Below are 456,811 nucleotides of genomic sequence, written 5' to 3'. Positions count from 1 at the left end.
TCGCAGGACGTCCGCGCCGGCCTCGCGGACGTCCCGGCCGCCGCCGCGGACGATCCGGAGTGGGACGAGAAGGCCCGTACGATCGCCGACTTGATGGCCCGCTCCCTGGTCGACCGCCCGCTCTTCTGCGATTTGCTCGCGCACACCGCGCTGAACCTGGAGCGCAACGTCTCGCACGACTCCGTACGGTCCTTCAAGCGGCGGGCCATCGCCGAGGTCGACTCCATAGGCACCGCACTCAGCGCCGTCACCCCGCTCGACGCCGACCAGGCGCGCAGCGTCGTGACCACGGCCACCTCCATGGCGGGAGCCCTCTGGCAGATGGCCGCCCCGGGCACGCAACTGCGCGTCTTCTACCAGACCGACCCCGAGCTGTCGCACTCCGTCGTGGAGGTGCAGCCGCGGCTGACCGACATCCTCTCCGCGCTGCTCGCCGGCTACGCGGACCGCGGCGGCCGCTGAGAGACCGCTCGTCTCCCCCGGGAGAGCACCCACCTGTGCAGAGCGGGCAGTCGCTCCCGGCTGCCCGGTGAGGAGCCTGAATCCTGTGCAAGCCATCACCGTTCGCGACCGTGACGCCGGCCCGGCAGGGATGTCCCTGACCGACCTGCCCCCTCCGCACGCCGCCGGGAACGACGTCATCGTGAAGGTGTACGCGGCCGGGTTCACCCCCGGCGAGCTGGCCTGGCCGGGCACGTGGACCGATCGCGCCGGCCGGGACCGGACGCCGAGCGTGCCGGGGCACGAGCTGTCCGGCGTGGTCACCGAACTCGGCTACGGCACCACGGGACTCACCATCGGGCAGCGGGTCTACGGGCTCGCCGACTGGACCCGCGACGGGGCCCTCGCCGAGTACACCGCCGTCGAGGCCCGCAACCTCGCGCCGCTGCCCGCCGACGTCGGCCACGTCACCGCGGCCGCCCTGCCGATCTCCGGACTCACCGCCTGGCAGGGGCTGTTCGACCACGGCGGGCTCACCACCGGGCAGACCGTGCTCGTCCACGGCGCGGCCGGCGGCGTCGGCTCCATCGCCGTGCAACTGGCCCGCGAGGCGGGCGCCCGGGTGGTCGGCACCGGCCGCGCCGCCGACCGGGCCACCGCCCTGGAGCTGGGCGCCGCCGCGTTCGTCGACCTGGACTCGGAGCGGCTGGAGGACGCCGGCGAGTGCGACGTGGTCTTCGACGTCATCGGCGGCGAGATCCTCGCGCGCTCCGCCGCGCTCGTCCGCCCCGGCGGCACGCTGGTGACCATCGCCGAGCCGGTCACCGTCAGGCCCGGCGACGGCCGGGCTGTCTTCTTCGTCGTCGAACCCGACCGTCACCGCCTGGCGGACCTGGCGCGACGGCTGCGGGACGGCCGGCTCAAGCCGCTGGTCGGGAGCGTGCGGCCGCTCGCCGAGGCGGCGGCCGCGTTCACCCCCGGCCGGCGTACCCCCGGGAAGACGATCATCCTGGTGGCCGAGGACGGCTGAACTTCCCCGCCGTCGTCAGGCGGCGACCCGCTGCGGGTTCCACGTGCCGTCGAGCGGTACGCCCGCCGCTGCCGCGATGCGTGATGCCACCGGTCCGGTCGCCAGGCCCGCTCGACCAGGCGGCGTCGACGGTGGCGGACGCCGGGCGCTGAAGTCAGACGGTGACGCTGCCGCGGATGCAGACCGCGGTGGTGCCGCTGACCCAGACGGTGCCGTCCGTGTCCGCGGTGACCCCGATGCCGGCGGTCCTGCCCACCCGGGTGCCCTGCGAGACACGGTAGGCGGAGGGGGCGGCGCCGGTGCCGGTGAGCCACTGCCCGACCGCGGCGTTCATGCTGCCGCACGCGGGGTCCTCGGGCACGCCCGCGCCGGGGGCGAAGGTGCGCATCTCGTAGTGGTACGGGGCCCCCTGCGGGTACGCGCCGATGGCGCCGACCATCGCGGCCGGGATGAGCGAGAGGTCCGGTTCGAGGGCGAGCACCTCCTCGGCGGTGGCCAGTTGGAGCACGGCCCAGCCGGGCCCGTTGTCGACCCACTGGTGGGCCACGACCCGTTCGCGCGCGATGCCGAAGGCGGCGACGGTACGGTCCAGATACTCGTCGTCGAGCGCCCCCTCGCGGATCCGGGGCGGCGCGGCGAACGCCAGCGAGTCCCCTTCATGCCGTACGGTCACCAGGCCCGCACCGCACTCCTGCACGATGCGGCCGGCCCGCCGCGGCCGGCCGCCGCCGTCCAGCCAGGCCCGCGCCGAGCCGAGGGTGGGGTGCCCGGCGAACGGCAGTTCGTCCTGCGGGGTGAAGATACGCAGCCGGTAGTCCGCCTCCGGGGCGGCGGGCGGCAGCACGAACGTGGTCTCGGACAGGTTCGTCCAGCGCGCCAGCCGCTGCATCTCCTCGCCGGTCAGGTCCGTCCCGTCCAGGACGACGGCAACGGGGTTGCCGCCGTAAGGAGTCTCGGCGAAGACGTCGACCTGCACGAAGGGGCGCGTACGCGGCACGGTCATCGGGAGCCTTTCGCCGGGGATGGGGGTGGATCCATCCCAGCGGGGACCGCGCGGCCGGAACAGGGCCAATGACGGCAGAGTGGATCGGACTTGCGCACCCCGCGCGCGTACGGCTCAGCCGCCGCGGCCCCGGGCGGCCGGCGTCAGGGCTTTCGGCCCACCGCGCAGACCCGCCAGGGTGCCACCGCGCGGTTCTGGCCCACGGCCGCGTCGTCGGGGCGCCACTGGGCGCAGGGGACGACGCCCGGTTCGAGGATCTCCAGGCCGTCGAAGTAGCCGCCGACGTCGGCGTGGGTGCGGAGCGTCTGCGGGTCCACGCTCGCCTCGTTCCACATCTGCAGAACGCCGTCCACCTCACTGCTCACGCCCTTGACGGGGTGGGCGAGCGCCAGATAGCTGCCGGAGGGAACGGCGTCGACGAACCGGCGCACGACCTCGCGCGCCTCCGCGTCGTCGACGATGAACTGCACGATCCCCAGCATCATCACGGCGACGGGCCGGCTGAAGTCCAGCGTCTTCGCCGCCTGTTCGAGGATCGCCGCCACGTCGCGCACGTCGGCGTCGACGTAGTTGGTGGCGCCCTCAGGACCGCTGGTGAGCAGCGCTTCGGCGTACCGCAGCACGAGCGGGTCGTTGTCGACGTAGACGACGCGGGACTCGGGCGCCAGGTCCTGCGCGACCTCGTGGGTGTTGTGGTTGGTGGGCAGCCCTGCGCCGAGGTCGAGGAACTGGCGGATCCCGGCATCGGCGGCGAAGTGGCGCACCGACCGCATCAGGAAGCCGCGATCGGCCCGCGCGGCCTCCACGACATCGGTCACGACCTCCGCCATCTGGTCGCCGACTTCACGGTCGACCTCGTAGTTGCTCTTGCCGCCCAGCCAGTAGTCCCAGACGCGCGCCGAGTGCGGCCGCTGCTGGTCCAGTGACCGGGTTCCGTCGGGTAAGTGCTGCTCGGACATGATCGGCGCTCCTTGTACGTTCGAATACGGGCTCGACCCGCACCAGTCTGCCGCGGGAGCGGGTCCCCGTCCGGCAGTCGCGCCAGGAAGCCGGATTCGGCGCAGACCCGGCCGTCCGCCGCACCGCGCGGCGTCCGTGCGTCACCTGGTGAGGCGGGCGGGGTGGTCGATACGGGTGAGCTTGTGTGGATTGCGTACGACGTAGATGCGGGTGATCTTCCCGTCGGCCAGCTCCAGGCTCACCGCCGCCGGCTCCCCGTCGAACTCGACCCGGCCCGCGGGGGCGCCGTTGAACCAGACGGCGGCCGTCGCCAGCGCCGCCCGGTTTGCGGTCGCGAGGAGCTTCGCCACCGTGCCGGCCCCCTGGATCGGAGTCAGCGCGGCGGCCACGATCCCGCCGCCGTCGGCGACCAGGACCACGTCGGGCGCCATGACCGCCAGCAGCTCCTGCAGTTCGCCGGTGTGCAGCGCGGCCAGGAACCGCTCCACCACCTCCTGCTGCTCGGACGGGCTGACCTGCACCCGCGGCCGGCGGGCCGCCACGTGCCCGCGGGCCCGCCGGGCGATCTGCCGCACGGTGGCCGCCGGCTTGCCGACGGCGTCGGCGATCTCGCCGTACGGCATGTCGAAGACCTCGCGCAGCACGAACACCGCCCGCTCGGTGGGCCCGAGCGTCTCCAGCACGGTGAGCATCGCGATCGACACGCTCTCCGCGAGCACGATGTCCTCGGCCACGTCGTGCGTGGTCAGCAGCGGCTCCGGCAGCCACTCGCCGACGTAGTCCTCGCGCCGCCGCGCCAGTGTCCGCAGCCGGTTGAGGGACTGCCGGGTGACGGTCCGTACGAGGTACGCCCGCGCGTCCCGTACCGCCGACCGGTCGGCGGCGGCCCACCGCAGCCAGGACTCCTGAAGGACGTCCTCCGCGTCCGCGGCGGAGCCGAGGATCTCGTAGGCGACGGTGAACAGCAGGCTGCGGTGGGTGACGAACGGGTCGTCGGGCGCCGTGGTCATGCCCGGCCGGCGGCTTCCGTGCGGCCGGCCAGGGGGATCTCGCACGCCTCGGAGAAGCCCTGTGAGGTGACGCCGTGCGCGGTGTTCGCCCGTGTCGACAGATTGACGAACCCGACGAACGCGGTCAGCTCCACGAGCCCCGCGGAGCCGAGCTGCGCCAGCAGGCTCGCGGCCTGCGCGTCGGTGACGGCGGTCGGCGTCACCGACATCGCCTCCGCGTACGCCATCACCTCGCGCTCCAGCGGCGAGAACACGTCCGAGTCCCGCCACCGCGGCACCTGGCCGGCCTTGGCCAGGTCCAGGTCCTCGTTCCGCGCCTGGAAGTAGCCGGCGTCGAGGCACCAACTGCACCCGACGAGGGCGGCGACCGCCATGTGGGCGAACGACTTCAGGCTCGCGTCGACGGCGCGCCACGAGGCCGCCTTCGCGGCGAACTCCAGATTGTCGACGGCCACGTCGGGGTGGTTGAACAGCACCTCCACCGGCTCGGGCAACTCGCCGAATTGCTTCACCATCGCCTCCCGCATCTCGCCGGGAAGCTCGGCCCTGGGAACACGCAACGCCACGATCTCTCCTCGCTCAAACGATCCGGTCCCCATCCAGACACCGCCCACCCCCCGGGCGTGACACTTGTGAGGCGGGCACTTCGGGAGAGCCGGCTGCGCGTACGGTGCGAGGCCGGCGGGGGCGTTGCCGGACAAGGCGTCTCATGTGTCCGATGCGGATTCCAGATTCGCGACCTTCGCCGCCGCCTTCTCGGCCGCTCTGCGGGATTCGCGGGTGGCCCGGGTGGTGGCGGTCAGGGTGCGGCGGGCGTGGGTGAGGGCTTCGCGGGCCCGGGTCTCGGCCTCCTCGGCGGTGCGCAGTTGCCCGGTCAGGTCGGCGACGCGGGCGGTGGCCTCGTCGAGGCGGGATTCCGCCTTGTCCCGCTGGGATTCGTCGCGGCGCAGGGCCTTGTCCTGGTCACGGGCCTCGCGCTCGGCGGACTTCGCCTCCTTACGGGCCCGGGTGAGCTCCTCGGCGCGCGCCTTCGCGGGGTCCGCGACGAGCTTGAGGTGGCGCTTGCGGGCCGGGCGGCGGGCGGTGGTCGCGGTGGTCGCGGCCGTTGCGGTGCCGGGGAAGCCGGGGCGGGTGGTGAGGGGCTTGGCGAGGTGGCCCGCGGCCCACTCGCTCGCCGCGTCCGGGTCGGCGAGGACGGCGTGGAGCGTCGTCTCGACCTCGTGCTGGACGGCGTCGCCGACCGGCTGGCCGGCCTCGGCGGCGAGCCGGCGGGCCTCGCGGGCGAGTTCGGCGACGAGCGCGTTGCGCTGCCGGGTCAGCTCACGCAGTTGGTCACCCGCGAGCCGGTCCTGCGCCGCACGCAAGCCCTCGCCGAGCCGCTGCAGCGCGTCGACCTGTTCGGGCGCGGAGCGGACCAGCAGGTTGCCGGCCCAGGCGGCGAGCGTCGGCTTGCGCAGGGCGGCGATCTGCTTGGCGAGCGCCGGGTCCTTGGCCGTACGCGCCGCGGCGACGTGCCGGCCGCGGGCGGCGACGAACTCGCCCGGCGGCAGCCCGTACAGCTCGTCCGCCACGCTCGCCAGATCCATCGGTCCCATTCTCCTCCCGGTTGGCCCGCCAAGCTTCTAAAGAAACCTTTCTAAAGGTATCTTTAGATGCATGCCGGACCGCATCGACCTCACCGACGCCCGCGCCCTGCGCGCCTACGCCCACCCCACCCGGATGGAGCTGGTCGGCCTGCTCCGCCGGCACGGTCCGCTCACCGCCACCCGGGCCGCGGAGCTGACCGGGGAATCCGTCGCCGGGTGCTCGTACCACCTGCGGATGCTCGCCAAGTACGGGCTCGTCGAGCAGAGCGGCGGCGGGCGGGGGCGGGAGAAGCCGTGGCGGGCCACGGCGCGTACGACGCACTGGGAGGCCGCGTACGACGACCCCGCCGCGACCGAGGCCGTCGGGGACCTGACGATGGCGCAGGTCGACGCGTACGTGCGGAAGCTGGGCGCCGCACTCGCCGCCCGCCACCGGCTGCCGCGCGCGTGGCAGGCGGCGGAGTACTCCGGGGACTGGAGCCTGTACCTCACGCCCGAGGAGCTGACCGGGCTGACGGAGGAGATGACCCGCCTGCTGTCCCGCTACGACGACCGCTTCGAGGACCCGGCGCGGCGCCCGGAGGGCGCGAGGCTGGTGAGCCTGCTGCGCCTGGCCTTCGTCGACCCACCGGACGGGCCGGACGCGGCGGACCCGGTGGACACGGCGGGCTCGGCGGATACGGCAGCCGCACCGCCCCCGACCGCCCCGGAGGCCCGCCCCGACCCTCCACAGCCCCCGTCGTGATACGCCCCGCCCTGCCCGAGCTGCTCCGCGACCGCCCCTTCCGCAGCTACTGGGCCGCCCAGAGCGTCTCCCTCCTCGGCGACGAGGTCCACCGCATCGCCCTCCCCCTCGCCGCCGTGCTGCTCCTCGGCGCCGGCGCCGCCGACATGGGTCTCCTCACCGCCGCCGCGCTGCTGCCCGCGCTGCTCTTCTCCATCCCCGCCGGGGCCTGGGCCGACCGGCGGCGCAGCCGTCGCAAGGTGATGATCGCGGCCGACCTCGGCCGGATGCTGGCCGTCGCCTCCGTCCCCGTCGCGTACGCCCTCGACGCGCTGACGCTCACCCATCTGTACGCGGCGGCCTTCGCCGTCGGCACGCTCGGCGCGCTGTTCAACGTCTGCGCCGGCACCGTGTACGTCGCCCTGCTGCCCGTCGAGCGCTACGTCCAGGGCAGCTCGCTGCTCAACGGCAGCCGGGCGCTGGCGTTCACGGCCGGACCCGGGGTCGGCGGCGGTCTCGTGCAGGTGGCCACCGCGCCGTTCGCGCTGCTGCTCGACGCGCTCAGCTACCTCGTCTCGGCGCTCTTCCTCGGCCGCATCTCCCCCGCCGAACCCCCGCCCGCCGCACGGGAGAAGAGCCGGGCCACCGCCGGTATCCGGTGGATCCTGCGGACTCCCGCCGTGCGCGCCTGTGCCGCCGCGACGGCGACGCTCAACTTCTTCAACTTCATCTTCCAGGCGCTGTTCGTGCTCTACGCGACCGGGGAACTGGGCCTCGGCCCCGGGCTCCTCGGCCTCGTGCTCGGGGCCGGCGGCGTCGGCGGCCTGGTCGGGGCGGTCCTCGCGACCAGGGTCGTGGCGCGGTACGGGGTGGGGCCCGCGATGACCGCGGGGTTCGCCGGCTTCAGCGTGCCGCTCACGCTGATACCGCTGGCCGACGGGCCGACGCCGGTGGTCGCCGGGATGCTGCTGGCCGCGGAGTTCGCCTCCGCGTTCGGCGTGATGATCCTCGACATCTCGGCCAACGCCTACTTCGCGGCCGCCATCCCCGACGACCTGCGCTCCCGTGTCCTCGGCGCCTTCCAGACCGTCAACTTCGGCGTCCGGCCGCTCGGTGCGCTCGCGGGCGGGGCGCTGGGCGCTGCGCTCGGGCTGCGGCCGACGCTGTGGGTGGCGACGGTCGGGGCGGCGCTTGCGGTGCTGTGGCTGCTGCCCTCGCCGGTGCCGCGCACGCGGCGGCTGCCCGGCGCGGAGGGCGGGCCGGGCGAGGCGGCGGGGGCGGTGTCGGCGTAGCGCTCCGGGGGAAGTGGTGTCCCTCGTGCGGCGGTTGCCGCCACCGGCCGGCCCCCTTCACGGCCGCGTGCGCGTCACCCTCAGGTCCGCCTCGATTCTCGCCACCGCCCCCAGAAGGCGGCAGCAGGTCGCGGCGGACCGACTCGACCGAGTTGCGGCTCGCCGGTACGGGGATGTCGACCGCCGCGACCACCGTGCCGTCGCGGTCCCGGACCGGGGCCGCGACCGAGCGCAGGCCCTCCTCCAGCTCCTGGTCCACGATCGCGTAGCCCTGTCTGCGCACCCGGGTCAGCTCCGCGCGCAGCGTGTCCGCCGAGGTGACCGTGCGCGGGGTCAGCGGGTCGAGGCGGGCGCGGGCGAGGCGGGCGTCGATCTCCGGCTGCGGGAGGTGGGCGATCTCCAGCGGCCGGGGCCAGCCGTTCTCGACCGCGTCGCGGAAGCGGTGCAGCGAGCCGACGCCGGGGTTGCCGCCCCAGGAGAAGACGAGCTTCCGCACGAGCCCGGCGCCGATGAGCTGGTCGTAGACGAGGTCCGGGGTCATCCGTACCAGCGTCAGGTCGGTCGCGCCCCGGCGGATGACCTCGTGCGCCGCCGCGAACGGAATCAGGTGCGTGAAGCCCTCCATCGCCACCGTGTCCCCGTCGTGCACCAGCTCGGCCACCGCGTCCCGCAGGGTCAGGATCTCCGCCATACCACCCCGCTCCCGGGTGTTCGTCCTGCGCACGAGCGTTCATCTCTGCCGGCTCCGCGTCTGGGACCGGCCGTCCGCGCATGTCAACGGCCCGGCAGCCGGGACCCGCACGGCGCCCGCGGGCGCGCGGCGCCGCTACGCTGATCGACGATGTTCAGTCCCGAGGGCCCGACCCTTCTCGAGCTGACCGTGCAGGCGATGTCCTCCACGGAACGCGGCTACGACCTGCTGGCGCCGAAGTTCGACAGCTCCCCGTTCCGCACCCCCGACCGCGTGCTGGACGCGTTCGCCGCCGCCGCCGAGCCGCTGGGGCCGTTCGCGTACGGCCTCGACGTGTGCACCGGCACGGGCGCGGGCGCCGGGATGCTGCGGCGGGTGTGCAGGGAGCGGGTCGTCGGCGTCGACTTCAGCGCCGGGATGCTCGCCGGGGCGCGGCGCGCGTACGCGGACGCCGCGGACCCGCCCTCGATGCGCTGGGTACGTGCGGACACCCTGGCGCTGCCCTTCGCGCCCGCCTTCGATCTCGCCGTGAGCTTCGGCGCCTTCGGCCACTTCCTGCCCCGGGAGCGCCCGGCGCTCTTCTCGCAGGTCTTCCGATCGCTGCGCCCCGGCGGGTACTTCGCCTTCCCCGTCCCCGCGCCGCAGCCGGTCGGGTCCCGGGGATACTGGGTGCTGTGGGGGTTCGACACCGCGATGCGGGTCCGGAACGCGCTGTGGCGCCCGCGGTTCGTCATGTATTACCGCACATTCCGCCTGCCCGAGGTGCTGGCGGACCTGGAGCGCACCGGGTTCACCGTGGCGACGGCCGCGCTGGAGGAGCTGGGGCGGCGGCCGGACGGCAGTCCGCGCGCCCGCGCGGTGTTCGCGCGGCGCCCCTGAGCGGCCAGGACAGCTCGTACGGCCCGGCCGGCCGAAGAGCGTAACGGCCGCGTACCAGAGGCATATTCAACTTTAACAATCGCTTTCCCTGTACACGTTGACTCCTTCGATGCGAGACTGAAGGGCGCGACCTGATCATCCTTGGGAGCCCGATGCACGCGCCAAGCATGTCGGAGACGAACTCGCTGCCGGCCCCGTCCCGAGGCGGCCCCACCGTCCGACGCATCATCCTCGGCAACAACCTGCGGCGGCTGCGCGAGCAGCGCGGCATCACCTTCCAGGCCGCCGCCCGCACCATCGGCGCCTCGCAGCCCAAGCTGAGCCGGCTGGAGCTGGGCCGGGGCGGCTGCAAGGAGCACGACATCGCCGCCCTGCTGACGCTGTACGGGGTGGAGGACGAGGCCGAGCGCGAGCACTACCTCGCGCTGGCCCGCGGCGCCAACACCACCGGCTGGTGGCACCTGTACAGCGACGTGACGCCCGCCTGGATGGAGACGTTCCTCGGCCTCGAAGAGGCCGCCTCGCTGATCCGCTCCTACCAGGCCCAGCGGATCCCGGGACTGCTCCAGACCGCCGACTACGCACGGGCGTTCGCGCAGGTCGCGTACCCGAACGCGGACGAGGCCGCCATAGAGCGCCACGTCGACCTGCGGCTGCGCAGGCAGCAGATCCTGGGCCACGCCGACCAGCCGGCGCGCTACTGGGTGGTCCTCGACGAGGCGGCGCTGCGCCGCCCGCTCGGCGGGCGCACGGTGATGCGCGCGCAGATCAAGCACCTGCTGGGGATCCTGGAGCTGTCGAACATCACGGTCCAGGTCGCCCGCCTCGCCACCGGCCGCTTCGCCGCCGTGGTCAGCCCGCTGACGATCCTCCGCTTCGCGGAGCCGGACCTGCCGGACGTGGCGTACATCGAGCAACTGACCAGCGCCCTCTACCTCGACAAGCGCAACGACGTCGAGCGCTACCTGCTCACGATGGACGGGCTGTGCGCAGCGGCGGAGAAGCAGGAGGCGAGCCAGGAGATGCTGGAGCAGTTGCTCGCCGAGTACTGACGCCGGCGCCCGGGGGTCAGGCGGCCGGCGCGCCGAACCACCGCGGCAGGTGGCCGAGAAGATCGTCCTGGTCCTCGCCGGCCCAGGCGACGTGCCCGTCGGGGCGCAGCAGCACGGCGGGCGCGTCCAGGCCGTCGCTCGCGTCCCGTGCGTCACCCGCCTCGACGGTGTCGGGGACGTGGTCGACGCGGTCCGCCCAGCCCGCCGCCGAGAGCCGGCCGGTCTGGTCGAGCAGGAGTCCGCGGCCGGCCCGCGTCAGCTCGTAGAGCCGGCCGTTCCGCTTGAGCCGCAGGTCGCGCAGCCGGCGCCCGAGCAGGGCGTGGCCGTCGCCGAGGTCGTAGCGGACGGCGGTCGCCATGATCTTCTCGACGACCCGGAGGTTGACCTCCTCGATGTCCATCAGCTCGGCGAGCAGCCGGCGTACGGACCGCGGTCCCGGCTCGGTGGACATCAGCAGCGTCTGCGCGCGGGTGTTGTCCAGCACGTCGGCGGCCACGGGGTGGCGTTCGGCGTGGTACGTGTCGAGCAGCCCCGCGGGCGCCCGGCCGGCGACCTCGGCGGCCAGCTTCCAGCCGAGGTTGAACGCGTCCTGGACGCCGAGGTTGAGCCCCTGCCCGCCCACCGGCGGGTGCACGTGCGCCGCGTCGCCGGCGAGGAGGACGCGGCCGGTGCGGTAGCTCTCGGCCTGCCGGGTGGCGTCGCCGAAGCGGGAGAGCCAAGTCGCCTCGTACGCACCGAAGTCGGAACCCGCGACGGCCAGCAGCCGGGCGCGGAGCTCGTCGAAGGCGGGCGGGACGCCGCGGTCGGCGGCCAGTCCCGCGGCGGGCACGATGACGCGGTACGTACCGTCGGGGAACGGCGCGATGCCGAACCGGAGCTGGGTCCTGCGGACTTCGGCCACCGCCGCCATGACCTCCGCGCGCGGCGCGGTCAGCCGGACGTCGGCGATCAGCGTCTCGATGCGGGCGGGCTCGCCGGGGAAGCCGACGCCGAGGAGCTTGCGGACGGTGCTCTGGCCGCCGTCGCAGCCGACGAGCCAGCGGGCGGTCAGCTCGCCCGCGGCCGTCTGCGCGGTCACGCCGTGCGCGTCCTGGCTCAGCCCGGTCAGCGTGCTGCCGCGGCGGATCTCGGCGCCGAGCGCGCGGGCGTGCTCGTACAGCAGCCGCTCGATCTCCGGCTGCGGGATGCCGAGGACGTAGCCGTGGGCCGTGCCCAGGTGCTCGGGCACCGGCTTGGTGATGCCCGCGAAGAACCCGCCCAGCGGGTACCGCTTGCCGAGGGCGAGGAACTTCTCCAGCAGGCCGCGCTGGTCCATCACCTCGATGCTGCGCGCGTGCAGCCCGAGCGCCCGTACCACCTTCGTCGGCTCCGGCTCCTTCTCCAGCACGACCACGCGCACGCCGTGCAGCCGCAGTTCGGCCGCCAGCATCAGCCCGGTCGGGCCGCCGCCGGCGATGATCACGTCGCTCATGAATCTCCCGTTTCCGCAGGTCCTGGCTTCGGCGGGAGATTCTGCAACAAACGGTGGGTCTTGCCGCAAGCCCCGGGGTGCGCTATACGTTGAGAGTGGCAAGGAGCGCGGTGCTCCTTGCCGTTCGTCGTTTCCGGGGCCTTCGCGTGCGTACCGGGCCGCGGCCCGTGCTCAGAGGATCTCCATGACCTCGGCCAGCGGCCGGCGCGGGGTCGTCGGGCCGCGGGGCCCGTAGCCGATGCGCAGCACCATCTGGACCTGGCCGACGTCGGTCAGCGGGTCGCGGACGAGCACGCGCAGGTCGGACCACTCCAGCGCCTCGCTCGTCAGCGAGACCACGAGCCCGGCGCGGGTGGCGGTCAGCAGCACGCGCTCCAGCGCCTGGCCCGCGCGCAGCCACTCGGCCGGGCTGTCGTGCGCGGTGCCGAGCAGGGCGAGGTTCGGCGCGGACTCGAAGGGGGCGCTGGTCCGGCCGGGCGGCTCGGTGCGGCCGCCGAAGTCGCGCATCGGGGCGGCGCCGCTGCGGCGCCGGGGGCCGTAGGCGTAGCCGGGGACACCCTCGTCGGCGGTGTCCGGCCACGGGTGCGTCCAGCGGGCCAGCTCCTCGGCGCGGTCGGGCGTCTCGGCGTCGCGTAGCTCGGCGTCCTGCACCAGCTCCAGCAGGGACGCCGCGTGCCAGGCGTCGGGGAAGACCAGCGTCGCGCCCTCGGTACGCGCCGCCTCGACGAGGTCCGTCACATCGGCGGGCGGTACGGGCCTCTCCGCGAACGGCCAGCGGCTGGAGTGCCGGCGGGGGATCTGCTCCGCCAGCCCGGCGAGCGCCGCGTCGGTCTCCTCGCCGGGCTCCGCGCCGGTGAGCCGGACGGAGGCGAGCAGCAGCGGCTCGTGCGCGGCCGGGAGCAGGTCGGTCCTGGTCCGCCAGCCGGCGGCGGCCGCGGCGGCCCGCAGGTTGCACAGCGCGGCGCCGCAGCCGACGTGGAGGGAGCGCCGCTCGGGGTCGGCGGCGGGCATGGCGCGCTCCAGGTCGGCGCGTATCTCGACGATGCGCTGGCCGAGGTGGCAGCGGAAGTGCCACGGCTGTGCGTTGTGCATGGAGGGCGCGGCGGTCGCGGCGTGTACGAGTTCCGCGGCCCCGGTGGCGTCCAGTGCTCGCGCGGCCATGCTCACCAGCGTAGGGCCGCGGCCCGCAGCTCACGAGTCGAGCGCCGGCGGGCCCGCGGGGACCGCCCGGTGGCCTCCGGGGCAGCTCCGGGACCCGCGCGGGCCGGGTCCGCGGCCCGGAGTCCGCGGCCACCGCACCGCGGGCGGCCCGGAGGGCCACGGCGCCTCAGTCCCCCCGCGCCCCCGCCAGCGCCCCGAGCAGCGCCCGGGTGCACACCTCCCGTACCTCCGCCCGCGACGGCTCCCCCCGCTCCAGCCAGTCCAGGACCGCCGCCGTGACGAACGCCAGCCAGCCGTGCACCGCCAGCCGCAGCGCCGCGGGCGCGGGCCCGTCGATCAGCCCGGCGGCGGCCTGGGCGTCGAGCACCATGACGATCCGGCGCTCCTGCTCGGCGAGGAGCTGCTCGTGGATCTCGTGGATCTCCTGGTCCCCGGTGGCCGAGGCGCGGTGGAAGGCGCGCAGGCCGCGCGCGTGCTCCTCGGCGTAGCGCAGGTACGCCTCCAGCCCCTGCTGCACCTGCCGGCCGACGGGGGTGTCCGGGTCCGGCTCGGTCATGCGCAGCAGGCGCTCGCCCTCGTGCCGGATGACGGCCGCGTAGAACTGCCGCTTGGCCGGGAAGTAGTGGTACAGCAGCCCCCGCGAGACGCCGGCGCGCTCGGCGACCTCCTCGATCCACACGTCGTCGAAGGGCCGCTCGGCGAAGAGCTCGGCGCCGATCCGCAGCAACTGCCGGCGCCGCTCCTCGGTGCCCATGCGGGTGCGCGGGCGCCCCGTCTGCATACCCCGAGCGCCGGAACGAGCCATCGCGCCACCTTACTTGACACCGGTTCAGCACTGCCGCACGCTGCTTACTGAATCGAGTTCAATAAGGGAGGGCACGATGGCGACGCCGTTCTTACGCACCCGTCCCGGACCCTGGCCGGAGCTGAGCCGCATCCCCCACCCCCGCCACCGGCTGCCGGTGGTGGGCGACGTCTTCGGCGTCGACCCCGGCAGGCCCGTACAGGACTCGCTGCGGATGGCCCGGGAGCTGGGGCCGATCTTCCGACGCAAGATCTTCGGGCTGGAGATCGTGGTGGTCTCCGGCGCGGACCTGGTCGCCGAGCTGGCGGACGAGTCGCGGTTCACCAAGCGCGTCGTGCTCGCCGTCCACCACCTGCGCGAGGTGGCCGGCGACGGCCTGTTCACCGCGCACAGCCACGAGCCCAACTGGCAGCTCGGCCACGACATCCTCGCGCCCGCCTTCACCCGCGGGGCGATGGAGCGCTACCACCCGGTCATGCTCGCGATGGCCTCCCGGCTGACCGCCGCCTGGGACGCGCACACCGCCGCGGGCACCGCGGCCGACGTCTCCGCCGACATGACCAAGCTGACCCTGGAGACCATCGCCCACACCGGCTTCGGCTACGACTTCGGCTCCTTCGAGCGCACCGAGCAGCACCCCTTCGTCGCCGCCATGGTCCGCTCCCTGCGCCACGCCCAGGGCAGCGACGTGCCGCGGCCGTTCAGCCCGGTGAAGAACCGCGGTCCCGGCCGCCGCGGCAGCACCGACGCGGCGTATCTCACCTCCGTCGTCGACCGGGTCGTTCGGGAGCGCACCGCGCGCGCGGACCCGGGCGCGCAGGACCTGCTGGGGCTGATGCTCAACACCCGCCATCCGCGCACCGGGGAGCGGCTGTCGCCGGAGAACATCCGCCACCAGATCCTCACGTTCCTGGTCGCCGGACACGAGACGACCTCGGGCGCGCTCTCCTTCGCGCTGTACTACCTCTCCCGCCACCCCGAGGTGATGGCCCGCGCCCGCGCCGAGGTGGACCGGGTGTGGGGTCCTGCCGGGGAGCCGTCGTACCGGCAGGTGAGCAAGCTGCGCTACGTGCGCCGGGTGCTGGACGAGTCGCTGCGGATGTGGCCCACGGCGCCCGCGTTCACCCGCGCCGCGCGTACGGACACGCTGCTGGGCGGCGTCCACCCGATGCGGGCAGGCGCGTGGGCCCTGGTGCTGATCCCGGCCCTGCACCGCGACCCGGCGGTCTGGGGCCCGGACGCCGGCCGCTTCGACCCGGACCGCTTCCTGCCGGAGCGGGTACGGTCCCGGCCCGGGCACGTCTTCAAGCCCTTCGGCACCGGCGAACGGGCGTGCATCGGGCGGCAGTTCGCGCTGCACGAGGCGACGCTCGTGCTGGGGCTGCTGCTGCGCAGGTACGAGCTGCGCGGCGACCCCGGCTACCGGCTGGACATAGCCGAGCGGCTGACGCTGATGCCGCGCGGGTTCACGCTGGCGCCGGTGCGGCGCCGGCCCGCCGCGCCCCGGACGGCGCCGGGTCCCGCGGCGGAGCCGGCGGGGTCACCCGGCTGAGGCGGCCGCCCCCGCCGACTCGCCGGCGGAGACGCGCTCGTGGTCCTCTTCCTCGTCGATGCCGCCCGGCAGCGGCGGGGCGGTGCTCGGCTCCCCCGACTCGGTGCCGGGCCCCTCGGACGGGCCCTCGGTGGTCGGCCCGGGGCTGCCCGTGGGCTCGGCGCTGGGGCTGTGGGTACGGCTGGGCGCCGGCGGGTTGAAGTGGTCCCGCGGCGGCTGCGGCAGCTTCCGGTCCTCGCCGGGCCGCGCGCCGACGGGCCGCTCGAACCACAGGTCGGTGTTGACGTCCACGATGACGAGCCGGGACAGCGCCCGCTGCGCCGGCGTGACCACGACGGTCCGCGACGGCCGGAAGCCGCGCCAGCCCGTGCCGCCGTAGCGGTCGTTGCCGCTCAGCTTCTCCGGCGCCGTCAGCGGGCTGCCGCTCGCGCACCGCACCCGCGGCACGCCCTTGTCGTCGACCATCACCGCGGTGCCTGCCTGCAGCACCGACTGGAACGGGCTCGCCTCGCCGTCCGCGAAGCCGTGGCCGGTCAGGCGGGTGTCGGCGCGCAGCAGCACCGAGGTGAGCTCGCGCAGGAAGCCCGGCAGGTCCCCCTCGTCGACCCGCAGGGTGCGGGCGAACGCCGCCTGCTTGTCGGCATCGCGGCCGAGGAAGGCGATCTGCTTGTCGACGTCGCAGCTCGCGACGTTCCGTACGCCGCCGTACAGCCCGGCCTTCCCGCCCGACACCGACTGGTGCCTGCTCGGCTCCGCCGGCGGGGGGCTGTCGGGCGGCGCGGCGGTGCGGGAGGGCGACGGCGCGGCGCCGTCGGGCGTCGCGGTGCTCGGGGTGAACGGGTCGTGCCCGCGGTCGGCGACGGGCTGCAGCACCAGCTCCGCCGCCGGGTCGGCGGCGGCGGCGCTGCCGCCCTGCCCGGGCACGGCGCAGGACGCGGCGGCGACCGACAGGGCGAGGACGGCGGCCGCGGCGCCGGCGACGTGCGCGGAGCGCGGCAGCCGCGACAGCCGCGGCGTGGGGCGCGCGCGGCGCGGGGCACGGCGCGGCGGCAGCGGTGCACGGCGCGCGGAACGCAGACGGGGCACGTGGGTCTCCCTCTCGGGGCCGGATGGACACCTTCCGAGGCCATTGTCTGAATTGTTACCAAGGTGTGCGCAAGCTGAGAGCCGCCATCGGCGCGACGCGGCCCGCGCGCCGCGGTCCCGGGCGCCGCCGCTACCGTTGAGGTGGGAGAACGGCCGATCGGCGACCGCTGCGAGCGGAGGGGAGCACCGCACATGACCGAACGCAAGCCGCCGGGTGTGAGCTTCGAGTCCTGGATCGACCGGCAGATCCGGGAGGCGGCCGAGCGCGGCGAGTTCGACGACCTCCCGGGCAAGGGCAAGCCGCTCAAGGATCTCGACCGGCCGTACGACGAGCTGTGGTGGGTCAAGGCGAAGATGGCGCGCGAGCAGTTGTCCGCGCTGCCGCCCTCCCTCGCCGTCCGCAAGGAGGCCGAGGCCGCGCTCGCCGCCGTGACCAGGGCGCGGAGCGAGAAGGAGGTGCGCGAGATCGTCGCGAAGGTCAACGAGAAGATCCGCGCGGCGCACCGCGCGCCCGCCGTCGGCCCGCCGCTGAAGCTCGCCCCGCTGGACGCCGACACGCTGGTACGGGAGTGGCGTGAGGGACACGAGGGACGCAAGTAGCGGGTACGGAGCGACCGGAGGCACGGCCTCCGCGAGCCACCAACGCGCGCGGAGGCGTCGATCGTTGGTGGTAGGGTCCCCCTCGAAACGTCAAGCCGTACGCAAGCGCACGGGGTAGACGCAGTCCGGGGGGAACTGATCCGTAGGTCACCCCTGCGCGGCCATTCCGCCGTCCCGACCAGACGGCGCGGCAAGTCGGACGCCCGGCCATACCCGGATACGGGCGCCGCACACCGCTTCCGGCCCGGATTCCGCCACGGCGGACCCGATAGCCGGACCTGTTCACCCCCGGCGGGTGACGCGGCCCGGGACACTGCGCGCCCGCCCCGCCACCGCCTCCGGACGGCGCTGCTCATCGGCACCAGTCGTCCGAGAGGGGGAGCCGGTTGACCACCCGACGGCAGTTCCTCGCCGCCTCGGCCGCGGGCGTCGGCATCGCGGCGCTGACCCCCGCCTCGCTCGCCGCCGCGCCGGGCAGCCCGCGCGGCGACCGCCCCAACATCGTGCTGATCGTCGCCGACGACCTCGGCTACGGCGAGCTGGGCTCGTACGGCCAGGAGCTCATCCGCACGCCCCACCTGGACCGGCTCGCGGAAGACGGGCTGCGGTTCACCGCGGCGTACGCCTCCGCGCCGGTCTGCGCGCCGTCGCGCGCCTCGCTGCTGACCGGACTGCACAGCGGCCGGGCCCGGGTCCGGGAGAACCCGATGCGCGGCATCCAGCCCTCCATCGGCGACGCCGACACCACCGTCGCCGAGCTGCTGCGGGCCCGCGGCTACCGCACGGCGTGCATCGGCAAGTGGGGCTTCGGCCCCGAGGAGCCGGACCAGCACAGCCACCCCAACTACCGGGGCTTCGAGGAGTTCTACGGTTATCTGACGCACCGGCACGCGCACTACTACTTCCCGCAGTACCTCTGGCACAACAGCCGCCGTGTCCCGCTCGCGGGCAACGGGGACGGCGGGCGCGGCACGTACGCGCCCGAGCAGTTCTCCAGGCGCGCCCTGCAGTTCATCCGCAACCACGCCGAGGAGCCGTTCTTCCTCTACCTCTCCCCCAACGTGCCGCACGCCCCGAGCACCGTCCCGGACACCGGCGAGTACAGCGACACGGACTGGAAGCCGGAGGACAAGGGGCACGCCGCGCAGGTCGCGAACTTCGACCGGATGGTCGGCCAGGTGATCGAGGAGCTGTACGCGCGGCGCATCGCCGAGGACACCGTGGTGATCGTCACCAGCGACAACGGCCGGCACGAGGAGGGCGGCGTGACGCCGGCGCTCTTCCAGCGCGAGCGCGGGCTGCGCGGCTACAAGCGGAACCTGTACGAGGGCGGCATCCGGGTGCCGCTCATCGCCTGGTCCCCGTACCGCATCCGGCGCGGCGTCGTGAACCGGCCGACGCCCCACATAGACCTGCTGCCCACCCTCGCCGAGCTGGGCGGCGCCCCCGCGCCCCGGGACGTCGACGGGCTGTCCCTCGCCCCGCTGCTCACCGGCACCGGGCCCGCGCCCCGGCACGAGTTCCTGTACTGGTACCGGAACGAGCGGGCCTCCACGCCGCTGGCCCGCGCCGCCGACCACGACCGGATCGGCCGGATCTCCGAGGCGGTGCGCGCCGGTGACTGGAAGGCGGTGCGCTTCGCGCCGGGCAAGGACCGCAGGGCGGCGGACGACCGCTGGCAGGTGGAGCTGTACAACCTGGCGGACGACCCCGCCGAGTCCGTCGACCGGGTCGCGGACCGGCCGGACATCGCCGCCCGGCTGGTGCACGTCATGCGGCGGGAGTGGCGCGACACGTACGACCGCGAGCCCTTCGGCGTACGCATCGGCGCCCCGCCCTACGCCGAGCCGGGCCGGGTGCTGACGGTCACCGCCACCCTGCACAACGGGTCCGACACCCTGTGGACCGAGCCGCGGGTGCAGTTGCAGGTCCCCGAGGGGTGGAAGGTGCGCGCCGCGACCCGCAGGCCCCGCGGCCGGCTCGCGCCGGGCGCCGAGGTGGTCACCCGCTGGCGGGTGACGCCGCCGGAGGGCGCCCCCGCGGGCCGCTGGGAGCTGAGCGCGCGGGCCGTCGCGCGATGCGCGGGCGCACCGCTGACGTACCGCACGCGGCAGGCGCTGCTCACCCCGCCGGCGAAGGGCGGCTACTTCGGCGACCTGCCCTGGCTGACCTGAGGGGCCCGTGCCGTACGGACCGGGCTGACCGGGCGGGCGCCCGGCGCGTACGGCACGAAGGCCGCGCGGTCAGGGGCGGGGGATGTTGCGGAGGTTGGAGCGGGCCAGGTCGAGCATCGTGCCGACGCCGCCCTCCAGCACCGTGCGCCCGGCGGCCAGCGCGAAGCCGCGCACCTGCTCCAGCGTGATCCGCGAGGGGATCGACAGCGCGTTGGAGTCGGTGATCAGCTCGACCAGCGCGGGGCCCTTCGCCGCCAGCGCCTCCCGCAGCGCGCCCTCGATCTCGCCCGGCTTCTCCACCCGCCAGGCGGGGATGCCGACACCGCGGGCGATGGCGGAGAAGTCGACCCTGCTGTGGTCGGTGCCGTACGCGGGCAGGCCGTCGACCAGCATCTCCAGCTTGACCATGCCGAGCGAGGAGTTGTTGAACACGACGGTCTTGACGGGCAGGTCCTGCTGCTTGACGGTGATCAGCTCGCCGAGGAGCATGCCGAGGCCGCCGTCGCCGGAGAGCGAGATGACCTGGCGGTCGCGGTCGGCGCTGGCGGCGCCGATGGCGTGCGGCAGGGCGTTGGCCATGGAGCCGTGGGTGAAGGAACCGATGACGCGGCGGCGGCCGTTGGGCGTGAGGTAGCGGGCGGCCCAGACGTTGTTCATGCCGGTGTCGACGGTGAACACGGCGTCGTCCGCGGCGAGCGTGTCCAGCAGCCGGGCGGCGTACTCGGGGTGGATCGGGACGTGCTTGTCGACGTTCGAGGTGTACGCCTCGACGACCTTGGTCAGCGACCGCTCGTGTTTGCGCAGCGTGGCGTCGAGGAAGCGCCGCTCGCGCTTCTCGCGCAGCAGCGGCTGCACCGCCTCCAGGGTGGAGGCGACGTCGCCGTGCACGGCGACCTCCAGCGGCGTGCGGCGGCCGAGGCGGGTGGCGTCGATGTCGATCTGGACGGTCTTGCCTTGGGGCAGGAAGGCGTCGTACGGGAAGTCGGTGCCGAGCATCACGACGAGGTCGGCCTCCTGGAGCGCGTCGTAGCAGGCGCCGTAGCCGAGGAGGCCGATCATGCCGACGTCGTACGGATTGTCGTACTGGATCCACTCCTTGCCGCGCAGCGTGTGGCCGACGGGCGCCTTGACGGTCTCGGCGAGCCGCATCACCTGCGCGTGCGCGCCGCGGACGCCCGCGCCGGCGAAGAGCGCGACCCGGTCGGCGCCGTTGAGGGCGTCGGCCAGCTCGCGCACGGTCTGCGGGTCGGGGACGATGGCGGCCGGGCGGGCGCAGGGGACGGTGTGCCCCGTGGGGTTGGCGGCCTGCTTGTCGGCGATGTCGCCGGGCAGGACGAGCACCGCGACCTCGTTGGCGCCGACGGCGTGCTGGGCGGCGATCCGGGCGATGCGGGGCATCTGCTCGGGCTGGGAGATCAACTGGCAGTAGCCGGACGCCTGGTCGAAGAGCTTCTCCGGGTGGGTCTCCTGGAAGTAGCCGCTGCCGATCTGGGTGGACGGGATGTGCGAGGCGATGGCGAGGACGGGGGCGCCGCTGCGCTGGGCGTCGAACAGGCCCTGGATGAGGTGGGTGTTGCCGGGTCCGCAGGAGCCGGCGCAGGCGGCGAGCCGCCCGGTGACCTGCGCCTCGGCGGCGGCGGCGAAGGCGCCGGCCTCCTCGTTCTGCACATGCACCCACTCGATGGCGCCGTCGCCGCGGCGGATCGCGTCGACGAGCGGGTTGAGGCTGTCGCCGACGACGCCGTAGATGCGCTTCACACCGTACTGGAGCAGGACCTCCACGAGCTGGTCGGCAACCTTGGCACTGCTCATCGCGCTCTCCTCGCATGGGCTTCGCGGGCGTCCGGGACAACGTGTTCGATCGTAAGCGATCACCGTGGAAGTGGGCGGATGGTGCTTCCCGGGGCATCCTGGCCGCGGGCCCGGCGGGCGGGCTATAGTCCGAAACTAGCGCCGCTAGTTTCAATGGGGAGGCCCGCCGTGCGCACCGTCCACTTCGCCGCCGCCCGCCGCACGCCGATCGGGAAGCTGCGCGGCTCGCTGTCCGCCGTACGCCCCGACGACCTCGCCGCGGGGGTGATCCGCGGGCTCCTCGACGGCGTTCCCGCGCTCGACCCGGCCCGTATCGACGACGTCTACTGGGGCGCCGCCAACCAGGCCGGCGAGGACAACCGCAACGTCGCCCGGATGGCCGCCCTCCTGGCCGGCCTGCCCGAATCCGTCCCCGGCGCCACCCTCAACCGGCTCTGCGCCTCCGGCCTGGAGGCCGTCACGACCGCCGCCCGCGCCATCTCCTCCGGCGAGGCGGACGTGGTACTGGCCGGCGGCTCGGAGTCGATGAGCCGCGCGCCGTTCGTGCTGCCCCGGCCGGACGAGGCGCTGCCGCGGGCGATGGCGACGGCCGACACCCGGCTGGGCTGGCGGCTGGTCAACCCGCGGATGCGCGAGCTGCACGGGCTGCTCGCGATGGGCGAGACCGCGGAGGAGGTCGCCGGGAAGTACGGGGTCGGGCGGGAGCGGCAGGACGAGTTCGCGCTGCGCAGCCACCGGCGGGCCGCGGCGGCGCGGGCGGCGGGGCACTTCGACGCGGAGCTGCTGCCGGTCGTACGGCCCGACGCCGGCCCGGTGACGGCGGACGAGTGCATCCGCGAGGACACCTCGGCCGGGCAACTGGCGAAGCTGAAGCCGGTGTTCCGCGCGGGCGGCAGCGTGACCGCGGGCAACTCCTCGCCGATGAACGACGGGGCGGCGGCGCTGCTGCTGGTCAGCGAGGAGGCGCTGGCGCAACTGGGCCTGGAGTCCCTCGGCAGGTACGCGGCCGGCGCCTCCGCCGGCGTTCACCCCGACGTCATGGGCATCGGCCCGGTGCCGGCGACACGCAAGGCGCTGGACCGGCTGGGCTGGTCGGTGACGGACGTGGAGACCGCCGAGCTGAACGAGGCGTTCGCGGCGCAGTCGCTGGCGTGCCTGGACGAACTGGGGCTGGACCCCGAGACGGTCAACCCGGACGGCGGGGCCATCGCGCTGGGCCACCCGCTGGGCTGCTCGGGGGCGCGGATCCTGACGACGCTGCTGCACCGGATGGCGCGTACGGGCGCGCGGCGGGGGCTGGCGACGATGTGCGTCGGGGTGGGGCAGGGCTCGGCGGTGCTGGTGGAACGGGCCTGAGGACCGGGCGCGCGGCGCACCTCACGGCCCGGCATGAAGGGGTGCCGCGGGTGTCAGTCCGCCGCGCCCTTCGCCGCCCAGGTCTCCCACTCCGACGGCGGGTTGCCGAGCACGGCCGCCCGGCGCCGTAATGCCGCCTCCTCGTCGGTGTGCATCGCGTGCGCCAGCCGGTCGGTGCCCTCCCCCGACTCGGCGAGCGCGCGGATCACCGCGTCGCGCGTGCCCTCGATCCGGGGCGCGATGCGCTCCAGGTCGCGCAGGGCGGCGTACCAGTCGCCCGGGATGGGCGCGGGGCCGCCGGCGTCTCGGGAGTTGACGCCCGTACGGAGCATGCCGAGGGCCCACAGGCAACTGTCGACGATCTCCGCCAGCAGCCGGGCCTCGCGGGTCAGCGCCGTGGTCTCCTCGGGAGTCAGCCGGACCGTGAACTCCAGTCCGTCGTCCCCCTCCGGCGCGCGGTAGACGACCGTCATCCTGACCCCCTAGCGGCAAGCCGGGCAGTGCGGTGACTGCACTCTATGCACCGCCGCCGTGCCCCGGGAAGCCGCCGGGCACGGCTGGCGCACAATGGCTCCCATGGATCTCCGCATCTTCACAGAACCGCAGCAGGGCGCCTCGTACGAGACCCTCCTGACCGTGGCCCGCGCCACCGAAGACCTCGGCTTCGACGCCTTCTTCCGCTCCGACCACTATCTGAAGATGGGCGACGTCAGCGGCCTGCCCGGCCCGACGGACGCCTGGGTGACACTGGCGGGCCTGGCCCGCGAGACCCGCAGGATCCGGCTCGGCACGCTGATGACCGCGGCCACGTTCCGGCTGCCGGGACCGCTGGCCATCCAGGTGGCGCAGGTGGACCAGATGTCCGGCGGGCGGGTCGAGATGGGCATCGGGGCGGGGTGGTTCGAGGACGAGCACACCGCGTACGGGATCCCGTTCCCGAAGGAGAAGTTCGCCCGGCTGGAGGAGCAGCTCGCGATCGTGACGGGGCTGTGGGGGACGCCGACCGGCGACACCTTCAGCTACACCGGCGCGCACTACGAGCTGAAGGACTCCCCCGCGCTGCCGAAGCCGGTGCAGGCGCCGCTGCCCGTGCTGATCGGCGGCATGGGCCCGAAGCGCACCCCGGCGCTGGCCGCCCGCTACGCGGCGGAGTTCAACGTGCCGTTCAGCTCGGCGGAGGACACCGAGCGGCAGTTCACCCGGGTCCGCGAGGCGGCAGAGGCGGCCGGCCGGGCGCCGTCCGACCTGGTGTACTCCAACGCGCTCGTCGCCTGCGTCGGCAAGGACGACGCGGAGGTGGCGCGGCGGGCGGAGGCCATCGGCAGGCAGGTGCCGGAGCTGAAGGAGAACGGCCTGGCCGGCACCCCGGCGGAGGTGGTCGAGAAGATCGGCCGCTACGGCGCGGCCGGCTCGCAGCGCTTCTACCTCCAGATCCTCGACCTGTCGGACCTGGACCACCTGGAGCTGATCGCGGCCGGGGTGCTGGCGCAGGTGTCGTGACCCGCGGGCGGCGGCTCGGCCGGTAAAACCCCTGGCGGGCGGCGGCGGGGCCCGGCGAGGATGGCCGGGTGGAGCGCGGCGGACTGCTGGTCGAGAAGCACACCATCCTTGCGGTGGTGGCGGGTTCGCGCGCCTTCGGCCTGGCGACGCCGGCGTCCGACACCGACCGGCGGGGGGTGTACGTCGCGCCGACCGAGTGGTTCTGGCGGCTGGAGAAGCCGCCGCCGCACTGGGAGGGGCCGCTGCCCGAGCAGTTCAGCTGGGAGGTGGAGCGCTGCTGCGCGCTCGCGCTCGACGGGAATCCGAACCTGCTCGAAGTGCTCCACTCCCCGCTGGTCGAGCAGTGCACCCCGCTCGGCGCGGAACTGCGCGAGATCAGCCCGGCGTTCCTGTCCCGGCAGGTCCACCGCACGTTCGGCCGTTACGCGTACCGCCAGCTTGCCCGGGCCCGCGCGCGCCGGGAGCGCACCGGCGAGGTGCGGTGGAAGCACGTGGTGCACCTGCTGCGGCTGCTGCTGAGCGGGGAGGCGCTGCTGCGTACGGGTGAGCTGTGCGTCGAGGTCGGCCCGCACCGCGAGCGGCTGCTCGCGGTCCGGCGCGGCGAGCTGACCTGGGACGAAGTGACGGCGTGGACCGCGAAGCTGGCCACCCGCCTCGACGGGGCCCTGCCCGTGAGCCCCCTCCCGGAGTCCCCGGACCGGCCCCGCGTGGAGTCCTGGCTCGCCTCCGTCCGCCACCGCAACCTCTCCGCCCCATGACCCCCGCCCTGTTGAGCGCCGCGGCCGGCGCTCCCGGCGCGCGCGGCTCGGGCGGGATGGACACCCGATAACGCTTGCCGCCGACCTCTTGACCTCCCTCCCGGCCAACTTCTATGTTCACCGCCAAGAGGTAGAACGTAGGACCTCCCACGACCCCGCCTTTCCCCGGGACAGGGACAGGCGCGGCGCCATCTCCTGTTTTTCCCCTCCTGGAGGCACCGTGAGCGACGTATCACCAGAGCCGGGCGTCGACCGCCGGCGAGTGCTGCAGTACGGCGGGGCGCTGAGCGCCTTCGGCGTCATGGCGCCGGCGCTGGCCGCCTGCTCCGGAGGTCCGGACTCGACCTCGGACACCGGCGGGGGCGGCGGCGGGGACTCCGTCACCGCCGTCATCGGATACGGCAACGACCAGAGCTGGGACCCCACGCTGACCGCGTCCGCGTTCTCCGTGGCCGCCAACCACCACATCTTCGAGGGGCTGCTGGACACCGACCCCATCACCCGCGAGCCCTTCCCCGCGCTGGCGACCGAGCTGCCCGCCGACACCGGCGCCGACACCTGGTCGTTCACCCTGCGCGACGGCGCGACGTGGCACGACGGCAAGCCGGTCACCGCCGACGACGTCGTGTTCACGTTCGACCGGATACTCGACACCAAGACCCAGACCCTCACCCACGGGTTCTTCGCCGGCTGGCTGAAGGAGGTCAGGAAGACCGGGGACAACACCGTCGACCTGGTGCTCGCCTTCCCCTTCCCGGACGGGCTGTCCCGGCTCACCCTGGCGAAGATCCTGCCCAAGCACATCCTGGGCAAGTCCGGCGCCTGGAAGGACCTCGACACCGGCCTGCCCGAGGTCGCCGTCGGCTCGGGACCGTACAGGATGACGGCCAACCAGCCGCTGTCGAACACCTCCTTCGAGGCGTACGCGGACTACAACGGCCCGCGCAAGGCGAACTTCAAGAAGATGAACTGGCTGTCCATCGTGGACGCCGCCCCCCGGGTCGCGAAGATCTCCGGCGAGAGCGCCGGCGCGCAGATCTCCGACAACATCCCGTACGCCAACGTAAAGCAGTTGGAGCAGGACGGCCTCACCGTCGAGGGCGGGGCCGGCATGAACCACATGTTCCTGCTCTTCAACACCGAGCGGGCCCCCTTCGACGACGTACGCGTGCGCCAGGCGCTGCACTACGCCATCGACACCGACAAGATGATCGAGGCGGGCCTGAAGGGCTACGGCAAGGCCGCCAGCTCCTTCCTCGACGAGGGCAACCCCACGTACCGCGCGGCCAAGACCGTCTACGGCTACGACCCGGACAAGGCCAAGGCGCTGCTGGAGGACGCGGGGGTCAGCGGGCTGAAGGTGACGCTCATGGCGTCGACCGTGAGCTGGATCGCGGACTGCATCCCGACCATCAAGGAGTCCTGGGACGCCATCGGCGTGGAGACCACGCTCGAACCGCAGGAGACCTCCGCCCTCTTCACCAAGCTGGACCAGAAGGCGGACTACCAGGTCGTGGCCTCCGCCTCGAACCCCAACCAGCTCGGCATCGACGCGGATCTGATCCTCCGCTACAACTACACCGCCGAGAACGTCTGGATGGACTACTCCCGCTGGGCCCGGGCGTCCGAGGCCAAGCAGTTGTTCCGGCTCATGGACGCGGCCACGCGCGAGCCGGACCAGGAGAAGAAGAAGCAGATGACGCAGGAGTACCTGGACGTCATCGCGGAGAACGCGGTCGTCTACCCCGTGGTCCACACCGAGCTGCTCACCGCCTGGGACGACGGCGAGATCACCGGGATCCAGCCGCAGCCCTACCCCGGCATCAACCTCCTCAAGGCCAAGCCCGCGTAGGGCGGGGCCGTCACGGTCAGTCAAGGCTAGGAGCTCACGTACGTGGCCCAGATCGCCAGGATGCTGCTACGCCGCATCGCCCTGCTCGTCCCGCTGATGCTCGGGATCGTGCTGTTCGTCTTCCTCGTCATGCGCTTCTCGGACATCGACCCGGCGGTGGCGAACTTCCAGGGTGCCAACCCCACCGAGCAGCAGCTTGAGGACTACCGCGAGGAGCACGGGCTCAACGACCCCCTGCCCGTCCGCTACGCCGCCTTCGTCGGCGACCTGCTCAAGGGCGACATGGGGCTCAGCGCGCTCAACGGCCGGCCGGTCATCGACCAGGTGACCACGGCGCTGCCCCTGACCATGCAGCTCACCTTCCTCGGGCTCGCCATCGCCATAGTGCTGTCGGTGCTCTTCGGCGTCACGGCCGCGATCTACCGCGACCGGATCCCGGACCAGGTGATCCGCATCGTCTCGCTGATCGGCGTCGCCGCGCCCGCCTTCTGGGTGGCGCTGCTGCTGATCCAGTACCTGGCGGTGGACTGGGGGTGGTTCCCCTCCGGGGGGTACGTCAATCCTGGCGACTCCTTCACGGGCTGGCTCAAGTCCATGACGCTGCCGGCCATCGCGCTGTCGCTGCACGTCGCAGCACAGCTCACCCGCATCGTCCGCACCGCGGTGGTGGAGGAGCTGGACAAGGACTACGTGCGCACGGCGATCGGCAGCGGGCTGCCGCCGGTCGTCGTGGTCGGCCGCAACGTGCTGCGCAACGCGCTGGTCAACCCGCTGACCGTGCTCGGCCTCCGGGTGGGCTATCTGCTCGGCGGCGCCGTCGTGATCGAGACGATCTTCTCGCTGCCCGGCATGGGCACGTTGATGATCAACGCGGTGAAGAACGGCGACCCCGCGGTCGTGCAGGGCGTGGTGCTGACCGTCGCCGTCGCCTTCGTCGTCGTCAACCTCGTGATCGACATCCTCTATCTGCTGGTCAACCCCCGACTGAGGAGTGCCGCCTGATGCTCGCCACCCTCGGGGGCCGCCAGAAGCTCGCGGAGCGGCTGTCCCGGCCCGGCCTGCGGCTCCGCGGGCTCACCCGGCTGCCCTGGACGTCCCGGATCTCGCTGGGCCTGCTCACCCTGGTGGTGCTGGTCGCGGTGTTCGCGCCGCTGCTCGCCCCGCACGACCCGCTGGACCAGCAGGCACAGGCGGGCGGCACCGGACACCCGTCCGCCGACCACTGGATGGGGCAGGACAGCCTCGGCCGCGACATCCTCAGCCGGCTGATGTACGGGGCCCGCTGGTCGCTGATCATCGGGCTGGGCGCCACGCTGCTCGCGCTGGCCGCCGGGGCGGTCCTCGGGGCGATCGCCGCCACCTCCCGCAAGGCGGTGGACGAGTTCGTCATGCGCTGCCTGGACATCGTCATGGCGTTCCCGGGGATCGCGCTGGCCGCGGTGCTGGTCGCCGTCTTCGGCGGCAGCATCCCGGTGCTGGTGTGCGCCATCGCGTTCCTGTACGTGCCGCCGATCGCGCGGGTCGTCCGGGCCAACGTGCTGGACCAGTACGGCGAGGACTACGTGACCGCGGAACGGGTCATCGGGGCCCGTACGCCGCACATCATCGTCAAGCACGTCGCCATCAACTGCGCCGCGCCGATCCTGGTGTTCTGCACCGTGCAGGTCGCCGAGGCGATCGTCTTCGAGGCGTCGCTGTCCTTCATCGGCGCGGGCGTCCGCCCGCCGGACCCGTCGTGGGGCAGCGTCATCGCGGACGGCAAGAACATGGTGCTGCTCGGCGGCTGGTGGGCCACGGTCTTCCCGGGCCTGCTGATGCTGCTGACCGTGCTGGCGCTCAACATCCTCTCCGAGGGCATCTCGGACGCCTGGGCGGCGCCCGCCTCCCGGCGGTCCGAGAGCGTGCCGGTCAAGAAGGCCGGCGCCGAGGACCGGATCGAGGCCGCCGTGCCCGGCACCGGCAAGGTGCTGGAGCTGCCGGGTCTCGCCGAGGCCGCGCACCGGCTGCGCGCACGGGCCCGGCCGCTGCCCGGCGGCGAGCCGGTGCTGGCGGTCGGGGACCTGGCCATCGGCTTCGACAAGCGGCACGCGGGCGTGGACATCGTCGACGGCATCAGCTTCGTCGTCAGGCCCGGCGAAGTCCTCGGCCTCGTCGGCGAGTCGGGCTGCGGCAAGTCGCTGACGGCGCTGACGGTGATGGGCCTGGAGCCGGCCGGCGCGCGGGTGCGCGGCAGCGTCGTCTTCGACGGCCGCGAGCTGGTCGGCCTGCCGATGCGGGTACGCCGCAAGCTGCTCGGCCACGAGATGGCGATGATCTACCAGGACGCGCTCAGCTCGCTCAACCCGGCGATGACGATTCGCGCCCAGCTCAAGCAGTTGATCCGGCGCGGCGGTACGCGCACCGCGACCGAACTGCTGGAACTGGTGGGCCTGGACCCGGACCGTACGCTGCGCAGCTATCCGCACGAACTGTCCGGCGGGCAGCGGCAGCGGGTGCTCATCGCCATGGCGCTGTCGCGCAACCCGAAGCTCATCGTCGCCGACGAGCCGACGACCGCGCTCGACGTGACGGTCCAGGCGCAGGTCATCGAGCTGCTGCTGCGGCTGCGCGAGGAGTTGGGCTTCGCGCTCATCCTGGTCAGCCACGACCTGGCGCTGATCTCGGACGTCACCGACCGGGTGGTCGTCATGTACGGCGGGCAGATCGTCGAGACCGGCGTCACCGCCGACCTCGTCGAGACGCCCTCCCACCACTACACCCGCGGCCTGCTGGGCTCGGTGCTGTCGCTGGAGTCGGCCCAGGAGCGGCTGACGCAGATCCGCGGCGTCGTGCCCTCGCCGGCCGACTTCCCGGCCGGCTGCCGGTTCGCCGACCGCTGCCCGATGGCGAGCGGCGCGTGTCTGGACACCGCGCCGGAACTGGTCGGCCAGGAACGCAGGCACGAGGTGGCGTGCCACCACCCGGCGGTCGGGCCGGCGGTCGCCGCCAAGGGCGAGGCGGAGAAGGAGGCGCTGCGATGAGCGCGAAGGACAGCGGCGGCCCGGGGCCGATCGGCGACCTGGCCGGCGAGCCCCTGGTCGAGGGCGACTCGCTGGTCGAGGGCGGCGGTGCGCCACCCGCGCTGATCACCGTACGGGACGCGCACGTGGTGCACCGGGCGCGCACCGGCGGCCTGTTCGCCCGCGACCGGGTGTACGCGCTGACCGGCGCGGACCTGGCGATCGCGGCGGGCGAGACCGTCGGCGTGGTCGGCGAGTCCGGCTGCGGCAAGTCGACGCTGGCGAAGATGCTGGTCGGGGTGCAGGAACCGACGGCCGGCACGGTGGAGTTCCGGGGCCGCGACATCTGGAAGATGGACGGCGGCGAGCGGCGTACGGCCATCGGCACCGGCGCGGGCATGATCTTCCAGGACCCGTCGACCGCCCTCAACCGGCGGCTGCCGATCCGGCAGATCCTCCGCGACCCGCTCGACGTGCACCGCCGCGGCACCTCCGCCCAGCGCACCGAGCGGGTCCGGGAGCTGATGGCCCTCGTCGGCCTGCCGCCGGTGCTCGCGGACGCGCTGCCGGGCCAGTTGTCCGGCGGCCAGCGGCAGCGGGTGGCCATCGCCCGCGCCCTGGCGCTGGAGCCGGACCTGGTGGTGGCCGACGAGCCGACGTCCGCGCTGGACGTGTCCGTACGCGCGCAGATCCTCAACCTGCTCCTGGACCTGAAGGAGCGGCTGAACCTGGCGCTGGTGTTCGTCTCGCACGACATCCAGACGGTGCGGCGGATGAGCGACCGCGTCATCACCATGTATCTGGGCAGGATCGTGGAGGAGGCGCCGGCGGTGGCGCTGGGCTCCGGCGGCGACTCCCCGGCGGAGCACAGCACGGACACCGCCCGGCACCCCTATACGCGGGCGCTGTTCTCGGCGACGCCGGGGCTCCTCGACCCCATCGACCCGATCCCGCTCGTCGGTCCCGTGCCGTCGGCGACCCGGCCGCCGAGCGGCTGCCCGTTCCGTACCCGGTGCTGGAAGGCCACGGCGGAGTGCGCCGCGGCCATGCCGGAGGTCACGCAGGCGGCGCAGTCCCACCGGTTCCGCTGCCACCACCCGGTGGCCGCCGGGGAGAGCACCCGTGATCTCGTGATCCAAGCGAAGGAGAGCGCATGACCCGTCCCACCCACCTGACCGGCGTCGTACCGCCCGTCTGCACCCCCCTGACGCCGGACGCCGAGGTGGACACCGCCTCGCTGATCAGGCTGGTGGACTTCCTCGTGGCGGGGGGCGTCGACGGGCTCTTCGTGCTCGGCTCGTCCTCGGAGGCCGCCTACCTCAGGGACGGCCAGCGCAGGGCCGTGGTGGACACGGTGGTACGGCACGTCGGCGGCCAACTGCCCGTGCTCGCCGGCGCGATCGACATGACGACGCCGCGCGTGCTCGACCACGCCCGCAGCGCCCTCGACGCCGGCGCGGACGCGCTCGTCGTCACCGCGCCGTTCTACACCCGCACCCACCCGGCGGAGATCGACCGGCACTTCCGCGAGGTCGCCGGCCGCACCGGCGCACCGGTCTACGCCTACGACCTGCCGGTGTCGGTGCACACCAAGCTCGGCCACGACCTGGTGCTCCAACTCGCCGCCGACGGGGTGCTGGCCGGGCTGAAGGACTCCAGCGGCGACGAGACGGGGCTGCGCCGCGTCATCGTCGGCGTCCGGGACAAGGTCGCGGGCTTCTCCGCGCTGACGGGCTCCGAGACGATGGTGGACAGCGCGCTGGCCATGGGCGCCCACGGCGTCGTCCCGGGCCTGGGCAACGTCGACCCGCACGGCTACGCACGGCTGTACCGCAGTGCGCGGGAGGGCGACTGGGAGTCGGCCAGGACCGAACAGGAGCGGCTGCTCGCGCTCTTCGGGATGGTCAGGAGCGGCGACCCGGCGCGGATGGGCATGAGCTCGTCGGCGCTCGGGGCGTTCAAGGCGGCCCTGCATCTGCGCGGGGTCATCGACTGCCCGGCGACGATGCTGCCGCAGATCCCGCTGGACGCCGAGGAGGTGCGGCGGGTGGAGAAGCACCTCGCCGCGGCCGGGCTGCGCTGACAAGCCCCGGCACCGTACGCCGGCGGGAGGGCGGGCCAGGGGGATGGCCCGGCGCCCTCCCGCCGGTTTTCGGCTCCCGCCGGCGGCGACCGGCCGGCCGTCAGGCACCGCCGGTCGCCGCCGGGGGGCGTCAGCCGCCGAGGTTCCGCAGGTCCAGGCGGCGGAACTCGATGGTCTCGTACGACCCGGCCGCGCCCGTCTCGTACAGCACCCCGATCGTCTGGCCGTTGACCTGCACCAGGTCCGAGTACGCCGCCGGCTGCTGCGAAAGCGTCGTCACCTTGGTGAAGTTGCGCCCCGCGTCGTCGCTGCGCCAGACCGCCATCTTCTCCCGCTTGACGGGGTTCGAGGGCCCGGAGAAGAGCAGCGGCGCGTCCCGCCCCACGGGCTGCAGCACGCTCGCCTGGACGACGGGCACCTCGTTGAGGTCCGGCTGCACCTGGTACGACCGGTCGAGACTCGCGCCGCCGTCGCCGGAGTAGGAGTCCAGGCGGTTGCCCGGAGTGGTGCCGTTCTGGTCGCGGGTGCTGAAGTACAGGCGGCCGTCGGGCAGTTCCGCGGCGATGTTCTCGTTGCTGTTGATCTCGCCCTCGTACTGGTCGTCGATGAAGCCCATCTTCCAGGTGCGGCCGCCGTCGTCGCTGTAGATGGCGTGGGCGCCGTAGTACTTGGCCTCCTGCCCGGTGTCCGCGGAGCCGGCCGGCGGGGCGGTGGAGTGGTTCGACGGGATGACGAGCCGGCCGCGGTTCGGGCCGTGCTTGAGGGCGACGGCGTGACCGGGTCCGGTCGCGTACCAGCGCCACCGCGGCAGCTTGACGTCGGCGGTGATCTCCCGCGGCTCGCCGAAGGTGCGGCCGTCGTCGGTGGAACGCTGCACGAAGACCCGCCGGCTCTGCTCGGCGGTGACCTCGCCGCGCATGATCTGCGCCTCGGTGACCTTGCCGCTGTTGAACGAGGTGACGAGCACCAGGTCGCCGGTCTTCGGGTCGACGACGGGCGCCGGGTTGCCGCGGGTGTCGCCGCCGCCCGCGGCGACGACGGACATCGGGCCCCAGGTGCAGCCGCCGTCCTCGGAGCGCCGGACGACGACGTCGATGTTGCCGGTGTCCCCGGCGCCGCCGACACGGCCCTCGGCGAAGGCGAGGAGGGAGCCGCCGCGGGTCTTCACGGTGGCGGGGATGCGGTACGTGTCGTAGCCGCCCTCGCCGGATCTGTAGGGGACGGAGGACGTGCAGCGGGCCTTGCCGGCAGCCGTGGCCCCGGCGTCGGCCGCCGCCGTGCCGGGGCCCACGGCCAGGGTGCCGAGGAGGGCGGTCGCGGAGAGGAAGAGGAGGCTGGTCGAGGTGCGCATGCGGCGACTCCGAAGTCATCGGACGTAGGAGGTGGGATGTCCGATCGCAAAACGTAGAGGGCGCGGCGGCGCGAGGCAAGACCCCGGACGCCGGGAAAGATCGCACCAACGTGCGGGCGCCCGGGTGTTCGTGTGCGATCGTGAGCGGGAATCGAGCTGGTTGGACAGCGGGAACGGGCGCTGCGGGCCCGGGCACCGAGCGGGTGGAACGGGCAGGCGGAGGAGGCCGGGTGGCGAGCACGGGCGAGATACGGCGGGCGCGGTACGCCGTCGCGGCGGTCTTCGCCGCGCACGGCGCGGTCACCGGCAGCTTCGCCACCCGGGTCCCCTGGGTGCAGGACCACGCCGGGATCAGCGCCGGGCAGCTCGGCCTCGCGCTCGCGATGCCCGCGCTCGGCGCCGCCACCGCGATGCCGCTCGCCGGCCGGATCAGCCACACCTTCGGCGCCCGCCGCGCGCTGCGCGGGCTGATGGTCATGTGGTGTCTCGCGCTGATCCTGCCGGCCCTCGCACCCGGGCTCGCGACGCTCTGCGCGGGCCTCTTCGTGTACGGGGCGACCGCCGGCATGGCGGACGTCGCGATGAACGCGCTCGGCGTCGACGTGGAACAGCGGCTCGGCCGCTCGATCATGTCCGGGCTGCACGGCATGTGGAGCGGCGGCGCGCTCGCGGGCTCCGCGGCCGGCACCGTCGCCGCGCACACCGAGCTGGACGGCCGGGTGCACTTCGCGATCGCCGCCGCCGTCCTCACCGCGGTCTCGGTCGTCGCCTGCCGCTGGGTGCTGGCGCCCGTCGCGCACGCCGACGAGGAGCCGCCGCCGCACTTCGCGCTGCCGCCGCGCTCGGCGCTGCTCATCGGCGCCGTCGGGTTCTGCGCGGTGTTCGCCGAGGGCGCCAGCCTGGACTGGTCGGCGGTCTACCTGCGCGACGAGATGGGCTCCTCCCCCGGCCTCGCCGCCGCATGCACCACGGGCTTCGCGCTGACGATGGCGGTGGCCAGGCTGGTGGGCGACGCAGTCGTCGAACGCCTCGGCCCGGTGCGCACGGTGCGCGCGGGCGGGGTGCTGGCGACGCTCGGCGGGGTGCTCATCGTCACCTCGTCCGCCGCGGCCCAGGCGATGGCCGGGTTCGGGCTGCTGGGCCTGGGCATCGCGGTCGTCGTGCCGGTGGTCTTCGCGGCGGCGGCCCGGTCCGCCAACGCGCCGAGCCAGGCGATCGCGGGGGTGGCGACGATCATGTACGCCTCCGGGCTGATCGCCCCGGCGGCGATCGGGCAGGTCGCCGACGCGACGTCGCTGACCGTGTCGTTCGGGCTGGTGACGGTGCTGGCCTCCGGACTCATCGCGGGCGCGGGGCTGCTGCGCGGGCGGCGCTCGGAGACGAAGGCCAAGGCGCCCGGCGCCGTACCGGATCCGGCGCCCGCGCCGGGCACGGACACGCAGGCGGGCACGTAAGCCCGTACGAGCCCTCAGCTCTCATCCCCCAGACCACAGCCCTCAGCCCACCGCCTTCGCCGCCGCGCGGCCCGCGGCCCGGCCGGAGAAGAGGCACCCGCCGAGGAACGTGCCCTCCAGCGAGCGGTACCCGTGGACGCCGCCCCCGCCGAAGCCGGCGGCCTCCCCGGCCGCGTACACGCCCGGCAGCGGCTCCCCGCCCTCGGCGAGCACCCGCGACGACAGGTCCGTCTCCAGCCCGCCGAGGGACTTGCGGGTGAGGATGTTCAGCCGTACGGCGATGAGCGGGCCGTTCTTCGGGTCCAGGAAGCGGTGTGGGGAGGCGGCGCGGATGAGCTTGTCGCCGAGGAAGTTGCGGGCACCGCGCAGCGCGGTGATCTGCATGTCCTTGGTGTAGGCGTTGTCGATCTCGCGGTCGCGGGCGGTGAGCGTACGGCGCAGCGCCTCCTCGTCGATGAGCTTGTCGCCGGTCAGCTCGTTCATCCGGCGGACCAGGGTGGCGAGGTCGCGTTCGACGATGAAGTCGACGCCGTTGTCCATGAACGCCTGCACGGGCGCGGGCGCCCCGGATCCTGCCCGGCCCAGCACGTCGCGCACGCTCTTGCCGGTCAGGTCCGGATTCTGCTCGCTGCCGGAGAGCGTGAACTCCTTCTCGATGACCTTCTGGCTGAGGACGAACCAGGTGTAGCCGTGGCCCGACTTCATGATGTGCTCCAGCGTGCCGAGCGTGTCGAAGCCCGGGAACAGCGGTACGGGCAGCCGGCGGCCGGTCGCGTCCAGCCACAGCGACGAGGGTCCCGGCAGGATACGGATGCCGTGCCGGGACCAGATGGGGTTCCAGTTCTCGATGCCCTCGGTGTAGTGCCACATCCGGTCGCGGTTGATGAGCCGGCCGCCGGCCGCCCCGGCGACGTCGAGCAGCAGCCCGTCGACGTGCGCGGGGACGCCGGAGAGCAGCTTCTCCGGCGGGGTGCCCAGGCGCTTGGGCCAGTGGGCGCGGACGAGGTCGTGGTTGCCGCCGATGCCGCCGGAGGTGATGATCACCGCCTGGGCGCGCAGCTCGAAGGTGTCGGCCACCTCCCGGCCGCTGGCGGTGCCGCGCGGGGCGTCGCTGGGTTCGAGGATCTCGCCGCTGACGGTGTCGACGGCGCCACCGCTGCGGGCCAGTCCGGTGACGCGGTGCCGGAAGCGCATGTCGACGCGGCCCAGTTCCGCGGCTTCGCGTACCCGCCGCTCGAAGGGGGCGACGACGCCGGGTCCCGTGCCCCAGGTGATGTGGAAGCGGGGTACGGAGTTGCCGTGGCCCTCCGCGTCGTAGCCGCCGCGCTCGGCCCAGCCGACCACCGGGAAGAACGACATGCCCTGCGCGCGCAGCCAGGCGCGCTTCTCGCCGCTGGCGAAGTCGACGTACGCCTCGGCCCACTTGCGCGGCCAGTGGTCCTCCGTGCGGTCGAATCCCGCGGTGCCGAGCCAGTCCTGCCAGGCCAGCTCGCGGCTGTCGCGGATGCGCAGCCGGCGCTGCTCGGGCGAGCCGACGAAGAACAGGCCGCCGAAGGACCAGTGCGCCTGGCCGCCGAGCGCCTGTTCCGGCTCCTGGTCCAGCAGGATGACCTTGCGTCCGGCGTCGGCCAGCTCCGCGGTCGCGGCGAGTCCTGCGAGCCCCGCTCCGATCACGATGACGTCGGCGTCGTAGATCATGGCTGCCGCCCCTTCGAAGGTTACCGGTCGGTTCAGATCCTGTTGACTGGGCGCCCGCCCGTCAACCGCCGGACACCGGGCACTTTCCCCGCCCGCGGGCGGGGCGGGTCGGCCACGGGGTGCGCGGGGGCGTTCGGTTAGGGTCGAGGCCGTGAGCGACCCCGAACGTCCGTCCGCCGTGCGGCTGTGGTTCTCGCCCCGGCGGCTGCGCGCCGAGGGCCGCACGCCGGACTACCGCTTCTCGCTCGCCAACGAGCGGACGTTCCTCGCCTGGGTGCGGACGGCACTGGCGCTCGTCGGCGGCGGCATCGCCGCCGACCAGTTCCTCACCGAGATGTCCCGCCCCTTCCGTACGGCCATCGCCGCCGTGCTCCTCGCCGGCGGGGCGGTCTGCGCGGTACGTGCCGTCAACCACTGGATCCGCTGCGAGCGCGCGATGCGCCGCGGCGAGGACCTGCCGGAGTCCCGCTTCCCCGGGCTGCTCGCCGTGGGCACGGCGGTGGCGGCGGCGGTGCTGATCGTCGTGGTGCTGGTCGGGGCCGGGCGGTGAGCGGTGCCCGGGACCCCGGGGCGCAGCCGGAGCGGACGCGGCTCGCGTGGCGGCGCACGACGCTGGCGTTCGCGGTCGTGGTGGTGCTGGAGCTGCGCCGGGTGGTCGTCGAGGGCGGCTCCGCGGGCGGGTACGCGGGGCTGTCGCTGGCGCTGTGCACGTGGCTGGTGTTCCTGACGGTGGGCCAGCGGCGGATCAACCAACTGGCCGCCGCCGCACCGGCGGCGATGGCCCCGGGGCTCGCGCTGGGCGCCGGCCTGTGCCTGGTGGCGTCCGCGACGTCCGCGGCCGTGCTGCTCATCTGACGCCGCCGTGGCCGGCGCCGGTACGCCGTGCGTGCGCACGCTCCCGTCCGTACGCCCCGCGTCCCCTTCCGGGCCGCCGGGCCGCCGTCCGTGCCGGCGCCTGGTCCTAAGCTCGCAGGCAGCACCGCAGCGCGGGCAGGAGCTGTCTTGAGGGGGACATGCGCATGGGCGTCACCGTGCCACTGATCGTCGTGATGGGGGTGTCCGGCTGCGGCAAGACCACGGTGGGCCGGGAGCTGGCCGAGCGGCTGAACGTGCCGTACGCGGACGGCGCCGACATCGGCCGGGAGGCCGGCCTCTCCCCCGCGTGCGGCGAGCCGCCCGACGGGGCCGTCGCCCGCTGGCTCCGCAGACGGGCCGCGAGCGGCGGCGTCGTCAGCCGGCCCGCGCTGCGCCGCCGCGACCGCGACCGGCTCGCGGCGGCCGTGCCGGGGCTGTACTTCCTGCACCTGGACGGCTCGCGGCAGCTCGTCGGCGCGCGACTGGCCGAGCGCAAGGAACTGTTCGTGCCGCACGACGTGCTGGACGCGCAGTTCGCTGCCCTCGAACCGCTGGCGCCCGACGAGCACGGGGCGGCGGTCGGCATCGACGGCACCCCGGCGCAGATCGTGGACCGCGCGGTCGACGCCGCCCGCACGCCGTACTGCGTGCAGATCGCCACCGGCGTGCACGCCTACATCCAGCCGGACGGCGGCTGGTGCCTGAGCAACGCGGGCTTCGTCAGCGACGGCACGACGACGCTGCTCGTCGACACCGCCGCCACCGAGCCCCGGGCGAAGCTGCTGCGCGAGGCGGTCCTGGCCAGCGGGGCGCCCGACCCGGCGCTCGTGGTCAACACCCACCACCACGGCGACCACACGTACGGCAACAGCGTCTTCGCCCCCGCCACGGTCGTCGGCCACGCCGCGTGCCGGCAGCAGGTGCTGGCCGCGGGGCGCCATCTGGAGCTGCTGTGGCCGGAGGTGGAGTACGGGGACGTGCGGCTGACGGCGCCGGACATGACGTACACGGAGTCGATGACGCTGACCGCGGGCGGCACGGAGGTCCGCCTGCTGCACCCGGGTCCCGCGCACACGGTCGGCGACACGGTGGTGTGGCTGCCGGAGCAGCGGGTCGTGTTCGCGGGGGACATAGCGCTGTGCGGCGGCGCGCCGTTCGTCGCGTTCGGCTCGCTCGGGGGGTCTCTGCGGGCGCTGGAGCACCTGCGGTCGCTGGGCGCGGAGACGGTGGTGCCGGGGCACGGGCCGGTGACGGACGCGGGGGTGTTCGACGCGGTGGAGCGGTATCTGCGGTACGTCGGCGAGCTGGCGGCGCAGGGCCGCGCGGCGGGCCGGACGCCGCTGGAGACGGCGCGGGCGGCGGACCCGGAGGCGTTCGCGGAACTGCGGGAGCCGGAGCGGCTGGTGGCCAACCTGCACCGGGCGTACAGCGAGCTGGCCGGCGAGCCGGAGGGCCGGCCGCTGGACGCGGCGGAGTACTTCGCGGACATGGCGGCGCTGAACGGCGGCGAGATGATGCCCTGTCATGCGTAGCGCCTGCGGCGCACGCGGCGGGGTGGCGCCGACGGGGCCGGTACGGGACCCGGCGGGAAGGGCGGGAGCCGGGGCCGGGCACAGGCGCCGGCTCGGGCACGTCGCGCCCCGCCCGCGGCGGGCGCGGCCGGAGGGGCGCGGGACCGCACGGGCCCCGGCCCAGCCGGCGCCGCGCGCGTCGCGCCGCGCGTGCCACACGCGGCCGGCGCCTCGCGCCCGGAGCGGCCCCGTACCCCCGGGCCTGGACGCCATACCGACCGGTCGGCATTATGGAGGGCCGGGTCCGCGCCGCCGGGTCCGCCGTCCGCCGCCGCCCCCGGAGGGACCCCGTATGAGCGACGACCACCCGCCCGGCCTCGACCCCGGCGCGCTGCGCCGGTACCTCGACGCGCAGCTCCCCGGGCTCGTCCGCGGCGGGCTCCGCGCCCGGCTCATCGAGGGCGGCAGGTCCAACCTCACGTACGACGTCACCGACGGCACCGGCCGCTGGGTCGTCCGCCGCCCGCCGCTCGGCCATGTCCTCGCCACCGCACACGACATGGCCCGCGAGCACCGCGTGCTCACCGCGCTGCACCCCACCCCCGTCCCCGTACCGCGGACCCTGCTGCTCTGCACCGACGAGACCGTGCTCGGCGCCCCGTTCTACGTCATGGAGTACGTCCCCGGCACCGTGTACCGCACGGCGGGGCAACTCGCGCCGCTCGGCCCCGCGCGCACCCGCGCCGTGGTCGAAGGACTCGTCGACACCCTGGTCCGCCTGCACGCCGTCGACCCGGCCGCCGCAGGACTCGCCGGCTTCGGCCGCCCGGATGGCTTCCTGGAGCGCCAACTCCGCCGCTGGGGCAAGCAGCTCGACGCCTCCCGCAGCCGCGAGCTGCCCGGCATCGACGAACTGCACGGCGCTCTCGCCCGCGACCTGCCGCCCGCCGCCGCGCCCGCCGTCGTGCACGGCGACTACCGCCTCGACAACGTCCTCGTCGACGCCGCCGGCACCGTGACCGCCGTCCTGGACTGGGAGATGTCGACGCTCGGCGACCCGCTCACGGACCTCGGCCTGCTCGCGATGTACAGCACCCCGGCCGGCGCCGACTCCCCCATCGCCACCACCGCCGACGCCCCGGGACACCCGGCCGCCGCCGAGATCGTCGCCCGCTACGCCGAGCGGTCCGGCCGCGACGTCTCCCGCATCGCCTGGTACACGGCCTTCGCGTACTTCAAGCTCGCCGTGATCCTGGAAGGCATCCACTACCGCTTCACCCTCGGCCAGACCGTCGGCGCCGGCTTCGACCGCATCGGCGAGCTCGTGCCCCGCTTCATCGCGGGCGGCCGCACCACTCTGCAGGAAGGCTGACCGGCCATGGACTTCGCACCCGACGCGCGCACCGGGGAACTGCGCGAGCGCCTGCTCGCGTTCATGACCGAGCACGTCTTCCCCGCCGAGCCCGTCGCCGCCGCGCAGGTCGCCGCGCAGGACGACCCGTGGGCGCACCCGCCCGTCGTGGCCGAGTTGCGCGCCGAGGCGCGCAGCCGCGGGCTGTGGAACCTCTTCCTCCCCGACACCGTGTACGGCGCGGGCCTGTCGAACCTGCAGTACGCGCCGCTCGCCGAGATCACCGGCCGCAGCCCCCACCTGGCGCCGCTGGCGCTCAACTGCAGCGCGCCCGACACCGGGAACATGGAGCTGCTGGCCCAGTTCGCCACCGCGGAGCAGCGCGCACGGTGGCTGGAGCCGCTGCTGGAGGGGCGTATCCGCTCGGCGTTCGCGATGACCGAGCCGGCCGTCGCCTCCTCCGACGCCTCGAACATCGAGACCAGGATCGAGCGGGACGGCGACTCGTACGTCCTCAACGGCCGCAAGTGGTACATCTCCGGGGCGATGAACCCCGGCTGCGCGGTGTTCATCGTCATGGGCAAGACCGACCCCGAGGGCCGGGACCCGCGTCGCCAGCAGTCCATGGTCCTGGTCCCGCGCGACACCCCCGGCCTCACCGTCCGCCGGGCCATGCGGGTCTACGGCTTCGAGGACCATCTGCACGGCGGCCACGCCGAGATCGTGCTCGACGGCGTACGGGTCCCCGCGGCAAACCTCGTCGGCGAGGAGGGCGGCGGCTTCGCCATCGCGCAGGCGCGGCTCGGTCCCGGCCGTATCCACCACTGCATGCGGCTGATCGGCATGGCGGAGCGGGCGATCGAGCTGATGTGCCGCCGGGCGGTGGAGCGTTCGGCGTTCGGCAAGGAGCTGGCGCGGCAGGGCGTGGTGCAGACGTGGATCGCGGACGCGCGGGTGGCGGTGGAGCAGTTGCGGCTGCTGGTGCTGAAGACCGCGTGGCTGATGGACACGGTGGGCAACCGCGGCGCGCACACGGAGATCCAGGCCATCAAGATCGCCGTGCCGCGGGAGGTCACCGGGATCCTGGACCGCGCGGTCCAGTTGCACGGCGCGGCGGGCGTCAGCCAGGACACGCCGCTGGCCGAGCTGTGGGCGTCGGCGCGCACGCTGCGGCTGGCGGACGGTCCCGACGAGGTGCACCAGCGGTCGCTGGCCCGGCGCGAGCTGCGGAAGTACGCGCCGGGCGGGTGAGCGTGCGCCGTACGGGCGGGGGTGCGCGCGGTCCGTACGGCTGAGCGGCCCCTTCCGGCGCTCCGGCGCTACGGGCGCAGGGCGCGCATCAGCAGCTCCGCCATCTGGTCGCCGATCTCCCGGGCCGACATCGGCCCGTCCGGGCGGTACCAACTGCCCAGGTGGTGCAGCGCGCCGAAGTGGTAGTCGACCACCAGGTCGGCCGGGGTGGCGGTGGAGAACACGCCGCCGGCCTGGCCCTCCTCGATGAGGCTGCGGAAGCGCTCGTGGTAGCGGCGCCGCTCGGCCCGTACCTCCTTGTACTTCTCCGGGCTCAGCATGTGCATCGAGCGGAAGAAGATGAGGGCGTCCTCGTGGTGGTCGACGGTGGTGACCACCACGTCCGCCGCCGCCTCCCGCAGCCGCTGCCCGACCGGGGCGTCCAGCGCCGCGAAGTGGTCGAGGCGCTCCTGCTGGAGCCGCAGGAGGCGGCCGTAGATCTCGTGCAGGAGATCGTCCTTGGAGCCGAAGTAGTGGTAGAGGGCGCCCTTGGTGACGCCCGCGGCCTCGACGATCTCCTGCACCGAGGTGCGGTCGAAACCCCGCTCCGCGAAGAGCCTCGTGGCGGCGGCGAGCAGCCGCACCGGCACCGTCCCGCTGTTCCCGCCCGTCGTCGTCGCCATGTCCTCGCCCTTCGTCGTCCCGCCTCCAGTGTCGGTCCCGGTGCCCCGGCCCGTCCGGGCCTCCCGGAAGGTCCCCGGGCCGCCCGGGTCAGCCCCGGCCCTCCTCCAGTGTCCGCTGCAGCCGGTTCATGCCGCTCAGCCAGCGGTCCGGGTCGGTGGCGCGCAGCGCGCTGTAACCGGCGACCTCGGCGTGCGGCAGGATCAGGAAGCGGTCCTCGGCGATGCCGGCGAGCACGGCGTCGGCGACCTGCTCCGGCTCGATGGCACCGGGGGCGAGGACGAGGTCGCCCGCGGCGCCGGTGGCGCGGAGCATGTCGGTGCGTACGCCCTGGGGGCAGACCGCGTGCACGGAGATGCCGCGGTGGCGGTACGTCAGGGAGAGCCACTCGGCGAAGGCGAGCGCGGCGTGCTTGGTGACGGCGTACGGGGCGGCGGCGACCATCGACAGCAGGCCGGCGGCCGAGACGGTGGCGACGAAGCGGCCCTCGCCCCGCTCCAGCCATTCCGGCACCAGCTCGCGCGCGGCGCGCACGTGGGCCATGACGTTGACGTCCCAGGCGGCGGACCACTCGTCGTCCGGGGCCTCGGGGCCGCCGCCGGTGGCGAGGCCGGCGTTGGCGCAGAAGAGGTCGACGCCGCCGAGCGCCTCGCGGGCGGCGGGTACGGCGCCGGAGGCGTCGCCGGGCAGCGCCACGCCGCCGATCCCGGCGGCGACGGCGCGGGCTTTGGCGGCGTCCAGGTCGTTGACGGCGACGCGGGCGCCCTCGGCGGCGAGCCGCCGCGCCAGCGCGGCGCCGATGCCGGCGCCGCCTCCGGTGACCACTGCCCGCGCGTCCCGCACGCTGCCCACGGTGCCCGCCTCCCCACGGTTGCCGGTACCGCGCAGACTAACCGGTCGGTATGCCGGGGGGAAGGTCGCCGGCGGGAGCCCGCCCCCGGCGCGGGGCCGTTGACACGATCCCGTAGCGCGACCATGCTAAGCAGTCGCTTAGACGATCCCGACGCACCCCCGCCCGCCCCGGGAGGCACCCCATGGCAGAGCCCCGCACGTTCACCTCGGTCGACGAGCTGAAGGCCGCGGTCGGCGAGGAATTGGGGCACACGGACTGGGTGGAGATCGACCAGCGGCGCATCGACCTGTTCGCCGAGGCGACCGGGGACCACCAGTGGATCCACGTCGACCCGGGGCGGGCGGCCGGGGGCCCGTTCGGCGGGACCATCGCGCACGGCTACCTCACGCTCTCGCTGCTGCCGCTCTTCGGGCCGCAGCTCATCGACGTCGCGGACGTGCGCATGGGCGTCAACTACGGCACGAACAAGGTGCGTTTCCCCGCGCCCGTGCCCGTGGACTCCCGGCTGCGGGCGTCCGCGACGATCACGGAGGTGACCGAAGTCCCGGACGGCGTGCAGCTCACCCTGCGGTACACGGTCGAGCGCGAGGGCGGCGAGAAGCCCGTGTGCGTCGCCGAATCGGTGGTCCGCTACTCCTTCTGACCGGCTACGTCCGGGCGCTCCGCTTCGGCGCGGCCGGTGCCGCCGGGGCCGCCGGTGCCGCGACCATCCGGCCGACCAGGTCCGCGTACAGCGCCGCCAGCTCGTCCGGCGGCCTGCTGCCCGACGCGCTGAACCACCGCGCCACGTCCACGCACAGCGACAGCACCGCCAGCGCCGTCCCCGGCACGTCGGCCACCGCGAACTCGCCGTCCCGTACGCCGTCCTCGATGATCCCCCGCACCAGCCGGTCGATGTCCCGCCGCAGCGCGACGATCTCCGCGTAGTGCTCCTCGCCGAGCGCCGCCAGCTCGTACTGCACCACGCGCGCCGTCGTGTGGTGCTCCGCGTGCCAGCGCGCGAAGGCCCGTACGGCGCGCCCCAGCCGCTCCCCCGCCGTACCCTCGGACTCCGCCGCCGCGGCGATGATCGCCCGCGCCCGCTCGTGGCCGACCCGGCTGATCCGGAAGAGCAGCTCTTCCTTGGTCTTGAAGTGGATGTACAGCGCGGCAGGGCTCATCCCGGCGCGGCCGGCGATGTCGCGGGTGGTGGTGGCGTGGTAGCCGCGCTCCGCGAATGCCTCGACGCCCGCGGTGAGCAGCCGCTGCGCCGCCTCCGGCTCGACGCCGCCCCAGGCCGCGGGCTCCTGGACGTCCTGCATGCTCGCTCTCCGCTCTCCCGGGTGCAGCGGAGAACACCCTACCCCCGGTACTGAGCAAGCGCTTAGGGCTGTACGGACCGGGCGTGACACCCGGCGCCCGGCCGCGGCGGACCCGCGGATCCGGCCCGCGACCTCGCGGTTAGCGCTGCTAGTTTCCGCGGCGCGCGCCTCTAAAATGTGTGCATGGCCCGCCCCCGCAAGCCCCTGCTGAGCCGCGAGCGCATCGTCGCGGCGGCGCTCGCCCTCGTCGACGCCGAGGGACTGCAGGCCGTGTCCACCCGGCGGCTCGCGGCCGAGCTGGGGGTCAGCGGCCCCTCGCTCTACAACCACTTCACGACGAAGGACGAACTGCTGGACGCCGCGGTCGACGCCGTGGTCGCCGAAGTCGACCTGTCGATGTTCGCGGACGGCCTGCCGTGGCCCGAGGCGCTGCTGGCCTGGGCGAGGTCGTACCGGGCGGCGCTGGCCGCGCACCCGAACATCGTGCCCGTGCTCGCCCAGGGCCCCGGCCGCAGGCCGGCGGCGCTGCGGCTGGCGGACGCCGTCTTCGGCGGCATGGTCGCGGCGGGCTGGCCGCCGGCGCAGGCCACCCGGGTCGGCGCGCTGATGCGGTACTACGTGGCCGGATCCGCGCTGGGCTCGTTCGCGGGCGGCTTCGTCGCCGACCCGGCGGCGTACGACCCGGCGGACTATCCGCACCTCGGCCGGGCGCATCTGCTGGCGGAGCACCGCCGGGAGGTGGACGAGGGCGCGTTCGAGACCGGGCTGCGGGCGCTCGTGGACGGGCTGAAATTGCAGTTCGCCCAGCTCAGCGGCCAGCCGTCGACCTGACGCGGGCCGAGCGCGGGGATGCCGCCCGGCGAGCCGCGGGCGGGGCTATGATCCCGCAATGGCCGACCTGGTACGCGTGATCTACCGCAAGTACGACGGCACCCTCCACTGGAACTCGACCATGCGCCGGCTCGGTGAGGACGAGCACGGCGTCTGGCTCGGCCAGCCCGCGGGCGGCACGACACGCAAGGGCACCGGCCCGCCCGTGATCTTCGAGTGCGCGCACGTGGCGCTCTTCCCCCGTGACGCCTGGTGGACCGCCGAGTTCAACGCCCCGCCGCGGCGCACCGACCTCTACGCGGACATCACCACGCCGCCGCGCTGGCGCTCGGCCGCGGAGGTCACGATGGTCGACCTGGACCTCGACGTCGCCCGGCGGCGCGGGGAGCACGAGCCGCGGCTGCTGGACGAGGACGAGTTCGCCGACCACCGGGTGCGCTACGGCTACTCGGCGGAGACCGTCGCGCAGGCGACGGCGTCCGCGGAGTGGCTGATGACGGCGGTGGCCGCGGGCACGGAGCCGTTCGCGGGGGCGTACCGGCACTGGCTCGAACAGGTGGCGGACGGCTAGCACGGACCGCGCTCCCCGGCCGGCGGGTCAGTGTCGCGCCGAGAGGCGTGAATTCGCAGGTCCGGTGTCGGTGGGCCGACCTACCATGGCGGACATGGCCCAGTCGAACACCTTCGTACGCCCCCGCCCGCCACGCCCCGCCGGCGGGCGCCGATGAGCGCCGGGACGCCCGACGCCCCGGTGGCCGATCCGCTGCGCGGGCCGACGCTCGCGGAGCTGCGCCGGCGGACGTCGGTGAAGTGGCGGGCGTATCCGCCCGACGTGCTGCCGCTGTGGGTCGCCGAGATGGACACGCAGCTCGCCGCGCCCGTCGCCGAGGCGGTGCGCGCGGCGATCGACCTGGGCGACACGGGGTACGCGACGGTCGAGCCGTACGCGGAGGCGGTGGCGGAGTTCGCCGAGCGCCGCTGGGACTGGCAGGTGCCGACGGAGCGGATAGCCCTCGTGCCGGACGTGATGCGCGGCATCGCCGAGGTGCTGAAGCTGGTCACGGCCCCTGACGACGTGGTCGTCGTCAACTCCCCGGTCTACCCGCCGTTCTACGCCTACACCGAGCACATGGGCCTCCGCGTGGTCGAGGCCCCGCTGGGGGAGGACGGGCGCATCGGCTTCGCCGCGCTGGCGGACGCGTTCACCGCCGCGCGCGCCGGCGGCCATCGCGCCGCGTACCTGCTGTGCAGCCCGCACAACCCGACCGGCACCGTGCACACCGCCGCCGAGCTGGCACAGGTTGCCGCGCTCGCCGGGGAGCACGGGGTGCGGGTCGTCGCCGACGAGATACATGCCCCGCTGGTGCCGCCGGGCGCGCGGCACGTCCCGTATCTGACCGTGCCCGGCGCGGAGCGCGGCTTCGCGCTGCTGTCGGCGTCCAAGGCGTGGAACCTCGCGGGGCTCAAGTCCGCGGTCGCCGTCGCGGGCGAGAAGTCGGCGGGCGAGCTGGCGCTGCTGCCGCAGGAGATGTCGCACGGGGCGAGCCACCTCGGTGCCCTCGCGCACGTGGCCGCGTTCCGGCACGGCGGCCCGTGGCTCGACGCGCTGCTCGCCGGCCTCGACGAGAACCGGCGGCTGCTCGGACGGCTGCTGGCGGAGCGGCTGCCGGGGGTGGAGTACCGCGTTCCGGGCGGTACGTTCCTGGCCTGGCTGGACTGCCGCGCGCTGGGACTCGGGGACGATCCCGCGGCGTTGTTCCTGGAACGCGGGCGGGTGGCGCTGGCGTCGGGGATCCCGTTCGGCACCGGCGGCGCGGGCCACGCGCGGCTCAACTTCGCCACCTCGCCCGAGGTGCTGACCGAGGCGGTGGACCGGATGGCCACCGCCGTGGACGCGTCGCCCCAGCCGGGAGGCAGGCCATGACCGACGACATGACGGCGGACCGCCAGGACGACAAGGCGGCCGGCAAGCGCAGCCGCGCGGCACGGCGCGGCGCCCCTGGCGCGGGAGCGCGGGCGGGGAAGGCGGCGACGCCCGCGGGCCGCCCGCCCGTGCACGCCTTCCGGGACGACGCCCTCGGCGCGCACGACGCCGTCGCCCTCGCGGCGCTCGTCCGCGACGGCGAGGTCGGTGCCGGGGAGCTGGCCCGGGCCGCGGTGGAGCGGATCCGGCTCGTCGACCCCGAGTTGCACGCGGTCGCCGTCCCGGCCTACGACACGTACCGGACGGACGGCGCGGCCACGGGACCGCTCGCCGGCGTACCCACACTGCTCAAGGACAACACCGACTACGGCGGCCTCCCCACCGGCCACGGCAGCGCGGCCTTCACCCCGCAGGCCGCGCCGCGGCACGCGCCGTTCACGCGCCAGTTCCTGAGCACCGGCATGACCTTCCTCGGCAAGACCCGGCTGCCGGAGTTCGGCTTCAACGCCAGCACGGAGTACGAGGACGACGAGCCGGTCCGCAACCCCTGGCACCCCTCCTACTCCCCCGGCGGCTCCTCCGGCGGCAGCGCCGCCCTCGTCGCCTCCGGCGCCGTGCCGATCGCGCACGCCAACGACGGCGGCGGCTCCATCCGCATTCCCGCCGCGTGCTGCGGGCTCGTCGGCCTCAAGCCGACCCGGGGCCGGGTCGTGGCCAACGAGACGGGCCGCAGGCTGCCCATCGACATGGTCGGCGACGGGGTGCTGAGCCGGTCCGTGCGCGACACCGCCGCGTTCCTCGCCGCCGCAGAACGGCACTGGCGCAACCCGCGCATGCCCCCGCTCGGCCTGGTCGAGGGCCCGGGCACGCGCCGGCTGCGGATCGGCCTGGTGGCCGAGTCGCCGACCGGCGTGCCGACCGACGCCGCCACGCGCGCGGCCGTCGCGGCGGTCGCCACCGCGCTGGCGGGGCAGGGGCACACGGTCGAGACCTACGCGCTGCCGCTCGACGGCCGCTTCGAGCAGGACTTCATCGCGTACTGGGGGCTGCTCGCGTTCCTCGCCGGCGCGGGCGGCCGGCTCGTGTACGACAGGCACTTCGACGCACGCCGGATGGACGGCCTGAGCAAGGGCCTGCGCTCGACGTACGTGCGCCGGATGCACACCACCCCGGCGTTCCTGCGCCGCCTGCGCCGCGCGGCGGACCAGGCGTACGACGCGGCGCTCACGCGCTACGACGTGCTGCTGTCCCCGGTCCTCGCGCACACCACCCCGCGCCTGGGCCACCTGTCGCCGAACGTCCCGTACGAGGAACTGCTGAACCGCCTGCGCGCGTACGTGGCGTTCACCCCCATCAACAACATCAACGGCAGCCCCGCGATCTCCCTGCCCGCCCCGGCCATGGAACCGGCACCCGCGGACGGCATGCCGGTGGGCGTGATGCTCTCGGCGGCCCACGGCGACGAACGCACCCTGCTGGAGCTGGCCTTCGCCCTGGAGGCGGACCTGCCCTGGCGCCGGATCCAGGACGCCTGAGAGAACGAGGAAAGCCGGATGGTCTTCGGAAAGCTGGTGAAGCTGCGGGCGTTCGAGCCCGCGGAGGCGGACGCGCTGTGGCGGTGGAACCACGACCCCGACGTGATGCGCTGGATGGACGACGGCTACGCGGCGTCGCTGGCGCGGGTCCGCCGGAACCTGGAGGAGCGCGCCCCGAACGCGTACGGCGACGTGCTGTACGCGGTCGAAGTGCTGGCCGACGGCGCGCTGATCGGCCTCGTCCGGCTGCGCGACGCCGAGCCGGAGACGGGCCTGGCGGAGCTGGACGTCTACCTCGGTGAGAAGGAGTACTGGGGCCGCGGCTACGCCACCGACGCGCTGCGCGCGATATGCCGCTTCGGCTTCGAGGACATGCGGCTGCACAAGATCTCGCTGACGGTGGTGACCGAGAACCACGCGGCGATCGGCGTCTACAAGAAGGTGGGATTCGTGGAGGAGGGCCGGCTGCGGTCCGTGTTCCGGCGGGACGGGCGCTGGTACGACCAGTTCACGATGGGGCTGCTGGAGGGCGAACTGCTGGACGACAGGCCGTAGCACCGGCCCCGGAACGGCACGGGCACGGGCAACGGCACGGACCAGGTGCCCGGCCGGGACGGCCGGGCACCTGGGTTCGGCGGGGGGTGGATCGGCGTTCCGCCCCGCGCCGGCCGGCCCGGGGGCCGGGCCGTCGCCGCCGCCCCTCGCGGCGACGACGGGTCTCGGGGCGGGCTCAGCCGCAGTCGGCCTCCACCGCGCCCGCCGACCAGCGGACGCCGCCGAGGAGATGGCGGACGAAGTCCGGCTCCGCGTACGACTCGGCGGTGTGGCCGCCGCCGGTGTAGAACGACCGGCCGCCCTCGTACTCCTGGCACCAGGCGATGGGGTGGTCCTCCCCCATCTGCCCGCCGTTGTAGGTCGACTCGTCGAGCGTGGCCAGCACGTGCGCGGTATCGCGCGCGTTGGCCCGGTAGTCGTACCACTCGTCGTTGCGGACCCACTGGTCGTCCAGGTGCGCGGTGGCGTCGTGCGCGTGGTCCTCCACGTTCACCGTGGCCTGCTGGATCGCCGGGTGGGAGGCGAACCAGGCGCCGACCAGCTCGCCGTAGAACGGCCAGCCGTACTCGGTGTCGGCGGCGGCGTGGATGCCCATGTAGCCGCCGCCTCCCCTGATGTAGCCCTCGAACGCCGCCTGCTGGGTCCCGTCGAGCACGTCGCCCGTCGTGTGCAGGAAGACGACCGACTCGTACTGGGCGAGGTTCGCCGCCGTGAACGCACCGGCGTCCTCCGTGGCCGTGACCGAGAAGTCGTTCTCGGTGCCCAGTTTGGTGAGCGCCGCGACGCCCTCGTCGATCGAGTCGTGCCGGAAGCCGGCCGTCTTGGAGAAGACCAGCACGTCGAAGGCGGCGGCCTGGTCGGCAGCCGGCGACTCGGGCGCGGGCGCCGCCGTCGCGCCGCTCGTCGGTACCGCCGCCGCGGCGCACAGCAGTGCGCAGGCCGCGGCCGGGATGGCGAGCCGTCCGGCCCGCCGCTTCTTGTCGTCTGTCACTGTTCGCCTCCGGAGCCGAGGATGAAGGAGTCGACGGTGAAGGGCGCGTCGCCCGCGCCCGTGAAGACCAGGTGCAGCGTCGTGGTCTCCGCCGGCGCGTCGGCCAGCGTGGTGGTCACGTCCTCGTACGTGTCCGCGCCCCCGGTCGCCGGCACGTCGACGGTGCCGAGCAGCGCGCCGTCCGGCGCCCCGGCGCGTACCTCGATCGCGCCGCCCGCCGCCGCCGCGGCCACGCGGGCGGTGAACTCGCCGTCCTCGACCAGGTACGGGCTGAACGCGATCCAGTCGCCGTCGTCGATGCCGCCGAGGCGCGCGCCGCCCTCCGCCGACTCCGCCTGCTCGGCCTCGACGCCCTCGGCGGTCGTGAAGTGCTCCGCCTGCCGGTGCCGGGGCTGCGCGAGGTGCTGGTCGGTGACGATGGTGCCGTCCGCGTCCGTGTACTTGGCGGTGAAGACGCCGAAGATGTCGGCGCTCACGTCGTGCCCGCCGTCCGTCGGCGTCTGCAGGGTGCCGGAGCAGCCCGCAGCGGACGCGAGGTGGTGGGCGTGCGAGTCGTGGCCCAGCAGGTAGTCGAGGGTCACCTTCGAGCAGTCGACCTCGCCGCCCTCGGGGTCGGTCACCTCGATCTCGAACGGCACGGCGTCGCCGAACTCGAAGAGCTGCCCGTCGCCCGGCAGTCGCAGCTCCACGGAGGCCGCGCTCTCGGCCGGCGCGCTGTCGCTGCGCCCGCCGCCGGCCTTCACCACCTCCGGCTTCCCGCCCGCCCCGGCTCCGGCCGACTGCCCCGCCGGTACGTGCTCGATGCGGTAGAGCGCACTTGAGGCGTCGCCGCTGCCGAAGCCGGTGCCGTAGTCCAGGACGTACAGCGCCCCGTCGGGCCCGAAGGCCATGTCCATCACCTGCGTGCCGGACCAGGGGAAGGCGTTGATGGACTGGACCCCGCCGGAGCCGTCGACCTTGATGTTCTTGATCCAGCGGCGGCCGAACTCGCCGGCGAAGTAGTCGCCGTCGAACTCCTCGGGGAACTTCACGGCCGAGTCGAGGTCCGCGTCGTAGTGGTAGACGGGGCCGCCCATCGGGGATTCCGAGCCGTTGCCGAACTCGGGGACGGAATTGCCGTCGTAGGGAATCCAGGCCGCCTGGGCGGGGGGCAGTTCGGTCAGGCCGGTGTTGTGCGGCGAGTTGTTGACGGGCGCGCCGCAGTTGTACGTGCCGCCGGAGGAGCCGTTGCCGAAGTCGTATTCGACGTAGGCGTCGTTGTCGCCGGTGCAGTAGGGCCAGCCGAAGTTGCCCGGCTCGGTGATGCGGTTGAACTCGACCTGGCCGCCCGGGCCGCGGGTGGCGCTGGCGGTGCCGGCGTCGGGGCCGTAGTCGCCGAGGTAGACGACACCGGTCGCTTTGTCGACGCTCATCCGGAACGGGTTGCGGAAGCCCATGGCGTAGATCTCGGGCTTGGTCTTCGCCGTGCCGGGCGCGAACAGGTTGCCGTCCGGGATGTCGTACGAACCGTCCGCGTTGACCTTGATCCGCAGGACCTTGCCGCGCAGGTCGTTGGTGTTGCCGGCGGAGCGCTGGGCGTCGAACGCCGGGTTCCGGTCGGCCCGTTCGTCGATGGGCGTGTAGCCGTCCGAGGCGAACGGATTGGTGTCGTCGCCGGTGGACAGGTACAGGTTGCCCTGGGCGTCGAAGTCGATGTCGCCGCCGACGTGGCAGCACTGGCCGCGGGAGGTCGGGACCTCCAGCACGGTGACCTCGCTGCCCATGTCCAGCGTGCCGTTCGCGCTCAGCACGAACCGCGAGAGCCGGTTCACGCCGTCGAAGCGCGCGAAGTCGGCCGGGCTGCCGGTCTCGGGGGCGCCGCCGCCGGGGGTGTTCAGGGGCGGGGCGTAGTAGAGGTAGACGAAGCGGTTGGACGCGAAGCCGGGGTCGGCGGCGACGCCTTGCAGGCCCTCCTCGTCGTTGGTGTAGACGGGGAGCTTGCCCGCGACGCTGGTGTCGCCGTCGGCATGGGTCAGGCGCAGCGTGCCGTCGCGCGCGGTGTGCAGCACCGACCGGTCGGGCAGCACGGCCAGCGACATGGGTTCGCCCGTGTCGGGTACGCCCTTGGCGAGTTCGACCTGCCGGAACTCCGCCGCCGCGGCCTGCGGCGGGGCGGCCGTGGCCGTCTGCGTGACGGTGAGCGCGACCACGCCCGACGTCACGAGCAGGCCGCCGGACAATGCGGCCATGACCTTTCTCAGTTTCCTGTGCACGCGCTTCCTCCGTGGAGAGGTCGGTGGGGGGTTGCACAGGCGCGCGCCGTCGCGCCACGGGGCGGCGTCGTCCTCAGGAGGGGGGTGACAACGCCGTCCCGGTCTGACCGGTCCGCATCAAGTTAACTTCTTTTCGCCACTCTGGGAACTGCTTCGACCCCACCGCACACAAACTTTATCCACCAAGAGCCCAAAGGGCGGAGAGAGTTACAGGAAAGCGCATCCGGCCGCCCCGTGTCGCCAAGAAGTGAAGACAAGTACGTTATCGCAGCTTGATCGTCAGGACACTTTCTTTCCGCCAGTCGTACGGCTTTCGTCAAGTAACCCGGCTGACGGCCTTCAGAACACCACGAGCGCCCGGCCCCCGCGCCCCGCCAGCATCGCGTCGAACGCCGCCGGGATGCCGTCGAGCCCGATGCGGGCGGTGACGAGCCCGCCCAGGTCCAGCTCCCCCGCGCGTACGTGCGCGGCGATGGCGGGCAGGTCCCGGGCCGGGTCGCTGTTGCCGTAGACGCAACCGGCGAGCGTGCGGCCGAAGTAGAACAGCTCCAGTGCGGAGAACGACACCCGCTCCTCCTGCCCGCCGATGCCGACGACCGTCGTCCGTCCGCCGCGCCGCGTGCTGGACCAGGCGGTGCGTATCGACTCCGCCCGGCCGGCGCACTCGATCGCCACGTCGGCGCCGATCCCGGCGGTCAGCGTACGGATCCGCTTCGCGGTGTCGCGCTCCCCGCCCGGCGCGGCGAGGACGAAGTCGGTGGCCCCCGCGGCGCGCGCCAGTTCCTCCTTCGCCGGCGACACGTCCACCGCGACGAGCGGCCCGGCGCCCGCGATCCGGGCGGCCTGCAGCACGGCGAGCCCCACGCCGCCGGCGCCGAAGACGGCGGCCGACTCCCCGGCCCGTACCGCGGCGGCGTGGTGCACGGCGCCCCAGCCGGTGAGCACGGCGCAGCCGAGGAGCGCGGCGTCGGCCAGCGGTACCCCGGCGGGCAGGGGCAGCACGGCGCGGGCGGGCACGACGGTCTCCTCGGCGAAGGCGGCGGTGCCCAGGCCCGGGTAGAGGCCGGCGCCGTCGCGGGTGGCGTACGGCTCGGCCGCGGCGGCGCCCGCCGCGGCGCACAGCCACGGCTCGCCGAGCCCGCAGTAGTGGCACGCGCCGCAGGAGGGCGCCCAGTTGAGCACCACTTCGTCCCCGGTGGCCACGCCGGTGACGCCGTCGCCGACCGCGACGACGGTGCCCGCGCCCTCGTGGCCGAGGACCGCGGGTACCGGCTGGCGCAGCGTGCCGTTCGCGAGGGAGAGGTCGGAGTGGCAGACGCCGGCGGCGGCGAGGCGGACGCGCACGCGGCCGGGCCCGGGGGCGGGGACGTCGATGTCGGCGAGTTCGAGCGGGGAGCCGATCGCGGGCAGGACGGCGGCGCGGGTCATCGGGGGCTCCGTATCTCCGGGTGGCGGCGGGGTGCGTACGTCAGAACTGCAGCGACTTCGTGTGCAGGAACTCCGCGAGCCCGGCCACCCCCAGCTCGCGGCCGATGCCCGACTGCTTGTGGCCGCCGAACGGCGCCAGCGGGTCGAACTTCCCGCCGTTGACGACGACCGTGCCGGTCTCCATCCGCCGGGCGAACGCCGCCGCCTCCGCCTCGTCGGCCGCCCACACGGCGCCGGCCAGTCCGTAGACCGTGCCGTTGGCGATGCGCAGGGCGTCGTCCTCGTCCTCGTACGGCATGATCGCCAGCACCGGGCCGAAGATCTCCTCCTGCGCGATGGTCATGTCGGGGGTGACGTCGGCGAAGACGGTGGGCTGGACGAAGTAGCCGCGCTCGCGCCCCTCGGGAGCCCCGGCCCCGCCGGCGAGGAGCACGGCGCCTTCCGCGGTGCCGCGCTCGATGTGGCCGCGGACGCGCTCGCGCTGTACGGCGCTGACGACGGGGCCGAGGCGGGTGGCGGGGTCGCGGGGGTCGCCTGGCGCGTACTTGGTCAGGGCGGTGGTCGCCAGGGTGAGTGCCTGGTCGTACGCGGCCCTGTGGACGAGCATCCGGGTCCAGGCGGTGCAGGTCTGGCCGGAGTTGGCCATGACGTTGGCGACACCGGCGTTGACGGCTCTGGCGAGGTCCGCGCCCGGCAGGATGACGTTCGCGGACTTGCCGCCCAGCTCCAGCGCCACGGGCTTGACCGCCGCGCCCGCCGCCGCGGCGACGGTCCGGCCGACGGCGGTGGAGCCGGTGAACGACAGGAAGTCGGTGCCGGGGTGCTCCGCCAGCGCCCGGCCGGCCTCGGCGCCGTACCCGGTGACGACGTTGAGGACGCCGGGCGGGAAGCCGGCCGCGGCGACGGCCTCGGCGAAGATCCGGGCGACCAGCGGGGTGTTCTCGGCGGGCTTGAGCACCACGGTGCAGCCGGCGGCGAGCGCGGGGGCGGCCTTGGCGACGATCTGGTGCAGCGGGTAGTTCCACGGCGTGATCGCGCCGACGACGCCCACGGGCTCGTGCAGGACGGTGGCGGTCCCGGCCTTCTCCTCGTACGGGTACGCGGCGCCGATCTCCGCGTACGAGGCGGAGACGGCGACCGGCACCGCGGCGTGCACCTTCCGGCTGAACGTCAGCGGCGCGCCCAGCTCCGCGGTGACCGTGGCGGCGACGTCCTCCGCCCGGGCGGCCAGCGCGTCGCTGAGCGCCCCGACGCGCGCGGCCCGGTCGGCGGGCGGGGTCGCCGCCCAGCGGGGGAACGCGGCGCGGGCGGCGGCGACGGCGGCGTCCACGTCGGCGGCGGTGCCGGCCGGGACGGTGGCGATGACCTGCTCGTCGGCGGGGTCGACGACCTCGATGACGCCGCCGCCGGCGGCGGGCTGCCAGCGGCCGTCGATGAACATGCCGTCGTGAGCCTGCATCGGTACGTCTCCCGGTGGATCGGCGGTGTGCGTACCGCACCAAACTAGCGCCGGTAGTTTTCGGCGCCCAGGCCGGCCGCGCGTGCGGTGGGTCACGCGCGCCGGGTGGCGCCGTCCGCGTCCACCTGAGACCATTCCTATGGTTCCCCATAGGAATGGTGAGAGAAAGCGGGCGGTGCCCCCATGACCAGCAGCGCAGAGCAGGGACGGGCCGAGCAGGGACGGGCGGGGGAGGCGCGCGGCGAGCAGGAGCGCGCCGAGCGGGCGCGCAAGACCGCCGAGAGGCTGTCGTACCTCTCCGGCTTCGGCAACCAGCACAGCTCCGAGGCCGTCCCCGGCGCCCTGCCCACCGGGCGCAACTCCCCCCAGCGCGCCCCCCTCGGGCTCTACGCCGAGCAGTTGTCGGGCTCCGCGTTCACCGAGCCCCGCGCCCACAACCGGCGCTCCTGGCTCTACCGCATCCGCCCCTCCGCCGCCCACCCCCGCTTCGTCCGCGCGGACAACGGCGCCCTGCGCACCGCCCCGTTCACCGAGGCGGTCCCCGACCCCAACCGGCTCCGCTGGAACCCGCTGCCCGAACCCCCGGCGGGCACCGACTTCCTGGCCGGTCTGTGGACCCTCGGCGGCAACGGCGACGTCACCCAGCGCACCGGCATGGCGATCCACCTCTACGCCGCCAACGCCCCCATGGACCGCGTCTTCTCCGACGCCGACGGCGAACTCCTCGTCGTCCCCGAGCACGGCGGCCTGCTGCTGCGCACCGAACTCGGCCTGCTGTGCGCCGAGCCGGGACACGTCGCCCTCGTACCCCGCGGCGTCCGCTTCCGCGTCGAGCCGCTGACCGCGGGCGCCACCGTGCGCGGCTACGTCTGCGAGAACTACGGCAGCCCCTTCGTCCTCCCCGACCTCGGCCCCATCGGCGCCAACGGCCTGGCCAACCCCCGCGACTTCCTCGCCCCTGTCGCGGCGTACGAGGAGGCGGCGGGCCCGGTCGAGGTCGTCAGCAAGTTCTGCGGCAACCTGTGGACGGCCACGTACGACCACTCCCCGCTCGACGTCGTCGCCTGGCACGGCAACCACGTCCCGTACGTCTACGACCTGCACCGCTTCAACGTCATCGGCACCATCAGCTACGACCACCCCGACCCGTCCATCTTCACCGTCCTCACCTCGCCCTCCGACACCCCGGGGCTCGCGGGCGTCGACTTCGTCGTCTTCGCGCCGCGCTGGCTCGTCGGCGAGGACACCTTCCGGCCGCCGTACTTCCACCGGAACGTGATGAGCGAGTACATGGGCCTCGTCGACGGCGCGTACGACGCGAAGACTGCCGGACCGGGAGGTTTCGTGCCCGGCGGCGGCTCGCTGCACAACATGATGTCCGCGCACGGCCCCGACCAGGAGACCTTCGACCGCGCCTCGGCCGCCGAGCTGAAGCCGCAGAAGATCGACGACGGGCTGGCGTTCATGTTCGAGACCCGCTGGCCGGTCACGCTCACGCCGCAGGCGCGGGACGCCGACCACCTCCAGCAGGGCTACGACGACGTGTGGCGGGGGCTGCGGCAAGAATTCAGGCCATGACCGGCCTCTTCGCCCCCGACTCCCTCCAGCTCAACCGCAAGCTGCCGCTGTGGTACCAGGTGTCGCAGTCCCTGCGCGCCTCGATCCTCGGCCGCCCCCCGGACGCGCCGCTGCGGCTGCCGACGGAGGAACAGCTCGCCGGGCACTACGGCGTCAGCGTGCTCACGCTCCGCCAGGCCCTCAAGGAGCTGGAGGAGGAGGGTCTGATCACGCGGCACCGCCGGCGCGGCACGTTCATCGAGGCCACCGCCCGGCACACCGCCCCCGTCCGGCTGCTGGGCTCGGTCGACGCGATCGTCGCCCAGCAGTCCGGCGACCGCACGACGCTCCTGGCCCACGGCCCCGCCCCGGTCCCCGCGGACCTCGCCGGGTACTTCCCGGATCTCGCCGAGGCCATGACGTACCGCCGCCTGCGCCACGACGGCACCACCGGCGAGGCCACCAACTGGGCCGACAACACCGTCCACCCGGAAGCGGCGGCCCGCATCGACCCGGCGGACCTGGAGCGCTGGCCGATGACGAAGGTCCTCCGCGACCGCGCCGGCATCCACATCGCCCGCATCACGGACACGGTCACCGCCACGCTGGCGGAACCGGAGACGGTCGAACTGCTCGGAGTCCCGCTGCTGAGCCCGATCCTGCACTACACGGGCGTCTCGTACGACGACGGCGGCAGGGTGGTGGACGTGGCCAGGATCCGCTACCGCGGCGACCGTTTCTCGTTCAGCGTGACGCTGGAGGCACCGTAGCCCCGGAACGGCCCGCGAGCCGGCGGCGGCCGGCCGGTCGAGCGGTTGATATGCCACCCGCGGCTTCCACTGGTCGCCGGCCTGGACGCGGAACGTCCTGCGGTCCGACTTCTGGGACTGCGAGGCGGGACGAACACACGAACTCGCCTCCGTCGGCGCCGGGTCGGGCGGCTACGGCGATACAGCCGACTGGACCGGATGGAGCGGACGCCCACTGCGGCATGGCATCCCGACCGGCCGCTGCTCGTGGTGTCGGGCGAGGACGGAGTGGTGCGGTGGACTCCCGCCGGGCTCTCGGGGCTGGAGGGACTGCCACCTGACGCCGACTACCGAACTCTGGACCGAGGGCGCCCGAAGCGAGGTCGAGGACGTCGGAGCGGTGCCACGCGCTGTCTTCGTCACCTCCTGACCACGGCGGCGCCCACAACGCCCGGCCGTCCGGGCTGAGACCGCCCCCGCCGCGATGCGGGTGCTTCGCCGGGCACTGATCCTGGACGCCGACGGCTACGAGACGCCGGTCTTCAGCGCAGACGGACGCCATCTGGCGATTCGCGGCAACGCGGTGGAGGTCTTCGAGTTCCCTTCCCTCCGCCGCGTGCTGGCGACCACCCTCGGCGAACCCGGTCCTGGCTTTCCCTACCCGCAGGAGTGGCTCGACCGGATGAGCGCCTGGTCACGGGAGAACATCGCGTTCGGGGCCCACCGGGCATCCTCTGGGTCGGAACCCCGAAGGGAACTTTCGTCGCACTCGATGTCGACGGTCGGCACGCGGTCGAGCACGCCGTACTCGCCGGCTCCCCGGTAGCCGCGCTGGGCGCCCTGGCGACGGGCGAGTTGGCCGTCGCCGGCGGTGGCGGCGAACTCGTGCTCGTGTCCGTGCGCGCCGAGTCCGGGGAGACCTCCGGCACAACCGGCGCTACGTCGAGAGCCGCGGTCATCGCGTTCCTGGACGCCACCTCCGACCTTCCGGACGATGGTGATCCGGAGACCCACCTGGTCCTGTCCGACGGGACCCGCGCCTGGGATCCGGATGACCTGGCAGCCGTCACCACCGCGGCCCCGGGGGATCCGGGCTGGCTGCAGCTTCGGGCGGCGTTCAACAGCGCGCGACGGGACGATGACGGCGCCGGGGATGTCGCAGCGGGATCGTAGGATGCGAAGCGCCCTGCGGGGGCTCGGGGATCGAGGGGAGGTCGCGGGATGGGTGGTTCGGCGGACGGTGGTCCGGCCGTGGCGGAGCCCGCCGCGTCCGCGGCGGAGGGCCCGGCGGAGGAGCCGCCGGCGGAGGAGCGGCCCGCGCGCGCGGACTCCGCGGCGGACGCGCCCGCGGTCCCTGCGGCGCGGCGGGCCGTGGTCAAGCCGCGGGCATCCGTCGAAGGTGCGACGCCCGCCCCTGCCCGTCAGCTCGCCGAAGGCGACTCCGCCCCGCTGCTCGCCGATCTCATGCCCTGGGGCGTCGCCCCGCTGCGGCTCGGGCGGGGGTGGGTCATGGCGCCCGACGCCGCCTCGTTGCGGCGGCGGTGGGATGCGCTCGTACGGGCCGAAGGCGACGAGCGGGACGCACTCTTCCGGGCGACGCGGGCGCGGACGACGCACAGTGCCGTGGCGCAGTTGCCCGGCCGGGCCGCCGGGACCGGGCGGCTGGCGCGGGAGGAGGGGCCGTGTCCCGAGCCGGTGCGGGTGCTGCACGGGGCGTACGACCAGCAGTGGCTGATCCCCGACAACCGGCTGCTCGACGCCGCCCGCCCCGAGTTGTGGCGGGTCGCGGACGACCGGCAGTTGTTCGCCGTCGAGGCGGGATACGTCACGCCGGGCCCCGGCGGGTCCTGCGGGCTGGCCGTGGTCGCGTCCGCGCTGCTGCCGGACGGGCGCTCGCCCGCCGGGCGGCCGGGCCGGATCCGGCCGCTGTACCGGCGCCCCCGGGGCCGGGAGCCCAACCTCCCGCCGCGGCTGCTGCGTTGGCTGGGACGGCGGCTGGGCGGGAAGGTCGGTCCCGAGGACGTGTTCGCGTGGGCGCTGGCCACGGGGCGGGCCACCCCGCGCGGCTGCGCGGTGCCGCTGACCGCGGACCCCGAGGCGTGGCGGGCCGGCGTGGCGCGCGGGCGGCGGCTGCTGGAGGTGCAGCTCCGCGGCGCCCGCGGCGGCGGCAGGCCCCGGCTCCCGGGCGGCCGGCGGCCGTATGTGCGGGCGGCGCTGCCGGCCAGGCCCGCGGAGGTGTCGTACGACCCGGAGGAGGAGGCGCTGCTCCTCGGCGAGGGCCGCATCTCGCCGGTGCCGCGCGGCGCATGGGAGTTCACGGCGGGCGGCGTCTCCGTGCTGGAGCAGTGGATCGCGGCACGGCTGGAGCCCGCCGAGCCGGGGACGCTGGCGGCGATACGGCCCGGGGCCTGGCCGCAGGAGTGGACGTCGGAGCTGCTGGAGCTGATCACGGTGCTGGCGCTGCTCGCGGAGGCGGCGGACCCGGGCGCGGACGAGGCGCGGGGCACGGACGGCTCGTACCCCGCGGAGATCACCGCGGCCGAACTGCACGAGGCGGGCATCCTGCCCGCCCCGCCCTCGTCCCGCCGCCCGGCGTCGGTGCTGGACCACCACGAGGAGGGCCCGGAGGGCCAGTTCGCCCTGATATGAGCGCGCCGCGGCGCGCCGGGGTCTGTCGTCGATCTCGCGTCGTTCGCCCGCAGGGCGGGCTGCGCGGCGGCCGGTGCGTGCGATCGCAAGGCGGACGGTCGTCCGCACAGTGGGCCTGTCCGGTCGATCCCGACAACGCGGCGAGCGTGCGTGCCAGGCGCCCCCACAGCACGCTGCGCGCACGTGGGCGGTACCCCCAGCCGCAGACGGGAGATTGACGACAGACCCTAGCGGCGTACCGCGTCGAAGGCGTCGGCGATGCCCGTGCCGTAGAAGCCGTTGTGGCGAGCGTCGCCCTCGCAGACGGCGTTCTCGGTGCCGTCGCCGTCCGGGTCGTAGGTGTCGGGGCAGCCGGGGTCGTCGGCGTGGGCGGCCAGGAGGGCGCGCAGTTCCGCGGGAGAGGCGCGCGGGTGCGTGCGCTTCAGGAGCGCCGCGACGCCGGAGACCTGGGCGGTGGCGGTCTCGACCCGGTCCAGAGTGGTGGCGTCGGTTGCGCTGTTGACGACGTACGACAGCGGATCGCCCGGCGCCGCAGCCGGGCCCGGCGTGCCGCCCGTCGCGGCGGCGCCGGGCGGGAGCCCGATCGCTGCGGTCGCGGCGAGGCCGGGCGGCAGGGCGAGCAGACGCCGGGAGAGATGCATGGCTGAGGAACGTGATCTCGGGGCGGGACGCCTTTCAAGAGGGCGTCGGGCAGCCCCGGTCGACCTGGCAGAGCCCTGTCACTCCGGCCCGCCGGAGGTCTCGAAGCCGTCCAGCACCCGTCCCAGCATCCGCTGGAACGCCGCCTCGTAGTCCCCCGGTTCCGCCGCCTGGGCCAGGGTCGCGGCCAGGTGCGGATACTCGCCCGTCGCCAACTGCCCCGCCAGATACGCCCCCCGGACCGCCTGTTCCTCCGCCTCGGTCCACGGCAGCGCGCGGGCCCGTTCCGCGAGGGCGATCTCGAACGTGACGTAGCTGGTCACCGACGCCGTGACCATCGCGAGCAGCTCCATCTTCGTGCCCGGCGGCACGTCCAGGCCCGCCAGGGCGGCGAGGAACCGGTCGAGGTAGCGCAGCGCGTGGGGTGTGAACCCGTACGCCGTGGTCGCGGTGAGCCGCGGCAGCCAGGGGTGCCGGCGCATCAGGTCCCGCGACTGCTCCGCCAGCGCCAGCACGTCGGCGCGCCAGTCGCCGGTGAGGGGCACCGACAGGTCGTACTCGGCGCTGACCGCATCGACCATCAGCTCGTGCAGGTCCTCCTTGCGCGGCACGTAGTTGTAGAGCGACATGGTGCCGCTGCCGATCTCGGCGGCGACGCGGCGCATCGTGACCGCGTCGAGCCCGTCCGCGTCGGCGATGCGGACCGCGGCGGCGGCGATCGCGGCGCGGCTGTGCGCGGGGCGCGGGCCGCGGCCCGCGCGCTCCGGGCGGGTCCAGATCACCTCGGGGGTGGCGCCGCGCGCCGACCCGTCGGCGGCTCGTCCGCTCGCTGCCATCGCTGCCTTCCTCGGTGCCGTCGGGTGGCGGTTTACGTACAGCGTACTGAGTCGGTTATGCTCGGCCGCATGACAACTACGTACGCTGTACTTAGTGAGGCGCTGGAGAAGCGCTACGGCGACGTCCACGCCCTCCGCGGGCTCGACCTCGCCATTCCCGAGGGCACCGTCTGCGGCCTCCTCGGCCCGAACGGGGCCGGCAAGACCACCGCCGTACGCGTGCTGACCACGCTCGTCGCGCCGGACGCCGGCACCGCGCGGGTCGCCGGGCACGACGTCGCCGCCGAGCCGGCCGCCGTGCGCCGCGCCATAGGCGTCACCGGGCAGGCCACATCCGTGGACGACGACCTGTCGGGGCGCGAGAACCTGCGCCTCTTCGCCCGGCTGCTGCGCCTGCGCGGGCCCGCGGGGCGGGAGCGGGCGGACGAGCTGCTGGCGCGGTTCGGCCTCGCGGAGGCCGCCGACCGGCCGGCCCGCACGTACTCCGGCGGCATGCGGCGGCGTCTCGACCTGGCCGCCAGCCTGCTGGCCCGGCCGCGGGTGCTCTTCCTCGACGAGCCGACCACCGGGCTCGACCCGGCCAGCCGCGAGCAGATCTGGGCGGCGGTGCGCGAGCTGGCGGCGGCGGGCACGACGGTGCTGCTGACGACGCAGTACCTGGAGGAGGCCGACCGGCTGGCCGACTCGGTGGTGGTCGTCGACCACGGCCGGGCGGCCGTCACCGGCACGCCGGACGAGCTGAAGCAGCGCGTGGGCGCGTACGCGGAGGTGGTCGTGGCCGACGAGACGGCGCTCGCGGCGGCGGCCGTGGTGCTCGGACCGCTCACCGGCGGCGAGCCGCGGCTGGACGCCGAGCGGCGCGCGGTGGGGGCGGCCGCGTACGACCCGGAGCTGACGCTGCCGCGCGTGGTGCGGGAGTTGGACGCCGCCGGGGTGCCGGTGGTCGACGCGACCCTGCGCCGGCCGACGCTGGACGAGGTGTTCCTGCGGCTCACCGGGGCGGACGCCGCCGGGACCGCCCAGGACACGAAGGAGGCGGCGGCATGAGCGACCTCGCGTATGACGGCATGGCCATCGTCGGCCGCCAGTTGCAGCGCGCCCGGCGCAACCCCGCGCTGCTCGTCATCACCCAGATCATGCCGCTGACGCTGCTGCTCTTCTTCGGCTACGTCTTCGGCAACTCGGTCTCACTCCCCGGCGACGCCGACTACCGCACGTACATCGTCCCGGGCCTCTTCGCCACCACCGCCGCCGGCGGCCTCGTCACCGGCATGCTCCAGGCCGCCGTCGACACAGGGCGCGGAGTGACGGAGCGCTTCCGGGCGCTGCCGATCAGCCGGGCGGCGGTGCCGCTGGGGCACGCGGTGGCGGACGTGCTGCTGTTCGCCGCCGGGCTGGTGCCGCTGGTCGCGGTGGGCTACGCCGTGGGCTGGCGGAACGACGGCTCCGCGGCGGCGACGGCCGGAGCGCTGGGGCTGCTGCTCCTGCTGCGGTTCACCTCGGCGTGGATCGGGATCCACCTCGGCATGGCGGTGGGCAACGAGGAGGCGGCGGGGCAGTTGGCGAGCACGACGTTCATGCTGCAGTTGCTGTCCAACGCGTACGTACCGACCCACGGCATGCCCGGCTGGCTGCGGGCGGTGGTGGAGTGGAACCCGCTCAGCGCGTACGTCACCGCCGTACGGGACCTGACGGGCAGCGCGCCGCCGGGGCTGGACGACGCACCGGGCGCGGCATGGCCGATGACGCATCCGGTGGCGGCGGCGCTGGTCTGGTCGGTGGCGCTGCTGGCCGTGTTCGTACCGCTGGCCGTGCGGCGCAGCGCGCGGGGACGGGGCTGAGACACGCTGCTACGGGTCTGTTCGGGTGGGGGGTTCGAACGGACGCGGGCAGCGATCGGGGCGGGCGCGGCATGCCGGGTCGCCGCGCCCGCCCCGATATGGGCTGTCTGTCAGCTCCGGCGGTTGCCGAAGAGGGTGCGCCGCAGCTTCCGCAGCGGGGCGAAGAGGGAAACGCGCGCCATACGGCCCGGCTTCGCGGCCCTGTCCTCGCGTGCGGTCAGCTCACGCATCAGCATGGTGGCGCTGTCCGTGTCCCCCTGAGGGGCGGCGGGTCCGCCGAGCACGGCTAGATGCCGGTCGACGCGTGCCCGCGACGCGGTGCTCCCGCAGTTGATCGCAGGAACTCGCGCTTTGCCGCGCATTGCTATCTGGTCCATGACTCTCCCCACCCTTACGAGGGCTCCCGGCCCGGGCAGGCTAACCCTATCGTCTGCCTGCGTCACATGCGCATCCCCCACAAGGGAATCATCCCCAATTCCCGGCCCAGAACGCGGTCTTGACCTGGAGAACCGTTTCATCTGGCTGGAATACGCCCCTCGGCGGTGGATCGCCTTCCGCTTCTTCCGGTTCCTCCTCTTCCTCCGGTTCGGCCGGCCGGACGGCTACGGCGCCGGGGACGCGGACTCGGACTCGTCCGCGGGGACGTCGACCGACTCCGTGTACCAGGAGCCGTTGAGGGTGTCGTAGCCGTACAGCGGGCGGCCCTTGAGTGCGCTGGTGCGGAAGGGGGCGCCCTGGTCGTCGAGGCGTACGACGCCGGAGTCGTCACCGCTGCTCCACTCGACCTCCAGGTACCAGCGGACGTCGTAGTCCTCGGTGTTGGCATGGATGAGGAGGGACAGCGGATCGTCGTCGGTGACGCGGAACGGCAGCGCCGGAGGGTCCCACTTGTGCGTGGAGTCGCCGCCCTGCTGGGGCTTGAGAACGGGGCGGGGCTTGTCGAGATCGACGCGGTACGCCGCCTGGGTGATCTCGCCGCCGCAGCCGCTGGACATCGCGAACGCGCTCCACGGCAGCGGGGTGCCGGTCGAGGTCTTGCGCACGTGGACGGCGTTGATGGTCACGGGCTCGTCGCCGCGGGGCTCGATGGCGGCCTCGACGTTCGTGGTCCCGCCGTGGACGGCACCCTGGCTGGAGGCCCACGCCTCGGCGTCCTGCGCGATGGGCGGGGGCGGCACGTCGTCGGGCGACTTGTCGATGAGATAGCGGTGGTCGCAGCCGTTCGACCAGACGTGGGAGCGGACGGACCAGGCGAGGGGGGTCCGCACGGCGGGCGTGTCGCGGCCCGCGGGACCGGCCCCGCCTTTGCGGGGCTTGGCACCGGGGGTTGCCCCCGCCTCCGCGTCCTCGCCACCGCCGGCGGGCGAGGGCCTGCGCCGCTCGGAGGGCTCGGCGGACCGCTCCTTCTCCGCGGTCTCGCCTCCCTGCGCACCGCCGCCACCGCGACTCCCGTCGGCCACGACACCGCTCGCGGGCCCGGTCTCACCGTCGGCGCGGCCTTCGCCGGTGGACCCGCTGGAGGTGGCCACAAACGCCACAAGCGCAGCAGCCGCCACCCCCGCCCCGGGCACCCCCACCCGCCGCCACCGCCGACCTCGGCGGTCGGCCGCGGCTGTGGAGCCGTGACCAGGGCGCAACTTGCCGGCAAAACGACGCTTTTCGCCGGGGCCGGCACCGAGCGCCCCGCGGGCGGGCGAGCCGAGGGGGGCGGCAGGCGATGCGTCACCGGCGCCGCCCTCACGGGCGGCAGAGCCACGGGAGGAGGAAGCCGAAGGCCCGTCGGCGGCCGAGCCACGCGCGCCGGAGCCGCCGCGTGTGGCAGCCGCCCCAGCGCTCCCGACGACGGACGGCTCGACGGCGGAGCCCGTCGCGTCACCTATGTCGGCGCCCCGCGCGGCTGCACCGCCGAAGGCGGTGGGCAGGGCGGGCGGCGCGTCCGAGTCCGGCGCCTCATCGGCGCCGACGCCCCGGGCGGCTGCGCCGCCGGAGGCGGAGGGGCGTGCGGCTGAGGCCGTCCCGGCCGCGGCGGAGCCGCCAACCGCTTCGCTGGGTCCCGCGACCGCGCCGCCGTGCGTCGTGGAACCGGAGTTCCGGCCTCCTGGTGCATCCGCCGTCCGCGGCGGTGTCGTACCGCGGTCCGCGCCGGAACTCCCGTCCCCGGCCCGGCCGCTCCGGCCCTCCTGCCCATCCGAGACCCACGACGGCGTCGTACCCCGGTCGGCACCCGACCCGCGCCGGGCACCCGGCCGTGCTCCAGGCGACCGGCGGTCCACTCCTCCACGACCCGCGCCCGCCGCAGGCGCACCGCGGTCCGTGCCCGGCGTCGGCTCTCCCGCCGCCCACGACGGAGTCGCCCCGCGGCGGGTGCCGTGGGCGCGGTGCCAGCGGCGGTGGAGTTCGACCAGTTCTTCCGGGGTCGCGCCGCACAGGCGCGCGAAGCGTTCCGCAGGGGCGTAGCTCGACGGAACCGCGTCGCCGTTGCAGTAGCGGTGGAGGGTCGACGTACTCACGTGGAGGCGCGCCGCAAGCGACCCGTAGCTGCGCCCCGAGCGCTGCTTCAACTCGCGCAACAGCGCCGCGAATTTCTCCGTCGCCGCGTCTTTCACGTCCCGCCCCCGTTCCGACGCGTTCCACCCTAGTCCTGTCCGCGCTGGTCGGTGGCCGGATTCCCGTTCCAGTTTCCCGTTTCCACCGCGATCGCTTGCGGCCGGTTCCCTCCGGTCCGCAGGCTTGTCACCAGCACCAAGCCAAGCCCCAGCACCGAAGCGGCGCGGCGCCGGGCGGAGTACGGGGGTATCCGCTCGGCGCCGCGCGACGGCCTCCCGGGCCGGGTCGGTTCGCGGGCGGCTCCGGGTGCGGTCTGCGTACGTCGTCGGCTCGGCCCTTGGTGGGCCTCGTCGGCCGGGCCGTTGCGCGCCGACCGCCCGCCCGGCGCCGTACCCCGCGAGCACAACGGCCCGGCCCGGGTGACGAGGCCCCAGGTTCGGCGTGTACCCCCGAGGACCCGGACCGGGTCCCGAGCCCGGTGGGGTCCTACGCGCCGGCGTAGGCGGCGCGCAGCGCCTCTTCCACCGCGGTCAGCGCGGTTCCGTGGTCGAGTCCGAGGCGCTGCGCCCGCTGCGCGTACACCTGTGCGGCCGCGGCCGCCTCGCGCTGCGCGGCGTCGCCGGCGGCGGCCACGTAGCTGCCGTGCCGGCCGCGGGTCTCGATCACCCCGTCGCTCTCCAGCGCGCGGTACGCCTTGGCGACGGTGTTCGGGGCGAGGCCCAACTGCTCGGCGAGACCCCGGACGGTGGGCAGTTTGGTGCCGGCCGGGAGCACGCCACCGCGGGCCTGGGCCGAGATCTGGGCGCGCACCTGCTCGTACGGTGCCTCGGGCGCCTGCTGGTCGACGAAAATCTGGATGGTCACGGACTCATTGTGGTCCGCGGGGCGAAATTCGCACGACAGCGGCACCCCCGTCGCCGTACGGTGCGGCGCCATGAGTGTGCTCGTACGCGACTTCCGTCCCGAGGACGCCGACGCCGTCGCCGAGGTGCAGCGGGCGGCGGTGCCGTTCCTCGTCACCACCGCCGAGTCGGTCCGCTGGAGCGTGGCCTCGGCCCCGCCGGAGAAGCGGCTGCGGGCGCTGGTCGCCGAGGACGGCGGGCAGATCGTCGGCGAGTGCGAGGCGTTCGTCCAGTACGACAGCAGCACCCCGGGGCAGGGCATCGCGCAGCCGCACGTGCACCCCGGGCACACCGGCCGCGGCGCCGGCAGCGCGCTCGTGGCGGCGGCCGAGGCGCATCTCGCGGCGCAGGGCGCGACCACCGTCTACACCTGGGTGTACGACACGGAGCGCGACATGGGCTTCGCCGAGCGGCGCGGCTACCGCCGGGGACGTACCGGACGGATCCTCCACCTCGACCTGCGCGCCGCGCTCCCGCCGCGGCGCGAGCCGGCCGCGGGCGTGGAGCTGCGCGCCTTCGCGGACTTCGACGACCCCCGGCCGCTGTACGAGGCGGACGCGGAGGCGGCGCTGGACGAGCCGAGCGACACGCCGGCCGACGCCATGGCGTACGAGCACTGGCTCGACCACACCTGGCGCGAGCCGCTGCTCGACCACGACCTGACGATCGCCGCCCTGGTCGACGGCGAGGTGGCGGCGTTCAGCCTGGCGGAGACCGACGGGCGCGCGCGCTATCTGTCCGGGATGACCGGCAGCCGCCGGGCGTTCCGCGGCCGGGGGCTGGCGAAGCTCGCCAAGCACGAGTCGCTGCGGCGGGCGCGGGCGGCCGGGTACACCGACGCGTTCACGGGCAACGACAGCGACAACGAGCCGATGCTCGCGATCAACCGCTGGTTCGGCTACGAGCCGTTCCTGACCGAGCTGCGCTGCGTCAAGGACCTCTGAGGACCCCGCCTGGCGTCACGTCCCGCCCGGCGTCACGGCGGGCCCGCCGTCTGCGGCAGCACCACGGCCCGGTCCGGTATCCCCGGGTCGTACGCGAGGGGGTCGTCCGCCTCGTGCCAGTGCACGACGAACCTCTCCCCCGCCCGGTACGCCTCAAGCCCCGCCCGGCACGACGCCACCAGGTCGTCCGGCAGCGCGTCCAGCGGATACCAGCCGATCCCCGCGCACTTGTCCGGCTCCGCGTTCACCACCCGCGCGCCGGGCGGCAGTTCCGCGGCGAAGAACCACCCCATCCGGGACCGGCCCGCCGGCGGCTTGTGCTGCATGACGAGCGCCACCGCGACCTGCTCCGGGGCGAGCACGAGCCCGATCTCCTCGGCGGCCTCGCGCAGCACCCCGGACCGTACGTCCTCGCCGTCCTCCAGATGGCCGCTCGGCATGTTGAGCAGGCCGTCCGCGTAGCCCGTGCCGGCCCGGCGGGCCAGCAGCACCTCCGGCGCGGGGGCGCGCCGGAGGAGCAGCAGGTGCACGTCCACGATCTCCCGGTGGCGGTCGGGCCGCTCCAGCCGGGCCACGCGCTCTCGCGGTGCGCCGTCGGTCACTTCTGCACTCATGCGCCGATCCTCGCAGCCGCCACTGACAGGCGGCTTGGTGCTCAGCAGTCGTAGAGCGCGTTCCCGTGGACCGCCTCGCAGTAGCGCACGTGCAGGTGGTTGTCGTGGTTGGCGTACTGCGTGACCAGGCCCTCGGAGATCAACTGCGGATCGTTGAAGAAGATCAGCTTGATGTGCCCGGGGGCCGAGGCGCGGATGGCCTTGACCAGTTCACGGGTCGCCGCGCGGTCGTACGTGGCCGACTGCCAGGTGATCCGCCCGGCGGTGCACTGGGCCGAGTCCGTGCGGATCGGCCAGACGTCGAAGTCGAGCCCCAGCTCGTGGCTGGCGTGGCCCGGGATGTCGCCGCCGTGCTCGAACCCGCTGTCGCCGACCGGCAGCTTGCCGTTGCCGGTGCCGGCGAAGGACGCCGCGGCGGCCTCCAGTTGGGCGACGGCGGCGGAGGTGCCCCAGTGGGCGTTCGCGTTGCCGTCCGGGCTCTGGCCGCACATGGTGCTGCCGAAGCTGGTGTTCTCGTAGTGCCAGAGCAGGTTCTTCCAGGTGACGGGGCCGACGATGCCGTCCACGCCGATGCCCGCGTGGCCCTGGAAGGTCCGTACGGCCGCGGTCGTGGCGGCGTCGAAGGTGCCGCTGACCGTGAGCCCGGCGCCGCGCTTGGCATTGAGTGCGGCCTGGAGGGCCCTGACGGCACCGCCGGTGTCGCCCTGGCGGATCGTCGGGGTCAGCGCGCCCCAGGTCTGCGGTCCTACGATGCCGTCGACGCCGAGGCCCTTGGCGCTCTGGAGCTGGCGCACCGCGGTGTTCGTGGCGGGGCCGAACACCCCGTCGGGCGAGACCGAGACGCCCTGTCCGGTCAGCAGGTGCTGCAGCGCGAGGACGTCGGTGCCCCTGTTGCCGCTGCTCTGCGTCGGGAAGGCGGCCTGGGGGTACGCGGACGCCGGCGAGCCGAGGCCCAGGAGCAGGGCGGCCACGGTGGCGACCAGCGCGGCCAGCCGGAACAGCGGTCTGTGCTGCCGTTTCTTCGTTTTCTTCATCGCGTTCTCCTCCACGGAATCGCCGGTCACTTGCCTGCCTGCAGCGCGCCCCAGGTCGCCGGGCCGACGATGCCGTCCACGCCGAGCCCACGGCTGGTCTGGTAGTCGCGTACGGCCGTCTGCGTACCGGGGCCGAAGATGCCGTCGATGCCGACGGTGCGGCCGAGCGCGGCGGTCAGGGCGCGCTGGAGCCGGGTGACGGCGTCGCCGGTGGAGCCGTTCTGCAGGGTGGGCGTGGTGCCGCGGGCCAGCAGCGCGGTCCAGGTGCGGGGGCCGATGACGCCGTCCGCGGTCAGGCCCCTGGCGGTCTGGAACGCCTTCGTGGCGGTGACGGTGCCGGCGTCGAAGGTACCGGTCGGGGTGGCGCCGCCGGGGTCGTGTCCCGCGGCCTTCAGGAGGCACTGGGCGGCGTCGACCAGGGCGCCCGTCGAGCCGGAGCGGATAGTTCCGTAGGCGTTGAAGCTCAGGTTGGCGGTGGTACAGGTGACGGGCGGCGGGGTGCCCTGGCCGACGTCGAGGTAGTTGCGGTCGATGTGCAGGCGCTGGCCGCCGTACGTCTCGTAGACCTCGCCGACGTACTGGTGGATGCGCTGGTGGCCGGCCCAGTAGGAGTCCGGGACGTACGAGCCGGCGTCGGTGTCGGCGACGCCGTTCCACCACGCGAACCACAGGTGGTCCACGCGCAGGTAGCGGGCGTCGTCGTAGACGCTGGCCGCGTCCCGGATGCCGGAGGAGGCGCTGGAGTACAGGCCGGAGAGGTAGCCCTTGGCGTGCAGGCCCTCGGTCCAGCCGGAGACGTAGCTCATGACCGCGGCCTTGCAGGAGGCGGTGGAGGTGTAGCCCTCGATGTCGGAGTAGAGGGCGCTGCCGGCCGGGATGCCGAGACTCTGGGCGGCGGTCACCGAGGCGTTGGCGGCGCTGACGCCCTGGGCGCGGGCGGTGACGGGGTCGGCCGACATCTTGTTGGAGAAGCTGCTGCACGGCGCCTGCCGGCCGACGTCGATGGGGATGAGGTGCCAGCCCTTGTTCGTCTGGTTCGTCACCCAGCTCGCGGTGAGGTTGGGCTGCGCGCAGGCGCGGGTGGCGCCGGAGATGTAGACGCCCACGGCGCGGTACGGGGAGCCGGCGAGCCAGGCGTCCATCGCGGTCTGCGACGGCGCGGCGCAGGCGTCGAAGCCCTGGCCGCGGAAGTCACCGGGCTGCGGCCCCGCGGCGGCCGTCGGCTGCGCGGCGCCCCCGGACGGAGCGCCGGCGGCGGGCAGTTCTGTGCGCTCGGCGGCGGCCGTCAGCTCGGCGCCGGCGAGGACGTCGCGTACCAGGTCCTCGGTCGCGGGCCCGTGTGCGGCGGTGACCAGGACGCCCGCGTCCTCGACGGCCACCTGGATCGCGCCGTCGCGGGACTTCGCCGCGGGCGCCGTCGCGCGGCCGCGCGGGGCGACGGCGGTGGCCGCGGTGGTCTGCCGCGCGGCCCCGGCGTCGATCGGCTCCACGACGAGCCCTGCGGTACGGCCCTTGAGCCCCGGCGGGCAGGAGCTCTGGTCGCCGGGCTCGCCGACGTAGACGGCGGGGCGGTCGAAGCGGATGCACGCGCCCGGGTCCGCGGCGAGGTCGACGACCCGCCAGCCGGCCGGGACGGTGACCTCGTAACCGCGGTAGTCGACGGTTCTGCCGGTGTCGGGCGGGGACGCGGCGGCGGCCGGGCCCGCGGCGGTGAGCCCGCCGAGGGTGGCGAGGGCCGCCAGGCCGGCGAGCAGGGGGCGCCAGGACCCCGTACGGCTGAGTGACATCGCGAATCGCTCTCCTACTGCGGTGGGGGTCCGGGGAACTCCGTGCGGGCTCCGATCGCGGGACGGCACTTCGGCACGTGTCTACGCGATGGCCGGAGCGCGGCGGTTGCGCGACGGTTGCGCGGCCGCGGCCTGCCGCGACACGGGTGACCTCGACATGTACGGCCCAGGACAAAGAGACGGCAGCAGGCTCCTGCAACTTCCTTCCGTTCTCTTCCCGTTCTCCTTGGCATGCCCTTTTCCGGATGCCGTTGATGCTCGCTGGCGACCGGACAGCCTGGGCCACTATTCCGGTGGCCATCAGGCCGAGCGGAACTGCAAACGCGGAGCTGTGGCAGCCGGCGGGGCTGCGCTACTCCTCGGGGCGTCGAATGGAATCGTCGAGTTGTTCTCCGCGCTCGGGGGGAGAGTTCGGTGAAGCCCTCGCAGGAGCCATCCGGCCGATCCGCCCCGGCAGTGTCAACGCCTCCTGCGGCCCCGCCTCGGAGACCCTCGCAGCGGACGCCGCGAGACGAACCGGGAGCCCGTCCCGGATATCCGCGAGCCGAAATGGCCCGCCGACTCCGTCGCCCCACCCTCAAGCGTGGAGGCCGGTTTCCTTTGCGACGGCAGACCTCTGCGACCTACGATGATCCGGCGCGAACGGTGGTCGTCTGGAGCTGCCGAACGGGTAAGGGGGTTGGGCGGGTTGGAAGCCTTGGAGCCCGGGGATCCGCAGCAGGTGGGCCGATACCGGATCGCGCCGCGGATCGGCCTGGGCGGGATGGGTCAGGTGTTCCTGGCGCGTTCACCCGGCGGGCGGCCGGTCGCGATCAAGGTCAGTCCCCCGCTCCGTCCCTGCCTCCCCACCACCCCGTGACACCTCCACCGGCCGGAGTTCATCAGGCACCAACCCAGACCGGGAAACGATCCAGCCGGAGAAGATTCTCCCGCGGCAAAGCGTCGGCCCCCGGGCCCCGCGCCTCGACCGGCTTGACGCTGCACTACGCGGCGAATTCGCACCGGGGACTGGTCCGGGAAAGCAACGAGGACTCCGGTTACGCCGGTCACCGGCTGCTCGCCATTGCCGACGGCGTGGACGGCCAGGCCGCAGGTGGGGTCGCCGAGGCCCCGGGGCGCGAGGCCGGACTTGGTTACTGAGGTCCTTGACGATGAGGGGGATACCGACGGCGAATCCCGACCGCAGGCGGGGAACGACGGCGATTCCTGATCCGGACAAGAGTCGGGCGGTGCCCGGCGGACGAACCGGAGTCCTCGTCCCAACAGGCCCCGCCCCCGGGCTCCTGGGACAACGGCGGCACCGACCGGACCCCGTCGCACCGCGCTGGAAGCCCGCCCGCACGCCGGACGCGGGCCGACGGGGACTCTCGGCGATGGACGGGTGGCTGTCCGGCGGAGACCGGCGAAATGTCCCTCAGAAATCCCTGGCGCCCGTGCTTCCGATCAAGGGGTTCACATCATCGCAGCTCAAGGCGGTTGTCTCCCCGGCAGACCTACGCGACCTTGACATGTACCGCCCAGTACAAGGATGGTGACGCCGAAGCAGCTCACGACGACCGTGACCAGGGGACGGTGTGATGCGCTATCGGGTCCTCGGCAGGCTCGACGTCTGCAACGGCACGCGGTGGATCACGCTGAACGCCGCGAAGCAGCGTGCTCTGCTCGCCCATCTGCTCATCAACGCGGGCCGGTTCGTCCCCGCGGACGCGCTCATCGCGGAGCTGTGGGGTGACGACGTGCCGGATTCGGCCGCCAAGTCCCTCCAGGTCTACGTGCACCGGCTGCGCCGCGCCCTGGGCGGCGACCCGGAGACGTTACACACCCGCCCCGGCGGCTACGAGCTGGCCGTCGAGCCCGACGGCACCGACGCCGCCCGCTTCGCCACCCTGGCCGCCGCCGGGCGCGCGGAGCTGGCCGACCGGCGCCCCGCCGCGGCGGTGGAGACGCTGACGGAGGCGCTGGGGCTGTGGCGCGGCCCGGCGTTCGCCAACGTGCCCGCCACCGATGCCGTACGGGCCGAGGCCGCGCGTCTGGAGGAGAACCGGCTGACGGCCTGGGAGGACCTGGCCGACGCGAAGCTGGCCGTCGGCCGGCACCCGGAACTGGCCGCGGAGCTGGGCGCGCTGCTCGCGCAGCACCCGCTGCGGGAGCCGCTGTGGGGCCGGCTGATGCTGGCGCTGCACCGCGCCGGGCGGCGCTCGGACGCGCTGCGGACGTACGCGCGGGCCCGCCGGATGCTGGCGGACGAGCTGGGCGTGGAGCCGGGGGCGCAGTTGCAGGAGGTGCACGCGGCGGTGCTGGCGGGCGGTCCCGAGCCGGCACCGCGGCCCGGGGCCGCGGAGCGGCCCGCGTACTGTCAACTGCCGGCGCGCATCCCGGACTTCGTGGGGCGGCGGGAGCAGTTGGTGCAGGTGCTGCGGTGGCTGGGGCGGCCGGAGGGGGCGGCGGACCGCGAGGCCCCCGGCTTCGACGCGTGGCAGGTCGACGCGCGTCACCCCGCGCCGCGCACGGTCCTCGTCACCGGCGTCGCGGGCGCCGGCAAGTCCACGTTCGCGGTGCACGCGGCCCATCTGCTCCGCGACGCCTTCCCCGACGGCCAGTTGCACGCCGACTTGCGGACCGCGGCGGGCCACCCGGCCGACACCGGCGACGTGCTGGCCTCCCTGCTCAAGACCCTCGGCATGACCGGCGCCGGCATCCCCGAGAGCCTGGAGGAGCGGACCCGGCGCTACCGCGCGGAACTCGCCGACCGCCGCGTACTCGTCGTGCTCGACAACGCGGGCTGCGAGCGGCAGATCCGCCCCCTGCTGCCCGGCACCGGCGACAGCGCCGTGCTCGTCACCAGCCGCGCCGCCCTCGCCGGCCTCGAAGGCGCCCTGCGCGTGGAGCTGGGCCTGCTCAGCGACGCGGAGGCGCTGGAACTCCTGGCGCGGGCGGCCGGCGACGACCGTACCCGCAGGGATCCCGCCGTCGCCGTGCGGATCGCGGCGCAGTGCGGCAACCTGCCGCTCGCGCTGCGCATCGCGGGCGCCCGGCTGGCGACCAGGCGGCACCTGTCGCTGCCGCGGCTGGCGGACGCGCTGGCCGATGAGCGGCGGCGGCTGGACGAGCTGGTCGCGGGCGACCTGGAGGTACGGGCCAGCGTCACGCTGGGCTACGCGGCGCTCGACCCGGCGGCGCAGCGCGCGTTCCGGCTCCTGGGCCTGCTGGACGTGCCGACGGTGCCCGGCTGGGTGGTGGCGGCGCTCCTCGGCGACGCACCGGGCGCTGCGGCCGGAGACGGAGCGGGCGGAGACGGAGCAGCCGGAAGCGACACGGCCGGAAGCGACACGGCCGGAGGCGACACGGCACGCGGCGGCCGGCCTCCGGCCGATCCCGCGGCCCTCGCCGAGCGGTCCCTCGACGCCCTGGTCGACAACCACCTCGTCGAGGTCCACGCCCCCGACCCCGCCGCGGAACCCCGCTACCGCCTCCACGACCTCCTGCGCCTCTACGCCCGCGAGCGCGCCCACGCCCAGGAGCCGCCCGCCGAACGCGCCGCCGCCCTCGGCCGCGTCCACACCGCCTACCTCGACCTCGCCCGCCGCGCCGACGACGCCCTGTCCTCCGGCTTCTCCGGCCGGGTCAAGGTGCCGGCGCCCGGCCACAGCCCGCCGGCGGCAGAGGCGGCCCGGGTCGCGGCGGAGCCGCTGGCCTGGCTGGAGGCCGAACGGACCACGCTGCGCGCCCTCGTCCGCCAGGCGGCCGACGCCGGCGATGCGGGCACCGCGTGGCGGCTGGCGGCGGCGCTGGCGGCGTTCTTCGAGTCGTCCGCGCACTTCGACGACTGGCGCGAGACGCACCGTACGGCGCTGGCCGCGGCGACCGCGGCCGGCGACCGGCTCGGCGTCGCCGTCCTGCACCGCAACCTGGGCGAGCTGGAGACCGTACAGGACCACTATGGCGAGGCGGTGACGGCCTTCAAGCGGTCGCTGAAGGAGTTCGCGGCGCTGGACCGCCCGCGCGCGGTCCCCCGTGCGAAGCCCGGCGACCGCCCCCGCGACCCGGCACGCGACGGCCGTACGGACACCGGCGCCCACCACCCCGCCGAATCCGCCGCCGCGGCGGGCCTCGGCGTGCTGCTGCGGCTGCGCGGGCAGTACGCGCAGGCCGCCGCCTGTCTGCGCCGCGGCATCGAGCGGGCCAGGGCGGGCGGCAACGTGCGGTCCGAGGCGTACGCGCGCTGCGGCCTCGGCACCGTCCATCTGGAGTGCGGCGAACCGGGCGCCGCCCGGCGCGAGTTCGACCTGGCGCTGGCCCTCGCGCAGCAGGACGGCTACCGGCACGGCGAGGCGTCAGCCGAGCGCAACCTCGGCCTCGCCGACCTCGCCGTCGGCCGCGTGCACGCCGCGGCGGCGCGGATGCTGCGGAGCTGTGAGCTGGCGGTGGAGAGCGGCGACCGGGTGGGCGAGGTGCACGCGCTGCAGTGGCTGGGGCATCTGACGGACGTGGCCGGGGAGCCGGCACGCGGGGAGCGGATGCTCGACGAGAGCCTGGCGGCGTACCGGCGGTTCGGCGAGCGGTTCGGCGAGGCGCTGACGCTGCGGGCGCAGGCCGACCTGCTGCTGCACGCGCACCGGCCGGCGGAGGCCAAGGCGACGGCGCGGCAGGCGCTGTCGATCTGGCGGCATCTCGACACCCCGTACTGGACGTCGCGCACGCTCGACGTGCTCGCCGCCGCGCACGCCGCGGCGGGCGGCGCGGGGGGTGAGGTGGCGGCCGCCAGGGTACGTCGTCAGGCCTCGGCTCTACGCGCGTCAGTCGGCCTGCCCGCGGCCCTCCGGGCCCCCGTCGCCGCAGGCCGCCGCCTCGGGGGCCACCTCACCCCGCCCCTCGACCTGCCCCAGTCCTTCCGCACCCCGCGCGACCCGCTGCGGGTGGCGGCGGAGAGCCGCTGAGCCCGCGGCCGGCGGCGGGGTCGCCCCGCCGCCGCCTCAGGCGTACAGGCCGCGCATGCGTACCGACAGGCAGGTCACCGAGCCTTCGAGCTTCTCGAACTCGCTGATGTCCACGGGCACCGGCGTGTAGCCCAGTTCCTCGTACAGCGCGGCCGTCTGCGGCGCGCTCGCCGCCATCAGCAGCGCGCCGCCGCCCAGCAGGATGACGTGCGCCCCGGCGGCCTCCGGCACCTCGATGCGGCCCGGGAAGAGCTCCGGGGTGTCGATCAGGCCGGCGTGGGTGGCGAAGGTGCCGTCGGGCAGCGCGGTGATGCCGGACTTCAGGTGCAGCACCTTGGTGACCGGGACGGTGACGACGCGGGCGCCGAGCGGCTCGAAGCAGGCGCGGAGCTGCCGGACGCCGTCGGTGTTGGTGCGCCCGCCGAGGCCCACGTAGATGGTGTCGCCGACCTTGAGCACGTCGCCGCCGTCGAGCGTGCCGGGCGCGTGCACCCGGTTCACGGAGCAGCGCATGAGGCTCACGGCGGCCTCGACGCCGCGGGTCTCCGGCTTGCGGGAGTCGGCGCCGGGACGGGTGACGAGGGCGACGTTCTTGTACATCACCACCGTGTCCTCGACGAAGACCGCGTCCGGGCAGTCGTCCGCGGGCTCGACCTCGGCGGTCTCCCAGCCGTGCAGTTCGAGGGCGGCGACGTAGGACCGCCACTGGGCGAGGGCCCGGTCCGCGTCGACCGGCGTGCGGTCGATGTGCGTGACCAGGCCCTCGGCGAGACGGGGTCCGGGGCGGCGTACGAGAGCTTTCCTGCTGCGCATGCAGCAGGTCTACCACGGCCGTCAGTGGCTGTGACCGCCGCCGTCCGCCTCGTCCTGCCCGCTCTCCGCGCCCTGCTCGCCCGCCCCGGCCGCGCCGCCGCCCGCGGTGACCGTGAAGGCCGCGGTGCGCACCTCGCCGTCGTGCTTGAAGTCGAGGAACAGGCGGTACGAACCGGTGCTGGGCGCGGTCGCGGAGAACGCCACCTCGGGGCCGGGCTCCGTGCTGCCGTCGCCGGGCTCGCCGTTGGGGTGGACGTGCAGGTACGCCAGGTCGCCGGCGCGGAGCGCGACCAGGTGCCCGTACGCGCCGAGGTACGGCTGGAGGTCGGTGACCGGCTTGCCGTCCTTCCCGACGGAGAACTCCACCTCGCGGGCGGAGCCCGGCGTCAGGGCGCCGTCCAGCGTCACCTCGTACCCGTCGACGGTCGCCGTCCGCGCCGGCTCGGCGAGCGCCGCCGGGCGGTAGTCGCCGGCGACGGCGAGGTCACCGCCCAGGGTCAGGCCGTTCTCGGGGCCGCCGGTGGGCACGAAGTCGGCGAAGACGCGGTAGTCACCTGCCCTGGGCAGCTCGACGGGCGTGCTCCAGGTGCCGGCGGCGTCGCGGACGGGGTGGAGGTGGCGGTACGTGCCGAGGTCGCGGGAGGCGACGATCAGGTGCAGCTCCTTGCCGTGCTCCCGCTCGTACGAGGTCACGGGCTCGCCGTCCGCGCCGCGCACCGCGAAGCGCAGCTCGGCGGGGCTGCGGGCGTCGATCCGCCGGGTGTCCAGGTCGAGCGTGTAGCCAGACTCGGAGAGCTGGAGGCCGCCCGCGGCGGGGCCGGCGTCCTCGCCGTGGCCGCCGCCGTGCCCGTCCCCCTTCTTTCCCGCTTCCTTTCCGGCTTCATCCTTTGCGCCCGCGCCCGCGGCGTGGCCGCCGTGGGCCGGGGGGCTGTCCTCGTCGGTGACGGGCCCCACGGCGCTGCCGACCCCGTACGCGCCGGCGAACGCGACGGCCAGCGCACCTGCGAAGAGTCCGGCCCTGGCTGCGGTGTTCATCGCTCGCTCCTCTCGGTCGGCCCGTCGCTGCGACCGGCCTCGATACTGGCGACAATACCCCCTGGGGGTATAAAGTCAAGCGAGGGCGCCGCTTGCAATGGATACGGGTCAGGGGTATACATGATGTCGAAGGATCTAATACCCCCTGGGGGTATAGCCACGAGGAGCAGTGATGACCACCACCACGCCTGGCAGGACGGCCGAGGTCGAACTCGCGATCGGCGGCATGACCTGCGCCTCCTGCGCCGCACGGATCGAGAAGAAGCTCAACCGCATGGAGGGCGTCGAGGCCACCGTCAACTACGCCACCGAGAAGGCCAAGGTCACCTTCGCCGACGACGTGGCGGTCGACGACCTGATCGCCACCGTCGAACGTACCGGTTACAGCGCCGCACCGCCCGCCCCCGCAGGGCCGGCCGCGGGCGACGGTACGGCGGACGGCACCGGCGGGCAGCACCCGCCGGACGAGCTGCGGACGCTGCGGCAGCGGCTCTTCGGCTCCCTGGCACTGTCGGTGCCGGTGATCGCGATGGCGATGGTCCCTGCCCTGCAGTTCGAGTACTGGCAGTGGCTCTCGCTCACGCTGGCCGCGCCGGTGGTGGTCTGGGGCGCCTGGCCGTTCCACAAGGCCGCCTGGACCAACGCGCGGCACGGCGCCGCCACCATGGACACGCTGATCTCGGTCGGTACGACCGCGGCGTTCCTGTGGTCGCTGTGGGCGCTGTTCTTCGGCACCGCGGGCGAGCCCGGCATGACCCACCCCTTCGAGCTGACCATCGCCCGCGGCGACGGCTCCGGCAACATCTACCTCGAAGCCGCGGCCGGCGTGACGACGTTCATCCTCGCCGGACGGTACTTCGAGGCGAAGTCCAAGCGGAAGGCGGGCGCGGCGCTGCGCGCGCTGATGGAGCTGGGCGCCAAGGAGGTCGCGGTGCTGCGGGACGGCCGCGAGGAGCGGGTGCCCGTGGACCGGCTCGCGGTCGGTGACCGCTTCGTGGTCCGGCCCGGCGAGAAGATCGCCACCGACGGCACCGTCGTCGAGGGCGCCTCCGCCGTCGACGCCTCGATGCTCACCGGCGAGTCCGTGCCGGTGGAGGTCACCGTGGGCGACGCCGTCACCGGCGCCACCGTCAACGCCGGCGGCCGGCTGGTCGTGGAGGCCACCCGGGTCGGCTCGGACACCCAACTGGCGCGGATGGCCCGCCTGGTCGAGGACGCCCAGAACGGCAAGGCCGCCGTGCAGCGGCTCGCGGACCGGATCTCCGGCATCTTCGTGCCCGTCGTCATCGCCCTGTCCCTGGGGACGCTCGGCTTCTGGCTCGGTACGGGCGACGGGATCGCCGCCGCGTTCACCGCCGCGGTCGCCGTGCTGATCATCGCCTGCCCCTGCGCCCTCGGCCTGGCCACCCCGACCGCCCTCATGGTCGGCACCGGACGCGGCGCGCAGCTCGGCATCCTGATCAAGGGCCCCGAGGTGCTGGAGTCGACCCGCAAGGTCGACACCGTCGTCCTGGACAAGACCGGCACCGTGACCACCGGCACCATGGCCCTGCACGCCCTGCACACCGCGGGCGGCGAGGACGAGGAGACGGTGCTGCGGCTTGCGGGCGCACTGGAGCACGCCTCCGAGCACCCCATCGCCCGGGCGGTGGCCGCGGCGGCGACCGACCGCCTCGGTACGCTGCCGGTGCCCGAGGACTTCGCCAACGTGCCCGGGCTCGGCGTCCAGGGCATCGTCGAGGGCCACGCGGTCCTCGTCGGGCGGCAGCAGCTCCTCGCGGAGTGGGCGATCACGCTGCCCGCCGAACTCACCGCGGCCAAGGAGCGGTCCGAGCAGGCCGGGCGCACCGCGATCGCGGTCGCCTGGGACGGCGAGGCCCGCGCCCTGCTCGAAGTCGCCGACGCGGTCAAGCCCACCAGCACGCAGGCCATCAAGCGGCTGCGGGACCTCGGGCTGACCCCGATCCTGCTCACCGGCGACAACACGGCCGTCGCGAAGACCGTCGCCGCCGAGGTCGGCATCGAGGAGGTCATCGCGGAAGTCCTCCCCGAGGACAAGGTCGACGCGGTCAAGCGGCTGCAGGCCGAGGGCCGTACGGTCGCGATGGTCGGGGACGGCGTCAACGACGCCGCCGCCCTCGCCCAGGCCGACCTGGGCCTGGCCATCGGCACCGGCACCGACGCCGCGATCGAGGCCGCGGACCTCACCCTGGTCACCGGCGACCTGCGGGCCGCACCGGACGCCATCCGGCTCGCCCGCTCCACCCTGTCCACCATCAAGACCAACCTCGCCTGGGCGTTCGGCTACAACACCGCCGCCCTCCCCCTCGCCGCCGCGGGCCTGCTCAACCCGATGCTCGCGGGCGCGGCGATGGCCTTCTCCTCCGTCTCGGTGGTCGCCAACAGCCTCCGGCTGCGGCGCTTCCGCCCGCTGGGCTGAGGGCTGCCGCAGGGGCACCGGAGACCGGGGACGCCGCGCCGCCCGACGGGCCGATACGGGCCGTACGGGCGGCGCGGCGTTTCCGCATGGCCTGCGGACGGCCGGAGGTGCCGGTCGTCGACGCGCCGTGCATCTCCGCCGGACGCTTCCGTCCCGTCCCTGCTCCGAGCGTTGCCGCCCTCGGAGGGCCCGGAGCCGGTCCCGCCCCGGCAGCTCCGCCACGGCCGCCCCCGCGGCATACGCTCGTACGCAAGGCCGCGGTCGCGGCTACGGGTTACGGTGCCTCCGCGGAGGCGCGGCAGCAGGGTGCGGCGCGGGGCTGAGGGGGAGGAAGGCGTCGTGGGGATGCGGGAGACGGAAGAGTCGCGGGAGTCCGGGGCGGCGCAGGCGGCGGCGTGGGAGCTGTTCCCTGCGCTGCGTGCCGCACCGGAGCGGGTCGCGCTGCGCTTCGGCGGCACCGTCCTGACGTACGGCGAGCTGGCCGCGGCGGCGGACGGCGTCGCCCGGCGGCTGGGAGGCGCCCGGCGGGTGGCGGTCTGGGCGACGCCGGAGCCCGCGACCGCGGTGGCGGTGACGGCGGCGCTGGTGGCGGGCGTGGCGGCGGTGCCGCTCAACCCCCGTACCGGGGTGCGGGAACTGGCGCACATCGTGACCGACAGCGAACCTGAGCTGGTGCTCGCGGCGCCCGGGGCGGAGCTGCCGGAGGCACTGGCGGGGGTGGCGCGGGTGGACGTGGCGGTGGTCCCCGGGACCCCCGGTGCCGGACCCGGGTCCGCGACCTCCCGGCCCACGACCACACCCACGACCGCACCCACGCCGCCCGGCACCGCCTCCCCCGGCCCCGGCACCCCCGGGCTCGTCGTCTACACCTCCGGCACGACCGGGCCGCCCAAGGGTGTCGTCCTGCCGCAGCGGGCGCTGGCCGCGACCCTCGACGACCTCGCGGAGGTCTGGGGCTGGACCGAACGGGACACGGTGGTGCACGCGCTGCCGCTGTTCCACGTGCACGGGCTGGTCCTCGGCGTGCTGGGCCCGCTGCGCCGCGGCGGCGGCGTGCACCACGTGGGGCGGTTCGCGCCCGAGACGGCGGCGGCGGCGCTGGCCGCGGGCGGCACGATGCTGTTCGGGGTGCCGACGATGTACCACCGGCTGGCCGGCGCCCTCGACGCCGAGCAGGCGGCCGCACCCGGGACGCAGTCCGGTACGCCCCTGGCCGCCGCCCTCACCCGCGCCCGGCTGCTGGTCTCCGGCTCCGCCGCGCTGCCGGTGGCCGACCACCGCCGGCTCACCGCCGCGACCGGCCGCCGGGTCGTGGAGCGCTACGGCATGACGGAGACGCTGATGAACACCAGCGTCCGCCCCGGCGACCCGGACGCCACCGGCAGCGTCGGCGTGCCCCTGCCGTCCGTCGCCGCCCGGCTCGTCGACGACGCGGGGGCCGAACTCACCGCGTACGACGGGGAGACGGTCGGCGAGATCGAGGTCCGCGGCCCGAACCTCTTCACCGGCTACCTCAACCGCCCCGAGGCGACGGCGGCCGCCTTCCGCGACGGCTGGTTCCGCACCGGCGACATGGCCGTACGGGACGCGGCCGGCCGCTTCCGCATCGTCGGCCGCCGCGCCACCGATCTCATCAAGTCCGGCGGCTACAAGATCGGCGCCGGGGAGATCGAGAACGCGCTGCTGGAGCACCCGGCCGTCGCCGAGGCGGCGGTCACCGCCGAGCCGGACCCGGACCTGGGCGAGCGCATCGTCGCCTGGGTGGTCCCGGACGGTGCGGCCCCGCCCGCCGCGGAGCTGTCGTCGTACGTGGCCGACCACCTGGCCCCGCACAAGCGCCCCCGCAAGATCCACTTCCTCGACGCCCTCCCCCGCAACGACATGGGCAAGGTCCTCAAGCGCGCCCTGGGCGACTGACCGCGCCCGCCCGTCACCTGCCCCGCGCCCGCTCCTCCCACCCCGCCGCGGGCGGCTCCGCCGCCGCCAGGGTGGCCGGCCTGACGGCCTCGGGGCCGAAGCGCCGGCGGGCCCGGTCCGCGGCGGCCTCGGCGCGGCGGGCGCGGACGTCGCCGGGGCCCAGCGAGAGCTGGCGGTACGCGCCGGCCGCCGGCAGCAGGTGGTCGGCGCGGAGCGCGTACGCCCGTACCCGGGCCCGCTGCAGCCCGAAGGCGGCCAGCAGGCCGAGGGCGGTGGCGGCGACTGCGGGTGAATGATCAGTGGGTTCGGCGATGGCCCGGGTCCGCGTGGTGGAGCTGCGGTCGGCATACCTCACCACGAGGGTGACGCGGCCCGCGACCTGCCCCTCCCCGCGCAGCCGCTGGCCGATCCGCTCGGCGAGCCCCAGGACGGCTCTGTGGTGCCGTACGGGATCGAGGCAGTCGGCGTCCAGCACCAGCTCCGCCGCCAGGGAGGCCGCCGGTTCCGCGGGGGTGACCGGGCGCGGGTCGTAGCCGCGGGCGCGGTCGCCGAGCAGGCGGGCCTGGCTGACGCCGAGGAGCCGCTGCAGGGTCACCGCGGGCAGGTCCGTGATCTGCCCGACGGTGTGCAGGCCGTACCGGGCGAGCTTCTCCGCGGTCGCGCGGCCGACCCCGGGCAGGGCGGCGACCGGGCGCGGGTACAGCCACTCCGCCGCCCGCCCCGTGGGCACGCTGGTGGTGTCCCCGGGCGCGGACGCGTCGGCCGCCATGGCCGCGAGCATGCGGTTGCCCGCGAGTCCTGCGCTGCTGTCGATGCCGTAGAGGGCCTTCAGCCTCATCTTCACGAGCTGGACCGCGTCGTAGGCCGACAGGTCGAAGTACCGGAGCGCGGACGTCAGATCGAGCTGGACGGCGTCCGGCGGCATCTCCTGGACGTGGGGCGTGACGCCGCCCATCAGCTCGACGATGTCCGCGTACTGCTCCTCGCCCAGCGAGGCGTGCAGATGGAGGTGCGCGATGTGCCGTCGGCGGGCGGTCATCCCGCGCTCCCCGGGCTGCGGTGGCCGAACTTCTTCAGGTCGGCCGACCGGCTGCCGGCGGGCTGCAGGTCGGCGTACGGGTGCAGGCGGGCGCCGGCGGTGCCGTCGGTCAGGGTGCGGCCGGGCTGGGCCGGCGTCGGGTGCGGCCGGTCCTCGCCCAGGAGGGCGAGCGCGGCCTCGGGGCCGTCGTCGCGGCGGGCGGCGGCGATCCGGTCCAGGTCCCAGGCCATGGTGCCGACGACGGTGCGGCGGGTGCCGCGCACCTGGACCGTGCCGCGCACCAGCAGCAGGCCGCTGTGGAAGACGGTGTGTGCGCAGGCCGGGTGGGAGTCCTCGAAGAACGCCAGGTCGACCAGGCCGGAGCCGTCCTCCAGCGTGACGAAGATGACGCGCTTGCCGCTGGCGATCGGCGGGGTCTGGGTGGAGGCCCGCACGCCGGCGACGAGCACCTGCTGCCCGGGGCGCAGGCCGGCGAGGTGGGCCGCGTCGGTCGCGCCGATCTCGCGCAGCAGCCGGTGGTGGTGTTCCATCAGGTGCCTGGAGACGTCGATGCCGAGGGTGTCGAGTTCGGCGCCCAGGGTCTCGCGGCCGGTCATCTCCGGCAGCCCGCTCGGCTCCGTACCGCCGACCGCGTCCGCGCCGAGGGGCAGTTGGCCGTCGGCCGCGAAGCGGGCCCGGGACTGCCGGTGCAGCTCGTCGATCTGGAGGAGGAGGTCGCGGCGGGTGGAGCGGCCGTCGCCGGGACCGCCGAGGCCGTCGAGGGCACCGATCCGGGCCAGGCGCTCGGCGACCGGCCTGCTGGGCCGGGCCCGCTGCCAGAAATCCGACAGCGACGCGTAGGGCTGCCCCTCCTCGATCCGTACGCCCTCGTCCTCGCTGATGCCGTGCACCGCGGCCAGCGCGAGCCGCACCCCCCACCGGTCCGTGTCGCTCTTCTCCACGGTGTGCTCCACCTTGGAGTGATTGACGTCGACGGGCAGGAGGGGGACGCCGCGCCGGCGGGCGTCGGCGACGAGGACGCGCTTGGGCCACATGCCGGGGTCGTGTTCGAGGAGGCCGGCCAGCAGGAACGCCGGGTAGTGCGCCTTGAGCCAGGCGCTCTGCAGCGCGGGGACGGCGAAGGCGACCGCGTGGGCCCGGCAGAAGCCGTAGGCGCCGAAGGCCGCGACGGTCTTCCAGACCTCGTCCCGTACGGCCGTGGTGTAGCCGCGCGCCCGCGCCCGCCGGTGGAACCAGTCCCTGATCCCGGGCAGCCGCTTCTCGTCCCCGAGCGCGCGCCGGGCGATCTCCCCCAGGGCCCGGTCGCATCCGGTCATCACCCGGAAGGTCTCGATGATCTGCTCGTGCCAGATGGTCACGCCGTACGTGTCGGAGAGCACCGGTTCGAGGTCCGGATGGGCGTACTCGGGTGTGCCGCCGTGGCGGGCGGCGACGTAGCGCTCGGGCATGCCGCCGGCGACAGGGCCCGGGCGGAAGAGGCTGATGTCCGCGATGACGTCCTGCGGGTCGCGGGGCTTGAGCCGGGAGAGCAGGTCCTGCTGGCCGGGGGACTCCAGTTGGAACAGGCCCAGGGTCTCGCTGTCCTGGATGAGCTTGAACGCGAAGACGTCGTCGAGCGGCACCTGTTCGGGGTCGTCCAGGTCGATGCGGTTGCCCGTGGCCTGCTCGATCTCGGCGACGGCGTGGGCCATCGCGGACTGCATGCGTACGCCCAGGACGTCGAGTTTGATGTTGCCGAGGTCCTCGATCTCCTCCTTCGCGGCCATCGCCATGGGGTAGTCGCCCTGCGGGGTGGGCTGCACCGGCAGCCGGTCCAGGAGGGTGGCGTCGCTGATGACCACGCCGCAGGGGTGCATGGCCATGCCGTGGACGAGGGCGTCGAGACCTTCCGCGAGCTCCCACAGCGGGCCGTACCGGTGTGCCTCGGCGGCCAGTTGCCGCAGTTCCGGCAGTTCGGCGAGGGCGCCGGTGATGTCGGCGGCCCGCAGGTGCGGGAAGCTCTTGGCGATCCGGTCGACGTCGGCGGGCGCGATGCCGAGGGCGAGACCGGCGTCCCGCAGCGCCCTGCGGGCCCGGTAGGTCTCGGGCATCGCGGTGACCGCCACCCGTTCCTTGCCGAACCGGTCGAAGATCACGTCGTAGCACTCCAGCCGGCGGGCCGACTCCACGTCGATGTCGATGTCGGGCAGCGACTTGCGCCGTACGCTCAGGAAGCGCTCGAACAGCAGCCGGTGGTCGAGGGGGTTGGCCGTGGCGATGTCCAGGACGTGGCAGACCAGCGAGCCGGCGCCGGAGCCGCGGGCGGCGACCCGGATGCCCTTGGCCCGGATGTCGGCCACGACCTGGCCGACGGCGAGGAAGTACGAGTCGTAGCGGAGTGTGGAGATCGCTTCCAGCTCCTCGTCCAGTCGGATACGGGCCTCGGGGTCGCGGTCGAGGCCGCGCCGGGCCATGCCTGCCTCGCACTGCCGGCGCAGCAGCCGCGCGGCGCCGTCCGCCCCGGGCCCGGCGCCGAAGAGCGCCGGCTCCGGGAAGTGCGGCCGGCCCAGCCCGAGGTCCGCCGCGGGGTCGATCGTGCACGCGGCGGCCGTCGCGGCGGTGTCCGCCATCAGGCGGCGCGCGCGCCGTACGCCCGCTCCGGCGCACTCGGCGACCAGCCGCGCGACCGCCGCCATCGCCCGCTCGCCCTTGAGCCAGCGCTGCCCGCTGTCCAGCCGGCGCCAGTCGATCGGCCGCAGCAGCCGCGCGGCGTCCAGGACGTCCGCGAGCCGGTGCTGGCCGGGGTCGGCGTAGCGGACGGCGTTGGAGAGCACGACGGTCGTGCCTGTGCGGTCGCCCAGCGCCAGGGTGCGGGCGGCGAGGCGCAGCGACCCGGGTCCGAGACCCGCGCGCTTGTGGGCGACGGCCTCCAGCCGGAGCCCGGCCCCGAAGACCTCCCGCCAGGGCGCGAGCAGCCTCGCCGCGACGTCCTCCCGCCCCACCGCCAGCGCCCGCGCCGGCTCGGAGAGCGGCCCGAGCAGGGCCACCAGACCGGGGCCGCCGTGCTCGCGCAGCGCCTCCCACGGCACCACCGGCGGGCTGCCGCCGGTCGCACCCGCATGGGCGGCGGACACGATGCGGCACAGCCGCGCCCACCCGGCCCTGCCCCGCGCGAGCAGCACGAACCGCAGCGGCGGCTCGGCCACGTGGCCACCGCCCCGCGCCGGGGTGCGCCGCCGCAGCGCGGGCGGCGGCGGTGCCGCGCCCGCCACCGCCAGATCGACGCCCAGCACCGGCCTGACCCCGGCCTCGGCGCAGGCCCGTACGAACCGGACGGCACCGGTGACGGTGTCCCGGTCGGTCAGCGCGAGGGCTCCCATGCCGCGCTCGGCGGCGCGCCTGACGAGGTGTTCGGGGTGGGCGGCGCCGTAGCGGACGGAGTAACCGGACGCGACGTGCACGTGGGCGAAGCCCACCATGCCGCACCTCCATCACTCCACCCCATTTCGGCCTTTTATCCCGACCGGTCCTCTCGTACGTTCGTTCGAATACCCTAGCTCCCGCAAGCCCGGCAGGCGAACGCCCCGGATCGCGCAATCCCCCAGCTCGGAGGCGTCGCGAAGGCCGCCGGTGCCGCGCTTTCCGCCATCTCCGCGGCCGGGCAGGCGAGTTGGAGGCGCGGGCGCCCGCGCATGAGATTCGTCACTCGCCCGGCGCGGGGTGAGCCGAGCGGCGGACGCCGGTGCGCGACCGCCGGCGCCGGCCGCCACCCTCCGCCCGTACCGCACTCCTCCCGATTGGCCTAGACCAATAAGAACGTTTCAAGCTTCTCTGCACCGCTCTCACCAGGAATTTTAAATTCAAGTGGTGTAGACCTCTTGACCCTTGAGTGCGCGCACATCTACGTTCCCGTCAATCCCACCCCCCGCTCCCGGACGGCCGTTCGGACCCCACAGCCGGCCGCCCGTGCACCGCCGTGCCAAGGACCCACCGCTGCCCACACACCCCCATCTCCGGGAGTAGACGATGTCCAAACCGTCCGAAGAGCAGACCGTCCGCCGCAGAACCGTCCTCGCCGCCGCCGGGTCCGCCGCCCTCGTCGCGGCCTCCGCCACGTCGGCGCTGTCCGCACCGGCATCCGCGGCGGCCCCGGCCGCCGCCGACGCCTCCTGGCCCGACCCCGCGCGCGACGTCGCCAGGGACGGCACCGCGACCGCGTCCAGCGTCTACGACCGCGACCCGGAGAGGTTCGCCGCCGCGCACGTCAACGACGGCGACCTGAGCACCCGGTGGGGTTCCAACTCGCCCGAGAACGGCTACCCCGACCCCAGCCGCGAATGGGTGCAGATCGAACTCGCCGAGCCCAGCCCGGTGCACCACGTGGTGATCCACTGGGAGACCGCGCGCGCCGCGCACTACCAGATCCACGTCTCCGACGACGGCCAGACCTGGCGTACCGCCCGCGACGTCCCCGACGCTCCGGGCGGCCGGGAAGTCCTCGAACTCGGCCTCACCGCCCCCGTCCGCTACGTGCGGGTGCAGGGCGTCGCCGTGGCCACCGGCTGGGGCTACTCGATCTTCGCCATGGAGGTCTGGAACGGCCCCCGCCCCGGCGTCGGCCTCCCCGCGGGCCGGGTGATCCCGGTCCCGGTCGCGCAGACCTCGCGGCCGGACGCCCGCCCCTTCGTGCTGGAGCGCCGCAGCCGGATCGTCGCCACCGACCGGAAGGCCCAGGCCGTGGCCGGGCTCCTCGCCGGGTATCTGCGCCCGGCGACCGGCTACCCGCTGCCCGTCGTCGACGGCCCGGGCCGGGACGGCGACATCACGCTGCTGCTCGGCCGCTCCCACGCCCCGTCCCGGGCCCGGCTGGCCGTCGCCGAGGGCTACACCCTGGCCGCCGGCGAGCGCGGGGTACAGATCGCGGCGGCGAACCCGCACGGCCTGCTCAACGGCGTGCAGACGCTCAGGCAACTGCTGCCCCCGTGGATCGAGAGCGACACGGCGGGGCCCGGCCCGTGGACCGTCGAGGCGACCGAGATCCGCGACCACCCCAGGTTCGGGCACCGCGGCCTGATGATCGACCCGGCCCGCAACTTCCTGGAGGTCCGCGAGGTCAAGGAACTCATCGACGGGCTCGTCCAGTCCAAGGGGAACGTGCTGCACTGGCACCTGACCGACGACCAGGGCTGGCGGGTCCGGATCGACTCCTGGCCCCGGCTCACCGAGATCGGCGGCGGGATGTCCATGCCCGGCGGGCGGACCGGTTTCTACACCAAGGACCAGATCCGGGACGTCGTACGGTACGCCGCGGACCGGCACGTGCAGATCATCCCCGAGATCGAGATGCCCTCGCACACGACGGCGGCCAGGACCGCGTACCCGCAACTGAGCGGCGCCGGCGGCTATCTGGCGGATCTGGAGACCACCTACGCGTTCGTCGACGACGTCCTCCGCGAGGTCGCCGCGCTCTTCCCCTCCCCGTACGTCCACCTGGGCGCCGACGAGTCGGACATGCCGCACGACCAGTACGTACGGTTCCTGCGCCGGGTCGAGGGCATCGCCCGCGGCCACGGGAAGACCATGATCGGCTGGTCGCCGAGCTGCGGGGTCGGGCTGGACACCGAGACGGTCCACCACTACTGGCAGGACCAGAGCCGGGAGATGTCACGGGAGTGGTTCGACCCGCGCCGCCCGGTGCTGCTCTCCCCGACCCAGCAGACGTACCTGGACTACCCCTACCCGACGTACGACACCCGGCGCGCGTACTCCTGGAACCCGTCCGACCTCACCGACGGCTGGACGGGCGCCAAGGTGCAGCGCGACTACGGGCTCAACAACGAGGACATCATCGGCATCGAGGCGCCGATCTGGGGCGAGCGGATGCTGCGCGGCCTGCCCGACGTGCAGTACCAGGTGTTCCCCAGGCTTCCGGCGATCCTGGAGAAGGCGTGGTCCCCCGCCGAGGCCACCGAGGACGCCGAGGGCGTGGTGGCCAGGACCGGAGTGCAGGGCGCGCGCTGGCAGTTCGCCGGCCGGAACTTCTGGGCGGACCCGGGGGTGCGCTGGGAGCCCGCGGCGGTCGGCGCCGACCTGCGCACCGACCGGGACGGCACCGTGAGCGGCGCGGTGGCGCGGCTGGCGCTGCCGGGAGTGGCGCCTGCAGGGGTCACCGCGACGGTCGAGTGGGGTGACGGCACCACGGGCCCGGCGACGGTCACGGGCGACGCCCCGGGGGACCGCCGGATCAACGGCGTCTACCGCATCGACGCGGACCACCGCTACGCCCGCCGCGGCACCTACCGGGGCACCGTCCACCTCACCACCCCGACCGCCAGGACAACCGCCCACTTCACCGTCACCCACGGCTGACACCCACGGCCTGCCGGCGCCCGGCGGGGGCGCCGGCGGGCCCCGTATCCAGTGCTACTCCGGCACGACCGGGGGCAGCGGTTCGCGGGCCGCGTGCCAGGCGGAGGGGAGGGCGGCGACGCCCGTACGGGCGGCGATCACCCCGCCCGCCATGGCGCAGGTGGTGTCGATGTCGCCGCGCCCCTCGACCGTGAACCACAGTCCCTCGTGCAGGTCGTCGAGGTGCCCCGCCGCGCACCACAGGGCGTAGGGCACGGTGTCGGGCCCGGACATCCGGTAGCCGGAGCCCAGGTTTTCCGCGGCCTGCCGGACCGAGGTGCTCTCCGGCATCCGGGCCGCGATCCGCACTCCCGATCGCACGTCGCCGTCCGGAAGTCGTTCCGCGACCGCCCGGAGGAAGTCCGGCCGGGCCGGGGCGGGCCCGCCCCGGCTGCGGGTCGCGAGCGCCGCCGCGAGGGCGACCGCCACCGCCCCCGCGACCGCCTCCGGGTGATGGTGCGAGACCGCGCCCTGGCGGGCGGCCTGCTCGCCGACCGCGTCGAGGTCGGCGGCGTGCCAGGCGCCGAGCGGGGCGGCGCGCATGGCCGCGCCGTTGCCCCAGGAACCCAGGCCCCCGAACTGCCCGGCGACCACCTCCCGCCAGGGCTCGCCCGCGCCGATCCGGCGGAGCACGTCGTGCATCGAGGCACCGTAGCCGCGGTGCGTGTCGCCGGCGTACGCGGCCGCCAGGCGCAGCGCGAGGCGGTCCTGGTCGACGGTGCCGCCGCCCTCGGCGAGTTCCCGTACGAGAACGAGCGCCTGGGCGGTGTCGTCGCTCCACCGCCACACCGCCTCCGGGGGCGGCGTCCGCGCCTCCAGGGCCGCCGGGCCTTCCCGGCGCAGGATGCCGAACCAGCGGTCGCCGAAGGCGTCACCGAAGGCGAGCCCGTGCAGCGAATCCAGCACGGCGGCAGGCAGGTTGACCACCGGGGCAGTATCGCAGCGCGACGGCGCCCTTCCACTCGGATTTTCGGGGGCTAGTGGCCCGTGGGGCGGATGAGGCCCGTTTCGTAGGCGAAGACCGCCGCCTGGGTGCGGTCGCGCAGGGACAGTTTGGTCAGGATGCGGCCCACGTGGGTCTTCACCGTCTGCTCCGCCACCACCAGCCGCTCGGCGATCTCCGCGTTCGACAGCCCCTGCGCGATCAGGCTCAGGACCTCCGTCTCGCGTTCCGTCAGGCCGCCGACGCGGTCCTTGAGCGGGGTGCGCGGGGTGCGGGTCAGGCGGGCGAACTCGGTGATGAGGCGGCGGGTCACCGCGGGGGCGAGCAGGGCGTCGCCGGTGGCGACGACCCGTACGGCGTGGGCCAGTTCGGCGGCCGAGGCGTCCTTCAGGAGGAAGCCGGACGCGCCCGCGCGCAGCGCTTCGTACACGTACTCGTCGAGGTCGAAGGTCGTCAGGATCAGCACCCGGACGGCCGCGGACGGCGGCTCGGTGAGGCGGCGGGTGGCCTCGATGCCGCCGAGGCCGGGCATCCGGATGTCCATCAGCACGACGTCCGGGCGCAGTTCCGCGGTCTTCGCGACGGCGTCGGCGCCGTCCACCGCCTGGCCGACGACCTCGATGCCGGGCTCGGCATCGAGCAGCACGGTGAAGCCCTGGCGCACCATGACCTGGTCGTCGGCGATCAGCACGCGGATGTTCGTCACGGGGTGTCCTCGGGTGTGGCGGGTACGGCAGGGGCGGCGGGCGCGGCACGGGCCACCGGCAGTATCGCGGTGACCTCGTAGCCGCCGTCGGGGGTGGTGCCGGTGGCCAGTTCGCCGCCCAGCATCGCGGCGCGCTCCCGCATCCCGAGCAGCCCGTGCCCCGCCCCGGCCCAGGGCGGCGCGGCGCGTTCGGGCGCGGTGTTGGTGACGCGGACCGTGAGCCCCGCCGGGTGGTAGCCGATCTCGGCCAGGGCGCGGGCCCCGGGCGCGTGCCGGGCCACGTTGCTGAGCGCTTCCTGCACGATGCGGTACGCGGACAGCTCGACGCCCGGCGGCAGGGCGTACGGCTCGCCGGTGGTCCGGGTCTCGGTGTCGACCCCCGCGCGGCGTACGGCGGCGGCGAGTTCGCCGAGGCGGTCGAGGGTGGGCTGCGGGGCGTGGCGTACGTCGTGGGGGTGCGGGGCGGCCGCCTCCGGCGACGGGTCGTCGGCGCGGAGCACGCCCAGCACCCGGCGCAGCTCGGTCAGCGCCTCGACGGCGCTCGCGCGGATCCCCGCCAGGTTCTCCTTCAGCTCCGCCGGCGGGTCCCGCACCAGGTGCGGCGCGACCTGCGCCTGGATGGAGATCACCGACATGTGGTGCGCGACCACGTCGTGCAGCTCGCGCGCGATCCTGGTGCGCTCCTGGAGCAGCACGCGCCGGGCCCGCTCCTCCGCGGTCAGTTCCTCCTGCGCCGCCAGTTCGGTACGGGCCACCCGCCGCCCGCGCAGCGCGACGCCGACTCCGACGGGGAGCGTGAGGACCAGGACGGCGAACGGCACGCCCTCCGTGTCGCCGAGGAAGCCGTAGCCGAGGCCCACCAGCACGCTGACCACCAGTGTCTCCACCGCGACCCGCGGCCGGCACCGCAGCGCCACCGCGAACAGCACCGTGGCCTGGAGCACGAGCCCGGTGCCGGTCCACGGGAACATCACGCCCGACTCCGAGCCGGAGGAGGCGAGCGCGTACCGCGCGACCGCCACCATGGCCGCCGTCATGATCCACCACGCCAGCACCGGCCGGACCAGCGCGATCAGGAACGCCGCGGTCTGCAGCGCGGTGAGCAGGGCGGAGACCCGCATGCCCATGCCGTAGCCGAAGGCGTACTGGTTGGTGGCGGCGATCTGCAGCGCCACCAGCCCCAGCACGACCGGCACGAACAGCGCCGGCAGCCACTCGCGCAGCCGTGAGCGCTCGGCGGCGACAGCCGGTGCCGTACTCGGCGGCGGGCTGACGGCCGTCGTCCACAGGTCCGCGCGCAGCACCCGCAGGGCCGTACCCGGCCATGCGGCCACTCGCTTTGCCATCGTCCCCTCCTTCACTTACCCCACCCTAGGTACCTCGCCTGGCGGGTCCGGCCCCTCTCGTACGGATGGAAAGCGGCCCGGCACACCAGCAGCACCGCCGCGAACAGCGGCAGCCACAGCAGCCGGGCCGCCACCCAGCCGCCCCCGTCCGGCAGCGTGTGCAGCCCCGGCAGCGCCCCGCCCGCGAGCAGGCCGAGAGCCGAGACCGCCATCATCGCCGTCTGGTGCCAGAGGAAGACCGTCATCGCCGACAGATTGAGCAGCGCCACCGCCGCCCACGCGGCCGGCCGCCGCAGCGCCCGGCGCAGCGGCCCGAGCAGCAGCAGCGCGGCGCCGCACTGGGCGAGGCCGAAGGTCACGGCGGCGAGGGTCGGCGGATCCAGGTTGGAGACCGCGGCCCCGGGCACGCCGACCATGGCGGCGGGATAGCCGGCGGCCAGCACCAGCCCCGCCGTCGCCGCGGCGCCGCCGCCGAGGAGGACGTACGCCGTCCGCCGCCCCGGCAGCCCGCGGCGGGCGCCGCGCGCGCCCAGGGCGTACGGGACGAGCCACCCCACGGCGACGTTCACCCACCCCAGCGCGGCGGGCCCGTCGAAGCGCAGCCGCCACAGGTCCACGCAGCCGGCCACGGCCAGCGGCCACAGCGGGTGCAGCCGGGCGGCCAGCGGGGTCGCGGCGGTCAGCACGGCGAACACCAGCAGGAACCACAGCGGCGACAGCGCCAGCTTGCCGAGGGCCCGTACGGTCACGTACCCGGCACCCGACGCCAGCAGCACGCCGAGGACCACAGCCCACACCGCGAGCACGGCGGTGACGGGCCGGAAGAGCCGGTCGAGCCGGGCGCGGAGCCAGCGGGCGTAGGGGATGCGGGCGGCGCGGGCGGAGGCGTGGCCGCGGGCGGCGACGTAACCGCCGACGAAGAAGAAGACGGCCAGGGTCTGCAGGGCCCAGGAGACGGGTGCCAGTGCGGGCATGAAGTGCAGCGGGCTGGCGGCGCGCACGGTGCCGCTGTCGACGACGAGGGCGGTGACCAGCCAGTGCCCTAGCACGACGCCGGAGATGGCGAGGGCGCGGAGGGCGTCGATCCCGCGGTCCCGGGTGGCGGGGGTGGCGGCGTCGATACGGAGGAGGACGTCACGCATGGGCGCGGCCGTGGGACCGGAGGTGCGGGAGAGCGGGGCCCTGGGCGTACGGGAAGGGCGAGCGCGGCGTCTGCGGGAGCGCGGTCGCGGGCAGGGGCCGGGCGGCCGGGCCGGGGCATTGGAGGTACGGGCACGGGAGATCCGCGGTCACCGCCGCGCCCGGCCCGGCGGCCTCTCCCTTCAAGGGCGGGCGCGCCGCGCCCGGACGCGCGCAGGCTGCCTCCCCCTTCACGATCCCGGCCATGCTCCGCAGCGGTACGGAGCCCGGGGTCAGGTAGTCGCTGTGGCCGCCGGTGCCCGCGGGGAAGGGGCAGGCGCCGAAGGCGGGAGAGACCGGGTCCCGGCCGAAGCCGAGGGTCGTGACGAGCAGCGGGATCCGTACGTGCGGCACCTCGCCCACCCAGTCGTCCGCGCCCCGGCCCGCCCACACCGTGGCGGGCGTGCGCAGGTCGGCGGCGGTGTCCGCGCCGACCCCCGGGCTGGCGTACAGCACGATGTCCGCGACCCGCAGCCCCGCCGCGGCGCGGCCGCAGACCACCGAGCCGTACGAGTGGCAGAGCAGCGAGACCCGGGCGCCCGGGCGGGCGGCGGTCAGCGAGCGGACGAACTCGCGCAGCCGTGGTGCGGCGGCCTCGGCGCGGTCGGCGGTCAGCGACTCGGGGCTGACCGTGCTCGGCGTCGCGTAGCCGAGCCAGGCGACGACGGCGCCCGGCCCGTCGTCCGCCGGATCCGCGTGCAGTTCGCCGCGCAGCGCCTCGGCGCCGGCGCGGAAGCGCCCGTACGCGTCGAGGCCGGTGTCGGAACCCGGTACGAGGACGGCGATCCGCCCGGCGTGCGCCAGGTCGCCGAACACCTCGGCGCTGCGCCCGCCGTCGCGGCCGTCGAACGAGACGAACCGCCGCCCGGGCGCGGCCATGGCGCGCAGCGAGTCGGCGCGCCGCCGGTCGCCGTGGGCGGCGGCCGTGTGCGCGGCGGCGCGGATGCCGTCGCGGTTGGCGGCGTACCGCTGCGCGAGGGCGGCGGGCGTGCCGGCGCCCACGTCGAACGGCACGTCAGGCACCGGCGCCGGCACCGCGGCGGGCCGCGCCGCGGCGGCCACCGGCAACGCCACGGAGGCCGCGACCACCGCGGCCAGCAACCCCCGCCGCAACCGCGCGCCGCGGGTGCGATCCGCGGTGCGGAGGGACCCGGCGCCGGAAGCACCGCCTCCGCAAGACCGGGAGCCGAAGAGCCGCGCACCGGGACGGTCCGTACCGCGCGGCCAGGCGCCCGCCGGACGGGCACCGCGGAACCACGCGCCCACGCGGCCGCCGGCCAGCGGCCGGACCTCCGGCCGCCCCGCGCCGCGGTCCCCCGCGCCCCGCGGCCGACCGCCGCGGCCCACCGCCCGCCGCCTCAACCCCTCACCGCGCACGTGCGGTTCGGACGGTCGGGGGCGTGCCATAGCGGGTCCTCTCACCGGGGTGTGATCCGGTGAGAAAGCTACGAACCGGCGGGCCTCGTCGGCGTCCCGCCGGAGAGCCCACCTGGCGGGTAGCTCTCAGGTATGACGGGTACGGGCGGCGCGCCGCCGCCCGCGCTCAGCCCCGCAGCACCGCCCGGTCGACCAGCGTGACCAGCGGCACCTCGAACTCCGCGCGCTGCGTCTCGGGGCGCGCCGCCAGGTAGCCCCGTACCCGCGCGAGCAACTGCGCCCGCTCGTCCTCGGGGAGCAGCAGCAGCCGCGAGTGGGTGGCGACCATCGCCGTCAGCGAATCGCGCGTGTACCGCAGCCGGTTGGGGAACCGCTGCCGCTGCACCGGCTCGTACCGCTCGTGGGCCGGCACCTCCACCTCGTCCGCCAGGTCGGCGAAGCACGCCTCGCCGCGCGTGACCTCGTCGAGGCCGATGATCCAGTCCACCTCGCGGTCGCCCCCGTTCCACAGCCCGGCGACCACGCCGCCCGGCCGCAGCACCCTGGCGATCTCCGGCAGCGCCCGCTCCGGGTCGAACCAGTGGAACGCCTGCCCCACCAGCACCGCGTCCACGGAGGCGGCCGGCAGCGGGATCCGTTCCGCCGTCCCCTCGTGCGCCGGCACGTCCGGCAGCGCGCGCTGCAACTCCGTCCGCATCGCCGCGTCCGGCTCGACGGCCGTGGTCGGCACACCCTCCGCGACCAGCGCGGCGGTCAGCTTGCCGGTGCCGGCCGCGAGGTCGAGGACGTGCAGTCCTGCGCGGTCCGCGACCGGCGCCAGGGCCCAACGGACCGCGGCCGCGGGGTAGTCGGGGCGGAACTCGGCGTAGGCCGCGGCCTGGCCGCCGAAGGAGGAAGCGCGCCGCCGGTGCAGCTCGTGGTCCGTAGTCATGATCGGTACGGTACGCCGTGCGCGAAGACAGCGGACAGACGTTTTCCACACGCCGCCCGGGCACCGGAACCGCCCCGGGAGGCCCGGGCGCCTCCGCCGTACGATCCCCCCATGCCACGCGCGCGCACCGAACCCGCAGCCGAAGCCGACGCGGACGTGGAAGCCGAGGGCTGGCCCACCGCGCCCGGCACGACCGCGCTCAGCGTGTCGCTGCCCGAGGTGGATCCCGTCGTACGGAACTGGCGCGCCCGCTACGACACCGCCGCCGCCCACGGCGGCACCGCCCACGTCACCGTCCTCTACCCGTTCCTCCACCGCGACCGCGTCGACGCGGTCGTACGCGCCGCCCTGCGGCGGCTGTTCGCCGCCCACGAGCCGTTCCCGGTGACGTTCGCGCGCTGCGCCCGCTTCCCGGGGGTGCTGTACCTCGTCCCCGAGCCGGACGACCCGCTGCGGGCGCTGACGAAGGCCGTCGTCGAGGAGTGGCCGGACCAACCGCCGTACGGCGGCCTCTTCGGCGACCTCGACCCGCACCTGACGGTCGCCAACGGCGGCGGCGAGGCGGTACACGCGGCGATCGAGGCGGACCTGGCGCCCCGGCTGCCGGTCGCGGCGCGGGTACGGGCGGTGGACCTGGTGGCGTACGACGGGCGGCGGTGGCGGGAGTGGCTGCGCTTCCCGCTGGGCGGTCGCGAGCCGGGGCACGGCGGATAGGGGCCTACGCCGGGGACGTACGGGACCGCCGGGAAGCTCAGCCCCCCGCGGCTCCCGCGGCCTCCGCGGTCCCCGCCCGCCGCTCGTACGCCTCCCTGGCGTCCAGCAGTTCGTCCCAGTGCTCCATCGCCCACGCGCACGCCGCCCGCAGCGGCTCCAGCATGCTCCGCCCCAGCGGCGTCAGCGCGTACTCCACCCGCTGCGGCGGCCCCTCGTACACCGTCCGCGCCACCAGCCCGTCGCGCTCCAGGGCCCGCAGCGAGCGCGTCATCATCTTCGGCGTCACCCGCCGCAGCGGGACGCGGAGCTCCGAGTAGCGCCGCGGCCCGTCCTCCAGGCACGCGAGGATCAGGCCGCCCCACTTGTCGCCGAAGCGGAACGGCAGGACCGACGACGGGCACAGCTCGTCGAACATGTCGGGGCGCAGCGGCTCGCTCATCCCGCCAGCGTAGGCGGCGCTCCCGGTATCCCGGAGGAAACCGGGGGCCCGGTTAGCGTGCGGCGGACGACGACGGCCGAGCAGTGGGAGGCAGCGGATGGGCAGAATCGTGGTGTACGGGGCGGGCGGCAGGGCCGGTCGCCGGGCGGTGGCGGAGGCGCGGCGGCGCGGGCACGAGGTGGTCGCCGTGGTGCGGGACCCGGCGAAGCACGCGGGCGTCGCGGGCGAGGGCGTACGGCTGATGGCCGGCGACGCGGCGGACGTGGAGGCGGTGGCCGCCACGGCGGCCGGCTCCACCGCGGCGATCTCCGCCGCGGCGGTGTACGGGGAGGGCACGGACCCGGATGCCTTCTTCCGCGGCTCGGCGAAGGCCCTGGTGGCCGGTCTCGGCCGGGCGGAGGTGCCGCGGCTGGTGCTGGTCGGTCTGGCGTCGCTGCTGCCGGACGCGACGGGCCGCCGGATGCTCGACGATCCGGCGTTCCCGGCGGAGTTCCGCCCCTTCTGCGAGGCGCACGCGGCGGGCCTGGACATCCTCCGTACGGCGCCGCAGGAGCTGGACTGGCTCTACGTCAGCCCCGCGGGTGACTTCGACCACGACGCCGGCCGCACGGAACACGGCTATCGCGTCCACCCCCACGGCGACGCGGGGGCGCGCATCTCGTACCCGGACTTCGCGGTCGCCCTGCTGGACGAGGCGGAGTCGCCCCGCCACAGCCGTACGCACCTGGCGGTGACCGAGGCCCTCTGACGGGCCGGAGGCCGGGGCATCCCGGTCGGCACCCTCCCGGCCCCGCGCTCCCGTCAGCGCGCCCGGTCGCGGAACACGTGCCGGTACGTCCGCGGCGACACCCCCGTCTGCCGGGCGAACTGGTGCCGCAGGTTCGCCGCGCTCCCCAGCCCCGCGCGCCGCGCCACCGCCTCCACCGGCGCGTCGGTGGTCTCCAGCAGCTCCTGCGCCAGCCGGACCCGCTCCTGGAGCAGCCACTGCAGCGGCGTGACGCCGAGGGTGTCGCGGAACCGGCGGGCGAAGGTCCGCTCGGCGAGGTGCGCGGTGCGGGCGAGCGCGGCCACGGTCAGCGGCTCGTGGAGCCGGGCGCGGGCCCAGTCGAGCACGGGTGCCAGCCCGTGGTCGGGGGCCGCCGGGCGGGCCGGGACCGGCGGCAGCTTGGCGTACTGGGCCTGGCCGCCCTCGCGGTGCGGGGGTACGACCATGCGCCGGGCCACCTCGTTGGCGACGGCGGCGCCGTGGTCGCGGCGGACGAGGTGGAGGCAGAGGTCGACGGCGGCGCCGGTGCCCGCGGAGGTGAAGACGAGGCCGTCCCCGCAGTACAGGGCGTCGGCATCGACGCGGACGGCGGGGAAGCGGTGGGTGAAGTCGGCGGCGTTCATCCAGTGCGTCGTCGCGCGGCGCCCGTCCAGCACGCCGGCCGCCGCCGGTACGTACGCGCCCGCGCACAGCGCGACGATCCGCTTGCCCGCCTCGTACGCCTTCCGCACCGCGGCGACGAGGCCGGGCGGCGGGTCGAGCTGGAGGCTGCGGGTCAGTCCCGGGATGAGCACGGTGTCGGCCTCCGCCAGGTCGGCGAGGCCGTACGGGCTCTGCAGGAGCAGCCCGGGGGCGGTGCTCAGCGGTCCGGGCTGGGCGGCGCACAGGCGCAGCTCGTACCAGGGGTCGGCGAGGTCGCTCCGGTCGAGGCCGAAGACCTCGCAGGGGACCGCGAGTTCGTAGGCGGGGGTGCCGTCCGTGACGGCGACCCCGACGACGTGGCGGGGCACCGGGGGCTCGGGCGGCGGCATAGGCATGGCAGGAATTTAGCGCAGGGAGGCATTTCTGCCCATGGCCGCGCGGGGTGCGGACAGGCGAGGCTCCGGTCATGGCCGACACGACCAGCGGCGCCGCCCCGGCGGCCGGCGCCGAGCCGCCGCATGCCGCGGAACCGGTACGCCCGGGGCGTACCCCGGGACGCCCGGCGGAGCGCGGCCGGAAACCCGCATCGCAAGGCCGCGCACCCGGCGGCCTCACCGCCGTGCAGGGCACCGCGATGTACGTCGGCGCCGTCCTCGGCACCGGCGTCATCACCCTGCCCGCGCTCGCCGCCGACACCGCGGGCCCCGCCTCCCTGGTCGCGTGGGCCGCGCTCGTCCTGGTCTCCGTGCCGCTGGCCGCCACCTTCGCCGCCCTCGGCGCCCGCCACCCGGACTCCGGCGGCGTCTCGACGTACGCCAGGCTCGCCTTCGGCGAGCGCGCCGCGACCGTCGTGGGCTGGTGCTTCTTCCTCGCGATACCGCCGGGCGCCGCGGCCGCCGCGCTCTTCGGCGGCGCGTACGTCTCCGCCGCCGTGGGCGGCGGCACGGCGACGACCACCGCCACCGCGGCCGGTCTGATGGCCGCCGTCACGGCCGCCAACGCCGCGGGGCTGAAGGTGACCGGCCGGCTGCAACTGGCGCTCGCGGTGCTGCTCGTCGTCCTCCTGCTGACCGCGGTGCTGCTGTCGCTCCCCCATGCCCGTACGGACCATCTGCGGCCCTTCGCGCCGCACGGCTGGACCGCCGTCGCGCCGGCCGCCGCGCTGCTGGTCTGGAGCTTCGCGGGCTGGGAGGCGATCACGCACCTGGCGGGCGAGTTCCGGCGGCCGGCCCGCGACCTGCCGCGGGCGACGGGCGCGGCCGTCGCGCTGGTCGGCGTGCTGTACCTGTCCGTCGCCTTCGCCGTCGTCGCGGTGCTCGGCCCGGCCGCGGCGGACTCCGACGCGCCGCTCGGCGACCTCATGGCCCGCGGCCTCGGCGGCCCCGCCCGCCATCTGGCCGCGGGCGCCGCGCTGCTCCTCACCCTCGGCGTCATGAACGTCTACTACGCGGGCGCCGCCAAGCTCGGCGCCGCCCTCGGCCGCGACGGCGCGCTGCCGGCGAAGCTGGCGCGGGGCAGCGAGGCCGGGGAGGTGCCGCGGCGCAGCCTGGCGGTGATCTCGGCGCTGGGGTTCGCGGCGCTGGCGGCGGTGACGCTGACGGACACCGGCACGAAGCCGCTGGTGCTGCTGACCACGGGCTCGTTCACCACGGTGTACGCGGTGGGGGTGGCCGCCGCGTTCCGGCTGCTGCCGCACGGCAGCGCGGGGCGGAAGGCGGCGGTGCCGGCGCTGGTCGCGGTCGCGGCGCTGCTGGTGGCCTCGGGCCCGTACCTGCTGTGGCCGCTGGCGGTGACGGCGGCGGCCTGGCTCTGCACAAGACGCCGCCGGCCGGCGACGGGGGCCGGTCCGCCGGCACACAGGTAAGGACCGGGTGCCCCTGGCACCCGGTCCTTACCGGCTCGTCTCGCTCGGTCGGCGACCGCTCAGCGGAAGACGGCTCAGTCGAAGCTCAGGTCGCCCGTGCGCGTCCGCTTCAGCTCGAAGAAGTTCGGGAACGACGCCATCGCCACCGCCCCGTCGAAGATCCGCACCGCCTCCTCGCCCCGCGGGATGGCGGTCATCACGGGCCCGAAGAACGCCACTCCGTCGATGTGGATGGTCGGCGTGCCGACGTCCTCGCCGACCGGGTCCATGCCCTCGTGGTGGCTCTTGCGCAGCGCCTCGTCGTACTTGTCGCTCTCCGCCGCCTCGGCCAGCTCGGCCGGCAGGCCCACCTCGGCCAGGGCGTCCTTGACGACGGTCTCGTAGTCCTTCTCGCCCCCGTTGTGGATGCGGGTGCCGAGCGCGGTGTAGAGGTCGCGCAGGACCTCCTCGCCGTGCTGCTGCGCGGCGGCGATGCAGACCCGCACCGGGCCCCACGCCTTGTCCAGCAGCTCCCGGTACCAGTCGGGCAGGTCGCGGTCCTCGTTGAGCACGGACAGGCTCATCACCCGGAAGCGCAGGTCGATGTCCCGCTGCCGTTCCACTTCGATGATCCAGCGCGAGGTGATCCACGCGAACGGACAGGCGGGGTCGAAGTAGAAGTCGACCTTGGGCTTTTCACCAGCGGCAGCCGCCATGGGCCATCTCCCTGCTGTGGTACGGATAGTCGCGACGTTAACGCGAGCGTCAACGCCGGACGTCCCGGCCGCATTCCGAGGAGCCGCCATTTTCCCCGACACCCCGGCGGTCCTGCTGCTGACCGGCGTCCAGGCCGCCGGCAAGTCCACCGTCGCCCAGTTGATCGCCGAACGGCTGCCGCGCTCGGCGCACGTGCGCGGCGACGTCTTCCGCCGGATGGTCGTCGGCGGACGCGCCGGGATGACGCCGGAGGGGTCGCCGGAGGCGCTGCGGCAGTTGCGGCTGCGGTACGGGCTGATGGCCCGTACGGCGGACGCCTACGCGGCGGCGGGGTTCACGGCGGTGGCCCAGGACGTGGTGCTGGGCGCCGAGCTGCCGCGGACCACGGCCCTGTTCCGTACGGACCCGCTGCTCGTCGTCGTCCTGGCGCCGCGCCCGGCGGCGGTGGCGGCCCGCGAGGCGGGGCGGGCGAAGACGGCGTACGGGGCCGCGTGGGGCGTACGGGAGCTGGACGGCGTGCTGCGCGCCGAGACCCCGCGCCTCGGGCTGTGGCTGGACACCTCGGACCAGACGCCGGCGGAGACGGCGGACGAGATCCTGGCCCGCGCCTGGCAGGAGGCCCGCGTCGAACGCTGACACCTGCCGTACGGGCGCCACTCCCCCGGCTGCCGCGCCGCCCTGCTCTCAGCGAATCCACCCGCGCGCCGCCGCACCGCCCGGCACCCTGGTCACCGGTACGCGCCCGCCGGCCACCCCGGGGCGGCGGGCGGCGCCTCCCGGCCCGTACAACGTGCCACCGGGCCCGTACGACGTACGACCGCGCCCGTCAGCGCTCCGGGTCCGCCCGGTCCGGCCGCGGCGGCTCCAGTTCCTCCGCCGACGCGGTGTCTCCCGGGTCCACCTCCTCCGGCCGGCCCGCGGGGGCCACCGAATCGCCCAGCTCCATCTGCTCCACCCCGCGCAGCGGGTCGATCGAGTCCACCGGCGCCGGCACGTCCTCGTCCTCGCCCGCGCCCGCGTCCGCCGCAGCCCCCGCACCGTCCACCGCCGCCGGCGGCGCCTGAGGGGCAGGGCTGCCGGCCGGTGCCTGCGCCGGCCCCGCCACGCCCGGCTGCCCCCGCTCCAGGAACCGCAGCAGCTCCACCGGGAACGGCAGCACCAGCGTCGAGTTCTTCTCCGCCGCCACCGACACCACCGTCTGCAGCAGCCGCAACTGCAGCGCCGCCGGGTGCTCCGACATCTGGGCCGCCGCCTGCGCCAGCTTCCGGGACGCCTGCAACTCGGCATCGGCGTTGATGACCCGCGCGCGCCGGTCCCGCGCCGCCTCCGCCTGCCGGGCCATGGAGCGCTTCATGGTCTCGGGCAGCGACACGTCCTTGATCTCGACCCGGTCGATGGTCACGCCCCACTCCACGGCCGGGCTGTCGATCATCAGCTCCAGGCCCTGGTTGAGCTTCTCGCGGTTGGAGAGCAGGTCGTCCAGCTCGCTCTTGCCGATGATCGACCGCAGCGAGGTCTGGGCCATCTGGGAGACCGCGAAGCGGTAGTCCTCGACCTGCACGACGGCGTCGGCAGGGGCCACGACCTTGAAGTACACGACCGCGTCGACGCGGACCGTCACGTTGTCGCGGGTGATGCCCTCCTGGGCGGGGATGGGCAGGGTCACGATCTGCATGTTGACCTTACGCATCCGGTCCACGAACGGGACGATCATCGCGAAGCCGGGCCCGCGGACACCGGGCCTGAGCCGGCCGAGCCGGAAGACCAACCCCCGCTCGTACTGTTTGACCACCCGGGCCCCGGCCAGCGCATAGATGGCCCCGAGACAGGCGATGGTCACCGCCGCTGCGATCAGTCCTGCGATCATCACGGCCCCCTGCGTCGCGTGGGAGTCAGCCGTTCTCCCCTCAACGGTAGCCCCGCTGCCGGGAGGGGAGATACTGCTGGGAACCGGGCCAGTGGCGGACGAGCCCTGGGAAACCGCCGCGAACCCTGGAAAAACCGGGAAAAACCGGCGACGGAACCCCCCACGGCCAGTCCCCCGATCGGCCCCCCGGGACCCGCACCGCCCCCGCCCGGTGGGGGTCCGGGCGGGGGCGGCGGCCGGGGCGCTCAGGCCCCGTGCATCGGGTTCAACGGACGCCGAGGGTCAGTAGACGCTCACCCCGTAGGCGTTCAGCGCCTCCACGACCGGCTGGAAGAACGTCGTGCCGCCGCTCGTGCAGTTGCCGCTGCCGCCGGACGTCAGGCCGAGGGCCGTCGTGCCGGAGAACAGCGCGCCGCCGGAGTCGCCGGGCTCGGCGCACACGTTCGTGCGGACCATGCCGTAGACGATGTCGCCGCCGCCGTAGTTCACGGTCTGGTTCAGCGCCGTGACGCTCCCGCTGTGGACGCCCGTGGTGGAGCCGCTGCGCTTGACGGCCTGGCCGACGGTCGCGTTGGCGGCGCTGGTGATGTCCTGGCTGGTGCCGTTGTACAGGTTCACGGTGCCCGGGTGGGTCTGCGCCGTGTTGCTGTACCTGACCAGCCCGTAGTCGTTCGTCGGGAAGCTCGACCCGGCGGTCGGGCCGATGGTGGAGGTGCGGGCGGAGTTGCTCCACCAGGTGCCCGCGCCGTCGGTGCAGTGGCCGGCGGTGACGAAGTAGTACGTGGTGCCGCTGCGGACGTTGAAGCCGAGCGAGCAGCGCCAGCCGGAGGCGTAGATGGCCTGGCCGCCGTCGATGTACCGCTGGAGCTTGCCCTTCATGCGCTCGATCCGCAGGGCGCCCGCGTCGGCACCGGCGGTCCGCTTGATGCGGGCCACCTCGGCGTTCGTCACCGTCTCGTCGACGCTGACGACGAGGGTGCCGGTCTTCTTGTCGACGCCCCAGGCGGTGCCGCCGATGTCGGCGGCGAGCACCGCGTCGTCGGCTCTGGCCAGGGTCGCGGCGCTGAAGCCCTCGGGCTGCTGGGCGGCGCCCGACGCCGGTACCGCGAGCGCGGCGCCGGCCAGGGCGGCGGTCAGCGCGGCGACCAGCCGCAGTCGCTTCTTGGTGCCGCTCAGTGGGGGTGTGCGCTTGATCCTCACTCAATCCTCCGAGTGTGCTCGGGGACCCGCCGGCGGGCAGGTCCGTGAGGCGCAGCCACGGGGCGGAGAAAACACGGAAGGGCTCGCCCGGCCGGCATCGGTGCACCCGGCCGTGGGGGTGCGGCCCCTTATTTTCGTCGTGCCCCTGACAAGCGCTGCTGAGAGTATTCAGACGATGACAGGTGTGCACAAGTAGGCACTGGCACATGTTGGCGTAAACGCGCCCCCGGCCCCGCCCGACCGGCCAGGCCGGGCCACCGACCACTCGAACAGCACGGGAACCACCCGAGTAGTGGCCGAAACACCCGTCCGGCCCCGCGGAAATCTCCTGTCACCCCGTCAGACCACCTGCGCTGGGGGAACTCTGACGAACCGACAGCCGTTTCTGTGCCAGTACTGTCACGAACCCGGCCCGTGCCCTCTATCTGATTGGCACATCATCCGCATCATGGATGACCATAGGTGAGCGGACAGACCTCCCCGGACTCCGGGGACAGCCCACGCCGCGGGAGAGAGAGGAGGCGTCATGGGATCGGTACGCAGGGCTAGTGCCTGGCTCGGCCTCGTCGACGACAACGAAGACGAGCGCTACTACGACGGGTACGAAGACGACAGCGCGGACACCCCCCAGGCAGACGCCGCCTGGACGACGGACCCGCGCGTGCGCGTGGCGTCCCAGGTCGCCCAGGAGCAGGGGCGCCGAATCGCCACCGTGTCGCCGGACGGGTTCCGCGACGCGCGCGGAATCGGCGAGCTCTTCCGCGAGGGCGTCCCCGTCATCGTGAACCTCACGATGCTGGACGCCGCCGACGCCAAGCGCGTCGTCGACTTCGCGGCGGGGCTGACCTTCGGGCTGCGCGGCTCCATCGAGCGGGTGGCGACGCGGGTGTTCCTGCTGACCCCCGCGGAGTACGCGATCGTGCCGGGCGAGGTGCCCCGCTCCACGCAGGGCGGGTTCTTCAACCAGAGCTGACGCGACGGGCCGTAGCAGAAGTCCACCGAAGAAGACGACGACCGCGGAAGACCGGGGCTGGGCCGTACGGCTCAGCCCCGGAACGCGTCCAGCCCCGTCAGCGCCTTGCCCAGCACGAGCTGGTGCATCTCCACCGTGCCCTCGTACGTCAGCACCGACTCCAGGTTCGTGGCGTGCCGCATCACCGGGTACTCCAGCGAGATGCCGTTCGCCCCGAGGATCGTGCGGGCCGTCCGGCAGATCTCGATCGCCTCGCGGACGTTGTTGAGCTTGCCGAAGCTGACCTGCTCCGGGCGCAGCGTGCCGGCGTCCATCCGCGTACCGAGGTGGTGCGCGAGCAGCACGCCCTTGTGCAGCTCGACGGCCATGTCGGCGAGCTTGGCCTGGGTGAGCTGGAAGCCGCCGATGGGCTTGCCGAACTGCTCGCGGGTACGGGCGTAGTCGAGCGCCGCGTCGAAGGAGGCGCGGGCCGCGCCCATGGCGCCCCAGACGATCCCGTAGCGGGCGTGCGTCAGGCAGCTCAGCGGGCCGCGCAGCCCGGTGGCCTCCGGCAGCACCGCGTCGGCGGGCAGCCGCACCTCGTCGAGGACCAGCTCGGCGGTGACCGATGCGCGCAGCGACCACTTGTGCTTGATCTCGGGCGCGCTGAAGCCGGGCGCGTCCGTGGGCACGGCGAAGCCGCGGATGCCGTCGTCGGTACGGGCCCACACGACGGCGACGCCGGCCACCGTGCCGTTGGTGATCCACATCTTGCGTCCGGTCAGCACCCAGTCGGTGCCGTCGCGCTTCGCGTACGTGCGCATCCCGGCCGGGTCGGAGCCGTGGTCCGGCTCGGTCAGGCCGAAGCAGCCGATGACCTCGCCGGTGGCCATCCGCGGCAGCCACCGCTGCTTCTGCTCCTCGGAGCCGAACCGCCAGATGGCGTACATCGCGAGCGAGCCCTGCACGGAGACCAGCGAGCGGATGCCGGAGTCGGCGGCCTCCAGCTCCAGGCAGGCCAGCCCGTACTGCACGGCGGAGGCGCCGGCGCAGCCGTAGCCCGTGAGCGACATGCCCAGGGCGCCCATCGCACCCAGCTCGCGGGCCAGTTCGCGGATGCCGGGCAGTTCGCCGCGCTCGTACCAGTCGGCGATGTGCGGCAGCACGCGGTCGGCGGCCCAGCCGCGCACGGTGTCGCGGACGGCGAGGTCCTCGGGGCCGAGGAGGTCGTCAACTCCCAGCGGATCGGCGGGGTTGAACGGCGGCGTAGTGCTTGAGCCCATGGCTGTCGTCCTCCGGCGGTCCCTCGGGGTCACGGCCCGACGCTACTTGCGCGTATTCGGCGTCGTCCAGCCTCTCCGCGCGCGGCGTGACGTCTTGCACACGCCGTACGCGCCCGGGCCCCGCACCCCGCTTCCGCCCCCGCCCGCCGCCGTCCCGCACGCCGTCCGCCGCACCCCGCTGCCGGCGCACCCCGAGCGGCGCCACGGGACCGGCGCCCGCCGCCTCGCCTGCGCCCTTCGCCGGGCCGCCGCCCGCCTCGCCGGGCTCACCGCACTCCATCGACCGCGGCAGCCGCAGCGCCGTGAGCGCACCGAGCAGCAGCAGCCCGGCGCTGACGGCCAGCGTGACGTGCATGCCCTGCACGAACGCGTCCCGCGCGGCGTCCCGCAGCGTGGCCCCCGCCGCGCCGCCCAGCTCGGCCGCGGTCTCGTACGCCTCGCCGAGCGAGTTGCCCGCCGCGTCACTGGCGCTCGACGGCACGCCGGGCACGGTGCCGAGCGCGGGCCGGTAGACGGCGTTCATGACGCTGCCGAGGAGCGCTATGCCGATGCCCGCACCGAGCTGGTACGAGGTCTCGCCGATGGCCGCGACCCCGCCGGCCTGCTCCGCGGGCGTCTCGCTGAGCATCGACTCGTACGCGCCGAAGATGGTCGTCTCCAGCCCGTACCCCAGCAGCACGAAGCCCGCGCACAGCACCAGCGGCCGGTCCTCCTCGCCCAGGCTGATCAGCCCGGTGACGGCGACGGCGGTGACCAGGAAGCCGAGGGCGACCATGGCGCGCGGGCCGAGCCTGGCGACCATCCGGGAGCCGGCGAGGCCCGCGGCCACGGCGGCGACGGTCAGCGGGATCAGCCGCAGCCCGGTCTCCAGCGGGCTGAGGCCGAGGACGAGCTGCATGTACTGCACGGCGACGAGCTGCAGCCCCACGAGGGCCAGGAGCGCGAGCACGATGCAGCCGACGGCGGTGCCGAAGGACCGGCAGGAGATGACGTCGAAGTCGACGAGGGGGTGGGCGCGGCGGCGCTGCCTGCGGACGAAGAGGACGAGCAGGGCGCCGCCGAGGAGCAGCGGCGCGACGACGGCCGGGTGCAGCGGCCCGTCGCCCGCGCCCGCCTGCTTGAGCCCGAGGACGACGCCGAAGAGGCCGACGGCGGCGATCAGCGCGCCGAGGACGTCCCAGGGTCCCGCCCGGTCGGCGGTGGACTCCGGCAGCAGCCAGCGGCCGACGGGCACGGCGATCACCATCAGCGGGATGTTGATCAGGAAGACCGAGCCCCACCAGAAGTGCTCCAGCAGGAAGCCGCCGAGCAGCGGCCCGATGGCCGCGCCCACGGCGGCGGTGGCGCTCCACAGCCCGATCGCCGCGGCGCGCTCGCGGCGGTCGGGGAAGACCTGGCGCAGGATCGACAGCGTGGCGGGCATGATCATGGCGCCGCCGACGCCGAGGAGGGCGCGGGCGGCGATCAGCACGTGCGGGTCGCTCGCCGCGGCGGCGAGCGCGGAGGCCAGGCCGAAGATCGCGTAGCCGAGGAGCAGCACGCGGCGGCGGCCGACGCGGTCGCCGAGGGTGCCGAAGAGGATCAGCAGGGAGGCGGCGACGAGGGGGTAGGCGTCGACGATCCACAGCAGGTCGACGGCGCCGGGCTTGAGGTCTTCCGTGAGCGCGGGGACGGCGACGTGCAGGACGGTCGCGTCGAGGGCGACGAGCAGCAGGCTGGAGCAGAGGACGGCCAGCACGGTCCAGCGTCCGGCACCGCCGACGTGGGCGCCGGGAACGTCCCGCGGCGGGCTCGTGGCCGTGGCCGTCCCTGACATCTACGCACCTCCCGGACTCGCGCGAGTCGACAGCGTACGCGAGTCCTCCGGATGCAGGTGGCGGCACTACCCGTTGAGGTGACGGCGCCACGGGGTGGCGGCGGAGGCAGGACCGTTCCCGGGCCCGGCACCTTCCCGCCCGCCGCTGTCCCCTCCGGTCACCCTCGTGCCGGAACGGGTCTGCTGACGTGCCATGATTGCGCGCCCCCGGTCCGGGAAGTCACTGGTTGAGGGCATTGTTCACGATGCGTGACGCCCGTCACACCACAGCCGGGTCGTCCGTCAGGCGAACGGTCCGCAACGGCACGGCGAATCTCCGATAAACGGAGGAGCGCGAAAAACAATTGACCGATTGGCCGCACTCAGATATTCCCAGAAAGCGGAAGACATGAGTCCTGAAATGGCAGTGGGGTAACCGCCGTTGACGACACAGTCCACATCACATAGGCATTACAAATCCGGCCGATTGGTCAATCCGCGGCAGTCGGCGATGTAGCGTCGATTCCGTGCGAACCGAAGAGAGACGTCCGCAGGGAGCGGAGCGTCCGACCACACACAGCGGCCGGCAGCCGCGTATGACCAGGACCCGGCTGTGGCTGTTCTGGTCGTCGCTGGCCGTCTACGCGGCGATCGTCGCGGGCGTCGTGACCACGTCGTGGCTGGTGCACCTCGACTGGCAACTGATGCTCTTCCGGCCGTACAAGCAGTGGCCGGAGTTCCACGCCTTCCTGGACTACTTCGTGGTGCTCGGGCAGCGCGCCCCCACCGCCGTCGCCGTGCTGGCCTGGCTCGGCTGGCGCGCCTGGCGGCAGCACACCCTGCGCCCGCTGTTCATGCTGGCAGGCTCGCTGCTCCTGCTGAACGTCACGGTCGGCGCGGCGAAGATCGGCATGGGCCGGCTCGGCCCGCACTACGCCACCCAGATCGGCTCGAACGAGATGTGGGCCGGCGGCGATATATTCCCTTCGGGTCACACCGCGAACGCCGTCGTGACCTGGGGTGTCGTGGCCTATCTGGCGACGACGCCGCGGGCTCGCAGGACCGCCTCCGTGGTCTGCGCGATGGTGGCGCTGGGCGTCGGCGGCACGACCGTCTACCTCGGTACGCACTGGCTCAGCGACGTACTCCTCGGCTGGGTCGCCGGCCTGCTGGTGCTGCTGGCCCTGCCCTGGTTCGAGCCCGGCGTGGCCCGAGCGGAGGCGTGGCTGCTGCACCTGCGCGACCGGCTGCGCGGCTCGCCGGCCGCCGGACCGTCCGCGCCGGCCTCGCTGTCGCCGCTGGCCACGCGCGTGTCGATCGTCTCGCAGCGCCCCACGGGCACCGGCGCACCGAGCACCAGGGAGATGGCCCGGGTCAGTTCGGGCTCCGGCACCGCCGCCCGGCCCGACACCTGGCCGCACCTGGCGCCGCGCCCGCACACCACGCGGCACGAGCGCCCTCCCGTCACCCCGGCCGGCCACCGCCGCCCGCCGCAGTCGGACCGTCCCGGCGGCCGGCCGCAGGCGCGCGCGGGCGGCTGACCCGTACTAGCCGACCCAGGAGCGCGTGACCCGGCCGTCCTGGACGGTGAAGTTGAGCCGTCCGCCCATGAACTCCATGGTGATGATGGCCCCCGGGGGCAGCGAGCGGACCGTGGTCCAGCCGCGGTCCCTGGCCCGCTCCTCGGCGTCGGCGGCGGCCAGGCCGACGTAGTTCTCGGGGTCGTCGTCGGGATTCGGGGACGGTGTCGGCAGGTTCGGTGGTGTCGCCATGGCGCCCACGCTATGCCCCTGGTCACGGCCGCGGTAGGGCGGCGGACCACGGGGATGTCCCGGCCCTGTTCACCGCGGGTCACACTTCTGTCACAGCGCCCGGAGGCCGCCGGGAGGCCCCCAAGAGGTCCCGTACAGGCGTCCGAGAGGCACCTCCTGACGGGCTATCGGGAATTGCTGTCAGTGCCGCTAATCGCACCTCCTGTTTACCCGCCGGCCCCCCTGGAATTCATCGAGTTTCCCCCGGATGGCGGCGTCCCGTGTCAGCTCCGCATAAACCCTCGGACGGCCTCTTCGCGACACACCGGGCGAACGCGCGTAGCGCGCCGGATCCGTGCACCGGTGGCACCGTCGTGCCGTGGACGCGCGCGTCGTCACACGTGACCTACGAGCGGAAGGTGCAGAGACGATGGGGACGACAGAGGCGGCACCGGCACCGGCACCTGCTCCCCCGCGCGCCCGGCGGCACGGCTCGGTGGTCGTGGACTGGCTGACCACCACGGACCACAAGAAGATCGGGCATCTCTACCTGATCACCTCATTCATCTTCTTCCTCTTCGCCGGCCTGCTCGCGATGGTGATGCGGGCGGAGCTGGCCAGGCCGGGGATGCAGATCCTCAGCCACGAGCAGTTCAACCAGTCGTTCACGATCCACGGCACGATCATGCTGCTGCTCTTCGCCACCCCGACGTTCGCCGGGTTCGCCAACGAGATCATGCCGCTGCAGATCGGCGCGCCCGACGTGGCGTTCCCGCGGCTGAACATGCTGTCGTACTGGCTGTTCCTCTTCGGCGGGCTGATCGTGCTGAGCAGCTATCTGACGCCGAGCGGGCCCGCGGACTTCGGCTGGTTCGCGTACGCGCCGCTGAACGGCCCGGTGCACTCCCCCGGCGTGGGCGCGGACCTGTGGATCATGGGACTGGCGCTGGCGGGCTTCGGCACCATCCTGGGCGCGGTCAACTTCCTCACCACGATCGTCACGATGCGCGCGCCCGGCATGACGATGTTCCGGATGCCGATCTTCACCTGGAACACCCTGTTCACCTCGATCCTCGTACTGATGGCGTTCCCGGTGCTGGCCGCGGCGCTGCTGGTGCTGGAGTCCGACCGGCGCTTCGGCTCGGTCGTCTTCGACGGGGCCGTGGGCGGAGCGGTGCTGTGGCAGCACATGTTCTGGTTCTTCGGCCACCCGGAGGTCTACATCATCGCGCTGCCGTTCTTCGGCATCATCAGCGAGATCATCCCGGTCTTCTCCCGCAAGCCGATCTTCGGCTACGTGATGCTGGTCGCCGCCACCATCGCGATCACGGGTCTGTCGATCATGGTCTGGGCGCACCACATGTTCGCCACCGGGGCGGTGCTGCTGCCGTTCTTCTCCCTCGCGTCGTTCCTGATCGCGGTGCCCACGGGGGTGAAGTTCTTCAACTGGATCGGCACGATGGTCAACGGCTCGCTGTCGTTCGAGACGCCGATGCTGTGGGCGATCGGGTTCCTGGTCAGCTTCCTCTTCGGCGGTCTCACGGGCGTGCTGCTGGCCTCGCCGCCGCTGGACTTCCATGTGACGGACACGTACTTCGTCGTCGGCCACTTCCACTACGTGGTCTTCGGGACGGTGGTGTTCGCGACGTTCGCGGGCTTCTACTTCTGGTGGCCGAAGTTCACCGGAAAGATGCTGGACGAGCGGCTGGGGAAGATCCACTTCTGGACCCTCTTCGTCGGCTTCCACGCCACGTTCCTCGTGCACCACTGGCTGGGCGTGGAGGGCATGCCGCGGCGGTACGCGGACTACCTCGACGCCGACGGCTTCACCACGCTCAACACGATCTCCACCATCGGCGCCTTCCTGCTCGGCGCCTCCACACTGCCGTTCCTGTACAACCTGTGGCACACGGCCAAGGAGGGCGAGAAGGTCGACGTGGACGACCCGTGGGGCTTCGGCCGCTCCCTGGAGTGGGCCACGTCGTGCCCGCCCCCGCGGCACAACTTCACCACCCTGCCGCCGATCCGCTCCGAGTCCCCGGCCTTCGACCTGCACCACCCCTACGCCGTCGCCACGGCGCGGCGGGAGGAGCCGGAGCAGCGGGACGGGCAGGGGGACGGGCAGGGGTCGCGGGAGCCGTAGCGAGGGCGCGGACGCGCTCCGGCGGGCGGCCCCTCAGGCGGCCGCCGCGTCCTCCCGGGTGCGGTGGGCGTACAACCCGCCGAGCACCGTGCCGGTCAGCGGCAGCGTCGGGCGGTGGGCGTGCAGGCGGGCGAAGAGGTCGTCGTAGCGCTCCGCGGCGCGCGCCGGGTCGAAGCGCGCGGCGTTCGCCAGCGCCGCGGTGCCCATCTCCTGGCGCAGGTCCTCGTCGCCGATGAGCCGCAGCAGCCCGCGGGCGACGGCCGCCGGCTTGCGCGGCGGCACGAGGATGCCGTCCTCGCCGTCATGGATGATCTCGCGCGGGCCGAGCGGGCAGTCGGTCGCCACGACCGGCAGGCCGCCGCGCATCGCCTCGGCGATGGACAGCCCGAACGACTCCAGCACCGAGGTGTGCGCGGCGATCGAGCCCCTCGGCCACTCCGCCTCCATCGGGTGCACGGCGCCCATGAGGAGGACGTGGTTGTACAGGCCGAGGCGGTCGATCTGGGCGCGCAGCGCGTCGTGGCGGGGGCCGGTGCCGTAGATCCGCAACTGCCAGTCGGGGTGCGCGTCCGCGACCCGGTCGAACGCCTTGACCAGGTGGTCGAAGTGCTTGAGCGGCGCCAGCCGGCCGGCGGCCACGACGCAGCGGGCGGTGTTGTCGGACGGCGGCACACCGGGGGCCGGCACGCCGTTGGGGATGGCGGTCACCGCCACGCCCGGCAGCCGCAGGTGCTCGTGGTACGCGCGGGCGTCGGCCTCCGTCATGGTGACGACGGCGTGCAGCCGCGGGTACGCGGCGCTCAGCGCCACCCGCAACTGCCGCGGGTGGGAGGCGAACGTCAGGTGCTCCTGCCCGACGCGCAGCACGCCGCGGCGGGTGTGCCGGGCGAGGGCGACGTTGAGCCCGGGGCGGGTGCCGATGACCGCGTCGGCGCCGAGGTGCCGCAGGTGCGTGGCCAGCAGCCGGTCGGTGAGCACGCTGTACTGCCCGTAGCGGCCGTCCGCGGGCGGGTAGTGGCGCGCGGGGCGGGCGTGGTCGGGGTCGTCGGCGGCGTAGCGGGGGCTGCCGGGGCGGGCGTCGAGGAGGGCGCGTACGGGCACGTGCGGCCCGGCGTCGAAGAACGGCTCGTCCTCGCGCCGGAAGACCGAGACGATCTCCACGTCGTGCTGCTCGGCGAGCGCGCGGGCGAGGGTGAAGGTGGTGCGGACGGTGCCCCCGACTGCGTACGCGTTGCTGATCAGGAAGGAGATCCGCATGGTGTACCTCGGGACGGGTGCGGGCAGTCCCCCGCAACAGCGTCGCACAGCCGTGGCCGCCCGGCATCACGGCAGGTCAGAGCCGGTACGGGCACGGTCGGGGCCGGTCTCTGGGCCGGTCAGGGCCGGTACGGGAGCTGCGGCACCGTGAAGCAGTTGTCCGTCATCTCGCCCTGGCTGACCCAGCCGCCGGCACCGCCGTCTGCGTCGTCCTGCCAGCGGGCCGCCGACACGCACGTGGGCCGGGTCTTCGGCGGCTCCGGCACCTGCTCGAATTGGGCGGGCAGCAGCAGTCCGCCCGCGTCGTAGGGCTCGGCGCGGTTCATGAAGTCCTCGACGCACGCGCGCGTCAGGTCCTCCCCGCACGACTTCGCCGCGTCCGCGAACCACATCGCGGCGGCCCAGCCCTCCAGTTGCCACTGGGAGCGGGTGCCGGTGTCCGCGTAGCGGTCCATGCCGTCGCGGAACGCCTTGACCGCCGGGTCGCCCGTGTCCTCGTAGTTGCGGCTGGAGCCGGTGACCCAGAGGGAGTTGCGGCAGCGCTCGGCGTCCGCGTAGTCCTCCGGGACGCTTGAGTTCCAGTTCTGCACGTTGGTGACCTTCGCGGTCAGCTCCACCCCGGCCTCGTCGAGCGCCCGGCACAGCTTGGCGTTGCCGCCGGTGTCGACGGCGTCGAAGACGAGGTCGACACCGCGGGCGCGCAGGTCGGCGGCGACCGCGTCGAAGTTCGGCAGCGAGAAGTCGACCTGCTCGGTGACGACGTCGTAGCCCTCGGCCTCCAGGCCGCTGGTCACGCTGCGGGCGTACGAGGCCGAGGCCGCCTGGTTGTACGAGACGACCGCCGCGGTGCGGGCGCCGTGCTCCCGCTTGAAGTAGCGGTAGACCTCGGTGCCGCCGTACAGGTCGCCGTCCCAGCCGGGCTTGCTGCCGGTGCGCGGGGCGCGGCTGCCGTAGATGCCGTACAGGTGCGGATACGTCTCGTACGCCGCCCCGATCGGCTGGCCGCCGACGTCCGGCACGCCCGCGTCGCTGACCTGCGGGGCGCCGGCGTAGTTCAGCGAGGTGGTGGCGACGAGCGCGAACACCTTCTCCTTCAGCACCAGTTCGCGTACGCAGTCGCTGTTGCCCAGGCCGCTGCCGCCGTCGTCGCAGGTGACGACCTCGACGGGGCGGCCGCCCACGCCCCCGCGCGCGTTCAGCGCCTCGAAGTACGCCAGCGCGCCGTCCTGCGGCCCGCTGAACGCGTCGCCCACCGGGCTCGTCTCGCTGGCGATGACGCCGACCCTGACCGGCTCCCCGCGCGCCTCACCCGACGGTGCGGCGCCGCCGCCCCGCTCCGCGGGCCGCTCCGTGAACTCGCTCTCGGGCACCCTGCTGCCGCATGCCGCGGTCAGCAGCACCAGCGCGGCCACCGCCAGCGCGACACCCCCCGGCCTCCTCAACCCGGCCTCCTCAACCCGGCCTCCTCACCCCGGTTTCCTCAACCAGGTCTCCTCGACTCAGCACCCGGGGCCCGGTGATCCGCTCATCTCGACCAGGGTGCAGATGGCCCGCTTCGACACCTTCCACGAGCCGTCCTGCAGCACCGAGACGCCCGTGGCACCGGGCACCACCGTCTCGCCCTTGAGCGCGATGTCGTACGTCACCTCCGCCTCCTCCGCGGAGTCGAACTCCACCCCCGTGACCTCGGCGCCGACCTGCTTCCAGCGCTTGTCGTCGGAGAACGCCGTCATCAGCGGCCGCATCGCCTCGCCGTCCTCCAGCACCGCCAGCTTCGCGTCGGCGTCGGAGTCCGGCGAGAAGAACGTCGTCCAGTTCTCCTCGATCTCCTTCTCCGCCGCCGCCGGATCGGCCGGTTCCGCGCCGTCCGCCCCGCCCGCGCCGTCGCCCTCGCTCGCCTCCGCGGCCGGGCTGCTCTCCGACGCCTGCGCGCTCGGCGTCCTGTCCGGTGTGTCCGCGCCGCCGCCGTCGTCCCCGCAGCCGGCCGCGCCCAGCCCCGTGAGCAGTACCGCCGCGGCCAGCCACGCGGCGCTGCGCGTGCGTGCTCCTCGGGTCATCCGTCCTCACCCCTGAACGTCGTCATGCGTCGAGTGTCCCGCCGTTCCGTCCGCTCTACTGCGCAGTAGAACCACACACGGCATAGTGCATCGCAAGCGGCGGCGATGCACAGGGGGCAGAATGCGGCAAACCGGCCCGGCGCGCGGGTACTCGCTGAAGGCCATGGCCCTGCAGTGGGGCAGTTGGGCCGCGCTCGCCGCGGGGGCCGTGCTGTGCGCCGTCGGCTGGTACGGGGTGTCGGGAGAGCGGTTCGCCGAGCGGCAGATCCCGTATCTGGCGTCGTGCACGATCCCGGGGGCGGCGCTGATCGTCGCCGGGGCGGTGCTGCTGGCGCGCGGCGACCAGGGGCTCGCGGCGGCGCGGGTCGAGGAGTTGTACGGGCTGCTGGTGGCGGCGGACGCGGAGGGCGCGGGCGCCTCCGCGGGACCCGCGCCGGCTCTCGCGGAGCCGGGCGCGGCCGGCCCGTACCTGGCGGTGCCCGGCGGGACGCTCTACCACCGGCCCGGCTGCCCCCTCGTCGACGGCAAGCCCGGCGCCGTACCGGTCCCGGATCCGGCGGAAGCCGGGGGCGAGGGGCGGGCGTTGACGCCGTGCCCGGTCTGTGAGCCGGGCCCCGGGGCGGCCGCCGCGCCGGAGGCGTGAGGTGTCCCTCACGTACGAACTGACGCTCGCCGGGCTCGCGGTGGGCAGCGCCGCGGCGCTCTCCGGCATCGGCGTCGTCGTCACGTACCGCGCCACCGGCGTGCTCAACCTGGCGCACGGCGCGGTCGCGATGTTCACCGCGTACGTCATGCGCCAGCTCGCCGTCGGCTGGAACTGGCCGCTGTGGGCGGCGGCGGCCGTCAGCCTGCTCGTCGTCGCGCCCGGCATCGGGCTGCTCATGGGGCGGTTCGTCTTCCGGCCGCTGTCGGTGCTGCAGTCGGGCGGGGCCGGTGCGGGCGGCGCGCAGGCGCTGGTGGCGTCGCTCGGGGTGTTCGTGCTGCTGATGGGCGCGGCGGGGCTGCTGTGGGGTACGGGTGCGCGCACGGACGCGCCGGAACTGCTGCCGTCCGACCCGTGGGTGCAGCTCGGTACGGCGGTGGCGCTGGCCGGCGCGGTCGCGGCGGTCACGCGGTGGACCCGGTTCGGGCGGGAGCTGCGCGCGGTGGTCGACAACCGGCGGCTCGCGGCGCTCAGCGGCATCGACGCCGACCGGGTCGCGGACGCGGGCTGGGCGTTCGGCACGTTCACGGCGGGTGTCACGGGCGTGCTGCTGGCGCCGGAGTACCGGCTGGACCCGTACGGGCTGCCGCTGCTGGTGATGGCCGTCCTCGGGGTCGCGGTCGCGGCCGGGCTGCGGAGCCTGCCGGCGGTCGTGACGGTGGCGCTGGCGGTCGGCGTGGCGCAGGCGCAGCTCACCCGGCTCCATCCGGCGGGCTGGGGCGAGCAGTTGGTGCAGGCGCTGGGCGCGAACCTCTTCGCCGTGCTGCTGCTGGTCGCGGCGCTGGCGCTGCCGCGGCTCCGGGCCGGCTCGGAAGACGGCTTCCTGCGGGTGCCGGCCGACACCCTGGACTCGGCGGCGGGCGACGGGCGGACGTGGCTGGTCGCCGGGGTGCTGTTCCTGCTGCCGCTGGGCTTCGCGGGCCCGGACCTGACCACGTCGGTCCAGGTGCCGGCGCTGGCGGTGGTGCTGCTGTCGCTGGTGGTCGTCACGGGGCGAGGAGGCCAGGTCTCGCTGGGGCAGGCGGCGTACGCAGGGCTGGGGGCGCTGTTCACGGCGCTGCTGGCGGCGGGGCGGTTCCCGGGGCTGCCCGAGCTGCCGGAGCTGGTGGCGCTCGGCGTCGCGGTGCTGCTGGTGGCGCCGGTGGGGCTGGTCACGGGGTATCCGGCGATCCGGCGGCGGGGCCTGGCACTGGCACTGGTCACGCTGGCGGTGGGGGTGGCGGTGAGCCGCTTCGTCTTCGCGCAGCCGTACGCGACGTCGGGCCTGACGCTGGGCCGCCCGGCGGGCTTCACCGGGGACCGGGCCTTCTACGTACTCGAACTCCTGCTGCTCGCCGCCGCGGTGGCGGCGGCCCGGGCCCTGCGCCGCGGCCGCCAGGGCCGCGCGCTGGCGGCGATACGGGACCACGAGTCCGGCGCCGCGGCCGCGGGCGTCCCGGTGCCGGCCCTGAAGGTCACCGCCTTCGCGGCGGGCGCGGCGCTGGCCGCCCTGGGCGGCGGCATGCTGGCCATGGGCGCCCGCGCCTTCGACCCCAACGCCTTCGACCCGGTGCGGGGCCTGCTGTGGTTCGCGGCGGTGGTCGTGCTGGGCGCGGACAGCATGCTGGGCGCGCTCCTGGCCTCGGCCCTGCTGGTCGGCCTGGACGCGGGCACCCGCGGCGGCATGGCGGCGGCGGTGATCGGCATCCTGGCCGTCCTCCTGGGCCGCTTCCCGGGCGGCCTGTACGAGGCGGCGCACCGGGCGGCATCCCGCCGGCGCCGCGCCCCGAGGCTGACCCCGCTGGGGCTGCGCGTACGGCGGAAGGTGGCGCAACCGGGTGCGGCAGGGGCGGGTGCCGCGGCTGCCGGGCCACCACCGGCGCGTACCGCCGGCGGCGCCGTGATCCCGGAGCCGCGCGCGACGGGAGCCGCGGGCGCGGGCGAGGCCCGGCAACCGCCGTACCGCGGTCCCCGGTCCGCCGCCGAAGACCGCCCCCCGCTCGACCGGCACCCCGCCGCCTCATCCGCACTGCCCGCCGCGGGCGAGGACGTGCTCGCCGCCCGCGGGGTCTCCGTTTCGTACGGGGACTTCGCCGTGCTCTCCGGGGTCGATCTGCGGGTCGTGGCCGGGCGGGTCACCGCGCTCGTCGGGCCCAACGGGGCGGGGAAGTCCACCCTGTTCCACTGTCTCGCCGGGACGCTGCGGCCGCGGGCCGGGCGGGTGGTGCTGCGGGGGCGCGACGTGACGCGGCGCAGTGCGCACGTGCGGTCGCGGCTCGGCCTCGCGCGGACCTTTCAGCAGCCCGCCGTCTTCCCCTCCCTCACCGTCGCCGAGAACGTCGCCGTCGGCGCCGAGCAGGGCCGTGTCCGCGACCCCGCCGCCACCGACCGCGTGCTGCGGCTCCTCGGCCTCGACGGGCCGCTGCGCGACAGGCCCGCCACGGACCTGCCCACCGGCACCCTCCGCCGCGTCGAACTCGGCCGCGCCCTCGCCGGCGGCCCCCGCGTGCTGCTCCTCGACGAGCCCGCCGCGGGACTCGACCTCGCCGAGACCGCCGCCCTCGTCCGCATCCTGCGCGCGCTCGCCGCCGACGGCATGGCCCTGCTCGTCGTCGAGCACGACCTCGAACTCGTCGGCGAACTCGCCGACACCGTCTACGCGATGGCCGCGGGCCGCATCGTCGCCTCCGGCACCGCCGCCGACGTGCTCGCCGCGACCCGCACAGGACCGGCCCCCGCCGAAGGCGCACCCGCGGAGGCCCCGTGACCGTCGAGATCGCCCTCCACCGCGCCCGCGTCCGCTACGGCCCGCTGGAGGCCCTGCACGGCGTCGACCTCCCCGTGCCCGCCGGCCGGCTCACCGTGCTGCTCGGCCGCAACGGCTCCGGCCGGACGACCGCACTGCGCGCCCTCGCCGGCACCGTGCCGCTGGCGGCAGGGCGCGTGGTGTGGCGCGGCGCGGACGTCACGCGGATGCCCGCGTACGCCCGCGCCCGCCGCGGCCTTTCGCTGACCCCCGAGGTACGCGCCGTCTTCGGCTCGCTGACCGTCGCGGAGAACCTGCGGCTCGCCGCCCCCGGCGGCGACACCGGCCCCGCGCTCGCCGCGTACCCGGAGCTGGAGCGCCTGCTGGCGCACCGCGCCGGCACCCTCTCGGGCGGCGAGCAGCGGATGCTGGCCGTCGCCCGCGCGCTGCTGTCCCCCGCCCGGCTCGTCCTGCTCGACGAGCCGGGCCAGGGGATGTCGGCCGCGGTGGCGGCCCGTACGCACGAACTGCTCGGCGGGCTCGCCGCCACCGTCGTCGTCGCGGAGCAGAGCCTGCCGCCCGGCCTTGCGGCCGCGGCGACGGTGGTGCACGAACTCCGTCGCGGCAACGTGGTGTTCAGCGGCGAGCCCGCCGAAGTGGGGGCGCCGTGGCACACGGCCGCCCGCTGAGGGGGTCCGTCAGACGTGCAGGCGCTGGCCCGGCAGGATGACGTCCGGGTCGGCGCCGATGACGTCGCGGTTGGCCTCGTATACCTCGCGCCACGGCGTGCCGTGCGCGTCGGCGATGCGGCTGAGCGTGTCGCCGGACTTGACGGTGTAGTTGCCGTCGCCGCGCTTCACCGGCTGCCGCTGCCCCTCGCCGCGGTCCGCCCGCTGCTCCGTGCGGGGCTGCTCGGCGGGCTGCTCCTGCTCCTGCTGCTCGGGCTGCGCCACCGCGGGTGCCCCGCCCGACGCGCCGGCCTGGACGGAGCAGTGCGGCCAGGCGCCCCAGCCCTGCGCGGCCTGCACCTTGGTGGCGACGGCGATCTGCTGCTCCCGGCTGGCTTGGTCCGCGGTGGCCGCGTAGGCGGTGCCGCCGTACGCCTCCCAGGTGGAGGCGGCGAACTGCAGCCCGCCGTAGTACCCGTTGCCGGTGTTGACGGCCCAGTCGCCGCCGCTCTCGCACTGCGCGATGCGATCCCACACCCCGCCGTCCGCGGCGCCCGCGGGCGCGGCGGCGGCGAGGAGCGCGAGGGGGGTGAGGAGCGCGGCGGCTCCGGTGACGACGGCGGCGTTCCGGCGGGTGCCGCGCGTGCCGCGTGTGCTGCGTGTCCTGCTGGCGCTGATGGTGGTGCCTGCCTCACTGGTCGTACGGTCACTGCGGGTGGCGCGTATGTCGCCCTTCGGGAAAGGCATACGTTCCTCTCGGTGGACCCGGGTCCCCTGCCCGGGCGGTGCTCGGTGCACGCAGCGGCCGAATCTAGGCAGGCTTGTCGGGCGTAATCAACCAAGACCCCGTCATTCGAGGCCAGTTGCCGGTTACCGCGGGTATCGATCAATACCGGACAGGTCGCCTCGCCGGTCAAATCAGGCTTTGTCTGGCAAATCTTCGGTCGCGCTGTGGCTCGCCTCACGGCACCAACGGGCGTGATTCGCACATCAGTTGACCCACAGTGAGAGTTTCCGATCAACTCCCTACGCTCCGTACACCCCGTTCCGGCAATCGCCGCCCGGGGCGTGACTCCGCACACAGGTCGCCCGTTGTGCCCAGATGAACACGCACCACGACAACGAGGAGCGACTCGTGCCCCGCATGCTCGAAGTGAGCGACGCCGTACGCGCCGAGATCGGCGACGAGGAGGCGGACCGGCTCGTCGCCGGCGAGTCCGCCCCCGGCGCGTACGACTGCACCTCCTGCCGCGCCCCCGGCGACTCCGCGCAGGAGCAGACGAGCACCGTGCTCTTCGTGGGCGAGGAGACCGCGGTGCTCGCCTTCGCCCACGCCACCTGCATCCCCTCGCAGGTCGTCCCGGTCTCCGAGGACCAACTCCAGGGCGCCGTGCGCTCGATCACCGCGGACGAAGGCCCCGCACCGGCGCACGCCCCGGCGCCCGCGCCCGTGGAGGCGCACGCCCACGCCGTCCTCGCGCCCGCGGTCTCCCCCGCGCCCCCGATCCCCGTATCCGCCGGCGCCGCCGCCTCCCCGGCCGCCGCGGCACCCGCCGCCCCGGCGGCGTCCGGCGGCGACCACACCGAGGCGCAGGCCGTCCTCGGCGTCACCTGCGGGCTCGTGATGTGCGGCGACGACGCCCGCCCCGCGCTGGTCGTCGAGCCCACCGCGCCCGTCGTCCGGCCCGGCTCCGAGGGCCCGGGCGACGACTTCCTGCCGCTGCTCATCGAGAGCGGCTTCCTGCCCGTGATGGACATGGTCAAGCCCCCGGCGCCGGTGACCGGCTGGTCCGTGCTGCTCGTCGCCGGCCACCTGCACGCCGTGATGCAGCCCGGCACCGCGGGTCAGCCGCCGACCGCCTGGTGGCAGGCGCACCAGCCGCTGCACGTCTCGGACGGCTGGCGGTCCGCGGCGGCGAAGGAGCAGGAAGTGCTGGTGTACGCCGCGCCCGCCGGGGCGATCGGGCGGCAGCCGCGCGAGGACCTGCTCGGCGAGGCGCTGGCGCAGGCCGCCGGGCGCGGGCTGCTCGTCGGCGCGACGATGCCCCTCACGGGAACCTGATCCGAAACCCGAACGGAGCACCGGTACCTGATCGGAGCAACGCGTACCCGCATCCCTCCGTACCGCGCCTTCGTTGCACAAAGTGTGCACCGATACCACGCGATTCCCGGCATGCGCCCCGCCCACGAGCCCCACGCGGCCGCCCGCCCCTCGGGGACGCCGATCTACGACGCCCTCTTCGCCGAGTACCGCCGGCTCTTCCGGGCGCTGCCCGGGGACCGCTCCGGCGAAGAGCAGCTCCGCTTCGACGCGATCATGAACTCCCGCCCGTCACTGCCGTCCACGGGGCGCCTGCGGTCACACTTCCACGTGCACCGCCACCGCGCCGCCGACGACTAGCCCCGGCGGCCGCCCGGCCCGCCACCCCGTGCCGCGTACGCCGCCATCCGCGTACGCGGCACGCGCAGCCCCCGGGAGCCGGGGCCGCTACTTCTTGCGGCCCCGCTTCTCCCGCACCCGTACCGAGATCCGGATCGGGCTGCCCTCGAAGCCGAACTCCTCGCGCAGCCGCCGCTCGATGAAGCGCCGGTAGTTCGCCTCGATGAACCCCGAGGCGAAGAGCACGAACCGCGGCGGCCGGGTGCCCGCCTGGGTGCCGAAGAGGATCCGCGGCTGCTTGCCGCCGCGCACCGGGTGCGGCTGCCCGGCCACCAGCTCGCCGAGGAAGGCGTTGAGCCTGCCGGTCGGCACCCGCGTCTCCCAGCCCGCCAGCGCCGCCTCCAGCGCCGGCACCAGCTTCTCCATGTGCCGTCCGGTACGGGCCGAGACGTTGACCCGCGGCGCCCACTGCACCTGCACCAGGTCGCGCTCGATCTCGCGCTCCAGGTAGAAGCGGCGCTCCTCGTCCAGCAGGTCCCACTTGTTGTACGCGATGACCAGCGCCCGCCCGGCGTCGACGGCCATGGAGATGATCCGGGTGTCCTGCACGGTCAGCGTCTCGCCCGCGTCCACGAGGACGACCGCGACCTCCGCCTTCTCCAGCGCGGCGGCGGTGCGCAGGGAGGCGTAGTAGTCGGCGCCCTCCTGGAGGTGGACCCGCCGCCGGATACCCGCCGTGTCGACGAAGCGCCAGGTCCTCCCGCCCAGTTCGATCAGCTCGTCCACCGGGTCCCGGGTGGTGCCCGCGACGTCGTCCACGACGACGCGGTCCTCCTGGGCGACCTTGTTGAGCATCGACGACTTGCCGACGTTCGGCCGCCCGATGAGCGCCACCCGGCGCGGGCCGCCGAGCCCGCCTGCGAACGACTGCGCGGGCGCGTCCGGCAGCGCGTCGAGCACGGCGTCGAGCATGTCGCCGGTGCCGCGGCCGTGCAGCGCGGAGACCGGGTGGGGCTCGCCGAGGCCCAGCGACCACAGGTACGCCGCCTCCGACTCGCCCGACTGCCCGTCGACCTTGTTGGCGCAGAGCACCACCGGCTTGCCGGCCCGGCGCAGCATCTTCACGACGGCCTCGTCGGTGTCCGTGGCGCCCGTCTGCGTGTCCACGACGAAGACCACCGCGTCCGCGGCCTCCACCGCGTACTCGGCCTGCGCCGCGACGGAGGCGTGGATGCCGAGGACGTCCTGCTCCCAGCCGCCGGTGTCGACCACCTTGAAGCGGCGGCCCGCCCACTCGGCCTCGTACGACACCCGGTCGCGGGTGACGCCGGGACGGTCCTCCACGACGGCCTCGCGGCGGCCGATGATGCGGTTCACCAGAGTCGACTTGCCGACGTTCGGCCGGCCCACAACGGCCACCACGGGCAGCGGGCCGTGCCCGGCCCGCGCGAGGTCGCCCTCGACCTCGTCGAGGTCGAAGCCCTCCTCGGCGGCCAGTTCCATGAACTCGGCGTACTCGGCGTCGCCCAGCTCCCCGTGCTCGTCGCCGTGGGCCGCGCCGTCCGGGCCCTCCTCCGGGGAGATGCCGGTCTCGCTCATCACGTTCCTCGTCCTTGCGTTCTCGGCCGCGTACGGCCCGGTCGGCCGGGCAGCGGCCTTCAAGTCTGTCCCAGGGCACAGGCCCTAGCGGCCAGTGTCGCGCCTGGCGGCGGCCAGGTGCGACGTCAGCCGGTCCTGGATGCGCAGCGTCGCCTCGTCCATCGCCTTGCGGGTACGCCGCCCGTCAGGCGACCCGGCCTGGAAGGGCTCGCCGAAGACGATGTCCACGTGGGAGCGCACCGGCGGCAGCGCCTTGACCATGCGGCTGCGCCGTTCCGCCGTGCCGAGCACCGCGACCGGCACCACCGGGGCACCGGAGCGCACCGCGAAGTACGCGAGGCCCGCGCGGATCGAGGAGAAGTCGCCCTCTCCCCTGCTGCCCTCCGGGAAGATCCCGAGCACCCCGCCCTCGTCCAGGACGCCCAGCGCGCGGGTGATCGCGCCCCGGTCGACCGTGGTGCGGTCGATGGCCACCTGGCCGATGTTGCGCAGGTACCAGCCGACGATCCCGACGAACGCCTCCTGCTTGATCAGGAAGTGCACGGGACGCGGCGAGGTGCCCATGAGCAGCGGGCCGTCGACGTTGTGGGAGTGGTTCCCGGCCAGGATCACGGGCCCGCTCGCGGGCATCCGCCAGGCGCCCAGTATCCGCGGCTTGAAGTAGCCGTGCATGACGGGCGCGGACATCCGCCGCCCGACGAGCGCACCCCGTGTCTCCGGCACCGCGCCGGCCGGTTCTGTCACCGACCCTGCTGCTTCTCTTCGACGAGGGTCACGACGCACTGGATGACCTGCTCCAGGGTCAGCTCCGTCGTGTCCACCTCGATGGCGTCCGCGGCCCTGGCGAGCGGCGAGACCTTGCGGCCGGAGTCCGCGGCGTCGCGCCGGGCCAGCGACGCCTGCGTAGCGGCCAGGTCGCGGGCCTCCTGGCCCTTCAGCTCGCCGCTGCGGCGCGCGGCCCGTACCTCCTCAGAGGCGGTGAGGAAGACCTTCACGTCCGCGTCCGGCAGCACCGTCGTGCCGATGTCCCGGCCCTCGACCACGATGCCGCCGCTCTTCGCGGCCTCGGCCGCGATCGACCGCTGCAGCGCGGTGATCCGCGTCCGCACCTCCGGGACCGCGCTGACGGCGCTGACCGCGGCGGTGACCTCCTGGGTACGGATCGGGCCCGCGGCGTCCGCGCCGTCGACGGTGATGGTGGGCGTCCCCGGGTCCGTACCTGAGACGATCTGCGGCTTCTCCGCGGCGGCGGCGATCGCGGCGGCGTCGGCCACGTCCACCCCGTTGCCCAGCATCCACCAGGCGGCGGCCCGGTACTGGGCGCCGGTGTCCAGGTAGCGCAGCCCGAGCCGGGCGGCGACCGCCCGGGACGTGCTCGACTTGCCCGTCCCTGCGGGGCCGTCGATGGCGACGATCACGGGGGCCCGCTGGGCCCTGGCAGCGCTGTCCACGGGGCGTACGACACCCTTCCTGAGGTCTACGACGAGGTGAAGCCGAACTTGTGCGGCACTAGGTTACTGGTACCTGTACGGGCCCTGGTCACTGCCTCAGCGGCCACCCGCGCTCCCGCAGCGCGGCGGTGAGCGCGTGCGCTGCCGGCGGCTCGACCATGAGCTGCACCCGCCCGGCCTGCTGGCCGGTGGCGTGCTCGATGCGGACGTCCTCGATGTTGACCCCGGCCGCGCCCGCGTCGGCGAAGATCCGGGCCAGCTCGCCGGGCCGGTCGCCGATGAGCACGGTGACGGTCTCGTAGTCCGCGGGGGCGGCGCCGTGCTTGCCGGGCACCCGCTCGCGCCCGGCGCTGCCGCGGCGCAGCACGTCCTCGATGCCGGCCGCGCCGGTGCGGCGCTTGGCGTCGTCGGCGGCCTGCAGCGCGCGCAGCGCCCGTACCGTCTCGTCGAGGTCGGCGGCGACCTCGGCCAGCACCTCGGCGACCGGGCCCGGATTGGCGGAGAGGATGTCGATCCACATCGCCGGGTCGGAGGCCGCGATGCGCGTGACGTCCCTGATGCCCTGCCCGCACAGCCGGACCGCGGCCTCCTCGGCGTCCCGGAGCCGCGCGGCGACCATGCTGGAGACGAGCTGCGGGGTGTGCGAGACGAGCGCGACCGCGCGGTCGTGGGCGTCCGCGTCCATCACCACGGGCACGGCGCGGCAGAGCGCGACCAGCTCCAGCGCGAGGTTCAGCACCTCGGTGTCGGTGGTCTCCGCCGGGCTCAGCACCCAGGGGCGGCCCTCGAACAGCTCCGCGGAGGCGGCCAGCGGTCCCGAGCGCTCGCTGCCGGCCATGGGGTGGCTGCCGATGTAGCTGCTGAGGTCGCCGCCCAGCTCCTCCAGGGTGCGGCGGGGGCCGCCCTTGACGCTGGCGACGTCGAGGTAGCCGCGGGCCGCGCCGCGGCGCTGGGCGTCGGCGAGGGTGCGGCCGGTGAGCGCGGGCGGCACGGCGACGACGGCGAGGTCCACGGGCCCGGCGGGCGGCTGGTCGGTGCCGGCCCCGAGGGACGCGGCGGTACGGGCCTGGTCGGCGTCCTCGTCCTGGAGATGGACCGTGACACCTCTGCGGGACAGCGCCAGGGCGGCGGAGGTGCCGATGAGGCCGGTGCCGATGACGAGGGCGGTACGCACGGCGCAAGGATACGCGGCGGCCGCCCCGCGGGGCGCGGGGAGGCCGCCGGAGGCAGCGCCGAGGCCGTACGGGCCCCGCTGGCGTACGGGCGCCGCGACCGTACGGCGCCGCGGGCGGGTGCTACGGGCGTACGGACCGGGCGGGCCGGGCCGTCAGAGCCCGACCTCCTTCATCAGCATCCCGACCTCGGTGTTGGTCAGCCGGCGCAGCCAGCCCGACTTCTGGTCGCCCAGCGCGATCGGGCCGAAGCGGGTCCGCACCAGCTTGTCGACCGGGAAGCCCGACTCGGCGAGCATCCGCCGCACGATGTGCTTGCGCCCCTCGTGCAGCACCACCTCGACCAGGTAGTTCTTGCCGGTGTTCTCCACCACCCGGAAGTCGTCCGCCTTGGCGTAGCCGTCATCGAGCCGGATGCCGTTCCTCAGCCGCTTGCCCAGGTCGCGCGGGAGCGGGCCCTGGATCGCGGCGAGATAGGTCTTCTTCACGCCGTAGCGGGGGTGGGTGAGGCGGTGGGCAAGCTCGCCGTGGTTGGTGAGCAGGATGATGCCCTCGGTCTCGGTGTCCAGGCGGCCGACATGGAAGAGCCGGGTCTCCCGGTTGTCCACGTAGTCGCCGAGGTTCTGCCGGCCCTCCGGGTCGTCCATGGAGGAGACCACGCCGACGGGCTTGTTGAGGGCGAAGAAGAGATACGACTGCGTGGCCACGGTCAGCCCGTCGACCTTGATCTCGTCCTTCTCCGGGTCGACGCGCAGCCCCTGCTCGGTGACGATGCGCCCGTTGACCTCGACCCGCGCCTGGTCGATCAGCTCCTCGCAGGCCCGCCGCGACCCCATGCCGGCCCGCGCCAGCACCTTCTGCAGCCGCTCGCCCTCTTGCTCGCCGAAGGTCTTCGGCAGCGCGCGCTGCGGCTTCGTGTGCCGGGCCCTGGCCCGCTCCTCCAACTGCGCGTCGTACTCGCGGGAGCGCGCGGGCCTGGCGGGCGCGCCGCCGCGCCCCCGGCCCCCCTTCCCCGGGCCGCCCGGTCGCTCGCCCTGGGGGGCGCCGGACTTCTCGTACCGCCGCTCCTCCGGGCGGGGGCGTCCGCGCTCCTCGGAGCGGGGACGGCCCTGCCCGCGCTGTTGCGCGTCGCGTTTGCCGCCCGCCCCCCGGGAGTCGGAGCCCGAGGGCTTCCTGCTGTTCCTGCCGCCGCTGCTTCGCATCTACCGTCAGTCCGTTGGTTGGTCAGGTGTCGTCATCCACGTCGAATGACGGGACGCCCTCCTGGGACTCGCCCTCCACCGCGTCCGCGTCCGGGAGGAACGGGGCCAGCTCGGGGAGCTCGTCCAGGCCGCGCAGGCCCATCCGCTCCAGGAAGTAGTTCGTCGTCCTGTACAGGATCGCACCTGTTCCGTCCTCCGTGCCCGCCTCGGCGATAAGCCCGCGCTGGAGCAGCGTGCGCATGACGCCGTCGCAGTTGACTCCGCGGACGGCGGAGACGCGGGAGCGGGAGACGGGCTGGCGGTACGCGACGACCGCGAGGGTCTCCAGCGCGGCCTGGGTGAGGCGGGACTGCTGGCCGTCGAGGACGAAGCCCTCGACGGCGGGCGCGTACGCGGCGCGGGTGTAGAAGCGCCAGCCGCCGGCGACGTGGCGCAGGTCGAAGCCGCGGCCCTGGACGGTGTACTCGTCGGACAGCTCGCGCAGGGCGTCGGAGACCTCGCGGGGGCGGCGGTCGAGGACCTTGGCGAGGTGCTCGGCGGTGACGGGCTCGTCGACGACCATGAGGACGGCTTCGAGAGCCGGGCGCAGCGGGAGTCCGGCGGTGGGGCTCGCCTCCGGCTCCTTCGCCGCCGCCTCCTTCTCCGGCTCCTTCTCCGGCTGGCCGGCCGCGGCTGCCGTCTCCGGCACGTCGGCCGCGTCAGCCACGTCCGGCATGTCCGGCACGTCCGCCACTGCGTCGCTCATCGCTCGTCCTCGCCTTCGCCTTGGTCGCCGTCGGCCGCGTCCGCGTCGCCGGGCGCCGTGTCGAACTCGTCGGTGACCACCGGCACCGCATCCTCCCGCCCCGTCCACCGCACCGTCAGCGGTTCCAGCGCCCCCTCCTGGTCGAGGGCGACCGCCCGCTCCCGGTACAGCTCCAGCAGCGCCAGGAACCGGGCGACGACGGTCAGCGGGTCGGGGGCGTCGGCGATCAGCTCCTGGAAGCTGACCGAGCCGTGCTCGCGCAGCCGGGAGACGACGACCTGCGCCTGTTCCTGGACGCTGACGAGCGGGGCGTGGATGTGGTCGACGTAGACCTGGGGCACGGGCTTGGGCTGCATCGCCTTGACCGCGAGCCTGGCGAAGCCCTCCGGGCCGATGCTGATGACCACCTCGGGCAGCAGCTCCGCATGGTGCGGCTCCAGCCCGACGGTACGGGGGTGGCGCTGCGACTCCTCCTCCAGCCGGCGGTGGAAGATGCCCGCTATCTCCTTGTACGCCCGGTACTGCAGCAGCCGCGCGAACAGCAGGTCGCGAGCCTCCAGCAGCGCGAGGTCCTCCTCGTCCTCGACCTCTGCGGCCGGCAGCAGGCGGGCGGCCTTGAGGTCGAGGAGGGTGGCGGCGACGACGAGGAACTCGGTGGTCTGGTCGAGGTCCCAGTCGGGGCCCATGGCGCGGATGTGGGCCATGAAGTCGTCGGTGACGCGGTGCAGGGAGACCTCGGTGACGTCCAGCTTGTGCTTGGAGATGAGCTGGAGGAGGAGGTCGAAGGGACCCTCGAAGTTGGCGAGCCGGACCCGGAAGGCACCGTCGTCGGGGTCGTCGCCGGGCCCCTCGCCGGTCTCGGGCGCGCTTGCGGGGGCGGCCGCGGGACGGGACTCGGCGGCGGGCTCCGGGGCGTTGGCCGGTTCTGGTACGCGGCCGGGTGCGGGACCCGGTTCGGGCTCGCGACCGGCTTCGGGCCCGGGGTCCCGGTCGGGTTCCGGGGCCGGCTCCGCCGCCTGCTCCGCGCCGCCGGGTCCCGCCGGTGCGGGCTCGGTCTCCGGCTCGGGGTCGGGCCGGCCCGGCGCCGGGCCCGGCTCGTCGGGCCGCGGGGCGGGGCCCGGGATGGGCATCGGCGGCCCCGGCACGGGCGCCGGTTCCGGCTGCGGCAGGGGCATCGGCTCGGGGTACGGCTCCCGCACCGGATCCGGTTCCACGGGCCGTGGTGCGGGCTTGGTGGGCGTCGCGGCGCCCCCGGGGCCGCGACCGAGGGAGCGCCGGGCGGTACGCGCCGGGCGCTGCGGGTCGTCGTGCCTGTCGTCCATCGCTCGCAGCGTATCGCTCGGAGCCGTGCCCGCCCGGTTGCCGTGAACGTCGGGGCGGCGCCCGGCCCGTCCGCTACGGGCCGCCGGGACTGCGCCGGCCGGGACGTACGGTTGGGGCGTCAGCGGCCGCGCAGGCGGCGTACGAGGATGCTCGCGTCGCCGCGCGACTCCAGGTCGGCCAGCACCACCGCGACGGCCTCGCGGACGATCCGGCCGCGGTCCACCGCAAGGCCGTGGTCGCCGCGGAGCACGAGCCTGGCGTGCTCCAGGTCCATCAGCTCCTCGGCGGAGACGTAGACCGTGATCTTCTCGTCGTGCCGCTCCCGGCCGCTGGGCCGGCGCGCCGCGCCGCGGCCCCGGCCGCGCCTGGGCTGGGCCGCCGCGGCCGAACCGCCGCTCTGCCGCGCGGACTTCGCCCGCACCTGGGGCGCCGGCTCCCGCTCGCCCTGCCGGGCCCGGCCGCCGGGGGCGGCCTCGGTCCCGGCCTCCCGGCCGCCGTGCTCGGTCGCCTCGGGGTCCCGCCGGGCAGCGGGGGTGGTGGCCCCGGTGCGCTTGCCGCCGGGAGCCGCCGGTCCTGCCTTGCCGCCGGTGCCCGTACGGGCCCGCGGGTCCTCACCCGTACCGCCGGAGCCGCCCGCGTCGTCCGCGCCCGCCTCCGCGGCGTCCGCGCCGGACTCCGCCTCCGGGCCCGCCGCGGCCTCCGCGTCGCCCTCGCGGCTCGGCCCGGGTACGCGCGGACTGCCGCCGGGCGCCTCGCCGTTGGCCCGCTGCCGGTCCGACTGCGGTGTGGACGACTGGAGCGCGGTCCCCCCGGTGGTGCGGAAAAGCTCGTCGGCCCCGGGCAGGCTCACTCGGCGTGGCACCGGGCGAGCACCTCCCTGGCGAGCTGGCGGTAGGCGGCCGCGCCCACGGAGTTCGAGGCGTACGACGTGATGGGCTCGCCGGCCACGGTGGTCTCGGGGAACCGGACGGTGCGCCCGATGACCGTGTGGTAGACGTGGTCGTCGAATGCCTCGACGACGCGCGCCAGCACCTCGCGGCTGTGCACCGTCCGCGAGTCGTACATCGTGGCGAGGATGCCGTCCAGCTCCAGGTCGGGGTTGAGCCGCTCCTGGACCTTCTCGATCGTCTCGGTGAGCAGCGCGACGCCGCGCAGCGCGAAGAACTCGCACTCCAGCGGCACGATCACCTTGTGCGCCGCGGTCAGTGCGTTGACCGTGAGCAGACCCAGCGACGGCTGGCAGTCGATGACGACGTAGTCGTACTCGGGCAGCAGCGGCTTCAGCGCGCGCTGAAGCGTCTGCTCCCGCGCCACCTCGCTCACCAACTGCACCTCGGCGGCGGAGAGATCGATGTTGCTGGGCAGCAGGTCCATGTTGGGCACGGCCGTCTTGAGCAGCACCTCGTCGGCCGACATGCCCCGCTCCATGAGCAGGTTGTAGACCGTGAGGTCCAGCTCCATCGGGTTGACCCCGAGGCCGACGGAGAGCGCGCCCTGCGGGTCGAAGTCCACGAGCAGCACGCGGCGGCCATACTCGGCCAGCGCCGCGCCCAGGTTGATGGCCGACGTGGTCTTGCCGACGCCGCCCTTCTGGTTGCACATGGCGATGACCTTCGCCGGGCCGTGGTCGGTGACCGGGCCCGGGATGGGGAAGTACGGCAGCGGGCGGCCCGTGGGACCGATGCGCTCCCGGCGCTGCCGGGCGGCGTCCGGGGCGAGCGTCGCGGCGTACTCGGGATCCGGCTCGTAGTCCGCGTCCGGATCGTAGAAGTGACCTTCTGACAGGTCCTCGAAGTCGGAGGTGGCGGATGCGGCGAGACGTGTGGTGTCCTCGCCGCCGCTCTGGCTGCCGGTCATGGCGTTCACGTGATGACCGTCCATGCTCTGGTATACGTTTCCGCCCTGGTGTGCGTGTGCCGAGAAGGTGTGGACGGCGACGGAGCCGACAGGCGCCTCCACCCCCGAGGGACCGTGGCCCCGCGCAGGCGTGCCTGGACGACCACCCCCGGGAGCAAATGTCGACTCATTCACAAGTCGTCCTACCTCCTTGGTGACCAGGGCACTTCTCGATTGGTCAGCGTGGCACCATGCCGACGATTGGCGACTCTATGGCGTGTCGGGGTCCCGCAGCAACACAATCCCGCAGACAGGGCACGATGTGTCAGGTGTGGAACACCACTTCGGGCGCCCTTTACGACGGTACGGCGGCCGGCCGAACCGCTGGTGACAAGGTTCGGCCGGTGAACCGGAGTTGACAGTGTCGCCGATGTGGTCGACGTGCCGCGCACCTGCGCGAAATCAGCCAAGTACGCGCGCGAGTTCGGTCGCCGGAAGACCGTGCGCTTCCGCTACGGGACCGTAAACGACCTGGCCTTCGTGGGTGTTGAGGCCCAGCGCGAGCGCCGGATCGGCGCGCAGCGCGGCCCGCCAGCCGAGGTTCGCGAGCTTGACGATGTACGGGAGCGTGGCGTTGGTCAGCGCGTACGTGGACGTGTTGGGCACCGCGCCGGGCATGTTGGCGACGCAGTAGAAGACCGATTCGTGCACCCGGAAAGCCGGCTCCGCATGCGTGGTCGGACGCGAATCCGCGAAGCAGCCGCCCTGATCGATCGCGATGTCGACAAGGACACTTCCCGGCTTCATCCGCGACACCAGCTCGTTGTCGACGAGCTTGGGCGCCTTCGCGCCCGGAATGAGCACGGCGCCGATCACCAGGTCGGCTTCCACGACCGCCTGTCCGAGGGCGTAGGCGTTGGAGGCGAGGGTGCGCACCTTCGTGCCGAAGACCTTGTCCGCCTCGCGCAGCTTGCGCACGTCGGTGTCGAGCAGCGTGACGTGGAAGCCCATGCCGACGGCGATCTGCGTGGCGTTCCAGCCGGAGACACCGCCGCCGATCACGACCGCCTGCCCCGGCATCACGCCGGGCACGCCGCCCGGCAGCACGCCGCGGCCGCCCTGCGAGCGCATCAGGTGGTACGCGCCGACCTGGGGCGCGAGCCGGCCGGCGACCTCCGACATCGGGGCGAGCAGCGGCAGTTGCCGGTCGGCCGTCTCCACCGTCTCGTACGCGATGGCGGTGGTGCCGGACTCCAGCAGCGCGTCGGTGCACGGGCGGGAGGCGGCGAGGTGGAGGTAGGTGAAGAGCACCTGGCCCTTGCGGAGGCGCTGGTACTCCTCCGCGATCGGCTCCTTGACCTTCAGCACCAGGTCCGCCGCGGCCCACACGGCGTCGGCCGTGGGCAGGATCTCCGCGCCGGCCGCGACGTACTCCTCGTCGGGGATGGACGAGCCGACGCCCGCGCCCTGCTCCACGACGACCTCGTGGCGGTGGCGGACCAGCTCGTGGACTCCGGCGGGCGTGATGGCCACCCGGAACTCGTTGTTCTTGACCTCGCGTGGAATGCCGACCTTCACGATGGATCACGGTCCTTGGGGTGAGGGAACTCGTCAGGCCCCGGTCGGGGTGCCCGCCGCGGCTTGGCCATTCTTAATGAAGGAATCCTCTGAGTCCAGCCTTTGAAACAGGCAGATTTCTGTGATGTGTCGATGGATTCACAGGTCCGCGGCGGCCGGTCTGGGCGCCGGCCCCGCCTTCGGGCCCTCCCCGGCGGCGGGCTCGGCACCCTCCGCGGAGACGGTCTCGGCGGCGGCCTCCACGGGCTGCGGCACGGGTTCCGCGGAGTCCTCCGGAACGGTCGCGGGGCCGGTCCCGGGGGTGCGCTCCCCGTCGTCCTGAGCGTCATCGTCCACGCGCTCCGGTACGGGCTCCGCGGCGGACCCGGAGGAGGGCTCGGGCGTGGGTTCGGGCGCGGGCTCGGGCTCCTCCGCGCGTTCCGCTTCCGCTTCCGCCTCCGCTACGGCCACGGCGGCAGCCCGCATCGCGGCCGCCTCCGGGACCTGCTCCGCCAGCCGCCCCGCCGCCGCCCGGTGCAGCTCCGCGGCCTCCGGGTCGCCCACTACGTCGACGAGGTCCGCCAGCCGCAACTGCACCGCCGCCCGCAGCGCGGTGTCGCCCGAGAGCCGCGCCACGTCCACCGCGCGCGTGCACGTCCTGATCGCCTCCCGCGGATGCCCCGCGTACTGCTGCACCCGCGCCACCTCCCCCAGCGCCCGCGCGTGCCCGCCGGCGTCCCCGAGCCTGCGGTGGGCCGCCGCCGCTGCGCGCCACTCGCGCAGCGCCCAGCCCCAGGCCCCGGCGTACGTGTGCACCGCGCCCAGCCGCGCCCGCAGCCGCGCCTCGTCGGCCAGCTCGCCGCGGGTCTGCCGCAGCGCCAGCGCGCGCCCGAACCAGTCGGCCGCCCGGCCCCAGTCCCGCAGCTCCTGGTACGCCGCCCCCACCGACTCCAGCGCCCGCCCCACCGGCTGCGGGTCCCGCGCCTCGCGCGCCGCCGCCAGCGCCCCCCGGTACCGGCCGAGCGCCTCGTGGGGCCGCTCCGCGCGCAGGTCCAGGTCGCCGAGGTTGAGCAGCGCCGCCGCCTTCTCCCACACCAGCCCGCGCCGCTCGGCGACGCCCAGCACCAGCTCGTGCAGCCGGTACTGCTCGGGCGCCGCCTCCGCCTCGCCCCGGTGCGCGCCAAGCGCCCGCGACAGCGCGGCCACCAGCCGCCGCGCCAGCGTGTCCAGCTCCCCGTCGGCGACCGCGATCCGGGCCGCGGCCAGCAGCGAGGGCAGCCGGCTGCGCAGCCACGCGGCGGCGGCCTCCGGCGACGGGAAGCGCAGCGCCCGCGGCAGCCCCGCGAGCCGGGTGTGCACCGCGGATCCGGCGGGCTCCGTCACGGCGCGGCAGGACTGCAGCAGGCGTACGTACCGCTCCAGCATCCGGGCCCGCGCGAGCAGCGTCTCCTCCTGGCCCACGCCCGCCTCCAGCACCCCGCGCAGCAGCGGCTGCAGACAGCCGGGCACCTCGTACTGCGTAAGGTTCGCCCGGTCCGGCTGCGGCACCTCGCGCAGCAGGCCCTGGCCCGCGCAGTCCGCGAGCGTGGTGCGGGCCGCGGCGACGGTGCAGCCGGCGAGCGCGGAGGCGGAGTGGGCGTCGACGACCCCGGCGGGCGCCAGCGGGAGCAGCCGCAGCAGTTGCGCGACGGACGGGGTCAGCGATTCGTATACGAGCCGGAACGCGCGCGCCAGCGCCTTCGGCCCCGACGGCCGCCCGGCGGACCCCTCGGTGCTGTCGCCCTTGCGGCGCAGCTCCCGTACGGCGTCGGCGACGCACGCCTGCGGGTGCCCGGCGAGCCAGCCGCCGGCGAGCACCAGCGCCGCGGGGTGCCCCGCGCACTCCTCGGCCAGCACGTGCGTGGCCTCGGGGTCGCAGGCGATACGCGTCTCCCCCGCGTACGAGGCGATCAGCGCCAGCGCCGCCGCGGGCTCCAGCCCGCCCAGGGTGCACGGCCGGACGTCGGGCACGCCCTTCAGCGGGCCCTCGGCGACGGCCACGACGAGGCAGTCACGGGACTCCGGGACCAGTTCGAGCAACTGCTCGGGGGCGGTGACGTCATCGAGGACGAGCAGCGCGGAGCGGTCGGCCAGCGCGGCGCGCAGCTCTCCGGCGAGGTGGTCGGGGCCCGCCCCGGCGACCGGCGGGACGCCGAGGGCATCGAGGAGGTCGCGTACGGCCCGCTCCAGCGGGACCGCCTCGCCGCCAGGGCCCGCGAGCCGCGCGGTGTGCACGCCGCCCGGGTAGTCGCCGGCGACGCCGCGGGCCAGCTCGGCGGCGAGCGCGCTGCGCCCGGAGCCCGGCCGCCCGGCGATGAGCAGCACCCGGCTGCGCGGGGCGGGGCGGCCGGCGAGGGTGTCGAGCCCGGCGCGGGCGATGTCGGCGCGCAGGGCGTCGAGCTCGCGGGTCCTGCCGACGAACCGGTGGGGGGCGGCCTGTTCCGTCACGCCGGTGAGCGTAATTCACCCGGCGTGAAGGCCGGGTCACGTGACGGCACATGGCCGAACGCCGGAACGAAAATCACCGCATCGGATCAACCGCCCGGCGGCCCCCCACCTGCGCCTTTCAGGGTGTGAACGGGCGGGCCGGCCAGGGGGCGTTCGCCTGGCGCAGCGTGTCGAGACCGCCGTCCGCGCGGGCCGCCTGGAGCGCCAGCACGCCCAGCATCAGGCAGTTGTTGTGCAGGTCCCCGGCGAGGGCGCCGCGCACCAGATCGGCCACCGGCACGCGGTCGATCATGAGGTCCAGCTCCTCGCCGTGGGCGGCGTAGCGCTCCCCTTCGGCCTCGGTCACCCCGCGGGCGAGGAAGACGCGTACGGCCTCGTCGCAGCCGCCCGGGGTGGTGTAGACGTCGACGAGCACGCGCCAGTCGTCGGCCCTGACGTGTGCCTCCTCGTACAGCTCGCGCTGGGCGGCGTTCAGCGGGTTCTCGCCTGGCACGTCGAGGAGTCCCGCGGGGATCTCCCAGAGCTTGTGCCGTACGGGGTGGCGGTACTGGTTGAGCACCAGCACGCGGTCGTCGTCATCGAGGGCGAGGATGGCGACCGAGCCGGGGTGTACCTGGTAGTCGCGGCGGGCCACGGTGCCGTCGGGCATCACCACGTCGTCCGTGCGCACGGACGTCTTGGCGCCCTTGAACGGCGTCTCGGAGGCGACGATCTTCCACTCGGCCGCCGTGTCCTTCAACTGCTCCGCCATCACTTGCCCCCCTCGCGCACGGCGCCCACCCGCTTCTGCGCACCCGCGTGTGCGCCGTGCGGGCCGGCCTGCTGCTGCACGCCGCCCTGCTGCTGTACTCCGGTTTCCTTCGCCGATTCCTGTCCTGCCGCCTCGTGCCTGGCTACGGCGGCCTTCAGCAGCCCGGCGAAGAGCGGGTGCGGCCGGGTGGGCCGCGAGCGCAGCTCGGGGTGGGCCTGGGTGGAGACCAGGTACGGGTGCGCCTCGCGCGGGTACTCCACGAACTCCACCAGCTTGTTGTCCGGGGAGGTGCCGGAGAACGAGAGGCCGGCCTTCTTCTCCAGCTCGCTGCGGTAGGAGTTGTTGACCTCGTAGCGGTGCCGGTGGCGCTCCTCGACGTACGGCTGGTCCGCGTACGCCTCCCGCACCACCGAACCCTCCGCCAGCTTGGCCGGGTAGAGGCCCAGGCGCATCGTGCCGCCCATGTCGCCCTCGCCGGCGACGATGTCGAGCTGCTCCTCCATGGTCGAGATCACCGGGTCCGTCGCGGCCTGGTCGAACTCCGTGGAGTTCGCGCCCCCCATGCCCGCGAGGTTCCGCGCCGCCTCGATGACGATGCAGTGCAGGCCGAGGCAGATGCCGAGCAGCGGCACCCGGTTCTCCCTGGCGTAGGTGATCGCGCCGATCTTGCCCTCCACGCCGCGCTCGCCGAAGCCGCCGGGGATGACGATGCCGTCCACGTCCGCGAGGTGCTTGCGGGCGCCCTGGGGCGTGCGGCAGTCGTCGGACGTGACCCATTTGATCTTGGCGCGGGCGTTGTTGGCGAAGCCGCCGGCGCGGATCGCCTCGGTGACCGACAGATAGGCGTCGGGCAGGTCGATGTACTTGCCGACGAGCGCGATCGTCACCTCGTGCGCCGGCTCGTGCACGCGCCGCAGCAGGTCGTCCCACTCGGTCCAGTCCACGTCCCGGAACGGCAGGTCCAGCTTGCGGACGACGTACGCGTCCAGGCCCTCGGCGTGCAGCACCTTGGGGATGTCGTAGATCGACTTGGCGTCGATGGCGGCGACGACGGCGGCCTCGTCGACGTCGCACATGAGCGAGATCTTCCGCTTGATCGCCGCCGGCACCTCGCGGTCCGCGCGCAGCACGATCGCGTCCGGCTGGATACCGATGCTGCGCAGCGCGGCGACCGAGTGCTGGGTCGGCTTGGTCTTCAGCTCGCCGGACGGGCCGATGTACGGCAGCAGCGAGATGTGGACGACGAACACGTTGTCCCGGCCGACCTCGTGCCGCACCTGGCGGACGGCCTCCAGGAACGGCAGCGACTCGATGTCGCCGACGGTGCCGCCGACTTCCGTGATCACCACGTCCACGTCGTCGGAGGACATCCGGCGGATCCGGGACTTGATCTCGTTGGTGATGTGCGGGATCACCTGCACCGTGTCGCCCAGGTACTCGCCGCGGCGCTCCTTGGCGATCACCGAGGAGTAGACCTGGCCGGTGGTGACGTTCGCCGAGCCGTCGAGGTCGACGTCGAGGAAGCGCTCGTAGTGCCCGATGTCGAGGTCGGTCTCGGCGCCGTCGTTGGTGACGAAGACCTCGCCGTGCTGGAAGGGGTTCATCGTGCCGGGGTCGACGTTCAGATACGGGTCGAGCTTCTGCATCGTGACCCGCAGCCCGCGCGCCTTGAGCAGGGCACCCAGACTGGAGGCGGTGAGCCCCTTGCCGAGCGAGGAGGCGACGCCTCCCGTGACGAAGATGTGCTTTGACGTCGTGGATGGCATGGCCAAGAGGGGCTCCCGTGGTCGCTGATGAGGTGCGTGGCGGGGTGCCCCAGATCGAGGTGGGTCGCTCGGCGAGCGCCGCCGCCACATGCCCGGCCGGCCCTCCGCTCCACGGGCTACCAGGGTATCAGTGATCCCCTGGTCACCGCCCGCGGCCGACCGCCGTCCATCCGCCCGACCCGATCGGACGAGGCGGAATCCGCGACCGTGGCGCACGCGCGCACGCGAAGGCTTTATCCTCTGCGGAACGCACTTCTAGCTGGAGAGGCACGTGGCCGGGCGGATCGAGGACTACGCACTTTTGGGCGACATGCAGACGGCAGCGCTCGTCCGTCGCGACGGCACGGCCGACTGGCTCTGCCTGCCCCGGTTCGACTCCCATGCGGTGTTCGCCGCCCTATTGGGGACCGAGGAGCACGGCTTCTGGCGCCTCGGTCCCGCGTACGCCCCGGAGTCCTGCCCACCGCCCGCCACCCGGCGGCGCTACCGGGGCGACTCGCTGGTGCTGGAGTCCGAGTGGGACACCCCGCGCGGCACGGTCCGGCTGATCGACTTCATGCCCCCGCGCGACGGCGCCGCGCCGCAGCTCATCCGCATCGTGGAGGGCGTCACGGGCCGGGTGCCGATGCGCTCCGCGCTGCGGATGCGCTTCTCCTACGGCCGGATCGTGCCGTGGGTGCACCAGACCGAGGACGGCCGCACCGTCGGCGTCGCCGGTCCCGACTCGGTGTGGCTCGACGCCCCGGTGCCGACGTACGGCCGGGACCTCACGACGTACTCCGACTTCACCGTCGGCCCGGGCGACCGGCTTGCGTTCACGATCAGTTGGCAGCCCTCGCACCGCGAGCCGCCGCAGCCCGCAGAACCCGAGGCAGCGCTCACCGCCACCGAGGACTTCTGGCAGGAGTGGACCGACCACTGTACGTACCACGGCCCGTACCGGCACGCGGTGATCCGCTCGCTGATCACGCTCAAGGCCCTGACGTACGAGCCGACCGGCGGCATCGTCGCCGCGCCCACCACCTCGCTGCCCGAGGACATCGGCGGCGTGCGCAACTGGGACTACCGCTTCACCTGGCTGCGCGACGCCGCCATCACGCTGTCGTCCCTGCTGCGCACCGGGTACCACGAGGAGGCCCGCGCCTGGCGCGAATGGCTGCTGCGCGCGGTCGCGGGCGACCCGGAGAACCTGCAGATCATGTACGGCATCGCCGGCGAGCGCGAGCTGGGCGAGTCGGAGCTGGACTGGCTGCCGGGGTACGAGGAGTCCCGCCCGGTACGCGCCGGCAACGGCGCGGCGGGGCAGTTGCAGCTCGACGTCTACGGCGAGGTCGTCGAGGCGCTGCACCTCGCGCACATGACGGGCCTCACCCGCAACGACTACGCCTCGCTGCTGCAACTGAAGATGATCCGCTGGGTCGAGGAGAACTGGGACCGCCCCGACGAGGGGCTGTGGGAGGTGCGCGGCCCGCGCCGGCACTTCGTCCACTCCAAGGTGATGACCTGGGTCGCCGTCGACCGCACGATCAAGCTCATCGAGTCCGGCGAGGCGGACGGCCCGCTGGAGCGCTGGCAGCGGCTGCGCGACGACATCCACCGGGACGTGTGCGAGAAGGGCTACGACCGGCAGCGCAACACCTTCACGCAGTCCTACGGCTCGCAGGAGCTGGACGCCTCGCTGCTGCTCATCCCGCAGGTCGGCTTTCTGCCGCCGGACGACAAGCGCGTCATCGGCACGATCGAGGCCATCCAGCGCGAGCTGGGCACCCCCGACGGCTTCATCCGCCGCTACCCCACCGCGGGCGACGAGACGGGCAGCGACGGGCTCCCGGGCGACGAGGGGGCGTTCCTCGCCTGCTCGTTCTGGATGGCGGACGACCTGGCGATGATCGGCCGGGTGCAGGAGGCGCGGCAGTTGTTCGAGAAGCTGCTGGCGCTCCGGAACGACCTGGGGCTGCTCGCGGAGGAGTGGGACCCGCGGCTGCAGCGCCAAGTGGGCAACTTCCCACAGGCGTTCAGCCACGTGCCGCTGATCGACACGGCGCTGCGGCTGAGCGCGTCGGGGGCTTACGGGTAGCACTCCGCGCGGCGCGCGGAAGCGCGGCGGCGGTGCGGAATGCCCCGACGCGCTTCCGGCGGTTCGGGGCTCGCGGGGTCGTCACGCCTCGTAGGTCATCAACTCGTCGTAGATCGACAGAACCTGGGTGACGGTGTCGTCCTCCGTCGGCCAGGTGCCTGCCTGGGCGCGGCCCGCGGCGGACAGGGCCGCGCGGTGGGCCGGGTCGTGGAGCAGGGCCGCCACCGCGTCGGCGAGCGCACGGGCGTCCCCGTACGGCACCAGCTCCGCCGCGTCGCCGACGAGTTCGGGGATGCCGCCGACCGCCGTGGCCACCAGCGGGGCGCCCGCGTGCAGCGCCTCCTGGGCCAGCACCGGGCGCGCCTCCCACGGGCTGGAGAGCACCGCGACGTCCGCGGCGGCCAGCAGCCGGGGCAGGTCGTCGCGGCGGCCCAGGAGCCGTACGGGCAGCTTCTCGGCGTCGATACGGCGCTGGAGCCTCCCGCGGGCCGGGCCCTCGCCGGCGAAGGCGAGCAGCGGCTGCTCCGGCAGCGCCCGCCACATGCGGGCGGCCTCCAGCAGCGGTTCGTGGGTGCCGTACGCGTCGAGCGGGGCGGCGGTGAGCACCAGGGGCCGGTCCGGGGCGCCGAGTTCCGCGCGCACCTGCTGCTTGCGCAGCAAGGCGCCGTCGCCGCCCGGGTGCGGGTTCCGGGGCGCGGGGACGGCGATGGGCGCGAGCCGCGCGTCGCGGGCGCCGCGGCGGCGGGCGCCGTCGACGAGGTCGGTGGTGGCGCCGAGGACGACGCGGGCGGAGCGGGACACCCGTCGTTCGAGGAGCGGCATCATCCGGCCCCGTACCCCGTCGGGGTGGGTTCTGGTGTGCCAGGTGACGACGAGCGGCCTGCGCTGGCCCAGGATCGTCGAGCACGCCATCAGCCCGCACTGCAGGCCGTGGGCGTGGACGAGGTCCGCGCCGGCGCAGGCCGCGCGCAGCGTGGTCGCCGTGCAGAGCGGCGCGGTGGCCAGCCCGCCGCGCTCGGGCAGCCGCGCGACGAGGGCCCCGGCGGCGGCGAAGCCGTAGCGCTCGGCGGTGGCCGGCGTCGCGACCACCGTGACCCTGATGCCCCGGGCCACCAACCCGGCCGCCAGCGAGCGCACATGGACACCGCTGCCGCCCTCGCCGCGGCCGACGAGCTGCACGGCGTGCAGCGCGGTCGGGCCGTGGGGCGGTGCGGGGGTGCTGCTCACTGGGCCGGAACTCCTGTCCGTGGCGTCGCAGGGCCTGCCCAGGATGCCACTCCCAAGGAGCAGCCGGGCCCGGCTCGGCGCCGTCAACCGCTCTGTACGGGCGTACAGGTCAGACATGCACCACCCTTCCGGGCGATGCCCCGCACGTCCGTCGTGCGCCGGTACGACCCGCGAAAGGAGCGGACAGCACGGTGCATTCCGCCCAACCACCTCGATAGACGCATCCGGTACGAGCCAGGTTGCCCCACGGCACCCATTCGGCCCACACGCGGGCTGCCGCCCCACGCGTAGCCCTGGTCACACCGCCGTCGCCGGACGGCCGCGCCCTACTCCGCCCCCGCGCGGGCCGCCGCGAGCAGCTCCTCCGCGTGCGCACGGGCCGTCTCGGAGTCCTCCTGGCCCGCCAGCATGCGCGACAGCTCGCGCACCCGCGCCTCGCCGTCCAGGACGGTCACACCGCTGCGGGTGACCGCGCCGTCGCTGGTCTTCTCCACCAGCAACTGCCGGTCGGCGAAGGCCGCGACCTGCGGCAGGTGCGTCACCACCACCACCTGCGCGCCGCGCGCCAGCCGCGCGAGCCGGCGGCCCACCTCGACGGCCGCCTTGCCGCCGACGCCCGCGTCGACCTCGTCGAAGAGGTACGTCGGCACGGGGTCGGAGCCGGCGAAGACCACCTCGACCGCCAGCATCACGCGCGACAGCTCGCCGCCCGAGGCGCCCTTGGCGATCGGCCGCGGCGGTGCGCCGGGGTGCGGGGCGAGCAGCAGCTCGGCCTCGTCGACGCCCGTGGGCCCGTACGCGACGTTCCGGCCGCCGATCTCCAGACCGTCGGCGTCCGCGGCGACCTCGGTGCGGCGCAGGTCGACCGTCACCCGCGCGTGCGGCATCGCCAGCTCGGTCAGCTCGTCGGTGACGGCGGCGCCGAAGCGCTCCGCCGCGTCGCCGCGCGCCTCGGTCAGCGCCTCCGCCAGCAGCGCCAGCTCGCCGCGCAGGGCGTCGCGCTCGGCGGTCAGCTCCTCGATGCGCTCGTCGTCGCCGTCGAGCGCGGCGAGCCGGGCGGCGCCCGCCTCGGCCCAGGCGAGGACCGCGGAGACGCTGCCGTCGCCGGCCTCTCCCCCGCCGGCCGCGGCCGGCTCGTGGCCGTACTTGCGGGTGAGGTGGGTGAGGACCGAGCGGCGCTCCTCCACCGCGGCCAGCCGCAGCGGGTCGGCGTCGACGCCGTCGCCGTACGCGGCCAGCTCCTGGGCGACGTCGCCGAGGAGGATGCCGACCTCGGTGAGCCGGTCGGCGAGCCCGGCGAGCGCCGGGTCGTGGGCCCGTACGGCCGCCAGGGCGCGCTGTGCGCCCGCGACGAGCGTGCCGGCATCGACGGCCTCGGGGTCCGCCGGGTCGCCCGCGAGCGCGGCGTGCGCGGCGGCCGAGGCAGCGGTCAGCGCCTCGGCGTGGCCCAGCCGTTCGGCCTCGGCGGCCAGCTCGACGTCCTCGCCGGCCCGCGGCTCCGCGGCGGCGACCTCGTCGAGCCCGAAGCGCAGCAGATCGGCCTCCTGCAACCGCTCACGCGCGCGGGTGGTGATCTCGTCCAGCTCGGCGCTGACGGCGCGCAGCCTGCGGTACGCCGCCGAGTACTTGGCCAGCGGCGCGGCAACCGCGTCGCCCGCGTACCGGTCGAGGGCCTGCCGCTGCCGCGCGGGCTTCAGCAGCCCCTGCTGGTCGGTCTGCCCGTGCACGGCGACGAGGTCCTCGGCCAGCTCGCCGAGGAGCCCCACGGGGACGCCGCGGCCGCCCAGGTGCGCCCGGGAGCGGCCTTCGGCCGAGACCGTACGGCTGATGAGCAGGGCGCCGTCGTCCAGCTCGGCACCGGCGTCCTCGGCCCGTACCGCCGCGGGCGAGCCCTCGCCCACGGCGACCCGGCCCTCCACGACGGCGGACTTGGCGCCGATGCGTACGAGCGCGGCGTCCGCGCGCCCGCCGAGCAGCAGCCCGAGGCTGGTGACGACCATGGTCTTGCCGGCGCCGGTCTCGCCCGTCACGGCCGTGAAGCCGGGCGACAGCTCGACGACCGCGTCGTCGATGACGCCCAGGGACTGGATCCGCATCTCCTCCAACACGGTACGACCATACGAGGTTCCGGCACCGCGTCGCGAGGGGCGTCGTGATCAGGGTTCGGGCCGGCGGCGCGACCGGGCCGTGCCGCCGGGACCGGCGGCGGGCTGAAGGACCGCGCGTGGGACGGGCCGCGCGTCAGTTCGGCGCCCCGCGCCAGCCCGCCACCGGCAGCGCGAACTTGGCCACCAGCCGGTCCGTGAACGACGCGTGGTGCAGCCGCGCCAGCCGCACCGGGACCGCGCCGCGGCGCACCTCGACGCGGGCGCCGGAGGGCAGGTCGACCGTGCGGCGTCCGTCACACCACAGCACGCCGTGCTGGTTGTTCGGCTGCACCTCCACGGCCAGGATGGAGTCCGGCGATGTCACGAGCGGCTTGGCGAACAGCGCGTGCGCGCTGATCGGGACCATCAGCAGCGCCTCCACCTCGGGCCAGACGACGGGCCCGCCGGCCGAGAAGGCGTACGCGGTCGATCCCGTCGGCGTCGCGCAGACGACGCCGTCGCAGCCGAAGCGGGAGACGGGCCTGCCGTCGACCTCGGTGACGACTTCGAGCATCCGCTCGCGGGCGGCCTTCTCGACGGACGCCTCGTTGAGCGCCCAGTCGGCGTGCACGGTCCTGCCCTCGTTCCGTACCAGGACGTCGAGCGTCATCCGCTCCTCGACCTCGTACTCCCTGGTCACCACACGGTCCACGACCTTGTCGAGGTCGTCCCGCTCGGCCTCGGCGAGGAAGCCGACGCGGCCGAGGTTGACGCCGAGCATCGGCACGCCGGACTTGCGGGCGAAGGCGGCGCCGCGCAGCAGCGTGCCGTCGCCGCCCAGCACCATCAGCAGCTCGCAGTCGTCCATCACTCCGGGGCCCGCCTCCACCAGCTCCGTCTCCGGCGGCAGCGGCAGGTCGGCCGCCTCGCCGGCGAGCGCGCGCACGCCGACGCCGGAGCGCAGCAGGCCGCGCACGACCAGCTCGGCGCTGCGGATCGCCGCGGGCCGGCCGGTATGGGCGAGCAGGAACACGGTGCGATCTGTCATCGGGGCCCCTCCGCCACGGCACGTGCCACGTCCGCCGGGTCCATCGCGGGCGCCCCGGCACGCAGCCACAGAAAATACTCGACGTTTCCCTTCGGCCCGGGCAACGGGCTGGCCGTCACACCGAGCACCCCCAACCCGAGCGCCGCGCCCTGCCCGGCGACCCCGCGCACGGCCTCGGCGCGCAGCTCCTCGCTGCGCACCACGCCGCCGCTGCCCAGGCGTTCCTTGCCGACCTCGAACTGCGGCTTGACCATCAGCACGAGATCCGCGTCTGCCGTGGCGCAGCGCACGAGCGCGGGCAGCACGAGTCCGAGCGGGATGAACGACAGGTCGCCGACGACGAGTTCGGCGGGCGCGCCGCCGAGGTGGTCGAGGGTCAGCTCGCGGACGTTCGTACGGTCCCGGACGGTGACCCGCTCGTCGCTCTGCAGCTTCCACGCGAGCTGCCCGTAGCCGACGTCCACGGCGACGACGTGCGCGGCGCCTGCGCGCAGCAGCACGTCGGTGAAGCCGCCGGTGGAGGCGCCGGCGTCCAGGGCGCGGCGGCCGGCGACCCGCAGCCCGAGGGGCTCGAACGCCGCGAGCGCGCCGGCGAGCTTGTGGCCGCCGCGGGAGACGTAGTCGGGGTCGGCGTCGTCGGGGACGACGACGACGGCGGCGGACGTCTCGACCTGGGTGGCGGGCTTGCTGGCGACGAGGCCGCCGACGGTGACCCGGCCCGCGGCGATGAGCCGACCGGCGTGCTCGCGCGAGCGGGCCAGCTCGCGGCTCACCAGCTCGGCGTCGAGCCGGCGCCGCCGGGCACCGCTCACGGGTTCCCCGGCCGGTACGGCGAGGGGTGCGCCCCGGGGCGGGGCGGGGTGGGCCCGTAGGCCGCGGGGGTCGGCGGAGGCGCCGGCGGGCCGGGCCGGGCGTGGCTCTGGCCGTACGGCGCGGGGGCCGCAGGCGCGTGCGGGGCGGGGCGGCTCTGGCCCTGGGCGTACGGCGCCGGGCCCGCGGGTGCCTGCGCGGGCGGCGGGGGGCCTGGGTGCGGTCGAGTTCCTCCAGGGCCTCGCGCATCCGGCCGTGGGCGTCCTCGTAGACCTCCAGGTGGCTGCCGGTCGGCAGCTCGTCGGCGTCCGCGAGGCGGTCGAGCGCGGCGTCGACGTCGGCGTTGCCGGTGGGCGTGCGCGCGACGCCGAGCGGCTCGGGCCCGAGGTCGACCGGTGCGGGCTCGACCGGCTCGGGCTCCGCCGGCTCGGCGCCGACCGGCTCGGCCCCCCGCCCGGGGTGCGGTTCCGCCAGGCCCTCCGGCACCGCTTCCGGTTCCGTCCGGGCCGGCGCGACAGCCCCGTCGGCGGCCTGCGCCACATCCCCGGAGCCCGGTTCCGCTACGGCCCCGTGCCCCCGTTCCGCTACGGCCCCGCCGTCCGGCTCCGCCGCGCCCCCCGCGCCCGGCTCCGGCTGCCGCGGCGCCGGCTGCCGCACGTACGGCGGCGCGGTCGCGGTCTCGGGCTCCGCTGCGGGCATCGGCGTCGGCTCGCTCATGCCACAGACCGTACCCCGAACCACTGTCAGGACCCCGGTCAGACCCAGCCGGCGGCCCCCGCCCGCGCCTTGCGCGCCGCCGGGACGACCAGCGGCGTGCCGGTCTCCGGGTCGGCGATCACCTGGCACTTGAGCCCGAAGACCCGCTCGACGAGCGCCGCGTCCACGATGTCGTTGGGCGCCCCCTCCGCGACGATCCGCCCGTCGCGCATGGCGATCAGGTGCGTGGCGTAGCGCGCGGCGTGGTTGAGGTCGTGCAGCACGGCGACCAGCGTGCGCCCCTGTGTCTCGTGGAGTTCGGCGCACAGGTCGAGGACGTCGATCTGGTGCTGGATGTCGAGGTACGTCGTCGGCTCGTCGAGCAGCAGCAGCGGCGTCTGCTGCGCGAGCGCCATCGCGATCCACACGCGCTGCCGCTGCCCGCCGGACAGTTCGTCGACATAGCGATCCGCCAGCTCGCCGACCCCGGTGGCGGCCATCGACTGCTGGACGACCCGCTCGTCCTCCCGCGACCACTGCCGCAGCAGCCCCTGGTGCGGGTAGCGCCCCCGCGCGACGAGGTCGCCGACCGTGATGCCGTCGGGCGCCACGGACGACTGCGGCAGCAGCCCGAGCGTCCGCGCCACCTTGCGCGCCGGCAGCGAACCGATCGCCTCGCCGTCCAGCAGCACCGCGCCGGTACGCGGCTTCAGCATCCGCGCCAGCGCCCGCAGCAGCGTCGACTTGCCGCAGGCGTTGGGCCCGACGACGACGGTGAACGAGGCGTCGGGCACGGCCACCGACAAGTGCTCGGCGACGACCCGGCTGTCGTAGGCGAGGGTGACGTTCTCGGCGGCGAGACGGCTCACTTCTGGGCTCCTGTCCGGCGTACGGTCGGTCATATCCGGCCCGCCCGTCGTTCCGCGGCGAGCAGCCAGAGAAGGTAGACGCCGCCGAGCACGCCGGTGACGACGCCGACGGGCACCTGGTCGGCGCCGAAGGCGCGCTGCGCCGCCCAGTCGGCGACGATCAGCAGCGTGGCGCCCATGAGCGCGGCGGGCGCCAGGTTGGGGCCTGGCGCGCGGGTCAGCCGGCGGGCGAGTTGGGGCGCGGTGAGGGCGACGAAGGCGACGGGCCCCGCGGCGGCGGTGGCGGCGGCCGTCAGCAGCACGGCGGCCAGCAGCGCCACGAGCCGTACCCGCTCGACCGGGACGCCCAGCGCGTACGAGGTGTCGTCGCCCATCTCCATCATCCGCAGCGGCCGGCCGCTGGCCAGCACGAGCGGCACCAGCACCGCGCAGACCGCGGCCAGCGGCCACACGTGCGTCCAGTCCCGCCCGCCGAGCGACCCGGTGATCCACAGGGTGGCGCGGGCGGCGTCGACCAGGTCGGCCTTGGTGAGCAGGTAGTTGATGACGCCGGTGAGGATGGCGGCGGCGCCGATGCCGACGAGCACGAGCCGGTAGCCGGCCACGCCCTGCTGCCAGGCGAGCAGGTAGATCGCCGCCCCGGTGGCGAGGCCGCCGGCGACGGCGCCGAGCGCGACCGCCTCCGAGCCGCCCTTGAACAGCACGATGACCACCAGCGCGCCCACCGCGGAGCCGTGCGAGACGCCGAGCACGTCGGGACTGCCCAGCGGGTTGCGGGAGATGGCCTGGAACACCGCCCCTGCCAGCCCCAGCGCCGCGCCGACGAGGAGCCCCACGAGCACCCGCGGCAGCCGCAGTTCGCGGACGATGAACCCCTGCCCGGGCTCACCGCCGCCGAACAGCGTGCGCACCACGTCCGCGAAGGAGATCGGGAAGTCGCCGGTCCCGACGAGGACCACCGCGGCGGCCAGCGCGGCGGCGGCCAGCAGCAGGCAGACGAGCAGGGCGCGCAGGTCGAGGCGGACCGACAGATCGCCCCTCGTGCCGCGTACGTTGAGCGTTCTCACAACTGCGCCATCCGCCGGCGTCGTACGAGATGGATGAAGACCGGCCCGCCGAGGATCACCGTGACGATCCCGACCTGCACCTCCGCGGGCCGGGCCAGCACCCGGCCGAGCACGTCGGCGCCGAGCAGCAGCACGGGCGCGAGCACGGCCGCGTACGGCAGGATCCAGCGCATGTCGGGCCCGGTCACGGCGCGCACCATGTGCGGGATCATCAGCCCGACGAAGATGATCGGCCCGCAGGCGGCGGTCGCGGCGCCGCACAGCAGCGTGACGGCGAGCATGGCGAGCAGCCGGGTGCGGGCGAGGTGCGCGCCGAGGGCGCGGGCGGTGTCGTCGCCCATCGCCATGGCGTTCAGCGGGCGGGCCAGCAGCAGCGCGAGGACGATGCCGGTGGCGAGGAACGGCAGCACCTGCCGGATGGTGGTCGTGTCGGCGGAGGCGAGCGAACCGGTGGTCCAGAAGCGCATCTTGTCCAGCGCCGCGGTGTCCGTCAGCTCGACGGCGCGTACGTAGCCGAAGAGCGCGGCGGTGGCGGCGGTGCCGGCGAGCGCGAGCCGTACGGGCGTGGCGCTGCGGCTGCCGCCGAGGGCGTAGACGACGACGGAGACGGCGGCTGCGCCGGCGAAGGCGAACCAGACGTAGCCGGCGGCGGAGGAGACGCCGAAGAAGCTGATGGCGCTGACGACGGCGGCGGAGGCGCCGGCGTTGATGCCGAGCAGCCCGGGTTCGGCGAGGGGGTTGCGGGTGAGTGCCTGCATGACGGCGCCGGAGAGGCCGAGGGCGGCGCCGGCGAGGAGGCCGAGGATCGTGCGCGGGACGCGCATGTCGCGGATGACGACGTCGGTGTCGCTGCCGTCGTACGCGAAGAGGCCGTGCCAGACCTGGTCCAGCGGGACAGGCTTGGCGCCGATGGCGAGGCTGGCCACGCAGACGAGCAGCAGCGCGGCGCAGGAGGCGAGCAGCCCCGCGGCGCGCGGGGAGAACCACCGGCGGCGCGGCGGGGCGTCCTTGAGTCCGTTGTCCGTACGGGGAGCTGCGTCGACCAACACGCAGTTAGGTTAGCCTACCCTGATTAAGTCGTGGAGTGGGTGCGCGCTCACAGACCGAGGCGGGCCAGTGCCTTCCCCGGGTCGAGGCCGCAGGAGCCCTCCCCCGCGTACGTCCACGCCGCCGCGCACAACGCCCGCAGCCCGTCCAGCGGTTGCCCCTCGCCGTCGAGCCGCAGGCCCGGCTCCGTACCGCCCGCGGACGCGCTCCAGCCGCCGCACCGCGCGACGAAACCCTCGCCGGCGCCGCCCGCCACCGCCACCTCCGGCTGGGCGGCCGACAGCCCGCGCAGATCCGCCGCCACGTACGCCGGCCGGTGCCGCGGCTCCGCGGCGAGCAGCGCCGCGGCGCCCGTCACGCCCGTCAGCACCAGCAGCGCGTCGACGCCGCCGTTGTACGCGCCCTCGATGTCGGTGTCGAGGCGGTCGCCGACCACCAGCGGCCGCCGCGCGCCCGTCCTGATGATCGTCTCCCGGTGCATCGGCGGCAGCGGCTTCCCCGCCACCCGCGGCTCGGCGCCCGTGGCCAGCCGCACCACCTCCAGCGCCGCCCCGTTGCCCGGCGCGATGCCGCGGGGGGTGGGAATCGTCAGGTCGGCGTTCGACGCGAACCACGGCACCCCGCGCTGCACCGCGAACGCCGCCTCCATCAGCCGCCCCCACGGCATCCCAGGACCGCCGTGCCCCTGCACCACGGCCGCCGGATCGTCGTCCGCCGACTCCACGACGAGCAGCCCGCGCTCCCGCAGCGGCCCGTACAGCCCCTCCCCGCCGACCGCCAGCACCCGCGCCCCCGGCGGCACCGCCTCGGCCACCAGTCGCGCCACGGCCTGCGCCGAGGTGATCACGTCCGCCGGCTCCGCGGGCACGCCCATCGCGGTCAACTGCCCGGCGACGACGGCCGCGGGGCGGGAGGCGTTGTTCGTGACGTACGCCAGCCGCATGCCCCGCTCCCGGGCGCCGCCCAGGGCTTCGGCCGCGTGCTCGACGGCCACGCCGCCGATGTAGACGACCCCGTCGAGGTCCAGCAGCGCCGTGTCATACGCCGTGCACAGCGGCTCCGCGCAGGCGTCGGTACGGGTCCTGGCGGGCTGGCTGGTCACGGCGGCGGCTCCTCGGACGGGCGATATCCACGGCTCGATCATCGCGCATCGGCCACGGCGCATACGATCCGGTCCATGCAGCGTTCACCCGGCCTCGACCTCCGCCCCTTCCGCGGGCTGCGCTACGCGCCGTCCCGGGTGCGCAGCCTCGCCGCCGTCACCTCCCCGCCGTACGACGTCGTCGTCCGGCCCGACGGGCTGCACCACCTGGAGACCGCCGACCCGTACAACATCGTCCGCCTCATCCTCCCCCAGGCAGTCGACCCCGCCACCCGCCACCGCCTCGCCGCCGACACGCTGCGCCTGTGGCGCGCGGAAGGCGTGCTCGTGCCGGACCCGGAGCCCGCGCTCTACGTGTACGAGCAGCGCAGGGGCGAGCTGCTGCAGCGCGGCGTCATCGGGCTGCTGGCGCTCAGCGAACCGGCGGCCGGCGTGGTGCTGCCGCACGAGGACGTGATGGAGGAGATCGTCGCCGACCGCGCGGGCCTGATGCGCGAGACCGCCGCCAACCCCGAGCCGCTGCTGCTGTCGTACCGCAGCGACGGCGCGGCCACCGGCACGGCAGCCGTCGTCGCCCGCACCACGGCGCGCACCCCGCTGCTGGCCACGACGACGGACGACGGCTTCGCGCACCGGCTGTGGGCGGTGACGAACCCGGAGGAGATCGCGGCCGTACGCGCGGACCTCGCGCGACGGCAGGCGCTCATCGCGGACGGACACCACCGATGGGCGACGTATCTGCGGCTACGGGCCGAACGGTCGGTGCCGCCGGCCCCGACCGGGCCGTGGGACTACGGGCTGGTCCTGCTCGTCGACACGGCCCGCCACCCGCTCGTCGTCCGCGGCATCCACCGCGTCCTGCGCACCCTCCCGCCTGCCGAAGCCCTGCGCCTCCTGGGCGAGGACGCCCGCATCCGGCGGCTGGACCCATTTCTGCCGGCGGCGCTGAGGAAGCTGGAAAAGACGGAGGGCAACGCGTTCCTGCTGGCGGGCGAGGACGGCTTGCACCTGGTCGACCGCCCGGACCCGGCCCTGCTGGCCCGCACCGTACGCACCGACCGCCCGGCGGCGTGGCGCACCCTGGACGCCACCGTGCTGCACGCCACGCTCATCGAGCACGTCTGGCACCTGCCCGACGACCCCGAGCACATCGGCTACGTCCACGAGGCCGAGGCCGCCGCCGCCCAGGCGGCACGCCTGGGCGGGACGGCGGTGCTGATGAAGCCGGTGGCGGAGGACGTCGTACGGGAACTCGCGCGGGACGGTGTGACGATGCCGCGCAAGTCCACGTCGTTCGGCCCGAAGCCGGCCACGGGGCTGGTGCTGCGGGCCCTGGACCTGGGGTGAGTCAGGCGCGGGGCTCGTCGTCACCGACGGGCTTGTCCTCGTCGGCGGCGGAGTCGTCCTCATCCGCGGCGGAGTCGTCCTCATCGGCGGCGGGGTCGTCCTCGTCGGTGAAGTCGGCGTCACCCACCTCGGAGCCGACAGAACCCTCCGCGTCCTCCTCGACCTCCCCCTCGATGTCCTCCTCGGCGTCCTCCGAGTCGGGGTCGAGCGCGTCGGTGAACTCGATGCCGTCCAGCTCGGCGAGCCGGTCGGAGGCGTCCGTCAGCCCCTCGTGGTCGGCCTCGACGGCCTTCGCGAACCACTCCCGCGCGTCCTCCTCGCGCCCGACCTCCAGCAGCGCGTCGGCGTAGGCGTACCGCAGCCGCGCGGTCCACGGGTGCACGGAGGCCGACGCCAACTCTGGGCTCTGCAAGGTGACGACGGCGGCATCGGGCTGCCCCAGGTCACGCCGCGCCCCGGCGGCGACGAGCCGCATCTCCACCTGCCCCGCCTTGTCCAACCGCTGCACCTCGGGCTCACCGGCCATCGCCAGCGCCCGTTCCGGCCGTCCCATGCCGCGCTCGCAGTCGGCCATCACCGGCCAGAGGTCGGGACGCCCGCTCATGCGCCGCGCGGCCCGGAACTCGGCCAGTGCCTCCTGGTACTTCCCGGTGTGGTACGCGGCGAAGCCGGCGGCCTCCCGCACAGCACCTACGCGAGACGCAAGCCGCAGCGCCACCTTGGCGTGCTCGTAGGCCCTGGGGGCGTCCTCGTCGAGCAGCCGGGCGACCATGACGAGGTTCTTGGCCACATCCTCCGCAAGCGTCTTGGGCAGGCTCTGCAGCTCCTGCCGTACGGCCTTGTCGAGCTCATACCCGGTGACGTCCTCGGGAATGGACAACCGCCGCACAGGCGGCCGTTCCCCCTCCCGCCGCGGCCCCCGCGGACGATCATCCCGCCGCTCAAACCGCTCCCCACGCGCGTACCCGTCACGCCGGGGCCCGCGGGAACGGTCGTCATCGCGCCGGAAGTCACGGCGCGGACGGTCGTCGCTACGGCCGAAGTCACGCCGCGGACGATCATCATCGCGACGGAAATCACGCCGGGGACGGTCATCGTCCCGACGGGGCCCACGAGGACGATCCTCATCACGGCGGGGCCCACGCGGCCGATCGTCATCACGGCGGGGGCCACGAGGCCGGTCGTCATCACGACGGAAGTCACGACGAGGGCGGTCGTCGCTACGGCCGAAATCACGCCGCGGACGATCATCATCGCGCCGGAAGTCCCGTCGCGGACGGTCATCGTCCCGACGGGGCCCACGAGGACGATCGTCATCCCGGCGGAAGTCACGACGCGGACGATCGTCGCTACGGCCGAAATCACGCCGCGGACGATCATCATCGCGACGGAAATCACGCCGGGGACGGTCATCGTCCCGACGGGGCCCACGAGGACGATCGTCATCCCGGCGGAAGCCCCGCGCCCGGTCGTCTCCTCGCCGATCGTCGTCACGCCGCGGCCCACGCGGCCGGTCGTCGTCACGACGGAAGTCGCGGCGGGGACGGTCGTCGTCGCGTCGGAAGTCCCGTCGCGGACGGTCATCGTCCCGACGGGGTCCACGGGGACGATCGTCGTCACGCCGGAAATCACGCCGCGGCCGGTCGTCCTGCTGCCGGGGACGGTCGTCCTGGCGCCGCGGTCCACGCCCCTGCCGGTCGCCGTCCGTACGACGCGGACCGCCACGGCGGTCTCCGTCCCGCCGGTCGAAACCACGTCCGTCACCGTCACGACGCCGGCCGCGGCCGTCACGGTCCTCGTCACGCCGGTCGGGCTCGTTGGTGGTCATCACTACGCTCCTCTAACTCCCGGATTCACCGGAACGAAAACAAAAAAGGACCCTTGGTCCCAGCGCTCACGCTGGGACCAAGGGTCCTCAATAATTGTTCGGCGGTGACCTACTCTCCCACACGGTCCCCCATGCAGTACCATCGGCGCGGTCGGGCTTAGCTTCCGGGTTCGGAATGAGACCGGGCGTTTCCCCAACGCTATGACCACCGAAACCCTAAAAGGGTCAGCGAACAAGCACACTCTTCAATTAAGTGAACAAACTCAAGCCAACCCGACAACAATGGTTTGCTGTCTGGGAACAACACAGTGGACGCAAGCAGCTATGGACAAGCCCTCGGCCTATTAGTACCGGTCACCTCCACCCCTCACAGGGCTTCCAGATCCGGCCTATCAACCCCGTCGTCTACAGGGGGCCTTAACCCCACAAGGGGGTGGGAGTCCTCATCTCGAAGCAGGCTTCCCGCTTAGATGCTTTCAGCGGTTATCCCTCCCGAACGTAGCCAACCAGCCATGCCCTTGGCAGAACAACTGGCACACCAGAGGTCCGTCCGTCCCGGTCCTCTCGTACTAGGGACAGCCCTTCTCAAGACTCCTACGCGCGCAGCGGATAGGGACCGAACTGTCTCACGACGTTCTAAACCCAGCTCGCGTGCCGCTTTAATGGGCGAACAGCCCAACCCTTGGGACCGACTCCAGCCCCAGGATGCGACGAGCCGACATCGAGGTGCCAAACCATCCCGTCGATATGGACTCTTGGGGAAGATCAGCCTGTTATCCCCGGGGTACCTTTTATCCGTTGAGCGACGGCGCTCCCACAAGCCACCGCCGGATCACTAGTCCCTGCTTTCGCACCTGCTCGACCCGTCAGTCTCGCAGTCAAGCTCCCTTGTGCACTTACACTCACCACCTGATGACCAACCAGGCTGAGGGAACCTTTGGGCGCCTCCGTTACATTTTAGGAGGCAACCGCCCCAGTTAAACTACCCACCAGACACTGTCCCCGATCCGGATCACGGACCCAGGTTAGACATCCAACACGACCAGAGTGGTATTTCAACGACGACTCCACAACCACTGGCGTGGCCGCTTCACAGTCTCCCACCTATCCTACACAAGCCGAACCGAACACCAATATCAAGCTATAGTAAAGGTCCCGGGGTCTTTCCGTCCTGCTGCGCGAAACGAGCATCTTTACTCGTAATGCAATTTCACCGGGCCTATGGTTGAGACAGTCGAGAAGTCGTTACGCCATTCGTGCAGGTCGGAACTTACCCGACAAGGAATTTCGCTACCTTAGGATGGTTATAGTTACCACCGCCGTTTACTGGCGCTTAAGTTCTCAGCTTCGCCACCCCGAAGAATGACTAACCGGTCCCCTTAACGTTCCAGCACCGGGCAGGCGTCAGTCCGTATACATCGCCTTACAGCTTCGCACGGACCTGTGTTTTTAGTAAACAGTCGCTTCTCGCTGGTCTCTGCGGCCACCCCCGGCTCCCCGTGTAAAACGGATCACCGGAAACGGCCCCCCTTCTCCCGAAGTTACGGGGGCATTTTGCCGAGTTCCTTAACCATAGTTCACCCGAACGCCTCGGTATACTCTACCTGACCACCTGAGTCGGTTTAGGGTACGGGCCGCCATGAAACATCGCTAGAGGCTTTTCTCGACAGCATAGGATCATCCACTTCACCACAATCGGCTCGGCATCAGGTCTCACCCATAAAGTTGCGCGGATTTACCTGCACAACGGGCCACACCCTTACCCCGGGACAACCACCGCCCGGGCTGGACTACCTTCCTGCGTCACCCCATCACTCACCTACTACAAGCTCGGGTCACCGGCTCCACCACACCCACCCTCACCCGAAGGATCAGACAGGGGGCTTCACGGGCTTAGCATCACCTGATTCGATGTCTGGCGCTTCACAGCGGGTACCGGAATATCAACCGGTTATCCATCGACTACGCCTGTCGGCCTCGCCTTAGGCCCCGACTTACCCTGGGCAGATCAACTTGACCCAGGAACCCTTAGTCAATCGGCGCACACGTTTCCCACGTGTGTATCGCTACTCATGCCTGCATTCTCACTCGTGAACCGTCCACCACTACCTTCCGGTGCAGCTTCACCCGGCACACGACGCTCCCCTACCCACTCACACATCCGTTAGGACTATTGCGTAAGTGACACGACTTCGGCGGTACGCTTGAGCCCCGCTACATTGTCGGCGCGGAATCACTTGACCAGTGAGCTATTACGCACTCTTTCAAGGATGGCTGCTTCTAAGCCAACCTCCTGGTTGTCTCTGCGACTCCACATCCTTTCCCACTTAGCATACGCTTAGGGGCCTTAGTCGATGCTCTGGGCTGTTTCCCTCTCGACCACGGAGCTTATCCCCCGCAGTCTCACTGCCGTGCTTAACTTACCGGCATTCGGAGTTTGGCTAAGGTCAGTAACCCGGTAAGGCCCATCGCCTATCCAGTAGCTCTACCTCCGGCAAGCAACACACGACGCTGCACCTAAATGCATTTCGGGGAGAACCAGCTATCACGGAGTTTGATTGGCCTTTCACCCCTAACCACAGGTCATCCCCCAGGTTTTCAACCCTGGTGGGTTCGGGCCTCCACGACCTCTTACAGCCGCTTCACCCTGCCCATGGCTAGATCACTCCGCTTCGGGTCTAGAGCGTGCAACTCAATCGCCCAGCTAGGACTCGCTTTCGCTACGGCTACCCCACACGGGTTAACCTCGCTACACACCGCTAACTCGCAGGCTCATTCTTCAAAAGGCACGCAGTCACGACACACAGCAACAAGTTGCTGCATGCGACGCTCCCACGGCTTGTAGGCACACGGTTTCAGGTACTCTTTCACTCCGCTCCCGCGGTACTTTTCACCATTCCCTCACGGTACTATCCGCTATCGGTCACCAGGGAATATTTAGGCTTAGCGGGTGGTCCCGCCAGATTCACACGGGATTTCTCGGGCCCCGTGCTACTTGGGTGGTTCACAACGAGCCGCACACATTTCAACTACGGGGGTCTTACCCTCTACGCCGGGCCTTTCGCATGCCCTTCGTCTACATGTACGGTTTCTCACTCGCCGACCAGCCGGCAGACCAGTCACGTAAACTCCCACAACCCCGCCTGCGCAACCCCTGCCGGGTATCACACACAAACGGTTTAGCCTCATCCGGTTTCGCTCGCCACTACTCCCGGAATCACTGTTGTTTTCTCTTCCTGCGGGTACTGAGATGTTTCACTTCCCCGCGTTCCCTCCACACCGCCTATACATTCAGCAGCGGGTGACAGCCCATGACGACTGCCGGGTTTCCCCATTCGGACACCCCCGGATCACAGCTCGGTTGACAGCTCCCCGGGGCCTATCGCGGCCTCCCACGTCCTTCATCGGTTCCTGGTGCCAAGGCATCCACCATGCGCCCTTAAAAACTTGGCCACAGATGCTCGCGTCCACTGTGCAGTTCTCAAACAACAACCCATAAGAGAAACAGACACTCACATGCCCGCGCTCTCAGACACCCAACAGTGCGCCAAAACCCCCCGGCCTACAACGACCCGGGAGCGTGATAACCGATGTTCCACCCATGAGCTGGCCGTGCACCACGTTCGGGTGCATCCGGCGCTGTGCTCCTTAGAAAGGAGGTGATCCAGCCGCACCTTCCGGTACGGCTACCTTGTTACGACTTCGTCCCAATCGCCAGTCCCACCTTCGACGGCTCCCTCCCCGAGGGGTTGGGCCACCGGCTTCGGGTGTTACCGACTTTCGTGACGTGACGGGCGGTGTGTACAAGGCCCGGGAACGTATTCACCGCAGCAATGCTGATCTGCGATTACTAGCGACTCCGACTTCATGGGGTCGAGTTGCAGACCCCAATCCGAACTGAGACCGGCTTTTTGAGATTCGCTCCACCTCGCGGTATCGCAGCTCATTGTACCGGCCATTGTAGCACGTGTGCAGCCCAAGACATAAGGGGCATGATGACTTGACGTCGTCCCCACCTTCCTCCGAGTTGACCCCGGCAGTCTCCCGTGAGTCCCCACCACCCCGAAAGGCGTGCTGGCAACACAGGACAAGGGTTGCGCTCGTTGCGGGACTTAACCCGACATCTCACGACACGAGCTGACGACAGCCATGCACCACCTGTACACCGACCACAAGGGGGACCGTGTCTCCACGGTTTTCCGGTGTATGTCAAGCCTTGGTAAGGTTCTTCGCGTTGCGTCGAATTAAGCCACATGCTCCGCCGCTTGTGCGGGCCCCCGTCAATTCCTTTGAGTTTTAGCCTTGCGGCCGTACTCCCCAGGCGGGGCACTTAATGCGTTAGCTACGGCACGGACGACGTGGAATGCCGCCCACACCTAGTGCCCACCGTTTACGGCGTGGACTACCAGGGTATCTAATCCTGTTTGCTCCCCACGCTTTCGCTCCTCAGCGTCAGTATCGGCCCAGAGATCCGCCTTCGCCACCGGTGTTCCTCCTGATATCTGCGCATTCCACCGCTACACCAGGAATTCCGATCTCCCCTACCGAACTCCAGCCTGCCCGTATCGAATGCAGACCCGGGGTTAAGCCCCGGGCTTTCACATCCGACGCGACAAGCCGCCTACGAGCTCTTTACGCCCAATAATTCCGGACAACGCTTGCGCCCTACGTATTACCGCGGCTGCTGGCACGTAGTTAGCCGGCGCTTCTTCTGCAGGTACCGTCACTCTCGCTTCTTCCCTGCTGAAAGAGGTTTACAACCCGAAGGCCGTCATCCCTCACGCGGCGTCGCTGCATCAGGCTTGCGCCCATTGTGCAATATTCCCCACTGCTGCCTCCCGTAGGAGTCTGGGCCGTGTCTCAGTCCCAGTGTGGCCGGTCGCCCTCTCAGGCCGGCTACCCGTCGTCGCCTTGGTAGGCCATCACCCCACCAACAAGCTGATAGGCCGCGGGCCCATCCTGCACCGCCGGAGCTTTCCACCCCCAGGCATGCGCCCGAAGGTACTATCCGGTATTAGACCCCGTTTCCAGGGCTTGTCCCAGAGTGCAGGGCAGATTGCCCACGTGTTACTCACCCGTTCGCCACTAATCCCCGGCCGAAACCGGATCATCGTTCGACTTGCATGTGTTAAGCACGCCGCCAGCGTTCGTCCTGAGCCAGGATCAAACTCTCCGTAAATGCATACATGATGCAAAAACAGAAACGAGTCTGCCTCGCTTACTGCTGTCTCACTACATCAAACACTTGGCATCGATTACTTGGCACACTGTTGAGTTCTCAAAGAACGGACACTACCTTCAAAACCCTTCCGGGCCTCTCCGGGCGTTTCCCTTCGGTGTTCCACCACTGTAGCGAAGACTTCTCTCCGCTCCAAAACCGGGTCCCGGGAGTCGCAGCCGAGGCGCGACAACAAGAAGGCTCAGGTTTACGAAAGATCGTCTGGAGGATGGTGTCCGCATCAGAGCGTGCGAGACACCAGGCCACATATGGCTCTATCTACGATAGTGACCCGCCCCGCCCGCGTCAAGCTCCTGCCGCCTTCGGGCGGCGTCGTGGCTCGTGGGCGCGGTAAGGGCTGACCGTCGGGTCGTCGGCGATCCAGTAGCGCCACGGGTGGTGGGCGCCGTCGCCGCCGACGCCGGTGCGGGGGCCAGTGCAGATGCGGGTGTGGTCGGCGGGGGTGCCGGCCAGGAGTTCCAGGGGGGTGCCAGGGGTGCAGGCGTCGGTGCCGTTGAGGCTTCTGTCGACGTCGAGGGCCGTGGCGAGGCGGGCGGGGCCCTGGGCCAGTTCGCGGTCCTTGCGGGCCTTGGGGCGCTGCTTGCGGGCCAGCTCCTTGCCCTCCGTCACCTCACCCGCGCGCAGGAGGACTGCGCTCGCGGCCCCCTCTTCGCCGCAGACCACGTTCATGCAGTGCCACATGCCGTACGTGAAGTAGACGTAGATGTGCCCTGCGGGGCCGAACATCACGGCGTTGCGGTCCGTGCGGCCCCGGTAGGCGTGCGATCCGGGGTCCTGCTCCCCGGCGTACGCCTCGACCTCCGTCAGTCGCAGCGAGATCGTCCCGGCGGCGGTGCGGCGCAGTAGTGTTCGGCCCAGCAAGTCCGGCGCCACCTCCAGTACGGGCCGACGGAAGAACGAGCGGTCGAGTGGAGTTCGGGGCATGCCGGGTGAGCGTAGTTGAGCAGACCTACAGGGGAGCAGGGGAGTCCGCGATGGGGTTCAAGAAGCTTTTCGCCAGCCTGGGGGCCGGCGGCGCGTCGGTGGAGACGGTGCTGAACGACGCGAACGTCGTGCCCGGCGGGGTCGTCCAGGGCGAGGTCCGCATCGAGGGCGGGTCCGTGGCTCAGGAGGTCGAGGGGCTGTCCGTCGGGCTGCAGGCGCGCGTCGAGGTGGAGAGCGGCGACAACGAGTACAAGCAGGACATCGAGTTCCACCGGCAGCGGCTCGGCGGCGCCTTCGAGATCCAGCCGAACGCCGTGCACAACGTGTCGTTCAGCCTGGACGTCCCGTGGGAGACGCCGGTGACGTCCGTCATGGGGCAGCGGCTGCCGGGGATGAACGTGGGCGTGACGACCGAGCTGGAGATCGCCCGGGCGGTGGACTCGCTCGACCTCGACCCGATCTCCGTGCACCCGCTGCCGGCGCAGCAGGCGATCCTCGACGCCTTCGGCGGGCTGGGCTTCCGCTTCAAGAGCGCGGACCTGGAGCGCGGGCACATCCGCGGCACCCGGCAGCGGCTGCCGTTCTACCAGGAGATCGAGTTCTACGCGCCGCAGCAGTACCGCGGGCTGACCGCCGTGGAGCTGACGTTCCTCGCGGACGGGCACCAGATGGACGTGGTGCTGGAGATGGACAAGAAGCCGGGTCTCTTCACCGACGGCGGCGACTCGTTCCGGATGTTCCAGGTGGGGCTCACCGACTTCCAGCAGACGGACTGGACCGCGTACCTGAACCAGTGGATCTCCGAGGTCGGGTCGCGGCGCAACTGGTTCTGAGCCGCGCGTCGTGTGGCGGCGGCGCCCCGCCCGCTGCTCGTTAGGCTGACCGCCGTGGCGGTGCATCGTGTGTCCACGTGTCCGCGTACCCGCCACGCCGTGTCCTTGCGTCACAGCCACCCGGAGGTGTCTCACGTGCCCGAGCAGAACCGGCCGCCGCTGCCCCACGACTTCCATCCCGCGGTGCCGTCGTTCACCGTCACCAGCGACGACGTACAGGAGGGCGCTCCCCTGCCCGACGCGCAGATCGGGGCGAAGGGCAACACCTCGCCGCAGTTGCGCTGGTCGGGGTTCCCGGAGGGGACGAAGAGCTTCGCCGTCACCTGCTACGACCCGGACGCGCCGACCGGCAGCGGGTTCTGGCACTGGTCGGTGTTCGACATCCCGGTGTCCGTGACGGAGCTGCCCGCGGGCGCGGGCACGGGCGGCATGGCCGGGCTGCCGCAGGGTGCGGTGACCGTACGGAACGACGCCGGGACCCACGACTTCACGGGGGCGGCCCCGCCGCCCGGTGACGGGGAGCACCGGTACGTGTTCACGGTGTATGCGGTGGACCAGGAGAAGCTCGGTCCCGACGCGGCGGCGACGCCGGCCGTCGTGGGCTTCAACCTCCGCTTCCACACCCTGGCGAGGGCGCAGCTCGTCGGCACCCACGAGGAGCCCGCGGCGGGCTGAAATTGCGTTGTCGCGGCCGATCTCCCCGGGCAGAGTGGAGCCACCTCGCCGCTCGGCGGGGCCAGTCGGGAGGTGACCGGGATGCGCGAGACGCTGGTGCTCAACGCGAGCTTCGAGCCGTTGTCGACGGTGTCGCTCCGCCGTGCGGTGGTGCTGGTGCTGCAGGACAAGGCCGTGGTCGAGCAGGCGCACTCCGGTATGCGGCTGCGGGCGGCGAGCGTGGAGCTGCCGGTGCCCCAGGTGATCCGGCTCTGCCGGTACGTGCGGGTGCCGTTCCGAAGACGCGCACCGTGGTCGCGGCGGGGTGTGCTGGTACGCGACCGGCACCGGTGCGCGTACTGCGGCCGCCGTGCGACGACCGTGGACCACGTCCTGCCGCGCTCGCTGGGCGGTGGCGACACCTGGCTGAACACGGTGGCGTCATGCGCCGCGGACAACCACCGCAAAGCGGACCGGACGCCGGAGCAGGCGGGGATGCGGCTGCTGCGGCGGCCCTTCGAGCCGACGCCGGCGGACGCGCTGCTGCTGGCGCTGGGAGTGCGCGAGCAGGAGCAGTTGCCGGAGTGGCTGGCGCCGCCGGAGGGCCGCGAGGTGGGTGTCGCCGCGTGAGTTCCGGCGCGTGAGCGCTCCGTCCGCGCTGTACGGACATGAGCCCGCCTCCGGTCGTCGCGACGACCGGGGGCGGGCTCATGTCGTACGGCGTGCGTGGCGCCTCGCGGGCCTACTCCAGCGGGGGCTGCTCGCGGTAGGTGGGGGCCTTCCGGGTGCTCGTCTTGGGCGCGCCGCCGTCGCCGCCGCCGGTGGGCGAGGGCGTGCCGAAGTTGCCCAGGGCGCCACCGAGTCCCTTGAGGGCGTCGCCGATCTCGCTCGGCACGATCCAGAGCTTGTTCGCGTCGCCCTCGGCGATCTTCGGCAGCATCTGCAGGTACTGGTACGACAGCAGCTTCTGGTCCGGGTCGCCGGCGTGGATGGACTCGAAGACCGTGCGGATGGCCTGCGCCTCGCCCTCGGCGCGCAGCGCCGCGGAGCGGGCCTCACCCTCGGCCCGTAGGATCGCGGCCTGCTTCTCGCCCTCGGCGGTGAGGATCTCGGACTGCCGGACGCCCTCCGCGGTGAGGATCGCGGCGCGCTTGTCGCGGTCGGCGCGCATCTGCTTCTCCATCGAGTCCTGGATGGAGGTGGGCGGCTCGATGGCCTTCAGCTCGACGCGGTTGACGCGGATGCCCCAGCGGCCGGTGGCCTCGTCGAGGACGCCGCGCAGCGCGGCGTTGATCTCCTCGCGGGAGGTCAGGGTGCGCTCCAGGTCCATGCCGCCGATGATGTTGCGCAGGGTGGTGACGGTGAGCTGCTCGATGGCCTGGATGTAGCTGGCGACCTCGTAGGTGGCGGCGCGGGCGTCGGTGACCTGGTAGTAGATGACCGTGTCGATGTTCACCACCAGGTTGTCCTGGGTGATCACGGGTTGCGGTGGGAACGGCACCACTTGTTCGCGCAGGTCGACGCGGTTGCGGATGGTGTCGATGAACGGCACCACGATGTTGAGGCCGGCGTTGAGGGTGCGGGTGTAGCGGCCGAAGCGCTCCACGATGGCCGCACTGGCCTGCGGGATGACCTGGATCGTCTTGATGAGTGCGATGAAGACGAGCACCACCAGGATGATCAGGACGATGATGATCGGCTGCATGCTGCTCCCCGGTTAGTGATCCAATTGTGCGGCCCAGCCGCCGAGTGTGGCAGAACGGCCTTGCCCGTAAGGGCGCTTCCGGTCACATGACGACGGCGGTCGCACCGTCGATGTCCACAACATCGACCGTCCGGCCGGGCTCGTAAACCTCACCCGAGTCGAGCGCCCGGGCACTCCACACCTCGCCGGCGAGCTTGATGCGCCCCCCTGAGCCGTCGACGCGCTCCAGCACCACCGCCTGTCTGCCCTTGAGGGCGTCGGTGCCCGTCGTCGCTCCGCCCTGGCCGCGATGGCGGCGCGCCACGGGCCGTACCGCGGCGATGAGGGCGGTCGACACGACCGCGAAGACGATCACTTGCACGACCAGGCCGCCCCCCAGGCCCGCCGTCACCGCGGCGGCGACCGCGCCGACCGAGAACATGCCGAACTCCGGCATGGCGGTCAGCACCAGAGGAATGCCCATGCCCACGGCGGCGATCAGCCACCACACCCATGCATCCACGGGTCCAATGCTATTGCGGGGCAAGGGATTCGGGACAGATGCCCGGGAGCTGTGACCGGGAAGCTACGTCTGTCGTGGGCCCGTTGGCCGGGCGGCGGCTACGGCTTCGACATGGGGAGGCCCTGCGCGGTCCAGCGGTCGCCCACGCGGTCGAGGACGAGCGGGAGGCCGAAGCAGAGCGAGAGGTTGCGCGAGGTCAGTTCGGCCTCGATGGGTCCGGCGGCAAGGACCTTGCCCTGCCGGATCATCAGCACATGCGTGAAGCCCGGGGGGATCTCCTCGACGTGGTGCGTCACCATGATCATCGAGGGCGCGTACGGGTCGCGGGCCAGCCGGCCGAGGCGGCGTACGAGGTCCTCGCGGCCGCCGAGGTCGAGGCCGGCGGCCGGCTCGTCGAGAAGGAGCAGTTCGGGGTCGGTCATCATGGCGCGGGCGATCTGGGTGCGCTTGCGCTCGCCCTCGGAGAGGGTGCCGAATCTGCGGTCCAGGTACTCGCTCATGCCGAGGCGGTCGAGGAACGCCTTGGCGCGGTCCTCGTCCACGGCCTCGTAGCTCTCGTGCCAGGTGGCGGTCATGCCGTACGCGGCGGTGAGGACGGTCTGCAGGACGGTCTGGCTCTTGGGCAGCTTCTCGGAGAGCGCGGCGCTGGCCATGCCGATGCGGGGGCGGAGCTCGAAGACGTCGACGCCGCCGAGTTTCTCGCCGAGGATCTGGACGGTGCCGGAGGACGGGAAGAGGTAGCTGGAGGCGATGTTCAACAGCGTGGTCTTGCCCGCGCCGTTGGGGCCGAGGATGATCCACCGCTCGCCCTCGGCGACCGACCAGGAGACCTGTTCGACCAGAGCCCTGTGGTCGCGGACCACCGATACGTCCACCAGCTCCAGTACATCGCTCATGAGCGTGCCGTCTCCCCTTGCAGTGTCGGTCCTTCGTACGCGGTGCGCGCCTGCGACACCGCCCCAGGGCAAACCTACGCCACGCGATGTCGGACCCGGTCCGTAGGCTGGTGCCATGCTCGAAGAACCACGTTCAGGCCGGCTGGCGGCCTGGGGAAATGCCCTGCTTTCCGGGCACATCTCGCCCGACGAGGCCGCGGAGCGCATCGTCGCGGACGACGCCGGGCACCGGGTGGCGGGGCTGCCGGAGGAGGAGTCCGCCGAGGGTGTGGCCCTGACGATGGCGCTGGGCCGGCTGCGGGCGCTGGGCGCGAAGGGCCTGCGGGTGGCGCTGCCGGTGCCGGGGCATCCGCTGGGGCTGGCCGGCCCGCCGGAGTTCAACGCGCTGGCGCTGGACGCCGGCGAGGCGGTGCTCGTGACCGGGGGGCCGCCGCTGGGGCTGGTGCCGGAGGTCTGGTCGGTGGGGCCCGAGGGCGACGAGGTGGTCCGGGTGCGCTGGCGCTGCCTGCCGGTGCGGGACGCGCCGCCAGCGGACGTGCCGTCGCTGGGCGAGGCGGAGCGGGAGCTGGCGGAGGCGATGCGGGAGGCCACGGAGGTGCTGTCGCGGCTGGACGTGGCGGGGTCCGGGCCGGTCGCGGAGGCGGCGCTGGCGGCGTACCGGGCGCGGGCGGACCGCGGGCGCGAGGTGCTGGCGCCGGGGTATCCGCCGCGGGCGGTGCGGGTGCTGGAGCTGGCGCAGCGGATGGGGGCGCTGGTGGAGATCGCGCGGGATCCGGGCGAGGGGCACGGGGCGGCGGTCAGCGCAGGGCAGATAGCGGCTCGCGGGGAGGCGCTGCGGCCGCTGGAGCGGACGGCGCGGCGGGCGCGGGTGGCGGCGTACAACGCGTTCGTGGAGGAGCTGGAGCGGGGCTGACGTGCCGGGGGCTGCTTCCCGCTCGCGGTGGACGGCGGAGAGCGGCGGGGCCGACGTGCGGGCGCGCGGGAGCGTGCGGCGGCGCGAACGCCCCCCGCGGTCGTGCCGCGGGGGGCGTACGCGACGGAAGGTGTGCTCGGTCAGCTGTTGACGCCGGTGTTGCCGAACGGCGCGTTCAGCAGGCCGACGACGGAGATGTTGTTGCCGACGAGGTTTACCGGCGCGTGCACCGGGCGCTGGACCACGTTCCCCGAGACGAAACCGGGCGAGCCCTGGGCCGAGGCCCCGGCACCGGCGTCGGCGACCGCCGCGCTCGCCCCGGCACCGGCGGCGAGACCCGCGGTGGCGAGGACGAAGGCCGCCTTCTTCACTGCATGCATGGAAAGTCGTTCCTCCTGTTGGGTGCGCACACCCCGGGGCTCGGGGGTACACCCTGCGCAACGGCCGAGGAGTCCAGCGGGACACGCCGCGACGGCCGGAGCCCACCGTTCGGCGCAACGGGCGGCGGTCGTACGAACGCCGCGAGCGTGCCGGACCGGCCCGCCGGGCGGTGCCCGGGGGCCGGTTCCGGTGCCGGCAGACCGCCGTCCTTCAGCGGTTCAGGCAGAGGTTGCCGAAGGCCGGGTTCAGCGCGCCGACGACGGTGACGGTGTTGCCGCAGGCGTTCACGGGCACGTGGACCGGCACCTGGACCAGGTTGCCGGAGCCGATGCCCGGCGAACCGACGGCCTGGCCGCCGGCGGCCGCGCCGCCGTGCGCGGCGGCCATGCCCGCACCGGCCATGGCCAGGCCGCTCACGGCGATGGTGAGGGCGGCAGCCCTCTTCAGGTTCCGCATGTGGTTCCTCCTCGGGTCGGCCGCGGCGTGTGCCGCGGCATGCCATGGAGAACGCGGAGGGACCGGCGCGGTTGCGCCGGTCGGGCGACATCTACACGACAGTATGAATCTCGGATCGGAAGACATCGTTCCGGTGACGCCGGGCCGGAGGCTGCCGGCAGTCGTCTCAGCCGCTCAGGCCGTGGCGTACGGCCCAGAGGGCGGCCTGTGTACGGTCCGCGAGGTCGAGCTTCATCAGGATGTTCGACACGTGCGTCTTGACGGTCTTCTCCGAGACCACGAGCGCGCGGGCGATCTCCCGGTTCGAGCGGCCGTCCGCGATCAGCGCCAGCACCTCACGCTCGCGCTCGGTCAGCGTCGTCCCCCTGCCCTGCGCGGGACCGCCGCCGGCCTCCGGCGCCAGCAGCGCCCCGGCGACGTCCTGCTGGAGCAGCACGTGCCCGGCGTGCACCGAGCGGATCGCCTTGGCCAGCGCCTCGGGGTCGACGTCCTTGTAGACGTAGCCCGCGGCGCCGGCGCGCAGCGCGGGGACGACGGTGCGCTGCTCGGTGAAGCTGGTGATGACCAGCACGCGCGCCGCGCTGCCGGACTCGCGGATGCGGCGCAGCGCCTCGATGCCGTCGGTGCCGGGCATCTTCACGTCCATGAGCACCACGTCGGGCACCAGCTCGGCGGTACGGGCCACGCCCTCCTCGCCGTCGGCGGCCTCGCCGACGACCTCGATGTCGTCCTGCACCTCCAGGAAGGTGCGCAGCCCGCGCCGTACGACCTGGTGGTCGTCGACCAGCAGCACCCGGATCCGGCCGGGGGCGTCCGTCTCGTCCGGGCCCGCGGTCCGCTGCTTCTCGCCCGTCTCAGCCACCGGGCACCTCCATCTCGATCACGGTGCCCTCCCCGGGCGCCGACTGGACGGTCAGGCCGCCGCCGACCCCGGCGGCGCGGTCGCGCATGGACACCAGGCCCAGGTGGCGGCCCGCGGAGCGGACGGCGTCCGGGTCGAAGCCCCGGCCGTCGTCGCGCACCCGCAGCCGGGCGCCGCGGCCGTACCGGGTGAGGGCGACGTCGACCTCCCCGGCGCCGGCGTGCCGCAGCGCGTTGTGCAGGGCCTCCTGCGCAACCCGTAGCAGCGCCTCCTCCTGCGCCGCGGGCAGGGCGCGCACCTGCGCGGAGCTGAAGGTGACGCGGGCGCGGTGGGCCCGGTCGAGCACCTGCACCTGGGTCGCCAGGGTGGCCACCAGGCCGTCGTCGTCCAGGGCCGCGGGGCGCAGCTCGACGACGGCGGCGCGCAGTTCGTCCGCGGCGTCCGCGGCGAGCCGCGCGACCTGCTGCAGCTCGCCCTTGGCGCGCGTGGGGTCGCGGTCGACGAGGGCGGCGGCGGCCTGCGCGGTCAGGCGCAGCGAGAAGAGCTTCTGGGAGACGGCGTCGTGCAGCTCGTGCGCGATACGGGCGCGCTCGCCCGCGATGGTCAGCTCGCGGCTGCGCTCGTAGAGGCGGGCGTTGGTCAGCGCGATGGCGGCGTGGTCGGCGAGGGTACGCAGCAGGGCCTCGTCCTCGGCGGCGAAGCGGCAGCCGTCGGAGGCGGGCGGGTCGTCAGGCTCGCACTGCTTGTTGGCGAGGAAGAGCGCGCCGAGGACTTCCTCGCCGTCGGCGATGGGGACGCCGACGAAGTCCCGCAGCCGGGGGTGGGCGCTGGGCCAGCCGCCGAAGCGGGGGTCCTTGCGTACGTCGCCCAGGCGCACCGGCTCGGCGTCCTCCAGCAGCGCGGCGAGGATGCCGTGCTGGCGGGGCAGCGGGCCGATGGCCTTCCACTGCGCGTCGCTGACGCCGTCCACGACGAACTGGGCGAAGCCGCCGTGGTCGTCCGGCACGCCCAGGGCGGCGTACTCCGCCTGCAGCAGCTCGCGGGCGGACGCCGTGATCGTCTGGAGCACGTCGCGGACCTGTACCTGCCTGCTCATCGCGAGCAGGGCGCGGCTGACCGCTTCGAGTCCGGCGACCGGTCCTGGGGCGGGTGTGGACATGCCGGTCACGCTACCCGCAGGCCCGATCCCCGTGATCCAGCCGCGGACCTGACCTGTATCGGCCCCCGGTCCTAGGCCGCTGTGCCGACCCGGGGCCCCCTCGTCGGCGTAATTTCCGATTCGGTACCAATGTCGGTGTACCTAGATGTCGCGTGAAGGGCCTGGACTACATGAAGAAGCGCTACGGCAGCGCCTGCGACGCCCGTTCCTTCTGGCAGGCCAACAACTGGGACTGAGCCGGCGCCCCGGCACACACGGCCGACGGGCGGCACCCCCGGTGAGGGGTGCCGCCCGTCCGCGCCGGCGGGGTGCGCTCAGCGCATGACCTCCGGCTCGTGCTTGCGCAGCAGCCGGGCGACGATGAAGCCGCAGATCACGCCCATGGTGAGCAGCACGCCGATGTTCAGTACGTACGTGCCCGCCGTGTGCTCCCACAGCGTGTCCGTCTCGCCGCTGTCCCACGGCAGCAGCACGTTCAGGTCGGACGTCGAGCCCATCGCGGCCACCGCCCAGCGCGAGGGCATCAGCCAGGCGAGCTGCTCGACGCCCGGGGTGCCGTGCAACTGGAACAGCACGCCGGTGAAGACCACCTGCACGATCGCGAACATCACCAGCAGCGGCATGGTCATCTCGGAGGTCTTCACCAGCGCCGAGATGATCAGGCCGAACATCATCGAGGTCAGGCCCAGCGTGGTCACGCCGATCGCCAGCTCCACCGCCGGCAGGTCGGACAGGATCACGCCCTCCTCGGGCAGCTTGCTGCGGCTGAGGACGCCGATGGCGCTGATGACGGCGCCCTGGAAGATCGTGATGATGCCGAGGACGAGCACCTTGGACATCACGTACGCGGAACGGGAGAGGCCGACCGCCCGCTCTCTCTCGTAGATCACCCGTTCCTTGATCAGCTCGCGCACGGAGTTCGCGGCGCCGGAGAAACACGCGCCGACCGCGAGGATGAGCAGGATCGTGCCCGCGGCCCTGTTGATCAGGTGGATCTTCGCGGGCCCGTAACCGAGCCCGAACTCCGCGGGGATGACCATGCTCACGACGCCGAGCACCACCGGGAGAATGATGGTGAGCGCGATGAAGAAGCGGTCGGAGGCGAGGACGGACACGTACCGTCTCACCAGCGTCCAGAGCTGCGGTCCCCACGCCTGCGGTTTGGACGGGCGGAGCATCTGCGGCGGCTGCATCGCGACGGGCTGCGGGGCCACGGCGTCGATGTCCGCGGCGTACATCTGGTAGTGCTGGGAGCCCTGCCAGCGGCCCTTCCAGTCGTACTCCCGGTAGTTCTCGAAGGCGGAGAAGATGTCGGCCCAGGTCTCGTAGCCGAAGAAGTTCAGCGCCTCCTCCGGCGGGCCGAAGTACGCCACGCCGCCGCCGGGCGCCATGACCAGCAGCCGGTCGCAGAGCGCGAGTTCGGCGACGGAGTGGGTGACGACCAGGACCGTACGGCCGTCGTCGGCCAGGCCGCGCAGCAACTGCATGACGTCGCGGTCCATGCCCGGGTCGAGGCCCGAGGTGGGCTCGTCCAGGAAGATCAGCGACGGCTTGGTGAGCAGCTCCAGGGCCACCGAGACGCGCTTGCGCTGGCCGCCGGAGAGCGAGCTGATCCGCTTCTCCTTGTGGATGTCGAGCTTCAGCTCGCGCAGCACCTCGTCGACGCGGGCGGCGCGCTCGGCCTCGGCGGTGTCGCCGGGGAACCGGAGCTTGGCGGCGTAGCGCAGCGCGCGGGTGACGGTGAGCTGGGTGTGCAGGATGTCGTCCTGCGGCACCAGGCCGATACGGTGCCGCAGCTCGGCGAACTGCTTGTAGAGGTTCCGGTTGTCGTAGAGGACCTCGCCGACGTCCGCGGGGCGGTAGCCCGTCAGCGCCTTGAGGAGCGTGGACTTGCCGGATCCGGACGGGCCGATGACGGCGATCAGGCTCTTCTCGGGCACGCCGAAGGAGACGTTGTCCAGGATGACCTTGCCGCCGTCGACCTTCACGGTCAGGTGGCGGGCCGAGAAGCTGACCTCACCGGTGTCGACGAACTCCTCCAGCCGGTCCCCGACCAGCCGGAAGGTGGAGTGACCGATGCCGATGATGTCGTCGGGGCCGATGGGCCGGCGGCCGCGCTGCGGCAGTTGTTCACCGTTGACGTACGTGCCGTTGTGGCTGCCGAGGTCGACGATCTCGGAGCGGCCGTCGGGCGTGGACCGGAACTCCGCGTGGTGGCGCGAGACCTGGAGGTCGGAGACGACCAGCTCGTTCTCCAGCGCACGGCCGATGCGGGTGACGCGGCCCAGCGAGAGCTGGTGGAACGTCGTGGGGCTGCGGTCGCCGTAGACCGACGGGCCGCCGGGGCCGCCGCCGGGGCCCGCGCCGGCACCGGCCGGCGGGCGCTGCGGCGCGGACTGCTGCTGCGGCACGTACGGCTGCTGCTGGGGCGGCATGCCGGCGGGCGGCCCCTGGAACGGGGGCCCCTGCGGCGGCGGGCCCTGCGGCGGGGCGCCCCAGGCGCCGGGTGCCTGCTGCGGCGGCGCGGCCTGGTGGGCGCCGGGCGGCGGCTGGGCCATCGCGGTCTGCGCGCTGTACACGTCGGGGGCGGCGGCGCCGGCCGGCGCGGAGAGCCGCAACTGCGGCCCGTCGGTGGCGTTGCCGAGATACACGACCGAGCCGGGGCCGACCTCGATCTGGTGGACCCGCTGGCCCTCCACGTACGAGCCGTTGGTGCTGCCGACGTCCTCCAGCAGCCAGCTACGGCCGCCCCATCGCAGGCTCGCGTGCCGCCAGGAGACCCTGGCGTCCTCCAGCACCACGTCCCCCTGCGGATCCCGCCCGACGCGATAAGCGCGCGCCGGGTCGAGGGTCCATGTCTGTCCGTTCAGTTCAAGTACGAGTTCAGGCACTCCATGCCCCACAAAGTTGTCCCCCGAGGTGCCCCTTGCACGGCACCTGACTTCAACAGGCCCGTAAGGAGTCTAGGGATGGCGAACATCCTGAGGAACTATTTCAGTAACAGTCGCTTCACGAAAACGCGGGTCACAGCAGTGAGGTGGAGTTTCGGCTTCCACTTCCACCCGCTGCCGGGCGGTTCGTGCACGTTGACCGCACTTGATCACTTACAGCCGGTGGTAACGCGTATGCGCGGACGGGGAGATCCGGGAGTAGCACCCCGCCGGACCCGGGAAGCGCGGCGGGGAGCCGGGCGGCGCCGCCGGCCCGCGGTGCCGCCGCTGCCGGCGCGGGCGGGGCGCACGCCGGCGTGCGGACCCGGCCGGGCGCCGCGTACGGACCGGCCCGTACCGCCCGGCGGCGGGCCGGCGACCGACGGCCGCGCCGCCGGACCCGTACGCCGGAGGGCCCCCGGACCTCGGCCTCCCCTCGGCCCTCCGCGCCGCCCTCCGCCGACCACGCGGCCCCTCCGCGGGGGCCCCGCGCACCCTGTCCGCGGCCCCGGCCCCTGACGGCCGCCGAGACCCCTCCCCCGCCCGTTCGGCCGCGCGCAACCGCACGTCCCCCTCACCGCAACCTCCCAGCCCAGCACCCCCGCCACGCCCGGCCGCAACGCCGACCCGCCCGGCCGTCCGCGGGCCGCTCCGCGATACCGTGGTCGCATCATGACCACCGCCGCCCGCACGCTTCTCGTCAAGATCTTCGGCCGCGACCGCGCCGGTCTCACCGCCGGCCTCTTCGACACCCTCGCCGCCTACCGGGTCGAGGTCATCGACATCGAGCAGATCGTCACCCGCGGCCGCATCACGCTGTGCGCCCTGGTCACGCCCCCCGTCGGGGCCACCGAGGGCGAGCTGCGCGCGACGATCCACTCCTGGGCCGGCTCGATGCGCCTGGAGGCGGAGATAATCTCCGGCACCGGCGACAACGAGCCGCGCGCCCCCGGCCGCTCCCACGTGACCGTGCTCGGGCAGCCGCTGACCGCCGAGTCCACCGCCGGCATCGCCGCCACGATCACCGGCACCGGCGCCAACATCGACCGCATCTTCCGGCTCGCGAAGTACCCCGTCACCGCCGTCGAGTTCGACGTCTCCGGCGCCGCCACCGAGGAACTGCGCACCGCGCTCGCCATAGCCGCCGCCCGCCTCGGCGTGGACGTCGCGGTCGTGGCCTCAGGACTCCAGCGCCGGGCGCAGCGGCTGGTGGTGATGGATGTCGACTCCACCCTCATCCAGGACGAGGTCATCGAGCTGTTCGCCGCGCACGCCGGCTGCGAGGCCGAGGTCGCGGAGGTGACCGCCGCCGCGATGCGCGGGGAGCTGGACTTCGAGCAGTCCCTGCACGCCCGGGTGGCGCTGCTGGCGGGTCTTGAGGACTCGGTGGTGGACAAGGTGCGCGAGGAGGTACGGCTGACGCCCGGCGCCCGCACCCTGATCCGTACCCTCAAGCGCCTCGGCTACCAGGTGGGCGTCGTCTCCGGCGGCTTCACCCAGATCACCGACGACCTCAAGGACCGGCTTTCGCTCGACTTCGCCGCCGCGAACACCCTGGAGATCGTCGACGGCAAGCTCACCGGGCGGATCACCGGGCCGGTCGTGGACCGGGCGGGCAAGGCCCGGCTGCTCAGCGGCTTCGCCGCGGAGGCGGGGGTGCCGCTGTCGCAGACGGTGGCGATCGGGGACGGCGCGAACGACCTGGACATGCTGAACGCCGCGGGCCTGGGGGTGGCGTTCAACGCCAAGCCGCTGGTGCGGGAGGCCGCGCACGCGGCGGTGAACGTGCCGTTCCTCGACACGGTGCTCTATCTGCTGGGCATCACGCGGGACGAGGTGGAGGCGGCGGATACGACCGGCTGATGCGGTCGCCGAGGCCGCGCAGGAAGTCCGCCAGCTCCGGCGGCTCGCGCACCTCGAAGTCCACGCCGAGCAGCGCGATCCGCACGGCCAGCCAGTCGAGCGCGTCGCCGCCGGTGACCAGCGTGCAGCGGTCGGGCCCGGCGGCCTCCAGCAGTCCGGCGCCGCGCGGGAGGCGGCGTACGGCCTCGTCCAGTGATACGTGCAGGGTGACGACGGCGCGGTAGCGGCCCCGGTGACCGGCGATGGACTCGGCGACGAAGGCGGCCGCGTCGGCCGCGGGCAACTCGCGCGGAGGGTGGCGGACGCCGGTGGGCCGCGGGTCGTCGATCCGGTCGACGCGGAAGCTGCGCCAGTCGGCGCGGTCGCGGTCGTACGCGACGAGATACCAGCGCTGTCCTGTGCTGACGAGACGGTACGGCTCGACGTGCCGCCGCGTGCCGCCGTCAGGTCCGGTACGGCGCGCTCCGGGCGGCTCCTCGCCCGGCCCGGCGCCCGGCCGCGCGGAGCCGGACCCGGCATGCTCCTCCCGTACGGGGTCCGCCGCACCGCCCTCCGGCACGTCTCCCCCGCGCTTGCCCCGGTAGCCGAACCGCAGCCCCTCCCCCCTGCTGCTCGCCGCCGCCAGCACCGCCAGCACCTCCGCGGCCACCGGCGCCCCCGCCGCCGCCACCGCGCCCGCCGGGCTCACGGTCAGCGGCACCGTGGCCCGCTGCAGCGCGGAGACGCGGCGGCGCAGCCGCGCCGGGAGCACCTGCTCCAGCTTCGCGAGTGCCCGTACGGACGTCTCCTCGATCCCCTCGACGCCCCCGGCGGCCACGGCGCGCAGCCCGGCGGCGACGGCGACGGCCTCGTCGTCGTCGAGGAGCAGCGGCGGCATCGCGGTGCCCGCGGCGAGCCGGTAGCCGCCGACGGCACCGACGGTGGCGGCCACGGGGTAGCCCAGCGCGCGCAGCCGGTCGACGTCGCGGCGTACCGTGCGGACGCTGACGCCGAGGCGCCGGGCCAGCTCCGGGCCGCTGTGCTCGCGCCCGCTCTGCAGCACGGACAGCAGCGTGAGCAGCCGTGCGGGGGTGTCGCTCATCCCCCGATCATGACCGAGCAGGCGGACATGTCCTGACCTCCTTCGCCCGTAGCGTCGAGGTCATGGCACCTCAGCACATCATCCGTATCACCGGCGCCGGCGAGCACAACCTCAAGAACGTCTCCCTCGACATCCCCCGCGACAAGATCACCGTCTTCACCGGGGTGTCGGGCTCCGGCAAGTCCTCCCTCGTCTTCGACACGCTCGCGGTGGAGTCGCAGCGGCAGCTCGGCGAGACCTTCGGCTGGTTCGTACGGAACCGGCTGCCGCGGCACGAGCGCCCGCATGCCGACGGGCTGGCGAACCTGACGCCCGCCGTGGTCGTCGACCAGCGCCCGCTCGGCGGCGGCGCCCGCTCCACCGTCGGCACCGCGACCGACGTCTACGCCGTCCTGCGCGTGCTGTTCTCCCGCTGCGCCGTGCCGTCCGCCGGCGAGGCGAGCGCGTACTCCTTCAACGATCCGCGCGGGATGTGCCCCGGCTGCGACGGGCTCGGCAAGGTGGTCCGGCTCGACCTGGACCGCTTCCTGGACCGGTCGAGGTCGCTGAACGAGGGCGCGATCCGCTTCGCGCCGTTCGGCGTCGGCTCGGTGTGGTGGCAGACGTACGCCGAGTCGGGCCTGTTCGACCCCGACCTGCCGCTGGCGCGCTACGGCGCGCGCGAGTGGGAGCTGCTCCTGCACGGCAAGGGGTTCCGGGTGCCGCGCCGGGTGAAGAGCACCGGCGCGGACGGGCACAACGCGTACGAGGGCCTGGTCGAGCGCTTCGGCCGGCTGTACCTCAGGCGGGACGTCGCCGCACTCTCCGGCAGGACCCGGGCCGAGGTGCTGCGCGTCGTCACCGAGGCTCCGTGCCCGCGCTGCGGCGGGGCGCGGCTGAACGAGGCGGCGCTCGCCGGCCGCATCCGGGGGCGGAACATCGCCGAGCTGGCCGCGCTGGAGGCCGGGGACCTGCTGGCGGAGCTGAAGCAGCTCGACGACCCGGTGGGCGGGCCCGTCGCAGCGGCGGCGGTGAGCACGCTGGCGCGGCTGGTGGGCGTCGGTCTGGGCTATCTGAGCCTGGACCGGGACACGTCGACCCTGTCGGGCGGCGAGGGCCAGCGGCTGAAGGTCGTACGGCAGCTCGGGTCGAGCCTGACGGGGCTGACGTACGTGTTCGACGAGCCGAGCACCGGCCTGCACCCGCGGGACGTGCACCGCCTCACCGGGCTGCTGCGGGAGCTGCGCGACAAGGGCAACACGGTGCTGGTCGTGGAGCACGACCGGGACGTCATCGCGATCGCCGATCACGTGGTGGACATGGGCCCCGGCGCGGGGACGCGGGGTGGCGAGGTGGTGTTCGCGGGGCCGCCGGCGGAGCTGGCGGGGGCGGACACGCCGACGGGCAGCCGGCTGGGGCGCACGGTGCCGGTGCGCGCGCGGGTGCGTACGCCGACGGGGTTCCTGCCGGTCGAGCATGTGACGGCGCACAACCTGCGGGACGTCACGGTGGCGTTCCCCCTCGGGGTGCTGACGGCGGTGACGGGGGTCGCGGGTTCGGGCAAGAGCACGCTGGTCGCGGAGTTCGTCCGCCGGTACGAGGACGGGGCGGGCCCGGACGGGCGCGACGATGAGGCCGCGGATGCCCCGCCGGTCGCCGCGGCCGCCGAGGCGCCGGGCAGCCGCGTGCCCGTCGTTGTCGACCAGTCGGCGATCACCGGCTCGTCCCGCTCGACCCCGGTGACGTACCTCGGTGCGATGGACCCGCTGCGCCGCCACTTCGCCCGCGTGACGGGGGCGTCGGCCGCGCTCTTCAGCTTCAACTCGCGCGGCGCCTGCGCGACCTGCCGGGGCCGCGGGGTCATCGTCACCGACCTGGCGTTCATGGACCCGGTCAGCAGGCGCTGCGAGGCGTGCGGCGGGCGGCGGTTCGGGGCGGAGGCGCTGGCCCACACGGTACGCGGCCGCTCCGTCGCCGACCTGCTGGAGATGACGGCGGCGCAGGCCGCGGACTTCCTCGCGGCGGGCGGCCCCGAGGAGGCGCGGATCGCACACCTGCTGGCGCCGCTCGCCGAGGTGGGACTCGGCTACGTCACGCTCGGCCAGTCCGTCGCCTCCCTGTCCGGCGGCGAGCGCCAGCGGCTCAAGCTCGCCGCCCGGCTGGGGCGGCCGGGCGGGGTGTACGTCTTCGACGAGCCGAGCGCCGGGCTGCACATGGCCGACGTGGAAGGGCTGATCGCGCTGCTGCACCGGCTGGTGGACGGGGGCGGCACGGTGGTCGTGGTCGAGCACGACCGCGACGTCGTCAAGCACGCGGACTGGGTCGTCGACCTGGGGCCTGGCGGCGGGCGGGACGGCGGGCGGGTGCTGTTCGAGGGCACCCCGGCGGAGCTGGCCCGCGCGGCAGGGTCGGCGACGGCGGAGTATCTGCGCCGGGACCTCGCGGGCTGAGCGGGGAGGGGCTGTGGTCCGGGGGCCGGAGCGCGGGAAGCGCTGGGGGCCGTAGCTCCGGCAGGGCCGCGCGGGCCCGCGCGGCCCAGGGGCGGGCCCGCGCGGGCGGCGGCCCGGGCTCACTGCTGGTGCGGCGTCCAGAACTCGGTGAGCCGGCCCACGCCGTGCTCCACGCCCTTCCACGAGCCGTCGAACTCCACCACGGCCACGCCCGAGGTCGGGAAGCCGCGGCTCAACCTGGTCAGCGTGTCGCCCTCGGCGTAGCCCGCCAGGGCGTCGGCGAGGCCGTGCATGCCTGGATTGTGGCCGACGACCAGCAGCGTGGAGACGTCGTCGGGGACCTCGTTCAGCACCTGGATCAGCTCGCCCAGGGATGCCTCGTACAGCCGCTCTTCATAGACCGTCCGGGGGCGGCGGGGAAGCTGGCCCACGACCAGCTTCCAGGTCTCGCGGGTGCGTTTGGCGCTGGAGCAGAGGGTCAGGTCGGGGTCGATGTCGTGGGCCGCGAGGAAGTCCCCGGCGGCGGGAGCGTCGGCGCGGCCGCGCTCGGCGAGCGGGCGCTCGTGGTCGGAGTCCTGGGCCCATTCGGCCTTGGCGTGTCGGAGAAGGACGATGCTGCGGGGCGTTCCTGCGCTCATAAGCTCAGCTTCGCACGAAACCGGCCGCGGGGTCCGGGCAGTTCGCAGGGTCTCCCGCCAGGAGTGACCGGCCGCGAGCGCGCGCGGCTTCAGAGCAGCCGCAGGGCGAAGAGCGCGGTGAAGGCCATGGCGGGCAGGGCGACGGACCACCACGGCAGCCAGCGCTGCGCCGCCGGCGGTGCGGGCTGGGTGTGGGCACCGGCTGACATCTTCGCCTCCGTGGGGTTGCCTGACGTCCCGAGTCCTTCGTACTGCTACGAACCTACGGACCCGGGGCCGCCCGTCCCATCCGGTGACCCACCCAGTTCCCCCTGACCCTGGCCCCCTAGGGGAGGGTGGTGCTAGCCCCACCCCCGGGCGCCGCGCGGCGCCCCCGCGCGGGGCGGCGGGGCGGGGATGCGAGACTGGCGGCATGCCCGTGCTCGACCCGAATCCCCAGAACGGGCAGCGCAAGCTGCTCTACGTGCTCGGCGCGATGCTCGCCATCACGGTGGTCATCGGCGTCATCGCCACGATCGCCTCACCCTGAGCCCTGAAGCCCGGCCCCTGAGGCGCGGCCCCGGGGTTCTCAGACCTCGTCCTCGACCACGCGGTCGCGTCCGGCGACGATCCCCACCGCCACCTGGGCGACCATGAAGGCCGCGAGCACCGCCAGCGGTACGGTCCAGCCGTCCGTGGCCCCGTACAGCGCGCCTACGGCAAGCGGCCCCGGGATGGAGATCAGATAGCCGGTGCTCTGCGCGAAGGCGGAGAGCCGGACGAGACCGGCGTGGCTGCGGGCCCGTACCCCGAGGAGGGTGAGGACCAGCGGGAACGCGCAGTTGGACACCGCCAGCAGCAGGGCCCACACCCAGGCGCCGCCCGCGGGCGCCAGCCACAGCCCCGCGTAGCCGCCGAGGCCGCACAGGCCGAGGACCACGACCAGCGGCCCCTGGTGGTGCAGCCGGGCCGCGATCCGCGGCAGCACGAAGGCCAGCGGGACACCCAGGCCCATGGCGAGGGCGAGCAGCAGCCCGGCGGTGGACGCGGGCACGCCGGCGTCGCGGTAGATCTGCGGCAGCCAGCCGAGAATGACGTACGCGGCCGTGGCCTGGAGGCCGAAGAAGACGGCGAGCGCCCACGCGGTGGGGCTGGCGGTGATACGAACCCCGCGGGCCGGCTCCGCCGCGGGAGCCCCGGCATCGGCTCCCCCTGTCTCGGCTGCCGCCGTACGCCGCGACCCCCGGGACAGCACCACCCACGGCACCACGGCGAGCACCGCGACCGCCGCCCACAGCCCGAGCCCCAGCCGCCAACTGCCGCCCAGCGCCTCGCTCACCGGCACGGTGGCGCCGGCGGCGGAGGCCGTACCCAGGGCGAGGCCCATCGAGTAGAGCCCGGTCATCGAGCCGACCCGGTCGGGGAACCAGCGCTTGACGATGACCGGGATCAGCACGTTGCCCACCGCGATGCCGCCGAGCGCGAGCGCGCTGGCGGCGAGGAAGGCGGGGGTGTTGCCGAACAGCGGGCGCAGCGCCAGGCCGCCGGCGATGGCGACGAGGCCGCCGGCGACGACGGCGACGGGGCCGAAGCGGCGGGCGAAGCGGGGCGCGAGGCTGCCGAAGACGGCGAAACAGAGGGCCGGCATGGAGGTGAGCAGGCCGGCGACCGTGCCGCTCATGCCGATGTCGGTGCGCACGTCCTCCAGAAGCGCGCCGAGGGAGGCTATCGCGGGCCGCAGGTTGACCGCCGCGAGCAGCAGCGCGGGGACCATGAGCGGCAGCAGCCACGGCGCCGTCCGCGGCGCGGCCGCCGGTCCGGAAGCCGGCGGGGGCTCGGTGGCCCGCACTTGTCCGGTGGGCTCTTCCGGGGACTCGGCGGCTTTCGTGAGGATGCTGCGGCGTGGCATGCAGACCATCATAGAATCATTGGATGAATGGTTGTCCACTCCGCAGTCCGAGCACGGGAGAGACATGGCACTGACGTCGCCGCGCCGATCGAGCCTCACCGACCAGGTGATCGCGCAGTTGCGTACGCAGATCACCGCGGGCGAGTGGCCGGTCGGCAGCCGCATCCCGACCGAGCCGGAGCTGGTGGAGCAACTGGGCGTCGCGCGGAACACCGTCCGCGAGGCGGTACGGGCGCTCGCGAACAACGGCCTGCTCGACATCCGGCAGGGTTCCGGCACGTACGTCGCCGCGACGAGCGAGCTGGCGGGCGTGATGCAGCGCCGCTTCGCCGGCGCCCGGCCGACGCATGTCGCGGAGCTGCGCAGCGCGCTGGAGGCGCAGGCGGCCCGGCTGGCGGCGGTGCGCCGTACGGAGGCGGAGATGACGCAGTTGGAGCTGCTGCTGCGGCGCCGCGAGGAGGCGTGGGAGTCGGGCGACGCGGCGGCGTTCGTCGACGCGGACGCGACGCTGCACCTGGCGGTGGCGACGGCGTCGCACAACGAGGTGCTGACGGCGGTCTACGCGGACCTGGGCGAAGTCGTCCGCACGACACTGCGCTCCAAGGTGGGCGACGTACTGCTGCCGGCGGAACACCTGGACCACGCCCGCATGGTGACGGCGATCCGCGCGGGGGACGCGGAAACAGCCGCGGAAGAAGCCGCCGGCCACGCCTACGGCTGCATGCCGGAACCGGCCCTCGGCGGCTGAAGGGGAGGCACGCCGGCTAGCCGTTCGGTACGTCGCGTATCGGTTCGTGGGTGATCCAGGCGTGGGCCACCTCGAACCAGCAGCGGTCGGTCATCTCGCCGCTCTCCGCCGGGTCGAGGCGCATGCGCATGCCGTCCACGTCCGGGTCCCACCAGCGGGCGCACTCGATGTGCAGTTGCACGGCGTCTGTGTAGGGGCCCGCGTTGTAGCAGCGGGCGGTGACGGTCGAGCCGGCGACGGTGGTGCGGCACTCGGCCTTCGTCGGGCCGCCGCGGTCGTCGGCGCCGGGGCCGGGGGCATCCGCGGCGTAAGCGGGGCCTGCCGTCAGCAGCAGCACCGGGGCGGCGACGGCGGCGACCGCCGCGCCCAGGAGCGTACGGCGGCGGGCAGAGAGCCGGGTGCGGCGGCCGGGACGACGCGGGCCCTCACGCACCACACAACCTCCTCGGCCGTACGGCGACGCTCGCGCGCGAGGCGTCGCCGCTGCACCACAAGGGGACGGTAACTGCCTCTCCAGCGTGCGCCGCCGCCCCGCCCGCGGCCCACCGGCCTACGCCGAACGGGCGACCCCGCAAGGGAGCCGCCCGTCTCCCTTCCGGCCGTACGGAAGGGCCCGTGCCCGCCTGCTACGCGCCCATGATGTGCACGCCGCCGTCCACGTGCACGATCTCGCCCGTCGTCTTCGGGAACCAGTCCGACAGCAGCGCCACGACCCCGCGCCCCGCCGGCTCCGGGTCCGCCATGTCCCACTCCAGCGGCGAGCGCGTGTTCCACACGTCCGCCAGGTCCGAGAAGCCCGGGATGGACTTCGCCGCCATGGAGCCGATCGGCCCGGCCGAGACCAGGTTGCAGCGGACGTTCTCCTTGCCCAGGTCGCGGGCCAGGTAGCGGCTGGTGGCCTCCAGCGCCGCCTTCGCCGGGCCCATCCAGTCGTACTGCGGCCACGCGAACTGCGCGTCGAAGGTCATGCCGACGACGGAACCGCCGCCCTGCATCAGCGGCAGGCACGCCATCGTCAGCGACTTCAGCGAGAACGCCGAGACATGCATGGCCGTGGCGACGGACTCGAAGGGCGTGTGCAGGAAGTTGCCGCCGAGCGCGTCCGGCGGGGCGAAGCCCACGGAGTGCACGAGGCCGTCGAGCCCGCCCAGCTCCTCGCGCACGATGCCCTCGATCCGCGCCAGGTGCTCGTCGTCGGTGACGTCGAGTTCGACGACCTTCGCCGGCTTGGGCAGCTTCTTCGCGATGCGCTCGGTCAGCGTGGGCCGCGGGAACGCGGTGAGGATGATCTCCGCGCCCTGCTCCTGTGCCAGCTTCGCCGCGTGGAAGGCGATGGACGACTCCAGCAGCACGCCGGTGATGAGGACGCGCTTGCCGTCGAGGATTCCGCTCATGGTGCTCAGTGACCCATGCCCAATCCGCCGTCCACGGGAATGACGGCTCCGGTGATGTACGAGGCGTCGTCGGAGGCGAGGAACCGCACCGCGGCGGCGACGTCCTCCGGCCGCGCGTACCGGCCGAGCGGCACCTGCGCGGCGATCTCCGCCTGCCGCTCCGCCGAGAGCACCCGCGTCATGTCGGTCTCGACGAAGCCGGGCGCGACGACGTTGAAGGTGATGTTGCGCGAGCCCAGCTCGCGCGCCAGCGAGCGGGCGAAGCCGACGAGCGCCGCCTTGGAGGCGGCGTAGTTGGCCTGGCCGGGGGAGCCCATGAGGCCCACCACGGAGGAGATGAGCACCACGCGGCCCTTACGGGCCCGCAGCATGCCGCGGTTGGCGCGCTTGACGACGCGGAAGGTGCCGGTGAGGTTGGTGTCCAGGACGGAGGTGAAGTCCTCCTCGGACATCCGCATCAGCAACTGGTCCTTGGTGATACCGGCGTTGGCCACCAGCACCTCGACGTTGCCGTGTGCCTCCTCCACCTCCTTGTACGCCTGGTCGACCTGCTCGGTGTCGGTGATGTCGCACTTCACCGGCAGGCAGCCCAGCTCCACCAGCGCCGCGGGCGGCTCGCCGGAGCGGTACGTGAACGCGACCTTGTCGCCCGCCTCGGCGAACGCGCGGGTGATGTCGAGGCCGATACCGCGGTTGCCTCCGGTGACCAGAACCGAGCGGCTCAAGGACCCATCCCTTCTCCCTGGTGGCTCCCGGACTCTCTCCAGGACTCCTCACCCGAGAAGCTATCGGTACAGGACGCGCCACGGGCATTCCGCCCCCCACACAGGCCCACGGCGGACACTTGTGGGGTTCTCACAGAAACCCGCTGGGCACGGGGCAGCCGCTCGGGCATGATCGGCCGGGGGCCCGGACGCGGCCCCGCGGCACCACCACCCACCACCGACCGGAGGGCAGAACGTGAGCAAGTCGGTCCATTCCCTCGACGACGGGTTCCTCGCACTGCCGCTCGGCGCCCTCGCGGACGCCGCGCTCGCGCGGGCCCGGGCGCTGGGCGCCGAGCATGCCGACTTCCGCCTGGAGCGGGTGCGCAGCGCGGCCTGGCGGCTGAAGGACGCCAAGCTGGCGGGCTCCACGGACACCACCGACCTCGGGTACGCGGTGCGCGTGGTGCACGGCGGGGCGTGGGGCTTCGCGGCCGGGGTCGATCTGACGATGGACGCCGCCGCGCGGGTCGCCGCGCGGGCGGTGGCGATGGCGAAGCTGTCGGCGCGGGTCATCGCGGCGGCCGGGTCCGACGAGCGGGTCGCGCTGGCGCCGGAGCCGGTGCACGCGGAGAAGACGTGGATCTCCGCGTACGAGGTGAACCCCTTCGACGTACCGGACGGCGACAAGACCGGGCTGCTGACCGAGTGGAGCGAACGGCTGCTCGCCGCCCCGGGGATCTCGCACGTGGACGCCTCGCTGATGGCGGTGCAGGAGAACAAGTTCTACGCCGACACCGCCGGCACCTCGACGACCCAGCAGCGGGTGCGGATGCACCCGGAGCTGACCGCGGTGACGGTCACCGACTCCGGCGACTTCGACTCGATGCGCACCCTCGCCCCGCCCGCCGGCCGCGGCTGGGAGTACGCGACGGGCACCGGCTGGGACTGGGACGCGGAGCTGGCGCAGATCCCCGGCTGGCTGGCCGGGAAGATGGCGGCGCCGAGCGTCGAGGCCGGCTCGTACGACCTGGTGGTCGACCCGTCGAACCTGTGGCTGACCATCCACGAGTCCGTCGGCCACGCCACCGAGCTGGACCGCGCGCTGGGATACGAGGCCGCGTACGCGGGCACCTCCTTCGCCACGTTCGACCAGCTCGGCACCCTGCGCTACGGCTCGGACCTGATGAACGTCACCGGCGACCGCACCGCGGAACACGGGCTCGCCAGCATCGGCTACGACGACGAGGGCGTGCAGGCGCAGTCCTGGGACCTGGTCCGCGAGGGCGTGCTCGTCGGCTACCAGACGGACCGCCGCATCGCGAAGCTCACCGGCTTCGACCGCTCCAACGGCTGCGCATACGCCGACTCCCCCGCCCACGTGCCAGTCCAGCGCATGGCGAACGTCTCCCTCCAGCCGGCGCCCGAGGGCCCGACGACCGAGGAGCTGATCGGCGAGGTCGAGCGCGGCATCTACGTCGTCGGCGACCGCTCCTGGTCGATCGACATGCAGCGCTACAACTTCCAGTTCACCGGGCAGCGGTTCTTCCGGATCGAGAACGGCAGGCTGGCGGGGCAGCTCAAGGACGTGGCGTACCAGGCGACGACCACCGACTTCTGGGGCTCGATGTCGGCGATCGGCGGCCCGGAGACGTATGTGCTGGGCGGCACCTTCAGTTGCGGCAAGGCGCAGCCGGGGCAGTCGGCGTCCGTGTCGCACGGGTGCCCGTCCGCGCTCTTCCGGAACGTCAACATCCTCAACACCACCCAGGAGGCCGGCCGATGACGCGGGCGACCCGGACGACCGAGCCTCACGAGACCGTCGAGCGGGCGCTGGAGCTGTCGCGCGCGGACGGCTGCGTGGTGATCGCCGACGAGGAGTCGAGCGCGAACCTGCGCTGGGCGGGCAACGTGCTGACGACGAACGGCGAGACCCGCGGCCGTACGCTCACGGTCATCGCCACCGTCGACGGCCGGGAGGGCACCGCCTCCGGCGTCGTCTCCCGGGCCGCGGTCACCGCGGACGACCTGGAGCCGCTGGTACGGGCCGCGGAGGCGGCGGCGCGGGAGAGCGGTCCCGCGGAGGACGCCAGGCCGCTGGTCGAGGGCGTGCCGCACTCGGCCGACTTCGCCGGGCCGCCCGCCGAGACCTCCTCCGACGTCTTCGCCGCCTTCGCGCCCGCGCTCGGCGAGTCCTTCGCCCGCGCCCGGGCCGGCGGCCGGCAGCTCTACGGCTTCGCGAACCACACGCTGACCTCCACCTACCTCGGCACCTCCACCGGGCTGCGGCTGCGCCACGACCAGCCGACGGGCACGCTGGAGCTGAACGCCAAGTCCCCGGACCGGACGAAGTCCGCCTGGGCGGGCCGCTCGACCCGGGACTTCACCGACGTGGACCCCGCCGGGCTGGACGCGGAGCTGGCGCAGCGGCTGGCGTGGGCGGAGCGCACGGTGGAGCTGCCCGCCGGGCGGTACGAGACGCTGCTGCCGCCGAGCGCGGTGGCGGACCTGCTGGTGTACATGTTCTGGTCGGCCTCCGGGCGGGACGCGCACGACGGCCGCACGGTGTTCAGCAAGCCGGGCGGCGGCACGCGGGTCGGCGAGAAGCTGGCCGGGCTGCCGCTGACGCTGCGCAGCGACCCGGCGGAGCCGGGGCTGGAGTCGGCGCCGTTCGTCGTCGCGCACGCCTCGGGCAACGACTGGTCGGTCTTCGACAACGGGCTGCCGGTCGGGCCCACGGACTGGGTGCGCGAGGGCACGTTGCAGCACCTGCTGACCGGCCGCTTCACCGGGGACCTCACCGGCCTGCCGGTCACGCCGGAGGCGGACAACCTGGTGCTGGACGCGGGCGGTACGAAGTCGCTGGACGAGATGGTCGCGGAGCTGGGGCACGACGGGCCCGGGCTGCTGCTGACCTGCCTGTGGTACATCCGCGAGGTCGACCCGGCGACGCTGCTGCTGACCGGGCTGACCCGGGACGGCGTGTATCTGGTGGAGAAGGGCGAGGTGACCGGGGCGGTGAACAACTTCCGCTTTAACGAGTCGCCCGTCGACCTGCTGGGGCGCGCGGCCGAGGCCGGGGTGACGGAGCGGACGCTGCCGCGCGAGTGGGGCGACTGGTTCACGCGGGCGGCGATGCCGCCGGTGCGGATCCCCGACTTCAACATGAGCTCGGTCAGCCAGGGCGTCTAGCCGCCATTACCCTCGTACGCAGCATTCCCGTACGCGGCCGCGCGGGCGGCCGGGTACGGGACCGGGATCGAGACCGAGAAGAGAGACGAGAAGACGTGACGGACATCGTCGACGAGCTGCGGTGGCGCGGGCTGCTGGCCCTGTCCACCGACGAGGACGCACTGCGCAAGGCGCTCGCGGACGGTCCCGTCACGTTCTATTGCGGCTTCGATCCGACGGCGCCCAGCCTGCACGTGGGACACCTGGTGCAGGTGCTGACCGTGCGCCGGCTCCAGGAGGCCGGGCACCTGCCGCTGGCCCTGGTCGGCGGCGCGACCGGCCAGATCGGCGATCCCAAGCCGGACGCGGAGCGCACGCTGAACGACCCGGAGGTCGTCGCCCGCTGGGTGGAGCGGGTCCGCGCGCAGATCGAGCCGCTGCTCGACTTCGAGGGCCCGTACGCCGCCCGGATGGTCAACAACCTGGACTGGACCGCGGGCCTGTCGGCGATCGAGTTCCTGCGGGACATCGGGCGGCATTTCCGGGTGAACAAGATGGTCGCCAAGGAGGCCGTCGCCCGCCGGCTGGAGTCGGAAGAGGGCATCAGCTACACCGAGTTCAGCTACCAGATCCTGCAGAGCCTGGACTTCCTGGAGCTGTACCGGCGGCACGGCTGCACGCTGCAGACGGGCGGCAGCGACCAGTGGGGCAACCTGACGGCGGGCACCGACCTGATCCACCGGGTCGAGCCGGAGGCCGCGGTGCACGCGCTGGCGACGCCGTTGATGACGAAGGCCGACGGCACGAAGTTCGGCAAGACGGAGGGCGGCGCGGTCTGGCTCGACCCGGAGCTGACGACTCCGTACGCCTTTTATCAGTTCTGGCTGAATGTCGACGACCGCGACGTCTCCCGCTACCTGCGGATCCTCAGCTTCCGCAGCCGCGAGGAGCTGATCGAGCTGGAGCGGCAGACGGCGGAGCGGCCGCAGGCGCGGGCCGCGCAGCGGGCGCTGGCGGAGGAGCTGACGACGCTGGTGCACGGTGCGGCGCAGTGCGCCGCGGTGATCGCCGCGTCCCGGGCCCTCTTCGGGCAGGGCGAGCTGGGCGAGCTGGACGAGGCGACGCTGCGGGCGGCGCTGGCCGAGGTGCCGCACGCGCGGGTCGCGGAGCTGGGTCCCGTGGTGGAGCTGCTGGCCGAGGTGGGCCTGGCGCCGAGCCGGTCGGCGGCCCGCAGGACGGTCAAGGAGGGCGGGGCGTACGTGAACAACGTGAAGGTCGCCGCCGAGGACGCCGTGCCGGCGCCCGAGGACCTGCTGCACGGGCGCTGGCTGGTGCTGCGCCGGGGCAAGCGCAGCCTGGCGGCGATCGAGCTGGCGGCCCCGCAGGACGGCTGACCGGCGGGGCCGGGCCCCGCCGGCGGAGGCGGCCCCCCTAGCGGGGGCTGCGCTTCCGGTGGCCGCGGAACCTCTCGTACATCGGGGCGCCCAGGGCCACGACGCCCACGGCGCCGGCGAGCTGCAGCAGGTGCCGGATCCAGTCGACCCCCTTGGTGTCCGCCACGCCGATCCCCGAGGCCGCGGCATTGCCGATGATCGACCCGATGATGCCGAACACGATGGTCAGCCAGATGGGGATGGCCTGTCTGCCGGGCAGGATGATCCGGGCGATGACGCCCAGGATCAGGCCCAGGACGATGGCCCACAGCCAGCTCATGTCGCCTCCTAGTGCGGCGGTGTCCGCCTGCCGTGCCAGTTTCTTGCGGTGGCCGCGAGGGCGCATTCCGGCCAGGTCTGTTCGGGTTGTGGGGCGGTATGTCCCGCCCCCGCATCGAGCGAGGCGTTTTCCCGGCGTACCTTGGGGAGGTACCCGGTGCCAGGGGGTGGAGTGTGAAGCGGAAGCGCCGCGGCGATGCCGATGTGTTCAGGATCACCGGCGCGCGGCAGAGCCTGGACGATGACGTACGCGCCCGGCAGCGGCGGTACGTGATCTCCATGACGGTCCGGGCGGTCTCGGTGGTGGCCGCCGCGCTGCTCTGGAACGTCCAGCGGCACACCGCGGTCGTCGCACTCGTCCTCGGGATGTTCATCCCCTATTTCGCGGTGATCATCGCGAACGCGGGCCGCGAGAGCATTCGTTCGCTGCCCTCCACCTTCGTCGTCGCCCCGGAGCGCAGAGTCATCGCCCCGCCGCGGCGGACCACGCGTGAGCCCGGCGCCCCGGGTGAACGGGCCCCGGCCGGCAACGAGTCGACGACCAGTGACAGCGCTCCGCCGCCCGTTTGATCACCAAGAGTGCAAGCTCAGAAAAAGCTCAAATCAAATATGCCCATCCGGTGCCGGGCGGCCCTCCTCGCGTGACATACTTCGTACGCGCTCCGCATCCCCCGTCGGAGCGACGGACCGACGCCGGGCGGCTCCCCCCGTGGCTGCCCGGCGTCGCCCATGTTCCGGTACGTAGGCTGGGCCCCGTGAACACCGCTGATTCCGCTCCCATCTGCTCCGCCAAGGGCTGCCGTGCGCCCGCGGTGTGGGTGCTCGCCTGGAACAACCCGAAGCTGCACACGCCGGAGCGCCGCAAGACCTGGCTCGCGTGCGAGGAGCACCGCGAATACCTGAGCCGGTTCCTGGGCGTACGGGACTTCCTCAAGGAGGTCGTCACGCTGGCGGACTGGCAGGAGGCGGAGAAGAGCGCGGCAAGCGCGAAAACGGGAGAAACCGAAGAAGCCGCGGAAAAGGACGCCGGCGGCGAGGGCGGGCCGGGTCCCGCCCCTCGGGCCTGAGCGGCGCCCGCCGCACCCGGGCGGTCCCCAACTCCCCCGCGTCAGCCGCCGATCGCGGACATCGGCCGGTCCGGCTGGACGAACGACGGGTCGTCGAGCCCGGCGCCCGCCTTCTTCCCCCACATCGCGATCCGCCACTGCCGGGCTATCTCCGCGTCCGGCGCGCCGGAGCGCAACGCACCCCGCAGGTCGGTCTCCTCGCGCGCGAACAGGCAGTTGCGCACCTGCCCGTCCGCGGTCAGCCGGGTGCGGTCGCAGGCCCGGCAGAAGGGCCGGGTGACGGAGGCGATGACGCCGACGCGGGCCGGGCCGCCGTCCACGAGCCAGCGCTCGGCGGGGGCGGACCCGCGCACCACCTCGCCCTCGGGGGTCAGCGTGAAGCGCGTGCGCAGGGAGGCGAGGATGTCGCCCGCGGTGATCATGCCGTCGCGCTGCCAGCCGTGCTGCGCGTCGAGGGGCATCTGCTCGATGAACCGCAGCTCGTAGCCCTCGGCGACGGCCCAGGCGAGCAGGTCGGGGGCCTCGTCCTCGTTGAACCCCGGCATCAGCACGCTGTTGACCTTCACCGGATCCAGGCCGGCGGCCCGGGCGGCGGCGAGGCCGCGGAGCACGTCGCCGTGGCGTTTGCGGCGGGTCAGCCGCTGGAACACGTCGGCGCTGAGGGTGTCCAGCGAGACGTTCACCCGGTCGAGACCCGCGGCCTTGAGGGCCGCGGCCGTACGCTCCAGGCCGATGCCGTTGGTGGTCAGGGAGAGCTTGGGGCGGGGCGCGAGGGCGGCGCAGCGCTCGACGATGCCGGTGAGCCCGGGGCGCAGCAGCGGCTCGCCGCCGGTGAAGCGCACGTCGGTGACGCCGAACTCGGTGACCGCGAGGCGGACGAGGCGGACGATCTCGTCGTCGGTGAGCAGCTCGGGTTTGCCGAGCCACTGAAGCCCTTCCTCGGGCATGCAGTACGTGCACCGCAGGTTGCAGCGGTCGGTGAGCGAGACGCGAAGATCGGTGGCGACTCGCCCATAGGTGTCACGCAGCATGGAGAAAGCCCTCCCACGGCGGTAACTGACCTCTGGCAGCCTACGCCAGGCCACCGACAATCAACATTTTGTTGAGGTCGCGGCGGCGAAACGTTCCGTCGTACGCGCGTGACGACGGGGCCGGGAGCGTCCGGTCTGCCCGACACGCCAAAAGACACTGCAGGGCGATGTATTGATGGCCACGGGTGATCAGCGCTACGTTCGCTTGCCGTGTACCTGACCGCGGCAACGGTCCGCGGCGGATTCCTGACTGATGATCTGGAGATCCCATGACTCATCTCCGACCCCGCGGTCGGCGCCTGCTGGCAGTGCCCCTCGGGCTGACCCTCGCGGCGGCGCTCGGCCTCCTGCCGGGGGCGGCCTCCGCCGCGTCGGCCCCGGAGCCCGGCGGCAGCGCCGGGACCGCGGCCGGCGAGAAGCTTTCGTACGTGGTCAACACGAAGACCGACGACAGGACGATCGCCCGGGTCAAGGACGCAATCGCCGACGCGGACGGCTCGGTGGTCGTCACGTACAAGAAGATCGGCGTGGTCGTCGCCCACTCCACCAACCCGGACTTCGCGGCGGAGCTGCGCGACGTGCGCGGCGTGCAGTCCGCGGGCGCGAGCCGTACCGCGCCGCTGACGCCCGGGGGGACGCTGGAGACCAGCGCGCCTGAGGTCTACAAGGGGGCCGCGAAGGCCCGTTCGCAGGACCCGGGCGTCGAGCCGCTGGAGAACGAGCAGTGGGACCTGCCGGCGATCGGCGCCGACAAGGCGCACAAGGTCTCGACCGGCAGCCGTGACGTCACCGTCGGCGTCATCGACACCGGCGTGGACGACACCCACCCCGACCTCAAGGCCAACTTCTCCGCCAAGCAGTCCGCCAACTGCGTCGGCGGCGTCGCGGACACCACCGAGGGCGCCTGGCGGCCCTACGACCCGGCGGGCGACTACCACGGCACCCACGTCGCCGGTGAGATCGCCGCCGCGCGCAACGGCGTCGGCGTGGCCGGCGTCGCGCCCGGCGTGCAGGTCGCCTCGCTCAAGGTGAGCGAGCCCGACACCGCGCTGTTCTACGCCGAGGCCGTCGTCTGCGCCTTCGTCTTCGCCGGCGACAACGGCATCGAGATCACCAACAACAGCTACTACGTCGACCCGTGGCTCTACAACTGCCTCGACGACCCCGACCAGCGGGCGATCGTCGACGCGGTCAACCGCGCCTCGCTGTACGCGATGGGCAAGGGCACCCTGCACCTCGCCGCGGCCGGCAACTCCAACCACGACCTCGCCTCCGACGAGATCGCGGACGACTCCAGCCCCAACGACAGTACGTCCGTGGAGCGCACGATCGACCCCTCCGAGTGCTGGGACGTGCCGACCCAGCTCCCGGGCATCGTGACCGTCGCGGGTACCGGCGTGAACGACGACAAGTCGTACTACAGCAGCTACGGCCAGAAGGTCGTCGACATCGCCGCGCCCGGCGGTGACGCCTACCAGATCCCGGACACGCCGTCGAAGAACGGCCGCATCCTGTCGACGCTGCCGGAGAACAAGTACGGCTGGCTGCAGGGCACGTCGATGGCCACCCCGCACGCCGCGGGCGTGGCGGCGCTCATCAAGAGCAAGCACCCGCGGGTGTCGCCCACGGCGCTGCACATGATGATGAAGTCGCAGGCCGACAATCCCGGCTGCCCGGAGTTCTACGACCCGGACGGCAACGGGGTCGAGGACGCCACCTGCACCGGCAACAAGCGGACCAACGCCTTCTACGGGACGGGGATCGTGGACGCCTACGACGCCGTACGGCGGTGAGGGCCGGCCGGTGACGTAGCACACCGGCGGCCACCGGGCCGGGCGGCGGTGCCTCAGGGCGCCGCGGCCCGGCCTTCGCCGTGTCCGGGGCCGGGGCTGTGTCCGGGGCCGGGGCCGGGGCCGGGGCCGGGCGGCTGTGCGCCGCGTACGAGGCCGCGGCCGGGCGCCCGGCGGCGCAGCACGCCGTCCGCGATGAGGTACTGGGCGGCCAGGTACGTCGCCATCACCCAGAACCCGGCGGCGGGCGGCTGCGGCAGGCCGGCGAGGTCGGTGGCGATGAGGGTGTCGGAGAGCAGGAACAGCGCACCCCCCGCACCCGCCCGCGGCCCGAACCGGGCGGCGCCGAACGCCATCGCGGCGAGCAGCAGGCTGTACGCGGCCACGGGCCCGCGCAGCCCCGGGTCGAGTCCCGGCCACAGCACGCCGACGCCGGCCGCCCAGGCGGCCCCGTACGCGACGGCCGGCCGCCGCTCCACCGCGCGGGGCAGCCGGTGCTCGCGCCGGAAGAGCGTCAGGTAGCACACGTGCCCGGCGGCGAACGCCCCCATCCCGGCCAGGAACGCCCCGTCCCCGCCCACCTGCAGCAGCACGTCCCCGGCCCAGCCGAAGCCCAGCCCGGCGACGAGCGCCCGCGGGGCGCCGCGGGCGGCGGCGTAGGCGGCGAGGGCGGGCATGAGCAGGGGCTTGGTGGCGTGCACGAGCCAGTCGGCCCCGGCGAGCTGCCCCACCAGATGCGCGGCGGCGGCCGCCGCGAACACCCCGCGGGCGCCCCGCACGACGGCCCCGCGGAGGGCCCGGGAACGGGGACGGGGGGTCGGCAGGGCGGCATCGGCCATGGCCCCAGTCTGGCGCAAGAACCGCCGCGCGTCCGCAGGGGCGGGACCGGAGCGGGCGGGTCCGGCACGGCGGGCGGAGGGGCGGGCCGGCCGGGAAAGACGCGGGCCCGGCGCCCGCCGGTCCGGGGCGGGGCGTGCCACGTACCGGCGTACGGGACGCCGCGCGGCCGCCCCGGTCAGGCCGTACGGGCCGGGGTGCGGCGGAGCGCCGGGGGCGGGGGGAGTTGGGGGGTGTGGCGGCGGGCCAGGCGCAGGACGGCCCGCAGCGTCGGTTCCGCCTGGCCCGGGTCGCGGCGCCAGCGGGCCTCGATCGCCACCGGCCCCGGGCGGGTGGCCAGCGGGAGGTCGACCAGCCCGCCGTCCTCCAGGTCCCGTACGACGGCCAGCCGGGGCAGCAGCGCCACCCCGCGGCCGTGCGCCGCCAGCCGGCGCAGCGCGGGCAGGGAGCCGGCGGCGGTGGCCGTGCGGGTACGGGCGGGCAGGTCGCGGCTGAGGCGGTCGTAGAGGACGGCCGAGCTGCAGCCCGGCTCCGCGACGAGGAACTCGGCGGCCAGCACGTCCGCTTCCGTCACCTCCGCCGCGTCCGCCAGCGGGTGCGCGGGGCCGGTGACGAGCACGACCTCCTCGTGGCCGACGACCGCGCTGGGGCCCGCCGTCCGGCTGCCGTCGTCGAAGTGGAAGGCGAGGTCCAGTTCACCGGCGGCCAGTTGCTCCGCCAGTTGTTCGCGGGGGCCGACGACGACGCTGATCTCCGCGTCCGCGTCCGGCCCGCCGGCGCCGTAGTCCAGCGCGGTGACGATGTCCGGCAGCCACTCGCCCGCCAGGGTCTCCGGCGCCCCGATCCGCAGCCGGGGCCGGGAAGCGGCGGCCGCGCTGCGCATGCGTTCGTCGATCTCCAGCGCCTCGCGCGCGTACGGGAGCAGCCGGCGGCCGGCGTCGGTGAGGGACGCGCCGGTGGAGGTGCGGACCACGACCGTGACGCCGAGTTCCTGTTCCAGGCGGCGCAGTTGGGCGCTGAGGCTCGACTGCGCGTACCCCAGCCGCTCGGCCGCGGCTGATATCCCGCCGGTTTCGGCCACCGTCACGAAGGCGCGCAGATATCGAGAGTCCACCGTGGGATCGTGTCACCGCCCTCTTCGCCCGCGCCATCACTTTTTTGCATGGACGCGCCATACGATACGTGTCGCCCGTACCGCCAAGTGACCATGGGTGCCCGGGAGTTGACCGGGCCCGCGCCGGACCCGCGGCGGACCCGCGTCGGGCGCGCTCCCTCGTCACCGCTCCCGGCGCAGGCCGTCACGCCGCGGAGTCGAGCGCGAACCCGTCCAGCTCGATCCCCGCCCACGCCAGTTCGATGAGCACGTCCACCGCCCGCCGGCTGTCCGGCACCTCGGCGACCAGCACCGCGGGTTCCACACCCGGCAGCGGGGGCACGTCGAGGACGAGCGCGAGCAGCCGCCGCGCCTCGGCGCGGCGCGCGGGCTCCGCCAGCCGCAGCAGGAGGTGCCTGGTGGGCAGGACCGCCGCGGCCCACGGCCCGCCGTCGTGCCGGAGCGCGTGCCGGGCCGCATCCCGTAGCGGGTCGCGCGGCGCGTCCCGGGCCGGGTCGTGCGGCGCGTCCCGTACGGCGTCCCGCGCCGCCGCCGGCTGCGGGATCCGTACGCGGTGGTCTCCGTCCGTTCCGTGAAGGGGCATGGTGGGCCTCCCGTCCGCCGTGCGCGTGCCGGCCGTCAGACGGCCGGCTGCCGTCGGGCTCCACGATCCGCCCCGGGACCGCCGCCCGTCATCGTCCGGCAAGTGGCTTCCCGCACTGCGGTCAGGGGTGTACGGACCCGCCGCCTGCAACCTGTGCAGCAGCGCCCGCTGCACCTCCCGGAGGACGCCTGACCGGCATCGATTGGCTACGGTGCAGAGCATGACGGCGGCAGCGCAGACGGACGCGAACAGCGAGCACGCGGTGTTCCGCTACCTCGCGAACGCGATCAAGGACGGGCGGGAGACGGCGCGCGATGCCCGTGCGTACGCCAAGGACGCGGGCTTCGCCGCCGTCGTGGCGCTCGGCTGCGTGGGCACGATGCTGCTGGCGCCGGACGGGCGGATCGGCTTCGACGCGCTCGCCTGGGTGCTGGGCCTGGCCGGCAGCGTGGCGCTGGTGGCCAGGCACCGCTTCCCGCGCACGGTGCTGGTGATCACGGCGGCGGCCATGGTCGCGTACCAGCTCCGCGGCTACCCCGACGGCAGCCCGGTGCTGCCGATGCTGGTCGCCGTCTACCGGACCATCCGCGGCGGGCACCGCGGCTTCTTCGCCGTCACCGCCCTCGTCTCCCTCGCGATCAGCCTCGGCTCGCTGCCGCTGCTCCCGCTCGGCGACGTGGCGCTGCGCGCGGCGCTGGAGAAGCGGTTCCTGACGTTCGGCTGGGTGGTGGCGTGCGCGATGGGCGCGGCCATGCGCATCCAGCACGAGGCGATGCTCGCGCAGGCCGAGGAGCGGGCCGCGGAGAACGCGCAGCGCAGCGCGGACGAGGAGCGGCTGCGCATCGCCCGCGAGCTGCACGACACCCTCACCCACAGCATCTCCGTGATCAAGGTGCAGGCCGGGGTGGCCGTGCACCTGTCGAAGAAGCGCGGCCAGGAGCCGCCGCCGGCGCTGCTGGCCATCCAGGAGGCCAGCGGCGACGCCGCGCGCGAGCTGCGCTCCACGCTGCACGTGCTGCGCAACGCGGACGGCGGCGCCGAGGGCGTCGGCCTCGAACGGCTGCCGGAGCTGGTGGCGCGGGCCCGGGGCTCGGGGGTGCCGGCGACGGTGGCGGTCGCGGGCGAGCGGCCGGCGCTGCCGGCGGAGGTGGACCGGGCGGCGTACCGGATCGTGCAGGAGTCGCTGACGAACGTCGCGCGGCACGCGGGGCCCGCGGCGGCGGTGGGCGTGCACGTCTCGTACGCGCCGGACAGGGTCGTCGTCCAGGTCGACGACGACGGCGCCGCCGACCCCGGGGCACCGCCGCAGCCGGGCATCGGGCTGACCGGGATGCGCGAGCGGGTCGCCGCGCTCGGCGGCGAACTGCACGCCGCGCCGCGGCCGGAGGGCGGCTTCCGGGTACGCGCCGAGCTGCCGCTGCCGCGGGCGGGCGGCGCCGCGGGGGCGGCCACGTGATCCGGGTGCTGCTCGTCGACGACCAGGCCCTCATCCGGGGCGGGTTCCGGGCACTGCTCGACGCCGAGGACGACATCGAGGTGGTCGGCGAGGCCGCCGACGGCGCCGAGGGGGTCCGGCTCGCCGCCCGGCACCGTCCCGACGTGGCGCTGGTCGACGTGCAGATGCCGGTGCTCGACGGCATCGAGGCCACCCGCAGGATCGCCGCCGACCCCGAACTGGCCGGCGTGCACGTCGTCATCCTCACCAACTACGGCGTGGACGAGTACGTCTGGGGCGCGCTGCGCGCCGGCGCGGCGGGGTTCCTCGTCAAGGACATGGAGCCGGAGGACCTGCTGCACGGGGTACGGGTCGCCGCCCGCGGCGACGCGCTGCTCTCCCCCGCGCTGACGCGCAAGCTGATCCAGGAGTACGTGTCCCGCCCCGCCGGCGGCGTGCCGGACGCGGACGACGCGCTGCGCGGGCTCACCCGGCGCGAGCGCGAGGTGGTCACGCTCGTCGGCGGCGGCCTCAGCAACGAGGAGATCGCCGCCCGGCTGCACATCAGCCCGATCACCGCAAAGACACACGTCAGCAGGGCGATGACGAAGCTCGGCGCCCGCGACCGGGCCCAACTCGTCGTGCTCGCCTACGAGACGGGCCTGGTCACCCCGCGCGGCCCGGTGGCCGGGCAGCCAGCGGACTGACCGCTGACGGGTGCTCAGGCGGCACCCGCGCGCGCCGCCGTGTCGGTGGCAGGCTCTATGCTCTGAACCCATGCTCGAAGACCGCGCGACGCCCCTGAGTCCCCGTCAAGTCGCGCGGCAGCAGCCGCTTCCGGGCGCGGATCCGGTCGCGCTGCAGCCGGCTCTCCCGCTGCCTCCGCCGGCCGGTCCCGCGGAGTCCGCGGACCCGGCGCGTACCGCGGAAACGGGGACCGCCGGCAGCGAGACCGCCGGCGCAGGCACCGCGGCCGACGCCGGGCAGCATCCCGGCATCCCGCCGCCCGCCGCCCCCGCCGGCGGCTGGCCCGCCGACTACCCCGAGGCGTACGCCGTCGTCGACGTCGAGACCACCGGGCTGCGCTCCGACGACCGCATCGTCTCCGCCGCCGTCTACCGCCTCGACGCCCATGGCGCGGTGGAGGACAGTTGGTACACGCTGGTCAACCCGCAGCGCGACCCGGGACCCGTGTGGATCCACGGCCTCACCCGCGAGATGCTCGCCGACGCGCCGCTCTTCCCGGAGATCGCCGAGGAGTTCACCGCGCGGCTGGAGGGCCGGGTGCTCGTCGCGCACAACGCGGTCTTCGACTGGATGATGATCGCCCGCGAGTACGCCCGCGCCGGGCTCACCGCTCCCGTGCGCCGGCGGCTGTGCACCATCTCCCTCGCCCGGCAGTTGCGGCTGCCGCTGCCCAACGCCCGGCTGGCGTCGCTGGCCGCCCACTTCGGCGTCGCCCAGCGCAAGGCCCACGACGCCGAGGACGACGCCCGCGTCCTCGCCGAGATCTTCCGCCCCAGCCTGCGGCAGGCGGCCGAGGCCGGCGCCCGGCTGCCGCTGCTGGCCTGCCAGCCGCTGACGGAGTGGGCGGAGCAGGCGCCCGCCGGCGGCGCCGGCGGTACCCGCTCGCCGGGCGGGCACGGTGCGTACCAGTGGCGCACCTGGCGGCCCAACCGCCGGCTGCCCGCGTCCCCGTACCCCAACCCGGGGCGGTACGCGCGCGGCGGCCGGCTCAAGCAGGGCATGCGCGTGGCCTTCTCCGGCGACACCTCGGTGGACCGCAGCCTGCTGGAGGACCGGGCCGTCGAGTCCGGGCTGCACGTCGCGGGCAGCGTCTCGCGCTACACGAGCCTGCTGGTCACCAACGACCCGGGCGCGCCGACGAGCAAGGTCACGCGGGCCGCGGCGCACGGCACCCCGGTGATCGACGAGGCCGCCTTCCTCCACCTCATGCGGGACGTCGAGCCGGCGGACGCGCTGCCCGGCGGGGACGGCGGGGCAGGGTAGCGGGGTCCCGTCGGGCGGCGGTGGACCGGGGAGTACCGTCAAGGGGTGTACCGCTTCCTGTTGTCCCGGCAGTGGGTGATCGTCACCCTGGTGGCCGTCCTGCTCATCCCCGTGATGATCCAGCTCGGCTTCTGGCAGCTCCACCGCCACGAGGACCGGGTCGCGCGCAATGACCTCGTCGCCCGCAACCTCAAGGCCGAGCCGGTCCCGGTGGACCGGCTCATGCGCGAGGGCCGCACGGTGCCGCGCGAGGACACCTGGCGCACGGTCACGGCCACCGGCGCGTACGAGCCGGAGCGGGAGGTCGTCGTACGGCAGCGGCTCGGCGCCGACGACAAGCAGGGCTACTTCGTGGTCACCCCGCTCCGCCTGACCGACGGCTCCGCGGTCCTCGTCAACCGCGGCTGGGTGCCCGCGGGTGCCGATCTCACCACCTTCCCCAAGGTGCCGCCCCCGCCCGAAGGCGAGGTCACCGTCACCGGCCGGCTGCGCCCCGACGAGACGACGGGCAGCGGCATCCGCGACAAGGCCGGCCTGCCGGACCGCCAGGTGATGCTGATCAACAGCGCCGACGAGGCCGCGGGCGGCCTGCCGGGGCCGGTCCTCGGCGGGTTCGTCGAGCTGGTCGGCACCTCGCCGAAGGCCGCGGGCAAGCAGCCGGAGCCGGTCACCGAGCCGGACCACAGCAGCATCGGGGTGCACATCGCGTACGCGATCCAGTGGTGGATCTTCGCGGCGGCGGTGCCGTTCGGCTGGTGGGTTCTCGTACGCCGTGAGCGCCGCGACCGCGAGGCCGCGGCGGCGAAGGCGGCCGGTGGGGAGACGGCGGCAGAGGCGGAGCCCGCGGCGGACGGGGAAGCGCCCGGCGGGACCACCGCCGACGGGGCCGGGAGGACCGCGGACGCCCCCGCGCGGCGGGCCGCGGACGACGACCCCGCCCCATCCCTGGCGCCCGCCGAGCAGATGGCGGCAGACTGACCCCCATGGATCTTGGACTCAACGACCGCGCCTACGTCGTGACCGGGGGCTCGCGCGGCCTCGGTCTCGCCGTCGCCGAGCAACTGCTCGCCGAGGGCGCGAAGGTGGTGCTCAGTGGCCGCGACAAGGACCGCGTGGCGAGTGCCGCCGCCGCGCTCGGCCAGTCGGCCGTCGGCGTCGCCGCCGACAACGCAGAACCCGGCACCCCGGACCGGCTCATCGCCGCCGCCCGGGAGCACTTCGGCCGCTTCGACGGCGTGCTCATCAGCGTCGGCGGCCCGCCCGCGGGCAACGCCACCGCCAACACCGACGCCGAGTGGGAGACGGCGTTCGGCTCCGTCTTCCTCGGTGCGATGCGAATGGCCAGGACGGCCGCGGGCGAGTTGGCGGAGGGCGGGGTCATCGGCTTCGTGCTCTCCGGCTCCGTCCACGAGCCGATTCCCGGGCTCACCATCTCCAACGGGCTGCGCCCGGGGCTCGCCGGATACGCCAAGTCGCTCGCCGACGACCTCGGGCCCCGCGGCGTGCGGGTCGTGGGGCTGCTGCCGGCCCGGATCGACACGGACCGGGCCCGCGAGCTGGACGCCCTGTCCGGCGACGCGGCGGCGGCGCGGGCCCGGATGGAGGCGAAGATCCCGCTGGGCCGCTACGGCACCCCGGAGGAGTTCGGCCGGACGGCGGCGTTCCTGCTCTCGCCCGCGGCGTCGTACCTGACCGGGATCATGCTGCCGATCGACGGCGGCATGCGGCGGAGCATCTGAGCGCGATGGCCGGACGGAGCGCGCGTAGGAGCACGGACTTCGGCCTCTTACGCCGGTTACCCGCGAGCGGGACGGGCACGGAGCCCCGGGGCCGGTCGCGCGTGCGCCGTACGAGCCGTACCGCCGGTACGGGCCGGGCGCACCGCGCACCGGCCGCGGTCCGGCACGTATAGGACCTACGGGCCCGCGCCCGCCCCCGCGCCCGCGCCCGCCGTCACGAGACGCGCTCCGGGCGGTGCTTCGCCGGGCGGAACCTGATCTCCGCGGGCAGCCGCGCCAGGCCCACCGACGCGCGGGCCGGGGCGAGCGCCCGCTCCTCGATGTGGTCCACGGCCGCCGCGGGATGCGCGCCGGGGCCGAGCAGCACCCCGAAGCTGGCGCGCGGCGCCGTGCGCCGGCCCGTGAGGGTCACCCGGGCCCGTTCCACCCCCGCCAGCGCACCGGCCTCCTCCGCCAGCACCTCCTCCAGCGCGGACCCGCGCAGCAGGGCCTGCGGGGCGGTCGGCAGCGTGAGCGTGCCGGGGCCCCCGGACTCGGCACCGTCGGCGTCCGGGTCGGTGGCGGAAGCCCAGTCGCCCTCCTTGCCGCCGTCCGCACCGGAGGCGTCCGGCGCGCCGGACGCGAGTGCGCCGCCCGTGTCGACGACGACCTCGCCGAGGCGGGCCCGGCGCAACTGGGCGACGAGCCACCAGCCGCAGCAGAGCACGAGCAGCGAAAGACCGCCGACCACCGTCGGCCACCACCAGCCGTCGTCCCGCCACTGCATCCGGGTGTCCCGGCTCAGCAGCACGTCGCCGGAGCCGCCGGCGTACGGCGCGAAGCCGGGCCGCGGCAGGTCGAGCCCGGCGAAGAGCACGGCGATCCCGGCACCGGCGACGAGGAGGCCGGTGACGGCGAGCAGGATCCGGTTGACCACGCGCAGCATCGCGCTCACCCCTTCGCCGGCGGCCGGCGTACGTGGACGGACAGCTCGGGCCTGTGGGCGAGGCCGAGTTCACGGATGCCGTCGCCGAGGACCGCGGCGAGGTCGGCGCGTACGTCGTCCAGCTCCCGGAAGTGCGACTCGGCGCGGGCGCTGACCCGGCGGCGGCCCACCGAGACCCGTACCGACCGCACGCCCGAGATCTGCATCGCCCGGTCGCGCAGCACGACGGACGCGGCCCGCCGGTCCAGCCCGGCCCGCAGGTCCGGCGAGGCGTGCCGCATCGGCAGCACGCCGCGCAGGCCCGGCGTGACGGCCAGCAGCACCAGCCAGGCGCCGAGCAGCACGGCCAGGGCGGCGGCGGCGAGCACCCAGGCGTCGTCGAGCGGGCGGGCGGCCAGCTCGTCGGCGACGCGGCGGCGCCAGCGCATCGCGGGGCGTTCCGCGCGTACGGCGACGACGTCGTAGAGCAGCAGCCCGGTGCCCACGGTGGCCGCGGCGGCGGTGAGCGCGGCGGGCACGCGGCGTACGGACCAGAAGCGGGCCGCCGCGGCGGCGCTCCCGCCGTCCGGCCCGGCCGCGTACCCGGAGGCCGACGTGCTCTGCCGCCACTCGTCCGGCTCGGCCGCCACGGTGCCGGCCGCGCCGCCGGCCGGCCGGGACTTCGTCTCGTCGCCGCTCATCGCACCCTCCCCCGCGGCGCGTTCGGCCGCTCCGTGGCATGCAGCCGCTCGACCTCCACGGCCACCTCCGGGACCTCCAGCCCGACCAGAGCCCTTACCCGCTCGGTGACCGCCCGACTCACGGCGCAGCACTGGGCGCCGAGGTCGGACGGGAACCCCAGGTGGACGCCGACGCGGACGCGGGCGGTGTCGCCGCGTACGACGACGGCCGCGTGCGCGGCGTCGGTGCCGGGCGCGCCGAGGAGCGCCTCGCGGGCCGCCTGGGAGGCGATCTTCGCGATGACGCGGTCCTCGATCCGGGTCGCGCCCCGCTCCCCCGCCGGCACGGCGGGCTCGCCGCCTGCGGCGTCTCCTACGTGCCCCGCCTCTTCCGCGGGTTCGCTCGTCACCGACGTCACCCGGTCACCGCCGCCGGTCGTCGCGCTCGCCCGGCCTGCGGAAGAAGTCGCCCGGCTCCAGGTCGCCGTCCAGCACCCGGCCGACGACGAACCCGATCGCGCCGAGCGCCGCCACCAGCAGGAAGGCGCCGAACCCGCCGAAGTAGCCGGCGAAGCCCAGCGCCATCCCGGCGATCAGGCCGACCACTGCCATGCTCATCGCACGCACCTTCCCCAAGCTCCCCGGGGCGGGTCCCCCGCCCCGCCGTCACTGCAGCCGCGGCTGCTCGGCCCCCTCTTCCTCGTCGTCGGGCAGCTTCACGTCGGTCACCGCGATGTTGACCTCGACCACTTCGAGGCCGGTCATCCGCTCGACGGCCGAAATGACATTCTCCCGTACGGCGCGGGCGAGTTCGGTGATGGAGACCCCGTAGTCGACGACGATCTCCAGGTCGAGCGCCGTCTGCACCTCGCCGACCTCGGCCCGCACCCCGGCCACCGACCGGGTGGAGCCGGGCGCGCGGTCCCGTACGGCGCCCGTGGTACGGGCGAGGCCGCTGCCCATGGCGTGCACGCCGACGACGTCGCGCGCGGCGAGGCCGGCGATCTTCTCGACCACGCCGTCGGCGATCGTCGTCCGCCCCCGCGTGGCCGGGTCGCCGGTGCCGCGCCGCGTGCCCAGCACCTTCGGCGGGACCGCTGCCGGCTCCCGCGGAACCTCGCTGACCGTCGACTCGCTGCTCACCGTCTCCACCCTTTCTGACGACCGTGGCGTGCGCTCGTTTCGCCCCCCACTATCCGTCCCCTGCCCGGGCCGGGCCAGGGGAATGCGACACCCGGCCCACGCAGGTCCGCGAACGGGTGGCCGGGCCGGGCGGGTCGGGGAGGATGGGGGCATGACGGCGGGGAGCTGGGAGCGGGCTGTGCGCGAGCAGGTGGGGCTCGGCAGGCTGCTGCCCCTGGGCGGCGCCGCCGACGGCACGTGGATCGCGGAGCGTGCGGCGGCGGGCGTGCTGCGCCGCGCGGCGGCGGAGGTGCGCGAGGCGCGGGTGACCGGGCTGCGGATCGGGCCGGCGGACCCCGGGGATGAGATGGATTCGGACGCGCTCTACGGGCGGACCGACGCCGGGGGCGGTACGGGGTCGGCAGGGGGTGCGGGGTCCGCAGGGGGTGACGGGCGCGGGGGCGCCTGTCAGCCCGAGGGCATCTCCCGGCCCGGGGGGCGTTCGGGCGCCGTCGGCGCCGCGGGCGGCGGCGCCGAGGTGCGGTACCTCGGGTCCCGTGCCTTCGGCGGAGCCGGCGCCGTCGGGCCCGCGCCCGTGAGTGCGCTGCCGTACGGGGAGTTGCGGATCTCGGCGCAGTGCGACGCCGCCGTGGACCGGCCGATGACCGCCACCGCGGCGGCGCTGCGGGAGGCCCTGCTCCGGGGCGCGGAGGAGCGTCTGGGGCTGCGCGTGGCCGCCGTGGACGTCCACGTGGCAGGTCTGCTGGAAACCCCGCAGACCGCCGCACAGACGGCCCCCGGCGGCCCCCCGGGCTCTCCCCCGCCCGCCGCCCGGGAGACCACCCGCCCCGGCGACCGCGCACCGGACGTGCCCGGGCTGCTCGACTTCGACGTCCTCCCCGACGGCGACCACGCCGAGGTACGCGTCGTCCTCGGCTCCGCGCACCGCGCGCTCGACGTGGCCCGCGCCGTACGCGCCGGGACCGGCGCCGCGACCGTCACGGTCCTCGTCACCGACATCCGGTGAGCAGCCCGGCGGCCGTACCCGCGCCCCGTACCATCGCGGCGCCCGGGGACAGGCCCGCAGCAGCCCCTACTCCCCCGCCCCCGCCAGGTCCCGCAGCCTGCGGGCCTGCGCCGCGCGTTCCGCCGCGCGCTGGTCCTCGTACGTCCGGCCCGCGGCCCCCCGCAGCAGCGCCTTCGTCTCGATCACCGCGTCCCGCGGCGCCGCCAGCAGCGCCGCCGCCAGGTCCGCGGTCGCGGCGCCCAACTCCGCCGCCGGGACCACGAGGTTCGCCAGGCCCACCCGCTCGGCCTCCTCCGCGTGCACGAAGCGCCCCGTGACACACATCTCCAACGCCCGTGCATATCCGACGAGTTGCACCAGCGGGCCGGTTCCGGTGAGATCGGGCACCAACCCGAGCGAGGTCTCCCGCATCGCGAACTGCGCGTCGTCCGCGCACACCCGGAGGTCGCAGGCAAGGGCAAGCTGAAAACCCGCGCCAATCGCATGTCCCTGCACCGCCGCGAGGGAAACGATGTCATTCCGCCGCCACCAGGTGAACGCCTCCTGGTATTCGGCGACGACCGCGTCGAGGTCGCCGTCGGAATAGCGGGCGAGCTCAAGGAATGACGGCTCGTCCGCAAAGCCTTCGGGAGTGAATGCCTGCCGGTCGAGTCCGGCGGAGAAGGATTTGCCCTCGGCGCGCAGCACCACCACGCGGACGCTGCCGGGGAGTTCACGCCCGGCGGCGGCGAGCGCCCGCCACATGGCGGGCGACTGCGCGTTGCGCCGGGCGGGGTGGTCGAGGGTCACCGTGGCCAGCGTGCCGTCCTCGCCGTCCAGGGCGAGCCGTACGCCGTCTCTGTGCAGCAGCTCTGTCATATACCGAACAGTAACCACCCGGCCGGTCCGGCGGACCGGCCGGGTGCCTGTGCGGGGTCCGGGACGCCCGTCAAGGCCGCCGCGGCGGTCCCGTCAGGACGACGCTTTCTTGCCTCGCGTCGCGCCGCCGCGACCGCGCAGGGTCACGCCGGATTCGCTGAGCATCCGGTGCACGAATCCATAGGAGCGACCGGTTTCTTCGGCCAGCGCCCGGATACTCGCACCGGAGTCGTACTTCTTCTTCAGGTCAGCCGCGAGCTTTTCGCGCGCGGCGCCGGTAACCCGGCTGCCCTTCTTCAGAGTCTCGGCCACCCGTGCCTCCTCGTACGGAAGTGCGCTCTGGACTCTCATGATCACCCCTTTATGGCCTCCTGGCCACCCGTTCGGCAAGGTCCGCGGCACGAGGTTTTCTCCCCAGTTCCTCTCGGAGGCCGTCGGAACCCGGCATTCCGAGCCTGCCCGCGGACCGGCCGGGACCGCGGCACGGAGTGATTAGGCAGGTCAGGGGGCAGTGCCGGGGCGGGGCGGCGGCGGCAGCGCGCGTAGCCGGCACCGCACGCCCGGTGACCAGGCACCACGCCGCGGTACGAGCACCACTCACTCAGATGATGGATCACCCATGAGCCGAATGATCCAGACGGGGGTGATCAAGCAAGCGCTACCAGGTCTGCGTAGTCCGCGTTCCACAGGTCCTCGACGCCGTCCGGCAGCAGGATGATGCGCTCCGGCTCCAGCGCGTCCACCGCCCCCTCGTCGTGGGTGACGAGGACGACGGCGCCGGTGAAGGTGCGCAGCGCGCCGAGGATCTCCTCGCGGCTGGCCGGGTCGAGGTTGTTGGTCGGCTCGTCGAGCAGCAGCACGTTGGCCGAGGAGACGACGAGCGTCGCCAGCGCGAGCCGGGTCTTCTCGCCGCCGGAGAGCACGCGGGCGGGCTTGTCGACGTCGTCGCCGGAGAAGAGGAACGAGCCGAGCACCTTGCGCATCTCGACGGCGTCCATGTCGGGCGCGGCCGAGGCCATGTTCTCCAGCACCGAGCGGTCCGGGTCGAGGGTCTCGTGCTCCTGCGCGTAGTAGCCGAGCTTGAGGCCGTGCCCGGGGGTGACCCCGCCGGTGTCGGGCTTCTCGACGCCGGCCAGCAGCCGCAGCAGCGTGGTCTTCCCGGCGCCGTTGAGGCCGAGGATGACGACGCGGGAGCCCTTGTCCACGGCGAGGTCGACGTCGGTGAAGACCTCCAGCGACCCGTACGACTTGGACAGGCCCTCGGCGGTCAGCGGCGTCTTGCCGCACGGGGCCGGGTCGGGGAACCGCAGCCGCGCGACCTTGTCGGCCCGCCGCTGCTCGTCGAGCCCGGAGAGCAGCCGCTCGGCGCGGCGGGCCATGTTCTGCGCGGCGGTGGCCTTGGTCGCCTTGGCGCGCATCTTGTCGGCCTGGGCGTTGAGGGCGGCGGCCTTCTTCTCCGCGTTGGCGCGCTCGCGGCGGCGGCGCTTCTCATCCGCCTTGCGCTGCGCGAGGTAGAGCTTCCAGCCCATGTTGTACGCGTCGATGCGGGCGCGGTTGGCGTCGAGGTAGAAGACCTTGTTGACGACGGTCTCGACGAGCTGTTCGTCGTGGGAGATGACGACGAAGCCGCCGTGGTACGTCTTCAGGTAGTCCCGCAGCCAGACGACCGAGTCGGCGTCGAGGTGGTTCGTCGGCTCGTCGAGCAGCAGGATCCCGGAGTCGGAGAAGAGGATCCTGGCCAGCTCCACGCGGCGGCGCTGGCCGCCGGAGAGCGTGTGGAGGGGCTGGCCGAGCACCCGGTCGGGCAGCCCGAGGCTGGCGGCGATGGTGGCGGCCTCGGCCTCGGCGGCGTACCCGCCCCTGGTGAGGAACTCGGTCTCCATGCGCTCGTAGCGCCGCATGGCCTTCTCGCGGGTGGCGCCCTTGCCGCCGGACATCCGCTGCTCGTCCTCGCGCATCTTGCGGATGACGGTGTCCAGGCCGCGGGCCGACAGGATGCGGTCGCGGGCGAGCACGTCGAGGTCGCCGGTGCGCGGGTCCTGCGGCAGGTAGCCGACGGTGCTGCCGCGGGCGACGGTGCCGGCGGCGGGCTGGCCCTCGCCTGCCAAGACCTTGGCGAGGGTGGTCTTGCCGGCGCCGTTGCGCCCGACGAGGCCGATGCGGTCGCCCTTGGCGATGCGGAAGGTGGCGGATTCGAGGAGGATGCGGGCGCCGGCGCGCAGCTCCAGGCCGGTGGCGGTGATCACGGAAGTTCTCCAGGGCAGGACGGAAGACGGCAGGGACAGCGGGTTATGGATCGCCGTTACTCATGCACATGGAGAGTTGCCATCACCCCAGTGTATCGGGGGCCGCAACCCGATTGACGCGCCGGACCCGGCGGCCCGCGGTGGGAGCGCGGCCGGGCTGCCGGTGTCAGTGGCCGGTGCCAGACTGCGCGTAGAGCCCTTGAGAGGACGTGATCCGCATGCCCCGCAGCGAGCACACCCCGACCGTCTTCCCCACGCTGGTCTACCGCGACGCCAAGGCCGCGATCCGGCTGCTGACGGAGGGACTCGGCTTCCGCGAAGTCGCGGTGTACGAGGCCGAGGACGGCACCGTGGCGCACGCGGAGCTGGCCCAGGGCAACGGGATGGTGATGCTCGGCTCGAAAGGCAGGGGCGGGGTCTTCGACTCGGCGATGGGCGACGCGGGACCCAGCGGGGTGTACGTGGCGGTGGACGACGTCGACGCGCACCACCGGCAGGCCGTGGAGCACGGCGTGGAGATCCTGATGCCGCCGACCGACCAGGACTACGGGGCGCGGGACTACATGGCGCGGGACCACGAGGGCAACATCTGGAGCTTCGGCACGTACGCGCCCGCTCCCCGCTGACCCGCGCCCGCCCCGCTCACGCACCGCCGGTGTGCACCCGGAAGGCCGCCCGGCGCACGGCCTTGGCCACCGCCGGGTCGGGGTGCGCGGCGGCCAGCGCCACCAGCACCTGGACCGTACGGGGATGGCCCGCGCCCCCCACCTCCGCCAGCAGCGCGGGCACGCTGCCCTGCACCGCGGACTCCAGGTGCCGTACGAGCAGGCTGCCCTCGCCGTGGTCGGCGACCGCGGCTGCGGTGTCGACCCATAGCCAGGTCGCCTCCTCCCTGGTCAGCGCGCCCAGCGCCTCGTCCGCGTCGCCGCCCTCCTGCTCGGCCAGCCACAGCAGCGCGTACGGCCGCAGCATCGGCTCGTCGCACGCCTCGCGCACCGCGCTCTCCGCCGCCGCGCCGACCGCCCGCAGCGCCTCGAACGCCAGCCCGCGCAGCAGCGCGTCGTCGCCCCGCGCCACCTCCAGCAGCTCGGCGACCGCGCTGCCCGAGGGCCGCGCCGCCAGCCACGCGCGGTACTCGGCGCGGGCCGGGCCGGGCGTCAGCCCCGCGCAACTGCGCAGCATCGCCTCGGCGGGCTTCTCGATGTGCCCCTCGGGGCCCTGGGCGGCGATGCAGATCTGCTCGATCTTCATCCACACGGCCCAGTGGCCCAGCGGCGTCAGCGACACCTCGGGGCCCTCGCGGGTCAGCGCCCCCACCGAGGCGAACGCCTCCAGCGCCCAGTCCAGCAGCCCGGACAGCAGCGCCGGCAGCTCCTCGTCCGGCACCTCCGCCGCCGCCGGCTCGGCGGCCTGGCCCGGCACGGGGGTGCCCTCGCTGCCGTACGCGACCTCGCAGCGCTCGGTGCGCAGTTCGGCGACGCGCTGACCGAGGAGGTCGAGCAGGACGGGGACACGGACGGGGCCGCCGGTGAGGTGGAGCAGGGCGAGCATCTGCGGCATGGCCTCGATGGCGTCGCCGAGGGCGACGGAGTCGACGGCCAGCGGCTCGGGCGCGGGGTGCGCCAGTGACCAGGCGTCGAAGAGCGCGACCCAGCCGCGGAGCACCGCGCGCTCGTCGCGGTCCCAGGCCCGCAGCCGCCAGGCGGGGCGGGCGTACGCGCCCTGCACCTCGACCAGGCCCGCGAGCCTGGCCCGGTCCCACTCGGCCTGCGGTGCCTCCGTCCACGGCTGCGGCCGCCCCTCCGCCCACCTGGCGACCCGCACCGCCTCGGCGAGCAGGGCGCGGGCGTGGCCGGCGAGCACCCGGGGCGCGGCGATGCCCTCCGGTGGCCGCGGCGCCGGGCGAAGGGCCCGGTCGACGACGGCCCGGCGGGCTGCGGCGGCCATCTCGCGACGGGGCTGCCTGGGGACGAGGCGGAGCGGCGGGTGGTGCGAACTGTGCGCCATCACGCACCAAGTCTCGCCGGTGGGGCGGAGAAAGCCCAATCCGGGGTTGGCGAGGGGCCGTCGGGGCGGGCCGCGGGGGACCCGGCGGCGGGCGGGAAGCCGGGCCGGGGCCCGTCGTGCGGACCTTGTCGCGGGCCCGGCGGAGATCCGGACGGCAGGCGCTGGGGTCTGTCGTCGATCTCGCGTCGTTCGCCCGCAGGGCGGGCGGCGCAGGGGGTACCGCCCACGCCCCCAGGGCGTAGGGGGAGGCCGGTGCGTGCGATCGCAAGGCGGAGGGCCGACCGCGCAGTGGGCCTGTCCGGTCGATCCGACAACGCGGCAAGCGTGCGTGCCAGGCTCCCCCACAGCGCGCTGCGCGCACGTGGGCGGTACCCCCAGCCGCAGACGGGAGATTGACGACGGACCCTAGAGCAGGGGGGTCAGGAAGCGGCGCACGGTCTCCTCGTACGCGGCCGGGGTGGCGTTCCACAGCGCCGCGTGCCGGCCGTCGGGGACCTCGCGGAGCAGCATCCGGTCGCCGCCGCGGGCCGCGAACTCCCGCGCCGCGGCGAGCGGGGCGATGTCGTCGGCCTGGCCCTGGAGCACCAGCGTCGGCGCCTCCGGCACGGCGAGCGGGGTGTCCAGCTCCGGGTGCTCCCCGGCCGCCAGCACCGCGAGACCGCGCAGCCGCCCGGGCAGCGGGAGCCGCCCGGGGGCGCCGGAGCGGCCGGAGAGGGCCCGTACCGCGGCGCGCCAGTCGAGCACCGGCGAGTCCAGCACCAGCCCCGCGATGCCGTAGTCCGCCGCGGACGCCGCGGCCGTGCGCAGCGCCATGGTGGCGCCGGTCGACCAGCCGTAGAGCACCGCGCGCCGCGCGCCGTGGCGCACCGCCCAGTGGAGCGCCGCGTCGAGGTCCGGCCACTCGGTGCGGCCGAGGGAGCCGCGGCCGCCGGGGACCGGCGGGGCGCCGGGGTCGCCGCGGAAGGCGGGGGCGAGGACCGGCAGGCCCAGCTCGTGCAGCAACGGCAGGGCGGTCAGGGCCTGTTCGCGGGTGTCGCCGAGGCCGTGGGCGGCGATGACCCAGGTACCGCGGGTGCCCGGCACGTACCACGCGGGCAGCGCGCCCAGCGGGCCCGTGACGGTGACCTCCCGGTACGCGATGCCCAGCGCCGAGCGCGGCGTGCCCACGTACACCTTCGGCGTCAGCCGCACCCGCGTGCCCGCGTCCAGGCTGCCGTACGTGACGCGCTCCAGCCGGCGCACGAGCCGGCCGCCCGGCCACGACTCGGCGCGCACCAGCGGGCCGACGACGGCGTGCACGTCCCGGCCCGTCAGCCCGTACGTCTCGGGGCGCAGGGCGGGCGGCGAGCCGGGCGCGAGGGTGACCTGCCCGCCGGCCGCGGCGATCACCCGCAGCCGGGGTCCTTCGAAGCCGACGGGGCCCGCGGGGGCGGGCCGCAGGGCGGCGCGGGAGCCGTACCGCCCGGCGGCCACGGCGGCGGCCCCGGCGCCGACTCCGGCGGCGAGGAGGCTGGTCAGGGCCGCGGCGGCCGGTTTGATACGCATCCCGGCCATTGTCCGCGTACGGCCCGCGCCCTGCCAGTGCGCGCACCCGCCCGGGTCACGGGCGCCGGCTCACCCCTGGCCGTAGCCCTTCAGCTTCTCCGCCACCTCCCCGAGCTGATCCGCCGACAGCAGCGACGGGCTCAGCCCCGGTACCGAGCGCGCGGCCAGCCACACCCGGCACATCCATTCGAGCTGCGCGGTCCTGTCGTACGCCTGCGCAAGGCCGGCGCCGTAGGCGACGGTGCCGTGGTTCTGCAGCAGGCACGCGGACCGCCCGGCGAGCGCCGTCAGCATGCCCGCGGCCAGCTCGGGCGTCCCGTACAGCGCGTACGGGGCGACGCGCACCGGGCCGCCGAGGGCCGCGGTGGCGTAGTGGACGGTGGGCAGTTCCGGCACGAGCGTGGAGACGGCCGTCGCGTGCACGGCGTGGGTGTGCACGACGGCGCTCGCGTCGGTGTTCCCGTAGACCGCGAGGTGCATGGGCAGCTCGCTCGTCGGCTTGAGCGAGCCGTGCGTCTGCCGCCCCCGCAGGTCGACGGCGACGAGGTCGTCGTCGCCCAACTCCTCGTAGGGAACGCCGGTCGGGGTGATGAGCACATGGTCGCCCACCCGTGCGGAGACGTTGCCCGAGGTCCCGACGACCAGCCCTTCGGAGTACATCCGCCGGGCCGTCGCCAGCAGCTCACGCCACGCGTGACGCATCTGTATCCTCCCTATGACCTGCGCATGAAGCGTTTGGCCGGAGACATTGCGACACCCATTCGCCCTCGTCACCGTCACGTCCGGCCCAGTTCACCTTGTGTTCACTCGGAGTACTTACGTTCCTCACGGCCCCCGACCTTCGAGCGGATTGCTTGGGTACATGGAACACCTCACTCTCATCATCGGAGTCGTCGTAGTCACCGCCCTGGTGTTCGACTTCACGAACGGGTTCCACGACACCGCCAACGCCATGGCCACCACCATCTCCACCGGGGCGCTCAAGCCCAAGACGGCGGTGGCGATGAGCGCAGTCCTCAACCTCGTCGGCGCCTTCCTCTCCGTGGAAGTCGCCAAGACCATCTCCGGCGGCATCATCGACGAAGGGTCCGGCATCCAGCCCGAAGTGATCTTCGCGGGGCTGGTGGGTGCGATCGTCTGGAACCTGCTGACCTGGCTCGCCGGGCTGCCCTCCAGCTCCTCGCACGCCCTCTTCGGCGGTCTGATCGGCGCGAGCCTCGTCTCCGTCGGCTGGAACGGCGTGCACATGGACGCCATCGTCATGAAGGTCCTCATCCCCGCCATCGCCGCGCCGCTGGTCGCGGGCATCGCCGCCGCCGCCGCGACCCGGCTGACGTACCGGCTGGCCAGCCGCCGCTCGGAGGGCCAGACCGCGAAGGGCTACCGCGCCGGGCAGATCACCTCCGGCGCGCTGGTCTCCCTCGCCCACGGCACCAACGACGCCCAGAAGACGATGGGCGTCATCACCCTGGCGCTGATCACCGGCGGCTCGCTGGCCCCCAACTCCGACCCGCCCACCTGGGTCATCGTCTCCGCCGCGCTGGCCATCGCGCTCGGCACGTACCTCGGCGGCTGGCGCATCATCCGCACCATGGGCAAGGGCCTCACCGACATCCAGCCGCCGCAGGGCTTCTCCGCCCAGACCAGCTCGGCCACGGTGATCCTCGCCTCCTCGCACCTCGGCTTCGCCCTGTCCACCACCCAGGTCTGCTCCGGCTCGATCATGGGCTCCGGCGTGGGCAAGAAGGGCGGCGTGGTGCGCTGGAGCACCGCCGGGCGGATGGTCGCCGCGTGGGGGCTCACCCTGCCGGCCGCGGGGCTGATCGCGGGGGCCGCGGCGTTCCTCGCGGACCGGGGCGACTGGGGCGTGGTGACGGTCGCCGTCCTGGGCATCGCCGCCTGCGCGACGATCTGGGCGGCCTCGCGCCGCGACCGGGTCGACCACTCCAACGTCAACGACGTGGACCCGGCGACCGGACAGCCGGCCGCGGCCGACGGCACGGAGGGTGCCGTGGAGCCGGTGAGCATACCCGCGCCGCGGACCGCGTCGGGCCCCGCCTCCCAGGCCACGGTCTGACGGCCGATACCGACTGAGACCAAGGAAGCAGCATGGACATCGACTGGGCAGCACTCGGCGAGGTCTTCGGCGTCAGCCTCGTCATGACGGTGGCGCTCGTGGGCCTCTTCACGGTGGGCATCGTCGGCCTCTCCCCGAAGACGGATCCCGAGGGCGCCGAGGGCGCCGAGGGCGCCGCGGTGACCGAGACGGCACCCTCCGCCCTGGCCAGGACGGGTGCGTACGTATGCTTCACGCTGTGTGCAGCAGCCGTGGCGTACGGGATCTATCTGATCGTCAAGTGACGGCGCGTGCCGGCGGCCTGCTGGTCGCCGGCACGACGTCGGACGCGGGCAAGAGCGTGGTCACCGCCGGCATCTGCCGGTGGCTGGCCCGGCGCGGCGTCTCCGTCGCGCCGTTCAAGGCGCAGAACATGTCGCTCAACTCGTACGTGACCCGCGAGGGCGCCGAGATCGGGCGGGCGCAGGCCATGCAGGCGGCGGCCGCCCGCACCGAGCCCAGCGCGCTGATGAACCCGGTGCTGCTGAAGCCCGGCGGCGAGGCGCGCAGCCAGGTCGTGGTGCTGGGCCGCCCGGTGGCGGAGCTGAGCGCGGCGGGCTACCACGGGGAGCGGCAGCGGGCGCTGTTCGACACGGTCACGGACTGCCTGGAGGAGCTGCGGCGCGCGTACGACGTGGTGATCTGCGAGGGCGCGGGCAGCCCGGCGGAGATCAACCTGCGGCACAGCGACATCGTCAACATGGGCCTGGCGCGGGCGGCGCGGCTGCCCGTCGTGGTCGTCGGGGACATCGACAGGGGCGGGGTCTTCGCGTCGTTCTTCGGCACCACGGCGCTGCTGAGCGCGGCGGACCAGGGCCTGGTCGCGGGCTATCTGGTCAACAAGTTCCGCGGTGATGTCTCCCTGCTGGAGCCGGGGTTGTCGATGCTGCGCGGGCTGACCGGGCGGCAGACCCTGGGGGTGCTGCCGTACCGGCACGGGCTGGGCATCGACGAGGAGGACGGGCTGCGGCTGTCGCTGCGCGGCCTGATGCGCGAGCTGCCCGCCGAGCCGCCGCACGGTGCGCAGGTGCTGCGGGTCGCGGTGGTGCCGGTGCCGCTGATGTCGAACTTCACCGACGTGGACGCGCTGGCCGCGGAGCCGGGCGTCGCCGTGCAGTTCACCGACCGGCCGGAGGAACTGGCGGAGGCGGACCTGGTGGTGCTGCCGGGGACGCGGGGCACGATACGGGCGCTCGCGTGGCTGCGGGAGCGGGGCCTCGACGCGGCGCTGGCGCGCCGGGCGGCGCAGGGGCGGCCCGTGCTGGGCATCTGCGGCGGGTTCCAGATGCTGGCGGAGCGGATCGGCGACGCGGAGGGCGTGGAGGCGCGGCCCGCGCAGTCGGTGGCCGGGCTGGGACTGCTGCCGGTACGGGTGGAGTTCGCGGCGCGCAAGACGCTGGGCCGGCCGGCGGGCACGGCGCTGGGCGAGCCGGTGGAGGGGTACGAGATCCACCACGGGGTGGCGGACGTACGGGGCGGGGAGCCGTTCCTCGCCGGGTGCCGGGTGGGCCAGGTATGGGGGACGCACTGGCACGGGGCCCTGGAGAACGACGGCTTCCGGCGGGCGTTCCTGCGGCAGGTGGCGGCGGACGCGGGCCGGGCGTTCGTACCGGCGCCTGACACGTCCTTCGCGGCGCTGCGGGAGGAGCAGTTGGAGAAGCTGGGCGACCTGATCGAGGAGCACGCGGACACCAAGGCCCTGCTCCGCCTGATCGAGTCGGGCGCGCCCGGCGACCTGCCGTTCCTGCCGCCCGGGGCGCCGACGGGCTAGCGGCGGCGCGCTTCGGCCGCGTTCGAGAAGCGTGGTGCCCGCCGCGGCCGGTGACTTCTTCAGCCCCGTGGTACGCGCCAGGGCGTCCGCGGCCGCGGCGGGCATCCCCTTCAGCGGTGCCGCCGAGGCCAGCAGCCGCCCCCCGGGCCGCCCGTACCGGTAGCGCGCGGAGGCCGTGCACGCACCGGTACGGGCGGGGCTCAGGACCTGGCGCGCAGGCGGGCCAGCACCAGACCGCTCAGGCCGAGGCCGACGAGCAGGGCGGCGCCGCCGACCAGGTACGGGGTCGTCGAGCTGCCGCCCGTTTCGGCGAGTTGCTGCTCGGGCGCGGGGTCGGCGGCGTCTGCGGGCCGCTCGTCCTGGACCGGCTCGGCGTCGCCCTGGGGGCGCTCGCCGGGCTCCTCCGCCGGGCCCGTACCGCCGCCGGCAGGCGTCTCGCACGCCGCCTCGACCAGCGTCACCTCGCCCTCCACCTCGGCGACGTTCAGCTTCAGCGGGTTCACCGACACCCGCAGCCGCAGCGCCGCGGCGCTCGCCGTCGACTTCGTGGTCTCGATCTGCGAGAAGCCGAGCGAGACCTCCCCCACGCCCGGCACCGCGACCACCGTCGGCTCGCCGCCCACGGTGACCGTGACGCGCTTGCCCAGGACCGTGACGGAGCCGAGGGTGTTGGACTCCGCCTTCGGCTTCTCCCCCACCGCGCAGACGGCCTTCGACGTCACCTCCTCGACCTTGATGAGCGAGAGCGCGGGCAGGCCGGGGACGTGCACCTCGGCGCGGGCGAGGTTCGACGACGCCTCGGCGCCGTCCGCGTCCACGGTGGCGTCCGCGGTGGCGACTTCGGCGCGCGCGATGTTCACCGCCTGGGGGCCGTCCGGGTGTTCGTCGCCCTCGGCGGCCGCGAGGCCGTCGACCCGGACGTCGAGCGCGGTCTTGTCCGCGGCGCCGGAGTCCCGGCCCGCGGCGGGCACGCGGACCTCGTTGAGCGTGGAAAGCACCGGCACCTGCACGGTCTTGTCGAGCAGCGAGACGTCGAGGTCGGCGCGGAGCACGGAGGCGTCGGCCGAGCCCGTACGGGCGGTGCCGCCGGCGTCGTCGGCGTGCACGGGTGCGGCAAGGAACAGGGCCGGGCCGGCGGTCAGCGTGGCCGCCGTGACGGCGGTCGCGGGCATGCGGAACAGGCAGGACAAACGGGACAAGGAACAAACCCCCCACGGGTTTTCGTGCGTCGGATCGTCAACTGCCCCGCCATGCTTACGCACTCAGGGTGACACGACGGACACTCTGCGCTCGTTCACCCCTTCGAGGGAATCAGTTCACGGAAGTCGCCCCGCGCCCCCCGCTCCTCTGCTCTCAGCCGATGCCCTCAGCCGACGACCCGGCCCCGCAGGACGATCCGCCGCGGCGCCGTCAACACCCGTACGTCGGCCAGCGGATCGGCCTCGTACACCACGAGATCCGCCGGCGCGCCCTCCTCCAGGCCGGGCCGCCCGAGCCACTCCCGCGCGCCCCACGCCGCCGCCGAGACGGCGTCCGGCACCGGGATACCGGCGGCGACCAGCTCGCCCACCTCCTGCCCGACCAGGCCGTGCGCCAGCGACCCGCCGGCGTCGGTGCCCGCGTAGACGGGGATGCCGGCGTCGTAGGCCGCGCGCACGGTGGCGTACCGGCGGTCGTGCAGCCGGCGCATGTGGTCCGCCCAGCGCGGGAACTTGGCCTGGCCGCCCGCCGCCAGCTCCGGGAACGTCGCGATGTTGACGAGCGTGGGCACGATGGCGACGCCGCGCTCGGCGAAGAGCGGCACGGTCTCCTCGGTGAGGCCCGTGGCGTGCTCGATGCAGTCGATGCCCGCCTCGACCAGGTCGCGCAGCGAGTCCTCGGCGAAGCAGTGGGCGGTCACGCGGGCGCCGTGGCGGTGCGCCTCGGCGATCGCGGGGGCCAGGGCCTCGCGCGGCCAGCAGGGGGTGAGGTCGCCGGCCTCGCGGTCGATCCAGTCGCCGACGAGCTTGACCCAGCCGTCTCCCCTGCGCGCCTCGCGGGCGACGTACGCGACGAGGTCGTCCGGTTCGATCTCGTGGGCGTAGTTGCGGATGTAGCGGCGGGTACGGGCGATGTGACGGCCGGCCCGGACGAGCCGCGGCAGGTCGTCGCGGTCGTCGATCCAGCGGGTGTCGGCGGCGGAGCCCGCGTCGCGCAGCAGCAGCGCGCCGGCCTCGCGTTCGGTGCGGGCCTGCTTCTCGCTGGTGGCCTCGTCCACGGCGCCGTGCGCGTCGAGCCCGACGTGGCAGTGGGCGTCGACGAGCCCGGGCAGCGCCCAGCCCTCGATGTCGACGACCTCGCGCGCGGCGGCAGGTGGCGTGAAGGTGACACGCCCGCCCACCACCCACAGCTCGTCGCGGACTTCCTCGCGGCCGGTCAGCACCCGGCCCCTCACGCGCAGCACCGGGCTCTCGCTCATGCGGGGAACCCTAGCCAACGGCCGGCCGCGGCGATCTTCCGGGCGTACCACAGCCGCCTTCACGCGAAGGAACGAACACGGGGGGTGAGGCATTGACGTATGTTTAACGGCAGTTTATCGTCGCCTCCGCGAAGTGATTTTCCCGTCTTCTTCTGCCCGCTTCCCGGTCGGATAAACCAGGTAATTTTTCGGCCAGTCAACCTTCTCAATCCGGACAGCGGCCGGAGTCGTTATCAATACGTTACATTTCCGGCTCGGGTGCCGAGCCCCCCGGGGAATTCAATGATATATCGGGGCATATCCCCTTCGGTTCGCGCGCTCGCGCGTGCCCGCGGATAACACATTTACGCCCCTTTTGTAACCCCTATCGGCCGTGCGATTTCAATTTCCCCTAGGTAAATTCAATCTGCATGACTGCCGCACAAGCAGACCTAGCAGGCCCTCCCGATAAACCCCGCACGGCGGCTGCAGACGAGGCCGGTGTCCGGCTGGACACCCCGCGAATCGAGGACGGCGCCGCAATCTGGCGCATCGCACGCGACTCCGGCTCGCTGGACCTCAACTCGTCGTACAGCTACCTGCTCTGGTGTCGCGACTTCGCCGACACGAGCGTCGTGGCACGGGACTCGGACGGCGCCCCGGTCGGCTTCGTCACCGGCTATATCCGGCCCGCGCGGCCGGAGACCCTCGTCGTGTGGCAGATCGCCGTGGACGCCGCGTTCCGCGGCCGCGGCCTGGCCGGCGCGCTCCTCGACGGGCTGACCGACCGCGCGCTGGCGGACCGCGGCATACGCCGCCTCGAAACGACCATCACGCCGGACAACTCCGCCTCCGACCAGCTCTTCCGCTCGTACGCGCGCCGTCACGGCGCCGGCGTCGACCGCGACGTGCTGTTCCACGGCGAGCACTTCCCTGACGGGCACGAGCCCGAGCTGCTGTACCGCATCGGCCCGCTCGCGGGCTGAGCCGCACCGACCCATTCGCACCCCCCGCACACCGGATCATCTCCCAGGAGAACGCTGTGACCATCACACCGCCCGCCCTGAGCGTCTTCGAGACCCTGGAGTCGGAGGTGCGCAGCTACTGCCGTGGCTGGCCCGCGGTCTTCGACCGGGCCCAGGGCAGCTATCTGTACGACGAGGACGGCCACACCTACCTCGACTTCTTCGCCGGCGCCGGATCCCTCAACTACGGCCACAACAACGCCGTGCTCAAGCGCGCCCTGCTCGACTACCTGGAGCGCGACGGCATCGTCCACGGCCTGGACATGGCCACCACCGCCAAGCGCGCGTTCCTGGAGACCTTCCAGAACGTCGTGCTGCGCCCCCGCGACCTGCCGTACAAGGTCATGTTCCCGGGGCCGACGGGCACCAACGCCGTCGAGGCCGCGCTGAAACTGGCCCGCAAGGTCAAGGGCCGCGAGGCGATCGTCTCGTTCACCAACGCCTTCCACGGCATGTCCCTCGGCTCGCTCGCCGTCACCGGCAACGCCTTCAAGCGCGCCGGCGCCGGCATCCCGCTGGTGCACGGCACCCCCATGCCGTTCGACAACTACCTCGACGGCCAGGTCCCGGACTTCCTGTGGTTCGAGCGGCTGCTGGAGGACCAGGGCTCCGGGCTCAACAAGCCCGCCGCCGTCATCGTCGAGACCATCCAGGGCGAGGGCGGCATCAACGTGGCCCGCGCCGAGTGGCTCCGCGGCCTCGCCGAGCTGTGCAAACGCCGCGACATGCTGCTCATCGTCGACGACATCCAGATGGGCTGCGGCCGCACCGGAGGCTTCTTCTCCTTCGAGGACGCGGGCATCACGCCCGACATCGTCACGCTGTCCAAGTCGATCAGCGGCTACGGGCTGCCGATGTCGCTCACCCTCTTCAAACCGGAGCTGGACATCTGGGAGCCGGGCGAGCACAACGGCACCTTCCGCGGCCACAACCCGGCGTTCGTCACCGCCACCGCGGCGCTCGACACGTACTGGGCCGACGGCCAGATGGAGAAGCAGACCCTCGCCCGCGGCCAGCAGATCGAGCAGGCGCTGGTCGCGATCTGCGCGGAGCACGCCGACGCGGACGCCACGTACCGCGGCCGCGGCATGGTGTGGGGGCTGGAGTTCCCCGACCCGGCGCGCGCCACACGTGTCTGCCGGCGCGCCTTCGAGCTGGGACTCATCCTGGAGACTTCCGGGCCGCAGAGCGAGGTCGTCAAGCTGCTGCCGGCGCTGACGACGACGCCTGACGACCTGGACGAGGGGCTGCGCACGCTGGCCCGGGCGGTCCGCGAGACCGCCTGACGGCCGGGGCGCGGCCCCGCCCGTCGCGCGGGGGCAGGCCCCGTCGCGTACGGGCAGGCGCATACACGCCGGCAGACAAGCGGCAGCGCCGCCGACCGATCCCGAGAGAGAGGCACAGAGGCACCGTGATCGTCCGATCCTTCAAGGAGCTTGAGGGCACCGACCGGCACATCAAATCCGCGTCGGGCACCTGGGAGAGCAAGCGCATCGTGCTCGCGAAGGAGCGCGTCGGCTTCTCCCTCCACGAGACCGTGCTCTACGCGGGCACCGAGACGTCCATGTGGTACGCGAACCACATAGAGGCCGTCGTCTGCGTCGAGGGCGAAGCCGAACTCACCAACGACGAGACCGGCGAGAAGCACGCCATCACGCCGGGGACGATGTACCTGCTGGACGGGCACGAGAAGCACACGATGCGGATCAAGCAGGACTTCCGCTGCATCTGTGTCTTCAACCCGCCGGTCACGGGCCGCGAGGACCACGACGAGAACGGCGTGTACCCGCTGCTGACTGAGGAGGACTGAGAACCATGGCCAGCCCGACTGTCACCGACCTCTACCCGACGCGCGGCGCTGAAGAAGTAAGCACGCCCCGTCAGGACCCGGTGGTCTGGTCGGAACCGGGTGCCGACGGGCCCATCCCGCCCTGGGAGCTGGAGGGCTACGAGCGCAACGGCTACCTGACGGTCGACCAACTGATCACCCCGGAGGAGGTGGAGACGTACAAGGCCGAGCTGGACCGGCTCACCACCGACCCGAAGGTCCGCGCCGACGAGCGCTCGATCATCGAGGCGGGCACGCAGGCCGTACGCTCCATCTTCGAGATCCACAAGATCAGCGACGTCTTCGGCAAGCTGGTACGCGACGAGCGCGTCCTGGAGCGGGCGCGGCAGATCCTCGGCTCCGACGTCTACATCCACCAGAGCCGGATCAACATCAAGCCCGGGTTCGGCGCCAGCGGCTTCTACTGGCACTCGGACTTCGAGACCTGGCACGCCGAGGACGGCCTGCCGAACATGCGGACCGTGTCGGTCTCGATCGCGCTGACGGAGAACTACGAGACCAACGGCGGCCTCATGATCATGCCGGGGTCGCACAAGACGTTCCTCGGCTGCGCGGGTGCCACGCCGGAGGACAACTACAAGAAGTCGCTGCAGATGCAGGACGCCGGCACGCCGTCGGACGGGGCGCTGTCGGAGATGGCGGAGGCGCACGGCATCAAGCTGTTCACCGGCGCGGCCGGTGGTGCGACCTGGTTCGACTGCAACTGCATGCACGGCTCGGGCGACAACATCACGCCGTACGCGCGCAGCAACGTTTTCCTCGTCTTCAACAGCGTGGAGAACGCGGCGGTGGAGCCGTTCGCGGCGCCGGTGCGGCGGCCGGACTTCATCGGCGCGCGGGACTTCACGCCGGTGCGGTGACGCGGAGCGCAGGGGCCGTGGCGTATCTCCGCGGACCTGCGGGGATGTGACGCCGGGACGGTGCCGCGCCCCTCGCCCGGAGGTCTCCGGGCGGGGGGCGCGGCGGTGTATCGGGGACTGCGCTTCCGGGCGGGGGCGGCTGTTCTTCCGGCCGGTCCGCTACGGGACGTCGCAGGCGTCGTCGTCGGCGCAGACGGCGCCGTCGCCGCCCGTGCCCGCGACGGTCTGCAGCCCGCCCGCGGCGGCGGCCTGCTCCAGGGCCTGCGTGAAGACCGGCGCCGGCTGCCCGCCGGAGACGGCGAAGCGGCGGTCGATGACGAAGAACGGCACGCCGTTGGCGCCCAGCTCGGCGGCTTCCTTCTCGTCGGCGCGTACGGCGTCGGCGTAGGCGTCCTCGTCCGCGAGGACCTTGCGCACCTCGTCGGCGTCGAGGCCGGCGCCGGTGGCCATGTCGACGATCGTGTCGTCCTCGCTGATGGGGCGGGCCTCGGCGAAGTTGGCGGTGTAGAACGCGTCGAGGAGCTCGTCCTGAAGGCCGCGCTCCTTGGCGAGGTGCAGGACGCGGTGCAGGTCGAAGGTGCCGGTGACGAACCGGTCGTGGCGCATGCCGAGCCCCTCGGCCGCCGCGGCGGCGCCGACCCGGTCCTCCATCGCCTTGAGCTGCGCGTCGTCCCAGCCGTACTTGGCCTTCAGCTCGGGGCCGAGGGCCTGCCGGCCGTTGCGCGGGGCGCCGGCGGAGAGCTCGAAGGAGCGGTGCACCACTTCGACGTCGTCCCGTCCCGCGAAGGCGGCGAGGCCCTTCTCGAACCGGGCCTTGCCGATGTAGCACCAGGGGCAGATGACGTCGGACCAGATCTCTACACGCATGACGGTGGAAACGGACGGGGCGGTGGTGGGTATTCCCCGGGGGCGGGGTCGGGGTTACGGGGTCGGGGGTACGGGGTCGGGGGCCGGGTCAGGGGTCCGGGGTGAGGGGGATGCCGCAGCGGAGGTTCCAGCGGCCGGCGCGGCCGGTCAGCTCGGTGCGGGTCAGGGGCGGTACGTCGAGGCGCCAGAAGGCCGCGGAGGGCAGGTCGAGGGCGTACACGACGGCGGCGCGCACCGCGGCGGGCTCGGCGACGGCGACGACGCGGTGGGGGGCGGCGGGGGTGTTGTCCGAGCGGTGGGTGCCGTCGGTGTCGTCCGTTTCAGTCGTGCCCTGCGGTCCTGACGGGCCGGTCAGGCCGTCGAGCCATACGCCCACCCGCCCCCGCAACTGCAGCAGCGACTCCCCGCCGTGCGGCGCCGCCGCCGGGTCCGTCAGCCAGGCCCGTACCGCCTCGCCCTCCGCCGCCGCCAGCTCCTCCAGCCCTCGCCCGCGCCAGCGGCCGACGTCCCAGTCCGCCAGCTCCGCCTCCGGCTCCGCCGCGAGCCCCAGCGCGTCGGCCGTCTGCCGGCAGCGGACCGACGGCGCGGCGTACGCCGGCGTGTGCGTACGCAGCGAAGCCGCCGCGTGGGCGCCCGCGCGCTCCGCCGCACGTCGACCCGCCGCGTCCAGCGGTTCGTCCGCGCCGAACACCGCGTGCCGCAGTTCGGCGTTGACCGCCGGCGTGACGAGCATCACCCGGACCGTCACCAGCCGTCTCACCTGCCCCTTCCGTGTCTCGGCCGGCGGACGCCTTATGGTCGCCGACCCGCAGGCGACGGTATCGTCACCTCGTCAACCGAAGACGACGGCGCAACGGAAGCCCGGTGAGATTCCGGCACGGCCGCGCCACTGTGAGCCGGACGACGCCCCGCGCGGGGCCGAGTTCGGTGAGTCAGACCCGCACCGTCGTGAGCAGCTCCACCGGATGGGACGCGTGATCCCCGGGAGGTTTCCGCCATGGCTCAGTCAGCCGTGTCACCCAAGACAGACTCTCTCATCACCCCTGTCCCGCTGAAGACCATCGCCCCGTGGGCGCTGTTCGGCGGGATCCTGATGCTCGTCCTGCTGTACTTCGTCGGCGCCGAACAAGGAGCCGTGTCGGTGGTGTCGGGCGAGGGCGTGCACGAGTGGTTGCACGACGGCCGGCACCTGCTGGGCTTCCCCTGCCACTGAGCGGGGGGGCTCGGTGATCACACTGAATTCTGCGGCGGTGCGCGGGCTGTTGCTGCGCGGGATGCTGGCGGGGCTGGGTGCGGGGGTGCTGGGGCTGGTCGTCGCGTACGTCGTGGGCGAACCGCAGGTGGATGCGGCGATCGACCAGGAGGCGCACGCGGCCGGTCACGGTCACGGCGCCGGTGCTGGTTCCGGTTCCGGTTCCGGAGAAGAAGGGGAACTGGTCAGCCGCTCACTGCAGTCCACGGCGGGCCTCGCGACGGGCATGCTCGTCTACGGTGTCGCGCTCGGCGGCCTCGCGGCGCTGGCGATCGCGTACGCCCTGGGCCGTGTCGGCCGCTTCGGCCCGCGGGCGACGGCGCTGCTGCTGGCGCTGGGCGGACTGGTCACGGTCTCCGCGGTGCCGTTTCTCAAGTACCCGGCGAACCCACCGGGCGTCGGCGACCCGTCGACGGTCGGCTCACGCACGACGCAGTACTTCCTGATGGTGCTGCTGAGCGTGCTGCTGGCGGTCGGTGCGGCGGTGGCCGGGCGGCGGCTGGTGCCGCGGCTGGGCGGCTGGTACGCGACGGTGGCGGGCGGCGCGGTGTTCGTGGCGGCGGCTGGGGTGGCGGTGGCGCTGTTGCCGGAGTCGTCGGTGGAGGTGCCGGAGGGGTATCCGGCGGATCTGCTGTGGCGGTTCAGGTTGGCGTCTTTGGGGGTGCACGGAGTGGTGTGGGTGGGATTCGGGTTGTTGTTCGGGGAGTTGGCGGAGAGGTTGCTGGTGAGGGGTGGGGCGGGGCGGCGGCCGCGGGCGCCGGTGGCGGGCTGAGGGGGTTGTCCCCCGGCCCCGCCCCTTCCCGAAACTCGGGGGCTGCGCCCCCGGGACCCCGCCGGGGCTCCGCCCCAGACCCCGCCCGGGGCTCCGCCCCGAACCCCGCGGGGAGGCTTGCACCCCCGACCCGCAGACGGCTTCGTAGCCCGCCCGCTGTCGGGGCGGGCACCCCGCCTCTCCGGGGCTTCGCCCCCGTACCCCCGAAAGTCCACCGGCCCACGCCCCGCACCGAACGGCACCATGACACCCAACACCGCGTCACACCCCGCCCGGCTCATCGGCGCCCGCACGCTGGCGTACGCCGTGGGCGCCGCCCTCGGCTACGCCGCAGACCACGTCTTCGGCGACCCCCGCCGAGCCCACCCGGTAGCGGCCTTCGGCCGCGCCGCAGCAGCCCTCGAATCCCGCCTCTGGCGCGACAACCGCGCGGCGGGGGCCCTGCACACGGCACTCTGTGTAGGCACGACGGTGGCGACCGCCGCCCTGGCCACGGCAGCAACCCGCAGGGAGACAGGCCCGGGTTGGGGGCAGGGCCCGGGGGCGAGGCGAAGCCTCGGCAGGCGCACGGCCGTGGCCCGGGGCCCGGGCGCAGGGCGAAGCCCCGAGGCGGGCAAGGACGTAGCCCCCTCGGGGCCCCGCGGGGGCAGCCCCGAGGGGCGCGCGGGGGCAGCCCCGAGGCCGGGTTCGGGGCGGAGCCCCGAGGGGGTCAGGGGCGCAGCCCCGGCGGGGCCCCGGGGGCGCAGCCCCCGAGTTCCGGGAAGGGGCGGGGTCGGGGAACACCTCCCGCCCGTCCTCCTCGCCGCCCTCGTCTCCTGGGCCGTTCTCGGCGGGGCCTCCCTCCGCCGCGAAGCCCTCGGCATCGCCCACGCCCTCCGCGCCCACGACCTCGACGACGCCCGCCGCCGCCTCCCCCGCCTCTGCGGCCGTGACCCCCACCACCTCGGCGAAGCCGACATCGCCCGCGCCGTCGTCGAGTCCGTCGCCGAGAACACCTCCGACGCCGTCGTCGGCGCCCTCGTCTGGGGCGCTGCCGGTGGCGTTCCCGGGCTCGCCGGGTTCCGCGCCGTCAACACCCTCGACGCCATGGTCGGGCACAAGTCCGCCCGCCATCTGCGCTTCGGCTGGGCCGCCGCCCGGCTCGACGATCTCGCCGGCTATCCCGGCGCCCGGCTCACCGCCGCCCTCGCGGCGCTCGCCGGGCCCGATCCCCGCGCCGCCCTGCGCGTCTGGCGCGAGGACGGGCCGCGGCATCCCAGTCCCAACGCCGGCCCCGTGGAAGCCGCGTTCGCCGGGGCGCTCGGGCTGCGGCTCGGTGGGGAGCTGTCGTATGCCGGGCGGGCCGAGCACCGGGCCGTGCTCAATCCGGCCGGGCAGGCTCCCGGCGTACACGACATCGAGCGTGCCGTCCGTCTCTCCTCCCGTGTCTCCTTCCTCGCCCTCCTCACCACCAGCCTCGCCGCCGCCCTCCTCCCCACCGAAGCGAGTCACGCATGACCACCGTCCTCCTCCTCTCCACCGCCGACACCGACCTCCTCGCCGCCCGCGCCTCCGGCGCGGACTTCCGGATCGCCAACCCCTCCCGCACAGGACCCGAGGACCTGCCCGCGCTCCTCGACGGCACCGACCTCGTCGTCGTCCGGCTCCTCGGCGGCAAGCGCGCCTGGGAGGACGGGCTCGAAGCCCTCCGGGCCGCCGGGCGGCCGACCGTGCTGCTCGGCGGGGAGTCCGTGCCGGACGCCGAGTTGATGGCCGAGTCGTCCGTGCCCGCCGGGGTGGTCGCCGAGGCGCTGCGGTATCTCGTGGAGGGCGGGCCCGCGAACCTCGCCGAGCTGAGCCGGTTTCTGTCGGACACCGTGCTGCTCACCGGCGAGGGCTTCGCCCCGCCGCGGGAGATGCCCGCCTACGGGACGCACGGTGCGTACGGGCTGGAGGACGACCGGCCCACCGTCGGCGTGCTCTTCTACCGTGCCCACGAGCTCTCCGGGAACACCGCCTTCGTCGACACCCTCTGCCAGGCCGTCGAAGCGCACGGCGCCAACGCCCTGCCCGTGTACTGCGGTTCGCTGCGCGGCGCGGAGCCCGGGCTGTTCGAGCTGCTGGGGCGCGCGGACGCGCTCGTCGCCACCGTGCTCGCCTCCGGCGGTACGCGGCCGGGCGACGCCTCCGCCGGCGGGGACGACGAGGTGTGGGACGTCGGGGCGCTCGCGGAGCTGGACGTGCCGGTGCTCCAGGGGCTGTGTCTGACGTCGGCGCGCGCCGCGTGGCTGGACTCGGACGCGGCGCTGTCGCCGATGGACGCGGCGATGCAGGTGGCGATCCCGGAGTTCGACGGGCGGCTGGTGACGGTGCCGTTCTCGTTCAAGGAGGACGGTCCCGACGGCGTGCCCGTGTACGTCGCGGACGCGGAGCGCGCCGCGCGGGTCGCGGGGATCGCGGTGCGGCACGCACGGCTGCGGCACACGCCGAACGGCGAGAAGCGGATCGGGCTGGTCTTCACCGCGTACCCCACCAAGCACTCCCGGATCGGCAACGCCGTCGGCCTGGACACGCCCGCCTCCGCGGTCGGGCTGCTCGACGCGCTACGGGCCGCGGGGTACGGCGTCGACGGCCACCCGGACGACGGCGACGAGCTGATCCACCGGCTGATCGCCGCCGGCGGGCACGACGTGGAGTGGCTGACGGAGGAGCAGTTGGCGGCGGCGCCCGCGCGCGTGCCGCCGGCCGACTACGAGCGGTGGTTCGCCGCGCTGGACCCCGGGTTGCGGGACTCGGTGGTCGAGCACTGGGGCGAGCCGCCGGGCGCGCTGTACGTGGACGACGGCGAGGACGGACCCGCCATCGTGCTGGCGTCGCTGCGCTTCGGCAACGTGGTGGTGATGATCCAGCCGCCGCGCGGCTTCGGCGAGAACCCCATCGCCATCTACCACGACCCGGACATGCCGCCGTCGCACCACTACCTGGCCGCGTACCGCTGGCTGGACCGCACGTTCGGCGCCGACGCGCTCGTGCACATGGGCAAGCACGGCACGATGGAGTGGCTGCCGGGCAAGGGGCTGGGTCTGTCGGCGGGTTGTGCGCCGGATGCGGTGCTGGGCGACCTGCCGCTGGTGTACCCGTTCATCGTCAACGACCCGGGCGAGGGCACCCAGGCCAAGCGCCGCGGGCACGCGACGGTGGTCGACCACCTCGTGCCGCCGATGGCCCGCGCCGACTCCTACGGCGACCTGGCGAAGCTGGAACAGTTGCTGGACGAGTACGCGCTCGTCTCCGACCTCGATCCGGCGAAGGCGCCCGCGGTGCGCAGCCAGATCTGGACGCTGGTGCGGGCCGCGGAGCTGCACCACGACCTGCGGGTGGCGGAGCAGCCGGAGGACGCCGACTTCGACGAGTTCGTGCTGCACGTCGACGGCTGGCTGTGCGAGATCAAGGACGTGCAGATACGGGACGGGCTGCACGTGCTCGGCGCCGGGCCCATCGGCGAGCCGCGGGTGAACCTGGCGCTGGCGGTGCTGCGTTCCGCGCAGATGTGGGGCGGCGCCGGTGGGGCGCTGCCGGGGCTGCGGGCGGCGCTCGCGGCCCGGGTGGGGCTGGTCGAGGCGGACCTGCTGGCGGAACCGGGGGCACGGATCGCCTCGCCGGCGCTGCTGGTGGAGTGGGGCGCCGCACATGGTGCCGGCCAGCCCGCCGGGTGCGGTCCGGCGGAACCCACGGATGCCCCCGCCGCTGCGGCGGACCGACGGGCCCCGGCACTCCGTACGGCTTCCGACGCCATCGATCTGCTGGAGTCCCTGGCCCGTCGCCTCGCGGAGTTCATGGAGGCAAGCGACTGGTCCGTCGAGGCCGCGGGTCCGGCCGTGGCCCAGGTGCTGCGGGCGGGGTGCCCCGACGCCGTGCGGGTGCTGGAGTTCGCAGCCGCGGAACTCATTCCGCGGCTGCGCCGTACGGGCGACGAGATCGGCAACGTGCTGCACGCGCTCGACGGCGGCTACGTTCCCGCCGGGCCGTCAGGATCCCCCACCCGCGGGCTCGTGAACGTGCTGCCGACCGGTCGCAACTTCTACTCCGTCGACCCCAAGGCCATCCCCTCCCGGCTCTCCTGGGACGTCGGCAGCGCTCTCGCCGACTCCCTCCTCGCCCGCCACCTCGCCGACCACGGCGCGTACCCGAAGTCCGTGGGGCTTACGGTCTGGGGCACCTCCTGCATGCGCACCCAGGGCGACGACATCGCGGAGATCCTGGCGCTGCTGGGCTGCCGCCCGGTGTGGGACGACGCGTCGCGGCGGGTGACGGGCTTCGAGGTGGTGCCGGCCGCGGAGCTGGGCCGGCCGCGCATCGACGTGACCGTACGCATCTCCGGCTTCTTCCGCGACGCCTTCCCGCACGTCGTCGGCCTGATGGACGACGCGGTGCGCGCGGTCGCGGAGCTGGACGAGCCGCCGGAGGCGAACTTCGTACGGGCACACGCGGACGAGGACACCGCCGTCCACGGCGACCGCCGCCGCGCCACCGCCCGCATCTTCGGCTCCAAGCCCGGCGCTTACGGCGCGGGCCTGCTGCCGCTGATCGACGCCCGCAACTGGCGCTCGGACGCCGACCTCGCGGAGGTCTACGCGGTCTGGGGCGGCTACGCCTACGGCCGCGGGCTCGACGGGCGGGCGGCGCGCGGCGACATGGAGGCGGCGTTCCGGCGGATCCAGGTGGCGGCGAAGAACGTCGACACCCGCGAGCACGACATCGCCGACGCCGACGACTACTTCCAGTACCACGGCGGCATGGTGGCGATGGTCCGCCATCTGACGGGCGGTTCGCCGGAGGCGTACATCGGCGACAGCGCCGTGCCCGCGCAGGTGAAGACGCGCACGCTCGGCGAGGAGACGCACCGCGTCTTCCGCGCCCGGGTGGTGAACCCGCGCTGGACGGCGGCGATGCGGCGGCACGGCTACAAGGGCGCGTTCGAGATGGCCGCCACCGTCGACTACCTCTTCGGCTACGACGCGACCGCGGGCGTGGTGGACGACTGGATGTACGAGAAGCTCGCCGCCGAGTACGTCTTCGACGCCGAGAACCAGGAGTTCATGCGGCGCGCCAACCCGTGGGCCCTGCGCGGGATCGGCGAACGGCTGCTGGAGGCGGCCGAGCGGGGCATGTGGACGGAGCCGGACCAGCGGACCCTGGCCCGGCTCCGGGAGATCTACCTCGAACTCGAGGGCGATCTGGAGGGGGAGGAATGACCCACAGGACGCGGACCGTGCATGTCCGCTCCACGTCCGGCGCGTACACGCTGGCACGATTCTTCCGCGTATCACAGCAGTTGACCGCAATATCACCCGTTGGAGGGGCCCGCGCATGAACACCGGTGCGCCGCACTATCCGTTCACCGCCGTCGTCGGCATGGCAGAACTCCGGCTCGCGCTGCTGCTCAACGCGGTGTCGCCGGCGGTCGGCGGGGTGCTCGTGCGCGGCGAGAAGGGGACGGCCAAATCGACCGCCGTACGAGCCCTCGCCGCGCTGCTCCCCGAGGTCGCCGTCGTGCCCGGCTGCCGCTTCTCCTGCGACCCGGCCGCGCCGGACGCCGGCTGCCCGGACGGGCCGCACGAGCCCGCACGCGCACACGGGGTACGGGCGGCGCGGATGGTGGAGCTGCCCGTGGGCGCCTCCGAGGACCGGCTCGCGGGGGCGCTGGACATCGAACGGGCGCTGGCCGAGGGCCGCAAGACGTTCGAGCCAGGGCTGCTGGCGGAGGCGCATCGCGGCGTGCTGTACGTGGACGAGGTCAACCTGCTCCACGACCACCTCGTCGACCTGCTGCTGGACGCGGCGGCCATGGGCGCCAACTACGTGGAGCGCGAGGGCGTCTCCGTGCGGCACGCGGCGCGCTTCCTGCTGGTGGGCACCATGAACCCGGAGGAGGGCGAGCTGCGCCCGCAGTTGCTGGACCGGTTCGGGCTGACGGTGGAGGTCGCCGCGTCCCGCGAGCCCGCGGAGCGGGCGGACGTGGTGCGGCGGCGGCTGGCGTACGACGCGGACGCGGCCGGCTTCGCGGCGCGCTGGGCGGCGGAGGAGGACGCGCTGCGGGCGCGGATCGCGGCGGCGCGGGCGCTGCTGCCGGCGGTGGTGCTGGGCGACGCGGCGCTGCGGCAGATCACGGCGACGTGCGCGGCGTTCGAGGTGGACGGGATGCGCGCGGACATCGTCATGGCCCGTACGGCGACGGCGCTGGCGGCGTGGTCGGGGCGTACGGAGGTGGCGGCGGAGGACGTACGGCAGGCGGCGCTGCTGGCGCTGCCGCACCGGCGGCGGCGCAACCCGTTCGACGCGCCGGGCCTCGACGAGGAGAAGCTGGACGACACGCTACGGGAGCACCGCGGCACCGGCGAAGGCCCGCCGGACGGCGACGGCGGCGGGGCGCCGCCCGGGGACGCGGACGGACCGGACGGACCGGAAGCCGCTCGCCAGGAGCAACCGGCCGCCGACGCCCCCCGGGACCCCGCACCGCAGGACCCCTCCGGTACGGACGACGCCGCCGAACCCCCCGGCTCCGCCCCCGCCGCCACCCGTGCCCCGGCGGCGGAACCCGGCGCCGAGCCCCACCCGCCCGGGACTGCGCCGCCCCCGCCCGAGGAGCAACCCGCCGCCCCCGCCGAGCCGTTCCGCACCCGCCGCCTCGACGTCCCCGGCATCGGGGAGGGCGCCGCAGGCCGCCGCTCCCGCGCCCGTACCGCCCACGGCCGCACCACCGGCGCCCGCCGCCCGCGCGGCGCCCTCGGCACCCTGCACCTCGCCGCCACCGTCCAGGCCGCCGCCCCGCACCAGCACGCCCGCGGCCGCCGCGGCCCCGGTCTCGTCGTGCGCCGCGACGACCTGCGCGAGGCCGTCCGCGAGGGCCGGGAGTCGAACCTCGTGCTCTTCGCCGTCGACGCCTCCGGATCCATGGGCGCGCGGCAGCGCATGGGCGCCGTGAAGGGCGCGGTGCTGTCGCTGCTGCTGGACGCGTACCAGCGCCGCGACAAGGTCGGCCTGGTCACCTTCCGCGGCGGGGACGCGGAGTTGGCGCTGCCGCCGACCTCCTCGGTGGACGCCGCGGCGGTCCGCCTGGAGCGGCTGCCCACCGGCGGCCGCACCCCGCTGGCCGCCGGGCTGCTGCGGGCCCGCGAGACGCTGCGTGTCGAGCGGCTGCGGGACCCGGCGCGCCGCCCGCTGCTGGTCGTCGTCACGGACGGCCGGGCGACGGGCGGTCAGGAGCCGGTCGGCCGGGCGGCGCGCGCGGCGCGCCTGCTGGCGGCCGAGGGGGTGGCTTCGGTAGTGGTCGACTGCGAGTCGGGTCCTGTGCGGCTGGGGCTCGCGGGCGGGCTGGCCCGCGAGCTGCGGGGCACGGCGGTGGCGCTGGGCGAGCTGCGGGCGGAGGCGGTGAGCGGGCTCGTCCGGGAGGCCCGGGAGGACCGGCGCGCACGTCCCGTACCCGGAGGGCCCGCCGCCGGGCGTGGACCGACGAGTTCGAGGAGGGCCGCCTGATGCCGAAGGGACAGCCGGCCGCCGTGCCGGACGACGGCCTGACGACGCGGCAGCGCCGTAACCGACCGCTGGTCGTGGTGCACACGGGCCCGGGCAAGGGGAAGTCCACGGCCGCCTTCGGACTGGCGCTGCGGGCCTGGAACCAGGGGTGGCCGATCGGGGTGTTCCAGTTCGTGAAGTCCGCCAAGTGGCGGGTCGGCGAGGAGCGGGCGCTGCGGGTCCTCGGCGCGAGTGGCGAGGGCGGCACGGTGGCGTGGCACAAGATGGGCGAGGGCTGGTCGTGGATCCAGCGGCCGGCGCGCGATGACGGAGCCGGAGACGCCGAGCCGGACAACGAGGCGCGGGCCCGGGAGGGCTGGGAGCAGGTCAAGCGGGACCTGGCGGCGGAGACGTACCGGCTGTACGTGCTCGACGAGTTCGCGTACCCGATGCACTGGGGGTGGGTGGACCCCGCCGAGGTGATCGCGGTCCTGCGGGACCGGCCGGGCAGCCAGCACGTCGTCGTCACCGGCCGCAACGCGCCTGCGCCGCTGGTGGAATTCGCCGATCTCGTCACGGAGATGGGCAAGGTCAAACACCCCATGGACGCGGGCCAGAAGGGCCAGCGGGGCATCGAATGGTGAGAGTTCCGTGAGCGACATCCCCCGGCTCGTCGTCGCCGCACCGGCCTCCGGCAGCGGCAAGACGACGGTCGCGACCGGCCTGATGGCGGCGTTCGCCGCCACCGGCCTGACCGTCTCGCCGCACAAGGCGGGCCCCGACTACATCGACCCCGGCTACCACGCGCTCGCCGTCGCCGACTCCCCCGACGGCGGGCGCCCGGGCCGCAACCTGGACGCGCACATGTGCGGCCCCGGCCTGATCGCCCCGCTGTTCGCGCACGGCGCGGCGGGCGCGGACGTGGCGGTCGTAGAGGGCGTGATGGGCCTGTACGACGGCGCCTCCGGCGCCGGCGAGTCGGGCTCGACGGCGGAGCTGGCGAAGCTGCTGCGGGCGCCGGTGGTGCTGGTGGTCGACGCCTCGGGGCAGTCGCGGTCGGTGGCGGCGCTGGTGCACGGCTTCGCGTCCTGGGATCCGGAGGTACGGATCGGGGGCGTCGTCCTCAACAAGGTCGCCTCCGACCGCCACGAGTCGCTGCTCCGCGAGTCCCTGGACGCGGCGGGCGTCCCGGTCCTGGGCGCCCTGCGCCGGCACCCGGAACTGGCGGCACCGTCCCGCCACCTGGGCCTGGTCCCCGCGGCGGAACGCCGCCCGGCGGCGGTGACGGCGGTACGGGCCCTGGCGGCGCGGGTACGGGAGTCGTGCGACGTACCGGAGCTGCTACGGCTGGCCCGCACGGCCCCGCCGCTGCCGGCGGAGCCGTGGTCGGCGGCGGAGGCGGTGGCGGCGGGACCCGACGCGGGGGACGACCGCGACACAGGGACCGCGACGGGGGCCGGGGGGCGGAGCCCCCGAAGGGAGTCCGGCGGGGAGCTGTCGGGAGGACCCGGCGCGGGCGCCACCGGGGGCCCGGGGGCCGCCCCCCGGTTTCGGGAAGGGGCGGGATCGGGGAACACCCCCCGCCCCGCCGGACGGCCCGTCGTCGCCATGGCCTCCGGGCCCGCGTTCACCTTCTCGTACGCCGAGCACGCCGAACTCCTCGCCGCCGCCGGCGCCGACGTCGTCCCCTTCGACCCCCTGCACGACGAAGCCCTGCCGCCCCGCACCCGTGCCCTCGTCATCGGCGGCGGCTTCCCCGAGGTGTACGGCGCCGAGCTGGCCGCCAACGAGCCGCTGCGCCGCGACGTCGCCCGGCTCGCCGCCACGGGCGCGCCGGTGGCGGCCGAGTGCGCGGGCCTGGTCTACCTCGCCCGCGACCTCGACGGCGCGCCCATGTGCGGGGTGCTGGACGCCCGGGCCCGTATGACCGACCTGCTCACCCTCGGCTACCGCGACGCCGTGGCCGTCGCCGACAGCGCGCTCGCCGCCGCCGGCACGCGGGTACGCGGCCACGAGTTCCACCGCACCGCCCTCGACCCGCCCGCGGGCGAGACGCCCGCATGGGGGATGACGCGGCCGGTCCGGCGCGTCGAAGGATTCGTACGGGGCGGCGTCCACGCCTCCTACCTGCACGTGCACTGGGCCGCCGCCCCCGCCATGGCGCGCCGGCTCGTCGAAGGGTGTGAAACGGCATGAGCATGCGACTCGTCGGCGTCGGGGTGGGCCCCGGCGACCCCGAGCTGGTCACGGTCAAGGGCGCGGGCGCGCTGCGGACGGCGGCGGTGGTCGTCGTCCCCGTGATGGAGGGCGGCGGCACGGGCCGCGCGGAGGCGACGGTCCTGCACTACGTCGACGAGGCGAAGGTCGTGCGCGTCGTCTTCGCGCTCAACGAGCGCAGCGACGCCGCGCGCCGCGAGGCGGCGTGGGACACGGCGGGCGCCCGGGTCGCGGAACTGCTGCGCGCGCACCGCTCGGTGGCGTTCGCCACGCTCGGCGACCCCAACGTGTACTCGACGTTCACGTACCTCGCCGCGACCGTCACCGCCCTGCTCCCGGACGTACGGATCGAGAGCGTGCCCGGCATCACCGCGATGCAGGACCTGGCGGCCCGCGGCGGCGCGGTGCTCGCGCAGGGCACGGAGCCGCTGACGCTGGTGCCGGTGACGGCGGGCACGGCGGTGCTGAAGGAGGCGCTGCGGGGGCCGGGAACGGTGGTGGCGTACAAGTTCGGCCGGCTGGCGGGCGAGGTGGCGGGGGTGCTCGCGGAGACGGGCCGGATGGAGGGGGCGGTGTGGGGATCGTCGCTGGGTCTGACGGAGGAGTCGGTGCAGCCGGCGGCGGAGCTGGGGGCGGAGCCGCTGCCGTACCTGTCGACGCTGATCGCGCCGGCGCGGCGGACAGGGCGGGGCGAGAAGCTGTGAGCGGGAAGGGGATGCCGGGCCAGCGCCCGTACGTGAAGGGGAGCCCGGCCGCGAAGGGGAGCCCGGCCGCGCAGCCGGACCCAGAACCGGAACCGGACCCGGCGAAACGGCCGCCCGCCACCGGCAAGGTGACGTTCGTCGGCGCGGGGCCCGGGGCGGCGGATCTGCTGACGTTCCGGGCCGCGCGCGCCATCGCGGAGGCGGACGTCGTGATCTGGGCGGCGAGCCTCGTCCACGAGGACGTACTCCGACACGCCCGCGCGGACGCGGAGATCGTCGACTCGGCGGCGGTGCCGCTGGAGGAGGTCGTCGCGGTCTACGCGACGGCGGCCCGCGGAGGGCTGCGGGTGGCGCGGGTGCACTCCGGCGACCCGGCGCTGTGGGGCGGCACGCAGGAGCAGGTGGAGCGGTGCGCGGCGCTGGGGCTTGAGGTGGAGATCGTGCCGGGGGTGTCGTCGTTCTCGGCGGCGGCGGCCGCGGCGGGGCGAGAGCTGACGGTCCCGGAGGTGGCGCAGTCGGTGATCCTCACGCGGCTGGGCGGCGGGAAGACGCCGATGCCGGGCGGCGAGGAGGTACGGGAGTTCGCGCGGCACGGCACGACGATGGCGGTGTTCCTGTCGGCGGCCCGCTCGGGGCGGCTGGCGGAAGAGCTGCTCGCGGGCGGGTACGCGGCGGAGACGCCGGTGGTGGTGGCGTACCGGGTGACGTGGCCGGACGAGCTGGTGGTGGGCTGCACGGTCGCCACGCTGGAGGCGGCGGTGAAGGAGCACCGGCTGTGGAAGCACACGCTGTTCCTGGTCGGCCCGGCGCTGGGGGCGGCGGGCACGCGGTCGCATCTGTACCACCCGGGCCACTTCCACGGCTTCCGCCGGGCGGACCCGGAGGCGCGGAGGGCGCTGCGCGGGGGCGGGGCGTAGGGCGGGGCTGGGTGCGAGTCGGCGGAGAGGAGGGGAGCGGATGACCGGGGACGCGCAGGAACGCAACATGCAGGAACGGGACGCGCAGGAACGGAACATGCCGGAACCGGGGCCGCGGGTACCCGGCCAGCCGGGTCCCGACCTCCGTGAACCCGACCTGCCCCGTACCGCGAAGGTGCGGCAGAAGGCGTTGCGCACGGGATGGACCACCGGCACCTGCGCGTCGGCCGCCGCGCGCGCCGCGGCGCTGCTGCTGGCGACCGGCGAGGCGCGGCGGTGGGTGGAGGTGGCGCTGCCGTCGGGGCGGCGGGTGACGTTCGCGGTGGAGCGGGCGGTGGAGCTGCGGCCGGGGCGTACCGAGGCCGTGGTGGTGAAGGACGCGGGCGACGACCCGGACGTCACGCACGGCTCGCACCTGACGGCGACGGTCAGTTGGCGGCCGCGGCCCGGTCTCGAACTGCACGGCGGCGTGGGGGTGGGGGTGGTGACGAAGCCGGGCCTCGGCCTGGAGCTGGGCGGCCCGGCGATCAACCCCGTGCCGCGGCGGATGATCACGCAGGCGGTGGCGGAGGTCGTGGACCTGGGGCGGCGGGGTCTGGACGTGACGATCAGCGTGCCGGACGGCGAGCGGCGGGCGCGGAAGACCACGAACGCGCGGCTGGGGATCCTGGGCGGCATCTCCATCCTCGGTACGACGGGCATCGTGCGGCCGTTCTCGACGGCGTCCTGGCGGGCGAGCGTCGAGCAGGCGGTGTCGGTGGCGGCGGCGCAGGGCGAGACGGCAGTGGTGCTGTGCACGGGCGGCCGGACGGAGCGGGGGGCGATGGAGCTGCTGCCGGGGTTGCCGGCGGTGTGCTTCGTGGAGGTGGGGGACTTCACGGGGGCGGCGCTGCGGCGGGCGGTGGCGCAGGGGGTGGCGCGGGTGGTGTTCGTCGGCATGGTCGGAAAGCTGACGAAGCTGGCGGCGGGGGTGCTGATGACGCACTACACGCGCTCGAAGGTGGACCCGGGGGTGCTGGCGGGGATCACGCGCGCGGCGGGCGGGCCGGAGGACCTGGCGGCGGAGGTGGGGGCCGCGAACACGGGGCGGCACGCGTACGAGTTGTGGGAGGCGGCGGGTCTGCTGCCGGCGGCGGGACGGGAGTTGTGCGGCCGGGTGGCGGAGGTGCTGGAGCGCTTCACGGAGCGGAGGGTCGCGGCGGAGGCGGCGATGGTGGACTTCACGGGGCGGGTGCTGGTGGCACGGAGCGACGGGGAGCTGCTGCGGTGATCACGGTCATAGGCTGCGGCACGGGTTCGCCTCCGGCGCGGATCGAGGACGCGGCGCTGGTGGTGGGCGCGGCCCGGCACCTTGCGGAGGCGGAACTGCCGCGGGGTGCGGAACGCGTGACGCTGGGCCCGCTGGGCCCGGCACTGGACCGGATCGCGGCGTACGTGGGGCGAGATGCCTGGGCGCCTGCGGACGAGACCGGCGCGGCGAAGCCGCAGGGTGCGGCCGGAGCAGAGTCCCGCGGGGCTTCCGGGGCGGAACTCCAGGCAGAGGCGGCAGAGGCGCGCGGGCGGCTGGGCGCGGAGTCCCGGGTTGGGCCGCTCGCGGAGCCCCATGGAGGCCGGGGGGCGCAGCCCCCGGCGGCGCCCGGGGCGCAGCACGGAGGCGGGTTGGGGGCGGAGTCTCGGGCTGAGTCGGGGGCGGCGATGCGTGGGCGGCTCGGGGCGGAATCGCCGGTTGGACCCGGGGCGGAGCCCCACGGGGGTCAGGGGGCGCAGCCCCCCGTAGGGCAGGGGGCGGAGCCCCGCACGGGGTCCGGGGGCGGAGCCCCCGGCGGGAGGCTCGGGGGCGCGGCCCCTGAGTTTCGGAAAGGGGCGGGGACGGGGAAAACCTCCCAACCACCCGCCCGCGTCGTCGTTCTCGCCTCTGGCGACCCCGGGTTCTTCGGGGTCGTTCGGGTGCTCGCCGAGCGCTTCGGGCCCCGGCTCCTCGACATCCGGCCCGCCGTGCCCTCCCTCGCGGTCGCCTTCGCCCGCGTCGGGCTTCCCTGGGACGACGCCGTCGTCGTCAGCGCCCACGGGCGCGACCTCCGTACCGCCGTCAACGTCTGCCGCGCCCATCCCAAGACCGCCGTCCTCACCGGACCCGGGGCCGGCCCCGCCGAACTCGGCGCCGCGCTCGCCGGCTCCGGCGTGCCCCGCACCCTCGTCGTCGGCACCGGACTCGGCTCGGCCCGCGAGGACGTCGTGCACCTCTCCCCCGCCGATGCCGCCACCCGCCCCTGGCCGCCGGAGTCCGTCAACGTCGTGCTCTGCCTCGACCCGCGCCCCGGCCGCACCCTCGCCCCCGCGCAGCGCGCCCTCGCGGGCCCCGGACCGTATCCCCTCGCCCGCCGCCCCGGTGACGGCTGGGCGCTGCCGGAGGCGGACTTCGAGCACCGCGCCGGCATGGTCACCAAGTACGAGGTCCGCGCCCTCGCCCTCGCCCGCCTCGCACCCCGCCCCGGCGACCTGGTGTGGGACGTGGGCGCCGGGTCCGGGTCCGTCGCGGTGGAGTGCGCGCGGTTCGGGGCCGCCGTCGTCGCCGTGGAGCGGGACGCCGAGGGCGCCGTACGGATCCGGGCCAACGCGGCGGCGCACGGCGTCGACGTGCAGGCGGTGCACGGTACGGCCCCCGCCGCGCTGGCCGGACTCCCCGACCCCGACGCGGTGTTCGTCGGCGGCGGGGGCGGCGACGTGGCGGAGGTCGTCGCGGAGTGTGCGGGGCGGGCGCGGCGGGCGGTGGTCGTGACGCTGGCCGCCGTCGACCGGGTGCCGGGGGTACGCGCCGCGCTGGCGGCGGCCGGGTTCGCGGTGGACGGCGTCCTGCTGCAGTCCTCCCGGCTCGCGCCGCTCCCCGGCGAGGTCACGCGACTCGCGGCGACGAACCCCGTGTTCGTCCTGTGGGGCCGCCGGGACGCGAAGGACGTGGACGACGCGCAGGACGTACAGACCACAGGGACGGAGCCACGACACCAGCCCGCACCCGGACAGCCGTCGGCCCACCCACACACGACACCTCCCCAGGAGCAACCACCCGTGACCGCACCGCCCCGCCGGACCGCCCCGTGATCGGCCTCGTCGCCGCCACCGCCGCCGGCTCCGCCGCCGCGCAGCGGCTGGCCGACGCCTGGCCCGACCGGACCCGCCGCTACGACGAGGGCCCGGTACGTACCGCCGTCGCGCGCGCCTTCGCCGACTGCGACCAGCTCGTCTGCTTCCTCGCCGCCGGCGCCACCGTCCGCCTGGTCGCCCCCCTGCTCCGCGACAAGGCCGCCGACCCCGGCGTGGTCTGCGTCGACGAGGCGGGTCGCTTCGCCGTCGCCCTCCTCGGCGGCCACGGCGGCGGCGCCAACGACCTGGCCGCCGAGGTCGCCGGCCTGCTCGGCGACGGGTGCACGCCGGTCGTGACCACCGCCACCGACGCCGTCGGCATCCCCGGGCTCGACTCCGTCGGCTGGCCCGTCGAAGGCGCGGTCGCCGCCGTGACGCGCGCGGTGCTGGACGGCGATCCCGTCGCGCTGCGGGCCGACGCGACGTGGCCGCTGCCCACGCTGCCGCCGCATGTCGGGGTACGCGGCGTGGCGACGGACGTCCGCCTCTACGTCACCGACCGCCGCCTGCCGCTCGCCGCCCGCGAGGCCGTGCTCCGCCCGCCGTCACTCGCCGTCGGCGTGGGGGCCAGCCGCGGCGTCGCCGGAGACGAGGTGCTGGGCCTCATCCACGACGCCCTCGACGGCGCCGGGTTGAGCCCGCGCTCCGTGGCCGCGCTCGCCACCGTCGACGCCAAGGCCGGAGAACCGGGCCTGCTCGCCGCCGCCGACCGCCTCGGGGTGCCGCTGCGCACCTTCCCCGCCGCCGAGTTGGCCGCCGTCGACGTGCCCACGCCGTCCGCCGCGCCCCTCGCCGCCGTCGGCACGCCCAGCGTCGCGGAGGCCGCGGCGCTCACGGCCGCGGGCCCGGGCGCCGAACTCCTCGTGCGCAAACGGAAGTCCACCCCCGCGGACCGCCCCGCCATGGCCACCTGCGCCGTCGCCCGGCGCCGCCCCCGCGGGCGGCTCGCGGTCGTCGGCCTCGGGCCGGGCGCCCGCGACCTGCTGACGCCGCGCGCCCGCACCGAGTTGCGCCGGGCGTCGGTGGTCGTCGGCCTCGACCAGTACGTCGCGCAGATCCGCGACCTGCTCCGCCCCGGTACCCGGGTCCTCGAATCGGGTCTTGGCGCCGAGGAGGAGCGGGCCCGTACCGCCGTCGCCGAGGCCCGCGCCGGGCATGCGGTGGCACTGGTCGGGAGCGGCGACGCAGGGGTGTACGCGATGGCCTCCCCCGCGCTGGCGGAGGCGGGCGCGGACATCGACGTCGCCGGCGTGCCCGGCGTGACGGCGGCGCTGGCCGCGGCGGCACTGCTCGGTGCCCCGCTGGGGCACGACCACGTGTCCGTCAGCCTGTCCGACCTGCACACGCCGTGGGAGGTCATCGAGCGCCGGGTGCGGGCGGCGGCGGAGGCGGACCTCGTGGTCACGTTCTACAACCCGCGCAGCCGCGCCCGCCGCCGCCAGCTCCCGGAGGCGCTTGCGCTGCTGGCGAAGCACCGTGTGCCGGGGACGCCGGTGGGTGTCGTCCGGAACGCGTCCCGCCCGGACGAGCACGTGCTGCTGACGACGCTCGCGGAACTCGACCCGGAGACGGTGGACATGATGACCGTGGTGACGGTCGGCAACTCGGCGACCCGCGAGATCGCGGGCCGGATGGTGACGCCGCGCGGCTACCGGTGGCAGACGTGAACGCCCGTACGCGCACGGCCGCGCCCCCGGCGGAACACACCAGCGCCCGAGCCACCGCGGCCGACGGCCCCGCCCCCCGGCCGGCGGGACCCCCGGCCCTCACCCTCACCGTCAACGACCGCTGCACCGGCTGCGGCGCCTGCCTCCTCACCTGCCCCGCACACGCCATCCGCCCCCGCGGCGGCTCCCTGTTCGTCCGCGCCGACCTGTGCACCGGCTGTCTGGAGTGCGTGGAGGTCTGCCCGGCCGACGCCATCGACGAGGCCCCCGAGGAGCACCCGTGACGAGGACCGTCCACCCCATCGAGGAGGAGTCGTACCGCCGGCTGCGCGCCCGCGTCGACACCGCGCAACTGCCGCCGCTGACCCGCGCGGTGGTCGAGCGGGTCATCCACGCCTCCGCCGATCCCGCCTACGCCGGCGACCTGGTGTGCGACGAGCCGTCGCTGCGCACCGCGCACACCGCGCTGCACGCGGGCGCGCCGGTCGTCGCCGACGTCGGGATGGTCGCGGCGGGCATCACCGCCCGCAGGGCGGTCTGCCGGCTGCGCGACGCGGTGGCCGCGCCCGGTCTTACCCGCTCCGCGGCGGCGGTGCGGCTGGCGTACGAGGAGGTGGGCGACGGCGCCGTGTGGGTGGTCGGCTGTGCGCCGACGGCGCTGGAGGAGCTGCTCGCGCTGGGCGCGGCACCGGCGCTGGTGGTCGGGCTGCCGGTGGGGTTCGTGGGGGCGGCGGAGAGCAAGGCGGCGCTACGGGCCACGGGGCTGCCGGCGATCAGCAACGTCTCGGAGAAGGGCGGTTCCGCGGTGGCCGCGGCCGCCCTGAACGCCCTCCTCTACGCGCCGCCCCCGGCGGCGGAGGCGGGTGCCCCGGCGTCCGCGTACGGCACCGGGACGGCCCCCGAGACGCCGAGCCCGGCCGCCGGCCCGCGGGCCACGCCCCCGCACTCCCGCCCCAGGGTAGGCCGCCCCTCTGACAACGCAGCCCCGGTCACCCGCGCCGCGCCCCCGCGCAGCCCCGGCCCGTAGCCGCCCCTCGCCCAGCACCAACCCGCCCGGCGCGCCGGGTCCCGTACCACCGAGGAGACGCAAGTGACCAAGCCCGCCCTGCTCATCGCCGGTCACGGCACCCGAGACGCCGCCGGCGCCGAGGCGTTCCGCGCGTTCGTGCGCGTGCTCGCCGAGCGCAGCCCCGGGGTGCCCGTCGCCGGGGGGTTCATCGAGCTGTCACCGCCCCCGCTGGGCGAGGCCGTCGCGCAGCTCGTGGCGCGCGGCGTACGGCACTTCGCCGCCGTACCCCTCATGCTGGTCTCCGCCGGGCACGCCAAGGGCGACATCCCCGCCGCCCTCGCCCGCGAGGAGGAGCGCCACCCCGGCCTCTCGTACGCCTACGGCCGCCCCCTCGGCCCGCACCCGAAGCTCCTCGCCGTCCTGGCGCGCCGCGTAGGCGAAGCCCAGAGCACCGAACGGGCCCGCACCACCGTCCTCCTCGTGGGCCGCGGCTCCACCGACCCCGACGCCAACGCCGAGGTCCACAAGGCCGCCCGGCTGCTCTGGGAGGGCCGCGGGTACGCGGGCGTGGAGACGGCGTTCGTGTCGCTCGCCGCGCCGGACGTGGCCGCCGGGCTGGAGCGCTGCCGCCGGCTGGGCGCGGAACACGTCGTCGTGCTGCCGTACTTCCTCTTCACCGGCGTGCTCCCCGAGCGCGTCGCCCACCAGGCGCGGCAGTGGGCGGCGGCGCACCCCGGGGTCGTCGTGCGCACGGCGGGCGTCATCGGCCCGGCGGAGGAGCTGGTGGAGCTGGTGACGGAGCGGTACGAGGAGGCCGTCGCCGGGGACCTGCGCATGAACTGCGACTCCTGCGTCTACCGCATCGCACTCCCCGGCTACGAGGACAAGGTCGGCGCCCCGCAGCAACCCCACTTCCACCCCGACGAAGACGGCACGGCCCACGACCACGGCCCGGGGCACGGCCACACCCACACCCACGGCCCCGGTCACCACCACGGCGACCACGCCCATGCGCACTGAACCCTCCCCGCCGCCCACCCCGCACGACCTCCGCCACCACGGCGACGCCGAACTCCGCGACGCCGCCCCCGGCCTCACCGACCTCGCCGTCAACGTCCGTGCCGGCACGCCCCCCGCCTGGCTGAAGGCCCGCCTCGCCACCTCCCTCGACCGGCTCGCCGCATACCCCGACGGCCGCGCCGCCCGCGCCGCCGTCGCCGCCCGCCACGGGGTGCAGGACGACCGGGTGCTGCTCACCGCGGGTGCGGCGGAGGCGTTCGTGCTGCTGGCCAGGGCGCTGCGGCCCGCGGTGCGCCGGGTGGTGGTCGTGCACCCGCAGTTCACGGAGCCGGAGGCGGCGCTGCGGGACGCGGGGTATGCCGTGGACCGGGTGCTGCTGCGCGCGGGGGACGGCTTCCGGCTGCCGCCGCGGGCGGTGCCGGAAGATGCCGACCTCGTCGTCGTCGGCAACCCCACCAACCCGACGTCCGTCCTCCACCCCGCCGCCGCCCTCGCCGCGCTGGCCCGGCCGGGGCGCGTCCTCGTCGTCGACGAGGCGTTCATGGACGCGGTGCCCGGCGAGCGCGAGTCGCTGGCCGGGCGCACCGACCTCCCGGGCCTGGTCGTCCTGCGCAGCCTGACCAAGACCTGGGGGCTCGCCGGCCTGCGCATCGGCTACGTCCTGGGCGACCCCGGAACCGTCGCGGCGCTGGCGCGGGCCCAGCCGCTGTGGCCGGTGTCGACACCCGCGCTGGCCGCGGCGGAGGCGGTGTGCGCGCCGCGGGCGCTCGCGGAGGCGGCGGCGGCGGCGCGGGCGGTCGGCGCGGACCGGGCGTATCTGCTGGGCAGACTCGCGGAGTTCGCGGAGGTCACGACCGCAGGGACGGCGGCGGCGCCGTTCGTACTGGTCCAGGTGGCGGGTGCGGACGGCGCCGCAGCCGGTCCCGTCGTACGCGAACGGCTCCGCGACCTCGGCTTCGCCGTACGCCGCGGCGACACCTTCCCCGGCCTCGGCCCCGGCTGGCTGCGGCTCGCGGTGCGGGACCGGCGGACGACGGACCGGTTCGCCGAGGCGCTGGCCCTCGCGCTGAGTTGAGGTCCGGCCGGCCGCGGGGCGGTCACGGCAGTCGGAGGACGACCAGTTCGCGGACCGGATCGGCGCGCGTCCAGCCGGCGGCCCGCCCGGCGTACGGACGGCCCACCTCCGCGTCGCCGCGGCTGAACCGCTGCCGGGTGCCGGGCGGCGCGGTGACGGGTACCTCGACGCCGGCCGGCGCCCGCACCGTCACGGTGCCGCCGACGCGGTACGCGGTGACCTCCCCGTTCCGTACCGCCTCCGCCCAGACGGCACGGCGCTGGAGGTCGCGGGCGATGGCACGGGGGCGGGGGTTGCCGAGCGGGGTGGCGGGGGTGAACAGGCGGCGGTAGTCGGCGAGTACGCGGTCGAGGAGGGGGTAGGCGATGCGGTCCTCGGCGAGGTTCGACTGGTGGAGGTAGTGCGGGGCGGGGACGGCGGCGAGGACGTGGCCCAGGGCGGCGCGGGCGGCGAGGGGCACGAGGTACGAGCGGTAGCCGGACTCCGGGTCGAGCGCGGCGGCGGGGCGAAGCGGGAGGCCGTCCCCGGCACCACCGCCCGCCGCAGCCCCGCCCTCGCCCCGGCTCCCCTCTCCGTACCGGTACGCGTACTCGTCGACCTGCTCCCGTTCCCTCCCCGCCCCGGCGAACAGCCCCAGCCCGTACCGCGGCACCGTCGACGCCGTCCCCACCCGCCGCGACAGCGGGTCCCGGGCCCGGTCGGCCGCCAGCCAGCGGACGCCCGTCGTGCCCAGGGCGGGCGCGAGGTTCGGGTTGTCGAGCGGCTGCCCCGGCGGGGACGCGAGCCCGGTGTGGCCTGCGGTGACCAACTCGTCCCTGCGCACGAGCAGGTTCCTGGCCCGCCCCCACCCGACGTTCTCCTCGATCTGCCGCGCGATGCGCCGCTCCGGCGTCCACCGCACCTCGCCCACACCGTCCCGCGCGCAGCCCGCCGCATCGCCACCGCTCCCGCGGACGCAGCCGAACGGCGCGCGATCGTACGTGCCGTTGATCCACCGGTACGCCTCGCGGTCGGTGATCAGCCGGTCGGCCAGCGCGTCCGCGCCGCCGTGCGCCCGGCGGTAGCGCTCGGCGGCGCCGCCGCTGTAGACGAGGTCGAGGGTGAAGTTCCGGTCGGCCGACCAGTCGCGGGCGTACGCGGCGTCGCCGCGGTTCATCCGGACCGGTGGCAGCCCGGCGCAGCCGGGGGTGCCGGAGGTGCAGTCGCCGTCGGTGTCCCAGCGGGCGTCGCGGCCGAGGACGCCGTCGACCTGGACGGCGAACCCGTAGCGGGCGGCGCCCAGATGCACGCCGCCGGTGGCCCAGTCGACGATGCCGCGGGCGAGCAGCCGGTAGACGAGCCGGTCGCCGGGATCGCCGAAGGTGACGAGGAGCCGGCGCCGCCCGTCGTCGGCGTACTCGCCGACGAGCGCGCCGCGTGCCCGCGGCTTCCCGGGCACGGCGGCGTCGACGTACGGCGTGAAGTCCGGGCCCGGCCGCACGAGATGGCCGTACGTCTCGGCCGCCCGCGGATCGAGGTCCGCGAACGGCACGGGACCCGCGAGGTAGCCGAAGGGCCCGGCCCGCCCGACCGGGGTGACGCGGGCCGTGCGGCCGTCGAGGCGGCCGGACCACGCGGGGGCGCCGAGGACGGAGTGCGGTCCTGGGGCGGCGTGGGCGTCGACCTGGCGGATGCCGAAGCGCCGTTCGTACGCGGCGAGGGCGGCGGTCTCGGCGCGGCCGAGGGCGGGGGCAGGTGCGCGAGGGCCGTCGGGGGCGGGGGGTTCGGTACGTACGGGCGCAGCGCCGCCCGCGGTGACGGCGGGAACGGCACCGGCAGCACCGCTGCCCGGCTCCCCCGCGCCACCGCCGCCCGGTACCACCACCGCCTGGTACCGCGCCCGCGGCCGCCCCTCCCCCGTACCGGCCAGGAACTCCTCGTCGATCCGCGGCCGGCCGCGCTCCCCCAGCCGCACCGCCGTGACCGGCGTGCCGATCGCGGCCAGGTGCTCGGCGATCGCCGCGACCGGCTCCCCGCCGTCGTCCACGACGAGGACGGCGAGGTCGACGCGCGGCGTGCTCGCGGTGCGGGCGTCGGGGACGGCGGCGAACGACAGCGCCGCGGCGAGCGCGCACGCCGCGGCCAGGCGCCTGGACCGGACCATGGTGCTCCTCCCCGGGAGCGCCTTCGGGCGCTCCCGGGGAGCCATCCTGCGGGACGGGACGGGGGTGCGGCGCGTCGCGCCACCCGTACGGGGGACGGCGGCGGGCGGCGTTCGAACCGCCGCCGCCCGCCCCGCTCGTCAGTTCTCCCCGACGCCGTCCACCGTGCGGGGCACGCCCGCGGGGTTGTCCTCGCGCAGCTCGGGGGGCAGCAGCGCCTGGGGCGCGTTCTGGTACGTCACCGGGCGCAGCCAGCGCTCGATCGCCGTGCCGCCGACGGACGTCGAGGTGGAGGTCGTCGCCGGGTACGGGCCGCCGTGGTGCTGCGCGGGGGCGACGGCGACGCCGGTGGGCCAGCCGTCGACGAGGATCCGCCCGGCAAGCGGCGTCAGTTCGGCGAGCAGCCGCGCCGCGCCGCCGCCGTCCCCGGCGCCCGCGTCGCCGGCCTCCGCGGCGCCCAGGTGCGCGGTCGCGGTGAGGTTGCCCGGCACCCGGGCCAGCACCGCGGAGACCTGCGGCACGTCCTCGTAGCGCACGATGACGGTGACGGGCCCGAAGCACTCCTCCGTCAGCAGCTCGTACTCCCCGCCGCCCGCGAGGCGTTCGGCGCCGACGGTGAGGAAGCCGCCGCTGACGGTGTGCTCGCCGTTCGCGCCCGGTGTCACCGGGCTCTCCACGCCGGGCAGCTCCGCCCGTTCCCGTACGCCCGCGACGAACGCCTCCCGCATCCGCGGGTCGAGCATCACGCCCGGCTCGGTGTCGCTGACCGCCGCCGTGAGCGACGTGACGAGCCGGTCGCCGGCCTCGCCGGCCGGCACCAGCACCAGGCCCGGCTTCGTGCAGAACTGCCCGACGCCCAGCGTCATCGACCCCGCGAGACCCGCGCCGATCTCCTCGGCGCGCTCGGCGGCCGCCGCCGCGCTGACGACGACGGGGTTGAGGCTGCCCAGCTCGCCGTGGAAGGGGATCGGCCGGGGCCGGGCCGCCGCGGCGTCGAACAGGGCCCGCCCGCCGCGCACCGAGCCGGTGAACCCGGCGGCGGCGACGACGGGATGGCGTACCAGCTCCACGCCCGCGTCGAAGCCGTGCACGACGGACACGACCTCCTGCGGCAGCCCCGCCTCCTCGGCCGCGCGGTGCAGCAGTGCGGCGGACAGCTCGGAGGTGCCCGGGTGGTCGGGGTGGGCCTTGACCACGACGGGGCAGCCGGCGGCGAGCGCGCTGGCGGTGTCGCCGCCGGGGACGGAGAAGGCGAGCGGGAAGTTGGAGGCGGAGTAGACGGCGACGACGCCGAGCGGCACCTTCCAGCGGCGCAGGTCGGGCCGCGGCGGGGCGAGGGCGGCGTCGGCGTGGTCGATGCGCACGTCGAGGAAGTCGCCGGCCTCGGCGATGTCGGCGAAGGCGCGCAACTGGTAGGTCGTGCGGGTGAGTTCGCCGCTGAGCCGGCCGGGCCCGAGGGCGGTCTCGGCGTCGGCGCACTCGACGACCTTGTCGACGTGCTGGTCGAAGAGGTCGGCAGCGGCCCGCAACAACCGGGCGCGCTGCGCGCGTTCGGCGAGCGCCGGGGCGGCGGCGTGCGCGGCGCGTACGGTCTCGTCGACCTCCTCGGCGGTCGCCTCGGTGGCGACCTGCTCCCGGCGGTTACCGGTGCGTGGATCGACGCTCCAGACTGGTGCGGACAACTGAGATGTCTCCGTTCCTCTTGCACACATGGCGGACGGTGACCGACGATACCGTTGGTTCGGTATTCTGAACGCCGTCTCTATACATGAATTTCTAGGACTTTTATCGCTGCGGCAGCAGAGGGGTCAAGCGCCATGGGGGTCGCCGACGCCGGTGGGGGTGGACAGGTCAAGTCTGCCGTCCGCACCGTGGAACTGCTCGAGTATTTCGCGGCCAGGCCCGGAATGCACAGCCTCGGTGACGTCCAGCACGCGGTCGGCTACCCCAAGTCCAGCCTCTACATGCTCCTTCGCACGCTCACGGAGCTGGGCTGGGTGGAGACCGACGCGACCGGCACACGGTACGGGATCGGGGTGCGCGCGCTGCTCGTCGGCACGTCGTACATCGACGGCGACGAGGTCGTCGCCGCCGCCCGGCCCACCCTCGACCGGCTCGCCGACGACACGACGGAGACGATCCACCTGGCGCGGCTGGACGGCGTGAACATCGTCTACCTCGCCACCCGCCAGTCCCAGCACTACCTGCGGCCGTTCACCCGCGTCGGCCGCCGGCTCCCGGCGCACGCGACGGCGCTGGGCAAGGCGCTGCTCGCGACGTACCCCGACGAGGAGATCCGCAAGCTGCTGCCCGGGTCGCTGGCGCCGCTGACCGAGCACACGGTCACGGACCGGGAGGCACTGATCGAGGAGCTGCACGGGGTGCGCGAGCGCGGATACGCCCTGGACCGGGAGGAGTCGACGCTGGGGCTGCGCTGCCTGGGGGTCGCGGTCCCGTACCGGACGCCGGCGCGGGACGCGATCAGTTGCTCGGTGCCCGTGGCACGGCTGACCCCGGCGCACGAGCAGGGGATCCGCGACGCGCTGCTCGACGCCCGCGACCGGCTGACGCTGGCGACGCGGCACCTCTGAGCCGGCCCGCTCCCGAGCGTACGACCGGGCGGCGGGGCGTCTCCGCCACGCGGCGGAGGCGGATCGTCGGCGCGGGCGACGTACGGGACGGGGGCCGGGCGGGAATGTGAACGCATGGACGTCACCGACCCGCACCCCACTCGCACCGCACGCGCGCTGCGCCTCGTCGCCGCCGTCGCCTGCCTGCCGTACCTGTCGCTGAAGACCGCCTGGATCGCCGGCAGCACGGTCGGCATCCCGGCCGGCAGCGAACTGCTGGAGAAGCGCGGCACCATGGCCGCCGTCAACTCCCTCACGGTCCTCATGGACGCGGCCGTCATCGTGCTGGCCTTCGCGCTGACGCGGCCGTGGGGCCGCCGGATCCCGGCGTGGCTCGTCGTGCTGCCGCTGTGGGTCGCCACCGGGCTGCTCACGCCGATCGTGGTGGGCTTCCCGCTGCAGGCGGTGATCGGCCTCTTCGGCGGCGGCGCCGGGGCGGACGACGGGGAGCCGTTCCTGGACGAGTGGGTGTTCACCGTCGTGTACACCGGCTTCGGCGTGCAGGCGCTGGCGCTCGGCTGGCTGTTCGCGCTGTACGTACGCGACCGCTGGGGCCACCTGGTCCGCGGCCGGCTCGCCGGCCTGCCCCCGTCGCCCACCGGGCCGGCGCAGCGGGTGCTCGCGGTGCTCGCCGTGGTCGTCGCACTGCCGGTCGCGGGGCTGCACCTGAGCTGGGCGCTGGGGTCGACGGCGGGCCTGTCCGGCCACCTCGTCGGGCAGCGCTCCGCGAACCTCCAGGTGAACGAGGCGATCCAGGTCGCCTTCGCGCTGGCCGCCGCGGCGGGCGCCGTACTCCTCGCCCACCGCCCGCGCCCGCACACCCGCCTGGCGACGGCCGTGGCCCTGGGCTGGACCGGCGGGGCGGCGCTGGCGGCGTGGAGCGGCTGGATGCTGCTCGCGTCGCTGGTCACGGAGAACCCGGTACGGGGCGACAGGCAGCCGACCCAGCCGATGAACCTCGCCTACGCTGGCGGCATGATCACCGGCCTGCTGGTCCTCGCCGTGGGCGCCACGCTGCTCGCGGAGCGCGCGGCGGCGGGCAGGGACGTGGCAGCCGCGGACGGGCCGGGGCGGGCGGGATCCATGGCTCCGTCCCGGAGCACCGGAGCGGGCGCGGCGGCGGCAGCCGCGGGTGGCCCGCCGTCCGCCGCTCGCGCGGCGTCCGCCGGAGGCGCCGGGCCGGAGCCGACCGCCGTGCCCGCAGCCCCCGCAGCCCCCGCCGGTCCCGCGCGGGGCCCGGCACCCGCGGGCTCGCCGCTGCCCCGGCGGGGCTGATCCGTGCCGGCGGGGGTCGTACGACTGCGCTGGGCGCATCTGCTGCTCGGCGGGGCGCTGCTCATGCCGTACTTCCTGCTGGTCAGCGTGGCGCTCCAGGTCGCTGGTCATGATGTCGACACCTTCCGCAGCCTGGGCTGGCAAGTCGTGGCGTACCTGCTGGCCCTGCCCCTGGTGGCGGTGACGCCGCTGGCGTTCCCGATGGTGCGGACGCTGGAGACCTCCGCCGCGCAGGCGCTGTGCCGGGTGCCGGGCGGGCTGCCGCCCGCCGGCCTGGACCGGTCGTGGGCGGCGCGGCGGCGGACTGCCGGGTGGTTCACGCTGCACGTGGGGCTGGGGGCACTGGTCAGCGGGGCGACGCTGGCGGTGCCGCCGATGGCGGTGGTGCTGCTCGCAACGCCGTTCTGGCGCGCGTTGCGCGAGCGGGACTGGGGGCTGCTCGCGGTGCCCGCGTGGACCGCCCCGCCGCTCGGCCTGGCACTGCTGGCCGGGCTCACCGCCGCCGCGGCCGCCGCCGGAGTGCTGCTGGCCCGCGCCGCCCCCGCGCTCCTCGGCCCCACCCCGGCCGACCGGCTCGCCGCAGCCGAGGAGCGCGCCGCAGACCTGGCCCGCCGCAACCGCCTCGCGCGGGAGTTGCACGACTCGGTCGGGCACGCGCTGAGCGCGGTCACCCTGCAGGCGAGCGCGGCACGGCGGGTCTTCGACCGGGACCCGGACTTCGTACGGGAGGCGCTGGCGGCGATCGAGGGCACGACCCGCTCGGCGGTCGCGGAACTGGACACGGTGCTGGGGCTGCTCCGGCAGGAAGACGCCGCCGGTCCAGGCCCCGGCTCCGGCCCCGGCCACGTACCGGCGCCCGACCTGGCCCGCGATCTCGACGCGCTGCTGGAGCGCACCCGGGCGGCGGGGGCGACGGTGGAGGCGGACGTGGCCGCGGATACGGCGGCGCTGCCGGGGCCGGCGTCGCGGGGGGCGTACCGGATCGTCCAGGAGGGGCTGGGGAACGCCCTGCGGCACGCGGGCCCGGTGCCGGTACGACTGCGGATCGCGGTGGCGGAGGGAGAGTTGGGGATCGTGCTGGAGAACGACGTACCGGAGACCGCGCGCGGGACGGCTACCGCCGACCGCGGCGGGCGGGGGCTGCGCGGGGTCGCCGAACGCGCGCGGCTGCTCGGCGGCGCCGCGGAGGCGGGCCCGTACGACCAGGGCTGGCGGCTGACGGCGAGGCTCCCGCTGTGAACGACGAGCCGCGCGAAGACCCGGAAGAGCCGCCGCGACCGCCGCGATCCGGGGCCCGTGAGGCGCACACCGCCGCGCAGCCGGGCGCGCGGCCGCTCCGCATCGTCCTCGCGGACGACGAGCGCATGGTGCGTACCGCACTGCGGGCCATCCTCTCCGCCGAAGACGACCTGGCCGTCGTCGGCGAAGCCGCCACCGGCGCCGAGGCGGTGTCGGTCGTACGCGGCCTGGAGCCCGACGTCGTGCTGATGGACGTACGCATGCCGGAGATCGACGGCATCCGCGCCACCGAACAACTCCTGCGCACGATGCCCGCACCGCCCCGCATTATCGTCGTCACGACCTTCGAGAACGACTCGTACGTCTACGACGCGCTCCGCGCCGGCGCCGCCGGCTTCCTGCTCAAGCGCGCGGGGGCAGCCGACCTGGTCCAGGCCGTACGCCTCGTGGCCCGCACCGACTCCCTCCTCTACCCCGCCGCCGTCCGCGCCCTGGCCGCCGCACACGCCAGAACCCGCCGCACCACCGCGCTCCGCGCCCGGCTCACCGACCGCGAGGCCGACGTGCTGCGGCTGATGGCGCAGGGTCTGACGAACGCGGAGATCGCCGCCCGGCTGGACATCGGCGCGGCGACGGTGAAGTCGCATGTCGCCGCGCTGCTCGCCAAGTTGGGCGCCCGGGACCGCACGCAGGCGGTGATCGCCGCGTACGAGTCGGGCTTCGTCACCCCCGGCTGAGTGCTCCGGGGCCTCAGACGCGGACGACGACCTTCCCCCGCGTGTGCCCGCGCTCGGCGTAGGCGTGGGCGTCGGCGATCTCTTCGAGCGGGTAGGTCCGCTCGATGCGCGGCGTGTAGCGGCCCTGCCGGCCGAGTTCTGCGGCTTCGGCGAGAAGCGCGGGGTCGTTCTCCGCCTGGGCCCAGTGCGCGCCCAGGCGCTGCGCGCCGGCGTAGTCGGCGATCGTGGCCACGCGGGCGGGGTCGCCCACGAGGGCGACGAGACCGGCCAGGGACCCGGAGGCCGCGGTGTCGAGCGCGAGGTCGACGCCGTCGGGAGCGAGGGTGCCGAGGCGCTCGGCGAGACCGGGGCCGTAGGTGGTGGGAACGGCTCCGAGGGAGGTGAGGAAGTCGTGGTTGCGCTCGCCGGCCGTCCCGATGACGGTGGCGCCCTCGGCCGCCGCGAACTCGACCGCGGCACTGCCCACGCCTCCGGCGGCCCCCTCGACGAGCAACGTACGCCCCCGCAGCGGACCGAGCGCCTTCAGCCCGCCCAGCGCCGTCACGGCGACCAGCCCGGCACCGGCGGCCTCCTCGTCGGTCCACGTACGGGGCGCGGGCGCCCAGGCCGAGAGCACGGCCAGCTCGGCGGTCGCCCCCGTGGTACCGCCCAGCCCGAAGACCCGCTCCCCGACGTCCACCCCCTGCACCCCCGCACCGACTTCGTCCACCACCCCGGCGGCGTCCCGCCCGGGAATCGCGGGCAGCTCCACGGGGACCACGTCCCGCGCCGCCCCGGAACGCACCTTCCAGTCCACGGGATTGACGGCGGCCGCCGCCACCCGGATCCGGATCTCCCCGGGCCCGGGATGCGGCTCCGGCACCTGCTCGACCACGAGGGTCTCCACACCGCCGTACTCGTGATACCGGACTGCACGCATGACGTTCTGCCTTCCCCACGGCCCGACCCGGCCGCTCGTACGATCGTGGGCTGATCGCTCGGCACGTGCCGAGACCCCCACGCTAGAACCTCACGCCGACGTCAGATGCAAGCCACGCGGACCACGGCCGACGCCACATGGGATCCCGCGGCCCGCGCGGCGGGTACACCGGCAAGCCGCACCTGAGCACTCCTAGGCGACGCCTTCAGCAGCCAGGACGACACGGCTCCGATCCAGGTCGACGGCGACTATCCGCACCGACATGTCCTGTCCCTCGCGGACGCCCGTCGCCATGTCCGCGGCCGGCTCGGTGGCCGGAACGAGCCCTTCGACGCAGTCGGCGATGCGCACGAAGAAGCCGATCGGCGCGATCTTCGTGACCCGCCCGGTGACGACCTGCCCGACACGCTCCGCGAACCGAGGGAGCAGGTCCTCGTGCTCAGCCCACTCGCGGAGCGTGACGCCCACCTGGTGATTGTGCTCGGCATGCCAGACGACCTCACCGGTGACGACCTGTCCCACGGCCGGCAGTTCCATACACCTGGGCATCCTGTCGACTCTGGCCAGGCCAACGGCTTCAGGGTGGCCGTCAGGGGAAAGGAAGGCACCGAAGGGCTGTCGACCGGTGACCTCCCCGGCGATCGAGGCACCGACGGGCAGAGAGCGAACCGTCTCAAGCCACGCCGCGGCGGAACCCACTGCGTGGAACCGGCCGTTGTCGGAAGGCCACGAGTACTCGCTCACGCACCGATCATGGCACGCAGAAGCCGCCTGCCGAACCTCCACGACGCCCGACCTTCCGCCCCGGCAGAGTACGCAGCACCGACCGCTTCTTCGCGTTACCGGAATTGAACTCGTGATGCCGGTTCGGGATCTTGCTGCGCTGTGCCGCGCCGGGTACCGCGGCGGCGCTTGTAGTAGGCGAGGGTCAGCACGGCCAGGAGCGGTCCCCACAGGATCAGAGGTGTGTAGCAGACGTAGAACCAGGCGGCTTCCCACCCACCGGCCTCGGCGGGGAAGTTGCTGGGCCGGTCGTCGCCGCGGATCGTCGTGCCCTGGATCTCGTTGACGATCGCCAGGACGGTGAACGCGAGGGTAAGGATCGTGGCTCCGAGGGCGGCTGGGATGACCGCTGCTTTCGTCGGGACCCGGCTGCCACTCAGACCGGGGATCCAGCGCGGGAACACCTCGCCCCAGCGGGCGATCAGCCCTATCGCGGTGAAGGCGAGAAGCTCGGAGACGACAGAGAGGGAGAGGATGTACAGCCGCTCCCCCCAGCCGCTCCCCTGGTCGAACGCCACCGGAAGCCGCCACAGGCTTGAGGGCAGAACGACCAGAGGAACGGCATATGCGGTAAGTCGCAGGCGTGGGGACACGCCGGGGAGGGGTTCGTGGGCCGCCTGCCAGGCGACGCGGAACCGACCGGGCCGAGCGGCAACGGAATTATCACGGTGTGCAGCAGACGACATGTGTGATCCCCTGATTCGGCAGGCCGCTGGCGGACCCGTTCGATCAAGACGATCGCAGCCACCGGTGGGCGGTGGATCGCTCTACGGAGGGAACTCGGCTACGCCGCCGGGCTGATGGGGCGTGCGACCATGGAACGACGGCGGATGGATCGACGCAGAACGCGCCTTCGCCCGGCTCCACGCCTTCCGACGCCTGCGGACCCGCTGGGAACGGCGGGCCTGTATCCACGAAGCGTTCCTCAATCTCGGCTGCTGCCTCATCAGGCGGTGAGGCGGGCGCAGCGTACGTGGCCGGTGGTGAGGTTCTGGCGCGGGAGGGCCAGGCCGAGGGCGCGTTCCAGGCCGGCGAAGAACAGTTCCACGGGGTCGGTCCAGTGGGTCAGTTCCTCCGCGCGGCGTATGTGCACGTTGAGGAAGCCGAGCGGTGCGTCGGGGACGAAGGGCATCTCGCCCGGGGTGTACCAGTTGATCTGGTACGCGGACGAGGGCGGCCCGAGGTCGTCCTCGGTCGGGTACGGGCCCTGGTACTCCCCGTCCCTGCAGTAACGGAAGTCGTACTTGGCCTGGCACGCGCACGAGACCAGCTTGACCTGCTCCGCGGGCGGCGGCGTGAGGCGGCCGCCGCAGTCGTCGGAGAGGTAGCCCAGCCACGTCCACTCGCCCACCCCGCCGAAGGCGAGCACGCGCATGAACTCCCCGGCGCCGTCGCGCAGGTCCCGCTCGCGCACCTCGTGCAGCATCAGGCCGGCCGCGAGGTCCCCGGGGTCGGCCCCGTAGGCGAGCGCGACCTCCTCGGGCTCACGGCCCTTGACGAAGTCGAGCACGGAGAAGGGCTCGTCCCCCAGCCACGATTCGGCGATCCACGCGATGCCGTCGCCGACGGGCGGCCGGCGGGCGAGGAACTCCTCGAACGCCGCCGCCTGCTTCGGCGACATGTAGCCCTGGCGGCCGAGGCGCGCCCGCTCGTCCACCCACGCGCACTCGGCCGCCGACTTCAGCTCCGCCACCACCTCGTGGCCCCGCCGGAACGTCATCCGCACCCCGTCGCTGTGGACGAACCGCGTGTACGGGCCCTGCTCCTCGGGGCCGAACGGGCGCCACCGCTCGTCCGTGGGGCGGGGCCGGATCCGGGGCAGCGTGCCGTAGTCGCCGGCGCGCTGCGCGAAGTGCTCCAGCTCGGCCAGTTCGCCCGCCGCGAGCAGCACCCGCGCCGGCTCGCCGCCGTCCGTGATCCGCACCCGCTCGCCCGTCTCCGCGACCCGGCCGACGGCCGCCTCGAAGTCCGGGACGAACTCGCTCAGTTCGACGCTCTCCATGCCCACGGACGCTACGGGAGGGGTCTGACATCGCCCCTCAGACCCCGAGCAGGTCCTCGATCGGCTCGATCGCGAAGTAGATCACGAACAGCACCGACACCGCCCACATCAGCGGGTGCACCTTCCGTGCGCGGCCCATGACCGTCTGGAGGAGCACGTACGCGATGAAGCCGGCGCCCAGCCCGTTGGTGATCGAGTACGTGAACGGCATCACGGCGATCGTGAGGAACGCGGGGACGGCGATCTCGTAGCGGGTCCAGTCGACGTGGCGTACCTGCGTCATCAGCAGGAAGCCGACCGCGATCAGCGCGGGCGCCGCGGCCTGGGAGGGGACGACCAGGGCCAGCGGGGTGAAGAGGAGGGCCAGCGCGAAGAGTCCGCCGGTGACGAGGTTGGCCAGGCCGGTGCGGGCGCCTTCACCGACGCCTGCGGCGGACTCGATGTAGCTGGTGCTGGAGGAGCCGGAGGCGGCGCCGCCGAAGACGGTGGCGAGGCCGTCGACGAAGAGGAGGCGGCCCAGGCGCGGCACGCGGCCCTGCTCGTCGAGGAGGCCGGCCTCGCTGGTGACGCCGACCGCCGTGCCCATGGTGTCGAAGAAGTCGGTGAGGAAGAGGGTGAAGACGAGCAGCACCACGGTCACGGCGCTGACCTCGTCGAACGCCCCGAAGAAGCTGAACTCGCCGAGCAGCCCGAAGTCCGGGGCCTCGACCACGTCGCCGGGCCAGTCCGGGACGGTCAGACCCCATGCCTCGTCGGCGATGTCGGCGAGGGAGTTGATGACGATGGCGACGACCGTCATCGCAAGGATGCTGATGAGGATCGCGCCCTTCACGCCCCGCGCGAGCAGCGAGACGGTGAGCAGCACACCGGCGCAGAAGACGACGACCGGCCAGCCGCTGAGCGACCCGGTGCTGCCGAGCTGCAGCGGGACGGTGGTGTCGGCGATGTCCGGGATACGGGTGGCGAAGCCGGCGTCGATGAAGCCGATGAGGGCGATGAACATGCCGATGCCCACGCTGATCGCGACCTTCAGCGGCTGCGGGATGGCGTTCATGACGGCCTCGCGCACGCCGGTGGCCGCGAGGAGGCAGACGATGATGCCCTCCAGCACGATGAGCCCCATCGCGTCGGGCCAGGTCATGAGCGGGGCGATCTGGTACGCGACGACGGCGTTGATGCCGAGGCCGGCGGCGAGCGCGAGCGGGAGGTTGGCGGTCACCCCCATGAGCACGGTCATCACGGCGGCGACGAGGGCGGTGACGGTGACGAGCTGACCGAAGTCGAGCTGGTTGCCGTATTTGTCCTCGGCACCGCTGAGGATGATCGGGTTGAGCACGAGGATGTACGCCATGGTGAAGAAGGTGGCGAGTCCACCGCGTATCTCCCGTCCGACGGTGGACCCGCGCTCACGTATGCGGAAGAAACTCTCCAGGCCCCCGGAACTCGGCGCTGGCGAAGGGGACTTGTCGGCAATCTGGTCGGACACGGGGGTGCTCCTGAGCGGCGACGGGGACGGTTGCCGTGGACACGGCAGGTCGCATTGTGCCTGCTGAGCCGCCTGATCAGGTTGAGCTTGTGTTACACCTCAGCGGCGGAGCCGTACAGTTACGTGCCCTCCCCACGGATCGTTCCGCCGGGGACGCGACCGGCTCAGCCGATCCGGCCCGCTCCCGCCCGCGGCACCACCACGCCCGCCACCGCCCGCGGCTCGTCGACCCGGGTACGCAGCATCGGGGTCCAGCCGGCGTCCCGCTGGAGCGGGGTGTCCGGGTGGGCCGTGTTGTGAGCCGCGATGAGGTCGGCCGGGGCCCCGTTGACGATGTTGCGGGCTGCCGTCAGCGGGGCCTCGCTCCACTGCTTCAGGATCCGGCCCGCGTCGGTCCCCGGCGGCAGGCGGAAGGAGTTCTTCTCCGCCACCAGCCGCGACTCGAAGCCGATGCCGAAGGAGTATGAGTACGAATCCGCCGCGATCACGTAGTGGTTGTTGTACGCGTCCACCTGCCCGAAGCGCACCCGCGGCGCCCGCTCCCCCAACTCCCGGAACAGGTGGTGGTGCAGCGTCACCCGCAGCCTGCCTCGGTCCGTCGCGCCCGCCCCGTCGCTGTTGCCGATCATCAGGGTCTTGGCGTGGTCCTCGAAGACGTTCCAGGAGACCGTGACGAGGTCCGCGCCGCGCACGACGTCGAGTTCGCCGTCGTGCCGCTGGTACAGCTCGCCGTAGTGGCGCGGCAGGGAGCTGTCGGGGTGGCGGCCGTCGGTGAAGGTGTTGTGGTCCAGCCAGACGTGGGTGGAGTTGTGGACCACGGCCGCGTCGTACTCGGAGTTCCAGGCGCCGCGGTCGCCGTCGGTGGGGTCCCACTGGGGGAAGCAGTCGAGCGGGCTCTCCAGCGTGAGGTTGCGGACGATGACGTTGTCGGCGTCCTTGAGTTGCAGACTGGCGCCCCTGATACCCGCGTTGCGGCCGACGCCGACGACGGTGGTGTCCGAGGGCACGTACGCCTCGATGGCGTTGGCCTGGTTCGCGGCGGAGGCGGCGCGGGCGTCCTCCTGGGGGCCGCTGACCGGGGTGTCGTAGCCCCAGACGGCGGGGTCGTAGTCGGCGAGGTAGCGGTCGAAGTCGTAGCCCGGGGCCCCGTACGCGGCGCAGCCGGCCGCGTCCGCGTCGATCATGCCGGCGACACGGACGATCCGCGGCTCCCCGGCGCCCGCCGCCGCCTCGTTCCACGCGCTGTTGGCCTCGGCGTACGCGGGTGAGGGCGGGCGGCGTACGGGCGCCGGCCCGGTACGACGCGTCGGGCTCAGGCGGTGCAGCCGGCGCGCAGCAGCGCGGCCTCGGCGAGCCGCCGGGAGACGGTGACGGGCTCCGGCACGGCGGAGAGCCCGAAGAGCACGGTCGCGCCCTCGTGGATCAGCAGCAGTTCGTCGGCGAGCAGCCCGGGGTCCCCGGCCCCGGCCCGCTCGCACAGCTCGCGCAGATAGCCGCGCAGCCAGTGCTTCTGGTCGGCGATGACCTGGCGGCCCGCGTGCCCGGGGTCGGGCAGCTCGGCGGCGGCGTTGACGAAGCTGCAGCCGCGCGGGGACTGCCCGCCCATCCAGGTGCCGAGCGCGTCGAAGGTGGCGAGGATCCGGTCGCAGGCGGTGCCGCCGGCGGCGGTGCGCTCGACCTCGGCGGGCAGCCAGGTGCGCCAGCGCTCGTCGCGCCTGCGCAGGTAGGCGGCGACGAGGGCCTCCTTGGAGCCGTAGCGGTCGTAGAGCGTCTTCTTGGTCACGCCGGCCCGGCGGGCGATCAGGTCCACGCCCACTGCGGTGATGCCGCGGCTGTAGAAGAGCGTCTCCGCGGCGTCCAGGATCTTCCGCGCCGCGGGTGTGAGCCGCGGCTGCTCCGCCGTCTGCGTCGCCATCTGCGACCACCTCCGCGACCGAGTATACCGACCTGTTTAGTACACTGGCAGAATCGAGTAAACCGATCGGTTTAATCAAGGAGGTCAGCATGGGTGTCACGGCCGTTTCCGCCGGTCTCGTCGCCTTCTGGAGCTCCGGCTTCATCGGCGCGGAACTGGGCACCCGCGAGGCCGCCGCCGACACCCTGCTGATGTGGCGCTTCCTCGCCGCCGCGGCGCTGTTCGGCGGCGGCTGGCTGCTGCGCCGCCGCCGGCTGCCGCGCCGGGCGCTGGGCGAGCAGGCCGTGATCGGCGCCCTGTCGCAGGGCGGCTACCTGGGCGCCATCGTCTGGGCCGTGGGCCTCGGCGTCCCCGCGGGCAGCGCGGCGCTGATCGCCGCGCTCCAGCCGCTGGCCGCCGGGGCGCTCGCCGGGCCGCTGCTCGGCGAGACGGTGACGCGGCGGCAGTGGGCGGGGCTGGCGGTGGGCCTCGCGGGGGTGGCGCTCGTCGTACGGGACGACCTCGGCGGCGCCGGTGCGGCACCGCCGTGGGCGTACGCGCTGCCCTTCGCCGGCATGGCTGCGCTGCTCGGCGCCAGCTTCCTGGAGCGCCGGGCCCGCTCGCCGCTGCCGCCCGCGGACGCGGTGCCCGTGCACGTGCTGGTCAGCGCCGTCCTCTTCACCGCCGTCGCCCTGGCCGGCGGCCGGGGTGCGCCGCCCGCGGGCGGCGGCTTCTGGCTGGCGGTGGCGTGGGTGGTGGTGCTGTCCACGGCCGGCGGGTACGGCTTCTACTGGCTGAGCCTGCGCCGCAGCGGGGTCACCGTGACCAGCGCGCTGATGTACCTGACGCCGCCGGTCACGGCGCTGTGGGCGTACGCGATGTTCGGCGAGGCGCCCGGCCCCGTGGCGGTGGCCGGGATGGCCGTCGCGGCGGCGGGCGTGGCGGCGGCGACCCTGGGCACGGGGGCCGCGCCGCGGCCCGCCGGCGACCAGGGGCGTAACGGTTCAGCGGAGGTCCCCGTCCGGCGGACACGGGCGGAACCGCGGACCGGGGCCGTTCGTTAGCCGGTGCATGACTGCGATGACCCCTGGCTCGAACCTACCGCTCAGCGCCGCCCGGGTGGCCGTGGACGTCACCGCGCCGGTGCGGCTCGACGTCTCGGGCCTCCTGCTCACCGCCGCCGGCAAGGTGCGCTCCGACGACGACTTCGTCTTCTACAACCAGCCCTCGGGCCCCGGGGTGACGCACCAGTCGGCCGGCGCCGCCGACACCATCACGGTGGACACCGCGGGCGTGCCCGCGGACATCGAGAAGGTCGTGGTCACCGCGAGCCTGGACGGCGGGACGTTCTCGGGCACCGAGCCGACGGCGACGGTGCGGGACGCCGCGAGCGGCGCGGTCATCGCCACGTTCACGCCGCCGCAGTTGTCGAGCGAGACGGCCCTCGTCGTGGTGGAGGTCTACCGGCGCAACGGCGCGTGGAAGGTCCGCGCCGTGGGCCAGGGTTACTCGAACGGGCTCGCCGGCATCGCCACCGACTTCGGCGTCAGCGTCGACGAGCCGGCGCCCGCACCCGCCCAGGCCGCGCCCGCCGCCGCGCCCCCGCCGCCGCCCGCCCCGGCCGCGCCGCAGGCGCCGGCTGCCCCGCAGGCCCCGTCCGCACCGCAGCCGCCCGCCGCGCCCATGCCGCCGGCCGCCCCGATGCCGGGCTCCATGCCCCCGCCGCCCCCGGGCCAGTGGGGCGCCCCCGCGGCCCCGCCGCCCGCTCCCCCGGCGCCCGGCGCCCCGCCCGCCCCCGGCGGCTTCGGCCCGCCCCCGGCCGCCCCGCAGCAGGCAGGGCCGCCGCCGGCCGCCGGGCAGCCCGGGAAGGTCAACCTGGACAAGGGCCGCGTCAACCTTCAGAAGAACCAGACGGTCTCGCTGGTCAAGGGCGGCCAGCCGCTGCTGACCACGGTGAAGATGGGCCTGGGCTGGGAGCCCGCCTACGGCGGCGGCCGGCGCCGCGCCAAGTCCATCGACCTGGACGCCTCCGTCATCGCGTACGGCCCCCAGCGCAACAAGATCGACAACTGCTTCTTCGGCAAGCTCCAGATCCTCAACGGAGCGATCCAGCACTCCGGTGACAACCTCACCGGCGAGGGCGCGGGCGACGACGAGGTCATCACCGTCCACCTCGGCGGCCTGCCGCCGGAGGTCACGGGCCTGGTCTTCACGGTCAACTCCTTCTCCGGCCAGAAGTTCACCGACGTCGCCAAGGCGTACTGCCGCCTGCTCGACGGCCAGACCGGCGAGGAGCTGGTCCGCTTCGACCTCACCTCGTCCGAGCCCCGCACGGGCGTGCTGATGGCGAAGTTCGTCAAGCAGTTCAGCGGCGAGTGGGAGATGACCGCCCTCGGCGAGTTCGTCGACTCGCGCACCGTGAAGGGCATGGTCAAGCCCGCCGCGGCGGCGCTGTAGTCCCCGTACGCACACAGGCGGCGGGGCCCGGTCCGCGACCGGGCCCCGCCGCTTTCGTGTGCGCCGCCGGCTACGCCAGGTCGCGTACCCGGATGTTGCGGAACTCCACGACCGACTGCGTGTCGTGGTTCTGCAGGCCGATGTAGCCCTCGGCGAACTGCCGGCCGCTGGTGCCCGGGTCGGTCGGGCGGCCCGGGAAGGGGATGCCGGGCTTGTTCTCGAACTCGTTGATGACCTCGCCGTTGCGGATCACCGTGTACTGCTGGCCGACCACCCGGATCTCCAGGTCGTTCCACACGCCCTTCTCCGTGGGCTTCGCCGCGGCGAGGTTGAGGTCGGCGAAGCCGTAGACCGAGCCGGTCTTGCGCGGGTCGTTGCCGCCGGTCTCGGCCGAGTCGTTGATCTGGATCTCGTGCCCGCAGTTGACGGACACCCACGCCGGGTCGTTCGTGCGGCACTCGGGGTTGGCCGCCGGGTCGACGCCCGGGAAGCGGACGAAGACGCCGCTGTTGGAGCGGCCCGCGTCGGCCCGCTCGTCGCGGAACTGCAGCCGCAGCGAGAAGTCGCCGTACTCCTCCTTCTCGTACCAGAGGAGCCCGAGCCCGCCGGTGGGCGGGGTCGGGCCCGTGGCCATCGAGCCGTCGTCGTTCAGCTCGAAGCCGCGCCCGCCGACGTAACCCCAGTCGTCGAAGGACTCCTTGCTGCCGTCGAAGATGACGTCGTACGGCGCGGGCCCGTCCTTGCCGCCGATGCCGGACCGGGCCGCGGTCACGATCAGCCGCGCGTACTCCCCCGTGCTGATCACGTCGGCGCGCAGCAGCGAGCCCGACACCTTCTGGGCGTGCGCCACGAACGCGCCGCTGTTCTGCCAGGCGCGCTCGTCGTCGATGAGGTCGTTGATCGTGCAGCCGCCCCCGGCGGCGCGGTTGGGCACGCCGCTGTCGTCGTCCAGGAAGCGGACGGTCGAGCGGGCGTCGGGGGCCGCGCAGGTGGTGTCGCCCGCGGGGGCGGCCGCGGGCTCCCCGGCCGCGGTCGCGGTCGGGGCGAGCAGTCCTGCGGCGAGGGTGGCGGCGGCCAGGGCGGTGCCGGCGAGCGGGAGGCTCGTACGACGCATGGTGTGGCTCCTCGGGTGGTGTCGATGGGCGTACGGGTCAAGGGGCCGTGGGGGGATGCGGTGCTACGGCGCGGAAGGTGCCAGGAGCCGGCCGGTGCGGAGCCGGCTCCGGGCCCACGCGCGCTGCCTGCGCGGCGCGCGGCTGCCGGGTCACGGCCCGCCGGGCGCGGTGTGACCCGCGCCCGCCGGGACCGTGCGTGCGGCCTTCCCCGCCGCGCTGCCCGCCGGCGCTCCCCTCGGGGCGCCGGCGGTGGTGCATGGCGGCGTGCGGCGTCAGCCGCTGCCGAGGTGGAAGCTGTCCAGCTTGAACTCCCCTCCGGTGAACACCAGATAGAGCGACGTCGTCCCGGCGGGTGCGTCCGTCACGCCGGCACTTGCCTCGTGCCAGCCGCTCGTGCCGCCCACCGGGGCGGTGGCGAGCACCGGCCCGTCGGGCGCACCCGCGCGCAGCTCCACGGCACCGTCGGTGCTGCCCGCGGCGTCGACCCGGGCGGACAGGCGCGTGATGCCGTCGAGCACGTACGGCTCGAAGGCGATCCACTCACCGCCCCCGCCGGTGACGGCCCGGCCGCCCTCGGCGCCGCTCGCGGCGCCGGCCGTGGCGCCCTCGGCGGTGGTGAAGTGCTCGGCCTGGCGGTGCGCCGGCTGGAGCTTGTGCTCGGCGCTGGTGTTCAGCGCGGGCACGCCGGCGGTGGCGCCGCCGCCGTCGGTGTAGCGGGCGCGGATGAGGCCGAAGAGGTTGGCGTTGTCGTCGTGCCGGTCCTCCTCGAAGGTCTCGATGGTGCCGGTGCAGCCCTCCTCGAAGGTCATCGGGTGGCCGTGGGTGTCGTGGCCGAGCGCGTAGTCGACGCGCACCCGGGAGCAGTCGATCTCGCCGTCCTCGGCGTCGGAGACCGCCACCTCGAACGGGATGGCGTCGCCGTACTCGAAGACCGTGCCGTCGGCGGGCAGCTTCAGCTCCACCTCGGGCGGGGTGTTGCCGACGACGACGCGGACGGCGGAGGTGCCGGAGTTGCCGTCGGGGTCGGTGACGGTGAGGACGGCGGAGTACTGGCCGTTCTTGGCGTAGCTGTGCTGCGGGTTCTGCTTGTCGGAGGTCTTGCCGTCACCGAAGTCCCAGCGGTAGCGGAGCTGTTCGCTGTCCCGGTCGGCGGTGCCCGCCGAGGAGAACGCGACCTTCAGCGGGGCGTGCCCGGTGCTCGCGCCGGTGGAGGAGGCGACGGGCTCGGGGGCGAAGCCCTGGGCGGCGTTCTGGATCCGGTAGAGGGCGGAGTTCTGGTCGCCGTTGAAGAAGCCGGTGCCGTAGTCGAGGAAGTACAGCGCCCCGTCCGGCCCGAACTCCATATCCATGATCTTGCTGCCGGCCGAGAAGTCCTCGATGGCGCCGGCGCCGCCGTCCTCGCCCACGCCGATGGTCTTGATCCACTCGCGGCCGTGCTCGCCGGCGAAGAACAGCTCGTCGTAGCGCTCGGGGAGCTGGAGCCGGGAGCCGAGGTCCGGGTCGTGGCGGAATACCGGGCCGGCCATCGGGGACTCCGAGCCGCTGCCGAACTCCGGGATGGAGTTGCCGTCGTAGGCGATCCAGGCGGACTGGGCCGGGGGCAGCTCGGTGAGGCCGGTGTTGCGCGGCGACTCGTTGCGGGGCGCGGCGCAGTCGAACGCCTCGCCGGACGCGCCGGTGGCGAAGTCGTAGTCGATGTAGGCGTCGTTGGCTCCGTGGCAGTACGGCCAGCCGAAGTTGCCGGCCTCGGTGATCCGGTTGAACTCGACCTGGCCGCCGGGCCCGCGGGCCGGGTTCGCGGCGCCGGAGTCGGGGCCGTAGTCGCCGACGTAGACGGTGTCGGTCGCCTTGTCGACGCTCATCCGGAACGGGTTGCGGAAGCCCATGGCGTAGATCTCGGGCCTGGTCTTCTCGGTCCCGGGCGCGAAGAGGTTGCCGTCCGGGACGGTGTACGAGCCGTCGGCGGGGTCGACCTTGATGCGCAGGATCTTGCCGCGCAGGTCGTCGGTGTTGCCCGCGGAGCGCTGCCCGTCGAAGGACGGGTTGCGGGTCTCGCGCTCGTCGATCGGCGTGTAGCCGTCGGAGGAGAAGGGATCGGTGTCGTCGCCGGTGGACAGCAGCAGGTTGCCCTCGCTGTCGAAGGCGATGTCGCCGCCGTTGTGGCAGCACCGGCCGCGGTCGGTGCCGACTTCCAGCACCGTCTGCTCGCTGCCCAGGTCGAGGGTGCCGTCCTGCTTCAGGGTGAAGCGCGAGAGGCGGTTCACGCCCTCGTACGCCTCGAACTCGGCGGGCGTGCCGTCGCTGGGCGCGATCCCGTGGGGCGTGTCCATGACGGGCGCGTAGTAGAGGTAGACGGCGCGGTTGGTCTCGAAGTCCGGGTCCACGCCGACGCCTTGGAGGCCGTCCTCGTCGTGCGGGTAGACGGGGAGCTGGGCGGCGACGCGGGTGCCGCCCGCGGCGCCGGTGTGCCAGAGGGTGCCGTCGCGCGAGGTGTGCAGCACGGCGCCGTCGGGGAGCACGGCGAGCGCCATCGGCTCGCCGACCTGGTCCACGCCCTTGGCGAGGGTCACCTGTTGCAGGTCGGGCGCGGCGGGGCCGTCCTGGGCCGCCGCCGGCGGCTCGTGCGCGGCGCCGGTGGCGGCCATGCCGGGGGCGAGGCCGCTGCCGAGCAGCAGGGCCCCCGCGAAGGCCGCCAGGGCGGTACGGAGTCTGGGTCGGGTCTTGTGCACGTTGCGTCCTCCCGTGGGTGACGGGTACGGGGCATCGTTTCGCGACATACCTGACATGTGGTGCGTGACTGGTGTGCGGACATGTGACTGGTGTGCGGACAGGCGCGCGCCGCCGTCAGGACCGTAACCGCTTTCGTCCCTGCCGAAAAGGGCTTTGGCAGTAATCAGAGTCAACTTCATCCCGAGCTAGGACAAAGCCCAGTTCGGAGCGCACGGGAGCGCCCGGCCGCGTACGGGCCGGGCGCTCTCGGATACGCGCTCCGCGGCGCGGTGTTACGCCGTGGGCCGGGAACGGGCCTTGAAGGCCGCCTTGCGGGCGTCCTTGGCGACCTGGCGGTCCGGGTGCAGCCGCCCCATCGCCTCCAGCACCTCGGGCGTGGCCGGGTGGTCCACGCGCCAGGCGGCGGCGAAGAAGCCGCGGTGCATGCCCACCAGGTGCTCCACCAGCTCGCGCAGCTCCGGGGTGTCGTCCCGCAGCCCGCCCAACTGGGCGGCGACCGTGTCGACGGCGAGCCAGAAGACCATGTCGTCGGTGGGCTGCGGCACGCCGGGGACGCCGCGCTCGGTGAGCCAGACGCGCGCCAGACCGCCGAGTTCGCGGTCGTGCAGTACGTCCCGTACCGCCGGCTCCGCCCCGCCGCCCGCGACGGCCAGCGCCTGCTGGCAGGCGAGCCGGCGGGCCGGGGCGCGGTCGTCGGTGCCGCGGGCGGCGTCGAGGAGCTCGGTGGCCGCCTCGGCGGGCTTGCGGTCCTCCAGCCATGCCTCGGCCTCCGTCTGCGCGACCGCGTCGGGCAGCCGGGGCAGGGCGTCGAGGAGGACGTAGGCGTCCTCGCTCGCCAGCTCGCCCACGAGCGGGGCGACCAGGCCCTCGGCGAGCATCCGCCGGCGCAGCGCGTACAGGCCGAGGGGGGTGAGGCGCACGACGCCGTAGCGGGAGACGTCCTCGTCGCCGTCCTCCGGCTCCTCCGCCGCGGGTGCGGTGCCGGCGGCTTCGAGCAGGATCTCCTCGGCCACCGGGCGGTACGCCACGACGCCGACCGGCTCCAGCATCCGGAACTGCTCGTCGAGCCGCAGCACCGCCTCGGAGACCTCCGCCAGCACCTCCTCGGTCGGCTCGTCCATGTCGTCGGGGACGACGAGCGAGGCGGCCAGCGCCGGCAGCGGGACGGCGCCGTCGGCGCCGGGGTCCTCCATGGCGGTGAGCAGGTAGAGGTTGCCGAGCGCGCCGTCGAGGAAGTCCGCGTCGGCCTCCGGGTCCCAGTCCAGCCGGTCCAGGTCCAGCTCCTCGCCCGCGGTGATCTGCTCCACCAGCGCGCTCATATCCGGCAGCGCCGCGTCGGACAGCACGCACTCGCAGGCGGCGGCCCACAGCTCCAGTACGTCGGCGGGCGCGCCGCCGGTGACCAGCCGCAGGTCGGCGCTCGGGGCCGCGGTCCCCAGCTCCTCGTCGCCCTCCTCCGGCGCCGTGACGTCGACCAGGCCGACGTCCACGGCGATCCGCCACGCCTCGCCTGCGACCGCCCGCGCCTCGCCCTCCTCGTCCGCGCCCTCCTCCAGGCCCAGCTCCGCCGCGGCCTCGCGCACCTCGGCGTCGGGCAGCTCGCCGCCGGCGCCCACCCGCAGCCCGGGACCGGCCCAGCGGGCCAGCCGGACGGCCCGCGCGAAGAGCGGCGAAGCCAGCGCCTCCCGGGCCAGCTCCGCCTCGGCGGGCAGCCGGACGGGCGGCAGGACGGTGCGGTCTGCGGTCATCGACAACTCCGAAGACTGGGGATCAATCGGACGCTGCCCAAGGGTAGCCCCCGCGGGGCGGCGCGGCCGAAGACGCCGTTCCGTCGGGCGGTGCGCCCGGTGTTCACTTCACGTTCCTTGACAACGCCCGTGCCCGCGCACGAGATTGACGCGCGTAGATGTACGTCCCCTTTCCCCCTCGTCCTGTCCCTGTCCCGGAGGACACCATGCCACGCGCCCACCCCGTCCCCTACGCCGTCGCCGCCGCGCTCGCCGCCGCCCTGCTCACCGCCCCCGCCGCCGGGGCCGCGGGCGCCGGGGCGGACGGCGGGCAGATACGCATCCGCGATATCCAGGGCGACACCCGGATATCCCCGCTCGCCGGCGAGCAGGTGACCGGCGTGCCCGGCATCGTCACCGCCGTCCGCGCCTTCGGCTCCGCCCGCGGCTTCTGGGTCCAGGACCCGAAGCCCGACGCCGACGCCGCCACCAGCGAGGCCGTCTTCGTCTTCACCGGCTCCACCACCCCGAGCGTCGCGCCCGGCGATGCGGTCGAGGTCTCCGGCTCCGTCACCGAGTACTACCCCGGCGGCAAGAACGCCGGGCTGCAGTCCGTCACCGAGCTGACCGGCGCCACGTGGACCGTCCTGTCCTCAGGCAACCCGCTGCCCGACGCCTTCGTGCTGCGCGACGCCACCGTCCCGGCCCGGTTCGCACCCGACGCGGGCGGCGGCAGCATCGAGGACCTGCGGCTGCGCCCCGGCTCGTACGCGCTCGACCGCTACGAGTCGCTGGAGGGCATGCGGGTCGCGGTGCGCGACGCCCGGGTCGTCGGGCCCAGCACCGAGTTCAACGAGCTGTGGGTGACCGCCGAGCCCGCCCACAACCGCACCGCCCGCGGCGGCGTGCTCTACGCCGGCTACCGCGACCCCAACGGCGGCCGGCTCAAGGTCGCCTCCCTCATCCCGTTCGCCCAGCGCCCCTTCCCCGTCCTGGACGTCGGCGACCGCCTCGGCGGCACCACGGAAGGCCCGCTGGACTACGACCAGTTCGGCGGCTACGAGCTGCAGGCCACCGCGCTCGGCGACGAGCAGCAGACCGGTCCCGACCCCGAGTCCACCCGCCCGCAGCGCGACGCCGAGCTGGCGGTGGCCACGTACAACGTGGAGAACCTCTCCGCGCGCGACGGCGCCGCGAAGTTCGACCGGCTGGCCCGCGCCCTGGTGGACGGCCTCGCCTCCCCCGACATCGTCGCCCTCCAGGAGGTGCAGGACGACAACGGCGCCACCAACGACGCCGTGACGAGCGCCGACGCCACCCTGCGCAAGCTGACGGACGCGATCGCCGCCGCCGGCGGGCCCGCGTACGAGTGGCGCCAGATCGACCCCGCGGACGACGCCGACGGCGGCCAGCCGGGCGGCAACATCCGCGTCGCGTTCCTCTACAACCCTGAGCGGGTCTCCTTCACCGACCGCCCCGGCGGCGACGCCACGACGCCCGTGCGGGTCACCGACGACGGCGGCGCCCCGGCGCTGTCCGCCTCACCCGGCCGTATCGCCCCCGGCGACGCGGCCTGGAACAACAGCCGCAAGCCGCTCGCGGGCGAGTTCACCTTCCGCGGGCGCACGGTCTTCGTCGTCGCCAACCACTTCAACTCCAAGGGCGGCGACCAGGGGCTCGACAGCCGCTTCCAGCCGCCGGCCCGCGGCTCGGAGGAGCAGCGCACCGCGCAGGCCGCGTTGGTCAACGGGTTCGTTCAGGACGTGCTCGCCGTGGACCGGAAGGCGGGCGTCGTCGTCGCCGGCGACATCAACGACTTCCCCTTCTCCCCCGCCGTGGCCCGGCTGACCGAGGACCGCGCGCTCGTCGACCTGGTGAACGAGCTGCCGCGCGACCAGCGCTACGGCTACGTCTTCAACGGCAACTCGCAGGTGCTGGACCACATCCTGACCAGCCCGGCGCTCGCCGAACGAGCGGCCTTGGACATCGTGCACCTCAACGCCGAGTACGCCGACCAGGCCAGCGACCACGACCCCTCGGTGGTGCGGCTCAGGCCCTGACGGGCGGCGGTCCTGCGGCCGGCGCCGGGCCGCGGTCCGGCACGTCGTCGCCGACGAGGTGGCGGGCGAGCAGCGTCGCGCCCGCCACCGCCCCCGGCATCACCACCACCGCGGCCAGCGGCACCAGGAACAGCAGCACGATCGGCACGCCGAAGCCGAGTGCGAGCATCTTGCGCCTGCGCAGCAGCGCCAGCCGCCCGCGCACGTCTATCCCCCGGCGCTGCAGGGCGAACGACGTCAGCTCGACCGTGAGGAAGAAGCCGGCGACGGCGAAGCCGAGCGCGGGCACGACCGTCTGCCCGAGGAAGGGGACGAAGCCGAGGAAGAACAGCGGCACGGTGAACATCAGCGCCCGCGACAGCACATGGACGCTCTCCTTCAGCGACCGCCACAGCCCCGGCAGCAGCGGCTCGTCCGGGCTGGGCGGGCAGAAGCCCGCGTCCTCCTCGACGCGCCCCGACAGCGCCTCGTAGAACGGGTCGCCGATCAGCAGCGCGACGGCTGTGAACGTGAGCAGCGCGAGGCCGATGCCGCCGAGCAGCAGCAGCGCCATGAACAGCCCGCGCAGCAGCCCCTGCCAGGGCGAGTCCCAGTCGTCGGCGAAGGGCGTGGCCCACACGGCGATGTCGTCGGCCCAGTAGGCGAGGGCGGCGAGCGCGGCGGCGTAGAGCACGAGGGCGATGAGCGCGGGCACGAGGCCGAGGGCCCACGACCGCCCGTGCCCCGCGGCCCAGCGCAGCCCTTTGCCGACGTAGCCGAATCCGGTGGTGAAGTCACGCATGCCCGCAACCTTATGGGGTCGCGGGCATACGTGGCGGCCCGGCCACGAGGGCCGGGGAGGCGGTTCCCGGGGTACGAACCGGGCGCCCCGCGTCAGTCGTTGGCGTGCAGCGCGGCGTTCAGCCCGCCCCACGAGCCGGAGCGCTGGCGGGCCTCGACCGCGCCGGTGGTGGAGTTGCGCAGGAACAGCAGGTTGCTCGCGCCGGACAGCTCGCGGGCCTTGACCACGGCGCCGTCCGGCAGCGTGACCTTCGTGCCTGCGGTGACGTAGAGACCGGCCTCGACGATGCAGTCGTCGCCGAGCGAGATGCCGATGCCCGCCTGGGCGCCGAGCAGGCAGCGCTCGCCGAGGGAGATGACGTCCTTGCCGCCGCCGGAGAGCGTGCCCATGATCGACGCGCCGCCGCCGACGTCCGAGCCGTCGCCGACGACGACGCCCGCGGAGATCCGGCCCTCGACCATGGACGTGCCGAGGGTGCCGGCGTTGAAGTTGACGAACCCCTCGTGCATGACGGTGGTGCCGGCGGCGAGGTGCGCGCCGAGGCGGACGCGGTCGGCGTCGCCGATACGGACGCCGGAGGGCAGCACGTAGTCGACCATGCGCGGGAACTTGTCGAGATGGCTGACCTGGAGGTGCTGCCCGGCGGCGCGGACCGCGAGCCGGACCTCCTCGATCCGGTCGGCGGGCACGGGGCCGTGGGAGGTCCAGGCGACGTTCGCCAGCAGGCCGAAGACGCCGTCGAGGTTCTGCCCGTGCGGGCGGACCAGCCGGTGGCTGAGCAGGTGCAGCCGCAGGTACACGTCGTGGGCGTCGGCCGGCTTCTCCTGCAGCGAGGAGATCACCGTGCGCACCGCGACGACCTCCACCCCGCGCCGCGGGTCGGGGCCGAGCGCCGCCCGCGCGGACTCCCCGAGCAGCTCGGCCGCGCGCTCGGCGGTCAGCCGCTCGGTGCCCGCGGGGCCGGGGTCGTCGGCGAGCGCGGGGGCGGGGAACCAGGTGTCGAGGACGGTGCCGTCGGGGGTGACGGTGGCCAGGCCGGTGGCCGCGGCGCCGGTGGGGAGGGTGGTGGAGGTCGCTGCGTCGGTCATACCCGAACGCTAACCGCCGCCCGGCGCGGGAGGCGAACCGGTCCGCATGGCGACACGGGCGGCCGCCCGGCGCCGCCGCCGAACGCGGGGGCGGCCCGGCGCACCCCGGGCCGCCCCCGTGCGCCGTACGGTCCCCTGTCCCGTACGGCCTTCGCCCCCGTAAGTCCCACGGCCCTCAGGGCCGCTGGCCTTCGTCGTCCACCAGCGCGGTGCTGAGGACCGCCGTGCTCGTCACGATGTCGCCCTTCTTCCACTCCTTCTCGTCCCCCGTGCCCTGCAGGCCCAGTTCGCCGGTGGCGACGGACCGGGTGCCCAGGTAGGTGTACGTCGTAGGGTCGATCAGCACCTCGTCGCGGACGGGCATGCCGTCCGGATCGGGTTCGACGGAGAACGCGAGCGCCCGCCGGCCGGCCGCGTCCTTCACGGTGCCGTCCTCGACCCGCAGCCCCGGAATGGTGGCCATCGCCTCGTAGACGCGGGACTGCCCGACGGGGTGCGTCGGCGTCGTCCCGGCCAGCAGCCTGAGCGACGAGAAGTTCCATTCGGCCAGCTCGGCGTCGCTGCGCCCGGCGCCGGGGTTCTCGCTGCCGGGGCGCCCACCGCTCTGGGGGTAGAACCAGCGGGCCTTCTGCAGCACCGCGTCGGTGTCCTCCGGCAGCGCGGCGAGGTACTCGAAGCCCTCCCGCGGCGAGTGGTCGTCGCCCTCGTTCCAGTTCTCGAACTCCGGGTCGGCGTACCGGTACCAGTCCTCCGCCGTGGCCGGGGAGTCGTCGGCCGGGTCGGTCACGCCGACGCTGACCTCCCGTACGTACACCCAGTCCCCCTCCTCCGGCTCCGGCACGGGGTCCGCCGCCACCACGACCGCGGCCTTCTGCAGCAGCTCCGACGCTCTGCTCGGCGGCCCCGGCGACGCCGTCGTCACGTGCGCGTCGCCGCCCGCCGCCGGGGTGCCCTCGCTGCCGCCCGTGCCGCCGCCCAGGTTCGTCGACAGCAGTGCGACCGCCGTGACGCCCGCGGCCACCGCGCCCGACACCACGCGCCAGTCGCCCAGCACCGGCAGCCGCCGGCTCTTGCGCGCGCCCGCGGCGTCGAGGAGCCGGCGGCGGCCGGGGGCGAGCCGCTCGCGGTCGGGAGCCGGCGCGTCGGCGCGCCATTCGCGCAGCTTCGACATCTCATCCATGGGTTGCCGCCTCCGGTGCGTCGTTGGTGGAGTGGGGATCGGGCCCCACGGCCGCGCGGACCTTGCGCCGGGCCCGGCTCAGCCGGGAGCGCACGGTGCCGATGGGTATGTCCAGCGCCTCGGCGACCTCCGCGTAGCTGAGGTCGGCCCAGGCCACCAGCAGCAGCACGTGCCGGTCCCCGGCCGCGAGACCGGCGAGCGCGCCCGCGAGCGGCGCGTGCACGGCCTGGGCGGTGAGCCGGTCGTCGGCCTCGTCCACCCAGGAGTGCGCCACGGGGTCGACGCCGGTACGGGCCAGGGCGCGCAGCCCCCGTACCTCGGAACGGCGGTGCCGGCCGATGAGGTTGGCGGCGATGCCGTAGAGCCACGGCCGGGCGCTGGCCCGGCCGGTGTCGTAGCGGGTCCGGGCGCGGAACGCGGCCAGGAAGGTGTCGGCGGTGATGTCGTCCGCCGAGCCGGCGCCGAGCCGGCGGGTCGCGTAGCGGTGTATGGCGGGGGCGTACCGGTCGTACAACTCGGCGAACGCCTCGGGCCGGTCCAGCGACTCCTCGATCACGGCGGCGTCTCCGTCGACGAGCGGCGAGACGTCCTGCGGTGGTTCCACAAATCTCTCCGTGATGTCGTGCGGTGGGTCGATCACTGTGGGCGGTCCCCGATCGAAAAGGTGTGAGCGGAGTGCTGTCACCTCTTCTTGCCCGATCGACCCCGACGCGTTCTCACCACTTTTTTCCGGCCGTTCACCGGCCGGACCCCGCCGCGGGCGCCGAGACGCGAAAAGCCCGCCCCGGTTGGACCGGGGCGGGCCTTGCGCGGATGTTCAGACGTTGAAGCCGAGCGCGCGCAGTTGCTCGCGGCCCTCGTCGGTGATCTTGTCGGGACCCCACGGGGGCATCCAGACCCAGTTGATCCTGAGGTCGTTGACGATGCCCTCGGTGGCGGCCTTCGCCTGGTCCTCGATCACGTCGGTCAGCGGACAGGCCGCCGAGGTCAGCGTCATGTCCAGGGTGGCGATGTTGCCTTCGTCCACGTGGATGCCGTAGATGAGGCCGAGGTTGACGACGTCGATGCCCAGCTCGGGGTCGACGACGTCGTACAGCGCCTCGCGGATCTCTTCCTCCCCGGCCGGCTGGGTGCCGGCGGCGGTCTCGGCGTCCGTCGTGCCCGTGTCCGTCGTGCCGGTATCGGTCATGCTGCGGCCTCCTTCAGCGCCTGGGCCGTGGCGTCTTTCCACGCCATCCAGGACAGCAGGGCGCACTTCACGCGCGCCGGGTACTTCGAGACGCCGGCGAACGCGACCGCGTCCTCCAGCACCTCCTCCATGGCGTCGTCCGGCTCGATCCTCCCACGCGACTGCATCAGCTCCAGGAACTGCTCCTGGATCCGCTGCGCCTCGGCCAGCTCCTTGCCGACCAGCAGCTCGTTGAGCACGGAGGCGCTGGCCTGGCTGATGGAGCAGCCCTGGCCCTCGTACGAGACGTCCTCGATGGTCCGCCCGTCGAGCTTCACGCGCAGCGTGATCTCGTCGCCGCAGGTCGGGTTGACGTGGTGTACCTCGGCGTCGCCGTCCCGCAAGCCCCGCCCGTGCGGGTGCTTGTAGTGGTCCAGGATGACGTCCTGGTACATCGAATCGAGCTTCACGCTGTTCCCACGCCCTTCAGCCGAAGAAGTTCCGGACGTACTCCAGGCCGTCGATCAGCGCGTCGACCTCGCCCGGGGTGGAGTACAGATAGAACGACGCCCGCGTGGTCGCAGGAATTCCGTACCGCAGGCAGACCGGCCGCGCGCAGTGGTGGCCGACCCGGACCGCGAGGCCCTGCTCGTCGAGCACCTGGCCCACGTCGTGGGGGTGGATGTCGCCGAGCGTGAAGGAGATCGCGGCGCCGCGGTCCTCGGCCGACGTCGGGCCGATGATCCGCAGGTCGGGGACCTCCTGGAGCCGCCCGAGCGCGTACTCGGTGATGGCGCGCTCGTGCGCCTCGATCCGCTCCATGCCGATGCCGCTGAGGTAGTCCACCGCGGCGCCGAGGCCGACGGCCTGGGCGATCGGCGGCGTGCCGGCCTCGAACTTGTGCGGCGCCGGGGCGTACGTCGAGGAGTGCATCGAGACGGTCTCGATCATCTCGCCGCCGCCGAGGAACGGGGGCAGGTCGTCCAGCAGCCCCTTGCGGCCCCAGAGCACCCCGATGCCGGTGGGCCCGGCCATCTTGTGCCCGGTGAAGGCGACGAAGTCGGCCTGGAGCGCCTGCACGTCCAGCGGCATGTGCGGCGCGGCCTGGGAGGCGTCGACGACGACCAGCGCGCCGACCTCCTGGGCGCGCCGGACGATGGCCTCGACGGGGTTGTGCGTGCCGAGGATGTTGGAGACCAGCACGAAGGAGACGACCTTCGTCTTCTCCGTGATGACCTCGTCCAGGTCGCTCAGGTCGAGGCGGCCGTCGTCGGTGAGCCCGAACCACTTCAGCTTCGCGCCCGTGCGCTGCGCGAGCAGTTGCCACGGGACGATGTTGGAGTGGTGCTCCATCTCCGTGATGACGATCTCCGTGTCGCGGTCCACGCGGTACGGCTCGTCGGCGAAGCCGAGCATGTTGGCCACGAGGTTCAGCGACTCGGAGGCGTTCTTGGTGAAGACCACCTCGTCCCGGCTGGGCGCGTTGACGAAGGCGGCGACCTTGTCACGGGCGCCCTCGTACAGCGCCGTGGCCTCCTCGGCGAGGACGTGCACACCGCGGTGCACGTTGGCGTTGTGCCGCTCGTAGTACGCGTTCAACGCGTCGAGCACCTGGCGCGGCTTCTGCGAGGTCGCCGCGTTGTCCAGGTACACGAGCTTCTTCCCGTCGTGGACCGTGCGGTCCAGGATCGGGAAGTCCTTGCGGATCGCCTCGGTGTCGAGGAGGCCCGGCAGTGGGGTCACGCTGATGCGCCGCCCTTCACGTAGGCTGCGTAGCCCTCTTCCTCCAGCTTGTCCGCCAGCTCCGGGCCGCCGGACTCGGCGATCCGGCCGCCCGCGAAGACGTGCACGTGGTCGGGCTTGATGTAGCGCAGGATGCGGGTGTAGTGGGTGATCAGCAGGGTGCCGACCTCGCCGCTCTCGCGGATCCGGTTGACGCCCTCGGAGACGATGCGCAGCGCGTCGACGTCCAGGCCCGAGTCGGTCTCGTCGAGGATCGCGATCTTCGGCTTGAGGAGTTCGAGCTGGAGGATCTCGTGGCGCTTCTTCTCACCGCCGGAGAAGCCCTCGTTGACGTTGCGCTCGGCGAAGGCGGGGTCGATGTTCAGCCGCTCCATCGCCTCCTTGACCTCCTTGACCCAGGTGCGGAGCTTGGGGGCCTCGCCGCGGATGGCGGTGGCGGAGGTGCGCAGGAAGTTGGAGACGGTGACGCCGGGGACCTCGACCGGGTACTGCATGGCGAGGAAGAGGCCGGCGCGGGCGCGCTCGTCGACGCTCATCTCCAGCACGTCCTCGCCGTCGATGGTGACGGTGCCGGAGGTGATCTGGTACTTGGGGTGGCCGGCGACGGAGTACGCCAGGGTGGACTTGCCGGAGCCGTTGGGGCCCATGATGGCGTGAGTCTCGCCCTGCTTCACGGTCAGGTCGACGCCCTTGAGGATCTCCTTCGTGGCGTTGTCGGCCTCGACGGAGACGTGCAGGTCGCGGATTTCAAGCGTTGCCATGGTGCCTTCAGGACTCCTGGGTGACGGAGACGAGCACGTCGTCCCCTTCGATCTTGACGGGGTACACGGGGACGGGGCGCGTCGCGGGCAGCCCGGAGGGCTTGCCGGTACGCAGGTCGAAGGTGGAGCCGTGCAGCCAGCACTCGATCTGGCAGTCCTCCACCTCGCCTTCGGAGAGCGAGACGTTCGCGTGCGAGCAGATGTCGTAGATCGCGAACACCTCGTCCCCGGTGAGCACGACCGACACCGGCGTGCCGCCGAGGTCCACCCGCTTGGGGAGGTCCTCCTCCAGCTCGCTCAGCGCACAGGCGCGTACGTACGTCGCGTTGGTCGTGTCGGTCATGCCACGGACGCCTCCAGCTCGGCCTCGATCTTCTCGATCAGGCGCTGCTCGACGTCCTCGATACCGATCTGCTGCACCAGCTCGGCGAAGAAACCGCGGACGACCAGCCGGCGGGCCTCGTCGGCCGGGATGCCGCGGGCCATCAGGTAGAAGAGCTGCTCGTCCTCGAAGCGGCCGGTGGCCGACGCGTGGCCCGCGCCGACGATCTCGCCGGTCTCGATCTCCAGGTTGGGCACCGAGTCGACGCGGGCGCCGTCGGTGAGCACGAGGTTGCGGTTCAGCTCGTACGTGTCGGTGCCCTCGGCGCGCTTGCGGATCAGCACGTCGCCGATCCACACGGCGTGCGCGTCGGCGCCCTGGAGCGCGCCCTTGTACGCCACGTTGCTCCGGCAGTGCGGGGCGTCGTGGTCGACGAACAGGCGGTGCTCCTGGTGCTGGCCCGCGTCGGTGAAGTACAGCCCGTACAGCTCGGCCTCGGCGCCCGGGCCCGCGTACTGCGCCCGGGGGTGCAGCCGGACCAGGTCGCCGCCGAAGGTGACGATCACGGACTTGAAGCTGGCGTCCCGGCCGATGAGCGCGGACTGCTGGGCAACGTGCACGGCCCCGTCGGCCCAGTCCTGCACGGAGACGACGGTGAGCTTGGCACCGTCGCCGAGCACGTACTCGGTGTTCTCGGCGAGCACCGCGTCGCCGGTGTGGTCGATGACGACGACGGCCTCGGCGAAGGCCCCCAGCTCGATGAGCTGGTGCCCGTACGAGACGACGGCCTCTCCGTTCCGGGGTTCCCCGTGCACCGAGACCCGGATGGGCTCGGTGAGCTGCGTGTCCTTCGGCACGGTCACGACCGTGGCCTTCTCGAACGAGGAGTACGCCTGGGCGGCGATCCGGTCCACCGGGGTGCCGGCCCGGCCCAGCCGGGCGTCGTCGCGGCCGACGGTCTCGACGGTGACGCCGTCGGGCGCGGTGATGGCCGTCTGGGGGTCGCCGGTGGCGGTGGCGCTGCCGTCGTGCAGGCCGCGGGTCCGCTCCAGCGGGGTGAAGCGCCACTCCTCCTCCCGGCCGTGCGGGACCGGGAAGTCGGCCACGTCGAAGGACGGCGGGGCGCTCATCCTGGTGGCGACGGTGGACTCGGCGGCCACCGCGATGCTTCCGGCGGCCGTGGAGCCGGCCGGGATCTTCTGGGCGTCGGCCATGACTGTTCTCGTACTCGCTTTCTCGGGAATCGTCTCGAAGGCTGTTCCGGCCTGTGCGGGCGTACGGCGGCCGGCTAGCCGACCGCGCCCTCCATCTGCAGCTCGATCAGCCGGTTGAGCTCCAGCGCGTACTCCATCGGCAGTTCCTTGGCGATCGGCTCGACGAAGCCGCGGACGATCATCGCCATCGCCTCGTCCTCGGACAGGCCGCGCTGCATCAGGTAGAAGAGCTGGTCGTCGCTGACCTTGGAGACGGTCGCCTCGTGGCCCATCGTCACGTCGTCCTCGCGGACGTCGACGTACGGGTAGGTGTCCGAGCGGGAGATCGTGTCGACCAGCAGGGCGTCGCAGAGGACGTTGGACTTCGAGTTCTCCGCGCCCTCGCCGATCTCGATCAGGCCGCGGTACGAGGTCCGCCCGCCGCCCCGCGCCACCGACTTGGAGACGATGTTGGACGACGTGTTCGGCGCCATGTGCACCATCTTGGCGCCGGCGTCCTGGTGCTGGCCCTCGCCGGCGAAGGCGACGGACAGCGTCTCGCCCTTGGCGTGCTCACCCATCAGGTAGATCGCCGGGTACTTCATGGTGACCTTGGAGCCGATGTTGCCGTCGACCCACTCCATGGTCGCGCCCTCGTAGGCCACCGCGCGCTTGGTGACCAGGTTGTACACGTTGTTCGACCAGTTCTGGATCGTCGTGTACCGGCAGCGGGCGTTCTTCTTCACGATGATCTCGACGACCGCGGAGTGCAGCGAGTCCGACTGGTAGATCGGCGCGGTGCAGCCCTCGACGTAGTGCACGTACGCGCCCTCGTCGACGATGATCAGCGTCCGCTCGAACTGGCCCATGTTCTCGGTGTTGATCCGGAAGTACGCCTGCAGCGGGATCTCGACGTGCACGCCCTTGGGGACGTAGATGAACGAGCCGCCGGACCACACCGCGGTGTTGAGGGAGGCGAACTTGTTGTCACCGGGCGGGATGACCGTGCCGTAGTACTCCTTGAACAGCTCCGGGTGCTGCTTGAGCGCGGTGTCGGTGTCCAGGAAGACGACGCCCTGCTCCTCCAGGTCCTCGCGGATCTGGTGGTAGACGACCTCCGACTCGTACTGCGCGGCGACGCCGGCGACCAGGCGCTGCTTCTCCGCCTCGGGGATGCCGAGCTTGTCGTAGGTGTTCTTGATGTCCTCCGGCAGGTCCTCCCAGGACTGGGCCTGCTTCTCGGTGGACCTGACGAAGTACTTGATGTTGTCGAAGTCGATGCCGGAGAGGTCGGAGCCCCAGGTGGGCATGGGCTTCTTGCCGAAGAGCCGCAGGCCCTTGAGCCGGGTCTTCAGCATCCAGTCGGGCTCGGACTTCTTGCCTGAGATGTCCCGGACGACGTCCTCGGACAGGCCGCGCTTCGCGGCGGCGCCGGCCGCGTCCGAGTCGGCCCAGCCGTACTCGTAGCGTCCCAGACCTTCGAGCTCGGGATGCTCCGGGGAAGCGGTCTCGATGGGCGCAGTCATGCGGGGTTCCTCCCGGATGTCGGTGGCTGCCTGCGAGCGTGGTGCTCGCGGATTTCGGGGACGAACGTCGTACACACCCCGTCGCCGTGGGCGATGGTGGCCAGACGCTGCACATGGGTGCCGAGCAAGCGGGAGAAGACCTCGGTCTCCGCCTCGCAGAGCTGCGGGTATTGCTCGGCGGTGTGCGCCACCGGGCAGTGGTGCTGACAGAGCTGCTCGCCGGGGGCACCGGGCGCGCTGCGCGCGGTGGCAGCGTACCCGTCCTCGGAGAGCAGCCGGGCAAGGGCCTCGACCCGGCTCTCGGGCGGCATGCCGGCCAGCTCCGCGGCGTACCGCTCGGCCTGCTCGGCGACCCGGTCGCGGGCGAAGGCGGCGACGGCCGCCTCCCCCCGCACGCCGCCGCCCGCGCTCTGGGCGATCCAGCGCAGTGCGTCGGCGGCGAGCTGGTCGTACGCCTGGTCGAAGGCGTCGCGGCCGCAGTCGGTCAGGGCGAAGACCTTGGCCGGCCGGCCGCGCCCGCGGGTCCCGTAGACCCGCTGGTCGCGGGGTTCCACGATGCCCTCGGCGACGAGCACGTCGAGGTGCCGCCGGACGGCGGCGGGGGTGAGTTCGAGCCGGTGGGCGAGGTCGGCGGCGGTCGACGGGCCGTGGTCGAGGATGGAGCGGGCCACGCGGTTGCGCGTCCCGTCACCGGGCACGGCAGCACCGGCGGCCGGCCCGGCCGCCTGGTCCTTCGCCGTGCTCCCACCCGGGTCCACGTTTTTCACAACGCCATTGTTGCTTAATTCGCCGGGGTGCGACAAGCCGGGCCTCGATCACCGTGCGGTGGAATACATCACTTAGGGTTACCTAAGTTCCGTGCGGGATCCGCCCACCCCCTGGCGTGAACCCTCCCGGGGCGGCGCCGGCCGGGCCCGCGGGCTCTTTAGACTCGCACTCATGCAACAGCCCTCCACCGACGCGGCCGTCGCGGTGTCCGGCCTCGTCAAGCGGTACGGCGGGAAGACCGCCGTGGCCGGGCTCGACCTGACCGCCGCCCGCGGCGACGTCACCGCCGTCCTCGGCCCCAACGGCGCGGGCAAGACGACCACCGTAGAGATCTGCGAGGGCTACCGCCGCCCGGATGCCGGCACCGTCCGCGTCCTCGGCCGCGACCCCCTCGCCGACGCCGCGGAGCTGCGGCCCCGGGTCGGCGTGATGCTGCAGTCCGGCGGCGTCTACCCGGCCGCCCGCGCCGAGGAGATGCTGCGGCATATCGCCCGGCTGCACGCCCACCCCCTCGACGTCGTCGCGCTGATCGAGCGGCTGGGCCTCGGCTCCTGCGGCCGGACCCCCTACCGCCGGCTCTCCGGCGGCCAGCAGCAGCGGCTCGCGCTGGCCATGGCCATCGTCGGCCGCCCCGAGCTGGTCTTCCTCGACGAGCCGACCGCGGGCCTCGACCCGCAGGCCCGCCGCGCCACCTGGGAGCTGATCCGCGAGCTGCGGGCAGACGGGGTGTCCGTGGTGCTCACCACCCACCACATGGACGAGGCGGAACAGCTCTCCGACAAGGTCGCGATCATCGACGGCGGCCGGCTGCTGGTCGAGGGCGCTCCCGACGAGCTGTGCCGCGGCGGCGCGGAGAACACCATGCGCTTCACCGGCCGCGCGGGGCTCGACCTCGGCTCGCTGCTGAAGGCGCTGCCGACGGAGACCGCGGCGCTGGAGCTGGCCCCGGGCTCGTACCGGATAACCGGCGAGATCAACCCGGAGCTGCTGGCCACGGTCACGACCTGGTGCGCGCAGAACGGGGTGCTGCCGGAGCAGATGACGGTGGAGCGGCGCACGCTGGAGGACGTCTTCTTGGAACTGACGGGAAGGGACCTGCGCGCATGAATGCTCGGCAGGCGGGGACCGGCGTGTACGCGCCGCGTCCCGGGGCGGCGCCGCTGCGCCGCATGGTCGCCGCGCAGGCGGGGCTGGAGACCCGGCTGCTCCTGCGCAACGGCGAGCAGGTGCTCCTCACCATGATCATCCCGGCGGTGCTGCTGCTCCTCTTCGGCACGGTCGACGTCGTCGACACCGGACCCGGCCAGCGCGTCGACTTCCTCGCCCCCGGCGCCATCGCGCTCGCCGTCCTGGCGACCGCCTTCACCGGCCAGGCCATCGGCACCGGCTTCGACCGCCGCTACGGCGTGCTGAAGCGGCTCGGCGCCTCACCGCTGCCGCGCGCCGGGCTGATGGCGGCGAAGGCGGCGGCGGTGCTGGCCACGATCGCCGTGCAACTCGTCCTCCTCACCGCCATCGCGCTGGCGCTCGGCTGGTCGCCGCGCGGCGGTGCCGGCGGTGCGCTCGCCGTGGTGCTGCTCGTCGCGCTGGGCACGGCCGCGTTCTCCGGCCTGGGGCTGCTGATGGCCGGCACGCTGCGCGCGGAGGCGACGCTCGCCGCGGCGAACCTCGTCTTCGTCCTGCTGCTGGTGGCGGGCGGCGTGATCGTGCCGCTGGAGAAGTTCCCCGACGGCGCCCGCGCGGTGCTCGAAGTGCTGCCCGTCGCGGCCCTGTCGGACGGCCTGCGGGACGTCCTCCAGGACGGCGGCGGCATGCCGTGGGGCGACCTGGGGCTGCTGGCCGGCTGGGCGGTGCTGGGACTCGGGGCCGCCGCGCGGTTCTTCCGCTGGGAGTGACCCGGCGCCGACCGGGGCCTACGGGCGTACGGAAACGGGCGGCTCACCCCTCGTGAAACCGCGCACAAGGGGCGGCATACGATAGGCGCCGTGCTGAACCCCCTCGCCCACATCGCCGAGCGCTGGACCCCGACGCAGCAGACGGTCCAGCGCGCGACGCTCTCCGCACTGCTGATGAGCATCGTCATCGTCGTCACCGGGGGCGCCGTCCGGCTGACCGGCTCCGGGCTCGGCTGCGACACCTGGCCCAAGTGCTCGGACGACAGCCTGCTGGCGACGTCCGAGATGGGCGTGCACGGCGCCATCGAGTTCGGCAACCGGCTGCTCACGTACGTGCTGTGCGCCGCCGTCGGCTGGGCCATCGTCGCCGCCCGCGCCACCAAGCCGTGGCGCCGCGAGCTGACGCGGCTGGGCTGGGTGCAGTTCTGGGTGGTCATGGGCAACGCCGTCCTCGGCGGCGCCGCGGTGCTCACCGAGCTGAACCCGTACACCGTCGCCGCGCACTTCCTGCTCGCCACCGGGCTGATCACGATCACGTACCTCACCTGGCACCGCGCCCGCGAGGGCGACGGCGGGCCGGACCTGCTCGTCGGCGCCGTGGTGCGCCGGCTGACCCGGGCGCTGGTGGCGATGTCCGTCCTGCTGCTGGCCGCCGGCACCGTCGTGACCGGCACCGGGCCGCACGCGGGCGACTCCAGCGACGTGCCCCGGATGGGGTGGATCAGTTGGGACCACGCGGCGAAGGTGCACTCGTTCACGGCGTGGGCGGTGGTCGCGCTGACCATCGCGATCTGGGTGACGCTGAAGCTCGTCGACGGCCCCCCGGGGCCGCTGTCCCGCACCCGGGACCTGTTCCTGGTGCTGATGTCGCAGGCCGTCGTCGGCTACGCGCAGTACCTGACCGACGTGCCCGAATTCCTGGTCATGATCCACCTGTTCGGTTCGACGCTGGTGTGGATCGCGGTGCTGCGGGTGGTGGTCTCGCTGCGGCACCGGCCGGAGGCCGTGCCCGCGGAGGTCCCGCCGCCGGCGGTGCCGGCGGAGGCACGGCCGGTGGGGTCCTCGGCGCCGTAGCGGCGCCCGCGGGGCGGCGGGCCGCTCCGGGGTCAGCCGGTCTTCTCGTCCGCCTCGGGCTCCGCGGACGCCGCGTCCTCGGCGGTCTCCGCTTCCTTCTCGCCGCGGTCCGGGGCCGAACCGTCCGCGGCGGCCGTCTCCGCGCCGGGCTCGACGGCGGCGTCTGCGGTCTCGGCCCGGGGCTCCGGCTCGGTCGCGGGCTTCTTCCGCGCCACGCCCGGGTTCGGGTGGCCGCCCATCTGCATTCCGGCCATCCGCGTCCACTCGTACGGGCCGGTCCGTACCCCCGCCGCCAGGTCGCCGTCGAAGTCCTCCTGCAGCGCCACTCCCGCGGCCTCGGCCGCCGCCGTCGCGCTCCGCATGCTCGGCGCCACCAGGTCGCCCCACGTGCCGTCCGCCCCGACCAGCACCAGCCGGGCCCCCGGCTCGCCCAGGTACGCGACCTGCCCCCGCGCGCCGCCGTGGCGGCCGGCGAAGGACTCGATCTGCCGGGTGAGCTTGCGGGTCCTGCGGTCGTCGTCGCTCATGCGGCAGATGCTACCCGCCGGTAAGTCGACGCAGGAAGGGACTCAGCGCAGGAAGGGACTCAGCGCAGGAAGGGGTCCACGGCCACCGCGATGAACAGCAGCGACACGTAGGTGATGGACCAGTGGAAGAGCCGCATCTCCTTGAGCTTCGCGCCCGCGACCCCGCTCTTCGCCCGCCGCAGCAGCCCGTGCGCCTCGCGCAGCCACACCGCGCCGAGCACCGCGGCCACCACCGGGTAGAACCAGCCGGTGTAGCCCAGCGGCCACAGCAGCAGGGAGACGGCGACCATCACCCAGCTATAGGCGACGATCTGCCGCGCCACGACCTTGTTCGACGCCACCACCGGCAGCATCGGCACCTTGACGCGCGCGTAGTCGTCCTTGACCTTCATCGACAGCGGCCAGTAGTGCGGCGGCGTCCAGAAGAACATCACCAGGAAGAGGATCAGCGAGGCCCAGGAGACGGAGTTCGTCACCGCGGACCAGCCGATGGCGACCGGCATGCAGCCGGCGATGCCGCCCCAGACGATGTTCTGCGAGGTGCGCCGCTTCAGCAGCATCGTGTAGACGAGAACGTAGAAGAGGTTCGCGCCGAGCGCGAGCGCCGCCGACAGCGGGTTGACGAGTGTGGCGAACCACACGGTCGAGACCACCGTCAGGGCCAGGCCGAAGGCCAGCCCCTCTGCGGGCCGGACCATCCCGGTCACCAGCGGCCGCTGCTCGGTGCGGTGCATGAGCGCGTCGATGTCCCGGTCCAGGTACATGTTCAGCGCGTTGGCACCGCCGGCCGAGAGGTAGCCGCCGATACAGGTGGCGAGCACCAGCCACAGGTCGGGCACGCCCTCGGCGGCCAGGAACATCACCGGAACGGTGGTGATGAGCAGCAGCTCGATGATGCGCGGCTTGGTCAGCGCCACGAACGCCTTGACCCGGGCACCGGTCGGCCGGTGCGCAGTGCCCTGCCCGAGTACCCCTGCGGGTCGGGATTCGACGGCCGTCACGGACACCTCTGCTCGCGGTCAAGGGATTTCTGTACGTCGTCACTGTAGACGCTGCGTATCGGCCCCCCGCGCGGGGGGTGCCCCGTGTTGGAGCCGTGCGCACCGGCCCCAGGAGCGGGCGCCCGGGTGCCGTCCGGCAGGCGCAACCGGCCCGGCAACGGCAGTCTGGATTTCAGCGGGATAGGCTCGAAGGCGCCCGGTGCTTTCCGGTCGCCGGAGTTCCCGACCGTGGAGAGAGGAGCCCTGAACAAGGGTGAGCACGCAGCCGACCACCGACTTCGGGTGGAACGAACTGGACGACCGCGCGGTGGACACCGCACGCGTCCTGGCCATGGACGCCGTACAGAAGGTCGGCAACGGCCACCCCGGCACGGCGATGAGCCTGGCCCCCGCCGCGTACACGCTCTTCCAGAAGGTGATGCGGCACGACCCCGCCGACCCGCAGTGGACCGGCCGGGACCGCTTCGTCCTCTCCGCGGGCCACTCCAGCCTGACCCTGTACACCCAGCTCTACCTGGGCGGGTTCGGCCTTGAGCTGGCCGATCTTGAGGCGTTCCGCACCTGGGGCTCCAAGACCCCCGGGCACCCCGAGTACGGGCACACCGCCGGCGTCGAGACGACCACCGGGCCGCTCGGCCAGGGCGTCGCCAACGCCGTCGGCATGGCGATGTCCGCGCGCTACGAGCGCGGCCTCTTCGACCCCGACGCCCCCGCCGGCACCTCCCCGTTCGACCACCACATCTGGGTGGTCGCGGGCGACGGCTGCCTCCAGGAGGGCATCTCGCACGAGGCGTCCTCGCTGGCCGGCCACCAGAAGCTGGGCAACCTCATACTCCTCTGGGACGACAACCACATCTCCATCGAGGGCGACACCGCCGCCGCCGTCTCCGAGGACACCGTCGCGCGCTACGAGGCGTACGGCTGGCACGTCCAGCGCGTCGCGCAGAAGCCGAACGGCGACCTCGACCCCGAAGCGCTGTACCGGGCGTTCCAGGAGGCCAAGGCCGTCACCGACCGGCCGTCGTTCATCGCGGCCCGCTCGATCATCGCCTGGCCGGCGCCGAACGCGCAGAACACCGAGGCCGCGCACGGCTCGGCCCTGGGCGCGGAGGAGGTCGCCGCGACCAAGCGGGTCCTCGGCTTCGACCCCGAGCAGCACTTCGAGGTCGACGAGGGCGTGCTCGCGCACGCCCGCGGGCTGGGCACGCGCGGCGCCGTGGCGCACGCCGAGTGGGACAAGCGCTTCGCCGCCTGGCGGCAGGCCAACCCCGAGCGCGCCGCCGAGTTCGACCGGATCCGGGCGGGCGAACTGCCCACGGGCTGGGCGGACAAGCTGCCGTCGTTCCCGGCCGGCAAGGCCGTCGCCACCCGCAAGGCGTCGGGCGAGGTGCTGAAGGCACTCGGCCCGGTGGTGCCGGAACTGTGGGGCGGCTCGGCCGACCTCGCCGGGTCCAACAACACCACCATCCCCGGCTCGACCTCGTTCCTGCCCGCCGACAACCCGCTGTCCGACGCCGACCCGTACGGCAGGACCGTCCACAACGGGATCCGCGAGCACGCCATGGCCGCGGCCATGAACGGCATCACGCTGCACGGCAACACCCGCGTCTACGGCGGTACGTTCCTGGTCTTCTCCGACTACATGCGCAACGCGGTGCGGCTGTCGGCGCTGATGCACCTGCCGGTGACGTACGTGTGGACGCACGACTCCATCGGCCTCGGCGAGGACGGCCCGACCCACCAGCCGGTCGAGCACCTGACGAGCCTGCGCGCGATCCCCGGGCTGAACGTGGTCCGCCCGGCGGACGCCAACGAGACGGTCATCGCCTGGCGGGAGATCCTGCGCCGCTACACCAAGGAGTACGGCGTCGGCGCCCCGCACGGCCTGGCGCTGACCCGCCAGGGCGTGCCGACGTACGAGGCCAACGACGACACCGCCCGCGGCGGCTACGTGATGTTCGAGGCCGAGGGCCCCGGCGGCGAGGAAGCCGAGCCGCAGGTCGTCCTCATCGGCACCGGCTCCGAGGTGCAGCTCGCGGTCGCCGCCCGCGAGCAGTTGCAGGCGGAGGGCGTGCCGACGCGGGTGGTCTCCATGCCGTCCGTGGAGTGGTTCGACGAGCAGCCGCGGGAGTACCGCAACGCGGTGCTGCCGCCCGCGGTCAAGGCCCGGGTGGCGGTCGAGGCCGGCGTCGGGATGACGTGGCAGCGCTTCGTCGGGGACGCCGGACGCGTCGTCTCCCTGGAGCACTTCGGCGCCTCCGCCGACTACAAGGTCCTGTTCCGCGAATACGGGCTCACCGCCGACGCCGTCGCCGACGCGGCCCGGGAATCCCTGCGGGCCGGAAGTCGCTGACGGTTACAGACGACACGATGTCAGGAGATGCAATACCGATGACCGACGCACTCGAGCGCCTCTCCGGTGAAGGCGTCGCGATCTGGCTCGACGACCTGTCCCGCAAGCGCATCACGTCCGGCAACCTCGCCGAACTGATCGACGAGAGCCACGTCGTGGGCGTGACCACCAACCCCACGATCTTCCAGAAGGCCATCTCTGCGGGCGACGGCTACGACGGCCAGCTCAGGGACCTCGCCACCCGCGGCGTCACCGTCGAGGAGGCCGTCCGCATGATCACGACGGCCGACGTACGCGACGCGGCCGACGTGCTCCGCCCGGTGTTCGACGCCACCCAGGGGCAGGACGGCCGGGTCTCCATCGAGGTGGACCCGCGGCTCGCCCACCACACGGCCCCCACCGTCGCCGAGGCCAAGCAACTGGCCTGGCTGGTGGACCGGCCCAACATGTTCGTGAAGATCCCCGCCACCCGCGCCGGGCTGCCCGCCATCACGGAGGTGCTCGGCAAGGGCATCAGCGTCAACGTCACGCTGATCTTCTCCCTGGAGCGCTACCGGGAGGTAATGGACGCCTTCCTCGCCGGCCTGGAGCAGGCGAAGGCCGCGGGCCTGGACCTGGCGGAGATCCGCTCGGTCGCCTCGTTCTTCGTCTCCCGCGTGGACACCGAGGTCGACAAGCGGCTCGACGCCCTGGGCACCGACGAGGCGAAGGCGCTGCGCGGCAAGGCCGCCGTCGCCAACGCCCGGCTGGCGTACGAGGCGTACGAGGAGGTCTTCTCCTCGGACCGCTGGCTCGCGCTGGAGAAGGCGGGCGCCCACAAGCAGCGCCCCCTGTGGGCGTCGACGGGCGTGAAGGACAAGGCGTACAAGGACACGCTCTACGTGGACGACCTGGTCGCCCCGGGGACGGTCAACACGATGCCGGAGTCCACGCTGCACGCCGTCGCCGACCACGGCGGGATCGAGGGCGACGCGGTGCGCGGCACGTACGCCGGTGCGCGCGCCGACCTCGACGCCCTGGACAAGCTGGGCATCTCGTACGGCGAGGTGGTCGGCCTGCTGGAGGACGAGGGCGTGGAGAAGTTCGCGAAGTCCTGGACCGATCTGCTCGACTCCACCCGGGAAGAGCTCGACCGCCGTGCACCGAAGGGGGCGTAGTCGACGGTGACCGGCTCTGACACCAATCCCCTGCGGGACCCGCAGGACCGGCGGCTGCCGCGGATCGCGGGTCCCTCGGGCCTGGTGATCTTCGGCGTCACCGGCGACCTGTCGCGCAAGAAGCTGATGCCCGCCGTGTACGACCTGGCGAACCGGGGGCTGCTGCCGCCGGGCTTCTCCCTGGTCGGCTTCGCCCGCCGGGAGTGGGAGGACGAGGACTTCGCGCAGGTCGTCCACGACTCGGTCAAGGAGCACGCGCGCACGCCGTTCCGCGAGGAGGTGTGGCAGCAGCTCTCCGAGGGCTTCCGGTTCGTCCAGGGCGACTTCGACGACGACGAGGCGTTCGAGCGGCTGCGCACGACCATCGAGGACCTGGACAAGGCGCGCGGCACCGGCGGGAACTTCGCGTTCTACCTCTCCGTGCCGCCGAAGTTCTTCCCGCTGGTCGTCCAGCAGCTCAAGGAGCACCGGCTGGCCGACCCGGCCGGTGACTCCTGGCGGCGCGCGGTCATCGAGAAGCCCTTCGGGCACGACCTGAAGAGCGCCGAGGAGCTCAACCGGATCGTCCACGAGGTCTTCGAGCCCGACCAGGTCTTCCGCATCGACCACTACCTCGGCAAGGAGACCGTCCAGAACATCCTGGCGCTGCGCTTCGCCAACACGATGTTCGAGCCGATCTGGAACCGGTCGTACGTGGACCACGTGCAGATCACCATGGCCGAGGACATCGGCATCGGCGGCAGGGCCGGCTACTACGACGGCATCGGCGCCGCCCGCGACGTCATCCAGAACCACCTGCTGCAACTGCTGGCGCTGACCGCCATGGAGGAGCCCACGGCCTTCGACGCGCAGGCGCTGGTGGCGGAGAAGACCAAGGCGCTGGAGTCGGTGCGGCTGCCGGAGGACCTGGGCCGGCACACGGTGCGGGCGCAGTACACCGCCGGGTGGCAGGGCGGCGAGAAGGTGCGCGGCTACCTGGAGGAGGACGGCATCGACGCCCACTCCGGGACCGACACCTACGCCGCGATCAAGCTGGAGATCGACAACCGCCGCTGGGCGGGCGTGCCGTTCTACCTGCGCGCAGGCAAGCGGCTCGGCCGCCGGGTGACGGAGATCGCCGTCGTCTTCCAGCGGGCGCCGCACCTGCCGTTCGACACCACCGACACGATGGAGCTGGGCCAGAACGCCCTGGTGATCCGCGTCCAGCCGGACGAGGGCATCACCGTGCGGTTCGGCTCCAAGGTGCCGGGCACGTCGATGGAGGTGCGGGACGTGACGATGGACTTCGCCTACGGCGAGTCCTTCACCGAGTCCAGCCCCGAGGCGTACGAGCGGCTGCTGCTGGACGTACTCCTCGGCGACGCGAACCTCTTCCCGCGGCCCCAGGAGGTCGAGCTGTCCTGGAAGATCCTCGACCCGATCGAGGAGCACTGGGCGAAGCACGGCAAGCCCGCGTCGTACACCGCGGGCACCTGGGGGCCGAAGGCGGCGGACGAGATGCTGGCACGAGACGGACGGAGCTGGCGGCGGCCATGAACATCGACCTCACCGAGACCACCTCGGCCCAGATCAACGCCGCGCTCGTGGGCGCCCGGCGGGCCACCGGCACGCCGGCGGTCGGGATGGTGCTCACGCTGGTGATAGTCACCGACGAGGGCAACCACTACGACGCGCTCAAGGCCGCCAGCCAGGCGTCCAAGGAGCACCCGTCGCGGATCCTGGTCGTCATCAAGCGGCCGGGGCGCTCCCCGCGCGAGCGCGCGCTGGCACGGCTGGACGCGGAGGTGCGCGTCGGCAACGAGACGGACACCGGCGAGACGGTGCTGCTGCGGCTGCACGGCGAGCTGGCGGGGCACCCGGAGAGCGTCGTGCTGCCGCTGCTGCTGCCGGACGCGCCGGTGGTGGTGTGGTGGCCTGAGGACGCGCCGGACAACCCCGCGGAGGACCTGCTCGGCCGGCTCGCCACCCGCCGCATCACGGACGCGGCGGCCTGCGAGGACCCGGTCGGCGCGCTGCGGCAGCGGGCCACGGCGTACGCGCCGGGGGACACCGACCTGGCGTGGACGCGGATCACACCGTGGCGCAGCATGCTGGCGGCGGCGCTCGACCAGCGGCACGCGGCCATCGAGTCGGCGGTGGTCGAGGGCGAGGAGTACAACCCCTCCTCGGAACTGCTGGCGCTGTGGCTGGCCGAACGGCTGCGGGTGCCGGTGGAGCGCACCGGCTCGCCGGGCCCGGGGCTGACCGCGGTGCGGCTGCTGACGACGGACGGCGTGATCTGCCTCGACCGGCCGAACGGCGCGCTGGCGGAGCTGGCGGTGCCGGGGCAGCCGGAGCGGCACGTGGCGCTCAAGCGGCGCACGACGGCGGAGCTGATCGCGGAGGAGCTGCGGCGGCTCGACCCGGACGAGGCGTACGCGCACGCGGTGGCGTACGGCGTGGAGCGGCTGGCGCCCGCGGGGGCGGTGGAGGCGGACGTAGCGGAGGCCGAGGCAGAAGCGGAAGCCGAGGCCGGGACGGCGAAGAAGGCGGCGCAGAAGAAGCAGCCGGCGAAGAGGGCCGCGGCAAAGTCCTCCTCGGCGAAGTCGTCGTGAACGGGGCGCCGTGAGCACGCCGCAGATCGTCGTCCACCACGACAAGGAGCTGATGGCCGAGGCGGCCGCCGCCCGGCTGATCACGAAGGTCGTGGACGCGCAGTCCGCCCGGGGCGCGGCGTCGGTCGTGCTCACGGGCGGCCGCAACGGCAACGGCCTGCTGGCGGCGCTCGCCGCCGCCCCGGCCCGGGACGCGGTCGACTGGTCGCGGCTGGACCTGTGGTGGGGCGACGAGCGCTTCCTGCCCGCGGGCGATCCCGATCGCAACGCGACCCAGGCCAGGGAGGCGTTGCTGGACGCGGTGCCGCTCGACCCCGCGCGGCTGCACGAGATGCCGGCGGCGCAGGCGGAGTTCGGCGCCGACGCGGACGCCGCGGCGGCGGCGTACGCGAGTGAACTGGCGGCCGCGGCCCGGCCGGAGGACCACGGGCCGGTGCCGGCGTTCGACGTGCTGCTGCTGGGCGTGGGCCCGGACACGCACGTCGCGTCGCTCTTCCCGGAGCTGCCGGGGGTACGGGAGACGGAGCGCACGGTCGTCGGTGTCCACGGGGCGCCGAAGCCGCCGCCGACGCGGATCTCGCTGACGTTGCCGGCGATCAGGGCGGCGCGGGAGGTGTGGCTGCTGGCGGCGGGCGAGGACAAGGCCCGGGCGGCGGCGATGGCGCTGTCGGGCGCGGGCGAGATCCAGGCTCCCGCCGCGGGCGCCCGCGGCCGGGCCCGCACCCTCTGGCTCCTGGACCGCCCCGCCGCGGCGCTGCTTCCCCCGGCGCTGTATCCGCCGGCGTCGCCGTAGCGGGAAGGGAAGCCGCCGCGGGGCATCGGGGTGCGAAGCCCCGCCGTGGCACCTCCGTAGTCTGAGCCGGCCCGCCTGAGCCGGCCCCGGGGCGGCGGGTCCGACGCCCCCGCGGCCGGGCCTCGCCTCAGAGCATCGTCCTGGCCAGCGCCACCGCGCCCGCCAGGCCGTCCGGGACCGGGGCCGGGGTCACGTCGTACGCGCCCATGCGGGCCGTGAAGCGGGGCAGGAGGGGGCCCGCGGGGGCGAGGAGGGCGCCGGTGGTGACGAGGGGTTCGCCGGGCGCGGGGGCGAGCACGGCGACCGTCTCGGCGAGGTGGTCCGCGGCCTCGTCCAGGATCGCCCCGGCCACCGCGTCACCGGCCGCAGCGGCCCGTACGACCACCGGGCACAGCCGAGCTATCTCCACCGGCGCTCCCGCGAACCCGGCATCGACCAGCGCGACCCGTACCACCGGATCCCCCATGCGCGGCGGGGCGGCGGAGTCCCGCTCCCCTACGCGCCCCGCGCCCCCGTCTTCCGCAGCCGCCTCCGCACCCGCTCCCCGCGCCCCGAACACCCTCTCCACCCGCCCTCCCCCGCCCGTCGCCGCCGTCAGCAGCCCCACCAGCGCCGTCGCCGGGCCCCTGCCGTCCAGGGAACGCAGCGCCGCTCGCAGCGCCTGCCGGGCGATCCAGAAGCCGCTGCCCTCGTCGCCCAGGAGCCAGCCGTGGCCGTCGATCGTCGCCGTCTGCCGCCGGGCCGCGATCCGGGCCGCCGACGCGCCCGTGCCGGCGATCGCGACCACCCCGGCCGCCGGTGCGCCCGGGCCCGCCGCGAAGGCGATCTCCGTGTCGCCGCGGATCTGCACCGGCACCGGCCGGACCCCGCCCCGGCGCAGCGCCGTGCGCAGCGCCGCGTGCGCCACCCGCGTGCCCGTGTCGTCCGGGTTGCGGGGCTCCGCGCCGGCGACGCCCGCGACCACCGCCGCGATCCGCCCCGTACCCGCCGCCTGAGCCGCCTCCGCCAGCGGCGCCACGCACGCCGCCAGCCGGGACGTCAGCACGTCCGGCGGCACCGAGCGCGGGTTTCCCGCCCCCGCCGACGCCGTACGCAGCACTCCGCCGCCCGCCGAGCGCGCGAGCGCCGCGCGGATCCTCGTCCCGCCCACGTCGATGCCGATGACCAGCTTCTCCACTGCCCGCTCCCGGTGGTCGGCTCCGCGCCGCGCCCTTGACGCGCCGTGCGCGACTGCCTGAGATTGACCCCGCGTACGGCACGTTGTCCAGACCACTCCCGGGAGCACCGATGAGCCTCAAGCCGATCAGCGCAGCCGCCTTCACCGCCGCGGCCCTGACCTCACTCCGGCGGGTGGCCGAGGGACAGCGCGCCGAGGTCGGCGCCGCCGCGACGGTGTTCGCGGACGCGCTGGGCGGCGACGGCGTGATCCAGGCGTTCGGCACCGGGCACTCCGAGTCGCTGGCGACGGAGATCGCCGGCCGCGCCGGCGGCTTCGTACCGACGAACAAGATCGCCCTGCGGGATCTCGTGATCTACGGCGGGGAGCCCCCCGCGCTGCTCTCCGACGCCAAGCTGGAGCGCGACCCCGCCACCGCCCGCCGGCTGTACGAGCTGGCCGCGCCGCACCCCGCGGACGCCTTCGTCATCGCCTCGAACTCCGGCATCAACGGCTGTGTCGTGGAGATGGCCGCCGTCGTCAAGGAGCACGGGCACCCGCTCGTCGCGATCACCTCGCTGTCCCACGGCACCCGCGCCGAGTCCCGGCACCCCTCCGGCAAGCGGCTGGCCGACCACGCCGACGTGGTGCTCGACAACGGCGCCCCCTTCGGCGACTCCGTGCTCACGCTGCCCGGCGGCGGCACGGCCTGCGCGGTGTCGTCGATCACCGGTGCCCTGCTCGTGCAGCAGGTCGTCGCAGAGGCGATCCGGTTGCTGCTGGAGCGCGGCGCGCCGCCGCCCGTGTACCTGTCGGCGAACATCCCCGAGGGCGACGCGCACAACGCCGCCCTGGAGGCCCGCTACGCGGGCCGGATCCGCCGCGGGGCGTAGCGCAGCAGCACCAGCGCCGAGTCGTCGTGCAGCTCGGGCGCCCAGTCCGTGAGGTCGCGCCGCAGCGCCGCGAGCACGTCCACGGGCGGGCGCTCGCGCGGCGCGCGGGCGTAGCGCTCCGCCAGCGGGAAGAACTCGCCCGCCGCGCTGCGCGCCTCCAGTACGCCGTCGGTGGTCAGCAGCAGCTCGTCACCCTCGGCCAGCGCCATGGTGGTCTCCTCCGCGTCCTGAAGGTACCTCGACAGACCGAGGCCCAGCGGCGGCCCGCCGTGCAGGTCGGTCTCGCGTACCCGGCCCGCGGCGCTGCGCACCAGCGGCGGGGGGTGGCCGTGGTTGAGGGCCCGGCACAGCCCCTCCGCGGAGATCGTCAGCAGCAGCACGGTGGCGAAGTCCTCGGGGCCGCCGTCGCGCGCCAGGCTGCGGTCCATGCGGGCGGCGATCCGGTCCAGCTCCGGCTCCTCGTGCGCGGCCTCGCGGAAGACGCCGATGGCCATGCCGGTGGTGCGGACGACGCCGAGGCCGTGGCCGCGTACGTCGCCGATGAGGACGCGGACGCCCCAGCGGGTGTTGAGCACCTTGTAGAAGTCGCCGCCGATCATCGATTCGTCCGCGGCGGAGCGGTACGAGTGCGCCACGTCCAGCGGCCCGGCCCGGGCGGGCGGCGCGGGCAGCAGGGCCTGCTGCGCGACGTTGGCGACCCGGATGACGCTGGTGAGCCGCCGCTCGCGGGCGAGGCGCTCGCGGTACACGACGAGCCCGACCACGGTGGCGCAGGCGATGGCGAAGATGCCCGACCAGAAGCCGAGGTCGAGTTCGCGGAAGTTCCACCAGCTCAGCGCGGTGCCGACGACAAGCGCCACGGCACCGGCGACGAGGATCGCCCGCCGGGTGCCGTTGACCGCGACGAACACCGGCACCACGGCGAACACGGTCTCCAGCGTGTGGCCCTGCGACACCGCGAGGTCCACGGCGGTGGCGACCGCCAGAAAGATCCCCGCGACCCAGTAGGAGGTCCCGCGCAGCCACCGCATCTCTCCAGGCTGCCGCGCGGAACCCCGCCCCGCCAGCAGAACGCCGCCGAACGCCGCAGGTCAGCGACGTTCGGCGGACATCAGTGCGTCAGCGGCCGCGCAGCGCCCGGTAGGCGTCGACCAGCGCGAGGGTCGAGCCGTCGAGACCGGGGACCGCCGTGCCGTCCGCCAGCGCCGGCTCCAGCCGCTTGGCCAGCACCTTGCCCAGCTCGACGCCCCACTGGTCGAAGGAGTCGATGTCCCACACCGCGCCCTGCACGAAGACCTTGTGCTCGTAGAGCGCCACGAGTTGCCCCAGTACCGAGGGCGTGAGCCCGTCGGCCAGGATCGTCGTCGTCGGGTGGTTGCCCGGGAACGTCCGGTGCGGCACCTGCGCCCCGGGCACGCCCTCGGCCGCCACCTCCGCCGCCGTCCTGCCGAAGGCGAGCGCCTGGCCCTGGGCGAAGAGGTTGGCCATCAGCAGGTCGTGCTGCCCGGTCAGCTCGCCCAGCTCGGGGACCGGCCGGGCGAAGCCGATCAGGTCGGCGGGGATCATCTTGGTGCCCTGGTGCAGCAGTTGGTAGTACGCGTGCTGGCCGTTGGTGCCGGGCGTGCCCCAGACCACGGGCCCGGTCTGCCAGCCGACGCGCGCGCCGTCGCGGTCGGTGGCCTTGCCGTTGGACTCCATGTCGAGCTGCTGCAGATAGGCGGTGAACTTCGACAGGTAGTGGCTGTACGGGAGCACGGCGTGCGACTGCGCTTCGAAGAAGTTGCCGTACCAGATGCCGAGGAGGCCCAGCAGCAGCGGCGCGTTCTCCTCCGGCGGCGCGGTGCGGAAGTGCTCGTCGACGAGCCGGAAGCCGGCGAGCATCTCGCGGAAGGCGACCGGGCCGATGGCCACCATCAGGGACAGGCCGATGGCCGAGTCGTACGAGTAGCGCCCGCCGACCCAGTCCCAGAACTCGAACATGTTGTCCGTGTCGATGCCGAACTCGGCGACCTTCGCCGCATTGGTCGACAAGGCGACGAAGTGCTTGGCGACCGCCTCGTCACCGGCGCCGAGGCCCGCCAGCAGCCAGCGCTTCGCGGCGGTGGCGTTGGTGATCGTCTCGATGGTGGTGAAGGTCTTGGAGGCGATGACGAACAGTGTGGTCTCGGGGTCGAGGTCGCGCACGGCCTCGTGCAGGTCGGCGCCGTCGACGTTGGAGACGAAGCGGACCGTGAGATCCCGCTCGGTGTACGCGCGCAGCGCCTCGTACGCCATGGCCGGGCCCAGGTCGGAGCCGCCGATGCCGACGTTGACGACGGCGCGCACCGGCTTGCCGGTGTGGCCGCGCCAGTCGCCGGAGCGGACCCGGTCGGCGAAGGTGGTCATCCGGGTCAGCACGTGGTGCACGCCGGGCACCACGTCCACGCCGTCCACCTCGACGGACTCGGCGCTGGGCGCGCGCAGCGCGGTGTGCAGCACGGCGCGGTCCTCGGTGATGTTGATCTTCTCGCCCCGGAACATGGCGTCGCGCAACTCGGCGACACCGGTCGCGGCGGCCAGTTCGCGCAGCAGGCGCAGGGTCTCGTCGGTGACGAGGTGCTTGGAGTAGTCCAGGTAGAGATCGCCGACGCGGAGCGTGTACCGGCGGCCGCGCTCGGGGTCGGCGGCGAACAGCTCACGCAGGTGCGTGGCGCCGAACTCCTCGCGGTGCTTGGCGAGTGCGTGCCACTCGGGGGTCTGGTCGAGCCTGGTGCGTGACGTGGTGTCGGCCATGCCGTCCAACCTAATTGATCCCGGAGCGTGCCGCCGGTCCGAGCGCGACCACCCCGAGGCCGGTGAGGACGGCCGCGGCCAGCGCCGGGGTGTTCTCCCCGAGGGAGCCGGCGAGCACCCCGCCGAGCACGGCACCGAGCGGCACCACGGAGATCGACAGGGTGCGGAACGCGGCGCTGGTCCGGCCGATGGCCCCGGCGGGGCTGCGCCGCTGCAGGACGGTGATCTCGGTCGCGGTCCAGAGCATCCCGGCGAAGCCGAGGACGGCGAGCGCGGCGCCGGCCGCGGGGAGGCTGCGTGCGGTGCCGAAGGCCGTCAGGCACGCCGCCTGGGCGAGGCCCGCCCAGACCAGGGTGCGCGGGGCGCCGAGGGCGGCAGAGACCCGGCCCGCGGCCATGCCGCCGGTGACGCTGCCGATGCCGTACGCGGTGAGCGCGAGGGCGTAGCCGGTGGTGCCCGCGCCGAGCCAGCCGGTCAGGTGCAGCACGAGGGTGGCGACGAGGGCGCCGAACCCGGTGTTGGCGACGACCGTGGCCGCGCACACGCCCCGGAGCACCGGGTCGCCCCACAGGGCGCGCAGCCCGTCGGCGACGTCCCGGCGCAGCGGCGTCCGGGGCCGCCCGGCGCCCGGCCCCGGCCGGTGCGGCAGGCCGGCGACCAGGACGGCGGCCAGCAGGTACGAGGCGGCGTCCACGGCGTACGGCACGGCCGCCCCGGCGCCGACGAGCACGGGCACCAGCGGCGTACCGGCGAAGCGGTGCACGGCCTCCTGGCCGGCCAGCAGCCGCCCGTTCGCGGTGCCGAGGGCCGCGGTGGGCACGACGGCGGGCAGCAGGGCGGTGGCGGCGTTGTCGAAGACCGTCTGGAGCGCGGTGAGCGCGAAGGCGAGGACGAGGAGCAGGGCGATGCCGGCCCGGTCCTGCCACACCGCGAACGCGAACGCGGCCATGAGGAGTCCGCGCAGCACGTCCGTGATCCACATCGCGCGCCGCTGGTCGACCCGGTCGGCGACGGCGCCGCCGATCAGCCCGAAGAGCAGCCAGGGCAGGAAGCCGCAGGCGGTGACGAGCGCGACGAGCAGCGCGGAGTCGGTCAGCTCGACGGCGAGCAGCGGCAGCGCGGCGCCCCGCAGGGCGTCGCCGAAGCGGGAGACGACGGCGGCGGACCACAGCCGCCCGAAGCCGCCGCGCCAGGCCGGTGCCGCGGTCCGCCGCGGGTGGGTGGTCTCGGATCGCATGCCGGGACCGTAGGTACGCGGGTACCCGGGGCGCCTCGGGCGGTTGCCCTATCCGCCGCCTCAGATCGGGCGGCGGGTCCTGGGGCGTGACGGCTCGGCGCGCGCGACGGCGCGCTGCCGGTACTGGTGCCGGCGTGGGTGCCGGAGGAGAAGGAGAGTGCCGCCGGTGCGGCTCGGGCGGCTCGGCAGGGCCGGGGGCCGCCCGCTGGCTCGGCCGGGGTCAGATCTCGCCGCGGAGCTTGGCGAGGGCCTCGGCGAGGATGGCCTCGCCATCGGCGTCGCTGCGCCGCTCGCGCACGTACGCGAGGTGCGTCTTGTACGGCTCGGTGCGCGGCGGGTCCGGCGGGTTGTCCCGGTCCTGGCCCGCCGGGAAACCACAGCGCGGGCAGTCCCAACTGTCCGGGATCTGTGCGTCGGTGGCGAAGCTGGGTCGGGTCTCGTGCCCGTTGGAGCACCAGAAGGAGACGCGCAGGCGCGGCGCTGACTCGCCCCGCTCCGCCTCCCCCATCGGCCCGGCGCCGACCCGGCTTCCACGGATCGCGTTGCCACTTGCCACGGTCGTAACTCCCTGCGTGAAATGCGGCGAGGCATCGTCGGCGACCCCGCCGCGGGCGCCCTAGTCTACGTACCGTCAGTCGCCGTGGTGGCTCAGCCGTCGAACTTCATCAGCAGGCCCAGCACGACGATGATGGCGAACCAGATCAGGCCGACGACCACGGTGATCCGGTCCAGGTTGCGCTCGGCGACGGAGGAGCCGCCGACGGAGGACTGCATGCCGCCGCCGAACATGTCGGACAGGCCGCCGCCCTTGCCCTTGTGCATGAGGACGAGCATCATCAGCAGCCCGCTGAAGATGATCAGGGCGATGGAGAACGCCACGGTCACGGCTTTTCCAACTCTCTCGGTGACGGACAGATACGTAAGGAGGCCGGTGCGGTCATCCTGCGTGACCGGCCCCCGACAGCCTACGACGAACAGGCGGCCCGGGCCTACTCCCCGGTCGGCGGGAAGAGGCCCGGGGCCGCGGAGCTCACTGGTCGCGGAAGCGGACGATCTTGACGAACTCGTCGGCGTCCAGCGAAGCGCCGCCGATCAGCGCGCCGTCCACGTCGGGCTGCGCCATGATCGCCGCGACGTTGCCGCCCTTGACGGAACCGCCGTACTGGATGCGTACCGCGGCCGCGACCTCCTCGCTGTACAGCTCCGCCAGCCGCTGCCGGATCGCGCCGCAGACCTCCTGCGCGTCGTCAGGCGTGGCGACCTCGCCGGTGCCGATGGCCCACACCGGCTCGTACGCGACCACGATGCTCTCCGCGTCCGCGGCGTTGACGCCCTTCAGCGCCCCGTCGAGCTGCGCCAGGGTGTGCGCGACCTGCTCGCCGGCCTTGCGCACCTCCAGGCCCTCGCCGATGCACAGGATCGGCGTGATGCCGTACTTGAACGCGGCCTTGACCTTGGCGTTGACGAGCGCATCGTCCTCGCCGTGGTACTGCCGCCGCTCGGAGTGGCCGACGACGACGTACGTGCAGTGGAGCTTGGCCAGCATCGGGCCCGAGACGTCGCCCGTGTACGCGCCGGCGTCGTGCGGCGAGATGTCCTGGGCGCCGTACTTGATCTTGAGCTTGTCGCCGTCCACGAGCGTCTGCACCGAGCGCAGATCGGTGTACGGCGGCAGGACGGCGACCTCGACGGCCTCGTAGTCCTTGTCGTGGAGCGCGAAGGCGAGCTTCTGGACGTGCGCGATGCCCTCAAGGTGGTTGAGGTTCATCTTCCAGTTGCCCGCCATGAACGGGATACGGGTCGGCTTGTCGTTCATCGTTACGGGTCAGTCCTCCAGTGCGGCGAGGCCGGGGAGCGTCTTGCCCTCAAGGTATTCGAGGCTGGCGCCGCCGCCGGTCGAGATGTGGCTGAATGCTCCTGGAAAAGCCTTCTCGTCGAAGCCCAGGATGCGGACCGCGGCGGCGCTGTCACCGCCGCCGACGACGGTGAACGCGGCGCTGTCCACCAGGGCCTGCGCGACCGCGCGGGTGCCCTCGGCGTAGTCGGGGTGCTCGAACACGCCCATCGGCCCGTTCCAGAAGACCGTGCCGGCGTCGGCGATCTTCGAGGCGAAGAGCCGGCCGGACGCCGGGCCGATGTCCAGCCCCAGCACGTCGGCGGGGATGGCGTCTGCCGGTACGGTCACGGGCTCGGTCGGCGCCTGCGCCTTGACGTCCGGGAACTCCCGGGCGGCGACGACGTCGACGGGGAGCACGAACTCCACGCCGAGTTGCTCGGCCCGCGCCAGGTACTCCTGGACCGCGGGCACCTGCTCCTCCTGGAGCAGGCTGGAGCCGACCTCGTACCCCTTGGCCTTGAGGAAGGTGTACGCCATGCCGCCGCCGATGAGGATGCGGTCGGCCTTCTCCAGCAGGTGGTCGATGACCCCCAGCTTGTCGGAGACCTTGGCGCCGCCGAGTACGACCGCGTACGGCCGCGCGACGTCCTCGGTGAGCTTGCGCAGCACGCCCACCTCGGCGGCGATCAGGTAGCCGACGTAGTGCGGCAGCCGGGCGGGCAGGTCGTACACCGAGGCGTGCTTGCGGTGCACGGCGCCGAAGCCGTCGCCCACGTACACGTCGGCCAGTTGGGCCAGCTCGTCCGCGAACGCGCCGCGCTCGGCGTCGTCCTTCGCGGTCTCACCGGGGTTGAACCGCAGGTTTTCGAGCAGCGTGACCTCGCCGTCGCCGAGCCCGGCGACGATGGCCTTCGCGCTCTCGCCCACGGTGTCCGTGGCGAACTCCGTCTTCTTCGCGGAGTCCCCGAGCAGTTCGCCCAGCCGGCGCGCCACCGGCGCGAGCGAGAACGCCGGGTCGGGCGCGCCCTTGGGGCGGCCGAGGTGGGAGGCGACGACCACCCGGGCGCCGGCCTCGGCCAGCTTGGCGATCGTCGGGACGACGGCGCGGATCCGGCCGTCGTCGGTGATGGTGGTGCCGTCCAGCGGCACGTTGAGGTCCGCGCGGACGAAGACCCGCTTGCCGGCGATGCCTTCGCCGAGGAGGTCGTCGAGCGTCTTCATGGAGACTCCTGCATCACTGCTGACACCGCCCGCACACCGCCGCGGAGCGGCGCGCGCGGCGGCCTGGTCGTCGGAACGAGCGGGGCCCCGCCGCCTGCGGCGGCCGGGCCCCGGCCCACGTGGGCTACCCGGGGAGCCGCGGCCCCCCGGCCAGGCGGCTGCGTCGCCTCAGAGGCGCTCGCCGACGAAGCTGGTGATGTCGACCAGACGGTTGGAGTAGCCCCACTCGTTGTCGTACCAGCCGACGATCTTGACCTGCTTGCCCTGCGCCATGGTCAGCAGGGAGTCGAAGGTGCAGGACGGCGCGGTGTTGACGATGTCCGAGGAGACGATCGGGTCCTCGGTGTACTCCAGGATGCCCTTGAGCTGGCCCTCGGCGGCCTTCTGGTACGCGGCGTTGACCTCGTCCTTGGTGACCTCGCGGCTCAGCTCGACCACCAGGTCGGTGACGGAGCCGGTGGGCACCGGCACGCGCATCGCGATGCCGTCCAGCTTGCCCTTGAGCTGCGGCAGGACGAGCGCGGTGGCCTTCGCGGCGCCGGTGGTGGTCGGGATGATGTTCTCCGCGGCGGCGCGGGCGCGGCGCAGGTCCTTGTGCGGGAAGTCCAGGATGCGCTGGTCGTTGGTGTAGGCGTGGACGGTGGTCATCATGCCCTGCACGATGCCGAAGTTCTCGTCCAGCACCTTCGCCATCGGCGCGACGCAGTTCGTCGTACACGAGGCGTTGGAGATGATGTTGTGGGCGGCCGGGTCGTAGGAGTCCTCGTTGACCCCCATCACGATGGTGATGTCCTCGCCCTTGGCGGGCGCGGAGATGATGACCTTCTTCGCCCCGGCGTCCAGGTGCTTCTGCGCGTCCGGGGCCTTGGTGAAGATGCCGGTGGACTCGATGACGACGTCCACGCCCAGCTCGCCCCAGGGCAGGTTCGCCGGGTCGCGCTCGGCGAGCATCTTGATGTCGCGGCCGCCGACGGTGATGGCGTCGGCGGTGTGGCTCACCTCGGCCTTGAGCTTGCCGAGCAGCGTGTCGTACTTCAGCAGGTGTGCGGTGGTCGCGGCGTCACCCAGGTCGTTGAACGCCACGACCTCGATGTCCGCACCCTGCTCAAGGATGGCGCGGAAGTAGTTGCGGCCGATGCGGCCGAAGCCGTTGATGCCTACGCGGATCGTCACGAACCGATCTCCTCGTTGGTACGCCGGTCCTTCATCGACCGGTGCTCTGACTGGGAATCCCCGACCACTGCCGACCCTACCGCTTCCGCCCCCGCGTGGCGGCCCGGACCCCGCCGGTGACGCGGACGGCGGCCCGTACCCCCCGGTAGGGCTACGGGCCGCCGCCGCGATCCGGCGTCGCCGCCGGTCAGCGGGCCTGTATCAGCGCCTCAGATGGGACAGTGCGCGGCTCAGAAGAGCGGCGCGTGCGGGCTTGTCGGCGAGGTGCTCGACCCCGAAGCCGACGAGCACGGTGTCGCGGGTGGAGACGGCCGCGTAGCTCTCGAAGAGCTTGCCGCTACGGGCCCAGTCGGCGGCGGCCGCGGGGCTGCCGGGCGGCGGTCCCGGCGCGGTCCAGGCGCCGAGTCCGCTCTCGAAGCCCTCGGTGTCGCGCTCGGTGCCGCCGGCCACCACGGCGGTGTCGTCGGCGAAGAGGCCGCTGCCGCCGGTGCCGGGGTCGGTGACGTACGACAGGGACAGCTCGACCTGCTTGCCGGCGTAGGCGGAGAGGTCGTACGAGACCTCCTGCCAGCCGCCGGAGGAGTCGGTCAGGCCGTGCCAGGCGCCGCTGGTGCCGCTCGCGGTGCAGCCGTCCGCGCCCTGGGTGAGGTACTGGCGCAGGAACGGGTGGGCCTGGATGAAGAAGCCCTGGCCGCACTCCTCGGGCACCCGGTCCGTGGTGGCGCCGCCGGACTCCGGCAGCGTCGTCCAGTCGTCCCCGCCCGGGGTGCGGGCCTCCAGCAGCACGAAGTCGTAGCCGGCCTCGGTGTCCCAGTTGAGCGCGGCGCGCAGCGCGGGTGCCTCGGCGGCGGTGACGCCGGTGAGGTCCACGGTGCGGGTGAGGCGCTGCCAGTCGTTGTTCTCGTGCTCGGCGATCGCCATCCACTCGCCCTCGTACGGCGCGTAGGGGTTGACGCCGCCCTCGTACGCCCCGGCCTGCGCGGAGTCGAACTGCGGGAACTCCGCGGGCGGTAGCGCGTCGGAGGTGACGGTGTACGCGCCGGCGCCGTCCAGCGGGTTGCCCGCCGCGTCGCCGAGGGCGCCGGTGGTGCCGCCGAGCGCGCCGGCGCCGGTGAAGCCGTCGGGTCCCACGGTGGCGGAGCGGGAGTAGGCCCCCAGGTAGTACTGGCTGAAGTCGTCCGTCTGGGCCCGGCCGACGAGCGCGTCGCCGCCGGCCTGTTCGCCGGCCTCGACCAGCTTGCCGCCCTCGTTGAGGTAGGCGCGCAGGGCGAGTTGGGTGTCGCCGCCGGGGGCGCCGGCGCCGGTGTAGTGGACGACGCTGCGGAAGTGGCCGAGGACGCCGAGGGCGTGCGGCGGGCCCTGGGTGGCGACGTCCCAGACGGCGGCGGAGCGGCCGGAGGCGCGCAGGGCGTCGACGTACGCGCCGGCGTGCCGGGCCTTCGCGCCCTCCTCGGCGACGACGAGGGTGTCGGCACGGGGGCGTTCGGCGACGGTGAAGGTGAAGTGCTCGCTGGCGGTGCGCTTGCCGGCGCGGGTGCGGCCGGTGAACCAGACCTCGACCTCGTCGCCGGGCCCGACGTCCTCGACCTCCGCGCGGTACTCGTCGAAGAGGATGTTGTCCTCGCCGCCGTAGGTCTCGCCGCCCTTCCAGGAGCCGACGTCCTCGTCACGGGTACGGCCGCCGTTGACGCGGTAGTTCAGCTCCTTGTCCCGTACGGACTTGCGGGCGACGACGGAGACCTCCTGGTCCGCCTCGTCGCGGTCGCGGGCGTAGGAGACGGTGAAGTCGTCGACGGTGAAGTCGGGGGCCTCGATGCCGACGGAGGACGCCGGCTGGTCGGGGTGGGCGGCGGTCTCGGCGATGGAGAGGGCGAAGGGGATGTTCTTGGCGAACTCACCCTGGATCAGCTTCTCGTCGTCGGGGAAGTTGAAGCCCGACTGGCAGTCGCGCGGGTTCCAGGAGTCGTCGGGGTCGAGGGCGGAGGCGGTCTGGCAGGTCGTCATCTCCGGGGTGAACATCATCATCCCGTTGACGTTGGCGGCGTGGCCGTCCGCTTCGCCGTTGGTGGTGTACAGCTCGGAGGAGACCTGGGGGCGGTAGCCGGGGACGGCGGAGTTCTCCGGGGTGCCGGCGAGGGCGCGGTAGAGCACGTCGTCGGGGGTGTCGGTCGCGACCTGCCAGCCGACGCCGTAGAGCAGGAGTTCGGCGGCGGAGTGGTAGTTGATCCCGTACTCGAAGCCGATGCGCTTCTGGAAGGCGTCGATGGCGCGGGTCTCCGGCTCGGATCCCGGGCCTGCGCCGCGGTAGGTCTCGCTGCGCGGGTTGGGCGAGGAGCCCTCGTTGTCGTAGCCCCACTTGTAGGAGAAGTTGCGGTTCAGGTCTATGCCGTCGCCGGTGGTGTACCGGCCGTCGCCGTTGATGTCGCGCATGTTCTTGCGCCAGAGGCGGGCCCCGTCGGGGTCGTGCGTCCAGTCGTAGCCGTCGGGGTTGGCGGACAGGACGAACCACAGCTCGGTGGAGTCGACGATGCCGGTGAGCTTGCGGTCCGTGCCGTAGCCGTCGAGGAAGTGGTGCAGCAGCCGGCGCGTCATCTCCGGGGTGATCCACTCCCGGGCGTGCTGGTTGGACATGTAGAGCACGGCGGGCTTGGCGCCGTCCCGGGAGGTCTTGGCGCCCTTGGTGAGCTTCAGGGCGAGGATGTCCTTGCCCTGGAGGGTCTTGCCGATCGAGACCAGCTTGGTGAGCTTCGGGTACTGCCGGGCGATCCCGGCCAGCTCCTCCTGAAGCCCGCCCGCACCGCTGTACGGGCGGAAGACGCCCTCCGCCGCGGCCTCGGTGCGGGCCTCGGCGCGTGCCGGAACGGTGCGCTCGGCGAGGTCGACGCCCTGCCCCTCCAGCTTCTTGGCCTGCGCGTCGGTCAGGAACAGCTCGACCTCGGCGGTGCCGCGGGCCGGGGCCCGCTCGCCGAGTTCGTGGGCGTCCTGGCCGACGGCCAGCAGCAGCGGGACCTGGGCGCGGGTGACGTCGGCGGTGAAGACCTTGACCTCGTCGGCGGCGGCCCCGGCGGCCGGCCCGGGACCGGCGGCGGCACCGGCGACCGGCGCGGCCGCGAGGCCGCCGAGCAGCAAGGCGGCTGATGCGAGGATCGCACTGGCTCTTCGTCTCATGTGCCCCTCTTTGGCTTGTCTGTCTCGTGGACGAACAGCAGTCAGGCTGCGGGTGACTCATGTCCACGTCAAGATGCCGGGAGGGGTGAAGAAGCCGCGGTGCGGCGGCGGATGAAGGGGGTGCGGAGTCGGGGCCGGGCGGGGCGGGCGTCAGCCCACCATCTCCTCCGTGAGGTTCGCCTCCGTGCCCGGGATGCCCAGGTCGCCCGCCCGCTTGTCGGCCATGGCGAGCAGCCGGCGGATCCGGCCCGCGACCGCGTCCTTCGTCAGCGGCGGGTCGGCGAGGGCGCCCAGTTCCTCCAGCGACGCCTGCTTGTGCTCCATGCGCAGCCGGCCGGCCGCCGCCAGGTGCTCCGGCACCTCGTCGCCGAGGATCTCCAGCGCCCGCTGCACGCGGGCGCCGGCCGCGACCGCCGCGCGGGCGGAGCGACGCAGGTTGGCGTCGTCGAAGTTGGCCAGCCGGTTCGCCGTGGCACGCACCTCGCGGCGCATCCGGCGCTCCTCCCAGGCGAGCACCGACTCGTGCGCACCGAGCCGGGTGAGCAGGGCGCCGATGGCGTCCCCGTCCCGTACGACCACGCGGTCCACGCCGCGCACCTCGCGGGCCTTGGCCGGGATGCTGAGCCGGCGGGCGGCGCCGACCAGGGCGAGGGCCGCCTCCGGGCCGGGGCAGGTGACCTCCAGCGAGGAGGAGCGGCCGGGCTCGGTCAGGGAGCCGTGGGCGAGGAAGGCGCCGCGCCAGGCGGCCTCGGCGTCGCAGGTGGCGCCGGAGACGACCTGCGGGGGCAGCCCGCGGATGGGCCGGCCGCGGCCGTCGACCAGGCCGGTCTGCCGGGCCAGTTGCTCACCGCCGGCGACCACGCGGACCACGTACCGGCTGCTGCGGCGCAGCCCGCCCGGGGCCATGACGATCATCTCGGACCCGTGCCCGAAGATCTCCAGGATGTCCTTCTTCAGCCGCCGCGCGGCGACCCCGGTGTCCAGCTCGGCCTCGATCACGATGCGGCCGCTGACGAGGTGCAGCCCGCCGGCGAACCGGAGCGTGGCCGAGACCTCCGCCTTGCGGCAGCACGTCCGGGTCACGGGGAGCCGCGAGATCTCGTCCTTCACCGCTGCCGTCATCGCCATGGCCCGATCCTTCCATGCATCCGAAAAATACGGTCGTACGCGGCGGCCAGCAGCTCCGGATCGTGCCGGGGAGTCCCGTCGGTCCGCGCCACCGGCGCCAGCTCGACCGAGCCCTCAAGCTCTTTCGCAGCCTCGCGCAACCCGTCGCGCTCTGCCGCACCGGGCACTGCATCCTTGTCGGCCAGCACCACGTCGAGGGCGAGTTTAGGGGCGTGTCGTCGCAAAACCTCCAAATGACGCCGCGGGGAAAATCCGTCCGTTTCCCCCGGCTGCGGGGCGAGGTTCAGGGAGAGGACCTTGCGGGCCTTGGTCTCCACCAGGGCCTCACGCAGGTCGGGCACCAGCAGGTGCGGGATGACGGAGGAGAACCAGGAGCCCGGGCCGAGCACCACCCAGTCCGCCTCGCGGACCGCCTCGACGGCGGCCGGGACGGCCGGCGGGTCGGCGGGCACCAGGTAGACCTGCTGCACCTCGCCGGGGGTCAGGGCCACGGTGGCCTGGCCGGCCACGGTGGTGACCGCCTCGGGCAGCTCCGGCGCGTGGCCGCGTACGTCGGCGCGCAGCTCCAGGGGCACCGCGGACATGGGCAGCACCCGGCCGTGCGCGCCCAGGAGCGTACCGACCAGGTCGAGGGCCGCGACGTGGTCGCCGAGCTGCTCCCAGAGCGCGACGATCAGCAGATTGCCGACGGCGTGGTCGTGCAGCTCGCCCTGGCTGGTGAAGCGGTGCTGGATGACGCGGGACCAGGTCTGGCCCCAGTCGTCGTCGCCGCAGAGCGCCGCCAGCGCCTTGCGCAGGTCGCCCGGCGGCAGCACGCCCAGCTCGGCGCGGAGCCGCCCGGACGAGCCGCCGTCGTCGGCGACGGTGACCACTGCGGTGAGATCGCCGGTGATCCGGCGCAGCGCGGCGAGGGAGGCCGACAGGCCCATCCCCCCGCCGAGCGCGACCACCTTCGGCTGCGAACCGGGTCTGCGGGCGCCCCGGCGGCGCAGCCGGAGGTTCCGGCCGCCGGCGATCCGGCTCACTCGCGCCCCATGTCCCGGTGGACGACGACGGTCTCGATGCCGTCCGAGGCGAGCCGGCGGGCCAGCCGCTCGGACATCGCGACGGAGCGGTGCTTGCCGCCGGTGCAGCCGACGGCGATGGTCACGTACCGCTTGCCCTCGCGCCGGTAGCCCTCGGTGACCAGGTGCATCAGCTCCGCGTAGCCGTTGAGGAACTCCTTGGCGCCGGGCTGGTTGAAGACGTACTGCGCGACGTCCTCGTTCAGCCCGGTGAACTGGCGCAGCTCGGGGACCCAGTGCGGGTTCGGCAGGAAGCGGCAGTCCACCACCAGGTCGGCGTCCACCGGCAGGCCGTACTTGTAGCCGAAGGACATCACCGTGGCGCGCAGCTCGGGCTCCTCGCCGCCGGCGAACTGGGCGTCCATCTTCGCGCGCAGCTCGTGCACGTTCAGGCTGGAGGTGTCGATCACCAGGTCGGCGTCGCCGCGCAGCTCGCGCAGCAGGTCGCGCTCGGCGGTGATGCCGTCCAGGATCGTCCCGTCGCCCTGCAGCGGGTGCGGGCGGCGTACGGACTCGAAGCGGGCCACCAGCGAATTGTCCGACGCCTCCAGGAAGACGATGCGCCGGGGGACCCCCTTCTCCTTCAGGTCGGCCAGGGACTCCTTCAGATTGTCGAAGAAGCGCCGGCCGCGGACGTCCACGACGACCGCGATCCGCGCCACGTTCCCCTGCGAGCGGGCACCCAGCTCCACCATCGTGGGGATGAGGGCGGGCGGCAGGTTGTCCACGACGAACCAGCCGAGGTCCTCCAGGCACTTCGCGGCCGTGCTCCGGCCGGCGCCCGACATCCCGGAGATGATCACCAGCTCGGGGATGCCCGCCTGCGCGGAGTCACCCGTCTCGCCCGGCCCGGCGGCCGGGTCACCCGTGGTCACGGTGGTCTCGTCGGTCTCGTGTGTCCCGTTGTCGTTCATCGCTCTGTCCCCCGGTCCTCACTCGTCCATGATCTCTCCGGTGGCGGTGTTCACCGCCGGCGCGGCAGGTGCCGCCTGCGCGAGGGTCGCGGCGATGTTTTCTGCCGTCTTGCGGCCGATGCCGGGAACCTCACAGATTTGATCAATAGTCGCAGCTCTGAGCCGTTTCACCGAACCGAAGTGCTTCAGCAGCGCCCGGCGGCGGCTCTCCCCCAGGCCCGGCACGTCGTCCAGCGGTCCGGCCTTCATGCTCTTGGCCCGTTTCTTGCGCTGGTAGGCGATCGCGAAGCGGTGGGCCTCGTCCCGTACGCGCTGCAGCATGTACAGGCCCTCGCTGCTGCGCGGCAGGATGACGGGGTCGTCGCTGTCCGGCAGCCAGACCTCTTCGAGGCGCTTGGCCAGGCCGACCACGGCCACGTCGTCCACGCCCAGCTCGCCGAGGGCCCGCTTGGCGGCGGCGACCTGCGGCTGACCGCCGTCGACGACCACGAGCTGGGGCGGGTACGCGAACTTCCTGGGCCGCCCGGTGTCGGGATCCCGCCCGGCGGGCCCCTCCGCCGCCGCGTCGGCGGCGTCGGTGTCGGTGCCGGTGTCGGCACGGCCGCGCTCGGCCGCCGCCTCGGCCTCCGGGTCGCCCCACTCCCCCGTCTTCTGCTTCTCCTGCACGTACCGCCGGAACCTGCGGGTGATCACCTCGTGCATCGCCCGGACGTCGTCCTGGCCGGTGAAGCCCTTGATCTCGAAGCGGCGGTACTCGCTCTTGCGGGCCAGGCCGTCCTCGAAGACGACCATGGAGCCGACCACGTCGTCGCCCTGCAGATGCGAGATGTCGTAGCACTCGATGCGCAGCGGCGCGGAGTCCAGCTCCAGCGCCTCGGCGATCTCCTCCAGCGCCCGGGAGCGGGTGGTCAGGTCGGAGGCGCGCTTGGTCTTGTGCAGGACGAGGGCCTGCTGCGCGTTCCGCGCGACCGTGGCGAGCAGGTCCTTCTTGTCGCCGCGCTGCGGCACCCGCAGGTCCACCCGGGCCCCGCGGCGCTCGGTCAGCCACTCCCGTACGGGCCCCGCGTGCTGCGGCAGCGCCGGGACCAGCACCTCGCGCGGGATGGCCTCGGCCTGCTCGTCCCCGTAGAGCTGCTGGAGCGCGTGCTCCACGAGGCCGGCGGTGTCGACGGCCTCCACCCGGTCGGTGACCCAGCCCCGCTGGCCGCGCACCCGGCCGCCGCGGACGTGGAAGATCTGCACCGCCGCCTCCAGCTCGTCCTCGGCGAGGGCGATCAGGTCGGCGTCGGTGGCGTCCGCGAGGACGACCGCGTTCTTCTCCATGGCGCTCTGCAGCGCCCCTATGTCGTCGCGCAGCCGCGCCGCCTTCTCGTACTCCATCTCCTCGGCGGCCTCGTGCATCCGCCGCTCAAGACGCTTCAGATACGCGCCCGTGCGGCCGGCCATGAAGTCGCAGAACTCCTCGGCCAGCTCCCGGTGCTCCGCGGCCGTGACCCGGCCGACGCAGGGCGCGGAGCACTTGCCGATGTACCCCAGCAGACAGGGCCGGCCGATCTGCGCGCTGCGCTTGAACACCCCGGCGGAACAGGTCCGCACGGGGAAGACGCGCAGCATCAGGTCGACGGTCTCGCGGATGGCCCACGCGTGCGCGTACGGCCCGAAGTAGCGCACGCCCTTGCGCTTGGGGCCGCGCATGACCTGGACGCGCGGATACTCCTCATTGAGCGTCACGGCGAGGGACGGATAGCTCTTGTCGTCCCGGTACTTGACGTTGAACCGGGGGTCGTACTGCTTGATCCAGGTGTATTCGAGCTGGAGCGCCTCGACCTCAGTGGCCACCACGGTCCACTCCACGGAGGCGGCGGTCGTGACCATCGTGCGCGTGCGCTGGTGCAGCCCGGCGAGGTCCTGGAAGTACGAGGAGAGCCGCTGCCGCAGGCTCTTGGCCTTGCCGACGTAGATGACCCGGCCGTGCTCGTCCCGGAACCTGTAGACCCCCGGGGAGTCGGGAATCTGCCCGGGCTTGGGACGGTAACTGGACGGATCGGCCATGGTTCCCACCCTACTGTCGACCACTGACGCCGACCCGTCCGTCCACACCCGTGTACCGAGCCCGCGACAGTCCGGTGACCGTATGGTCGCCGGGGCGTGCCCGTGTTGCCTTCCGGGGGCCTGTGGGCGGCGGTCGGACCGTACGCTGGGCACATGATCGTGGTTGGTGGTGAGGCTCTGATCGATCTCGTGCCGGCCGGGGGCGACGGGGTGCTCCCCGCGCTGCGGCCGGTGCGGGGCGGCGGGCCGTACAACACGGCGGTGGCGCTGGGCCGGCTCGGCGCGGACATCGCGTTCGCCTCGCGGGTCTCCACGGACGCCTTCGGGGCGGCGCTGATGGCCGGGCTCGACGCGGCGGGGGTGGCGACCGGGCTCGTCCAGCGGGGTGCGGAGCCCACGACGCTGGCCGTCGCCGACGTCAGCCCGGACGGGTCCGCCGGGTTCCGCTTCTACGCCGAGGGCACCGCCGACCGGCTGTTCCGGGCGCCGGACGCGCTGCCCCCGAAGGCCCGGGCGCTGGCGGTGGGTACGTGCTCGCTGGTGCTGGAGCCGGGGGCGACCGCGTACGAGACGCTGCTCAAGAGGGCCGCCGCGGACGGGCTGTTCACCCTCCTCGACCCGAACATCAGGGCCGGGCTGATCGACGACGCCGACGCCTACCGCGCCCGCTTCCTGGCCTGGCTGCCGGACGTGGCGCTGCTGAAGCTGTCGGTGGAGGACGCGCAGTGGCTCGCCGGCGGGCGGCCGTGGGCCGAGGCGCTGCCGGAGTGGCTGGCAGCCGGGCCGCGGGCGGCGGTGCTGACGCGCGGCGGCGAGGGGCTGACCGCGGTGGTCGCGCAGGGCCTGGAGCGGTACGACGTGGCGGCGCCGCCGGTGGACGTGGTCGACACCATCGGCGCCGGCGACACCGTCAACGCGGCGCTGCTGCACTGGTTCGACGCCCACGACGCCCTCACTCCCGGCGCCCTGGCCGGCCTCGACCCCGCCGGCTGGCGCGCCGCGCTCGGCCACGCCGCCCGGGCCGCGGCGATCACCTGCTCACGCGCGGGCGCCGAGCCGCCGTACGCGGCGGAGCTGGCGGAGTTCGCGGACGGCTGAACCGCGGCGGTGCGGTCGCGGGGTCCCGCGGGACCCCGCGACCGCCCTCCCCGTCAGCGGGTGACCGTGACCCGGTCGCCCTGCGTGACGCCGTTGACCGTCACCGTCAGCGTGACCGTCCCCGGCCGCAGCCCCGTCACCTCGCCGGTGGCCGGGTCGTACGCCGCGATGTCAATCCGGTCCGCCTCCCGCGGCGGGCCGATGTGCAGCCGGTCCGTACCGGACCAGTCCGCGCTGACCGGCCAGGCCACCGGCACCTGCCGCGCGCCCTGCGCGACCGAAGCCGAGGCCGCCGCCGAGCGGCCGACGCGGACCTCCTCGGGCGCGGTCACCGCCAGCCCGTCCACGTGCGGCCTGGTCTGCACGGACACCCAGTCGGGCAGCCCGCGGTACGGTGTGTTCCGCGCCTGGTCCTGTTCACCGGGCGGCACCTGGTCGACGCCGATCAGCGACCAGCCGGAGAACCCGCCCTCGCCGGGCGGGGTGGCCGGGGCCTTCCCGGAGTTGCCGTTGATCAGGTACGGCACCCCGTCGACGTGCTCGGCGTGGAACGTGCCGACGTGCCCGCCGACGAAGGCCGCGCCCTTGCCCGTACCGGCCCGGAAGTCCGCCAGCCAGTCCTCCAGCACCCGCGCCTCCTTGCGGTCGCTGAGCTGGCTGGCGCGCTGCGCGGTCGGGTCGCGCGGCGGAACGTGCTGGATCACGGTCACCGAACGCACCGACGGGTCCTCCGCCGCCCCCTCCAACTGCCGCTTCAGCTCCGCGATCTGCGGGTAGCCGCCGCCGCGGAGGGTCAGCGAGGAGGTGTCGAGGGTCACGAAGCGGGTGCCCTTGTGGTCGAACGTCCGCTGCGCGGGGCCGAATTCGGCGACGAAGTTGGCGACGGAGCCGCCCATCACCTCGTGGTTGCCCGGCACGTAGTACCAGGGCACGGCGTCGCCCAGCTCCTCCTCCAGTATCCCCCGGGCGAACTTCAGGTCCGCGGGCGAACCCTCGTCGACCAGGTCGCCGTTGATGACGAGGAAGTCCGGCCGGGCCGCCCTGATCTCCTCCAGCGTGCGCCGGGTCTGCCGGACGAGCGCGCTGTCCGGCTCGCGGGCGACGAACTGCGCGTCGGACATCACCGCGTACCGCCAGTCCCGGCCGGCCGTCTCGGCACCGGAGTCGATCAGCGGGTCGCGGTGCGCCGCCGTGCGCGGCAGGTCGACCTCGGGCGGGCTCTGCGCGGTCAGCTCGTCGATGACGACCTCGCTGCTGTACTGGCTGGCGGGCTTGGCCTCCGCGAGATAGAAGCGGAAGACCGACAGCGGGTACTGCGTGCCCTCCGGCACCTGGAAGACCACCTGCTTCCAGCCCTGCCAGGTGACGTAGTCGCCCCGGAGTATCAGGTCGGCGCCCGCGCCGTCCTTGAGCTGCAGCGAGGGCCAGGCGCCCTTGCCGTCGCCCTTGATCCACAGCCCGAAGCTCAGCGGCTGGCCCGGGATCTCGATGCGCTGCGGCGGCGTGACGTACGCGGCGCGGGTGGCGGTGGACTGGGAGAAGTCGTACGTGATCTTCATCCCTGCGCCCGCGTGGCCCGCGGGCTCGGGGGCGAGCGAGCCGGTGGCGCGCGCGGTGGAGAACTTCCAGTCGGCCGCGTTCCCGAAGTCCGCCAGCACGCCTTCGGTGAGCCCGACGGTCAGCGCGACGTGCGTGACCTTCCCCTGCACGGTCGCCTTGAGCACGCCGGAGGCCGTCGGCTCGGTGGTACGGGCCCGTACGGCGAAGCCGCCGCTGCGCTCGTCCGGGGCAATGTCGAACAGCGCGCGGTCGTAGTCGAGGCGTACGTCGGCGGGGTCGACGGGGGCGCTGGCGCCGTGGGCGTCGCGGCCGACGATGCCGAAGGCCGCCGCGTCCCCGGGGTCGGCCAGGCCGACGCGCTCGCTGGTGGGCGTGATGCGCTCCAGCTTGTCCAGGACGGTCAGTTCGACGCTCCCGGACGCGCCGCCGCGCCGGGCGGTGACCTTCGCGGTGCCGCCGCGGCGGGCGGTGAACGTACCGTCGCCGTCGACGCTGCCGACGTCGCCGCGGTTGCTGGACCACGACGGGCGGCCGGGCGCGGGGCCGTACGTCTCGTCGTAGCCGGCGGCATCGAGTTCGCGGGTCAGGCCGGGGAAGACGCGGTCGGGGTGGCCGCCGGGCACCGGGTCGACGCCGGGCGCGAGCGCGGGCTCCGCGACGGTGGTGACGCGGAAGTCCTTGAGCCGGCCGCTGCCGCCGGGGGCGGTGAACGCCAGGCCGTTGGGCACCTCCCGCTCCTCGCCGTCGGACGGGGAGTTCTCCACGAACCGCTCGTCGGAGCCGGGCGCGCGGGCGACGAGGGTGGAGGAGCCGCCGCCGTCGAGGTTCAGCGCGTCGTACGCGCCGAGGGCGTCCATCATCTTCGCCAACTGCGTGAGCGTGACGCCGCCGGCGTCCGCCTGGCGGCCGTCGACGGTCAGCACGTGCATGGTGCCGCCGTCCTTGGAGAAGCCGACCGCGGTGCGGGGGGCGGCGGTGTTGTTCGGCCGGCCCTCCCAGTTCTGCGGTACGCCGTCCTCGACCAGGACGCCGCGGCCACCGACCGCGGTGCGGGGCACGGGGCCGCCGTCGTCGGTGCGGACGTCGTACTCCACCTGCACCGCGTCGCCCGCTTGCAGTTGGGCGAGGAGCTTGGCGCCGGTGTCGCGGCCGACGAGCACCGTGGTGCCTTCGGCTATCGGGCCCTTCCCGGGCCCGGTGGTCACCTCGGCGACCTTGCCGTCCCGCAGGGCGACCTCGGTGACCTCGGTGGCGCCGTCGACGGTCATGGCGCGGTCGGCCTTGCCCCACTGGGCGTTGTACGCGCCGATGCCGTCCGCGGGGACGTTGGCGGCGTTGTGGCCGCCGAGGGGGTGTTCGCCGTCGGGGAGGGTGAGGGTGCCGTCGAAGTAGAGGTCGAGCACGCGGCCCGCCTGGTCGGGGCCGACGCCGACCGCCTCGGAGACGCCGGGCGCGGGCGAGTGTGTCGGGCGGCCCTCCTCGACGCCGGGGCCGAGGGGGGCGCCGGTCTCGTTGATGTCGAAGAAGTCGGCGTTGATGGCGGCCACGGTGGTGCGGCCGGGACCGGGGTCGTGCTCGGCGGCGAGCTTGGACACGGGGGCGCGTTCGGAGACCTTGCCGCCGAGGTAGTCGACGCGGGTGCCGGCCCCCAGGTCGACGCTGAGCGCGTCGGCCTTGAGCCACTTGTCGGTCTCCAGCCGCTCGAAGGAGGTCAGTTCCATGCCGGGGGCGACGGGCCGGGAGACGGAGGCGATGTCCATGCCTTCGCCCGCGGGTACGGACACCGCGCCGGCGGCGCCGGTCGCGGCGGCGGGCCGCTCCTGGCCGACGGCCGCGGGGGCGCCGAGGAGCAACAAGGAAGCCGCCGCTGCCGCGACGGCCCTGGGTCGGAAGGGTTTACTGCGTACTCCCGCTCTGAGCACGTTTTCTCCTTGGAACGACACGGGAACGCACGCTTCTTGCGCACGGCGGGCCACAGCCTGGCAGTGGAGAGTGGTCTACACCAGAGGGCGCGCGCAAACTCCGCCCGAACAATTGCCGCCGCCGGTCCGTCATTTGAGATCGTGTCAGGAAGATCCCTACCAGGTGGGACGGGGTTCGCGGCGTGTCGACAAGACAGGCCCGCGGTTCGTGGTCCGCACGGGTGGCGGACGGCCGTAGAGGTCCGTGTGGACCACTCGGTGGCCGCACGGGCGCGTATATCACGGCTGGCACAGGGTGACGCGGGGCCGACGGCAGCCGGCCGCACGCCGGACCGCCCTCGGCCGCGCAGCCGAGCGACGCTCAGCCGTACGCCCGGCCGAACCCTCGGTCGCAGCCGGGCTCCGGACCGCCCTCAGCCGCGCCGCTTCGCCGCCGCCTTCTTGGCGGGCGCCTTGGCCGCCGCCGTCTTCTTGGCCGGCGTGGACCTCGCGGTCGACCTCTTCGCGGTCGGCTTCCTCGCCGCGGCGCCCTTCCGCGCCGGCGGCGAATCGCTCACCCGGTCGCCCAGGATCTCCCGCAGGAACTTCCCGGTGTGGCTGGCCGGCACGGCCGCCACCTCCTCCGGCGAGCCCTCGGCGACCACCAGGCCACCGCCGCTGCCGCCCTCGGGGCCGAGGTCGACGACCCAGTCCGCGGTCTTGATGACGTCGAGGTTGTGCTCGATGACGATCACCGTGTTGCCCTTGTCGACCAGGCCGGTCAGCACGCCGATCAGCTTCTTGATGTCCTCGAAGTGCAGCCCGGTCGTGGGCTCGTCCAGCACGTACACCGTGCGGCCCGTCGAGCGCTTCTGCAGCTCGCTCGACAGCTTCACCCGCTGCGCCTCGCCACCCGACAGCGTCGGCGCCGGCTGGCCCAGCCGCACGTACCCCAGTCCCACCTCGTTGAGCGTCCTGAGGTGGCGCGCGATCGCCGGCACCGCCTCGAAGAAGGACAGCGCCTCCTCGATCGGCATGTCCAGCACCTCGGCGATGGACTTGCCCTTGTAGTGCACGTCCAGGGTCTCGCGGTTGTACCGCGCGCCGTGGCAGACCTCGCACGGCACGTACACGTCCGGGAGGAAGTTCATCTCGATCTTGATCGTGCCGTCACCGGAGCAGTTCTCGCAGCGACCGCCCTTGACGTTGAAGGAGAACCGGCCCGGCTGATAGCCGCGGACCTTCGCCTCCGTCGTCTCCGCGAACAGCTTGCGGACGTGGTCGAAGACGCCCGTGTACGTCGCGGGGTTGGAGCGCGGCGTACGGCCGATGGGCGACTGGTCGACGTGCACCACCTTGTCCACCAGGTCGTCCCCGTCGACCCGGGTGTGCCGCCCGGGCACGCTCCGCGCGCCGTTCAGCTCGCGCGCCAGGTGCGTGTACAGGATGTCGTTGACCAGCGTCGACTTGCCCGAGCCCGAGACCCCCGTGACCGCCGTGAGCACCCCGAGCGGGAACGCCACGTCGATGTCCTGGAGGTTGTTCTCCCGCGCCCCGCGGACGACGAGTTCCCGCGTGCCGTCGACGGGCCGCCGGATCTCCGGCGTCGGGATCTTCTTCTTCCCCGACAGGTACTGCCCGGTGACCGACGCGTCGTTGTCCAGCAGCTCCTTCAGCGAGCCGCTGTGCACGACCCTGCCGCCGTGCTCGCCGGCGCCCGGGCCGATGTCGACGACCCAGTCGGAGGTCTTGATGGTGTCCTCGTCGTGCTCGACGACGATCAGCGTGTTCCCCAGGTCGCGCAGCCGGACCAGGGTCTCGATCAGCCGGTGGTTGTCCCGCTGGTGCAGCCCGATGGACGGCTCGTCCAGCACGTACAGCACGCCGACGAGGCCGGAGCCGATCTGCGTGGCGAGCCGGATGCGCTGGGCCTCCCCGCCGGAGAGGGTGCCCGCGGCGCGGTTGAGCGACAGGTAGTCCAGGCCCACGTCGACCAGGAACCGCAGCCGCTCGTTGACCTCCTTCAGCACCCGCTCGGCGATGGTCTTCTCGCGGTCGTTCAGCTCCATCGCACCGAGGAAGTCGGCGCAGTCGCTGATCGACATCGCCGAGATGTCGGCGATGGACCTGTCCTGCACCGTGACCGCGAGGACGACCGGCTTCAGCCGCGTCCCGTTGCAGGTCGGGCAGGGGACCTCCCGCATGTACCCCTCGAAGCGCTCGCGGCTGGCGTCGCTCTCCGCCTCCGCGTGCCGCCGCTTGACGAACGGCACGGCGCCCTCGAAGGACGTGGTGTACGACCGCTCGCGCCCGTACCGGTTGCGGTAGCGCACCTCGATCTTCGTCCGGTGCCCCTGCAGCAGCGCCTTCTGCGCCCGCTGCGGCAGCCCGGCCCACGGGATGTCCGTACGGAACCCGAGGTCGTCGGCGAGCGCGCCGACGAGCCGGGCGAAGTAGTCCTTGGTGTGGCCGTGCGACCACGGGTGGATGGCGCCCTCGTCCAGCGACTTGTCCGGGTCGGGGACGATCAGCTCGGGGTCGACCTCCATCCGGCTGCCGATGCCCGTGCAGTCGGGGCAGGCGCCGAACGGCGAGTTGAAGGAGAAGGAGCGCGGCTCCATCTCCTCGAACGACAGGTCGTCGTACGGGCAGTAGAGGTGCTCGGAGTACATCCGCTCGCGGTCCGGGTCGTCCGCGTCCAGGTCGACGAAGTCGAGGATGACCATGCCGCCGGAGAGCCCGAGGGCGGTCTCGACGGAGTCGGTCAGCCGGCGCTTGGCGCTCTCCTTGACCGTGAGGCGGTCGACGACCACCTCGATCGTGTGCTTCTCCTGCTTCTTCAGCTTGGGCGGGTCGGTCAGCGACGACGTCTGCCCGTCGACGCGCGCCCGGCTGTACCCCTTCGACTGCAGGTCCGAGAAGAGGTCCACGAACTCGCCCTTGCGCTCGCGCACCAGCGGCGACAGCACCTGGAAGCGGCTGCCCCCGGGCAGCGCCAGCACCTTGTCCACGATCGCCTGCGGCGACTGCCGGGTGATCGGCCGGCCGCAGACCGGGCAGTGCGGCTTGCCGATACGGGCGAAGAGCAGCCGGAGGTAGTCGTAGACCTCGGTGATCGTGCCGACCGTGGACCGCGGGTTGCGCGACGTGGACTTCTGGTCGATCGAGACGGCCGGCGACAGGCCCTCGATGAAGTCGACGTCCGGCTTGTCCATCTGGCCGAGGAACTGCCGCGCGTAGCTGGACAGCGACTCGACGTAGCGGCGCTGGCCCTCGGCGAAGATCGTGTCGAACGCCAGGGACGACTTGCCGGACCCCGAGAGTCCCGTGAAGACGATGAGGGAGTCGCGGGGCAGGTCAAGCGAGACGTTCTTCAGATTGTGCTCGCGAGCGCCACGGACGAGGAGACGGTCGGCCACGCCGGTCGGACCTTTCTTGATGAGCGGCGGGGACCGTCCGGGCGGGCGGCACCCCTTGTCAAGCGTATGGGGATGGCGGCGGAGCTGTCCGCAGCTTTCTCCCTTCGAGCCACACGCTAACGTCTGGGTCTGACAACGACTTCCGGCCCAGCATTCCCACCCGCTCGCCTCCAGGGGATCCGATGACAGAAAGCGCAGGTCGCACGTACGACCCCGTACGCGACATGGCCACCCTACGAGCCGCCACCGACAGCCTCCTCGCCGGCGCCGCCCGCCTCGGGGACGACGCGGTACGGGCGCCGAGCGCGCTGCCCGGCTGGACCCGCGGCCACGTGCTCGCCCACCTCGCCCGCAACGCCGACGCCCTGGTCAACGTGCTCTCCGGCCGCCCCATGTACGCGAACGCGGAAGCCCGCGACGCCGACATCGAGGCCGGCGCCCCCCGCCCGCTGGCCGAGCAGCTCGACGACGTACGGGCGACGGCGGACCGGCTGGCGCAGACGGCGGCGGACATCCCGGCGGACGGCTGGGCGGCCGGCTGCGAGCTGCGCAACGGCGTGACGGATGTCATGGCCCGGATCCCCTTCCGGCGGCTGGTGGAGGTGGAGCTGCACCACGTGGACCTGGACGCCGGCTACACCCTGGACCAGCTCCCCGAGGAGTTCGTGATCCGGGAGATCGACTTCCTCACCGCCCGCTTCGCGGGCAACGAACAGGTGACGTCCCTGTCACTCTCCGCTCCCGGCGGCAGCACCTGGACCACCGGCGCCCCGCCGTCCGGCGGTGATCCGGTGCGGGTCACCGGCGCCCCGTACGCCCTGATGGGCTGGCTCGCCGGCCGCACCACGGGCACGGGCGTACGCACCGAGGACGGCGCCGCGCTGCCGACCCTGCCCCCGCTCTGAGAGGCTGGCCCCATGTCGTACACGGGCAAGGTCACCGTCGGCGGCGCCGCCGACGTACACGAGCTGACGGACCTGATGATCTCCAAGGTCGCCGTCGGGCCGATGAACAACAACGCCTATCTGCTGCGCTGCCGCGCGACGGACGAGCAGTTGCTGATCGACGCCGCGAACGAGCCCCACACGCTGCTCACCCTCATCGGCCGCGACGGCATCACCTCCGCCGTCACCACCCACGGCCACGGCGACCACTGGCAGGCCCTGGCCCCGGTCGTCGCGGCCACGGGCGCCCGCACCTACGCGGGCCGCGCGGACGCCGCCGACATCGACGTCCCCACGGACGTCCTCGTGGACGACGGCGACACGATCACGGTGGGCCGCATCCCCCTCACCGCCCGCCACCTCGTCGGCCACACCCCGGGCTCCATCGCCCTGGTCTACGACGACCCGCACGGCCACCCCCACGTCTTCACGGGCGACTGCCTCTTCCCGGGCGGCGTGGGCAACACCTGGGGCGACCCGGAACGCTTCCGGTCCCTCCTGCACGACGTGGAGACCAGGATCTTCGCCGAACTCCCCGACGAGACCTGGGTCTACCCGGGCCACGGCGACGACACCACCCTGGGCGCGGAACGCCCGCACCTGGCGGAGTGGCGCGAACGCGGCTGGTGAACGCGGAAGCCGCCGTCCGGCGGACGGCGGCTTCCGCTGCCCGTTGAACCGGGCGGACTCCGCGTGCCCGGCCCGGACGCCCTCCGGGCCGGGCACGCAGAGGGTCTTCGTCAGTCGTCGCCCGCGCCCGGACGACCGGCCTCCGCGGGCTCCTCTTCCTTGTCCTTCTGCTCCGCCTCCAGGCGGCGCGAGGCCCGCAGGCTCGTGATCGTCGTGATGACCAGGACGCCGCCGATCACGCTCAGCGAGATCGCCGTGCTGATCTCGGGGACGTGCACCCCGGACTCGTGCAGGGCGTGGAGCACCAGCTTCACGCCGATGAAGGCGAGGATGGCCGACAGCCCGTACGAGAGGTGGACCAGCTTCTTGAGCAGACCGCCGATCAGGAAGTAGAGCTGCCGCAGGCCCATCAGCGCGAAGGCGTTGGCCGTGAACACGATGTACGGGTCCTGGGTGAGGCCGAAGATCGCGGGGATGGAGTCCAGCGCGAAGAGCAGGTCCGTCGTGCCGATCGCCAGCATGACGATCAGCATCGGCGTCATCAGCCGCTTGCCGTTCTCGGTGATGAACAGCTTCGTGCCGTGGTACTTGTCGGTGGCGGCGAAGCGGCGCTCGACCATCTTGAGCAGCCGGTTCTCCTCCCACTCCTCTTCCTCGTCGTCGCCCTTGGCCTCCTGGATCAGCTTCCAGGCGGTGTAGATGAGGAACGCACCGAAGATGTAGAACACCCAGGAGAAGGACGCGATCAGCGCGGCACCCGCGGCGATGAAGGCCGCGCGCATCACCAGCGCGATGAGGACGCCGACCATGAGCACCCGGGCCTGGTACTGCGGCGGCACCGCGAACTTGCTCATGATGATCACGAAGATGAAGAGGTTGTCGACGCTCAGCGACTTCTCCGTGACGTAGCCGGCGAAGAACTCACCGGACGCCTGGCCGTCGCCCCAGATCAGCAGCCCGATGCCGAAGAGTCCGGCGAGGACGATCCAGATGATCGTCCAGGTGCCCGCCTCCTTGAGCGTCACCTCATGGGGCTTCCGGCCGACGAAGAAGTCGGTGCCGATCAGGGCACACAGGCCCACGATCGTGAGCACCCACAGGGTCAGCGATACGTCCACTCGTCCTCCGCGGCAAGTCCGGCATGTTCAGCGTGATGGTTGCCGGGCGTGCCTTCCACTCGTGGAACTGGAAGCTCACCCCCAACCGTCGACTGTATAGAACAAGCCAAGCCATGGCAAAGTTCCGATCAAGTACGCAGGTCAGAGCCCATACAGGCCGGGATATGCGGTACGCGGAACGGCCCGCAGGCGCAGTGCCTGCGGGCCGTTTGTGACGCGGTACGGACCCGTCAGCGGCGCAGCGCCCTGCGGGCCGCCGCGACCTGGGCCAGCACCTGTTCCAGCACCCGGCTGCCCATCGGCGCGCGCGCCGGTTCGTATGTCCAGGCGTGGCCGATCCAGGGGTCGGCCAGGTGGTCGTCCGGGGTGGGCGTGAGCCGCAGCATGCCGCGCCAGAACGGGTCCAGCAGCGGGCCGTAGCCCTTGGCGTCCTCGCGGTCGGCGACGACCAGCAGGTGCACGCCGACCGAAGGACCCTCGTCCGCCAGATACCGCAGTTGGTTGATGGCGCGGTCGTCGAAGCCGTGCGGGAAGTCGTTGACCACCAGGAGCTGCTGCGCCGGGTCCAGGTCCGGCGGCAGCGCGTCGGCCGCCCCGCTGCGCAGCGCCATCTGGACGAGGTCGATGCGCTGGGTCAGCCGGGTGAGGGTGTCGGTGACGCCCGCGGCGCCCTTCGGCGGCGGCTCGGCGAGGACGCCGGAGTGGAGCAGCGGGGTGAGCGCCGTGGTGGCCGTGCCGCCCGGGTCGATGAAGTGCACGTTGAACTCGCCCGCCGGGTGCACCGACAGCAGCCGGGCGGCGTGCGCCACGGCGGTGTCGAGCGCCAGCGCGCGCCGCTCCGCGGAGTCCGGGAAGCCGTGCTCGTGGTCGCCTTCGAGCGCGCCGGGGCCGAGCGAGGAGGTGCCGCTGTCCACCCACAGGCCGCGCTGCAGGGGCAGCCGTACGAGCAGCGGAACGCGCAGCTCGGTGTGCTCGGGCAGGTGGAGGTCGCCGAGGCGAAGGGCCATCGGGGCGTCCTCGGGCACCTCGTACTCGTGCCACACGGGGCTCGCCCAGGAGGCGAACGCGGGCGGCAGCGCGGGCTCGACGACGCCGGCCTCGGCGACGAGCTGCCCGAGGTCGCGGTCGAGGACCTCGCGCGCCCGGTCCACCAGGGTGGAGTGGCGGGCGAGCACCTCGGCGCGCGCGGAGTCGGCGATGGAGCCCATCCGCGCGCGCGGGTCGGCCAGGAGCTGGTCCAGCTCGCGGTCCATCCGGGAGTCGGCGAAGTCGACGGCGCTGCGGTACGCCGCGACCGTACGGGCCAGGTCCTCGAACATGCCCCAGACCTGGTTGTACAGCCGCTCCTCCATGCTCCAGCCGGGGGCGTCGCCCGCGACCGGTGCGGAGGGGCCCGACTGCGGGCGGCCGGACTGCGGCGGTACGCCGCCGGCGGCGCTGCCCGCGCCCGCCGGGGCGCCGGAACGCGCACCCGCGCCCGCGCCGGCCCCGACACCGGGGGGCGGGGGCGCTGCGGCGGACGCCGGGGCGCGCGGCGCACCGGACGCACCAGGCGTACCCGGTCCGCCACTTGAACCACCCGACGCGCCCGCGGCACCCGCCGCCGCGGCGCGGCGCGGATGGCGGTAGTCGACGGGTCCTGCCTGTGCCTGCCGCTCCTCGGCGGCCCGTTGCGGCCGCCTGGCACCGGGACCGGTCGGCTGGCCGGCGACCGGCGGCGGCGCCGGGGCGACGGCGCGCGCCAGCCCCTCGGCCACCGCCCGCTCGATGTCGGCGGCGAGTTGCTGCGCCTCCGGCAGGCCCTGGTCCGCGAGCATGGCGGCGAGCCCGCCCGCGTACCCCTGGCCCACGGCCCGGATCTTCCACGCGTCGCCCCGCCGGTACAGCTCCACGGCGGTGACCGCCGACTCGCTGTCCAGGCCGGTGATGACGAACCGCGCGATCGCCGTGCCGTCGAGGCCCGTGACGGCCACCGACGGCGGCGCTATGGCGCCGAAGCTCCGCGGCCCCGGCACGCCCGCGGGCAGCGCCAGCAGCACGTGCACGCGCTCCACGTCCGGCGGCACCGCATCCAGGTCCACCGCCAGCCGGTGCTCCGCCGCCGCCTGTACCGGCACCTCAAGGCCCGGCAGTTGCGGCGCACCGGGGTGTGCGATCCGGCTCGGGTCGCTGACCCTGCCGTCCTCTCCCCCCAGCGTGGCGCCCGGTGTCACCGGGCTCTCCGCCGAAATCCTGATCTCCACCCGGGTCTGCGGCAGCAGATGGTTCTGCCCGCGGACCAACTCGGCCGTCATGCGGCCCTCCCCTGCACTCGCTGCGGCCGTCGACGTCGCGTCATGCCTCGGAAACCGGTCGTCCCCGCGCTCCTAGAGAAGCGGCTGGATCGACGGCATCAGGTCCTGGAACGTACGGCCGTTGGCCGGCGAGCCGAGGGCGGTCATGCCCCAGCCGGACCCCGTACGGTGCACCTTCGCCATGATCTGGGCGGTGTACGTGCCGCCGCCGGTGAGCGTGTAGCGCGCCAGCTCCTGGCCGTTGCTCTCGTCCACGAGCCGGCAGAACGCGTTCTGCACCTCTTCGAAGGTCTGGCCGGTGAACGAGTTCACGGTGAAGATGATCTGGTCGATGTGCACCGGCACGCGCTGCAGGTCCACCAGGATCGACTCGTCGTCACCGCCCTGGCCCGCGCCGCCGACGAGGTTGTCACCGGTGTGCCGCACCGAGCCGTCGTCGCTCACGAGGTGCTGGAAGAACACCACGTCGACGGGCTCCTTGTCGGCGAAGAGCACGGCGGAGGCGTCGAGGTCGATCTCGCGCGTGCGCTTACCGAAGAGACCGCGCCGTTCGGCGGCCTGCCAGCCCAGCCCCATGCGGACCGAGCTGAGGGTGCCGCCATCGGACTTCTGCAGGCTGATGGCCTGACCCTTGGACAAGTTGATCGACACGCTTACGTTCCCCTCCTGCTCCGAACACGCCATGACCGGCGCGCTGCCACGCACATTACGCAGGACAGCGGCCCCGTGCTCCCCCCGGAGGAGGATTTGTGGCGCTCCTGCTACACACCACCGGTTGTGCGCTCCCGGACGGCCACGCTCCGCGTACGCCCGGGGGCGCTCCCACGCCCCGCACAACCCGGCTCTACGACAGCCCGGCCTCCTTCATCTGCCGGAGCTCCTTCTTCATCTCCGCCACCTCGTCGCGCAGCCGGGCCGCCACCTCGAACTGGAGGTCCGCGGCGGCGGACCGCATCCGGGCGGTCATGTCCTCGATCTGCGCGGCGAGATCGGCGGCGGGCGTCTCCGTGGGCGCCGCACCGGCCTCGGCCTCGCCGCGGCGGGCGGGCTTCGTCTTCTGCCGCAGCTCGGGCACCGGCGCCTTCGCCGCGGCGTCGGGCTTCGTGGACCGGTAGCCCGAGCCGAGCAACGCCTCGGTGTCGACCTCCTCGCGGGCGATCTGCGCGACGATGTCGTTGATCTTCTTGCGCAGCGGCTGCGGGTCGATCCCGTGTTCCTCGTTGTACGCGATCTGCCTGGCGCGGCGCCGGTTGGTCTCGTCGATCGCCTTCTCCATGCCCGGCGTGATCTTGTCCGCGTACATGTGCACCTCGCCCGAGACGTTGCGCGCGGCGCGGCCGATGGTCTGGATCAGCGACGTGCCGGAGCGGAGGAAGCCCTCCTTGTCGGCGTCGAGGATGGCGACGAGGGAGACCTCGGGCAGGTCGAGGCCCTCGCGCAGCAGGTTGATGCCGACCAGCACGTCGTACTCCCCGGCGCGCAGCTCGCGCAGCAGCTCGACGCGGCGCAGCGTGTCGACGTCGCTGTGCAGATAACGCACCTGGATGCCCAGCTCCAGGAAGTAGTCCGTGAGGTCCTCGGCCATCTTCTTGGTCAGCGTGGTGACGAGGACGCGCTCGTCCTTCTCCGCGCGCGTGCGGATCTCGTGCACCAGGTCGTCGATCTGGCCCTCGGTCGGCTTGACGACGACCTGGGGGTCGACGAGCCCGGTGGGCCGGATGATCTGCTCCACGACGCCGTCGCCGCGGGACAGCTCGTACGGCCCGGGGGTGGCGGAGAGGTAGACCGTCTGGCCGATGCGCTCCACGAACTCCTCCCACTTCAGCGGGCGGTTGTCCAGCGCGGACGGCAGCCGGAAGCCGTGGTCGACGAGGGTGCGCTTGCGCGAGGCGTCGCCCTCGTACATGGCGCCGACCTGCGGGACGGTGACGTGCGACTCGTCGATGACGAGGAGGAAGTCCTCCGGGAAGTAGTCCAGCAGGGTGTGCGGCGGGGAGCCGGTCTCGCGGCCGTCCATGTGCAGCGAGTAGTTCTCGACGCCTGAGCAGGTGCCGATCTGCTGGAGCATCTCCAGGTCGTACGTCGTCCGCATGCGCAGCCGCTGCGCCTCCAGCAGCTTGCCCTGCTTCTCCAGGGTCCCGAGCTGCGTGTCCAGCTCGGTCTCGATGCCGGCGACGGCCTTGGCCATGCGCTCGGGTCCCGCGATGTAGTGCGAGGCCGGGAAGACGTAAAGCCCGTCGTCCTCGCTCATGACCTCGCCGGTCAGCGGGTGGAGCGTGGACAGGGCCTCGATCTCGTCCCCGAACATCTCGATGCGGACGGCCAGTTCCTCGTAGACCGGGAAGATCTCGATGGTGTCGCCGCGGACCCGGAACGTGCCGCGCGTGAACGCCTGGTCGTTGCGGGTGTACTGGATGTCGACGAAGCGGCGCAGCAACTGGTCCCGGTCGGTCTCCTCGCCCACCTTCAGCGGCACCATCCGGTCGACGTACTCCTGCGGCGTGCCCAGGCCGTAGATGCAGGAGACGGAGGCGACCACGATGACGTCGCGCCGGGTGAGCAGCGAGTTCGTCGCGGAGTGGCGCAGGCGCTCCACCTCCTCGTTGATCGAGGAGTCCTTCTCGATGTACGTGTCCGTCTGGGGGACGTACGCCTCGGGCTGGTAGTAGTCGTAGTACGAGACGAAGTACTCCACCGCGTTGTTCGGCAGGAGCTCGCGGAACTCGTTCGCCAACTGGGCGGCCAGCGTCTTGTTGGGCGCGAGGACCAGCGTGGGGCGCTGCAGGCGCTCGACCATCCAGGCCGTCGTGGCCGACTTGCCCGTGCCGGTGGCGCCGAGCAGCACGACGTCCCGCTCGCCCGCCGTGATCCGCCGTTCGAGCTCGTCGATGGCGGCGGGCTGGTCGCCGTTCGGCTGATATGAGCTGACTACCTCGAAGGGCGCCATGGTGCGTTCGATGTCTGTGACGGGCCGCATGCCCCCACCGTACGACCCGCCGCTGACAACGCGCCGCGCATCGCCCCGGGGTCCTCGCCGACCTGGACCAATACCGAACGCCGCGGGCAACCGACCAGATCATTTCCAGCCAGATCGGCGGGCCCTGAAACGGCATAGCAAGCGCTTCCTCAAGCCTGCCACCTGCGCCGACCGGAATCGCTACGCGTTCACCGCGCCGATATCGGCGTTCAATCTCTGGCCATCCCCGGCCTCGTACTCTGTCGCCTGCCACTGGGACCCTGCGGCGACAAGTGATCACCTCTAGTCGAGGAGACTGCATGCCCTCCCGCACGCTTACGCGCGCGTCCGGCGCTCTGACGGCGCTGGCCGGCCTCGTGCTCACCGCGGCCGCCACGTCCGCCACCGCGACCGCTGCCGAGCCCGCAGCCGACTCCGATTCCGCCGCACCGATCGTGACCGTCGCGCACCGCGGCGCCTCCGCATACGCCCCCGAGAACACCCTCGCCGCCATCGACACGGCCCGTGACATGGGGATCGACTGGGTCGAGAACGACGTGCAGCGCAGCAAGGACGGCGAGCTGGTCATCATGCACGACGACACGCTCGCCAGGACCACCAACGTGGAGGAGGTGTTCCCCGACCGCGCCCCCTGGAAGGTCTCCGACTTCACCTGGAAGGAGATCCGCACGCTCGACGCCGGTAGCTGGAAGGGCGAGGAGTGGGCCGGCACGCGGGTGCCGACCCTGGACCAGTACATGAAGCGGGTCACGCAGAACCACCAGAAGCTGGTGCTGGAGATCAAGAAGCCGGAGCTGTACCCGGGGATCGAGAAGGAGATCCTCACCGAGCTGCGCAAGAGCGGCTGGCTGAGCCGCGCGGCCGTGAAGAACAAGCTGGTCGTGCAGAGCTTCGGCGCGGACTCCATCAAGACCGTGCACGAGCTGCGGCCGGACGTGAAGACCGGCTTCCTCGGCGCCCCGGCGGTGGCGGACCTGCCCGAGTACGCCACCTTCTCGGACCAGATCAACTCCAACCACGGCACCATGTCCGCGGAGTACTACGCGGCCGTGCACGCCCTGAAGGGACCGCACGGCAAGCAGTTGGAGGCTTACACGTGGACGGTCGACGACCCGGCGCGGGCCGTCCAGTTGGCCGAGTGGGGCGCGGACGGCATCATCACCAACAAGCCCGACCTGATCGCCGAGGCGCTGGCGGACGCCGGGTTCGGGGTCGCCGCGGAGTAGCGGCCGCCGGCGGTCTTCCGGCACGGGCCGGGGACGGCGGGCCGTAGGCCCGGGGCGCCTGATCGGCCGGGGCCCCCGGTCCGTAGAGCCTCCCGGTCCGCCCCCGGGCCCGGCCCGCGGGGTCAGATGGGGTCAGATACCGCCCGGCCGGCCGCCGTGCCGTTCGAAGTACGACGTCGCTCCCGAGCCCGCGGGCTCGGGAGCGGCGGCGTCCCCGCCCACGATGCCCTCGTCGGCCACGGACACCCGCCACTCGTTCTCCAGCGGGTCCATGCCGACGAACAGCCCGACGAACACCAGCAGCAGCACGGGACCGATCAGGATCGGCGCCAGGATCTCCGCCGGGCTCCTGCCCTCCGCAGCCGCGTTGGCGGCGTGGGCCTGCACCTCCAGCGCCGCCATCCCGGTGTAGTGCATGCCGGAGACGGCCACGCCCATGATCAGGGCGGCGCCCACCGCGACGCCGAACCGCTTCACGGTCATCGACAGCCACAGCGCGGCGGTGGCGGCGACCACGGCGATGAGCACGGACAGCGCCACGACCGTGCCGTCGTAGACCAGCCGGCCCCGGTCCATCTTCATCCCCGCCATGCCCAGGTAGTGCATGGCAGCGACGCCGAGCCCGGTGACGATGCCGCCGGTGGTGAGGGCGAACGCGGTGCGGCCGAGGTAGCCGACGATGAAGACGCCGATGCCGACGACGACGATGGCCACGCCGAGGCTCGCCAGCGTGATCGGCACGTTGTAGCTGATGTGGACGGAGTCGGCCGTGAAGCCCATCATCGCGATGAAGTGCATGGTGAAGATGCCCGTGCCGATGGCGACCGCGCCGAGCAGCAGCCAGCCCGCCCGCCGCGCGGGCTCGACGGTCAGCGCCCGCATGGTGCAGCGCAGCCCCAGGGCACTGCCGACCGCGGCCATGATGAAGGCGGTGACGGGGGTGAGCAGGCCATACGTGAACCCGTCGACGGGCACGGGGGCAGCAAGCACGGAGTGACTCCCGGGTCTACTGATGGGTCTACAGATCTGTCGACAGATGTACAGGGCAACCAGAGGGAATCGTAGGTCTGTGCGAGTCGCGACCGAAATGTTTCCACCGCCCGCGGCGCAGCCGATACGCAATCGGTACGCGGCCGATTTGTCGCGTTGGGCGGGCTGCCGGTGCGGGGCGCGGTCGCCTGCGGTTGTCAGTGCCGTGTCCTACGCTCGCGGCATGGACGCCACCGATGCCATCGCACCCCGGCAGGGCCGCCGGGTGGTCGACTCGCCGATCGGCCCGCTGCTCCTCGCCGCCACGGACCGGGGGCTGGTCAAGGTCGGGTTCCACGCCAAGCCGGGCGCCGAGGGCCCAGCCGGCCGGGAGGAGCCCGCGGGTCCCGCGGCGCACATAGCGGTGGCCGAGCGGCAGTTGCGGGAGTATTTCGCGGGCGAGCTGAAGGAGTTCCGGCTGGAGCTGGACTGGTCGCTGTCCGACGGCTTCAACCGGCGGGTGCTGGAGGAGCTGGCGGCCGAGGTGCCGTTCGGCTCGGTGGTCAGCTATCAGTTCCTCGCCGACCGCGTCGGGGAGCCCGGCGCCGCGCAGGCGGTCGGCCGGGCCATGGCGTCGAACCCGCTGCCGATCGTGGTCCCCTGCCACCGCGTGGTCGAGAGCGCCGGCGGCCTGGGCGGCTTCGGCGGCGGGCTCGACACGAAGCGGAGCCTGCTGGCGCTGGAAGGCGTGCTGCCGGAGCCGCTGTTCTGACGGTGCGAGGAGGACGGCCATCGCCCGGCCGCGGTGCGCGGGCGGGCCGGACGGACGGGCAAGGGAGGCGCCGGGCGTGAGCAAGCAGATCGCCCTGCTGCGCGGCATCAACGTCGGCGGCAAGAACAAGGTCCCCATGGCCGGGCTGCGCAAGGCGCTGACCGACCACGGCTTCGGCGGCGTCGCCACGTACGTGGCCAGCGGGAACGTCGTCTTCGACGATCCGGGCACGCCGCCGGAGAAGACCGCCGCGGCCGTCGAGGCGGTCGTGGAGCGGGAGTTCGGCCTGCGGATACCGGTCGTCGCGCGCACGCGGGACGAGATCGCGGCCGTCGTCGCCGGCAACCCGCTGCCGGAGGGCGCCGCGGAACCGGCCCGGTTCCTCGCGGTGTTCCTCTCCGGGCCCGCACCTGCCGACGCGTGGTTCCGTACCGCCGACCCCGCGTCGTACGCGCCCGACAGGTTCGCGATCGGGGACCGCGTCGTCTACGTCTGGTGCCCCGGCGGGATCGGGCGGTCGAAGCTGGCGGCCGACTTCTCCGGCCGCAGGCTGGCGGTGACGGCGACGGCCCGCAACTGGAACACGGTCCTCAAGCTGCTGGAGATGGCGGACGGCTGACGCCTGGCGGGAAGGGCGGCGAAGGGGGCCGCGGCCCGTCACGGGCGGGTCTGGTCCCGTTCCCCGGCCCACGCCTCCAGCGCCTCGAAGTCCTCCTCCACCAGCCCGCGCGCGGGGTCGATCCGCCGCAGCAGCGCCTCCCCCGCGTGGTGCTCCTCGATCCACGCCGTGTCCGCCGCGGTGATCTCGTCGTCCACCCAGGCGAACGTCCGCCCGGCGGTCCAGGCGGCGACCTGCCGCGTCTTCCAGTACAGCCCGTCAGGGTCGTCGGTCGTGAACATCGACGGCCACTCGATGACCGGCAGCGGCGGCAGCCCCAGCACCCGGTCGCCGATGACGGTGTTGGCCTCGTGCATCCACGTCGTGGCCCACACCAGTTCGTACGGCAGCGACAGCAGCCGCTCCCCGTGCGCCGGGCACAGCCACAGCCGGATGGGCCCCGCGGGCATGCCGGTGACCACGTACTCGCCGTAGCCCGGCGGCTGTACGCGCGCGGCGTACGGGTTGAGGGGCCCGTCGACGTCCAGCAGGAGGAGCGGACGGGCGGGGGCGTCAGGAGCGTCGGGGGCGGCGTCCGGGTCGGCAGCGCGGTCAACGTCGTCCATCCATCGACGGTAAGGGCTGACGCCGCCCGCGTATCCCCCGCGCGTCCGCCTGCTTGCGCCGGCGGGTCCGCCGCGCGCGCCGACCGGGACCCGGATGCCGGCCGCCGCGGCCACCCCTTAAGGTCTGGGCCATGGCGATCCCTGAGGTCATCCCGATACGTCACGAGCCCGGCTACCGCACCGAGAACATCGGCCGTTACGACGACGGGCAGTTCCTCGCCTCGATCACCGCCGCGTACCCGCCCGACTACCGCATGGGCCCCGACTGGCTGGAGCACCGCCGCTGGTACGCCGTGCTGCACCGCTTCGACGCCGACGGCCACCACACCGGCTCCGACATCTGGACCCCGGGCCCCGGCGTGCCGGCGGACGGGCGGATGGACGCGAAGATGGAGGGCTGGCTCGACGAGCTGCCCGGGCTGGTGTTCGGCGACATCGCGATCAGGCCGTTCGAGGTGTCGGTGGACGGGATCCGCTTCGGGCTGGTCGCGGAGCGGCACGCGGAGCCGGCCGCGGGCGCCGGTGAAGACGAGCCGGACTGGGCGGAGTTGTACCCGGACCGGCTCGGGTTCCACGAGCCGTGGGACGGCCTGTACGACACGTAGGGGCTGATCACCGGGCTACGCCCAGCACGTACCGTGGGCGCATGCACCTGACTGACGAGGTACGCGCCGCGCTCGCGGACCGGCGGCCGGTCGTCGCGCTGGAGTCGACGATCATCGCCCACGGCCTGCCCCGCCCCCGCAATCTGCAGGTGGCGGCCGAGCTGGAGGACATCGTCCGCTCGGCGGGCGCGGTGCCCGCCACCATCGCCGTCCTCGACGGCACGCCGCATGTCGGGCTCGGCAGGGCCCAGTTGGAGCGGATCGCCTCCGACGACACCGTGCGCAAGCTGACCGTACGCGACCTCGCGCCGGCCGCCGCCCTCGGCGCGAGCGGCGCGACGACCGTCGCGGCCACGGCGTTCCTCGCGGCCCGCACCGGCATCGGCGTCTTCGCCACCGGCGGTCTCGGCGGGGTGCACCGGGAGTGGACCCAGTCGCAGGACGAGTCGGCCGACCTGCGGCTGCTGGCCGGGACGCGGATCGCGGTGGTGTGCGCGGGGGTGAAGTCGATCCTGGACGTGCCGGCGACGCTGCAGCGCCTGGAAACGCTGGGCGTGACGGTCCTCGGCTACGGGACGGCGGAGTTCCCGGGGTTCTACCTGCGGACGTCCGGGGAGCCGGTGGAGTGGACGGTCCGTACGCCCGCGGAGGTCGCGGCGGTGCTGCGCGCCCAGCGGGAGCTGGACGTGCCGCCGTCGGCGGTGATCGTGGCCAACCCGGTGCCGGCTGCCGAGCAGTTGGACCCGGCTGTGCACGACGCGGTGCTGGCGGACGCGCTGCGGGAGGCGGGGCGGCAGGGGGTGAGCGGACAGGCGATCACGCCGTTCCTGCTGGGGTATCTCACGGAACACACGCGGGGAGCGTCGCTGGAGGCGAACCTCGCGGCGGTGCGGGGGAACGTGCGGCTGGCGGCGGAGGTCGCGGTGGCGGGCGGGGCCTGAGGGGGCGGGTGTGAGCGGGGGCACGGGGGCGGACGGTCGTACGGAGTCGGGGACGCACCGGCCTACGGGACCGCGGACATCCGGACGCGCCGGGCCGCGGGCAGACGGGCGAACGGGACCCTGCGGGGACGGTGCTCGTCGCGGGGTGCTGCTCGTGATCGGTGACGTCGTCACCGACGTCGTCGCCCGCCACGCCGCCCCACTCGCCCCCGGCACCGACACACCGGCCGACATCGCGATCCTGCCCGGCGGCGCCGGCGCGAACGTCGCCGCGTGGGCGGCGCATTGTGGCGCGCGGGTGCGTCTGCTGGCGCGCGCAGGCCGGGACTCCGCCGACTGGCATCGCGCCGCACTCGTACGCGCCGGGGTCGACGCCCACGTCCGGGTCGACCCCGAGGCGCCCACCGGCAAGGTCGTCGCCCTGGTCGACGGCGGCGGCGAGCGGTCGTTCCTGGCGGACAACGGCGCGTCGTTCCGGCTGGGCCCGGACGACTGGGCGCCGGGGCTGCTGACCGGCGTCACCCACGTCCACCTCTCCGGCTACCTCTTCTTCACCGGCCCCGGCCGCGCCCTCGCCGCGCTCGCCACCGCCGAGGCACACGCACGCGGGGCGACGGTCAGCGTGGATCCCGCGTCGGCCGGCTTCCTCGCGAAGTCGGGGGTACGGGCCTTCCTCGCCGCGGTCGCCGACGCCGACACCCTGTTCCCCAACTCCGCGGAGGCCGCGCTGCTCTCCGGCCTCCCCTCCCCGGCCGCCGCGGCGGCTGCCCTGGCCACCGCGCTCGACGCCACCGCCGTGGTCACCGCCGCCGGCGACGGCGCGCACCTCGCCACCCCCGGCGCTCCCGCGGTGCACCTCCCCGCGACCCCCGTCATCCCTCTCGACTCCACGGGCGCGGGCGACGCCTTCACGGGCGCCTATCTGGCGGCCGTGCAGTCCGGCAGCGACCCGCAGGCGGCCGCGGCGGCGGGCTGCGCCACGGCGGCAACGGCGGTCCGTACACCGGGCGGACGGCCGGGGCAAGGGGCGTAGCGGCGCGCGGTGGTGGGTCCGGGGACTCCGCACGTCAGCACACGCGCCTGCGGCGCGGGCGCGCGCGCAGCCGGTCCCGCCCCGGGCCGTGCGGGCCGGCGGCGAGGGCGTCGCGGACGGCGGCGGTGAAGGCGTCCGGTTCGCGGAACAACTGGCGCGGTGTCGTGTGGACGAGGTGCAGGCCCAGGGATTCGAGGGCGTTGTGGTGTTCCACGGTGCCGTCGTCGTGGCGGTACGGCGGCTCGGTGAGGTGGAGGAGGACGCCGGTGCGGGGCCAGTGGGCGTGCGGGGTGGTGAGCCAGTAGCCGTCGAGGTGCAGAGGGATGTGCCAGAGCGGGGGCGGGAGTTCCGCGGTGCGGAGCAGGGTGCGGGCGCGGGTCTCGGCAGGTGTGCGGGCGGCGGGCCCGAGGGCGGCGAGCAAGGCGGCGACGTCGGGGCGGGTGTGCAGGCCGGCGGCGCGGAGCGCGGTGGCGACGGTGGCGGGCGGGGTGGCGCGGGCGTCGAGCAGTTCGCGGAACAGGGCGGCGGTCCTGTCGTGGTCGAGTACGTCGCGCAGGGCGTCGGCCGCGGCGCGGACCGGCGGGGCGGCGGGGAGTCCGGGTGCCAGGCGGACGGGCGGGGGCAGGCGGCGTAGCGCGTGGTGGACGCGGACCCCGGGCGGCGCGGTGAAGCGGCGGCGGGGCGGTACGAGTACGTCGACCACGCGCACGTCCGCGGCGGCGGGCACGCTGCGGAACCCGTACAGCGCCAGCGCCGCCACCCCCGTCAGCAGCGCCTCGCCGCGTCCTGCGCCCCGCTCCAGGGCGGCGCGGTAGCGCGCCTCCCAGCCGCCGGAGGTCTCGCGGGTGCCGTTCGCGTACGTCATGGGTGCGCCATGCCCGCCGCCGCGCCCCGCTACGGCGTTCCGGCGGCGGACTCACCGGGTCGGGCGGGGCCCGGGGCCGGGAGTTGACCCGTGGGCGCTACGCCGCGTGAACGGCGCTGTCCGCGGGGGCTTCAGGCTCGGGCACGGCGCAGGTGTCGGCCAGGGCGTCGAGGGAGACGCCGAGCGCGGTGGCCAGGGCGGCGATCGTGAAGAACGCCGGGGTGGGGGCGCGGCCTGTCTCGATCTTGCGGAGCGTCTCGGCGGAGATGCCGGCCGCCGCGGCGACGTCGGTCATGCTGCGCTCGCCTCGGGCGGCGCGCAGCAGGGCGCCGAAGCGCTCGCCGCGGTGGCGCTCCTCGGGGGTCAGTGGAGTACGAACCATGAGCGTGATACTAATACCGGTATAGTAATTGGGAGGCCGAGGGAGAGCCACATCATGGTCGAAATCAAGAACGACGCCGCGCTGGACGCCATGCGGGAGGCCGGCCGCATCGTCGCCCAGGCCCTCGCCGCCGCGCGGGACGCGGCCGGTGTCGGCGTCAGCCTGCTGGAGCTGGACGAGGTCGCGCGGGAGGTGCTGGACAAGGCGGGGGCGGGCTCGCCGTTCCTCGGCTACCGGCCGTCGTTCGCCTCCACGCCCTTCCCCGCAGTCCTCTGCACCTCCGTCAACGACGCGATCGTGCACGGCATCCCCACCGCATACCGGCTGCGCGACGGCGACCTCGTGTCCCTCGACTTCGGCGCGGAGCTGGACGGCTGGACGGGCGACGCGGCGATCAGCTTCACCGTGGGCACGCCGCGCCCCGAGGACACCGCGCTGATCGCCGCCACGCAGCGCGCGATCGACGCCGGGATCGCAGCCGCCGTCGCGGGCGGGCGGCTGGGCGACATCTCGGCGGCCGTGGGGCGCGTGGCCGCGGAGGCGGGCTGCGGGATGCCGGCGGACTTCGGCGGGCACGGCATCGGGCGGCGGATGCACGAGGACCCGCATGTGCCCAACCGCGGGCGCGCGGGCCGCGGTTTCAAGCTGCGGCACGGGCTGACGCTGGCCATCGAGCCGATGCTGCTGTCGGGCGGCTCCGACGACTACGGGGTCGACGGCGACGGCTGGACGCTCCGGACGACGGACGGCAGCAGGGCGGCGCACATCGAGCACACGATCGCGGTGACGGACGACGGGCCGCGGGTGCTGACGGCACTGTGAGGGCCGTGTCTTCCCGCACGTAGCCGGGGCTCAGCGCCAGCCGTAGCGCAGCCGCAGGCGGTGCTCGACGAGGTGGAACCGCTGGCGGTCCAGCGAGCACGCCTCGCGGCGCATGCCGCCGTCGTGGAGGCGCAGCACGCGGTCCAGGTCGACCCACGACTCGCGGCCCTCGCGGTCCCAGGGGCCGGCACCGATGCGCACCCAGTCGTGGTCGTCGTCGCGGCGCCTGCTGGACAGTTGGACGGCGAGGACCGTACCGGCGGTCTCGCGGGCGACGACGAGGACGGGGCGGTCCTTGCCGCGGCCGTCGTTCTCCTCGTACGGGACCCAGGTCCAGACGATCTCGCCGGGATCCGGGTCGCCGTCGGGGTCGGGCGCGTAGGAGGTGCGTACGACGCCGGCGGCGCGCGGGTCTATCTCGGTGGTGGCGGTGGGGCCGTGCTGGCCGGGCAGGCTCGCGTGGCCGTTCTCGTCGGTCGGCGTGGTCACGCTAGGCACCGTAGCAACCGCGGGCGGGCGGGCGAAGCGGCGGTGGTGGCGGGTGCCGGGCCGCGGCCGCGGGCGTGAAGCGCGCACCGGACGGGCGCCGGGCGGGCGCGGCGGGGCGTCTGCGGCAGGGTGTCATATGCCGGGGGAAATGGGGCGCTGAGGGCGGTCGGGGCGGGCGTTGTCAGTGGGGGGCTGTAGCTTCCAGGGCATGGACTACCACGACGTTGTCGACGAGCTGGAATCGGCGGAGCAGGAGCTCGGCCTGGCCGCGTGCGACGTGGACGAGACCGAGGGCGCCGGGCTGGACCTGGCGAGCATGGCCGCGGAGCTGGCGGAGCGTGCGGAGCCGACCGGGGCGGGACGCCCCGACGCCCCGCCCGCGGAGGCGTGGGACGGGGCCGACGCAGCGGTGTGGTCCGCCCGCAGAGCGGACGGGCTCGCGGACGCGGAGCGCGCGGAGGGACTGCCGGAGGCGGACTGGCAGCAGGGCCGCGGGATATCCCTGGCGCGCTGCGCGCAGTAGGGGGTCATAAGCGCAACGTGCCTGGTTGGACCTCGGCCCCGGACAGTCGGATGCTGGAGGTAGGAGGTGCTAGGCATGAGGCCGATCCGCTCCGGTGACGAGCCCGTGCACGCCCGCTCTCCACTCCGTATGCGCTTCTGGCTGGCGCTGTGGGGAACGCTCTGGATGATCGCGGGCACGGTGTTCTTCGTCGCCGTCAACCAACCGGTGTGGGCAGGGGTGACCGCGGCCCTCGCCCTGATCACGGCCATCGACATCGCGGTGGTGGTCCGGCACATCAGACAGGGCTCGCGTTTCCAGCCGGGCCCCGAAGTGCCGCCGTACGAGCCGACGGGCGAGGACGAGGAACCGCCCGAGCCGATACGCGGGGACGAAGAACCGCACGAGCCGATACGCGGGGACGAGGAACCGCACGAGCCGATACGTGACGCCGGGGAACTCCACGAGCCGAGGCGGCGGCGCTGACGGTGGCGGGGGTCTCCGGGACGGCCGGTGCGGGGCCGCGATGACGTCTGGGCAAGTCGGCCGGGTCGCGGCGGTCGTCGCTTACGGCCGCTCGGGGCGCCAGGCCGGGCGGCGCGGGTCATCGAGGCGCACGAGCACGTCGGCGGAGGCCGCGGGGTCGGCTTCCTCCTCGTAGCGGGCGAAGGCCGGCAGTGTCCAGCGCTCTTGCTCGGGTGTGCGCCGGGCGAGGGCGGCGGCAGAGAGACGGAGGTGGACGGCGAAGTCGAAGGGGAACCAGCGGCCGAACAGCAGCGGCCCGTGCAGCAGCACGACGGCGCCGGGCGGGAGCCGGACGTACGGGCTGCGCGTGGCGCGGTCGGTGGCGGGGTCCCAGAGGTCGGGGAGGACGCGGCCGTCGCCGCCGGGCTCCAGCGGGCCGAAGACCTCGCGCCAGAGTGCGCTGGTGTCGAGCCAGGTGTCGTAGTACGCGTCGGGGTCCTCGCGCCCGAACTCGTAGCGCAGCGACGCGGGCCGCAGGAACCCGCCCGCGTCGAGGACGAGCGCTTCGCGCCCGCGCACCCGCAGCGCGTCGCCCAGCCGGGCGGCGAGCGCCCCGGGCCCGGCCGCTGGGGCACCGTCCACGGCGACACGCAGCCACGGGCCGCCGTCCGCCGCCTTCGTCCCGGCGATGCGCTCGGTCAGCGCCTCGGTGAGCCGCTCCCAGGAGATCGGTTCCCACTGCACGGTCCCATGATGCCGCGCGGCGAGAGCAGGTTGCCCGAACACGGAGGGGGCCGCGCGGCGACCGCGGGGATCTGCCGGTGCGGGTACGTCATCGGAAGCCGTGCTCGTCGGCGTGGGGCCCACGCGCCGCCAGGCGCCGGCCCGGCGGCTGGTGATCCAGGCGGCGGGTGTCGCGGTGGCTCGGCGCGGGGGCGGCTCCCGAGCGTCCGGTGGCTGTGCGCGCGGCACCGCCGCGGTCCACCCCGCTGCGGCTCTGCCGGGCGATCCGCGGGCTGCCCAACCGGTAGGTCGGCGGGGGTGGTTGAGTACGGGCAGCGGATGTGAGCAGGCGTACCGCGGTCGACGCCGCAGGCAGGGGGCACACACGTGGGACCGGACGAGCTGAGCCCGCCCGAGCGGCGGCTGTGGGACGCCTTCCCCACCGCCGGGCAGGTGGACCTGCGTACCGGCGACCCCGCCGCGGACGACCCGGTCGTGGGCGCCGCCTGGGGCCCGGAGCGGGTCGTGCGCGCCGAGGTCGTCGCCGCGCTGCTGCTCGGCGCCCGCGACGGCGAGTCCGGGCACACCGCCGCGGTACAGCTCAGCGGTGCCCGGATCACCGGCCGCCTCGCGCTCGACCACGCCGACGTACAGCACCATCTGCGGCTCCAGGACTGCTCGTTCGAGGAGTCCGTCGACCTCTACGGCGCCCGTACGCGCCAGCTCAGCTTCAACGGCTCGCACCTGCCGGGAATGCTCGCCTCCCACCTCTGGGCCGAGGGCAGTCTCCGCTTCACCGGTTGCACGACCAGCGGCAAGATCCGGCTGGTCGCCACCCGCATCGCCGGGACCCTCATCCTCAACGGCGCCCGACTCAGCGACTCCAGTGGCGAAGCGCTCAACGCCACCCGTCTGCAAGTCGACAACGACATCCTCATGCGCGACGACTTCTCCGCGCAGGGCACGGTCGTGCTGCGCAGCGCCCGCATCGGCGGCAGCCTCGACCTGCGCACCGCCCGGCTCGACGGCGGTTCCGGTGAGGCCGCGCTCGACGCCGCCCGGGTGCAGGTCGACGGCGATTTCTCCGCGTACCGGCTGTCGGCCACCGGCAGGCTCGGCCTCCGGAACGCCACCGTCGCCGGCGCGGCCTTCCTGCGCTCCGCCACCCTCGACAACCCCGCCGGCCGCACCCTGGACGCCCCGGGCATGCACGTCGGCTCCGACGTCGTGCTCGACAGGCACTTCAGGTCGCACGGCCAGATACGACTGGCGGACGCGACCGTCGGCGGCCGGCTGGTGATGAGCGGGGCCCACCTGCGGGCCGAGGCGGACGACGCCGCACTCGACGCGTACGGAATCCAGATCGGCGCCGACGCCGTGCTCGACCACGTGACGGCCACCGGTCTGGTCCGGCTGTCGGGCGCCCAGATCACCGGCCGCATCGAGGCCGACGGCAGCCGCATCGCCGGCCACACCCCCGGCGCCACCGCGCTCAGCCTGCGCCGCACCACCGCCCGCGAGGCCGACATGCGCACCACACGCCTCGACGGGGCCCTCGACATGCGCTACTCGGCCCTCGGCGTGCTGCACGACGCCGCCGCCACCTGGCCGCCCCGCGTCCGCCTCGACGGCGCGGTGTACGAACAGCTCCACGACCCGCTCTCCGCCGCCGAGCGGCTGCCCTGGCTGAGCCGGGGCGACAGCGCGTACATTCCGCAGCCGTACGAGCAGTTGGCCGCCGTGTACCGCCACCTCGGGCACGAGGACGACGCCCGCCGCGTCCTGCTCGCCAAGCAGCGCGCCCGCCGCGGCCAACTGCCCTGGTACGCCCGCGTCTGGGGCGGCATCCAGGACGCCGTCGTCGGCTACGGCTACCGTCCCGAGCGCGCCGTCGCCTGGCTGGCCGGGCTGCTGGCACTGGGTTCGCTGCTCTTCTGGGCGAAGGAGCCGCGGCCGCTGGAGCCCGGCAAGGACATCGAGTTCAACCCGTTCGTCTACACGCTGGACACGCTGCTGCCGGTCGTCGACTTCGGCCAGGGCAACGCGTTCGCGCCCGGCGGTGGCACGCAGTGGGTGGCGTATCTGCTCGCCGCCGCCGGGTGGATCCTCGCCACCGCCGTGGCCACCGGCGCCGCGCGGGCGCTGAACCGGGCGTAGCGGGGCGGTCCTTGCAGGGGTGGCTACGCCGGGTCCGCAACCCGGCGTAGCCCGCCCCGGGTACGGCAGTTCCAGCGGCGGCCCGAGCAGCGGCGGCCCGAGCGGCAGCGGCCGTCGACAGGGGCCAGGAGGACCCGCCGAGGTGGCCGCTGCCGCCGCGCCGGGACCCGCGAACACCCGCCCGGGTGCGGGTCCGCCCCGGTGCGCTCCCCGCCCGGGAACGCACCGGAAGCACCGGATACGCCGTCGGCGCCCTGAGCAGCGCGTTACCGGCAGCGCTTCAGTAGCGCAGCGCCGCCAGGTACTCGTAGCTGTTGCGCGCCGTCGCGAACGGGTCGGACGGGTTGTCGTGCTCGACGAGCCACTGCTTGACCCCGCCGCTCTTCGCCCCCTGGAACATCCTCGGGAAGTCCAGCACGCCGGAGCCGACGTCGGCGAAGTCGCCGTTCGGCGCCATGTCCTTGACGTGCAGGGCGGGGAAGCGGCCGGGGTGCCGGCGGAAGTACGTGAGCGGGTCGGCGCCGCCGCGCGCTCCCCAGTACACGTCGAACTCGAAGGCGACCAGGTGGGGATCGGTCTCGTTGACGAGGATGTCGAACAGCACCTCGCCGTCGACGGTGGCGTGGTCGCTGCCGTGGTTGTGGAAGAGCACCTGCTGCAGGCCGGCGTCGCGGCAGGCGCGGCCCGCCTCGTTCATCTTGCGCGCGGCCTCGCGGAAGCCGGCCGGCGTGTGCATGGCGCCGGGCAGGCTCGGGACGACGACCCACTTGCCGCCCAGGGTGTGGACGTCCTCGATCGCCTTCGGCAGCCCGCTGCCGGAGACGATGTCCCACCCGACGTGCTCCAGCACGGCGGAGAGCCCGGCGTCGTCGATCATGCCGCGGATCTGCTGCGCGTTGTGGCCGTGCCGGCCGCTGACGCCGACGGTGGCGTAGCCGATGTCCGACAACTGCTGCAGCGTCCCGGCGAAGTCCGTGGCCAGGGGCCCGCGCATGGTGTAGAGGTGCATGCCGATGCCGCCCGGCGGGATACGCCGCTCGCCCGGCCGGCCGCCGCCGCACGCCTCCGCCTCGGCCGCCGCCGCGGGTCCCGCCGCGCCGCCGAGGGCGGCGGCGGTACCGGCGCCGAGCGCCGCGGTGAGCAGAGCGCGCCTTCCCAGCCCGCTGTTCGCCGACCGCCGGGACCTGCCCGTCCCGTCGGCTCCCCGGTCCGTTTCGTGCCTGCCGATCATGCGCACAACCGCCTCTCCCGCGTCTGACGAGTTCGCCTAGAAAGCGCTTTCTGGCATGCGCGCATCAGAGTAAGCGGCCCACGTCACGCGGTCAACGGTTCGGTGCACGGCGGCAGCTTCTGCGGCATCCGCGGCCCAAACAGGCGCACGTCAGCGCGCTCCAGCGCGCACGTACGCACCTCACGCCGGAGTGCCCGGCGCGCCCCCGGCGCGCTCAGAGCCGGATCAGCACGTCGTCCAGTTCCTTACGCCGGATGTCCGGGACGCGCGCCCCGTCCGCCGGGTAGCCGACCGGGATCACGTACGCCGCCCGCTCCTCCGGCGGCCGCTCGCACACCTCGCCCAGGAACCGCATCGGGCTCGGCGTGTGCGTGAGCGTCGCGAGCCCCGCCTGGTGCAGCGAGGCGAGCAGGAAGCCGACGGCGATGCCGACCGACTCCTTCGTGTAGTACGGGCGCGGGCTCTGCGGCCCCTTGTGCACCTCGAAGACGACGATCACGGCGGGCGCCGCCTCCAGGAACGGCTTGTGCCAGTCCGTACCCAGCGGCGCCAGCGCCGCCAGCCACTCCGGCGACGCCCGGCGCGCGTAGAACTCCCGCTCCGCCTGCTCCGCCGCCTCCCGCAGCCGCCGCTTGCGGTCCTTGTCGGTGACGACGACGAAGCGCCACGGCTGCACGTTGGCGCCGCTGGGCGCGGTGGCCGCGGTGCGGATCGCCCACTCCAGGACGCCGTCCGGGATGGGGCGCGGCGAGAAGTCCCGTACGGTACGGCGGCGGGTCATCGCGTCGTGAAAGGCGCGGCTGCGCACTTCCGCGTCCGGCGCCGGCACGCCGAGGGGCTCGTACGGGACGGTGGGATACGGGGCCGGATACGGCTGCGAGGTCGTCATCAGCCCAGCAGAACACGGTCCCGGAGACTTGGCCCAGACCTGATACGAGCCGAACGCCCACGCCGACGCTCGCACCCGGCTCCCTACTCCTCGAAGCCCGCCGCGTCCATGAAGTCCGGCCGCGGGTCCAGCGCCGCCGCCAGGCGGAAGTGCCGGCGCACCTCGTCCGGGTCGCCCCCCGCCCGCTCCAGCGTGCGGGCCAGGGCGAAGTGCGCGTAGGCGTTGTCCGGCTCGCGGTCGATGACCGTGCGGAAGTCGGCCTCGGCCGGGCCGAGGCGGGCGCTCATGAAGTACGCGCGGGCGCGCAGCAGCCGCGGCGAGACCTTCTCGGGATGGGCCTCGACCAGCGGGTCGAGCAGTTGGACCGCGCCACGCGGATCGCGGGCGGCGAGCAACTGCTCGGCCGCCCGGTAGTCGACGACGTCGGTCTCCGGGCTGCGCTCGGCCACGGCCGACTCCTTCCTCGTCTGCTGCGTCTTTCCGTCTCCCGCCTTCCCTCTTCCTCGCCGGGAGACCAGCGGGAGGCCATTCGCCTCCCAACACGGGATCATGCCCCGCTATTCCGCCCCCTGACCCCCTTGCGTGCCACCAGTTCCTCCCAAACCTTCCGCACCCGCTCCGCCAGCTCCTCCGGCGTCCCGTCGTTGTCCACGACGATGTCGGCGATCGCCAGCCGCTGTTCGCGCGTGGCCTGCGCCGCCATCCGGGCGCGCGCCTCGTCCGCCGCCATGCCGCGCAGCCGCACCAGCCGGTCGAGCCGGGTGGCGGGCGCGGCGTCGACGACCACGACGACGTCATACAGCCCGGCAAGATCGTTTTCGGCCAGCAGCGGCACGTCGTTCACGACGATCGCGTCCGGGCCCGCCGCCTCCTGCAATGCGGCGGAGCGCTCGCGGACGAGGGGGTGGACGATGGCGTTCAGCGCCCGGCGCCGGCCGGCGTCGGCGAAGACGATGCTCCCGAGCTTCGCCCGGTCCAGGCTGCCGTCCGCGGCGAGCACCCCGTCACCGAACTCCGCGACGACCGCGGCAAGACCCGGGGTGCCGGGCTCCACCACCTCGCGGGCGATCGTGTCGGAGTCCACGAGCACCGCTCCGTACGAGGCCAGCAGCCGCGACACCGCACTCTTGCCGGCGCCGATCCCGCCGGTCAGTCCCACCGTCAGCATGGGCCCAGCGTAGGCCGCAAACGCGCGGAGGGCGGGCGCCGGAGCGTACAGCCCGCGCTCCGGCGCCCGCCCCCGCGCGGTCCGCGCCTCAGTCGCCCTCCTCGCGCTCCGCGAGGAACCGCTCGAAGGCGTTGCCCAGCTCGTCCGCCGAGGGCAGCTCGGCGGGCTCCGCCATCAGGTTCTCCCGGTCGTCGCCGCCGGCGAGCGCGTCGTACTGGTGCTCAAGCCCGCGGACCATGCCCACCAGTTCCTCGTCGCCCTCGTCGACCTGGCGCTCGATCTCGTTCTGCACCTTCAGCGCCTCGGAGCGCAGCGCGTGCGCCACGCCCGGCAGGACGAGGCCCGTCGCGGAGGTGATCGACTCCAGGACGGTCAGCGCCGCGTCGGGGTACGGGGTGCGGGCCAGGTAGTGCGGCACGTGCGCGGCGACGCCCAGGACGTCGTGCCCCGCCTCCCCGAGCCGGTACTCCAGCAGCGCGTCGGCACTGCCGGGGACCTGGGCCTCGTCGAAGACGCCGCGGTGGCCCGGCACCAGGTCGATGCGGTTGCCGTGCGGCGTGAGGCCCACCGGGCGGGTGTGCGGCACGCCCATGGGGACGCCGTGGAAGTTGACCGCCAGGCGCACGTTCAGCCGCTCCACGATCTCGCGGACGGCCTCGGCGAAGCGCTCCCACTCGACGTCGGGCTCCGGGCCCGTCAGCAGCAGGAACGGGCTGGCGGTCGCGTCGCGTACGAGGTGCAGTTCGAGCTTGGGGACTTCGTACGCGGCCCAGTGGTCGCGGCGGAACGTCATGAGGGGCCGGCGCGCGCGGTAGTCGACGAGCCGGTCGTGGTCGAAGCGGGCGACGACCTCGTGCGGAAGGTCGTCGAGAAGCCGCTCGTTGATCTGGGCGCCGGTCTCGCCGGCGTCCATGAAGCCTTCGAGGTGGTAGAGCAGGGTCAGCCCCGCCGAGTCGTGCTCCAGCACCGCGTCGACGGCCGCGAGCCCGCTGGGGTCCCATTCGTACATGCTCATGAGGGTGTAACACCCCGCGTGCCCGCGGTGATTCCCGGTGACGCGGACGGATTCCGCGGGCGGCGGGCGCGGCGTCCGCGGACCGGGTCAGCCCCTCTCCCCCGCTCCCGGAGCCGGCCGGTGAACTGGCTGGATCATGACGTACGGCGGCGGAACCTCGCCGCTGCGTATAGCGTCCTTCTTCGCAGAAGGAGGGGGTCGTCGTGCCTGAGGAGGGGCCGGGAGGAGAAGTCCCGGGCGGGCGCGGTGGGTTGCGGGAGCCGCTACGGCCCCGCCGAGGGGGGCGGCGCCGCATGTCGCGCTCCCTCACGCTCGCCGCCATCGGTGCCTGCGTCCTCGTGATCGCGAGCATCGTCGTGTCCGCATGGCCGGGCGGCACCGGGCTGAGACCGCCGGGGGCGCCGTCGCCCGACGCGACCACGGCCGCCGCCTTCACCGGCGTGTACCGCATCGGCGCCCTCGGCGACGCCGACCCGGGCGGCGGGCGGGACACCGTGCTGAACCGCAGCGTGACCCGGGCGCTCTCCGACCACGGGACGGGCACCGGCGGCGGCAACGGCGGCGTGGCGACGCCCCCGCTGGCCGTCTCCGACCTCACCGCCCACAAGGAGTCCACCGAGCCCGCGAACCGCCGGCTCATAGCCCGCTGGCTGGAGATGGAGCCGGGCCTGACCGGGGTCGTCGGGGGCGACCCCGCGCTCAAGCTGCCGGAGAGCGGCCTGACGTCCTTCCGGCTCCCCGTCGTACGCGCCTGCCGCCACGACGGCGCCGGCCTCGGCCCCGAACCGCGCTACGCCGAGACCAACGAACTGCGCTCCTCCGCCTCCACCGCCGACATGGGCGTCGTCATGGCCCGCCACCTCGCCGCCGAGCCCGGCGTCCGGAAGGTCTACGTCCGCGGCGACACCGCCGCGGGACCCACCCGGGCCCTGGTCGACCGGCTGCGCGCGGACGGCGTCGAGGTGCAGACCGATGACGCGGGGCAGCTCGCCGACGCCATAAGCCGGTTCGAGCCCGACGCGGTGTTCCTGGAGGGCGGGGCGGGGAACCTGGCGGACTGGCTGGAGCAGGTCGAGAACAGCGGGTTCACCGGCGTGAAGGCGCTGTGGGACCCGACGGCGCCGACGTGCACCGGCAGCAACACCGCCGCCGACGCGGACTTCTCCGTGCCGGACGGCTGGCTGACCGTCCGCGGCCACTACGACGTCCGCCTGGACCCCGACGCCGACCGTCGCGCCGCCGTCCGCAAGGCCCTCGGCGACAACCTGGCCACCCGCCCGTACGCCGTCGAGACCTACGATGCCGCCCGCGCCATGCTCTCCGCCTGGGACACCGTCTCGGCGGAGGACCGCAACAGCAACGAGCCGGACATGGCCCGCGCGGCGCTGGCGGAGGCGCTGCCGACGGTGCAGGTGCGGGGGACACTGGGCGGCTGGTGGAAGGAGCTGTCGGACGCCGAGGCGCACCCGGTGGTGTGGCTCGACCGCCGGGAGGGCGGCGAGTGGCACCAGGAGGCGGAGAAGCGCCGCTGAGCGCTTAGGGCGCACCCCCGGCGGGTGCGGACGTGGCCGCGCGCCTGCCGGACGCGCACGGGCCCGCCCGTACAGCACCGCCGGACGCGCACGGGCCCGCCCGTACGGCCGTGGCCGCAGCCGTGGCCGTACGGGCGGACCGCCGCGCGCTCGGCGGTTGCCGGTGTCCTAGGAGACCCCGACCCCCCGCTGCTCGGACCGCTCCCCCTCCTCGTGCCCCACGGGCCCCTCGGAACGCTCCAGGGCCACCCGCGGCAGCTTCCTGGCCAGCGGGCCGGGCAGCCACCAGGCGTGCCGGCCGAGCAACTGCATCACCGCGGGCACGATCAGGCAGCGGATCACCAGCGCGTCCAGCAGGATCGCCACCGCGAGCCCCAGGCCGAACTGCTGGAGCATCCGGCTCGGGCTCAGGATGAAGGCCGCGAACACCACGATCATGATCAGCGCCGCCGCCGTGATCACCTGCCCGGTGACGGCCAGGCCCTCGCGTACCGCGTGCCCGGCGTTCTTCGTACGCTCCCACTCCTCGTGCATCCGGGAGACGAGGAAGACCTCGTAGTCCATGGAGAGGCCGAAGACGATCGCGAAGATCATCACGGGGATGAACGCCTCGATGGGCCCCTGCTCCACGCCGAACCAGCCCTCCTGGAAGACCAGCGTGATCACGCCGAGCGCGGCGCCGATGGACAGCAGGTTCAGCACCGCCGCCTTGAGGGGGATCCAGAGGGAACGGAAGACCACCATCAGCAGCAGGGTCGACAGGCCGACGACGAGGGCGACGAAGAGCGGCATCCGGTCGGCGACGGTGTCGGAGAAGTCCTGCGTACCGGCGGTGGCGCCACCGACCAGGTACTCCGCGCCGGTCTCCGCCGCCAGCGGCGGCAGCACGTCGTCGCGCAGGTCGTGCACGAGGTCCGCGGTCGCCTCGTCCTGCGGCGCCGACCCGGGGAAGACAATGACGGTGGTGACCTCGCCGTCCTCGGACGGCAGCGGCGGGGTCGTCGCGGCGACGCCGTCGGTCTTCGCGATCCGGGCCTGCGCCTGCTTCCCCGCCTCGGCGGCACCGGCCGCGCCGGCCCCGGCGTCGCCCTGCGCCACGACGACGAGCGGGCCGTTGAAGCCGGGCCCGAAGCCCTCGGCGAGCAGGTCGTACGCCTTCCTGCTGGTGCTGGCGGGGGCGTCGTTCCCGGCGTCGGCGAAGCCGAGCCGCATGCCGAGCACGGGCGCGGACAGGGCCACCAGCGCGACCAGGGCGGCGACCAGCGCGGGCAGCGGGCGGCGCTGCACGGCGCCCGCCAGGGCGCGCCAGCGGCTGCCCTCGGCCTTGCCCTTGGCCTTGGCCTTCTCGGCGCGCTTGAGGACGTGGCGCTGGATGCGCCGGCCGAGCACGGCGAGCAGCGCGGGCAGCAGCACCAGCGACGCGGCCATCGTGACCAGCACGGTCAGCGCCACCGAGAGCGCCACGCCCTGCAGCGAGCCGAGGCCGAGGGCGACGAGGCCGAGGAGGGCGACGATGACGGTGCAGCCGGCGAAGAAGACCGTGCGGCCGGCGGCGTCGAGCGCGATACGGGCGGCGCTGTCCCGGTCGGCGCCGCGGATCAGCTCGTGGCGGTACCGGTAGAAGATCAGCAGCGCGTAGTCGACGCCGACGCCGAGGCCGACGAGCATCATGATCGGCGGGGTGAAGTCGGCGACGGTGAAGAGGTGCCCGGCCAGGGTGATCAGGCCGACGGCCGTGCCGACCGCGAACAGCGCGGTGACCAGCGGCACCGCGGCGGCCACCAGCGAGCCGAAGAGCAGCACGAGGATCACCAGCGCCGCGAGCATGCCCGCGCCCTCGGCGCCGCCGCCTCCCTCCTCCTCGGCGCCGCGCACGGCCTCGCCGCCCAGCTCGATCTGGAGCGCGTCGGTCCGGGCGTCCTGCGCGGTGTCGATGATCTCCTTGACGTCCGCCTTCGGCACGGTCTCCGCCTTGCCGTCGAGGGTGACGGTGGCGTACGCGATGTCGCCGCCCTCGGAGACGGCCGCGCCGCCGTCGGCGTACGGGCTGCGCACGTCCACGACGCTCGGCAGCCCGCGCACCTGCTCCAGCACGCGCTCGACGTCCTGCTCGGTGCCCGCCTCCCGCAGCCCGCGCTCGTCCTTGAACACGATCTCCAGACTGTCGCCGGCCTGCGCGGAGCCGTGCTTCTCCAGCAGGTCGGTGGCGGCCTGGGAGTCGGTGCCGGGGAGGGAGAAGTCGTTGCGCCAGTTACTTCCGGCGCCCTGGGAGGCGGCGGTGACGCCGAGGAGGACGACGATCCAAAGGAGGATCGCCAGTCGTCGGCGGCGGCGCGACCAGTCGGCGAGGCGGGCGAAGAGACCGGGGCGGGTGTCGGGGGCGGTGGGCGGCGGAGCTGCGCGGTGTGCGGACATGACGCCAGCGTGGTCGGCCGGCTGGGGCGAGCACGTCGGCCGGACGCGGACACCGCATCTACCCCGCTGGTTGCGCCCGCCGCCGGTCCCGTACTACCCGGGTTGCGCCCGCCCCCGTAACGCCGCCGCGTCCCCTGGGGGGCGCTCGCGAATCCCCTACGGCCTCCGGCCACCGGCGCCCCGGCGGGGGCGGGGTGCCGGGGTCGTGAGGGTCCGGGGCACGGGTCGTTGTCGGCGGGGCGGCCTACCCTTGGGCGGGTGCGCGGGGGACGTGGGGTCGGTGCGTGAACCCGGCGGCGTCGGGACGGGCGGATGGAGTCGGGCACGTCGGGTCGGGCACGTCGGGTCGGGCACATGGAGTCAGGCGCATGGAGTCAGGCGCATGGAGTCAGGCGCATCAGGTCGGGGTGTGACGTCGCGGGTCTGGCCTCGGGACGGGTGCCCGGCACGGGGCCGTCAGGGGGCCAGCCAGCCCGGGCGGACCATCCCCGACTCGTACGCCAGCACCACCAACTGCGCCCGGTCGCGCACTCCCAGCTTCGTCATGATCCGGCTCACGTGCGTCTTCGCCGTCGCCGGGCTCAGCACCAGCCGGGCCGCGATCTCGTCGTTCGTCAGCCCCGCGGCGACCAGTTGCATCACCTCGGCCTCCCGCTCCGTCAGCGCGTTCAGCCGCGGGCTCGGCTCCGGCGCCTTCACCCGGCCGGCGAACTCGGCGATCAGCCGCCGCGTCACCGACGGGCTGATCAGCGCGTCGCCGCGGGCCGCCACCCGCACCGCGTGGATCAGCTCCTCCGGCTCGGTGTCCTTGACCAGGAACCCTGCGGCACCGGCGCGCAGCGCCCCGTACACGTAGTCGTCGAGGTCGAACGTCGTCAGGATGACGACCCGGACGTCCGCCAGCCGCTCGTCCGCGGCGATCCGCCGGGCCGCCTCCAGGCCGTCGGTGCCCGGCATCCGGATGTCCATCAGGACGACGTCGGGGCGCAGTTCGCGGCACGCGGCCACCGCCTCGTCGCCGTCGCTCGCCTCCCCGACCACGTCGAGGTCGTCCTCGTCCGCCAGGATCGAGCGGAAGCCGGCGCGCACCAGCTTCTGGTCGTCCGCGAGCAGAATCCTGATCATGCCTGGGCGTGCTCCGTTCCGTAGGGCAGCAGGGCGGTGACGGCGAAGCCGGCGCCTTCCGGCAGCGGGCCCGCGGCCAGCTCCCCGCCGACCGCCCGCGCCCGCTCCCGCATCCCGCCGATGCCGCTGCCACTGCCGCCGCCGACCGCGGCGGCGCCGGGCCCGGTGCCGGATCCGTTGCCGGCGCGGGCGTCGGCGGCGGCGCCCCGGCCGTCGTCCTCCACCGCAAGCCGCAGTTCCCGCTCACCGTAGTCCAGCCGTACGGTCACGGACGTGGCCCCCCGCGCATGCCGCGCGACGTTCGTCAGCGACTCCTGCACCACCCGGTACGCGGTCAGATCCAGCTCCGCGGGCAGCGTCCGCTCCGCACCCGCCACCACCGTCTGCACCCGCAGCCCCGCCGTGTCCGCCGCCCGCTCCGTCAGCTCGCCCAGCCGCGCCAGCCCCGGCGCGGGCGCCGTCGGCGCCTCGTCGTCGACCTGCCGCAGCACCCCCAGCGTGGTGCGCAGCTCGCGCAGCGCCTCGCGGCTGGTCTCCTTGATGGTGGCCAGCGCGTCGGCGGCGGCCGGGTCGGGGGCGTCGCTCTTCTTCAGCCGGTGCAGGGCGGCGCCGGACTGAACGTTGATCAGCGAGATGTTGTGCCCGATGACATCGTGCAACTCGCGTGCGATGCGCAGCCGTTCCTCGGTCGCGCGCCGGCGCGCCTCGCCCTCGACGTGCGCGCGCCGGCCGTGCCACATCGCGCCCAGCGCCACCACGGCGACCACCCAGCCGGTGAGCATGAACAGCGCGATGCCGTTGACGTCGTCGTTGCCCGACAGCGTCCCGGCCGCGGTGCCGGCGACGACGAGCGCCCCCAGCGCCGCCGCCGCGCGCAGCCGCCCCGCGGCGGCCGCGCAGTACAGCGCGATGACGAGCACCACGAACAGCGGGCCGTCGTACGCGCTGCTCACGTAGTAGACGCCGACGACCGGGATGACGAACGCACCCACGGCGACCGGACGACGCCGGGCGAAGTACAGCGCCCCGCAGGCCAGCGCGATCAGCGCCCAGCCCAGCGCCGTCGTCGCCCACGGCTCCCGGCGCTGGCCGACGAGCGCCTGCACCGTGCCCAGCGCCACCAGCGCACCCGTCCCGGCCGCGAGGGCGGTGTCCGCCGCGCGGCCCTGGGGCAGGCGGAGCTGACGTACGGGCAGGGGCATGACCCCAGCGTACGTGCCCGGGCGCACGCCCCGGAGCGAAGGCGCCGACCCCCGCGAGCCCGGCCCGTACGGCCCGCAACGAGCGAGCACACACGGCGGAAGCCCGCCGCCCCCCGGAGGGGACGACGGGCTTCCGTCTGTCGTACTGCGTACTACTACCCGGGCCGGCAGGCCCGCGATCAGCTCTGGCCGCCGGCCAGCTTCTCGCGGAGAGCCGCCAGCGCCTCGTCCGAGGCCAGCGCGCCGGAGTCATCCGCACCCTCGGAGGAGTACGAACCGCCGCCGGACGGGGCCGGCGCCGAGTCGCCCGCCTCGGCCGCCGCCTGGGCGTCGGCCTCGCGGGACTTGACGACCTGCGCCTGGTGCTGCTCGAAGCGGGTGTGGGCCTCGGCGTACTGGCCCTCCCACTCCTCGCGCTGCTTCTCGTACCCGTCGAGCCACTCGTTGGTCTCGGGGTCGAAGCCCTCGGGGTAGATGTAGTTGCCCTGGTCGTCGTACGACGCCGCCATGCCGTAGAGCGTGGGGTCGAAGTCGACGGCCATCGGGTCGGGACCGAAGGTCTCGTTCGCCTGCTTCAGCGAGAGGCTGATGCGGCGGCGCTCCAGGTCGATGTCGATGACCTTGACGAAGATCTCGTCGCCGACCTGGACGACCTGCTCCGGGATCTCCACGTGCCGCTCGGCCAGCTCGGAGATGTGGACCAGGCCCTCGATGCCCTCGTCGACGCGGACGAACGCGCCGAACGGGACCAGCTTCGTGACCTTGCCGGGCACGACCTGACCGATCTGGTGCGTGCGCGCGAACTGCTGCCACGGGTCTTCCTGGGTCGCCTTCAGGGACAGCGAGACGCGCTCGCGGTCCATGTCGACGTCCAGGACCTCGACCGTGACCTCCTGGCCGACCTCGACGACCTCGGACGGGTGGTCGATGTGCTTCCAGGACAGCTCGGACACGTGCACCAGGCCGTCCACGCCGCCCAGGTCCACGAAGGCGCCGAAGTTGACGATCGAGGAGACCACACCCGACCGCACCTGACCCTTCTGGAGGGTGGTGAGGAAGGTCTGGCGGACCTCGGACTGGGTCTGCTCAAGCCAGGCACGGCGGGACAGAACCACGTTGTTCCGGTTCTTGTCCAGCTCGATGATCTTGGCTTCGAGCTCCTTGCCGACATAGGGCTGAAGGTCGCGCACGCGGCGCATCTCGACCAGCGACGCGGGCAGGAAGCCCCGCAGGCCGATGTCGAGGATGAGACCGCCCTTGACGACCTCGATGACGGTACCGGTGACGATGCCGTCCTCTTCCTTGATCTTCTCGATGGTGCCCCACGCACGCTCGTACTGCGCGCGCTTCTTCGAGAGGATCAGCCGGCCTTCCTTATCCTCCTTCTGGAGGACAAGGGCCTCGATCTCGTCGCCGACGGCGACGACCTCATTCGGGTCGACGTCGTGCTTGATCGAGAGTTCCCGGGAAGGGATGACACCCTCGGTCTTGTAGCCGATGTCGAGCAGGACCTCGTCCCGGTCGACCTTCACGATGACGCCGTCGACGATGTCGCCGTCGTTGAAGTACTTGATCGTCTCGTCGATCGCGGCGAGGAAGGCTTCCTCGGAACCGATGTCGTTGACCGCGACCTGCGTCGGGGCGGCCGCGGTGTTCTCGGTGCTGCTCGTCATGTGGGATTGGGCTCCGGTACGGGCAAGTTGAGTCGTCGTCACTCCACGCCGTGAGCCCTGTGATCGCACCGCCGAAGCCGGACAGCCTAAGAGGCGCTTTCCCGACTCCACCCGGGAGTCCGGCAGCGCCTCGTGAACCGAGGGGACATACAACAGATGCGAGCGCGACCTGCTCCGTCCGAGGCGCGCAGGCCCGCAGCGCAACTTGTAGCATACGGGGGCAGCCGGGCATGGTCAATGCGCGAAGAGTGCACCTGGGGCATGCCGCCCCATACCCGGCAGTAGTGGCGCTGCGTCACTCTCGCGCGTGGCAGGAAGGTACACCCACGGGTCCGGCCGATGGTCCACGAGTACGAAAACAGTGCGGACGGTGTCGGCGGGGCCGCTGACGCGGATGTTCCGGCAGAGGCTACCCGACGGCCCGTCCCCTCGCGGGAAACCCGCCAAGCGAGCCGTGGTTGGTGGGACCGCAACGCCGACGACTACCAGCGCGAGCACGGCGGCTTCCTCGGCGGCGCGGACGGCGCCCGCTTCATCTGGGGCCCCGAAGGGCTGGACGAGGCCGAGGCCCGGCTGCTCGGTCCCCCGGATTCGCTGACCGGGCGGACGGTGCTGGAGGTGGGCGCGGGGGCGGCACAGTGCTCGCGCTGGCTCGCGGAGCAGGGGGCGCGGCCCGTAGCACTGGACCTCTCCCACCGTCAGTTGCAGCACGCGCGCCGCCTGGCCCTCGAAGCGCCCGAACAGGCCGCGCCGTTCCCGCTGCTGCAGGCGGACGCGACGGCGCTGCCGTTTCGCGACGGGGCGTTCGACCTGGCCTGCTCCGCGTACGGCGCGGTGCCGTTCGTCGCCGCACCGGTCACGGTGATGCGGGAGGTCAGACGGGTGCTGCGGCCCGGAGGACGGTGGGTCTTCTCCGTCACGCACCCGGTGCGCTGGGCGTTCCCGGACGAACCGGGGCCCGAGGGGCTGTCCGTCGCCGCGTCCTACTTCGACCGCATGCCGTACGTCGAACAGGACGAAGAGGGGCGCGCACTGTACGTCGAGCACCACCGGACGCTCGGCGACCGCGTGCGCGACGTGGTGGGGGGCGGGTTCCGGCTGCTGGACCTCGTGGAGCCGGAGTGGCCGCAGTGGCACGACCAGGAGTGGGGCGGTTGGTCGCCGCTGCGCGGGCACCTGATCCCCGGCACGGCGATCTTCGTCTGCGAAGCGGCCTGAGAGGTTGCGGCGGGCGGAGGCCCGGGGCGGCAGGGGCGGCCGGGGCGCGGTCCGTAGCACACTGGCGTCCGTGGCCCTCCGCTCCGACGCACTCGACGCCCTGCCCGTACGGCACGCGCTGCCCGCCCTGCACGCGGCCCTCGAAGGCCCCGGCGTCGCCGTGCTCGGAGCGCCGCCCGGCACCGGCAAGACCACGCTCGTGCCGCTGGCCCTCGCCGGACTCGTCCCCGGCGCCGGCGGCACGCCCCGCGGGGTGCTCGTCGCCGAACCCCGCCGCATGGCGGCGCGGGCCGCCGCACGCCGCATGGCGTGGCTGCTCGGCGAAGAGACCGGCGACCGGGTCGGGTTCACCGTCCGCGGCGAGCGCCGCGCCGGGCCCCGCACCCGCGTCGAGGTCGTCACCACCGGCGTCCTCCTGCAACGCCTCCAGCGCGACCCCGAGTTGGCCGGCGTGGACGCCGTACTCCTCGACGAGTGCCACGAACGGCACCTCGACGCCGACACCGCGCTCGCCTTCCTCGTCGACGTACGCGCCGCCCTCCGCCCCGAACTGCGGCTCGTCGCCGCCTCCGCCACCTCCGACACCGCCGCCTGGGCGCGCCTCCTCACCGCGCCCGACGCCGCCGAGCCCGCCCCCGTCGTACGCGGCGAAGGCACGATGCACGCCGTCGCGATCGGCTACCGCCCCCCGCCCGCCGGCGTACGCCCCGCCCACGGCACCCGCGTCGACCCGGCGCTGCTGGCCCACATCGCCGACGTCGTACGCGAAGGGCTGCGCCGGCCGGACGGCGACGTGCTGTGCTTCCTGCCGGGCATCGGCGAGATCGCCCGGGTCGCCGGACTGCTGACGGACACGGCCGCGGACGTACTGCAGTTGCACGGGCAGGCACCGGCCGAGGTGCAGAACGCCGTGCTGCGCGGCAGCGCCCCCGGCGAGCGGCGCGTGATCCTCTCGACCGCGGTCGCCGAATCCAGCCTGACCGTGCCGGGGGTGCGGATCGTCGTCGACGGGGGACTCGCGCGCGAGCCGCGCATGGACCACGCCCGCGGGCTCGGGGCGCTCACGACCGTACGGGTATCCGCCGCCACCGCCACGCAGCGGCTGGGCCGCGCCGGGCGCGAAGGCCCCGGGCTGGCCCTGCGCTGCTGGCCGGAGGCCGAGGACGGGCGGTTGCCGCGGTACCCGTCGCCGGAGATCGCCGTCGCCGACCTGGCCGGCTTCGCCCTGCAAGCCGCCTGCTGGGGCGACCCCGACGCCACCGGGCTCGCCCTGCTCGACGCCCCGCCGCCGGGCGCGCTCGCCGCCGCCCGCGACGTGCTGCGGGCGGTCGGCGCCGTGGACGCCGCCGGCCGCCCGACGCCCCGCGGCAACCGCCTCGCCGGCCTCGGCCTGCACCCCCGGCTCGGCCGCGCCCTGCTCGACGCCGCCGCGGAAGCCGGCCCCGGCGCAGCAGCGGAGGCGGTGGCGCTGCTCAGCGAGGAGCCGCCGCGCTCGTACGGCGACGACCTCGCCGCCGCCTGGCGCCGCGCCCGCCGCGGCGGCGACGCCTACGCCCCCCGCTGGCGCCGCGAAGCCCAGCGCCTGCGGCGCGCGCTGCGGACACCGGCGGGCGAGCGGAACCGGGACGACGAGCCCGGCGCCGCGTCGCGCACACCGGACACCGGCGAAGGCACAGCCCCGCCCGCGGAAGCCACCGCCGGCAGCGCCGCCGGGCGCACCGCTCCATCCCGCGCCCCCGCCCGCGAAGGCGGCGGCGGGCCCGGCGACGACGCCGTCGCCGGTCTCGTCGCCGCGCTCGCCTTCCCCGAGCGCGTCGCCCGGGGGCGCGGCGACGGGTCGTACCTCATGGCGTCCGGCACCCGCGTGGAGACCGGCGCCGAATCCGCCCTGCGCGGGCAGCCGTGGCTCGCCGTCGCCGTCGCCGACCGGCCCGTCGGCGCCGCCGGCGCCCGGCTGCGGCTCGGCGCCCCCCTCGACGAGGCCACCGCGCTACGGGCCGCGGAAACCCTGCTCCGCACCGAGGCCGAGGTCACCTGGTCCACCGAGCGGCACGAAACCGTCGCCCGCCACGTCACCCGCCTCGGCGCCGTCGAACTCCGCGCCCGGCCCCTCCCCCGCCCCGACCCCGACCGCCTCCGGGCCGCCCGCCTCGACGGGCTGCGCCGCGAAGGCACCGCCCTGCTGCGCTGGTCCGAGCACGCCCGCGCGCTACGCCGCCGGCTGGCCTTCCTGCACGGCGCACTCGGCGACCCCTGGCCCGACGTCTCCGACGACGCACTCCTCGCCCGCGCCGGCGACTGGCTGGACGACGACCCGCGCCGCATCGACGCCGGCCGCGTACTCCAGGGAATCCTCCCCTGGGCCCGCGGCGAAGCCGCCCGCCTCGACGAACTCGCCCCGGAACGCATCGAGGTGCCCAGCGGCTCCCGCATCCGCGTCGACTACGACGACCCGCAGCAGCCCGTGCTCGCCGTCAAGCTCCAGGAACTCTTCGGCCTCGACCGGACCCCGCGGATCGCGGACGGCCGCGTACCGCTCCAGGTGCACCTGCTGTCACCCGCCGGCCGCCCCGCAGCCGTCACCGCGGACCTGGAGTCCTTCTGGCGGCAGGGCTACCCCGCGGTCCGCGCCGAGCTGCGCGGCCGCTACCCGAAGCACCCCTGGCCCGAGGACCCGGCCACCGCCACGCCCACCCGGCACACCACGCGCCGCACGAACGCCGGCCGCTGACCGGCGGGGCCGGCGGTCCGCCGGCCCCGCACGCCCTGCTCGCCCTATGCGGCGCCCTGCTCGACGGTCAGCTCCAGCGTCAGTGTCACGCCCTCGCTCGTCGTCAGCCGCAGCAGGTACGTCCCGGCCGCGTCGCCCGCCTGAATCGTCGGCAGCTTCACCGTGCCGTTCCCGTCCGTGGTCAGGTTCAGCTTGCGGACCGGGTTGCCCTCCGCGTCCTTGAAGAACGGGCCCTTGTCGTTCTGCTCGCCGGCCTCCGTGACCATCGCCGCCGTCACCGGCGCCTCCACGGCCGGGCCGCCCCGGTACGTCACCTTGGCCTCGACGGTGCCGAACTCACCGCCCGCCGCCGCCGTCAGCGCCGCGTCACCGACCCGGGCCAGCCCGTACGACGCCTCCACCTCGGCGGCGAAGTCCACCGGGCTCACGCCGCTGCCCGCCGTGGCGCGGATCGTGAAGTCCCCGGTCAACTTGCCCGCCTCGACCACGGGCGCCGTCGCGTAACCCGAGCTGTTGGTGGTCACGGACGCGGTCTTCCCGCCACCGGCGAAGACGGCGCCGGTCTGGCCGCTGATGGTGAACGTCACCGTCTTGCCGGACACGCCGGTGCCGCGCGAGGTCACGCCCCGCACCTTCGGGCGCTCGGCGAAGTCGGCGCCGGTGTACGCGGTGGACGACTGCGGGCTCGCCACGCGCAGATCCGCGATGGTCGGTGCCGGCGACGGGTCGTCGGGGTCCTCGCCCCCGCCGGACGGCGGCGGTTCGGTGGGGCCGGGGCTGGGGCTGTTGCCGCCCTTGCCCTCGTCCTTGCTGCCGCCCTTGCCGTCGTCGCCGCTGCCGCCGCCCTTGCCCGGCCGGTCGCTTCCCGGCGGGCTCGGCGAGGGGGTCGGCGTGTTGATGCCGTCGCTGCGGTCGCCCGGGTCGGCGCCGCTGCCGTCCGGCACCGAGTCGGCGCCGCCCTCCTTGTAGAAGTCGTACCAGGTCAGAACAGTACGGAGATACGACTCCGACTGGTTGTACCCGAGGATGGCGGCTTCCAGGTCGGCCTGCGAGGACAGATCACGCCCGCCCGCGCACAGATAGCGCCCGGCGGCCAGGGCCGCGTCGTAGACGTTTTCCGGATTCCGCTCGCCGTCGTCGTTGCCGTCGCTGCCCCAGGTGGCCCAGGTCGAGGGGATGAACTGCATGGGGCCGACGGCACGGTCGTGGGTGGTGTCCCCGTCGTACTCGCCGCCGTCGGTGTCCGTGATGTTGGCGAAGCCGTTGCCGTTCAGCACGGGGCCGAGGATCGGATTCCGGGTCGTACCGTCCGCGGTCACGTCACCGCCGCGCGCGTGCCCCGACTCGACCCGGCCTATGGCCGCCAGCAGCTCCCACTCCAGGTTGCACCCGGGATTCGTGCTCGCGAGCCGGCTCTCGGCCTGCTTGTACGCGTCGAGAACGGTCGCCGGGATGCCGGAGTCGTCGGCCTCGTCCTCCAGTTCGTCACCGGGCGAGGGGTTGGCGCTCTCCAGCGGCGGCAGGTCGGTGTAATAAGGGGAGCCACCCGTGATCGAGTCCTCCCCGCCGCCGGGCGCCTGGTCAGGGGCGCTCTTCCCGGGGGCGTCGGGCCCCGCGGAGAGCCCCGGCGCCTGTGAGGCCGTGAGCGCCGCCATCGCGGCGGCGGCCACCGCCGCGGTCATCGCACCCTTGCGCAGTCGTCGTCGCGTCGGCGCAGACATCGCCTACCCGTCCCCTCCGTAGGTCTGCAGGCTCCCCCGCACAGCAATGCTCGCGACCATACGTCAAGTTGATGCCGCGTTCTACCGCCTGTGGATGAACGGTGACCGCACCCGCACACCCCGCGGATACCCCTAGGACACCGGCGAGGCAGAGATAGGGGTGGGGTCAGTACTTCGGCCCGACGTGCGCGTCCATGAGCGCGACGGAAGCACGCCTGGCGACGGAGACGTTGAACGGATCGGAGCCGCGGGCGAGGGTCGACCACTCGACACCGACCCGGTCGAGGGCGTCGGTGAACAGCTTGCGGATGTCGTCGGACTTGTTGCTGAAGAAGTAGCGCGGGTACTCGTACCGCTTGCGCCTGCCGGCGACGAGACGGGTCGTCCAGTTCGTGATCCGGCACCCGTCCGAGTGGATAAGCCCGCGGATGAAGGGCCAGGGACGCCGGTCGAGGATCTCCTGCTGCCATGGCTCGGCCGCGATCCGGCGCTTGTGCTTCTTGCCGGGGCCGTGCTGGGGGAACAGGCATGGCAGATGCCGGGAGTAGACCTTCACGTTGTGGCAGCCCGTCCGTGCGACCGAGCAGACCTTGTTGTGCGGGAAGACGGCGCTCATCGCACGGCGGCAGTCGCGCATCAGGCCGGGCCACGCGTCGGCACAGGTGATCACGAGGCTGGGAACCCGGTGTCCGGAGTACCGGACGATGTGGCCGTCGCCCAGGTAGAGGCCCAGGAGGTAGGCGTAGGCCGTGTCGTCCAGCGGCCGGCCGTCGCAGCGCGGACACGGCCGGTCCGGCGTACCGGGTAACGTCCCGCGCCTGGCCCGGTCCCGGTGGAGCCAGTAGCCAACGGTCCCTACGGGGATGCCGAGGTTTCGGGCGACGTCGGCGTTCCGCGCGCCTGTGTGCAGCAGGGCGAGTGCCCGATCACGTACATCCGTGCCGTGCGTGTGCATAGAACGACTGTGCGCGACCGAACGCGGCCGCACCGGTGCATCGCCGGAATTCACGAGAATGATGCACTCCGGTCGAGCGAGAAGTGCCCGGTGTGGGATTCGAACCCACAAGCCCGAAGGCACGGCTGTTTGAGAGCCGCGTGTGTACCAGTTCCACCAACCGGGCTCGCTCTGTGCGGGCCCAAGCCTACCGCGTACTCACCGCTCCCCGCGGGGTCGGTACCCTCGTGGGTGCCCCCCTATCGCAGCCAGGCAATACCCCGAGGAGCACCGTGAGCGCCCCCGAGACCCCCGAAACCCCGGAGGACATCGCCGCCGCCAGCGCCGGAGGCGACGAGCACGTGCCGCCGCTGACCACGCGGGTCGTCATCGCGGAGGACGAGGCCCTCATCCGGCTCGATCTGAAGGAGATGCTGGAGGAGGAGGGGTACACCGTCGTCGGGGAGGCGGGGGACGGGGAGACCGCGGTGCAGTTGGCGCGGGAGATGCAGCCGGATCTGGTGATCCTGGATGTGAAGATGCCCGTGCTCGACGGGATCTCCGCCGCCGAGCGGATCGCCGCCGACTCCATCGCGCCGGTGCTCATGCTCACCGCGTTCTCCCAGCGCGAGCTGGTGGAGCGGGCGCGGGACGCGGGCGCCATGGCGTATCTGGTGAAGCCGTTCAGCAAGGGTGACGTGGTGCCGGCCATCGAGATGGCCGTCTCGCGCTACACGGAGCTGAAGACGCTGGAGAAGGAGGTCGTCGACCTCACGCAGCGGCTGGAGACGCGGAAGCTGGTGGACCGGGCGAAGAGCATCCTGCAGACCGAGTACGGGCTGTCGGAGCCGGCGGCGTTCCGGTGGATCCAGAAGACGTCGATGGACCGCCGGCTGTCGATGCAGCAGGTGGCCGAGGCCGTGATCGAGGACGACGCGGAGAAGAAGGCCAAGAAGAAGCAGGGTTAGTCCGCGGAGCCGCTGCGGGGCTTCCGTGCGACCCGCGCCGCGAACGTGCGCGAGCGGCCCGTGCCCCCCTCCCCGGGGCGCGGGCCGCTCTGGCTGTGCGGTGGGTGCTCAGTCTTCGCCGAGGTACGCCTTGCGCACGGACTCGTCGTGCAGCAGTTCCTCTCCGGTGCCCGACAGGACGACCTTGCCGACCTCCATCACGTGACCGTGGTCGGCGATGGAGAGCGCGGCCTGGGCGTTCTGCTCGACGAGCAGGATGGTGGTGCCCTGGGCCTTCAGCTCCCGGATCGTCTCCATGATCTTCTGCATCATGATCGGCGAGAGGCCCATGGAGGGCTCGTCGAGCATGAGCAGCTTGGGCCGGGACATCAGGGCCCTGCCCATGGCGAGCATCTGCTGCTCGCCGCCGGACAGGGTGCCGGCTGCCTGCTTGCGCCGTTCGCCGAGGATGGGGAACAGCTCGTAGCACATCTTGATGTCCTGCTCGATGCCCGCCGCGTCCTTCCGGAGGAAGGCGCCGAGTTGGAGGTTCTCGGTGATGGTGAGGCGGGGGAAGAGCCGGCGGCCCTCCGGGGAGTGGGCGAGGCCCATGGCGACGATCTTGTGGGCGCCGACGCCGTTGAGCGGCGTGCCGTCGAAGAAGATCTTGCCGCCGGAGGGCTTCAGCAGTCCGGAGAGGGTGCGCAGGGTCGTGGTCTTGCCGGCGCCGTTGGTGCCGATGAGGGTGACGACCTCGCCGCTCTGGACGCTGAACGAGATGCCCTTGACGGCTTCGATCTTGCCGTAGGCGACCTTCAGGTCGTCGACCTGCAGTAGCGCGGTCACGCGTCGCCCTCCTTGCTCGTCTGGGGGGCGCTGGTGCTCCCGGTGTTCTTGGCGACCGCGTCCTCGGCGGCGGCGACCTCGTCGGCGGCCTCGTCCTCGGGGACGCCCTCGTAGGGGGTCCCGAGGTACGCGGCCACGACGCGTTCGTCGCTCTGGACGACCTCCGGGGTGCCCTCGACCAGCTTCTCGCCCTGGACGAGGACGGCGACGCGGTCGCAGAGGCCGAAGATGAACCGCATGTCGTGCTCGATGACGAGCACCGAGATGCCCTGCTCGCGGATCGCGAAGACCAGCTCGCGGGTGGCCCGGGTCTCCTGCGGGTTCATGCCCGCGGTGGGCTCGTCGAGGAGCAGCAGCCCCGGTTCGCTCGCCAGCGCCCGGGCGATCTCCAGCTTGCGCTGTTCGCCGTAGGGGAGGTTGCGGGCGAGGTGGTCGCGCTTGGCGGCCAGCCCGGTGAACTCCAGCAGTTCCATGGCGCGCGCTTCCGACGCCCGCTCCGCCCGTTTGAAGCCGGGGTTGCGCAGCAGCGCGGACCACAGCCCTTCGTGGGTGCGGGTGTGCCGGCCGACGAGGACGTTTTCCAGGACCGTCATGTTGGCGAAGAGACGGATGTTCTGGAAGGTACGGGCGATGCCCGCCTCGGTGACGCGGTGGGAGCGGTGCGGCAGGACCGTGCCCTTGTATCTGACCGTGCCCTCGGTGGGGATGTAGAGCCCGGTCATGCAGTTGAAGAAGGTGGTCTTGCCGGCGCCGTTGGGGCCGATGAGCCCGACGATCTCGCCTTGGTCGACGGTGAGGTCGACGTTGCGTACGGCGGTGAGGCCGCCGAAGCGCATGGTGACGCCGCGGGCGTCCAGGACGGTCCCGCCGCCCGGTCCCTTGGCGGGGACGGTATCGCTGACCATCTGTGTCACACCCCCACCTTCTTGCCGAGGTCGGTATCTTCCTTGGGCACGTCCAACTGCCCGGTGTCGTGGAACTCGAGCTGCTTCCGGCGGTCGGCGATGAGTCCTTCCGGACGGAAGCGCATGAGGAGGACCAGCGCCACGCCGAAGAGCAGCAGTTGGTATTCCTGGACGAACTGCAGCTTGGCGGGGATCAGGTAGAGCAGCGATGCGCCGATGAGCGGGCCGCTGACGGTGCCCATGCCGCCGAGGATGACGGCCGCCAGCAGGAACGCGGAGTTCGGCGGCACGGCTTCGACGAACTTGTACTGGGTCGGCGTGACGGTGTACGTCACGTGCGCCTGTACGGTGCCCGCCATGCCGGCCAGGGTGGCGCCGAGCGCGAACGCGAGGAGCTTGAGCCGGAAGGCGTTGATGCCCATGGCGCGGGCGGCGGTCTCGTCCTCGCGGATGGCGACCCAGGCACGGCCGATGCGCGACTGGTCCGCGCGCCGGAAGATCGTGACGATCACGACGGTGAACAGCAGCATGAGCAGGAAGTAGTTGGAGAACCTGCCCAGCTCCTGGCCGAGGATGGTGTGCTCCTCGCCGAGGTTGAAGCCGAAGATCTCCAGCTCCGGGATGTTCGGGATGCCGTTGGGGCCGTTGGTGACGTCGGGCCCGGAGTCGCCGTCGAGGTTCTGCACGCCGATGCGGAAGATCTCGCCGAACCCGAGGGTGACGATGGCGAGGTAGTCGCCGCGCAGCCGCAGGGTCGGGGCGCCGATGAGCACGCCGAAGACGAGCGACGCCGCGGCGCCGGTGAGCACGGCCGCCCAGAACGGGAAGGTGACCCCGATGCTGGAGGTGGGTGCGCCGGAGACCAGGGCGGCGGTGTACGCGCCGACGCCGAGGAAGGCGACGTAGCCGAGGTCGAGCAGGCCCGCCAGGCCGACGACGACGTTGAGGCCGAGCGCCACGGTGGCGAAGATGAGGATGTTGGTGCCGATGCTGGCGTAGGCGTCGTTGCTCTGGGTGAACGGGAAGGCGAACGCGGCGACGAAGGCCGCGGTCACGGTCACGTTCCGGTGCTTGGCGGTGAGCTGGCCCAGTTGCCGGGTGAGGCCCGCGCGGCCCACGGCGGGGAACGCGAAGGAGACGAGCACCATGTAGCCGATGAAGAGTTCGGCGTAGTCGGTGTCGATGCCGAACGTGAAGACGTACAGGCCGAGGGCGAAGGCGGCGGAGATGATGACGATCTCCACCCAGCCCGGCAGGTCCCGCACCCGCCCCGGGACCGGCGCCTTCAGCGAGTGCACCAGTTGCGCCCAGGGGTTGGCGGGCGGGTCCTCGGCGTCCACGGGGACGTCCGACGGCAGCCCGAGCGTGCCGATGACGGCGATCAGGGCCATCGCGACGGCGACGTAGCCGCCGGGGTCGACGTTGATCAGGCCGCCGAGGTTCTTGACGATGGCGCCGAAGGTGTAGCCGGTGACACCGAGGGTGCCGAGCGCGAGCAGCCGTACCGCGCTGTTGGCGCCGCCGGGGGTGAGCCAGCGCAGTCCGCGCAGGCCGCTGCCGGAGAGCAGGAACAGCAGGGTGAGCAGGGCGCCGGTGAGCGTCAGGAGCTGCAGCCCGCCGGGGTAGCCGTAGACGGTGAGGTTGCCCGGGAACTCCTCCGTGTAGGTCCACGAGAGGAAGGTCGAGACGAAGGTGCCGAAGGCGCCGGCGTAGGCGAGCAGCCGGGCGGGGCCCGGCGGCAGGGGCAGCGCGCCGCCCGCGGCGGATGGGGTGTTCTTCTCCAGGGTGGTCATCGCTATCACGCCCGATCCGCGACGCGTTCGCCCAAGAGGCCCTGGGGCCGCAAGAGCAGTACGAGAATGAGCAGGACGAACGCCCAGACGTCCTTCCACGCACCGCCGCCGAGCTGCTCCATGCCGGGGATGTCGGCGATGTAGGCGGTGGCCATGGCCTCGGAGAGCCCGAGGACTACGCCGCCGATCATGGCGCCGTAGATGTTGCCGATGCCGCCGAGGACGGCGGCGGTGAATGCCTTGAGGCCGGCGATGAAGCCCATCTTGAAGTTGACCTCGCCGTAGCGGAGGCCGTGGGCGATGGCCGCGATGGCCGCGAAGGCGGCGCCGATGGCGAAGGCCATGACGATGATGCGGTCGGTGTTGATGCCCATGAGCTTGGCCGTGTCCGGGTCCTGCGACGTGGCCTGCATGGCGCGGCCGGTGCGGGTCTTGGAGACGAAGAAGCCGAGGGCGATCATGCACACGGGGGCGGCGATGAGCAGGTAGAGCTCGCCGCGTTCGATGGTGAACGCGCCGAAGTCGATGCGCGGGCCGGAGAACTCGGGGAAGGGCCGCGACTTCGTGGCTTCGGGGTACCAGGCCCAGATGGCCTGCTGGAGGGCGATGGACAGGCCGATCGCGGTGATAAGAGGGGCGAGGCGGGGTGCGCCGCGCAAGGGGCGGTAGGCGAAGCGTTCCGCGCCGACGCCGACGAGCACGGAGCAGATGACGGCCATGAGGATCATCAGCGGCAGGGCGACGAGCAGGCTGGTGCCGTTCGGCATCCACAGCCACATCGTCAGGGCGCCGAAGCCGCCGATCATGAATATCTCGCCGTGGGCGAAGTTGATGAGCTGGACGATGCCGTACACCATCGTGTAGCCGATGGCTATGAGCCCGTACAAGGCGCCGAGTAGCAGGCCGTTGGCAAGTTGCTGCGGCAGATCGTTCACCGCTGGGCCTCCGAGTGGGTGTCAGATATGGCCGCGCGGGGGGCGCTGTGTGCGCCCCCCGCGCCGCTTGCGGTCTGTGTGATCAATGGGCGGTGGTGGTCGCCCCTGTCAGCCTTCGAACTCGCCGCTGGTCAGCGGCACGTGCTCGCCGTCCTTGACCTGGTACAGCGACAGTTGCTTGTTCGTGGTGTCGCCGAACTCGTCGAAGCCGACGCTGCCGGTCACGCCCTCGAAGGAAACGTCGTTCATGGCCTCGGTGATGGCCTTGCGGGCCTCGTCCGCGTCACCGGGCAGCTCGCCGTCGTTGTCCTCGACGACGGTCTTCACGGCCTGGATGATGGCCCAGGCGGAGTCGTAGGAGTAGCCGCCGTACGCCTCGAAGGCGTCCTCGTAGCCGGCCGCCTCGTAGTTCTTGATGAACTCCTTGGCGGTGTCCAGCTCGGTCAGCGGGGCGCCGACGGAGCTGGCCATGTCGCCCTCGGCGTTCTCCTTGGCCAGGGCCACGTACTCGGCGCTGAACAGCGCGTCGCCGCCGACGGTCGGGATCTTGGCCCCGGCCTTCTTGACCTGGGCGGCCAGCGGGGCGCCGGCCGGGTACTCGCCGCCGTAGTAGACGAAGTCGGCGCCGGAGTTCTTGACCTTCGTGGCGATGGCCGCGAAGTCCTTGTCGTCGGGGTTGACGTGGTCGGTCCCGACGACCTTGCCGCCGAGCTTCTCGAACTCGTCGGCGAAGGTGCCGGCGAGGCCGGCGCCGTAGGTCTTCTTGTCGTCGATGACGAAGACCTTCTTCAGCTTCTCCTCGTTGAAGAGGTACTGCGCCGCGTACGGGCCCTGGATCGCGTCGGTGGTGGACACGCGGAAGTACGTGTCGAACGGCCGCGTCTTGTTGCCGGACTGCCACTCCTCGCCCTGGGTCAGGGCGGGGTTGGTGTTGGCGGGCGAGACCTGGGCCAGGTCGGCGTCGGCGAAGACCTTCTGCATGGACTGGCCGACGTCGGAGTTGAGCGGGCCGACGACGCCCATGACGTCCTCGTTGCCGACGAGCTTGGTGGCGTTCTGCTGGCCCTGCTGGGCCTGCGCGACGTCGTCGAGGGGCTCGAGCTCGAACGTGACGCCCTTGACCTCCTCGTTCTCGTTGGCCGTCTTCACGGCGAGCTCGGCGGAGTTCTGGATGCCGATGCCCAGGGCGGAGAGGTCACCCGTCAGCGGCGCGTCGAGGCCGATAACGACGGTCGTTCCGTCGCCACCGCCCCCGTCTTCGCTGTCGTCGTCGCGGGAACCGCAAGCAGACAGCGTGAGAGCCCCTGCGGTGACCGCAGTGGTGAGTATGAGCAAGGAACGGTGACGCACGATCTGTCCTTTCCCCTGGCGCGGCCTCGACTGCGCAGAGTGGGCCGGTGCACGCGGCAGGTGTCGGAAGGTGACCTGCTGCGCGGTGACTGGGCGTGACTCTAAGCCGCCCCGGGTCGAGGGGGCAGAGGTGCAGGCAATGCTGTGACTCTCTTGTTATGACCCTTACAGCCACCTTCCGCGTCGGCGGGCGTGGTCTGTGCCGGATCCGCGGAGTCCGGACGCCCGAACGGGCGCGAAGCCGCTGCTGATGTCCTATGCGCCGGGAGCCGCCCGCGGGGCGGGTTCGCATATCGTACGCAGCGCCCGGGACAGTTCGGCGGCGTAGGTCCCGCCGAGGATGGAGCTGTAGTCCTGTATTGCGCGCGTGTTACGCAGCGTTACGCGCAGCGAGGGCAGGCTCGCGTCGAGGGGGAGCCCCGCGCACCGGACGACCTCGAACCTGACGGTGACCCGGGTGGGTTGGCCTTCGGCGAGGTCCAGCGGCAGCGCGGGCCGGACGGACAGCTTCAGGCCGCTGTAGCCCTGGGTGATCTTCTCCAGGAAGGCGCCGCTGTCCGACGTGGCCATGAGCTGGGCGTCAAAGGAGCTATCGCCAGCTTTGGGGGTTTCTATCCCGAGAAAGGAGAAATGAGTGGACTGGATCGGATACGGCACAGGGGCGGGCGGCTCCGGCTCCGGCCGTGTGGCCAGGGCGTATACGCCGGCGGCGGCCAGCACGGCGAGTCCGGTGCCGACGGCGGCGCGCCGGCGGGAGCGGGGCGGCAGCGCCGTCCAGCGCTCGCCGAGGCGCGGCCCCGCGGAGCCGCCGCCGAGGACCTCCGCGGGCGGGCCGGGGTCCGGCTCTGGGCCGGGCTCGGGCCGGGTGGGGGCGCTCATGGCGGACAGAGTAAGGGCGTTCGGCCCGCTGCGCAGCGGGCCGAACGCACCCGCGTCCGACTACCGAACGTACGCGACGGCGGCGGGAGCCGGGGCCGGTGCCCCGTTCCCGCCGCCGTCGTCCGTACGCGGCCCGCGGCCGGTCCCCCAGGACGCCGTCAGCGTCCCGGCGGGCCGGCGGCCGGGCGGGGTGCGGTCAGAAGTCCCACTCGGCGTCGTCGAGTTCGGCCCGCTTCTCGCTGTCCGCGCCTGCGAACGCGGTGCCCGCCATGCCCGCGGCGAGGGTGGCGCCGTCGGCGGGGTCGATCAGCAGGAACGAGCCGGTGCGCCGGCAGTCGCCGTAGGCGTCCATCGGCAGCGGCTCCGAGGTGCGGAGCACGACGCGGCCGATGTCGTTGACCTCCAGGGACCCCGGGGCGGGGTGGTGGGAGAGGTCGTCGAGCGTGAGCCGGTCGGGGATCTGCTTGACGATCGCCTTGACGGTGCGGGTGGTGTGCTTGAGCAGCACCCGGGCGCCGGGGGTGAGCGCGGTGTCGTGCAGGTGGCAGACGGTGGCCTGGATGTCCTGCGTGGCGTCGGGGGCCTGCTCGCTGGGGGCGATCATGTCGCCGCGGGAGATGTCGATGTCGTCGGCGAGCCGGATGGTGACCGACTGCGGCGCCCACGCGGCGTCGACGCTCTCGCCCAGCACGTCGATGGCGGCGATGCTGGAGGTGCGGCCGGAGGGCAGCACGGTGACGGGCTGGCCGACGTGGAAGATGCCGGAGGCGATCTTCCCGGCGTAGCCGCGGTAGTCGCGGTGCTCCGCGGTCTGCGGGCGGATCACGTACTGCACGGGGAAGCGGGTCACGCGGCCGCGCGGGTCGTGGTCGATCTGGACGGTCTCCAGGTGCTCCAGCACCGTGGGGCCCGCGTACCAGTCCATGACGGCCGACGGGGTGACGACGTTGTCGCCCTCCAGCGCCGAGATCGGGATGGTGGTCACGGCGGGCACGCCGAGGGCCTTGGCGTACTTGGTGAACTCGGCGGCGATGGTGGCGAAGACGTCCTCCGCGTAGTCGACGAGGTCCATCTTGTTGACGGCCAGGACCACGTGCGGCACGCGCAGCAGCGCGGCGACCGCGGCGTGCCTGCGGGTCTGCTCGACGACGCCGTGCCGGGCGTCCACGAGGATGACCGCCAGCTCGGCGGTGGAGGCGCCGGTGACCATGTTGCGGGTGTACTGCACGTGGCCGGGGGTGTCGGCGAGGATGAAGCGGCGCCGCGGGGTGGCGAAGTAGCGGTACGCCACGTCGATGGTGATGCCCTGCTCGCGCTCGGCGCGCAGCCCGTCGGTGAGCAGCGCCAGGTCGGGGGTCTCCTGTCCGCGGCTGGCGGAGGCGCGCTCGACGGCCTCCAACTGGTCCGCGAGGACCGACTTGGAGTCGTGCAGCAGCCGGCCCACAAGGGTCGACTTGCCGTCGTCGACGCTGCCCGCGGTGGCGAAGCGCAGCAGGGAGACCTCGGTGAGCGCGGCCGGCTCCGTGGTGGGGGCGGGTGGGTTCACAGTCATGATCAGAAGTAGCCTTCGCGCTTGCGGTCTTCCATGGCGGCCTCGGACATCTTGTCGTCGGCCCTGGTGGCGCCGCGCTCGGTGAGGCGGGTGGCGGCGATCTCGGCGATGACCTTCTCGATGGTGTCGGCGTCGGAGTCGACGGCACCGGTGCAGGACATGTCGCCGACGGTGCGGTAGCGCACCGTGCGGGTCTCGACGCGCTCGCCCTGCTTGGCGCCGCCCCACTCGCCGGGGGCGAGCCACATGCCGCTGCGGAGGAAGACCTCGCGGCGGTGCGCGTAGTAGATCTCCGGGAGCACGATCTTCTCGCGGGCGATGTACTGCCAGACGTCCAGCTCGGTGAAGTTGGACAGCGGGAAGACCCGGACGTGCTCGCCGACGGCGTGCTTGCCGTTGTAGAGCTGCCACAGCTCGGGGCGCTGGCGGCGCGGGTCCCAGCCGCCGAACTCGTCGCGCAGGGAGAAGATGCGCTCCTTGGCGCGGGCCTTCTCCTCGTCGCGGCGGCCGCCGCCGAAGACCGCGTCGTAGCGGGCCTCCTCGATGGCGCGCAGCAGCGGCACGGTCTGCAGCGGGTTGCGGGTGCCGTCGGCGCGCTCCTTGAGCTCGCCGCGGTCGATGAAGTCCTGGACGGAGGCGACGTGCAGCCGCAGGTTGTGCTGCGCGGCGACGCGGTCGCGGTACTCCAGCACCTCGGGGAAGTTGTGCCCCGTGTCGACGTGCAGGAGCGCGAACGGCGGCGGGGCCGGCGCGAACGCCTTCAGCGCCAGGTGGAGCATCACGATGGAGTCCTTGCCGCCGGAGAAGAGAATCACCGGACGCTCGAACTCCCCCGCGACCTCGCGGAAGATGTGCACCGCCTCGGACTCCAGCACGTCCAGGTGCGGCAACTGGAAGTCCTGGGCGGCGGCCTGCTCGAACTGGCTCATGCGAGACCTCGTTCCACCAGTGCGGCGTGAAGCATCGCCGCGGATTCTTCGACACTCTGCTCGTGCGTGGGGATGCGCAGATCGGGGTCCGCGGGCGGCTCGTACGGGTCGTCCACGCCGGTGAGTCCGGAGATCTCGCCGGCCGCCTGCTTCGCGTAGAGGCCCTTCACGTCGCGCTCGGCGCAGACGTCGACGGGCGTGGCCACGTGCACCTCCACATACGTCGTACCCTCCGTCTGGTGGCGCTTGCGCACCGCCTCGCGGCTGTCCGCGTACGGGGCGATCACCGGCACGAGGACCTTGACGCCGTGCGACGCGAGAAGCTCGGCGACGAAGCCGATGCGCTGCACGTTGGTGTGGCGGTCCACCCGGGAGAAGCCGAGGCCGGCGGTGAGGAATTCCCGGATCTCGTCGCCGTCCAGCACCTCCACCCGGTGGCCGGCGTCCTGGAGCCGCTCGCCGAAGGTGCGCGCCAGCGTCGTCTTGCCGGCGCTGGGCAGGCCGGTGAGCCAGATCGTGGCGCCGCGCGCGTGTACGCCGTCGGCGCCGGGTGCGTTGTCAGGCACTCCCACTCCCGTGAATCTCCTCGAAAAGTGCCTCCCACTGCGGATGGACCGCCTCGGGAGTGTAGGAGCGCGACGTCTGCAGTGCCGCCGCTCCCATGTCGGCCCGTAGGCCCTCGTCGTCCATGAGCTGCCCCATGGCCTCGGCGAGCCCGTCCACGTCCTTCCGGGGCACCAGCAGCCCGTCCTTCCCGTGGGTGAGCACGTCGGCGGGGCCCGTCGGGCAGTCGAAGCTGACCACGGGGAGTCCGTGGGTCATCGATTCGATCATCACCATGGGCAGGCCCTCGAACCGCGAGCTGAGCACATAAAACGATGCTCTCGCAAGTTCGTCGTCCAGTTTGTGCGTGTGCCCCATCAGAAAGACGTGGTTGTACAGGTGGTTCTCGTCGATCAGCCGGCGCAGCTCGGCCTTCTTCTCGCCGGTGCCGAAAATGCGCAACTGCCAGTCGGGGAACTTCTCCACGAGCTGCGCCCACGCGGGGATCAGCATGTCGAAGCCCTTCTGGGGGAAGAGCCGGCCGGCGGCCACGGCGATGTGTTCCGCGTAGGTGGTCAGTTTCTTGTCGCCGGTGTGCACGGCGTTGGGGATGCGGACGACGCGGGTGCCGGGCAGCAGCTCCTGGTAGTCCTCGCGGTCACCGTGGGTGAGGACGGCGACGGCGTCGAACCGGGGGTACTCGCGCTGGATGGCGGTGCGGATGTCCGACGGGTGCGTGCCCAGGTTCATGTGCTCCTGGGCGATCTTGTGGCAGGAGCGCGGGGTGAACCGGGCGGTGAGGAAGTTCAGCCCGGGGCGGGTCGGGACGATCACCGCGTCGCGCTGCCGCTCCAGCCAGTCGATGACGGTGTCCTCGATGTGGCGGTTGTAGCGCTCGTACGCGAACTCCCCCGACGGGATGTGCCGCGGCGGCTGGCCCTCGCGCTCGACGCGCTTCTCCGCCGCCCGGGGGCCGGCCGCGGCCAGCTCCGCCTCGCGGACGCCGGGCCGCTGGTCGACCAGGGTGGTGACGGTGACCTCCGGGTGGAGGGGGAAGTGGAACTCGTCGCGGGTGCGCTGCATGCTGGCGATCTCGACGTCGTGGCCCGCGGCGGCCATGGACCCGGCCTGGTTGAACACGGTGCGGATGGTCCCGCCGGTGCCGTAGGCGTGCATGAGCAGATAGCGGATCTTCATGAGGCCGGCAGTACCTCGACGGAGAGGTTGTCCTTGATGGTGTAGTACGGCTTGACCTCGACGTCCGCGCCGTCGATCCGGGCGGGCTGGCCGGGGAAGACCATGATGTTCTTCTTGCCGGTGATCCCGTCGAGGTGGCGGCCGGCGCGCAGCCGGACCTCCGCGTCGCCCTCGCCCGCGGCCAGGTGGATGTCCCACTGGGCCGGGGTGGTGAGCCCCGCGGGCGCCAGGTCGGCGACGGGCACCGTGACGTCGAACCCGCCGTCGGCAAGCTCCGCCGGATAGCGCAACTGCTGGTCCTCCTGGTCGCGCCGGACGAGGAGCATCTCCCAGGGGCCGGCGCCGCCGTCGGTGACGCCGTGCAGGCTGCCGGTGAGGCGGACGGCGCCGTCACGGGGCCAGACCTCGGCGATCTCGGCGTGCGGCTCGCGGCCGGCGGCCGCGGCGTCCCGGTCCTCCGCCCGGCCCTCGACGTAGCCCCAGGCGGCGCTGATCTCGCGCAGCGGCTCGGGGATCTCCTCGGCGGCGGGCAGCGCGCGGCCGGCCTGTACCTGGCCGCTGCGGATCTTGTCCTTCCAGTCGCCGAGGCCCTTCTTGTAGCCGGCCTGGTTCTGGGAGCCGTAGTCGAGCATGCCGGGCTCGAAGTCGATCTCCAGGTAGGAGCAGATGCCCTTCATGGCCGACTCGGGGTCGTCGGTCAGCTCCTCGTAGCGCACGACGTGCCCCGGCAGGGCCTGGCGGGCGCGTTCGGTGGCGCGCATGTAGCGCAGCGCGTCGAGGGCGGCCTCCTCCTCGGTGCGCTTCTCCGGGTCGGCCTCGTACCAGGAGCGGGCGATGGAGGCGGGGTGGCGGAGCAGGAAGATGAACCGGGCGTCGGGCCAGCAGGCGGCGATGCGCTTGTACGCGAAGGTGTTGCTGGGCGTCTTCTCCACCAGGAAGTCCTTGCCGGAGCGCACCAGCTCACGGTGGAGCACCCGGTCCCAGATCAGGTGCTCCAGGTCGCCGCGCTCCAGGCCGAGCTCGGCCATGGCGCGCTCGGCGAGCTTGGTGCTGGTGGTGACCTCCAGCCGGCGGAAGTGCAGCTCGTGCGCGGAGTGCAGGCGCGAGTGCGCGTTGAGGAGCAGGCGCAGCAGGGTGGAGCCGGAGCGTACCGGCGACATGATGAACACCGGCCGCCGGAGCAGCCGGTCGACTTCGGGATCCTCCGGGGGGCGGTACGCGACCTGCGCGACAGGCTTCGGCTCCGCGGGCTCCTGGATCGGGGCGGGTTTCGGGGCAGGCGCATGCGGCAGCCCGGCCTTGCGGATCTCGAAACCCGTGGTTGCGCCGAGCTTGTGATTGAGCTTCCGGAGGAGGTTCATGCGCCCCGAGGCTAGAAGGCGTTTGTGAGACGAGCAACGTACCCGCGCGGCATGTTCGTTAAACGTGCAGGTCATAGCTAGTTTGATTCACGCCGAGTGGCGCTGGTCACAGCGACCTCGGGGCGCCGGGGCAGACCTGCGGGATCCCGTCCCGGGCACTGCCTCTCACCGCCCGGACGGGTGAATTCCGCACGGGACGTCGGCGCCGCCAGGGTGAGGGGGTGCTGAGAAGCATGAGAGCGGGATGAGAGCGGACGGCCCCGGGGGCGGCCGGTCTGAGCGTATCGGGTGAGCGATTCTCATGGGCTTCTTATCCCCGGCACCGCGGCGGTGTCCCGCGGCGGGACACGCGGGCGGGCGGCGGGAGTTCGGACCTGCGGGCGGCGCGGTCGAAGGTGGTGCCCGTGCCGGACGGACCGGCACGGAAGGGATATCTCATCATGAACGTCACGATGAAGCGCGCCGCGGTCACCGCCGTCGCGGCGCTGGCGGTCCTGCTGGGCACCGCGGGTGCGGCGAGCGCCGCCGACGGGCACGCCGCGCCGCAGCGCCCGTGCGCGACGCAGGCCAAGCACGTCTCGCACGGTCCGGCCGGCCAGGCGGGTCAGGCCGGCAAGCGGGTGCACGTGAAGGACGTGCCCCGGGGGCACTGCAAGAAGGCCGAGCGGACGCACGCCCGCGGGGACCGCGGGCCGGTGAAGAAGGTCGTCGTCAGGGACGGGCTGAGGGCGCCGCGCCACTGACGCCGCCCGGCGGCGGCCGGCGGTCCGGGTAGGCGCTTCCTCCGACCGCTCCGACCGCCGCCGTGGTCCGGTCCGCCGCGGGGTCAGGCGTCGCGCAGCAGGCAGGTGAGCCGTGCGGTGCACACCCGGCGGCCCTCCTCGTCGCTGACGACGATCTCGTACGTCGCGGTGGACCGGCCGCGGTGCAGCGGGGTGGCGACGCCGGTGACCACGCCGGCGCGCAGACCCCGGTGGTGGGTGCAGTTGAGGTCGACGCCGACCGCGACCTTCGCCGGGCCGCCGTGCAGCATCGCGCCGACGGAGCCGAGGGTCTCGGCGAGCACCGCGGAGGCGCCGCCGTGCAGCAGCCCGTACGGCTGCGTGTTGCCCTCCACGGGCAGCGTGCCCACGACCCGCTCGGGCGCCGCCTCCAGCACCCGCAGGCCCATGCGCTGCCCGAGGGCGCCGGCGGAGAACAGCTTCTCCAGGTCGACGCCGACGCCGGCGAACTCGTCGAGGATCTCTCGGGGGAACTTCGTGGTGTGCTCGCCCATGCGCGCCCGGCTCCGTCCTTTACACCGTCGTGTCGGGCTCCACCGTAGACGCGGCCGGTTCCAGCCTGACCACCAGGGACTTGCTCGTGGGGGTGTTGCTCGTGTCCGCGGTGGAGTCCAGCGGCACCAGCACGTTGGTCTCCGGGTAGTACGCGGCCGCGCAGCCCCGGGCCGTCGGGTAGTGCACGACGCGGAAGCCGTCCGCGCGCCGCTCGACGCCGTCGTGCCACTCGCCGACGATGTCCGCGTACGCGCCGTCGGCGAGACCGAGGTCCGCGGCGTCGTCGGGGTGGACGAGGACGACGCGCCGCCCGCCGCGCACGCCGCGGTAGCGGTCGTCCAGGCCGTAGATCGTGGTGTTGTACTGGTCGTGGCTGCGCAGCGTCTGCAGCAGCAGCCGCCCCTCGGGCACCTCGGGGTACGTCACCGGGCCCGCGGTGAAGTTGGCCTTGCCGGTGCTCGTGGGGAAGCGCCGCTCGTCGCGCGGGGCGTGCGGCAGGGTGAAGCCGCCGGGGCGGCGGACGCGGGCGTCGAAGTCCTCGAAGCCGGGCACCACGCGCGCGATACGGTCGCGGATGCGCCCGTAGTCGCTGCTGAACTCCTCCCAGGGCGTGGCGCTGTCCTCCCCCAGCACCGCGCGGGCCAGCCGGCAGACGATCGCGACCTCCGACAGCAGCGCGTCGCTGGCGGGCGCGAGCCGGCCGCGGGAGGCGTGCACGACGCCCATGGAGTCCTCGACGGTCACGAACTGCTCGTGGCCGCGGCCGTCGGGCCCCGGCTGCCGGTCGCGCTCGGTGCGGCCCAGGGTGGGCAGGATGAGCGCGCGGGCGCCGGTGACGACGTGGCTGCGGTTGAGCTTGGTCGAGACGTGCACGGTCAGCCGGGCGCGGCGCATCGCGGCCTCGGTGACCCCGGTGTCGGGCGAGGCGGAGACGAAGTTGCCGCCGACCGCGAAGAAGACCCTGGCGGCGCCGTCGCGCAGCGCGCGGATGGCGCGTACGACGTCGTAGCCGTGGTGGCGGGGCGGGTCGAAGCCGAACTCCTGCCGCAGCGCGTCCAGGAAGGCGGGCGCGGGGCGCTCGAAGATGCCCATGGTGCGGTCGCCCTGCACGTTGCTGTGGCCGCGCACGGGGCAGACGCCTGCGCCGGGGCGGCCGACGTGGCCGCCGAGGAGCAGGAAGCTGACGATCTCCTTGATGGTGGGCACGGCGTGCTTGTGCTGGGTGAGGCCCATCGCCCAGCAGACGACGATCTTGTCGGCGGCCAGCACGAGTTCCGCGGCGCGGTCGAGGTCGGCGGCGGTCAGGCCGGTGGCGCGCTCGGCGTCCGCGTCGGCGTAGCCGCGGGCGGCGGCCGCGTACTCCTCGTAGCCGTGGGTGTGCTCCGCGACGAACTCCTCGTCGACGGCCTCGGCGCCGGAGTCGTGCGCGGCGAGGACCCGCCGGGCCAGGGCGCGGAAGAGCGCCTGGTCGCCGCCGACGCGGACCTGGAGGAACAGGTCGGTCAGCGGGGTGCCGCCGCGCGCGAGGCCGCGTAGGGTCTGGGGATTCTTGAACCGGACCATGGCGGGTTCGGGCAGCGGGTTGACGGTGATCACGCGCGCGCCGTTCTCCTTGGCGCGCTCCAGCGCGGTGAGCATGCGCGGGTGGTTGGTGCCCGGGTTCTGGCCGGCGACGATGATCAGGTCGGCCTGGTGGAGGTCGTCGAGCAGGACGCTGCCCTTGCCGACGCCCAGGGTCTCGGTGAGCGCGGAACCGGACGACTCGTGGCAGAGGTTCGAGCAGTCCGGCAGGTTGTTGGTGCCGAACTCGCGGGCGAAGAGCTGGTAGAGGAACGCGGCCTCGTTGCCGGTGCGCCCGGAGGTGTAGAAGACCGCCTCGTCGGGTGAGTCGAGGGCCTTCAGTTCCTCGGCGACGATGGCGAACGCCCGCTCCCAGGAGACCTGCTCGTACGTCTCGGCGCCCTCGGCGAGGTACACGGGGTGGGTGAGCCGGCCCTGCTGGCCCAGCCAGTAGCCGCTGCGGCCGGCGAGGTCCGCGACGGGGTGCGCGGCGAAGAACTCGGGGGTGACGCGGCGCAGCGTCGCCTCCTCGGCGACCGCCTTGGCGCCGTTCTCGCAGAACTCGAAGGTGTGCGGCCGGTCCGGGTCGGGCCAGGCGCAGCCGGGGCAGTCGAAGCCGTCGCGCTGGTTGACGCGCAGCAGGGTGCGGGCCGTACGCCGTACGCCCATCTGCTCCTGCCCGGTGCGCAGCGCGTGCGCGATGGCGGCGGCGCCGACGGCGGACTGCTGGGGCGGAGTGACCTCTGGGGCGTCCTGCACGGGGTCGCCGACGGGCGGTTTGCCGGCCATGGCGGTCACCCTTTCTGGTGTGGGGCGTACGGGACCGATCCTGCCATGCCGCACCGTCACGGGCTCCGTTGTCGGTGCGGCATGGCAGGATCGGAGCCGTGGCCGAGAACGCATCGAAACCCCGTAACCCCAGCAGCCCCCGCCTGATGCTGCTGGACGGACATTCCCTGGCATACAGGGCGTTCTTCGCCCTACCCGCGGAGAACTTCTCCACCGTCAGCGGGCAGGTCACCAATGCGATCTACGGCTTCACGTCGATGCTGTCGAACACGTTGCGTGACGAGGCGCCGACGCATCTGGCCGTCGCCTTCGACGTCTCGCGCAAGACCTGGCGCTCCGCGGAGTTCGCGGACTACAAGGCGAACCGGTCGGCGACGCCCGACGACTTCAAGGGCCAGGTCGAGCTGATCGGCGAGCTGCTGGACGCGATGAACGTGCCGCGCTTCGCCGTCGAGGGCTTCGAGGCGGACGACGTGATCGCCACGCTGGCCACGCAGGCCGAGGCGGCCGGGTTCGAGGTGCTGATCGTCACCGGCGACCGGGACTCCTTCCAGCTCGTCTCCGACCATGTGACGGTGCTGTATCCCACCAAGGGCGTCTCCGAGCTGACCCGCTTCACCCCGCAGAAGGTCGAGGAGCGGTACGGCCTGACGCCCGCGCAGTACCCGGACTTCGCCGCCCTGCGCGGCGACCCCTCCGACAACCTGCCGGGCATCCCGGGCGTCGGCGAGAAGACCGCGGCCAAGTGGATCAAGCAGTTCGGGTCGTTCGCGGAGCTGGCCGAGCGCGCCGAGGAGGTCAAGGGCAAGGCCGGGCAGAACCTGCGCGACCACCTCGACGCGGTGAAGCTCAACCGCCGGCTGACCGAGCTGGACCGCGCGGTCGAGCTGCCCACGGGACCCGAGGGCCTGGAGCGCAAGCCGTACGACCGGGCGTCGCTCCAGGTCGTCATGGACGCCCTGGAGTTCCGCAACCCCAACTTCCGCGAGCGGCTGTTCAACGCCGACCCGGGCGCCGCCGAGGCGGAGGTCGAGCCCGAGCCCGGCGTGCAGGTCGACGGCCGGGTGCTGGCGACGGGCGAGCTGGCGCCGTGGCTCGCCGAGCACGGCTCTGCGCCCCTCGGCATGGCCACCGTCGGCACCTGGCAACTGGGCGTCGGCAGCGTCACCGAGGTCGCGCTGGCCACCGCGGAGGGTCCTGCGGCGTGGTTCGACCCGGCCCGGCTGGACGCCGCGGATGAGCAGGCGTTCGCGGGCTGGCTCGCGGACGCCGGCAGCGCCAAGACGGTGCACGACGCCAAGAGCGCGATGCGCGTCTTCGCCGAGCACGGCTGGACGGTCGAGGGCGTGGCGATGGACACGGCCCTGGCCGCCTATCTGGTCACGCCAGGACGGCGGACGTTCGCGCTCGACGCGCTGTCGATCGCCTATCTGGGCCGCGAGTTGGAGCCCCCGGCGGCCGACGGGCAACTGGAGCTGGGCCTCGACGGCGCGGAGGGCGACCAGGAGGCGGCCGAGCGGGACGCGCTGATGCGCACGGCCCGTACGGTCCTGGACCTCGGCGAAGCGCTGTCGGAGAAGCTGGCGCAGGTCGGCGCGGCGGAGCTGCTGGGCGACATGGAGCTGCCGGTCTCCGCGGTGCTGGCGGGGATGGAGCGGGCCGGCGTCGCCGTCGACCGGGCCCATCTGGAGGCCATGGAGGAGCAGTTCGCCGGCGCGGTGCAGCAGGCCGTCCGGGAGGCGCACGACGCGGTGGGGCACGAGTTCAACCTCGGTTCGCCCAAGCAGTTGCAGGAGGTCTTCTTCGGCGAGCTGGACCTGCCGAAGACGAAGAAGACCAAGACGGGCTACACGACCGACGCCGACGCGCTGGCCTGGCTCGCCACCAAGACCGACCACGAGCTGCCGGTCATCATGCTGCGCCACCGCGAGCAGGCCCGGCTGCGCTCCACGGTCGAGGGGCTGATCAAGACCATCGCGGCGGACGGCCGGATCCACACCACGTTCAGCCAGACCGTCGCCGCCACCGGCCGGCTGTCCTCCACCGATCCGAACCTGCAGAACGTGCCCATCCGTACCGACGAGGGCCGGGCGATCCGGCGCGGCTTCGTCGTCGGCGAGGGGTACGAGTCCCTGCTGACCGCCGACTACAGCCAGATCGAGCTGCGCGTGATGGCCCATCTGTCGGAGGACGAGGGCCTGATCGAGGCGTTCGCCTCCGGCGAGGACCTGCACGACACGGTCGCCTCGCAGGTGTTCGCGGTGCCGCGCACCGAGGTCGACGCCGAGATGCGGCGGAAGATCAAGGCGATGTCGTACGGACTGGCCTACGGTCTGTCCGCGTTCGGCCTCTCGCAGCAGCTCGGCATCGAGGCGGCCGAGGCCCGCAAGCTGATGGAGAACTACTTCGAGCGCTTCGGCGGCGTACGGGACTATCTGCGCCGCGTCGTCGACGAGGCGCGGGCGACGGGCTACACGGAGACGATGTTCGGCCGCCGCCGCTACCTGCCCGACCTCAACAGCGACAACCGCCAGCGGCGCGAGATGGCCGAGCGGATGGCGCTCAACGCGCCGATCCAGGGCACGGCGGCGGACATCGTGAAGCTCGCGATGCTGCGGGTGGACCGGGCGCTGACGGCGGCGTCGCTGCAGACGCGGCTGCTGCTCCAGGTGCACGACGAAGTCGTGCTGGAGGTGGCGCCGGGCGAGCGCGAGCGAGTGGAGGAGCTGGTACGCCGCGAGATGGCCGGCGCGGTGTCCCTGCGGGCGCCCCTGGACGTCGCGGTGGGCGTCGGCCGGGACTGGGAGTCGGCCGCGCACTGAACGCCTCGCCCCGCCGCCGGGGGCAGGGAACAGCCCGGTCCGCGGCTCCGCCGGCGGGAGCGGGAGATGCGAGGCTCACCGCTGCCGCCTGCGGTGAGCAGCGGCGGCCGGGCGCGGCGTTCCGCAGGCGCGCAAGCCCGCGCGCACCGCGATGCCCTGGTTTCCCACCCGGCCACCCCGCCGAAGGCGCAACTCCGCGGTGCGTCAGCTCACCGTGTCGTCCTCGCCGATGTGGTGGACGCGGACGAGGTTGGTCGAGCCGGGGATGCCCGGGGGGCTGCCGGCGGTGATCACCACGACGTCGCCCTTGCGGCAGCGGCCGATCTTCAGCAACTGCTCGTCGACCTGCGCCACCATCTCGTCGGTCGTCTGCACCATCGGGCCGAGGAACGTCTCCACGCCCCACGTCAGGTTGAGCTGGCTGCGCGTCGCCGGGTCCGGGGTGAAGGCCAGCACCGGGATCGGCGAGCGGTAGCGCGAGAGCCGCCGCACCGTGTCGCCGGACTGCGTGAAGGCCACCAGATAGCGCGCGCCGAGGAAGTCGCCGACCTCCGCCGCCGCACGCGCCACCGCACCGCCCTGCGTGCGCGGCTTGTTGCGCTCGGTCAGCGGCGGCAGGCCCTTGGCGAGCATCTCCTCCTCCGCCGCCTGCACGATCCGGCCCATCGTCCGCACCGTCTGGATCGGGTACTTGCCGACGCTCGTCTCGCCGGACAGCATCACCGCGTCCGTGCCGTCCATCACCGCGTTGGCCACGTCGGACGCCTCGGCGCGCGTCGGCCGGGACGCCTCGATCATCGAGTCCAGCATCTGCGTGGCGACGATGACCGGCTTGGCGTTCCGCTTGGCCAGCTTGACCGCGCGCTTCTGCACCATCGGCACCTGCTCCAGCGGCATTTCCACGCCGAGGTCGCCGCGGGCCACCATGAGCCCGTCGAAGGCGTCGACGATGCCCTCCAGGTTCTCCACCGCCTGCGGCTTCTCCACCTTGGCGATCACCGGCACCCGCCGGCCCTCCTCGTCCATGATCCGGTGGACGTCGCGGACGTCCTGGCCGGAGCGGACGAAGGACAGCGCGATGATGTCCGCCCCTGCGCGCAGCGCCCAGCGCAGGTCCTCGCGGTCCTTGGTGGAGAGCGCGGGGACGGAGACGGCGACGCCGGGCAGGTTGAGGCCCTTGTGGTCGGAGACCATGCCGCCCTCGATGACCATCGTGCGGACCCGGGGCCCGTCCACGGCGGTCACCTCCAGCGTGACGCGGCCGTCGTCGACGAGGATCCGCTCGCCCCGCCCGACGTCGGCGGCCAGCCCGGCGTACGTCGTACCGCAGCACTGGCGGTCGCCTTCGACCGGATCGACGCTGATGGTGAATTCATCGCCCCGTTCGAGAAATACAGGACCTTCGCGGAACGTGCCCAGCCGGATCTTCGGGCCCTGAAGGTCGGCGAGCACGCCGACGCTGCGCCCCGTTTCGTCCGCGGCCTTGCGCACCCGTGCGTAACGCTCTTCGTGCTCAGCGTAGGTGCCATGGCTGAGATTGAACCTGGCGACGTCCATTCCCGCTTCGACCAGGCCCTTGATCTGGTCGTATGTGTCGGTGGCTGGACCCAGGGTGCAGACAATCTTCGCTCGGCGCATACTTTCGACTCTATGACTTACCGGCAGGTAGGGAACCGGGTATTGGCCATTCCCCAACGACATTTGAGCGAAGGTCTATTGAGATCGAGCTGACAACTAATAAAACGTGCGGGCCGCTGCTCTGATGAGCGCTTTCAGAGTTGCGGACGGGTCATGGTGAACCTTGCGTTCACCCGTGCGTAGACAGTCTGTCGCTGAGGTTCGAGGTCGAGTGCGGGGGCCGCCTCCCCGCCGGGTACGGCGGGGCCGCCGTAGCCGCGGGTCGCCTCCGCCGCCAGCCACGCCTCCTGCCGATCCGCGCCCTCGTCGGCGATCTCCAGCACGGCCGTCAGCTCCGCGCCCATCGCCTGGGCGTACTCACGGGCGCGCGTCACCGCCTCCCGTACCGCCTGCTGCCGCGCCTCGCGGTGCACCGGCGAGTCCGGGCGCAGCGCCCACCACGGCCCTTCGACGCCCGTGAGTTCGAGGTCGGCGGCCCGGGTGCTCAGCTCGCCCAGCGCGGTGAAGTCGCTGAACGTCGCGGCCAGCCGGACCCGGCCGTGGTAGCGGCGCACGCGCTCGCCGCGGCCGTGCCGGCCGAGTTCCGGGGTCACGAGCAGCGCGCCCGTCTCCAGCTTCTCGACCGCGTCGCCGTACGACCTGATCAGGTCGCGCGCCTCGGCGTTGCGGCGGGTCAGGTCCTCCAGCGCGGTGCGCCGGTCGGTGCCGCGGACGGCGACGGTGACGGCGATCCGGGCGATCTCCGGGTCCACTTCGAGCCGGGCCTCGCCGCGGACGGCGAGGCGCGGCTGGTCCGGGGTGCCGTAGGGGGCCGGGGCGGGAGCGGGGGGCGGGTTCGTCATGCCCTTACTGTGCCAGGGTCCGGCGCGCGCGGGCTGGGGGGCGCCGGTGCACCGGGGCGTGCGCGCCGGGTCTGCCGGAGCCCGAAGGTGGTGAAGGCGGTACGGCTCGGCAGCGGGTACGGCTCCGCGCCGGTGACGTCGTCGAGGATGACGGCGCTGCGGTGCGCGGCCAGGCCCAGGTCGGGGGCGCCGACGCCGTGCGTGTGCCGCTCGGCGTTCTGGACGTAGATCCGGCCCGTGACCTCGGGGTCGAGCACGAGGCGGTGCCGCTCGTCGACCTGCGGGCGGCCCGCGGCGTCGCGCTGGAGCAGCGGCTCCAGCGGGGCGAGGAGGCCGTCGAGCGGGCGCTCGCGGTAGCCGGTGGCGAGCACCACGGCGTCGGTGCGCAGCGTCTCGCGGGCGCCCTGCGCGGCGTGCTCCAGGTGCAGTTCGATGCGGTCCGAGCCGAGGCGCCCGGCGGTGCGTACGGTGACGCCGGGGGTGAGGACCACGTCGGGCCAGCCGCCGCCGAGGGTGCGGCGGTACAGCTCGTCGTGCACGGCGGCGATGGTCTCGCCGTCGATGCCCTTGTACAACTGCCACTGCCTCGGCAGCAGGTCGTCGCGTACCTCCTCGGGCAGCCCGTGGAAGTAGCGCGCGTAGTCGGGGGTGAACTGCTCCAGGCCCAGCTTGCTGTACTCCATGGGCGCGAAGGCCGGGGAGCGGGCCAGCCAGTGCAGCCCCTCCGCGCCCGCGGGCCGGGCCCGCAGCAGGTCGAGGAAGACCTCCGCGCCGGACTGCCCGGCGCCGACGACGGTGACGTGCCCGGCGGCGGCGAGGCGGGCGCGGTGGGGCAGGTAGTCGGCGGAGTGCACGACGTCGGCCGTGGGCGAGCCGACGAGCGGGCGCAGCGCCTCCGGCACGTACGGCTCGGTGCCCACCCCCACGACGAGGTGCCGGGCGTGCGCGCGGCCCAGCGCGGCGGCCTCGCCGGCGGCGTCGAGCTGGGCGAAGTCGGCCTCGAAGAGGCCGCTTTCCGCGTTCCAGCGGACATCCTCGACCTGGTGGCCGAAGTGCAGGCCGGGAAGCTGCCCGCTGACCCAGCGGCAGTACGCGTCGTACTCGGCGCGGTGGGCGTGGAAGCGCTCGGCGAAGTAGAAGGGGTAGAGCCTCTCGCGCACCCGCAGGTAGTTGAGGAAGCTGAAGGGGCTGGTGGGGTCGGCGAGCGTGACGAGGTCGGCGAGGAAGGGCACTTGGAGCGTGGTGCCCTCGATGAGCAGCCCGGAGTGCCAGCGGAACTCCGGGCGGCGCTCGTAGAACGCGGTGGTCAGGCCGCGGACGCGGGCGGCGAGGGCGGCGAGCGAGAGGTTGAACGGGCCGATGCCGATCCCGGCGAGGTCCAGGGGGCGCCGGCGGCCGGTGTGCTCAGCGGGCATCGGGGGCGGTTCCGTTCTCGCGTTCCTGCCGGGGCGAAGGGGCCGGTGCCCGGTGGGCCTCGGTGACGAGCTTGAGCAGGTTGCGCAGGTCGCCCGGCTGGACATGGGGGTTGAGCAGGGTGGCCTTCAGCCAGCGCCGCCCGCCCGCCCCGGCGCGGCCGAGCACCGCGTGCCCGTCGTACAGCAGCCGCCGCCGCAGCGCCGCGACCGCCGCGTCGCCGGCGCCGACGGGCCGGAAGAGGACCGTGGTCAGCGTCGGCGGCGCGTACAACTCCAGCTCCGGGTCCTCCTCGACCAGTTCCGCGAGCCGCGCCGCCGCGGTGAAGGTCGCCTCCACCAGCTCCGCGACCCCGGCGCGGCCCAGCGCGCGCAGCGTGACGGCGATCTTGAGTACGTCGGCGCGGCGCGTGGTGCGCAGCGAGCGGTGCAGCAGGGCGGGCAGCCCGGCGTCGGTGTCGTCGTCGGCGCTGAGGTAGTCGGCGGTGTACGCGAGCGGCGCCAGGTCGGCGTCGTCGCGTACGGCCAGGAAGCCGGCGGCGATCGGCTGCCAGCCCAGCTTGTGCAGGTCGAGGGCGACGGTGTGGGCCCGGTCGAGCCCGGCGACGAGGTGCGCGCGGCCCGGGGCGAGCAGCAGCAGCCCGCCGTACGCGGCGTCCACGTGCAGCCGGGCGCCGTGCGCCGCGGCGGCGTCGGCGAGCCCCGGCAGCGGGTCGACGGCGCCTTCGTCGGTGGTGCCGGCGGTGGCGACGACCAGCGCCGGGCCCGGGGCGCCGCCGGGGCCGCGGACGTCCGCGAGCACGGCCCGTACGGCGGCGGGGTCCAGGACGCCGCGCGGCGTCGGCACGACGTGCGGGGCGCGCATGCCCAGCAGCCACGCGGCGCGCCGCACGCTGTGGTGGGCGTTGGCGCCCGCGACCACCTGCACGCCGGGGCCGAGGAGTTCGCGGGCGAGCAGCAGCGCGAGCTGGTTGGCCTCCGTGCCGCCGGTGGTGACCAGCGCGTCGGGCCGGGCGGCGCCGGGGTGGACCTCTGCGGCGACGGCGGCGGCCACCTCGGCCTCCAGTTCGGCGGCGGCCGGGGCCTGGTCCCAGGAGTCCAGCGACGGGTTGAGCGCGCCGGCCGCGAGGTCCGCGGCGGCGGCGACGGCGAGCGGCGGGGCGTGCAGGTGGGCGGCGCAGTGCGGGTCCGCCGGGTCGGCGGCGCCCTCGGCGAGGAGGCGGACGAGTTCGGCGAGGGCCGCGTCCGCGCCGACGCCGGTGTCGGGCAGCACGGGGCGGACGGCTTCGCGCACCCGCGCGGCGACGGCCGCCGGACCGCCGGCGGGCAGCGGCCCCCGGCGGCGGTCGGCGCCGTCGCCGAGGGCGGCGAGGACGGTGTCGAGGTACGGGCGGAGGGCGCGGGGGCCGGCGTGGCCGCCCGCGAGGGGGGCTTCGGCGGCAGCGGGCATGCAGGCTCCTGAGTGCGCCGGTCCCGGAGGACCGGTGGTGAGGTGAGGCGGCCCTAACCTACTTCCGCCATTTCTCCGAAACGCACCGTTCTGCCCGGGAGTTCGCCCGTACGTGGGAACGCGTCAGGACGCGGAGGGACGCGTTCCACGATCTGCTACGGGACCGGGCGCGACGCCGTTCCGGCAGCCCCGCCCGGCCCCGTGCCGCTACTCGCCCCGGATGTCCGCCGCCCCGCGTACGCGCAGCGCCCGGCCCAGGTCGTCGAGTTGGTCGGCCAGCCGCCGCCGTAGCGCCGGCACCAGGTCGTCCCGCTCCAGGCACTCCTCGCCGAGCCGCAGCGTCTCCGCGTCCACGAACCCCCGCGGGAACCCGGAGCGCCCCGCCGCCTCGGCGATGGCCGGGCCGCGGCGCTCGGCGAGCGCCGGCGTCTCGGCGAACCAGCGCGGCACGTACGGCGCCAGCACCTCGCGGTGCTCCGGCTGCCAGAAGCCCACCGCGGTGGCGGTGAACAGGTAGTTGGAAAGCTCGGCGGCGCCGCCCGCGCCCCCGTACATCGACTCCCAGGCCGCCGCCTTCGCCCCGGCGTCCGGCAGCGCGGCGAGGCACCGCGCCGCGCCCTCCTGCGCGGACGCGCCCGGGTCGCGCGCCACCTCCGCCTCGATCCGCTCCGGGGTCGCGGCGCCGAGGACGGCAAGCCGGGCGAGGCAGCGCCAGCGCAGGTCGGGGTCGAGCACGGGGCCGCCGGGTACGGTGCCGGCGGCGAGCCAGTCGCGTACCTCGTCGGGCTCGTCCGCGCAGTCGATGAGGGCGCGTACGGCCGCGAGCCGCAGCCCGGGGTCGCCGTCGTCGTCGGTGCGGCGCAGCAGTTCGCGGCAGGTCTCCGCGACCGCCGCGCGGGCCGCGGGGCGGTCCGCGTCGGGGACGTAGACGCCCGCGACCGGACCGCGGGCGAAGGCCAGCACGCCCTGGACGACGGCGAGGTCGTCCTCGGCCGGCAGGTGCCCGGCGGCGGCCTGGAGGTAGTCGGCGGGCGGGAGTTCGGCGTCGCGCACCATGTCACGGGCGGCGTTCCACAGCACGGCGCGGCTGAGCGGGTCGGGGATGCCGGACAGGCAGCGCAGCGCGGTCTCCCAGGAGCCCTCGTCGAGCCGGATCTTGGCGTACGTGAGGTCGCCGTCGTTGACGAGCACGAGGTCGGGCGCCCGGCCCTCCGCGGACGCGGACTTCAGCCCGAGGTCCTCGGCGAACTCCTGCGCCACCTTCTCGCGCAGGACCATCCGCCCCGGCTCGTCGGGGGCTTCGTCGTAGAGGCCGACGTCCAGCCGGTGCGGGCGGCGCCCGGTGTGCTCCACCTCCAGCGCCCATACGTCGTCCTCGCCCTGCCAGGTCTCCGGGCGGAAGGTGTCGACGCCGGTGGTGCGCAGCCAGGCGTCTGCCCACGCGGGCACGTCGCGGCCGGAGGCGCGGTCCATGGACTCGATGAAGTCGGCGAGGGTGGCGTTGCCGAAGCGGTGCCGGGAGAAGTAGTCGTCGAGCCCGGCGAAGAAGTCCTTCTCGCCCATCCAGGCGACGAGTTGGCGCAGCGCGGAGGCGCCCTTCGCGTACGAGATGCCGTCGAAGTTCTGCAGCGCGGAGGCGCTGTCGGGGACGCGCGGCGGGGCGACGGGGTGCGTGGAGGGCCGCTGGTCGGCGTCGTAGCCCCAGCTCTTGCGGGCGATGGCGAAGTCGGTCCAGGTGCCGGTGAAGCGGGTGGCCTCGGCGAGGATCTGGTAGCCCATGTACTCGGCGAAGGACTCGTTCAGCCAGATGTCGTCCCACCAGCGCAGCGTGACCAGGTCGCCGAACCACATGTGCGCCATCTCGTGCGCGATGACCATGGCGCGGGTCTGGCGCTCCGTGTCGGTGACGGCGGAGCGGTAGACGAATTCGTCGCGGAAGGTGACCAGGCCCGGGTTCTCCATGGCGTTGGCGTTGAACTCCGGGACGAACGCCTGGTCGTAGGAGTCGAAGGGGTACGGCTCGGCGAACCGCTCGTGGTAGCGGTCGAAGCAGCGCCGGGTGACGTCGAACAGCTCCTCGGCGTCGGCGTCGAGGTGGGCGGCGAGCGAGCGGCGGCAGTGCAGACCGAAGGGCAGCCCGGCGTGCTCGGTGTGGACGGAGTGCCACGGTCCGGCGGCGACGGCGACGAGGTAGGTGGCCAGCGGCGGGGTGGTGGTCAGCCGCCAGCGCACGCCGTCTTCGGGATCGGCGTCCGGTCCCGCGTCCGCTTCCTGGTGGGCGATGCCGTTGCCGAGCACGGTCCAGCCGGCGGGCGCGGTGACGGAGACGTCGAAGACGGCCTTGAGGTCGGGCTGGTCGAACGCGGCGAAGGCACGCTGCACGTCGTCCAGGAAGAGCTGGCTGTAGACGTACGTCTCGCCGTCGGCGGGATCCGTGAAGCGGTGCACGCCCTCGCCGGTGCGCGAGTAGCTCATGACGGCCTCGACGCGCAGTTCGTGCTCGCCCTCGGCGAGTTGCAGCGCGAGCCGGTTGTCGTCGAGCGCGCCGGTGTCCAGGTCCCGGCCGTCGAGCGTGGCACGTACCAGCTCGGCGGGCCGGATCTCGACGAACGTCTCCGCCGCCGTGCGGGCGGCGAAGGTGATGACGGTGCTGGAGCCGAAGACCTCCTCACCGCGCGTCAGGTCGAGGTCGACGGCGTAGTGGCGGACGTCCAGCAGGTCGGCGCGGAGCTGCGCCTCGGCGCGGGTGAGTGCGGGCATGGGCCTTATGCTGCCTCACGACCTGCGGGTACGACGACACCCGGGCGGGGCCGAGCCTCGGACTCGCGTGCGGGGCGCGGGCGGCGGGACTACGCTGCTCGGCGTGCCGGACAGAACCCTGGAGGCGCTGGGCCTCGCGACCGTACCCCTGCTGGAGCCGCTGGCGTATCCGGAGCCGCCGGTGCCCGGTCCCTCGCTGCTCGCAGGCGACCGGCTGCTGCCGCTGCGGCCCGCGCCGGGCGGGGTGGGGCGGTGGCGGGTCGCGGAGGGCGGTACGGACACGGGGCTGGACGAGACGCTGGCGGCGCTCGGGCAGGCGCCGGTGGCGGCGCGGGTCCCGGTACTGGCGCTGGGGTCCAACGCGGCGCCCGGGCAGGTGCGGCACAAGCTCACGCACCTGGGGCTGCCCGCCGTCGTGCCGGTCTCCCCGGTCACCGCCGGCGGCCTCGGCGTCGGCGTCTCGGGGCACATCAGCGCGCCGGGGTACGTCGCGGCCGCCCCGTACGCCGAGACGGCCGCCGAGTCGCGGCTGTGGGTGACGTGGCTGGACGACGCGCAACTGCGCGCCGTGGACGGCACGGAGATGCCGAACTACGGGCGCGCCCTGCTGCCGGCCGCGGAGTTCCCGGTGCGGCTGCCCGGCGGCGGGGGGCTGCCGGGCACGTACGTCTACTACAACGCCCGCGGCGTCCTCTCCGACGGCCGCGGCCGCCCGCTCCCCCACACCCCGGACCAACCCGCCCTCCTCGCCCGCCTCCTCGCCGCCTCCGCCCGGCTGCGGGACCTCCTGGGCCCGGCGCCCGGCGACTGGGTCGCCCGCGCGGGGGCCGACGCCGGGGTGCGGGAGGCGGGGACGCGGATCTTCCGCGAGGAGGGCTGGCTGCTGCCGGAGCGGTCCTTCGCGGCGTACGACGCGGGCGGCGGGGCGTAGGGCGGGGGCGGCGGGGGCGGCGCGGGCGACGCACGATCGGACCGTGTCGCAGGACGAGCCCCCGGAACCCGCAACGACCTGCGGTGACGACCGGTACCGGCGCGCCCCGGCGTTTCGCCTGTTAGGGGGCGGACGGGGATTCCGGGGCGGCGGAGTTGGCGATGGTCTCGTGGTGCCGGATGACCTCGGCGATGATGAAGTTGAGAAGTTTCTCCGCGAATGCCGGATCCAGCTTGGCGCTCTCCGCCAGCTCGCGGAGGCGGATGATCTGGCGGGCCTCGCGGGCGGGGTCTGCGGGCGGCAGGTGGTGGGCGGCCTTGAGGCGGCCGACCTGCTGGGTGCATTTGAAACGTTCGGCGAGCATGTGCACGACGGCCGCGTCGATGTTGTCGATGCTGTCGCGGAGCCGGTCGAGCTCGGCTCGTACATCGGAGTCGGAGAGGCCGTCCATGGCCGACGGGGACGTGGAGTGGTCGGTCATCCGGCCACGGTAACAGGGGCGGGCCGGTTGTCAGTGCCGGCTGTTACCTTCCTGGGCATGGCAAACGTGCAGGCGGGGGCGGACCGGCGGGCGATGGCCGCGGCGGCGGTGACGGTGGTGCTGTGGGCGTCGGCGTTCGTCTCCATCCGGGATACCGGCGAGCACTTCAGCCCGGGTGCGCTGGCGCTCGGCCGGCTGCTGGCGGGCTCGGCGGCGCTGGCGCTGCTCCTGCTCGTGCGCCGCGAGGGGCTGCCGCCGCGGGGGGCGTGGCCGGGCATCGCCGTGTCGGGCACGCTCTGGTTCGGGGTGTACATGGTGGCGCTCAACTGGGGCGAGCAGTTGGTCGACGCGGGCACGGCCGCGATGGTCGTGAACGTCGGGCCCATGCTCGTGGCGCTGCTCAGCGGCTGGCTGCTGAAGGAGGGTTTCCCGCGGATGCTGCTGGCGGGCCTCGGCGTGTCCTTCGCGGGCGCCGTGGTGGTGGGGATATCGATGTCCGACGGGGGCAGTTCCTCCCTCGGCGGGGTGCTGCTGTGCCTGCTGGCCGCGGCGACGTACGCCAGCGGGGTCGTCAGCCAGAAGCCGGCCCTGGCGCACGCCTCGCCGCTCCAGGTCACGGCCTACGGCTGCATGACGGGCGCGGTGCTGTGCCTGCCGTTCGCGGGGCAGTTGGCGGGGCAGATAGGCGACGCGCCCCTGTCGGCGACGGCCAACGTGGTGTACCTCGGTATCTTCCCGACGGCGCTGGCCTTCACGACGTGGGCGTATGCGCTGAAGCGCACCACGGCGGGAAGGATGGGCGCCACGACGTACGCCGTGCCGGCGCTGGTGGTCCTGATGTCCTGGGCGGCGCTGGGCGAGGTCCCGGAGGTGCCGACGCTGCTGGGCGGCGCCCTGTGCCTGGCGGGCGTGGCGGTCTCGCGCAGCCGTGGCGTACGCCGCGACCCACGCGTCGTCGCCTCGGGCGGCACGGCGGCCGGGGCGGCGGGTACGCCGGCGGCAGGTGGCCCGACGGCGGGCGGTGCGGCGCCGGAGGCCGGCACGGCAGCCGGGGAGCCGGCCGGAGGACCGGCCCAGGAGGAGAGGCCGCGCTGAGCGCCCGGGGGCGAAGCCCCGCTGAGCGGCGGGGTGTGCCAGGGGCCTGACGGGGGTCCTCCCGTGGTACTACGGGCTCGCGCGGATGCGGGCCGTGGTCGGACGTTCCGTGCGGCCGCGCCGCCTAGCGTCGCCGGTATGACGATCGAAGTACGCGGGCTCACCAAGCGGTACGGCGAGAAGACCGCCGTCGACGACCTGACCTTCACCGTGCGCCCGGGAACCGTGACGGGCTTCCTCGGACCCAACGGCGCCGGCAAGTCCACCACGATGCGCCTCATCGTGGGCCTGGACGCGCCCACCCGCGGCTCCGTCACCGTCAACGGCCGCCCGTACGCCCGGCATCCGGCGCCCCTCGCGGAGATCGGGGCACTGCTGGAGGCGCGGTCCGTCCACACCGGGCGCAGCGCGTACAAGCATCTGTTCGCGCTCGCCCTGACCCACGGCATCCCGCGCACGCGGGTGGAGGAGGTGATCGAGGCGGTCGGACTGGCCGGGGTGGCGCGCAAGCGCGCCGGCGGGTTCTCGCTGGGCATGGGGCAGCGCCTCGGCATCGCCGCCGCGCTGCTGGCCGACCCCGCGGCCGTCGTGCTCGACGAACCGGTCAACGGGCTCGACCCCGAGGGTGTCCTGTGGATCCGCAACCTGCTCAAGGAACTGGCGGCGGAGGGCCGCACGGTGTTCGTCTCGTCGCATCTGATGAGCGAGATGGCCCTGACCGCGGAGCACCTGGTCATCGTCGGCCGCGGGCGGCTGCTTGCGGACACCACGGTGGCGGAGTTCGTACGGGCCGCGGGGCGCGACGAGGTGTCGCTGAGATCCCCGCAGGCGGGCCGGTTGCGGGAGTTGCTGGCCGGCCCCGGCGTGGAGGTCGCCTCGGACGCGCCGGGCGTGCTGCGGGTCCGCGGCGTCGGCGCCGAGGACATCGGCCTGACGGCGGCCGCGCACGGCGTGCCGCTGTTCGGGCTGACGCCGCACCGGGTGTCGCTGGAGGAGGCGTTCATGGAGCTGACCAGGGACGCCGTCGAGTACCACGCCCCCGCCGCGGGGCGGCAGGAGGAGATCGCCGCATGAGCACCCCGTCCCTGACCGCGCCGGGCCCGGGCGGCACGAACGCCGGTGGCGCCGCCGGCTACCGCGTGACGTACCCGCGGGTGCTGCGCGCGGAGTGGTCGAAGCTGTGGTCGCTGCGCTCGACCTGGTACGCGCTGGCCGCCGTCGTCGTGCTGGCCGCCGGCATCGGCCTCGCGGTCGGCGCGACGTACCGCGACGGCCGCGACCACGGCCCGCAGGACCCCGTGGAAACCACCCTGCTCGGCCTGAACTTCGGCCTGCTGATCCTGCCCGTCCTGGGCATCCTCACGGCGGCGGGCGAGTGGTCGACGGGGACGGTGCGGGCCACCATGGCGGCGGTGCCGCGCCGGCTGCCGGTGCTGGCGGCGAAGGCGGCCGTGTTCGGCGCCGTGAGCTTCGTCCTGACGCTGGCGACGGCGCTGTCGGCGTTCCCGCTGGCGCAGGCGTTCCTCGCGGGCACCGACATCGCGGCCGGCCTCGGCGCCCCGGGGGTGGCGCGGGCGCTGGTCACCACGGCCGCCGGGGCGGCGCTGATCGCGGTGCTCGGGGTGGCGGTCGGGGCGCTGCTGCGCGGTATCCCGGCGTCGATCGGGGTGTTCGTGGCGGTCCTGATGGTGGTGCCGAGCGTGGCGCCGCTGCTGCCGTACGACTGGGTGGAGGACGCCGTGGCGTACACCCCGCTGGCCGCCATGGACCCGCTGATGTCCGCCGACCCGTCCCCGGACATGCCGTCGCCCGGCGCCGCGCTGGTCACGTTGGCCGTCTGGGCGGCGGGCGCGCTGGCCGCCGCGGGGGTGCGGCTCCGGCGCAGTGACGTCTGAGAGCGACTGGGCGACCATGGACCGAGGACGGACGGCGAGGGCGGCGCGAATGGCGGCGACGGCGGGATGACGGGGACGGCGACGGCGCGGGAAGCCGGGAATCCGGCCCCGGATGAGCGCACGGTCGAGGGCACGGGAGCGGCGCCGGGTGAAGGTGCGGGCCCGGGTTCCGTGCCCGCGAAGGACGAGGTGCCGGGCACGGACGGGAGGCCGGGCACGGACGGGGGGCCGGGCACGGACGCAGGGCCGGGCGCTGGTCCGGCACCCGCACCCCCGCCCACGCACCGCATCCACGCCGCCGCGCAGCGCGTACGGGCCTTCGACGCCCGTCGTCCTCGGGTCTGGGACATGGGTCTCGCAGGACTCGTCGCCTTCCCCGGCCTCGTCCAGATCTCCCTCGGCGACTGGCGCGAGGACGCCCGGGACGAGCCAGGCGCGGACCCCGCCGCGCTGGCGTCGCTGCCGGTGGCCGTGCCGTGGCTGCTCTGGGCGGGGATGGTGCTGGCGATGCCGTGGCGCCGGCGGTATCCGTTCACCGTGTTCTGCGCCCTCGCCGCGGTGACGTACGTCCACGACAGCCTCCACCTGGCCATCGCGTCGGTCACGGCCATCGGCGTGGCCCTGTACAACGTCGCCCTGCGGCTGCCGCTGTCGCGGCTGCCGTGGGTCGCCGCGATCCTGGCGGTGGTCATCGCCGCGGACGCGCTGCGCGAGCCGCCGGACAGCTACTCCCAGGCGTACGTGCCGATGCTCGCCATCACCGCGACCATCGTGATGGCCGGCATCACCGTGCGTACGAGGCGCGAGTACGTCGCTTCGCTGCTGAACCGGGCCCACCGGCTGGAGGTCGAGCGCGACCAGCGGGCGCGGCTCGCCGCCGCGGCCGAACGCGCGCGGATCGCCCACGAGATGCACGACATCGTGGCGCACAACCTCTCGGTGATCGTCGGCGTCGCGGACGGCGGCCTGTACGCGGCCCGCGGCGGCGGCAGCCCGGCGGCGGGTGACACGGGCGGTCCCGCCGACCGCTCCGTGGAGCGGCCCGCGCAGGCGCTGGAGGCGATCTCCGCGACCGGCCGGGAGGCACTGGGCGAACTGCGCCGGCTTCTGGGCGTCCTGCACGAGCAGCACTCCGGCGCCGGGCCCGCGCACCTGGCGCCGCAGCCGGGGCTGGCCGAGTTGGACCCGCTGCTGCGGCGGGTACGGGAGGCGGGGCTGCCGGTGCGCTGTACGGTGCGCGGGGACTCGGGCACGCTCTCCGAGGGGCGGCAGTTGACGGTCTACCGGATCGTGCAGGAGGCGCTGACGAACACGCTCAAGCACGCGGGCGCGGGCGCGACGGCCGCGGTGCGTCTGAACTGCGGAACGGGCGGGGTGGAGATCGAGGTGACGGACACGGGGGCGCCCGCCGGACGGGACGGCGAGGGCCGGGGCCGGAACGGGCGCGTACCCGTGCTGCGGGAAGCGGGTGACGGGAGCGGGCTGGTGGCCGGGGCAGGGGAGGTCCCCGGGACCGTGCCGAGGGCCGGGGCCGGAAGCGGATCCCCCGCCCGGGACGGGTCCGCGGGCGGGTGGGCCTCCCCGGGTGGCGGTGACGAGAGGCGCGGTCACGGCGGCCGGGGCATCGCGGGCATGCGCGAGCGCGCCGCCGTCTACGGAGGCACCCTCGACGCGGGCCCCGCCGCACGCGGCTGGCGCGTGTACGCCACGCTGCCGCCCGTGGCCGACCCCGCGCCCGCCGGGGCGTCCTCGTCCGCACCCGGCCCTTCGCATCTCGCCGCCCCCTCGCCCGGGTCTCCGCACACCCCCGTTGCCGAGACCCCGCGCGCGGAATCCCCCTCTCCGGCCGCGGCTTCGCACGTTCCCTCTCCGGCGCCCCCGCGGAAGTCCCCGCCCATCGCCGACGGCCCGGCCCCTGCCGGGAGGCCGCGCGTTCCCGGTCCCCCGCCGGAGGCGGCTCCGTGACCAGCGTGCTGATCGCCGACGACCACGCCCTCCAGCGGTTCGGCTTCCGCATGCTGCTGGAGAGCCAGGGCGACATGGCCGTCGCCGGCGAGGCCGGCGGAGGTGCGGAAGCGGTCCGGCTGGTCGCCGAACTGCGGCCCGACGTCGTCCTGATGGACGTCCGCATGCCCGGCCTCGACGGCATCGAGGCCACCCGCCGCATCACCGCCGCCGGCGGCCGCACCAGGGTGCTGATCCTGACCACGTTCGACCTCGACGAGTACGCCTTCGCCGGACTGCGTGCCGGCGCCAGCGGGTTCCTCGTCAAGGACGCGCTGCCCGACGAACTGCTCGCCGGGATCCGGGCGGTGGCCTCCGGCGAAGCCGTGGTCGCCCCGGCGCTGACCCGCCGGCTCATCGAGCGCTACGCGCACCTGCTGCCCGCCCGCAGCGAGCCCGCGGGCCCCGACCCGCGGCTCGCCGTGCTCACCGACCGGGAGCGCGAGGTGCTGCGGGCCGTCGCGCTGGGCTGGACGAACGGCGAGATCGCCGATCGGATGCACCTCGCCGAGTCGACGGTCAAGACCCACATCGGCCGGATCCTCGGCAAGACCGGCGCCCGCGACCGCGTGCAGGCAGTGATCTTCGCGTACGACACCCGCCTGGTCCGCCCCAACTGACCGGCAAAGCCCGCGACTTCGTGCCGCGGCAGCCGGCCCGTACCCCCGTGACCGCGGGGAGCTCCGGCCGGCGGCCGGCTACGCGGGGCCCAGCCCCCGCGGGGTCCGTTCCGCCACCGGCGGGTCCCCCGGGTCCGGAGCGCGGTCGTTCCAGGCGCCCGGTGCCGTGCGGCCCTGCTGGTCGCGGAAGTGCACCGGCGCCACCCCCACCCGGCGGGTGAACAGCCGCGAGAAGTACGCCGGATCGTCGTACCCCACCCGCCGGGCGACCGCCGCGATCGGCAGCTCCGTGGCGGCCAGCAGCTCCTTCGCCCGGCCGAGCCGTATCCCCAGCAGGTAGTCCTTCGGACTGCACCCCGCCGCCCGGCGCACCGCGGAGCGCAGCTCGGCCGTCGTCATCCCGTGCCGCGCCGCGTGCTCGGCGACGGACAGCGGCAGGAAGGCGTCGCGGGCCAGCGCCGGCAGCACCGGGTCGCCGTCCGGGGCCATGTCCGCGCGCGACCGGCGCAGCGCCACGAGCAGGTCGTGCACGGCGGCGGACGTCTCGACCTCCAGCATCGGGTTGCCGCGGCGGGCGGCGCGGGCGATGCGGGTGACGACGGTGCGCGGCCCGGTGGCGTCGCTGAGCGGCACCACGGGCCGCTCCGGCTGGACGTAGCCCAGCTCGGTGTACGCGGCGACGGCAGACCCGGTGAAGTCGACGAACGCCTCGTCCCAGCCGGTCGCGGGGTCGGGCCCGTAGTGGTGGACGGCGCCCGGGGTGAGCCACAGCAGCGCGGGCGCCGCGACGTCCAGCACCGGGCCGTCGCCGTTGCGGAACCAGCCGCGGCCGCTGCTGATGACCACGGCGACGTGGTGGTCCAGCGTGCGCGGCCCGACGACCGGCAGGTCGCCGTACTGCAGGCCGACGCCCAGGCAGACCAGGCCGAGCTTGCGGTGCACCGGGCCGGGGGTGAAGTAGCGCATCCACGTGTGGTGGCTCATCGCCCGCCCTCCTTGCATCGCCGCCGCCGGGTCCGGACACCGAGTCCAAGCGCCGAGTCCAAGCACCGTCGATCTTTGTCCATGGACGGACGGGTGGCCAGGGGGCGAGAGTATTTGCCCGGCAATCGGCGACGAACGGCGGGAATAGGTGCCTGAGTTCACGGTGGAAGGCGACAGTTTTCATCTCGGCGGACGGCCGGTGCGGCTGCTGTCCGGGGCCATGCACTACTTCCGGGTGCACGAGGCGCAGTGGGGCCACCGCCTCGCGATGCTCCGCGCGATGGGCCTGAATTGCGTCGAGGCGTACGTCCCTTGGAACCTGCACGAGCCGCACCCCGGCCGCTACGAGGACGTGGCGGCGGCCGGCCGCTTCATCGACGCCGCGCAGGCCGCGGGGCTGTGGGTGATCGTCCGCCCCGGCCCGTACATCTGCGCCGAGTGGGAGAACGGCGGGCTGCCGCACTGGCTGACGGGCCCGCTGGGCGCGCGGGTGCGCACCCGCGACCCGGAGTTCCTGGCCGCCGTGGACGACTGGTTCGACGCCGTACTGCCGCAGGTCGCCGCCCGGCAGGTGACGCGGGGCGGTCCGGTGCTGATGGTGCAGGTGGAGAACGAGTACGGCTCGTACGGCAGCGACCGCGCCTATCTGCGCCACCTCGCCGACGGGCTGCGGGCCCGCGGCGTGACCGTGCCGCTGTTCACGGCGGACGGGCCCGAGGACCACATGCTCACCGCCGGCTCGCTGCCCGGCGTGCCGGCCACGCTGACCTTCGGCTCCGGCGCCCGGGAGGCGTTCGCGACACTGCGCAGGCACCGGCCCGACGGGCCGCTGATGTGCGCGGAGTTCTGGTGCGGCTGGTTCGACCACTGGGGTGCGGAACACGTCGTACGGGAGCCGGCGGACGCGGTGGCGGCGCTGACGGAGATCCTCGACTGCGGCGCGTCGGTGAACCTCTACATGGCGCACGGCGGCACCAGCTTCGGCGGCCGGGCGGGCGCGAACCGCGCGGGCGACCTGCACCGCGGGGCGCTCCAGCCGGACGTCACGTCGTACGACTACGGCGCGCCGGTCGACGAGTACGGGCGGGCCACGCCGAAGTTCGAGGCGTTCCGCGAGGTGCTGGCCCGGTACGCGGCCGGCCCGCTCCCCGAGCCGCCGCCCCCGCCCCCGGCCCTCCCCGCGGCCGTGCCGGTGCCCGTCGACGGGCTTGTCCCGGCGGCACAGGTGCTGGCGGTGCTGGGCGGCCCGGAGCGGGAGCACGGGGTGCCGCCGACGTTCGAGGAGCTGGACGTCGACCGCGGTCTTGTCCGCTACCTCTTCCGCGTCCCGGGCCCGAGGCGCCCGTACCCGCTGCTGGTCACCGGACTGCGGGACGTGGCGCTTGCGTACGTGCGGGACCCGGCCGGCGAGCGGCGGATGGCGCTGGCCGGGGAGGAGGCGCCGCTCGGGGACGTCGCGGGTCCGGCCGAGGTCGAGGTGTGGGTGGAGTCGCTGGGCCGGGTCAACTACGGCCCGCGGCTGGGGGAGCCGAAGGGGATCACCGGCGGGCTGCTGCACGAGCGCCAGTACGTGCACGGCGTACGGGCCCGGGGGCTGCGCCTCGACGCCTTCGACGACACGGAGGCGGTGGCGGCGCTCCCGTACGGCCCGCCGGACGCGGGCGGCAGGGGGCTGTACCGGGCGTCGGCACAGATCGCGAAGCCGGGCGACGCGGCGCTCGCGCTGCCGGGCTGGGGCCGGGGCTGGGCCTGGGTGAACGGCTTCTGCCTGGGCCGCTACTGGGCCGCGGGACCGCAGGAGTCCCTGTACGTCCCGGGCCCGGTGCTGCGCACGGGCGCCAACGAGGTGCTGCTGCTGGAGCTGGTCGAGCCCGGCGGCGAGCCGCTGCTCGCCCCGCCGCCGTCCTGAACCCGCGGGGCTACGCCCCCTCCGACAGCCGCGCCGGGAAGCCCCCGGTGGCCACCGGACCCCACCGCTCCGGCGTGATCCGGATCAGCGACTTCCCCTGCCGCACCATGGCCTCGCGGTACTCGTCCCAGTCGGGGTGCTCCCCCGCGATGTTCCGGAAGTACTCCACGAACGGCTCCACGTCCTCCGTCGCGTCGATCACCTCCGCCGCGCCGTCGACCTGCACCCACGGCCCTTCCCACGCGTCGGACAGCACCACGATCCCGGCCCGCGGGTCGCGCCGCGCGTTGCGCGTCTTGGCCCGCTCCGGGTACGTGGACACCACGATCCGGCCCGCGTCGTCCACCCCGCAGGTCAGCGGCGACGCCTGCGGCGAGCCGTCGGCCCGCCGGGTGAGCAGCAGGGCCCGGTGCCTGGGCCGTACGAAATCGAGCAGCCCGGCGAGGTCGACCCGGGTGTTGGTGGCGATGTTCGGACTCATGCGCGTCACGATACGTCGCGCCGGCCGCGCGGCGCGGGGCCCGTACAGTGGGCTGGAGTCGGACCCTGGGGGTTGCCGGTGGACAGCGCGAGCGAGGTCGTGCACGGCTTTCCGCATCTGCGGACCGTGCGGTCGGCCCTGACGGCGCTCTACCGGCGGCTCAGCCCGGACGTCCTGCACGCGGACTTCGCCGTCAGCGTCCCCCCGGTCGACGTCGCCCTGGCCGCCGACGAGGATCTGCACCTCGGCGTCCAGCGCGTGGCGCACACGCTGGTGCAGCATCTGCGGCTGCCGGACGCGCGGGTGATCGTCGGCTTCCGGGAGATGCCGGAGGCCGCGGTCGTGGAGCTGGCCGCGGGCCCCGAGTACTTCGTCGAGCTGAACCCGCGCTTCCGCGAGCACCGCAGGGACATCGGCGGGGCGCTGGCGCACGAGGTGATGCACGTCTTTCTGGACCGCCTCGGCCTGTCCTTCCCCGACACCGGGGACAACGAGATCCTCACCGACACCGCGACCGCCTACCTCGGCGCGGGCTGGCTGCTGCTGGACGCCTTCCGGGAGGGCGGCGGGGCCTCGCAGCGGTTCGGCTATCTGACGCCCGAGGAGTTCGGCTACGTCGTCGCCAAGCGCGCGCTCGCCTTCGGCGAGAACCCGGAGATCTGGTTCACCAGCCCGCAGGCGTACGAGGCGTACACCGCCGGCCTGCGACTGGCCCGCCGGGACGCCGCCCGCCCGCCGCTGGCGGCGAGCGGCCGGCTGGGCCGGCACCGGTACACCCGGGACCGCAGGCGCGCGCAGGAGCTGTTCCTGCGCGCGGACGGCGGCGGGCTGACGACGACGGCCGCCCTCGGCGACGGCTACGTTTTCGAGGCGGGGCCGCCGATGCGGGTGTCGTTCCCGTGCCCCGTCTGCCACCAGCGGATCCGGGTGCCGGTGCGCGGGTTCGTACGGGCGCGCTGCGGGCTGTGCAAGGCGGTGCTGGAGTGCGACACGTGACCGGCCCGCGGGACCCCTGGGGCCCGCGAGCCGGTACCTGCCGCGTCCTCAGCCCTTGATCGCCCCGGCCGCGAGACCGGAGGCCAGCCGCCGCTGCACGATCACGAAGAAGATCAGCACCGGCAGCGTGATCAGCGTGGAGCTGGCCATGACCGGCCCCCACGCGGTGTCGTTCTCGCCGAAGAACTGGTAGATCCCGACGGCCGCCGTGTACTTCTCGCTGTCCTTCATGAACGTGTACGCGAAGACGAACTCGTTCCAGGCGGTGATGAACGCGAACACGCTCGTGGCCACCAGGCCGGGCGCCACCAGCGGCAGCAGCACGGACCAGAACATCCGCGGCCAGGTGCAGCCGTCGATGTACGCCGCCTCCTCGATCTCCTTCGGCACGGTGGCGACGAACCCGCGCAGCGTCCAGATCGCGAACGGCAGCGACAGCGCGATGTAGACGATCGTCAGCCCGAGCAGGCTGTTGAGCATCTCGTAGTCGCGCATCTGTAGGAAGAGCGGGATGACCAGCGCCTCCAGCGGCACCATCTGCACGATCAGGATCATGATCAGCACGGAGGTGCGGAACTTGAACCGGAAGCGCGCCACGGCCACGGCCGCGAAGAGCGACAGCGCGGCGGCGGCCAGGATGGTGCCGAGGCCGACGATCGCCGAGTTCAGCAGGTAGCGGTCGAAGTCGCCCTCGTTCCACACCCGGCTGAAGTGCTCGAACGTGACGCCGCTGGGCAGCAGGTCCGAGCCGCGCGAGGAGGCCCGCGGATCCAGCGCCGTGCTCATCATCCAGTAGACGGGGAAGAGGGTGAAGATCAGCAGCCCGGCGACGGCGGCCGGCAGGCCGATGCGCGAGCCGGTCGAGGTGCGTTTCACAGCTCCTCCTCCCCCTGCCGGAAGAGCGTGCGGATGTAGACGAGGGTGATGGCGACGAGCAGCAGAGTGAGCATCACCGCGGCGGCGGCACCGGCCCCGTAGTCGTTCTTGGCGAACGCCTCGATGTACGAGTACACGCCGAGGTTCATGACGTCCTCGTTGCTTCCGCTGCCGCCGGGCATGAGGAAGATCTGGGTGAAGACCTTGAAGTCCCAGATGGTCGAGAGGATGGTCACGACCAGGAAGATCGGCCGCAGCGCCGGCACGGTGATGCGCCAGAACCGCTGCCAGGCGCTCGCGCCGTCGATCATCCCGGCCTCGTACAGCTCCTTCGGCACGGTCATCAGGCCCGCGAGCACGGTGATGGCGACGAAGGGGAAGCCGTGGTGGACGACGTTCAGGGTGGCGATGGCGTAGAAGCCGAGCCGCTCGGTGAACCAGTTGGTGGTCGCGGGGTCGATGAGCCCGACAGCGCCGGCCAGCCGGCTCATCAGCCCGTCCTCCGCGGCGAAGAGCCACACCCAGACGTACGTGCCGGTGACCGCCGGCATCGCCCAGGCGGCCATGATCGCGGTGGAGCAGATCACCCGCCACACGGTGCCCAGCCGGTTGAGCAGCAGCGCGACGAAGGTGCCGAACGCCACCGTGAGGATCACGCAGCCGAAGGCGAAGAACGCCGTGTTCGGCAGCACCGTCTTCCACAGCAGCTCGTTGGAGAGCAGGGCGGAGTAGTTGTCGAAGCCGGTCCAGGTGCCGACGCCGCCGCCGAACTTGACCTCGTAGTCCTGCAGCGACAGCTTGCCGACCTCGATCAGCGGCCACAGCAGCAGCCCGGCCAGCACCACGAGGGAGGGTGCCAGCAGCAGCCACGGCCGGGTCACCGTCACCAGCCGCTTGCGGCGGCGGGCGGCGTCAGCGGCGGCGCGGCCGGGCCGCGACGGCTCCGTGGGAGGAGCCAGCGCGACCTCGGCGGCGATCGAATCCTTCACTGTGTCTTTCCGTGTCCTTGTCCGAAACCCGGGTCTACTCGGACTTGGCGAAGATGTCGTCCATCTCGCCGGCGGCCTTGTCCGCTGCCTCCTGGACGCTCTGGTCGCCCTTGAGCACGGACTGGACCAACTTCAGCACCACCTGGCTGGCCTGGATCTCGCCGTAGGCGGTGGTCTTGGGGACGGTCGCGCCGGCCTCCATCATCTGCTTGGCGAACGGCTCGACCAGCGGGTCGCCCTGGTCGGCGATCTTCTTCAGCTCGGTGTTGGTGCCGGGGAAGTAGTTCGTCTGCTTCGCCCACTCGGCGGCGAACTTGCCGGTGGTGGCCATCTTGACGTACTCCCAGGCGAGTTCCTTCTTGTCGCTGTCGAACGTCGACAGGTAGGAGCCGCCGAGGAACGACGGGCTCATGCCGCCGTCCTTGCCGGGTATCGGCGCGGCGGCGATCTTGCCCTCCAGCTCGGGGGCCTCGTCGAGGAAGGTCTTGGGGGTCCAGTTGCCGGAGATCGTCATGGCGACGTTCCCCTTGGTGAACTCCTGGGCCACCTCATCCTCACGCCAGGTGGTGACCTTCGCCGGGGACACCTTGTCCTTCGTGGCGAGGTCGGTGTAGAACTGCAGGCCCTCGACGGACTCCGGCGAGTTGATGGCCGACTTCCAGGTGTCGCCCTCCTGCACGGCGGGCTCGCCGCCCGCGCCCCAGACGAAGGGCATCGCGAACATCTCGGCCCCGCCGGCGACGGGGAACGGGATCATGTCCGGCTCCTCCTTCTTCAGGGTGAGCGCGACGTCCCGGAGCTCTTCCCATGTCGTCGGGGCCTTCAGGCCGTGCTTGTCGAAGATGTCCTTGCGGTAGACGAGGCCGCGCACACCCGCGTACCAGGGCATGCCGTACTGCTTGCCCTCCAGCGTGCCCGCGTCCTTCAGCCCCTCGACCAGGTCCTGGTCGAGACCGGCGTCCTTCACCTGGTCGGTGACGTCCACCAGGCCGCCGGTCTCGGCGAACTGGGGCACCCAGGTGGTGCCGACCTCGGCGACGTCCGGCACCTGGTCCGGGCCGCCCTCGATCGCAGTGGTGAACTTGCGCTGGGCGCTCTCCCACTGCTGGTACTCGACGTTGACCTTCGCGCCGGTCTTCTTCTCGAACTCCTTGTTCAGTTTGTCGAAGAAGGGCTCGGCATCGGGGTTGGTCCCCTTCATGATCCAGACGTCGAGGGTCTTGCCCTTGCCGTCCAGTGCGTCGCCACCGCCGTCCCCATCGTCGGAGTCGCTGCCACAGGCAGCGAGCCCCAGCACCATTGCGGCGCTCACGGCGCCGATGACGAACTTCCGCATGAACCGCTCCCGCTCTCCAGTGAGCCGAACCTGAACTTGTCTAGACCAGCAGGACGGTATGGAGTGGTTTAACCAGGGTCAAGGGTGGTTTCGAGGTGATGCCGAACCGTTGTCTGAGGTGTCGCCGAAGCGCCCATCCGACAATTGTCCGACCATTGGCGTTGCGCGCTGTGCATCCGAAACTATCATCGCCATTTTCTTCCCGCCCGCCTCCGGCGCGCGACCGGAGGCGGACGGGGAAGCGCTTGCTATGGCGAAGCGTCAGCCGGTGGCCTTACCGGAAGCGGTCAGCGTGCAGGCGTCGCCGTTGAGCGTGGCGCGCTTCGGCGGCGAAACATCACCCGTATGGCTCGCCAGATAGCCCAGCGAGACGCTCTCCCCCGGCTCGATCACCGCGTTGTGCGGGGCGTTGGCCGCCGTGATCATGTCGCTGCCCTGGAAGAGGTCGGTGTTCCAGTCCGAGATCACGGTCTGGCCCATCGCCAGCGGGAACTTCAGCGTCCAGCCGTCGATCGGCGTGCTGCCCGTGTTGGTGAGCGTCAGATCAGCGGTCAGGCCGCCGCCCCAGGTGGTCGAGACGATGTCCAGCGCGCAGGTCGGCCGCTGCCGCTCGAAGGCGACCTTGTGCAGCCCGCCCGGCAGGTCGTTGACGACGTAGAACTCGCCGTCGACCGTCTCGCCCACATCGGTGATCTGGGTCGGGAACCGGCCGATCTCCGCCTGCCGGTAGCCGCCCCGGCCGTCCGCGCGCAGCGCCCAGACCGCGGACGAGCAGTAGTCGGTGCCGATGTACGTGCCGCCCAGCAGGTCGGCGTACCGCTCACCGCGGTAGACCCGGCCGCCGACCACGGCGCAGCCGCCGGTCTGCGGGGAGTAGGTGAACACGGGGTCGGTGTAGTCGGCGTCCCCGGCGCACTGGGCCTCGTCGAAGACCTCGAAGCCCTCGCGGCAGGACCAGCCGAAGTTCGCGCCCGGCTGCTCCGAACGGGCGACGTGGTCGATCTCCTCCCAGCGGCCCTGGCCGACGTCGCCGAGCCACAGCGAGCCGTCCGCGGGGTCGAAGGAGAAGCGCCAGGGATTGCGCAGCCCGTACGCCCAGATCTCCGGGCGGGCGTCCGCGGTACCGGCGAAGGGGTTGTCCTGGGGCACGCAGTACGGCAGGTCGCCGCAGGTCCGGCTGACGTCGATGCGCAGCAGCTTGCCCAGCAGGGTGTCGAGGCGCTGGCCGCTGTCGAACGGGTCGCCCGCGCCGCCGCCGTCGCCGATGGTCCAGTAGAGGTAGCCGTCGGGGCCGAAGGCAAGCGTGCCGCCGTTGTGGTTGCTGTACTCGGCGTGCTCCTGGGCGAGCAGCACCTCCAGGCCGCCGTCGTCGAGCCCGTAGCGGGCGAGGGTGACCGCTCCGTCGGGCAGCGCGCTGTAGACCACGTACAGGTCCTGCACCGCGGGGAACGCCGGGTCCGGAACGATGGCGAGCAGTCCGCGCTCGTTGCCGGACTCGTCGACGACGTCGGTGAGGTCGGCGACGGGCTCCGCGGCGAGGCCGGTGTCGGGGTGGTAGGCGCGGACGGTGCCGCGCTTCTCGGCGATGAATAGCCGGCCGCTGCCGTCGTCGGGCGCGGCGATGTCGATGGGGCGGCGGAGTCCGGAGGCCACCTGGGTGGTGGTCACCGCCAGCTCCTCCAGCGGGACGTCGGCGGCCGGGCCCGATCCGGTGACGGTCGGTTCGGGAGCGGCGGCGGCCGTGAGCGGGGCGAACAGGGCGAGCACTAAGGCGAGGAACAGCGGTGCCGTCGAGCGACGTCTGAGCATGTGGACTCCTGGGATACGAACGGGAGTTGCATGACGGCGCACCTTCCCGGAAGGTATCCGCTGCGTCCCGGCCGCACCAGACCGCAGCCATCCCGTCCGCCCCGCCCGCCCCCGCGGCCCCACCGCGCCCCCGGACGCGCCGAGGCGCCCACCTCAACGGTCGGGGAGAGGCAGGCGCCGCGGGTCTTGCTGTTCCGTACCTCGTTGTACGGGACATCCCAAGGACATCTGTGTGGTGCGGCCGGGCGTCAGACCACCAGCGCCCGGTCCGTCGGCCGGATCGGCGCCGGCAGATCGCTGGCGCCCGTCAGCATACGGTCCACGCCGCGCGCCGCGGAACGCCCCTCGGCGATCGCCCAGACGATCAGCGACTGGCCGCGCCCGGCGTCGCCGGCGACGAAGACGCCGGGGACGCTCGTGGCGTAGTCCGCGTCGCGGGTGACGTTGCCGCGTGCGTCCAGCTCCAGGCCCAACTGCTCGACCAGACCGTTCTCCCGGTCCACGCCGGTGAAGCCCATCGCGAGGGTGACCAGCTCGGCCGGGATCTTCTCCTCGGTGCCCGGCACCGGCTTGAACCCGCCGTCCTCGAACCGCACCTCGACCAGGTGCAGGAAGGCCACGTTGCCGTCCTCGTCGCCCTCGAAGTGCGTGGTCGAGACGGCGTAGACGCGCTCCCCGCCCTCCTCGTGGGCGGAGGTGACCTTGTACGTCATCGGGTAGACCGGCCACGGCTGGCCCTCGGGGCGCTCCTCCGAAGGACGCGGCATGATCTCCAGTTGGGTCACGGACGCCGCGCCCTGCCGGTGCGCGGTGCCGACGCAGTCGGCGCCGGTGTCGCCGCCGCCGATGACCACGACGTGCTTGCCCTCGGCGGAGATAGGCGGGGTGACGTAGTCGCCCTCCTGGACCTTGTTGGCCAGCGGCAGGTAGTCCATCGCCTGGTAGATGCCGGTCAGTTCGCGGCCCGGCACGGGCAGGTCGCGGGCGGTGGTGGCACCGGCGGCGACGACCACCGCGTCGTACCGCTTGCGCAGCTTGGCGGCGTCGATGTCGCGGCCGATCTCCACGCCCGTGCGGAACTTGGTGCCCTCCGCCCGCATCTGCTCGACGCGCCGGTTGATGTGCCGCTTCTCCATCTTGAACTCGGGGATGCCGTACCGCAGCAGCCCGCCGATCCGGTCGGCGCGCTCGTACACCGCGACCGTGTGCCCGGCCCGGGTCAACTGCTGCGCGGCAGCCAGCCCCGCGGGGCCCGAGCCGATGACGGCGACCGTCTTGCCCGACAGCCGCTCCGGCGGCTGCGGCGTGACGGCGCCGGCCTCCCACGCCTTGTCGATGATGGTGACCTCGACGTTCTTGATGGTCACCGCCGGCTGGTTGATGCCCAGCACGCAGGCCGTCTCGCACGGCGCCGGGCACAGCCGCCCGGTGAACTCCGGGAAGTTGTTGGTCGCGTGCAGCCGCTCGCTGGCGGCGGTCCAGTCCTCGCGGTAGGCGTAGTCGTTCCACTCGGGGATGAGGTTGCCCAGCGGACAGCCGTTGTGGCAGAAGGGGATGCCGCAGTCCATGCAGCGGCCCGCCTGCTTGCTGATGACGGGCAGCAGCGAGCCCGGGACGTAGACCTCGTTCCAGTCCTTGACCCGCTCGGCGACGGGCCGGGTCTCGGCGACCTCGCGGCCGGTGGTCAGGAAGCCCTTGGGGTCAGCCATGGAGCGCAGCCTCCATCATCTTCTCGTGCGTCTGGGCCTCGGTGAGGCCGGCCCGCTCAGCGGCGTCCTTGGCGGTGAGCACTGCCTTATACGTGGACGGGTAGACCTTGCTGAACCGGGCGACGCCCGCGTCGGGCGCGTCCCACTCGGCGAGCAGCTTCCCGGCGACGGTCGAGCCGGTCTCCTCGTGATGGCGGCGCACCACGTCGTGCAGCCACTCCCGGTCGGCGTCGTCCAGCTTCTCGACGGCGGCGAGGTTGCCCTCGTTGACGTTGTCCGGGTCGAGGTCGATGACGTACGCGACGCCGCCGGACATGCCGGCCGCGAAGTTGCGCCCGGTCTCGCCCAGCACGACGGCCTGGCCGCCGGTCATGTACTCGCAGCCGTGGTCGCCGACGCCCTCGGCGACGACGAGCGCGCCGGAGTTGCGGACACAGAACCGCTCGCCGACCTTGCCGCGCAGGAACATCTCGCCGCCGGTGGCGCCGTACGCGAGGGTGTTGCCCGCGATGACGCTGTACTCGGCGAGGTGCTCCGCGGCGCGGTCCGGGCGGACCACAAGCCGGCCGCCGGACAGGCCCTTGCCGACGTAGTCGTTGGCGTCGCCCTCCAGCCGCAGCGTGACGCCGCGGGGCGCGAAGGCGCCGAACGACTGTCCTGCGGAGCCGGTGAAGGTGATGTCGATCGCGCCGTCGGGCAGTCCTTCGCCGCCGAACTTCTTCGTCACCTCGTGGCCGAGCATGGTGCCGACCGTGCGGTTGATGTTGCGGATCGCCACCCGGGCCCGTACGGGCTGGGCCTCGGCGGCGGACGGCGCGGCCAGCGCGTCGGCGGCGAGCTTGATCAGCTCGTTGTCGAGCGCCTTCTCCAGGCCGTGGTCCTGGCCGGTGACCTGGTAGCGCGCGGCGCCGTCCGGCAGCTCCGGGACGTACAGCAGCGGCGCGAGGTCCAGGCCCTGCGCCTTCCAGTGGTCGACGGCGCGGGTGATGTCGAGCATCTCGGCGTGGCCGACGGCCTCGTCCAGGCTGCGGAAGCCCAGCTCGGCCAGGAGCTCGCGGACCTCCTCGGCGATGAACTCGAAGAAGTTGACGACGTGTTCCGCCTGGCCGTTGTAGCGCTCGCGCAGCACCGGGTTCTGGGTGGCGATGCCGACCGGGCAGGTGTCCAGGTGGCACACGCGCATCATCACGCAGCCGGAGACCACCAGCGGCGCGGTCGCGAAGCCGAACTCCTCGGCGCCGAGCAGCGCGGCGACGACCACGTCGCGGCCGGTCTTGAGCTGGCCGTCGGTCTGCACCACGATCCGGTCGCGCAGCCCGTTGAGCAGCAGCGTCTGCTGGGTCTCGGCGAGGCCCAGCTCCCAGGGGCCGCCGGCGTGCTTGAGCGACGTCAGCGGGGAGGCACCGGTGCCGCCGTCGTGGCCGGAGATCAGCACTACGTCGGCGTGCGCCTTGGACACCCCGGCCGCGACCGTACCGACGCCGACCTCGCTGACCAGCTTCACGTGGATGCGGGCCTGCGGGTTGGCGTTCTTCAGATCGTGGATGAGCTGCGCCAGGTCCTCGATCGAGTAGATGTCGTGGTGCGGCGGCGGCGAGATGAGGCCCACGCCGGGCGTGGAGTGCCGGGTCCTGGCCACCCACGGGTACACCTTGTGGCCGGGCAACTGGCCGCCCTCGCCCGGCTTGGCGCCCTGCGCCATCTTGATCTGGATGTCGTCGGCGTTGACCAGGTACTCGCTGGTGACGCCGAAGCGGCCGGAGGCCACCTGCTTGATCGCCGAGCGCCGCCGCGGGTCGTACAGCCGGTCGGCGTCCTCGCCGCCCTCGCCGGTGTTGGACTTGCCGCCGAGCTGGTTCATCGCGATGGCCAGCGTCTCGTGCGCCTCCCGCGAGATGGAGCCGTACGACATGGCGCCGGTGGAGAACCGCTTGACGATCTCGGCGACGGGCTCGACCTCGTCGAGCGGCACAGACGGGCGGTCCGACGCCAGCCGGAAGAGCCCGCGCAGCGTCATCAGCCGCTCGGACTGCTCGTCCACGCGCTGCGTGTACTGCTTGAAGATGTCGTAGCGGCGGGTGCGGGTCGAGTGCTGCAGCCGGAAGACCGTGTCGGGGTCGAACAGGTGCGGCTCGCCCTCGCGGCGCCACTGGTACTCGCCGCCGATCTCCAGGTTGCGGTGTGCCGGGGCGATGCCGGAGGCGGGGTACGCCTTGGCGTGCCGGGCGGCGACCTCCCGGGCGATGACGTCGAGTCCCGCGCCGCCGATCTTCGAGGTGGTGCCGTGGAAGTACGTGTCCACGAACTCCTGGTCCAGGCCGATGGCCTCGAAGACCTGCGCACCGCGGTACGAGGCGACGGTGGAGATGCCCATCTTGGACATCACCTTCAGCACGCCCTTGCCCAGCGCCTTGATCAGGTTGCGGATGGCGGCCTGCGCGTCGCCGTCCGGGCCGCCCTCGATGAACGTGCCGGCGCGGACGAGGTCTTCGACGGACTCCATCGCCAGGTACGGGTTGACGGCGGCGGCCCCGTACCCGATGAGCAGGGCGACGTGGTGCACCTCGCGCACGTCGCCGGCCTCGGCCAGCAGGCCGACCTGGGCACGCTGCTTGGTGCGGATCAGGTGGTGGTGGACGGCGGAGGTGAGCAGCAGCGACGGGATCGGGGCGTGCTCGGCGTCGGAGTGCCGGTCGGAGAGGACCAGCAGCCGGGCGCCGGAGTCGATCGCCGCGTCGACCTCAGCGCAGACCTCCGCGAGCCGGTCGGCGAGCGCCTGGCCGCCGCCCTGGACGCGGTAGAGCCCGGAGAGCGTCACGGACTTGAAGCCCGGCATGTCACCGTCGGCGTTGACGTGGATGAGCTTGGCCAGCTCGTCGTTGTCGAGGACCGGGAAGGGCAGCGTGACCGTACGACAGGACGCGGGCGTGGGCTCCAGCAGGTTGCCCTGCGGGCCCAGCGCCGAGTGCAGCGAGGTGACCAGCTCCTCGCGGATCGCGTCCAGCGGCGGGTTGGTGACCTGCGCGAAGAGCTGGGTGAAGTAGTCGAAGATCAGCCGCGGCCGGTCCGAGAGCCCGGCGAGCGGGGTGTCGGAGCCCATGGAGCCGATCGGCTCCGCTCCGGTGCGCGCCATCGGCGCGAGCAGGACGCGCAGTTCCTCCTCGGTGTAGCCGAAGGTCTGCTGGCGGCGGGTGACCGAGGCGTGGGTGTGCACGATGTGCTCGCGCTCGGGCAACTCGGGCAGCGCGACGATGCCGGCGTCCAGCCAGTCCCCGTACGGGTGCTCGGCGGCCAGCTCCGCCTTGATCTCGTCGTCCTCGACGATGCGGTGCTGCGCGGTGTCGACCAGGAACATCCGGCCGGGCTGCAGCCGGCCCTTGCGCACGACGCGGTCCGGGTCGAAGTCGAGCACGCCGACCTCGGAGGCCAGCACGACCAGGCCGTCGTCGGTGACCCAGTAGCGGCCGGGGCGCAGGCCGTTGCGGTCGAGGACGGCGCCGACGAGGGTGCCGTCGGTGAAGCTGACGCCGGCCGGGCCGTCCCAGGGCTCCATGACGGTGGAGTGGTACTGGTAGAACGCCCGCCGGGCCGGGTCCATGGACTCGTGGTTCTCCCACGCCTCCGGGATCATCATCAGCATCGCGTGCGGCAGCGACCGGCCGCCGAGGTGCAGCAGCTCCAGCACCTCGTCGAAGGAGGCGGTGTCGGAGGCGTCGGGGGTGCAGATGGGGAAGACCCGCTCCAGGTCGTGCTCCCCGAACAGCTCCGAGTAGAGCTGGGATTCGCGCGCGCGCATCCAGTTGCGGTTGCCCTTGACCGTGTTGATCTCGCCGTTGTGCGCGATGTAGCGGTACGGGTGGGCCAGCGGCCAGCTCGGGAAGGTGTTGGTGGAGAACCGGGAGTGCACGACGCCGATGGCGGTGGTCAGCCGGCGGTCCGACAGGTCGGGGAAGAACGGTTCGAGCTGCCCGGTGGTCAGCATGCCCTTGTAGACCAGGGTCCGCGAGGACAGCGAGGGGAAGTACACATCGGTCTCGCGCTCGGCGCGCTTGCGCAGCACGAACGCGGACCTGTCCAGCTCGATGCCGCTCTTGCGGGCCGCCGGGTCGGCGCTCTCGACGAAGAGCTGGGCGAACGACGGCATGGTCGCGCGGGCGCCGGCGCCGAGCAGCCCGGGTGCGACGGGCACCTCGCGCCAGCCGAGGACCCGCAGGCCCTCCTCGGCGGCGATGGCCCCGACCCGCTCCCGTACGGCGGCGGCCTCGTCCTCGGCCACGGGCAGGAAGGCCATGCCGACGGCGTACGCACCGGCGGCCGGCAGCGGGAAGCTCACGGCGGCACGCAGGAAGGCGTCCGGGACCTGCAGCAGGATGCCGGCGCCGTCGCCGGTGTCGGGGTCGGAGCCGGTGGCACCGCGGTGTTCCAGGTTGCGCAGCACCGTCAGCGCCTGCTGGACGAGTGCGTGGCTGGCCTCCCCGCTCAGCGTGGCGACGAAGCCGACCCCGCAGGCGTCGTGCTCGTACCGGGGGTCGTACAGCCCCTGCGCTGCAGGGCGGGCCGCCTGGGATGCGTGCCGCATCGGCTCTCCCGTCGTCGTCGTGGCAGTGATGCGTGCCGAGGGACGACGTTGGCCCTGGCCGAAATTTCGTGCAGGTTACATGATGACCTGCAGCTCAGGAAGTGGATACCGCGTATCAGCATCCGGACACCCCTGGTCGGGGAGTGCACCCCGCCGCGCGGGGGATCTGCACGGTTCGTGCAGGACGAAGCGCGGGCGGCACTGCCCGCGGTTCCCGTCACATGCCCGCGGAGGTCCGGTTCGAAACGCGGGGGTAATAGATCAGGCGTGCGGGCAGGTCGCTTTCGAGGATACGGGATCCGGCCGGGCCGGCGGCCCGTCGCTCAGCCCCCGACGGTGGCCCCGAAGAGGGCGCCCAGGCCGTACGTGACGGCCGCGGCGGCGCCGCCGAGGAACAGTTGCCGCAGCCCGCTGTACCACCAGGCGCGGGCCGTGATGCGCGCCACCGCCGCGCCGCAGGCGAAGAGCCCGACCAGCGCGAGCAGCACCGCGGGCCACAGCGCCGTGGCGCCCAGCAGATACGGCAGCACCGGCAGCAGCGCGCCGACGGCGAAGGAGCCGAACGACGACAGCGCCGCCACCAGCGGCGACGGCAGGTCGCCCGGGTCGACGCCCAGCTCCTCACGGGCGTGGATCTCCAGCGCCTGCTCGGGGTCGCGCATGAGCTGCCTGGACACCTCGGCGGCCAGCTCGGGGTCCACCCCGCGGGACTCGTACAGATCGCTCAGCTCGCGCAGCTCGTCCTCCGGGTGCCGGCTCAGCTCCCGCCGCTCCACGTCCAGCTCGGCGAGGACCAGCTCCCGCTGGGAGGCGACGGAGGTGTACTCCCCCGCGGCCATCGAGAACGCGCCTGCCGCCAGCCCTGCGAGGCCGGTGAGCACGATCGTCGAGGACGAGACCGAGCCGCCGGCCACGCCGGTGATCAGCGCGAGGTTCGACACCAGCCCGTCCATCGCGCCGAAGACGGCGGGCCGCAGCCAGCCGCCGGTGACGTCACGGTGGGTATGGCCGTGCCGCTCGGCCGGCCGGCCCGCCTGCAGCCCCGCGGACATGGATCGCGCTCCCCTCGTCGATCTTCAGTTCGACGATACGCGGGGTCCCGGCGGCCCGCCAGCAAGGCAGGCCGTACTCACCTGGGGCGACGCGGCCCGCCCGGCCGCCGCCCGCGGGGTGCCGGGGGCGGTGTGTCCGGGGGCGGCGGGGGCGCGAGTGGCTGAGGCGTCGGAGGCGCCGCGGCCTCGGGGGTGCTTCCCGTACGCGGCGGGGCTCCCCCCGGCGGAGGTGCCCTTACCGGCCATATCACCGGGGTTCGGTAGCCTGACTCGCCGGACAGACTCTAGGGGACTATCCGGCCGGGCAACCGGGCCGGACACGGGCGGGGCCGTCGCCGCGGGTGCGGTGACGGCCCTGCCGTGCGTGCGGTGTGCCGGGCGGCTACGTGTGCCGGCCGCGCTCCCCCGCGGGGGCGTCCCCCGCGGTCTTGGCCTCGGCCGCGCCGGCGGTCGCGGGCTCCTGCTCCTGCCCGTCGGCGGCCCCGGAGGCGTCACCGGGCTCGTCCGGGCCCTCCGCCTTGGCGGGCTCGCCGTCCTTGGCATCGGCCTCGGTCTTCCCGGCGGCGCCGGGCGCGTCCTTCTCAGTGCCGGCGGGCTCGTCCTGCGCGGCGGGCTCCACGACCTCCTCGCGGCCCGGCCGCTTCTTCGCCGACACCACGATGTAGAGCACCGCGGCGGCGAAGACCAGGATCGACGTCCAGACGTTGAGCCGCAGCCCGAGGACGTCGTGCGCCTCGTCCACGCGCAGGTACTCGATCCAGCCGCGGCCCGCCGTGTACGCCGCGACGTAGAGCGCGAAGGCCCGGCCGTGGCCGAGGCGGAAGCGCCGGTCGGCCCAGATCACCAGCAGCGCGACGCCGATGCACCACAGCGACTCGTACAGGAAGGTCGGGTGGAAGGTCTCGGCGGTGCCGGTGACGGAGTGCTCGGCGTCGATCTCGACGGCCCAGGGGACGTCGGTCTGCTTGCCGTACAGCTCCTGGTTGAACCAGTTGCCCCAGCGGCCCAGGGCCTGCGCGAGCGCGATGCCGGGCGCGACGGCGTCGGCGTAGGCCGGGATCGGGATGCCGCGGCGGCGGCAGCCGATCCAGGCGCCGAGCGCGCCCATCGCGATGGCGCCCCAGATGCCCAGGCCGCCCTCCCAGATCTCGAAGGCCTTGACCCAGTCGCCGCCCTCGCCGAAATACGGCTCGTACGTGGTGACGACGTGGTAGAGCCGGCCGCCGACGAGGCCGAAGGGCACGGCCCAGATGGCGATGTCCGCGACGGTCCCCGCCCGGCCGCCGCGCTCGATCCAGCGGCGTCCGCCGAGCCAGATGGCCACGAAGATGCCGAGCAGGATGGCGAGGGCGTAACCGCGCAGCGGGAGCGGTCCGAGGTGCCAGACGCCGTCGGAAGGGCTGGGGATGTATGCGAGATCCATAGCAGCACCGACGGTACCGTGCCGCGGCGCGGCGCGGGGAGCCCGCGGGGACAACGGCTCCGTAACTCTCCGCGATATCGCCGCCGCGCACCGGCGGCTCAGCCCTTGCCGGCGTCCTCGACGAGCTGCTTGAAGCTCTCCGGGGTGAGGTTCGAGCCCGGCCCGAGGATGTTCTTGCCCTCCAGCAGGACGGTGGGTGTCGAGTTGTGGCCGGACTTGCCGAACGCCACGTCGGACGCGCCGACCCAGCCGTCGAACCTGCCGTCGTCGACGCAGGAGTCGAAGCGCTTGCCGCGCAGTCCGTCCACCTTGCCCGCCAGGTCCTTCAGGTGCCCCTTGTCGGCGAAGGCGTCGTCGTTCTCCGGCGGCTGGTTCTGGAAGAGCACGTCGTGGTACGGGACGAACTTGCCGGCGTCCTGGGCGCAGGCGGCGGCGTTGGCGGCGTTCAGCGAGCCGGTGCCGCCGAAGTTGCCGTCGATCAGCTTGACCAGCCGGTAGTCGGTGCGCAGCTTCCCGGCGTCCTCCAGGTCGTTGATCGTCTTGCTGAAGCGGTCCTCGAACTGGCCGCAGGCCGGGCAGCGGAAGTCCTCGTACACGGTGAGGCCGGCCGGGGCGTCCGCCTTGCCCGCGGGCAGCGCGAGGCGGTCCTTGCCGACGGCGCCCTTCGGGAACGCGACGGGCTTGTCGTTGGTGTCACTGCCGCTGTTCTGGCCGACGAGGACGCCGACCACCGCGACCACGGCGAGCACCCCGACCACCGCGGCGAGCACGACCAGCATCCGCCGCCGCTTGTCCTTGGACCTCTGCCGCTCGCGCTCGGCCTGCATCCGTTCCCGGGCGGTGCGCTTCCCCTGAGGGTTGTTCTCGCTCACGCCCGGCTATAACGAGGGACCCGGCCCCCGGTGACGGATCAGAACACGCGCCCGTACTGCAGGTAAGCGGCGGCGGCGGACAGCACCAGCACGACCGAGACGAGGACGAGGCAGACGGTGAGGGCGCGCGGCACCGGCGCGTGGGGCATCCGTGGGCGGGGGCGGCGCATCCGACGCTGCCTGGGCGCCGCCTCGCGCCGGGCTTCGTCGGCGGCGAGCCGCTCCGTGACCTCATACCACCGCGCAGAGCGCTCCTTCGGCGCGGTGGCTTCTATCTGGCCCAGGGAGTCCCTCTGGAACCGCTCCCATATGTCATCGGGCAGACGCGGTTCGTCGTCGGCGCCCGGCTGATTGCCGGCCATCGGGCCCTCCCCAGTGCGGCACGGAATGCTACCTCAAGTTTCGCACGTCCGTACCCACCGCGGAGGGCCCTGTGGATATCCGCAGGGGTCCTTCAGCCCCGGCGGCGTACCCCCTCGGCCAGCTCACCCGCCAGTGCCCGCACGGCCGCCAGGCCCGCCTCGTGGTCGTCCCCGGCGGCCAGCAGCCGCTTGACGAACGCCGAGCCGACGATCACGCCGTCGGCGAACGCGGCGACCTCGGCCGCCTGGTCCGCCGTCGAGACGCCCAGGCCGACACAGACCGACAGGCCGCCGTCCCGTACCGCCTCGGTGGCGCGGGTACGCCGGACCAGATCCTGGGCCTCGCGGCCCACGGACTCGCGGGTGCCGGTGACGCCCATCAGCGACGCGGCGTAGACGAAGCCGCTGCCGGCCGCCGTGATGGCCGACAGCCGCTGCTCGCGGCTGCTGGGGGCGACCACGAAGACGGTGGCCAGGCCGTGCTTGTCGGCCGCCTGCCGCCACGGGCCCGACTCCTCGACGGGCAGGTCGGGCAGGATGCAGCCCGCGCCGCCCGCCGCGGCCAGGTCCTCGGCGAAGCGCTCGGGGCCGTAGCGGTCGACCGGGTTCCAGTACGTCATGCAGAGCACCGGGGCGTCCGTCGCGGACTGCACCTCGGCGACCGTGCGGATCACGTCCCTGATACGCAGCCCGCCGCGCAGCGCGATGTCGTCGGCGGTCTGGATCACCGGGCCGTCCAGCACCGGATCGCTGTGCGGCAGGCCGACCTCGACGGCGTCGCAGCCGCCTTCGAGCATGGCGGTCATGGCCCGTACGCCCGTGTCCACGTCGGGGAAGCCGGCGGGCAGATAGCCGATGAGGGCCGCCCGGTCCTCCGCCTTCGCGGCGGCGAGCACGGCGTCGAGCCGCGCGATGTTGCCCGTCACCGGTCCGCCTCCTCGGCGTCGTAGAGCCCGAAGTAGCGGGCGGCGGTGTCCATGTCCTTGTCGCCCCGTCCCGAGAGGTTGACGACGATCAGGCCCTCGGGGCCCAGCTCCCGGCCGACCTCCAGCGCACCGGCGAGCGCATGGGCGCTCTCGATGGCCGGGATGATGCCCTCGCTGCGCGACAGCAGCCGCAGCGCCTGCATGGCCTCGTCGTCGGTCACGGCCCGGTACTCGGCACGGCCGGCGTCCTTGAGGTAGGCGTGCTCGGGGCCGACGCCCGGGTAGTCGAGGCCGGCGGAGATCGAGTACGGCTCGGTGATCTGACCGTCCTCGTCCTGCAGGACGTACGACCGGGAGCCGTGCAGGATCCCGGGGTCGCCGAGGCTGAGGGTCGCGGCGTGCTCGCCGCTGGTCAGGCCGTGCCCGGCCGGCTCGCAGCCGACGAGGCGCACGGCGGGGTGGGGCAGGAAGGCGTGGAAGAGGCCGATGGCGTTGGAACCGCCGCCGACACAGGCGACGGCCGCGTCGGGCATCCGGCCCGTGCGGTCGAGCAACTGCTGCCGGGCCTCGATGCCGATGACCCGGTGGAAGTCCCGGACCAGCGCGGGGAAGGGGTGCGGTCCCGCGACCGTGCCGAAGAGGTAGTGGGTGTGCCCGACGTTGGCGACCCAGTCGCGGAACGCCTCGTTGATGGCGTCCTTGAGGGTGCGGCTGCCGGACTTCACCGGGACGACCTCGGCGCCGAGGATCCGCATGCGGGCGACGTTGAGCGCCTGCCGCTCGGTGTCGATCTCGCCCATGTAGACGGTGCACTCCAGGCCGAGGAGGGCGCAGGCGGTGGCGGTGGCCACGCCGTGCTGGCCCGCGCCGGTCTCGGCGATGACGCGGGTCTTGCCCATGCGGCGGGTGAGCAGGGCCTGGCCCAGCACGTTGTTGATCTTGTGCGAGCCGGTGTGGTTGAGGTCCTCGCGCTTGAGGAAGACCCGGGCGCCGCCGGCCTCCGCGGCGAAGCGCGGCACCTCGGTGAGCGGGCTGGGCCGGCCGGTGTAGTTGACCAGCAGGTCGTTCAGCTCGGCGACGAACGACTCGTCGCCCTTGGCCTTCTCGTACGCGACGGCGACCTCGTCGACGGCGGCGCGCAGCGCCTCGGGGATGAACTTGCCGCCGTACGCGCCGAAATAGCCTTCGGCGGTCGGCACCTGGCGCTCTGGGTCAGGGATGAAGAATTCTGCGGGCATGACTGATCCTCGGTCGGAACGGATGACGGACGGCGTGGGGACACGCCGCGTGCCATCGCATGCCGTTGATCTGACCGGGCTCGGCCCCGATGTGGTACCTCACCCGCCGCCCGCGCACGCGCCGCGCGGGAGCCCGGCAGCCACGCGGCCGGCACCCCGGGGCGAGGACGCCGCCCGCCTGGCGGACGGAGGCGAGAGCGGCACGGCGCCCGGCCGCCGCGCCCCGCGGCGGGCGGGGCTGACGCTCCGCGTGCGTGGCCACCGGGGCGTCAGCCCCGCCCGTGGCGCAGCGCAGGATGGGCGCCGGCGGCGACGAGGTCGGCGACGGCGGCGCGCGGGTCCTTGCCGGTGACCAGGGACTCGCCGACGAGCACGGCGTCGGCGCCGTCGTTCGCGTACGCGATGAGGTCGTGCGGGCCGCGCACGCCGGACTCGGCGATCTTGACGATGTGGTCGGGGATCTCGGGGGCCACCCGGCCGAAGTTGCCGCGGTCCACCTCGAGCGTCTTGAGGTTCCGCGCGTTCACGCCGATGATCTTCGCCCCGGCGGCCACCGCCCGCTCGGTCTCCTCCTCGTCGTGCACCTCGACCAGCGGCGTGAGCCCGATGGACTCGGCCCGCTCCACCAGCGAGACCAGCGCCTCCTGGTCCAGCGCGGCGACGATCAGCAGCACCAGGTCGGCGCCGTACGCCCGCGCCTCCCAGAGCTGGTACGAGGTGACCACGAAGTCCTTGCGCAGCACCGGCAGGTCCACCTTGGCGCGCACGGCCTCCAGGTCCGCCAGCGAGCCGCCGAAGCGGCGCTGCTCGGTCAGCACGCTGATGACGGCGGCGCCGCCCGCCTCGTAGTCCGCGGCGAGCGCGGCCGGGTCGGCGATGGCCGCGAGCGCGCCCTTGGAGGGGCTGGAGCGCTTGACCTCGCAGACGACGGTGACGCTGTCGCCGCGCAGCGCGGCGACGCCGTCGCGCGCCTGGGGGGCCCTGGCGGCGCGCTCCTTGAGCTCGTCGAGGCCGACCCGGGCCTGCCGCTCGGCGAGGTCCTCGCGCACGCCGTCAATGATCTCGTCGAGCACACTCACGCGAGCGGACCCCTTTCTGCTGGCGCCGGTGCCGGCCGGCGCCTGGCGCCGGCCGCCGGCGGGCGGCTGTTCGGGTACCTGTGATGGTATCCGGCACCGGGCGGAAGCCCCGAATCCGGACCTTCTCCGTCCCACCTGCCGGACGCGCTGCCGCTACGGTCCCGGCACCGCCCCGAACGGCAGGTTCCGCAGCAGCGTAAACGCTGCGACCAGCGCGAACAGCACCGACCCCACCGGCAGCCGTGCCGGGATCCGGATCCGCCGGAGCACGCGCGGGCGGGGGCGTACGGCGGCGAGCAGCCAGCCCAGCAGGGCGACGGCGAGGACGGCCGCGCCGGCGGCAGCAAGGGCGTTGGCGCCGAGCGCCCCGGCCACGTCGCCGTGGGCGAGCGCGTACGCGCAGCGCAGGCCGCCGCAGCCGGGGCAGGCAAGGCCCGTGTACGCGAGGACGGGGCAGGGCGGGTAGCGGCCGGGCTCGTTCGGGTCGGCGGCGCCGACCGCGACGAGGCCGGCGGCGGCGCAGGCCAGCGCGGCGAGCGGGGGCGCGAGGCGCCGCAGCGGGGCGGTTGTGGCGGTACGGGCGGACACACCCGGATTGTCCCGGTACGGGTGGGCGGGCGCATCCGGTGGTGCGGCGTACGGCAGGGAATGGCGGCGCACTTGCGGCGCCGCGCGCCCGGCCCGGGTTCCCCTGCCGGGGCGGGGCGCGGACCGTACGGGCTACTCGCCGGCGATGCGCACCGGCGGCAGCGGCTTCTTGCCCATGCCCATGCCGCGCATCACGGCGCCGACCACGCCGCCGATGGGGATGATGACCAGGCTCAGCCAGAACGCCAGGGGCTGGTCCATCACCATCAAAGCGCCCGAAACGCAGAACCCGATGAAGATGATGACCGCCGTGGTCCATGCGGCCGGCGTGTGTCCGTGGTCGTGGTTCTCCGCCATTACTGCACTCCTTGAAACGTACAACCGCTCATATCACCAGACGCGGCCATTGTCCCCGATCGGTCCTGGCCGCCGACGACGGGGGCCGGTCAGCGCTCGCGGGTGGGGTCCTCGCCGCGGTCGAGGGCCTTCCACAGCTCCTCGGGCCGCTCCGGGTCCACGGGCGCGGCCCGCCGCGGGCGGGCGGCGGCGCCGGCGCCGGGGCGCTCGTAGCGCCCGGACATCGCCGGCCAGCCGGGGCCGTAGCGCAGCGCGAGCAGTCCGGCGCACAGCAGCAGCACGCCGCCGGCCAGGCTCACCCAGGCCCACGCGGTATGGCTGACGGCGGCGACCGTGGCGTCGGTGAGGCCGGCCGCCTCGGCGGCCTGGTCGTCGAGCGCGGCGGTGTCGGAGGCGCCGAGGGCGGAGGCGGCGACCACGCCGACGCCGCAGAGCGTGAGCAGCGCGGCGACGACGGTGCGGCCGGCGCGGCGGACGGCGAAGACGGCGACCAGGGCAGCAAGCCCGACGATCGCCAGCGCCGACGGCACACCGGTGACGTCCCGGCCGCCGGCGGTGACGTCAAGCACGGCGTCCGCGACGGGGGTGGCGGCCTCGCCCTCGGCCCAGGTGCGGCCGGCGGCGACGAGGACCACGGCGGCCCCGAGCGCGCCGGAGAGCAGGGCGGCGGCGAGCGGGGCGCGGGAGGCGGACTGATATGTCACCCGGTAAGGGTCTCGCACCCGTCGGGACCGGTTCCGGCAGGGGGGCGCGGGCGGCCCGGCACACGCGCCGGAGCGGCCGGGCCGGGACGGGTGGCGGAACCCCGTCGCGTACGGTCCCGGCGCCGTCGTACGCCCACGTCCCACCGCCGCGGCCGGGCCGCCCCCGTACGCCCCGCTACCCCGCCGTCCCCCGGCCGGCCCGCGACAGGTGCCCCGCCGCCGCGACCGCCCGCAGCACCGCCGCCGCCTTGTTGCGGCACTCCGCGTCCTCCGCCTCCGGGTCGGAGTCCGCCACGATCCCGGCGCCCGCCTGCACGTACGCCGTGCCGTCGCGCAGCAGGGCGGTGCGGATCGCGATGGCGGTGTCCGCGTCGCCGGCGAAGTCCAGGTACCCGACGCAGCCGCCGTACAGCCCGCGCCGTGTGGGCTCCAGCTCCTCGATGATCTGCAGCGCCCGCGGCTTCGGCGCCCCCGACAGCGTCCCGGCGGGGAAGCAGGCGGTGAGCACGTCGAACGCGGTACGCCCCGGGGCGAGCCGGCCGGTGACTGTGGAGACGATGTGCATCACGTGGCTGTAGCGCTCGACCGACATGAAGTCCACGACCTCGACGCTGCCGGGCTCGCAGACCCGGCCGAGGTCGTTGCGCCCGAGGTCGACGAGCATCAGGTGCTCGGCGCGCTCCTTCTCGTCGGCGAGCAACTCCTCGGCCAGCGCCGCGTCCTGCTGCGGCGTCGCCCCGCGCGGGCGCGTACCCGCGATGGGGTGCAGCAGGGCGCGCCCGTCCTCGACCTTGACCAGCGCCTCGGGGCTGGAGCCGACGATGTCGAACGCGCCCGCGCCGGCGCCGGTGTCGGGCAGCCGGATCAGATACATGTACGGGCTGGGGTTGGTGGCCCGCAGCACGCGGTAGACGTCGAGGGCGCTCGCGGCGCACGGCGTCTCGAACCGCTGCGAGGGCACGACCTGGAACGCCTCCCCCGCCCTGATCCGCTCCTTGATGTCCGCGACCGCCGCCCTGAACTCCGCGCCGCCCCACAGCTCCCCGTACTCCGGCAGCGCGGACGGCGGCAGCGGCGCCGCGCTCGCGGCGGTGGGGCGGGCGAGGTCGGCGGTCATCGCGTCGAGCCGGGCGACCGCGTCCTCGTACGCCTCGTCGACGCCCGTGTCGAGGTCGTTGTGGTTGATCGCGTTGGCGATCAGCAGGACGCTGCCGTCCCAGTGGTCGAGGACGGCGAGGTCGGAGGTGAGCAGCATCGTCATCTCCGGCAGCCGCAGGTCGTCCGCGGTGCTGTCGCCGATGCGCTCCAGCCGCCGCACGGCGTCGTACCCGAGGTAGCCGACCATGCCGCCGGTGAAGGGCGGCAGGGCTTCCCGGCCGTCGGCGCTCTGGTGGAGGTCGCGCGGGGTGTGCAGGGCCTCGACGGTGGCGCGCAGGGCGGCCAGCGGGTCGCCCCCGGTGGGCAGGCCGACGGGCGGGGTGCCGAGCCAGCGGGCCCGGCCGTCGTGCTCGGTGAGGGTGGCGGCGCTGCGGACACCGACGAACGAGTACCGCGACCACGTGCGGCCGTTCTCCGCGGACTCCAGCAGGAACGTGCCGGGGCGCTCGCCGGCGAGCTTCCGGTACAGCCCCACGGGGGTGTCGCCGTCGGCGAGCAGCCGGCGCACGACGGGGATGACGCGGCGGTCCTTGGCCAGCGTGCGGAACGTCTCCCGGTCCGGAGTGGTCACTCGGCGCCGCCCACGGTCAGCTCGCGTCCGTCGAAGCAGGTGCGGCTGCCGGTGTGACAGGCGGGGCCGACCTGGTCGACGCGGACGAGCACGGTGTCGGCGTCGCAGTCGAGCGCGACCGACTTCACGTGCTGCACGTGCCCGGACGTCTCGCCCTTGACCCAGTACTCCTTTCGGCTGCGGCTGTAGTACGTGCCGCGGCCGGTGGTCAGCGTACGGTGCAGCGCCTCGTCGTCCATCCACGCCAGCATGAGCACTTCGCCGCTGTCGTACTGCTGCACGACGGCGGGCAGCATGCCGTCGGCGTTCCGCTTCAGGCGCGCCGCGACGGCGGGATCGAGGTCGGAGGGCCCCGCGGGCCGGTTGCCGGTCATGGGGCCATTGTGCCAACAGAGGCGGACACACCGCGGTCCCAGAGGGCGCGACGCGCGCGGCCGGGGATGGCCCCTTCCCGTACATCGGAACGTGTCGATAGGGCATGCTTCGCCCATGACCAACCCACCTCCGGATCCGCCCGCAAGACCCCGCGGGCCGAAGACCGCCGTCACCGCCGCGGTGGCGGCGGCCCTGCTCGTCGCCGTGGCGGTCGCCGCCTTCCTCGCGCTGCGCGGCGGGGACGACGGCGGGGCGCAGGCGGGCGGCCCGCGGCCGCAGGGCAGCGCGGAGCGGCCGGCGGGTCAGGACAGCCTCGACGGCGCGGAGACGAAGAGCGCGGGCGCGGGCTCGGCGGCGGGCACCGCGGACGCGCGGGGGGAGCTGGAGCCGACCGAGTCGCACATCCCGTACGTGGTGCTGCGGACCGGCGAGTGCTTCGACCACCCGTCGCTGGACACGAGCGTCGAGTCGGTCGAGACCCGCCCGTGCACGGGCCCGCACGACGGCGAGGTCATCGGCAACCGCACGCTGAGCGGGGATTTCCCGGACGGCGACGCGCTGGACGACCAGGCGCTGGGGCTGTGCCAGCGGGCCGCGGAGGAGAAGCTGGAGACGATGCCGGCGGACGGGCGGCACTACTTCTACTACGCGATGTACCCGACCATGACGACGTACGAGTACCAGAGCCAGGACGAGATCTCCTGCGCGCTCACCCTCAGCACCGAGCCCGACGGCCCGAAGCTGACCCAGCCGCTGCCGTGACCCCCGCCCGCACCGCGCGGCGCCAACTCCCGGCGCGGCATTGCGTGCCCCGGCGTCGCCGACGGTCGTAGGGTGGCGGCATGACGACCCATGCGAAGCGGGAACGGCTCCTCCTCGCCGATCTGCTGGAGGGCGCCGGACCCGAGGCGCCGACGCTGTGCGAGGGCTGGACGACGTACGACCTGGCCGCGCACGTGGTGGTGCGCGAGCGCCGGCAGGACGCGGCCGGCGGCATCCTCTTCAAGCCGCTGCAGAACCGGCTGGAGCGCGTGCAGGCGGAGTTCCGGCAGAAGCCGTACGACGAGCTGGTGCAGCTCATCCGCAGCGGGCCGCCGCGGTTCTCGCCGTTCGCGCTCAAGCAGGTCGACGAGGCCGCGAACGTCGTGGAGTTCTACGTGCACGCCGAGGACGTCCGCCGCGCGCAGCCCGACTACGCGCCGCGCGAGCTGGACCCGGTCTTCTCCGACACGCTGTGGAACCGGCTGGAGCGCGGCGCGAAGATGATGGGCCGCAAGTCGCCCGTCGGGCTGGTGCTGCGCCGCCCCGACGGCCAGACGGCGGTGGCCCACCGGGGCGCGCCGGTGGTCACGGTGACCGGGGATCCCGCGGAGCTGCTGCTGTTCGTCACCGGGCGGCAGGAGGCGGCGAAGGTGGAGCTGGAGGGCGACGAGGACGCCGTGGCGCAGGCGCAGTCCGCGCCGCTCGGCATCTGACGCCGCACGGCGCCGGGTTGCGCCGGCCGCCCGCGCGGTGAGCCGGATCCGCTACGGGGCCGGGGCGGGCGGCGGGTCCGGCAGCGGGCCCGTGGCGGAGGTGCGGCGCGGGCCGCGGGCGCGGGGCAGTTCCGCCCGGCGTACGGCGGGCGCGGCGAGGCAGACGACGGCGCCCAGGCAACTGAACGCGCCGCAGGCGAGGAAGACCGGCGCGCTGCCCCACGCGCCGACGGCCGCGCCGACGAGCGGGTAGCACAGCGGCGCGAGCCCCAGTCCCGTCAGGCTGGTGGCGGCGGTGACGCGGCCGAGGTAGGCGGGCGCGGCGGAGGTCTGGATCAGCGCGTACGCAAGCCCGCCGCAGACGCCGCCCGCGAGCCCGCCGAGTCCGCAGGCGGCGACCGCGAGCCCGTGGGAGGGCGCGAGCGCGACGCTGCCGAGGGCGGCACCGGCGGCGACGAGCGTGGCGATGTGGACGAGGCCGGGGCGCGGCAGCCGGCCGGTGACGGCCAGGAGCAGCGCGCCGGCGCCGGCGCCGAGGCCGAACGCGCCGACGAGCCAGCCGAGTCCGGCGGCACCCCAGCCGCGTTCCGCGGCGAGGAGGACGAGGCCGACGTTGAGCGGCCCGTTGAGGCCGAACTCGCTGAGGGCGCCGGAGAGGACGAGCGGCCCGATCAGCGGGTGCCCGCGGACGTACCGCAGCCCCTCGCGCAACTCCCGTCCGGCGCCCGCAGGATGCTGCGCCGCGGCTTCCGCGCCGGGTGGGCCGGGCGCGGCGGGCGCGGCGGGCAGGGGGCGTACGCGCAGCGTCATCAGCAGCGGCACCGAGGCGGCGAACAGCAGCCCCGCCGCCGCGAACGCCGCCGCGGGCCCGCCCAGCACCAGCGCGTACCCGCCGACCGGTGCGGCCGCGGCGCCGCCGAGGCGCAGGGCCAGCGCGCGCAGCCCGGCGATCCGGCCCAGTTCCTCCGGCGGCGCGATCCGCGCCGGGAGGGCGCCGACCGCGGGCAGGAACAGCGCGTCGACCACGCCGAACGCCAGTGCCACCGCGACCAGCAGCCACAGCCCGGGCGCGGCGGTCCCCAGTGCCGCGGCGGCGCCCAGGATGAGGACGCAGCGCGCCGCGTCGGCGCCGATGACGACCCTGCGCGGCCCGAAGCGGTCGGCGACCACTCCCCCGCCGAGCAGCAGCACCGCGCGCGGCACCGAGCCGGCCGCCATCACCACCCCGGTCTCCGCCGGACCCGCGACCCGCTGCGCGGCCCAGCCGAGGGCGAGGAAGAAGACGCCGTCGCCCAGCACGGAGAGGGCGTACGCGACGAGCCACCGCAGGACGCCGGTGCCGCGGTGCGCGGGCATGGGCGCGGGCCCCCGGCTCAGGGGCGGAAGGGGAAGCCGTAGAGGTGGAGGGCGACGGTCTCGCGCCCGGCGGCCCCCGTCTCCCCCGCGTCCCCCGTCCCAGCCGCCTCCGCCGCCTCGGCCCGCTCCCGCCATCTGCGGACGAACGCGCCCATCTCCTCCGCCAGCTCCTGCAGTTCGCCGGCCGTCAGCCGCACGGTGTACTCCGAGCTGAACGCCGCCCGCGTCCACTCCCGTCCCCATCCGGCCTGCTGGTCCAGGTAGTTGAGGTAGGTGCGGGTCCTGGTGGTCAGCAGCTCGCGGGTAACGCCCGTCAGTGCCGCCGTGCCCTCCGGGGTGTCGTCGAAGTCCGCGGACCTGAAGGTGAACGACCGCTCCGCCGAGACCCGCCACCAGCGCTCCCGCCCGTCCCTGCCCTGGTCCGCCGCCTCCTCGATGAAGCCGTGCTCGGCCAGCTTGCGCAGGTGGTAGCTGACCAGCGACACCGCCTCCTCGGTCTGCTCCGCGAGGTGCGACGCGGTGGCGGTACGGGCCGCCATGAGCAGCCGGTACAGCTCGATGCGCAACGGGTGGGTGAACGCCTTCAGTTGCGCCAGCTCGGTGATCCGCTCAGGTTCTCGCCCCATGCGGGGACCGTAGACAGGAAAGAAGTATTGCGCAATATTTCTTTCGCAATCACCGGTCCCGGCGGTCTACGCGGGCGCCTCCTCGTCGCCGTCGGCGCCGGACGCGGTGTCGATGCGGTAGCCGACGCCGGGGACCGTGGCGATGAGCCAGGGCTCGCCGAGCCGCTTGCGGAGCGCCGAGACGGTGATCCGTACCGCGTTGGTGAACGGGTCGGCGTTGGCGTCCCAGGCCCGCTCCAGCAGCTCCTCCGCGCTGATCACGCCGCCCTCGGCGGCCACGAGGACGTCGAGCACGGCGAACTGCTTCCGGGTCAGCGCGACATATCTGCCGTCCCGGTAGACCTCGCGGCGGAACGGGTCGAGCCGCAGCCCCGCGATCTCCCGCACGGGCGGCCGGATGTGGGCGCGCCGGCGGTCGAGCGCGCGGAGCCGGAGAGCGAGCTCGCGGATGTCGAAGGGCTTGGTGAGGTAGTCGTCGGCGCCGAGGCCGAAGCCCGTGGCCTTGTCGTCCAGCCGGTCGGCAGCGGTGAGCATGAGGATCGGCATGCCGCTGCCGGAGTCGACGATCCGCCGGGCGATCTCGTCGCCGGAGGGGCCGGGGATGTCGCGGTCCAGGACGGCGATGTCGTACGAGTTCACACCCAGCAGTTCCAGGGCGGTGTCCCCGTCCCCCGCGATGTCGCCCGCGATCGCCTCCAGGCGGAGGCCGTCGCGGATCGCCTCCGCCATAAAGGGCTCGTCCTCGACGATCAGCACACGCATGAGCAGATGCTACGAGCGCGCGCATATCGTCCGCGTATAGAAAACCGCATACGCACCGGCAACGCCCCGCCGCGTGCACTTGCGGAATGACTCGAACCCGGCGATCGGCGCGCAGCAGAACCCTGCGGATACGCACGCTTCCGGGCCTCGGCGTGATCGCCCTCGTCGTGGCGATCGTCGCGCCGCTCGGCTACCGGTCGATGCAGACACCGGCCGCCTCCACCGCCTCGCCCACCCCGGCCGCCCCGGCTTCCTCGGGGGCGCCGGAGCCGGCCGAGCCGGCGGCATCGCCGCAGCGCAAGCGGGTGGGGCCGGTCGGCGGGGCCGACGGCGTCGTCCCCGAGGGCACGACGGTTTTCGACGACGGCATTCCGGCGGTGGCCGAACTCGACGCCGGTTTGCGGGCCGCGCTGCGCGAGGCGGCGGCGGATGCCGCGGCGTACGGGGTCGAAATCCGGGTCAACAGCGGCTGGCGTTCTCCGGCGTACCAGGAGCGGCTTCTCCGCGAGGCGATCGGGAAATACGGATCGGAAGAAGAAGCCGCCCGCTGGGTGGCCACCGCGGAAACCTCGCCGCACGTGTCGGGCGACGCGGTCGACCTCGGGGAATCCGACGCCACGATGTGGCTCTTCGAGCACGGCGCCGCCTATGGACTGTGCCCGGTCTACCGGAACGAGCCCTGGCACTACGAGTTGCGCACCGAGGCGATCGGCGGCCGCTGCCCGCCCGTGTATGCCGACCCCACCCAGGACCCGAGGATGCAGAGTTGAGCGAGCGAATTCTTACGGTGAAGCAGCCGGACCCGGCGGACACCGCAGACGCCCCAGAGACCCCAGACACCGCGGCCACCGCGGCCACCCGCCGGCCCCTTACCCCGCCCCTCCGCCGTGCGGCCCGCGCCCTCCGCCGCCCCGCGCCCTGGCGCCGCGGCCTCGTGCTCGCGGCGCTGGCGCTGCTGCTCGGGCTGCTGATGGCGCTGCACGCGCGGATCCCGAGCGGGATCATGAACCTCGGCAGCTTCACGGAGACCTTCCTGCCGTGGTTCGGCCTCTTCGTCCTCCCGCTGCTCGCCGCGGCGCTGTGGCGCCGTTCGGCGTCCGCGGTGGTCGCGCTGGTGCTGCCGGTCACGGTGTGGCTGAGCCTCTTCGGCGGGCTGCTCACCGACAAGTCCCGGCCGGGCAGCGACCTCACGGTCGCCGGCCACAACGTCGGCGCCGCCAACCCCGACCCCGTCGGCACCGCCCGCGACCTGGCCGCCTCCGGCGCGGACCTGCTGGCGCTCCAGGAGCTGACCGACACGGCGCGGCCGGTGTACGAGGCCGAGCTGGCGAAGACGTACCCGTACCACACCACGAGCGGCACGGTCGGGCTGTGGAGCAAGCTCCCGCTGTCGGACACCCGGCCCGTCGACATCGCCATGTACCCGTCCCGCGCGCTGCGCACCACCGTGGCCACCGAGCGGGGCCCGCTGGCGGTGTACGTGGCCCACCTGGGGTCCGTGCGCGTGAACCCCCGCGCCGGCATGTCCACCGCCCAGCGCGACGCGGGCGCCGAGGCGCTGGCCGCGGCCGTCGCCGCCGAGCCGGCCGAGCGCGTGGTGGTGCTCGGCGACCTCAACGGCACCGTGGACGACCGGGCGTTCGACGGCCTCACCGGCCAGATGAGCTCGGTCCAGGAGGAGGCGGGGAACGGCTTCGGCTTCAGTTGGCCGGCCGGCTTCCCGGTGGCGCGGATCGACCAGATCCTGGTCCGCGGCATGGAGCCGCGGAGCGCCTGGCTGCTGCCCGCCACGGGCAGCGACCACCTGCCGGTGGCGGCGGGCCTCGGCTGGTGAGCGCGGGCGCGGGGCACCATGCGGCGGATAACCCGGTTTTCCAGGATCTGACAGGAAAGTGACACCGCGCGCACCGGAGTATTGACGCGCCCCCGCGCCGTTGCCAGACTCCGCGGCCGAGTTCTCCTCGGCGGCCTCCATGGGGGAGCAGCCCCGTCGGCCGGCCACCGATGCCCACGCAGCACACCCGATGCGCTGAGGAGTGTTCGTATGCGGTCAACCACCACGCGCAGACAGGCGGTCACCGGCCTCCTCGGCACCGCGGCGGCGCTCGGCGCCGGCACGGCCGCCGCAGGACCCGCCGCGGCCCGCGCCGGCGGCACGGCGGGGTCCGGTTCGTACGCCCGGCTGCTGGCCGGGGCCCTGGCCCGCCGGATGACCCTGGAGGAGAAGGTCGGCCAGCTCTTCGTGGTCGAGGTCGCCGGGCAGGACGCCGACGACGTGACCGACGCGGCCGCCGCCGTCAACGAGCGGCGCTACGGCGTCCGCACCCCCGCCGACGTCGTACGCAAGTACCGCCCCGGCGCCGTCATCTACTTCAGCGCCCGCAACGACGACAACCTCCGCGACGCCCGCCAGATCGCCCGGCTCTCCAACGGCCTGCAGCGCGCCTCGCTCGCGCAGCGCCGCGGCGTCCCGCTGATCATCTCCACCGACCAGGAGAGCGGCCTCGTCCAGCGGCTGCCCACCCCGCCGGCCACCGAACTGCCCGGCAGCATGGCCCTGGGCGCCACCTTCGCGACCGCCGACGCCCAGCGCGCCGCCGAGATCACCGGCCGGGAGCTGGCGGCGCTGGGCATCAACCAGAACTACGCGCCCGTCGCGGACGTCAACGTCAACCCCGACAACCCCGTCATCGGCCTGCGCTCCTACGGCGCCGACCCGCAGCAGGTCGCGCGCATGGTCGCGGCGGCGGTACGCGGCCAGCGCCGCGGCGGCGTCGCGTCCGCCGCCAAGCACTTCCCCGGCCACGGCGACACCGGCCAGGACAGCCACCTCCTGCTGCCGCGCATCGAGCACACCCTGGAGCAGATCCACGAGCTGGACCTGCCGCCGTTCCGGGCCGCGATCGCCGCGGGCCTGGACACGGTGATGACCGCGCACATCCTCGTGCCCGCGCTCGACGACGGCGTGCCCGCCACCATGTCGCACCGCATCCTGACCGGGCTGCTCCGCGAGGAGCTGGGCTTCGACGGGCTGATCGTCACGGACGCGCTGGACATGGGCGGCGCCACGTCCCAGTACCCGCCGGAGCGGGCGTCGGTGGCGGCGTTCGCGGCCGGCGCGGACATGCTGGTGCTGCCGCCGCAGATGGACGTCGCGTACGCGTCGGTGCTCGCTGCCGTACGCGGCGGCGAGATCGGCGCGCGGCGGCTGGACGAGTCGGTGGTGCGCATCCTGGCGCGCAAGATCGACGAGGGGCTGTACTTCGGCCCGTTCGTCGACGAGCGCCGGGCGGAGCGGATCGTCGGGAACGCCGCGCACGTCGCGGACGCGCGGGCGCTCACCGGGCGGGCGGTGACGCTGGTGAAGAACGACACCGGGCTGCTGCCGCTGGCCGCAGGGGCGCGGCGGGTGCTGGTCGCCGGGTGGCAGACGTCGTCGGCGCCGGCGCTGGACCGGCTGGCGCAGGCGGTCGGGGCGCGCGCCGGGCAGACCGCGACGGTGCTGGCGACGGGCGGGACGCCGGCGCAGGCGGTGATCGACGCGGCGGTGGCCGCGGCCCGGGACCACGACCTGGTGCTGGTCAGCGCCAACGCGGCGGCCGGGGCGGAGCCGTTGGCACAGCGGGGCGCGGCGCAGGCGGCGCTGGTGCGGGCACTGCTGGCGGCGGGGACTCCGGTCGCGGTGGTGGCGGTGCGCAACCCGTACGACGTGCGGCGGTTCCCGGAGGCGCCGGTGTACCTGTGCACGTACGGCACGGGGACGGGGGTGCTGACGCGGGCGGTCGACGCGCTCTACGGCGACCTGCGACCGACGGGGCGGCTGCCGGTGGCGATCCCGGAGCTGGGGGCGACGGGCGCGGCCCTGTACCCGCTGGGGCACGGGCTGGAGTACTGAGACGGCGGGGTGCCGCGGCCGTCTCCCGTACGGCCGCGGCACCGCGCGGGGCGTCCCCGTTCCCGTACGGCCGCGGCGCTCCCCCGGTCACGCTCCCGAGCCGCCGCCGACCGCGCTGATCAGCAGCCGGCGCAGCTCCCGCGCCGCCCGGGGCGGCGACACATCGCCCCGGTGCGCCACGGAGATCGTCCGGTGCAGCCCCGGCGCCGCGAACGCCGTCGTCCGCAGCCCCGAGCGCTCGGCGACCATGCTCGGCACCACCGCCACCCCGAGCCCGGCCCGCACGAACCCCAGCACCGCGTCCATCTCCCCGCCCTCCACCCCGAACTCCGGCTCGAAGCCCGCCTCCCGGCACGCCGCGACCGTCAGCTCCCGCAGGTCGTACCCGTGCCGGAACATCGCCAGCGGCCGCCCCCGCAGATCCCCGATCCGGATGCGCAGGACCGCGCCTCCCGCCCCGGTGACCGGCGGCGCGTCCGGCGACGAGACCACGACCAGCTCCTCACGGAGCAGCTCCGTCGTCGTCAGCGCCGGCGCCTGCCCCGCCAGCGGCGTGATGACCAGGGCGAGGTCCAGCTCGCCGGCCGCGAGCGTCCGCACGAGATCCTGCGAGCCGTCCTCGTGGACGTGCAGCTCGATGCCCGGGTAGCGGGCGTGGAACGTGCGCAGCGCGTCCGGCACCAGGCTCGCGCACAGGCTCGGCGTGGCCCCCAGCCGCACCCGCCCGCGCCGCAACTGCGCGACCTCCTGCACCTCCCGCCGCGCCGTCTCGGTGTCGGCGAGGATCCGCCGCGCCAGCGGCAGCAGCGCCTCGCCGGCGTCGGTGAGCGTAATGTGCCCGCGGGCCCGGTGGAACAGCTCGGCGCCCAGCTCCCGCTCCAGCGCCCGCACGGACTGCGACAGCGACGGCTGCGCCACGTGCTCGCGCTCGGCGGCCCGGGTGAAGTGGCGGGTCTCGGCGACGGCGGCGAAGTAGCGAAGCTGCTGCAGGTGCATGGATCCAGCGTAGCCCGACGATAGCCACTGCCTATCGAAAGCAGCGAATTCATGTCTTGGACGGATCCCGGGTGGCTTCCCTACCGTCACAGTCATGGCCCTGACCACCAAGCCGGCGCCGAAGCCCGCCGTCGGCAAACCCGTCCGGGAGCCGGCCCGCCCGCGGGCCTACCCGCCGTCGCTCCTCGCGCTGCTGTGGCGCTCCACCGTCGGCAAGAAGACGGTGCTGGCCGTCACCGGCCTGATCATGCTCGCCTACCTCGTGGCCCATCTGGTCGGCAACCTCAAGATCTTCTACGGCGCCGAGGAGTTCAACGACTACGGCCACTGGCTGCGCACCCTCGGCGGCCCGGTGCTGCACTACGAGTGGGCCCTGTGGATGATCCGCGTCGTGCTGGTGGTCGCCGTCGTGCTGCACGGCGTGACCGCGTACCAGCTCAGCCGCCGCGACATCGCCGCGCGCCCGGTCGCGTACGTCCACAAGCGCAGGCGCGCGAGCTACGCCACCCGCACCATGCGCTGGGGCGGGGTGATCCTCGGCCTCTTCATCGTCTGGCACATCCTCGACCTGACGACGCTGACCGTGAACGAGAACGCCCAGACCGGCCGCCCGTACGAGAACACCGTCGCCACCTTCTCCACCTGGTACGGCAACGTCGTCTACATCACCGCGATGCTCGCCCTCGGGCTGCACCTGCGGCACGGCTTCTGGAGCGCCGTGCAGACCCTCGGCGTCGCCGGCCCGGCCCGCGAGCGGGCCCTCAAGGCCGTCACCAACACCCTTGCACTGGTGCTGACCTGCGGCTTCATCTCCCTCCCCGTAGCCGTCATGACGGGAGTCGTGAACTGAGGATGTCACCGGCATACACGCAGTACACCGAGGGCGAACCCGTCGCCGACGCCGCCGCCCCGCCCGGCGACATCGCCGAGCGCTGGGACCGCCGCCGCTTCACCGCCCGGCTGGTCAACCCCGCCAACCGGCGCCGCTACCGTGTCATCGTCGTCGGTACGGGCCTGGCCGGCGGCGCCGCCGGCGCCACCCTCGCCGAACAGGGCTACCAGGTCGTCCAGTTCTGCTACCAGGACTCCCCGCGCCGCGCCCACTCCATCGCCGCCCAGGGCGGCATCAACGCCGCCAAGAACTACCGCAACGACGGCGACTCCGTACACCGGCTCTTCTACGACACCGTCAAGGGCGGCGACTTCCGCGCCCGCGAGTCCAACGTGCGCCGCCTCGCGCAGGTCTCGGTCGAGATCATCGACCAGTGCGTCGCGCAGGGCGTGCCCTTCGCCCGCGAGTACGGCGGCCTGCTCGACACCCGCTCCTTCGGCGGCGTCCAGGTCTCCCGCACCTTCTACGCCCGCGGGCAGACCGGACAGCAGCTCCTCCTTGGCGCGTACCAGGCGCTCTCCCGGCAGATCGAGGCCGGCAACGTCGAGATGCACCCGCGCACCGAGATGCTCGACCTGATCGTCGTCGACGGACGGGCCCGCGGCATCGTCGCCCGCGACCTGGTCACCGGCCGGATCGAGACCCACCTCGCCGACGCCGTCGTGCTCGCCACCGGCGGCTACGGCAACGTCTTCTACCTCTCCACCAACGCCAAGAACTCCAACGCCACCGCCATCTGGCGGGCCCACCGCCGCGGCGCGTACTTCGCCAACCCCTGCTTCACCCAGATCCACCCCACCTGCATCCCGCGCTCCGGCGACCACCAGTCGAAGCTGACGCTGATGAGCGAGTCGCTGCGCAACGACGGCCGCATCTGGGTGCCCAGGGCCCAGGGGGACACCCGCCCGCCGAACGCCATCCCGGAGCACGAGCGCGACTACTACCTGGAGCGCCTCTACCCCTCCTTCGGCAACCTCGTCCCCCGCGACATCGCCTCGCGCGCCGCGAAGAACGTCTGCGACGAGGGCCGCGGCGCCGGCCCCGGCGGCCAGGGCGTGTACCTCGACTTCGCCGACGCCATCCGGCGGCTGGGGCGCGCGGCGGTCGAGGAGCGGTACGGCAACCTCTTCGAGATGTACGAGCGGATCACGGCGGAGGATCCGTACCAGGTGCCCATGCGCATCTACCCGGCGATCCACTACACCATGGGCGGCCTGTGGGTCGACTACGACCTGCAGACCACCGTCCCCGGGCTCTTCGCCATCGGCGAGGCGAACTTCTCCGACCACGGCGCCAACCGCCTCGGCGCATCCGCGCTCATGCAGGGCCTGGCCGACGGCTACTTCATCCTCCCTGCCACCATCGGCGACTTCCTCGCCAGGCAGCGCCCCGAGCAGGTCTCCGACGACCACCCGGCGGTCGCCGAGGCCGTCGCGGACACCGAGGACCGCCTGCACCTCCTCCTCGCCGTCGACGGCGACCGCACCCCCGACTCCTTCCACCGCGAGCTGGGCGAACTGCTGTGGGACGAGTGCGGCATGGCCCGTACGGAGCCGGGGCTGCGCAAGGCGCTGGAGCGGATCCCGGCGCTCCGCGAGGAGTTCTGGCGCCGGATCAAGGTGCCGGGCACCGGCGCGGAGCTGAACCAGTCGCTGGAGAAGGCCAACCGCATCGCGGACTACCTGGAGCTGGCCGAGCTGATGTGCCTCGACGCGCTGCACCGCGCGGAGTCCTGTGGCGGCCACTTCCGCGAGGAGAGCCAGACCCCAGACGGCGAGGCGGCCCGCGACGACGACCATTTCTCGTACGCGGCAGCCTGGGAGTTCACCGCGACGGGCACCGCCCCGGTCCTCCACCGCGAGGACCTCGAATTCGAATACGTCATCCCCACCCAACGGAGCTATCAATGAAGGTGACCCTGCGGGTCTGGCGGCAGGCGGGGCCCGACGCGGCGGGCGAGATGGTCTCGTACGAGGTCGGGGACGTCACGCCGGAGATGTCGTTCCTGGAGGTGCTGGACACCCTCAACGAGCGGCTGATCCTCGCCGGCGACGAGCCCGTCGCCTTCGACCACGACTGCCGCGAGGGCATCTGCGGGGCGTGCGGGGTCGTCATCAACGGGCGGGCGCACGGGCCGGAGCGGACGACGGCGTGCCAGTTGCACATGCGGTCGTTCGCGGACGGGGACGTCATCGACGTCGAGCCGTGGCGGGCGGCGGCGTTCCCGGTGGTGAAGGATCTGGTCGTGGACCGGTCGGCGTTCGACCGGATCATCGGCGCCGGCGGCTACATCACCGCCCCCACCGGCAGCGCCCCCGACGCGCACGCGACCCCCGTGCCCAAGCCGGCCGCGGAGACGGCCTTCGAGCACGCGGAGTGCATCGGCTGCGGCGCGTGCGTGGCGGCCTGCCCCAACGGCTCGGCGATGCTGTTCACCGCCGCGAAGGTCGTGCACCTGGGCGCGCTGCCGCAGGGGGCACCGGAGCGGGAGTCGCGGGTGCTGGACATGGTCGGCCGGATGGACGACGAGGGCTTCGGCGGCTGCACGAACACCGGCGAGTGCGCGGTGGCCTGCCCGAAGGGCATCCCGCTGCAGGCGATCTCGTCGCTGAACCGCGAATTCCTGCGCGCGGCCCGGAAGTCGGCGTAGTCCGGCCCCGTGCCGGGCACATCCTTACGCGTGATCCCCCTATGAGTAGCTTCCAGACGCCCGGAAGACCGGCCCCGGCCGCGTAGCCCCTCGTGTTCCTCGAAGACGTGCGCGTCCACCACCGCAGCGGGCAATGGTGCCCCGGCGTCCGCACCGACGACGGCCTCGTGGCCTACGACCTCCGGATCCTTCCCCCCTGGCAGGTCCCCGGCCGGCCCACGACCGACCGCTGCTTCGTCGTCGGCGACGCCGGGATCCAGCTCACCAGGCCGGGCACCTTCGCCGGCGCGCTCGAAGGCGGCTGGTACGTCGACGTGGTCGAACTGGAGGAAGCGGGCCCGAAGCGGCTGGTGGTGCACGACCTCTACGTGGACGTCATCGTGCTCCCCTCCAGCCGGCGCTACGAAGTCCTGGACCTCGACGAGCTGGCCGGCGCGCTGGAGGACGGTCGCATCGACGCCGCCACCGCCGCCCGGGCTCTGCGCAACGCCCAGCGCTTCATCGACGGGCATCTGCGCGATCTGGACCAGGAGGCGCCGGACTCATGGCCGGACTTCCCGCCGGCGGCCATCCGCCCCCTGACCGAGCTGCCCCCCTTCGCCCCCGGATGACCCCGGCTCAGCCGCCTCCCCCGTCGCCCAGCCTCCGGTACCTCCGGTCCAGCCGCCGCGCGACGCCGACGTGCGCCCCGCCCGGCTCGTCGTGGCGGCGCCGCGGAGCTGACCGCGGGGGGTGTGGACGTCCCCGGCCGACTGGCCTTTACTGCTCCGCATGGACACGATGAACGCTGCCGTTCTCGGCCCCGGCGGGGTCGGCGGGCTGCTCGCCGGGCTGCTGGCCCGGGCCGGGCACCGGGTGACCTGTGTGGCCGGCCCCGCGACCGCCGGCGCGCTCCAGGCGGACGGAATCACCGTCAACAGCAGGCAGTTCGGCGACTTCGCCACCAACGTGGCGGGCGACACCGAGCTGCGCGCGCCCGTGGACCTGTGCATCGTCGCCGTCAAGGCCACCGCCTTCGACGCCGCGCTGGAACGGGTGCCTCCCGCGGCGCTCGGCGACGCGCTCGTGGTGCCGCTGCTCAACGGCGTCGACCACATGGCCGCCCTGCGCGAGCGCTACCGGCCCGAGCAGGTCGCCGCGGGCACCATCACCGTGGAGTCCACCCGGGTCGCCCCCGGGCTGATCGAGCACGGCAGCCCCTTCACCAGGGTCTCGCTCGCCTCCGCCACCGCGCCGCCGGAGCGGCTGGAGGCGGCGGCCCGGGTGCTGACCGACGCCGGCGCCGAGGTGCAGGTGCGGGACGACGAGCCGAGCGTCCTGTGGACGAAGATGGCCTTCCTCGCGCCGATGGCGCTGCTCACCACCCGCCACGGCGTGCCCGTCGGCGGCGTGAGGACCGGGCACCGGGACGAGATGCTGGCGCTGCTCGCGGAGACCGCCGCGGTGGCGGGCGCGTCCGGGGCGCGGGTGGACGCGGACGCGGTGGCGTCGATGTACGACACCTTCCCGGCCCGTACGAAGTCCTCGATGCTCCGCGACGCGGAGGCGGGCCGCCCCCTCGAACTCGACGCCATCGGCGGCGCGCTGCTGCGCGCCGCGCGGGCGCACGGGATCGCGGTGCCGGTGGCGGAGCGGCTGGTCGCGGAGATCGGGGCGCGGGCGGGCGCGTAGGGCAGGCGCGTAGCGCGGGCGCGGCGAGGGCGCACCCTACGAGCAGTGAAGACGCCCGTCTTCGTGGGCGGGCTCTTCACAACACTTCTTTGAGCTGTTAGCCTCGCAGCGCGATATGGGAGCGCTCCCACACTTCACACACCACCGCTCGGGACGTGCGGCGGGAAGATCCATTATTGACATGTACTCGTCAGTAATCGTGAGAAGTCGCGCGCTCCGGAACGGCCCCCCACGCACACCCCCGCAACCCCCCACCTCCAACGCCCGGTACGGGCGTGGAAGGAGAGCCGCATGAGAAAGTCACGCCTCCGTGTCACCGGCGTCAGCGCGGCCGCGCTGGCCGCCACCGGCACCCTGCTGACGTACTCGCTGTCCGCGCCCCCCGCGGCGGCCGAGACCGCGGCGCCCGGCGACAACCCGTACGCCGGCAGCCAGTTGTACGTGAACCCCGACTGGTCCGCCGCGGCCACCCAGGGCGGCGGCGGAGCCATCGCCGACACCCCGACCGCCGTCTGGCTCGACAGCATCAGGTCGATCACCGGCGGCTCCGCGGGCTCCAACGCCATGGGCCTGCGCGAGCACCTGGACGAGGCGCTGTCCCAGGGCGCCGACGCCATCCAGATCGTCACGTACAACCTGCCGGGCCGCGACTGCGCCGCGCTCGCCTCCAACGGCGAACTGGGCCCGACCGAGATCGACAGGTACAAGAACGAGTTCATCGACCCGATCGACGCGATCCTCGACGACCCGGCGTACCAGAGCCTCAAGATCATCAACGTCGTCGAGATCGACTCGCTGCCCAACCTCATCACCAACGTCAGCGGCCGGCCCACGGCCACGCCCGAGTGCGACGTGATGAAGGCCAACGGCAACTACGTCAAGGGCGTGGGCTACAACCTCGCCGCGCTCGGCGACAACGGCAACGTCTACAACTACATCGACATCGGCCACCACGGCTGGATCGGCTGGGACGACAACTTCCAGGCGACCGCCAACCTGCTCTACCAGGCCGCCAACGCCGAGGGCGCCACCCCCCAGGACGTCACCGGCTTCGCCGCCAACACCGCGAACTACAGCGCCACCGTGGAGCCGTACTTCTCGATCAACGACACGGTGGGCGGCCGGCCCATCCGCGAGAGCAGCAAGTGGGTCGACTGGAACCGCTACGTCGACGAGCAGTCCTTCGCCCAGGCGTTCGTGACCCGGGCCGCCACCAGCGCCGGGTTCCCGTCCGGCATGGGCGCGATCATCGACACCTCGCGCAACGGCTGGGGCGGCGCCGAGCGGCCGACGGGCCCCGGCCCGACCGGCGGGACAGCCGACGAATACGTCGACGCCAGCCGCACCGACCGCCGGATCCACCTCGGCAACTGGTGCAACCAGAGCGGCGCAGGACTCGGTGCGCGGCCGGCCGCCTCGCCCGCGGCCAACATCCACGCCTACGCCTGGATCAAGCCCCCGGGCGAGTCGGACGGCGCCAGCGAGGAGATCGACAACGACGAGGGCAAGGGCTTCGACCGGATGTGCGATCCCACCTACCAGGGCAACCCGCGCAACCAGAACAACATGTCGGGCGCCCTGCCGGACGCGCCGCTCTCCGGCCACTGGTTCCAGGCGCAGTTCGACGAGCTGATCGCCAACGCCAACCCGCCGGTGAACTAGCGCACGCGAGTTCCCCCCACCCTCCGCCGCCGGCCGCCGGATCCCGGCGGCGGAGCGGCCCGGTGGCGGCCCCCGGGACGGCCGCCACCGGGCACCCACGGCGCGGCACCCTGCCCCGCGCGGCCCGCCCCGGCTCCCGGGCTCTGCCGGGCGCCCGCCCGCGGTACCGTCCCGCGGCCGCGCCGCCACCCTCCACCCCTCCCGCCGGGCCGCGCGCCCGCGGGCTCCCCGAGGAGACCCCCCATGTCCAAGTCACTGTCCCGCCGGCGGTTCACCGCCGCGGCCGGCGGCGCCGCCTTCGCGACGGCCGTCGCGGCACCGACCGCCGCCCGGGCCGGCACGGCCCCCGAGGAGACGACGGCGGCGGCCCCGCAGGGTCCGTACGACGACCTCTTCCTGGCCCAGTACGAGAAGATCAAGAACCCTGCCAACGGGTACTTCAGCCCGGACGGCATCCCCTACCACAGCGTGGAGACACTGATCGTCGAGGCGCCCGACCACGGGCACGAGACGACGTCCGAGGCGTTCAGCTACTGGATGTGGCTGGAGGCCGCGTACGGCAGGGTCACCGGCGACTGGGGCCCGTTCAACGCCGCCTGGGAGGCGGCGGAGCAGTACATCATCCCGACCCGCGCCGACCAGCCCACCAACGGCTCGTACAACCCGGGCGCGCCCGCGACCTACGCGCCCGAGCACCCCGACGTCTCCCGGTACCCGGCGCGGCTCGACCCGTCCGTGTCCGTCGGCCAGGACCCGCTGGCGGCCGAACTGGCGTCCGCGTACGGGACGATGGACATCTACGGGATGCACTGGCTGCTCGACGTCGACAACACCTACGGCTACGGCAACACCCCCGGCAGCGGCGGCCAGAACGGCCCGGGGCCCGGCCCCTCGTACATCAACAGCTACCAGCGCGGCTCGGAGGAGTCGGTCTGGGAGACCATCCCGCAGCCGACGACCGACCTCTTCGAGTACGGCGGCCCCAACGGCTACCTCGACCTCTTCGTGGGTGACGCCTCCTACGCCCGCCAGTGGAAGTACACCAACGCCCCGGACGCCGACGCCCGCGCCGTGCAGGCCGCGTACTGGGCGCTGACCTGGGCCGGGGCGCAGGGCAACGCGGGGCAGATCTCCGCCTCCGTGGCGCGGGCCGCGAAGATGGGCGACTACCTGCGGTACTCGATGTTCGACAAGTACTTCAAGCAGATCGGCGACTGCACCAGCCCCACCGGCTGCCCGGCGGGCTCCGGCCGCAGCTCCCAGCACTACCTGCTGTCCTGGTACTACGCCTGGGGCGGCGCCGCGGGCGGTGGCGGCGGCTGGGCCTGGCGCATCGGCGACGGCGCCTCCCACCAGGGCTACCAGAACCCCTTCGCCGCCTGGGCGCTGTCCACCGTCCCGGAGCTGACCCCGCGCTCGCCGAGCGCGAAGAGCGACTGGTCGACCAGCCTGACCAGGCAGTTGGAGTTCTTCCGCTGGCTGCAGTCCGCGGAGGGCGGGATCGCGGGCGGCTGCACCAACAGTTGGGAGGGCCAGTACGGCAGCCCGCCCGCCGGCACCCCCACGTTCTACGGGATGGCCTACGACTGGCAGCCCGTCTACCACGACCCGCCCAGCAACAACTGGTTCGGCATGCAGTGCTGGGCCATGGAGCGGGTCGCGGAGCTCTACTACGCCTCCGGCAACGCGACCGCGCAGGCGCTGCTGGAGAAGTGGGTGGCCTGGGTCACGCCGGAGATCACCGCGGAGGCCGACGGCACGTTCCGTATCCCGGCGACGCTGTCCTGGCAGGGCCGGCCGGACACCTGGAACCCGGCGAGCCCCGGCGCGAACGCCGGGCTGCACGTCTCGATCGCGGAGTACGGCACGGACGTGGGCGTCGCGTCGGCGCTGGCCAAGACGCTGACGTACTACGCGGCCAAGGCCGACGACACCGCGACGGCCGACGTCGCCGGGCGGCTGCTCGACGCGCTGGCCGCGAACGCCGACGGCCTGGGCATCGCGGTGCCGGAGACCCGGGCCGACTACCGGCGCTTCGCCGACGAGGTGTACGTCCCGGCCGGCTGGTCGGGGACGATGCCGAACGGCGACGTCGTCGAGCCGGGCGTCACGTTCATCGAGCTGCGCTCGTGGTACCGCGACGACCCGGAGTGGCCGAAGGTGCAGGCCCACCTGGACGGCGGGCCCGCGCCTGAGTTCACGTACCACCGCTTCTGGGCGCAGGCGGGGCTGGCGATCGCCTTCGCGGTGTACGCCGAGCTGTTCCCGTCCGCCTGACGCGGCGAGCCGGCCGGCGCCCCGCCACGCGGGGTGACCGGCCGGCTTCGCTACGCGGTGCCGCCGGCCGCCGGACCGCCCGTTCGCCCCGGGCGGCGGCCCCGGCACGGACTCCCGCCAGGGCTCCGACCTGCCTCGACATGGCGGGGAATAGGGTTGCGCAGACACACGTTCTTCGGTGTGATTGAGCTTTCAACCACGGAGAGGGTGAGTCCGGTGCAGTTCGGGATCTTCAGTGTCGGCGACGTCACCCAGGACCCCACCACGGGTCGGGTGCCGAGTGAGCACGAGCGGATCAAGGCCATGACCGCCGTCGCGCTCAAGGCCGAGGAGGTCGGTCTCGACGTCTTCGCCACCGGCGAACACCACAACCCGCCGTTCGTCCCCTCGTCCCCCACCACCATGCTGGGCTGGATCGCGGCGCGCACGGAGCGGCTGATCCTGTCCACGTCCACCACGCTGATCACCACGAACGACCCGGTGAAGATCGCCGAGGACTTCGCGATGCTCCAGCACCTGGCGGACGGCCGGGTGGACGTGATGATGGGCCGGGGCAACACCGGGCCCGTCTACCCCTGGTTCGGCCAGGACATCCGGCAGGGCATCCCGCTGGCCGTGGAGAACTACGCGCTGCTGCACCGGCTGTGGCGCGAGGACGTCGTCGACTGGGAGGGCCGCTTCCGCACCCCGCTGCAGGGCTTCACCTCCACCCCGCGCCCGCTGGACGGCGTACCCCCGTTCGTCTGGCACGGCTCCATCCGCTCGCCGGAGATCGCCGAGCAGGCCGCGTACTACGGCGACGGCTTCTTCGCCAACAACATCTTCTGGCCGAAGGAGCACTTCCAGCGGCTGATCGAGCTGTACCGCACGCGCTACGCCCACTACGGCCACGGCACGCCCGAGCAGGCGATCGTCGGCCTCGGCGGGCAGGTGTTCATGCGGAAGAACTCGCAGGAGGCGGTACGGGAGTTCCGGCCCTACTTCGACAACGCGCCGGTGTACGGGCACGGGCCCTCGCTGGAGGACTTCACCGAGCAGACGCCGCTGACCGTGGGCAGCCCGCAGGAGGTCATCGACAAGACGCTGACGTTCCGCGAGTCCTTCGGGGACTACCAGCGGCAGCTCTTCCTGCTCGACCACGCGGGCCTGCCGCTGAAGACCGTGCTGGAGCAGTTGGACCTGCTCGGCGAAGAGGTCGTGCCGGTGCTGCGCGCGGAGTTCGCGAAGAACCGCCCGGCGTCCGTGCCGGAGGCGCCGACCCACGCGGCCCGCGTGGCGGCGGCCGCCGCTGAGCAGAGCGACGAGGAGGAGGTGGCGTAGTGACCGCGCTGAAGCTGACCGTGGTGTCGGCCGGGCTGAGCGTGCCCTCGTCCACCCGGCTGCTCGCCGACCGGCTGGCCGAGGCGGTACGGCGGCAGCCGGCCGACGACGGCCGGCAGGTCGAGGCGCAGGTGGTCGAGCTGCGCGACCTGGCCGCCGACATCGCCCACAACACGGTCACCGGCTTCCCGTCCGCGGACCTCGCCAAGGCGATCGACGCGGTGACGGGCGCCGACGGCCTGATCGCCGTGACGCCGGTCTTCTCCGGTTCGTACAGCGGACTGTTCAAGTCGTTCTTCGACGTGATCGGGGCGGCGGACGACGGTGCGCTGGCCGGGAAGCCGGTGCTGGTCGCGGCGACCGGCGGGACGGCGCGGCACTCGCTGGTGCTGGAGCACGCCATGCGGCCGCTCTTCGCCTACCTGCGGTCCGTCGTCGTCCCCACCGCGGTGTACGCGGCGGCCGACGACTGGGGCGGCACCGGCGACCCGCTGACCGACACCCTGCCCACCCGGATCGCCCGCGCGGCGGGCGAGCTGGCCGAGCTGATGCACGGCCGGCAGCCGCGCCCGGCGGCCGGCGGTCCCGAGCAGGTGGTCCCGTTCGAGCAGCAACTGGCCGCGCTGCGGCCGGAGATCCGGAAGGAGTGACATGAGCGAGGAGTTCCGGGGCTTCAACGCCTTCGGTCCCGACGGCGAGCCGGCCGCCAGCCGCTGGAGCGACGCGCTGAACATCTTCGCGGCGCCCGGGGCGGAGGACGCGGCGTCCCGCTGGGAGCGGGCCGGGGCCCTCTTCGACTCGAAGGACTACGCGGGGGCGGCGAAGCTGCTGACCGCGGTGGTCGAGGAGTACCCCGAGCAGGTCGCGCCCCGGCTGCTGCTGGCCCGGGCGTACTACCACTCCGCGCAGTTGACCCGCGCCGAGACGGAGCTGCGCGCAGTCCTCGACCGCGACCCGGTCGAGCACTACGCCCACCTGATGCTGGGCCGCACGCTCCAGCGCCAGGGCCGCGAGAACGAGGCGGCGGGCGCGCTCCGCACGGCGGAGGCGCTCGGCGCCTAGCGGCGAGCGCCGGCCGGCGGGCCGGGCCGCAACACGGCCCGGCCCGCCATACTGGGCCCGTGGAATACGTCGGCCGCGTGCCCGCTCCGCCGCTCGACCGGTTCGTCGACGACGTCTACTGCCTCACCGGGGTGCCGCGGCACCGGCTGATGAACGTCCCGCCGATGCCGTCGGCACACCTGTTCCTGCACCTCGGCGGGCCCGTCCGGCTGTGGGACTCGGACCCTTCGGTACCGTCGGCGCTGTTGACGGACGGGTGGTTCATGGGCGTATGGACCCGGCGCTTCCTCTTCGAGTACCCCCCGCGTGTGCGGCTCGTCGGGGTGCACTTCAAACCCTGGGGCATGTCGCCGTTCCTCGGCATACCGGCGGCCGAACTGCGCAACCGGTGGGCACCGCTCGACGCCGTCTGGCGACGCTCCGCGGACCGGATCCGGAACCGGGCCGGCGACGCCGCGCCGGCCGCCGAGACGCTGCGGGTCGTGGAGGAGGAGCTGCGTACGCATCTGGCCGAGGCCCCTGCGCGCGGTCTCGACCTGGTCCGGCACACGGGCGGGTGGCTGGAGACCTCGCACGGCACGGTCGCGGTCCGTGCGCTGGCCGATGCCGCCGGGGTGAGCGGCAATCATCTGGCCGGCCTGTTCAGGACCCATGTGGGTGTCACCCCGAAGCGGATGGCGCGGATCTACCGCTTTGCGCGGCTGATCGTGTCGGTGGACGCCCTGCGCCCGGTCGACTGGTCAGGTCACGCCCAGACCGCCGGCTACTTCGACCACGCCCACTTCAGCAGGGAGTTCAAGGACTTCACCGGCCACACTCCCACGGAGTACCTGGCGCTGCGGCGCCGGTTCCCCACCGACGGGCGGGATCCGCAGGACCTCGGCCCGATGCCCGCCGATTGATTTCTTACATGCCCGGGTCCCCGCGGTGCGGGAAGATCGCGGAAACCCGCAAGGACACGTCGAGGAGAGCCCGTGGGCACGGTGATCATGCACAGCGTGGTGTCGGTGGACGGTTTCATCGCCGATGAGAAGGGCGAGGTCGGTCCCCTGCACGACTGGTACTTCGGCGGGGACGTCCCCATCGTCGCAAACGGGGAGGGGGAGTTCGACCACTCCGGCCCCGCAACCGGCTTCAAGGTCTCGCGCGCGTCGGCGGACTACATCCGGTCGATGTGGGAGTCGATCGGCACGATCGTGATGGGCCGCACCCTGTTCGACCAGGTGAACGGCTGGGAGGGCAGGCCGCCCGCGGGCGATCACGTGGTCGTGGTCTCCCACCGGCCGAAGCCGCAGGGGTGGCATCCCGAGTCGTCCTGCCACTTCGTCGACAGCGTGCCGGGCGCGATCGACAAGGCCCGGGCACTCGCCGGGGAGCGGGTCGTCGCGGTGAACGCCGGCGAAGCGGGCGCCCAGGCGCTCGCGGCCGGGCTGGTGGACGAGGTGGCGATGGACGTGGTCCCGGTGGTGTTCGGATCGGGCAGACGCTACTTCGGCGGCATCCACGGGCAGCAACTGCTGGAGGATCCGCACGTCGTCATCCAGGGCGAAGGAGTGCTGCACCTGAGGTTCAAGGTACGCCGCTAGGGTCTGTCCCCCCGGTTCCTTTCGCGGCTACGACCGACCCGTGCCCGGTCCGGCGACGCCGGCACCGCCGTTCCGGCGGAACGGGCCGGCGGTCGCACCGTGCCCGGTCCGCCGGCCGATGGCCGTCGGCGGAACCTCCGCGGCGCCGCGCTACCGGAGGCGTTCCACGATCGTCGCGTTCGCCAGGCCGCCCGCCTCGCACATCACCTGCAGCCCGTAGCGGCCGTCCACCGCGTCCAGCGCGCCGAGCAGCGTGCCCAGCAGCCGCGTGCCCGACGCGCCCAGCGCGTGGCCCAGGGCGATCGCGCCGCCGTGGACGTTGACCCGCTCCGGGTCCGCCCCCATGTCGCGCTGCCACGCCAGCGGCACCGGCGCGAACGCCTCGTTCACCTCGAAGGCGTCGATGTCGCCGATCGTCAGCCCCGCCTTCGCCAGCACCTTGCGCGTCGCCGGTACGACGCCCATCAGCATCAGCACCGGGTCGTCGCCGGTCACCGCGAAGGAGTGGAACCGCGCCCGCGGCGTGAGGCCCAGCTCGGCCGCCCGCTCCTCGCTCGTGATCAGCACGGCGGAGGCGCCGTCCGTGAGCGGCGAGGAGTTGCCGGGCGTGATGTGCCAGCCGATCTCGGGAAAGCGCGCGGCGACGGCCGGGTCGTAGAAGGACGGCTTGAGCGCGGCGAGCCCCTCCAGGGACGTCGACGGCCGTACGGTCTCGTCCTTGCGGTGCTCCCCCACGGGCACGACGTCCGCGTCGAAGGCGCCCCGCTCCCAGGCCCGTACCGCCAGCCGGTGCGAGCGCTCCGAGAACGCGTCCAGCTCCGTACGCCCCAGCCCCCAGCGCGCCGCGATCAGCTCCGCGGAGTGGCCCTGGGCGATCAGCCCACCGGGGTAGCGGGCGGCGAGCCGGTCGCCGAACGGGTCGCGGCCCACGGCGGCGGTGCCCATCGGCACCCGGCTCATCGACTCGACGCCGGCCGCCACGGCGATGTCGTACGCCCCGGCCATCACCCCCTGCGCCGCGAAGTGCGCGGCCTGCTGCGAGGAGCCGCACTGCCGGTCGACGGTGGTGCCGGGCACGGACTCGGGGAAGCCGGCGGCGAGCACGGCGTTGCGGGCGATGTTGAACGACTGGTCGGCGGCCTGGGTGACACAGCCGGCGATCACGTCGTCGAGCCGCGCGGGGTCGAGCCCGTTGCGGTCGACGAGCGCGCGCAGCACCTCGGCCAGCAGGTCGACGGAGTGGACGCCGGACAGGGCGCCGCCCGGCTTGCCCTTGCCGGAGGCCGTGCGGACGGCGTCGACGACGACTGCGGTGGTGGTCATGGGCGTCGGGCCCCTCTCGCTCTGGGCGTCAGGTTCTCGGCCTGGCCTGGCTACCGCAGAGTTACATACCGGGAGTACGTATGTACAGGGTACCCCGCCTAGAATGCGCGTATGAAGACCCGCAGAACGCAGCAGGAGCGCACGGCGACGACGACGAAGGACCTGGTCGGCGCCGCTCGCGCGCACTTCGCCCGGGACGGCTACGCCGCCGCCTCCCTCGACGCGATCTGCGCCCTGGCGGGCATCACGAAGGGTGGGCTCTACCACCACTTCCGTAACAAGCAGACCCTCTTCCACGCCGTCTACGCGGCCGAGCAGCACCGGCTGCGCGACTCCATCGCCGACGCCTTCCGCGCCTGCCCGGACCCGTGGGACGGCCTGCGCGCGGGCCAGCGCGCGTTCCTCACCGGCTCCATCGAGCCCGGCACGCAGCGGATCACGCTGCTCGACGCTCCGGGGGCGCTCGGCTGGGCCGTGATGCGCGAGGTGCAGGCGGACTGCCGGGCGATGACGCGGCGCGGGCTGGCGCAGGCGGTCGGCGCGGGCCGGGACGGCGGTGAAGACGCCGCGGCGGAGGTGGAGTTGGACGCGATGGCGTCGGTGGTCTTCGGGGCGCTCTGCGAGTGCGCGATGGCGGTGGCGCACGCCCCGGACCCGGACGCGGTGCTGGCGGCGTCGCTGCGGCAGGTGGACCGGCTGGTGGCGGCGCTGCCGGGTGCGCCCGCCGGCCGCGCCGGGTGAGCCGGTCCGCGGACTGATAATCGGTTGCCGGCGCGGGCGTTGACCTGTGCAATGGCCGCCATGGTCACCCAGGCGCCCACGCCGCGACGAGACGACGAGCCCGTGCGCATCGGCGCCCTCGCCCCGCTCACCCCGCCCGGCTGGGCCGAGGCGGGCCGGCATCTGGTCGCCGGGCTCGAACTGGCCGCCCGCGAGATCAACGACACCGGCGGGATCGCCGGGCGCCCCCTGGAGCTGCTGGTACGGGACACGGCCGCCGATCCGCGGCGGGCCGCGGCGGCGGTGGACGAGCTGGCCGGGCTGGGCGTCGCCGCGCTTGCGGGCGAGTACCACAGCGTCGTCGCCCGTACCGCCGCCTCCCGGGCCGACGCCCTCGGCGTGCCGTTCCTGTGCTCGTCCGCGGTCCTGGACGCGCTGACCGAGCAACCGGCCGACGGCATCGCGCGGATCGCCCCGGCGCAGTCCCACGGCTGGCGGCTGTACGCGGACTACCTCCTCGGCGCGGGCCACCGCCGCCTCGCCGTGGCCGCCCAGCCGAGCGTGTACTGGGCGTCCGGGACCCGGATCCTGCACGACCGGCTCGCCCCGCACGGCGGCACGGTGGTCGAGCTGGACGTGGGCGCGCTCACCCCCGAGGCCCTGTGCGACGCGCTCGCCGCCAGCGGCGCGACGGCCCTCCTGCTGCTCGTCGGCCACCCGGAGCCCGCGGTGCCGCTCGTGCGGTCCGTACGCCGCGACCCGCGGCTGGCCGGGCTGCTGCTCGGCGCCCCCGCCGGACAGCCGGAGTTCGCCGAGTGGGCGGCGCTGCTGGGCGCCGAGGGAGCGGGGGTCCCGTTCCTGCGCTATCTGCCGGAGCGCCTGACGCCCCTCGGCGTACGGGTCGGGGCGGCGCTGCGCGAACGGCTCGACGGGGAGCCCTCGTTCGTCGCCTTCGAGGGCTACGACACGCTCGCCGTCCTCGCCGCCGTGCTCCGTGGCGGGGCGGACGCACGTGCCGCCGCCTGGGGGGACGTCTCCGTCGACGGGACCCGCGGGCCGATACAGTTCTCGCGGGTGCCCGGCATCGACGTGTGGCAGTGGGCCTGGCCGCCGGTCCAGGTCGTCGACCGGGATCCGGCCGAGCCCGGCCGCTTCCGGGTCCTGCACAGCGGCTGAGCCCGCGGCCGCGGGCGCCGCTCAGCCCCGGGGCGGCGTGGCCCGTACGGCACGGCCCGCGGTGCGCAGCGTCTCCTTGACCTCGCCGATCCGCAGGTCCCCGAAGTGGAACACCGATGCCGCCAGCACCGCGTCCGCGCCCGCGTCGATCGCCGGCGGGAAGTGGTCGAGGCGGCCCGCGCCGCCGCTGGCGATGACGGGGACCGTCACGCGCTTGCGGACGGCGGCGATCATCTCCGTGTCGTAGCCGTCCTTGGTGCCGTCGGCGTCCATCGAGTTGAGCAGGATCTCGCCCGCGCCCAACCCGGCTGCCCGCTCGGCCCATTCGACGGCGTCGAGGCCCGTGCCGCGCCGCCCGCCGTGGGTCGTCACCTCGAAGCCCGAGGCCGTCGCCGCGCCGTCGCCGCAGCGCCGCGCGTCCGCCGAGAGCACCAGCACCTGGCTGCCGAAGCGCTCGGCGATCTCGCGGATCAGCTCCGGCCGGGCGATCGCCGCGGTGTTGACGCCGACCTTGTCGGCGCCCGCGCGCAGCAGCCGGTCCACGTCCGCGACCGTACGTACGCCGCCGCCGACCGTGAGCGGGATGAAGACCTGCTCCGCGGTGCGGCGCACGATCTCGTACGTCGTCTCGCGGTCGCCGGAGGACGCGGTGATGTCGAGGAACGTCAGCTCGTCGGCGCCCTCCGCGTCGTACACCTTGGCCATCTCGACGGGGTCGCCGGCGTCGCGCAGGTTCTGGAAGTGGACGCCCTTGACGACCCGGCCGCCGTCCACGTCCAGGCAGGGGATGACCCGTACCGCCAGGCTCATGCGCCGGCTGCTTCCCGGGAGCCGCCCGGGCGGTACGCCTCGACCTCGACCTCGACGACCAGCCGGGAGTCCACGAAGCCGGAGACGATGATCAGCGAGGCGGCGGGGCGGATGGCGTCGAACAGCTCCTTGTGCGCCCCGCCGACCGCCTCCACGTCGCGCGCGTGGGTGAGGAACATCCGGGTCCGCACGACGTCCTCGCGCTCCAGGCCGATCCTCTTCAGCGCCTCGAACGCGACGCCGAAGGCGGTCATCGTCTGGGTGTGCGGATCGCCCTCGCCGACGATCACGCCGTCCACGACGGACGTGCAGCCGGCCACCAGCACGAGGCCGTTGGGCAGCTCCACCGCGCGCGAGTAGCCGAACTCCTCCTCCCAGGGGGCTCCGGACGAGATACGACGTGCGCCGCCACCGGCCATCAGGACACCGCCTCCAACGCTTCTTCCATCGTGAACGCCTTCGCGTAGAGCGCCTTCCCGACGATCGCCCCTTCGACTCCTTCCGGGACGAGCGTGGCGAGGGCACGCAGGTCGTCGAGGGAGGAGACGCCGCCGGAGGCGACGACCGGCCGGTCGGTGGCGGCGCAGACGTCGCGGAGCAGTGGCAGGTTGGGGCCCTGGAGGGTGCCGTCCTTGTTGATGTCGGTGACCACGTAGCGCGCGCAGCCCTCGGCGTCGAGCCGGGCCAGCGTCTCGTACAGGTCGCCGCCGTCGCGGGTCCAGCCGCGGCCGCGCAGCGTGGTGCCGCGGACGTCGAGGCCGACGGCGATGCGGTCGCCGTGCTCGGCGATGACCCGGGCGACCCACTCGGGGGACTCCAGGGCGGCGGTGCCGAGGTTGACGCGGGTGCAGCCGGTGGCGAGGGCGGCGGCCAGCGACGCGTCGTCGCGGATGCCGCCGGACAGCTCGACCTTGAGGTCCATCGCCGCGACCACCTCGCCGATACGGGCGCGGTTGTCGCCGGTGCCGAAGGCGGCGTCGAGGTCGACCAGGTGCAGCCACTCGGCGCCGGCGCGCTGCCAGGTGAGCGCGGCCTCCAGCGGGTCCCCGTAGCCGGTCTCGGTGCCGGACTCGCCGTGCACCAGGCGTACGGCCTGGCCGTCGCGGACGTCGACGGCGGGCAGCAGCTCCAGGGCGGTGGTCATCTCGCGGGGCGTCATCAGAGGGTCTCGATCCAGTTCTTGAGGAGGAGGGCACCGGCGTCGCCGGACTTCTCGGGGTGGAACTGGGCGGCCCACAGGGGTCCGTTCTCGACGGCTGCGACGAACGGCTCGCCGTGGGTGCTCCAGGTGACGGCGGGCGGGGAGATGCGCGGGTTGTGCACCTCCAGCTCCCAGCGGCGGGCGGCGTAGGAGTGCACGAAGTAGAAGCGCTCCCCGGCGTCGATGCCCGCGAACATCCGGGAGCCGGCCGCGATCTCGACGGTGTTCCAGCCCATGTGCGGCACGACGTCTGCCTGCAGCGCCTCGACCGTGCCGGGCCACTCCCCCATACCGTCGGTCCGTACGCCGTGCTCGACGCCCTGCTCGAAGAGGATCTGCATGCCGACGCAGATGCCCAGTACGGGCCGGCCGCCGGCCAGCCGGCGCTCGACGACCCAGTCGCCGCGGGCCTCCTTCAGCCCGCCCATGCAGGCGGCGAAGGCGCCGACGCCGGGCACCAGCAGGCCGTCGGCGGCCATCGCCCGGTCGTAGTCGCCGGTGATCTCCACCTCGGCGCCCGCGCGGGCGACGGCCCGCTCGGCGGAGCGGACGTTCCCGAAGCCGTAGTCGAAGACGACGACGCTCTTGCGCCCGCCAGCGCCGCCCTCGCGGCGGCGGGCGGCGGGTACGGCGACCGGCGGCGCCGTGGCCCCGGGCCCGGCGGAGGCGGTGGGAGCGGTGGACGCGGCGCGGTCGGTCAACCCCACACCCCCAGCCGCAGGACGCCCGCGGCGAGCGCCATCGCGGCGCCGATGGCGAGCACGGCGATCACGTTCTTCGACTGGCCCTGCTTGATGAAGGAGATGACGCCGCCGAGCAGGAAGAGCCCCACGAAGATCAGCAGTATCGACAGGCCGTTCATTACAGCGCGCCCTTGGTCGACGGAATACCGGTCTGCCGCGGATCGATCTCCGCCGCGTAGCGCAGGGCGCGGGCGAGCGCCTTGAACTGGCACTCCACGATGTGGTGCGCGTTGCGCCCGTAGGGCACGTGGACGTGCAGCGCGATCTGCGCCTGGGCGACGAACGACTCCAGGATGTGCCGGGTCATCGTCGTGTCGTAGTCCGCGCCGATCATCGCGGCCATGCCCTCGGGCTCGGTGTGCACCAGGTACGGGCGGCCGGACAGGTCGACGGTGACCTGGGCCAGCGACTCGTCCAGCGGCACGGAGGCGTCGGCGAACCGCACGATGCCGCGCTTGTCGCCCAGGGCCTGCCGGAAGGCGGCGCCCAGGGCCAGCGCGGTGTCCTCCATGGTGTGGTGGCTGTCGATGTGCAGGTCGCCGTCGGTCTTGACGGTGAGGTCGAAGAGGCCGTGGCGGCCCAACTGGTCGAGCATGTGGTCGAAGAAGCCGACGCCCGTCGACACTGAGACCTCGCCGCGGCCGTCGAGGTTCAGCTCGACGACGACCGAGGTCTCCTTCGTGGTGCGCTCGACGCGGCCCACGCGGGTCATGAGTTGCTCTCCTTCTTCAGCGCGCGCACCGCATCGAGGAACGCGTCGTTCTCCGCCGGTGTGCCTGCGCTGACGCGCAGGAAGCCGGGCACGCCGTTGTCACGGACCAGCACGCCCGCGTCCAGCAGCCGCTCCCATGCCGCGTGCGCGTCCGGGAAGCGGCCGAACTGGACGAAGTTGGCGTCGGACTCGGTGACCTCGCAGCCGAGCGCTGTCAGCTCCGACACCAGCCGGTCCCGCTCCTGCTTGAGCTGTTCGACGTACTGGAGCAGGGTATCGGTGTGCTCCAGGGCGGCGAGCGCGGTGGCCTGGGTGACGGCGGACAGGTGGTACGGCAGCCGGACGAGCTGGACCGCGTCGACCACGGCGGGGTCGGCGGCGAGGTAGCCCAGCCGCAGGCCGGCGGCGCCGAACGCCTTGGACATCGTGCGGGTGAGGACCAGCCGCGGGCGGCCCTCGATCAGCGGCAGCAGCGACGGGCGGTGGCTGAACTCGCCGTACGCCTCGTCCAACACGACCATCGAAGGACCCGCCGCCTGCGCGGCCTCGTACAGCCGCAGGACGGTCCCGCGGTCCACGGCGGTGCCGGTGGGGTTGTTCGGCGAGCAGACGAACACCACCTCGGGGCGGTGCTCGGCGATGGCGCGCTCGGCTGCGCCGGCGTCGATGGTGAAGTCGTCGCGCCGCGGGCCCGAGAGCCAACCGGTGCCGGTGCCGCGGGAGATCAGCGCGTGCATCGAGTACGACGGCTCGAAGCCGATGGCGGTGCGGCCGGGGCCGCCGAAGGTCTGCAGCAGTTGCTGGATGACCTCGTTGGACCCGTTGGCCGCCCACACCTGGGCGGTGGTCACCTCGTGGCCCGCGGTGCGCGACAGGTAGCGCGCCAGCTCGGTGCGCAGCTCGACCGCGTCCCGGTCGGGGTAGCGGTTGAGCCGGCGGGCCGCCTCGGTGACGCGCTCGGCGATGCGCCTGACCAGGGGCTCGGGCAGCGGGTAGGGGTTCTCGTTGGTGTTCAGCCGGACGGGCACGTCGAGCTGGGGCGCGCCGTACGGGGACTTGCCGCGCAGTTCTTCGCGGACGGGCAGGTCGTCGATCGCGGTCACGGCTGCGGCACCTTCCATGAGAAACGAGCCTTCAGCGCGGCGCCGTGGGCGGGCAGGTCCTCGGCCTCCGCGAGGTTCACCACGTGCGCGGTGACCTCGGCGAGGGCGTCGCGCGTGTAGTCCACGACGTGGATGCCCTTGAGGAAGGACTGCACGGACAGCCCAGAGGAGTGGCAGGCGCAGCCGCCGGTGGGCAGCACGTGGTTCGAGCCGGCGCAGTAGTCCCCCAGCGAGACCGGGGCGTACGGGCCGACGAAGATCGCGCCGGCGTTGCGCACCCGGGCGGCGAGCGCGGCGGCGTCGGCGGTCTGGATCTCCACGTGCTCGGCGGCGTAGGCGTCGACGACGCGCAGGCCGGCCTCCAGGTCGTCCACGAGCACGATGCCGGACTGCCGGCCGCCCAGCGCTGCGGTGATCCGCTCGACATGCCGGGTCGCGGCCACCTGCGTCTTCAGCTCGGCCTCGACGGCCTCGGCCAGCCGCTCCGACGGCGTGACCAGCACGGCGGCGGCCAGCTCGTCGTGCTCGGCCTGGCTGATGAGGTCCGCGGCGACGTACGCGGGGTCCGCGGTGTCGTCGGCGAGGACGGCGATCTCGGTGGGGCCGGCCTCGGCGTCGATGCCGATACGGCCCTTCAACAGGCGCTTGGCGGCGGCCACATACACGTTCCCCGGGCCGGTGACCAGGTCGACGGGGGCGCACTCGTCCGTCCCGTACGCGAACATGGCGACGGCCTGGGCGCCTCCCGCCGCGTACACCTCGTCCACGCCGAGCAGGGCACAGGCGGCGAGGATCGTCGGGTGCGGCAGGCCCGCACCCCACGAGTTCGGCACGTCCTTCTGCGGGGGCGAGGAGACGGCCAGCGACGGCACGCCCGCCTCCTGGGCCGGCACCACGTTCATGACGACGGAGGACGGATACACGGCCTGGCCGCCCGGCACGTACAGCCCGACGCGGGCGACCGGGAGCCAGCGCTCCGTGACCGTCCCGCCGGGGACGACCCGCACCGCGGTGTCGGCGCGGCGCTGCTCGCGGTGGACGATGCGGGCGCGGCGGATCGACTCCTCCAGCGCGGCGCGCACCTTGGGGTCCAGCTCGGCCAGCGCGCGCCGGAGCGCCTCCGCGGGCACCCGCAGCCGCTCCAGCGTCACTCCGTCGAAACGCTCTGTGATCTCGATCACCGCCGCGGTGCCGCGATGCCGGACGTCCTCGCACAGCGGGCGCACCTTCTCCAGGGCGGCCTCGACGTCGAGCTCGGCACGGGGCAGCAGGTCGCGGTCGATGCCGCCGCCTGCGCCGGAAGCGGCGGCGGAGCCGCGCAGATCGATTCGGGAGATCACGTGTCCAAGTCTCTCAGACGGCCCAGGGCCGCGGCCCGGTTGTCCACAGGCTGGACCGCAAAATCGTCACTGTCAGTACCTGGTACTAGCGTTCAGTGTGCCGCCCCGAGGGGAATCAGAGCCGTACGGGACGGACGCGGGCAGACCAGGGGAGCGTGTCGTTGACCGCTGCACAGCACGACCGGGCGGTGCCGCCCGAGGACCTTTCGGCGACGGAGCGGGGGCTGTGGGAAGCCTTCCAGGAGGGAGCGACATACGATCTGCGTTCGCGCGATCCCGGGCAGAACGACCCGGCGGGGCTGCACGTCTGGGGGCCGGAGCGCAGCGTGCGCGCCTCCTTACTCGCCCGGCTCCTGCTGCACGGCCCGCCGGCCCGTCCCGGCCGGGTGTCGTCGCTCAAGCTGGCCGGGGCGTACGTCACGGGCACGCTCGACCTCTCCGGCGGCCGTGTCGAGCCGTACGTGGAGTTGCGCAACTGCCGCTTCGAGAACGAGATGCTGCTGCCCGAGTGCTCCTTCGCCACGCTGCGCCTGGTGGAGTGCTCGGTGCCGCGGCTGGAGGCCGCCCGGCTGACCACCAGCGGCGACATGCACATGCCCCGCTGCACGGTGGACGGCGGCATCCGCCTCACGGACGCCCACATAGGCACGGACCTGCTGCTCAGCCAGCTCACCGTCGGCCGTGACCGGCGCGGCGTGGCCGTCGCCGCCGACGGCATCACCGTCGGCCAGGACCTCCAGGCCGACCTGCTGCAGGCGCACGGCGAGCTGCGGATGCGCGGCGCGACCGTCGGCGTCTCGCTGAACCTGAGCGGCAGCGTCCTGCGCAACCCGTACGGCAAGCGCGCGCTCAACGCGCCGCAGCTCACCGTCGAGCGCTCGCTGCACATGGCCCCGGCGGCGGTCCCCGAGGCCGCGACGGGCGGGGCCACGCCCCCGTACGGCATCAGCGGCCACACCCCGCCGCGCGGCACGCGGATGCAGCGCTTCGAGTGCCACGGCGGGCTGCGCCTGGACGACGGCCGCTTCGGCGACTCCATCGACCTCGACGGCGCGCGCTTCGTGATGGATCCGGAGCAGGAGATGTCCCTGCGCCGGATCCAGACGCCGGAGCTGCGCTTCATGAGCCGCGAGCCGGAGGGCGGCAGGGTCGTGCTGTCCGGCGCCCGGGTGGTCAACCTCCGCGACAAGTACACGAGCTGGCCGGGTCCCGGGCGGCTGGCGATGGCCGGGTTCTTCTACGAGCACCTCATACCCGTCGGCGCCTTCCCGCTGGTGCACCGGCTGGAGTGGGTGGAGGCCGCCACCCCGGAGTTCTCCCCCGAGCCGTACGAGCTGCTGGCCGCCGTCCTGCGCAACAGCGGCGAGGACCACGACGCCCGCGAGGTCATGCTCGCCAAGCACCGCCGCCAGCGCGAGACACTGCCGCTGACCGGCAAGGCGTGGGGACTGCTGCAGGACTGGACGGTCGCGTACGGCTACCGCCCCACCCGCGCCGTGGTGTGGATGGCGGTCCTCTGGGCGGTCGGCTCGCTGTACTTCGCACACCAGGAGCCGCGCGCGCTGCGCCCCGGCGAGGGGCCCGAGTGGAGCCCGCCGCTCTACGTGCTCGATCTGCTGCTGCCCGTCATAGACCTGGGCCAGGACAACGCCTGGCATCAGTCGGGGCATTACCAGTGGACGGCCACGGTGCTCGTGCTCGCCGGCTGGGTGCTCGCCACCACGGTGGCGGCCGGCGTCTCCCGTGCGCTGCGCCGCCAGTGAGGTACCGGCCGGGACCGTTAGGATCCGCCTGTGACCACCGCACGCCTGCCCCTCTTCCCGCTGAACGCGGTGCTGTTCCCGGGCCTCGTCATGCCCTTGAACGTGTTCGAGGAGCGGTACCGGGCGATGATGCGCGACCTGCGCAAGCTGCCCGAGGCGGAGCGGCGGTTCGGCGTGGTGGCGATCCGGGACGGCCGCGAGGTCGCGCCCACGGGTCCGGGACTGCCGGACCGGACCGCGCTGCCCGAGCGCGGTCCCGCGGCCGGCTTCGGCACCGACCCGATGCAGGCGTTCTACGGCGTCGGCTGCGTCGCGGACGCGGCGACGATCCGGGAGAAGGACAGCGGCGGATACGAGGTGCTGGTCACCGGCACCCGCAGGTTCCGGCTGCTGTCGGTGGACGCCTCGGGCGAGTACCTGACCGGTGAGGTCGAGGCGCTGCCCGAGCAGTCGGGCGAGGGCGCGGGCGTGCTGTCCGCGGCGGTCGTACGGGCCTTCAGGACGTACCAGAAGAGGCTGGCCGGCGCCCGCGAACGCTCGCTCGGCGCGGCCACGGAGCTGCCGGACGAGCCGTCGGTGCTGTCGTATCTCGTCGCCGCGGCCGCCGTGCTGGACACCCCGTCGAAGCAGCAGCTCCTCCAGGCCCGGGACACCGCCTCGCGGCTGTCGGCCGAGCTGAAAATCCTGCGGCGCGAGAGCGCGGTGCTGGGTAAGCTCCCGTCGCTGCCCGCGGTCGACCTGACGCGGCAGCCGACGAGCCCCAACTGACCCCGGTTCCCCTCCCCATGGCCAAGAAGAAGCAGGCCGGGTCCACCCCGGCCACGGTGGCGCTGACCAAGGCCGGCGCCGAGTTCACCGTCCACGCGTACGCCCACGACCCCGCCGCCGCGTCGTACGGCGAGGAGGCGGCGGAAGCGCTCGGCGTCGATCCGGGCCAGGTCTTCAAGACCCTGGTCGCCGAGGTCGACGGCGCGCTGACCGTCGCGATCGTGCCGGTCTCGGGCGCGCTGGACCTCAAGGCGCTGGCCGCGGCGGCCGGCGGCAAGAAGGCCGTGATGGCGGACCCGGCGCACGCCGAGCGCACCACGGGCTACGTCCGCGGCGGCATCTCCCCGCTGGGCCAGCGCAAGCGGCTGCCGACGGTGCTGGACTCCTCGGCCGCGGGGCGGCCGACGGTCTGCGTCTCCGCGGGCCGGCGCGGCCTTGAGGTGGAGTTGTCGCCGACGGTGCTGGCGGAGCTGACGGGCGCGGTCGTGGCGCCCATCGCGCGCGACGGCCGCTGACGCGGCGCCGGGCGGGGCGGATGCCCGCCGCGCGGGCCGGATCTCCGCTGGGCGGACCGGATCCCCGCTGGGCGGACCGCCCCTCGTCAGGCGGGCCTGCGGCCGTGGTTGGCCTTGCCCTTGCGGGTACGCCACTTGCGCTTGCGCGTTTTCTTCGACATGTCCAGGTCATACCGGAGTGCGCGGAATCCGTCCAGGCTCCGCGCAGCCCTCCCCCCGGCGGGCGGGCCGTTCGGCACCGCGTACCCTCGTAGTTCGTGAGTACGCGCAGCGAAGCGGCGGGTCCTGCCGCGGCCGGGACCGCCACCCCGCCGGGCGCGGTGGTGTGTGCCGTGCGCGCGCTCGTGAAGACCTATCCCGCGCCCCGCGAGAGGCGCCGGCGGCGCAGGGCGGCCCGCGGGGACGCCGAGCGGCCCGCGTCCCCCGCCGGTCCCGTACGGGCCTGCGACGGCGTCGCGCTCGACATCCACGCCGGTGAGATCTTCGGCCTCCTCGGCCCCAACGGCGCCGGCAAGTCCACCCTCGTACGCCAGCTCACCGGCCTGCTGCGGCCCGACTCCGGCAGCATCGAGCTGTTCGGCCACGACCTCGTACGCCGCCCGGAGCTGGCCGCGCGGCTGCTGGCGTACCTCGGCCAGGAGTCCACGGCGCTGGACGACCTGACGGTGGCGCTGGCCGCCGAGACCACCGCCCGGCTGCGCGGCCTGCCCGCGGCCGCGGCCCGCACGGAACGCGACGCGGTGCTCGGCGAACTCGGCCTCGACCGCCTCGCCGACCGCCCGCTGCGCCGGCTCTCCGGCGGCGAGCGGCGGCTGGCGTGCGTGGCGGCGGCGCTGGTCGGCGAGCGCCCGCTGCTGGTGCTGGACGAGCCGACCACGGCGATGGACCCGGTGGCCCGCCGCGCCGTGTGGGCGGCGATCGACCGGCGCCGGGCCGAGCGGGGCGCGACCGTGCTGCTCGTCACGCACAACGTCATCGAGGCCGAGACCGTGCTCGACCGGGTCGCCGTGCTCGACCGCGGCCGGGTCATCGCCTGCGACTCCCCCGCCGGGCTGAAGGCCCTGGTGGGCGGGGAGGTCCGGGTGGACCTGGTCTGGCGCGACGAGCCGCCGCTCGACCTGCCGCAGATCGCGGAGCTGGCCCGCACCGCCCGCCGCACGGGCCGCCGCTGGACGCTGCGGCTGCCGGAGGACGCGGCGCGCGCCGCGGTCGCGGCGGTCACGGGCGGTCCCGCGTTCGCCGCGCTGGACGACTTCACGCTGACGACGCCGAGCCTGGAGGACGTGTACCTGGCCCTCGGCGGGCGGGACGAGGGACTGGTGAAGGCATGACGGACGGACACCTCGGCCTCGCGCAGGCCCCGCCCGACGGCCCGGGGCCCGCGGCTACGGGACCGGCGGTACCCGGGCCCGCCCCCGCGAACGGGACCGCAGGGGTGACCGCCATGCCGGACGGAGCCGCCGAGGACACCGGAGCCGCCGGGAGCACCGGCCAGGGCTCCGCCCGGCCCGCCGCGTCCGTCCCGCTCGCGCCCCGCGTGCCGCTCCTCCCCGCCCTCGCCGCCGTCTACCGCGCCCAGCTCTCCCGCGCCAAAGTCGCCCGGCTCCCGCTGCTCTTCGTCGCCACCTTCCAGTCCATCGGGATCATGGTCCTGATGCGCGGCGTGGTCGACGCCGAAGCGCGCAGCTCCGAGGCCCACGCCGTGGTCGCCGGGTCGACGGTGCTGATCGTGGCGTTCGTGGCGCTGAACCTGCTCGCCCAGTACTTCGGCCAGTTGCGCGCCACCGGCGGCCTCGACCACTACGCGACGCTCCCGGTGCCGCCCGCCGCGGTGGTGCTCGGCGCGGCCGGCGCGTACGCCTCGTTCACCGTCCCCGGTACCGTCGTCACGGCCGTGACCGGCAGCCTCCTCTTCGAGCTGCCGCTGACGCACCTGTGGATCCTCGTGGCCGTCGTACCGCTGTCCGGCGCCGCGCTGGCCGGGCTCGGGGCGGTGCTCGGGCTGCTGGCGCCGCGGCCCGAGCTGGCGACGCTCTGCGGCCAGCTCGGCATGTCGGCGGCGCTGCTGCTCGGGGTGCTGCCCGCGGAGCGGATGCCGGGGGCGGTGGCCTTCGCGCGCGACCTGCTGCCGTCCACGTACGGCGTGGAGGCGCTGATGGAGACCTTCACGCCCAGCCCCGACTGGGCCGCGGTCCTCGCCGACCTGGGGGTTTGCGCCGGTGTCGGGGTGCCCGCGCTGGCGGCGGCGACGTGGGCGTACCGCCGGGCGGCGCTGCGCTCGTGAGCGCCGGCGGTCACGGCGACATTCCGAACGGCCGTCCTGGCTACGGCGGGCGGCCCCGGCCCTGGCACGATGACGGGGTGACAGCTCCCCTGACACCGCATGGGCAACCCCCGCACGAGCAGCCGGGCCACAACCCGTGGCAGTACCCGCCCGCCTCCGGCGGCGGCGGCAAACCGACGGGCGGGAAGGGCGGCCGGAACGCCGGGGGCGAGGACGACACCGATCTCGCCGGGGAGCTGTGGCAGGCGTTCCTGCTCATGGTGGGCGTGGCGGCCCTGGGCCTGCTGCTGGGCTTCCTCTGGGAGCAGTTCGCGCCCCGGGTGCCGCTGGTGGTGCGCGGGGGCGATGCCTGGCTGAAGGAGAGCGAGAGCGAGGACGCCATCTCCATCGACGGCACGTTCGCGCTGCTGGGGCTGGCCTTCGGCGCGGTGACGGCGCTGGCGGTGTTCCTGTGGCGGCGCCGCGGCGGGCTGCCGCTGGTGCTGGGGCTGGCGCTGGGCTCGCTGATCGGTGCCGTGGTCGCCTGGCGGTTCGGCATCTGGCTGGGCCCGCCGGGGAACGTGGCGCAGCGCGCCAGCGAGATGAGCGACGGCAGCCACTTGGAAGCGCCGCTGGAGCTGAAGGCCAAGGGTGCGCTGCTGGCCTGGCCGGGGGCGGCCATGGCCGTGCACCTGGTGCTGACCGGGCTGTTCGGGCCGCGCGACCCGGAGCCGCAGGCGCCCCCGCCGCCGACGGGCGGCTGGCAGGGCTGGGGCTCCCCGACGTCCTGAGGCGGGCCCGGGCGGGCGGGGCCGGGTTCGTACGGCGGACTCGCGGGCGGCGCACGACGCCGCCGGGCCCTACGCCTCCGGCTCCGCGGCCTGCGCGTGCTCGGCGGCGGAGCTGACGTCCACCTCGCGCCAGAACCCGGCCCGGATCGCGTACCGGTCGCGCTCGTCGATCTGGTCGTCCTTGTGCGCCAGCAGCCCGAAGCGGGCGGCGTAGCGCAGCAGCTCGCCGTCGATGCGGTGCGGGATACGCGGGTACTGCCCGGCCAGCAGCCGCAGCTTCGCCTGGTCCGCCAGCCGCTCCATCCAGCGCCTGGCGAAGACCTGCCCCACCTCGAACGGGTCGCCGCCGATGACGGTGATGTCCTCCTCGCGGTCCGCCCAGCGCTGCTCCGCGGTGGTGAGCTGGGCGAGCGTGGGCAGCCCGGCGACGTCCGGGGGCTCCGCCCCCGGCCGCTCCACCCAGCCGCGGTCGGACGACCAGCGCAGGGTGGCGTTGCCCACGGGGTGCCCGTGGCGGCCCTCGGGCACGGCGGGGCGGCCCAGGCTCGCGAGGTCCTTCGGGGTGGGCACGCCGCCCTTGCCGCCGGGGTCGTCCTCGTCATCGGGTACGGCGTCGGGGGCCGTACCCGCGTCGTCGTGGCGGCGCTCGGTGACCGGGGCGGTGGCCTGCGCGGTGCCGTTGGCGACGGCCGTCTGCTTGCCCGCGACGGAGTTCTCCGAGGGCGGGGCGGAGAGGATCGCGGCGATCTCGGGCCGCGGCACGGGGCTGGGGGCGCAGATGCCGGTGAGGTCCTTGGCCTGCATGGCGCGGGTGATCCAGGCCCGGTCGAGCACGCGCCGCTCGTCGGCCTCGGCGACCAGGTCCTCGGACTGGTTGTAGTCCCCGTCGGCGGCCTGGACCGCCCACAGGTGCACGGCGACGCCGTGCTCCTTCGCGGACATCATCCCGGGCAGCAGGTCGCCGTCGCCGGTGACGAGCACGACATCGGCGCAGGCGCGGTTGCGGGCCAGCTCGGTCAGCTCCGCGTGCATCGCGGCGTCGACGCCCTTCTGCGCCCAGCGGCCGTCGCTGCGGGTGAGCGCGCCGAGGCGGACGGTGACGCGGGACATCACGCGCAGCCGCCGGTGTTCCGGCTGCGGTACGCGGTCGGGGGCGCCGTCGAACCAGTAGATCCGCAGCAGCCGCTGGCCGGTGTCCGCTTCGGCCTGGTCCCGCAGGCCCTGGATGAGCGCGGGGTGGTCGACGGTGATCCGGGAGCGGGCGGGTTCCCCGGCGAGCAGGCTCGCGGCGGCGCCCAGCAGGTAGCCGGCGTCCACCAGGACGACGCAGCGGTCCACGATTCACCCTCTTCTCAGCCGGTTCCGGGCCCATGCCGCGGAGTTCACGTCGGGTTGCCTTCGAGTCTGCCCCACTGAGGGGTGGTTAACAGCAGGGCATCGATCATCGGCGTGGCGGACACCGATGCCCGGCCATGAACAGCGCGTACTACGCACGGTAATTATCCGACATGCGAGGCATCTCAGGCCGTGCGAAGGTGATCTCCGCGGGGGTCCGCGCCTGTAAAGGATCAGTGATGGGTAAGCGCAAGAACCGCGAGAAAAAACAGCAACAGCATTCCCACCGGGACAAGTACGCCGGCTCGCCGGCGGGCATACCCGACCGCGGCCGGCGGCAGTCCTTCGACGAGCCCCCGCCGCCGGACGCCCGGGCCGAGGCGCCCGCGGGCGACGCCGGCCGGCGTCCCCGGGCCGGGGAGCGGTGAGCCCCATGAGCCGTAAGAACAGAAACCGCCAGAACGACCGCGCCGCCGCCCCGCCGGAGGAGCGCGGCATGGAGAGCGACTCCCCCTCGGCGGGCAGGCCCCCGCCCGACCAGGTCAGCGAGGCGGTGAACCCCGGCTCCGGGAGCCACAAGACCCAGAAGCACAAGGAAAAGCGCTTCGGTCACAACTGAGTGCGGCCCGGCGGGCGCGCTCCTCGCGGGCGCGCCCGTGCATGCCGGCGCGTGGCCGCCGGGCCGGGCCGTCCCCGGCCCGGCGGCCGGCGCCCGTCAGCCTGCCAGACAGGAGGGGCCGAGGAGTGCCTTCAGGTCGCCGAAGAGCGCCGGGTCCGACGTCACCCGGTGCCGGTCGAGGCGGAGCACGGTGGTGGTGCGGGAGCCCTGGAGCTTCACCCGTACCTCCGTGCCGCCGCGGTGCTGCGACAGCACCTCGCCCAGCTTCTCCACCAGCGGCGGGGTGACCTTGACCGTGGGGATCGTGATCGTCACCGGCGCGTTCGCGGACACCTCCGACAGGTCGGGGACGGCGAGTTCCATGGCGACCAGCCGCGGCACGTCCTCGCGCTTGTCGAGCCGTCCCTTGACGAACACGATGGCGTCCTCGACGAGTTGGGTGGAGACCAACTGGTAGGTGGCCGGAAAGAACATGCAGTCGATGGAGCCGCCGAGGTCCTCGACGGTGGCGATGGCCCAGGCGTTGCCCTGCTTGGTCATCTTGCGCTGCAGTCCGGAGATGATGCCGCCGATGGTGACGATGGCCCCGTCGGCGTGGTCACCCCCGTTGAGCGCCGCGATGGAGGCGTCCGCCTTGTCTCCCAGCACGTGCTCGATGCCGAAGAGGGGGTGGTCGGAGACGTAGAGGCCGAGCATCTCCCGCTCCTGGGCGAGGAGATAGGACTTCTCCCACTCCTCGTCGGTGAACTGCACGTCGAGCCCGAAGCCCGGCTCGTCCGCCGCGGCCTCCTCCCCCATGCCGCCGAAGAGGTCGAACTGCCCCTCCGCCTCCTTCCGCTTGACCGACACCACGTTGTCGATCATCGGCTCGTACTGCGCGGTGAGGCCCTTGCGGGTGTGCCCGAGGGCGTCGAACGCACCCGCCTTGATCAGCGACTCGACGGTGCGCTTGTTGCAGACGACGGCGTCGACCTTGTCGAGGAAGTCGGGGAACGACGCGTAGCGACCCTTGGCCTTGCGGTTGCGAACGATCGACTCCACCACGTTCTGCCCGACGTTGCGCACGGCCGTCAGACCGAACACGATCGTGTCATCACCGCGGGGAGTGAAGTTGGCGTCGGACTCGTTGACATCCGGCGGTAGCACCTTGATGCCCATCTTCCGGCACTCGTTCAGATAGACCGCCGACTTGTCCTTGTCGTCGCGCACGGACGTCAGCAGCGCGGCCATGTACTCGGCGGGATAGTTCGCCTTGAGATACGCCGTCCAATAGGAGACGAGGCCGTACGCGGAGGAGTGCGCCTTGTTGAACGCGTACCCCGCGAAGGGGACCAGGACGTCCCAGACGGCCTGGATGGCCTGGTCGCTGTAGCCCTTCTCGCGGGCGCCCTTCTGGAAGTTGACGAACTCGGCGTCGAGTACTTCCTTCTTCTTCTTGCCCATCGCCCGGCGCAGCAGGTCCGCCTGGCCCAGCGAATAGCCGGCGAGCACCTGCGCGGCCTTCTGCACCTGCTCCTGATACACGATCAGGCCGTAGGTGATGTCGAGGACCTCCTTCAGCGGTTCCTCGAGCTCCGGGTGGATCGGGGTGATCTCCTGCTGGCCGTTCTTGCGCAGCGCGTAGTTGATGTGCGAGTTCATGCCCATGGGACCCGGCCGGTACAGCGCCGAGACCGCGGAGATGTCCTCGAAGTTGTCGGGCTTCATCATGCGCAGCAGGGAGCGCATGGGCCCGCCGTCGAACTGGAAGACGCCGAGGGTGTCCCCGCGGCCCAGCAGTTCGAAGGTCGTGGGGTCGTCGAGCGGCAGCGACAGCAGCTCGATGTCCCGGCCCTTGTTCTGCTTCACCATCTTGACGGCGTCGTCCATGATGGTGAGGTTCCGCAGGCCGAGGAAGTCCATCTTCAGCAGGCCGAGCGATTCGCATGTCGGGTAGTCCCACTGCGTGATCGTCACC

At 73.8% G+C, this 456,811-nt stretch carries 389 protein-coding genes, 1 tRNA gene, 3 rRNA genes and 10 pseudogenes (2 of these 403 cut by a window edge); 172 read left to right on the top strand and 231 right to left on the bottom strand.

The window, feature by feature from the left end:
- A protein-coding gene (locus CXR04_RS30160; protein ID WP_101425373.1) for a TetR family transcriptional regulator crosses the window boundary here: on the top strand, nt 1-462 show its 3' portion. The gene continues 228 nt to the left of window position 1, outside the view; 462 of the gene's 690 nt are visible here — the last part of the coding sequence; the start codon falls outside the window, past its left edge; its stop codon occupies nt 460-462.
- 85 nt (nt 463-547) lie between these two features.
- Nucleotides 548-1,471, top strand: coding sequence for an NADP-dependent oxidoreductase (locus tag CXR04_RS30155; protein WP_199850559.1), 924 nt, complete (start codon nt 548-550; stop codon nt 1,469-1,471).
- 154 nt (nt 1,472-1,625) lie between these two features.
- On the opposite strand, the gene CXR04_RS30150 is transcribed toward CXR04_RS30155, so the two are convergent.
- The 5 genes from CXR04_RS30150 to CXR04_RS30130 all read right to left on the bottom strand — a co-directional run bounded on the left by CXR04_RS30150 (nt 1,626) and on the right by CXR04_RS30130 (nt 6,030).
- Nucleotides 1,626-2,474, bottom strand: coding sequence for a PhzF family phenazine biosynthesis protein (locus CXR04_RS30150; protein WP_101425372.1), 849 nt, complete (start codon nt 2,472-2,474; stop codon nt 1,626-1,628).
- A gap of 143 nt (nt 2,475-2,617) precedes the next feature.
- Nucleotides 2,618-3,433 carry an SAM-dependent methyltransferase gene (locus tag CXR04_RS30145; protein WP_101425371.1) on the bottom strand — a complete coding sequence of 272 codons (816 nt, stop codon included), beginning with the start codon at nt 3,431-3,433 and terminating at the stop codon, nt 2,618-2,620.
- A 141-nt stretch (nt 3,434-3,574) separates the two neighbouring features.
- Nucleotides 3,575-4,444, bottom strand: a complete 870-nt coding sequence (locus CXR04_RS30140) for an RNA polymerase sigma-70 factor (protein ID WP_101425370.1) — start codon at nt 4,442-4,444, stop codon at nt 3,575-3,577.
- The gene (locus CXR04_RS30135) at nt 4,441-5,010 is read right to left on the bottom strand and encodes a carboxymuconolactone decarboxylase family protein (RefSeq protein ID WP_101425369.1); all 570 of its coding nucleotides are present in this window, start codon (nt 5,008-5,010) and stop codon (nt 4,441-4,443) included. Before CXR04_RS30135 ends, CXR04_RS30140 begins: the two co-directional genes overlap by 4 nt.
- A gap of 141 nt (nt 5,011-5,151) precedes the next feature.
- Nucleotides 5,152-6,030, bottom strand: coding sequence for a hypothetical protein (locus tag CXR04_RS30130; RefSeq protein ID WP_101425368.1), 879 nt, complete (start codon nt 6,028-6,030; stop codon nt 5,152-5,154).
- Between the two features lie 70 nt (nt 6,031-6,100).
- Between CXR04_RS30130 and CXR04_RS30125 the strand changes: the two genes are divergently transcribed.
- Entirely contained in the window at nt 6,101-6,775 is a 675-nt protein-coding gene (locus CXR04_RS30125; protein WP_234380559.1) for an ArsR/SmtB family transcription factor, read from the top strand.
- Nucleotides 6,772-7,953: pseudogene (locus CXR04_RS30120) on the top strand (MFS transporter); the annotation flags it as partial. The gene CXR04_RS30125 and the pseudogene CXR04_RS30120, both read left to right, overlap by 4 nt.
- Here the strand turns inward: CXR04_RS30120 and CXR04_RS36210 are convergent.
- On the bottom strand, nt 7,844-8,737 hold the full coding sequence (locus CXR04_RS36210; protein WP_159072405.1) for an IclR family transcriptional regulator domain-containing protein: 894 nt from the start codon (nt 8,735-8,737) through the stop codon (nt 7,844-7,846). The pseudogene CXR04_RS30120 and the gene CXR04_RS36210 sit on opposite strands and share 110 nt — an antisense overlap.
- Before the next feature lie 150 nt (nt 8,738-8,887).
- Here CXR04_RS36210 and CXR04_RS30110 point away from each other — a divergent pair, with 150 nt between their 5' ends.
- Both CXR04_RS30110 and CXR04_RS30105 read left to right on the top strand, forming a co-directional pair.
- Nucleotides 8,888-9,616: a class I SAM-dependent methyltransferase gene (locus CXR04_RS30110; RefSeq protein ID WP_101425366.1), complete on the top strand. Its 729-nt coding sequence runs from the start codon at nt 8,888-8,890 to the stop codon at nt 9,614-9,616.
- A gap of 167 nt (nt 9,617-9,783) precedes the next feature.
- The gene (locus tag CXR04_RS30105) at nt 9,784-10,668 is read left to right on the top strand and encodes a helix-turn-helix domain-containing protein (RefSeq protein ID WP_101425365.1); all 885 of its coding nucleotides are present in this window, start codon (nt 9,784-9,786) and stop codon (nt 10,666-10,668) included.
- A gap of 16 nt (nt 10,669-10,684) precedes the next feature.
- On the opposite strand, the gene rox is transcribed toward CXR04_RS30105, so the two are convergent.
- The 3 genes from rox to CXR04_RS30090 all read right to left on the bottom strand — a co-directional run bounded on the left by rox (nt 10,685) and on the right by CXR04_RS30090 (nt 14,105).
- Nucleotides 10,685-12,139 (bottom strand): rifampin monooxygenase, encoded by a 1,455-nt coding sequence (gene rox / locus CXR04_RS30100; RefSeq protein ID WP_101425364.1) that lies wholly within the window; start codon nt 12,137-12,139, stop codon nt 10,685-10,687.
- 171 nt (nt 12,140-12,310) lie between these two features.
- Nucleotides 12,311-13,300: an Acg family FMN-binding oxidoreductase gene (locus CXR04_RS30095; RefSeq protein WP_101425363.1), complete on the bottom strand. Its 990-nt coding sequence runs from the start codon at nt 13,298-13,300 to the stop codon at nt 12,311-12,313.
- Nucleotides 13,301-13,466: 166 nt separating this feature from the next.
- Nucleotides 13,467-14,105, bottom strand: a complete 639-nt coding sequence (locus tag CXR04_RS30090; RefSeq protein ID WP_234380557.1) for a TetR/AcrR family transcriptional regulator — start codon at nt 14,103-14,105, stop codon at nt 13,467-13,469.
- A 76-nt stretch (nt 14,106-14,181) separates the two neighbouring features.
- On the opposite strand from CXR04_RS30090, the gene CXR04_RS30085 reads away from it, so the two are divergent.
- Nucleotides 14,182-15,657 (top strand): cytochrome P450, encoded by a 1,476-nt coding sequence (locus tag CXR04_RS30085; protein ID WP_101425362.1) that lies wholly within the window; start codon nt 14,182-14,184, stop codon nt 15,655-15,657.
- Here CXR04_RS30085 and CXR04_RS30080 read toward each other — a convergent pair.
- Nucleotides 15,646-16,743, bottom strand: a complete 1,098-nt coding sequence (locus tag CXR04_RS30080; protein ID WP_101425361.1) for a DUF6777 domain-containing protein — start codon at nt 16,741-16,743, stop codon at nt 15,646-15,648. The two genes, CXR04_RS30085 and CXR04_RS30080, sit on opposite strands and share 12 nt — an antisense overlap.
- Before the next feature lie 192 nt (nt 16,744-16,935).
- Between CXR04_RS30080 and CXR04_RS30075 the strand changes: the two genes are divergently transcribed.
- A complete protein-coding gene (locus CXR04_RS30075; RefSeq protein WP_101425360.1) occupies nt 16,936-17,343 on the top strand; it encodes a J-domain-containing protein in 408 nt (135 codons plus the stop codon).
- Between the two features lie 386 nt (nt 17,344-17,729).
- On the top strand, nt 17,730-19,517 hold the full coding sequence (locus CXR04_RS30070) for a sulfatase-like hydrolase/transferase (RefSeq protein ID WP_101425359.1): 1,788 nt from the start codon (nt 17,730-17,732) through the stop codon (nt 19,515-19,517).
- Nucleotides 19,518-19,586: 69 nt separating this feature from the next.
- Here CXR04_RS30070 and CXR04_RS30065 read toward each other — a convergent pair whose 3' ends face one another.
- On the bottom strand, nt 19,587-21,329 hold the full coding sequence (locus tag CXR04_RS30065; RefSeq protein ID WP_101425358.1) for a pyruvate dehydrogenase: 1,743 nt from the start codon (nt 21,327-21,329) through the stop codon (nt 19,587-19,589).
- A 168-nt stretch (nt 21,330-21,497) separates the two neighbouring features.
- Here CXR04_RS30065 and CXR04_RS30060 point away from each other — a divergent pair, with 168 nt between their 5' ends.
- Complete coding sequence (locus CXR04_RS30060; protein ID WP_101425357.1) at nt 21,498-22,685, top strand: thiolase family protein; 1,188 nt, start codon at nt 21,498-21,500, stop codon at nt 22,683-22,685.
- Between the two features lie 53 nt (nt 22,686-22,738).
- Here CXR04_RS30060 and CXR04_RS30055 read toward each other — a convergent pair whose 3' ends face one another.
- Entirely contained in the window at nt 22,739-23,158 is a 420-nt protein-coding gene (locus CXR04_RS30055) for a hypothetical protein (RefSeq protein ID WP_101425356.1), read from the bottom strand.
- A 103-nt stretch (nt 23,159-23,261) separates the two neighbouring features.
- On the opposite strand from CXR04_RS30055, the gene CXR04_RS30050 reads away from it, so the two are divergent.
- The 7 genes from CXR04_RS30050 (at nt 23,262) to CXR04_RS30020 (ending at nt 31,877) form a co-directional block, all read left to right on the top strand.
- A complete protein-coding gene (locus tag CXR04_RS30050; protein ID WP_101425355.1) occupies nt 23,262-24,185 on the top strand; it encodes an LLM class F420-dependent oxidoreductase in 924 nt (307 codons plus the stop codon).
- A gap of 68 nt (nt 24,186-24,253) precedes the next feature.
- A complete protein-coding gene (locus CXR04_RS30045) occupies nt 24,254-24,943 on the top strand; it encodes a nucleotidyltransferase domain-containing protein (protein ID WP_101425354.1) in 690 nt (229 codons plus the stop codon).
- Between the two features lie 301 nt (nt 24,944-25,244).
- A complete protein-coding gene (locus CXR04_RS30040; RefSeq protein ID WP_442802477.1) occupies nt 25,245-26,795 on the top strand; it encodes an ABC transporter substrate-binding protein in 1,551 nt (516 codons plus the stop codon).
- A gap of 60 nt (nt 26,796-26,855) precedes the next feature.
- Nucleotides 26,856-27,797: an ABC transporter permease gene (locus CXR04_RS30035; RefSeq protein ID WP_442802476.1), complete on the top strand. Its 942-nt coding sequence runs from the start codon at nt 26,856-26,858 to the stop codon at nt 27,795-27,797.
- On the top strand, nt 27,797-29,815 hold the full coding sequence (locus tag CXR04_RS30030) for a dipeptide/oligopeptide/nickel ABC transporter permease/ATP-binding protein (RefSeq protein WP_101425351.1): 2,019 nt from the start codon (nt 27,797-27,799) through the stop codon (nt 29,813-29,815). Before CXR04_RS30035 ends, CXR04_RS30030 begins: the two co-directional genes overlap by 1 nt.
- Nucleotides 29,812-30,951, top strand: a complete 1,140-nt coding sequence (locus tag CXR04_RS30025; protein ID WP_101425350.1) for an oligopeptide/dipeptide ABC transporter ATP-binding protein — start codon at nt 29,812-29,814, stop codon at nt 30,949-30,951. Before CXR04_RS30030 ends, CXR04_RS30025 begins: the two co-directional genes overlap by 4 nt.
- On the top strand, nt 30,948-31,877 hold the full coding sequence (locus CXR04_RS30020) for a dihydrodipicolinate synthase family protein (RefSeq protein WP_101425349.1): 930 nt from the start codon (nt 30,948-30,950) through the stop codon (nt 31,875-31,877). Before CXR04_RS30025 ends, CXR04_RS30020 begins: the two co-directional genes overlap by 4 nt.
- Before the next feature lie 130 nt (nt 31,878-32,007).
- Here CXR04_RS30020 and CXR04_RS30015 read toward each other — a convergent pair whose 3' ends face one another.
- On the bottom strand, nt 32,008-33,228 hold the full coding sequence (locus CXR04_RS30015; RefSeq protein WP_101425348.1) for a sialidase family protein: 1,221 nt from the start codon (nt 33,226-33,228) through the stop codon (nt 32,008-32,010).
- 230 nt (nt 33,229-33,458) lie between these two features.
- On the opposite strand from CXR04_RS30015, the gene CXR04_RS30010 reads away from it, so the two are divergent.
- Nucleotides 33,459-34,682 (top strand): MFS transporter, encoded by a 1,224-nt coding sequence (locus CXR04_RS30010; RefSeq protein ID WP_101425347.1) that lies wholly within the window; start codon nt 33,459-33,461, stop codon nt 34,680-34,682.
- Between the two features lie 42 nt (nt 34,683-34,724).
- On the opposite strand, the gene CXR04_RS30005 is transcribed toward CXR04_RS30010, so the two are convergent.
- A complete protein-coding gene (locus CXR04_RS30005; RefSeq protein WP_101425346.1) occupies nt 34,725-36,380 on the bottom strand; it encodes an FAD-binding dehydrogenase in 1,656 nt (551 codons plus the stop codon).
- Between the two features lie 151 nt (nt 36,381-36,531).
- On the opposite strand from CXR04_RS30005, the gene CXR04_RS30000 reads away from it, so the two are divergent.
- The 5 genes from CXR04_RS30000 to CXR04_RS29980 all read left to right on the top strand — a co-directional run bounded on the left by CXR04_RS30000 (nt 36,532) and on the right by CXR04_RS29980 (nt 41,348).
- Nucleotides 36,532-36,930: a YidH family protein gene (locus CXR04_RS30000; RefSeq protein WP_047014931.1), complete on the top strand. Its 399-nt coding sequence runs from the start codon at nt 36,532-36,534 to the stop codon at nt 36,928-36,930.
- Nucleotides 36,927-37,235: a DUF202 domain-containing protein gene (locus tag CXR04_RS29995; RefSeq protein ID WP_101425345.1), complete on the top strand. Its 309-nt coding sequence runs from the start codon at nt 36,927-36,929 to the stop codon at nt 37,233-37,235. Before CXR04_RS30000 ends, CXR04_RS29995 begins: the two co-directional genes overlap by 4 nt.
- Nucleotides 37,236-37,399: 164 nt before the next feature.
- A complete protein-coding gene (locus CXR04_RS29990; RefSeq protein WP_101426682.1) occupies nt 37,400-38,767 on the top strand; it encodes an MBL fold metallo-hydrolase in 1,368 nt (455 codons plus the stop codon).
- Nucleotides 38,768-39,098: 331 nt separating this feature from the next.
- On the top strand, nt 39,099-40,118 hold the full coding sequence (locus tag CXR04_RS29985; protein ID WP_101425344.1) for a phosphotransferase family protein: 1,020 nt from the start codon (nt 39,099-39,101) through the stop codon (nt 40,116-40,118).
- A 6-nt stretch (nt 40,119-40,124) separates the two neighbouring features.
- The gene (locus tag CXR04_RS29980) at nt 40,125-41,348 is read left to right on the top strand and encodes an acyl-CoA dehydrogenase family protein (RefSeq protein WP_101425343.1); all 1,224 of its coding nucleotides are present in this window, start codon (nt 40,125-40,127) and stop codon (nt 41,346-41,348) included.
- A gap of 68 nt (nt 41,349-41,416) precedes the next feature.
- Here the strand turns inward: CXR04_RS29980 and CXR04_RS29975 are convergent, their stop codons facing one another.
- Nucleotides 41,417-42,010: a TetR/AcrR family transcriptional regulator gene (locus tag CXR04_RS29975; RefSeq protein WP_101425342.1), complete on the bottom strand. Its 594-nt coding sequence runs from the start codon at nt 42,008-42,010 to the stop codon at nt 41,417-41,419.
- Nucleotides 42,011-42,098: 88 nt separating this feature from the next.
- Nucleotides 42,099-42,860 carry an SDR family oxidoreductase gene (locus CXR04_RS29970; protein WP_101425341.1) on the bottom strand — a complete coding sequence of 254 codons (762 nt, stop codon included), beginning with the start codon at nt 42,858-42,860 and terminating at the stop codon, nt 42,099-42,101.
- 182 nt (nt 42,861-43,042) lie between these two features.
- Between CXR04_RS29970 and CXR04_RS29965 the strand changes: the two genes are divergently transcribed.
- Entirely contained in the window at nt 43,043-43,504 is a 462-nt protein-coding gene (locus CXR04_RS29965) for a MaoC family dehydratase (protein WP_101425340.1), read from the top strand.
- Nucleotides 43,505-43,508: 4 nt separating this feature from the next.
- On the opposite strand, the gene CXR04_RS29960 is transcribed toward CXR04_RS29965, so the two are convergent.
- Complete coding sequence (locus tag CXR04_RS29960) at nt 43,509-44,162, bottom strand: TetR/AcrR family transcriptional regulator (RefSeq protein ID WP_101425339.1); 654 nt, start codon at nt 44,160-44,162, stop codon at nt 43,509-43,511.
- A 183-nt stretch (nt 44,163-44,345) separates the two neighbouring features.
- Here CXR04_RS29960 and CXR04_RS29955 point away from each other — a divergent pair, with 183 nt between their 5' ends.
- From CXR04_RS29955 to CXR04_RS29935, 5 genes are all read left to right on the top strand, one after another.
- Nucleotides 44,346-44,993, top strand: coding sequence for a TetR/AcrR family transcriptional regulator (locus CXR04_RS29955; RefSeq protein ID WP_101425338.1), 648 nt, complete (start codon nt 44,346-44,348; stop codon nt 44,991-44,993).
- Between the two features lie 58 nt (nt 44,994-45,051).
- Nucleotides 45,052-45,564, top strand: a complete 513-nt coding sequence (locus tag CXR04_RS29950) for a DUF402 domain-containing protein (protein WP_101425337.1) — start codon at nt 45,052-45,054, stop codon at nt 45,562-45,564.
- Between the two features lie 153 nt (nt 45,565-45,717).
- Nucleotides 45,718-46,917 carry a MalY/PatB family protein gene (locus CXR04_RS29945; RefSeq protein WP_101425336.1) on the top strand — a complete coding sequence of 400 codons (1,200 nt, stop codon included), beginning with the start codon at nt 45,718-45,720 and terminating at the stop codon, nt 46,915-46,917.
- Entirely contained in the window at nt 46,914-48,452 is a 1,539-nt protein-coding gene (locus CXR04_RS29940) for an amidase (protein WP_101425335.1), read from the top strand. Before CXR04_RS29945 ends, CXR04_RS29940 begins: the two co-directional genes overlap by 4 nt.
- An 18-nt stretch (nt 48,453-48,470) precedes the next feature.
- On the top strand, nt 48,471-49,007 hold the full coding sequence (locus CXR04_RS29935; protein WP_101425334.1) for a GNAT family N-acetyltransferase: 537 nt from the start codon (nt 48,471-48,473) through the stop codon (nt 49,005-49,007).
- A gap of 175 nt (nt 49,008-49,182) precedes the next feature.
- Here the strand turns inward: CXR04_RS29935 and CXR04_RS29930 are convergent, their stop codons facing one another.
- The 4 genes from CXR04_RS29930 to CXR04_RS29915 all read right to left on the bottom strand — a co-directional run bounded on the left by CXR04_RS29930 (nt 49,183) and on the right by CXR04_RS29915 (nt 55,137).
- Nucleotides 49,183-49,998 carry a ThuA domain-containing protein gene (locus CXR04_RS29930; RefSeq protein WP_101425333.1) on the bottom strand — a complete coding sequence of 272 codons (816 nt, stop codon included), beginning with the start codon at nt 49,996-49,998 and terminating at the stop codon, nt 49,183-49,185.
- A complete protein-coding gene (locus tag CXR04_RS29925) occupies nt 49,995-52,226 on the bottom strand; it encodes a PQQ-dependent sugar dehydrogenase (RefSeq protein WP_234380834.1) in 2,232 nt (743 codons plus the stop codon). Before CXR04_RS29925 ends, CXR04_RS29930 begins: the two co-directional genes overlap by 4 nt.
- Before the next feature lie 363 nt (nt 52,227-52,589).
- On the bottom strand, nt 52,590-53,678 hold the full coding sequence (locus CXR04_RS29920) for a Zn-dependent alcohol dehydrogenase (RefSeq protein ID WP_101425332.1): 1,089 nt from the start codon (nt 53,676-53,678) through the stop codon (nt 52,590-52,592).
- 40 nt (nt 53,679-53,718) lie between these two features.
- Complete coding sequence (locus CXR04_RS29915) at nt 53,719-55,137, bottom strand: aldehyde dehydrogenase family protein (RefSeq protein ID WP_101425331.1); 1,419 nt, start codon at nt 55,135-55,137, stop codon at nt 53,719-53,721.
- Between the two features lie 183 nt (nt 55,138-55,320).
- Between CXR04_RS29915 and hmgA the strand changes: the two genes are divergently transcribed.
- The 4 genes from hmgA (at nt 55,321) to CXR04_RS29895 (ending at nt 60,092) form a co-directional block, all read left to right on the top strand.
- Nucleotides 55,321-56,715 carry a homogentisate 1,2-dioxygenase gene (gene hmgA / locus CXR04_RS29910; RefSeq protein WP_234380555.1) on the top strand — a complete coding sequence of 465 codons (1,395 nt, stop codon included), beginning with the start codon at nt 55,321-55,323 and terminating at the stop codon, nt 56,713-56,715.
- Entirely contained in the window at nt 56,712-57,464 is a 753-nt protein-coding gene (locus CXR04_RS29905; RefSeq protein ID WP_101425330.1) for a GntR family transcriptional regulator, read from the top strand. Before hmgA ends, CXR04_RS29905 begins: the two co-directional genes overlap by 4 nt.
- A gap of 648 nt (nt 57,465-58,112) precedes the next feature.
- A complete protein-coding gene (locus tag CXR04_RS29900; protein WP_199850558.1) occupies nt 58,113-58,616 on the top strand; it encodes a hypothetical protein in 504 nt (167 codons plus the stop codon).
- A gap of 48 nt (nt 58,617-58,664) precedes the next feature.
- Entirely contained in the window at nt 58,665-60,092 is a 1,428-nt protein-coding gene (locus CXR04_RS29895; RefSeq protein ID WP_101425329.1) for a type ISP restriction/modification enzyme, read from the top strand.
- Between the two features lie 227 nt (nt 60,093-60,319).
- On the opposite strand, the gene CXR04_RS36970 is transcribed toward CXR04_RS29895, so the two are convergent.
- Both CXR04_RS36970 and CXR04_RS29885 read right to left on the bottom strand, forming a co-directional pair.
- Nucleotides 60,320-60,733: a hypothetical protein gene (locus tag CXR04_RS36970; RefSeq protein WP_442802420.1), complete on the bottom strand. Its 414-nt coding sequence runs from the start codon at nt 60,731-60,733 to the stop codon at nt 60,320-60,322.
- A 78-nt stretch (nt 60,734-60,811) separates the two neighbouring features.
- Complete coding sequence (locus CXR04_RS29885) at nt 60,812-61,567, bottom strand: TetR/AcrR family transcriptional regulator C-terminal domain-containing protein (protein ID WP_101425328.1); 756 nt, start codon at nt 61,565-61,567, stop codon at nt 60,812-60,814.
- Nucleotides 61,568-61,636: 69 nt separating this feature from the next.
- Between CXR04_RS29885 and CXR04_RS29880 the strand changes: the two genes are divergently transcribed.
- Together CXR04_RS29880 and CXR04_RS29875 are read left to right on the top strand one after the other, a co-directional pair.
- Nucleotides 61,637-62,614, top strand: a complete 978-nt coding sequence (locus tag CXR04_RS29880) for an ATP-binding cassette domain-containing protein (RefSeq protein ID WP_101426679.1) — start codon at nt 61,637-61,639, stop codon at nt 62,612-62,614.
- On the top strand, nt 62,611-63,408 hold the full coding sequence (locus CXR04_RS29875; RefSeq protein ID WP_101425327.1) for an ABC transporter permease: 798 nt from the start codon (nt 62,611-62,613) through the stop codon (nt 63,406-63,408). The genes CXR04_RS29880 and CXR04_RS29875 overlap by 4 nt, the downstream gene beginning before the upstream one ends.
- A gap of 110 nt (nt 63,409-63,518) precedes the next feature.
- On the opposite strand, the gene CXR04_RS29870 is transcribed toward CXR04_RS29875, so the two are convergent.
- From CXR04_RS29870 to CXR04_RS29860, 4 genes and pseudogenes are all read right to left on the bottom strand, one after another.
- Nucleotides 63,519-63,785: a hypothetical protein gene (locus CXR04_RS29870; RefSeq protein WP_078564210.1), complete on the bottom strand. Its 267-nt coding sequence runs from the start codon at nt 63,783-63,785 to the stop codon at nt 63,519-63,521.
- Nucleotides 63,786-64,010: 225 nt separating this feature from the next.
- The gene (locus tag CXR04_RS36205) at nt 64,011-64,937 is read right to left on the bottom strand and encodes a hypothetical protein (RefSeq protein ID WP_234380860.1); all 927 of its coding nucleotides are present in this window, start codon (nt 64,935-64,937) and stop codon (nt 64,011-64,013) included.
- Nucleotides 64,938-65,813: 876 nt separating this feature from the next.
- A pseudogene (locus CXR04_RS36200) lies at nt 65,814-66,014 on the bottom strand (helix-turn-helix domain-containing protein); the annotation flags it as partial.
- A 427-nt stretch (nt 66,015-66,441) separates the two neighbouring features.
- Complete coding sequence (locus tag CXR04_RS29860) at nt 66,442-66,819, bottom strand: GntR family transcriptional regulator (protein ID WP_101425325.1); 378 nt, start codon at nt 66,817-66,819, stop codon at nt 66,442-66,444.
- 70 nt (nt 66,820-66,889) lie between these two features.
- On the opposite strand from CXR04_RS29860, the gene CXR04_RS29855 reads away from it, so the two are divergent.
- Nucleotides 66,890-67,801 (top strand): GNAT family N-acetyltransferase, encoded by a 912-nt coding sequence (locus tag CXR04_RS29855; protein WP_442802419.1) that lies wholly within the window; start codon nt 66,890-66,892, stop codon nt 67,799-67,801.
- 32 nt (nt 67,802-67,833) lie between these two features.
- Here CXR04_RS29855 and CXR04_RS29850 read toward each other — a convergent pair.
- The 3 genes and pseudogenes from CXR04_RS29850 to CXR04_RS29840 all read right to left on the bottom strand — a co-directional run.
- Nucleotides 67,834-68,424 (bottom strand): annotated as a pseudogene (locus CXR04_RS29850) (NUDIX hydrolase); the annotation flags it as partial.
- Between the two features lie 32 nt (nt 68,425-68,456).
- Entirely contained in the window at nt 68,457-69,449 is a 993-nt protein-coding gene (locus tag CXR04_RS29845) for a penicillin-insensitive murein endopeptidase (protein ID WP_234380554.1), read from the bottom strand.
- Between the two features lie 26 nt (nt 69,450-69,475).
- Nucleotides 69,476-71,236 carry a glycoside hydrolase domain-containing protein gene (locus CXR04_RS29840; RefSeq protein WP_101425322.1) on the bottom strand — a complete coding sequence of 587 codons (1,761 nt, stop codon included), beginning with the start codon at nt 71,234-71,236 and terminating at the stop codon, nt 69,476-69,478.
- A gap of 280 nt (nt 71,237-71,516) precedes the next feature.
- Between CXR04_RS29840 and CXR04_RS36965 the strand changes: the two are divergent.
- The 3 genes and pseudogenes from CXR04_RS36965 to CXR04_RS29830 form a co-directional block, all read left to right on the top strand.
- Nucleotides 71,517-71,654: pseudogene (locus tag CXR04_RS36965) on the top strand (DUF6112 family protein); the annotation flags it as partial.
- Nucleotides 71,655-72,208: 554 nt separating this feature from the next.
- Nucleotides 72,209-72,376, top strand: coding sequence for a hypothetical protein (locus CXR04_RS34990; RefSeq protein ID WP_159072404.1), 168 nt, complete (start codon nt 72,209-72,211; stop codon nt 72,374-72,376).
- A gap of 437 nt (nt 72,377-72,813) precedes the next feature.
- Nucleotides 72,814-76,173 carry an AfsR/SARP family transcriptional regulator gene (locus tag CXR04_RS29830; RefSeq protein ID WP_101425320.1) on the top strand — a complete coding sequence of 1,120 codons (3,360 nt, stop codon included), beginning with the start codon at nt 72,814-72,816 and terminating at the stop codon, nt 76,171-76,173.
- Between the two features lie 36 nt (nt 76,174-76,209).
- Here the strand turns inward: CXR04_RS29830 and ddaH are convergent, their stop codons facing one another.
- Together ddaH and CXR04_RS29820 are read right to left on the bottom strand one after the other, a co-directional pair.
- The gene (gene ddaH, locus CXR04_RS29825) at nt 76,210-76,986 is read right to left on the bottom strand and encodes a dimethylargininase (RefSeq protein WP_101425319.1); all 777 of its coding nucleotides are present in this window, start codon (nt 76,984-76,986) and stop codon (nt 76,210-76,212) included.
- Between the two features lie 21 nt (nt 76,987-77,007).
- A complete protein-coding gene (locus CXR04_RS29820) occupies nt 77,008-78,021 on the bottom strand; it encodes a hypothetical protein (RefSeq protein WP_101425318.1) in 1,014 nt (337 codons plus the stop codon).
- Between the two features lie 172 nt (nt 78,022-78,193).
- On the opposite strand from CXR04_RS29820, the gene CXR04_RS29815 reads away from it, so the two are divergent.
- Both CXR04_RS29815 and CXR04_RS29810 read left to right on the top strand, forming a co-directional pair.
- Nucleotides 78,194-80,461, top strand: coding sequence for a heavy metal translocating P-type ATPase (locus tag CXR04_RS29815; RefSeq protein ID WP_101425317.1), 2,268 nt, complete (start codon nt 78,194-78,196; stop codon nt 80,459-80,461).
- A 345-nt stretch (nt 80,462-80,806) separates the two neighbouring features.
- Nucleotides 80,807-82,378, top strand: a complete 1,572-nt coding sequence (locus CXR04_RS29810) for an AMP-binding protein (protein ID WP_199850556.1) — start codon at nt 80,807-80,809, stop codon at nt 82,376-82,378.
- Between the two features lie 13 nt (nt 82,379-82,391).
- Here CXR04_RS29810 and CXR04_RS29805 read toward each other — a convergent pair whose 3' ends face one another.
- On the bottom strand, nt 82,392-83,417 hold the full coding sequence (locus CXR04_RS29805; protein ID WP_101425315.1) for a DNA polymerase Y family protein: 1,026 nt from the start codon (nt 83,415-83,417) through the stop codon (nt 82,392-82,394).
- The gene (locus CXR04_RS29800; RefSeq protein WP_101425314.1) at nt 83,414-86,875 is read right to left on the bottom strand and encodes a DNA polymerase III subunit alpha; all 3,462 of its coding nucleotides are present in this window, start codon (nt 86,873-86,875) and stop codon (nt 83,414-83,416) included. Before CXR04_RS29800 ends, CXR04_RS29805 begins: the two co-directional genes overlap by 4 nt.
- Nucleotides 86,876-87,422: 547 nt before the next feature.
- On the opposite strand from CXR04_RS29800, the gene CXR04_RS29795 reads away from it, so the two are divergent.
- The gene (locus CXR04_RS29795) at nt 87,423-89,765 is read left to right on the top strand and encodes a family 20 glycosylhydrolase (protein WP_101425313.1); all 2,343 of its coding nucleotides are present in this window, start codon (nt 87,423-87,425) and stop codon (nt 89,763-89,765) included.
- Between the two features lie 54 nt (nt 89,766-89,819).
- On the opposite strand, the gene CXR04_RS29790 is transcribed toward CXR04_RS29795, so the two are convergent.
- The 6 genes and pseudogenes from CXR04_RS29790 to CXR04_RS29765 form a co-directional block, all read right to left on the bottom strand.
- The gene (locus CXR04_RS29790) at nt 89,820-90,731 is read right to left on the bottom strand and encodes an ADP-ribosylglycohydrolase family protein (protein ID WP_101425312.1); all 912 of its coding nucleotides are present in this window, start codon (nt 90,729-90,731) and stop codon (nt 89,820-89,822) included.
- Between the two features lie 50 nt (nt 90,732-90,781).
- On the bottom strand, nt 90,782-91,453 hold the full coding sequence (locus CXR04_RS29785; RefSeq protein WP_047014971.1) for a response regulator: 672 nt from the start codon (nt 91,451-91,453) through the stop codon (nt 90,782-90,784).
- A complete protein-coding gene (locus CXR04_RS29780; RefSeq protein WP_101425311.1) occupies nt 91,450-92,799 on the bottom strand; it encodes a sensor histidine kinase in 1,350 nt (449 codons plus the stop codon). The genes CXR04_RS29785 and CXR04_RS29780 overlap by 4 nt, the downstream gene beginning before the upstream one ends.
- Before the next feature lie 11 nt (nt 92,800-92,810).
- Nucleotides 92,811-93,941 carry an acyltransferase family protein gene (locus CXR04_RS29775; protein WP_101425310.1) on the bottom strand — a complete coding sequence of 377 codons (1,131 nt, stop codon included), beginning with the start codon at nt 93,939-93,941 and terminating at the stop codon, nt 92,811-92,813.
- A 217-nt stretch (nt 93,942-94,158) separates the two neighbouring features.
- Nucleotides 94,159-95,079: pseudogene (locus CXR04_RS29770) on the bottom strand (alpha/beta hydrolase); the annotation flags it as partial.
- A gap of 442 nt (nt 95,080-95,521) precedes the next feature.
- The gene (locus tag CXR04_RS29765) at nt 95,522-96,286 is read right to left on the bottom strand and encodes a class I SAM-dependent methyltransferase (protein ID WP_101425308.1); all 765 of its coding nucleotides are present in this window, start codon (nt 96,284-96,286) and stop codon (nt 95,522-95,524) included.
- Between the two features lie 111 nt (nt 96,287-96,397).
- Between CXR04_RS29765 and CXR04_RS29760 the strand changes: the two genes are divergently transcribed.
- Nucleotides 96,398-97,000, top strand: coding sequence for a 2'-5' RNA ligase family protein (locus CXR04_RS29760; RefSeq protein WP_101425307.1), 603 nt, complete (start codon nt 96,398-96,400; stop codon nt 96,998-97,000).
- Between the two features lie 37 nt (nt 97,001-97,037).
- On the opposite strand, the gene CXR04_RS29755 is transcribed toward CXR04_RS29760, so the two are convergent.
- The gene (locus CXR04_RS29755; protein ID WP_101425306.1) at nt 97,038-97,439 is read right to left on the bottom strand and encodes a winged helix-turn-helix transcriptional regulator; all 402 of its coding nucleotides are present in this window, start codon (nt 97,437-97,439) and stop codon (nt 97,038-97,040) included.
- A 97-nt stretch (nt 97,440-97,536) separates the two neighbouring features.
- Between CXR04_RS29755 and CXR04_RS29750 the strand changes: the two genes are divergently transcribed.
- Nucleotides 97,537-98,187, top strand: a complete 651-nt coding sequence (locus CXR04_RS29750; protein WP_101425305.1) for an NAD(P)-dependent oxidoreductase — start codon at nt 97,537-97,539, stop codon at nt 98,185-98,187.
- Nucleotides 98,188-98,240: 53 nt separating this feature from the next.
- Here CXR04_RS29750 and CXR04_RS29745 read toward each other — a convergent pair whose 3' ends face one another.
- The gene (locus tag CXR04_RS29745) at nt 98,241-99,242 is read right to left on the bottom strand and encodes a GlxA family transcriptional regulator (protein ID WP_101425304.1); all 1,002 of its coding nucleotides are present in this window, start codon (nt 99,240-99,242) and stop codon (nt 98,241-98,243) included.
- A 71-nt stretch (nt 99,243-99,313) separates the two neighbouring features.
- Here CXR04_RS29745 and CXR04_RS29740 point away from each other — a divergent pair, with 71 nt between their 5' ends.
- Nucleotides 99,314-100,711 (top strand): APC family permease, encoded by a 1,398-nt coding sequence (locus CXR04_RS29740; RefSeq protein WP_101425303.1) that lies wholly within the window; start codon nt 99,314-99,316, stop codon nt 100,709-100,711.
- Nucleotides 100,712-100,785: 74 nt separating this feature from the next.
- Here the strand turns inward: CXR04_RS29740 and CXR04_RS29735 are convergent, their stop codons facing one another.
- Nucleotides 100,786-101,406, bottom strand: a complete 621-nt coding sequence (locus CXR04_RS29735) for a mycothiol-dependent nitroreductase Rv2466c family protein (RefSeq protein ID WP_101425302.1) — start codon at nt 101,404-101,406, stop codon at nt 100,786-100,788.
- Between CXR04_RS29735 and CXR04_RS29730 the strand changes: the two genes are divergently transcribed.
- Nucleotides 101,405-102,043, top strand: coding sequence for an AAA family ATPase (locus CXR04_RS29730; RefSeq protein WP_234380553.1), 639 nt, complete (start codon nt 101,405-101,407; stop codon nt 102,041-102,043). The two genes, CXR04_RS29735 and CXR04_RS29730, sit on opposite strands and share 2 nt — an antisense overlap.
- A 190-nt stretch (nt 102,044-102,233) precedes the next feature.
- Here CXR04_RS29730 and CXR04_RS29725 read toward each other — a convergent pair whose 3' ends face one another.
- Nucleotides 102,234-103,274 carry a slipin family protein gene (locus tag CXR04_RS29725; protein ID WP_101425301.1) on the bottom strand — a complete coding sequence of 347 codons (1,041 nt, stop codon included), beginning with the start codon at nt 103,272-103,274 and terminating at the stop codon, nt 102,234-102,236.
- Between the two features lie 282 nt (nt 103,275-103,556).
- Complete coding sequence (locus tag CXR04_RS29720) at nt 103,557-104,474, bottom strand: S1 family peptidase (protein ID WP_101425300.1); 918 nt, start codon at nt 104,472-104,474, stop codon at nt 103,557-103,559.
- Nucleotides 104,475-105,000: 526 nt separating this feature from the next.
- Between CXR04_RS29720 and CXR04_RS29715 the strand changes: the two genes are divergently transcribed.
- A complete protein-coding gene (locus CXR04_RS29715) occupies nt 105,001-105,447 on the top strand; it encodes a cell division protein SepF (protein ID WP_101425299.1) in 447 nt (148 codons plus the stop codon).
- 71 nt (nt 105,448-105,518) lie between these two features.
- Here CXR04_RS29715 and CXR04_RS29710 read toward each other — a convergent pair whose 3' ends face one another.
- On the bottom strand, nt 105,519-106,709 hold the full coding sequence (locus CXR04_RS29710; protein ID WP_101425298.1) for an acyl-CoA dehydrogenase family protein: 1,191 nt from the start codon (nt 106,707-106,709) through the stop codon (nt 105,519-105,521).
- Nucleotides 106,657-108,525: an MFS transporter gene (locus CXR04_RS29705; RefSeq protein ID WP_101425297.1), complete on the bottom strand. Its 1,869-nt coding sequence runs from the start codon at nt 108,523-108,525 to the stop codon at nt 106,657-106,659. Before CXR04_RS29705 ends, CXR04_RS29710 begins: the two co-directional genes overlap by 53 nt.
- 575 nt (nt 108,526-109,100) lie before the next feature.
- On the opposite strand from CXR04_RS29705, the gene CXR04_RS29700 reads away from it, so the two are divergent.
- On the top strand, nt 109,101-110,045 hold the full coding sequence (locus CXR04_RS29700) for a phosphatase PAP2 family protein (RefSeq protein WP_101425296.1): 945 nt from the start codon (nt 109,101-109,103) through the stop codon (nt 110,043-110,045).
- Nucleotides 110,046-110,051: 6 nt separating this feature from the next.
- Here the strand turns inward: CXR04_RS29700 and CXR04_RS29695 are convergent, their stop codons facing one another.
- Nucleotides 110,052-110,276 carry an I78 family peptidase inhibitor gene (locus CXR04_RS29695; RefSeq protein WP_199850555.1) on the bottom strand — a complete coding sequence of 75 codons (225 nt, stop codon included), beginning with the start codon at nt 110,274-110,276 and terminating at the stop codon, nt 110,052-110,054.
- Nucleotides 110,277-110,685: 409 nt separating this feature from the next.
- On the opposite strand from CXR04_RS29695, the gene ctaD reads away from it, so the two are divergent.
- Complete coding sequence (ctaD, locus tag CXR04_RS29690; protein ID WP_101425295.1) at nt 110,686-112,398, top strand: aa3-type cytochrome oxidase subunit I; 1,713 nt, start codon at nt 110,686-110,688, stop codon at nt 112,396-112,398.
- A 33-nt stretch (nt 112,399-112,431) separates the two neighbouring features.
- On the opposite strand, the gene CXR04_RS29685 is transcribed toward ctaD, so the two are convergent.
- The 3 genes from CXR04_RS29685 to CXR04_RS29675 all read right to left on the bottom strand — a co-directional run bounded on the left by CXR04_RS29685 (nt 112,432) and on the right by CXR04_RS29675 (nt 115,712).
- Complete coding sequence (locus CXR04_RS29685; protein WP_101425294.1) at nt 112,432-113,655, bottom strand: glycosyltransferase family 4 protein; 1,224 nt, start codon at nt 113,653-113,655, stop codon at nt 112,432-112,434.
- 119 nt (nt 113,656-113,774) lie between these two features.
- Nucleotides 113,775-115,097 (bottom strand): ABC transporter substrate-binding protein, encoded by a 1,323-nt coding sequence (locus CXR04_RS29680; protein ID WP_101425293.1) that lies wholly within the window; start codon nt 115,095-115,097, stop codon nt 113,775-113,777.
- Nucleotides 115,098-115,154: 57 nt separating this feature from the next.
- Nucleotides 115,155-115,712 (bottom strand): hypothetical protein, encoded by a 558-nt coding sequence (locus CXR04_RS29675; protein WP_101425292.1) that lies wholly within the window; start codon nt 115,710-115,712, stop codon nt 115,155-115,157.
- A 208-nt stretch (nt 115,713-115,920) separates the two neighbouring features.
- On the opposite strand from CXR04_RS29675, the gene CXR04_RS29670 reads away from it, so the two are divergent.
- From CXR04_RS29670 to CXR04_RS29660, 3 genes are read left to right on the top strand one after another with little or no spacing between them, the layout of a single operon-like run.
- A complete protein-coding gene (locus tag CXR04_RS29670; RefSeq protein ID WP_101426675.1) occupies nt 115,921-116,355 on the top strand; it encodes a hypothetical protein in 435 nt (144 codons plus the stop codon).
- 1 nt (nt 116,356) lies between these two features.
- Nucleotides 116,357-119,161, top strand: a complete 2,805-nt coding sequence (locus CXR04_RS29665; protein WP_101425291.1) for an ABC transporter permease subunit — start codon at nt 116,357-116,359, stop codon at nt 119,159-119,161.
- The gene (locus CXR04_RS29660) at nt 119,158-119,829 is read left to right on the top strand and encodes an ABC transporter ATP-binding protein (RefSeq protein ID WP_101425290.1); all 672 of its coding nucleotides are present in this window, start codon (nt 119,158-119,160) and stop codon (nt 119,827-119,829) included. Before CXR04_RS29665 ends, CXR04_RS29660 begins: the two co-directional genes overlap by 4 nt.
- Before the next feature lie 9 nt (nt 119,830-119,838).
- Here the strand turns inward: CXR04_RS29660 and CXR04_RS29655 are convergent, their stop codons facing one another.
- A complete protein-coding gene (locus CXR04_RS29655; RefSeq protein ID WP_101425289.1) occupies nt 119,839-120,555 on the bottom strand; it encodes a LysM peptidoglycan-binding domain-containing protein in 717 nt (238 codons plus the stop codon).
- A 355-nt stretch (nt 120,556-120,910) separates the two neighbouring features.
- Here CXR04_RS29655 and CXR04_RS29650 point away from each other — a divergent pair, with 355 nt between their 5' ends.
- The gene (locus tag CXR04_RS29650) at nt 120,911-121,870 is read left to right on the top strand and encodes a hypothetical protein (RefSeq protein ID WP_101425288.1); all 960 of its coding nucleotides are present in this window, start codon (nt 120,911-120,913) and stop codon (nt 121,868-121,870) included.
- A 111-nt stretch (nt 121,871-121,981) separates the two neighbouring features.
- Nucleotides 121,982-122,209, top strand: coding sequence for a hypothetical protein (locus CXR04_RS29645; RefSeq protein ID WP_101425287.1), 228 nt, complete (start codon nt 121,982-121,984; stop codon nt 122,207-122,209).
- Between the two features lie 87 nt (nt 122,210-122,296).
- Here CXR04_RS29645 and der read toward each other — a convergent pair whose 3' ends face one another.
- The 13 genes from der to CXR04_RS29580 all read right to left on the bottom strand — a co-directional run bounded on the left by der (nt 122,297) and on the right by CXR04_RS29580 (nt 138,077).
- Nucleotides 122,297-123,787 (bottom strand): ribosome biogenesis GTPase Der, encoded by a 1,491-nt coding sequence (gene der, locus CXR04_RS29640; protein WP_101425286.1) that lies wholly within the window; start codon nt 123,785-123,787, stop codon nt 122,297-122,299.
- Between the two features lie 84 nt (nt 123,788-123,871).
- Nucleotides 123,872-124,474, bottom strand: coding sequence for a lysophospholipid acyltransferase family protein (locus tag CXR04_RS29635; RefSeq protein ID WP_101425285.1), 603 nt, complete (start codon nt 124,472-124,474; stop codon nt 123,872-123,874).
- A gap of 53 nt (nt 124,475-124,527) precedes the next feature.
- Nucleotides 124,528-125,238, bottom strand: coding sequence for a (d)CMP kinase (gene cmk / locus CXR04_RS29630; protein WP_101425284.1), 711 nt, complete (start codon nt 125,236-125,238; stop codon nt 124,528-124,530).
- 88 nt (nt 125,239-125,326) lie between these two features.
- Nucleotides 125,327-126,412 (bottom strand): prephenate dehydrogenase, encoded by a 1,086-nt coding sequence (locus CXR04_RS29625; RefSeq protein WP_101425283.1) that lies wholly within the window; start codon nt 126,410-126,412, stop codon nt 125,327-125,329.
- A gap of 153 nt (nt 126,413-126,565) precedes the next feature.
- Nucleotides 126,566-127,612: a pseudouridine synthase gene (locus CXR04_RS29620; RefSeq protein ID WP_101425282.1), complete on the bottom strand. Its 1,047-nt coding sequence runs from the start codon at nt 127,610-127,612 to the stop codon at nt 126,566-126,568.
- A gap of 22 nt (nt 127,613-127,634) precedes the next feature.
- Nucleotides 127,635-128,357, bottom strand: coding sequence for an SMC-Scp complex subunit ScpB (gene scpB, locus CXR04_RS29615; RefSeq protein ID WP_101425281.1), 723 nt, complete (start codon nt 128,355-128,357; stop codon nt 127,635-127,637).
- A complete protein-coding gene (locus CXR04_RS29610) occupies nt 128,354-129,679 on the bottom strand; it encodes a segregation and condensation protein A (protein WP_101425280.1) in 1,326 nt (441 codons plus the stop codon). Before CXR04_RS29610 ends, scpB begins: the two co-directional genes overlap by 4 nt.
- 119 nt (nt 129,680-129,798) lie before the next feature.
- A complete protein-coding gene (locus CXR04_RS29605) occupies nt 129,799-130,530 on the bottom strand; it encodes a hypothetical protein (protein WP_101425279.1) in 732 nt (243 codons plus the stop codon).
- Entirely contained in the window at nt 130,527-131,711 is a 1,185-nt protein-coding gene (locus CXR04_RS29600) for a ParA family protein (RefSeq protein WP_101425278.1), read from the bottom strand. The genes CXR04_RS29605 and CXR04_RS29600 overlap by 4 nt, the downstream gene beginning before the upstream one ends.
- Nucleotides 131,712-131,978: 267 nt before the next feature.
- Complete coding sequence (gene ald, locus CXR04_RS29595) at nt 131,979-133,094, bottom strand: alanine dehydrogenase (RefSeq protein ID WP_101425277.1); 1,116 nt, start codon at nt 133,092-133,094, stop codon at nt 131,979-131,981.
- Nucleotides 133,095-133,232: 138 nt separating this feature from the next.
- Entirely contained in the window at nt 133,233-135,560 is a 2,328-nt protein-coding gene (locus tag CXR04_RS29590) for a tetratricopeptide repeat protein (protein WP_101425276.1), read from the bottom strand.
- Between the two features lie 118 nt (nt 135,561-135,678).
- Nucleotides 135,679-136,311 carry an NUDIX domain-containing protein gene (locus CXR04_RS29585; protein WP_101425275.1) on the bottom strand — a complete coding sequence of 211 codons (633 nt, stop codon included), beginning with the start codon at nt 136,309-136,311 and terminating at the stop codon, nt 135,679-135,681.
- Nucleotides 136,311-138,077 (bottom strand): CTP synthase, encoded by a 1,767-nt coding sequence (locus CXR04_RS29580; RefSeq protein WP_101425274.1) that lies wholly within the window; start codon nt 138,075-138,077, stop codon nt 136,311-136,313. The genes CXR04_RS29585 and CXR04_RS29580 overlap by 1 nt, the downstream gene beginning before the upstream one ends.
- A gap of 271 nt (nt 138,078-138,348) precedes the next feature.
- On the opposite strand from CXR04_RS29580, the gene CXR04_RS29575 reads away from it, so the two are divergent.
- Complete coding sequence (locus CXR04_RS29575; protein ID WP_101425273.1) at nt 138,349-140,154, top strand: glycoside hydrolase family 15 protein; 1,806 nt, start codon at nt 138,349-138,351, stop codon at nt 140,152-140,154.
- Between the two features lie 81 nt (nt 140,155-140,235).
- On the opposite strand, the gene CXR04_RS29570 is transcribed toward CXR04_RS29575, so the two are convergent.
- The 8 genes from CXR04_RS29570 to CXR04_RS29535 form a co-directional block, all read right to left on the bottom strand.
- Entirely contained in the window at nt 140,236-141,381 is a 1,146-nt protein-coding gene (locus CXR04_RS29570) for a glycosyltransferase family 4 protein (RefSeq protein ID WP_101425272.1), read from the bottom strand.
- A gap of 326 nt (nt 141,382-141,707) precedes the next feature.
- Nucleotides 141,708-143,477, bottom strand: coding sequence for a DNA repair protein RecN (gene recN, locus CXR04_RS29565; RefSeq protein WP_101425271.1), 1,770 nt, complete (start codon nt 143,475-143,477; stop codon nt 141,708-141,710).
- Nucleotides 143,478-143,622: 145 nt separating this feature from the next.
- Entirely contained in the window at nt 143,623-144,516 is an 894-nt protein-coding gene (locus tag CXR04_RS29560) for an NAD kinase (protein WP_101425270.1), read from the bottom strand.
- Nucleotides 144,513-145,328, bottom strand: coding sequence for a TlyA family RNA methyltransferase (locus CXR04_RS29555; protein WP_101425269.1), 816 nt, complete (start codon nt 145,326-145,328; stop codon nt 144,513-144,515). The genes CXR04_RS29560 and CXR04_RS29555 overlap by 4 nt, the downstream gene beginning before the upstream one ends.
- Nucleotides 145,329-146,081: 753 nt before the next feature.
- Nucleotides 146,082-146,924, bottom strand: a complete 843-nt coding sequence (locus CXR04_RS29550) for an ABC transporter ATP-binding protein (protein WP_234380551.1) — start codon at nt 146,922-146,924, stop codon at nt 146,082-146,084.
- Nucleotides 146,921-147,958 (bottom strand): FecCD family ABC transporter permease, encoded by a 1,038-nt coding sequence (locus tag CXR04_RS29545; protein WP_101425267.1) that lies wholly within the window; start codon nt 147,956-147,958, stop codon nt 146,921-146,923. Before CXR04_RS29545 ends, CXR04_RS29550 begins: the two co-directional genes overlap by 4 nt.
- Nucleotides 147,955-149,007: a FecCD family ABC transporter permease gene (locus tag CXR04_RS29540; RefSeq protein WP_442802418.1), complete on the bottom strand. Its 1,053-nt coding sequence runs from the start codon at nt 149,005-149,007 to the stop codon at nt 147,955-147,957. Before CXR04_RS29540 ends, CXR04_RS29545 begins: the two co-directional genes overlap by 4 nt.
- Nucleotides 149,008-149,054: 47 nt before the next feature.
- A complete protein-coding gene (locus CXR04_RS29535; protein ID WP_442802475.1) occupies nt 149,055-150,149 on the bottom strand; it encodes an HAD hydrolase-like protein in 1,095 nt (364 codons plus the stop codon).
- A gap of 33 nt (nt 150,150-150,182) precedes the next feature.
- On the opposite strand from CXR04_RS29535, the gene CXR04_RS29530 reads away from it, so the two are divergent.
- A complete protein-coding gene (locus CXR04_RS29530) occupies nt 150,183-151,454 on the top strand; it encodes a DUF1015 family protein (protein ID WP_101425264.1) in 1,272 nt (423 codons plus the stop codon).
- A 1-nt stretch (nt 151,455) separates the two neighbouring features.
- Here the strand turns inward: CXR04_RS29530 and CXR04_RS29525 are convergent, their stop codons facing one another.
- Nucleotides 151,456-152,244, bottom strand: a complete 789-nt coding sequence (locus CXR04_RS29525) for a hypothetical protein (protein WP_234380550.1) — start codon at nt 152,242-152,244, stop codon at nt 151,456-151,458.
- On the opposite strand from CXR04_RS29525, the gene CXR04_RS36195 reads away from it, so the two are divergent.
- The gene (locus tag CXR04_RS36195) at nt 152,179-153,390 is read left to right on the top strand and encodes a hypothetical protein (protein ID WP_234380549.1); all 1,212 of its coding nucleotides are present in this window, start codon (nt 152,179-152,181) and stop codon (nt 153,388-153,390) included. The two genes, CXR04_RS29525 and CXR04_RS36195, sit on opposite strands and share 66 nt — an antisense overlap.
- Here the strand turns inward: CXR04_RS36195 and rrf are convergent.
- The 4 genes from rrf to CXR04_RS29500 all read right to left on the bottom strand — a co-directional run bounded on the left by rrf (nt 153,379) and on the right by CXR04_RS29500 (nt 159,445).
- Nucleotides 153,379-153,495: ribosomal RNA gene (rrf, locus tag CXR04_RS29515) — 5S ribosomal RNA — on the bottom strand. The two genes, CXR04_RS36195 and rrf, sit on opposite strands and share 12 nt — an antisense overlap.
- 111 nt (nt 153,496-153,606) lie before the next feature.
- A 23S ribosomal RNA gene (locus CXR04_RS29510) occupies nt 153,607-156,735 on the bottom strand.
- Nucleotides 156,736-156,934: 199 nt separating this feature from the next.
- Nucleotides 156,935-158,461 (bottom strand): 16S ribosomal RNA (locus tag CXR04_RS29505).
- The 16S, 23S and 5S rRNA genes sit together here, the layout of an rRNA operon.
- 345 nt (nt 158,462-158,806) lie before the next feature.
- Entirely contained in the window at nt 158,807-159,445 is a 639-nt protein-coding gene (locus tag CXR04_RS29500) for a DNA-3-methyladenine glycosylase (protein WP_101425262.1), read from the bottom strand.
- Nucleotides 159,446-159,495: 50 nt separating this feature from the next.
- Between CXR04_RS29500 and CXR04_RS29495 the strand changes: the two genes are divergently transcribed.
- The 3 genes from CXR04_RS29495 to CXR04_RS29485 all read left to right on the top strand — a co-directional run bounded on the left by CXR04_RS29495 (nt 159,496) and on the right by CXR04_RS29485 (nt 161,562).
- Nucleotides 159,496-160,278, top strand: a complete 783-nt coding sequence (locus CXR04_RS29495; RefSeq protein ID WP_101425261.1) for a sporulation protein — start codon at nt 159,496-159,498, stop codon at nt 160,276-160,278.
- 135 nt (nt 160,279-160,413) lie between these two features.
- Nucleotides 160,414-160,953: a YbhB/YbcL family Raf kinase inhibitor-like protein gene (locus CXR04_RS29490; RefSeq protein WP_101425260.1), complete on the top strand. Its 540-nt coding sequence runs from the start codon at nt 160,414-160,416 to the stop codon at nt 160,951-160,953.
- Nucleotides 160,954-161,034: 81 nt separating this feature from the next.
- On the top strand, nt 161,035-161,562 hold the full coding sequence (locus CXR04_RS29485) for an HNH endonuclease (protein WP_101425259.1): 528 nt from the start codon (nt 161,035-161,037) through the stop codon (nt 161,560-161,562).
- A 112-nt stretch (nt 161,563-161,674) separates the two neighbouring features.
- On the opposite strand, the gene CXR04_RS29480 is transcribed toward CXR04_RS29485, so the two are convergent.
- The 3 genes from CXR04_RS29480 to CXR04_RS29470 all read right to left on the bottom strand — a co-directional run bounded on the left by CXR04_RS29480 (nt 161,675) and on the right by CXR04_RS29470 (nt 164,035).
- Nucleotides 161,675-162,637 (bottom strand): SPFH domain-containing protein, encoded by a 963-nt coding sequence (locus tag CXR04_RS29480; protein WP_101425258.1) that lies wholly within the window; start codon nt 162,635-162,637, stop codon nt 161,675-161,677.
- An 82-nt stretch (nt 162,638-162,719) separates the two neighbouring features.
- On the bottom strand, nt 162,720-163,100 hold the full coding sequence (locus CXR04_RS29475; protein ID WP_199850680.1) for an NfeD family protein: 381 nt from the start codon (nt 163,098-163,100) through the stop codon (nt 162,720-162,722).
- A 137-nt stretch (nt 163,101-163,237) separates the two neighbouring features.
- Nucleotides 163,238-164,035, bottom strand: a complete 798-nt coding sequence (locus CXR04_RS29470; protein ID WP_101425256.1) for an ABC transporter ATP-binding protein — start codon at nt 164,033-164,035, stop codon at nt 163,238-163,240.
- A gap of 115 nt (nt 164,036-164,150) precedes the next feature.
- On the opposite strand from CXR04_RS29470, the gene CXR04_RS29465 reads away from it, so the two are divergent.
- Nucleotides 164,151-164,948: a hypothetical protein gene (locus CXR04_RS29465; RefSeq protein ID WP_101425255.1), complete on the top strand. Its 798-nt coding sequence runs from the start codon at nt 164,151-164,153 to the stop codon at nt 164,946-164,948.
- A gap of 140 nt (nt 164,949-165,088) precedes the next feature.
- Here CXR04_RS29465 and CXR04_RS29460 read toward each other — a convergent pair whose 3' ends face one another.
- The 5 genes from CXR04_RS29460 to CXR04_RS29440 form a co-directional block, all read right to left on the bottom strand.
- Entirely contained in the window at nt 165,089-165,328 is a 240-nt protein-coding gene (locus CXR04_RS29460) for a chaplin (RefSeq protein WP_199850554.1), read from the bottom strand.
- A 211-nt stretch (nt 165,329-165,539) separates the two neighbouring features.
- Nucleotides 165,540-165,785 carry a chaplin gene (locus CXR04_RS29455; protein WP_101425253.1) on the bottom strand — a complete coding sequence of 82 codons (246 nt, stop codon included), beginning with the start codon at nt 165,783-165,785 and terminating at the stop codon, nt 165,540-165,542.
- Between the two features lie 166 nt (nt 165,786-165,951).
- On the bottom strand, nt 165,952-166,647 hold the full coding sequence (locus tag CXR04_RS29450; RefSeq protein ID WP_101425252.1) for a response regulator: 696 nt from the start codon (nt 166,645-166,647) through the stop codon (nt 165,952-165,954).
- Nucleotides 166,640-167,806 carry a GAF domain-containing sensor histidine kinase gene (locus CXR04_RS29445; protein WP_101426674.1) on the bottom strand — a complete coding sequence of 389 codons (1,167 nt, stop codon included), beginning with the start codon at nt 167,804-167,806 and terminating at the stop codon, nt 166,640-166,642. Before CXR04_RS29445 ends, CXR04_RS29450 begins: the two co-directional genes overlap by 8 nt.
- Before the next feature lie 314 nt (nt 167,807-168,120).
- Nucleotides 168,121-170,697: an ABC transporter ATP-binding protein/permease gene (locus tag CXR04_RS29440; protein WP_234380548.1), complete on the bottom strand. Its 2,577-nt coding sequence runs from the start codon at nt 170,695-170,697 to the stop codon at nt 168,121-168,123.
- A 711-nt stretch (nt 170,698-171,408) separates the two neighbouring features.
- On the opposite strand from CXR04_RS29440, the gene serB reads away from it, so the two are divergent.
- Nucleotides 171,409-172,599, top strand: coding sequence for a phosphoserine phosphatase SerB (serB, locus tag CXR04_RS29435; protein ID WP_101425251.1), 1,191 nt, complete (start codon nt 171,409-171,411; stop codon nt 172,597-172,599).
- Here serB and CXR04_RS29430 read toward each other — a convergent pair.
- Nucleotides 172,559-173,680 carry a helix-turn-helix transcriptional regulator gene (locus CXR04_RS29430; RefSeq protein ID WP_101425250.1) on the bottom strand — a complete coding sequence of 374 codons (1,122 nt, stop codon included), beginning with the start codon at nt 173,678-173,680 and terminating at the stop codon, nt 172,559-172,561. The genes serB and CXR04_RS29430 overlap by 41 nt on opposite strands.
- 62 nt (nt 173,681-173,742) lie before the next feature.
- Here CXR04_RS29430 and CXR04_RS29425 point away from each other — a divergent pair, with 62 nt between their 5' ends.
- Nucleotides 173,743-176,109: an excinuclease ABC subunit UvrA gene (locus CXR04_RS29425; RefSeq protein ID WP_101425249.1), complete on the top strand. Its 2,367-nt coding sequence runs from the start codon at nt 173,743-173,745 to the stop codon at nt 176,107-176,109.
- A gap of 119 nt (nt 176,110-176,228) precedes the next feature.
- Here the strand turns inward: CXR04_RS29425 and CXR04_RS29420 are convergent, their stop codons facing one another.
- Complete coding sequence (locus CXR04_RS29420; RefSeq protein ID WP_101425248.1) at nt 176,229-176,747, bottom strand: SixA phosphatase family protein; 519 nt, start codon at nt 176,745-176,747, stop codon at nt 176,229-176,231.
- Nucleotides 176,748-177,159: 412 nt separating this feature from the next.
- Between CXR04_RS29420 and CXR04_RS36535 the strand changes: the two genes are divergently transcribed.
- Entirely contained in the window at nt 177,160-177,276 is a 117-nt protein-coding gene (locus CXR04_RS36535; protein ID WP_018835810.1) for an SGM_5486 family transporter-associated protein, read from the top strand.
- A gap of 39 nt (nt 177,277-177,315) precedes the next feature.
- Here CXR04_RS36535 and CXR04_RS29410 read toward each other — a convergent pair whose 3' ends face one another.
- On the bottom strand, nt 177,316-178,647 hold the full coding sequence (locus CXR04_RS29410; RefSeq protein ID WP_101425247.1) for a CynX/NimT family MFS transporter: 1,332 nt from the start codon (nt 178,645-178,647) through the stop codon (nt 177,316-177,318).
- Nucleotides 178,648-178,699: 52 nt separating this feature from the next.
- Between CXR04_RS29410 and CXR04_RS29405 the strand changes: the two genes are divergently transcribed.
- Nucleotides 178,700-179,383, top strand: a complete 684-nt coding sequence (locus tag CXR04_RS29405) for a FadR/GntR family transcriptional regulator (RefSeq protein WP_101425246.1) — start codon at nt 178,700-178,702, stop codon at nt 179,381-179,383.
- A 16-nt stretch (nt 179,384-179,399) separates the two neighbouring features.
- Here CXR04_RS29405 and CXR04_RS29400 read toward each other — a convergent pair whose 3' ends face one another.
- From CXR04_RS29400 to fabG, 3 genes are all read right to left on the bottom strand, one after another.
- Nucleotides 179,400-179,819 (bottom strand): hypothetical protein, encoded by a 420-nt coding sequence (locus CXR04_RS29400; protein ID WP_101425245.1) that lies wholly within the window; start codon nt 179,817-179,819, stop codon nt 179,400-179,402.
- 190 nt (nt 179,820-180,009) lie between these two features.
- Nucleotides 180,010-180,777, bottom strand: a complete 768-nt coding sequence (gene fabI, locus CXR04_RS29395) for an enoyl-ACP reductase FabI (protein WP_047015033.1) — start codon at nt 180,775-180,777, stop codon at nt 180,010-180,012.
- A gap of 5 nt (nt 180,778-180,782) precedes the next feature.
- Nucleotides 180,783-181,502, bottom strand: coding sequence for a 3-oxoacyl-[acyl-carrier-protein] reductase (fabG, locus tag CXR04_RS29390; RefSeq protein ID WP_101425244.1), 720 nt, complete (start codon nt 181,500-181,502; stop codon nt 180,783-180,785).
- 235 nt (nt 181,503-181,737) lie between these two features.
- On the opposite strand from fabG, the gene CXR04_RS29385 reads away from it, so the two are divergent.
- The 3 genes from CXR04_RS29385 (at nt 181,738) to tyrS (ending at nt 186,046) form a co-directional block, all read left to right on the top strand.
- Nucleotides 181,738-183,267 (top strand): TldD/PmbA family protein, encoded by a 1,530-nt coding sequence (locus CXR04_RS29385; RefSeq protein ID WP_101425243.1) that lies wholly within the window; start codon nt 181,738-181,740, stop codon nt 183,265-183,267.
- A complete protein-coding gene (locus tag CXR04_RS29380; protein ID WP_101425242.1) occupies nt 183,264-184,673 on the top strand; it encodes a metallopeptidase TldD-related protein in 1,410 nt (469 codons plus the stop codon). Before CXR04_RS29385 ends, CXR04_RS29380 begins: the two co-directional genes overlap by 4 nt.
- Nucleotides 184,674-184,768: 95 nt before the next feature.
- Nucleotides 184,769-186,046, top strand: a complete 1,278-nt coding sequence (tyrS, locus tag CXR04_RS29375) for a tyrosine--tRNA ligase (RefSeq protein ID WP_101425241.1) — start codon at nt 184,769-184,771, stop codon at nt 186,044-186,046.
- Nucleotides 186,047-186,083: 37 nt separating this feature from the next.
- Here the strand turns inward: tyrS and CXR04_RS29370 are convergent, their stop codons facing one another.
- The gene (locus CXR04_RS29370) at nt 186,084-186,365 is read right to left on the bottom strand and encodes a GlsB/YeaQ/YmgE family stress response membrane protein (RefSeq protein ID WP_101425240.1); all 282 of its coding nucleotides are present in this window, start codon (nt 186,363-186,365) and stop codon (nt 186,084-186,086) included.
- Between the two features lie 173 nt (nt 186,366-186,538).
- Here CXR04_RS29370 and CXR04_RS29365 point away from each other — a divergent pair, with 173 nt between their 5' ends.
- Nucleotides 186,539-186,934 (top strand): DUF3099 domain-containing protein, encoded by a 396-nt coding sequence (locus CXR04_RS29365; RefSeq protein ID WP_101425239.1) that lies wholly within the window; start codon nt 186,539-186,541, stop codon nt 186,932-186,934.
- A 176-nt stretch (nt 186,935-187,110) separates the two neighbouring features.
- Nucleotides 187,111-187,335 (top strand): annotated as a pseudogene (locus tag CXR04_RS29360) (hypothetical protein); the annotation flags it as partial.
- A 137-nt stretch (nt 187,336-187,472) separates the two neighbouring features.
- Here the strand turns inward: CXR04_RS29360 and moaA are convergent.
- The gene (moaA, locus tag CXR04_RS29355) at nt 187,473-188,462 is read right to left on the bottom strand and encodes a GTP 3',8-cyclase MoaA (protein ID WP_101425237.1); all 990 of its coding nucleotides are present in this window, start codon (nt 188,460-188,462) and stop codon (nt 187,473-187,475) included.
- Nucleotides 188,463-188,731: 269 nt separating this feature from the next.
- Between moaA and CXR04_RS29350 the strand changes: the two genes are divergently transcribed.
- On the top strand, nt 188,732-190,255 hold the full coding sequence (locus CXR04_RS29350) for a S8 family peptidase (protein WP_101425236.1): 1,524 nt from the start codon (nt 188,732-188,734) through the stop codon (nt 190,253-190,255).
- Between the two features lie 53 nt (nt 190,256-190,308).
- On the opposite strand, the gene CXR04_RS29345 is transcribed toward CXR04_RS29350, so the two are convergent.
- From CXR04_RS29345 to CXR04_RS29335, 3 genes are all read right to left on the bottom strand, one after another.
- On the bottom strand, nt 190,309-191,091 hold the full coding sequence (locus tag CXR04_RS29345; protein WP_101425235.1) for a lysoplasmalogenase: 783 nt from the start codon (nt 191,089-191,091) through the stop codon (nt 190,309-190,311).
- A 176-nt stretch (nt 191,092-191,267) separates the two neighbouring features.
- The gene (locus CXR04_RS29340; protein ID WP_199850551.1) at nt 191,268-192,203 is read right to left on the bottom strand and encodes a LysR family transcriptional regulator; all 936 of its coding nucleotides are present in this window, start codon (nt 192,201-192,203) and stop codon (nt 191,268-191,270) included.
- A 184-nt stretch (nt 192,204-192,387) separates the two neighbouring features.
- Nucleotides 192,388-192,786, bottom strand: a complete 399-nt coding sequence (locus tag CXR04_RS29335; protein WP_101425234.1) for a hypothetical protein — start codon at nt 192,784-192,786, stop codon at nt 192,388-192,390.
- 220 nt (nt 192,787-193,006) lie between these two features.
- Between CXR04_RS29335 and CXR04_RS29330 the strand changes: the two genes are divergently transcribed.
- From CXR04_RS29330 to CXR04_RS29310, 5 genes are all read left to right on the top strand, one after another.
- Nucleotides 193,007-194,242: a sensor histidine kinase gene (locus tag CXR04_RS29330; RefSeq protein ID WP_101425233.1), complete on the top strand. Its 1,236-nt coding sequence runs from the start codon at nt 193,007-193,009 to the stop codon at nt 194,240-194,242.
- Complete coding sequence (locus tag CXR04_RS29325; RefSeq protein WP_101425232.1) at nt 194,239-194,928, top strand: response regulator; 690 nt, start codon at nt 194,239-194,241, stop codon at nt 194,926-194,928. The genes CXR04_RS29330 and CXR04_RS29325 overlap by 4 nt, the downstream gene beginning before the upstream one ends.
- Nucleotides 194,929-194,998: 70 nt before the next feature.
- Entirely contained in the window at nt 194,999-196,231 is a 1,233-nt protein-coding gene (locus CXR04_RS29320; protein ID WP_101425231.1) for a DEDDh family exonuclease, read from the top strand.
- A gap of 45 nt (nt 196,232-196,276) precedes the next feature.
- Nucleotides 196,277-197,209, top strand: a complete 933-nt coding sequence (locus CXR04_RS29315; protein WP_101425230.1) for an SURF1 family cytochrome oxidase biogenesis protein — start codon at nt 196,277-196,279, stop codon at nt 197,207-197,209.
- 5 nt (nt 197,210-197,214) lie between these two features.
- On the top strand, nt 197,215-197,970 hold the full coding sequence (locus CXR04_RS29310) for an SDR family oxidoreductase (protein WP_101425229.1): 756 nt from the start codon (nt 197,215-197,217) through the stop codon (nt 197,968-197,970).
- 214 nt (nt 197,971-198,184) lie between these two features.
- Here CXR04_RS29310 and CXR04_RS29305 read toward each other — a convergent pair whose 3' ends face one another.
- Genes CXR04_RS29305 through CXR04_RS29285 form a run of 5 tightly spaced genes read right to left on the bottom strand, consistent with a single transcriptional unit; the run spans nt 198,185 to nt 200,706 of the window.
- Nucleotides 198,185-198,895 (bottom strand): hypothetical protein, encoded by a 711-nt coding sequence (locus tag CXR04_RS29305; protein ID WP_101425228.1) that lies wholly within the window; start codon nt 198,893-198,895, stop codon nt 198,185-198,187.
- Between the two features lie 5 nt (nt 198,896-198,900).
- Nucleotides 198,901-199,575 carry a DUF6286 domain-containing protein gene (locus CXR04_RS29300; RefSeq protein ID WP_101425227.1) on the bottom strand — a complete coding sequence of 225 codons (675 nt, stop codon included), beginning with the start codon at nt 199,573-199,575 and terminating at the stop codon, nt 198,901-198,903.
- Nucleotides 199,572-199,964, bottom strand: coding sequence for a hypothetical protein (locus tag CXR04_RS29295; protein ID WP_442802417.1), 393 nt, complete (start codon nt 199,962-199,964; stop codon nt 199,572-199,574). Before CXR04_RS29295 ends, CXR04_RS29300 begins: the two co-directional genes overlap by 4 nt.
- A gap of 13 nt (nt 199,965-199,977) precedes the next feature.
- A complete protein-coding gene (locus CXR04_RS29290) occupies nt 199,978-200,172 on the bottom strand; it encodes a hypothetical protein (RefSeq protein ID WP_018835772.1) in 195 nt (64 codons plus the stop codon).
- Nucleotides 200,173-200,220: 48 nt separating this feature from the next.
- Nucleotides 200,221-200,706 (bottom strand): Asp23/Gls24 family envelope stress response protein, encoded by a 486-nt coding sequence (locus CXR04_RS29285; RefSeq protein WP_101425226.1) that lies wholly within the window; start codon nt 200,704-200,706, stop codon nt 200,221-200,223.
- A gap of 142 nt (nt 200,707-200,848) precedes the next feature.
- Here CXR04_RS29285 and CXR04_RS36190 point away from each other — a divergent pair, with 142 nt between their 5' ends.
- Entirely contained in the window at nt 200,849-201,703 is an 855-nt protein-coding gene (locus CXR04_RS36190; RefSeq protein ID WP_234380547.1) for a hypothetical protein, read from the top strand.
- A 66-nt stretch (nt 201,704-201,769) separates the two neighbouring features.
- Here the strand turns inward: CXR04_RS36190 and CXR04_RS29275 are convergent, their stop codons facing one another.
- The 3 genes from CXR04_RS29275 to CXR04_RS29265 all read right to left on the bottom strand — a co-directional run bounded on the left by CXR04_RS29275 (nt 201,770) and on the right by CXR04_RS29265 (nt 204,807).
- Nucleotides 201,770-202,561: an enoyl-CoA hydratase/isomerase family protein gene (locus CXR04_RS29275; protein WP_101426670.1), complete on the bottom strand. Its 792-nt coding sequence runs from the start codon at nt 202,559-202,561 to the stop codon at nt 201,770-201,772.
- Between the two features lie 93 nt (nt 202,562-202,654).
- Nucleotides 202,655-202,873 carry a helix-turn-helix domain-containing protein gene (locus CXR04_RS29270; protein WP_026276177.1) on the bottom strand — a complete coding sequence of 73 codons (219 nt, stop codon included), beginning with the start codon at nt 202,871-202,873 and terminating at the stop codon, nt 202,655-202,657.
- 335 nt (nt 202,874-203,208) lie between these two features.
- Complete coding sequence (locus CXR04_RS29265) at nt 203,209-204,807, bottom strand: ABC-F family ATP-binding cassette domain-containing protein (protein WP_101425225.1); 1,599 nt, start codon at nt 204,805-204,807, stop codon at nt 203,209-203,211.
- 218 nt (nt 204,808-205,025) lie between these two features.
- On the opposite strand from CXR04_RS29265, the gene CXR04_RS29260 reads away from it, so the two are divergent.
- Complete coding sequence (locus tag CXR04_RS29260) at nt 205,026-205,433, top strand: VOC family protein (protein WP_101425224.1); 408 nt, start codon at nt 205,026-205,028, stop codon at nt 205,431-205,433.
- Between the two features lie 16 nt (nt 205,434-205,449).
- Here the strand turns inward: CXR04_RS29260 and CXR04_RS29255 are convergent, their stop codons facing one another.
- From CXR04_RS29255 to CXR04_RS29245, 3 genes are all read right to left on the bottom strand, one after another.
- Nucleotides 205,450-206,754: a hypothetical protein gene (locus CXR04_RS29255; protein WP_101425223.1), complete on the bottom strand. Its 1,305-nt coding sequence runs from the start codon at nt 206,752-206,754 to the stop codon at nt 205,450-205,452.
- Between the two features lie 465 nt (nt 206,755-207,219).
- On the bottom strand, nt 207,220-208,359 hold the full coding sequence (locus tag CXR04_RS29250) for an alpha/beta hydrolase (RefSeq protein ID WP_101425222.1): 1,140 nt from the start codon (nt 208,357-208,359) through the stop codon (nt 207,220-207,222).
- Nucleotides 208,360-208,428: 69 nt separating this feature from the next.
- A complete protein-coding gene (locus tag CXR04_RS29245) occupies nt 208,429-209,061 on the bottom strand; it encodes a class II aldolase/adducin family protein (protein WP_101425221.1) in 633 nt (210 codons plus the stop codon).
- Nucleotides 209,062-209,221: 160 nt separating this feature from the next.
- Here CXR04_RS29245 and CXR04_RS29240 point away from each other — a divergent pair, with 160 nt between their 5' ends.
- From CXR04_RS29240 to CXR04_RS29230, 3 genes are read left to right on the top strand one after another with little or no spacing between them, the layout of a single operon-like run.
- On the top strand, nt 209,222-210,436 hold the full coding sequence (locus CXR04_RS29240) for an inorganic phosphate transporter (RefSeq protein WP_101425220.1): 1,215 nt from the start codon (nt 209,222-209,224) through the stop codon (nt 210,434-210,436).
- A 32-nt stretch (nt 210,437-210,468) separates the two neighbouring features.
- Nucleotides 210,469-210,720, top strand: a complete 252-nt coding sequence (locus CXR04_RS29235) for a hypothetical protein (RefSeq protein ID WP_101425219.1) — start codon at nt 210,469-210,471, stop codon at nt 210,718-210,720.
- A complete protein-coding gene (locus CXR04_RS29230) occupies nt 210,717-212,246 on the top strand; it encodes a cobyric acid synthase (protein ID WP_101425218.1) in 1,530 nt (509 codons plus the stop codon). The genes CXR04_RS29235 and CXR04_RS29230 overlap by 4 nt, the downstream gene beginning before the upstream one ends.
- A gap of 200 nt (nt 212,247-212,446) precedes the next feature.
- On the opposite strand, the gene CXR04_RS29225 is transcribed toward CXR04_RS29230, so the two are convergent.
- Complete coding sequence (locus tag CXR04_RS29225; protein WP_101426669.1) at nt 212,447-213,418, bottom strand: SCO1860 family LAETG-anchored protein; 972 nt, start codon at nt 213,416-213,418, stop codon at nt 212,447-212,449.
- A gap of 194 nt (nt 213,419-213,612) precedes the next feature.
- Entirely contained in the window at nt 213,613-214,704 is a 1,092-nt protein-coding gene (locus CXR04_RS29220) for an amidohydrolase family protein (protein ID WP_101425217.1), read from the bottom strand.
- Between the two features lie 410 nt (nt 214,705-215,114).
- Here CXR04_RS29220 and ectA point away from each other — a divergent pair, with 410 nt between their 5' ends.
- The 4 genes from ectA (at nt 215,115) to thpD (ending at nt 218,417) form a co-directional block, all read left to right on the top strand.
- Nucleotides 215,115-215,669 carry a diaminobutyrate acetyltransferase gene (gene ectA / locus CXR04_RS29215; RefSeq protein ID WP_101425216.1) on the top strand — a complete coding sequence of 185 codons (555 nt, stop codon included), beginning with the start codon at nt 215,115-215,117 and terminating at the stop codon, nt 215,667-215,669.
- 56 nt (nt 215,670-215,725) lie between these two features.
- A complete protein-coding gene (gene ectB / locus CXR04_RS29210; RefSeq protein WP_101425215.1) occupies nt 215,726-216,994 on the top strand; it encodes a diaminobutyrate--2-oxoglutarate transaminase in 1,269 nt (422 codons plus the stop codon).
- 125 nt (nt 216,995-217,119) lie between these two features.
- Nucleotides 217,120-217,518 carry an ectoine synthase gene (locus CXR04_RS29205; protein WP_101425214.1) on the top strand — a complete coding sequence of 133 codons (399 nt, stop codon included), beginning with the start codon at nt 217,120-217,122 and terminating at the stop codon, nt 217,516-217,518.
- Between the two features lie 5 nt (nt 217,519-217,523).
- Entirely contained in the window at nt 217,524-218,417 is an 894-nt protein-coding gene (gene thpD / locus CXR04_RS29200; protein WP_101425213.1) for an ectoine hydroxylase, read from the top strand.
- Nucleotides 218,418-218,576: 159 nt separating this feature from the next.
- Here thpD and CXR04_RS29195 read toward each other — a convergent pair whose 3' ends face one another.
- Nucleotides 218,577-219,284 carry a DsbA family oxidoreductase gene (locus CXR04_RS29195; protein ID WP_101425212.1) on the bottom strand — a complete coding sequence of 236 codons (708 nt, stop codon included), beginning with the start codon at nt 219,282-219,284 and terminating at the stop codon, nt 218,577-218,579.
- An 88-nt stretch (nt 219,285-219,372) separates the two neighbouring features.
- Complete coding sequence (locus tag CXR04_RS29190; RefSeq protein ID WP_101426668.1) at nt 219,373-220,017, bottom strand: histidine phosphatase family protein; 645 nt, start codon at nt 220,015-220,017, stop codon at nt 219,373-219,375.
- Nucleotides 220,018-220,281: 264 nt separating this feature from the next.
- Between CXR04_RS29190 and CXR04_RS29185 the strand changes: the two genes are divergently transcribed.
- From CXR04_RS29185 to cobC, 16 genes and pseudogenes are all read left to right on the top strand, one after another.
- Nucleotides 220,282-220,497: a CbtB domain-containing protein gene (locus CXR04_RS29185; protein WP_101425211.1), complete on the top strand. Its 216-nt coding sequence runs from the start codon at nt 220,282-220,284 to the stop codon at nt 220,495-220,497.
- A gap of 22 nt (nt 220,498-220,519) precedes the next feature.
- Nucleotides 220,520-221,308 carry a CbtA family protein gene (locus CXR04_RS29180; RefSeq protein WP_101426667.1) on the top strand — a complete coding sequence of 263 codons (789 nt, stop codon included), beginning with the start codon at nt 220,520-220,522 and terminating at the stop codon, nt 221,306-221,308.
- A gap of 243 nt (nt 221,309-221,551) precedes the next feature.
- A complete protein-coding gene (locus tag CXR04_RS29175; RefSeq protein ID WP_101425210.1) occupies nt 221,552-222,805 on the top strand; it encodes a cobalamin biosynthesis protein in 1,254 nt (417 codons plus the stop codon).
- Nucleotides 222,802-226,542, top strand: coding sequence for a cobaltochelatase subunit CobN (cobN, locus tag CXR04_RS29170; RefSeq protein ID WP_101425209.1), 3,741 nt, complete (start codon nt 222,802-222,804; stop codon nt 226,540-226,542). The genes CXR04_RS29175 and cobN overlap by 4 nt, the downstream gene beginning before the upstream one ends.
- Nucleotides 226,543-226,657: 115 nt before the next feature.
- Nucleotides 226,658-228,823 carry a putative cobaltochelatase gene (locus CXR04_RS29165; protein ID WP_101425208.1) on the top strand — a complete coding sequence of 722 codons (2,166 nt, stop codon included), beginning with the start codon at nt 226,658-226,660 and terminating at the stop codon, nt 228,821-228,823.
- Nucleotides 228,823-229,446, top strand: coding sequence for a cob(I)yrinic acid a,c-diamide adenosyltransferase (gene cobO / locus CXR04_RS29160; protein WP_101425207.1), 624 nt, complete (start codon nt 228,823-228,825; stop codon nt 229,444-229,446). The genes CXR04_RS29165 and cobO overlap by 1 nt, the downstream gene beginning before the upstream one ends.
- 7 nt (nt 229,447-229,453) lie before the next feature.
- The gene (locus CXR04_RS29155; RefSeq protein WP_101425206.1) at nt 229,454-230,998 is read left to right on the top strand and encodes a cobyrinate a,c-diamide synthase; all 1,545 of its coding nucleotides are present in this window, start codon (nt 229,454-229,456) and stop codon (nt 230,996-230,998) included.
- On the top strand, nt 230,995-231,723 hold the full coding sequence (gene cobI, locus CXR04_RS29150; RefSeq protein WP_101425205.1) for a precorrin-2 C(20)-methyltransferase: 729 nt from the start codon (nt 230,995-230,997) through the stop codon (nt 231,721-231,723). The genes CXR04_RS29155 and cobI overlap by 4 nt, the downstream gene beginning before the upstream one ends.
- Nucleotides 231,720-232,640, top strand: coding sequence for a precorrin-4 C(11)-methyltransferase (gene cobM, locus CXR04_RS29145; RefSeq protein ID WP_234380546.1), 921 nt, complete (start codon nt 231,720-231,722; stop codon nt 232,638-232,640). Before cobI ends, cobM begins: the two co-directional genes overlap by 4 nt.
- A gap of 40 nt (nt 232,641-232,680) precedes the next feature.
- Entirely contained in the window at nt 232,681-233,910 is a 1,230-nt protein-coding gene (locus tag CXR04_RS29140; protein WP_101425204.1) for a cobalt-precorrin-5B (C(1))-methyltransferase, read from the top strand.
- A gap of 425 nt (nt 233,911-234,335) precedes the next feature.
- Complete coding sequence (gene cbiE / locus CXR04_RS29130; protein ID WP_442802474.1) at nt 234,336-235,739, top strand: precorrin-6y C5,15-methyltransferase (decarboxylating) subunit CbiE; 1,404 nt, start codon at nt 234,336-234,338, stop codon at nt 235,737-235,739.
- Entirely contained in the window at nt 235,736-237,448 is a 1,713-nt protein-coding gene (cobJ, locus tag CXR04_RS29125; protein WP_101425203.1) for a precorrin-3B C(17)-methyltransferase, read from the top strand. The genes cbiE and cobJ overlap by 4 nt, the downstream gene beginning before the upstream one ends.
- On the top strand, nt 237,445-237,732 hold the full coding sequence (locus CXR04_RS29120; RefSeq protein WP_234380544.1) for an indolepyruvate ferredoxin oxidoreductase subunit alpha: 288 nt from the start codon (nt 237,445-237,447) through the stop codon (nt 237,730-237,732). The genes cobJ and CXR04_RS29120 overlap by 4 nt, the downstream gene beginning before the upstream one ends.
- Nucleotides 237,729-238,307, top strand: a pseudogene (locus CXR04_RS29115) (precorrin-8X methylmutase); the annotation flags it as partial. The gene CXR04_RS29120 and the pseudogene CXR04_RS29115, both read left to right, overlap by 4 nt.
- 231 nt (nt 238,308-238,538) lie before the next feature.
- The gene (locus CXR04_RS29110; protein WP_101425202.1) at nt 238,539-239,477 is read left to right on the top strand and encodes a sirohydrochlorin chelatase; all 939 of its coding nucleotides are present in this window, start codon (nt 238,539-238,541) and stop codon (nt 239,475-239,477) included.
- Nucleotides 239,467-240,552 (top strand): Rv2231c family pyridoxal phosphate-dependent protein CobC, encoded by a 1,086-nt coding sequence (cobC, locus tag CXR04_RS29105; RefSeq protein ID WP_101425201.1) that lies wholly within the window; start codon nt 239,467-239,469, stop codon nt 240,550-240,552. Before CXR04_RS29110 ends, cobC begins: the two co-directional genes overlap by 11 nt.
- 22 nt (nt 240,553-240,574) lie before the next feature.
- Here the strand turns inward: cobC and CXR04_RS29100 are convergent, their stop codons facing one another.
- Nucleotides 240,575-242,695: a hypothetical protein gene (locus tag CXR04_RS29100; RefSeq protein ID WP_234380540.1), complete on the bottom strand. Its 2,121-nt coding sequence runs from the start codon at nt 242,693-242,695 to the stop codon at nt 240,575-240,577.
- A 138-nt stretch (nt 242,696-242,833) separates the two neighbouring features.
- Nucleotides 242,834-244,405: an aldehyde dehydrogenase (NADP(+)) gene (locus CXR04_RS29095; RefSeq protein WP_101425200.1), complete on the bottom strand. Its 1,572-nt coding sequence runs from the start codon at nt 244,403-244,405 to the stop codon at nt 242,834-242,836.
- A 105-nt stretch (nt 244,406-244,510) separates the two neighbouring features.
- Between CXR04_RS29095 and CXR04_RS29090 the strand changes: the two genes are divergently transcribed.
- The 4 genes from CXR04_RS29090 to CXR04_RS29075 all read left to right on the top strand — a co-directional run bounded on the left by CXR04_RS29090 (nt 244,511) and on the right by CXR04_RS29075 (nt 248,574).
- A complete protein-coding gene (locus CXR04_RS29090; RefSeq protein ID WP_101425199.1) occupies nt 244,511-245,284 on the top strand; it encodes an IclR family transcriptional regulator in 774 nt (257 codons plus the stop codon).
- Between the two features lie 114 nt (nt 245,285-245,398).
- Nucleotides 245,399-246,598, top strand: coding sequence for a hypothetical protein (locus tag CXR04_RS29085; RefSeq protein WP_101425198.1), 1,200 nt, complete (start codon nt 245,399-245,401; stop codon nt 246,596-246,598).
- 3 nt (nt 246,599-246,601) lie between these two features.
- The gene (locus CXR04_RS29080) at nt 246,602-247,837 is read left to right on the top strand and encodes a sensor histidine kinase (RefSeq protein ID WP_101425197.1); all 1,236 of its coding nucleotides are present in this window, start codon (nt 246,602-246,604) and stop codon (nt 247,835-247,837) included.
- Nucleotides 247,838-247,938: 101 nt separating this feature from the next.
- Nucleotides 247,939-248,574: a response regulator transcription factor gene (locus tag CXR04_RS29075; protein ID WP_101426665.1), complete on the top strand. Its 636-nt coding sequence runs from the start codon at nt 247,939-247,941 to the stop codon at nt 248,572-248,574.
- Nucleotides 248,575-248,587: 13 nt separating this feature from the next.
- Here CXR04_RS29075 and CXR04_RS29070 read toward each other — a convergent pair whose 3' ends face one another.
- The 3 genes from CXR04_RS29070 to CXR04_RS29060 form a co-directional block, all read right to left on the bottom strand.
- Nucleotides 248,588-249,493, bottom strand: coding sequence for an NADP-dependent oxidoreductase (locus CXR04_RS29070; RefSeq protein WP_101425196.1), 906 nt, complete (start codon nt 249,491-249,493; stop codon nt 248,588-248,590).
- Nucleotides 249,494-249,685: 192 nt separating this feature from the next.
- Complete coding sequence (locus CXR04_RS29065; protein ID WP_101425195.1) at nt 249,686-250,237, bottom strand: S1 RNA-binding domain-containing protein; 552 nt, start codon at nt 250,235-250,237, stop codon at nt 249,686-249,688.
- Nucleotides 250,238-250,332: 95 nt separating this feature from the next.
- Nucleotides 250,333-250,962, bottom strand: a complete 630-nt coding sequence (locus CXR04_RS29060; RefSeq protein ID WP_101425194.1) for a hypothetical protein — start codon at nt 250,960-250,962, stop codon at nt 250,333-250,335.
- A 157-nt stretch (nt 250,963-251,119) separates the two neighbouring features.
- Between CXR04_RS29060 and CXR04_RS35360 the strand changes: the two are divergent.
- Nucleotides 251,120-251,233 (top strand): annotated as a pseudogene (locus tag CXR04_RS35360) (IS5/IS1182 family transposase); the annotation flags it as partial.
- Here the strand turns inward: CXR04_RS35360 and CXR04_RS29050 are convergent.
- The 4 genes and pseudogenes from CXR04_RS29050 to CXR04_RS36960 all read right to left on the bottom strand — a co-directional run.
- Nucleotides 251,223-252,278 carry a type II toxin-antitoxin system Phd/YefM family antitoxin gene (locus tag CXR04_RS29050; RefSeq protein WP_101425193.1) on the bottom strand — a complete coding sequence of 352 codons (1,056 nt, stop codon included), beginning with the start codon at nt 252,276-252,278 and terminating at the stop codon, nt 251,223-251,225. The pseudogene CXR04_RS35360 and the gene CXR04_RS29050 sit on opposite strands and share 11 nt — an antisense overlap.
- A 37-nt stretch (nt 252,279-252,315) precedes the next feature.
- Nucleotides 252,316-253,764: an NCS2 family permease gene (locus CXR04_RS29045; RefSeq protein WP_101425192.1), complete on the bottom strand. Its 1,449-nt coding sequence runs from the start codon at nt 253,762-253,764 to the stop codon at nt 252,316-252,318.
- A gap of 164 nt (nt 253,765-253,928) precedes the next feature.
- Complete coding sequence (locus tag CXR04_RS36185; protein WP_442802416.1) at nt 253,929-255,242, bottom strand: pectate lyase family protein; 1,314 nt, start codon at nt 255,240-255,242, stop codon at nt 253,929-253,931.
- Between the two features lie 260 nt (nt 255,243-255,502).
- A pseudogene (locus CXR04_RS36960) lies at nt 255,503-255,679 on the bottom strand (helix-turn-helix domain-containing protein); the annotation flags it as partial.
- 89 nt (nt 255,680-255,768) lie between these two features.
- Here CXR04_RS36960 and CXR04_RS29030 point away from each other — a divergent pair.
- Both CXR04_RS29030 and CXR04_RS29025 read left to right on the top strand, forming a co-directional pair.
- Complete coding sequence (locus CXR04_RS29030; RefSeq protein ID WP_101425189.1) at nt 255,769-256,722, top strand: DMT family transporter; 954 nt, start codon at nt 255,769-255,771, stop codon at nt 256,720-256,722.
- A 16-nt stretch (nt 256,723-256,738) separates the two neighbouring features.
- Nucleotides 256,739-258,115 (top strand): TerD family protein, encoded by a 1,377-nt coding sequence (locus tag CXR04_RS29025; protein ID WP_159072403.1) that lies wholly within the window; start codon nt 256,739-256,741, stop codon nt 258,113-258,115.
- Nucleotides 258,116-258,185: 70 nt separating this feature from the next.
- On the opposite strand, the gene CXR04_RS29020 is transcribed toward CXR04_RS29025, so the two are convergent.
- The 3 genes from CXR04_RS29020 to CXR04_RS29010 form a co-directional block, all read right to left on the bottom strand.
- The gene (locus CXR04_RS29020; RefSeq protein WP_101425187.1) at nt 258,186-259,229 is read right to left on the bottom strand and encodes a 3-keto-disaccharide hydrolase; all 1,044 of its coding nucleotides are present in this window, start codon (nt 259,227-259,229) and stop codon (nt 258,186-258,188) included.
- 273 nt (nt 259,230-259,502) lie between these two features.
- Nucleotides 259,503-261,875, bottom strand: coding sequence for a PQQ-dependent sugar dehydrogenase (locus CXR04_RS29015; RefSeq protein ID WP_101426664.1), 2,373 nt, complete (start codon nt 261,873-261,875; stop codon nt 259,503-259,505).
- Between the two features lie 357 nt (nt 261,876-262,232).
- Complete coding sequence (locus CXR04_RS29010; protein WP_101425186.1) at nt 262,233-263,708, bottom strand: hypothetical protein; 1,476 nt, start codon at nt 263,706-263,708, stop codon at nt 262,233-262,235.
- A gap of 206 nt (nt 263,709-263,914) precedes the next feature.
- Between CXR04_RS29010 and CXR04_RS29005 the strand changes: the two genes are divergently transcribed.
- Nucleotides 263,915-265,747 (top strand): endonuclease/exonuclease/phosphatase family protein, encoded by a 1,833-nt coding sequence (locus CXR04_RS29005; protein WP_101425185.1) that lies wholly within the window; start codon nt 263,915-263,917, stop codon nt 265,745-265,747.
- Here the strand turns inward: CXR04_RS29005 and CXR04_RS29000 are convergent.
- The 12 genes from CXR04_RS29000 to CXR04_RS28945 form a co-directional block, all read right to left on the bottom strand.
- Nucleotides 265,737-266,528, bottom strand: a complete 792-nt coding sequence (locus CXR04_RS29000) for an EI24 domain-containing protein (protein ID WP_101425184.1) — start codon at nt 266,526-266,528, stop codon at nt 265,737-265,739. The two genes, CXR04_RS29005 and CXR04_RS29000, sit on opposite strands and share 11 nt — an antisense overlap.
- Nucleotides 266,529-266,620: 92 nt before the next feature.
- Nucleotides 266,621-267,616, bottom strand: a complete 996-nt coding sequence (dapD, locus tag CXR04_RS28995; RefSeq protein ID WP_101425183.1) for a 2,3,4,5-tetrahydropyridine-2,6-dicarboxylate N-succinyltransferase — start codon at nt 267,614-267,616, stop codon at nt 266,621-266,623.
- 175 nt (nt 267,617-267,791) lie between these two features.
- The gene (locus CXR04_RS28990) at nt 267,792-268,796 is read right to left on the bottom strand and encodes a CU044_5270 family protein (protein ID WP_234380539.1); all 1,005 of its coding nucleotides are present in this window, start codon (nt 268,794-268,796) and stop codon (nt 267,792-267,794) included.
- Nucleotides 268,789-269,400 (bottom strand): RNA polymerase sigma factor, encoded by a 612-nt coding sequence (locus CXR04_RS28985; protein ID WP_101425181.1) that lies wholly within the window; start codon nt 269,398-269,400, stop codon nt 268,789-268,791. Before CXR04_RS28985 ends, CXR04_RS28990 begins: the two co-directional genes overlap by 8 nt.
- Nucleotides 269,401-269,613: 213 nt before the next feature.
- Complete coding sequence (locus CXR04_RS28980) at nt 269,614-269,985, bottom strand: metal-sulfur cluster assembly factor (protein ID WP_101425180.1); 372 nt, start codon at nt 269,983-269,985, stop codon at nt 269,614-269,616.
- Nucleotides 269,982-270,434, bottom strand: coding sequence for a Fe-S cluster assembly sulfur transfer protein SufU (gene sufU, locus CXR04_RS28975; RefSeq protein WP_027771359.1), 453 nt, complete (start codon nt 270,432-270,434; stop codon nt 269,982-269,984). The genes CXR04_RS28980 and sufU overlap by 4 nt, the downstream gene beginning before the upstream one ends.
- Before the next feature lie 16 nt (nt 270,435-270,450).
- Nucleotides 270,451-271,707 (bottom strand): cysteine desulfurase, encoded by a 1,257-nt coding sequence (locus tag CXR04_RS28970; protein ID WP_101425179.1) that lies wholly within the window; start codon nt 271,705-271,707, stop codon nt 270,451-270,453.
- Nucleotides 271,704-272,468, bottom strand: coding sequence for a Fe-S cluster assembly ATPase SufC (sufC, locus tag CXR04_RS28965; RefSeq protein WP_101425178.1), 765 nt, complete (start codon nt 272,466-272,468; stop codon nt 271,704-271,706). The genes CXR04_RS28970 and sufC overlap by 4 nt, the downstream gene beginning before the upstream one ends.
- Nucleotides 272,469-272,475: 7 nt before the next feature.
- Nucleotides 272,476-272,811 (bottom strand): non-heme iron oxygenase ferredoxin subunit, encoded by a 336-nt coding sequence (locus CXR04_RS28960; RefSeq protein ID WP_101425177.1) that lies wholly within the window; start codon nt 272,809-272,811, stop codon nt 272,476-272,478.
- On the bottom strand, nt 272,808-274,004 hold the full coding sequence (sufD, locus tag CXR04_RS28955; protein ID WP_101425176.1) for a Fe-S cluster assembly protein SufD: 1,197 nt from the start codon (nt 274,002-274,004) through the stop codon (nt 272,808-272,810). The genes CXR04_RS28960 and sufD overlap by 4 nt, the downstream gene beginning before the upstream one ends.
- A 74-nt stretch (nt 274,005-274,078) precedes the next feature.
- Nucleotides 274,079-275,509, bottom strand: coding sequence for a Fe-S cluster assembly protein SufB (gene sufB, locus CXR04_RS28950; protein ID WP_101425175.1), 1,431 nt, complete (start codon nt 275,507-275,509; stop codon nt 274,079-274,081).
- Nucleotides 275,506-276,267 (bottom strand): helix-turn-helix transcriptional regulator, encoded by a 762-nt coding sequence (locus tag CXR04_RS28945; RefSeq protein ID WP_101425174.1) that lies wholly within the window; start codon nt 276,265-276,267, stop codon nt 275,506-275,508. The genes sufB and CXR04_RS28945 overlap by 4 nt, the downstream gene beginning before the upstream one ends.
- A gap of 181 nt (nt 276,268-276,448) precedes the next feature.
- On the opposite strand from CXR04_RS28945, the gene CXR04_RS28940 reads away from it, so the two are divergent.
- From CXR04_RS28940 to CXR04_RS28930, 3 genes are all read left to right on the top strand, one after another.
- Nucleotides 276,449-277,384, top strand: a complete 936-nt coding sequence (locus CXR04_RS28940; RefSeq protein ID WP_101425173.1) for an ABC transporter ATP-binding protein — start codon at nt 276,449-276,451, stop codon at nt 277,382-277,384.
- A complete protein-coding gene (locus tag CXR04_RS28935; RefSeq protein WP_101425172.1) occupies nt 277,381-278,172 on the top strand; it encodes an ABC transporter permease in 792 nt (263 codons plus the stop codon). The genes CXR04_RS28940 and CXR04_RS28935 overlap by 4 nt, the downstream gene beginning before the upstream one ends.
- A 90-nt stretch (nt 278,173-278,262) precedes the next feature.
- Entirely contained in the window at nt 278,263-279,246 is a 984-nt protein-coding gene (locus CXR04_RS28930; RefSeq protein ID WP_101425171.1) for a COX15/CtaA family protein, read from the top strand.
- Nucleotides 279,247-279,278: 32 nt separating this feature from the next.
- Here the strand turns inward: CXR04_RS28930 and CXR04_RS36715 are convergent, their stop codons facing one another.
- Both CXR04_RS36715 and CXR04_RS28920 read right to left on the bottom strand, forming a co-directional pair.
- Nucleotides 279,279-279,773 carry a hypothetical protein gene (locus CXR04_RS36715; RefSeq protein ID WP_324843124.1) on the bottom strand — a complete coding sequence of 165 codons (495 nt, stop codon included), beginning with the start codon at nt 279,771-279,773 and terminating at the stop codon, nt 279,279-279,281.
- A gap of 59 nt (nt 279,774-279,832) precedes the next feature.
- Entirely contained in the window at nt 279,833-280,774 is a 942-nt protein-coding gene (locus CXR04_RS28920; RefSeq protein WP_101426663.1) for a heme o synthase, read from the bottom strand.
- Between the two features lie 253 nt (nt 280,775-281,027).
- On the opposite strand from CXR04_RS28920, the gene tkt reads away from it, so the two are divergent.
- Genes tkt through pgl form a run of 5 tightly spaced genes read left to right on the top strand, consistent with a single transcriptional unit; the run spans nt 281,028 to nt 287,671 of the window.
- Nucleotides 281,028-283,127 carry a transketolase gene (gene tkt, locus CXR04_RS28915; protein WP_101425170.1) on the top strand — a complete coding sequence of 700 codons (2,100 nt, stop codon included), beginning with the start codon at nt 281,028-281,030 and terminating at the stop codon, nt 283,125-283,127.
- Nucleotides 283,128-283,165: 38 nt separating this feature from the next.
- Entirely contained in the window at nt 283,166-284,284 is a 1,119-nt protein-coding gene (tal, locus tag CXR04_RS28910) for a transaldolase (RefSeq protein ID WP_101425169.1), read from the top strand.
- A 6-nt stretch (nt 284,285-284,290) separates the two neighbouring features.
- Complete coding sequence (gene zwf, locus CXR04_RS28905) at nt 284,291-285,820, top strand: glucose-6-phosphate dehydrogenase (RefSeq protein ID WP_101425168.1); 1,530 nt, start codon at nt 284,291-284,293, stop codon at nt 285,818-285,820.
- Complete coding sequence (opcA, locus tag CXR04_RS28900; RefSeq protein ID WP_101425167.1) at nt 285,817-286,878, top strand: glucose-6-phosphate dehydrogenase assembly protein OpcA; 1,062 nt, start codon at nt 285,817-285,819, stop codon at nt 286,876-286,878. The genes zwf and opcA overlap by 4 nt, the downstream gene beginning before the upstream one ends.
- A gap of 10 nt (nt 286,879-286,888) precedes the next feature.
- Nucleotides 286,889-287,671 carry a 6-phosphogluconolactonase gene (gene pgl / locus CXR04_RS28895; RefSeq protein ID WP_101425166.1) on the top strand — a complete coding sequence of 261 codons (783 nt, stop codon included), beginning with the start codon at nt 286,889-286,891 and terminating at the stop codon, nt 287,669-287,671.
- A gap of 127 nt (nt 287,672-287,798) precedes the next feature.
- Here pgl and CXR04_RS28890 read toward each other — a convergent pair whose 3' ends face one another.
- Nucleotides 287,799-288,848 carry a BadF/BadG/BcrA/BcrD ATPase family protein gene (locus tag CXR04_RS28890; protein ID WP_101425165.1) on the bottom strand — a complete coding sequence of 350 codons (1,050 nt, stop codon included), beginning with the start codon at nt 288,846-288,848 and terminating at the stop codon, nt 287,799-287,801.
- A 110-nt stretch (nt 288,849-288,958) separates the two neighbouring features.
- Between CXR04_RS28890 and CXR04_RS28885 the strand changes: the two genes are divergently transcribed.
- Nucleotides 288,959-289,720, top strand: a complete 762-nt coding sequence (locus tag CXR04_RS28885) for a sugar isomerase domain-containing protein (RefSeq protein WP_101425164.1) — start codon at nt 288,959-288,961, stop codon at nt 289,718-289,720.
- Here the strand turns inward: CXR04_RS28885 and CXR04_RS28880 are convergent.
- The 13 genes from CXR04_RS28880 to uvrC form a co-directional block, all read right to left on the bottom strand.
- Nucleotides 289,690-290,751 (bottom strand): PP2C family protein-serine/threonine phosphatase, encoded by a 1,062-nt coding sequence (locus tag CXR04_RS28880; RefSeq protein ID WP_101425163.1) that lies wholly within the window; start codon nt 290,749-290,751, stop codon nt 289,690-289,692. The genes CXR04_RS28885 and CXR04_RS28880 overlap by 31 nt on opposite strands.
- 88 nt (nt 290,752-290,839) lie before the next feature.
- Complete coding sequence (pgi, locus tag CXR04_RS28875; RefSeq protein WP_101426662.1) at nt 290,840-292,492, bottom strand: glucose-6-phosphate isomerase; 1,653 nt, start codon at nt 292,490-292,492, stop codon at nt 290,840-290,842.
- A gap of 10 nt (nt 292,493-292,502) precedes the next feature.
- Nucleotides 292,503-293,729 (bottom strand): MFS transporter, encoded by a 1,227-nt coding sequence (locus CXR04_RS28870; protein ID WP_101425162.1) that lies wholly within the window; start codon nt 293,727-293,729, stop codon nt 292,503-292,505.
- A 220-nt stretch (nt 293,730-293,949) separates the two neighbouring features.
- Entirely contained in the window at nt 293,950-294,285 is a 336-nt protein-coding gene (locus CXR04_RS28865; protein ID WP_078560063.1) for an RNA polymerase-binding protein RbpA, read from the bottom strand.
- A 92-nt stretch (nt 294,286-294,377) separates the two neighbouring features.
- Nucleotides 294,378-294,608, bottom strand: a complete 231-nt coding sequence (gene secG / locus CXR04_RS28860; protein WP_101426661.1) for a preprotein translocase subunit SecG — start codon at nt 294,606-294,608, stop codon at nt 294,378-294,380.
- Nucleotides 294,609-294,759: 151 nt separating this feature from the next.
- Entirely contained in the window at nt 294,760-295,545 is a 786-nt protein-coding gene (gene tpiA, locus CXR04_RS28855) for a triose-phosphate isomerase (RefSeq protein ID WP_101425161.1), read from the bottom strand.
- A 9-nt stretch (nt 295,546-295,554) separates the two neighbouring features.
- Complete coding sequence (locus CXR04_RS28850) at nt 295,555-296,787, bottom strand: phosphoglycerate kinase (protein WP_101425160.1); 1,233 nt, start codon at nt 296,785-296,787, stop codon at nt 295,555-295,557.
- A 168-nt stretch (nt 296,788-296,955) separates the two neighbouring features.
- A complete protein-coding gene (gap, locus tag CXR04_RS28845) occupies nt 296,956-297,960 on the bottom strand; it encodes a type I glyceraldehyde-3-phosphate dehydrogenase (RefSeq protein ID WP_101425159.1) in 1,005 nt (334 codons plus the stop codon).
- Nucleotides 297,961-298,161: 201 nt separating this feature from the next.
- On the bottom strand, nt 298,162-301,128 hold the full coding sequence (locus CXR04_RS28840) for a M14 family metallopeptidase (RefSeq protein WP_101425158.1): 2,967 nt from the start codon (nt 301,126-301,128) through the stop codon (nt 298,162-298,164).
- 150 nt (nt 301,129-301,278) lie between these two features.
- Nucleotides 301,279-302,256 (bottom strand): DNA-binding protein WhiA, encoded by a 978-nt coding sequence (whiA, locus tag CXR04_RS28835; RefSeq protein WP_047015130.1) that lies wholly within the window; start codon nt 302,254-302,256, stop codon nt 301,279-301,281.
- A complete protein-coding gene (locus CXR04_RS28830; RefSeq protein WP_101425157.1) occupies nt 302,247-303,281 on the bottom strand; it encodes a gluconeogenesis factor YvcK family protein in 1,035 nt (344 codons plus the stop codon). The genes whiA and CXR04_RS28830 overlap by 10 nt, the downstream gene beginning before the upstream one ends.
- Nucleotides 303,278-304,234, bottom strand: coding sequence for an RNase adapter RapZ (gene rapZ, locus CXR04_RS28825; protein ID WP_101425156.1), 957 nt, complete (start codon nt 304,232-304,234; stop codon nt 303,278-303,280). Before rapZ ends, CXR04_RS28830 begins: the two co-directional genes overlap by 4 nt.
- Nucleotides 304,235-304,252: 18 nt before the next feature.
- On the bottom strand, nt 304,253-306,286 hold the full coding sequence (gene uvrC / locus CXR04_RS28820; RefSeq protein WP_101425155.1) for an excinuclease ABC subunit UvrC: 2,034 nt from the start codon (nt 306,284-306,286) through the stop codon (nt 304,253-304,255).
- A 153-nt stretch (nt 306,287-306,439) separates the two neighbouring features.
- On the opposite strand from uvrC, the gene CXR04_RS28815 reads away from it, so the two are divergent.
- A complete protein-coding gene (locus tag CXR04_RS28815; protein WP_101425154.1) occupies nt 306,440-307,384 on the top strand; it encodes a carbohydrate kinase family protein in 945 nt (314 codons plus the stop codon).
- Nucleotides 307,385-307,437: 53 nt separating this feature from the next.
- On the opposite strand, the gene CXR04_RS28810 is transcribed toward CXR04_RS28815, so the two are convergent.
- Entirely contained in the window at nt 307,438-310,704 is a 3,267-nt protein-coding gene (locus tag CXR04_RS28810; RefSeq protein ID WP_101426660.1) for a phosphodiester glycosidase family protein, read from the bottom strand.
- A gap of 575 nt (nt 310,705-311,279) precedes the next feature.
- Nucleotides 311,280-314,264 carry an excinuclease ABC subunit UvrA gene (uvrA, locus tag CXR04_RS28805; protein WP_101425153.1) on the bottom strand — a complete coding sequence of 995 codons (2,985 nt, stop codon included), beginning with the start codon at nt 314,262-314,264 and terminating at the stop codon, nt 311,280-311,282.
- 224 nt (nt 314,265-314,488) lie between these two features.
- Here uvrA and CXR04_RS28800 point away from each other — a divergent pair, with 224 nt between their 5' ends.
- Both CXR04_RS28800 and CXR04_RS28795 read left to right on the top strand, forming a co-directional pair.
- Nucleotides 314,489-315,169: a maleylpyruvate isomerase family mycothiol-dependent enzyme gene (locus CXR04_RS28800; RefSeq protein ID WP_101425152.1), complete on the top strand. Its 681-nt coding sequence runs from the start codon at nt 314,489-314,491 to the stop codon at nt 315,167-315,169.
- 12 nt (nt 315,170-315,181) lie between these two features.
- On the top strand, nt 315,182-315,838 hold the full coding sequence (locus CXR04_RS28795; protein WP_101425151.1) for an MBL fold metallo-hydrolase: 657 nt from the start codon (nt 315,182-315,184) through the stop codon (nt 315,836-315,838).
- Nucleotides 315,839-315,948: 110 nt separating this feature from the next.
- Here the strand turns inward: CXR04_RS28795 and CXR04_RS28790 are convergent, their stop codons facing one another.
- The 4 genes from CXR04_RS28790 to uvrB form a co-directional block, all read right to left on the bottom strand.
- Nucleotides 315,949-316,956 (bottom strand): TerC family protein, encoded by a 1,008-nt coding sequence (locus CXR04_RS28790; RefSeq protein ID WP_101425150.1) that lies wholly within the window; start codon nt 316,954-316,956, stop codon nt 315,949-315,951.
- Nucleotides 316,957-317,186: 230 nt separating this feature from the next.
- Nucleotides 317,187-319,250, bottom strand: coding sequence for a TerD family protein (locus CXR04_RS28785; protein ID WP_101425149.1), 2,064 nt, complete (start codon nt 319,248-319,250; stop codon nt 317,187-317,189).
- Between the two features lie 72 nt (nt 319,251-319,322).
- Nucleotides 319,323-319,934: a TerD family protein gene (locus CXR04_RS28780; protein ID WP_442802415.1), complete on the bottom strand. Its 612-nt coding sequence runs from the start codon at nt 319,932-319,934 to the stop codon at nt 319,323-319,325.
- Nucleotides 319,935-320,094: 160 nt separating this feature from the next.
- Nucleotides 320,095-322,227 carry an excinuclease ABC subunit UvrB gene (gene uvrB / locus CXR04_RS28775; protein ID WP_101425147.1) on the bottom strand — a complete coding sequence of 711 codons (2,133 nt, stop codon included), beginning with the start codon at nt 322,225-322,227 and terminating at the stop codon, nt 320,095-320,097.
- 299 nt (nt 322,228-322,526) lie between these two features.
- Here uvrB and CXR04_RS28770 point away from each other — a divergent pair, with 299 nt between their 5' ends.
- Nucleotides 322,527-323,453 carry a glycerophosphodiester phosphodiesterase gene (locus tag CXR04_RS28770; RefSeq protein ID WP_101425146.1) on the top strand — a complete coding sequence of 309 codons (927 nt, stop codon included), beginning with the start codon at nt 322,527-322,529 and terminating at the stop codon, nt 323,451-323,453.
- A 132-nt stretch (nt 323,454-323,585) separates the two neighbouring features.
- Here the strand turns inward: CXR04_RS28770 and CXR04_RS28765 are convergent, their stop codons facing one another.
- Nucleotides 323,586-324,443 carry an MHYT domain-containing protein gene (locus CXR04_RS28765; protein WP_442802414.1) on the bottom strand — a complete coding sequence of 286 codons (858 nt, stop codon included), beginning with the start codon at nt 324,441-324,443 and terminating at the stop codon, nt 323,586-323,588.
- Between the two features lie 223 nt (nt 324,444-324,666).
- Between CXR04_RS28765 and CXR04_RS28760 the strand changes: the two genes are divergently transcribed.
- Nucleotides 324,667-325,194, top strand: a complete 528-nt coding sequence (locus CXR04_RS28760) for a methylated-DNA--[protein]-cysteine S-methyltransferase (protein ID WP_101425144.1) — start codon at nt 324,667-324,669, stop codon at nt 325,192-325,194.
- Nucleotides 325,195-325,270: 76 nt separating this feature from the next.
- Nucleotides 325,271-325,813 carry a DUF1697 domain-containing protein gene (locus CXR04_RS28755; RefSeq protein ID WP_101425143.1) on the top strand — a complete coding sequence of 181 codons (543 nt, stop codon included), beginning with the start codon at nt 325,271-325,273 and terminating at the stop codon, nt 325,811-325,813.
- A 38-nt stretch (nt 325,814-325,851) separates the two neighbouring features.
- Here CXR04_RS28755 and CXR04_RS28750 read toward each other — a convergent pair whose 3' ends face one another.
- Nucleotides 325,852-326,418 (bottom strand): HAD domain-containing protein, encoded by a 567-nt coding sequence (locus CXR04_RS28750; RefSeq protein ID WP_101425142.1) that lies wholly within the window; start codon nt 326,416-326,418, stop codon nt 325,852-325,854.
- A 131-nt stretch (nt 326,419-326,549) separates the two neighbouring features.
- Between CXR04_RS28750 and CXR04_RS28745 the strand changes: the two genes are divergently transcribed.
- The 3 genes from CXR04_RS28745 (at nt 326,550) to CXR04_RS28735 (ending at nt 328,997) form a co-directional block, all read left to right on the top strand.
- Nucleotides 326,550-327,023 (top strand): hypothetical protein, encoded by a 474-nt coding sequence (locus CXR04_RS28745; protein ID WP_101425141.1) that lies wholly within the window; start codon nt 326,550-326,552, stop codon nt 327,021-327,023.
- Between the two features lie 41 nt (nt 327,024-327,064).
- Nucleotides 327,065-327,964 carry a pseudouridine-5'-phosphate glycosidase gene (locus CXR04_RS28740; RefSeq protein WP_101425140.1) on the top strand — a complete coding sequence of 300 codons (900 nt, stop codon included), beginning with the start codon at nt 327,065-327,067 and terminating at the stop codon, nt 327,962-327,964.
- A 145-nt stretch (nt 327,965-328,109) separates the two neighbouring features.
- Entirely contained in the window at nt 328,110-328,997 is an 888-nt protein-coding gene (locus CXR04_RS28735; protein WP_101425139.1) for a carbohydrate kinase family protein, read from the top strand.
- A gap of 34 nt (nt 328,998-329,031) precedes the next feature.
- On the opposite strand, the gene CXR04_RS28730 is transcribed toward CXR04_RS28735, so the two are convergent.
- Both CXR04_RS28730 and CXR04_RS28725 read right to left on the bottom strand, forming a co-directional pair.
- Complete coding sequence (locus tag CXR04_RS28730; protein WP_101425138.1) at nt 329,032-329,862, bottom strand: hypothetical protein; 831 nt, start codon at nt 329,860-329,862, stop codon at nt 329,032-329,034.
- Between the two features lie 97 nt (nt 329,863-329,959).
- Nucleotides 329,960-330,244, bottom strand: coding sequence for a helix-turn-helix domain-containing protein (locus CXR04_RS28725; protein ID WP_101425137.1), 285 nt, complete (start codon nt 330,242-330,244; stop codon nt 329,960-329,962).
- A 54-nt stretch (nt 330,245-330,298) separates the two neighbouring features.
- Between CXR04_RS28725 and map the strand changes: the two genes are divergently transcribed.
- Complete coding sequence (gene map, locus CXR04_RS28720) at nt 330,299-331,066, top strand: type I methionyl aminopeptidase (protein WP_101425136.1); 768 nt, start codon at nt 330,299-330,301, stop codon at nt 331,064-331,066.
- A gap of 30 nt (nt 331,067-331,096) precedes the next feature.
- On the opposite strand, the gene CXR04_RS28715 is transcribed toward map, so the two are convergent.
- On the bottom strand, nt 331,097-331,555 hold the full coding sequence (locus tag CXR04_RS28715; protein WP_101425135.1) for a type II toxin-antitoxin system PemK/MazF family toxin: 459 nt from the start codon (nt 331,553-331,555) through the stop codon (nt 331,097-331,099).
- Nucleotides 331,556-331,763: 208 nt separating this feature from the next.
- Here CXR04_RS28715 and CXR04_RS28710 point away from each other — a divergent pair, with 208 nt between their 5' ends.
- Nucleotides 331,764-332,078: a hypothetical protein gene (locus CXR04_RS28710; protein ID WP_101426659.1), complete on the top strand. Its 315-nt coding sequence runs from the start codon at nt 331,764-331,766 to the stop codon at nt 332,076-332,078.
- A 75-nt stretch (nt 332,079-332,153) separates the two neighbouring features.
- Nucleotides 332,154-332,426 (top strand): annotated as a pseudogene (locus CXR04_RS28705) (DUF6343 family protein); the annotation flags it as partial.
- A 198-nt stretch (nt 332,427-332,624) separates the two neighbouring features.
- Here CXR04_RS28705 and CXR04_RS28700 read toward each other — a convergent pair.
- A complete protein-coding gene (locus CXR04_RS28700; RefSeq protein WP_101425134.1) occupies nt 332,625-333,266 on the bottom strand; it encodes a uridine kinase in 642 nt (213 codons plus the stop codon).
- Nucleotides 333,267-333,632: 366 nt separating this feature from the next.
- On the opposite strand from CXR04_RS28700, the gene CXR04_RS28695 reads away from it, so the two are divergent.
- A complete protein-coding gene (locus tag CXR04_RS28695) occupies nt 333,633-335,402 on the top strand; it encodes a hypothetical protein (protein ID WP_101425133.1) in 1,770 nt (589 codons plus the stop codon).
- 280 nt (nt 335,403-335,682) lie between these two features.
- Here CXR04_RS28695 and CXR04_RS28690 read toward each other — a convergent pair whose 3' ends face one another.
- The 5 genes from CXR04_RS28690 to CXR04_RS28670 all read right to left on the bottom strand — a co-directional run bounded on the left by CXR04_RS28690 (nt 335,683) and on the right by CXR04_RS28670 (nt 339,699).
- Nucleotides 335,683-336,561, bottom strand: a complete 879-nt coding sequence (locus tag CXR04_RS28690; protein ID WP_101426658.1) for a sugar phosphate isomerase/epimerase family protein — start codon at nt 336,559-336,561, stop codon at nt 335,683-335,685.
- Between the two features lie 286 nt (nt 336,562-336,847).
- Complete coding sequence (locus tag CXR04_RS28685; protein ID WP_101425132.1) at nt 336,848-337,522, bottom strand: nitroreductase family protein; 675 nt, start codon at nt 337,520-337,522, stop codon at nt 336,848-336,850.
- Between the two features lie 83 nt (nt 337,523-337,605).
- Nucleotides 337,606-337,971 carry a tetratricopeptide repeat protein gene (locus CXR04_RS28680; RefSeq protein ID WP_101425131.1) on the bottom strand — a complete coding sequence of 122 codons (366 nt, stop codon included), beginning with the start codon at nt 337,969-337,971 and terminating at the stop codon, nt 337,606-337,608.
- A 98-nt stretch (nt 337,972-338,069) separates the two neighbouring features.
- On the bottom strand, nt 338,070-338,690 hold the full coding sequence (gene coaE, locus CXR04_RS28675; protein WP_101425130.1) for a dephospho-CoA kinase: 621 nt from the start codon (nt 338,688-338,690) through the stop codon (nt 338,070-338,072).
- Between the two features lie 88 nt (nt 338,691-338,778).
- Nucleotides 338,779-339,699 carry a PAC2 family protein gene (locus CXR04_RS28670; protein ID WP_199850678.1) on the bottom strand — a complete coding sequence of 307 codons (921 nt, stop codon included), beginning with the start codon at nt 339,697-339,699 and terminating at the stop codon, nt 338,779-338,781.
- Between the two features lie 299 nt (nt 339,700-339,998).
- Between CXR04_RS28670 and CXR04_RS28665 the strand changes: the two genes are divergently transcribed.
- Nucleotides 339,999-341,237, top strand: coding sequence for an ABC transporter substrate-binding protein (locus CXR04_RS28665; RefSeq protein ID WP_101425128.1), 1,239 nt, complete (start codon nt 339,999-340,001; stop codon nt 341,235-341,237).
- Between the two features lie 168 nt (nt 341,238-341,405).
- Here the strand turns inward: CXR04_RS28665 and CXR04_RS28660 are convergent, their stop codons facing one another.
- From CXR04_RS28660 to rpsA, 4 genes are all read right to left on the bottom strand, one after another.
- Entirely contained in the window at nt 341,406-343,652 is a 2,247-nt protein-coding gene (locus tag CXR04_RS28660; protein ID WP_101425127.1) for an MMPL family transporter, read from the bottom strand.
- Nucleotides 343,653-344,108: 456 nt separating this feature from the next.
- Nucleotides 344,109-344,777: a response regulator gene (locus tag CXR04_RS28655; protein WP_101425126.1), complete on the bottom strand. Its 669-nt coding sequence runs from the start codon at nt 344,775-344,777 to the stop codon at nt 344,109-344,111.
- The gene (locus CXR04_RS28650; protein ID WP_101425125.1) at nt 344,774-345,979 is read right to left on the bottom strand and encodes a sensor histidine kinase; all 1,206 of its coding nucleotides are present in this window, start codon (nt 345,977-345,979) and stop codon (nt 344,774-344,776) included. The genes CXR04_RS28655 and CXR04_RS28650 overlap by 4 nt, the downstream gene beginning before the upstream one ends.
- A 179-nt stretch (nt 345,980-346,158) precedes the next feature.
- Nucleotides 346,159-347,652, bottom strand: coding sequence for a 30S ribosomal protein S1 (gene rpsA, locus CXR04_RS28645; RefSeq protein ID WP_101425124.1), 1,494 nt, complete (start codon nt 347,650-347,652; stop codon nt 346,159-346,161).
- Nucleotides 347,653-347,991: 339 nt separating this feature from the next.
- Here rpsA and CXR04_RS28640 point away from each other — a divergent pair, with 339 nt between their 5' ends.
- On the top strand, nt 347,992-348,870 hold the full coding sequence (locus CXR04_RS28640) for a class I SAM-dependent methyltransferase (RefSeq protein WP_101425123.1): 879 nt from the start codon (nt 347,992-347,994) through the stop codon (nt 348,868-348,870).
- 70 nt (nt 348,871-348,940) lie between these two features.
- Nucleotides 348,941-351,601: an ATP-dependent RNA helicase gene (locus CXR04_RS28635; protein ID WP_101426657.1), complete on the top strand. Its 2,661-nt coding sequence runs from the start codon at nt 348,941-348,943 to the stop codon at nt 351,599-351,601.
- A 44-nt stretch (nt 351,602-351,645) separates the two neighbouring features.
- Here CXR04_RS28635 and CXR04_RS28630 read toward each other — a convergent pair whose 3' ends face one another.
- From CXR04_RS28630 to CXR04_RS28620, 3 genes are all read right to left on the bottom strand, one after another.
- Nucleotides 351,646-353,082, bottom strand: a complete 1,437-nt coding sequence (locus tag CXR04_RS28630) for a lytic transglycosylase domain-containing protein (protein ID WP_101426656.1) — start codon at nt 353,080-353,082, stop codon at nt 351,646-351,648.
- A gap of 406 nt (nt 353,083-353,488) precedes the next feature.
- Complete coding sequence (locus CXR04_RS28625; RefSeq protein ID WP_101425122.1) at nt 353,489-354,277, bottom strand: terminase gpP N-terminus-related DNA-binding protein; 789 nt, start codon at nt 354,275-354,277, stop codon at nt 353,489-353,491.
- Between the two features lie 84 nt (nt 354,278-354,361).
- A tRNA-Leu gene (locus CXR04_RS28620) sits at nt 354,362-354,443 on the bottom strand.
- Between the two features lie 106 nt (nt 354,444-354,549).
- On the opposite strand from CXR04_RS28620, the gene CXR04_RS28615 reads away from it, so the two are divergent.
- Nucleotides 354,550-355,224 (top strand): ANTAR domain-containing response regulator, encoded by a 675-nt coding sequence (locus CXR04_RS28615; RefSeq protein ID WP_101425121.1) that lies wholly within the window; start codon nt 354,550-354,552, stop codon nt 355,222-355,224.
- A gap of 108 nt (nt 355,225-355,332) precedes the next feature.
- Here the strand turns inward: CXR04_RS28615 and CXR04_RS28610 are convergent, their stop codons facing one another.
- The 11 genes from CXR04_RS28610 to CXR04_RS28560 form a co-directional block, all read right to left on the bottom strand.
- Nucleotides 355,333-356,049, bottom strand: a complete 717-nt coding sequence (locus tag CXR04_RS28610; protein ID WP_101425120.1) for an ABC transporter ATP-binding protein — start codon at nt 356,047-356,049, stop codon at nt 355,333-355,335.
- The gene (locus tag CXR04_RS28605) at nt 356,046-356,954 is read right to left on the bottom strand and encodes an ABC transporter ATP-binding protein (protein WP_101425119.1); all 909 of its coding nucleotides are present in this window, start codon (nt 356,952-356,954) and stop codon (nt 356,046-356,048) included. Before CXR04_RS28605 ends, CXR04_RS28610 begins: the two co-directional genes overlap by 4 nt.
- 5 nt (nt 356,955-356,959) lie before the next feature.
- Nucleotides 356,960-358,747 (bottom strand): branched-chain amino acid ABC transporter permease, encoded by a 1,788-nt coding sequence (locus CXR04_RS28600; RefSeq protein ID WP_101425118.1) that lies wholly within the window; start codon nt 358,745-358,747, stop codon nt 356,960-356,962.
- Between the two features lie 5 nt (nt 358,748-358,752).
- Entirely contained in the window at nt 358,753-359,682 is a 930-nt protein-coding gene (locus CXR04_RS28595) for a branched-chain amino acid ABC transporter permease (protein WP_101425117.1), read from the bottom strand.
- 108 nt (nt 359,683-359,790) lie between these two features.
- On the bottom strand, nt 359,791-361,032 hold the full coding sequence (locus tag CXR04_RS28590) for a branched-chain amino acid ABC transporter substrate-binding protein (RefSeq protein WP_101425116.1): 1,242 nt from the start codon (nt 361,030-361,032) through the stop codon (nt 359,791-359,793).
- Between the two features lie 255 nt (nt 361,033-361,287).
- Complete coding sequence (locus CXR04_RS28585; protein ID WP_101425115.1) at nt 361,288-361,911, bottom strand: hypothetical protein; 624 nt, start codon at nt 361,909-361,911, stop codon at nt 361,288-361,290.
- 196 nt (nt 361,912-362,107) lie between these two features.
- A complete protein-coding gene (locus CXR04_RS28580) occupies nt 362,108-363,463 on the bottom strand; it encodes a sulfate adenylyltransferase subunit 1 (protein ID WP_101425114.1) in 1,356 nt (451 codons plus the stop codon).
- Between the two features lie 2 nt (nt 363,464-363,465).
- Nucleotides 363,466-364,392, bottom strand: coding sequence for a sulfate adenylyltransferase subunit CysD (gene cysD / locus CXR04_RS28575; RefSeq protein ID WP_101425113.1), 927 nt, complete (start codon nt 364,390-364,392; stop codon nt 363,466-363,468).
- Nucleotides 364,389-364,958 (bottom strand): adenylyl-sulfate kinase, encoded by a 570-nt coding sequence (cysC, locus tag CXR04_RS28570; RefSeq protein WP_101425112.1) that lies wholly within the window; start codon nt 364,956-364,958, stop codon nt 364,389-364,391. Before cysC ends, cysD begins: the two co-directional genes overlap by 4 nt.
- Complete coding sequence (locus CXR04_RS28565) at nt 364,951-366,132, bottom strand: glycosyltransferase family 4 protein (RefSeq protein ID WP_101425111.1); 1,182 nt, start codon at nt 366,130-366,132, stop codon at nt 364,951-364,953. The genes cysC and CXR04_RS28565 overlap by 8 nt, the downstream gene beginning before the upstream one ends.
- Nucleotides 366,129-367,493 carry a sulfotransferase family protein gene (locus CXR04_RS28560; protein WP_199850550.1) on the bottom strand — a complete coding sequence of 455 codons (1,365 nt, stop codon included), beginning with the start codon at nt 367,491-367,493 and terminating at the stop codon, nt 366,129-366,131. The genes CXR04_RS28565 and CXR04_RS28560 overlap by 4 nt, the downstream gene beginning before the upstream one ends.
- Before the next feature lie 440 nt (nt 367,494-367,933).
- Here CXR04_RS28560 and CXR04_RS28555 point away from each other — a divergent pair, with 440 nt between their 5' ends.
- Nucleotides 367,934-368,236, top strand: a complete 303-nt coding sequence (locus CXR04_RS28555; RefSeq protein ID WP_101425110.1) for a hypothetical protein — start codon at nt 367,934-367,936, stop codon at nt 368,234-368,236.
- A gap of 83 nt (nt 368,237-368,319) precedes the next feature.
- Here CXR04_RS28555 and CXR04_RS28550 read toward each other — a convergent pair whose 3' ends face one another.
- Both CXR04_RS28550 and CXR04_RS28545 read right to left on the bottom strand, forming a co-directional pair.
- Complete coding sequence (locus tag CXR04_RS28550; RefSeq protein WP_101425109.1) at nt 368,320-368,769, bottom strand: PaaI family thioesterase; 450 nt, start codon at nt 368,767-368,769, stop codon at nt 368,320-368,322.
- A 19-nt stretch (nt 368,770-368,788) separates the two neighbouring features.
- A complete protein-coding gene (locus CXR04_RS28545) occupies nt 368,789-371,119 on the bottom strand; it encodes an FdhF/YdeP family oxidoreductase (RefSeq protein ID WP_101426654.1) in 2,331 nt (776 codons plus the stop codon).
- A 146-nt stretch (nt 371,120-371,265) separates the two neighbouring features.
- Between CXR04_RS28545 and polA the strand changes: the two genes are divergently transcribed.
- Entirely contained in the window at nt 371,266-373,941 is a 2,676-nt protein-coding gene (gene polA / locus CXR04_RS28540) for a DNA polymerase I (protein WP_101425108.1), read from the top strand.
- A 204-nt stretch (nt 373,942-374,145) separates the two neighbouring features.
- On the opposite strand, the gene pyk is transcribed toward polA, so the two are convergent.
- The 5 genes from pyk to pepN all read right to left on the bottom strand — a co-directional run bounded on the left by pyk (nt 374,146) and on the right by pepN (nt 382,043).
- Complete coding sequence (gene pyk / locus CXR04_RS28535) at nt 374,146-375,579, bottom strand: pyruvate kinase (protein WP_101425107.1); 1,434 nt, start codon at nt 375,577-375,579, stop codon at nt 374,146-374,148.
- Nucleotides 375,580-375,713: 134 nt separating this feature from the next.
- Nucleotides 375,714-376,421, bottom strand: a complete 708-nt coding sequence (locus CXR04_RS28530; protein WP_101425106.1) for an SIMPL domain-containing protein — start codon at nt 376,419-376,421, stop codon at nt 375,714-375,716.
- The gene (locus tag CXR04_RS28525; RefSeq protein WP_101425105.1) at nt 376,418-377,836 is read right to left on the bottom strand and encodes a lysine N(6)-hydroxylase/L-ornithine N(5)-oxygenase family protein; all 1,419 of its coding nucleotides are present in this window, start codon (nt 377,834-377,836) and stop codon (nt 376,418-376,420) included. Before CXR04_RS28525 ends, CXR04_RS28530 begins: the two co-directional genes overlap by 4 nt.
- Entirely contained in the window at nt 377,826-379,283 is a 1,458-nt protein-coding gene (locus tag CXR04_RS28520) for a pyridoxal phosphate-dependent decarboxylase family protein (RefSeq protein ID WP_101425104.1), read from the bottom strand. The genes CXR04_RS28525 and CXR04_RS28520 overlap by 11 nt, the downstream gene beginning before the upstream one ends.
- A gap of 207 nt (nt 379,284-379,490) precedes the next feature.
- On the bottom strand, nt 379,491-382,043 hold the full coding sequence (gene pepN / locus CXR04_RS28515) for an aminopeptidase N (RefSeq protein WP_101425103.1): 2,553 nt from the start codon (nt 382,041-382,043) through the stop codon (nt 379,491-379,493).
- Between the two features lie 103 nt (nt 382,044-382,146).
- On the opposite strand from pepN, the gene CXR04_RS28510 reads away from it, so the two are divergent.
- Nucleotides 382,147-382,974, top strand: a complete 828-nt coding sequence (locus CXR04_RS28510; RefSeq protein ID WP_101426653.1) for a hypothetical protein — start codon at nt 382,147-382,149, stop codon at nt 382,972-382,974.
- A gap of 121 nt (nt 382,975-383,095) precedes the next feature.
- Here the strand turns inward: CXR04_RS28510 and CXR04_RS28505 are convergent, their stop codons facing one another.
- Complete coding sequence (locus CXR04_RS28505) at nt 383,096-383,455, bottom strand: chorismate mutase (protein WP_047015192.1); 360 nt, start codon at nt 383,453-383,455, stop codon at nt 383,096-383,098.
- Nucleotides 383,456-383,548: 93 nt separating this feature from the next.
- Here CXR04_RS28505 and CXR04_RS28500 point away from each other — a divergent pair, with 93 nt between their 5' ends.
- The 5 genes from CXR04_RS28500 (at nt 383,549) to CXR04_RS28480 (ending at nt 389,069) form a co-directional block, all read left to right on the top strand.
- Entirely contained in the window at nt 383,549-384,550 is a 1,002-nt protein-coding gene (locus CXR04_RS28500) for a DMT family transporter (protein WP_101425102.1), read from the top strand.
- Between the two features lie 138 nt (nt 384,551-384,688).
- Complete coding sequence (locus tag CXR04_RS28495; RefSeq protein WP_101425101.1) at nt 384,689-385,624, top strand: ABC transporter ATP-binding protein; 936 nt, start codon at nt 384,689-384,691, stop codon at nt 385,622-385,624.
- Nucleotides 385,621-386,445, top strand: a complete 825-nt coding sequence (locus CXR04_RS28490) for an ABC transporter permease (RefSeq protein WP_101425100.1) — start codon at nt 385,621-385,623, stop codon at nt 386,443-386,445. Before CXR04_RS28495 ends, CXR04_RS28490 begins: the two co-directional genes overlap by 4 nt.
- A gap of 348 nt (nt 386,446-386,793) precedes the next feature.
- Complete coding sequence (locus CXR04_RS28485; RefSeq protein ID WP_199850549.1) at nt 386,794-388,410, top strand: histidine kinase; 1,617 nt, start codon at nt 386,794-386,796, stop codon at nt 388,408-388,410.
- Complete coding sequence (locus tag CXR04_RS28480; RefSeq protein WP_101425098.1) at nt 388,407-389,069, top strand: response regulator; 663 nt, start codon at nt 388,407-388,409, stop codon at nt 389,067-389,069. Before CXR04_RS28485 ends, CXR04_RS28480 begins: the two co-directional genes overlap by 4 nt.
- 78 nt (nt 389,070-389,147) lie before the next feature.
- Here CXR04_RS28480 and CXR04_RS28475 read toward each other — a convergent pair whose 3' ends face one another.
- The gene (locus CXR04_RS28475; protein ID WP_101425097.1) at nt 389,148-390,053 is read right to left on the bottom strand and encodes a helix-turn-helix transcriptional regulator; all 906 of its coding nucleotides are present in this window, start codon (nt 390,051-390,053) and stop codon (nt 389,148-389,150) included.
- Nucleotides 390,054-390,201: 148 nt separating this feature from the next.
- Between CXR04_RS28475 and CXR04_RS28470 the strand changes: the two genes are divergently transcribed.
- The gene (locus tag CXR04_RS28470; protein ID WP_101425096.1) at nt 390,202-391,962 is read left to right on the top strand and encodes a glycoside hydrolase family 35 protein; all 1,761 of its coding nucleotides are present in this window, start codon (nt 390,202-390,204) and stop codon (nt 391,960-391,962) included.
- Between the two features lie 10 nt (nt 391,963-391,972).
- On the opposite strand, the gene CXR04_RS28465 is transcribed toward CXR04_RS28470, so the two are convergent.
- Entirely contained in the window at nt 391,973-392,443 is a 471-nt protein-coding gene (locus CXR04_RS28465) for a PPOX class F420-dependent oxidoreductase (RefSeq protein WP_101425095.1), read from the bottom strand.
- Nucleotides 392,444-392,521: 78 nt separating this feature from the next.
- Between CXR04_RS28465 and CXR04_RS28460 the strand changes: the two genes are divergently transcribed.
- Nucleotides 392,522-393,439: a hypothetical protein gene (locus tag CXR04_RS28460; protein ID WP_101425094.1), complete on the top strand. Its 918-nt coding sequence runs from the start codon at nt 392,522-392,524 to the stop codon at nt 393,437-393,439.
- A gap of 48 nt (nt 393,440-393,487) precedes the next feature.
- Here CXR04_RS28460 and CXR04_RS28455 read toward each other — a convergent pair whose 3' ends face one another.
- From CXR04_RS28455 to hisI, 19 genes are all read right to left on the bottom strand, one after another.
- Nucleotides 393,488-394,315, bottom strand: a complete 828-nt coding sequence (locus tag CXR04_RS28455) for a carbohydrate ABC transporter permease (protein ID WP_101425093.1) — start codon at nt 394,313-394,315, stop codon at nt 393,488-393,490.
- A complete protein-coding gene (locus CXR04_RS28450) occupies nt 394,312-395,304 on the bottom strand; it encodes a carbohydrate ABC transporter permease (protein ID WP_101425092.1) in 993 nt (330 codons plus the stop codon). The genes CXR04_RS28455 and CXR04_RS28450 overlap by 4 nt, the downstream gene beginning before the upstream one ends.
- A 34-nt stretch (nt 395,305-395,338) precedes the next feature.
- Nucleotides 395,339-396,640: a sugar ABC transporter substrate-binding protein gene (locus tag CXR04_RS28445; RefSeq protein ID WP_101425091.1), complete on the bottom strand. Its 1,302-nt coding sequence runs from the start codon at nt 396,638-396,640 to the stop codon at nt 395,339-395,341.
- Nucleotides 396,641-396,901: 261 nt separating this feature from the next.
- Nucleotides 396,902-398,449 (bottom strand): PQQ-dependent sugar dehydrogenase, encoded by a 1,548-nt coding sequence (locus tag CXR04_RS28440; protein ID WP_101425090.1) that lies wholly within the window; start codon nt 398,447-398,449, stop codon nt 396,902-396,904.
- A 248-nt stretch (nt 398,450-398,697) separates the two neighbouring features.
- Nucleotides 398,698-400,158: a glutamate synthase subunit beta gene (locus CXR04_RS28435; protein WP_101425089.1), complete on the bottom strand. Its 1,461-nt coding sequence runs from the start codon at nt 400,156-400,158 to the stop codon at nt 398,698-398,700.
- On the bottom strand, nt 400,151-404,737 hold the full coding sequence (gltB, locus tag CXR04_RS28430) for a glutamate synthase large subunit (protein ID WP_101425088.1): 4,587 nt from the start codon (nt 404,735-404,737) through the stop codon (nt 400,151-400,153). The genes CXR04_RS28435 and gltB overlap by 8 nt, the downstream gene beginning before the upstream one ends.
- 323 nt (nt 404,738-405,060) lie before the next feature.
- On the bottom strand, nt 405,061-405,789 hold the full coding sequence (locus CXR04_RS28425; RefSeq protein ID WP_101425087.1) for a VIT1/CCC1 transporter family protein: 729 nt from the start codon (nt 405,787-405,789) through the stop codon (nt 405,061-405,063).
- A gap of 382 nt (nt 405,790-406,171) precedes the next feature.
- A complete protein-coding gene (gene lgt / locus CXR04_RS28420) occupies nt 406,172-407,212 on the bottom strand; it encodes a prolipoprotein diacylglyceryl transferase (RefSeq protein ID WP_101425086.1) in 1,041 nt (346 codons plus the stop codon).
- Nucleotides 407,213-407,310: 98 nt separating this feature from the next.
- Nucleotides 407,311-408,084: a DsbA family protein gene (locus CXR04_RS28415; RefSeq protein WP_267898209.1), complete on the bottom strand. Its 774-nt coding sequence runs from the start codon at nt 408,082-408,084 to the stop codon at nt 407,311-407,313.
- Nucleotides 408,085-408,122: 38 nt separating this feature from the next.
- A complete protein-coding gene (locus CXR04_RS28410; RefSeq protein WP_101425084.1) occupies nt 408,123-408,446 on the bottom strand; it encodes a hypothetical protein in 324 nt (107 codons plus the stop codon).
- 92 nt (nt 408,447-408,538) lie between these two features.
- Nucleotides 408,539-409,372, bottom strand: a complete 834-nt coding sequence (gene trpA / locus CXR04_RS28405; RefSeq protein WP_101425083.1) for a tryptophan synthase subunit alpha — start codon at nt 409,370-409,372, stop codon at nt 408,539-408,541.
- The gene (trpB, locus tag CXR04_RS28400; protein WP_101425082.1) at nt 409,369-410,610 is read right to left on the bottom strand and encodes a tryptophan synthase subunit beta; all 1,242 of its coding nucleotides are present in this window, start codon (nt 410,608-410,610) and stop codon (nt 409,369-409,371) included. The genes trpA and trpB overlap by 4 nt, the downstream gene beginning before the upstream one ends.
- Nucleotides 410,585-410,728: a hypothetical protein gene (locus tag CXR04_RS36955; protein WP_442802413.1), complete on the bottom strand. Its 144-nt coding sequence runs from the start codon at nt 410,726-410,728 to the stop codon at nt 410,585-410,587. The genes trpB and CXR04_RS36955 overlap by 26 nt, the downstream gene beginning before the upstream one ends.
- Before the next feature lie 151 nt (nt 410,729-410,879).
- Nucleotides 410,880-411,689 carry an indole-3-glycerol phosphate synthase TrpC gene (trpC, locus tag CXR04_RS28390; protein WP_101425081.1) on the bottom strand — a complete coding sequence of 270 codons (810 nt, stop codon included), beginning with the start codon at nt 411,687-411,689 and terminating at the stop codon, nt 410,880-410,882.
- 153 nt (nt 411,690-411,842) lie between these two features.
- The gene (locus CXR04_RS28385) at nt 411,843-412,277 is read right to left on the bottom strand and encodes a DUF2752 domain-containing protein (protein ID WP_234380537.1); all 435 of its coding nucleotides are present in this window, start codon (nt 412,275-412,277) and stop codon (nt 411,843-411,845) included.
- A gap of 132 nt (nt 412,278-412,409) precedes the next feature.
- Nucleotides 412,410-412,634: an HGxxPAAW family protein gene (locus tag CXR04_RS28380; protein WP_101425080.1), complete on the bottom strand. Its 225-nt coding sequence runs from the start codon at nt 412,632-412,634 to the stop codon at nt 412,410-412,412.
- 89 nt (nt 412,635-412,723) lie between these two features.
- On the bottom strand, nt 412,724-413,338 hold the full coding sequence (locus tag CXR04_RS28375) for a TIGR02234 family membrane protein (RefSeq protein ID WP_101425079.1): 615 nt from the start codon (nt 413,336-413,338) through the stop codon (nt 412,724-412,726).
- 175 nt (nt 413,339-413,513) lie between these two features.
- Entirely contained in the window at nt 413,514-415,067 is a 1,554-nt protein-coding gene (locus tag CXR04_RS28370; RefSeq protein ID WP_101425078.1) for an anthranilate synthase component I, read from the bottom strand.
- Nucleotides 415,064-415,441, bottom strand: a complete 378-nt coding sequence (gene hisI, locus CXR04_RS28365) for a phosphoribosyl-AMP cyclohydrolase (RefSeq protein ID WP_101425077.1) — start codon at nt 415,439-415,441, stop codon at nt 415,064-415,066. The genes CXR04_RS28370 and hisI overlap by 4 nt, the downstream gene beginning before the upstream one ends.
- Before the next feature lie 115 nt (nt 415,442-415,556).
- On the opposite strand from hisI, the gene CXR04_RS28360 reads away from it, so the two are divergent.
- Together CXR04_RS28360 and CXR04_RS28355 are read left to right on the top strand one after the other, a co-directional pair.
- Nucleotides 415,557-416,204 carry a hypothetical protein gene (locus tag CXR04_RS28360; protein ID WP_101425076.1) on the top strand — a complete coding sequence of 216 codons (648 nt, stop codon included), beginning with the start codon at nt 415,557-415,559 and terminating at the stop codon, nt 416,202-416,204.
- Between the two features lie 80 nt (nt 416,205-416,284).
- Nucleotides 416,285-416,917: a TIGR03085 family metal-binding protein gene (locus tag CXR04_RS28355; RefSeq protein ID WP_101425075.1), complete on the top strand. Its 633-nt coding sequence runs from the start codon at nt 416,285-416,287 to the stop codon at nt 416,915-416,917.
- A 51-nt stretch (nt 416,918-416,968) separates the two neighbouring features.
- On the opposite strand, the gene CXR04_RS28350 is transcribed toward CXR04_RS28355, so the two are convergent.
- The 3 genes from CXR04_RS28350 to CXR04_RS28340 all read right to left on the bottom strand — a co-directional run bounded on the left by CXR04_RS28350 (nt 416,969) and on the right by CXR04_RS28340 (nt 419,661).
- The gene (locus tag CXR04_RS28350) at nt 416,969-418,273 is read right to left on the bottom strand and encodes an MFS transporter (protein WP_101425074.1); all 1,305 of its coding nucleotides are present in this window, start codon (nt 418,271-418,273) and stop codon (nt 416,969-416,971) included.
- A gap of 17 nt (nt 418,274-418,290) precedes the next feature.
- Nucleotides 418,291-418,899, bottom strand: a complete 609-nt coding sequence (locus CXR04_RS28345; RefSeq protein WP_101425073.1) for an ArsR/SmtB family transcription factor — start codon at nt 418,897-418,899, stop codon at nt 418,291-418,293.
- A 66-nt stretch (nt 418,900-418,965) separates the two neighbouring features.
- Nucleotides 418,966-419,661 carry a response regulator transcription factor gene (locus CXR04_RS28340; protein WP_101425072.1) on the bottom strand — a complete coding sequence of 232 codons (696 nt, stop codon included), beginning with the start codon at nt 419,659-419,661 and terminating at the stop codon, nt 418,966-418,968.
- Nucleotides 419,662-419,789: 128 nt separating this feature from the next.
- On the opposite strand from CXR04_RS28340, the gene CXR04_RS28335 reads away from it, so the two are divergent.
- The 3 genes from CXR04_RS28335 (at nt 419,790) to CXR04_RS28325 (ending at nt 423,556) form a co-directional block, all read left to right on the top strand.
- Nucleotides 419,790-420,431, top strand: coding sequence for a M15 family metallopeptidase (locus CXR04_RS28335; RefSeq protein ID WP_101426651.1), 642 nt, complete (start codon nt 419,790-419,792; stop codon nt 420,429-420,431).
- Nucleotides 420,432-420,595: 164 nt separating this feature from the next.
- Complete coding sequence (locus CXR04_RS28330; RefSeq protein WP_442802473.1) at nt 420,596-421,495, top strand: endonuclease/exonuclease/phosphatase family protein; 900 nt, start codon at nt 420,596-420,598, stop codon at nt 421,493-421,495.
- Between the two features lie 210 nt (nt 421,496-421,705).
- Nucleotides 421,706-423,556, top strand: a complete 1,851-nt coding sequence (locus CXR04_RS28325; protein WP_101425070.1) for a glycoside hydrolase family 3 protein — start codon at nt 421,706-421,708, stop codon at nt 423,554-423,556.
- An 87-nt stretch (nt 423,557-423,643) separates the two neighbouring features.
- Here CXR04_RS28325 and CXR04_RS28320 read toward each other — a convergent pair whose 3' ends face one another.
- Nucleotides 423,644-424,552 (bottom strand): LysR family transcriptional regulator, encoded by a 909-nt coding sequence (locus tag CXR04_RS28320; protein WP_101425069.1) that lies wholly within the window; start codon nt 424,550-424,552, stop codon nt 423,644-423,646.
- 94 nt (nt 424,553-424,646) lie between these two features.
- Between CXR04_RS28320 and CXR04_RS28315 the strand changes: the two genes are divergently transcribed.
- The 12 genes from CXR04_RS28315 (at nt 424,647) to CXR04_RS28260 (ending at nt 437,672) form a co-directional block, all read left to right on the top strand.
- The gene (locus CXR04_RS28315; RefSeq protein ID WP_101425068.1) at nt 424,647-425,402 is read left to right on the top strand and encodes a succinate dehydrogenase; all 756 of its coding nucleotides are present in this window, start codon (nt 424,647-424,649) and stop codon (nt 425,400-425,402) included.
- Nucleotides 425,403-425,404: 2 nt separating this feature from the next.
- Nucleotides 425,405-427,354 carry a fumarate reductase/succinate dehydrogenase flavoprotein subunit gene (locus tag CXR04_RS28310; RefSeq protein ID WP_101425067.1) on the top strand — a complete coding sequence of 650 codons (1,950 nt, stop codon included), beginning with the start codon at nt 425,405-425,407 and terminating at the stop codon, nt 427,352-427,354.
- A complete protein-coding gene (locus CXR04_RS28305; protein WP_101425066.1) occupies nt 427,351-428,094 on the top strand; it encodes a succinate dehydrogenase/fumarate reductase iron-sulfur subunit in 744 nt (247 codons plus the stop codon). The genes CXR04_RS28310 and CXR04_RS28305 overlap by 4 nt, the downstream gene beginning before the upstream one ends.
- Nucleotides 428,095-428,186: 92 nt before the next feature.
- Nucleotides 428,187-428,705 carry a DUF402 domain-containing protein gene (locus tag CXR04_RS28300; RefSeq protein WP_101425065.1) on the top strand — a complete coding sequence of 173 codons (519 nt, stop codon included), beginning with the start codon at nt 428,187-428,189 and terminating at the stop codon, nt 428,703-428,705.
- A gap of 169 nt (nt 428,706-428,874) precedes the next feature.
- The gene (locus CXR04_RS28295) at nt 428,875-429,765 is read left to right on the top strand and encodes a ketopantoate reductase family protein (RefSeq protein ID WP_101426650.1); all 891 of its coding nucleotides are present in this window, start codon (nt 428,875-428,877) and stop codon (nt 429,763-429,765) included.
- A 291-nt stretch (nt 429,766-430,056) separates the two neighbouring features.
- Nucleotides 430,057-431,427 (top strand): glycoside hydrolase family 6 protein, encoded by a 1,371-nt coding sequence (locus CXR04_RS28290; protein ID WP_101425064.1) that lies wholly within the window; start codon nt 430,057-430,059, stop codon nt 431,425-431,427.
- Between the two features lie 243 nt (nt 431,428-431,670).
- Nucleotides 431,671-433,704 carry a glycoside hydrolase family 48 protein gene (locus tag CXR04_RS28285; RefSeq protein ID WP_101425063.1) on the top strand — a complete coding sequence of 678 codons (2,034 nt, stop codon included), beginning with the start codon at nt 431,671-431,673 and terminating at the stop codon, nt 433,702-433,704.
- A 216-nt stretch (nt 433,705-433,920) separates the two neighbouring features.
- Nucleotides 433,921-435,024: an LLM class flavin-dependent oxidoreductase gene (locus CXR04_RS28280; protein WP_101425062.1), complete on the top strand. Its 1,104-nt coding sequence runs from the start codon at nt 433,921-433,923 to the stop codon at nt 435,022-435,024.
- The gene (locus tag CXR04_RS28275; protein ID WP_101425061.1) at nt 435,024-435,674 is read left to right on the top strand and encodes an FMN reductase; all 651 of its coding nucleotides are present in this window, start codon (nt 435,024-435,026) and stop codon (nt 435,672-435,674) included. The genes CXR04_RS28280 and CXR04_RS28275 overlap by 1 nt, the downstream gene beginning before the upstream one ends.
- Nucleotide 435,675: 1 nt before the next feature.
- The gene (locus CXR04_RS28270) at nt 435,676-436,086 is read left to right on the top strand and encodes a tetratricopeptide repeat protein (protein ID WP_101425060.1); all 411 of its coding nucleotides are present in this window, start codon (nt 435,676-435,678) and stop codon (nt 436,084-436,086) included.
- A 59-nt stretch (nt 436,087-436,145) separates the two neighbouring features.
- On the top strand, nt 436,146-436,988 hold the full coding sequence (locus CXR04_RS28265) for a helix-turn-helix domain-containing protein (RefSeq protein ID WP_101425059.1): 843 nt from the start codon (nt 436,146-436,148) through the stop codon (nt 436,986-436,988).
- Between the two features lie 72 nt (nt 436,989-437,060).
- Complete coding sequence (locus tag CXR04_RS28260) at nt 437,061-437,672, top strand: dihydrofolate reductase family protein (RefSeq protein WP_101425058.1); 612 nt, start codon at nt 437,061-437,063, stop codon at nt 437,670-437,672.
- Nucleotides 437,673-437,822: 150 nt separating this feature from the next.
- On the opposite strand, the gene CXR04_RS28255 is transcribed toward CXR04_RS28260, so the two are convergent.
- Nucleotides 437,823-438,995, bottom strand: a complete 1,173-nt coding sequence (locus CXR04_RS28255; protein ID WP_101425057.1) for a thiolase family protein — start codon at nt 438,993-438,995, stop codon at nt 437,823-437,825.
- Between the two features lie 111 nt (nt 438,996-439,106).
- Here CXR04_RS28255 and CXR04_RS28250 point away from each other — a divergent pair, with 111 nt between their 5' ends.
- Both CXR04_RS28250 and CXR04_RS28245 read left to right on the top strand, forming a co-directional pair.
- Nucleotides 439,107-439,736 (top strand): TetR/AcrR family transcriptional regulator, encoded by a 630-nt coding sequence (locus CXR04_RS28250; RefSeq protein ID WP_101425056.1) that lies wholly within the window; start codon nt 439,107-439,109, stop codon nt 439,734-439,736.
- Nucleotides 439,737-439,787: 51 nt separating this feature from the next.
- Nucleotides 439,788-440,891, top strand: coding sequence for an ABC transporter substrate-binding protein (locus tag CXR04_RS28245; RefSeq protein WP_101425055.1), 1,104 nt, complete (start codon nt 439,788-439,790; stop codon nt 440,889-440,891).
- A 21-nt stretch (nt 440,892-440,912) separates the two neighbouring features.
- Here the strand turns inward: CXR04_RS28245 and hisF are convergent, their stop codons facing one another.
- From hisF to hisD, 8 genes are read right to left on the bottom strand one after another with little or no spacing between them, the layout of a single operon-like run.
- A complete protein-coding gene (hisF, locus tag CXR04_RS28240) occupies nt 440,913-441,701 on the bottom strand; it encodes an imidazole glycerol phosphate synthase subunit HisF (protein ID WP_101425054.1) in 789 nt (262 codons plus the stop codon).
- Nucleotides 441,698-442,120 carry a RidA family protein gene (locus tag CXR04_RS28235; protein ID WP_101425053.1) on the bottom strand — a complete coding sequence of 141 codons (423 nt, stop codon included), beginning with the start codon at nt 442,118-442,120 and terminating at the stop codon, nt 441,698-441,700. Before CXR04_RS28235 ends, hisF begins: the two co-directional genes overlap by 4 nt.
- Nucleotides 442,120-442,860 carry a bifunctional 1-(5-phosphoribosyl)-5-((5-phosphoribosylamino)methylideneamino)imidazole-4-carboxamide isomerase/phosphoribosylanthranilate isomerase PriA gene (priA, locus tag CXR04_RS28230; protein WP_101425052.1) on the bottom strand — a complete coding sequence of 247 codons (741 nt, stop codon included), beginning with the start codon at nt 442,858-442,860 and terminating at the stop codon, nt 442,120-442,122. Before priA ends, CXR04_RS28235 begins: the two co-directional genes overlap by 1 nt.
- On the bottom strand, nt 442,860-443,603 hold the full coding sequence (gene hisH, locus CXR04_RS28225; RefSeq protein WP_101425051.1) for an imidazole glycerol phosphate synthase subunit HisH: 744 nt from the start codon (nt 443,601-443,603) through the stop codon (nt 442,860-442,862). The genes priA and hisH overlap by 1 nt, the downstream gene beginning before the upstream one ends.
- Nucleotides 443,600-443,764, bottom strand: a complete 165-nt coding sequence (locus CXR04_RS35350) for a hypothetical protein (RefSeq protein ID WP_199850547.1) — start codon at nt 443,762-443,764, stop codon at nt 443,600-443,602. Before CXR04_RS35350 ends, hisH begins: the two co-directional genes overlap by 4 nt.
- Complete coding sequence (gene hisB, locus CXR04_RS28220) at nt 443,764-444,357, bottom strand: imidazoleglycerol-phosphate dehydratase HisB (protein ID WP_101425050.1); 594 nt, start codon at nt 444,355-444,357, stop codon at nt 443,764-443,766. The genes CXR04_RS35350 and hisB overlap by 1 nt, the downstream gene beginning before the upstream one ends.
- Complete coding sequence (locus CXR04_RS28215) at nt 444,354-445,460, bottom strand: histidinol-phosphate transaminase (protein WP_101425049.1); 1,107 nt, start codon at nt 445,458-445,460, stop codon at nt 444,354-444,356. The genes hisB and CXR04_RS28215 overlap by 4 nt, the downstream gene beginning before the upstream one ends.
- The gene (hisD, locus tag CXR04_RS28210; protein WP_101425048.1) at nt 445,457-446,800 is read right to left on the bottom strand and encodes a histidinol dehydrogenase; all 1,344 of its coding nucleotides are present in this window, start codon (nt 446,798-446,800) and stop codon (nt 445,457-445,459) included. Before hisD ends, CXR04_RS28215 begins: the two co-directional genes overlap by 4 nt.
- Before the next feature lie 161 nt (nt 446,801-446,961).
- Here hisD and CXR04_RS28205 point away from each other — a divergent pair, with 161 nt between their 5' ends.
- The 6 genes from CXR04_RS28205 to CXR04_RS28180 all read left to right on the top strand — a co-directional run bounded on the left by CXR04_RS28205 (nt 446,962) and on the right by CXR04_RS28180 (nt 452,900).
- Nucleotides 446,962-448,563 (top strand): oxidoreductase, encoded by a 1,602-nt coding sequence (locus tag CXR04_RS28205; RefSeq protein ID WP_101425047.1) that lies wholly within the window; start codon nt 446,962-446,964, stop codon nt 448,561-448,563.
- A 30-nt stretch (nt 448,564-448,593) separates the two neighbouring features.
- A complete protein-coding gene (locus CXR04_RS28200; protein WP_101425046.1) occupies nt 448,594-449,331 on the top strand; it encodes an LON peptidase substrate-binding domain-containing protein in 738 nt (245 codons plus the stop codon).
- Nucleotides 449,332-449,348: 17 nt separating this feature from the next.
- Entirely contained in the window at nt 449,349-449,846 is a 498-nt protein-coding gene (gene ybaK, locus CXR04_RS28195) for a Cys-tRNA(Pro) deacylase (protein ID WP_101425045.1), read from the top strand.
- Between the two features lie 332 nt (nt 449,847-450,178).
- Nucleotides 450,179-451,177, top strand: coding sequence for an ABC transporter ATP-binding protein (locus CXR04_RS28190; RefSeq protein WP_101425044.1), 999 nt, complete (start codon nt 450,179-450,181; stop codon nt 451,175-451,177).
- A 113-nt stretch (nt 451,178-451,290) separates the two neighbouring features.
- Nucleotides 451,291-452,130 carry an ABC transporter permease gene (locus CXR04_RS28185; RefSeq protein ID WP_442802412.1) on the top strand — a complete coding sequence of 280 codons (840 nt, stop codon included), beginning with the start codon at nt 451,291-451,293 and terminating at the stop codon, nt 452,128-452,130.
- A 77-nt stretch (nt 452,131-452,207) separates the two neighbouring features.
- A complete protein-coding gene (locus CXR04_RS28180) occupies nt 452,208-452,900 on the top strand; it encodes a hypothetical protein (RefSeq protein ID WP_101426649.1) in 693 nt (230 codons plus the stop codon).
- 69 nt (nt 452,901-452,969) lie between these two features.
- On the opposite strand, the gene CXR04_RS28175 is transcribed toward CXR04_RS28180, so the two are convergent.
- Nucleotides 452,970-454,238, bottom strand: coding sequence for an NYN domain-containing protein (locus CXR04_RS28175; protein ID WP_101425042.1), 1,269 nt, complete (start codon nt 454,236-454,238; stop codon nt 452,970-452,972).
- Nucleotides 454,239-454,474: 236 nt separating this feature from the next.
- On the opposite strand from CXR04_RS28175, the gene CXR04_RS28170 reads away from it, so the two are divergent.
- Nucleotides 454,475-454,663 carry a hypothetical protein gene (locus tag CXR04_RS28170; protein ID WP_101425041.1) on the top strand — a complete coding sequence of 63 codons (189 nt, stop codon included), beginning with the start codon at nt 454,475-454,477 and terminating at the stop codon, nt 454,661-454,663.
- A 5-nt stretch (nt 454,664-454,668) separates the two neighbouring features.
- Nucleotides 454,669-454,854: a hypothetical protein gene (locus CXR04_RS28165; RefSeq protein WP_101425040.1), complete on the top strand. Its 186-nt coding sequence runs from the start codon at nt 454,669-454,671 to the stop codon at nt 454,852-454,854.
- 96 nt (nt 454,855-454,950) lie between these two features.
- Here CXR04_RS28165 and dnaE read toward each other — a convergent pair whose 3' ends face one another.
- Nucleotides 454,951-456,811: the 3' portion of a DNA polymerase III subunit alpha gene (dnaE, locus tag CXR04_RS28160; protein WP_101425039.1), read on the bottom strand. 1,682 nt of this gene lie beyond the right edge of the window; 1,861 of the gene's 3,543 nt are visible here — the last part of the coding sequence; its start codon lies beyond the right edge, outside the window; the stop codon is at nt 454,951-454,953.

It is taken from the genome of Streptomyces sp. CMB-StM0423 (assembly GCF_002847285.1).
Taxonomy (GTDB): domain Bacteria; phylum Actinomycetota; class Actinomycetes; order Streptomycetales; family Streptomycetaceae; genus Streptomyces.
The sequence above is the reverse complement of the archived record's forward strand: the minus strand, read 5'-3'. Positions and strand labels throughout refer to the sequence as shown.

Coding starts and splice junctions, on each gene's coding strand:
- CXR04_RS28285 (WP_101425063.1), top strand. CDS start 431,671: ATGTCCAAGTCACTGTCCCGCCGGCGGTTCACCGCCGCGGCCGGCGGC.
- CXR04_RS28605 (WP_101425119.1), bottom strand. CDS start 356,954: ATGGTCAGCGATACCGTCCCCGCCAAGGGACCGGGCGGCGGGACCGTC.
- cobO (WP_101425207.1), top strand. CDS start 228,823: ATGCCGAAGGGACAGCCGGCCGCCGTGCCGGACGACGGCCTGACGACG.
- CXR04_RS29635 (WP_101425285.1), bottom strand. CDS start 124,474: ATGTCCGCGCCCGTCATGCACGGCTACTTCAAGCCGCGGATACTGGGC.
- CXR04_RS29695 (WP_199850555.1), bottom strand. CDS start 110,276: ATGGCGACACCACCGAACCTGCCGACACCGTCCCCGAATCCCGACGAC.
- CXR04_RS29955 (WP_101425338.1), top strand. CDS start 44,346: ATGGCCCGCCCCCGCAAGCCCCTGCTGAGCCGCGAGCGCATCGTCGCG.
- CXR04_RS28770 (WP_101425146.1), top strand. CDS start 322,527: ATGCCCTCCCGCACGCTTACGCGCGCGTCCGGCGCTCTGACGGCGCTG.
- CXR04_RS29655 (WP_101425289.1), bottom strand. CDS start 120,555: ATGCCTTTCCCGAAGGGCGACATACGCGCCACCCGCAGTGACCGTACG.
- CXR04_RS30085 (WP_101425362.1), top strand. CDS start 14,182: ATGGCGACGCCGTTCTTACGCACCCGTCCCGGACCCTGGCCGGAGCTG.
- CXR04_RS29980 (WP_101425343.1), top strand. CDS start 40,125: ATGGACTTCGCACCCGACGCGCGCACCGGGGAACTGCGCGAGCGCCTG.
- CXR04_RS28165 (WP_101425040.1), top strand. CDS start 454,669: ATGAGCCGTAAGAACAGAAACCGCCAGAACGACCGCGCCGCCGCCCCG.
- CXR04_RS29780 (WP_101425311.1), bottom strand. CDS start 92,799: ATGGCAAAGCGAGTGGCCGCATGGCCGGGTACGGCCCTGCGGGTGCTG.
- CXR04_RS28580 (WP_101425114.1), bottom strand. CDS start 363,463: ATGACTGTGAACCCACCCGCCCCCACCACGGAGCCGGCCGCGCTCACC.
- CXR04_RS29855 (WP_442802419.1), top strand. CDS start 66,890: ATGAGTGTGCTCGTACGCGACTTCCGTCCCGAGGACGCCGACGCCGTC.
- hmgA (WP_234380555.1), top strand. CDS start 55,321: ATGACCAGCAGCGCAGAGCAGGGACGGGCCGAGCAGGGACGGGCGGGG.
- CXR04_RS29330 (WP_101425233.1), top strand. CDS start 193,007: ATGACGGCGGCAGCGCAGACGGACGCGAACAGCGAGCACGCGGTGTTC.
- ddaH (WP_101425319.1), bottom strand. CDS start 76,986: ATGCGCAGCAGGAAAGCTCTCGTACGCCGCCCCGGACCCCGTCTCGCC.
- CXR04_RS28245 (WP_101425055.1), top strand. CDS start 439,788: ATGGCCGCCATGGTCACCCAGGCGCCCACGCCGCGACGAGACGACGAG.
- CXR04_RS29445 (WP_101426674.1), bottom strand. CDS start 167,806: ATGTCCACACCCGCCCCAGGACCGGTCGCCGGACTCGAAGCGGTCAGC.
- CXR04_RS28525 (WP_101425105.1), bottom strand. CDS start 377,836: ATGCCCGCTGAGCACACCGGCCGCCGGCGCCCCCTGGACCTCGCCGGG.
- tal (WP_101425169.1), top strand. CDS start 283,166: ATGACCGACGCACTCGAGCGCCTCTCCGGTGAAGGCGTCGCGATCTGG.
- CXR04_RS29950 (WP_101425337.1), top strand. CDS start 45,052: ATGGCCGACCTGGTACGCGTGATCTACCGCAAGTACGACGGCACCCTC.
- CXR04_RS28710 (WP_101426659.1), top strand. CDS start 331,764: ATGGACTACCACGACGTTGTCGACGAGCTGGAATCGGCGGAGCAGGAG.
- cobN (WP_101425209.1), top strand. CDS start 222,802: ATGACCACCGTCCTCCTCCTCTCCACCGCCGACACCGACCTCCTCGCC.
- CXR04_RS29085 (WP_101425198.1), top strand. CDS start 245,399: ATGGACGTCACCGACCCGCACCCCACTCGCACCGCACGCGCGCTGCGC.
- CXR04_RS28425 (WP_101425087.1), bottom strand. CDS start 405,789: ATGTCCGCGGGGCTGCAGGCGGGCCGGCCGGCCGAGCGGCACGGCCAT.
- CXR04_RS29740 (WP_101425303.1), top strand. CDS start 99,314: ATGGCCGACACGACCAGCGGCGCCGCCCCGGCGGCCGGCGCCGAGCCG.
- CXR04_RS28650 (WP_101425125.1), bottom strand. CDS start 345,979: ATGCCCCTGCCCGTACGTCAGCTCCGCCTGCCCCAGGGCCGCGCGGCG.
- CXR04_RS36535 (WP_018835810.1), top strand. CDS start 177,160: ATGCCCGTGCTCGACCCGAATCCCCAGAACGGGCAGCGCAAGCTGCTC.
- ectA (WP_101425216.1), top strand. CDS start 215,115: ATGACTGCCGCACAAGCAGACCTAGCAGGCCCTCCCGATAAACCCCGC.
- CXR04_RS30125 (WP_234380559.1), top strand. CDS start 6,101: ATGCCGGACCGCATCGACCTCACCGACGCCCGCGCCCTGCGCGCCTAC.
- CXR04_RS28255 (WP_101425057.1), bottom strand. CDS start 438,995: ATGACCACCACCGCAGTCGTCGTCGACGCCGTCCGCACGGCCTCCGGC.
- uvrB (WP_101425147.1), bottom strand. CDS start 322,227: ATGCGGCCCGTCACAGACATCGAACGCACCATGGCGCCCTTCGAGGTA.
- polA (WP_101425108.1), top strand. CDS start 371,266: ATGCTGCTGGACGGACATTCCCTGGCATACAGGGCGTTCTTCGCCCTA.
- CXR04_RS28295 (WP_101426650.1), top strand. CDS start 428,875: ATGAACGCTGCCGTTCTCGGCCCCGGCGGGGTCGGCGGGCTGCTCGCC.
- pyk (WP_101425107.1), bottom strand. CDS start 375,579: ATGCGCCGAGCGAAGATTGTCTGCACCCTGGGTCCAGCCACCGACACA.
- CXR04_RS28355 (WP_101425075.1), top strand. CDS start 416,285: ATGACGACCCATGCGAAGCGGGAACGGCTCCTCCTCGCCGATCTGCTG.
- CXR04_RS28325 (WP_101425070.1), top strand. CDS start 421,706: ATGCGGTCAACCACCACGCGCAGACAGGCGGTCACCGGCCTCCTCGGC.
- sufD (WP_101425176.1), bottom strand. CDS start 274,004: ATGGCCGACGCCCAGAAGATCCCGGCCGGCTCCACGGCCGCCGGAAGC.
- CXR04_RS29060 (WP_101425194.1), bottom strand. CDS start 250,962: ATGTCGTCTGCTGCACACCGTGATAATTCCGTTGCCGCTCGGCCCGGT.
- rpsA (WP_101425124.1), bottom strand. CDS start 347,652: ATGACGAGCAGCACCGAGAACACCGCGGCCGCCCCGACGCAGGTCGCG.
- CXR04_RS30150 (WP_101425372.1), bottom strand. CDS start 2,474: ATGACCGTGCCGCGTACGCGCCCCTTCGTGCAGGTCGACGTCTTCGCC.
- coaE (WP_101425130.1), bottom strand. CDS start 338,690: ATGCTGACGGTGGGACTGACCGGCGGGATCGGCGCCGGCAAGAGTGCG.
- fabI (WP_047015033.1), bottom strand. CDS start 180,777: ATGAGCGGAATCCTCGACGGCAAGCGCGTCCTCATCACCGGCGTGCTG.
- CXR04_RS28305 (WP_101425066.1), top strand. CDS start 427,351: ATGAAGGTGACCCTGCGGGTCTGGCGGCAGGCGGGGCCCGACGCGGCG.
- CXR04_RS29500 (WP_101425262.1), bottom strand. CDS start 159,445: ATGCCCCGAACTCCACTCGACCGCTCGTTCTTCCGTCGGCCCGTACTG.
- CXR04_RS28665 (WP_101425128.1), top strand. CDS start 339,999: ATGTCGCGCTCCCTCACGCTCGCCGCCATCGGTGCCTGCGTCCTCGTG.
- CXR04_RS29920 (WP_101425332.1), bottom strand. CDS start 53,678: ATGACCCGCGCCGCCGTCCTGCCCGCGATCGGCTCCCCGCTCGAACTC.
- CXR04_RS30090 (WP_234380557.1), bottom strand. CDS start 14,105: ATGGCTCGTTCCGGCGCTCGGGGTATGCAGACGGGGCGCCCGCGCACC.
- CXR04_RS29255 (WP_101425223.1), bottom strand. CDS start 206,754: ATGGCCGCCGCAGCCCGCCGGGCCGTCGTCGACCGGGCCCTTCGCCCG.
- CXR04_RS29580 (WP_101425274.1), bottom strand. CDS start 138,077: ATGCCATCCACGACGTCAAAGCACATCTTCGTCACGGGAGGCGTCGCC.
- CXR04_RS29245 (WP_101425221.1), bottom strand. CDS start 209,061: ATGCGTCACGCGTGGCGTGAGCTGCTGGCGACGGCCCGGCGGATGTAC.
- gltB (WP_101425088.1), bottom strand. CDS start 404,737: ATGCGGCACGCATCCCAGGCGGCCCGCCCTGCAGCGCAGGGGCTGTAC.
- CXR04_RS29975 (WP_101425342.1), bottom strand. CDS start 42,010: ATGGCGACGACGACGGGCGGGAACAGCGGGACGGTGCCGGTGCGGCTG.
- CXR04_RS29805 (WP_101425315.1), bottom strand. CDS start 83,417: ATGACCGCCCGCCGACGGCACATCGCGCACCTCCATCTGCACGCCTCG.
- CXR04_RS28320 (WP_101425069.1), bottom strand. CDS start 424,552: ATGCACCTGCAGCAGCTTCGCTACTTCGCCGCCGTCGCCGAGACCCGC.
- CXR04_RS29985 (WP_101425344.1), top strand. CDS start 39,099: ATGAGCGACGACCACCCGCCCGGCCTCGACCCCGGCGCGCTGCGCCGG.
- CXR04_RS28990 (WP_234380539.1), bottom strand. CDS start 268,796: ATGGATGAGATGTCGAAGCTGCGCGAATGGCGCGCCGACGCGCCGGCT.
- lgt (WP_101425086.1), bottom strand. CDS start 407,212: ATGGATCTCGCATACATCCCCAGCCCTTCCGACGGCGTCTGGCACCTC.
- CXR04_RS29715 (WP_101425299.1), top strand. CDS start 105,001: ATGGGATCGGTACGCAGGGCTAGTGCCTGGCTCGGCCTCGTCGACGAC.
- CXR04_RS29940 (WP_101425335.1), top strand. CDS start 46,914: ATGACCGACGACATGACGGCGGACCGCCAGGACGACAAGGCGGCCGGC.
- CXR04_RS29925 (WP_234380834.1), bottom strand. CDS start 52,226: ATGGCCGCATTGTCCGGCGGCCTGCTCGTGACGTCGGGCGTGGTCGCG.
- rapZ (WP_101425156.1), bottom strand. CDS start 304,234: ATGAACGACAACGGGACACACGAGACCGACGAGACCACCGTGACCACG.
- cbiE (WP_442802474.1), top strand. CDS start 234,336: ATGCGTGGGCGGCTCGGGGCGGAATCGCCGGTTGGACCCGGGGCGGAG.
- CXR04_RS29550 (WP_234380551.1), bottom strand. CDS start 146,924: ATGACCGACCGTACGCCGGACAGGAGCCCAGAAGTGAGCCGTCTCGCC.
- hisB (WP_101425050.1), bottom strand. CDS start 444,357: ATGACCCGCGTGGGCCGCGTCGAGCGCACCACGAAGGAGACCTCGGTC.
- CXR04_RS29275 (WP_101426670.1), bottom strand. CDS start 202,561: ATGACAGAGCTGCTGCACAGAGACGGCGTACGGCTCGCCCTGGACGGC.
- CXR04_RS29290 (WP_018835772.1), bottom strand. CDS start 200,172: ATGAGCATGGCAGTGGTCGGCCTGATCGCCGGGATGGCGCTGGGCTTC.
- CXR04_RS29095 (WP_101425200.1), bottom strand. CDS start 244,405: ATGTGTGCAAGAGGAACGGAGACATCTCAGTTGTCCGCACCAGTCTGG.
- moaA (WP_101425237.1), bottom strand. CDS start 188,462: ATGCTGCGTGACACCTATGGGCGAGTCGCCACCGATCTTCGCGTCTCG.
- CXR04_RS29030 (WP_101425189.1), top strand. CDS start 255,769: ATGGGTGTCACGGCCGTTTCCGCCGGTCTCGTCGCCTTCTGGAGCTCC.
- CXR04_RS36190 (WP_234380547.1), top strand. CDS start 200,849: ATGACGGCGGGGAGCTGGGAGCGGGCTGTGCGCGAGCAGGTGGGGCTC.
- CXR04_RS28270 (WP_101425060.1), top strand. CDS start 435,676: ATGAGCGAGGAGTTCCGGGGCTTCAACGCCTTCGGTCCCGACGGCGAG.
- CXR04_RS29870 (WP_078564210.1), bottom strand. CDS start 63,785: ATGGACCAGATAGCAATGCGCGGCAAAGCGCGAGTTCCTGCGATCAAC.
- CXR04_RS28850 (WP_101425160.1), bottom strand. CDS start 296,787: ATGAAGACGCTCGACGACCTCCTCGGCGAAGGCATCGCCGGCAAGCGG.
- cysD (WP_101425113.1), bottom strand. CDS start 364,392: ATGAGCCAGTTCGAGCAGGCCGCCGCCCAGGACTTCCAGTTGCCGCAC.
- CXR04_RS28500 (WP_101425102.1), top strand. CDS start 383,549: ATGGCCGCGGCGGCGGTGACGGTGGTGCTGTGGGCGTCGGCGTTCGTC.
- CXR04_RS29815 (WP_101425317.1), top strand. CDS start 78,194: ATGACCACCACCACGCCTGGCAGGACGGCCGAGGTCGAACTCGCGATC.
- CXR04_RS28685 (WP_101425132.1), bottom strand. CDS start 337,522: ATGACGACCTCGCAGCCGTATCCGGCCCCGTATCCCACCGTCCCGTAC.
- CXR04_RS28315 (WP_101425068.1), top strand. CDS start 424,647: ATGGCCCTGACCACCAAGCCGGCGCCGAAGCCCGCCGTCGGCAAACCC.
- CXR04_RS29420 (WP_101425248.1), bottom strand. CDS start 176,747: ATGAGCGCAGGAACGCCCCGCAGCATCGTCCTTCTCCGACACGCCAAG.
- CXR04_RS28885 (WP_101425164.1), top strand. CDS start 288,959: ATGAGCCTCAAGCCGATCAGCGCAGCCGCCTTCACCGCCGCGGCCCTG.
- CXR04_RS28600 (WP_101425118.1), bottom strand. CDS start 358,747: ATGACCACCCTGGAGAAGAACACCCCATCCGCCGCGGGCGGCGCGCTG.
- CXR04_RS29240 (WP_101425220.1), top strand. CDS start 209,222: ATGGAACACCTCACTCTCATCATCGGAGTCGTCGTAGTCACCGCCCTG.
- hisF (WP_101425054.1), bottom strand. CDS start 441,701: ATGAGCCTGGCGGTACGGGTCATCCCCTGCCTGGACGTGGACGGCGGC.
- CXR04_RS29685 (WP_101425294.1), bottom strand. CDS start 113,655: ATGCGGATCTCCTTCCTGATCAGCAACGCGTACGCAGTCGGGGGCACC.
- sufC (WP_101425178.1), bottom strand. CDS start 272,468: ATGGCAACGCTTGAAATCCGCGACCTGCACGTCTCCGTCGAGGCCGAC.
- CXR04_RS29455 (WP_101425253.1), bottom strand. CDS start 165,785: ATGCGGAACCTGAAGAGGGCTGCCGCCCTCACCATCGCCGTGAGCGGC.
- CXR04_RS29015 (WP_101426664.1), bottom strand. CDS start 261,875: ATGGCCGCCACCGGCGCCGCGCACGAGCCGCCGGCGGCGGCCCAGGAC.
- CXR04_RS29820 (WP_101425318.1), bottom strand. CDS start 78,021: ATGAACACCGCAGCCAGGGCCGGACTCTTCGCAGGTGCGCTGGCCGTC.
- CXR04_RS28380 (WP_101425080.1), bottom strand. CDS start 412,634: ATGGCGGAGAACCACGACCACGGACACACGCCGGCCGCATGGACCACG.
- CXR04_RS29465 (WP_101425255.1), top strand. CDS start 164,151: ATGCTCGAAGAACCACGTTCAGGCCGGCTGGCGGCCTGGGGAAATGCC.
- CXR04_RS29645 (WP_101425287.1), top strand. CDS start 121,982: ATGCGCCCCGCCCACGAGCCCCACGCGGCCGCCCGCCCCTCGGGGACG.
- CXR04_RS29140 (WP_101425204.1), top strand. CDS start 232,681: ATGACCGGGGACGCGCAGGAACGCAACATGCAGGAACGGGACGCGCAG.
- pgi (WP_101426662.1), bottom strand. CDS start 292,492: ATGGCCGACACCACGTCACGCACCAGGCTCGACCAGACCCCCGAGTGG.
- CXR04_RS29840 (WP_101425322.1), bottom strand. CDS start 71,236: ATGTCACTCAGCCGTACGGGGTCCTGGCGCCCCCTGCTCGCCGGCCTG.
- CXR04_RS28560 (WP_199850550.1), bottom strand. CDS start 367,493: ATGAACCTCCTCCGGAAGCTCAATCACAAGCTCGGCGCAACCACGGGT.
- CXR04_RS28800 (WP_101425152.1), top strand. CDS start 314,489: ATGGCCACCCTACGAGCCGCCACCGACAGCCTCCTCGCCGGCGCCGCC.
- CXR04_RS29220 (WP_101425217.1), bottom strand. CDS start 214,704: ATGAGCGAGAGCCCGGTGCTGCGCGTGAGGGGCCGGGTGCTGACCGGC.
- CXR04_RS30105 (WP_101425365.1), top strand. CDS start 9,784: ATGTCGGAGACGAACTCGCTGCCGGCCCCGTCCCGAGGCGGCCCCACC.
- CXR04_RS28935 (WP_101425172.1), top strand. CDS start 277,381: ATGAATGCTCGGCAGGCGGGGACCGGCGTGTACGCGCCGCGTCCCGGG.
- CXR04_RS28490 (WP_101425100.1), top strand. CDS start 385,621: ATGAGCACCCCGTCCCTGACCGCGCCGGGCCCGGGCGGCACGAACGCC.
- CXR04_RS28795 (WP_101425151.1), top strand. CDS start 315,182: ATGTCGTACACGGGCAAGGTCACCGTCGGCGGCGCCGCCGACGTACAC.
- CXR04_RS28520 (WP_101425104.1), bottom strand. CDS start 379,283: ATGCCCGCTGCCGCCGAAGCCCCCCTCGCGGGCGGCCACGCCGGCCCC.
- CXR04_RS29050 (WP_101425193.1), bottom strand. CDS start 252,278: ATGGAGAGCGTCGAACTGAGCGAGTTCGTCCCGGACTTCGAGGCGGCC.
- CXR04_RS29935 (WP_101425334.1), top strand. CDS start 48,471: ATGGTCTTCGGAAAGCTGGTGAAGCTGCGGGCGTTCGAGCCCGCGGAG.
- CXR04_RS29905 (WP_101425330.1), top strand. CDS start 56,712: ATGACCGGCCTCTTCGCCCCCGACTCCCTCCAGCTCAACCGCAAGCTG.
- CXR04_RS30005 (WP_101425346.1), bottom strand. CDS start 36,380: ATGATCTACGACGCCGACGTCATCGTGATCGGAGCGGGGCTCGCAGGA.
- CXR04_RS29190 (WP_101426668.1), bottom strand. CDS start 220,017: ATGCTCGTCACGCCGGCGGTCAACGCCGAACTGCGGCACGCGGTGTTC.
- ybaK (WP_101425045.1), top strand. CDS start 449,349: ATGGCCAAGAAGAAGCAGGCCGGGTCCACCCCGGCCACGGTGGCGCTG.
- CXR04_RS28780 (WP_442802415.1), bottom strand. CDS start 319,934: ATGGCGTGTTCGGAGCAGGAGGGGAACGTAAGCGTGTCGATCAACTTG.
- CXR04_RS28625 (WP_101425122.1), bottom strand. CDS start 354,277: ATGCACACGCACGGCACGGATGTACGTGATCGGGCACTCGCCCTGCTG.
- CXR04_RS29410 (WP_101425247.1), bottom strand. CDS start 178,647: ATGATGGTCTGCATGCCACGCCGCAGCATCCTCACGAAAGCCGCCGAG.
- trpB (WP_101425082.1), bottom strand. CDS start 410,610: ATGCCCGCAGAATTCTTCATCCCTGACCCAGAGCGCCAGGTGCCGACC.
- CXR04_RS30145 (WP_101425371.1), bottom strand. CDS start 3,433: ATGTCCGAGCAGCACTTACCCGACGGAACCCGGTCACTGGACCAGCAG.
- CXR04_RS28445 (WP_101425091.1), bottom strand. CDS start 396,640: ATGCGGAAGTTCGTCATCGGCGCCGTGAGCGCCGCAATGGTGCTGGGG.
- CXR04_RS29760 (WP_101425307.1), top strand. CDS start 96,398: ATGCCACGCGCGCGCACCGAACCCGCAGCCGAAGCCGACGCGGACGTG.
- CXR04_RS29885 (WP_101425328.1), bottom strand. CDS start 61,567: ATGGCAGCGAGCGGACGAGCCGCCGACGGGTCGGCGCGCGGCGCCACC.
- CXR04_RS28555 (WP_101425110.1), top strand. CDS start 367,934: ATGAACGTCACGATGAAGCGCGCCGCGGTCACCGCCGTCGCGGCGCTG.
- CXR04_RS29460 (WP_199850554.1), bottom strand. CDS start 165,328: ATGCATGCAGTGAAGAAGGCGGCCTTCGTCCTCGCCACCGCGGGTCTC.
- CXR04_RS28730 (WP_101425138.1), bottom strand. CDS start 329,862: ATGACGTACGCGAACGGCACCCGCGAGACCTCCGGCGGCTGGGAGGCG.
- CXR04_RS28475 (WP_101425097.1), bottom strand. CDS start 390,053: ATGAGCCACCACACGTGGATGCGCTACTTCACCCCCGGCCCGGTGCAC.
- CXR04_RS36715 (WP_324843124.1), bottom strand. CDS start 279,773: ATGAGCGACGACGACCGCAGGACCCGCAAGCTCACCCGGCAGATCGAG.
- CXR04_RS28840 (WP_101425158.1), bottom strand. CDS start 301,128: ATGAGACGAAGAGCCAGTGCGATCCTCGCATCAGCCGCCTTGCTGCTC.
- CXR04_RS30015 (WP_101425348.1), bottom strand. CDS start 33,228: ATGCGCACCTCGACCAGCCTCCTCTTCCTCTCCGCGACCGCCCTCCTC.
- CXR04_RS30055 (WP_101425356.1), bottom strand. CDS start 23,158: ATGACGGTCGTCTACCGCGCGCCGGAGGGGGACGACGGACTGGAGTTC.
- tpiA (WP_101425161.1), bottom strand. CDS start 295,545: ATGAACGACAAGCCGACCCGTATCCCGTTCATGGCGGGCAACTGGAAG.
- CXR04_RS29765 (WP_101425308.1), bottom strand. CDS start 96,286: ATGACTACGGACCACGAGCTGCACCGGCGGCGCGCTTCCTCCTTCGGC.
- CXR04_RS29795 (WP_101425313.1), top strand. CDS start 87,423: ATGTCCAAACCGTCCGAAGAGCAGACCGTCCGCCGCAGAACCGTCCTC.
- CXR04_RS28785 (WP_101425149.1), bottom strand. CDS start 319,250: ATGACGGCCGAGTTGGTCCGCGGGCAGAACCATCTGCTGCCGCAGACC.
- CXR04_RS30095 (WP_101425363.1), bottom strand. CDS start 13,300: ATGGCCGCGCGAGCACTGGACGCCACCGGGGCCGCGGAACTCGTACAC.
- CXR04_RS29895 (WP_101425329.1), top strand. CDS start 58,665: ATGGGTGGTTCGGCGGACGGTGGTCCGGCCGTGGCGGAGCCCGCCGCG.
- CXR04_RS28545 (WP_101426654.1), bottom strand. CDS start 371,119: ATGGCCGGCAAACCGCCCGTCGGCGACCCCGTGCAGGACGCCCCAGAG.
- der (WP_101425286.1), bottom strand. CDS start 123,787: ATGAGCGAGACCGGCATCTCCCCGGAGGAGGGCCCGGACGGCGCGGCC.
- CXR04_RS29990 (WP_101426682.1), top strand. CDS start 37,400: ATGGGCGTCACCGTGCCACTGATCGTCGTGATGGGGGTGTCCGGCTGC.
- CXR04_RS29810 (WP_199850556.1), top strand. CDS start 80,807: ATGCGGGAGACGGAAGAGTCGCGGGAGTCCGGGGCGGCGCAGGCGGCG.
- CXR04_RS28340 (WP_101425072.1), bottom strand. CDS start 419,661: ATGCGTGTGCTGATCGTCGAGGACGAGCCCTTTATGGCGGAGGCGATC.
- CXR04_RS28750 (WP_101425142.1), bottom strand. CDS start 326,418: ATGGACGACGTTGACCGCGCTGCCGACCCGGACGCCGCCCCCGACGCT.
- CXR04_RS28465 (WP_101425095.1), bottom strand. CDS start 392,443: ATGAGTCCGAACATCGCCACCAACACCCGGGTCGACCTCGCCGGGCTG.
- CXR04_RS28550 (WP_101425109.1), bottom strand. CDS start 368,769: ATGGGCGAGCACACCACGAAGTTCCCCCGAGAGATCCTCGACGAGTTC.
- CXR04_RS29405 (WP_101425246.1), top strand. CDS start 178,700: ATGGCACTGACGTCGCCGCGCCGATCGAGCCTCACCGACCAGGTGATC.
- CXR04_RS36210 (WP_159072405.1), bottom strand. CDS start 8,737: ATGGCGGAGATCCTGACCCTGCGGGACGCGGTGGCCGAGCTGGTGCAC.
- CXR04_RS30130 (WP_101425368.1), bottom strand. CDS start 6,030: ATGGATCTGGCGAGCGTGGCGGACGAGCTGTACGGGCTGCCGCCGGGC.
- CXR04_RS28530 (WP_101425106.1), bottom strand. CDS start 376,421: ATGACGAACCCGCCCCCCGCTCCCGCCCCGGCCCCCTACGGCACCCCG.
- CXR04_RS29310 (WP_101425229.1), top strand. CDS start 197,215: ATGGATCTTGGACTCAACGACCGCGCCTACGTCGTGACCGGGGGCTCG.
- CXR04_RS28350 (WP_101425074.1), bottom strand. CDS start 418,273: ATGCCCGCGCACCGCGGCACCGGCGTCCTGCGGTGGCTCGTCGCGTAC.
- CXR04_RS28410 (WP_101425084.1), bottom strand. CDS start 408,446: ATGGCCGGCAATCAGCCGGGCGCCGACGACGAACCGCGTCTGCCCGAT.
- CXR04_RS29250 (WP_101425222.1), bottom strand. CDS start 208,359: ATGCGTATCAAACCGGCCGCCGCGGCCCTGACCAGCCTCCTCGCCGCC.
- CXR04_RS29610 (WP_101425280.1), bottom strand. CDS start 129,679: ATGGACGACAGGCACGACGACCCGCAGCGCCCGGCGCGTACCGCCCGG.
- CXR04_RS29020 (WP_101425187.1), bottom strand. CDS start 259,229: ATGCGTCGTACGAGCCTCCCGCTCGCCGGCACCGCCCTGGCCGCCGCC.
- CXR04_RS28170 (WP_101425041.1), top strand. CDS start 454,475: ATGGGTAAGCGCAAGAACCGCGAGAAAAAACAGCAACAGCATTCCCAC.
- CXR04_RS28940 (WP_101425173.1), top strand. CDS start 276,449: ATGCAACAGCCCTCCACCGACGCGGCCGTCGCGGTGTCCGGCCTCGTC.
- CXR04_RS29560 (WP_101425270.1), bottom strand. CDS start 144,516: ATGACAGATCGCACCGTGTTCCTGCTCGCCCATACCGGCCGGCCCGCG.
- CXR04_RS30020 (WP_101425349.1), top strand. CDS start 30,948: ATGACCCGTCCCACCCACCTGACCGGCGTCGTACCGCCCGTCTGCACC.
- CXR04_RS30065 (WP_101425358.1), bottom strand. CDS start 21,329: ATGAGCAGTGCCAAGGTTGCCGACCAGCTCGTGGAGGTCCTGCTCCAG.
- CXR04_RS28740 (WP_101425140.1), top strand. CDS start 327,065: ATGCACCTGACTGACGAGGTACGCGCCGCGCTCGCGGACCGGCGGCCG.
- CXR04_RS29800 (WP_101425314.1), bottom strand. CDS start 86,875: ATGGTGGGCTTCGCCCACGTGCACGTCGCGTCCGGTTACTCCGTCCGC.
- CXR04_RS29880 (WP_101426679.1), top strand. CDS start 61,637: ATGACAACTACGTACGCTGTACTTAGTGAGGCGCTGGAGAAGCGCTAC.
- CXR04_RS29000 (WP_101425184.1), bottom strand. CDS start 266,528: ATGCGTGACTTCACCACCGGATTCGGCTACGTCGGCAAAGGGCTGCGC.
- CXR04_RS28670 (WP_199850678.1), bottom strand. CDS start 339,699: ATGTACGAATGGGACCCCAGCGGGCTCGCGGCCGTCGACGCGGTGCTG.
- CXR04_RS28565 (WP_101425111.1), bottom strand. CDS start 366,132: ATGAAGATCCGCTATCTGCTCATGCACGCCTACGGCACCGGCGGGACC.
- CXR04_RS28815 (WP_101425154.1), top strand. CDS start 306,440: ATGATCGTGGTTGGTGGTGAGGCTCTGATCGATCTCGTGCCGGCCGGG.
- CXR04_RS29620 (WP_101425282.1), bottom strand. CDS start 127,612: ATGCGAAGCAGCGGCGGCAGGAACAGCAGGAAGCCCTCGGGCTCCGAC.
- CXR04_RS29875 (WP_101425327.1), top strand. CDS start 62,611: ATGAGCGACCTCGCGTATGACGGCATGGCCATCGTCGGCCGCCAGTTG.
- CXR04_RS28745 (WP_101425141.1), top strand. CDS start 326,550: ATGGCGATCCCTGAGGTCATCCCGATACGTCACGAGCCCGGCTACCGC.
- opcA (WP_101425167.1), top strand. CDS start 285,817: ATGAACATCGACCTCACCGAGACCACCTCGGCCCAGATCAACGCCGCG.
- CXR04_RS29915 (WP_101425331.1), bottom strand. CDS start 55,137: ATGCAGGCTCACGACGGCATGTTCATCGACGGCCGCTGGCAGCCCGCC.
- map (WP_101425136.1), top strand. CDS start 330,299: ATGGTCGAAATCAAGAACGACGCCGCGCTGGACGCCATGCGGGAGGCC.
- CXR04_RS29005 (WP_101425185.1), top strand. CDS start 263,915: ATGCCACGCGCCCACCCCGTCCCCTACGCCGTCGCCGCCGCGCTCGCC.
- CXR04_RS28290 (WP_101425064.1), top strand. CDS start 430,057: ATGAGAAAGTCACGCCTCCGTGTCACCGGCGTCAGCGCGGCCGCGCTG.
- CXR04_RS29070 (WP_101425196.1), bottom strand. CDS start 249,493: ATGCGTGCAGTCCGGTATCACGAGTACGGCGGTGTGGAGACCCTCGTG.
- rox (WP_101425364.1), bottom strand. CDS start 12,139: ATGAGCGACGTGATCATCGCCGGCGGCGGCCCGACCGGGCTGATGCTG.
- CXR04_RS29495 (WP_101425261.1), top strand. CDS start 159,496: ATGGGGTTCAAGAAGCTTTTCGCCAGCCTGGGGGCCGGCGGCGCGTCG.
- CXR04_RS29585 (WP_101425275.1), bottom strand. CDS start 136,311: ATGGCGGAGCAGTTGAAGGACACGGCGGCCGAGTGGAAGATCGTCGCC.
- CXR04_RS29650 (WP_101425288.1), top strand. CDS start 120,911: ATGAACACGCACCACGACAACGAGGAGCGACTCGTGCCCCGCATGCTC.
- scpB (WP_101425281.1), bottom strand. CDS start 128,357: ATGAGCGACGCAGTGGCGGACGTGCCGGACATGCCGGACGTGGCTGAC.
- CXR04_RS29965 (WP_101425340.1), top strand. CDS start 43,043: ATGGCAGAGCCCCGCACGTTCACCTCGGTCGACGAGCTGAAGGCCGCG.
- CXR04_RS29535 (WP_442802475.1), bottom strand. CDS start 150,149: ATGATCGAGCCGTGGATATCGCCCGTCCGAGGAGCCGCCGCCGTGACC.
- CXR04_RS30040 (WP_442802477.1), top strand. CDS start 25,245: ATGGCGCCGGCGCTGGCCGCCTGCTCCGGAGGTCCGGACTCGACCTCG.
- CXR04_RS29320 (WP_101425231.1), top strand. CDS start 194,999: ATGCTCGAAGACCGCGCGACGCCCCTGAGTCCCCGTCAAGTCGCGCGG.
- priA (WP_101425052.1), bottom strand. CDS start 442,860: ATGACGCCCCGCGAGATGACCACCGCCCTGGAGCTGCTGCCCGCCGTC.
- CXR04_RS29480 (WP_101425258.1), bottom strand. CDS start 162,637: ATGCAGCCGATCATCATCGTCCTGATCATCCTGGTGGTGCTCGTCTTC.
- CXR04_RS29945 (WP_101425336.1), top strand. CDS start 45,718: ATGAGCGCCGGGACGCCCGACGCCCCGGTGGCCGATCCGCTGCGCGGG.
- CXR04_RS29305 (WP_101425228.1), bottom strand. CDS start 198,895: ATGCTGCGCGTGGTCAACCGGATCCTGCTCGCCGTCACCGGCCTCCTC.
- CXR04_RS28440 (WP_101425090.1), bottom strand. CDS start 398,449: ATGCTCAGACGTCGCTCGACGGCACCGCTGTTCCTCGCCTTAGTGCTC.
- CXR04_RS29195 (WP_101425212.1), bottom strand. CDS start 219,284: ATGCGTGTAGAGATCTGGTCCGACGTCATCTGCCCCTGGTGCTACATC.
- dapD (WP_101425183.1), bottom strand. CDS start 267,616: ATGACCGACGCAGCGACCTCCACCACCCTCCCCACCGGCGCCGCGGCC.
- CXR04_RS36970 (WP_442802420.1), bottom strand. CDS start 60,733: ATGCATCTCTCCCGGCGTCTGCTCGCCCTGCCGCCCGGCCTCGCCGCG.
- CXR04_RS29700 (WP_101425296.1), top strand. CDS start 109,101: ATGACCAGGACCCGGCTGTGGCTGTTCTGGTCGTCGCTGGCCGTCTAC.
- CXR04_RS29175 (WP_101425210.1), top strand. CDS start 221,552: ATGACACCCAACACCGCGTCACACCCCGCCCGGCTCATCGGCGCCCGC.
- CXR04_RS29380 (WP_101425242.1), top strand. CDS start 183,264: ATGACGCGGGCGACCCGGACGACCGAGCCTCACGAGACCGTCGAGCGG.
- CXR04_RS29260 (WP_101425224.1), top strand. CDS start 205,026: ATGCCCCGCAGCGAGCACACCCCGACCGTCTTCCCCACGCTGGTCTAC.
- CXR04_RS29485 (WP_101425259.1), top strand. CDS start 161,035: ATGCGCGAGACGCTGGTGCTCAACGCGAGCTTCGAGCCGTTGTCGACG.
- pepN (WP_101425103.1), bottom strand. CDS start 382,043: ATGCCCGCACTCACCCGCGCCGAGGCGCAGCTCCGCGCCGACCTGCTG.
- CXR04_RS28435 (WP_101425089.1), bottom strand. CDS start 400,158: ATGGCTGACCCCAAGGGCTTCCTGACCACCGGCCGCGAGGTCGCCGAG.
- CXR04_RS29010 (WP_101425186.1), bottom strand. CDS start 263,708: ATGACCGCAGACCGCACCGTCCTGCCGCCCGTCCGGCTGCCCGCCGAG.
- CXR04_RS29735 (WP_101425302.1), bottom strand. CDS start 101,406: ATGGCGGCTGCCGCTGGTGAAAAGCCCAAGGTCGACTTCTACTTCGAC.
- CXR04_RS28760 (WP_101425144.1), top strand. CDS start 324,667: ATGGACGCCACCGATGCCATCGCACCCCGGCAGGGCCGCCGGGTGGTC.
- CXR04_RS28655 (WP_101425126.1), bottom strand. CDS start 344,777: ATGATCAGGATTCTGCTCGCGGACGACCAGAAGCTGGTGCGCGCCGGC.
- hisI (WP_101425077.1), bottom strand. CDS start 415,441: ATGACCGGCAACCGGCCCGCGGGGCCCTCCGACCTCGATCCCGCCGTC.
- CXR04_RS28585 (WP_101425115.1), bottom strand. CDS start 361,911: ATGAGCGCCCCCACCCGGCCCGAGCCCGGCCCAGAGCCGGACCCCGGC.
- CXR04_RS29730 (WP_234380553.1), top strand. CDS start 101,405: ATGGGCCATCTCCCTGCTGTGGTACGGATAGTCGCGACGTTAACGCGA.
- CXR04_RS29745 (WP_101425304.1), bottom strand. CDS start 99,242: ATGCCTATGCCGCCGCCCGAGCCCCCGGTGCCCCGCCACGTCGTCGGG.
- CXR04_RS28505 (WP_047015192.1), bottom strand. CDS start 383,455: ATGACCGACCACTCCACGTCCCCGTCGGCCATGGACGGCCTCTCCGAC.
- CXR04_RS29350 (WP_101425236.1), top strand. CDS start 188,732: ATGACTCATCTCCGACCCCGCGGTCGGCGCCTGCTGGCAGTGCCCCTC.
- CXR04_RS29705 (WP_101425297.1), bottom strand. CDS start 108,525: ATGTCAGGGACGGCCACGGCCACGAGCCCGCCGCGGGACGTTCCCGGC.
- CXR04_RS29710 (WP_101425298.1), bottom strand. CDS start 106,709: ATGGGCTCAAGCACTACGCCGCCGTTCAACCCCGCCGATCCGCTGGGA.
- CXR04_RS30075 (WP_101425360.1), top strand. CDS start 16,936: ATGACCGAACGCAAGCCGCCGGGTGTGAGCTTCGAGTCCTGGATCGAC.
- CXR04_RS29470 (WP_101425256.1), bottom strand. CDS start 164,035: ATGAGCGATGTACTGGAGCTGGTGGACGTATCGGTGGTCCGCGACCAC.
- CXR04_RS28360 (WP_101425076.1), top strand. CDS start 415,557: ATGACCAACCCACCTCCGGATCCGCCCGCAAGACCCCGCGGGCCGAAG.
- CXR04_RS35350 (WP_199850547.1), bottom strand. CDS start 443,764: ATGAACGGCCTGTCGATACTGCTGATCTTCGTGGGGCTCTTCCTGCTC.
- CXR04_RS29335 (WP_101425234.1), bottom strand. CDS start 192,786: ATGCCCCTTCACGGAACGGACGGAGACCACCGCGTACGGATCCCGCAG.
- CXR04_RS29430 (WP_101425250.1), bottom strand. CDS start 173,680: ATGAGCGACACCCCCGCACGGCTGCTCACGCTGCTGTCCGTGCTGCAG.
- CXR04_RS30140 (WP_101425370.1), bottom strand. CDS start 4,444: ATGACCACGGCGCCCGACGACCCGTTCGTCACCCACCGCAGCCTGCTG.
- CXR04_RS28310 (WP_101425067.1), top strand. CDS start 425,405: ATGTCACCGGCATACACGCAGTACACCGAGGGCGAACCCGTCGCCGAC.
- CXR04_RS30035 (WP_442802476.1), top strand. CDS start 26,856: ATGCTGCTACGCCGCATCGCCCTGCTCGTCCCGCTGATGCTCGGGATC.
- CXR04_RS29845 (WP_234380554.1), bottom strand. CDS start 69,449: ATGAAGAAAACGAAGAAACGGCAGCACAGACCGCTGTTCCGGCTGGCC.
- serB (WP_101425251.1), top strand. CDS start 171,409: ATGACCACCGCCGCCCGCACGCTTCTCGTCAAGATCTTCGGCCGCGAC.
- sufB (WP_101425175.1), bottom strand. CDS start 275,509: ATGACTGCGCCCATCGAGACCGCTTCCCCGGAGCATCCCGAGCTCGAA.
- CXR04_RS30110 (WP_101425366.1), top strand. CDS start 8,888: ATGTTCAGTCCCGAGGGCCCGACCCTTCTCGAGCTGACCGTGCAGGCG.
- CXR04_RS29675 (WP_101425292.1), bottom strand. CDS start 115,712: ATGACCCGAGGAGCACGCACGCGCAGCGCCGCGTGGCTGGCCGCGGCG.
- uvrC (WP_101425155.1), bottom strand. CDS start 306,286: ATGGCCGATCCGTCCAGTTACCGTCCCAAGCCCGGGCAGATTCCCGAC.
- CXR04_RS28345 (WP_101425073.1), bottom strand. CDS start 418,899: ATGGGGCGAGAACCTGAGCGGATCACCGAGCTGGCGCAACTGAAGGCG.
- thpD (WP_101425213.1), top strand. CDS start 217,524: ATGGCCAGCCCGACTGTCACCGACCTCTACCCGACGCGCGGCGCTGAA.
- CXR04_RS29960 (WP_101425339.1), bottom strand. CDS start 44,162: ATGCAGGACGTCCAGGAGCCCGCGGCCTGGGGCGGCGTCGAGCCGGAG.
- CXR04_RS29165 (WP_101425208.1), top strand. CDS start 226,658: ATGAACACCGGTGCGCCGCACTATCCGTTCACCGCCGTCGTCGGCATG.
- CXR04_RS30030 (WP_101425351.1), top strand. CDS start 27,797: ATGCTCGCCACCCTCGGGGGCCGCCAGAAGCTCGCGGAGCGGCTGTCC.
- CXR04_RS29100 (WP_234380540.1), bottom strand. CDS start 242,695: ATGGTCCGGTCCAGGCGCCTGGCCGCGGCGTGCGCGCTCGCCGCGGCG.
- CXR04_RS29090 (WP_101425199.1), top strand. CDS start 244,511: ATGGGGGTCGCCGACGCCGGTGGGGGTGGACAGGTCAAGTCTGCCGTC.
- CXR04_RS28235 (WP_101425053.1), bottom strand. CDS start 442,120: ATGGCCGGTGGCGGCGCACGTCGTATCTCGTCCGGAGCCCCCTGGGAG.
- CXR04_RS28660 (WP_101425127.1), bottom strand. CDS start 343,652: ATGTCCGCACACCGCGCAGCTCCGCCGCCCACCGCCCCCGACACCCGC.
- whiA (WP_047015130.1), bottom strand. CDS start 302,256: ATGGCGATGACGGCAGCGGTGAAGGACGAGATCTCGCGGCTCCCCGTG.
- CXR04_RS28880 (WP_101425163.1), bottom strand. CDS start 290,751: ATGCGGTGGCTGCGCGGGACCTCCTACTGGGTCGCGGGGATCTTTCTG.
- CXR04_RS28185 (WP_442802412.1), top strand. CDS start 451,291: ATGCCGGACGGAGCCGCCGAGGACACCGGAGCCGCCGGGAGCACCGGC.
- CXR04_RS28870 (WP_101425162.1), bottom strand. CDS start 293,729: ATGCGATCCGAGACCACCCACCCGCGGCGGACCGCGGCACCGGCCTGG.
- CXR04_RS29370 (WP_101425240.1), bottom strand. CDS start 186,365: ATGAGCTGGCTGTGGGCCATCGTCCTGGGCCTGATCCTGGGCGTCATC.
- CXR04_RS28725 (WP_101425137.1), bottom strand. CDS start 330,244: ATGGTTCGTACTCCACTGACCCCCGAGGAGCGCCACCGCGGCGAGCGC.
- recN (WP_101425271.1), bottom strand. CDS start 143,477: ATGCGGATCCAGTCCCTGGGCGTCATCGACGACGCGGTCGTCGAGCTG.
- CXR04_RS29300 (WP_101425227.1), bottom strand. CDS start 199,575: ATGAGCGGCGACGAGACGAAGTCCCGGCCGGCCGGCGGCGCGGCCGGC.
- CXR04_RS29475 (WP_199850680.1), bottom strand. CDS start 163,100: ATGGGCATTCCTCTGGTGCTGACCGCCATGCCGGAGTTCGGCATGTTC.
- CXR04_RS28495 (WP_101425101.1), top strand. CDS start 384,689: ATGACGATCGAAGTACGCGGGCTCACCAAGCGGTACGGCGAGAAGACC.
- CXR04_RS28485 (WP_199850549.1), top strand. CDS start 386,794: ATGGGTCTCGCAGGACTCGTCGCCTTCCCCGGCCTCGTCCAGATCTCC.
- ctaD (WP_101425295.1), top strand. CDS start 110,686: ATGGGGACGACAGAGGCGGCACCGGCACCGGCACCTGCTCCCCCGCGC.
- CXR04_RS29530 (WP_101425264.1), top strand. CDS start 150,183: ATGCAGCGTTCACCCGGCCTCGACCTCCGCCCCTTCCGCGGGCTGCGC.
- CXR04_RS28960 (WP_101425177.1), bottom strand. CDS start 272,811: ATGACCGACACGACCAACGCGACGTACGTACGCGCCTGTGCGCTGAGC.
- CXR04_RS29725 (WP_101425301.1), bottom strand. CDS start 103,274: ATGATCGCAGGACTGATCGCAGCGGCGGTGACCATCGCCTGTCTCGGG.
- CXR04_RS29755 (WP_101425306.1), bottom strand. CDS start 97,439: ATGAGCGAGCCGCTGCGCCCCGACATGTTCGACGAGCTGTGCCCGTCG.
- CXR04_RS29235 (WP_101425219.1), top strand. CDS start 210,469: ATGGACATCGACTGGGCAGCACTCGGCGAGGTCTTCGGCGTCAGCCTC.
- CXR04_RS28640 (WP_101425123.1), top strand. CDS start 347,992: ATGGTCCACGAGTACGAAAACAGTGCGGACGGTGTCGGCGGGGCCGCT.
- CXR04_RS30050 (WP_101425355.1), top strand. CDS start 23,262: ATGGATCTCCGCATCTTCACAGAACCGCAGCAGGGCGCCTCGTACGAG.
- CXR04_RS28250 (WP_101425056.1), top strand. CDS start 439,107: ATGAAGACCCGCAGAACGCAGCAGGAGCGCACGGCGACGACGACGAAG.
- CXR04_RS29225 (WP_101426669.1), bottom strand. CDS start 213,418: ATGCCCGCGACCGCCGTCACGGCGGCCACGCTGACCGCCGGCCCGGCC.
- CXR04_RS29025 (WP_159072403.1), top strand. CDS start 256,739: ATGACCCCTGGCTCGAACCTACCGCTCAGCGCCGCCCGGGTGGCCGTG.
- CXR04_RS28810 (WP_101426660.1), bottom strand. CDS start 310,704: ATGGACATCGCCTCCGTCTCCCGGCCCGTCGCCCCCGGCATGGAACTG.
- CXR04_RS29750 (WP_101425305.1), top strand. CDS start 97,537: ATGGGCAGAATCGTGGTGTACGGGGCGGGCGGCAGGGCCGGTCGCCGG.
- CXR04_RS30025 (WP_101425350.1), top strand. CDS start 29,812: ATGAGCGCGAAGGACAGCGGCGGCCCGGGGCCGATCGGCGACCTGGCC.
- CXR04_RS29830 (WP_101425320.1), top strand. CDS start 72,814: ATGCGCTATCGGGTCCTCGGCAGGCTCGACGTCTGCAACGGCACGCGG.
- cobC (WP_101425201.1), top strand. CDS start 239,467: ATGCGCACTGAACCCTCCCCGCCGCCCACCCCGCACGACCTCCGCCAC.
- CXR04_RS29345 (WP_101425235.1), bottom strand. CDS start 191,091: ATGGCCGATGCCGCCCTGCCGACCCCCCGTCCCCGTTCCCGGGCCCTC.
- cobI (WP_101425205.1), top strand. CDS start 230,995: ATGAGCATGCGACTCGTCGGCGTCGGGGTGGGCCCCGGCGACCCCGAG.
- CXR04_RS29425 (WP_101425249.1), top strand. CDS start 173,743: ATGGCACCTCAGCACATCATCCGTATCACCGGCGCCGGCGAGCACAAC.
- CXR04_RS28980 (WP_101425180.1), bottom strand. CDS start 269,985: ATGACCGATACCGGCACGACGGACACGGGCACGACGGACGCCGAGACC.
- CXR04_RS29775 (WP_101425310.1), bottom strand. CDS start 93,941: ATGCGTGACGTCCTCCTCCGTATCGACGCCGCCACCCCCGCCACCCGG.
- CXR04_RS29185 (WP_101425211.1), top strand. CDS start 220,282: ATGGCTCAGTCAGCCGTGTCACCCAAGACAGACTCTCTCATCACCCCT.